The following is a 448,073-nucleotide window of genomic DNA, read 5'->3' as shown; positions in this document are numbered from 1 at the left end:
CGCGGCGAGGGCCTGCTGGAGTCCGCCTTCGCCCGCTACGAGCCCGTGCGCGGCCCCGTCCCCGAGCGCCCGCGCTCCGACCACGACCCGCTCGACCGCAAGGGCTACCTGCTCCGCGTCCAGCGCCGCACCGGCGGCCGCGAGCAGGCGTGACGGGGGTGGGGCGGGGCCCGTCAGGCGTCGGGCGGTTCCTCCCCGCGGGCGGCCGCCGCGCAGCGGTCCGCGAGCGCCAGCAGGGCGTCGCGCAGCTCGGGCGGGTCGATGACGGTGAAGGGCACGCCGAGGCTGCCGAGGAAACCTGCGAGGTCGTGCAGTGACGGGCCGCCGGTCTCCAGGACCCCGTCCTCGTGGAGCAGGCCCGCAGTGGGCGGCAGCATTTCGGCGAGCCGCTCCAGCGGTGCGTGCAGCCGGACCCGGGCCTGGTACCGCCAGGCCCGGGAGCCGACACCGCGCACGATGTGTGCGGCGACGTCCTCAGGAGGGCGGCGCGGGGTGAAGCGGGGGCCGTTGGGGGTGCGCAGCCGGATCCGGTCGGCGCGGAAGGTGCGCCAGTCGGCGCGGTCGGCGTCCCAGGCCAGCAGATACCAGCGGTGCCCGGTGTGGACCAGCCGGTGCGGTTCGACGGTCCGGACGCCGCCGCCTCCGTCGTGGCCCTGGTAGTCGAAGCGCAGCCGCTCGCGGTCGCGGACGGCGGCCGCGACGGCGGTGAGCGTCGCCGGGTCGATCGCCGGGCCGCGCCCGGGGAGCGAGACGGTCGCGGCGCGCAGCGCCTCGATCCGGCGGCGCAGCCGGGGCGGCAGCATCCGCTGGAGTTTGGCGATCGCGCGCAGCGAGGTCTCCTCGATCCCGGCCACGCTGCCGCTCGCGGCGGTGTGCAGTCCGACGGCCACCGCGACGGCCTCGTCGTCGTCGAGCAGCAGCGGCGGCACCGCCGCGCCCGCCCCCAGCCGGTAGCCGCCGGCCGTGCCGGTCATCGAGTGGATCTGGTAGCCCAGGCCGCGCAGCCGCTCGATGTCGCTGCGGACGGTCCTGGTGGTCACGGACAGGCGGTCGGCGAGTTCGGCCCCGGACCAGCCGGGCCGCGCCTGCAGCAGTGACAGCAGCCGCAGCAGCCGCACCGAGGTCTCCAGCATTCCCCGAGTCTGCCAGCCCCTTGAGGAAGCAGTGCTTCCGCAAGGCCGCCTAGCGTCTCCCCTGGCAGAGGGCACCGGTCGCACCGACCGGAGGGAACGAGAGGACGTACGGACATGCTGCGGGGATTCACCACCATCAGCTACTGGGCGGACGATGTGGCGGCGGCGAAGGACTGGTACACGGAACTGCTGGGCATCGAGCCGTACTTCGAGCGCTCGGGCCCGGACGGGAGGCCCGCCTACGTCGAGTTCCGCGTCGGGGACCACCAGGACGAGCTGGGCCTGATCGACCGGCGCTACGCCCCCGAGGGCGCGGCGCCCGGGCCCGGCGGCGCGGTCATGCACTGGCACGTAGACGACGTGCAGGCCGCCGTGGACCGGCTGCTGTCCATGGGGGCCGCGCCGTACCAGGAGCTGACCCGGCGCGAGGCCGGGTTCGTCACCGCGTCCGTCGTCGACCCCTTCGGCAATGTCCTCGGCCTGATGTACAGCCCGCACTACCTGGAGGTCCTGGCCGCGACCGCCGAGGCCGAGGGCTGAGGCGCCTCCCGGCCACCGCCCCGGGCCGCGCGGTCAGCCGCCCGGGGCGGGCGCGGCCAGGAGCGGGGCGAGGTGGCCGCCCCCGCCGTCGGCGAGCGAGGTGAGCAGCCGGTGGGGCTCGGGGTCGGCGGGGCCGTCCGCCGGGTCCGCGGCCAGTTCGTTCTCGGTGAGCCAGGACTCCAGCATGATGGCGTAGCCGAGGAGTACGTCGGTGCCGCCGGAGGCGGGCAGTGCGGTGCGGGCGATGCCCATCGCCGCCTCGCGCACGGGGCCGTCGCCCTCGGAGGGTGCGAAGGCGAACTTGAGGATCTCGTTGAGGTCGACCGCGAGCGGCGCGACGACGGCGAACTCGAAGTCCAGCACGGACACGACCCGCCCGTCCCGCCACAGCGCGTTGCACATGCCGAGGTCGCCGTGGTTGAGCACCGCAGGGGCGGCGGGCAGCGCCGCCCAGAAGCGGTCCATCGCCTCCCCCAGCGCCGCCGCCTGCGCTCCGCTGAGCAGCCCGGCCGCGCGCAGCCGGTCCAGCCGGGCGGCCGCCTCGGCCGCGGTGGCGGGGAAGAACGGCGAGCGGGGGCGCGCGTGCGCGGCGGCGGTCGCCAGGTCGACGCGGTGGACGTGCTCGACCCTGGACCACACCTGTTCGAGGGCGTCGGCGCGCTGCCGCGCGCTCAGCTTTGGCCAGGCGTCCTCCAGGTTCCGCGCGGGGATGCGGCGGGTGATGACCCACTCGTGCCCGTGCGCGACGCCGAGGTCGACGATCTCGGGGTAGCCGACCTCGGCCGGGAGCAGGGCGGCCAGCGACGCCTCGCGGACCAGGTCGGCAGGGCCGGGGCGCCGGGCGACCCGGACGACGAACTCGCGGGTCAGCCAGGTGGCGTTGGTCCAGCCCCGGCCGGGCGACGCGTCCGCCAGACCGAGGCCGCGGGCGGCCAGGACCTCGGCGGCGACACGCGCGGCGGCCGACCGGGGCGGGTCCGAGCCCTCATCCGTCATGCCGCCCAAACTATTCGAAAAAAGATCCCGGGAGGCTGTCGAACCGGCCGCCCTCCGATCGACGCACAGGTGAGAGGCGGGAAGAGAGCCCGCCGGACGCTACGACAAAGGAGCCCACCATGCCGCGCTTCATCACCTTCGCCATGAACGACGAGCAGAACTTCCCCACCGAGCCGCCTAGCGAGGAACTCCAGGCGCGGATGGGCGCGCTCTTCGAGGAGATCACCAAGGCCGGGGTGGTGCTCGACATGGCCGAGCTGACCCCGACCGCCGCGGGGACCCGGGTCAGCTGGTCCGGCGGCAGGATCAGCTACACCGACGGCCCCTTCACCGAGAGCAAGGAGGTCATCGGCGGCTACACCATCATCCAGGCCAAGGACAAGGCCGAGGCGCTGGAGTGGACCCGCCGGTTCATGGAGGTGCAGGGGCTCTACGCGGGCGACTTCACCTGCGAGGTCCGCGAGATCAAGGAGGGCTGAGCAGGTCGAACTTGCCCTGTCCGCACCCTGCTGCTCTGATGGGTGCCTGTGGACGGGGAGAGGGCGGCCGAGTCGGTCGAGACGGTGTTCAGGATCGAGTCCGCGCGGATCATCGCCGGTGTCGCCCGCATCGTGCGGGACGTGGGCATCGCCGAGGAGCTGGCGCAGGACGCGCTGGTCGCCGCCCTGGAGCAGTGGCCGGAGTCGGGCGTCCCGGAGAAGCCGGGCGCCTGGCTCATGGCCACCGCCAAGCACCGCGCCATCGACCTGGTGCGGCGCAAGGAGACCTACGCGCGCAAGCTGGCGGAGGTCGGCCGCTCGCTGGAGGACGTGCCGCCGCCCGAGCCCGCCGCCGCCGACGACATCGACGACGACCTGCTGCGGCTGATCTTCACCGCCTGCCACCCCGTGCTGTCGACGGAGGCCAGGACGGCGCTGACGCTGCGGCTGCTCGGCGGGCTGACCACCGAGGAGATCGCCCGCGCCTTCCTCGTGTCCGAGCCGACCGTCGGCCAACGCATCGTGCGCGCCAAGCGGGCGCTCGCCAAGGCCGGGGTCCCGTTCGAGGTGCCCTACGGCGCCGACCGCTCCGCGCGCCTGTCGTCGGTGCTGGAGGTCATCTACCTGATCTTCAACGAGGGCTACTCCGCGACCGCCGGCGACGACCTGGTCCGCCCGGCGCTGTGCGAGGACGCGCTGCGGCTGGCGCGGGTGCTGGCCGGGCTGATGCCCGATGAGCCCGAGGTGCACGGCCTGGCCGCGCTGCTGGAGTTCCAGTCCTCGCGCATCGCGGCCCGCACCGGGCCCGGCGGTGAACCCGTGCTGCTCGCCGACCAGAACCGCGCCCGGTGGAACCGGCTGCTGATCCGCCGCGGCGAGCAGGCGCTGCTGCGGGCGGGCACCGGCCCGTACTCGGTCCAGGCCGCGATCGCGGCCTGCCACGCACGCGCCGTGCGCTACGACGAGACCGACTGGGCGGTGATCGCCAAGCTGTACGAGCGGCTGGCGGCGCTCACCCCCTCCCCGGTGGTGGAGCTGAACCGGGCGGTGGCCGTGGCGATGGCGCGCGGCCCGGCGGCCGGGCTCGAACTGGTCAACGCGCTGGCCGGCGAGCCCGCGATGAAGAACTACCACCTGCTGCCGAGCGTGCGCGCCGACCTGCTGGAGCGGCTGGACCGCCGCGAGGAGGCCCGCGCGGAGTTCGAACGGGCGGCCGGCCTGGCCCGCAACGCCCGCGAACGCGAGCTGCTGCTGGCCCGCGCGGCCCGCGCCGCGGCCGCCCCCTAGCCCCGGGGCGGCCTGCCGGGGTCCGCGCCCCGCCGCCGCACCAGCGGCAGATACACCTCGTCGACGATCTCGACCAGGACCTCGTCCGGTGCGGAGGGGACCCCGCGCACGACGAACTCGTTGCGCAGCAGCACGATGGCGACGGTGGCGACCCGCGGGTGCAGCGCCTCGGGCGCCGCCTCGCCCCGGGCGACCGCGCGCCCCAGGAGGGTCAGCCAGGGGGCGGCCGCGGCCTCGGCGGACAGCTCGTGCAGCGGCGCCAGCAGCTGCGCCGCGCCGCCGGCCGCGGCGATCAGCTCACGCAGGATCCCCCCGAGGGGCGAACTCCAGTGCCGGTTCGCCCGGCGCAGCAGTTCGAGGGCGTCGCCGCGCAGGCTCCCGGTGTCGGGGGCGGGCACCGCGGTGCTCAGCCGCCGGTAGGCGGCGGTCCCCAGCGCGAGGCGGTTCGGCCAGCGGCGGTAGATGGCGTTCTTGTTGGTGCCGGCGCGGGCGGCGACCCCGTCCATGGTCAGGCCGGCGTATCCGGCCTCGGTGAGTTCGGCGACCGCGGCGTCCAGGATCGCCTCCTCCAGGGCGGCTCCGCGCCGCCGCGTCTGCCCGGCGCCCTGCCGCCCGGCCGGATTCCCCGTCATGGCCCCGTTCCCGCGTGCGGTACCCGTCGTACCGCCCCATCGTGCTCGGTGCCGCCGGTCGACGCCAACTCGGGTACGGCGCGTGCCGTACCCGGCGGCGCTAGGCGAGCACCCGGTCGACGAAGGCGGCCAGATTGCCCCGGGTGCGGAGGATCCTGTCGTCCACGGACAGGGTCTCCTCGTAGTCCCGGCCGGCGGACGGCTGCCTGCGGCCCCGGGTGTACAGCGAGCAGGCCAGGTCGGTGCACAGGTACTGGCCGACCGAGTTGCCCTGCCGCCCGGCGTCGCCGGCGCGGCGGGCGGTCATCAGCGCCACGCCGCCGCTGGTGTGGGTGGTGAGGCAGAGCGAGCACATGCTGCGCGCGGTGAAGGCGCGCGAACCGCTGCGGGTGGCCCGGAGCGCGATCCCGACCAGTTCGCCGCCGTCGCGCTCGGCCACCAGGTAGCCGCGGTCGGGGGCGCCGGGATCGCGCCAGCCGAGGAAGTCGAGGTCGGCCCAGGGCGGTTCGCCCAGGTCGCCGGGGAGGCTCAGCCGCTTGGCCTCCCCCTTTGAGCAGTTCACGAACGACCCGCGGATGTCGCTCTCGGTGATCGGTCTCATGTCGACGAGGCTAATCCGTCCTAATATAATTAGGCAAATCATTTATTCGCTTAGACGGACTGGAGGCCCCATGGCACGCGCGGGCGGCGCAGGCGAGCGGCTGACCCTGGCGGCGGCGGAGCTGGCCGACGAGATCGGCTTCGACCGGCTGACCGTCTCGGCGGTCGCCCGCCGCCTCGGCGTCAAGGACCCGAGCCTGTACGCGCACATCGAGAACGCCCGGGAGCTGAAGGCGCGGGTGGCGCTGCTGGCCCTGGAGGAGCTGGCCGACCGGGCGGCCGCCGCCCTGGCCGGGCGCGCGGGCCGGGACGCGCTGGTGGCCTTCGCCGACGCCTACCGCGGCTACGCCAAACAGCACCCGGGCCGCTACGCCGCCTCCCGGTACGAGCTCGATCCGCAGACGGCCGCGGCCAGCGCGGGCCCCCGGCACTCAGAGATGACCCGCGCGATCCTGCGCGGCTACGACCTGCCCGAACCCGACCAGACCGACGCGGTGCGCTTCCTGGGCGGCGCCTTCCACGGCTTCGTGAGCCTGGAGCTGTCCGGCTCCTTCCGCCACACGCCGCGCGAGGCCGACGCCTCCTGGGCCTGGGTCCTGGACACCCTCGACTTCGCGCTGCGCAAGCACCCGGCGAGGACCGCATGACCCACTGGACCACCACGCCCATCGACACGCGCGTCCTGCGCGGCGCACTCGAACTGGAGCGCACCGCGCACGGTGTGCTGCCGCACCGGCTGCCCGCCCGGGCGCGCCGGCTCTTCCCGGACGCCTACCTGGCCAGGGTCGAGTCCCAGCCGTCGGGCGTGCGGCTGGCCTTCCGCACCCGCGCCACCGCCGTCGAACTGGACGTCCTCGCCACCAAGCGCGCCTACCGGGGCGGCCCGCGGCAGCCCGACGGCGTCTACGACCTCCTCGTCGACGGCCGGCTGACCGGCCAGGCCAGTGCGCCCGAGGGCCGGCTGGAGCTCATCGACATGGCCGACCAGTCCTCGACCGTCCGGCCGGGCCCGCCCGGCACCGTCGCCTTCACCGGCCTGCCGGCGGAGGCGAAGGACGTGGAGGTGTGGCTGCCGCAGACCGAGACCACCGAGCTGATCGCGCTGCGCACCGACGCCCCCGCCGAACCCGTGCCCGACCGCGGCCGGCGGGTGTGGCTGCACCACGGCAGCTCCATCAGCCACGGCTCCACCGCCGCGAGCCCGACGCAGACCTGGCCCGCGCTGGCCGCCGCCCGGGGCGGCGTCGAGCTGGTCAACCTCGGCTTCAGCGGGAACGCGCTGCTGGACCCGTTCACCGCCCGCGCCATCCGCGACACGCCCGCGGACCTGATCAGCCTCAAGATCGGCATCAACCTGGCCAATGCCGACCTGATGCGGGTCCGCGGCTTCACCACCGCGGTCCACGGCTTCCTCGACACGATCCGCGACGGGCACCCCGACACGCCGCTGCTGGTCGTCTCGCCGGTCCTGTGCCCCGTCCAGGAGCACACCCCCGGCCCCCTCGCCGTCGACCCCGACAGCCCGGGACTGCGCTTCCGCGCCACCGGCGACCCAGCCGACGCGGCCACCGGGCGGCTGACGCTCACCGTCATCCGCGCGGAGCTGGCCCGCGTCACCACGCACCGGGCGGCCGACGACCCGAACATCACCTACCTGGACGGCCGCTCGCTGTACGGGGAGGCCGACTTCGCCGAACTGCCGCTGCCCGACGGGGCCCACCCCGACCCGGCCGGCCACCGCCGCATCGGCGAGCGCTTCGCCGAACTGGTCTTCGGCGCCGGCGGGGTGTGGAGCGGGTGAGTCACCGCTCCGCCGCGGTCTCGGCGTCGCGCACGGCCTGGGCCAGGCGGCGCACCCCTTCGGCCAGCTGCGCGGTGCCGGGGGTACCGGCATAGCTCAGCCGCAGGTGGGGGGCCGACGGCTCGGCGGGGAAGTAGGGGGCGCCCGCGGTGACCGCCACGCCGCGGCGCAGCGCGGCCGCGGCGACGGCGGACTCGTCGGTGCCGTCGGGCAGCCGGAGCCACAGGTGGTAGCCGCCCTGGGGCGGGCGGTGCGGCAGCAGCCCGGGCAGCGCGCCGCCCAGCGCGGCCAGCAGCGCGGTCCGGCGCTCGCGCAGGGCGCCGGCGAGCGCCCGCAGGTGGCCGGCCCAGGCCGGGGAGCCGACCAGCTCCAGGGCGGTCTCCTGCAGCGGGCGGGGGACGAAGAGGCTGTCGACCACCTGCACCGCCCGCAGCCGCTCCAGGACCGGGCCGCGGGCGGCCAGCGCGCCGATGCGCAGGCTCGGCGCGACCGCCTTGGTCAGCGAGCGCACGTGCACGACCACCCCGTCCGGGTCGGCGGCGGCCAGCGGGGGCGGTGAGGGCGCGGCGTCGGCGTGCGCGAGGCGGCGGGCGAAGTCGTCCTCCACGACGAAGGCGCCGGCCGCCCGGGCGGTGTCGAGCACGGCGGTGCGCCGCTGCTGGGAGAGCACCGCGCCGGTGGGGTTGTGGAACAGCGGCTGGCAGACGAATACCCGGGCCCGGGTGGCGCCGAAGGCGTCCGCCAGCAGGTCGGTGCGGACGCCGTCGGCGTCCACCGGGACCGGGACGGGCCGCAGCCCGGCGGCGCGGGCGACGGCGAGCATGCCGGGATAGGTCGGCGACTCCACCAGGACGGGGGACCCGGGAGCGGCCAGCGCCCGCAGCGCGGTGGTGAGCGCGCTCTGGCCCCCGGCGGTGATCAGCACATTGGCGCCGTCCAGAAGGCCGCCGGGGCCGCAGATGTCGCGGGCGAACCAGTCGCGCAGCTCGGCCAGGCCCTCCACCGGCGGGCGGGACCAGGTGCCCGGCCGCCGCCCGGCGCGGGCCAGGGCGGCGGCCAGGGCGCGCTCCGGTTGGAGCACCGCGTGCGAGTAGCCGCCGTTGAGGTCGATGACCTCGGGCGGCGGGGCGGCGAGGGTGGCCACGACACCGGCGGCGCCCGCGCCGAGGCTGCCCAGCGGTGCATCGGCGCTCAGCGCCACCTCCTGCCAGGAGACGTCGCGGGCGCCGTCGGAGGCGCGGCGGACGGCCGCCTTGAACACGCCCGCGCCGGGACGGGAGGTGACCAGCCCTTCGGCGGCGAGGGAGGCGATCGCCCGGGAGACCGTGACCGGACCGACCTGGTAGCGCGCCACCAGCTCCCGACTGGACGGCAGCTTCTCGCCATCCGAGTAGCGGTCAAGCTCCCTGCGCAGGCTCGCGACCAGATGCGCGACACTGCTACCGTCGTTCATGACAGCACAAGATAGCGCTACCCGGTCCTCGGCGGTAGCGGTCGGCGGCACCCTGATGGCCGTCCTCGGCGTCGTCTCCTTCTCCTTCAGCTTCCCGGGCACCGTGTGGGCCCTCGACGGCTTCGGCCCGTGGACGGCCACCGGTGTGCGGGGGCTGCTGGCCGGGCTGCTCGCCGCCGGCTGCCTGCTCGCGGCGCGGGTGCCGGTACCCGAGCGGCGGCACTGGCCGGCCCTGCTCACCGTGGCGGGCGGCTGCGTCATCGGCAATCCGCTGCTCACCACACTGGCCCTGCAGACCTCCTCCACCGCGCACTCGGCCGTCGTCATCGGCCTGCTGCCGCTGGCAACCGCCGCCATCTCGGCCGCGCTGACCGGCCGGCGCCCCTCGCGCACCTTCTGGACCGCCGCCTGCGTCGGCGCGGCCGCCGTGGTCGCCTTCACCCTCCACCGCGGCGGCGGGCTGCCCAGCTTGGACGACGCCTACCTGTTCGCCTCCGTGGTGGTGTGCGCCGCCGGCTACGCCCAGGGCGGCCGGCTCGCCTCCCACATGCCGGGCTGGCAGGTCATCGCCTGGGGCGTCGTCGCCGCCCTTCCGGTGTCCGCCCTGGTCACCGCCGCCGCTCTCCCCTGGGAGCCGGTGCAGTTGACCACCAAGGCGGTCATCGGCATGGCCTACGTCGCCGCCGTCTCCCAGTTCGGCGCCTTCGTCGTGTGGTACCGCGGCATGGCCGCCATCGGGGTGCCCAAGGCGAGCCAGATCCAGCTCGCCCAGCCGCTGATCACCCTGGTGTGGTCGGTGCTGCTCATGGGGGAGCAGCTGTCCGCCCTCGCCCCGGTCACCGCCGCGGTCGTGCTCGCCTGCATCGCGGTCACCCAGCGCGCCCGCGCGTGACCGGGATCGCGCCGTGTCAGTCCGCCGTCCACGGGCGCAGCTTCTCGGGGTTGCGCACCGCCCAGATGCGGGTGACCCGGCCGCCGGCGACATCGAAGGCCAGCACCGCCGCGGTGGTCCCGTCCAACCGGATGACCAGGCCGGGCTGGCCGTTGACCCTCCGCTCCAGGATCACCGCGTCGGGGGCCTGGCCGACCAGGTCGACGAGCTTGCGGGCGATCGGCTCGGCGCCCACGACCGGCTCCAGCGCGGCGGTGGCGAGGCCGCCGCCGTCGCCGACCGCCGTGGCCCCGGGGTCCAGCAGGCCGATGAGGGCGTCGATGTCCTTGGCCTCCCAGGCCCGCTTGAAGTCGCCGACGACGCCGGCGCGCCGGTCCGGCGGCGTCGCGGCGCCCCGCGAGCCGCGGATACGGCGGCGGGCCGAGGAGGCCAGTTTGCGGCAGGCCGCCGGGGTCCGGCCGACGATCCCGGCCACCTCGGCGAAGGGGTAGCCGAACACGTCGTGCAGGACGAAGGCGACGCGTTCGGCCGGGGTCATCGCGTCGAGCACGACGAGGAAGGCCATGCCGACCGACTCGTCGAGGGTGACCCGGTCGGCCGGGTCGGCAGCGGCGCCGCCCGGCCGGCCGCCGATCCACTCCGAGCGGTCGGGCAGCGGCTCGGGGATCCACTCCCCCACGTAGTTCTCCCGCCTGACCCGCGCCGAGCCCAGCAGGTCCAGGCAGATCCGGCCGGCCACCGTCGTCAGCCAGGCACCGGGCGAGCGGACGGCCTCGCGCCGCGGCCCGGACATGGCGTACCAGCGGGCGTAGGTCTCCTGGACGGCGTCCTCGGCCTCGGTCAGCGACCCCAGGAGCCGGTAGGCGAGATTGATCAGCCGGCGCCGCTCGCCCATGATCGCGCTCAGCCCGGGATCGGACCGGGACTCCTCCGGCTCCGGCGGGGTCGTCATGGTGTCACCGGCCTCCCTCGGTCGCTGCCGCCCTCATGGAGTCCGACGAGACGGCGCCCCGGAATGTGACGCCTGCGCCCGCGTCACATCCGGGCGGGCTGCGTCGTCGTACCGCCTGAGACGACGCACCGCCCAGCCGACAGGAGTCCCAGCGCCATCATGACCGTTCGTTCCGCCCGGGGAGGCCCCCGGTGAACCTCGCACTGTGGATCACGGCCGGCCTGCTGGCCGTCCTCTACCTGGCCAGCGGCGCCGCGAAGCTGGCCCGGTCCAGGGAGCGGCTGGCCGCCTGGGGCTTCGCATGGGTGCAGGACGCCGGCGGCGGCACCGTCAGGGCCATCGGCGTCCTGGAGCTGCTGGCCGCGGCCGGCCTGGTGCTGCCCGCGGCGCTCGGCATCGCGCCCGGCCTGGTGCCGGTGGCCGCCCTGGGCCTGGTGCTGCTGATGACCGGCGCGATCGCCGTGCACCTGCGCCGCCGCGAGTACCAGGGGGTCGCGGTGAGCGCGGTCCTGCTCGCCCTGGCCGCCTTCGTCGTCTGGGGCCGCTTCGCCCTCGAACCGTTCACCGGCTGAGCCGGCGCGGCCGCGGGCCGCCCGAACGGGATCCGTCCGAATGGAAGGAAGCAACACGATGCACGATCTGCAGGCCCTCGCCGACCGCGTGGAGATCGCGGCGCTGCCCGGCGAGTTCACCGACGCGGGGATGACCCGCGACTACGGGCGCGCCGCGGCGCTGTTCACCGACGACGGCGTCTGGCGGATCCCCGGCGCCGGTATCGAGTTCACCGGCCGGGAGGCGATCCGCGCGGGCTTCGAGCGCCTCCAGGGCAACTGGGAGTTCTTCGTGCAGAACGTCCACCCGGGCTCGATCCGGGTGGACGGCGACACCGCGGTCGGCCGGGTGTACGTCGCGGAGCTGGGGCGCTTCCGCACCGGCGCCTCCCACCAGAACTACGCGCTGTACCACGACCGCTTCCGGCGCACCGCCGACGGCTGGAGGTTCACCGAGCGCACCTACGAGATCAGGTACTCCGACAGCGCGCCGCTGGGAGGCACCGCGGGGGCGCCTCCCGGCGCGCCGGCCGGGCCCGCGCCTTCGGCCGAGGGCTGAGAGGGCCCGGCCGCGCCGCCCCGGACCGGGACTCCGCCCGGCCCGGGGCGGCGCGCAGGTCACCGGGGGGACGCGGCGACCCGCACCCCCTCGCGTTCGCCGTCGGACAGGAAGCGCGCCAGCGCCCGCCCCTCCTCGGCGACGGCGGCGCGCTCGGCCCGGGTGAAGCCGCGCAGCGGGTCCACGGCCACGGTGCCGGCCGCCACGGTCCAGGTCGCCGCGGCCCGGCCGTCCACCAGGACGACGCGGGCGCCGGCGACCGACAGGCCGCGGTGGGCGTCGTCGATGACGCGGTTCCGGTCCTGGTAGCCGAGGATCGCGTTGTCGAAGGCGGGCAGGAACCGCACCGGGGCGGGTGTGCCGGGATCCGGGCGCGGCGCGCCGGGCAGGTCGAGCAGCTCCCGGCCGCGCTCGTCGCGGAAGGACACCAGCTCCTCGCGGATCGCGGCGACCGCGGCCGGGAGCCCGGCCAGGCCGCACCAGGCCCGCAGGTCGGCCGTTGCGGCCGGGCCGAACGCGGCCAGGTAGCGCCGCACCAGCGCCTGGCCGACCGCGTCGGCGGCGTCGGCGGGCAGGGGGGCGACCTCGCGGCCCAGCCAGGACGGCAGCAGCGCGTAGCGCACCCCCGCCCGCACCCCCCACAGCCCGCGCGGCGGCAGCTGCGCCATCGGCAGGAGGGCGGCGACCAGCATCTCCCCCAGCGCCCTGGGCCCCGCCTCCGGCCAGCGCCCGTCCAGCTCGCGCGCCAGCTGGGGCATCGAGCGCGGCTCGCCGTCGGCCATCACCGCCCGCCCCGCCGCCGCGAGCTCGCCGAGGTCGACCCCGGCCAGCTCGCGGCGGTAGACCCCCAGCACCCGCTGCCGCAGCATGGCGTCGTGGCGGGCCCGCCAGGCCAGCGCGTCCTCGGCCGTGACGAGGTGGACGGTGCGGCGCATCAGGTGGGTGCGCACTACGCGCCCCCGGAGCAGCAGCTCCGAGAGCACCGCCGGGTCGAAGGCGCGCAGCCGCGACCAGAGGCCGGTGAACGGCTCCTGCGGCTCCTGCGCCTGCAGGCCGCACAGGTGCGCGACGGCGTCCGGCACGGGCAGGTCGGCGCGTTCGAGCAGCAGCTGCCGGGCGAGCGTCGCGCGGTTGAGCGCCCGGGTGCTGAGAACGGTCATCGGTTCGAATCCCTTCGCTCAGGACGCGTCGTACGGGCCGGCGACGTCCGGCACCCGCACGACGCCGGCCGGCGCTCTCCCCGCTCGGTGACCACGGTGCCAGGGAAAGCGGTCAGCTTGTGTCCGCTTCCTCGCCCGGAACGGCGTTCATGTGGACGACCTCACCGCGCCGCCGGGCGCCCGTCAGGTCGGTTCGGCGCTGAGGACGCGTCCGGCGGGGCCGCGGGTGTGGGTCCAGGCGGGCAGGGCGGTCAGCGCCGCGACCGCGAGCAGGATGGCCAGTGCGGCGCTGAGCAGCCACGATGGCGGGGCGATGACCAGCACGGGGCTGAAGAACCAGTACAGGGCGGTCCCGGCCGGGATGCCCGCCAGCACCGCGGGCACGGCGGGCAGGAGTTGCGCCGCGCACAGCGCCGCGACGACCTGGCCCGGTGTGGCGCCGAGGGCGCGGGTGATGCCCAGGGCGCGCCTGGCCTGCGCCGCGCTGCTCCAGCCGAGGAAGACGGTGTTGATCGCCGACAGCACCACCATCGCGAGGGTGACGCCCAGCAGCACCTGGCCGGTGCGGGCGTGGATCGCCGCCAGGGCGGGAGCGGTCTCCACGGCGCCCAGGGCGGAGCGGAAGGTGAGCATCCCGGTGACCATGACGCTGGTGACGGCCGTCCCGATGGCGGTCTGGACGGCGCGGCCGGGCCTGCGGGCGAGCAGCCGGACCCCGACCAGCAGCGGGGTGGGCAGGTAGGAGGTCAGGGCGGCCAGCCGCGGATGGCGTTCGGGCGGGCGCGCCGGGTCGGCAAGGGCGCGGACGGTGCTCTTGCGGGCGATGGCGAGGACGGGGTCGAGCGTTGCGACCAGCGCGACCAGGCCGCCGAGGGCGAAGGCCAGGAGTACGCCCGCGGTGCTCGGTGGACCGACGGCGGCCAGCAGCCCGGCGCTGGGATCCACCACGGCGGGGGCGACCAGGGTCCCGATGGTCAGTCCGAGCGCGGTGGCCAGGGCGGTCAGCAGCAGGTACTGCGTCAGCAGGACGGCGGCGACGGTGCCGGGGCCGGCCCCGGCGGCCTTGAGCAGGGCGGCGCGCCGGTGGTCGCGGGTGGCGCGCGCGGCGGTCAGCGCGGTGAGGGTGACGACCGCGGCCACGGCGAGCAGCCCGCCGCCCGCGAACAGGACGGGCAGGCTGCGCCTGATCATGTTCATGTCCGACCGCAGAACGGTCTGCCAGTCGCGGATGTTGACCCAGTCATCGCCCCTGAACTCGGGGGTGAACACGGTCTCGCTCCACTCGGCGACCGCCTCGGGGTCGGTCAGCCTCAGGCGCAGCAGGTGGACGCCTGGCGTGTCGCCCGCCGCCGCACGGGCGTCGGCGGTGGTGAGCCAGATCCGGCCGCCCCGGTCGGTCGGCCCCTGCCCCTGGGCCCAGTCGCTGTAGGGATAGACCGGGGTGGCCGCGCTGATCGCGATCCCGGTGACCGGGTAGTCGCGCCCGCTGATGGTGACGCGGTCGCCGACGCGCACGCCGAGCGCCTCCGCGAAACCGCGCTCGACCACCGCCTCGCCCGGGCGCACCCACGTTCCCGAGGTCACCAGCGGCCGGTCCACGGCCGGCGGCGCGCTCTCCTGGCCCTCGACCGAGGAGCGCATGCTCTGGCCCTTGGCCTGGACGAAGGTGGAGAAGGCGAAGACCGGATCGGCCAGCGCCGCCACACCGGGTGCGGCCGCGATGCGTTCGGCCAGCTCGGAGGGGTCCTCGGTCGTCGTGATGGCGGTGAGGTCGGGGCCGGCCGTGGCCGCGCGGGTATGCAGGTATCCGGCCTCCACGGCCCTGCCGGTCGCCAGGCCGAGACCCAGCGCGGCGGCGGCGATGGTGACGGCGAGCAGCAGCATGGCGGCCTCGCCGGGACGGCGGCGCAGGTCGCGCAGGATCAGCCGCCCGATCAGCAGCACAGGTCCCACGGTCAGTCCTCCCAGCTCAGCAGCGCGCCGAGCCCCGCGCCCGCGTCGTCGGCCAAACGGGTGTCATCGACCGGCACCCCGTCGCGCAGGGAGACGACGCGGTCCGCCGTGGCGGCGACGCGCTCGTCGTGGGTGGCCATCACCAGGGTCTGGCCGGCGGCGCGCAGCTCGTCGAAGAGGTGGAGGATGTCGCGGGTCGCGGCGCTGTCGAGGTTCCCGGTGGGCTCGTCGGCGAGGACGACCAGCGGCTCGTTGACCAGGGCGCGGGCGATGGCGACCCGCTGCCGCTGCCCGCCGGACAGCTCCGAGGGCAGGTGGCGGGCCCGGTCGGCCAGCCCCACCCGGTCGAGCAGCCCGGCGGCGCGGCGGCGGGCGGCGCGCGGCGAGGAGCCGGCCAGCAGCGCGGGCAGCTCGACGTTCTCCGCCGCGGTCAGCTCGTCCATCAGGTGGAAGGACTGGAAGACGAAGCCGACGGACCGGCACCGCAGCCCGGCCAGCGCCCGTTCGCCGAGGTGGTCGATGCGCCGCCCGCCGAGCCACACCTCGCCCTCGGTCGGCCGGTCGAGGCCGCCGAGCAGCTGCAGCAGCGTCGACTTGCCGCAGCCGCTCGGCCCGGTCACCGCGAGCGTCTGCCCGGCGGGGACGTCGAGGTCCACCCGGTCGACGGCCCACAGCAGGCTCTCGCCTCTGCCGTAGCTGCGCGTGAGGCCGACCGCCCGCAGCGCGGTGCCGGCCGGTTGCGCACCGGAACCGCGGGGCGTGCCCGTCCGCCGCGACCGGCCCCTGAGCCGCCGACCGTCCCTGGTCATCCGTTCCCTCCGCCTCTCCCACCCGGGGCGCGGGCGGACCAGGTCCGCTCGCACGCATCCAGCCAGCGCAAATCGGCCTGCAAGCGGAGGGCGATGCCCTCCAGGAGCAGACCGGCCTCGGTGTTCACGTCATGAGCGAGGGCGGCGTGCTGGACCTCGGCGAGCCTGCGCATCAGCTCCCGCCGCCGCGCGTCGGCGAGCGCGAGCGGATCGGCCAGCCCGGACTCGGCGGCGGCCACCAGCTTCAGGTGGAACTCCGCCACGTCCGCTCGGGGCCCGGTCGTCTCGGCAAGCCACGCGGCCACGCGCTGCTGCCCGGAGGCGGTCAGCGCGTACACCTTGCGCCGCGGGCCGCGCACCGGCGCGTCCTCGCGCTCCTGGACGACCAGCCCGGTCTTCTCCAGCCGGGTGAGCGTCACGTAGATCTGCCCCGCGTTCAGCGCCTCCCCCAGGGGACCCAGCGCCGCCGCCAGGCGTCTGCGCAGGTCGTAGCCGTGCGAAGGCTCCTTGGCCAGCAGCGCGAGCACGACGTCCTGCACCGGGACCCTCCTCTGCGAGCGCTCAATAGATAGCGGTTATCCAATAGGGCGTCAAACCGGGCGCTTCCCGCCAGGCCCTCCACCCTTCGGTGCCATCAAGGTCACTCTTGAGAAAATTAAAAAGGATGTTTTTTATACTTAAGAAAATCAAGATACAATCCGAACGCAGCCATGCCGTCGAGGGTGAGGGAGTCGAGGGTGGACTGGCAGGAACTGACGGACCTGACCCACGGGCAGCCGTTCGTGGTCGAACGGGTCCGCCTCGCCGGCAGCGGCATCGCGATCGAGGGGCGGTTCGAGCCGCCGCAGCTGGCCCAGCTGGGCATCGACGACCAGGTCTTCATCGCCGCCTTCGTGCGCTCGCACGGCTCCATCAAGGAGATGGAGCGGATCTTCGGCGTGAGCTACCCGACGATCAAGTCCCGACTGAACCGCATCGCCGAACGCCTGGACTTCGTCGACACCGACCCGGCGCCCACCGGCGCCGACGTCGTCGACCGCCTGCGGCGCGGCGAGATCAGCGCCGAGGAGGCGCTGGCCGAACTGGAGAGGTCCCGATGATCCCCCAGCTGGCGACGGTGCGCTACCGCCGCCCCGACGGCCGCCCGCTGCGGCTGTACATCCCGATCCTGCCGGTCCTGCTGGTGCTGGCGCCGCTGCTGCTGCCGGCCGGCCTCGTCGCGTGCGTCATCTTCCGGGTCGATCCGGTGGGCGCGCTGCGCGGCGCCGGGCGGCTGCTGTGGGCGCTGCCCGGCACCCGCTTCGAGATCGAGGACGGCCGGACGGCCTTTCTGGTGAGCGTCAGATGAGTCCGAAGAGGGTGGAGCAGTGATGAACGAGCAGCGCCGCCAGATCCTGGAGATGCTGGCCGAAGGCAAGATCACCGCGGACGAGGCCGAGCGGCTGATCAACGCGCTCGAACGGGAGCGGCTCGACTCCGCGCCGGGAGCCGCCCCCCGCTCCAAGCCCCGGCCCAGATACCTGCGCGTGGTGATGGCCGCGGCGGACGGCACCGGCGGCGACGGGGCGTCCCGGCTCAACATCCGCGTCCCGATCCAGCTGCTGCGCGCGGGGGTCCGGCTCACCAGCCTCATTCCGCCGCAGGCGCTCACGCGCATCAACGCCGAGCTGGACAAGTCGGGGGTGCCGATCGACCTCGCCCAGCTCAAGCCGCAGCACCTCGACGATCTCATCGAGCACCTGGACGAGCTCACCGTCGACGTCGACGACGCCGACACCAAGCTGCAGGTGTTCTGCGAGTGACACCGCCGCGGCCCGGACGCCCTGGGACGTACGCCTCGGTGACGTCCCCGCTAGTCCGCGGGCATCACGGTGAAGGCGAAGCCGGCGCTCCTCGGGCGGCGCGGCCGGACGCCGCACTTGATCCGGCGCGCCACCTCGTTCCTGCTGAGGCCGAGCCCTCGTGCGATGAGGCGGTCCGGGCGCACCGGCACCGGATCCTCGAACAGCACCTCCACCTGGACCGGCCACGGTGAGTCGAGCGGCGCCGGCGGCGCGTGCAGCCGCCAGGCCCCCGTCCAGTCCAGGGCGTAGCCATTGCGCCGGGCGAACCGCGGATCCAGCAGCCTGGACGCCACCAGCGCCGGATCATTGGCGTGGTAGCCGTCGAGTTCGGCCGGGTCGAAGGACCTGACCGGCACGCGCTCGCACACGGCCAGCTTGCACGTCCGGCCGCAGGACACGCAGCGGACCAGCAGCCACACGTCCAGCAGCCTGCCGTTGGCGTTGACGCGGAACCGGCCCGCGCCGGTGGTGGCCGACTCCGATCCGCAGTCCGCGCACCGCAGTGACAGCAGCGGCAGCCTGGTCCGGCGGACGACCCAGGGCAGCACGATATGAGTTTGTGAAGACATGAGCTCTCTAGACCTGACACGAGGCCGATTGGGCGCGGCCTCGAACGCCGTATGACCGGGCGCCTGCGGGCAGCCCGGCAGAGCCGACGGGAAGGTCGGCCTGGGGGTGAGCGGAAGGTGTCAGGTCTAGAAAGCAGGCGGGGTCACGCGGTCTTGTCCTCTGTTCTCACGGCGACGGGCCGCAGGCACGCTACGGAGCCGCGGCCGAAGGGCTCAACCGATTTTCCGGCCGACAACCGCCGGTGCCGGCGGGAAGCCGTCGCGTGCGGCCGGGCGAAGGGGTCGCGCGTCAGCCCGACCTGAGGACGCAGAACTCGTTGCCCTCCGGATCGGCGAGGACCCGCCACGAGACGTCTCCCTGGCCGAGGTCGACGCCGGTGGCGCCGAGAGCCTCCAGCCGGGCCACCTCCGCCGCCTGGTCGTCACCGGGGTACGGCATCACATCGAGATGGATGCGGTTCCACACGGCCGGCGGGCCGGACCTGCGCAGGAACTCCAGGTACGGCCCGACGCCCGCGGCCGAACGCAGCACCGCGCGGTCGTCGGCCACCTCGTGCACGCGCCAGTCCGTCGCCTCGCCCCAGAACCGGGCCATGGCCCGCGGATCCGTACAGTCGACCACCACCGCGGCGATCGGCCCGGTGTCCCGGTAGACCTCGCGCGGCTCCAGCACGCAGAACACGTTGCCCTCCGGGTCGGCCAGCACCGTCCACGGGACGTCTCCCTGACCCACGTCGGCGGGCGTCGCCCCGAGCTCCTTCAGCCGCGCGACCCACTCCGCCTGATGGGCCGCGGAGGTGGTGGCGAGGTCGAGGTGCACCCGGTACCGCACCGTTTCGGGGTCCGGGACGGCGACGACGTCGACGCAGACGGCGGCGGGGTCCGGCCAGGTGAAGTCCGGGGGTTCGACGTTGGTCACGCCGGGTCCCTCGCTGGAGACGCCCCAGCCGAGCGCGTCCGCCCAGAACCGGCCGAGGGCCGCGTCGTCGCGGGCCTTGAAGTTCACCTGAACAAGTCGCAGTGGCACGCGGCCCACCCTATGCCCGGGCGGGCATCGTCCCGCGGATCCGCCCCGCACGGGTCCGGCCCGAGCCGTGGCCGACCGGAAAAGGATTGGACGGGCGGTGCCCGGCCCGGTAGCTTTCCGTCGACCGTGACGCCGACCGAGGAGGTGAGCCCCGTGACCGCTGTATCGACGCGGGTGCTCCCCCGTCCCGTCACGGCCGGGCGGCTGACGTAGGTGCCGCCGGGAGCGCCCCGACAAAGGGAACTCCCGAAAGGCACCACCTATGCACTCTTCACGGTCCTCCGCCGAGCCGTCGCCGAACGGTGCGGCCGAGCGCGCCCCCCTCATGTTCGACGTGATCATCGTCGGGTGCGGGCCGACCGGCGCGATGCTGGCCGCCGAACTGCGCCTGCACGGTGTGCGGGTACTCGTTGTGGAGAAGGAGACCGAGCCCGCGTCGTTCGTCCGCATCGTCGGTCTGCACATTCGCAGTATCGAGCTGATGGCGATGCGCGGACTGCTGGACCGCGTTCTCCCACACGGACGACGGCGTCCGGCCGGCGGGTTCTTCGCCGCCATCGCCAAACCCGCGCCCGAGGGCCTGGACTCCGCGCACGCCTATCTGCTGGGCATCCCGCAGCCGGTCATCGTCCGCCTGCTCGAAGAGCACGCGGTCGCCCTGGGTGCGCAGGTCCGGCACGGCTGCGCGGTGACCGGTGTCGAGCAGGACGACGAGGGGGTGACCGTCGAGCTGGCCGACGGCGAACGGCTGCGTTCGCGCCATCTCGTCGGCTGCGACGGCGGGCGCAGTACGGTGCGCAGGCTGCTCGGCGTGGGCTTCCCCGGCGAGCCCGCGCGGACCGAGACGCTGATGGGCGAGATGGAGGTGGGCGTGCCGCAGGAGGAGATCGCCGCCAAGGTGGCCGAGATCCAGGAGACCGACAAGTCCTTCAGCCTCGGGCCCTTCGGCGAAGGGGTCTACCGCGTCGTCGTCCCCGCCGAGGGGGTCGGGGATCGCGCCGAACCGCCCACCATCGATGATTTCAGGCAGCGGCTGCGCGCCATCGCGGGCACCGATTTCGGCGTGCACTCCCCGCGCTGGCTGTCCCGCTTCGGGGACGCCACCCGGCTGGCCGAACGCTACCGGGTGGGGCGGGTGCTGCTGGCCGGCGACGCGGCGCACATCCATCCGCCCATCGGCGGACAGGGCCTCAACCTGGGCGTGCAGGACGCGTTCAACCTCGGCTGGAAACTGGCCGGACAGGTCCGCGGCTGGGCGCCGGAGAGCCTGCTCGACACCTACCAGGACGAACGCCGTCCGGTCGCCGAGGACGTGCTGGACAACACCCGCGCCCAGATGGCGCTGTCCTCCCCCGAACCGGGTCCGCGGGCCCTGCGCCGGCTGCTCACCGAACTGATGGACTTCGACGAGGTGAACCGCCATCTGATCGAGAAGATCACCGCGATCGGCCTCCGCTACGACTTCGGCGCGGGCCCCGACCTGCTCGGCCGCCGCCTGCGCGACATCGACGTGAGACAGGGCCGCCTCTACGAGCTGCTGCACCGCGGCCGCGGCCTGCTGCTGGACCGCACCGGGCGCCTGAGCACCGGCGGCTGGTCGGACCGGGTCGACCATCTCGCGGATCCCACCGCGGCACTGGACGTCCCGTGCGTCCTGCTGCGCCCGGACGGCCACGTCGCCTGGATCGGCGACGACCAGCGGGACCTGGACGCGCAGCTCTACCGCTGGTTCGGCGCGCCCGGCCGCGACGCTCCGGACCCGGTCGGTCCGAAAGACACCGCCCGGCGGTGACCCGCCTGGCGGTCAGGACGGCTGCACTCGGTCGAAGAGGGCGAGGGCGTCGGCGGGGTCCGGGCTCACCAGGCGGTCCAGGCCGGCCGTCGTGATCTTCGCCCACTCACCGGCCCGCGCCCACATCCGCTCCTCGAAGGCGCGGACCGCCTCGTCCAGATCGCCGGGGCCGGCGGCGACGGCCTCGGCGAGTTCGGCGCCTTCCAGCATCGCGAGGTTCGCGCCCGCCCCCAGCGGCGGCATCAGGTGGGCGGCGTCGCCCAGCAGCGTCACCCCGGCGACGTGGGCCCAGGTGTGGGAGACGGGCAGGACGTGGAGGGGGCGGTGGACGAAGGCGGCGCCGTGGCGGAGCAGGTCGAGGAGGGGAGCGGCCCAGCCGTCGAACAGCGCCAGCAGTCGCGATCGCACCGCCTCGGCGTCGGCCGGGTCCAGTTCCGCGTGCCAGTCCAGCGGCGCGCGGAACTGGGCGTACACCCTGGCGTGGCCGCCGCCGCCGCGCTGGGCGACGAGGGCCCGGTTCACGCCGTACACCGCCACGGAACCCTCGCCGATCAGCCGGGCGAGATCGGGGTGGCGGGTGTCTACCTCGTCCAGGGCGCTCTCGACCAGGGTGACGCCGGTGTAGTGCGGCGTCACCGGCGAGACCGCCGGGCGGACCCGGGACCAGGCGCCGTCCGCGCCGACGACGAGATCGAAGACCTCCCGGCGCCCGTCCGCGAAGTGGACCAGGACGCCGTCCCGGCTCCCCGGCTCCACCCGGGTGACGTGCCGGCCCCACCGGACGTCGAGGGGGCCGAGCAGCAGCTCGCGCAGGCGCCCGCGGTCGATCTCGGGATTGGCCAGGTCATCCGGACGGGGCCGCCAGTCGCGCAGGACGGTGCCGTCCGGGGCCAGGATGCGCATGGCCTGCCCCTCGGGACGGGACAGCGCCCGGAACTCCGCCAGCAGCCCCGCCTTGTCCAGTGCGAGCTGGCCCAGCCCTTCGTGCAGGTCGAGCGTGCCGCCCGGAGGGCGGGCGTCGGGGGCGGGATCGCGTTCGAGGACGGCGACGGGGTGGCCATGGCGGTGCAGGACGCGGGCGAAGCTGAGGCCGCCCGGCCCGCTCCCCACCACGGCGATGCGATGTCTCATATCGATACACTGTATTTTTGCATTACGCTGCCTCGCAACAGGACGGTGAGTCCATGTCCGTGTGGGACCGGCCGGAGCCGCCGAGCCGCCCCGTGCCGCTCGACCGGGAGCGGATCGTCGCCGCCGCCATCGCACTGGCCGACGAGGGCGGGCTGGCGGCGGTGTCCCTGCGCAAGCTCGCCGCCCGGCTGGACGCCGGCCCGATGCGGCTGTACGGATACATCGCCACCAAGGAGGAGCTGTTCGACCTCATGGTGGACGCGGTCCACGCCGAGATCCTCCCCGAGGAGCGGCCCGGCGACTGGCGGGAGGCGCTGCGCACCCTGGCCCACCGCACCAGGCGGGCCGCCCTCCGCCACGAATGGCTCGCCGACCTGCTCGGCGGCCGCCCGACCCTGGGCCCCAACGGCCTCGCCGTGACCGAGGCGACGCTGGCCGCCCTCGACGGCCTCGCCGACATCGACACCGCCATGCGCGCCGCGGAGACCGTCAGCGCCTACTTCATCGGCGCGATCCGGCGCGAGATCGCGCACCTGCGCGCCGAGCGCGCCACGGGCCTGTCCGAGCGCGACTGGCAGCGCGCCTCCGGTCCGCACATCACGCGGATGCTGGCCACGGGCCGCTTCCCGGCACTGACCAAGGCCGTCTACGACGGCACGGACGTCGACGCCGAGACGAGCTTCGCGACCGGTTTGGACTGGGTCCTGGACGCCGTGGCCGCCAGACTCACCCGCCCGCCGGAGTGAGGCTCGACCCCCACCGGACGAAGGATCTCCTTCGGGTGCGCCCGCCACCGCGCCGCTTCGAGGGCGGTCGTGCGGCCCCGGTCAGGGGTGCGGGCGGAGCGCGCCGTGCGGCGCGGCGCCGGCGGGCCCGGGGACGGACGCCGCCGGGTCGATGACGAGGTCGTCGACTCGGCTGGAGAGCTCGTCGCGGATGGCGCGGACTTCGGCGAGGGGACGGTCGTGGGGGTCGGGGACGTCCCAGTCCACGTAGAGCTTCCCGGGGTGGACGGGGCAGGCGTCGCCGCAGCCGAGGGTGATGACGATGTCGGCGGCGCGGACCACGTCGTCGGTGAGGGGCTTGGGGTACTGGTCGTCCAGGTCCAGGCCGATCTCGCGCATCGCCTGGTGCACGGCCGGCTTGATGCCGGCGGCGGGCCGCGAGCCGGCGGAGCGGATGCCGACACGGTCGCCGAGGCGGCGGCGCAGCAGGGCGGCGGCCATCTGGGAGCGGCCGGCGTTGTGGGCGCACACGAACAGGACCTCGGGGGCGGCCTTGGCGATGAACCCGCGGTGCTGGGCGACGGCGGTGAGCTGCTCGGTAACGTAGCGCTCGGTGACGGCGGTCAGGTGGGTGCTCACGGAGGCGTGCTCGGCGAGTTCGGCGTAGCCGCGGTCGATGAACCGGCGCACGGTCGCCGCGGAGAACACGCCTCGGAAACGGTCGGCCAAGCGGTCGCCGATGCGGTCCAGGACCACCTGCGGTCGCAGCAGACCGGGCAGTGGACCAGCGGTCATCACGGCCTCCCGGGCGGAACGGAATCAACAGATAGATATATGTCTATATTGATGGACTTCGATATGAATGTCGAGCCCCGCCCGCCGCGTTCGTCCTCCCGGTGCACCGCCGGCGCCCTAGCCGGGTGCGGCGGGCGGGTCGCCGAGAAGTTCGGGCAGCAGCACGGTGCGGATGCGGGCGTCGATGTCGTCGCGGATTCGGCGGATGCCCGACAGCGGGCGGCGGGCCGGTTCGGACACCTTCCAGTCCAGGTAGCGCTTGCCCGGGTAGACGGGGCAGGCGTCGCCGCAGCCCATGGTGATGACGACGTCGGCGGCGCGGATGGCCTCGTCGGTGAGCGGCTTGGGGTACTCGGCGCGCAGGTCGATGCCGATCTCAGCCATGACGGCGTGCACGCCGGGGTCGATGCCGACGGTCGGTTCGGAGCCGGCGGAGCGGATCTGGACGCGATCGCCGGCCAGGTGGCGCAGCAGGCCGGCGGCCATCTGGGAGCGGCCGGAGTTGTGCACGCACACGAACAGCACATCGGGCACGGGCTTGGCGAGCAGGCCGCGGCTGCGCGCCATGGCGGCGAGGCGTTCGGCGGCGAACTGCTCGGTGAGCACAGGCAGGTGCGAGGTGACGACCGCGCTGTGGGCGAGCCGCTCGTAGGAGTCGGCGAGGTAGCGGTGGACGGTCTCGGCCGAGAAGACACCGGCGAAGCGCACGGCCAGCCGGTCGCGGACCCGGTCAAGCAGTTCGTCGGGGTCCAGCAGCCCGGGAAGGGGCGATCCCGCCGCAGGAGGCACGGCGCGCCCGCCGGTGACGGGTGTGTCGGCGAGGTCGTCGAGCAGTTCGCGCAGGGTGGCGCCGTCGGCGGTGGAGGGCGGGGCCGCGTCGCCGCCGAGCCGCTGGAGCTGCCGGTACAGCCGGGCTCCGGTCGGCGTGGCGGCGTACACGATTCGCGACCGCTCACGGCTGGACCGGACGAGCCCCGCCTCGGTCAGCACCCGCAGGTGGTGGCTGACCGTAGGGCCGACCACATCGACCTGTCCGGCCAGGGTACCGGCGTTGACGCCCACCGCGCCCGCCGCGACGACGAGGCTGAGCAGCCGGAGCCGCACGGGTTCGGAGAGGATCTTGATGCGCATCGCCAGCCGGCGCGCCGTTCCGCCGGGCAGGGCCCTGGGTGGCGAGGGCACGTCCGGGTCACCACCCATGCCAGGTATCGACATACATCAATTTTGGCTGATGTGAATGCGTGCGGTCCAGCGGTTCCGGCTTCGGTGGATACCGGAGGCGGCGTCAGCTGAGCAGGCCGCGGATGACGTCGAGCCGGTCGGGCCGGATGGAGTACCAGGCCCACTTGCCGCGCTTGCTGCGGGAGAGCAGCCCGGCACCGACGAGCGTCTTCAGGTGGTGGCTGACGGTGGGCTGGGTGAGCTTCAGCGCCGCGGTGAGGTCGTTGACGTTCGCCTCCCCGCCCGGGGAGGCGGCGATCATGCTCAGCAGCTGGAGCCGGGTGGGGTCGGACACCGCCTTGAGGACGTCGGCGAGCCGGCCGGCGCTCTCGCGCGACAGCGGGGCGGGGAAGGGTCCGGCGCCGCCGTGCTCGGCGGCGGCCTTCGTCTCCCCTGCCGTTGTCTCGGCCTCAAGTGATCCCACGGACACGAGTGTAGGCAAGGGCGCGGCGGCGCGGCCACGGCGGAGCACCCGAGCGCGACAGGCGCATGGTCCGGCGTCAGCCGCCGCCGGGTGCGGGCACGTCCATGCGGTAGCCCATGCCGCGCACCGTGCGGATCTGGACGGCGGACGTGGTCGCGGTCAGCCGCCGCCGCAGCCGGGTGATCTGCACGTTGATCGTGTTGGCCGCGGGCGGCCTGGCCGTCCGCCAGACCTGGTGGTGCAGTTCGTCGCGGGTGATGACCCGGCCTGGGTGTCGCATGAGGTAGTGCAGGATCTCGAACTCCCGCAGCGGCAGGGTCAGCGGCCGCCCGTCGACGCGGACGTGGTGGCCTCGGGCGTCCAGCCGGATCGGGCCCACGCGCAGTTCGGAGTCGGCGAGCGGCTCGACGGCCGGCTCGGCCGCGGTCCCCATGATGAAGGCGAGCAGTTCAGGGGCCCGGTACGGCCGTGCGACGCAGGCGGTGGCACCGGCCGCCAGGGCGCGGGCGGCCGTTTCGGCGTTGCGCGGACCGGTGCCGACGAGGACCGGCAGGTCCATGCTGCGGCGCAGCACCTGGATCAGGGTGAGGGCGTCGACTCCGGGCAGGTCCGCGCTGACGATGAGGAGGTCGGGGCGGATCGCGCCCAGCCGCAGCAGGGCCTCGGCCCCGTCGGCGCACACGGCGACGTCGACACGGTGCCGCCCCAGGGCCAGCACCAGCTCGCGGCCCGCGTCGACGTCGGGGTCGGCCAGCAGGACGCGGGCCGAGGACGGCCCGCTCCCGCCGTCTGGACGCCCTTGTTCCCGCACCGCCGCCGTGTCCGGTTCCGTCATCGTTCGTGCCACCGAAGTCCTTTCCACCGCCCCGTCCTTGCGCCGGTCAGCCGAAGCGGCCGGTGATGTAGTCCTCGGTGCGCTTGTCGGTGGGCTTGCCGAAGATCGTGGTGGTGCGGTCGTACTCCACCAGCCGCCCGTGCCGCACCCCCTGTTCGTCGACCTCGGCGGTGAAGAACGCGGTGCGGTCGGAGACGCGGGCGGCCTGCTGCATGTTGTGGGTGACGATGACGATGGTGAACTCGCGCGCCAGGTCGTGCATCAGGTCCTCGATCCTGAGGGTGGCGATGGGGTCCAGCGCCGAGCAGGGCTCGTCCATCAGGATCACCTCGGGGTAGACCGCGATGGTGCGCGCGATGCACAGCCGCTGCTGCTGGCCGCCCGACAGCGACAGCGCGTTCTGCCTGAGCTTGTCCTTGACCTCGTCCCACAGCGCCGCCCGGGTCAGGGCCCGCTCCACGGTCTCGTCCAGCCCGGCGGTGCGGCCGTGGACACGCGGCCCGTAGGCGACGTTGTCGTAGATGGACTTGGGGAACGGGTTGGGCTTCTGGAAGACCATGCCGATCCGGCGGCGCACCTCGATCGGGTCGATGTGGGAGGCGTAGAGGTCCTGGCCGTGGTAGCTGACGCGGCCGTGTACGTGGGCGCCGGGGATGAGGTCGTTCATCCGGTTCAGGGCGCGCAGCACCGTGCTCTTGCCGCAGCCCGACGGGCCGATGAGCGCGGTGATCTGCCGTTCGCCGATCTTGAGGTCCACGTCGCGGACGGCCATGTAGTCGCCGTAGGACACCGACAGGCTGATCGTCTCGAAGACGGGATGGACCAGGTCCGGGATCTCGCGGTCGCGTGCGGCGGCGGGACGGCCGACCGAGACCGGGGATTCCTGGGCGCCCGGCCGTGCGGGTGCCTCGCGGTGGGCGGAGGTGGAGGTCATGGGGCTCACCGTCGGTTCTGGTAGCGGTTGCGGATGAAGATCGCCGTGGAGTTCATCGCCAGGATCACGATGAGCATCACCACGATCCCGGCCGAGGCCAGGGTCTGGAACTCCTCACGGGACTGGCTGATCCAGCCGAAGATCTGGATCGGCAGCACGGTGTAACGGCTGAACAGGCCGTCGGGGTCGAAGGAGATGAAGGACAGGCCGCCCAGCAGCAGCAGCGGCGCGGCCTCGCCGGCGGCGCGAGAGAGCGCCAGGATCGACCCGGTGGCGATGCCGGGGACGGCCGCCGGCAGCACCTGGCGCCAGATCGTCTGCCACTTGGTGGCGCCCAGGCCGTAGGACGCCTCCCGGATCGAGCCGGGCACCGCGCGGATCGCCTCGCGTGCGGCGATGATGACGATCGGCAGCACCAGCAGCGAGAGCACGATCGAGGCGGTGATCACGGTGAAGCCCAAGCCCAGCATCCGGGCGACGAAGCCCAGCCCGAGGATGCCGAAGACGATGGAGGGCACCGCCGCCAGGTTGGCGATGTTGAGTTCGAGCAGCCGGTTCCACCACCGCTCGCGGTCGGCGTACTCCTCCAGGTAGATCGCGGCGAGCACGCCCGTGGGCAGGCAGAACAGCGCCACGAAGCCGATCACCCACACCGTGCCGATGATCGCGGCCCGCGCTCCGGCGGTCTCCGGGCGGATCACCGAGGTGTAGGCGGTGACCAGGTCGCCGTCCAGCCGCGGCCAGCCCCGCACCACGACGTAGACCAGCAGCGCGGCCAGAAACAGCATCGCGACGCCCACACACAGCCGCAGCGCCCAGGCGAACAGCTCGTCCGCCCAGCGGACCCGCTTGGCCGGCAGCGTCCGCGCGGTCGCTCCGCGGGCGCGGGTGGCGGTGGCGCTCATTCGTAGACCTCCCGGAACCGGCGGACCAGACGGGCGCTGAGCAGGTTCATCACCAGCGTGATGGCGAACAGCAGCGCGCCGACGGCGAAGATCGTCTGGTAGCTCAGCGAGCCGACCGGCAGGTCGCCGGTGCCGGCCGAGGCGATGAAGCCGGTCATGGTCTGCATGCCCTCCAGCGGGTTCCAGGTGAGGCTCGGCCGCTGGCCGGAGGCGATCGCGACGATCATCGTCTCCCCCACCGCACGCGAGACCGCCAGTACGATCGCCGCGACGATTCCGGAGAACGCGGCCGGGACCACCACCCGGGTGGCCGTCTGGCGCGTGGAGGAGCCCAGGGCGTAGGAGCCCTCGCGCAGCGCGCCGGGGACCGCGCTCATCGCGTCCTCCGACAGGGACGCCACCGTCGGCACGATCATCACGCCCATGACCAGGCCCGCCGACAGGGCGTTGAAGATCTGCGGCCCGCCGCCGCCCGGCCAGTAATCCTGGAGCAGCGGGGTGAGGAAGCTCAGCGCGAAGAACCCGTACACCACCGTCGGGATACCGGCCAGCACCTCCAGCACCGGCTTGACCACCCGACGGGTGCGCGGCGCGGCGTACTCGCTCAGGTAGACGGCCGCGCCCAGCCCCAGCGGGATCGCCACCGCCAGCGCGATCACCGTGGTGATCAGCGTCGCCGACACCAGCGGCAGCACACCGTAGTGCGGATCGGCGAACAGCGGCGTCCACTCCGCGGTGAACAGGAACTCCTGCCAGCTCACCTGGCCGAAGAAGGCCACCGTGGTGGGGATCAGCGAGGCGACGATCCCGACCGTGGTGCCCACCGACACCAGCGCCGCAAGCACCAGTACCACCCGCACGGCGTGCTCGCCGTAGCGCGGGCGGGACCGCCCCAACGCACCTCGCGCCGGGACGGCCCTGATCGGCGAGGCCGTCATGCCCCCGCCTGTTCGCGCAGCGCGTCCAGGTCCGCCTGCAGGTCCGCCTCCTGCTCGGCGTTGAGCGGGATGAACAGCGCCGCCTCGGCGATCTCGGCGTGGTTGGCGACGTAGAACTCCACGAAGGCCAGCCCCTCGGGCCGCGCCAGCACCTCGGCGGTGGGGTAGATGAACAGCGGCCGGCCCAGCGGCGTGTAGCTGCCGACCTGCACGGTCTCCACGCTGGGCGCCACGCAGCCCTCACCGTTGTCGATCTCCACGGCGCGCAGCTGGTCGGCGTTCTCCTCGAAGTAGGAGAAACCGAAGTAACCCATGCCGCCCGGGCTGCCGGTCACGCCCTGCACGGTGACGTTGTCGTCCTCGCTGGGGCTGTAGTCGGTGCGGGTGGCGCCCTCCTCGCCGTTGATCACCTCGGTGAAGTAGTCGAAGGTGCCTGAGTCGGTACCGGCCCCGAACAGCTCCAGCGGCTCGTCGGGGAAGGACGGGTCCACCTGGTTCCAGTTGGTGACCTCGGAGTCCGGCTCCCAGATGGCGTTCAGCTGCTCGACCGTCAGGCAGCTCGCCCAGTCGTTCTCGGTGTTCACCACCACGGTGAGGGCGTCGTTGGCGACCTGGAACTCCTGGTAGACCACCCCGGCGTCCTCGCACACCGCCACCTCGTCCTCGCCGATCGGCCGCGAGGCGTTGGAGATGTCGGTCTCCCCTGCGCAGAACCGCTCGAAGCCGCCGCCGGTGCCCGAGGTGCCCACCGTGACCTGCACACCCGGGTTCTCCGCCTGGAACAGCTCGGCCGCGGCCGTGCTCAGCGGCGCCACTGTGGAGGAGCCGTCCAGGGTCACCGTGCCCGACAGGGCACCCTCACCACCCCCGGCGGCCTGCTCGGCGTTGCCGCCGCACCCTGCGAGAACCGCGGCCAGCGCCGACGCTCCCGCGACCCACACCAGGCCGCGCTTTCCTATGGCCACAAGCCCATTCCTCCGTCTCGAAGCTCGGTGAGCCCCCGTTCAGGGCGTTCACCCGTCGAGATCACATAGAAGACTGTCTATACGAACGAGAGGTGTATGGACCGTGCAGTCGAACAGAATACATAGATGTTTATCTATATGTTATTCGGTGTCGCGGACCCGCCGCCAGGTTCCCGCCCATGACGCGGTCAGCGCAGGCCGAGCCGGTCGAGCACGTACCGGGCGTCGCGGCCGACGCCGCGCAGGGTGGCCGAGGAGAAGCTGCGCTGGAACTCCAGCCCGACGTAGCCCAGGCCGGGCACGGTGGTGGAGACGCCGCCGCGGTGCAGCGGCTCGCCCCGGTCGTCCAGGGCGGGGGTGCCCTCCAGGAATCGCAGAGCGGGCCGGTAGCCGGTGGCCAGGACGACGGTGTGCACGTGCTCGCGGGCCCCGTCGGACCACTGGACGCCGTCGGCGGTGAGGCGGGTGAACATCGGCCGGCGGTCGGGATTGCCGGAGGCGAAGGCGGCGCGGTAGCGGCCGTCGTCGTTGACCAGGGTGGGGCCTCGCAGCCACGGCTTGCGCAGCGGCGCGGCGTCCAGGCCGCTGCGGATGAACCACCAGTGGATGTCGCGGCCCAGCGGGCGCTGGTCGGCCCAGGCCACCGGGGCGCGGGTGGCCAGACTCACCCGGGCGAGCCCGGCCAGTTCGGCGGCGATCTGCACCCCGGAGTTGCCCCCGCCGACGACCACGACCCGCCGGCCGGCGAAGGGTTCGGGGGTGCGGTAGTCGGCGGTGTGCAGCACGGTGCCGGCGAAGTCGGCGAGGCCTGGCAGGTCAGGCCGGTGCGGGCGGCCGAAGCCGCCGGTGGCGGCGACCACCCGCGCCGCGCCGAACCGCTCGCCGTCGGCCGTGGTGACCGTCAGGGCGCCCCCCTCGGCCTCCACGCGCTTCACCCGGTGGCCGTAGCGGATGTCGGCGTCCAGGTCGGCCGCGTAGTCGCGCAGGTAGGCCACCACCTCGTCGCGCAGCGGATAGCGGTCGCCGTCCCCCGGCAGCGGGCGGCCGGGCAGGGCGGAGAACCGCGCCGGGGAGAACAGGGCGAGGCTGTCGTAGTAGTCGGGCCAGGACCCGCCCGGCCGCTCGGCGGCCTCCAGCACCAGCGGCCGCACACCCCGCCGGACGGCGACGTGGGCGGTGGCCAGCCCGGCCTGGCCGGCTCCGATGACCAACAGGGGCAGACGTGCCATGACGATCCTCCTTGAGACGGGCATGACGAGTTCGGGCCCACGGCGGTGGACACCGCGGCCATGGGATCGGGCGATCAGCCGGGGACGCGTCCCCGCGGGGGCGGCCGGCTGAACAGGGCCGCGACGGCGCCGAGGGCGCCGACGGCGGCCAGGACGGCGAACATGGCGGGGTAGCCGCCCAGCGGCCCGGCGAGCGCGGCCCCCGCCCACGGGGCCAGCGCGACGGCGAGCATCAGCGGGACGTGCAGTAACCCGTTGAGCGCGGCGTACCGCTCGGCGCCCCACCGGTCGCTGACGGCCGTGGCCTGCACCAGCGTGAAGACACCGCGCGCCATCCCCGCGAGCAGCGACACCGCCATGAGCGCGGCCACCGGGCCCGCCACCCACGCCAGCAGCGCCGTCGTGACGGCGCAGGCCGCGAGCACGACGACCGAGCGGGTGAGCGGGCCGGCCCACCGCTCCAGCGGCGCGTAGACCAGGCGGCCCAGCACCTGGCCGATACCGCCCACCCCCAGCGCCCACGCGGCCGACGCGGTGCCCGTCCCCCGCGACTCCAGCAGCGGCACCAGGTTCACCACCACCGCGTACACCCCGAACGAGCCCAGGGTGAGTGCGAGGGTCAGCGCGATGAACGCCCGGCCGGCCACCACTGAACCGAGTGTGGCCGGCCCCGCCGCGGCCTCCGCCACCTCGCCGGGACGCGGCGGCGTCCAGCGCGGTGTCAGCGCGAAGGCGTGCGCGGGCACCACCACGACCGCGACGACGGCGGCCAGCACCAAGTAGGCGCCGCGCCAGCCCAGCGCGGACTCCAGCGCGGAGGCCAGCGGGGCGAAGATCGTACTGGCCAGGCCGGCGACCAGCGTCAGCGCCGTCAGCGCTCGCACCCGCCCGGTACCGAACCAGTGGGTGATCGCGGCGAAGGCCGGCGGATAGAACAGGCCGGCCATCGCCGCTCCGGCCACCAGCCACCCCGCGCAGAACAGCCACGGCTCGGACGCCACCGCGATCAGCACCAGCGCCGGAACGGCGAGAGCGGCCGCGCCCGTCATGACCGGACGCGGACCGGCGCGCTCCAGCCACCGCCCGACGAGGACGCCGGCCACGCCCGCCACCACCTGGGCGCCCGAGAAGACCGCCGTCACCGCCACCAGCGACCAGCCGGTGTCGGCGCTGATCGCCGACGCCAGCACCGGGAAGGCGTAGAACAGCACCCCGTAGCTAGTGGTGACCGTGACGCACAGGGCGACCAGCGCCCGCCGTGCCCGCGGATCGGTCACGGCCGCTGCGGGCGCGCCGGAAGCCGGTGCCGGCCGCCGCATCACCTCGGACCGGAGCGGGCCGGACCGTCCGGGCTCACGCCGACCACCGCGACGGGACACACGTCGACCACCGCACTCCCCTTCATCGACAGGCATCGATCGAAACAGACTATATCGATGCTTATCGATGAAGACAACCGGAATCCAGCGGCGTCCTCGCGGCTTGGTACGGGAGTTGAGCGGCAACCGGACAGCCAGTGGCGTAAGCGCGCCGTCGTGCGTGGCTCACCGCCGCCGCCCGTTCGGACACGGCCCGGTTCTCCCGAGGCTGCGGCGAGGGGCGAGGCAACCGTGAAAGCGCCGCGCCGCCCTGTTCCCGGGGACGGCGCGTGGTTGGGGGCGGTCTTCAGAGCCGGCCGGCGCCTGGCAGGCGCATCGGCCCGGAAGGCTACTCGTCGCCCTGAGGCGTGTAGAGCATGATCCAGTGGTCCCGCTCAGGGTCGTGGAGCACCTCGATCTCGAAGCGGGCCCACCCGTGGGCCGGGTGGCGCATCCGTTTGACCGCGGACCTCGACGCGCTGACCTCGCCCTCCTCCCAGTGCTCGCGGAAGCTCTGACTGGTCGCGGCGAGTTCGGCGAGCAGGGCGCGCAGGTAGGCGTCGCCGGGGTAACGGCTCAGCGCCATCCGCAGTTCGGCGGCCGCGGTCCGTAGGAACCGCTCCGCACCCTCGTCTCCGAGCAGCCGCGCGAGCACGTCGGTCGTGAAGGCCTGGAAGGCGATATTGCGCTCGAACCGGCCGCCGCCGGTCAAGCCCCCGAGCAGTTCCTCTGCCGCCTTGTTGCGGGCGAGGAGGTCGAGCCGCCCGTCATGCACGGTGACCGGCATCGTGTCGTCCAGGCCCCGCAGCAGGCGCAGCAGCCCGGGCCGGATGACGGTGGCGGGAGAGGCCGGCTCCGGCGGGGGCTCGCCGCCCAGCCGGAAGAGGTGGTCGCGTTCAGCGTCCGAGAGCCCGAGGGCCTGTGCCAGCGAGGTGAGGATCTCGCGCGAGGGGCGGGGTGCGCGGCCCTGTTCGAGGCGGGTGTAGTACTCCACCGAGATACCGGCGATATCGGAGACCTCCTGGCGGCGAAGCCCCGGAACCCGCCGGCGGGACGTCCGCACACCGCCTCGCGGCCCGGGCGGGCTCATCGCGGCCCTGCGCCGCCTCAGGTACTCCCCGAACTCGCTCCGATCGCTGCTCGGCATGGCCCCAGTATCCCCGCCGGTGCCGGCGGGCGCAGCGTGGTCCTGCCGGTACCAGCCTTGACGTGGTCTTCCTCCCCCTCTGGGCGTCCCGGATCATCGACGGCACGACCAGGGCGGCGTGGACCTTCCCGATACCGCAGGACCGCGTCCGGGAGTCGCGGGATCCCCTCGCCGCCCTGAACAGGGACCACCTACCCGGCCTGGACGCCAGAGCCCGGGAGCCGGTTCTTCACCCCGGAGCACAGAGATCGGAAACCCTCATGAACGACCAGAGAGCGACCCCCGCCACCCGCACCGGGCTCGCCATCGCCCAGGAGTTCATCCGCGCCGTCGAGGCCAAGGACATCGAAGCCGTGGCCCGCACCCTGGCCGGCGACGCACGGCAGCTGTTCATGCACGCCCAGGGCGCCACGGCCCCCGACGGCGTCGCCGACATCATCGCGGGTCGCACGCGCGGCGTCTGCGTCGCGGATGTGAAGGGCAAGAGCGAAGTGCTCGCCTACACGAGCGCGCTGTTCGACAAGTTCGCCCCGCTGCGGTGGCGCGACCACGCCTGGCGCGTCTCGCCCGGCGGCGAACTCTTCTTCCACGGCGTCGGCGACATGGCCGTCGCACGCACGGGCCGCCCCTACCGCAACACCTATGTGACGCGCTTCGACATCGACAACGGCCGGATCGTCCTCATGGCCGAGTACGGCAACGCGCTCATGTACGCCGGTCTGGGCGTCCGCCCGAACGGAGCCGAGTTCCGGGCCCTGCTGCGCGCGGTCGGACGCATGCTCTCGCCCCGGCTCTCCGCCCGCTCGGGCCGCTGATCCTCTCGCTCCCCCGCAGCGGGCGGCGACAGCGCCGACGGCCGGCCGGTCCGGTCCTCCGCACGGGCCCTCATGCGGCGGCAGCCGCTGAACCGTCTCCCCCCGCTTGACCGTCGATAAGGTTCACTTATCGGTAGTCAGAACACGCGCCCCCGATCGACGTCGTTCGCCCCGTGCGAGTATTACGTTTCGTTTGATTTCGTGCGTAGCAAACGTATTAACGTAACGATATTGAGCTGGACAGGGCGGGGCGCCCCGGGAGCCGTGAAGCTGCGGCGAGCCGCAAAGCGGCGGCCGCGTCGGCGCCGGGGGTCGCGCTGCTCGGGCTAGGCGAAGTGGCCAGGTGGGCGGCGGCCGCGGCTCAGGAGCGGGACGAGGAGGGCTCGGCGGTGGTGCCGGCGCGGGAACGGTTGGCGCGGATGTCGTCGTGGTGGTCGGCTGCCCAGCCGATCAGCTGCTTGACGATCTCGTTCAGTCCTCCGCCGAGCGGGGCGAGCGCGTACTCGACGCGCGGTGGCACCTCGGCGTAGGCGGTGCGGGTGATCAACCCGTCCTGGGTGAGTTGGCGGAGGGTGTGGGTCAGCATGCGCTGGGAGATGCCCGGGATCTGGCGCTGCAGGTCGGTGTAGCGCATCGGGCCACCCTCCAGGACGGCGATGATCAGCATGCTCCACTTGTCGCCCACCCGGTCGAGCACCTGGCGGATGAAGTCCATGCGATCGGCGGGGATGCCCGCGCACGGCCCGACCGAAGCCGCCATCCCGATACCCGCGCTGTCCTGCATGGCGCCCGTTCCTCTCCGTCGCGCACACCGATGTGCCTTTTGTACCGCCTTCCATACGAGCTCATAATGGCGTTACGAACAAAGAGTAGGAATTGGAGGCCAGGCCATGAAGGCGGAGATCTGCGCTGAGATCGCCCGCCCCTGGTGCGGCCCGGGCGCTCGCGCGGTTCCCGTCGGCCGCGCCGCCCCCGCCTGATCCGCACACCTGAGCCACACGCCTGCCGGGCAGCCGATCTCCGCGTGTCCCGGCGGCCATGACACGGAAGAGACCTGACTGTGCCCACCCTCGCCATCGTCGGCGCCGGCCCCGGCATGGGCCTGGCCATCGCCCGCACCTTCGGCGGCCGCGGCTTCGACGTCGCCCTGATCGCCCGGAGCAAGGAGAAGCTGGAAACGCTGGTCGACCGACTCGGCCAGGAAGGCATCACGGCCGCCGGATTCCCCGCCGACATCCTCGACCGCAACTCGCTGACCGACGCCCTGGCCGCGGCCAGGGCCCGCTTCGGCGGCATCGACGTACTTGAGTACTCGCCGGCCCCGCACTCCCCGGTGCCCGGCCTCACCCTGGCCGCTCCCTCGGAGGTCACAGTGGACAATCTGCAGCCGATGGTCGAGTTCGGCTTCTACGGCGCCGTCGCGGCGGCCCGGGCGGTACTGCCCGCGATGCGCGAGGCGGGCGCCGGGACCCTGCTGTTCACCACCGGCGGCGGCTCGGTGGACCCGGTGCCGATGTTCGGCAATGCCAACGCGGCCCAGGCGGCTCTGCGCAACTGGGTGGTCAACCTGAACAAGGAGTTGGCGGGCACCGGCGTGTACGCCGGGCACGTGGTGATCGGCGTGTGGATCGGCGACGGCGGCCCGGAAGGCGGCCCGACGGCCACGCCCGAGCAGATCGCCCCCCTGTACTGGGAGCTGCACGAGAACCGCGACCGCTCCGAGGCCGTCTTCACGGCCTGACCGGCCGGCCCGCCCCGTACCCGTCTCCAGCGCCCGCCCTTCCCCGGGGTTCCGGACGGACGGGAGGCGTCAGGCGGTGGCGCTGGGCGGGTGCGGCTCGGGCAGGCGGCGCAGCAGCAGCCGGCCCAGGGCGGGCAGGGCGATGAGCGGGACGAGGGCGGCCTGCAGGGAGACGGCGTCGGCGACGGCGCCGATGAGCGGGGCGGCCACGCCGCCGACGCTGACGGTCAGGCCGAGGGTGACGCCGCTCGCGGTGCCGACCCGGCGGGGCAGGTAGTCCTGGGCCAGGGTGATGTGCAGCGAGAAGGGGACGTACAGGCCGGCCGAGGTGAGCGCGACGAAGGCGTACAGCGCCGGGCCGGGCACCAGGACCACGCCCGCGACGGCGAGCACCGTCAGCGCGTAGGACCACTGGACCACCCGGACGCGGCCGAAGCGGGCGGCGAGCCTGCCGCCGGCCACGGTGCCCACCGCGCCGCCCAGGTAGAGGACGAACAGCGCGGCCGTACCGGCGGCCTCTCCCCCGCCGGTGCGCTCGCGCACGTACAGCGCGACGAAGGCGCTCAGGCCGACGAAGACGACCGAGCGGCACACGATGGCGCCCGTCAGCAGCAGGAAGGACCGCCAGTCGTCGCGGCCGGGGGCCGGGGCGGTGCGGGCGGCGGCCGCGTCCCGGGCGCGCACGCCCCGCAGCGCGGCCGCGCACAGCGCCGCGCCCGCGAGCGCGGGCACGACCAGCAGCGGGGAGGCGCGCAGGCCGCCGGTGGCGACCACGGCCCACACCAGCAGGGGCGCGGCGGCGAAGCCGAGATTGCCGCCCAGGGAGAACCAGCCCATCGCGGTGTGGCTGCCGCGGCTCGCCCGCCGCGCCACCCGGGCCGCCTCGGGGTGGTAGGCGGCCACCCCGATCCCCGACACCGCGACGGCCGCCACGGTGAGCGCGTAGTCGCCGCTCACACCGGCCAGCGCCACGCCCGCCCCGCCCACCAGCGTGCTCACCGGCAGCAGCCACGGCATGGCCCACCGGTCGGTGAGCGCGCCGAACAGCGGCTGCACCACCGACGACATCAGGGAGGCCGCCAGGACGACCCCGGCGACGGCGGCGTAGCCGTAGGCGCGCTCGGCGACCAGGAAGGGCACCAGCGCGGCCACCGCCCCCTGGTAGACGTCGACGCAGGCGTGCCCCAGCGACAGCAGCGCGATGGGGCCGCGGCCCGGTGTCCTGTTGGTCGGCACCCGCCCATCGTCGCCGCGGCACCGCCTGGCGCGCTTCCGATAAAATGCCATTCCATGCCGGATGTCCGCCACACCCCCGTGGCGCCCACCCGCACCCAGGCGCTGGCCCCCGGGGAGCGCATCGACGCGCACCGCCACGACGACCACCAGATCGTCTACGCGGGCTCCGGCGTCCTGGCCGTCACCACCGAGGCCGGCACCTGGTTCGCCCCCGGCACCCGTGCCATCTGGGTGCCCGCCGGGTGCGTCCACGCCCATCGCGCCCACGGCCACCTGGACCTGCACCTGCTCGGCCTGCCGCCCGACACCAACCCCCTCGGCCTGGACGCCCCCACCGTCCTGGCCGTCGGCCCGCTGCTGCGCGAGCTGATCCTCGCCTACACCGGCGGACCGCACCGCGACACCCCCGAACGGCTGCGGCTGCGCGCGGTGCTGCTCGACCAGCTGCGCGCCTCGCCCCAGCAGCCCGTCCAGCTGCCCGCCCCCACCGACCCGCGCCTGGCCGCCGTCTGCGCGCTGCTGCACCGCGACCCCGCCGACCCGCGCCCGCTGGCCGCGCTCGCGGCGGCGGCCGGCGCGGGCGAGCGCACCCTCAGCCGCCTCTTCCGCCGCGAGCTGGGCATGACCTTCCCGCAGTGGCGCACCCAGCTGCGCCTGTTCCACGCGCTGCGCCTGCTGGCCGACGACGTGCCGGTCACCGCGGTCGCCCACCGCTGCGGCTGGGCCTCGGCCAGCGCCTTCATCGACGTGTTCCGCCACGCCTTCGGCTACACCCCCGGCACCCACAACCGCCGCGCCTGACGGCCGGCGAACCGGAGGCACCGTGCTCCGGCACGGCCGGCGCGGTGTCGGGGGCCTGGGCGAAGCCGTCACGGGACACGCCCTAGGCGGCGGGGCGTGCGGGTCGGCGGCTGCGGGCGGTGCGGCCCAGCTTCCAGATGAGCACGGCGGCGACGGCCAGGTGCATGCTGATGAGCGTGCCCATGGCGGCGGAGCTGGTGGCGCCGAGCGGACCGGCGAGCAGCGACAGCGCGAGCACCGCGATCGCGATGGCCGTCCAGACCGGCCGCGGCCGCCGCACCAGGCGTTCCAGCACCGCGAGCAGTGCCCATGCGGCGGCCCCCGCCACCAGGCCAGCCCCGGCGACGGCGATCGGGCCGACGTGCGTCAGCTCCGCTCCGGTGTGCACGGACAGGTCCGTTCCGGCCACCGGGACCGCCAGGACCCATACGGCGAGGCCGGCGGCGGTGGCTCCAGCGACGGCGTAGGCGCGGCAGGCGGTGGTGGAGCGGCCCGCGGCGGTGGCGGGCGGTGCGGTTGTACCGGACATGGGGTTCCCCTCTCGATGATGGACGGGTCGCGCGCCGGTCCTGCGGCCCGCCGGATCCCGTCCGGTTGCGGTGGCAGCCTGGCCGCCGCGGCGGGCCGCCCGCATCGGGCGGGCGGCCGCGGCCGCCCCGACCCCGGTCGCGGCCGGTTTCGACTTTGGTCGGTGTCGGCGCCGCGCCGCCCGTCGTTACCCTGTGCCGGTGATCAGGGAGAACGACTGCGATCCGGGGCCGTCGGGCCGGCATGTGGCGGCCGTGCTCGCGGCGGTGGGGGCCCTTTCCGGCCTTGTGCTGTGGGCGCGCCTTTCCGCCGCCGAGCCCACCGCGCTGGTGGTGCTGGACGCCACTGCGGCCGTGCTCGGCTGGCTGCTGTCCCCGGTACTGCTGTGGCGGCCGGTCCGCGGGACGCTGGGCCTCACCGTGCTGGCGGCGCTCTCGCCGGTCGCCACCCCGCCCGCCACGCTCGGCGCGCTGATGACGGCGCGCGAGCGCCCCTTCCCGGTCGCGGCCGCCGTCGCCGCGGCCGGGCTCGCGGCGCACGCCGTCCAGGGGCTGTGGCGGCCGCCGGGCGGGCTGTCCCTCGGCTGGTGGCTGGTGCTGATCGCGGTCGGGTACGGCGCGCTGGTGGGCTGGGGCGCGCTGGCGCGGGCGCGGCGCGCGCTGGTCGCCTCGCTGCGGGAGCGGGCCAGGCGCGCCGAGGCCGAGCAGGGCCGCCGGGTGGCGGAGGCCAGGATGCTGGAGCGCACCCGGCTGGCCCGCGAGATGCACGACGTGCTGGCCCACCGGCTGTCCCTGCTGGCGACCTACGCGGGAGCGCTGGAGTACCGGCCGGACTCGCCGCCCGAGCGGCTGGCGCACGCCGCCGGAGTGGTCCGCACCGGAGTGCACCAGGCGCTGGAGGAGCTGCGCGAGGTCATCGGCGTGCTGCGCGACGACGGCGAGGACGACGCCCCGGACGGGCCGCCCCCGCCCGGGCTGGCCGAACTCCCCGCGCTGGTGGCCGAGGCCCGCGGCGCCGGCACGCGGGTACGGCTGCGCGACGAGGTGACCGGCGCGGACGCCCTCCCGGCGTCCGCCGGGCGGACCGCCTACCGGGTGGTGCAGGAGGGGCTGACCAACGCCCGCAAGCACGCCGCCGGCCGGCCGGTCGAGGTGGTGCTGGCGGGCCGTCCGGGCGCCCGGCTGTCGATCGAGGTCAGCAACCCGCTGCCGCCCGACGGCAGCGGGCCGCTCGCCCCCGGCGCCGGTGCCGGGCTGGTCGGGCTGACGGAGCGGCTGCGGCTGGCCGGCGGCCGGCTCGACCACGGCCCGGCCGGCGGCGAGTTCCGGCTGCGCGCGTGGCTACCATGGCCGGAGTGAGCCGCCCGCTGCGCGTCCTGGTCGTCGACGACGACGCGCTCGTGCGCGCGGGCCTGTGCATGATGCTCGACGGAGCCGAGGGCATCGCGGTGGTCGGCGAGGCCGCCGACGGCTCAGAGGTCCCCGCGGCCGCCGACCGCCACGCCCCCGACGTGGTGCTGATGGACCTGCGGATGCCGCGGGTCGACGGCATCACCGCCACCCGGCGGCTGCGCGCCCGCTCCCGGCCGCCCGAGGTGATCGTGCTGACCACCTTCGACACCGACGAGAACATCCTGCACGCGCTGCGCGCCGGAGCCGCCGGCTTCCTGCTCAAGGACACCCCGCCGCCGCGGATCGTCGAGGCGGTCCGCCAGGTGGCGGAGGGCGAGCCGATCCTGTCGCCGCGCGTCACCCGGCGGCTCATGGACCGCACCGCCGCGCAGGCCGGCGCCTACGCGCGGGCCAAATCCGCGCTGGCCGCCCTCAGCCCGCGCGAGCGCGAGGTGGCCCTGGCCGTCGCCCGCGGCCGGACCAATGCCGAGATCGCGGCGGAGCTGTTCATGAGCGTGGCCACGGTCAAGGCCCATATCACCAGCATCTTCACCAAGCTGGACCTGGACAACCGCACCCAGATCGCCCTCCTCGCCCACGACGCGGGACTGGCCTGAGCGCCGCGGCGCGACGGTCTAGCGGGCCCCGTCCGGCGACGGCGCCCGCGGCGCGGTGGGAAGGCGGACCGTGACGAGTAGGCCGCCGGCGGGCCGGGGGGCGAGTTCAAGGGTCCCGTCGTGCGCCCGGACGATGCTGTGCACGATGGCCAGCCCGAGGCCGACCCCGGCGTGCTCGTCGGCGCGTACCCGCTCCGTTCCGCGCCGGAAGGGCTCGGTGAGGGTCGGCACCAGTTCCGGCGGGAGCGGATGGCCGGTGTTCTCCACCCGCAGCATGCTCGCGTCCTGCCCCGATTCGGTGCGGACCGCCACGGTGCCGCCGGCGGGGAGGTTGTGCACGATGGCGTTCTGGACGAGGTTCGCCGCCATCCGCAGCATGAGCGCCGCCGAGCCGGTGGTCCGCGCCGCCTCGCCGGTGACCTCCATCGCGATCCCGCGGCCTTCGGCGAGGGGAAGCAGCGTTTCGGCGGCCTCTTCGGCGATGAGGGAGAGGTCGACGGGCTCGCGGGGCAGCATCCCGCGCTCGCCCCGGCTGAGCAGCAGGAGGGCGTCGGTGAGGTCGATCGCCCGCGTGGTGGCGGTGTGGAGGCGTTCGATGAGTTCGTCCTCCCCTCGCTCGGGGTCCTTGCGGGCGACGTCGAGGAGGGTCCGCGTGATGGCCAGCGGGGTGCGCAGCTCGTGGGAGGCGTTCGCGGCGAAGCGCCGCTGTTCGGCGACGTGCGATTCGAGCTGTTCGAGCATGGCGTCGAACACGTCGGCGAGTTCGCGGAACTCGTCGCTGCGGCCCCGCATGCGGATCCGGTGGGAGAGCGACCCGTTCGCGACCAGCCGCGCCGCGTCCGCGATCCGGGTCAGCGGTGCGAGCATCCGGCCGGCCAGGATCCAGCCGCCCACGAGGCTGAACACCAGCAGGCAGGCCAGTGCCGTGGCCGCGACGGGGACGAAGGCGCCCACCAGGACAGTGCCGACGGTGGGGCTCGCTCCGGGCGGGGCGCCGGCCATGGCGCCGACGGGCACGTAGCGCAGCAGGAACACCCACACCACGAACAGCAGGAGCACTCCGGTCGGGAGGAGGAAGCCCGCGTAGCTGATGGTGAGCTTCAGCCGGGCGCTGAGGCCCGGGCGCCTATTCACGGGCGCCGCCGGGGCGGGAGCCGATGCCGGGCGGTTCCGGCGGTGGTCGCCGCCGGCCGGGGACCGTCACGGCCGTCTTCGGCCGGGTGGGGCTCGTCCGACACGATCAGCACGCGCATGGCTGGAGCCTAGGCGGCGCGGCGTATCAGCGGCATATGCGGCGGCCGGGCCCGCGGGCGGCTCAGCGCGCGGGTGCCGGCGCCGATCGGGTCCGGTCCGGCGCTGCGGCGGCGGTGCGCCACCAGCGGCGCGAGGCCAGCGCGGCCAGCCCGGCGCCGGCGGCGTTGAGCAGGACGTCGTCGGCGGAGGTCACCCGGTCCAGCTGCAGGACGTACTGCGCGGTCTCGACCAGCACCGAGCAGCCCGCCGCGAGCGCCAAGACCCGCGGGACCGACGCCAGTGCCGGGAAGCGCAGCGGGGCGAAGAAGCCCAGCGCCGCGAAGACCAGCAGGTTCCCGGTGATCTGGCCCGCCGCCGCCCCTGGATCGTCCGCGAGCATCGTGAGCAGGTCCTGCAGCGGTAGCAGCTGCAGCCGCCCGGGGACGGCGCCGGCCTGGCCGCCCGGCAGCATGATCATCCACACCACCGGCACCGTCCAGTAGACGATGCCGACCTCGGCCAGCGAGTCGCGCCAGGCCCGCGCCGGCGTGCCGCCGGCGGCGATCCGCAGGCGTGCCAGCGCCCACACCGCCAGCGCGGCCAGCGGCAGGGCGGCCACCGTGGTGACCACCGTTCCGGTGAAGGTCCCGATCCACAACCACCCCGTGAGCATGCCGCCCCCCCGCTTCCGTCCGGACGCGGAATCCGTCCGCCGGCCGCGTTCGTCGTACCCCCGAGACGGACGGGCGGCCGTCCGCGCCCCGGGCGTCTGTGCCCCCACTGAAGCCGGACCGCCGTTGCGGGGGCGTATGCGCTTTTCGATACGCCCGCGATACATGCGGGCCGAAAACCGTTTGGCCGGGCGGGGCGGGCGGTCCTAGAGTGCGCGTGTGTCCAGTCCCGAGGCGTCAAGACGCTAGCCACCGGTCGTCCGGTGGCCTTTAGGCGTCGTCGCGGTGCGGCCGCGTGCCCTTGGGGGCCGGGCCGCCGGGCCGCGAGCGCTGCCATCGGATCGCCGTGATCCGGGCCTCTTCCGCCGTCGTGCGCCGTAGCCGGCGCTGACGGTCTCCCCCGCGTGGTGGCCGCGCCCGGCCGGACGGACCGCTTCCGCACGTCCTCCGCCGCCGGTGCCGCGCGCCCGCCGTGCCGTCGATCCACTGCGCTCGCGGAGTCCACTGTGCCTTTCGCTCTGTACATGCTCGCCCTGGCGATCTTCGCCCAGGGCACCTCTGAGTTCATGCTGGCCGGCCTCGGGCCGGACATCGCCGAGGACTTGAACGTCTCGATTCCGGCCGCCGGCTGGCTGACCTCGGCCTTCGCGGTCGGGATGGTCGTCGGTGCGCCGCTGATGGCGGCGGTCGCCGCGCGCTGGCCGCGGCGCCGCGCGCTGCTGGCCTTCCTGATCGTCTTCCTGCTGGTGCACGTGGTGGGCGCGCTCACCACCGATTTCACCGTGCTGCTGGTGACCCGGGTGGTCGCGGCGCTGGCCAATGCCGGGTTCCTGGCCGTGGCGCTGGCGGCGGCGACGGCCATGGTCGCGCCGGACGCCAAGGGGCGCGCCACCGGTGTGCTGCTGGGCGGCACCACCCTGGCCTGCGTCGCCGGGGTGCCGGGCGGTGCCGCGCTCGGCGAGCTGTGGGGCTGGCGGGCCGCCTTCTGGGCGGTGGCGCTGGTGTCGGTGCCCGCCGTCGTCGCGATCCTGCGGTCGGTGCCGGCCGCGCCCCCCGGCGCTCCCTCGGCCGGAGCGCGCCGCGAGCTGCGGGTGCTGCGCCGTCCGCGGCTGCTGGTGGCGCTGCTGCTGGGGGCGCTGGTGAACGGCGCGACCTTCTGCAGCTTCACCTATCTGGTGCCGCTGCTCACCGAGGTGAGCGGGTTCGGTTCGGCGTGGGTGCCCGCGCTGCTGGCGCTGTTCGGGATCGGCGCCTTCGCCGGGGTCTCGGTGGGCGGACGCCTCGCCGACACGCGGGCGGTGCCGGTGCTGGCCGTCGGCGGTCCGGTCCTGCTCGCGGGCTGGGCGCTGTTCGCGCTGGGCGCGGGGGTGCCGGTCGCGGCCGCCGTGCTGGTGTGCGTGCAGGGGGCGCTGTCGTTCGCCCTGGGCTCCGCGCTGATCGCGCGGGCGCTCTATGGGGCCGCCGGGGCGCCGACCATGGCGGGCGGCTTCGCCACGGCGGCGCTGAACGTGGGGGCCGCGGTCGGGCCGTGGGCGGGCGGCGCCGCTATCGAGGCCGGCCTGGGCTTCCGCTCGCCGCTGTGGGTCAGCGCGCTGCTGGTGGCCGCCGCCCTCGCCGCGGCCGGTGCGGCGCGGGCGGTGCGGGGCGCGCCGGCGCCGCGCGTCCCGGACGCGTCCGCACCGGCCGGGTAGCGGCCGGTCCGCCCGCCGGCCGCCTCCGGTGCGCCCGGAGCGCGGCCGGCCGGCGGGGGCTCACACCTTGCGGCGCACCTTCACGGTGTTGTCGGTGCGGTTCCAGATCGTGCCGTCCGGGGCGGTCTGGACCCGCGGGTGCTCCTCGCAGCGCAGCACCTCCCAGGCCCCGGGCGCCAACTCCAGGCCGGCCAGGACCTCGTCGGGGCCGGGCAGGTAGGCGTCGGGGTGGCGCTCGGCCATGCCGGGCGGCATGTCGGAGTGCCCCACGACCAGCAGCACGCCGCCGGGCGCCACCGCCGCCGCGGCGGCGCGCAGGATCCGCTCCCGGGGGAATTCGCCGTAGGAGTGCAGGAAGTGCGCGGAGACCAGGTCGTACTCCCCGGCGGGGAAGGACGAGCCGAGGTCGTGCCGCTGCCACTCGACGCGGTCGGCCACGCCGGCCTCGGCGGCGTGCCCGGCCGCCCGGTCCAGGGCGACCTGGGAGACGTCGACGGCCGTGACGCGCCAGCCCTGCCGGGCGAGCCAGACGGCATCGCCGCCCTCGCCGCAGCCCAGGTCCAGCGCGCGTCCCGGCGCCAGGTCGGCGGCTTCGCGGACCAGGGCGGCATTGGGCTCGCCGCTCCAGACGCGTTCGTTCTCGCGGTAGCGGGCGTCCCAGATCTCCTCCTGGGTGCCCTCCTGGGTCTGACCGCTGTGGTCGGACATGGGTGTACTCCTCTGGCTCGGCTGGCGGGGCGGGGTCACAGGCCGTGGCGGCGGTCGCCGAGCACCTGCTCGGTGAGCTCGCTCTCGTCGCGGGCGGAGAAGCCGGCTCTGCGTGCGGCGACGGCCCGCCGGGTCTCCTCGGCGGCCAGGTCGCCGTTGATCATGGCTCCGGCGCGCAGGCCCGCCGTCACGGCGCCGACGAGCTGCTCGGTCACGCTGGCGACGTTACCGGCGACCCAGACGCCGGGCACCTCGGTGGCGCCGGTGGGGTCGGCCGCGATGTACTCGCCGATCACGTGCCCGTCGCGCTCCTGCTGGGTCGGCCGCAGGCCGAGGCCGGCCAGGACGCCGCCGCGGGCGGTGAAGCGCGGGGCGACCACGAGGGCCTGGCAGCGCACCACCCGGCCGTCGGCGAGCACCGCGCCCGTGAGCCGGTCGCCGGTCACCTCCAGCCGCGCCACCTCGCCCTCGACGAGGGTGACGCCCCGGGCGGCGTACTGCTCGCGCTCCTCGGCGCTCGGCTCGGGCCCGGTGTGCTGGAAGACGGTCAGGTCGGCGCTGAGCTGCCGCCACAGCAGGACCTGGTGCGCGGTCATCGGTCCGGTGTTCAGGATGCCGATCGCCTGGTCGCGCACCTCGTAGCCGTGGCAGTACGGGCAGTGCAGCACGTCGCGCCCCCACCGCTCGGCCAGCCCGGGCACCTCGGGCAGCTCGTCGGCCAGGCCGGTGGCCACCAGCAGCCGGTCGGCCGCCACCCGGGTGCCGTCGGCGAGGGCGACGCGGAAGCCGCCGCCGTCCAGCCGCTCGACCGCGGCGACCTCGCCCGGCACGATCTCGCCGCCGTACCCCTCCACCTCGGCCCGGCCCCGGGCCAGCAGTTCCTCGGGCGGCATGCCCTCGCGGCCCAGGTAGTTGTGGATGTGTCCGGCCGGGGCGTTGCGCGGCCGGCCGGCGTCCACCACCAGGACCGATCGGCGCGACCGGGCCAGGGCCATCGCCCCGCTCAGCCCGGCGGCGCCCCCGCCGATCACGACCACCTCGTAGCGCCGCGCGCCTTCGGTTCGTTCCGTCATCTCGAATCCCTCCGTTCACCGGTGATGATCGGTCCGGACCGGCCCGCTTGACAAAGTTCTTTGCCGGGTTGGCAAATAGAGGGATGGAAGCCGACGACCTCGCCGACGTGCTGACCGCCGTCGGCCCCCGGCTGCGCACGCTGCGCCGCGAGCGCGGCATCACGCTGACCGGGCTGAGCGAGACGACCGGGATCTCGGCCAGCACCCTGTCCCGGCTGGAGTCCGGGCGGCGCAGACCCACCCTGGAGCTGCTGCTGCCGCTGGCCAGGGCGCACGGTGTGCAGCTGGACGAGCTGGTGGGCGCGCCGATGACCGGCGATCCCCGGGTGCACATGCGCCCGTTCGTCCGGCACGGCCAGACCTTCGTGCCGCTGACCCGCCACCTCGGCGGCCTGCGCGCCTACAAGCAGATCATGCCGCCGGGCCCGTACGCCCATGAGCGGCCCGAGCAGCGCGCGCACGAGGGCTACGAGTGGCTGTACCTACTGTCGGGGCGGCTGCGGATCGTGCTGGGCGAGCACGACTTCATGCTCGCCGCCGGAGAGGCGGTGGAGTTCGACACCCGGGTGCCGCACGGCTTCGGCAACCCGGGGCCGGAGCCGGCGGAGTTCCTGAGCCTGTGCGGGCTGCAGGGTGAGCGGGTGCACGTGCGCGCCCGGCCCGCCCGCAGGGATTCCGAGCCGCCGGAGCACTGAGCGGCGCGGTGGTGGGGCGCGCTCAGCCGGTGGCCCAGGCGCCGTCGCGGAGCAGTTCGCGGCCCTTGAGCTCGTTGGCCTCCCGCCACGCGCGCACGCGGAGCGGGCGGACCCGGAAGTACAGGTAGGGCTCGCTCTCGCGGCGGGGGTCGAAGCCGGTCTTCGCGGCGAAGGCGTCGGCGGTCTCCTCCGGCAGCTCCGCGGGCGCCAGGGCCGTGACGGTGCCCTCGACCAGCACGACGTCGCGGGTCGGCCCGATGCCGAGCCTGGCGGTGCCCGACGCCCGCAGGTTGCGGCCGGTCGGGCTCGACCCCGGGGTGGCCAGCAGCAGGGTCTCGCCGTCCCAGAGGAAGGAGAGCGGCACCAGGTGCGGGACACCGCTGCCGGGGTCGGCGGTGGCCACCCACGCGTCGACGTCGTGCTCCAGCCGGTGCAGGGTGTCGCGCAGGCGCTGCGCGCGGCTGCGTGGGGCGGGCCTCATTCCGGTGAACCTCCTGGTGACGGGGTGGGGTCCATCATGCCGCCGCGGGCAGGGCGGCGCGGCCGCCGGGGGCGCCTAGCGGTTCCTGCGGCGGATCTTGATATCGCGCATGTCGGTGACGGCGACGCGGATCACCCGGTGCGGGTAGCCGTGCGCGTCGAGGGCGGCCAGCGCCCGGCGGGTGGCCTCGGGCTCGCCGTCGGTCGGCTCCTCGGCCGGGACCTGGCAGCGGAAGGTGAAGGCCGACAGGGCGCGGTCGGTGGTGAAGGCGCCGGTCTCGGTGTAGCCGGGCTGGAAGGCGTCGGCGTCGGCGCGCAGCGCGGCGCGCTGGGCCTCGGTGATCCCGTCGAAGGCGCCGCTGATGGTCACCCGGAACATGTCACTCCTCTCGTACGGCGTAGCCGAGCACCCGCTCGCTCAGGACGTCCTCGATGGCGTCGAGCAGAGCGAGCGCGGCCTCGGCGATGGTGTCGGGGTGCTCGCCCGCGGCGGTGCGGACGCCGATCTCGGCGAGGAGGGTGGAGTGCACCCAGCCCAGCTGGCCCGCCACCACGCGGGGCAGCAGCTCGCCGGGCGCGGCGCGGGTCTCCTCGGCGAGCGCGGCGGCCAGCGCGTCCTCCATCTGCCGGCCGAGGTCGATCAGCCGCGCGGTCAGCGTGGGCGCGGACCGCATCATGCCGAAGACGCGGCCGAAGCCCTCGGCGAGCCCGACCATGCGGTCGCGGCGGCGCACCTCCTCGCGGAGCCGGTCGAGCACGGCGCGGGCGGCGGAGACGCCGGCCGCGCGCTCACGGACGATCTCGGCCAGGCGCTCGGCCGACGCCCGGTCGGGCGGCAGCACCAGGTCCTCCTTGGCCGGGAAGTAGTTGTACAGCGTGTTCACCGACACCTCGGCGGCCGCGGCGACCTCGGCGATGGTGACCCTGTCGAAGCCGCGGTCGACGAACAAACCGGTGGCGACGTCGTAGATCCGCTGGCGTGTCTGTTGCTTCTTGCGCTCGCGCAGTCCTCCGGCCACAGCACGAAACCTAACACGGTTCCCAATTTGCAGTCAATTGCAGATTTGCGGTCCGTTCTGGTTTCGTGGAGGCATGTTCGCACCGGTCAGCGACCCCGTGGCGGCGCCGCTCGTTCCGGCGCGGGCGCCGTCCCGAGCCGGGCCCGGCCGCCCGAGGCGGTGGGCGAGGCGGCCGGTCCTGGGCGGGCTCAGCCCGCCAGCGCCGCCTTGAGCGCCTGGAGGCGCTCGCGCCAGAACGCCTTGGCGCGGGCCGCCTCCTCGGCGCCGGCCAGCCGCTGGTGCTCCAGCGCCACCCGCGAGCGGTCCCGGCCGACCGCGGTGAAGCCGAACACGACCCGGCCACCGCCGTCGGCCAGGTCGGCGCGGAGCGACTTCGGGGCCGTGGCGGTGCGCACGGACAGCTCCTCGGGCAGCCAGCCCCGCCGCTCACCGGCGTCGGCGACCGCCTGGAACAGCCGCGCCACCGGCACACCCACGGTGACACTGGCATTGGCGGAGTAGGTGCCGTCGGAGCGCTGCCCGGGGGCGCGCATGCCCCGGTGCTGCTCGTAGCCGACGGTGACGCTCTGCGCCCACCACCCGTCGAGCCGCTGCTCGGCGACCAGCCGGCGGGCGATCTCGGTGTGCGTGCGCCGGACCGCCTCCCAGGCGTCGAGCACCGCGAACCACTCGGCCCAGCCGCGCCCGGTGTGCCTGCGCAGCGCCTCGTCGGACACCGACTCCGTGATCGGCGCCGGACCGCCGGTGCCGCCTGACGGCGCCTCGCCCGGCTGCGGTTCCTCGCCCATGCCGTCCTCCCCCGTTCGCCCGCCTCGGCTCCACCGTGGCACACTCCCGCCCCGGCCGCCCGCCGACGCGGCGGCGGGCGACCGCGTACGCCGTGCCGACGACCGGCAGCCGTTCCGACCGCCTGCCGGGTCTGACGGCGGGTCCGCGGCCGGAGCACGGCGGCTAGGTCCGCGCCGAGCGCATCGTCTCGATCAGGCTGGTGAAACTGTCCGCGGCGCGCCCGTCGGCCATGCCCCGCTCGAAGATCTCCAGCACCGCCGCCGGGAGGGCGGGGTCGATTCCGGAGTCGCGTGCGGTGTGCACGATGTGGCGGACGCTCTCGGTGCCCATGGCCAGCCGGTCCACATCGCCGGGGTACTCCCCGGCGTCGATGCGCGAGGTGTAGAACTTCAGGAACTCCGGCATGCCGGTGAAGGTGTCGCCCAGGAAGGGCAGCAGCCGCCGCGCCGACACGCCGTGCGCCCCGGCCAGCGCCACGGCGTGCAGGTAGGCGAGCATCGAGGTCCAGAAGACGTCCATCTGGAGCTGGTAGTACAGCGCGGCCAGCCCGGAATCCTCGCCCAGGTGGTCGATCCCGGTGAGCACCGCCAGGGCGCCGCGGTGCGCCTCCAGCACCTCCGCCGGGCCGCTGTAGAGGGTCGTCGACCCGGCCGAGCCGATGCCCGACGGCGGCGAGAGCACGCCTCCGGTGAGGTGGCGGGCGCCGTGCGCCCGCGCCCAGTCGGCGCCCTCGCGGGCGCGGGCGGGGGTGTCGGAGCTGAGGTTCACCAGGTCGCGCCCTGCCAGCGCGTCCGCGACCGGGTCGAGCACGGCGTACGCGGCGGCGTAGTCGGTCAGGCTGAGCACCACCAGGGTGCCGGCGGCCAGGGCGTCGCGGGGGCTCGCCGCGCGTACGGCGCCCCGTGCGACGAGTTCGTCGGCCCGCTCCGGCGTGCGGTTCCAGACCGTCACCGGGTGGCCGGCCTTCAGGAGGGCCCCGGCCATCGCCCGGCCCATCGGGCCCAGTCCGATCACGGTCACGTGTTCGCGGTCCATCTGTTCCACTCCTCTAAAACGATCGTTCTATTTAGTGGGCAGCCTAGCAGAGTTCTGGAATGAGCGTTCTATCCGGAGCTTCGGTAGGGTGGCGGCATGAGCACAGCGGACGGCAGCGGCGCCACCGGCACCCGCGAGCGCATCGTGCTGGCCGCCTCGCGGCTGATGCAGCGGCAGGGCTACGACGGCACCGGCATCAAGCAGATCTCCACGGAGGCCGGAGCCACCTTCGGCTCGGTCTACCATTTCTTCCCCGGCGGCAAGCGCGAGCTGGCCGTCGCCGCCATCCGCCACGGAGACCAGGAGTTCGGCGACTTCCTCCGCGAGGAACTCGACCGGGTGGACGACCCGGCCGAGGCCGTCGCCGCCTGCGCCCGGACGCTCGCGGCGGGCCTGCGCGCCTCCGACTGGACCGACGGCTGCCCCGTCACCGCCACCGCGCTCGGCTCGGCCACCCGCGCGCCGGAGATCCAGCAGGCCGCCGCGGCCGCCTTCGAGCGCTGGCGCGGCCTGGTCGCCGAGCGGCTGCGCCGCTCGGGCCTGCCCGACGCCGACGCGCGGGAACTGGCCGCCACGGTGGTCAGCGCGCTGGAGGGCGCCGAGTTCGCCGCCCAGGTGTCGCGGAGCGAGGAGCCGTTGCTCACCACGGGGCGGCAGCTGGCCCGGTTGATCTCGTCCTACCGCTAGACCGCGAGCGGTGTCAGAGGCACGGGGTAGGAGGGACGGGTCCGCCCCGAACCCGCGAGGAGTCCGCCATGGCCTTCCGGAGCCCGTTCCCGCTCGTGTACACCGACGACGTCGAGCGGATGGCGCGCTTCTACACCGACGAACTGGGCTTCGCGGTCGCCTTCCGCTTCCCTGACGACCCGGCGCTGCCGATGGAGTTCGTCCAGCTGGCCCTCGACGGCGGCGGCCTGGGCCTGGGCCGCCCCACCGACCCGGCGCACGGCGGTCCGGTCGCCGCCGCCAGCGACCCGGCCACCTTCGAGCTGTGCGTGCGCACCGACGATGTCGACGCCGCCGTGTCGCGGCTGCGCGCCGCGGGCGCGCCGGTGCTGCGCGAGCCCCAGGACATGCCGTGGAACGAGCGCATGGCCTATGTCGCCGACCCCGACGGCCATCCGATCATGCTCTACGCGCCGGTCGGCGACGGTGGGAACTAGGCCACGTCCGCGCAGGCCGCCCGCAGGTCTCCGTCCCTTCTGCGGCCCCTCATCGGTCGGGTCCCTCACGCACCCATGGGCCCCGGCCGGTCGGTTACGGCTCGGCTCCCGGGCGCGCCACCTCGCCCCGACCGGTGCCCTCCACCAGCAGCGTGTAGGCGCGCGCCACCTCGGCGGCCGGGGTGCCCGCGCCGCCGTCCAGGCCCATCGCGACCAGGGACTCGCGCACCCACCCGGGGCTGACGGCGTTCAGCCGGAGACCGCGGGGCGCCTCGGCCGCCGCCGTCCGGACGAACGCGTCCAGTCCGGCGTTGACCAGGGCGCCGAAGGCGCTGCCCGGCGTCGGCTCGGTGAAGGCGCCGCTGGTGAGGGTGACCGACCCGCCGTCGGGCAGCCGCCGCAGGGCCCGGCGCGCCAGCGCGACCTGGCCGAGCAGCTTGCCGGGCAGGCCGCGGGTGAACTCCGCGTCGGACGCGTCCACCAGCGGAGCCAGCGGCGCGCTGGCGGCGCAGCACACGACGGCGTCCGCGTCGGGCACGGTGTCGAAGAGCGCGTCGATCGAGGGGGTGCTCTCCAGGTCCACCCGGACCGGGCCGCCGCGCGACGCCCGCACCACCTCGTGTCCGCGCTCCGCCAGGTCGCGGGCGACCGCGCCGCCGATCGTGCCCGAGGCTCCGACGACGATGACCTTCATCCGCTCCTCCAGTCCGCGCCCCGGTGCGCGGCCCGGCGGCCGCGTCCCGGCCCGGGCGCGTCTCCGCGAGGATCATGGCACCGGCGGCCGCGGCGGCAGGAGGCGGGCTAGGCTCCGGGCATGGCGACCATCCGCGACATCGTGTTCGACTGCGCGCACCCCGCCTCGCTGGCACGGTTCTGGGCGGCCGTGCTGGACGGCTACGACATCGCCCCCTACGACGACGCCGAACTGGAGCGGCTGCACCAGCTCGGCATCACCGGCACCGAGGACGACCCCGGCGTACTGGTGGTCGCCGGGCCGGGGCGGCCCCGGCTGTACTTCCAGCGGGTGCCCGAGAGCAAGACCGTCAAGAACCGCGTGCACATCGACGTGGACGCCGCCGACCACGCCGCCGAACTGGAGCGGCTGCGCGGACTCGGCGCCCGCGTGCTCGGCGACTTCCCGGAGTGGACCACGATGGCCGACCCCGAGGGCAACGAGTTCTGCGTGATGAAGGTCTGAGCCCGCCGCCTCAGCGGCGCGCCGGACGGGCCGGGCGGCCCCCGCCGTTGCCGTAGAGGGAGACCAGCGCGTCCACCTCGGCGGCCGGTGCCGTGTCGGCGAAGGCGCCGGGCCGCTCGACGCCGTAACCGACGGTGAGCGTCCACTGCGCGTACCACCACTCCGACCGGTGCGAGAGACTGACAAAGCGGAAGTTGGCGCGGTAGCGCCCCAGGGTGCCGCGCTCCAGCGCGAACAGCTCGCCCGGTCGGCGCTGCGGAAAGGCGTCCGCCACCGAGGTGCGGCACACCGCGAGCACCCCGCCGCGCTCGGCGAACCGCAGGCCCCAGTGCGCCGCCGCCGGGCGGCCCGGGCGATCGGGCGCCGGGCCGAACTCCGCGTGCGGACGGTAGTCGGCGCTATCGCGCAGCACCACGTCGTGCAGCGTGGTCCGGGCGTCCGGATCAGGAGCGCCGGGCAGCGGCAGCACACGCGGCAGAGCCGAGCGCCGGGCCGCCTCGGCCGCACCCCGCCCGGCCGCCGACCACCACACCGCGATCCGCTGCACCACGATCAGCGGCGCGCCACGCTCCCGCACCTTCGACACAGTGGCCATTGTGACGGCCGCGCCGCCGCGAGCGCGTACGCGCGGCCGTAGCCCTAGCGGAGGTACCAAGGCGTCTTGCGGCCGGGCTCCTCGGATTCGTCCGGTTCCCCGGGGCGCTCGGGAGGCTTGGCCGGCTTCTGCTCCTGCTGCGCCTCCTGGTCCTGCCGCTCGTCGTGGTCGTCCCGGGCGGGCTCCGCTTCGGCGCCGTCGTCGTGCGGCGGCCCAGCGGCCGTGGCGCCGCCGGACGGAGGGTCCAGGTCCACCGAGGCGCCCGGGGCGAGTCGGGCGTAGGGCACGCCGGTGGCCGGGCCGCCGTCGCCCAGGAGGCTCGCGACGGCGCCGAGGCCGGCGTCGTTGAGGAGGCCGTCGTGGACGGCGAAGACGCGCTCGGGCGCTACGGCGCGGATGTAGTCGACGAGTTCGCCGGGCCTGGTCCACATGCCGTGTACCGGCAGCAGCAGGGTCTCGACCGCGACCTCGGGGACCGTCAGGGCGTCGCCGGGGTGGAACAGGCGGTCGTCGATGCGGAAGCCGATGTTGCCGATGCGCGGGATGTCGGGGTGGATCTGGGCGTGCCAGGTGCCGTGCACGGAGACGGTGAATCCGGCCACCCGGAAGACCTCGCCGTCGCCGACGGTGTGCACCCGGCGGCCCAGGTCGGACAGGCGCAGCGCGACGGCGCTGTTGGTCCACACGTTCAGCCCCGAGTCGGCCGCCACCGCGGCGCGCACGGTGTCCTCCGCGAAGTGGTCGCTGTGCTCGTGGGTGATCAGGATGGCGTCCGCGCCGTCGACGGCCGACGGGTCGGTGAGGCCGCCGGGGTCGACCACCAGGCGGCCGCCGTCCTTGCGCACGGCCACGCACGCGTGGCCGAACTTGGTGAGTTCCACCGACCGCTCCCCCTCCGGCACGCACCGACGTAGCCCGTGACGTGCAGCGTAACCAGGCGATCGCTCCCGGTGACGCAGGCCGGGCCGGGCGCGCCGCGCCGGTCAGCCGGCGAAGAAGCCGCCGAGTGCGGCGGCGAGCTGCTCGGGTGCCTCCTCGGCCATGTGGTGCCCGGAGTCGATCCCGCCGGCCCGCACGTCGTCGGCCCAGTCGCGCCAGATGTCCAGCGGGTCGCCGTAGAGGCCGGGAAGGTCGTCGCGGCGCGACCACAGCACCAGCACCGGGCAGCGCAGCCGCGCGCCGGCCGCGCGGTCGGCCTCCTCGTGCCGCCGGTCGACGGTGAGGCCGGCGCGGTAGTCCGCCAGCATGGCCCGCACCACCTCGGGCCTGCGCACGGCCGCGCGCCACTCGTCGTGGTTCTCCCGGCCCATGGCGGCCGGATCGCCCTGGTACCAGGCGTCGGGGTCGGCGTTGATGACGCGTTCGGGGACGTCGGGCTGGGCGAAGAAGAACCAGTGCCAGTACCGCCGCGCGAACTCCGCGGTGATGCGCGACAGGTGCTCGCTGATGGGGACGCAGTCCAGCAGCGCCACCCGCGACACCGCGTCGCCGTGGTCGAGGGCGAGCCGCAGCGCGACGTAGCTGCCGCGGTCGTGCCCGGCCAGGCCGAACCGGGGGTGCCCGAGCGCGCGCATCACCGCCACCATGTCGGCCGCGACGGCGCGCTTGGCGTATCCGCTGTGGTCGGCGGTGGGCGCCGGCCCGCGCGAGCGGCCGTAGCCGCGCAGGTCGGGGCAGACGACGGTGAAGCCGAGCTCCACCAGGCGGGGGGCGACCCGGTGCCAGGTGGCGGAGGTCCTGGGGTGGCCGTGCAGCAGCAGCACGGGCGGGCCCGCTCCGCCGTGGCGGACGAAGATCTCCGCGTCGGGGACCTGGATCGTCTCGGCCGTGAAGTGCTCGAACACCGGTCCACTATCCCGCACCGGAGTGCGGCCGGCCCATGCGGACGGGCGGTGGGCGGATCGGGCCGCGCCGGGTGCGTCGACCGCGTGTCGGGCCGGTGATCTCACTACCGTGGTGCACTCCGGCACGTGAAAGTTGGGGGCAGATGCGCGATCAGACCATCGGGGAGTTCCTGGACAGGCTGGCCTCGCGGGACCCGGCGCCCGGGGGCGGGGCCAGCGCCGCGCTGCACGCCGCGCAGGGCGCCGCGCTGCTGGGCATGGTGGCGCGCTACAGCACCGGGGAGAAGTACGCCGAGCACGCCGAGGAGATCGAGCGGATCACCGAGGAGGTCGACCGGCTGCGCGAGCGCGCGCTGGAGCTGGCCGAGCGCGACGCCGTCGCCTTCACCAAGGTCACCGACGCCTACCGGCTGCCGAAGGACACCGAGGACGAGCGCGGCGCGCGCAGCCGGGCGATCGCGGCGGCGCTGGTGGGCGCGGGCGCGGTGCCCGCCGAGGTGATCGTGGTGGCCCGCCGCCTGGTGGGGCTGACCGAGGAGCTGCTGCCGATCGGCAACCCCCACGTCGCCACCGATGTGGCGGCGGCGGCCGAGGCGGTGCGCGCCGCGCTGACCACGGCCCGGGTGAACGTCGAGGTGAACCTGAAGGGCATCACCGACGACACGGCGCGCGCCCAGCTCGCCGCGGTGGTCGCCGACGTCGACCGGCACGTCAGGCGCACCGCGCAGGTCACCGAGGCCGTCCGGGCGGAGCTGTCCCGGTGAGCGCCGAGCTGATATCGGGCCGCGAGCTGGCCGCCGAGCTGCGCGAGGGCACCGCGGCGCGGGCGGCCCGGCTCGCCGAGGCGGGCCGCCCGCCGCGGCTGGCCGTGGTCTGGGCCACCGACGACGGCGCCGCCGCCTGGTACGTGCGCTCCATCGCCAAGGCGGCCGACAAGGCCGGGGTCGGCTGCGAGCTGGTGGAACTCGGCGCGTCGGCGAGCGCCGACGCGGTGCAGGCCCGGCTGGCCGAGTCGGGCGGCGACCCGTCCGTCCACGGGGTGATCCTGCAGACCCCGCTGCCCGACGGAGCCGAGCCGGACGAACTGGCGGCGGTGATCCCGCCGGACAAGGACGTCGACGGCGCCAATCCGCTCTCCCTGGGCCGGCTCGCCGCCGGACTGCCCGCCTTCGCCCCGGCCACGGCGGCGGCGGTGCTGGCGCTGCTCGACCACCACGGCGTCGCGCTCGCCGGGCGGCACGCCGTGGTGGTCGGCCGCTCCACCGTGGTCGGCAAGCCCGCCGCGCACCTGCTGCTGGACCGCGACGCCACCGTCACCGTCGCCCACTCACGCACCGCCGACCTGGCCGCCGTCACCCGCACGGCCGAGGTGCTGGTGGTGGCGGCGGGCCGCCCAGGGCTGATCACCCCCGACCACGTCCGCCCGGGCGCGGTCGTGGTGGACGTGGGCACCAACCCCACGCCCGACGGCGGCCTGGTCGGCGATGTCGCGCCCGAGGCGGCAGAGCGGGCCGGGGCGCTGACCCCGGTGCCGGGCGGCGTCGGCCCGGTCACCACCGCGCTGCTGCTGCGGCACACGGTCATCGCCGCCGAGCGCTGACCGGACCGGTGCCGACCGCGGAGGCGGTCAGGACCTGTCCTACTCTTCGGGCATCCTGGTGCGGTGACCGATACCCCGGGGCGGCTGCTCGCGCTGCTGTCCCTGCTGCAGACGCCCCGCGACTGGCCCGGCAGCGAGCTGGCCGAGCGGCTGGAGGTCAGCACCCGCACGATCCGGCGCGATGTCGACCGGCTGCGGGAACTGGGCTACCCGGTGGAGGCGACCCTGGGCTCGGCCGGCGGCTACCGGCTGGTGGCCGGCACGGCCATGCCGCCGCTGGTGCTGGACGACGAGGAGGCGGTGGCGGTGGCCATCGGGCTGCGCACCGCCACCCGCCAGCCGGTGGCCGGCATCGAGGAGGCGTCGGTGCGGGCGCTGACCAAGCTGGAGCAGGTGCTGCCCTCCCGGCTGCGGCACCGCGTCGGCGCGCTGAACGCCGCCACCGTCCCGATGGCCTACGGCGGCGGCCCGAACGTGGACCCCGGCGACCTGTCGGTGCTGGCGCTGGCCATCGCGCACGGCGAGGGGCTGCGCTTCGGCTACGTGGCCGCCGACGGGCGGGCGAGCCAGCGCCGGGTGGAGCCGTACCGCCTGGTGGCGGCCGAGCGGCGCTGGTACCTGGTGGCCTTCGACAACGACCGCGACGACTGGCGGGTGTTCCGGGTGGACCGGGTGCGCGAGCCGCGCGCCACCGGGGCGCGCGTCACCCCGCGCGAGCCGCCCGAGCCGGACGCGGCGGCCTTCGTCTCCGGCCGGATGCAGGCGATGCGGACGACGCACCGGGTGGTGGCCACCCTGCGGCTGCCGGCCGCCGAGGCCGTCGAGCGGGGCTGGTTCGCGGCCGAGGACATCGAGCCGGTCGACGCCGCCCACTGCCGCCTGGACGGCCACGTCGACACCCTGGAGTGGACGGCCTTCGCCCTGCTCCGGCTGGGCTGCGAGTTCACCGTGCACGAGCCGGCCGAACTCGCCGCCCACCTGCGCGAGCTGGGCGGCCGCGCCGTGCGCGCCGCCGCGTCCGGCTAGCGCCGGCTCAGGCGAGGCCGCGGCCGCGTACGCGCCGTCGGCGGCGAGCCGGCCGACGTGGGCGGCCACCTGGCGGCGCGCCGCACCGTGCGGCGGGAAACGGCTCGACCTGCCCGCTAGCATCCGCTGTTGATCATGTCGCCGCCGACCGGGAGGGCCCGCATGCCGTCCAGCCCGCACGTCTCCATCGAGCTGCACCCGGTGCCCGAAGAGGGCTCGGGTCCCTACGGGGTGGCCGCCGGGCCCGATGGCGCGGTGTGGTTCACCCAGGTGCACCACGGCCGCGTCGGGCGCCTGGCGCCCGGCGGCGGCTACCGCTCCCATCCGCTGGACCCCGCGTCGGGGCCGATGGTCATCACGCCCGGCCCGGACGGCGCGCTGTGGTGCACGCTGAACCGCGCCGGTGCCATCGGCCGGATCACCACCGACGGCGAGGTGCGCGCCTTCGGCCTGCCCTCGACAGGCTCCGGCCCCTACGGCATCACGGCCGGCCCCGACGGGGCGCTGTGGTTCACCGAGATGTCGGCCGACCGGATCGGCCGCATCGCCCCGGACGGAGGCGTCGAGACCCATCCGCTGCCGGTGTCCGGCGCCTTCCCCTCGATGATCGCCGCCGGCTCAGACGGGGCGCTGTGGTTCACCCTGAACCAGGCGGACGCGATCGGGCGGATCACCACCGGCGGCGAGGTCGCCACCTTCGCGCTGCCCACGCCGGGCGCGGCCCCCGTGGGGATCACCGCCGGGGCCGACGGGGCGCTGTGGTTCGTGGAGATCGGCGCCGGGCAGGTCGGCCGGATCACTGTCGACGGCGCGGTCACCGAGTTCCCGCTGCCCGACCGCGGCTGCCGTCCGCACGCCATCGCGGCCGCACCCGACGGCTCCTGCTGGTTCACCGAGTGGGGGACCGGGCGGATCGGCCGGGTGGCCGCCGACGGGCGGATCGACGAGTACGAGCTGCCCACCCCGTCGTCGGAGCCGCACGGCATCGCCGTGGCCGCCGACGGCGCGGTGTGGGCGGCGCTGGAGATCGGCGCGCTCGCCCACCTGCGGGTGCGCCGGGGCGGCTAGGCCGCCCGGCGCGCCCGCCGCAATGGAGTCGCGCCGCACCGGGCGCGGGGCTACCGTTGTCGACCGTGGATCACGGCGTGCGCGACCCCGACCGGCTCGGAACGGTCCGCCTGCCCGGCGGCCGGACGCTGGGGTGGGCCGAGTGGGGACCCCGTGACGGGCGTCCCGTCCTGTTCTTCTCCGGTGCCGCCATGGGGCGCGGCCTCGGCTTCGGCGGCGGCGCGCCGGCGCGGCTGGGCGTGCGGCTGATCGCGGTGGAGCGCCCCGGGATCGGCGCGTCCGAGCCCGAGCCCGGCCGCAGCCTCGCCGACTGGCCCGGCGATGTGCGTGGCCTGGCCGAGGGGCTGGGCCTGGGCGCCTTCTCGATCGTCGGCTTCTCCCAGGGCGCGCCCTTCGTCCTGGCCTGCGCCGCCGCGGGGGTGTGCGCCGCCGCGGCGGTCGTCTCCGGCCAGGACGATCTGGGCTCGCCCGCGCTCGCGGGGCTGCTGGACCCCGGCGTGGCCGGAATGATCCAGGCGGCGCGGGCCGACCCGGCCGGCTTCGAGGCGGCCGTCGCCGACGACGCCGACGCCGAGTCGATGTGGCGGCTGGTCGCCGCCGGCAGCTCGCCCACCGACCTCGCCGTCTACACCGAGCCGGCCTTCGCCGCCGCCTACCGGGCCTGCCTGGCCGAGGGCTTCGCCCAGGGCCCCGGCGGCTACGCACGCGACCTGGCGCTGTGCTTCGGCCGCTGGCCGATGGACCTCGGCGCGATCGGCGTGCCCGTCGACCTCTGGTACGGCGCCCTGGACACCAGCCCGGTGCACTCCCCCGACCACGGCGCCGCGCTCGCCGCCCGGATCCCGGCGGCCCGCCGGCACCTGCTGCCCGACGCCGGCGGATCGCTGCTGTGGACGCACTCGGACAGGGTCCTGGCCGCGCTGCTGGAGCGCGCGGACGAGGGTCAGCCGGCGGTGCCCAGCCCGTAGGCCAGCACGCCCCCGGCGGCACTGGCCAGCGACGCCGTCGCGAACACCGCCCGCACCACGTTGAAGCGCACCCACTGCGCCTCGAAGTCGCGGCGCCGCTGGGCGTCGGCGGGCCCGCCCTCGGCCGGGCCGCCGGCGTCCAGCGCGTTGTTGAGCGGCACGTTCACCCGGAAGGTGACCAGCAGCGTCACGACGTAGCACAGGAAGGCGGCGGCCAGCCAGGGCAGCGCCGCGGCGCCGCCGGGGACGAACGGCACCGCGACCGCCGCCACCACCTGGAGCACCGGCGCGCCCACGAAGCCGAGGGCGAACCAGCCGTTGAGGATGGCGGCGTTGATGTGCCGCAGCGTCTCCAGGAAGGTGCGGTCGTCGGCGCGGGCCAGCCCGGGCATCACCGACATCGCGAAGGAGTAGTACAGACCGGCCACCAGTCCGGTGAGCACGGTCGCCGCGGTCAGCGCGGCGGCGGCGAGTATCGGTGTCATCGGTCCTCCGGGTCTCCCTGCGGTCCGGCGCTCCACACGCCGGTGGCGGCAGTGTGCTTGACGTAGTCGGAGAAGTCACGCGCCTCGCGGCCCAGCGCGCGCCGCACGCCGTCGACCGGGAAGGCGTTGCGGCCGTCGAGCACGGCGCCGAACAGGCCGGCCAGCAGCGCGGCGTCATCCTGCGGAACGCCGTTCGCGAGCAGGCCGCTCTCGAAGTCCGCCGGGCTGATCGCCTGGTAGGTCACCGGGTGCCCCGACGCGGCCGCGATCTCCGCCACCGCCTCGGCGAAGGTGAGCGCCCTGGGCCCGGTCAGCTCGTAGGTCTGGTTGATATGGCCGTCCCCGGTCAGCGCCGCCACGGCGGCGTCGGCGATGTCCTCGGCGTCCACGAACGGCTCGGCCACCTCGCCGGCCGGGAAGGCGAGGAAGCCCGACCGCACGGCGTGCAGCATGAAGGCCTCGCTGAAGTTCTGCGCGAAGAAGGCGCTGCGCAGCACCGTCCAGGGGATGCCGCTGCCGCGCAGCGCCCGTTCGGTGTGGAAGGCGCCTTCCTCGCCGCGGCCGCTGAGCAGCACCATGCGCTCGGCGCCGGCCTCGGCGGCCGCCCGGGCCACGGCACCGACGGCCTCGGGCGCGCCGGGCACCGCCACGTCGGGGTGGTAGGCGGCGTACACCGCGCGCACGCCGCGCACGGCGGGCGCCCAGGTGTCGGGCTCGGCCCAGTCGAAGGGCGGCTCGGTGGAGCGGGAGGCGATCCGCACGGGCAGGCCGAGCGCGCGCAGCCGCTCGGCGATCCGGCCGCCGGTCTTGCCGGCGCCGCCGAGGACGAGGTACGGGCGGTCGTCGAAGGGGGGCAGGTCACTTCGGTTCTGTGTCATGCCTTGAGTCAACCGGTGCGGCTGAGACGCTGCCATGGTCGATCCGCTCGATGGCATACGGCGGCGTCTACAATCCCGGCATGGACGCTCTCGCCGGTCTGCTGGAAGGCCCGCGCGCCCGCGGCGCGCTGCTGCTGCGCGCGGTCATGGACCCGCCGTGGTCGATCCTGGTCAAGGACGAGGCGCCGCTGACCCTGCTCGCCCTCACCCGCGGCCGGGCGTGGGTGGTCATCGGGTCGAACCCGCCCACCGAGCTGGCCCCCGGCGCCGTCGCGATCCTGCGCGGGCCCGACCCCTACATCGTGGCCGACGACCCCGCCACCCCGCCCCAGACCATGGTGGTGCCGGGTGGGGAGTGCGCCACGCTGACGGGCGAGTCGCTGTGCGAGCGCATGGGGCTCGGCGTGCGCACCTGGGGCACGGCCGGCGGCGCCACCACCGTGCTGATCGGCACCTACCAGATGCGCGGCGAGGTGAGCAGGCGGCTGCTCACCGCGCTGCCGCGGCTGGCGGTGCTGCCCGCGGGCGCCTGGGACACACCCCTGACCGAGCTGCTGGAGAGCGAGATCGCCAAGGATGTCCCGGGCCAGGACGTGGTGCTCGACCGGCTGCTGGACCTGCTGCTGATCGCGGCTCTGCGCACCTGGTTCTCCCGGCCCGACGCCGGCGCCCCCGGCTGGTACCGGGCCGCCGCCGACCCCGTGGTCGGGCGGGTGCTGCGGCTGATGCACGACGACCCCGCCCGCGCCTGGACGGTCGCGTCGCTGGCCGAGGCCTGCGGGGTGTCGCGCGCCGCGCTGGCCCGCCGCTTCACCGAACTGGTGGGCGAGCCGCCGATGAGCTACCTGACCGACTGGCGGCTCGCCCTCGCCGCCGATCTGCTGCGCGAGCCGGACGCCACCATCGCCTCGGTGGCCCGGCGCGTCGGCTACGGCAGCCCGTTCGCACTGAGCGCCGCCTTCAAGCGGGTGCACGGCGTGAGCCCGAGCGCGTTCCGTTCGGGGCCGCCGGAGTCCGAGGCGCTGGCGACGCTCGCGGCGGGCGCGCGGGGGTAGACCCCGTTCCGGTGGCGGCGGCGTGTGCGACGCGCCTCCGATTGCGTTGACGCATGTTGATTGCCTATGGCAACTTTGCATGCGCTAACGGATCACTATAACCGCCACACATCTGTGGCACTTAGTTTGAGCCGCAGCTCAGCGCCGGTTCGGCGGCCTCCGCCGTGCCCGCCGCCTGCGGCCGGGAGGCCACGATGACCGCCGTCACGCTCGACCGCTTCTGCGCCGAGACCACCGCCCAGACCCGCGAGCTGGTCGAGCTGCTGGGCGGCGCCGACCTCTCCGCGCCCGTCCCCACCTGCCCCGGCTGGTCGCTGGCCGACCTGCTCCGGCACATCGGCGGCAATCTGCGCACCGTGGGAACGGCGGTGCGCACCGGCCGCCCCGTCGACGACCCCGCCACCCAGGTCGCCGAGCTGGACGGGCCGTCGGGCACCGGGCTCGGTGCGCTGGCGCCCTGGCTGACCGAGGCGGCCGACGCCTTCGCCGCCGCCGTGCGCGCGGCCGAGCCCGCCGCGACGGCGACCGTGTGGGGCTTCGGCGACCGGGTCGACGGCTGGGCCCGCCGCGCCGCCCACGACATCGCCGTCCACCGCGCCGACGCCGCGCTCGCCATCGGTGCCGACTACGCGCTCGCCCCCGAGCTGGCCGCCGACGCCGTCGACGAGCTGCTGGACATGGCGGCGGCCGGCATGTTCCCCGGCCTGGAGCGGCTGGCCGAGCACGGCTCCGCCCTGCACCTGCACGCCACCGACACCGTGCCGGAGCTGCGGGCCGAGTGGCTGCTGGAGTTCGGGGCCGAGGGCTTCGGCTGGCGCCGCGCGCACCAGCGGGCCGACACCGCCGTGCGCGGCCCGCTCACCGAGCTGCTGCTGGTGCTGTACCGGCGGCGGCCCGCCACCACCGACCGGGTGGAGGTCATCGGCTCGGCGCCGCTGCTCGACGCCTGGTTGCAGCGCGTCTCGCTGTAGCCGGAAGCACGCGACCCGCCCGGACGGCGGACCGCGGCGGAGGGCGGGCAACGGCGAAGCGGCCGGTCCGGTTCCGCGGAACCGGACCGGCCGCTCGCGGCACGGGCGCGGCGGTCAGCCGACCGCGACCGGCTCGCGGTCGTCGGCGGGCGGGGCCGCCGGCGCGGCGGTGTCGGCCGCGGGCTCCTCGGCCGGGCCGGACTCCTCGGCCTCGCCCGAGACGGGCTCGATGTGGCGCAGCAGGGCGATCGCGAGCACGGCGAGCACGGCGAAGGCCACCAGGCCCAGCAGCGCGATCACCTGCATACCGGAGGTGAAGGCCGCGCGGGCGGCGTCGACCAGTTCGACGGCGACCGGAGCCGACAGCTCACCGGCGGCGGCGATGGCGCCGGCCAGGCTCTCCTGGGCCGCCGCGCCGGCGCCGGCGGGCAGGCCCTCGGGCAGCGAGCCGGTCAGGACGCCCCGGTAGACGGCGGAGGCGGCGCTGCCCAGCACGGCCACGCCCATCGCGATGCCCAGTTCGGCACCGGTCTCCGACAGCGAGGCGGCCGAGCCGGCCTTCTCCGGCGGCGCCGCGCCGAGGACCATGTCGGTGCCGAGCGAGACCACCGGCGCCATGCCCACGGAGACGACCACGAAGGCGGCGATGGCCAGCAGCGGCGGGGCGGGGTTCGCCGCGATGCCGCCCACGGGCGCCGCCAGCTGGGTGAGCAGCCCGATCCCGGCGGCCGCGACCAGCAGGCCGCCGCCCATCAGGTAGGCCGGGCGGATCCGGCGGGCCAGCCGGGGCGCGAACTGGGTGGCGGCGACCATCACGATGGCCTGCGGCACCGACCACAGCCCGGCCTCCAGCGGCGAGAGCCCGGCGACCAGCTGCATGTACAGGTTGACCAGGAAGAACACCCCGCCCATCACCAGGCCGCTGACGAGGTTGATCGAGAGCGCGGCGCTGAGCGAGCGGTTGCGGAACAGCGTCAGGTCCAGCAGCGGCTCCTCAAGCCGCCGCTGCCTGGCCACGAAGGCGGCGCCCACGGCCGCGCCGAGCAGCACCGCCGCGACCGGCACGGGGCTCAGGCCGTGCTGGGCCAGCTCCTTGAGGCCGTACACCAGCGGCAGCATGGTGCCCAGAGACAGCCCGACGCTGAGCAGGTCGACACCGGCCAGCGGGCCGCGCCCCTGGGCGGCGGGGTCGCGGTACTCCGGCAGCAGCACCGGGGCGGAGACCAGCAGCAGCACCATGACGGGCACGCCGAGCAGGAAGACCGAGCCCCACCAGAACGCCTCCAGCAGCACCCCGCCGATCACCGGGCCGACCGCGGAGCCGCCCATGAAGCAGCTGATCCACACGGCGACCGCCACCCCGCGCTGGCGGGGGTCGCGGAACATGTTGCTGATCAGCGCGAGCGTGGAGGGCATCAGGGTGGCCCCGGCGATGCCGAGGGCCGCCCGGGCCAGGATCAGCGTCTCGGCGGTGGGCGCGTAGGCCGCCAGCACCGAGGCGGCTCCGAAGGCGGCGGCGCCGATCAGCAGCAGGCGTCTTCGGCCGATCCGGTCGCCGATGCCGCCCATGGTGACCAGGAAGCCCGCGATCATGAAGCCGTAGATGTCGGTGATCCACAGCTGCTGGGTGGCGCTGGCGCCGAGGTCGGCGCTCAGGTGCGGGAGCGCCAGGTACAGCACGCTCATGTCCAGGGCGAGCAGCAGGGTGGGCAGCGCGAGGACCGCGAGTCCGAGCCATTCCCGCCGTCCGGCCCGCCGCCGCGGTGCCGTTACTTGCTCGTGCATGCCGGTTCCCCTGCCTGTGTGGTTTCGAACGACTGAGCGATAGCTTGTCAAAAGCAAGCACTGTTCGTCAAGCCAACGGTGATCTAACATTCTAAGCATGGTGCAGCGAAGCTATGGAGAGGCGTGCGGCCTGGCCCACGCCCTCGAAGTCGTCGGTGAACGCTGGGCGCTGCTCATCGTCCGCGACCTGCTGGTGGGTCCCAGGCGCTACACCGAGCTGCGCAAGGGGCTGCCCCGCATCCCGACCAACATCCTGTCCAGCCGCCTCAAGGACCTGGAGCTGTCCGGAGTGGTCCGGCGCCGGCTGCTGCCCCGGCCGTCGTCGGCGGTCGTCTACGAACTGACCGAGTACGGCGCCGACCTGGAGGAGGCCGTGGTCGCGCTCGGCCGCTGGGGGGCGCGGCTGGGCACCCAGCCCAGGCCCGGCGATGTGGTCACCCCCGACTCCCTGGTCATGGCGCTGCGGTCCGTCTTCAGGCCCGAGGCGGCGGCCGGCCCGGACGTCGGCTACGAACTGCGGGTGGACGGCGCCGTCGTGCACGCCCGGGTGGCCGGCGGCGCGCTCACCGCCGCGCCGGGCCCGCTGCCCGGCGCCGACCTCGTCATCGAGACCGGTCCCGCGCTCGGCGCGCTGCTGCACGGCACCCTCACCCCCACCGACGCCATCACCGGCGGCGCCGTCCGCCTCACCGGCGACCCCGCTCTGCTCGACCGGTTCACCGGCCTCTTCCGCATCCCGCCGCCCGCGCCCCGGCCGCGGACCGGCGCCTGAGCGGCACCGCGTCGACCGGCGCCCGGAAGCGGGACCGTGTGCAGCCTGACGGCCGCCTCTGACATCGCTACCGCCGCCGGCCGGACCGCGCCCGGCGGGCCGAGCGGGGCCCCCGCTCCCGCTCCGCACCGCCGGCCGCGGTCCGGCCTTGGCCCCGGCGCAGGGCGCGGGCCGGAAAACCGGCGGCCCGCCCGGCGCCCGGTATGAGACCGTCATGCGGTGGACCTCGCGATCGACTACCGCTGGCGTGCCGAACTGTCCGACGATGAGCTGGCCGAGCTGACCGCCTCCCACGGCGGCCGCGCGCAGCGCGGCTGGTGGGACCGCGTCCGACCGCACAGCCTGGGCTGGGTGAGCGCGCACCGCGAGGGCGCCCCGCTGGTCGGCTTCGCCAATGTCGCCTGGGACGGCGCCGACCACGCCTTCCTGCTCGACCCCAAGGTGCGCCCCGACCACCAGCACCTCGGCATCGGCACCGAACTCGTCCGCCGCGCGACGGCCGCCGCCGGACGGGCCGGCTGCGAATGGCTGCACGTGGACTTCGAGCCCCACCTGCGCGCCTTCTACTTCGACGCCTGCGGCTTCCGCCCCACCGACGCCGGAGTGATCCGGCTGCCGGCCGGCTGAGCCCCCGGACCGTCCCGCCATCCCGCCACCTCCGTCCCGGGCGGCGCTCCGCGGACGGAGCGCGTCGGCACCCACAGCACAGACCCGCGGACCGGTCCGGACTCATCGCACTTCACGGCCCCGCCCGCCGCCCGCCCCGGCCGGACGCGGCTCGGGGCGCCCGGCCGGGGCGGGCCGCGTCCGGGGCCGCGCCTCAGGCCAGCAGCAGGGTCTTCCCGGTGACCTGGCGCCCCTCGATCGCGGCGTGCGCCTCGGCGGCGCGGTCCAGCGGGAAGGTCCGGCCCACCACCGGGCGGAGCCGGCCCTCCGCCGCGGCCTCAAGTGCGCGGGCGATGTAGCGGACCGCGTCCTCCGGGTCGAACTGCACCACCCCGATGCCGTGCACCTCGATGCCGCGGCGCCGCACGTCGTCGGAGTCGGCGGCGGTGAACCCGCCGCCGGGCATGCCGTAGCCGAGGAAGCGGGCGCCGTCGGCCGCCAGGGCGAGGCTCGCGGCGCCGGCCTCGCCGCCGACGCCGTCGAAGACCACGTCGAAGCCTCGCCCGCCCGTCGACGCGCGGAGCTTGTCGTCCCAGCCCGCCTCCGAGTAGTCGGCCACCGCGTCGGCGCCCAGGCCGCGCACCCGCTCCAGCTTGGCCGCGCCGCGCGCGGCCCCGGTCACCCGCGCCCCGGCGCCGTGCGCCAGCTGCACCAGCAGCACACCGGCGCCGCCCCCCGCCGGCAGCACCAGCACCTCCTCGGCCGCCCGGACCCGCGCCGCGTCGAACAGGCCCAGCGCCGTCGCGCCGTCGTGCAGCAGCGCGGCCGCCTCGGGCAGGCCGAGCCTGTCGGGCACCGGCACCAGCGCCGCCACGTCGGCCGCGACGCGCTGCGCGTAGCCGCCGCCCGGGGTGCGCGCCGCGACGCGCCGCCCCACCCAGCCCCTGGCCACCCCGGCGCCGACCGCGACCACCGTCCCGGCCACCCCGTGCCCGGGCACGAACGGGGGCCGCACCGGGAAGGCGTCCCCGCCGTGTCCGCTGCGGATGACCGTCTCCACGAACAGCGTGTCGGCCGCCGCCACCTCGACCAGCACCTGTCCGGCACCCGGCTCGGGCTCGGGCAGCTCGACCGGCCGCAGCACCTCCGGCCCGCCGAACCCATCGACCTGGATCGCTCTCATGTCCGCTCCCCGTCCACTCGTCATCCGCTCCGCCGAGTCTGCAAGCTCAACCAAACTTGAGGTCAATGCCGTGAACGCGGCAGGCGAGGTGAGCCGGGTCACGGCGCCCCGTCGTCCGTCCGAGCGCGCCGGTTGCCCGGTGCGAGGGGCTAGGCTGGAGCCGTCTCCCGTCGCGCGGATGTTCGGCCGAGCCGATTGCCCGCCGCACCCGGGATCCTTCCGATCGAGCGCGGCCCGGCCGCCCGTTCTCCGCACCGCATGCCGCCGGCTCCGTCCCGCGGCGCCGTCCCGGTGCCCGCCTCCCCCACCGACCTGCGCGACGACGCGCGCCCGTACGCACCGGGCGCGCCGGCCGGCGCCGCCGTGCGGCGGCGGAAAGGACGGACCATGCGAGGACAGGGGCGCGCCCGACGGGCGCCGGCCTTCGGCGCGGTGGCGCTCGGAGTCTTCTGCGTGCAACTGGACGCGTTCGCGCTGAACCTGGCCCTGCCCGATCTGGCAGGCGATCTCGGCGCGGACACCGAGAGCATCGGCTGGGCGGTCGGCGTCTACCTGCTGGCCGCCGGAACACTGATGATCCCCGCCGGGCGGCTGGGCGACCGGCTCGGGCACCACCGCGTGCTCACCGCCGGTCTCGCCCTGTTCGGCGCCGCCTCAGCGGCCTGCGCACTCGCGCCCGATCTGCCCGCCCTCCTGGCGGCCCGGGCCGCCCAGGGCGCGGGCGCGGCGGCCATCATGCCCGCCGGGCTCGCGCTGCTCACCACCGCGTTCCCGCCCGGCGCGCGCTCGCGCGCCACCGGCTGGGCGCTCGGCATCGGCGGCGCCGCCACCGCCGCGGGGCCCTTCATCGGCGGCGCCGTCACCGAGGGCTTCGGCTGGCCCGGCGTGTTCTGGCTCAACGTGCCCCTGACGGCCCTCGCCGTCCTTACCGCCGCCCGCTCGCGCCCCGGCGCGGCGGCAGCGGCCGTGGACCCGTCCGCCGGATCCGGGGTCGGCGGGCGCCGGCGGATCGGCCTGCTCGGGCTGCTGGCCGGGACGGGGGCGCTGGGCTGGGTCGCGGCCTACGCGGAAGGGGCGCCGGCCTGGGGCCGGCTGTCGGGCGCGGCGGTCGCGGTGCCGGCGGCCGCCGCCGTGCTGCTGCTCGTGTTCGGCGCGGCGCGGCGGGCGGCGTCCGGTCCGCCGGATCTCGCCCTGCTGCGCGAGGGCCCCTTCGCGGCGCTCACGGCGGCGGGGTCGGTCGCCAACGCGGCGGCCGTGGTGTTCCTGTTCGCCGTTCCGCTCGCGCTGCAAGAGGACTGGGATTTGGGGCCCGGCCAGGCCGGGCTCGCCTTCCTCGCCCCGGCCGCCGCCATGGCACTGGCCGGTCCGGTGGCCGGACGGGTGCCGCCGGCGTGGGCCCCCGGCGTGCTGGCGGGCTGCCTGTGCGGCGGCTCGGCCGCGCTGTGGGCCGTGCCGGCCGCCGGGTCGCCGGGCGCCCTGCTGCCGGCGGCGGTCTGCTGCGGCGGGCTGCTGGGTGCGGCCAACGCGCTGACGCTCACCGCGACCCAGGCGGTCGTCCGCCCGGAGCGGGCCGGCGCGGCGTCCGGGCTCACCAAGACGGCCGTCACGGTGACGGGCGGTCTCGGCCTCGGCCTGACCGGCGCGGCCGACACCCCTGCGGCTCTGGCCGCCGTCGCGGCGGCCTGCCTGGCGGCGGGCCTCGCCCTGGCCCTGTGGGCGCACCGGCGGCACGGGCGGGCCTGACGGCCCTCACCCTCAGGTCCAGGTCGAGCCGTCCCGGCGCCTCACCCGGCCGCGGTCGCCCCCCGTCAGGCGTGCGGTCCCACGCTGATCGGCCCGATCGCCGATTCCGCGCGCTCGCCGAGGAAGGCGCCGACGCGCTCGACCTGCTCGGCGAGTTCGCGCTCATCGGCGGGACGGAGGGCCCTCAGGGGCTCGACGGTGATCCGGCAGCGGCGGCCGGAGCGGCGCAGGTGCCACACTCCGGACACGGTGCCGTCGACCAGGACGACGGGGAAGTTCCCCGCCTGGCCGCCGGCCAGGGCCCGTTCGGCGGCGCGGCCGGGGAAGAGCAGTTCGCGGGGCTGGGCGGCGACCGTGTAGGCGTCGAAGTAGGGCAGCAGCCGCAGGCCGCGCGGCGCTTCGGCCGCCGGTTCGGTGTCGCCCGCGAGCACCCACCCGTCGGCGCCGCTCTCGGCGATCCGGACCCGTTCGACCTCCTCCCCCATCGACGCGAACAGCTCGGCCGCCCACCTGCGCGGCGCCGCCAGCCAGGTGGCGAAGTGCTGCGGGGTGGCGGGGCCGTAGGCGTGCAGGTAGCGGCGGAGCAGTGCGCGCAGCGCGGGCGCGGCGGCCTCGGGCGCGAAGCCGGGCACCAGCCGGCGCGGGCTGGTGTAGGTGGCCTTCCGGCCGCGGTTGGCGCCGAAGCACAGCTCGCCCCGGTGCGCGGCCAGGTGCAGCGCCTGCCGCCACCGCGGCCAGAAGCCCTGGAACGCGGGCATGACGGGGTCGCCCGCCCACGGTCCGGTCGCGGCGACCACCGCCTCGTCCAGTTCCTCCGCCGTCAGTTCGGCCTCGCGCAGCGCCGCGCCGATGGCGTCGACCACCTGCTCGGTCTGCTCGGGCGTGAGCCGGGCGCCCTTGGCCAGGGCGGCGCCGCCCGCCGGGACGGCGGCCAGCGCCCCGGTCCACATCGGCAGCTCGCGGACGGGCAGCAGGTGCACGGTGCCGCGCGGGCCGAAGGTCTTGACCAGCTCGCGCCGCCGCCACAGCGCGTCGCGCACCCCGTCCCTGGTGCCGCCCGCCATGCGCAGGCCGACCGACAGCTCCCCCGCCGACAGCACCTGCGCGTGCGCGCCGCACATGGCCGCGACGGTGCCGGCCTCGTCCGCCGCGCCCGCTCCGCGCGGCGCGGCGAGGCCGGCGCGCTCCAGTCGCCGCGCGCTGACGTCGGCCCAGGTCAGCCGGTGCGCGGCCGCCTCCGGCCGGGGCGAAGGCACGTTCGGGGCGGCGAGCTGCGTAGCGGGCATGAAGGGGCTCCTCGGCTGTTCGGGGCGCTGTCGCGTACCCGCCCGACGGTAAGCGGCAATGCGGTCGGATCCTGTCCTAGTCGTGACGGTCCAGCCGCTCGCCGCCCCGCAACCGACCGGGAGCGCCGCTGTCATACCCGGGCGCCATGCTGGCCGTAGCGGCCGGTCCGGCGATCGGATCCCCGGCCGCGCAGTTGACCTCAACCATAGTTGAGGTCGTACGGTCGGTCGCGTCGGCGGTCGGCAGTCCGATCGCCCCGCGACGATTCTGGAGAAGTGCCCCCATGGACATGGAGACCACCGCGTGGATGTCACTGCACCACATGACGACCGCGCAGCAGGACAAACGCCCGTTCTCACGGGCCACCCTGCGCCGGATCGCGGCCTTCGCCCGCCCGCACCGCGTCCGGCTGCTGTGGTTCCTGGTGCTGAGCGTGCTGATCGCCGTGCTCGCGGTCGCCACCCCGGTGCTGGCGGGCCGGGTGGTCGACGCGATCCTGGCCAGGGCCGACGTCGGCGTGGTGATCGGGATCGCCGTCCTGATCGCCGTCATCGCGCTGGCCGAGGCCGGGATCGGCACCGCCAACCGGTGGATGTCGGCAAAGATCGGTGAGGGCCTGATCCTCGACCTGCGCACCACCGTCTACGACCACGTCCAGCGGATGCCGGTCGCCTTCTTCACCCGCACTCGCACCGGCGCGCTGGTCAGCCGCCTCAACAACGACGTGCTCGGCGCGCAGCGCGCGTTCAGCGACACCCTGTCCGGCGTGGTCAGCAACACCGTGATGCTGGCGCTGACCTTCGCAGTGATGATCGGGCTGTCCTGGCAGGTCACCCTGGTCGCCCTCGTCCTGCTGCCGCTGTTCGTGCTCCCCGCCCGGATGATGGGCGCCCGGCTGGCCCGCCTCGAGCGCGAGGCCGCCGCCCACAACGCCGCCATGAGCACCCAGATGACCGAGCGCTTCTCCGCGCCCGGCGCCACCCTGGTCAAGCTGTTCGGCCGCCCCTCCCACGAGTCCGCCGAGTTCGCGGCGCGCGCGGGCCGGGTGCGCGACATCGGCGTGCGCACCGCCATGCTCCAGTGGATCTTCATGACCGCGCTGACCCTCGTCTCCGCGCTCGCCCTCGCGCTGGTCTACGGCCTCGGCGGCTTCTACGCGCTGGTCGGGCAGCTCAACCCCGGCGACGTCGTCGCGCTCGCCATGCTGCTCACCCGCCTGTACGCCCCGCTGACCGCGCTGGCCAGCGCCCGGGTCGAGGTCATGAGCGCCTTCGTCAGCTTCGAGCGCGTCTTCGAGGTGCTCGACCTCGCGCCGCTGATCCGCGAGAAGGACCACCCCGTCCCGATGCCCGAGGGCCCCGTCTCGGTGGAGTTCGACGACGTCCACTTCGGCTACCCCTCGGCCGACAAGGTCTCGCTGGCCTCGCTGGAGGAGGTCGCCAAGCTCGACCACCGCGCCGGGGTCGAGGTGCTGCACGGCGTCTCCTTCCGGGCCGAGCCCGGGCAGATGGTCGCGCTGGTCGGCTCCTCGGGGGCGGGCAAGTCCACCATGGCCCAGCTGCTCCCCCGCCTCTACGACGCCGACTCCGGCTCGGTGCGGCTGGCCGGCGTCGACGTGCGCGACCTCTCCTTCGACGACATCCGCGCCACCCTGGGCATGGTCACCCAGGACGGCCACCTCTTCCACGAGTCCATCCGCGCCAACCTCACCCTCGGCAGACCCGAGGCGACCGAGGAGGAGCTGTGGGCGGCGCTGCGCCGGGCGCGCCTGGACGAACTGGTGGCCTCACTGCCCGACGGCCTCGACACCGTCGTCGGCGAACGCGGCTACCGGCTGTCCGGCGGCGAGCGGCAGCGGCTGACCATCGCCCGGCTGCTGCTGGCCCAGCCCCGGGTGGTCATCCTGGACGAGGCGACCGCCCACCTCGACTCCACCTCCGAGGCGGCGGTCCAGGCGGCGCTCGCCGAGGCCCTGGACGGCCGCACCGCAGTCGTCATCGCGCACCGGCTGTCCACCGTGCGGGCCGCCGACCTCATCCTGGTCGTGGAGGCCGGCCGGGTGGTCGAGCGCGGGACCCACGAGGAACTGCTGGCCAGGGGCGGCCGCTACCAGGAGCTGTACCGCACCCAGTTCGACCAGGACGCCCCCGAGGCGCCCCTGGGCGCCGGCCGCGAGCTCGACGCCGCCGCCACGGCCCGCTGACCCCGGCGGGCGGGGACCGAACCCTTTCCGGTCCCCGCCCGCCGGATCCGCGGGGCCGCGCTACGCCGCCTCGCGCAGGGCACCGAAGAAGGCCCGCACGTCGTCCACCAGCAGCCCGGGCTCCTCCAGGGCGGCGAAGTGGCCGCCCCGGTCCACGTCCGTCCAGCGCACGATCGTGTTCTCCCGCTCGGCGTAGCGGCGGATCCCCACATCGTGCGCGAGGACCAGCGCCGCCGTGGGAACACCGGAGTCCGGCAGCGCCTCCCCCCACGCGCCCTGCTGCGCGTAGCCGACGTAGGCCGCCGAACCGGCGGTGCGGGTCAGCCAGTACAGCATCACATTGGTGAGCAGCCGGTCGCGGTCCACCACCGTGTCGGGATCGGCTCCGCGCGGATGGGTCCACTCGCGGAACTTGTCCATGATCCAGGCGAGCTGCCCGACGGGCGAGTCCACCAGGCCGTAGGCCAGCGCCTGCGGGCGGGTCGACTGGATCGCGATGTAGCCGAACTCCTCCTGCATGAACGCCTCGATGCGCCGCACCCGGTCCCGCTCCACCTCGCCGAGTGCGGCCCGCTCGGCCTCGGACAACGGCAGCTCCGGCATCGGTCCGGGGCCCCCGTTGACGTGCACGCCCACCACGCGGTCCGGCGCCACCCGGCCCAGCTGCGGCGACACCGCCGCGCCGATGTCGCCGCCGTGCGCGCCGTAGCGCTCGTACCCCAGCCGCCGCATCAGCTCGGCCCAGGCGCGTGCGGTCCGCGCCGTGTCCCAGCCCGCCTCCCGCACCGGCCCCGACAGCCCAAAGCCGGGGAGCGACGGGATGACGAGGTGGAAGGCGGTCCCGGGGTCCGCGCCGTGGGCGCGCGGGTCGGCCAGCGGCCCGATGACGTCCAGGAACTCCACCACCGAGCCCGGCCAGCCGTGTGTGAGGATCAGCGGCAGCGCGGCGGGCTCGGGGGAGCAGACGTGCAGGAAGTGCACGTTCTGCCCGTCGATCTCGGTGGTGAACTGCGGGTACGCGTTCAGCTCCGCCTCGGCCGCACGCCAGTCGTAAGCCGTCGCCCAGTACTCGCTCAGCCCGCGCAGCCACGCCACCGGCACGCCCGTCGTCCAGTCGTCACCCGGCAGCGGCTCGGGCCACCGGGCGTCGGCCAGCCGCCGGACGAGGTCGTCCAGTTCGGCCTGCGGCACGTCGATGCGGAACGGGCGGATTGTCTCGTCGTCTGCCATACCCGGGACACTAGGAGGCCGCTAGGTCAGAACCGGTCCTAGCAATGCACCAGACTGGCGGAATGCTGGATACCTCCGCCCGGCTGCTGCGGCTGCTTTCGCTGCTGCAGGCGCGCCGCGACTGGCCGGGCCCCGAACTGGCCGAGCGCCTCGGCGTGTCCGACCGCACCGTCCGCCGCGACGTGGAGAAGCTGCGCGCCCTCGGCTACCCCGTGCACGCGGTGCCCGGCACCGCCGGCTACCGCCTCGGTCCAGGTGCCGCGCTGCCGCCGCTGCTGCTGGACGACGAGGAGGCCGTCGCGGTTGCCGTCGGCCTGCGCACCGCCGCGGGCGGCACCGTCGCCGGTATCGAGGAGACCTCGGTGCGCGCCCTGGCCAAACTCGAGCAGGTGCTGCCCGAGCGGCTGCGCCGCCGCGTCAACGCGGTGCAGAGCTTCACCGTTCCGATGGCCGGCGGCGGCCCGCCGGTGGACCCCGGCACCCTCAGCCTGCTGGCCGCCGCCTGCCGCGACCGACACCTGCTCCGCTTCGACTACACCGGCCGCGACGGCGCGACCGCGCCCCGCACCGCCGAACCGCACCGCCTGGTGCACTCCGGCCGCCGCTGGTACCTGCTCGCCTACGACACCGACCGGGCCGACTGGCGCACCTTCCGCGCCGACCGGATCGCCCCGAAGACCCCCACCGGCCCGCGCTTCGCCCCACGGGAGCCGCCCGACCCCGATATCGCCGGCTACACCTCGCGCGCCGTGTCCAGCGAGGTCTACCGCTACCGCGGCCGCTTCACCGTGCACGCGCCCGCGGAGCGGGTCACCGAGCGCATCGGCCCGGCTGTCGGCCGGGTCGAGCCGATCGACGCCGGCAGCTGCACGCTGCGCACCGGCTCCCACTCGCTGGACGAGCTGGCCCTGTACGTCGCCGCGATCGGCGCCCCCTTCCAGGTGCACGAGCCGCCCGAACTGGTGCGGCACGTCCGCACCCTGGCCGACCGCCTCCGCCGCTCGGTGACCGAGCCCTCTGCGACAATCTCTCATCCCGGCGACCGCCGGTTCCCCGACGACCGGGAGGCTCCATGAGCGGCACGACGGCCACCTCCACCGTCCTGGGCCCCCGCGCCCTCAACCGCGCGCTCCTCTCCCGCCAGCTGCTGGACCGCCGCTCCGCCATGACCGCCGCGCAGGCGGTCGAGCACCTGGTCGGCCTCCAGTCCCAGGCGCCGCTGCCGCCCTACTACGCGCTGTGGAACCGGCTGGCCGACTTCGCCCCCGACCACCTCGGCCGGCTGCTGCTGGACCGCTCCGCGGTGCGGATCGCGCTGATGCGCGGCACCATCCACCTGGTCACCGCCGACGACTGCCTCGAACTGCGGCCGCTGCTCCAGCCGGTGCTGGAGCGCGGCGCGCGCGGCAACCACGGCCGGCGCATCGGCGCGGCCGACCCCGCGGAGCTGGCCGAGGCGGGCCGCGCGCTGGTCGAGCGGCGGCCGATGACCTTCGACGAGCTGGGCCGGCTGCTCGCCGAGCGCTGGCCCGGCGGCGTCCCCGGCTCCCTCGCCGCGACCGTGCGCTCCCTGGTCCCGCTGGTGCAGCCGCCGCCCCGCGGCGTGTGGGGGCGCGGCGGCCCGGCCGTGCACACCACCGCGGAGAGCTGGCTGGGCCGGCCGATGGCGGCCGCGCCCTCGGTCGACCGGATGGTGCTGCGCTACCTCGCCGCCTTCGGCCCCGCCACCATCCGCGACGTCCAGACCTGGTCGGGGCTGACCAGGCTGCGCGAGGTCGCCGACCGCCTCAGCGGGTGCCTGGTGCGCTTCCAGGCCGCCGACGGCGCCGAACTGCTCGACCTGCCCGACGCGCCCCGGCCCGACCCCGAGGCGCCGGTGCCGGTGCGGCTGCTCGGTGAGTTCGACTCCGTGCTGCTCGGCCATGCCGACCGCTCCCGGATCATGTCCGAGCCCGCGCGGGCCCGGCTGTTCACCGTCAACGGCATCGTCCGCTCGACCGTGCTGCTCGACGGCTTCGCGGCCGGAACCTGGACGGTCGCCACCAGCGCCGGCACCGCCACGCTCACCGTCGAACTCTTCGACGCCGACTGCGCGGCCCATGAGAGCGCGATCGCCGAGGAGGGCGGCCGGCTGCTGGAGTTCGCCGCGCCCCGCGCCGCCCGCCGCGAGGTCCGGGTGCGCACCGCCGGGTAGCCGCGAGCTGACCGTAATGTCCGTAATCGATAACCTTCTGTCGCTCCGGCGGCGCGGTACCGCGACCGCCGCCCCCTCGTCCGCACCGTCATGTGATCGGACGACTACCGAACGGCACGGCCCCGACCGCCCTGACGGCGGGTAGTCCCGCCCGGTTTCGGCACCGCCGTATTGGGCCGAGCGGCGCCGTACGGGAACGTGACGCGCTTGACACGCCGAGTGAGCGGTGTTGAGGTCGCGGTGGGACCGCTGTCCCGCCCCTCCCCGTGTCGCCCCCAAGGCACGGATCGGTACGGAGTGGCTGGGAGCGCTCCCATGCAGACATCGTCCGCGGCCGGCCCGCGGACGCCCGCATCCAAGGAGGAGAGTCCACGTGGCTCGACGACGCAGTTGGACCGCCCTCGGCGCTCTCGCCGCGCTGACTGGCCTGCTCGCGATCGGCCTGCCGGCCAGCTCCGCGAGCGCGCACGGCGGCATGACCTACCCCGCCACCCGCACCTACGCCTGCTATGTGAACGGCCTGGAAGGCGGCCAGGGCGGCGACCTGAACCCGACCAACCCGGCCTGCGCCGAGGCCGTGCGCATCGGCAGCAAGACTCCGCTGTGGAACTGGTTCGGCAACCTGCTCTCGGACTCGGCCGGACGCCACCGCGAGGTCATCCCCGACGGGAACCTGTGCGGCCCCGGCTCGACCTTCGCCGCCTACCGGCTGGCCCGCTCCGACTGGCCGACCACCACGCTGCGCTCCGGCGCCTCGATCACCTTCCGGTACAACGCCTGGGCGCACCACCCCGGCACCTGGTACCAGTACGTGACCCGGCAGGGCTGGAGCCCCAACCAGCCGCTGCGCTGGTCGGACCTGGAGCTTTTCGACCAGGTCACCAACCCGCCGATCAACGGACAGGGCCCGCACGGCCGCGAGTACACCTGGAACGCCAGGCTCCCGCAGCGCAGCGGCCAGCACATCATCTTCTCGATCTGGGAGCGCTCGGACAGCCCCGAGGCCTTCTACAACTGCTCTGACGTCATCTTCAACTGACGTCTCCCGCAGCGCGCGGGCGCTCTGATCCCGGCGCCCGCGCGCGGGGCGGAGGTCCGCGGCCCAGCCGCCCGCACGCCCGGACCTCCGCCCGTCCACGCGGGCGGCTGACGGTGCGTAGCCCACCGGATTTCGGCACCTCCCTATTTACGGTCACGTCCGTCACATGCCGTTAACCGTCTTGACAGCTCTGACCAGCGGTGTTGCACTGCGCGTGGGAGCGTTCCCACGGCAAGTGGCGCCTTCCGCACCCTCACGCGACCGGACGGCGCCTGCCACCCCTTCGCTTGTGGGAGCGCTCCCAACTCGCTCTGGTTCTCCCCCGGACGCTCCGCACGCAAGGAGTCTCATTGAACCGACGACGCAGTTGGACCGCACTGAGCCTCGCACTCGCCACCGTGGCGGGCACGCTCACCTTCGTCGCGCCGACCGCACCGGCCCTGGCCCACGGCGGCATGACCTACCCGGCGACCCGCACCTACGCCTGCTATGTGGACGGCCTCGCCGGCGGCAACGGCGGCGACCTGAACCCGACCAACCCGGCCTGCGCCGAAGCCGTGCGCATCGGCGGCAAGACCCCGCTGTGGAACTGGTTCGGCAACCTGCTGTCGGACTCGGCGGGCCGGCACGAGGAGGTCATCCCCGACGGCAACCTCTGCGGCCCCGGCGCGACCTTCGCCGCCTACCGGATGCCGCACCCCGACTGGCCCACCACCACCCTGGAGTCCGGCGCCCCCATCACCTTCCGCTACAACGCCTGGGCGGCGCATCCGGGCACCTGGACCCAGTACGTCACCCCGCAGGGCTGGGACCCCTCGCAGCCGCTGCGCTGGGACGACCTGGAGGTCTTCGACGAGGTCACCAACCCGCCCATCAACGGCAGCGGCCCGCACGGCGCCGAGTACACCTGGAACGCGGTGCTGCCCGAACGCACCGGACGGCACGTCATCTACTCCGTCTGGGAGCGCTCGGACAGCCCCGAGGCCTTCTACAACTGCTCCGACGTCGTCTTCACCGGCGGGAACGAGGAGCCCGACACCCAGGCGCCGACCGCGCCCGGCACCCCGTCCGTCACCGGCGCGACCGGCTCGACCATCGGCCTGAGCTGGGCCGCCTCCACCGATGACCGGCGGGTGGCGGGCTACGACGTCTACCGCGCGGCCGCGGGCGGCGACCAGCTGGTGGCGACGGCCACCACCAACTCGGCGACGGTGACCGGACTGGAGCCCGATTCGGACTACACCTTCTACGTGGTGGCCCGCGACGCGGCCGGCAACCGCTCGCCCGCCTCGCCGTCGGTGGCGGCCAGCACCAACGCGCAGCCGACGACCGGCCCCTGCCGGGTGCAGTACAGCGTCGGCAGCACTTGGAACGGCGGCTTCACCGGCACGGTGCGCATCACCAACACCGGCACGACGGCCGTCAACGGCTGGGAGTTGTCCTTCTCCTTCGGCGGCGGCCAGACGGTGAGCCAGGGCTGGTCGGCGACGTGGAGCCAGTCCGGCCAGGTCGTCACCGCACGCAGCGCGAGCTGGAACGGCACCATCCAGCCGGGCGGCTCGGTCGAGGCGGGCTTCAACGCCACCACCGCCTCGGGCAACCCGGCGCCCAGCACCTTCACCCTCAACGGCGCCACCTGCGCCACCGCCTGATCCGACCCCGGTCAGGCGGTCCCTGCGCGCCCCGTCCCGGTGGAACGGCCAGACCCGGGGCGGGGCGCGCCCCTCCGCGCCCCGCCCCGGCCTGCGATAGTCGGCGGGTGAGGACCATCGGCCGCGACGGCGAGCACGAACTGGAGATCAGGCGCTCGCGCTTCCTGTGCGCGCTGCGGCGGGTGCGCACCGAGGAGGAGGCGCGGGCCTTCATCGCCGAGCGGCGGCGGCTGCACGGGACCGCCACCCACAACTGCACCGCCTACGTGCTCGGCGCCGACGGCGGCGTCCAGCGCTCCAATGACGACGGCGAGCCCTCGGGCACCGCGGGTATGCCGATGCTGGAGGTGCTGCGCCGCCGGGAGCTGACCGAGGTCGCGGCGGTCGTCACCCGCTACTTCGGCGGGGTGAAGCTCGGCGCGGGCGGGCTGGTGCGCGCCTACGGCGGCGCGGTGTCGGCCGCGCTGGACAAGGTCGGGCTGCTGGAGCTGCGCCGGGTGCTGCTGGTGGCGGTGACCGCCGACTACGCCGACGCCGGCCGGCTGGAGAGCACCCTGCGGGCCTCGCGCTTCGAGGTGGTGGACACCGACTACGGCGGGGCCGGGCTGACCGTTGCCGCCGCCGTCGCCGAGCCCGAGCTGGACGCCTTCGCCTCCTGGCTCGCCGAGTCCGTCGGCGGCCGGGCCCGCTGGGCCGTGACGGGCTCGGCCGTCCGCGAACGGCCCGCGGAGGAGGACGGGCGGCTCAGTCCAGGGTGACCAGGAACCGCCGCACCGCCGCGGCGAAGCCGCTGGGGTCGTCGTCGTGCACCCAGTGGCCGCAGCCCTCGAAGACCTCCAGCCGGGTGGCCGGACGCCGCCGCGCCATCTCGCGGGCCACGGCGGTGGGCAGGACGGAGCTGTCGGCGCCGTGCACCAGCAGCGCCGGGCACGACGAGCCGAGCCAGTCGGCCCACCAGTCGCCGACCAGCAGCCGCTGGGACTCCACCATGTCCTCGTAGTCGAACAGGAAGCCCCAGCCGTCGGGGAACTCCGCGGCGCTCTCCAGAAAGTACGCCGGGTCGGGCACGCCCTGCGCGCGCACCGCGTCGGCCAGGCCGCGCAGGGTGGGGGCACGCCGGGGCCAGCCGCGCACGTCCAGCACGGGGTGCGGGACCTCCGGCGGCCGGTTGCAGGCGCCGCCCTCCTCCACCACCAGCGCGCTGACCAGCTCGGGGTACCTGGCGGCCAGCCGGAAGGCGACGACGCCGCCCATGGAGTGGCCCAGCACGACCGCCGGACCGGTGCCGAGCCCGCGCAGGAAGGCGGCGGCGTCCGCCACGTAGGCGTCCGGGCTCAGGTCGCCGTCGCGGCCGCTGCGGCCGTGGGCGCGCTGCTCCAGCGCGATCACCCGGTGCCCGGGCGCGAGCGCGCCGCCCAGGTAGGCGAGGTGGCGGGCCCGGCCGAAGTGGCCGTGCAGCACCAGCAGCGGAGTGCCGGGGCCGCCGTGGTCCAGGTAGGCCAGGCGCAGCCCGCGCACGGTGGCGAACGCCTCCACGGGCGCGGTCACGGCCGCAGGTAGCGGGCCGTCACGACGCCGCTGCGGTAGGCGGTGGTGCCGGCCGGCTCGAAGGCCGACGGCTGGAAGTCCATGCCGAACAGCGGGGTGCCGGAGCCGAAGACGACGGGGTTGATCTTGACGAACAGCTCGTCGACCTCCGGGTACAGCACCCCGGCCAGGGCGCCGCCGCCGCACAGCCAGATGTCCAGGCCGTCCTCGGCCTTCAGCTCCCTGACCTTCGCGACCGGGTCGCCGGTGACCAGCTCGACGGCGGGGTGAGGGCTGCGCTCCATGGTGCGGGTGACCACGTACTGGCGCAGCTGCGGATAGAGGTTCGGGACGCCGAGGTCGACGGCGGGCTGGTAGGTGCCCCGGCCCATCACGACGGTGTCGAAGTGCCGATTGGGGGCGTCCAGCCCCATCTGGTCGCGCATGTGGCCGGGGATGGTCTCGGGGTACTCGGCGATGATCGCCTCGATGTGGTCGCCCTCGGTCGGGAAGGCGGCCATGCCCCCGTCGGGGGCGGCGATGAACCCGTCGATGGTGGTCGCGACGTAGTAGACGAGTCTGCGCATGCGGAAGCGGCCTGTCTCCTGAGGTGTGCGGGGTGGGGCCCGGCGGTCGACGGGTCAGGCCGGGCGGTACAGCGACAGCGTGCACGAGACGGTGACCGCGAATCCGGGCCCGTGGGATTCTAGCCGGGAGATCCGCTCCCTCAGCTCGTCCGCGCCCAGATGGTGGGCTGTCGGCCCCATCCGGACGAGGCGTTCGACGTCGTCGGCGCCCAGCACGGCGCGGTGGCGGTGCCCGGTGCGCCCGGCCGGGGCGAAGTGCCCGGCCAGCGCGCGCTCCAGCCGGGCGTCCTTGTCGGCGTCCACGGTGAGGGTGCCGACGGCCTCGACCAGTTCGGCGAGGTGGTCGGCGGTGGGGGTGACCACCAGCAGGGCGCCGCCGGGGGCCAGGACCCGGCGGAACTCGGCCGGGTTGCGGGGCGCGAACACGTTCAGCACCAGCCCGGCGGCGCCGTCGGCGACGGGCAGCGGCCGCCACAGGTCCCACACGGCGGCGGTGATCGCGGGGTGCGCGCGGGCGGCGCGGCGCAGTGCGTACTTGGAGAGGTCCAGGGCCAGGCCGCCCGCGCCCGGCAGGGCGTCCAGCACGGCGGCGAGGTAGTGGCCGGTGCCCGCACCGGCGTCGAGCACGAGCGCGCCGGGCGGTGCCGCCCGGGCGGCGGCGTGCGCCACGGCGGCGGTCAGCGGCGCGTAGTGGCCGGCGGCCAGGAAGCTCTCGCGGGCGGCCACCATGGGCGCGGTGTCGGCCGTGGCCGCGTCGGCGCCGCCGGGCAGCAGGTTCACATAGCCCTGCCTGGCCCGGTCGAAGCTGTGGCGGTCCGGGCAGCGCAGCGAGCTGCCCGCCGCGCGCAGCGGCCGCCCGCACAGCGGGCAGCGCAGCGCGGCCAGGGCCGCCGCCGCGCCCGCCCTTGGGCCGGCGCCGGGCGCGGCTCCGTCCGACCGCACCGCGCCCCCCCTTCCACCGGTGGACCGGATGGTGTGATGTCGCTCGCCCGCCCCGGGCCCACCGCGGCGCGGCCGGGACGGCCGCGCAGGTCGGACGGGTGGGCGAACCGCGATGGTACCGCAGCTGCGCAGGCCGTCCAGCTGCCTCGTCGCCGCAATGGACCTGACGTGCGACCCTCACGGCATGGGAACGGGACACGGGCACGCCGAGGCGCGCACGGCCGGCCGACCGGGCCGGTGGCGGCGGGTGCGTCATACGCTCGGGCACTGGCTCAGCCCGCACACGCACGGCCACGCCGACTCCCTGGACGCGGCCGTGGAGGGTTCGGCCGAGGGCATGCGGGCGGTCTGGATCGGGCTGGCCGGCCTGGGCGCCACCTTCCTGGCCCAGCTGGCCGTGGTGGCCGCCTCCGGCTCGGTGGCGCTGGCCGCCGACACCGTGCACAACCTGGCCGACGCGCTCACCGCCGTACCGCTGGGCATCGCCTTCCTCACCGCGCGCCGCCCGGCCGACCGCCGCTACACCTACGGCTACGGCCGCGCCGAGGACCTGGCGGGCGTCTTCGTGGTGCTGGCCATCGCCGCGTCGGCGGCCTGGGCCGCCTTCGAGGCGGTGCGGCGGCTGGCGGAGCCGGCAGAGGTGCACCACCTGGGCTGGGTGGCGGCCGCCGGGCTGGTCGGCTTCCTCGGCAACGAGGCGGTGGCGCTGTACCGGGTGCGGGTGGGCCGCCGCATCGGCTCGGCCGCGCTGGTCGCCGACGGGCTGCACGCCCGCGTCGACGGGCTCACCTCGCTGGCCGTGGTGGCCGGGGCGGGCGGCGTCGCGCTCGGGCTGCCGCTGGCCGACCCGGTCGCGGCGCTGGCGATCTGCGTGCTGATCCTCGGTGTGCTGCGGTCGGCGGCCCTCCAGGTCTACTGGAGGCTGATGGACGCGGTGGAGCCCGAGCGCACCGACGCGGCCCGCGCCGCCGCGCTGACCGCGCCCGGGGTGGCCGGCCTGGCCGAGCTGCGGCTGCGCTGGATCGGCAACCGGCTGCGCGCCGAGGCGGTCGTCCTGGCCGATCCCGCGCTCAGCCTGCCCGCCGCCGACGAGCTGGCCGAGCGGGTGCGCCGCGCGCTGATCGGATCGGTGCCCCGGCTGGCCGACGCGATGGTGCGGGTCAGCCCGGCCGGCGCCGGCTCAGCGGTAGAGCGCGGCGATGGCGGCGGCGAAGTCGGTCTCGATCGCCGTGCGCCGCAGCTTGAGTGACGGGGTGAGGTAGCCGTTGTCGACGGTGAAGTCGCGGTCCAGCACGCGGAAGGCGCGCACCGACTCCAGCCGGGAGACCGCGAGGTTGGCCGCGTCGACGGCCTGCTGCAGCTCGGCCAGCAGCTCGCGGTCGGCGGCCAGCTCGGCCGGGGTGGCCGACAGCGGCTTGCGGTTGACGATCTTCCAGTACTCCAGGTACTCGGCGTCCAGGGTGATCAGCGCCGCCGGGTAGGGCCGGTTGTCGCCGACGACCATCGCCTGACTGATCAGCGGGTGGGCGCGCAGGTGGTCCTCCACCGCGACCGGCGCCACGTTGGTGCCGCCGCTGGTCACGATCAGCTCCTTGCGGCGGCCGGTGATGGTGAGGTAGCCGTCGTCGTCCAGCCGGCCGAGATCGCCGGTGGCGAACCAGCCGTCGATGAAGGCGGCGTCGGTGGCGGCGGCGTTGCGCCAGTAGCCGCGGAAGACGTGCTCGCCCTTGACCAGCACCTCGCCGTCGTCGGAGATGCCGATGGTGACGCCGGGCAGCGGGCGGCCGACCGTGCCGGCCCGGGTGTGCGCAGGGGTGTTGAGGGTGATGGCGGCGGTCGTCTCGGTGAGGCCGTAGCCCTCCAGCACCCGGATGTCGATGCCCTGGAAGAAGTGGTGCAGCCGGGGCGCCAGCGAGGCGCCGCCGGTGAGCACGAAGCGCAGCCGGCCGCCCAGGGCCGCCCGGATCTTGTTGTAGACGAGCCGGTCGTAGGCGGCGTAGCGGATGCGGTCCCAGCGGCCGAGCCTGCCCCGGGTGCGGCCGTTGGCGGCGGCCACGGCGACCGCGCCGTCGAAGGCCTTGGCGCGGCCCGCCTCCTCCGCCCGGCGCCGGGCCGCGCCGACCAGCCGCTCCAGCACGTAGGGGACGGCGAGCAGGAAGGTGGGCCGGAAGTCGGCCAGGTCGGCGGAGAGGGCGCTGGTGTCGGGGGTGTGCCCGACGCGCACCCGGGCGCGCACGCAGCCGATCTGCACCACGTGGCCGAGCACGTGCGCGAGCGGGACGAACAGCAGCGTGCAGCGCGGCTCCCCCAGTTCGCGCATGCGCTCCAGCAGCGGTTCGACCGCTCCCATCGCGGTCTGGGTCTCGCGCAGGAAGTTGCCGTGCGTGAGCGTGCAGCCCTTGGGCATCCCCGAGGTGCCCGAGGTGTAGGTGATGGTGGCGGTGTCGTCGGGCGTCGCGGCGAGCCTGAGCTCGTTGACGGCATTGGGGTCCAGGTAGCGGCCGGCCTCGGTGAGCTGGCCGAGGACGCCCGCGTCCAGCCGCCACACGTGCGACAGGCCCGGCAGGCCGGTCCGGGCCGCCGCCACCTTCTCGGCGTCCTCGGCCGTCTCGACCACGACGGCGACCGCGCCGGAGTCGCCGAGCACCCAGCGCAGCTGCTCGACCGAGGCGGTGGGGTAGACCGGCACCAGCACGGCCCGCACCGCCCAGACCGCGAAGTTCACCAGCGGCCACTCGTAGCGGGTGCGGCAGAGCAGGGCGACGCGGTCGCCCGGCATGATGCCCGTCGCCACCAGGCCACGGGCCACCTCCACCACGGCCTGCAGGAAGGCGGTGGTGGTGACGTCCTGCCACTCGCCGCCGACCCGCCTGCTGAACACCGCGTCGTGCGGCGCCTCCTTGGCATTGGCGTAGATCAGGTCGGTGAGCCCCCTGAAGCGCTCGTCCTCCGGGGCGTTCGCGGAGTACTGGCGCATACGACCCCCTTCCGCCGGTGGGCCGCCGGAGCAGGACCGCTGCTCGGGGCCGATCCACGATGGTAGTCACGATTCACCGCGCGGCGCGGGACCGGACAGGCGGCGCGACGGGCGGGCAGACGATCATGACCCGGGCGTACTGTCCGGAATCCGCACAGCGGTGACCGCCATGGCCACATGCGGACAGAGGAGTGATAGCCGCGAAATCGGTACGGACGGGAAGTTGATCGACTCGTTCATCCTCGAATTCTCGTAGCGTTGGGCCATCGCCCGGGCCGTCGACCAGCGCCCCGGGATGACCGAGACGTACGCTGAGATCGTTCTGGAGGAGCACGGTGAGTACCGACGTGGAGGCGCGGATGGACCGCGTGGAGCAGGAGGGCGAGTTGCTGCGCACCCTGGTGGTGGAGCAGCAGCGCGTGTCGACGGCGATGTTCGAGGGTCTGAATCGCATCCTGGCCGGTCAGGACCGGCTCGCGGACCGCATGGAGAAACTGGACACCAAGCTCGACACCAGCGTGAACGGTCTCAACGAGCGCATGGACACGCTCGACACCAGCGTGAGCGGACTCAACGAGCGCATGGACACGCTCGACACCAGCGTGAGCGGACTCAACGAGCGCATGGACACGCTCGACACCAGCGTGAACGGTCTCAACGACCGGATGGAGCAGTTGGATCATCGGACTGGCGCTCTTGCGTACGACCTCAAGGAGGTCCACAGCAAGGTCAGCCTGCAGTACATGGAGGCGCGCGAGCAGTCCGACCTGATCAAGTCGATTTCCAGCAAGCTTTCCGCCATAGAGGCGAACCAGATCGACCTTGGCAACCGCGTCGCGAAGGTCACCAAGTGACCGCACCGTGACAACGTGACCGATGAGCTGTTCCCCCGGGGCCCCGTCACCGTGGCCCCGGGGGCCGTGCACCTGCCGGGCTGGCTGGACCTCGCCGAGCAGCGCGAGCTGGTGGACGCCTGCCGGGAGTGGGCGCGGCCCCCGGCCGGGATGGTGCGGCACACCACCCCGGGCGGCGGGCGGATGAGCGTGCGGATGGTCAGCCTCGGCCGGCACTGGGCGCCCTACCGCTACCGGCGCACCCTGCCGGACGGGGAGCCGGTCAAGCCCTTCCCGCCGGTGCTCGGCGCGCTGGCCGCGCGCGGCGCGGCCGCCGCCGGCTTCGCGGTGGCCGAGCGCTACGACGTCGCCCTGGTGAACTTCTACGACGCCGACGCCGCCATGGGCCTGCACCGCGACAGCGACGAGCGCTCGGCCGCGCCGGTGGTCTCGCTCAGTCTCGGCGACGCGTGCGTCTTCCGCTTCGGCAACACCGAGCGGCGCGGCCGGCCGTGGACCGACGTGGAGCTGCGCGGCGGCGACCTGTTCGTCTTCGGCGGCCCGGCGCGGCTCGCCTACCACGGCGTGCCCCGGATCCATCCCGGCACCGCCGACCCGCGCGGCGGCCTCACGTCGGGGCGGCTGAACATCACCATCCGGGTCAGCGGCCTGGGCGCCGGGCCCGGCTGACCGCGCCGCCGGTCAGCGCCGCTCGATCCGCCGGGGCGCCTCCCCTTCCTTCCAGACGTCGATCACCAGCCGGTCTCCGGCCACCCGGACCGTCGACGCCTCGCGCAGGTCCACCCGGAAGGCCGGGAACCACTCGTCCACGGGGTGCTCGATGGCGTCCTTCATCAGCGCCGCGTACTCCCGCCACGCCTCGCCCGGCTCCACCGGCACGCCGAGCCCGGACAGCTTCGCGTCGCCGTCGGGGATCTTCGGGTCGCTCGACGCCGAGTGCAGGGCCAGCCGCGGGTCGCGGCGCAGGTCCTCGGCCTTGCGGGAGCCCGGCATCATCCCGATCCACAGCTCTCCTCCGGCGAAGGTCACCTCGATCCCGCTGATCCGCGGCGATCCGTCCCTGCGCAGCGTCGCCACCAGCGCCAGGCCGCCGAAGGCGTCGAAGCGCGCCCTGGCCGTCCCCGCCAGCTCGGGAGCGGCCCGCTCGAACTCATGCCAAGAAGTCATGGCCCGAGCATGGCGCCCTATCCCTGACATCCGCGGTCAGGGTTTAAGCTGTGTCGCCGCTGAGATCCTGTACGAAGGAGGCCGCCCATGCGCGCCGGCCGGCTGGTCGCCCTGCTGCTGACCCTGCAGCGGCAGCCGCGCGGGGCCACGGCCGCCGCCCTGGCGGCGGCGCTGGAGGTCTCGGAGCGGACGGTCTACCGCGATGTCGCGGCGCTGCAGGCGGCCGGGGTGCCGCTGTGGGCCGAGCCGGGGCCGGGCGGCGGGTTCCGGCTGGTGGAGGGCTGGCGGACCCGGCTGGACGGGCTCACCTCGCAGGAGGCGGGCGCGCTGTTCCTGGGCGGTGCGCCCGACGCGCTGGCCGAGCTGGGGCTGGGTACGGTGCTGGTGGCCGCGCAGGCCAAGGTGCTGGCCACCCTGCCGCCGGAGCTGCGCGGCCGGGCGACCCGGATCCGCGAGCGCTTCCACCTGGACGCGCCGGGCTGGTTCCAGCGGCGCGAGGAACTGCCGCACCTGGGCGCGCTGGCCGAGGCGGTGTGGGAGCAGCGCCGGATCGCGATGGAGTACCGGCGCGGCGACCGGTCGGTGCGCCGGCTCGTGGAGCCGCTGGGCCTCGTCCTCAAGGCCGGGATGTGGTACCTGGTGGCGCGGGTGCCCGACGGCACCGGCGGCGCCGACGCTCCGGTCCGCACCTACCGGGTCGCGCGGGTCGCGGCGGCCGAAGCCGGTGGCGGCGAGCGGTTCGAGCGTCCGGCAGGCTTCGACCTGGCCGAGTGGTGGGCGGAGTCGGCCGTGCGCTTCGACGGCACCCTGCTGCGCGACCGCGTGCGCCTGCGGCTGAGCCCGCTCGGCCTGCGCCGGCTCCCGCACGTCCTGGGCTCGCTGGCGGCGGCGGAGGCCGCCGAGGCGGCCGGGCCGCCCGACGCCGAGGGGTGGCGGCCGGTGGAGGTGGGCGTGGAGTCCCTGGACATCGCCCTGTCCCAGCTCGTCGCGCTCGGCGCCGAGGTGGAGGTGCTGGAGCCGCCGAGCCTGCGCGCGGAACTGGCCGCGCTCGGCGCCGCGATCGCCCGCCGCAACGCCGCGCCTCCCCTGCCGGGCTGAGCCCCGGTCCGGCGCGCTCCGTCCGGCTTGGCACGGAGCGACATGCGGAACGCGCCGAGGTCCCCGCCGGTCCGGGAACGGGCGCGTGCCGAATGGACCTTCCCGCTTCGCGACCGCGAGCGAAGTCCCTGACGGCTCGGCGGGTCCGGTGGCCTAAGCTCTGCGCACGGCCCGGCCCCGCGGCGGGGAGTGCCCGCTCACGGCCCCGCCGACGGCGCCGTGAAGATCATCGGACCGAATCGTCCTGCGGCAGCCCGATGAAACCACTGGAACGGCGACCGCATTTCGGATGACATTCGGTCTGGAGTGTCAGAATACGGATATCATGGAGATGAGAGAAGTCGAGGCCTTCCTGGCCGTGGCCGAGGAACTTCATTTCGGCCGGGCGGCACGCCGCCTGCACATCAGTCCGTCCCGGATCAGCCAGACCGTCCGCGTACTGGAACGGCGGGTGGGCGCCCCCCTGTTCGAGCGGTCGAGCCGGCGGGTGCGGCTCACCCCGCTGGGTCGCCGGCTGCTCGCGGACTTCGCCCCCGCCTACCAGCGGCTGCGCGAGGGCCTGCGCGAGGCGCAGCAGGCGGCGCATCCGACGACGGCCACCGCCGTCATCCGGGTCGGCTTCGCCAGCACCCTGTTCTCCGAGGTGCAGCCGACGCTGCTGGCCGCCTTCGCCGCCGCCGACCCGGCCCCTCGGCTGGTGGCCTCCACCCACCCGCCCAACGACCTCTACCGCTGGCTGGAGCGCGACGAGTTCGAGGTCGACCTGTTCTTCCTCTGGTCGCCGGGCGATCCGCCGCTGGTGCCCGGGAGGCTGCGCTCGGGTCCGGTGGTGCGCCGCGAGCCGCGCGGGGTCATCATGCCGCCGAACCATCCGCTGGCGCGCCGCAGCGTCGTGGACGTCGAGGAACTGGCCGACCACGACGTGCTCTTCCCGTCGGGCCACCCGCAGTACGCCGACGCGTGGACGCCCGCCGCCACGCCGGGCGGGCGGCCGATCCGGCGGGTGCACCGGGACGCGCACTACCTGGAGGACCTGCCCCGGGTGATGGCCGACGGCGATCTCGTCCACGTGGTCATCGCCGACCTGCCGCGGCTGTTCCCGATCGAGGGCACGGTCACCCTTCCGCTGGTCGGCCTGCCGCCGGTCGTGTGCGTGCCGGTCTGGCCGCCGGAGCGCGACACACCCCAGGTCCGCGGGCTCGCCGCCGTGGCGGCGCGGACCGGCGCGGACCTGGGGTGGACCAAGGGCTGAGCGCGCGCCCTCAGGCGTCGATCTTCAGCCCGGGCGCGTCGATGAGGTCGAAGGTGTCGCCGTAGGCCAGACGCCGCCCGGGGAAGTCGTACGGGAAGCCGGCCTCGATCCGGCTCACCTCGTCCAGCGCCGCCAGCTCCTCCTCGGTGAGGTGCACGTCCAGCACGCCGAGGTTGGCGGCCATCTGCTCGGCGGTGCGCGCGCCGACGATCGGGACGATCGAGGCGCGGTGCTGCTGGGCGCGCACCCAGGCGATCGCCGCCTGCGCCGTGGAGACGCCGCGCGCCTCGGCCACCGCGTTCAGCGCGTCGGCGATCCGGAGGTTGCGTTCGTTGAGGAACAGGTCGGAGTAGCTGCTCTGGCCGGCGATGCGCCCGCTGTCGGGGCGCGGCCGGTCGGTGCCGTAGCGCCCGGTGAGCAGGCCGCCGGCCAGCGGGCCCCACGCCGTGACGGTCAGGTCCAGGCCGCGCGCCACCGGGAGCAGTTCGCGCTCCACGGTGCGCTCGACCACGTTGTAGGGCACCTGGAGTCCGGCGAACGGGGTCCAGCCGCGCAGGTCGGCGATGGTGTTGGCCTGGGACACCAGCCAGGCGGGGGTGTCGGAGATGCCGACGGCGAGCACCTTGCCGGCGCGCACGGCGTCGTCGAGGGCCCGCATCACCTCCTCTACGGGGGTGAAGGCGTCCCAGATGTGCACCCAGTACAGGTCGATGTGGTCGGTCCCCAGGCGCTTGAGGCTGGCGTCGAGAGACCGGGCCAGGTTCTTGCGGTGGCTGCCGCCCGCGTTGGGGTCGTCGGGGCGGGTGTTCAGCGCGTACTTGGTGGACAGCACCCAGTGGTCGCGGTCGCCGGCGATCAGTTCGCCGACGATGTTCTCGCTCTCGCCGTCGGTGTAGCGGTTGGCGGTGTCGATGAAGTTCCCGCCGGCCTCGGCGAAGGCCTCCAGGATGCGTCCGCTCTCCTCCTTCGCCGCTCCCCAGCCCCACGCCTCGCCGAAGGTCATCGTGCCCAGGCACAGCTCGGAGACTCGGATGCCGGTGCGGCCCAGCAGTTTGTATCGCATCGTTCTCTTCCGTCGTCGGTGCGTCCGGAGCAGGTCCGGACGGCTCTCACTGTGGCCGCCCGGCTCCGGGCCATCAACGCCGGAACGGGCAACGCAGCGTGCAGTGCGGCTGCATGATCGGATCCGCCGCCCGGCCGGGTAGGCTCGCCGCCGTGCCCGACCCCTCCCGCACCGGCCGCGACCTGGCCCTGCTGCCGAAGGCGCATCTGCACGTCCACCTGGAGGCGGCGGTGCGCCAGGCGACGCTGCGCGAGATCGCGGCGGCGGTCGGCGCGGTGCCGCCCGAGCCGCCGCCGGTGGCGGGCTTCGACGGCTTCCGCGCCTTCGCCGACCACAACGCCCTGGTCCGCGCCTGCCTGCGCCGGCCGGAGGACTTCACCCGGGTCGCCGAGGAGTTCCTGGCCGACGAGGCGGCGCAGGGCGTGCGCTACGTGGAGGTGACCTTCACGGCCGCCTCGCACGGCGAGCGCCTGGGCGACCTGGAGATGCCGCTGGCGGCGGTGCTGGCCGGGCTGGAGCGGGGCCGCGCCGCGCACGGGGTGGAGTTCGGCGTGCTGCTCGACCACTCCCGGCGCCGCTCGGCGGCGCGGTTCCGGCGCACCCTGGACCTGGCGCTGCGCTACGCGCCGCGGGGCGTGGTCGGCATCGGCGTGGCGGGCGACGAGTCCCACCCACTGGCGCCGTTCGCCGAGGTGGTCGACGCGGCGGCCGCGGCGGGCGTGCGGCTGGTGCACCACGCGGGCGAGTGCGCGGGCGCGGCGAGCGTGCGCGAGGCCGTCGGGCTCGGCCGGGCCGCGCGGATCGGACACGGCTTCCGGGTGCTGGAGGACCCCGCGGCCGTGGCGGAGCTGCGCGAGCGCGCGATCCCGCTGGAGCTGTGCCCGTCGTCCAATGTCGCCCTGGGCCTGGTGCCCTCGCTCGCCGCCCACCCGCTGCCCGCGCTGGTGGCGGCCGGGCTCGCGGTGACCCTGAACACGGACGTGCCGGCGGCGGCCCGCACCACCCTGGCCGAGGAGTACCGGCGGGTGCGCGACGCGTTCGGCTACGGCGACGCCGAGCTGGCCGGCTTCGCCCGCACCGCCGCCGACGCGTCCTTCGCCCCCACGCGGGTGCGCGCTGAGCTGCACGCGGGCATCGACGGCTGGCTGGCCGGCGGATCTTCACGTGATGATCGGCCCCGGCGTAGTCTCGCCCCATGAACCTGGGCCGCGACGACCAGTACATGCTCGCGGTGCTGAGCGCCACCAAGACCGGCCGCGGCACCCGCCCGTTCCGCCATGATCTGCTCAAGCTCGCCGAACTGGTCGGCGTCATCACCCTCGCTCCGCTCGACGACGGCCAGGACGAGGAGTACGAGGTCACCACGACCGACGGCCGCACCCTGGTGCTGCGGCCCACCGAGGTGGAGCCGTTCATCGCGGGTATCTGCGCCTCCCACCACGCCGCCTTCGGCCTGCCGATCACCGGCCTGGCCGAGATCATGGACGAACTGCTCGACCAGGACCGCTCGGTCAAGGCGTCGCTGGCGCGCGCCTCCTCGCTGAGCCGGGAGTCCTGGCGCATCCAGGCGGAGCGGACCAGGGAGCGGCAGCCCTGAGCCGGCGGCGCCGCGCCCGCTCACCGATCCCGGGGGGCGTCCCGCACGAACGCGGCGGTCCGGCCGAGCAGGCCGACCACCACACCGCCGGGCACCCGGCGCAGCGCCGGGCCGCGGCGCGGACGCGGGTCGGCCGCGCCGTCGTAGCGCCAGCGGCACTCCTGCCCGGCCAGCTCCCGGGCGGCCGGCGGTGGCAGCGCCGCACGGTGCGCCCGGGCGAAGTCCCACCCGTCGCGCCAGGCGCCGGCGGTGGGGCGGGCGGCGGCCCACTCGGCGAAGACCTCGGGCCAGCGCTCGCCGTACCCGTGCGCCAGCCGGGGCCAGGCCCGCGCGACGCCGGCGGCCCGCTTGCGCAGCAGGGCGCGGGCGGCCACGGCCAGCCGCTCGCGGTCGAAGCCGTCGGGCGCTTCGGCCCCGGCGACCAGGGCGCGCAGCAGCCGCTCCTGGGCGGCTGCCAGGGCGGCGCGGCCGCCGTCGGACGGCGCGCTCATGTGACGCGGGGCAGCCCGGCGGCGTCGGCCAGGGCGTCCAGTTCGCCGCGCAGTTCGGCGGCGGACGGGTAGGCGCCGTCGCGCTCGATCATCAGGCCGGGTGGCCGGTGCCGCGCGCACAGCTCGCGCACCAGGCCGAACACCTCGGGCGGCACCGGATGGCTGTGGGTGTCGTGGTAGACGCCCTCCCGGTCGTCGCCGCCGGCGACGTGGCAGTAGGCGATCCGCTCCAGCGGCAGCCGCTCGATCAGGTCGAGCGGGTCCTCGCCCCGGTTGCGGGCGTTGGCGTACACATTGGCCACGTCGAGCAGCAGCAGCGCGTCGGTGCGGTCGAGCAGTTCGGTGAGGAAGCCGGCTTCGTCGTACTCGGCGTCGGGCCAGTCGAACAGGGCGGCGATCGGCTCGACCGCCAGCGGCACCGGTAGGGCGTCGGTGGTGCGGCGGATGTTGTCGGCGAGCACGTCGAGGGCGGCGCGGTTGCGCGGCACCGGCAGCAGGTGGCCGGCCTCCAGGCCGCCGGCCCGCACGAAGGCGATGTGCTCGCTGACCAGCGGCGCTTCCAGCAGTTGCGCCCGGTCGGCCAGCAGGGCGACCCGCTCGGGGCGCACCGGTTCGGCGCCGCCGAGCGAGAGCCGCACACCGTGCGGCACCACGGTGACGCCCCGCTCGCGCAGCGCGAGCAGCTGCGGGTCGGGGTGGTCGGCGTCGACCGATTCGGCGATCACCTCGGTGAAGCGCAGTCCGGGCAGGGCGGCGACGAAGCCGGCGATCTCGGGGCGCCAGCCGATGCCGACGCCCAGTTCGGGCGGGGTCATCCGCCGCACCCGCAGCCGCCTCCGCCACCGCAGCCGCCTCCACCGCCGTCGCCGCCCCCGCCGCCTCCGCCGTCGCTCCCGCCGCTGCCGCCGTCCGCGCCGCTGTTCAGCCGGCCGTCGTCGGCGAAGGCGGGGTCGAGGCCGATGAGGGCGGGGCCGCCGAACAGCGCCACCGCGACGGCCGCGCCGGCGACGCCGTAGGTGGCCATCGCGGGGTTCATCTTCGGGCGCAGGTGGCGGGAGGCGGCGGTGGCCGCCTGCACCAGGTCGCGTCCGGCGGAGGTGGCGACCGGCTGGGAGAGCAGGTAGCACATGGCGACGGCCGAGGCGATGACGGCGCCGAGGAGGAATTCGACGGGGGCGCCGTTGACGATGCCGGCGGCGAAGCGGACCACGCCGAGGGCGACCACCAGGCCCAGCGCCAGGCCGGCCAGCCGGACCATCAGCCGGTCCCGGCGCGAGGGGACCAGGCCGCGCTGGACGAGCCGCTGCTCGACGTGGTCGAGTGCGGCGCGGACGCCGTCTTCGGAGGCGAGGCCGCTCGCCGTCGGCCCGGTGGGGCCGCGCAGCGCCGCCATGACGGCGGAGTCCAGTGGGGTGGGGTCGGCGGCCGCCTGCCCGGTGGGCCGCAGCCGGCCGCCGGCGGCGACCTCGATCGCCCCGCGCGCCCGCAGCACGGCGACGGAGGCGAGCGCCGCGCGGTGGCGTCCGCCCGCCAGGAAGGCCAGCTCGTAGGGGTGCGGGTGGGCGGAGGCGGGGGTGCCGCGGAAGGCGAACCACCGCACCAGCACCGCGATGATGACCAGCGCGAGCGCGAGCGCGATGTATCCGGCGAGGAACACGGGGCCGGGGATGCCCCAGGTCGCCCCTGATACGCCCATGGACCCTCCTGCGCCGCGGCTCCGGTGGGGGCCGGTCCGCCCCTGACCATGAGAAGGCATCGGGGCCGCCGGCGTTCCGGTCGGCCGATAACGGTCCAGTTGCGGATCCGGTGCCGGTGCGCCCGTCGGGGCCCGCGGACGCGCCCTTGCCAGGCGAAGCTAATGCTGTTAGCTTTACAGCTATCAACATGAGCCCTGGAGGCCGATCATGACGCAGTTCCTCGACGTTCCCGGCGGCAGACTCGCCTACGAACTCACCGGCCCGGACAAGGGCCCCCTGGTGGTGTGCGCGCCCGGCATGGGCGACGTGCGGGCGAGCTACCGCTTCCTCGTCCCCGCCCTGCTCGAAGCCGGCCACCGTGTGGCGACCGTCGACCTGCGCGGCCACGGCGAGTCCAGCACCGGCTGGGCCGACTACTCCCCCGAGGCGGCCGGCGCCGACCTGCTCGCGCTCGTCCGCCACCTGGGCGGCCCCGCCGCGCTGATCGGCCACTCCTTCTCCCCCGCCCCCGTGGTGTGGGCGGCCGCCGAGGCGCCCGACGCCGTCAGCTCGATCACGCTGATCGCCCCGTGGGTGAGCGAGCCGAAGACCAGCCCGCTGCTGCGACTGGCGGCCGGCGTCATCATGCGCAGCCCGACCCTGTTCGCCAAGGTCTTCTACCCCTCGCTGTACAAGGGCGGGCGGCCGGACGACCTCGCCGTCTACACCGACGCCATGCGCGCCAAGCTGGCCGAACCGGGCCGGCTCACCGCGCTCCGCGGCGTGGGCAACGCGTCCAAGGCGAACGCGAACGCCCGGATGGCCGAGGTCCGCTGCCCGGCCCTGGTCGTCATGGGCACCGCCGACCCCGACTTCCCCGACCCCGCCGCCGAGGCCCGTCTGGCCCAGCGGCGGCTGGCGCCGTCGGCCGCGTCCGTCACCGTGCACCTGGTCGAGGGGGCCGGCCACTACCCGCACATCGAGCGCCCCGGCGAGGTCGCGCCGGCCGTCGTCTCCTTCCTGGCCGGGGCCGTGCGTGCCTAGGGCGGGGCTGTCGCCGGCCGCCGTGGTCGACGCCGCGCTCGCGGTCCTGGACGGCGGCGGGCCCGACGCCCTCACCCTGGCCGCCGTGGCCAAGCGCACCGGCGTGGCGGTGCCCTCGCTGTACAAGCACGTGCGCAGCCTCGGCGAGCTGCGCGTCCTGGTCGGCGCCCGGCTGGTGGAGGACCTGGCCGAGCGGCTGGGCGCCGCCGTGATGGGGCTCTCCCGCGACGACGCCGTCGCCGCGCTGATGCGCGCCACCCGCGCCTACGTGCGCGAGCACCCGCACCGCTACGCCGCCATGCCGCTGGACCCGCTGCACGAGCCGGCCCAGGCCGAGGCCGGGCAGCGGCTGATGGAGGTGTTCCTCGCCGTCCTGCGCGGCTACGGCCTGCACGGCGCCGACGCCGTGCACGCCACCCGCCGGCTGCGCGCCGCCGTGCACGGCTTCACCTCCCTGGAACTCGCGGGCGGCTTCGGGCTGCCCGAGGACCTGGACGACAGCTACCAGCGGCTGATCGCGATGGTCACCGCCAGCCTGCCCGCCTGACGGCCCCGCGGGCGGCGCGTCCGCGCCACGCAAGGGCGGAACGCGGAACAACGCCGTAACGCACGGGACCCAGAGCGGAAATACGGCCTCGTCAGACTCATGCGCAACCTGATCCCCGGCCGCTGAGGAGGCCCGCCAGGTGCGCCAGCCCACGCGAAGAACACCGCGACGCCTACTGTCCGCCCTGTCCGCCGCCGTACTGCTCGCCTCCGCCGCCTGCGGCGGAGCAGCCGGAGCCGACGGCGACACCGTCGAGGTCGGCATCCTGCACTCCCTCAGCGGCACGATGGCCATCAGCGAGGTGACCGTCCGCGACGCCGAACTGCTGGCCATCGAGGAGATCAACGCCGCGGGCGGGGTGCTGGGCCGCCAGATCGTGCCGATCATCGAGGACGGCGCCTCCGACCAGGCCATCTTCGCCGAACGCGCCCAGAAGCTGATCGCCCAGGACCAGGTCGCCACCGTCTTCGGCGGCTGGACCTCGGCCAGCCGCAAGGCCATGCTGCCGGTCTTCGAGCGCAACAACGCGCTGCTGTGGTACCCGGTGCAGTACGAGGGGCTGGAGAGCTCGCCCAACATCTTCTACACCGGCGCCACCACCAACCAGCAGATCGTGCCCGCGCTCGACTACCTGCGCGAGGAGGGCCACACCCGCATCTACCTGGTCGGCAGTGACTACGTGTTCCCCCGAACCGCCAACCAGATCATCCACGCCTACGCCGAGGCCAACGGCATGGAGATCGTCGGCGAGGAGTACACCCCGCTCGGCCACACCGAGTACACCACCCTGATCAACGGCATCTCCGACGCCGAGCCCGACGCCGTCTTCAACACCCTCAACGGCGACAGCAATGTCGCGTTCTTCACCCAGCTGGTCTCCTCGGGCATCACCGCCGAGGACATGCCGGTGCTCTCGGTGAGCGTGGCCGAGGAGGAGGTCGCGGGCATCGGCCCCGACAACATCGCCGGCCACCCGGTGGCCTGGAACTACTACCAGACCACCGAGGGCGGGGCCAACGAGGAGTTCGTCGCCGCCTTCCAGGCCGCCTACGGCGAGGACCGCGTCACCTCCGACCCGATGCAGTCGGCCTACAACGCCGTCTACCTGTGGGCGGCGGCGGCCGAGGCCGCCGGCTCCTTCGAGGCCGACGCGGTGCGCGAGGCGGCGGCCGGGATCAGCCTGGCCGCCCCCGAGGGCGAGATCACCATCGACGGCGACACCCAGCACGTCTTCAAGGTGGCCAGGATCGGCATCGTCCAGCCCGACGGCACGATCGAGGAGGTCTGGAACTCCGGCGAGCCGATCGAGCCCGACCCCTATCTGGAGGGCTACCCCTGGGCCGCGGACCTGGCCGCCGGCTGACCCCTCCCCCGAACTCCCCGGCGGCACGGGCCGAACCCTCCTCTCCTCCCACGCCCGCGCCGCCGGGGACGCCACCCCACCGCCCCCCGCGATCGGAGGACCGTGCACGCACTCCTCGGCCAGCTGCCGGTCGGGCTGTCGATCGGCGCCGTACTGCTGCTGGTCGCCCTCGGCCTGAACTTCACCTTCGGCCAGATGGGCGTGGTGAACATGGCGCACGGCGAGTTCCTGATGGCCGGCGCCTACACCGCCTTCGTGCTGCAGGCGTGGTTCGGCGCCCAGTCCGTGCTGGTCGGCCTGCCGGTCGCCTTCGTCGTCGTCGGCCTGATGGGCCTGGCGCTCGAACGCGGCCTGATCCGGCACTTCTACGGCCGCCCGCTGGACACCCTGCTGCTCACCTGGGGCGTCAGCCTCATCCTGCAGCAGGTGGCCAGGGACGTGTTCGGCGCGCCCAACGTCGACGTGGCCGCGCCCGGCTGGCTGGCCGGGGGCGTGGACGCGGCCGGGGTGCGGCTGCACTACTCCCGGCTGTTCATCCTGGCCCTGGCCGTGCTGTGCGTGCTCGCGGTCGGCTGGTACCTGGCGCGCTCGCGCACCGGGCGGCAGATGCGCGCGGTCACCCAGAACCGGCAGCTGGCGGCGTGCAGCGGCATCGACACCGCGCGGGTGGACCAGATCACCTTCTTCATCGGCTCGGGCGTGGCCGGGGTGGCCGGGGTGGCGCTCACCCTGATCGGGCCGATCGGCCCCACCCTCGGCTCCACCTACATCGTGGACGCCTTCCTGGTCGTCGTGGTCGGCGGGCTCGGCCAGCTGCGCGGCGCCGTCCTCGCGGCGGCGGTGCTCGGCCTGCTCAACGCCTACGCCGAGTTCTGGTCCGACGCCAGCCTGGCCAAGGTCGTCGTGTTCGCGGTGATCATCGCCTTCCTGCAGGTGCGCCCGCAGGGCCTCTTCGTCCTTCGATCGAGGGCACTGACATGACCCTGACCTCGCCTCCGGCCGCCGGTACGGCCGCGCCGCCGCCCGCGGCCGCACCGGCCCTGCCCCGCTGGACCGGCCCGGCCGCCTTCACCGCCGTGCTGCTGCTCGCGCTGGTGGTGGTGCCGGCCGTCGCGCCGCCGTTCCAGATCAACCTCTACGCCCGCTACCTGTGCTACGCGCTGGCCGCGCTGGGCATCGCGCTGGCCTGGGGCAAGGGCGGCATGCTCACCCTGGGCCAGGGGGTGTTCTTCGGCATCGGCGGCTACGCGATGGCGATGCACCTGAAGCTCACCGAGGCGGGCCCGGGCGGGCTGCCCGACTTCATGGTGTGGAGCGGGGTGACCGAGATGCCGCTGCTGTGGGCGCCCTTCGCCAGCCCCTATGTGGCACTGCCCGCGGTGGTGCTGCTGCCGGGGCTGGTCGCGGCGGTGCTGGGCTGGTCGGTGTTCCGGCAGCGGGTGCGCGGCGCCTACTTCGCCATCCTCAACCAGGCGCTGGCGGCGGCCTTCGTCATCCTGCTGATCGGCCAGCAGGGCCTGACCGGCGGCTCCAACGGCCTGACCGACTTCCCCGTCCTGCTCGGCGTCGACCTCAACCGGCCGGAGAGCCAGCTCGGCCTCTACGTCGCGGTGGTGCTGGCGGTGGCCGCCGTCTACCTGGCGCTGCGCGCCTTCGACCGCTCCCGGCTGGGCCGGCTGCTGGTGGCGGTCCGCGACGGCGAGGACCGGGTCCGCTTCCTCGGCTACGACCCCACCGTGGTCAAGACCCTCGCCTACACCCTGTCGGCCATGGTCGCCGGGCTGGCCGGTGCCCTGTTCGTGCCGGTGGCCGGGATCATCTCCCCGGCGCTGTTCGGGGTGGTGCCCTCGATCGAGCTGGTCATCGCGGTGGCCATCGGCGGCCGCTACAGCCTGGCCGGCGCCGTGGCCGGCGCGCTGCTGCTGAACCTGGCCCGCACCTCCTTCTCCGAGCAGTTCGCCGACGGCTGGCTGTACCTGCAGGGCGCGCTGTTCATCGCCGTCATCGTGTTCGCCCCGCGCGGCATCGCCGGGCTGGCCGCGTCCGGCCGCGAGCTGCTGTCGCGGCTGCGCACCCGCCGGACCGCCGCCCCGGCCGCCGGCGCACCGGCCGAAGGAGGCACCCCGTGACCGGCACCGCCCCGGCGGCGCGGCCGCTGCTGGAGGTACGTGGGCTGCGCGTGGTCTTCGACGGCTTCACCGCCGTCGACGGGCTCGACCTGACGGTCGCCGAAGGGGAGCTGCGCTTCCTGATCGGCCCCAACGGCGCGGGCAAGACCACCCTGATCGACGTCGTCACCGGGCTGACCCGCCCGGCCGCCGGGCAGGTGCTGTTCGACGGCACCGAGCTGGTGGGGCGGCGCGAGCACCGCATCGTCCGGCTGGGCGTGGGCCGCACCTTTCAGACCTCGGTGGTCTTCGAGCGGCTGAGCGTGGTGGAGAACGTCGACCTGGCCGCCGCCTTCCGGCTCGGCCTGCCCCGGCTGCTGCGGGTGCGCAGGGGCGTGAGCGGCACCGTGGCCGAGGCACTGGAGCGCACCGGCCTGACCGCGCTGGCCGACCGGCCCGCCGGGGAGCTCTCGCACGGCCAGCGGCAGTGGCTGGAGATCGCCATGCTGCTCGCGCAGCGGCCCCGGCTGCTGCTGCTGGACGAGCCGGTGGCCGGGATGAGCCGCGACGAGCGCGAGCGCACCGGCGAGCTGCTGCTGGAGATCGCCCGCGACCACACCGTGGTGGTGGTCGAGCACGACATGGCCTTCCTGCGCAGCTACGCCCGCACCGTCACCGTGCTGCACGAGGGCCGGGTGCTCACCGAGGGCGACGTGGCGCAGGTGCAGGCCGACCCGCGGGTCCGCGAGGTGTACCTGGGCCGGCGGGGCGCCGGGGATGAGCCGGCGGTGCCGGCCGGCGGGGAGGTGGGCTAGTGCTGCGGGTCGAGGGGCTGACCGCCGGGTACGGCAGGGCGCAGGTGCTGTTCGGCATCGACCTGGAGGTGCCGGCCGGGGCGGTGGTCAGCGTGATGGGGCGCAACGGCGTCGGCAAGACCACCCTGCTGAACACCGTCATGGGCGTACTGCCCGCCACCGGCGGCCGGGTGCTGTTCGACGGCGCCGACATCACCCGCCGCGGCACCCACGCCCGGGTGCGCGGCCGCATCGGCTATGTGCCGCAGGGCCATGGGACCTTCCCGCAGCTCACCGTCGAGGAGAACCTGCTGGTGGCCTGGGAGGCGACCGGGCGGCGCGACCCCGGCGGCGTGGCGGCCGCCCTCGGCGTCTTCCCGAGGCTGCGGGAGCTGCTCAAGCGGCGGGCCGGCTTCCTGTCCGGCGGCCAGCAGCAGCAGCTCGCGATCGCGCGGGCGCTGGTCACCGACCCCCGGCTGCTCGTCCTGGACGAACCGACCGAGGGCATCCAGCCCTCGATCGTGGCCGAGATCGAAGAGGCGATCACCACACTTCACCAGAACAGGGGATTGACCGTGCTGCTGGTGGAGCAGTATCTGGACATCGCCCTACGGCTGGCCGACGCGTTCACCGTGATCGACCGGGGATCGGTGGTGCGCCAGGGCGGCCGGGCCGAACTGCGCGACGGCGAGATCCAGCGGCTGCTGGCGATCTGAGGCCGCGCCGGAGTAGGGAAGGTCCAGGACGGAAGGTCCGATGAAGCTCACCCCCCACGAACAGGAACGGCTGCTCATCCACGTGGCGGCGCAGGTCGCCGAGCAGCGCCGCGCCCGAGGGCTGCGGCTCAACCACCCGGAGGCGACCGCCTTGATCACCGTGCACCTGCTGGAGGGCGCCCGCGACGGCCGCAGTGTGGCGGAGCTGATGGACTCCGGCCGCACCGTGCTGACCCGCGAGGACGTGATGGCCGGCGTGCCGGAGATGCTGGACTCGGTGCAGGTCGAGGCGACCTTCCCCGACGGCACCAAGCTCGTCACCGTGCACCGGCCGATCCCGTGAGCGGCACCGGGCAGGGGCCGGGCTGGGCCCCCGGCGAAGTGCGCACCGGGCAGGCGCCCGTACCGCTGAACCCCGGGCGCGAGCGGCGCACCGTCAGTGTGCTCAACACCGGCGACCGGCCGGTCCAGGTCGGCTCGCACTACCACCTGGCCGCCGCCAATCCGGCCCTGGACCTCGACCGCGAGGCGGCCTGGGGGATGCGGCTGGACGTGCCGGCCGGCACCGCCGTGCGCTTCGAGCCCGGCGTGCGCCGCGAGGTGGCCCTGGTGCCCTTCGCCGGCGCCCGCCACATCGCCGGCCTCCGCCCGGAGTCGGCGGGCGACCTCGACCGGGCGGAGCGGCCGTGACCGCCTCCCCGCCCCTCACCCGATCCCCCTCCCGCCCAGGGGGGCGACCCCACATCCATTCTCCCGCGCCGCCATGCGCCGCGGCGAGGGCCGGCCGAGGGCTGTGGACGACGCCGCCGCGGCGGCCCGGATCTGTGCACGACTCGGCGGTCGGTTTGACACGCGGCTCAGCGAAGGCGGTGCGATGACGGAGGCGTACATCGAGCGGGGCCGGTACGCGGCGCTGTTCGGGCCCACGGCCGGGGACCGGATCCGGCTGGCCGACACCGACCTGTTCATCGAGATCACCGAGGACCGCAGCATCGGCCCGGCCGGCTCGGGCGACGAGGCGGTGTTCGGCGGCGGGAAGGTCATCCGCGAGTCGATGGGGCAGGGCCGGGCCACCCGCGCCGAAGGCGCCCCCGACCTGGTGATCACCGGCGCCGTGGTGCTGGACCACTGGGGGATCGTCAAGGCCGACATCGGCGTCCGCGACGGCCGCATCACCGCGCTGGGCAAGGCCGGCAACCCCGACACCATGGACGGCGTCCACCCCGAGCTGGTCATCGGCCCCTCCACCGAGGTGATCGCCGGCAACGGACGCATCCTCACCGCCGGGGCCGTCGACTCCCACGTGCACCTGATCTGCCCGCAGCTGCTGGACGAGGCGCTGGGCGCGGGCGTCACCACCGTCGTCGGCGGCGGCACCGGCCCCGCCGAGGGCTCCAAGGCGACCACCGTGACGCCCGGCGCCTGGAACCTGGCCCGGATGCTGCGCGCGCTCGACGGCCACCCCGTCAACGTCGCACTGCTCGGCAAGGGCAACACCGTGCGCGAGGACGCGCTGTGGGAGCAGCTGCGGGCCGGCGCCGCCGGCTTCAAGCTGCACGAGGACTGGGGCTCCACCCCGGCCGCCATCGACGCCTGCCTGCGGGTGGCCGACGCCTCGGGGGTGCAGGTCGCCCTGCACAGCGACACCCTCAACGAGGCCGGATACGTGGAGTCCACCCTGGCCGCCATCGACGGCCGCGCCATCCACGCCTACCACACCGAGGGCGCCGGGGGCGGCCACGCCCCCGACATCATCACGGTCGCCGCCCACCCCAACGTGCTGCCCAGCTCCACCAACCCCACCCGGCCGCACACCGTCAACACCCTCGACGAGCACCTCGACATGCTGATGGTCTGCCACCACCTCAACCCGTCGGTGCCCGAGGACCTCGCCTTCGCCGAGAGCCGCATCCGACCGAGCACGATGGCCGCCGAGGACGTGCTGCACGACCTCGGCGCGATCTCGATGATCGGCTCGGACTCCCAGGCCATGGGCCGCATCGGCGAGACCGTGCTGCGCACCTGGCAGACGGCGCACGTGATGAAGGCGCGCCGCGGCACCCTGGCGGGCCCGCACCCCGAGCCCGCCGACAACCTGCGCGCCCGCCGCTACGTCGCCAAGTACACGATCTGCCCGGCCCGCGCCCACGGCATGGACGGCGAGATCGGCTCGGTGGAGGTCGGCAAGCTCGCCGACCTGGTGCTGTGGGAGCCCGCCTTCTTCGGGGTCCGCCCGCACCTGGTCCTCAAGGGCGGCCTGACGGCCTGGGCCGCGATGGGCGACGCCAACGCCTCCATCCCCACCCCGCAGCCGGTGCTGCCCCGCCCCATGTTCGGCGCGGCCCCGGCCGCGGCAGCCGACACCAGCGTGCACTTCGTCGCCCAGGCCGCCCTCGACGACGGGCTGGCCGAGCGGCTCGGGCTGGCGCGGCGGCTGGTGGCCGTCCGCGACGTGCGGGGGCTGGGCAAGGCCGACATGCCGCTCAACGACGCGCTGCCCGACATCGCCGTCGACCCCGACAGCTTCGAGGTGCGCGTCGACGGCGAGCCGATCGAGGCCGACCCGCCGCGCGAGCTGCCGATGGCCCAGCGGTACTTCCTGTTCTGATGCCGACCGTGCCCGCTGCGTCCACCGCGCCCGCCCCGCTCCCGGCCTCGCTGCTGCTGCTCGCCGACTCGCGGCTGCCCACCGGCGCCCATGTGCACTCCGGCGGCCTGGAGCCCGCCGCGGCGGCCGGACGGGTGCGCACCGTCGCCGCGCTCGCGGAGTTCCTGCGCGGACGGCTCGCCACGGCCGGACTGGTCGCGGCCGCCTTCGCGGCGGCGGCCGCCGCCGAGTGCGCGCGGCCCGAGCCGCGCTGGGCCGCCTTCGACGCCGAACTCGACGCGCGCACCCCCTCGCCCGCCCAGCGGGAGGCGTCGCGCGCCCAGGGCCGGGCCCTGCTGCGCACCGCCCACACCGTGTGGCCCGCCCCCGCGCTGGCCGCCCTCGCCGCCGCCTCCCCCGGCGGCGCGCACCACCCGCTGGCGCTGGGCGCCGCGGCGCACGCCGCCGCCCCCGAGCACGCGCCCGCGCACGCCGCGCTGCTGGCCGCGTCCGCGGCGGTCACCGGGCCCGCCTCGGCCGCGGTCCGGCTGCTGGCGCTGGACCCGCTGGCCGTGCACGGCGTACTGGCCGAACTCGCCCCGAGCGTGGACGCGGTGGCCGCCGAAGCCCGCGCCGTGCCCGACTCCCCTGCCGAACTGCCCGCGGTCAGCGCTCCGGCGCTGGACGTCCACGCCGAACTGCACCGGGGGCAGCGCCTGCGCCTGTTCGAATCCTGACCCGGCCGCCGCGGACGCCACCCGTGCGCGCGCCGGCCGAACCACGACCACGACCGAAGAAGCGACACACCACGCCGGCCCCACCGGGCCGGCCCGCATACGGAAGGCGATCAGCATGGGCGCCAATCACGAACACGACCCGCACCACCCGGCACCGGCGGCCGGGCGGGCGCTGCGGCTGGGCATCGGCGGCCCGGTCGGCGGCGGGAAGACCGCCCTGGTGGCGGCCTTGTGCCGGGTGCTGCGCGAGGACTTCGCGCTGGCCGTCGTCACCAACGACATCTACACCACCGAGGACGCCGACTTCCTGCACCGCACCGGGGTGCTGGCGCCGGAGCGCATCAGCGCGGTGCGCACCGGGTGCTGCCCGCACACCGCGATCCGCGACGACATCACCGCCAACCTGGACGCGGTGGAGGCGCACGAGTCCAGGCTCGGCCCGCTGGACCTCGTCATCGTGGAGAGCGGCGGCGACAACCTGACGGCGTCCTTCAGCCAGGGGCTCGCCGACCGGCAGATCTTCGTGCTCGACGTGGCCGGCGGCGACAAGGTGCCGCGCAAGGGCGGCCCCGGGGTGACCCTGGCCGACCTGCTGGTGATCAACAAGATCGACCTGGCCTCGCGCGTGGGCGCCGACCTGGACGTGATGACCTCCGACGCCGACCACGTCCGCGAGGGCCGCCCGGTGATCGCGACCTCGGTCCGCGAGCACCCCGACGTGCCGGAGATCGCCTCCTGGGTGCGCGCCCAGATCGCGTGGTGGCGGGCGAACCAGGCGGCCGGCGGCGCCGAGCTGGCGGGCAGCGGGCACGCGCATTGACCGGACTGGAGGCCAGGGCCGCCGTCGTCGCCGAGTCCGACGGCGCCGGCGGCACCCGCTTCCCCGTGCTGCGCGGCGGGGGGCCGCTGGCGCTGCGCGCAACCGGCGGGGGTCGGATACACCTGGTGGGCGCGGCCGCGGGCCCGCTGCACGGCGATGACCTGCGGCTGGACTGCCAGGTGCGGCCGGGCGCCGCGCTGCGGCTGCGCTCGGCCGCGGCGATGCTGGTGCTGTCGGGCGCCTCGCGCTACGACGTGGCCGCCGAGGTCGCCGAGGACGGGCTGCTCGACCACCGCCCGGAGCCGGTGATCGTGACCCGCGGCGCCGCGCACCGGGCGCACGCCCGCGTGCGGCTGCGGCCCGGCGCCCGGCTGGACTGGACCGAGCGGGTGGTGCTGGGCCGCCACGGCGAGGAGCCGGGCGGCCACCGGTCCCGGCTGGACGTGGTCCGCGGCGGCGTCCCGCTGCTCCGGCACGAACTGCGGCTCGGCCCCCACGAGCCGCACGCGGGCCCCGCCGTGCTCGACGACGCCCGCGCCGTGGGCCTGCTGCTGCTGGCCGGCCCCGAGTACGCCGCCGCCCCGGTGCCCGTGCACGCCGAGCCCGGCCTGGCGGTCACCCCGCTGGCCGGGCCCGGCGTCCTGGTCACCGCGCTGGCCCCCGACGCGGCCGCCCTCGACGCCCTGCTGGCGCGGGGCCGCGCCCGCGCGGAGCGCTGAGCGGGGCCGCTAGGAGCCGCCCCCGCAGCAGCCGTGCGGCGGTCCGCCGCCCTCCGCCTGCTGCGACGGAGCGCCGGTGAGGCTGTCGGAGCGGCCGGCCCGGACGCGCGACCACTGGGCGATGGGGCGTCCGTCGATCCGCCAGGGCACGTCGGCCGACCAGGGCTGCGGCCAGCCGGCGGGCGAGTCCTCCCAGGTCTCCTGCCGCCCGTACACGGTGAGGTCCATGAGCGCGTTGCTGTAGTCCATCGCCTCCACGCCCCGGAGCCAGGTCCAGTACGTCTCGAAGACGCGGTCGCCGTCGCGCAGGTAGCACACGAGGTGCATCATGCCGACGCGGCGCCCGGCAAGGAGCGTGTCCAGGGAGTCCTGCGCCGAGTACCACGGCATCTGCCAGCCCATGAAGTCGTGGTAGCGGGCGCCCTCCTCGTAGGGGCCCTGGCACACGACCGCGTAGGTGATGTCGCGGGAGTGCAGGTAGGACAGCTCCGCCACCTGGGTGGTGCACCAGGTGCAGCCCTGGCACTGCTCGGCCGCGGGCTGACCGGGGTACCACATGAAGTAGTAGGCGATGAGCTGCCGGCGCCCCTCGAAGGCGTCGAGCAGGGTGACCGGCCCGTCGGGCCCGATCAGTTCGGCGGTGGCGTCGACCTCGACCATGGGCAGGCGCCGCCGGGCCGCGGCGATCGCGTCGCCCTCCCGGGTGTGCGCCTTCTCCCGGACGCGGAGCGCGTCGATCTCGGCCTGCCAGCGGGTGCGGTCGGCCACCGGCGGCAGCGGGCGGGCGTCGTTCATGTTCAGGTCCTCCTCTGGTGCGGTTCCCCGTCGTGGGGCGGTGTGTTCGCGGCGGTGCGGTCGAGGTGCTCGGCCAGCGCGCCGAGCGGGGTGTCCCAGTCGCGTGCGAGCGCGGCGAGGAACTGCTGGGCGACCCGCATCGGCGCGGATCGCAGCCGGTAGCGGACCCGGCGCCGCTCCCCCGGCTCGGCGGTGATCAAACCGGCCTCCGACAGCAGCGCCAGGTGCTTGGCGATGGCCTGCCGGGTGATCGGCAGCCGGGCCGCCAGCTCGGTGACCGTGGCGGGGCCGTCGGCGGCCAGGGCGGCCAGGATGTTGCGCCGGGTCGGATCGGCCAGCGCGATGAAGACCTGTTCGGCGACCGCCTCGATCTCAGCCGGCATCGAGGTACGCGACGAGTTCGCCGAGCTCGCGCTCCCAACCCTCGACGTGCGCGTCGAACTCCTCGCGGTAGGCCGCGTCCGGCAGCTGCGCGAAGCCGGTCTCGACCACGGTCAGCCGCGTCCGGCCGTCAAGGGGTTCCAGGGTGAACTCGACGTAGGTGCGGCGCGGGTCGTCCTCGGGCAGGCCGCCGGGCCGCCAGGTGAAACCGAAGGATGTCGGTTCCTCCACCCGTTCCACCCGCAGGTCGGCGGCTGATCCGTCGTTCCAGCGCAAGCGGCCGGCGCCGCCAGGACGCAGGTCGATCGAGGCGGCCTCGCCGAACCACGTCCCCAGGCCCTCGGCCGTGGTCAGCGCCGCCCACACCGCGGTCGGCGGGTGAGCGAGCTCGACGGTCCGCTCGATGCGATCGGGAAAGCCCATTCCGACTCCTTAGGTAGCAACCCATCGGTTGCTACACTATGGCAACTGACGAGTTGCGTCAATGGGTCGTGGTTCCGGCGGCCGCGCACCGCCCGCGCGACGGGCCCGCGCCCACGCCCGCAGCCGGGCGGCCAGCATCCAGGCGCTCGCGGCGGCGGCCAGTCCTGCCCAGGCCGCCAGGGCCGGCCAGCTGTAGAGGATGGTCGGCCAGGTCACGTCCCGGCCGCCCAGCAGCAGCCCGGCCAGGGCCGGTAGGCCGAGGAAGAGCGCGATCGGCACCAGGCGCGGCGCCAGGCCGAGCGCGATCAGCGCCCGCCCGCGCCGCGCCCGGCGCCGCGCCCAGGCCGGGGCGCGGCGCACCCGCACCACCCCGAGCAGCACCGTCGCGGCGCACAGCGCGGCCAGCACGGCGTCGGTGATCGCCGACACCGGCGCGGGCGGCTCGGGACTCCCACCCCGCACCAGCTCGACCAGGCCCTCGGCGATGGCCAGCTGCTCGGCGCCGGTCGCGCTCGCCGAGTTGAAGGCGATCGCGACGCCGTAGTCGGCGCCGCCGCCGTCCCCGTCGGCGGGCAGCAGCACCTGCTCGGCACTGGCGGAGAACATGGTGCCGCCGTGGTGCACCCGCAGCACGCGCTCGCCGTCGGTGTCCAGGTCCCAGCCGAGCGCGTAGTCGCCGCCGGCCGGGACGGTCTCGCGGGTGGCGGCGAGGGCGGCCGCGGACACCACCCGGGTGCCGTCGGCCGCCACGCCCCCGTTGCTCTGCACGATCAGCCACCGGGCCAGGTCCTCGGCGGTGGACACGATGCCGCCCGAGCCGTTGACGAAGTGGTCCAGCGCGGGTCTGGCCACCATGGCGCCGAACACCGGGGCGTACCCGTCGGGCAGGCCGTACGGACGCTCGGCGGCACTGTCGCGGGTGGCGGTGGCGGTCATCCCGGCCGGGCCGAACACCCGCTCGGACAGGTGGTCGGCGAAGGGCCGCCCGGAGACGGCCTCGACCAGCCGGGCCGCCACGTGGTAGTTCGGGTTGTGGTAGCTCCAGGTGCTGCCCGGGTCGGCGGACAGGCGCACCTCCGCCAGCCGCGCCACCGCGCCGCGCAGGTCGGCCGGCTGCTCGCGGCTCATCTCCGGGAAGACCGAGTCCGACAGGCCCGAGGTGTGGGTGAGCAGCATCCGGGCGGTGATCCGGTCCGAGCGCGGGTCGGCGGTGCGGAACTCCGGCAGGTATTCGCGCACCGGCGCGTCCAGGTCCAGGCGGCCCTCCTCGGCCAGCATCGCCACGGCCAGCGCGGTGAAGGACTTGCTGAGCGAGGCGATCGCCACCGGGCTGCCGGCGCTCAGCGGCGCCCCGGCGGAGTCGCGGCCGTAGCCGGCGGTGTGCAGCACCTCGTCGCCGCGGGTGATGGCGACGACCGCGCCGGGCAGCCCGGCGGCGCGCAGGCTCTCAGTGAGGTAGCGGTCGACGGCGGCGGGGGCCGGTGCCTCGGCCGCGGCGGCGGGAGCGGCGGGCACGGCGCCCGCGAGCAGCGCACCGCACAGCACGAGCGCGCCCAGGAGGATCGGGGTCGGATTCACGGTCGGCGACACTACGGACCGCGCCCGGCCCGGCGCGATGGTGCCGGCCACCCGCCCGCCCTGCGGCGCGCCGCAGGCCCGGGGTGGACCCCGCCCTACCCGGTGCCCCTTGCGCCCGGTCCATACTTGACGGGTGAGCATCCGCCCGGCGCACCCCACCGAACTGGCGCTGCTGCAGGACATCGAGGTCGCCGCGGGGCGCCCCTTCGCCGACATCGGCATGGCCGAGATCGCCGGCGACCAGCCGCTGCCGCTGGTGGTGCTGGAGACCCACCGGGCGGCGGGCCGCGCCTGGGTCGCCACCGACGCCGGCGACCGCCCGGTGGGCTACCTGATCGCGAGCCTGGTCGACGGCGACGCCCACATCGACCAGGTCTCCGTCCACCCCGGCCACGCCCGCCGCGGGCTGGGCCGGGCGCTGATCGACCACCTGGCCGGCTGGGCGGTGCGGCGCGGCCTGCCGGCGCTGACCCTCGCCACCTTCCGCGACGTGCCGTGGAACGCCCCCTACTACCGGCGCATCGGCTTCCGGCCGCTCGCCGACGACGAGCTGACCCCGGGGCTGCGCGAGATCCGCCGCCGCGAGGCCGAGCTGGGCCTGGACCGCTGGCCGCGGCTGTGCATGCGCCGCGACCTGGCCCCCGAGGAGCTCAGCGCCGCCGGTAGATGACCAGCAGCACCCGCAGCACCAGCAGGCAGCCGACGACCATCAGGTTGTAGCCCATCGCCTGGAACAGGGTCAGGTCCGGGGCGAGGGCGGGCCCGCCGGTGGTGCCGAGCAGCAGCACCCCGCTCACCCCGGCCGCGATCGCGATCAGGGTGAGCAGCGACTGGTTGACCAGCCCGGCCAGGAAGCGCCGGTCGTCCTCGTCGGCGAGCGGCCGCACGGCGACACTCAGCCGGCCGCTCTCCAGCGCCGCCGAGATCCGGTCCCAGCGGCGCGGCAGCCGCCGCAGCGTCGGCAGCAGGTTGACCAGCTCCTCGGTGGCGGTCTGCCGCAGCGCCGCGGGCCCGACCTGGCCGCCGACCCGCTCGGCCGCGAAGCGCCTGGCCTCCGCCACCAGGTCGAAGCCGGGCGCCAGCAGGCTGAGCGCCCCCTCCAGGGTGGCCAGCGCCCGCAGCACCGCGGCGATCTCCGGCGGCATGGCCAGACCGTGCCGCGACACCAGCAGCAGCAGGTCGGTGAACATCTTCACGTCGGCGCCGGCGCCGCCGTTGAGGTAGCGCACCATGAACTGGCCGAGCGCCCGGCGCAGCCGCCGCTCGTCGACCTCGTCGGGCAGCGGGCTGAGGTCGAGCAGGCCGTCGGTGAGCCCGGTGGGGTCGCCGCGGTCCACCGCGAGCAGCACCCGCTGCAGCGCGGCGCGCAGCGCCGCGTCCAGCCGCCCCACCGAGCCGTAGTCCAGCAGCCCCGGCCGCCCGTCGGCCAGGACGAAGATGTTGCCCGGGTGCGGGTCGGCGTGGAAGACGCCGTGCAGCAGCACCTGGTCGAGCACGAAGTCCAGCAGGGTGGTGGCCAGCTCCGCCCGCGCCTCGCCCGTCAGGTCCCGCACGGCGCGCTCGTCGCTGAGCGGGGTGCCGTCCAGCCGCTCCATCACCAGCACCCGCGCGGTGCACAGGTCGTCGTGGACGCGCGGCACACGCACCCGCCCCGACGCGGCGGCCGCGACCGCCGCCATGTTCGCCGCCTCGGTGCGGAAGTCCAGCTCCTCCAGCAGCGCCTCGGCGAAGCCCTCGGCCAGGTCGAGCACGCCCAGCGCCGGCCCCCAGCCGGTCCGCCGGTGCAGGGTGCCGGCCAGCCGGCGCACGATGTCCAGGTCGCGGCGGACCACGGGCCCGATGCCGGGCCGCTGCACCTTGACCACGACCTGCTCGCCGGTGCGCAGCCGGGCCCGGTAGACCTGCGCGATGGAGGCCGAGGCCAGCGGCGCGCGGTCGAACTCGGCGAAGAACTCCTCGACGGGCGCGCCCAGCTCCTCGGCGACCAGCGGCTCCAGCTGCTCCCACGGCACCGGGGTGACCTGGTGGTGCAGCCGGCCAAGCTCCTCGATGAAGACCGGCGACAGCAGGTCGCGCCGGGTGGCCAGCACCTGGCCCAGCTTGACGAAGGTGACGCCGCCGCGCTCCAGCGCCCGCCCGAGCGAGCGGGCCAGCCGCCGCCGGCCCTGCGCGAGGTCGGACGGGTCGCGGCGGCCCCACAGGTAGGGGCCCAGGCCGTGCCGGAACACGATGTGCAGGATCTGCAGGTAGCGGCGGGTACGGCCGGCCATGGCGCCCAGCCCCCTGACCCGGGCCACCGGGCGCAGCCGGGTGCCCCGGGGGACCAGCACCTCGGCGGCGACCAGGAAGGCCATCGCACCCAGGACGGTCGTGCCGGTCACGATGGTGCCGTACGGCCAGTCGATCTCCGCCGGCACCTCGCCGGGCGGCCACAGCGCCTGGGCGAGCACACCGCCCGTCGCCATGCCGAACAGCCCGGCCAGCACCGCCCTGGGCAGACTGATCCGCAGACCGAGCAGCAGCCCGGCGATCCAGGCGAGGACCATGACCGTGACCATGCCGGCCGCGGCGACGTAGACGTTCTCCAGCAATCCCATAGCAGTCCGCGATCTTGTCACGGACCGCGCGCCGCCGTGAATCCCCCGCCCGGTGTCCGGCCCGCCCCGAAGCGCCCCTTTCGCGGCGCCGCGGTGCGGCACAGGTCACGCGGGCACCGGCGCGGCCTTCCACCGGAACCCCACCCCCGCGTGGCAGCATCCTGCTGCTGCGGCCTGCGACGGCGCAGGTGGCAGCCTGACGTGCCGTCTCCCGTGCCCGAAGAGTCCCCCATGACGCTAGGTCCCAGCCGTACCGAGCCGCGTCCGGATCGCGCCGGCCGCAGGCAGAGCCCGATCGACATCGATCCGGCCGGCGCCCAGTACGTGCCCTCGCTGCCGGGCATCGCCTTCGCCTTCGGCCCCAGCGCGCTGACCCTCGGCACCGTGCGGCCCGCGACCCACGCCCCCGGCTGCGACCGCGACGACGAGGAGAACATCGCCGCGCGCCCCTCGCACGGCAGCGCGACCGCCGTGGTCACCGACGCGCACCGCAACCTGGTCTACGAACTGGACGAGGTGCACTGGCACGCCCCGGCCGAGCACACCGTCGCCGGGCACCGGTTTCCGCTGGAAGCGCACCTGAAGTACCACCGCACCGGCGAGCCCTCCGACGCCATGGTGGTGGCCGTCCTGGTGGAGCCCGGCCCGGCGCACCCCGTCCTGGACCAGGTCATCGCGGCCTTCCCCGAGCCCGGGGAGGCCCAGCGCCACGTGCCGCTGTTCGACCTCGCCGCGCTGCTGCCGGCCTCGCGCGGCTCCTACCGCTACTCGGGCTCGCTCACCACCTGCGAGTACGGCGAGGGCGTGTGGTGGGTGGTGCTGGCCGAGCCGGTCACCGCCGCCGAGGCGCAGATCGGCGCCTTCGCCAAGCGCATCGGGCCCAACGCCCGCCCGGTGCAGCCGCCGCACGAGCGCGCCGTCTACACCGACCTGCCGCCCAAGGGCTGACCGGCTCCGGTCCTGCCTCGCCGCCGTCCTGTCCGCTGTGGGACGCTTGACCCCGTTCTACCGGCCAGGACGGTGAGGTGTGCGATGGCTCTGGAGGCGGCGGGCGGCGCGCGCCCATGGCGCAGAGCCCGGACGGCCGACTGGTTCGCCGTCGCCCAGGTGCTCCGCTTCGCCTGGGCGCAGTCGCTGAGCTGCCTGTTCGCGGTCGCGCTCTTCGCCGGGCTGGCCGCGTCCTCGGTGGTGCCGCTGCCGATCGCCCGCTACGACGCGCTGCTGCTGTACGGGCTGGCCGTGACCGCCGTGCTGTGGGCCACCCGGCTGGAGACCGGCCGCGAGGCGCTGGCCGTGGCCGGCTTCCACCTGGTCGGACTGGTCTTCGAGCTGGTCAAGGTGAACATGGGCTCCTGGAGCTACCCCGAGGACGCCGTCACCAAGATCGCCGGAGTACCGCTCTACAGCGGCTTCCTGTACGCGGCGGTGGGCAGCTACGCCGTCCAGGCGTGGCGGCGGCTGGACCTGGAGCTGAGCGGCTACCGCCCGGTCGCCACCGCCGTCGTCGCCGCCGCGATCTACCTGAACTTCCTCACCCACCACTGGCTGCCCGACATGCGGGTGCCGCTCGCGGTGCTCATGGTCGCCGTCACCTGGCGCACCATGGTCGGCTTCACCGTCGGCGCGGTGCGCTACCGCTTGCCGCTGGCGCTGTCATTCGTGCTGATCGGCTTCTTCCTGTGGATCGCCGAGAACATCGCCACCCTGCTCGGCGCCTGGCAGTACCCCCACCAGGCCGACATGTGGCACCTGGTCCACCCGGCCAAGTTCGGCGCCTGGGCGCTGCTGGTGACCGTGTGCATCGTCATCGTGGCCACCTGGCGCCGTATCGAGGACGGCCGGCGGGCGGCAACCGGCGACTGAGCGCGGGCCCCTCACTCCGCCCGGAAGTCCGCGAAGTCGAATCCCGGCGAGACCACGCAGCTGACCAGCGTCTCGGCGTCCCCGGCCTCCGCGGCCTGCCACACCCCGCCGGGCACCAGCGCCTGCGGACGCTGCCCGGCGGCGAGGCCGGTGCCGAGCACGACCCTGTCGGGCCGCTCGGCGGGGCGCTCGCCGTCGCCGCCCAGCAGCAGGGTGAGCGGCCCGCCGGAGTGCCACAGCCACAGCTCGTCGGAGCGCACCGCGTGCCAGCGCGAGCGCTCACCGGGGGCGAGCGCGAAGTAGATGGCGGTGGCGCTGGCGCGCCTGCCCGGGTAGCCGTCGGGTTCGAACTCGGCCGGTGCCCGCCAGGTCTCCCGGTACCAGCCGCCCTCGGGGTGCGGCAGCAGGTCCAGCGCCTCGGCCGTGCCGGTCCGCTCCTCCAGCGCGACATGGCGCCCGGCCGGATCCCGGCGCAGGTAGCGCACCCCCACCACGGCCGACCGCTCGACCGGTCCGTAGATGTGGGGGAAGCGCACCTCGCCGGACACGCCGGGCGGCGGCGCGCCGTGGGCCTCCTCCCAGCGCAGCGGTGCCGACAGCCGGTCCGGATCGATCAGCAGGGCCACCATCGGCTGGTCGGCGTCGCGGTAGAAGGCGTCGGCCACCGCCAGCAGGGTGCCGGCGTCGGGCGACGCGTGCACAAAGCCCTCATGGTCCAGCGACGAGGGCACCACCGGCATATCGGGCTCGCTGCGCCACCGCTCCAGGGGGATCAGGTGCAGCACGGGTTCGCTCACGCCCCCAGTCTCCCGCACCCGCCGGACCCCGGCCGCCCGGCCCCGGCGCACCGCCGTCCCGGCCGCGCTGCCCTGGCCGCTCCGTTGCCGCCGGCTCGGCCCCGGCATGCGCCGGGGTGCCGTACATTCGTGCCATGGCCGCACCCAAGCTGCTCCCCGATGACGTGTGGTTCGCCCAGCTGCCGACGGCCTACCTGGCCGCGGCCGCGCTGCTCACCGATGGCGACGGCCGCGTGCTGGTGGTCAAGCCGAACTACCGCGAGCACTGGGCGCTGCCCGGCGGGGTGGTCGAGCACGGCGAGGAACCGCACCGCGGCTGCGAGCGCGAGGTCGCCGAAGAGGTCGGCCTGGCCATCGAGGCGCGCGAGCTGCTGGTCTGCCACTGGAACGGCCCCGCGGGCGCGCGCCCCCGGCCGTTCGTGTCCTTCGTCTTCGACGGCGGCACCGTCGCACCGGGCGCCGCCATCACCCTCCAGGCCGAGGAACTGGACGACCATGCCTTCGCCACCCCGCAGGAGGCCGCCGCCCTGCTGCACCCCGTGCAGGCGCCCCGGCTGGCCGCCGCCCTCACCGCCCGCAGCACCGGCCGCGCTGCCTACCTGATCGACTGAGCCCCGCCCCGCCGAGCGGGTCGCCCGGATCCCCCCGCGTCGCCCGCGTCACCGGCTTCGGCGACCGGCCCACACGCCGTCCGTCCCGGCGGCTGTGCCCGGACACCCGCGTTGACGCGGCGGCCGACGCCTTCCCGGCGGTGCGCCATTCCCGACGCGGCGCCTCCGCCGCGCGCCGGAGCCGACCGTACTCGCGGCGTCGGCCGGGTGGCCGGGACGGGGGTTCAGCGCAGCAGCGGGAGTCGGCCGACCAGCTTGTCGACCTTGTTGCGGGCGCCGATCAGGCTGAGGCCGTAGTAGCGCAGCTCCGGCTCCGGGGTGGCGGCCAGCGCCGCCAGGTAGCCGTCGTAGACGCGGGACTCCTGTGCGAGGGCGGGCATGGCCACCAGGTGCAGCTCGGCCTTTGCGGCGGCCCGCTCCCTGATGGCGCGCACGGTCGCCTGGTCGGCGGCCAGGATCGCGCAGCCGGTCCACGGCAGGCCGGGGTGGTGCGAGCCCGAGGCGTCGGGTCCGCCGGGGCCGACCACCTCGGGCAGCGCGCGTCCCGCGGCGGCGCCCAGGCAGACGGCGGCGTTGGCGGCGAGCCCGGCGGGCAACTCCTGGTCGACCACGATCACCCACTTGAGCCGCGCCTCGCGGGTCGGCAGGTCCGGGCGCACGTCGGTGCGCGCCAGCCGTGGCATCGAACGGGCGGCGGTGCGCGCGTCGAGCACTCCGTCGGCCGGGTGCGGTGCGGTCCGCATGGTGTCCACTAGCCCTCCATGTGTCGAATCTCCTACCGCTTGAGCGAGACTTCGTCGCACCCAGAACGGGATCCGCGCTGGATGCTAATCAGACATACTGGTAGACACAATCAGTGCCGAATTTTGTTCGGAGGAGTAGGGCTGATGGAGCGTCTGGACGAACTCGACCGCGCGCTGCTGCGCGAACTCCAGTACGACGCACGGCAGACCAACCGCGAACTGGCCGCCAAGACGGGGGTCGCGCCGTCCACCTCGCTGGAGCGGGTTCGCGCCCTGCGCGAGCGCGGTGTCATCCGCGGCTACCGCGCCGAGGTGGACCTGGCCGCGCTCGGCCGCGAGGTGCAGGCGATGATCTCGGTGCGGATCCGTCCGCCGTCGCGCGGCAACATCGAGTCCTTCCGCGAGTGGGTCGCCCGGCTGCCGGAGACCGTGAGCGTCTTCGTCACCTCCGGAACCCGCGACTTCCTCATCCACGTCGCCGTGCCCGACACCGACGGCCTGTACGCCTTCGTCATCGACCGCCTCACCGAACGCCGCGAGGTCGCCGACGTGGAGACCAGCGTCGTCTACGAGCACCTGCGCGCCCCGGCCGTCGCCCCCGTCCGCGAGCGTCGGTGAGGCGGCGGGCCCGTCCGTGCCCCCGGCCGCCCTCAGCGGCCGGGGTCCGCACCCGGCACGTGGCGCCGCCCACCGCGGTCCGGCCCGGTGGCTGGGGGCGAACCTCAGGAATCCAGTCCCCCGCCCTCCCTGGGGGACTCCCCTGCACACAATCCTTCCGCCCTGAGGTGTGCGGCGCGGGTCCTACCGGGCGGTTGTGGACAAGCCGTCCGGTGGGACGCCGCCTGTGGACGTCCGGTTCGACGTCTGCGCGGGAGGCGGCGGCCGACGCGGCCGAGCCGGCCGCGGCCACCACCCACCGGCGTCACCCGTCAGGCCGGTAGCGCGCCCCGCCGGGAAAACGCGTTCGCGCCGGGCGCGGTCCTCTCGCTAGCCTGCCGCCATGCCACGCGAGCACATCCCCGAACTGTGGGCCGTACCGCGCTCGGGCGCGCTGGTGCGCTGCCCGTGGTGCGCCACGCGCGGCCTGGTCGCCGGCGACCGCTTCGCCTGCACGGGCTGCGGCCGCTCCCACGTCGATCCCGACGCCGAGGCCGGCTGGTGGTGCGCGTGCTGCGGGGAGTGGGAGGGCACCAGCGCGCACTGGTTCCACGGCCCCGCCGACGCCGCCGCCAACGGCGCCTGCGGCGGCTGCGGCCGCGAACTGGCCTGGTCGGCCCGGTACCCGCGCCGCTCGGCCGCCCCGGCCGAGCACCGCGCCGAGTGCCCGGGCTGCCACCGCACGACCGTCCTCGCCGTCGCCCTGTCCAACGTGGTCCGCCCCGCCGACCCGGTCGACCGCCTGTTCGGCCTACCGCTGTGGCTGCAGACCCCGTGCGCCGGGCACGTCCTGTGGGCGGTCAACCGCCGCCACCTCGACTACCTCGACGCCTACCTGACCGCCCGCCACCGCGACATCGCCACCCTCAGCCTCGGCGACCGCCTGCCCCGCTGGATGACCTCGGCCAAGAACCGCGACGCCGTCGGCCGCGCACTCACCCGCCTGCACGCCCTGGCCTAGCCCCGGCCCCGCATCGCGTGCTCAGAGCGCGTACTCCGGGCGCCCGGTGGGCCGGTGGACCTGGAGCACGATGCCCTTCGGGAAGGCTCGCGTCTTGACCGGTTCGAGCGCCGTGTCCGGACCCGCCTCGGGGAAGAACCGCTTGCCCTGGCCGACGACCACGGGGCGGACGAGGAGGATGAGCCCGTCCAGCAGCCGCTCGCCGAGCAGCCACCGGACCAGGTCGACGCCGCCGTGCGCCTGGAGTTCGCCTCCCGGCCCGGCGGTCGACTCGCCGATCGCCGCCGCGACGTCGCCGGAGAGGAGTACGGACGGTTCCGAGCCGACGCGCTCGCCACGAGACGGCCCGGCGGCCGAGCCCGATCAGACGCTCCTGCCCCACCTCACCGCATGAGCCGGCGGTAGGCCCCTCGCCGGCCGGCGGTCACGCGGCGGGCCGCTGCCCGCCGCGCGGTGCCGGCCGGCGAGGGGGCCGCCCTGCGGCACGCCCCGTCCTGCATTTCGTGCCGCGGCTCGTGGGGTCCTCGCCGGCGATGAGCTCAGAAGGTCGTTGGGACGGAGGGTTCCGGCGTGGGTGTCTGCCCGGGCTGGTCGGAGGGCGCGATCCCGCCGCCGGCGCGCAGGCGCAGCGCGGTGCCGTCGGGGTGCTCCAGGGTGAGGGAGTCGCCCTCGACGGTGTAGGCGACCTCGCCGCCGTCCAGCACGGCGGTGATCGCCCGCTCCACTCCGGCGGCCGGCTCCGCGCAGGCCATCCGGGTGCTGACGAGCGCGCCGAAGCGGATCGTGCCGTCGGAGATCTCGGTGTCGGCGCTGCCCTGGTTGCAGTTCTCGATCCGCGTGGTCACGCCGCCCTCGCCGAAGACGAGTTGCGCGCCGACCGGCACGGAGGAGGCGGTCTCACCGGTGATGATCGTGTCGAGGACCCAGACGGTGCCTTCGAGCGGCTGGTCGGCCGGGGCGGCCTGCTCGCGCAGTTCGATCACGGTCGTGTCCGTCTCCAGCCGCAAGCGGTCGCCGTCGAGGGTGTAGGCGGGGTTCGCGGTGAGCACCCCGGCCAGCCACTCGTCCTGCTCGTGGCGGGCGGGGTCGCAGCCCATCTCGGTGCTCATCAGCTCCGCGACCTCGATCCGGTCGGCGCCGATGGTGGCCGTGCCGGTCATCTGGTTGCACCCGGCGTCGGCATGGATCTGGCCGTCGCGGAAGCCCACCGTGATGGCGGTGCCCTCCACCGGAGGCCGTTCGGCCCCGCCCTCGGTGACGGACTCCGCCGTGAACACGCGGTCGGCCAGCCCTCCGGCGCCGCCGTCCGGGGAGCTCGCCGCCCCGCTCACATCACCGCATCCGCTCATCGCCATGAGCGCGAGGGTAGCCAGGGCGCCGGTGAGAAGCACAGGTCTCATACCCCTGCTACGCGCCGGACCGCCGGAATGGTTGCATCGGCCGCCCGGATCGTCACGGAGCGGCGCGCGGCGGACACCGGACGTCTCCGCTACCCGGTCGCCCGCCCGTAGCGTGCCGCCAGCTCGCGCAGGTGGGCGACGAGTTCGGGCAGGTCCGCCACCTCGAAGTCCACCCCGAGCAGCCCCAGGTGCACGGCCAGCGTCTCCACGGAGTCCGCGCCGGTGTGCAGCACGCAGCCGGCGGAGTCGACCGGCTCGACCACGCCGACGGCGGGGCTGATCCGTTCGGCGACGGCCTCGGCCGGTGCGTGCACCACCACGCGGGCGCGGTGGCGCCACGCCGCCGCCGACACGCCGCGCGATACGAAGGCCGCCGCGTCGCCCTCAGGCGGCTCGCGCGGTGTGAAGCGCGGACCGGCCGGGCCGCGCAGCTCGACGCGGTCCACCCGGAAGGTGCGCCAGTCCGAGCGCGCGGTGTCGTAGGCCAGCAGGTACCAGCGGCGGCCCCAGTTCACCAGCCGGTGCGGCTCAACCTCCCGGCGGGTGGCCGAGCCGTCGTGGCGGCGGTAGTCCAGCCGCAGCCGCTCGCTGTCGCGGCAGGCCGAGGCGAGCGCGGTCAGCAGCTCAGGGTCGACGGAGGGCATGGGGCGGTCGCTGGGCACCGGCACGGTGTAGGCGTGCAGCGCGCCGACCCGGCGGCGCAGCCGCGAGGGAAGCACCTGCTCCAGTTTGGCCAGCGCGCGCAGCGCCGTCTCCTCCACGCCCGCCAGCGCGCCCTGTGCCACGGTGCGCAGCGCGACGGCGACCGCCACCGCCTCCTCGTCGTCCAGCAGCAGCGGCGGCATGGCGGCGCCGGACCCGAGCCGGTAGCCGCCGGAGGAGCCGCGGGTGGCGTCGACGGGGTAGCCGAGTTCACGCAGCCGCTCGACGTCCTTGCGGACGGTGCGTCCGCTGACGCCGAGGCGTTCGGCCAGCTCGGAGCCGGGCCATTCACGGGGGGTCTGCAACAGGGCGAGCAGGCGCAGCAGCCGCGCCGAGGTCTCCGACATTTTTCCAGCCTGCCCGTCCATTAGGAACGATCCTTGCCTATTGCCTTCCTATTGTCGGGGACATGACGAACAACGACGACATCCGTCCCTTCCGCATCGAGACCTCCGAGGCCGAACTCGCCGACCTGCGCGACCGCCTGGACCGCACCCGGCACACCGGCGAGCTGCCGGGTGTCGGCGCCGAGTACGGGGTCTCCCTGGAGTACGTGCACCGGCTGCTGGACCACTGGAAGAACGGCTTCGACTGGCGGGCCGCCGAAGCGCGGCTGAACGCGTACCCGCAGTTCACCACCGAGATCGACGGCCAGAACGTGCACTTCCTGCACGTCCGCTCCCCCGAGCCCGACGCGGTGCCGCTGGTGCTCACGCACGGCTGGCCCACCACGGTCGCCGAGTACCTGGACGTGATCGGCCCGCTCAGCGACCCGCGCGCCCACGGCGGCGACCCGGCCGACGCCTTCCACCTGGTCATCCCGTCCGTCCCCGGCTTCGGCTACTCCGGCCCGACCGGCGAGAAGGGCTGGAACCGCTACCGGATCGCCCGCGCCTGGGCCGAGCTGATGCGCCGCCTGGGCTACCGGCGCTACGGCGCGCACGGCAACGACGGCGGCTCGCTCATCTCCCCCGAGGTGGGCCGGTTCGACCCCGAGCACGTCATCGGCGTGCACGTCACCCAGGTGTTCTCCTTCCCGTCCGGCGACCCGGCCGAGCTGGAGAAGCTGGGCGAGGAGGACCTGGCCAAGGTGAAGTTCCTCCAGTGGTTCTACGAGAACGTGGGCGGCTACGACCGGCTCCAGTCGCAGGCGCCGCAGACCCTCGCCCACGCGCTCGCCGACTCCCCCGTCGGGCAGCTCGCCTGGAACGCCCAGCTGCTCGGCGAGACACTGAGCCTGGACTACGTGCTGACCAACGTGATGATCTACTGGCTCACCAACACCTCGGCGTCCTCGGCGCGGCTGTACTACGAGGACGCGCACGCCGAGCACCCCGCGGAGCCGACGACGGTGCCGCTGGGGCTGGCGAACTTCGCCAATGACTTCCAGTCCATCCGGCCCTTCGCCGAGCGCGACCACCGCGACATCCGGTCCTGGAACGTCTACGACGTGGGCGGCCACTTCGCCGCGCACGAGGTGCCCGAGGTGCTGGTGGACGACATCCGCGGCTTCTTCCGCAGTCTGCGTTAGAGCCCGGCGCCGGCCGGGCGGCTCAGCCGCCCGGCCGCACCCGGCGCGGCATCCCGCCGTGCGGGCCGACCAGCCCGGCGGAGTCGCCCGCCGGCTCCACCTACCCGGCCGACAGGGCATGGCCGGCCCGCAGTCGGCCCCGGTCTGAGGCCACCCGGGGAAGGTACCGGGCCGCACGGCGCCGACGCGGGCCGTCGTCAGCGCTCCCCGCCGTCGAGTGCGGCGACCTCGCGCACGGCCCCGGCGACGGCGCGGAAGTCCTTGCGCAGGATCGCGCCGTGGTTGCTGGGGACCTTCGCGTAGATCTTGATGTTCGGGTTGCGCTCGGTCACCCCGGCCAGGCTGGTGCGGATCAGCTCCTGCCCGTCGCCGCTGCTGCCGAAGGACGAGCCCGAGGCGACCACATGCCGGGTGGGGACGGTGATGCCGTCCAGGACGGGGCCCAGCTCGCGGGCGCGGGCGAGCCTGCCCAGCTCGATGTTGCTGTTCGCCATCTCCTCGGGGTTCATCCTCGGGACCAGGCCCGTCGGGCGCAGCAGCGGCATGAACCAGCCCATCCGCCGGAACAGCTTGCGGATGTGCTGCTCCATGGCGTCGTCGAGCCAGTCGTACGGCTGGGCGCCGTCGACCAGGACCGCGCCCACGGTGCGGTCGGGGTTGCGGGCGGCCCAGTGCGCCGCGACGAAGGCGCCGTAGGACCAGCCCACCACCAGCGCCCGGTGCACGCCGCGGGCGGCGAGGACGGCGTCGACGTCGCGGACCGCGGCCTCGAAGGAGTAGTCGGCCGAGCGCTTCGACCTCCTGCCGCGGGCCCGCTCGTCGTAGGTGATGTGGCGCCACTCCGTGCCGAGGTCGGCGATGACCCGCCGCCAGTAGCCCTGGGTGGCGAACTGGCCGTTGAGGTAGACCACGGGGACGCCGGGGCCGCCGGTGTCGGTGGCGGCCAGGGCCGTGTCGTCGACCGGCACCATGCCGGTCCACGTCGGCCCGGTCGAGGACGTGCTGTTCGTCATGTACTTCTCACCGATCCGCTCGGGGGCTTCGTTCGCGGCCGTCCGGACGCCGGGTCCGGCTTCCCGCCGTCACCGGCCGGGCCGCGAGCCGGGGTTTGACTGCTCTGGGGCGTCACTCGCAGTAGATCCGCACCTTGGTGTCGGGGTCGTCGACGTCGACGGTGAGCCCGTCGAGCTGCTCGATGAGCTCCTCGATGTGCTCCGGCCTGAGTTCGGTGAGGTCGATCGGCACCCCTGACCTGCGCAGCTCCGCGTTGACCTTGGTGAGGGCCTGCGGCGGGACGAGAGCGGTGAGGCGGACCCCGGCGCGCAGCAGGCGGAGGGGGACCCGGACGTCGACCCGGGTCGGCTCCTCGGCGTCGATGCCGTCCACCGAGATCACCACCACGCGCAGGTAGGTAGGGCGGAGTGGCGGGGCGGACGGGGCGTGCGGCGGCGAGTCGGGCCCTTCCCGGTCGAGCGCGTCGATCAGCCGCTCGGCCTCCTCGGCGCTGATCCGGCCCTCGGGGAGCATCTGCAGGATCTGGCGGCGCTGCTCGTTCATGGCGGTGCGTCTCCTCTGTCTCGTCCGGCGCTGACGGGGAGGGCCGTACGGCTCTCCGCGCGCCCGATCGGGCTGCCGGGGGCGGCCCCTCGGCTCCACCCTCAACGACACCTTCATTAGTAGCTTCATTTTCTTAAGAAGTCAAAGCTTGAAACTTGAGATCTCTCATTTTCACTTCAACGATGTGAAGTATCAGCCTCCGTCGTTCCCACCTCCGCCACCTCGCGGCGGGGTCGGGGACAGCGGGCCGAGGCCGTAGAGTCCTGTCCCATGAGCACCGCCGACTACCTCGCCGATTTGTTCTCGCTGCGCGACCGCGCCGCCCTGGTGACCGGCGGGAACTCCGGTATCGGGCGGGCGATCGCCGGGGCGCTGGCCGGGGCGGGGGCGAGCGTGGTGGTCAGCGCCCGCAACGAGGCGAACCTGGCCGCCACCGTCGCCGAGCTGACCGGCGCGGGCCTGTCGGCGGCGGCCGTCCCGGCCGACCTGGGCGAGCGGGCGCAGGTGCGTCGGCTGGCCGAGCGGGCCGCCGAGCCCTTCGGCGAGATCGACATCCTGGTGAACTGCGGGGCCGTGAACATCCGCCCGCCGCTGGCGGAGCTGACCGAGGAGCAGTGGGACCGCACCATGGCGGTGAACCTCGATGCCCCGTTCCTGCTCGGGCAGCACTTCGGCCCGCGGATGGCCGCACGCGGCTGGGGGCGGATCATCAACATCGCGTCCCAGCAGGCCTTCCGCGCGTTCAGCGACAGCGGCGCCTACGGTGCCGCCAAGTCGGGCCTGGTCGCGCTGACCCGTTCACAGGCCGAGGCGTGGTCGCCGCACGGCGTCGCCTGCAACTGCGTCTCCCCCGGCGTCGTCGCCACCCCGCTCAACGAGCGGCTGTTCGCCGACCCCGGCACGGCCGAGCGGCTGGCCGCGCGCACCCTCACCGGCCGCAACGGCGAGACCGCCGACTTCCGCGGCCCGGTCGTCTTCCTGGCGAGCAGCGCGGCCGACTACGTCACCGGCCAGAACCTGTTCGTGGACGGCGGCTTCTCCGCGCACTGACCGCGTGCCCCGGCTGCCGGCCGTGGCGGCGGCACCGTCGCGTCGGCGACGAAGCCACAGCGCGCCGCGCACCGCGGTGACGTTCGCCGGGCGGACGCGCGGCGGCATGGGCCCGGCCTCAGGACGATCGGCCGTGCGCGACGGCCGCGAGCACCGCCTTGCGCACGCCGGGGACGGCCGCGTCGAAGTGAGCCTTGACCGCCTTGACCGCGGTCTTGTGGTTCCGGCACTCGCGCGGGGTGAAGACGCTCGCCACGTCGCCCTCGGCGGCGATCGCCGCCAGGCACACGCTCTCGATCGACGCCGACTCCGGCAGGCCGTCGAAGGCCGTGCGGCGCACCTGCTCGCGCAGCAGGCGGACCTGGTCGGGATGCCTGGGGGTGACCTTGCGGATCGGGATCAGGCCGAGCAGGCGGCGGCGCTCCACCGTGATCACGCCCGCCTCGGCCAGCCGGGTGCGCACGGCCGTCTCGGTCCTGCCCTGCTCGCGCAGCACGACGCTGGTCCAGCTGCGCGGCTTGTCCGGGGGCACATCGGCCAGTACCTGGGCCAGCACGGGGTCCTGGGGACCGGGCCCGCCGGAGCGGGCGGCCTTGCCCTTGCGGTCGGTGAGCAGGCCCTGGATGGTCAGCTCCGCCAGGGCGGCGGCGCGCAGCAGCTTGTCCCGGTAGAGGGAGCTGGTGGGGTCGAAGCGCTGTCTGTCCAGGTCGCAGCAGAGCAGATACAGCCGCTCGGGGAGGGTCAGGTCCATCGGACTCCTTCGCAGCCGCCCGTCAGAGTGGATCGGCGCCGTCGGGACCGGGGCCGGCGCCGGGGGTCGTGCGGTCCAGGGCTCGCATGCTCGGCCGTGCTCGCACGCGGGCCCCGGACAAAAGCAGACGAAGCAGGGAATGATCCGGCCCTCGCCGTTGCTCTACTGAACGGCCGGTGTGGTCTGGGTCCCCGGGCCTCACCAATAATCGCCGCCGCGGAATACCGCCAGGCTGGAGCCGCGGCGCGCCACTCGCCGAGAGGCGACCGCCACACCGGTCCTCAGACCATTTTCCAGCCGTCCCCGCCCCACCCTGCGGGGACGGCACCCGTGGGCGGGCGCGCCCCCACCGGCGCCCCGCCCACACCCCTTCTCCGGGCCCGCGTCTGACGGCGCGGGCACGCCCCGTCACCGCGGGTGGCGCTCCAGCGCGTCAGCCGCGCGAAACGCCCTTGATCGTGGCGCACCTGGTAGCGTTCCATGCATACATGGGCGCACTCGCGAGCCGATTCCCCGAGCAATCCGTCTCTCGCGCGCCACGACCGGCGGGTGTCCAGCAGAGTGGCGCCCCGGTCCCCGTTCAACCCGGTGGGTCCGGCCGTTCGGCCGCCGCCGAAGGACGATGATGCGAGATCCGATTTCCGAGGTCGGTTTCGGCCTGCCCGGCGGCACTCCCCTGGCGGCGAGCGGCGTCGGCGCCCCGCTCGACCACCCCGTGCCGCTGCGTCCGGGCGACCACGTCTGCCACTTCTTCGACGACGACACCCGACGGCTCGCGGCGATGGCCGCGTTCGTCTCCGGAGGACTGCGCCGGAACCGCATGGTCGTCTACATCACGCATTCGCTGCTGCCGCTGGCCGTCGAGGCCGGGCTGGCCGCTCGCGGGATCGACACCGAAGCCTCCGTGGCCGACGGCCGACTGCTGATCGCGGCCGCCGACCAGGTCCTGCTGGCGGCCGGTCGTCCCGAGCCCGACCTGCTGACCGCCGCCGTGTCCGCCTGGGGCGCCGAAGCGCGCGCCGCGGGCCGTGCCGGGCTGCGGCTCACCGCCGACATGGCCTGGGCCGCCGACGCCGGGTTCCCGCCAGAGGCCGTCGCGGGCCACGAGGCCCGCCTCGCCCAGATCGCCGCGGCCGACGACGCGACCGTGCTCTGCCAGTACGACCAGCGCGTATTCACCGCCACCGACCTGCGCGTCATCGCCCACCACCACCTCGGGCCCGCCGATCCGACCATGGTCGACGGCTAGCGCTCCGCGCCGCGGCCGCGCCACGAGCCTGACCACCCGGCTTTGGACTCTCCGACCGTGGGAGGGTCCACCATAGTGGCGTGCGAGACGACGAACCGATGACCCCGCTGGTCATCCCCGGTCAGAAGGGCGCGGCATGGCGACGGTGACGGGCATCGAGGTCCGCGACACGCAGCACTGCGAGACGACGGCTCTGGGGGTGCTGCTGCGGCACCAGGGCATCGACCTGTCCGAGCCGATGATCTTCGGCCTGGGCTCCGGCCTGTCCTTCATCTACTGGGACGGCAAGAACCTGGACTTCCCCTTCCTCGGAGGCCGGGTCAAGCCCTTCGAGCTGACCCGGAACCTCGCCGCCGCCCTCGGGCTGGAGCTCGTGGTCAAGGAGACCAGCTCGCCCCGCCGGGCCTGGCAGGACATCGCGGCCCCCATCGACTCCGGACACCCGGTCGGGCTGCAGCTCGACAGCTACCACCTGGACTACTTCGGGTCCAAGGTGCACTTCGGCGGACATGTCGTCGCGATGTACGGCTACGACGACGAACGCGCCTTCCTGGTGGACACCGCCGGGCAGGGCGGCGCGGTGTCCACCAGCCTGGCCGGGCTGGCTGCGGCCCGGGCGGCGCGCGGGCCGATGACCGCCCGGCACCGCTCCTTCACCCTCACCGCCCCGGCGAAGCCGCCCGCGCCACGTGAGCGGATCGTGCCCGCCATCACCGCCTGCGCCGCCGCCTTCCTCGCCCCGCCGATCGCCAACCTCGGCCACCGGGGCATCGAGAAGGCGGGCAGGCTGGTGCCCACCTGGCTGCAGCGCACCGACCACCCGGGGCGCGACCTGCCGCAGGCCGCCCTGCTGATGGAGCAGGCCGGTACCGGCGGCGCCCTGTTCCGCCGCATCTACCGCGACTTCCTCGCCGAGTGCACCCAGCTGCTCGACAGCCCCCACCTGCGCACCGGCCACCGGCTGTACGGGGAGGCGGCCGCCTTGTGGACGGAGGCGGCGGCACTGATCGCGGCGGCCGGCGAGTCGGGCGACGCGCAGAGCCTCGCCCGGGCGGGCGCCGTCCTCACCGAGCTCTCGCGCGTCGAGCGCGAGGCCATGTCGGCGCTCAGCCGGCTGGGCTGATCTGTGGCCGCCGCCACGCGCGGCTGAGACCCAGGCCACAGGCCCGCCTGTCACACCCTGCCGGGCTGCGCGGTCCTACCTGTGCAAGCAACCCACAAGGGCAGAGGAGATCGCCATGAGCACCCGTCTGAACGCCTTCGCCAGCCCCACCATGGGCAAGGTCTTCAAGCACATCATCGGGGCGGGCAAGGTCCTCAAGGAGTCGGGGCTGCCGGTCGCGACCCAGGAACTGGTCCACCTCCGCGCCAGCCAGATCAACGGCTGCGGCTTCTGCACCGACATGCACTTCAAAGACGCCGTGGCCGCCGGAGAGAACCCGGAACGCCTCAACCTGGTCGCGGCCTGGCGCGAGGCGACCGTCTTCACCGAGGCCGAGCGGGCCGCGCTGGAGCTGACCGAGCAGGGCACCCGCATCGCCGACGCGGCCGGCGGGGTCAGCGACGAGGCGTGGGCGAACGCGGCCAAGCACTACGACGAGGAGCAGCTGGCCGCGCTCGTGTGCGCGATCGCCCTCATCAACGCCTTCAACCGCGCCAATGTGATGATCCAGCAGCCCGCCGGCGACTACCGGCCCGGCCAGTTCGGCTGACGGGGCAGCCGGCCGGGACCGCTGTCGCGCCCGGGGGCCGCGACACCACCCGCCCCGGGCGCCTCGCCGGCGCCCGGGGCGTCCCGGTCCGGCTTGACCTCAAGTCCACTCGCGGTTCGATCCTGGTCGGTGACCGGTGCCGCACGGCGCCGGCAGCGCAGCGGGAGGGAGACCGGCGTGGACGCCGTCAGGATCGGCATCGGCCTGCCCACGATGGATGAGGCTCGGCACCTGGGCGCGGCGGGTGTGGTCGCCGCCGCCCGGCGCGCCGAGGCCCTCGGGATGGACTCGGTCGGCGCGCCCGACGTGCTGATCGGGGACGGGACGGCCGCGCTCGACAGCATTGTGGTGCTGTCGGCCGTCGCCGCCGCCACCGAGCGGGTCGCCCTGGAGTTCGGCGTGCTGTCGCTGCCGACGCGTCCGGTGGCCATGCTCGCCGCGCAGATCCAGACGCTGCAGCACCTGTCGGGCGGCCGGGTCCGGCTCGGGGTGGGCATCGGCGGCTTCCCCGGCTCGCCGTTCTGGCAGGCGGTGGGCGCCCCGGCGACCGGCCGCGGACGGCTGGCCGACGCCGCGCTCCGGGTGCTGCCCGGACTGATCGCGGGCGAGCCGACCGTCCTGCCGGACGCCCCCGGGCGACCGTCGGTCACCCTGGCCCCCGGCGCCGCGGTGCCGCCGATCCTCATCGGCGGCGGCGCCACCGAGCCCGCCCTGCGCCGCACCGCCGCCTACGGCGACGGGTGGCTCCCCTCGGCGCTGACCACGGCCGAGCTCGCCGAGGCGGCGGAGCGGCTGCGCGCGCTCGCGGCCGAGTACGGCCGTCCCGCCCCGCGCATCCACATCGGCCTGCACGCCGTGCTGGGCGAGGACCCCGCCGACACGGCCGACCGCGACGCCGTGTTCGGACGGCTGGCCGGCTTCTTCCAGATGACGCCGGAGCAGACCGCCCAGGTCACCGTGACCGGCGGCCCCCGGGAGGCGGCCGACCGCCTCGCCGCCTACGCCGAGGCCGGCGTCGACGAGATCGGCCTGGCCATCGACGGCCGCGACTTCATGCGCCAGCTGGACCTGATCGCCGAGGCGCGCTCGCACCTGTGACCAGGGCGCCGCGCCCGCCCCCCGAGACGCACGGATCGCCGCCGCAGACGCCGGTGGCCGCTTGCGGCCGGTCTGGCGGAATTTTCCTCCACGGGCGGCGGCGCCGCCGCGATACTGGGCACGGCCGCTGGTGACCCTCTCGCCGGCAGGTGGGTCCGCGGCGCCGTTCCCCACCCGTCCAGGTGCTCCGGCCCTCCCCGTCGCAGCGCTCTCCGGCATGACCGTGGAAGGTCGTGGTCCGATGCCCGCCCTCGCGCGGCCCGCCACCACCGGCCCGTTCACGCACCGGGCCGTCTTCTACTCCGGCGCCCGCCAGTACACCGACGCCGTGCTGCCCTTCGTGCGGGCCGGGCTGGCCGCCGGCGATCCGGTGCTGGTCGCGGTGCCCGGCCCTAGGCTCGACATGGTCCAGGCCGCGCTGGGCGGCGACGCCAAGCGCGTGACCCTGGTCGACATGGCGCTGGCCGGGCGCAACCCCGGCCGGATCATCCCCTGGCTGCTGCACGACTTCATCACCGGCGCCGCCGCGTGCGGCCGCCCCAGGATCGTCGGCGAACCCGTGTGGGCCGGGCGCCCCGAGCGCGAGTACCCCGCGTGCGTGCAGTACGAGGCGCTGGTCAACCGGGCCTTCGCCGACCGTCCCGCCACGGTGCTGTGCCCCTACGACGCCGGCCGGCTGCCTAGGCGGGTGCTGGCCGACGCGCACCGCACCCACCCCGACGTCGTGAACGCGCTCCCGGAGACCCGCACCGCCGCCTACCAGGGCCCCGAGGAGGTGCTCGCCGCCTTCAACCTGCCGCTGCCGGAGCCCTCCAGCGCGCCGACGGTGCTGGACTTCGCCCGCGACGACCTGCCGGAGCTGCGCCGGCTGGTAACCTCGCGGGCCGAGCGGTGGGGAATATCCGGCGACCGGATCGACGACCTCGTCCTGGCCGTCAGCGAGCTGGCCGCCAACAGTGTGGAGCACGCCGGAGGCGGCGGCACCCTGCGGCTGTGGCGGGACGGCGGCGGCCTGGTGTGCGAGGTGCGCGACGGCGGCCGCTTCGCCGATCCGCTCGCGGGCCGCATCCCACCGCCGCCCACCCGGCCCCGCGGTCGCGGCCTGCTGCTGGTGCACCACCTGTGCGACCTGGTGCGCCTGCACGCCGACGCCCGGGGCACCACCATCCAGATCCACATCGCCGCGGACTGAGCCCGCCGCCTAACCCGCCTGCGGCGCGGTGCGCGGCAGCAGCAGGGCGGGGAGCACCGCGGCCGCGGTGACGGCGGTGCAGGCCCACAGCGCGGGCGCGTAGTGCGGCGGCGCGCCGGCGGCCAGGGCGGCGGCCAGCACCGGGCCGAGGGCGGCGCCGAGCTGGGTGGCGACACGGCTCAGGGTGCTGGCGTGCGGGAGCTGATCGTCGGCGACCCCGTGGTAGCAGGCGGCCATCGCCAGGATGGTGACGGCCCCGAAGCCGGCGCCGCGCACCAGCAGCGCGAGCACCACCACCCAGGAGTGGCCGGTGAGGGCGTCCAGCGCGAAGGGCACCGTGCCGGCCGCGCCCAGCAGCAGGCCCGCGATCGCGATGGCGCGCGTGCCGAAGCGCGCCGTCAGCCGGCCGGCCGCCCAGCGCGCGGCGAGCGCCCCGGTCCCCTGCACCGCCAGCGCCCAACCGACCTGCGGCAGTGTGTAGGAGCGGTCCCCCTGGAGGTACAGCGGCAGCACGATCAGCCCGGCGTAGAACACCGCACTGGTCACCAGCAGCGTGCCCCAGGCGCCGCTGAACCGGGCGGACGCGAACAGCCGCACGTCGACGAGGGCCGGTCCGGCCGCGACCGCGCGCACCGCGAAGGCGGCGACCAGCAGCGCGCCGGCGGCCACCGGCACGGCCGCGGCCGCCGGCGGCCGCGCGCCGTCCGCGGCCTGGGCCAGGCCGAAGACCGTCAGCACCAGGCCGCCCGACAGCAGCAGGAAGCCCGGCGCGTCCAGGCGAGGCGGATCGTCGGCACGCTGGTCGCGCGGCAGCAGGCGCAGCCCCAGGAGGAGCGCGGCCACGCAGAAGGGGGCGCTCAGCAGCAAGCTCCAGCGCCAGCCCAGCGCGTCGAGCACCAGCCCGGTGACGGCGGGGCCCGCGATGGGCACCACCACCGCGGGCACGGCGATGGCGGCCATGAGCCGCGGGGCCTGCGACCGCGCCGTGCCCGCGAGCAGGAGCGTCTGCGTCACGGGCAGCGAGAGGCCGCCGCCGACCCCCTGGACGACCCGCCAGGCCACCAGGGACGGCAGGTCCCAGGCGGCCGCGCCGCCGACGGCGCCGCACAGGCACAGCGCGAGGGCGGCCAGCCACAGCCTCCTGGCCCCCAGCCGCCGCGTCGCCCAGCCCGTCACCGGCAGGCTCACCACGCAGGCGAGCGCGTAGCCGGTGAGCACCCACTGCGCCTGCGACACCGGCACGGCCAGCGCACCGGACAGCTCCTCCACCATGATCGCCGCGACGACGGTGTCCAGCAGCGGGACGACGGCGCCGCACACCAGTACCGCGATCAGGCGGCGGGTGGCGCCGTCGAGGTCTTCGGTGCGGGGCGCCCCGGTCGCCGCGCTCGGCCCGCTCACGCCGGAGCGGGGGCGGGCACCGGGGTGAACCTGATCGGCAGCGCCACCGGGCCCCTGGTGTACAGCCCCTCCTCCCGGTACTGGAAGTCCTCGCCGTAGCGCGGGTCGCGCATCGCGCCGAGCAGCACTTCGGCGGCCGTCTCGATCTCGACCTTGGCGAAGGCCGCGCCGACGCACTGGTGCAGGCCGGTGCCGAAGGCCATGTGGTGGGCGGCGGCGGTGAACGAGCGGGCCGTGCCGAGGTCGGGGCGGTGGATGTCGAAGGTGTCGGGGTCGGCGAAGGCGTCGGGGTCGCGGTTGGCCGAGCCGATCATGCAGAACACGGTCTTCCCGGCCGGGATCGGGGTGTCGGCGACCTCCACGGGGCGCCAGGGCTGCCTGGGGATGAGGTGGACGGGCGGGGTGTGGCGCATGGTCTCGGCGATGGCGGCCGGGACCAGCGCGGGGTCCTCGAGAACCTGCGCCAGCTGGTCGGGGTGGTCGATGAGGTGCCGGAACAGCTGGGCGAGGGTCTTGTCGGTCGGCTCGGTCGCCGCCGCCAGCACGTTCATGATCAGCGCCGTGACATCGCGGGTGCTCATCGCGATGCCCTCGTACTCGGCGGTGCACAGCCGTGAGATGAGGTCGTCGCCGGGGTCGGCGCGCCGCTCCTCGATGATGGGCAGCAGGTAGCGCTCCAGTTCCTCGGCGCAGTGCAGGCCGTGCCGGCGGCGGTCCTCGGGCAGGATGATGGTGGTCACGTACTCGGCGACGGCGCTGTGCCACTGCGCGACCTGCCTCCAGTCGCGCTTGTCCAGGCCCAGGACGTCGAGCGTCACGTAGACGGCGAACTGCTTGCCGAAGTCGTTGACGATGTCGACCCGCCCGGTCGGCAGGAAGGGCTCGATGAGCTCGCGGGCGTTCGCGCGGATCATCTCGGCCTGTTTGGCCAGCACCCGCCCTGCGAATCCGCGCACCACGATCTTGCGCTTCGCGGAGTGCTCGGCGCCGGTCATCTGCGCCAGCACCGGCCCGCGCATGACGGGCTCCGCCCGTACCTGCAATGGGGCCGTGGTGAAGGTCTCATCGTCGGTGAGGATCGCCTTGACGTCGCGGTGCCGGGTGACGAAATAGCTGTCGATTGCGGGCTCGTAGTGCACCGGGCGCGATTCCCGCATCTCCGCGAAGAATCGATAGGGATCGTCGTGGAAGCTCTCGTCGAGAACACTGAACTCGGATGCGGTCAGCGTCATTTCAGCCCTTCTCACAAGTGTCGGGTGCCGGTAACGGGAATCGGATTACGGCTGGTCCAGGTTGACGTACCCCTGCGCCGGATGCACGGTAAGCGGGAATTCACCCGCGAGTATCCGCTCGTACAGCGGCCACGACTGGTGGTAGACCACGACGAACTCCTCGACTCCGACCACCTCTGGACCCCTCGTGAGGAACGGCAGTTCGGCGAGTACGTATTCGACCGCCCTTTCCAGCTGCTCCGGTACCGCGGCGGAGCCGGCGACGTCGACCGTCCGCATCCGGCCCCGTACGGCCTTGTCCACCATCTCCAGGCACGCCGCCCGGAACTCCGGGTCGGCGGCGAAGGCCGCGGCGCCCTCCTTCCGCGCCATCGCGTACACCTCGTGACCGGTGAAGTCGGCGATGTTGAGTATCCGGGCCCGGGCGGGACGACCCAGGTGGGCCAGCGCGTCCTGCACCGAGCGCAGATTCCGGCGCACCGCCTTGCGGGACTTGTAGCGGGCCCGCCCGGCCGGGGTCCCCGTCGCCTCCAGCAGGAGCGCCGCCTCGTCGCCGGCGAGCAGGAAGTCGAATGATCGGAAGGTCTCATTCGCCCACCGTGCGACCAGGATCAGGTATTCGGTGGAGAACTTACTGTTGAACGGACTGATCCCGATAAGCGCATGCCTTCCCCTCCGATAAATCTCCGCACACTTGCCCGTGAGGGGTTGCGCATGACAGTATTGTGCACCCATATACGCTGAGAACTTCCTCGGTCTGCCTGCGGGTCGCCAGGCACGCGACTGTTCACCCGCCGAGGCGGCGGCGTCGTTTCCGGAGTCTAGGGCAGTTCCGCGTATTAGGGTGACAGCGATTCAGTAGATCATCCTTTAGGGATGAACTACAAATCGGCCGAACGTCGACATGCGTTCTATTCGGAAAATAACCAGGTCCGTTCGGCATTTGAAATAAGCGAGGAGATCGCGCCCGTCAGCCGCGTCCCGCGCCCCCGGCGGGCCGGGTGGCGGTGACGATGGTGGCGGGCGGCTCCTCGGAGCGGGCCACGGCCGGCGCCAGTCCGGCCCGGGCGGCGCTGTCGGCCAGGACCGGCGCCTGGCGGTCGTCGGCCTCCATCAGCAGCACGCCGCCGGGGGCCAGCCAGTCCGGCGCCCGGGCGGCCACCCGGCGCAGGACGTCCAGGCCGTCGGCGCCGCCGTCCAGTGCCGCCCGGGGCTCGTGCACGCGGGCTTCGGCGGGCAGCAGGGCGAGGGCGCCGGTGGGCACGTAGGGGGCGTTGGCCACCAGCACGTCCACCCGGCCGCGCAGCTCGGCGGGCAGCGGCCCGAACAGGTCGCCCTGGTGGACGCGGCCGCGCTGGCCGAGGTTGCGGCGGGCGCAGCGCACGGCGGCCGGCTCGATGTCGGCGGCGTGCAGTTCGACGCGGTCCAGCGCGTCGGCCAGTACCGCGGCCACCGCGCCCGAGCCGCAGCACAGGTCGACCGCGACCGGCGGTGCGCCGCGGGCGGCGGCGCGGCGGGCGAGGTCGACGGCGTGGCGGGCCAGGAGTTCGGTGCGGCGCCTGGGAACGAACACGCCGGGGTCGACGGCGACGCGCAGGCCGCAGAACTCGGCCCAGCCCAGCACATGTTCCAGCGGCAGCCCGCCGGCCCGCCGCTCCACCATGCGGGTGAGTTCGGCGGGGCCGGCGGCCGCCGTGATGAGCAGCCGCGCCTCGTCTTCGGCGAAGACGCAGCCGGCGGCGCGCAGCCGGGCGATCACGGCCGCCTCGTCGGAGGCGGACAGGGACGGACGGGGGGCGGGATGCGGCATCAGGGAGCCCTTCGGGTGCCGACGGGCGCTCCCCCGGTCATCCCCGGCGCGAAGGCGAGCGGCGGTGAGGTGAGAGCACCCGTCCAGGTCCGGCGGAACCGGTCGTGCTGGCGGTAATGGGTCTCACCTCCTCGGACGTGCGCTGCCGTGGGCCGCCAGCCTATCCGAGCCCGCCGCCCCGCCGGTGGCGGGGGCGTGGCGGCCAGGGCGGCGGCAGGCCGCCCTCTCTTCATGCGAAGACGCCCGCCGTGCCGTCGAGCTGCTCGCGCAGGATGTCGGCGTGGCCGGCGTGCCGGGCGGTCTCGTTCATCATGTGCGCATAGATCCAGCGCTGCTTGGCCCGCCCGGTCCGCGGATGCGGCACCTCGGCGTCGATCGGATGCGCCGCCGCGAGGGCGCGCGAGCGGGCGCAGGCCGCGTCGTACTCGGCACACCAGGGCCGGGACCGGGTCGGCCGCTACCGGTCGGGCCGCTCCGTGCAGGTGCGGGCGACGGCGTCGGCGAAGGTGCGGGCGAGCGGGGTGAGCGCGTCCCAGCGGCGCGCCGCCCAGCCGACGGACAGCGGCGGCAGCCCGGGGACGGGGACGAACCGCAGCGGCCGGCCGTCGCCGGAGGTCCAGAGGTCCGGCACGGCGGGGACGAGGGCGTGCCCCAGGCCGAGTTCGGCCAGCAGCAGGGCGGTGTCCCAGTCGGCGACGCTGGTGTCGGAGCCGGCCCGCACGCCCAGCCCGCCGAGCGCCGCGGTCAGCTGCCCGCCGGAGGTGGAGTTCGGAGGCAGCCGCACCAGGCGGATCGCCGCGAGTTCGGGCGCCTCGATGCGCGGCCGCGAGGCCAGCGGGTCGTCGGGCCGCACCGCGAGCAGCCAGGGCAGTTCGACGACGGGGCGCTGCTCGACGCCGCGCACCGGTTCCCCGATGGAGACCCAGGCGAGGTCGGGCTCGCCGGCCACCAGGGCGTCGAGGCAGTTGCGGCTGGAGGTCTCGGTCCGGAACTCCAGGCTGACCCTGGGGTGGCTCCGGCGGAAGGCGGCGATCGCCTCGGCCATGAAGTGCCGCACGGTCGTCGCGCCGGTGATGATGCGGACGGCGCCCGCCTCCCCGTCGGCCAGGTCTTCAAGGCGGCGCAGTGCGAGGTCGAGGCCGGCGAGGCCGTCGTCGGCGGCGTCGCGCAGGACGCGTCCGGCCTCGGTGGGCGCGACCCCGCGCGGCCGCCGCTCCAGCAGGCTCACGCCGGTCTCCCGCTCCAGCCGCTTGACGTGCTGGCTGACCGCCGACTGGGTGCGGCCGAGCTCGCGGGCCACGGCGCTGAGGCTGCCGGCCCGGCACACGGCGACGAACACGCGCAGGTCGTCCAGGGTCATAAGACCCAAGCTACACCTTTGGTTGACAGGAGTAATTCCAAGGATTGACTGGGGTCGACGGCTCGGTGAGGATCGTCGCAGGGCCCAGGCGGCAACCCGTCCGGCCCTCCCTCGCGAGCTCGTGTACCGGGCGGGGGCGCCGGACGGGTGCCGACCGCCGCCCGCCGAAGGGGCGCGCCCGTCGCGGGCGGCGCGGTCCGGTGGGCCCCTGCCGCGGCCGCTCTTCTCCGGCCCGTTCGACGGCCGCCCGGGTCCGTGAGCCGCGCCGTACCTGGGGGAAAGGGGCGGGAACCGGTGCGGAATCAAGAAGCGCCGGGTCCGTGCGCGCGGCTAGCGTCGCAGGTACTCCACGGACCACGACCAGGAGAGGGACGGCGATGAGTGCGGATACCGGCACGAGGAGCGGGAGCGGCGCGGGCTTCTCCGAGGAGGAGCGGGCCGCCATGAGGGGGCGCGCGGCGGAGCTGAAGAAGGAGGCGGAGCGCGGTCGCGGCGGCAAGGCGGCCGCCGATGAGCTCGACGTGCTGGCGAAGATCGCGGAGATGGAGGCGTCGGACCGCGCGGCGGCCGAGCGCGTCCATGCCATCGTCACCGCCAACGCCCCGGAGCTGTCGCCGAAGCTGTGGTACGGGCAGCCGGCCTATGCCAGGAAGGGAAAGATCGTGTGCTTCTTCCGTAGCGGGCATCTCGACAAGGAGCGCTACTCGACCTTCGGGTTCACCCCGGAGGCGGGGCTCGACGACGACAGCGGCCTGTGGCCGACGTCCTACGCGGTGTCGGAACTGGGCGAGGAGGCCGAGAAGGCGCTCACCGAACTCGTCAAGAGGGCCGTGGGCTGACCGTGCGCCGCATCTCGGCGCTCAGTCGGGGGTGCCGACGCGGCCGTCGGTGCCGGCGGCCGCGTCGGCCGGCGCGGCGGCGGGGGTGCCCAGGGTGCGGACGCTGCGGCTGGCCAGCATTCCGGCGGTGGCCGTGAGCACGACCGCGGCGACGCCGAGCAGTGTGGGCGCGGTGCCGGCGGCCGCGGCGATCGGGCCGATGCTGAGCTGGGCGAGCGGGATGGCGACGAAGGAACCCAGCATGTCATAGCTGTACACGCGGGCGAGGGCGTGCTGGGGCACTCTGCTCTGCAGCACCACCTCCCAGGCGATGCCGAACTGCTCGACGCACAGGCCGCAGGTGAAGGCGGCGGCCATCAGCAGCGGCAGCCCGGGGTGCAGGGCGAGGGCGGTAGGCAGCAGCGCCTCGCCGGCCATGCAGGCCACACCGAGCATCAGCAGGCGGTTCACCCGGACGCGGGTGGCGATCAGCGCACCGACGATCATGCCGGCGGTCTGCGCGGCCAGGACGAAGCCCCAGCCCTGGCGGCCGATGCTGTCGTCGGCGACGGCGGGGCCGAGGACGTGGACCACGGAGGCGTAGGCGGCGTTGACGAACATGAAGCCGAGGACGACCACCCACACCCAGGTGCGGGAGGTGAACTCGCGCCAGCCGTCGCGCAGGTCGGCGAGCACGTCGGTGCGGCCGGGCCGGGCCGCGGACACGGCGGGCACCCGCAGCAGCGCGAAGCAGAGCCCGGAGGCCGCGAAGCACAGCGCGTCGGCGGCCAGGCCCCAGCCGGGTCCGACGGCGGCGACCAGCAGGCCGCCGAGTGAGGCGCCCATGACCATGCTGGTGCTGAGGCCCAGGCGCATCAGCGCGTTGGCGGGGCGGAGCAGCCGGGTCGGGACGGTCTGGGGCACCATGGCCGCGGACGCCGGCAGCGCGAAGGCGCTCATCATCCCGTTGGCCAGGGCGAGGGTCGTCAGCAGCGGGATGGTGGCCGTGCCGGTGAGGACCAGGGCCGCGATGGCGCCCTGGCTGGCGGCGCTGAGCACATTGGAGCCCACCAGCACGAGGTTGCGCGGCAGCCGGTCGGCGACCACCCCGCCGACCAGCACGAACACCACCTTGGCCAGTGAAGCCGCGCCGACGACCACCCCCAGGGCGGTGGTGGAGTCGGTCACGTCGAGCACCGCGAAGGCCAGCGCGATCGGCGCCATGGCGTTGCCGAACATGCTGACCCAGCGCCCCGCGCACAGCAGCACGAACGCCCGGTGGCGCAGCGGCGCGCCCAGTCCGTCCATCGTCCATTACCTCGACTTCACGTCATCGTCGACCGCCGGTCCGCATCGGCCGCCGATCTGTGGATGGGCCGCGGCCCCCGTCCACAGGACCGCGCCCCGCCCTCCCGCGGCACACGCGAGAGCGGGAGAATGGTTGTAGGGGTGCCCCCCTTGGGCGGGCGGGGGATGTCTTCTCAGGGCTTGTCCACAGGCCGCCGGTGTGGGGAGCCGTTCGTCCACAGGCCGCCGGTGGCGGCTCGCGCCGGGCGCATGCCGGGCGGGAGAATGGTGTTGGGCCCGCCCCCCTGGGCGGGCGGGGGATGTCGTGGGGCGGGGGCGGTGCGGGCGGCGCCGCGGCGGGTGCCGCCTGCCGCTCAGGTGGTGTCGCGCATGGGGAACAGGGCGATGGTGGCGCTGACGCGGCGGGTGCCGGGGGTGTGCGGGGGCTTGGCGGCCAGGTGCAGGTCGCGGGCGGCGTCGTCCACGCGCTTGCGTACATCGTCCCAGGTCGCCTGGTCCACCCACAGTTCGGCGTCGGTGAGGCGGTGCCGGGCCGCGGGTTCGGCCAGGGCGGCCCGGCGCTGCATCTCGGCGGCCAGGGCGGCGTACAGCGCCGGGTACTCGTCCTCGGCGCCGGCCGGGCGCGAGCCGGTGGGACCGTCGGGGTCGCGGCGGTCGGCCTCGTCCATGTCGTAGCGGTAGCGCTTGGCGCGCCCGCCGCGGATCGACTCCTCCCCCGCCGCGGTGACGATCCCGGCCGCGTGCAGCTGCCGCAGGTGGTAGCTGGCGTTGGCGTGGCTGATGTCGAGCTCCCTGGCGAGGTCGGCCGCGGTCATCGCCGCCCCGGTGAGCAGCGACAGCATCCGCAGCCGCACGGGGTGCGCCACCGCCCGCAGCCGCGCGGTCACCTCGGCGGCGGTGGACTCATCTCCCAAAGACATGTTGGACAGTATGCCCCGGACCGCCATCGACCGTCAAACAGATCTTTGGGCGTCGGGGCGGGGCCTAAGCCGGCGCCTCCGCCGCGGCGATCAGGAAGTTCGGCAGGTCCACATAGCCGCTGATACCCGGCGACTCGGCCTCGGCGCGGGCGGCGAGCCCGGGGTCCAGCCCAGGTTCGGCCAGCTCGCGCAGCCGGCAGCCGAGCGCGGCCAGCTCGTTGAGATAGGCCGAGACGGGGCGGTGGAAGTCCGAGGCGTAGGTCTGCTCCACCTCGTACTCGGCCAGGTAGCGGCGGGTGCGGTACTCCCCGTGCGCCCGCCACGACCGCCACAGCCCTTCGAAGGCCGGGTGCACGATGGCGAACACGAACAGGCCGCCCGGACGCAGGCTCGCCACGCAGCCGCGCATCGCGCTCCGCCAGTCGGGGACCGCCATCAGCACCATGCTGCACACCACGGCGTCGAACGGGCCGCCCAGATCCGGCAGCCGGGCCAGATCGGCGCGGACGTAGCGCACGCCCTGGCGCAAATCCGCCTCCTTCTCCCGGGCGAAGCCCAGCATGCTCGCGGCCGGCTCGACGCCCACCACCCGCGCGCCGCGCGCCGCGAGCATCCTGCTCAGGTAGCCGTCGCCGCTCCCGGCGTCCAGCACCCGACGGCCGGCCACCTCGCCCAGCATCCGCAGCAGCACCGGATTGACCAGGTGCCGCTTGGCGAAGTCGCCGTCGACGGCCGACGCCTCCAGCGCCGCGCGGGGAACCGACTCCCACTGCCGGATGGCCGCCTCGTTCGTCCACTCCTTGCTCATCCGCGCGATCGTAGTGCCGCGCCCACCGGACCGGGACAAGGGCGCCGGCTCAGCGCGGCTCGGCCAGGAACCGGTGCGTGAAGAAGCGGATGTCGGTGTCGATCAGCGCCACGTCCAGCACGATGTCGACCTCGCGGCCGACGAACAGGCCGGCGCCGGGGATCGGCGGCATGCCCTCGACGCCGAAGTCGAAGCGGTCGATGGTGGCGCGCGCGGTGAAGCTGATCTGGCGGGCGTCGCCGAAGGGGTAGGGCTCCTCGCCGAGGAACCGGCCGACCAGCGACACCGGCCGGGTGGTCGTCTTGATCGTCAGCTCGCCGTGGAAGATCCAGTCGCGGCCGCCGGCCGCGGGCTCCACACTGCTGCCGTGCCAGACGATCTGCGGGTGCTCGGCCGCGTCGAAGAAGTCGGGCGAGGTCAGGTGCGCGTTGCGCTTGGCGATGCCCGTGTCGATACTGCCTACCTCGACGCTCACACTGGCGGAGCTCTCCTGGGGCCGCTCCCCGATCCACACCACCCCCGACACCAGGCCGAAGCGGCCCTGGATGCGGCCGAAGTGCTGGAAGCGGGCGACGAAGCCGATGCTGGAGTGGATCGGCTCGATGTACCAGGTGCCCGGGGGCGGCACCGCGGCGGCTGAGCCGCCGGTCGCGAACGCGTCCGGGCCGGGCGTCGCGCCGGATCCGGTGATGCTCATGGTGGACACCTCCGTCGTCGGCGCGCCGGACCCGGCCTGCCGCTTCGTCGGGACGGACCGGCCGCGCGGCGGTCCGCCGGCCCGTCCTCCGCTGTCGATCGCGGACACTACCGACTATTGGTGCACGGCTCTACACAGACACCGGATCGAGATATTCACGGCTAGGCGGACACGGCGCCGAGAAGTACCCGTCCGGGGATCGTCGCCGGAAGTGTTGCCCAGACGGCAATGTGGACAGGACATAGGCATGGAACCCGCGCGAAGGACCCCCCACAGCCCACCCGCCCTCCGCGCTCCGGTCCTGGTGATCATGGGTGTCGCCGGATCGGGCAAGAGCACCGTCGGCCGGCTGCTGGCCGACCGGCTCGGCCTGGAGTTCGCCGAGGCCGACGACTTCCACCCCCCGGCCAACATCAACCGGATGCGCTCCGGCGTCGCCCTGGACGAGGCGGCACGCCAGCCGTGGCTGCGCGCCATCGCCCGCTGGATCGCCGGACGCCGCCGCTACGGCACCGGCGGGGTGGTCACCTGCTCGGCCCTCAAACGCCGCTACCGCGACCTGCTGCGCGAGGGCGACCTGCCTGACGACACCCCCCTGTCGGAGATCTGGTTCGTCTACCTCGCCACCGATCCGGAGGTGGTCGCCGACCGGATCGAGCGCCGCCCGGCGCACTTCATGCCCGCCGACCTGCTGCCCTCCCAGTACGCCGACCTGGAGCCGCTGGAGCCCGGCGAGCCCGGCATCGCCGTGGACGCCGGCGGCCGCGCGGCCGAGGTCGCCGAGGCGGCGCTGCGGCGGCTGCGCACCGCGGGCGCCACCCTGCCGCCGCTGCGCGGACCGTCGCGCTGACGGGACCCCGCCGCCGCACCGGCCGGTCCGCCGCCGGCGCGCACGGGCCTAGTCTGTCCGGGTGACGTCACTGTGGACCGGCCGGCGGGTCCGGCTGCGCGCGATCGAACCCGGCGACTGGTCGGCCTTCATGGCCTTCGACCAGTCGACCACCGACACCCGCCGCGCCGACCAGGTGTGGCCGCCCCGCTCCGCCGCCGCCTACCAGCGCTGGGCCGGCGACAAGGCGGGCCAGGTGCCCACCGGTGACGCGTTCATGGTCGGCATCGAGGCGCTGAAGAGCCGCGAACTGGTCGGCTCGGTGTCCACCCACGCCGTCGACCCGCGCAAGGGCAGCTTCTACTACGGGGTGTCCGTCGCCGCCCAGCACCGCCGCAAGGGCTACGCCTCGGAGGCGGTGCGGCTGCTGCTGGCCTTCATGTTCGGCGAGCGCCGCTACCACAAGTGCGAGGCGTCGGTCTTCGCCTTCAACGAGCCCTCGATCGCGCTGCACCTGAGCATGGGCTTCGTCCAGGAGGGGCGGCTGCGCGAGCACGAGTTCTTCGCCGGGCGCCGCCACGACGTGCTGCTGTTCGGCATCACCGCGCCCGAGTTCGCCGCCCGCCACCCCTTCGGCGAGGTATAGCCGCCCCGGCGTGCGCCCCGGGCACGGCACCGGGCAGGCTGGTGGCGGCACGGCGTCGACGAGAGGGGGCCCGATGACGGCCAGGACACGCGCACCAAGGCTGGGAGCGGTCCAGGAGACCATGCTGATCCCGCTGCACGCGCGGGCGCGCGAGACGCGCAAGGACCGCCCGCTGCTGCGCGACCCCGAGGCGGTGCGGGTCGCCGGCGCCCTCGACTACGACTTCGACAAGTTCGGCACCGGCCCCAGCATCATCGGCTCGGTGCTGCGCTCGCTGGTCTTCGACGGCTGGGTGCGCGGCTTCCTGCACCGCCACCCCGGCGGCACCGTGGTGGAGATCGGCGCCGGGCTCAACACCCGCTTCGAGCGCTGCGACAACGGCCGGGCGCACTGGGTGGAGATGGACCTGCCCGACGCGATGGAGCTGCGCCGCTCGCTGTTCGCCGAGAGCGACCGCCGGGTGATGGTGACCGGCTCGGCGGTGGAGGGCGGCTGGCTGGACACGGTGGCGCGCTTCCCGGGCCCCTACCTGTTCACCGCCGAGGCGGTGCTGCTGTACCTGCGCCAGTCGCAGGTGCGGCGCGCGCTCGGGCTGATCGGCGCGCGCTTCCCGGGCGCCTGGATCGCCCTCGACACCGCGGGCACCCTGTTCACCGCCACCCAGGACGCCCACGACTCCCTGCGCCACACCCGGGCCCGCGTCTCGTGGACCTGCGACGACCCCGCGGAACTGGAGCACTGGGGCCTGGGCCTGCGGCTGCTGGCCTCCCGCAACCTGGCGCAGCCCCCCGACGACGCCGTGGCCGGCGCGGCGCCGTGGTGGCGCGCGCTGCCCTACCTGGGCGCCGCCGTCGGCGGCGCCGCGAACCGGCTGTACCAGATGAACCTCTACCGGGCCGAGGGCGCGGACGGCGGCTGACCGGGGCCGCCGGAAGGCGGCTCCGTGTCCGACACCCGGCCGAGCACGGCGCCCGCCGTCCCCATGACGGACCCGCGCCGCTCCGCACCGTCACGGCCCTGGGCTAGCGTTCGACCATGACCGTGATCCAGGTGCCCTACCACCTCGACGAACACCTGCCCGGCCTGGAGCTGCCCGGCGCCGGAGAGCCCGGCACGCTCGCCGTCACGGCCGAGCTGCCCGAGGGCGACCGGTGGACCCGGATGGCGGCGCTGTACGCGGTGGTGGCCGAAGCGGTCGAGCGCGAGGTGCGCGCCGGAGCGGCGCCGGTGGTCGTCTCGGGCGACTGCACCGCCTCGCTGGGCACCGCCGCCGGGCTGCGCCGCGCCGGGGTGGACGCCTCCGTCGTCTGGTTCGACGCCCACGGCGACGTGCAGACCCAGGAGACCACCGCCTCGGGCTACCTGGGCGGCATGCCGCTGCGGGTACTGCTGGGCTACCGGCCCGGGGCGATCGCCGACCGGCTCGGCCTGGCCGCGCTGCCCGAGGAGCGGGCGCTGCTGGTCGGCGCCCGCGACCTCGACCCGCCCGAGGCCGCCTACCTGGCCGCCTCGCGGGTCGGCCGCCGCGCGGTGGCGGAGCTGACCGCCGCCGACCTGCCCGATGGGCCGCTGCTGCTGCACCTGGACGTCGACGTGATCGACGCCGCCGAGCTGCCCGGCCTGCGCTACCCCGCTCCTGGCGGCCCGTCGACCGAGCAGGTGCTGGCCGCCGTGGCCCGGGTCGCCGCCACGGGGCGGGTGGCCGCGGTGGACCTCGCCTGCCCCTGGCACCCCGGTGCCGCGCCCGCCCCCGGGGTACGCGCCCGACTGCTGGCCGCCGCCGCGGTTGCGGGCTGACTGACCCCCACGCGCGTCCGGGGGCCCCGCGCTGGTACACATACGACATGGAGCCCCTCGGTGAGCGGCAGGCCGCGTGCACGCTGTGCGAGGCCATGTGCGGGCTGCGGATCAGTGTCGACGGCGACCGCGTCGCCGAGATCCGCGGCGACCCCGACGACCCCCTGTCGCGCGGCCACATCTGCCCCAAGGCGGTCGCGCTGCGCGATGTGCAGGACGACCCCGACCGGCTGCGCCACCCGGTGCGGCGCACCGCCGACGGCTGGCAGCGCGTCTCGTGGCGGGAGGCGCTGGAGCTGACCGCCGAGGGGCTGGCCGGCGCCCGGCTGCGCCACGGCGCCGACGCCGTCGCCACCTACCTGGGCAACCCGGGCGTGCACAGCCTCGGCACCATGACCCACGGCCCGCCGCTGGTGCGGATGCTGGGCAGCCGCAACCGCTTCTCGGCCAGCTCCCTGGACCAGCTGCCCCACCAGGTCGTCTCACGCGGCCTGTACGGCGACCAGTGGCTGCTGCCGGTGCCCGACGTGGACCGCGTCCGCCACCTGCTGGTCATCGGCGCCAACCCGGCCGTGTCCAACGGCAGCCTCATGTCGGCGCCGGGCATCACCCGGCGGCTGCGCGAACTGCGCGGGCGCGGCGGGCGGCTGGTGGTGCTCGACCCGCGCCGCACCGAGACGGCCCGGCTCGCCGATGAGCACCACTTCGTCCGCCCCGGCACCGACGCCGCGCTGCTGCTGGCGATGGTGCGGACCATCCTCGACGAGGACCTGGCCGCCCCGGCCGACTACGTCACCGGCCTGGACCGGGTGCGCGCGGCCGTCGACCCGTTCACCCCCGAGCGCGCCGCAGCCGCGACCGGGGTGGCCGCCGACACCGTACGCCGCCTTGCCCGCGACTTCGCCGCCTCCCCCGCGGCCGCCGCCTACGGCCGCACCGGGGTGTCCACCCAGCGCCACGGCACCGCCTGCCACTGGGCGATCCAGCTGCTCAACATCGTCACCGGCAATCTGGACCGCCCCGGCGGCACCCTGCTGGCCCGCCCCGCCGTCGACCCGATCGGCCGGCTCAACCCGGGCCGCAGCGGGCGCTGGCGCAGCCGGGTGCGCGGCCTGCCGGAGTTCGGCGGCGAACTTCCGGCCGCCGCGCTGGCCGAGGAGATCGCCGCGCCCGGCCCCGACCGGGTGCGCGCCCTGCTCACCGTCGCGGGCAACCCGGTGCTGTCGGCGCCCGGCGGCGACCGGCTGGACACGGCCCTGGCCGGGCTGGACTTCATGGCCGCCGTCGACTTCTACGTCAACGAGACCACCCGCCACGCCCACGTGATCCTGCCGCCCACCCCGCCTTTGGAGCGCGACCACTACGACCTGGCCCTGCACCTGCTCGCGGTGCGCAACACGGCCCGCTTCACCCCCGCGCCGCTGCCCCGCCCCGACGGCGCCCGCCACGACTGGGAGGTCTTCCGCGACCTGGCCCGCGCCTACCGGCGCCGGGTGCGCGGAGCCGGCTCCTGGTCCGACCGGCTCACCCTGGCCGCCTCACCCCGGCTGATCGTGGACCTGGGACTGCGCAGCGGCCCCTACCGGCTGTCGCTGCGGCGGGTCGCCGCCCGCCGCAGCGGCGTGGACCTGGGGCCGCTCACCCCGAGCCTGCCCGGGCGGCTGGCCACCTCCGACCACCGGGTGCACGCCGCCCCCGACGCGCTGGTCGCCGCCGCCACCGATGCCGCGGCGGCGCTGCTGGACCGCCCGTCCGGCCCGGAGCTGCTGCTGATCGGCCGCCGCCACCTGCGGTCCAACAACTCCTGGATGCACAACCACCCCACGCTGACCAAGGGCGGGCGCCGCGACCACCTGCTGATGCACCCCGACGACCTGGCGGTGCGCGGTATCGCCGACGGCGAGCGGGTGCGGCTGCGCTCGGCGGCGGGCGAGGTGCTGGTCCCGGTGCGGGCCAGCGCCGAGATCATGCCGGGCGCCGTCAGCCTCCCGCACGGCTTCGGCCACGGCCGCCCCGGCGTCCGGCTGGGAGTCGCCGCCGCCGTTCCCGGGGCCAGCGCCAACGACGTCACCGACCCGGCCGTACTGGACCCGGCGTCGGGCACGGCGGTGTTCAACGGGGTGCCGGTGACGGTGGAGCGCTGCCCGTGACCCGCGCGGCGGGGCGCGCTCGGCGGCCAGGGATCACAGGATCGCGCCGGGAAGGTAGCCGGCCGCCTCGCGGTGGCGGGCGGTGATCTCCCCCACCCGCTCCACTACCGCGGCCACCTGCGGGCCGGCCGCACCGGTGAAGGTGATCGGGTCGGCCAGCAGCGCCCGCAGCGCGGGCAGGTCCAGCGGGACCCGCTCGTCGGCGGCCAGCCGCTGCATCAGGTCGTTGCCGCGCTCGCCCTTCTCGCGCATGCCCAGCGCCACCGCCACGGCGTGCTCCTTGATCGCCTCGTGGGCGCGCTCGCGCCCCACCCCGGCGCGCACCGACGCCATCAGCACCTTGGTGGTGGCCAGGAAGGGCAGGTAGCGGTCGAGTTCGGCGGCGATGACGGCCGGGTAGGCGCCGAACTCCGCCAGCACGGTCAAGAAGGTCTCCACCAGCCCGTCGAAGGCGAAGAAGGCGTCGGGCAGCGCGACCCGGCGCACCACCGAGCACGACACGTCGCCCTCGTTCCACTGGTCGCCCACCAGCTCCGACGCCATGGACGCGTACCCGCGCAGCACCACGCCGAGCCCGTTGACCCGCTCGCAGGAGCGGGTGTTCATCTTGTGCGGCATGGCGCTGGAGCCGACCTGGCCGGGCTGGAAGCCCTCGGTGACCAGTTCGTGCCCGGCCATCAGCCGGATGGTCAGCGCCAGGCTGCCCGGCGCGGCGGCCAGCTGCACCAGGGTGGTCAGCACCTCGTAGTCCAGCGAGCGCGGGTAGACCTGGCCGACGCTGGTGAGGGTGCGGGCGAAGCCCAGGTGCGCGGCCACCCGCCGCTCCAGCTCGGCCAGCCGCTCGGGGGTGCCCAGCAGGTCGAGCATGTCCTGGGCGGTGCCGACCGGGCCCTTGACGCCGCGCAGCGGGTAGCGGTCCAGCAGCCCCTCCAGCCGCTCGTAGGCCGCAAGCAGCTCCTCGGCGGCGGTGGCGAAGCGCTTGCCCAGCGTGGTGGCCTGCGCGGCGACGTTGTGGGAGCGCCCGGCCATCACCAGGTCGGCGTGCTCGGCGGCCAGCAGGGCCAGGCGGGCCAGCACCGCGACCGTGCGGTCGCGCACGTGCTCCAGGCTCAGCCGCACCTGCAGCTGCTCGACGTTCTCGGTGAGGTCGCGCGAGGTCATGCCCTTGTGGACGTGCTCGTGCCCGGCCAGGGCGTTGAACTCCTCGATGCGCGCCTTGACGTCGTGGCGGGTGCGGCGCTCGCGCTCGGCGATGGACGCGAGGTCGACGCGCTCCAGCACCCGCTCGTAGTCGGCGACCGCCTCGGCGGGCACCGCCACCCCGAGGTCGGCCTGGGCGCGCAGCACGGCCAGCCACAGCCGCCGCTCCAGCACGACCTTGTTCTCGGGCGACCACAGGGCGGCCAGGGGCGCCGAGGCGTAGCGGCCGGCCAGGACGTTGGGGATGCGCGGCTTGGACGTCGTCACATCGCGCCAGCTTAGCGGCTGGGCCGGGCGGGGCCGTGCCCGGCCGGAGGCGGCCGCCGCGCGCCCGGCCGGTGCGGGTGCGCTTCCTCCTAGGATGCCGGGATGGACCCGATCCAGATCACGATCGTCGTGCTCATCACCGCCGGACTGCTGGCGTCGGCCGCCGCGGCCGAGGCGCGCCGCAGGCGGCGCGGGCCGCGCGGCATCGGCGCGCCGACCCGCGCGCAGCCCCCGGCGGTGCCTGAGCAGGTGCAGCAGCGGGCCCTGGAGCTGATCGGCCAGGGCCGCGACATCGAGGCGATCAAGGTGGTCCGGCTCGCGCTGCGGGTGGGCCTGGCCGACGCCAAGCAGATCGTGGACGCGCTGCGGGCGGACGGCGCCCTGCCGGTGCCGCCGGCCGGCGGCACCGCCCCGCCCCGGCCGCCGGGCCGGGGCCTGCCCGACGCGGTGCGCGACCAGGCGCTGGAGCTGCTGGGCCGCGGCCGGACGATCGAGGCGGTCAAGGTGGTCCGCGAGCGCACCGGCCTTGGCCTGTCCGAGGCCGTGGAGCTCGTCGACGCGCTCGCGGCCGGCCGGCCGCTGCCGACTCCCGCCGGCGCGGGCGGGCTGCCCGAGGATGTGCGCGAGGCCGCGCGGGCGCTGGCCCGCCAGGGGCGCACGATCGAGGCGGTCAAACTGGTGCGCGAGCGCACCGGGGCGGGCCTGGCCGAGGCCAAGCGGGCGGTCGACGCGCTGCGCGCCGCGGACGGGCCGTGACCGGCCCCGGAGGAGGCTGATTCGCGGGCGCGTGGCGGCCGCGCGCAAGAGGAGCGGCGGTGCGCCCCCTCCCTGCGCACCGCCGCACCTGGTTCTGTGCCCGCTGGCGCGCCGCTGACACACGGCGCGCCCCGATGTCAGGCGGGCAGGTCGAAGTCGAGCTCGGCGACGGGGTGGTCGACGTCCATCTGCGCCTTCTGCAGCCGCCCGGAGTGGTCCCAGTTCATCGACTGCCAGCGGGTGAACTGGTCGAGCACCCACATGCCCGACTGGCGGCTGCCGTTGCCGGACAGGCCGTTGCCGCCGAAGGGCAGGTGCGCCTCGGCGCCGGAGGTGGAGTTGTTCACGCTGAGCATCCCGGCGCCGTTGCCGGTGCGGAAGCCGAACACCTCCTGGGGGTCGCGGGTGTAGATGGCGGCCGACAGCCCGTAGCCGGGGAGGTTGCCCAGCTCGATGGCCTCCTCCAGGGTGCGGTAGGTGGTGACGCCGACGATGGGCCCGAAGGTCTCCTGCCGGAACAGGTCGTCGTCGGGGCGCACGCCGTCGACGACGACGGGGTGGTAGTACAGGCCGTCCTCGGGGTCGCCGACGAAGCCCGCACGCGGGTCGGCGGCGGTGATGCGGCCGACGGCCGAGGAGCCGTGCACGGTGTGGTGGGCGCCGATCCAGTCCAGGTAGGTCTCGTAGCGCTCGGCGAACTTGGGCGCCAGCAGCGGCCCGTAGACCACCTCGCGGGTCGGGTCGCCGACGGGGGCGGCCGACACGGCGGCGGCGAAGCGCTCGACGAAGGCGTCGTGGACGGACTCGTGCACGATGACGGTGCCCAGCGAGGTGCAGCGCTGCCCGGCGGAGCCGAAGCCGGAGAACAGCGCGCCCTCCACGGCCAGGTCCAGGTCGGCGCTGGGCGCCACCACCATGGGGTTCTTGCCGCCCAGTTCCAGGCAGGGCGACTGCAGGTGGCGGCCGCACAGCTCGCCGATGCGCCGGCCCACCTCGGTGGAGCCGGTGAAGCCGACCTTGCCGACCAGTCCCTCGCCCAGGGCCAGGTCCAGTCCGGCGAAGGTCTGCTCGCCGTCGGCGTAGACCAGGTTGAGCAGCCCCTCGGGCAGGCCGGCCCGCACCAGCAGCTCGTAGAAGGAGTGCGCGCTGGCGGCGGCGTACTCGGCGGGCTTCCACACCACGCCGTTGCCGCACAGCAGCGCCGGAACGATGTACCAGGAGGGCACCGCGACGGGGAAGTTGCCGGCGGTGACGACGGCGACGACGCCGACGGGGTTGCGGAAGGTGAACAGCTGCTTGTCAGGCATCTCCGAGGGCACGGTCTGCCCGTACAGGCGGCGGCCCTCGCCGAGGAAGAAGTCGCAGGTGTCGATGATCTCCTGCACCTCGCCGCGCGCCTCGGCGATGGGCTTGCCGATGTCGCGGGTGACGGTGCGCGACAGCGCCTCCTTGTTGCGGGCCACCAGCCGGCCGATGTTGGCGACGACCTGGCCGCGCACGGGGGCGGGCAGGCGGGCCCACTCGCGCTGGGCGCGGGCGGCGGAGGCAGCGGCGTCGCGGAACTCCTCGGCGGTGGCCAGCCGGACCCGCAGCGGCGGGGCGGACAGCTCGCCCGGGTAGACGGAGGAGTAGACGGACGCGGAGCCGGTGTCCTTTCCGGCGACGCGGGAGGCGAGGGTTCCGGCGGCGGCGTCGGTCACGGGGCTTCCTCTCGGTGGGGTCGGGTGGGGGCGCGCGGCGCGGGCGGCGCCTGCGCCGTTCCTACCACGGGGCCGGCGGCGCGGGCCGAAGGCCGGGTGGCGGGGGTGCCGTGGCGCGTCGGCACCCGCGGCCGGGGATCGGTGCGGCCGCGGGTGCCGGGGCGGGGCCGGTTCGGGCGGCGGCCCCGCCTCCTTCAGCGGTCCAGCGCGTCCAGCGCCCGGGCCAGGGCGTCGCGGCCGTGGGCGAGGTCGTCGCGGGTGATGGTCAGGGCGGGCCGGAAGCGGATGGCGCGCTCGCCCGAGGGCAGCGCGACCACCTGCTCGTCGCGGATGAGCCGGGTCAGCGCCGCGTCGCGGACCTGCGGGTCGGGCAGGTCGACGGCGAGCATCAGGCCGCGGCCGCGGGCGTTGGACAGCTGCGCGGGCCGGCCGGCGGCCAGTTCGCGCAGCTCGTCGAGGAACCAGGCGCCGGTCTGGGCCGAGTGCTCGAACACGTGCTCGCGCTCGATGATCTCCAGGATGCGGCGGGAGCGGACCATGTCGGCCAGGCCGCCGCCCCAGGTGGAGTTGATGCGCCCCGGTACGGCGAAGACGTTGTCGGGCACCTCGTCCACGCGGCCGCCCGCCATGATGCCGCCGACCTGGGCCTTCTTGGCGAAGGCGACGATGTCGGGGCTGAGGCCCAGCTGCTGGTAGGCCCAGGCGGTGCCGGTGGCGCCGACGCCGGTCTGCACCTCGTCCACGATGAACAGGGCGTCGTGCTCGTGGCACAGCCGCTGCACGGCCTGCAGGAACTCCGGCCGCATGTGGTTGTCGCCGCCCTCGCCCTGGATGGGTTCGGCGATGAAGCAGGCGATGTCGTTGGGGTGCACGGCAAAGGCGGCGCGGGCCTGGGCCAGGGCGCGTTCCTCGGCGGCGAGCAGTTCCTCGGTGTGCTCGGCCTCGGGGAAGCGGATGGCGGGCACCTCGATGCGCGGCCAGTCGAAGGCCGGGTACCGGGCGGTCTTGCCGGGGTCGGTGTTGGTGAGCGACATGGTGTAGCCGCTGCGGCCGTGGAAGGCGCGGGTGAGGTGCAGGACGCGGCCGCCCAGGCGGGGGTCGCGCCCGCGGGCCTCGTTGTGGCGGCTCTTCCAGTCGAAGGCGGTCTTCAGCGCGTTCTCCACCGCGAGGGCGCCGCCCTCGACGAAGAACAGGTGCGGCAGGCGCGGGTCGCCCAGGACCCGCGCGAAGGTCTCGGTGAACTCGGCGAGCTGGGTGGTGTACACGTCGGAGTTGGCCGGCTTGTTCGCGGCGACCCCGGCGAGTTCGGCCATGAACGCGGGGTCGTCGGCGAGCCCCTTGGGGTTCAGGCCGAGCGGCGCGGACGCGAAGAACGAGTACAGGTCGAGGTAGCGGCGGCCGTCGTGCGCGTCGACCAGCCAGGATCCCTGGCTCTTGGCGAGGTCCAGTACGAGCCGGAAGCCGTCGACCAGCATGTGCCGGCCGAGGACGTCCAGGACCTGGCCGGGGTCGACGGCGGTCGCGGCGCTGGAGCGACCAGGCGGGTTCGCCCCGGAGGACGCGACCGCGTCGAACGCAATAGTTTCCGCCATCCGATCCTCCTGGTGAAAGTTCTTCTGAAGTATGCCCACCTTAACGCGATTCTTACGTCATCTGATCGCACGCGTCAACGGCCCCACTACCCCGGCCGGCGCGGTTTCGGCCACAGTCTCACGCGACCCCGGCGGCGGGCCGGCGCACCGCGCCGCGCACCCCGGCCGATCCGGGCGCCCGCGACCTCCACCGTGCGCCATCGGGCCCCCGCCGGGATCGGCCGCGCCTCGCGCCGCGGCCCGGGCCGGGCCATCGGCTCAGATCACCCCGTCCGCCGCCCCTACTTCGCGCGCAACTCCCCCGCGCGTCCCTCCCCCGCCCGCCCAGGGGGGCGACCCCACATCCAGTCTCGCGCGCCGCGGTGCGCCGCGGCGCCTGCTACCGACCGGTTGTGGATGACGACGGGTTCGCGGCGGCGCCTGTGGACGGCCGGTTCGCCGATCGCGGGCCGCGGTGGTATGTGCCGGGGTGGCCCGGCTCGGCGGGGTCTTCGGCCCGCGGGCGCGGGCCGCACGGGCCGGGTCGGGCGGTCTCCCCGGCGGCGGGCCCGGGCGGGGCGGCGTCCACTACGCTCGGACGGGTGTCTGAGGAAACGAGGACCGGCACGGCGGCGCCGTCGGTCGGTGGCGGGTCCGCCACCTCCTCCACCTGCAATTTTCCCGGCTGCTCGCGGCCGACGGCCCGGGCGGCCGGGCCGGGGCGGCCGCCGGAGTACTGCGATCTGCCCGAGCACACCCGCTGGCGGGCCTGGCGGGAGCGGCAGCGGCTGAGCCAGGCGGGCGCCGACGCGCAGGGCTCAGCCTCCCCGGAGGCGGCCGGTGCCGACGGCGCGCCCTACGCGCCGGTCACGGCGGCCAGGCTCAGCGCCGACCGGCTGCTCGGGGAGTTCCGCGAGCAGGCGCGGCGGCTGGAGGCGACCCTCGGCGGCGCGGTGCGCGAGCTGTCGGCGCTGGCCGACCCGGCCGCGGCCGAGACCCAGGTGCGCGCCGCCCAGGCCGACGCCGACCGGCGCGTGGCCGAGGCGCGCGCGGCGGCGGTGGAGTCCGACCGGCTGCGGCGCGAGGCCGAGCGCGAGCGCGACGACGCCGCGGCGGCGGCCGCCGACGCCGGGAGCACCGCCGAGGAGGCCGAACGGCTCGCCGCCGACGCCTTCGCCGAACGCGAGGCCGCACGCGAGGCGCTGGCGGCGGCCGAGGCCGAGCGCGACCAGGCCCTCAAGGAGCGCGTGGCCGCCCTCGCCGAACGCGACGAGGCGGTGCGCGAGGCCGACCGCCTCGTCGCGGCCGCCCGCGAGGACGCCGACCGCCGGGTGGCCGCCGCCCAGGACGGCGAGCGGACCGCCCGCCGCGAGGCCGCCGAAGAGCTGCGGCGGGTGCGCGCGGGGGCGGCGGCCGAACTGGAGGAGGCCCGCGACGCCTTCGCGGCCCGGATCGCCGCCGAGCGCGCCGAACGCGAGCAGGCGATCGTGCGGGCCGAACGCGCCGAGGTCGCCGCCGAGCGCGCCGAGCGCGAACTGGCCGAGGCGCGTACCGGGCTGCGCGACACGCGTGCCGAACTCGCCGAGGCGCGCCGCGCGTCCGCCGAGGAGCTGGTCGCGCTCCGCGCCGATTTGGCCAGGCAGCACGACTCCGCCCGCGACGCCCTCGCCGCCGCCGTGGCGGCCGAGCGCGACACCGCCGCCGCCCGCCTCGCCGCCCTGGACGAGGCCCGCGCCCAGACCCTCGCCCGCGCCGAGCGCGCCGAACGCCAGCTCGACCAGCTCCTCGCCGAGGTCGACCGCCTGCGCGCCGGCCCCCGCACGGCCGAGCGCGACACGCCGCCGCCGGCATAGCGGTCACCCCTTCGACCAGTGCGATGGACGGCGGTCCTTCGTCGCGTCGCCTCTCCCGCCCATTGCAACGTTCGTCGCGATCCGGCCTGGATGAACACACCTTGCTCGCAACGGTCTCCTTACTCGAACCGTGAAGGCGACGCAGCTTCTCCGATGTCGGGCGGGCCCGGGTGCCGGTCCACCGCCGGGCCGCGCGGTGGGTTCACGAAAAAGAACAGGGGCCGACCGCGCAGAGCCGCGACGGCCGCCGACGGCGCCCCGGCCGCGCCGCTGAGAACGTCGCCGCAGCCGTACCGCACGCCTGCTGCCGGCACCGCGGGGTCCGGCAGCGGGGAGGACCGGAACCACCGGCGCGGCCCCGCCGCCCAGCGTGACGGCCCCGGAGACCAAGCTCTCGCCCGGTGAACAGGGGTCCGTCGCATCGGTGCCGTCGTGGCGGCGGGGGCGTCGGCGCAGCGGAGCCGGGCGACGGCCGCGGTGAACACCGCCGGTCCCCATCGGCCGTCCCCGTGGCGAACCGGACGGTACTCCGGCGGCAGAGTGACGGCCGCGGCGGCGGGCTCTCCGGGCGGCGCGCTGCGGCGCTAGCGTCGGACCATGGACACGGGGGCGCGGCGGGCCGACGGGAGCGCCGGGGACGCCGACTACGGGGCGATCGGCCCGGGCTACCGCGAGCACCGCAGGCCCGATCCGCGGATCGCGGCCGCGGTGGCCGAGGCGCTGGGCGGCGCGGAGAGCGTGGTGAACGTCGGCGCGGGCGCGGGTTCCTACGAGCCGGTGTCGGCGCGGGTCGCCGCGGTGGAGCCGTCGGCGGCGATGCGGGCGCAGCGGCCCGCCCGGTTGCCGCCCGCCGTCGACGCGGTGGCCGAGCGGCTGCCGTTCGGCGACGATGCCTTCGACGCGGCGATGACGACCTTCAGTGTGCACCAGTGGGCCGACCCGGCGGCCGGCCTGCGCGAGATGCGCCGGGTGGCGCGCGGCCCCGTGGTGGTGCTGACCTGCGATCCGGACCTGGTGCGCGACTTCTGGCTGTACGAGTACGCGCCGCTGGTGTGCGACACCGAGGCGCGCCGCCACCCGCCGGTCGCCGACATCACCGCCGCCCTGGGCGGCCGGGCCGCCGTCCGCCGGGTCCCGATCCCGGCCGACTGCTCCGACGGCTTCAACGAGGCCTACTACGCCCGCCCGGAGCGGCTGCTGGACCCCGCGGCGCGCCGGGCCTGCTCGGCGTGGAGCTTCGTGCCGCCCGAACTCGCCGACCGCTACGCCGACGCGCTGCGGCGCGACCTGGAATCGGGTGCCTGGGACGAGCGGCACGGCGCCCTGCGCCGCCGACCGCACTTGGAGGGCTCCCTGGTCCTGGTGCGGGCCGTCCCCGCCTAGCGGCGCTACCAGATGGGACGCAGCGGGCCGCCCGGGGCCACCCGGGCGAGGTCGGCGGCGAGTTCGCGCAGCCGCCGCTCCCCCAGTTCGGCGGCCCACGGGCGCAGCGCCGCCTGGGCGGCGCGTTCGGCGGCGCGGGTGCAGGCGCGGCCGCGCTCGGTGAGGACGACCAGGCGGGCGCGCGCGTCGGCGGGGTGCGCACGGCGCTGGACGTAGCCCTTGCGGACCAGTTCGTCGACCATCTGGCTGGCCGCCTGCTTGGTGACGTCGAGGTGGGCGGCGAGTTCGCTGACGGTGGCGCCGTCGGGGGCGAGCCGGGAGAAGGCGAAGCCGTGGACCGGGCGCAGGTCGCGGTAGCCGTGCGCGGTCACGTCGGCATGGATGGCGTCCACCAGGCCCCGTCCGGCGGCGAGGAACACGGCGGCCAGGCTGAGCGCGTCGTCGCTGTGCACCCGGCCAGTTTGACATATCCGTCAAGCCGCTTGACGATATAGTCAAGCTACTTGACCATATCCAGGAGGTTCCATGCCGGTCATCCGCGCCGCCGACGCCACCGTGCACGAGGCGCACGGCTCCCGCTTCGTCTCCTACGCCAACCGGGCCAGTGCCGGCGGCGAGCTGCGCGCCTGGCGTCTGGAGGTGCCCGGCGCGACGGCCGGGCTCGCGCACCGCATCAGCAGAGAGGAGGTGTTCTACCTGCTCAGCGGCGCGCTGCGCATCACGATCGACGGCGTTGGCGCCGAGTTGGCCCCTGGTGACGCCGCCGTGGCGCCCGCCGGGTCGGTGGTGGGCGTGGACAATCCCGGCGAGGGCCCGGCCGCGGTATGGGTGACCACCGGAGCCGGGCTGGGCGCGGTACTGCCCGACGGGTCCTGGCTCAGCCCGCCCTGGGCGGCCTGACCGGGTGCCCGGCACGGCCCCGGGGTCGCCCGGGCCCGCGCCGGACCCCGTCACGACGGCCGCGGCGCTTCGCCCGGCGCCGCGGCGACGCGGCCGAGGCCGCGCCAGGCGACGGCCGCCAGCAGCCCCACGGCGGCGAAGGCCAGCCAGAACGGCGCCAGCAGCCCGAAGGCCGTCGCCACCGCCCCGCCCAGCAGCGCGCCCAGCGCCGCTCCGCCCAGATCGGCCAGCCGGTAGGCGCCCGTGACGCGTCCGAGCAGGTGGGCGGGGGTGACCTGCTGGCGCACCGTGACGGCGGCGGTGCCCCACACCACCGCGTGCACGCCGAACAGCGCCATCACCGCCCCGGCCGCCAATGGATGGGTGATCAGCGCGAGGGCGGCGTAGGTCAGCGCCTCCACCACCAGCCCGCCGCGCAGCAGCGCCACCCGCCCCACCCGGGGCTCCAGCCGCTCGTACACCCACGACCCGGCCACCCCGCCCACGGCCCCGGCCGCGATGAACAGCCCGAAGCCGGCGTCGGACAGCCCCAGGCGCTCGCGGGCGTAGAGCACCCACAGCGCGAAGGTGCCCACACCGGCGAGGTTCATCACCAGGATGCACCCGGCCAGGGTGCGCAGCCCGGTGTCGCGCCACAGCCAGGCGAGCCCCTCGGCGACCTCGGCGGTCAGCGAGCGCGCGGTCGCGTGCTCGGGGCGCGGCGTCGGCACCGCGCCGACGCGGGCCACCAGCAGCGCCGACAGCGCGAAGGCGAGCGCGTGGAAGCCGAACGGCAGTGCCAGGCCCGCGGCGAACAGCAGCGCGCCCAGCGGCGGGCCGAGCAGCTGGTTGTTGAGCGAGTGGGTCAGGGCCAGCCGCGCGTTGGCGCGGCCGAGCCGGTCGGGCGGCACCACCGCCGCCACCAGGGTGCCGTAGGCGGTGTCGGCCAGGGTCTCCCCCGTCCCCAGCAGGAACAGCGCCAGGTAAACGGTCCACAGTCCGGCGGTGCCGCTCAGCACGGCGGCCGCCAGCAGCGCCAGCACGCCGGCGCGCGCCAGGTTGGCGGCCACGAGCAGGGCGCGGCGCGGCAGCCGGTCCACCAGGGCGCCGGAGGCGAGGGCGAACAGCAGCCACGGCAGCTGCTGGGCGAGGGCGCCGCCGGCCACGGCGGCGGGCCGGGGGTCGAGTGAGGCGACGAGCAGGGGCCCCGCGGCCAGCAGGGCGCCGTCACCGAGGTTGGTGACGGCCGACGCCCACCACAGGCGGGCGAAGCGGGGGCCGAGCGGGGCGGGCGGGGCGGCGGCGCGCGAACGGCGCGCGCGGCGGTCAGCGGACACGCACGTGCTCCTTGGCGGTGAGAAGGGCATGCTGAACGCGCCCTGGGGCGCGGGCAGGACAGCCCGGGCGCCTCCGCCGGGAGGACCGCGTGCGCGGGGGCCGGTCACCGACCGGCCCGCGCCTAGCCGGACCGCCGCCGGGCGGAGCCGCGGAAGCGGGCTGTGAGGGTGACGGAGCCGTGCATGCGGGTACCGCCCTTCGTCCGCCGTGCGGGGGCATCGCCCTCTCGCACCGACCGTCCATGTCGGACCGCAACGCTACGCGTGCCGCTCCCCCGGCGCGATCCCTTTTCGGAGCCCCGGAACTCCACCGGCCGCGCCGAAGTCCCGCGCGGCGGCCGAAGCAGGCTGAACAATCGTTTAGCATGCTGAACATGCGTTCAAGCAGTGATCTCACCACGCGGGCACGGATCAGGAATGCGGCCCTGGAGCTCTTCGGCATCCACGGGGCCGGCCAGGTCAGCATCCGGGCGATCGCCGATGCGGCCGGCGTCTCTCCCGCCCTGGTCGTGCACCACTTCGAGTCCAAGGAGGGTCTGCGCAGGGCCTGCGACGCCTACGTGACCGGCCTGATCCGCGGCGAGGAGGACGACGATCCCCTCCAGTACCCGGCCGAACTGGCCGCGCTGCTGAGGGACTCCGTGCCCGTCCGGCGCTACCTGGCCCGCGCCTTCCTCGACGGGTCCGCCGACGCCGCCGCGATCTTCGACGGCTTCGTCGAGGTCACCCAGACCTGGCTGGAGGAGGGCCGGCACGACGGCACGGTGCGACCGACCGACGACCCTCGCGCCCGGGCGGCCCTCTACGTCGCCTGGCAACTGGCACCGCTGGTGTTCGACACCCACCTCGCCCGCGTCCTGGGACTCAACGACCCCTACGAGCCGGACTCCACCCTGCGCATCATGCGCGCGGGCCTGCACATGCTCACCCACGGCGTGTTCGCCGACGGGCACGCTCTGGCCGCCTGGACGACCGCCCAAGCTGAAGAGGACTCCGCATGAGAGTCGTCATCCTCACCCACGGCACGCGCGGCGACGTCCAGCCCTACGTCGCCCTGGCGAAAGCGCTCCTGGAGGCAGGCCACGAGGCGCTGCTGGGGGCACCGGCCTCGGCGGCGGCACTCGCCGAGCCCCACGGCGTACCCTTCGCCCCCATCGTCGACGAGATGAACGCCTTCGTGGAGCAGCCCCGGGTCCGCCACGCGATGGAGACCAACTTCCGCGGCCTGTCCGGTAAGCGCATGGCCGTGGAACTCATGCTGGCGAGCCGGCCGGCCATGATCCGGTGCCTGGCGGAGATGGCCGAGGTGGCCGCCGACGGCGCGGACGTGGTGGTGCACATGCCCGGGGTCCCCGTCCACCATGTCGCCGAGAAGATGGGGGTACCCGCGGTTCCCGGCGCGCTGCAACCGGGCTGGGTCCCCACCGGAGCCTTCCCCAACCCGTCGTTGCCGTTCACGCCGCCTCGCGCGCTGAACCGCGCCTCCTATGCCCCGGCCCAGGCCTTCGCACGCATCCTCGCCCGGTACGGCGACCGTCTGCGCAGCGACCTGGGTCTGCCCGGCAGGCCCGGCAGCCGCGACATCCTGCGCCGCCCCGACGGCGGCCCCACCACCGTGCTGCAGGGCTTCAGCCGCCACATGCTGCCCGCCGCCGACCCCGGCTACCCGCCCACGGTGCACACCACCGGCTTCTGGTTCCTACCCGCCGCGCCGGACTGGAGCCCGCCCGCGGAACTGGAGGAGTTCCTGGCCGCCGGCGACCCCCCGGTCTACATCGGCTTCGGCAGCATGGTGGGGTTCGATCCCCAGAAGGCGGGGCGGATCGTCACCGAGGCGGTCCGCCGGGCGGGGGTGCGGGCGGTCCTGGCCGGAGGCTGGGGCGGCATCAGCCTCGACCGGACGACCGGTGAGGACATCCACCTCATCGACCAGGCCCCGCACGACTGGCTGTTCCCCCGCATGGCCGCCGTCGTGCACCACGGCGGCAGCGGCACCACCGGCGCCGCGCTCGCCTCGGGCCGCCCCCAGGTCATCTGCCCGTTCCTGGCCGATCAGCCCTTCTGGGCCGCCCGGGCCCACGCGGTCGGGGTGGCGGCGCCACCGCAACGGGGACGCGACCTGTCCCCTGAGGGCCTGGCCGAGGCCATCGGCCAGGCCGCCACCGATCCCGGCATGCGCGTCAGGGCCGAGGAGATGGGGGCGAAGGTCCGCGCCGAGGACGGTGCCAGGGCCGCGGTCAAGGTGCTGGAGACACTGGTGTGAGGGCCACCGCCGCCTACCGGTGAGGCGGCGCGGCACCGGCCCGGTCAGCCCCGGCCGTGCCCGGCTTCGGCGCGGCGGCACCGCGGGGGCGCCCGATCAGGTCCCCGTCGATCGCGGTTCCCGGCGCTCCGGCCGCGGCCGGAGCGCCGGGCCGGGCGCCGGTCCGGCCGGCCCGGCGGCATGTCGGTCGGCGGGGCGGGGTAGCGGCGCCGCCGTTCGGCGCCGCTCGTCCCGGCGGCGCCGCGGGCCCGACCGTGAAGAGGTGTACCTATGCGCGCCCTCGTGCTGAACTGCACGCTGAAGCCCTCGCCGGAGTCGTCCAATACCGAGCGGCTGGCCCAGGTGGCCGTCGACGAGCTGATCAAGCTCGGGGTGGACGTGGAGATGATCCGGGTGGTGGACCGGGCCATCGCGCCCGGGGTGGAGACCGATATGGGGCAGGGCGACGAGTGGCCGCCCATCCACCAGCGGCTGCTGGAGTCGGAGATCCTGGTGATCGCGACCCCGACCTGGCTGGGCCACCCCTCATCGGTGGCGCAGCGGGTGCTGGAGCGCATGGACGCGATGCTGGCCGAGACGGCCGACGACGGCCGCCCCGTCGCCTACAACCGGGTGGCGGGCGTGGTGGTGACGGGCAACGAGGACGGCGCCCACCACGTGATCAGCGAGGTCGCGGGCGGCCTGGTCGACATCGGCTACACCGTGCCCGGCCAGGCGTGGGCCTACTGGAACGCGGGCCCCGGCCCGGGCCCGTCCTACTCCGAGACCGAGCACGGGCACGAGTGGTCGCACAAGTCCGCCCGCACGATGGCCCACAACCTGCACGGCGCCGCGGTCGCGCTGGGCGGTTCCGCGCTGCCGCCGCCCCCGTCCTAGCCGAAGCGCGCCTACCGGCACCCGGCCTCCCGCGGCCGGGTGCCGGTGCGCGTGCCGCTCGGCTCTGGCCTCGTGCGGGGCTCTGCCGCTGCGGCTCGTGACGAGTGGACGCGGAGGTGCGCGGTAGAGTTGCAGGTCGTGCTGCCCGATGAGTCGGCGGAACAGGCGCCGGGGCTGATCGCGCAGCCGGAGGTGCCGGCGGAGCGGCTGGGCTACCGGGCGGTGTGGCCGCCCGACCACGTGCTGCCGCCCGAGCCCTAGGGCCTGCGCTACGGCGGGGTGTACGAGCCGCTGGTCACGCCGGCCCGTGCCGCGGCGCTCACGCGGTCGGTCCGGCTGGGCACGTCGGTGCTGGTGCTGCCGCTGCGCGATCCCTGCGGTGCCCTTCGCCGGGCGGGGGGCGCGGGCCGAGGGGGCGCTGCGGCTATTCGGGCACGGCGGCGGCCCCTTCGAGGGCGAGCACGACGGCTTCGGCGAGGGCGTGTTCGCGCCGGTGCCCTCCACGCCGGTGCCGATCATGCTGGGCGGGGTCTCCGACATCGCGCTGCGGCGGGCCGCCGCCTACGCCGACGTGTGGCAGAGCCTGCCGTCGGCCCCAGCGGAGTTCGCCGACCGGATGCGCCGGCTGGCCGACGCCCTGGAGCCGCCCGCCTGACCGGCCGGGCGAACCGTGCGCCCCTACCGCCCGCCGGCCAGGGGCGCCGCCCGGCCGCCCGGTGCTCACGCGCCCGCGCCCTCGGCCTCGCCGACGATGGCCCGCAGGGCGGCGACGTGGGCGCGGTAGGCGCGCCGCCCCTCGGCGGTTAGGCTCAGCCAGACGCGGCGGCGGGTGTCGCGCACGGCGTGCCGCTGGGCGACGTAGCCGGCGTCGGCGAGCACGCCGACGTGCTTGCTGAGCACCGACGCGCTCACCTCCAGCTGCTGCTGGACGGTGCCGAACTCCGCCTCGCTGACCGCGTCGAGCAGGGCGCACACCCGCAGCCGGTTGGGGGCGTGGATCGTGGCGTCGAAGCCGTCGCCGTCGGTCACGCCCCGCGCTCCACGGCGCGCCGGTGCAGGGCGCCCCAGGCCAGCACGGCGCCCGCGCCCAGGGCGGCGGCCGCGATCCAGGCCCAGCGCTGGCCGTACACCTGGTCCAGGACGGCGGCGGCGGGGGCGGTGGCGATGAGGGCTCCCATCGGCAGCCAGATCCGGGGCGGGACCGACCAGCCGACGACGCCCAGGGCGTCGGCGTGGCGGCGCACCGCCAGCACGGCGGCCGCGACGACGGCGAGGGCGACCAGCGCGCCGACGGGGGACGGCAGCAGCTGGGAGAGGTGGGCGGCGGCGACCATCGCGGCCACGGCCGGGAAGTACCAGGCGGGCGCGGGCAGCCGGCGGACGGCGTCGCGGTCGCGGCCGATCTGGTCCAGGACGCGGGCTGCCTCTTCGGGGGTGGGGCGGGACGCGGCCCCTGCTTCAGTTTCCATGTCGGAAAGTCAAGCACCGAGTTTCCAAGTTGTCAACTCACGAGTTTCCGATACGGAAACCGGGCTGGTGCGCCCTGCTTCCATCGCCCACCCCTGCCGGTGACCGCCTTCCGCCTCGAAGAACGCCCCGTGCCCATCGCGACCGGCGAAGGACCGCCCCGCGTCACCGGCTCCGGCCCGCACCTCCGAGCCGTCCCGCCGCGACGGCGTGCCGTGGCGGCCGCGCCCGGCGCGCATCCCTTCCCGCGATCTGCGGTGCCGGACCCGCCCGCCGTCCCACGGCCGCACCACCCCCTGGCAGCGCGTGCGTGGCCACGTCCGCGCGGGGCTTCCTCCGCGCGGTCGTGGCCGGGACGTCACCGGGACGTCCGGGCAGGGGCCCCACGCTCCTTCGCCCGAGCCCGGCCGACCGTCCTCGCAGCTGAGCGAGAGGCGTAGTCTCGGCCAGTTCCTGTGCTTGCCGTGGTCACCCAGACCGTCCAGGACTTCCCGTCCTCGGCCCGCCTCGGCGTGACGAGGCCCGCCCGCGCTCTCACCTCCCGCACACCGGCCCACGCCCGCGCGCCGGCCCGCGCGCTTGGGCTCCGGGGTCGGGCGGCGCGGCGCCGCAGGTGGCGGCGTATGCTTCCGTGCGGTGATCGACGGGGTCGGCGCGCGGCCGGCCGCCGGAAAGGATCGGAGCGCGTGTGTTCTACGAGCTGAGCCGCCGGGTGGGGTCGGTGCTGGGCCGGGCGGTGTACCGGCCGGCCATCGAGGGCCTGCACCACATCCCGGCCGCCGGTCCGGTGATCCTGGCCAGCAACCACCTGTCCTTCGTCGACAGCGTGGTGATCCCGCTCGCGGTCCCCCGGCGGGTGCGCTTCCTGGCCAAGGCCGAGTACTTCGACGGCGCGGGTGTCAAGGGCGCGCTGTCGCGGTGGGTGTTCGCCTCGCTGGGCGCGGTGCCGGTGCAGCGCGGCACCGGGCGCGACGCGATGGCGGCGCTGCGCGAGGGGCTGAAGGTGCTGGAGGCCGGGCAGGCGTTCGGGATCTACCCCGAGGGCACCCGCTCGCGCGACGGCCGCCTGTACCGGGGCCGCACGGGGGTGGCCTTCCTGGCGCTGTCCTCGGGCGCGCCGGTGGTGCCCGTCGCGCTGTCGGGCACCGAGAAGATCCAGCCCGTGGGCGCCCGGCTGCCGCGCATCGCGCCGATCCGGATCCGCTTCGGCGCCCCGCTGACCTTCACCGGCTACGACTCCATGCCGGCGGGGCGCGCCCGACGCGAGGTCACCGACCGGGTGATGGCCGCGATCGGGGAGCTGTCGGGCCAGCCCCCGGCCGAGGGCTACAGCGAGCGCGCAGATGCGGCCTGAACCGAGTTAACACCCGCGTCACCTGCGCCGCCACAAGATCCACTAGTTTTCCGGTGCCGCCGCACCGGCCCACCCACCACCTGTTTGGAGCGACCATGCCCGCCGCCCCCGACTTCCGCGCCTGGCTGGACGTCGCCGTCGCCGAGGCCGAACGCGGCCGCGCCGAGGGTGGCGTCCCGATCGGGGCGGCCCTGGTCGGCGCCGACGGCGCGGTGCTGGGGCGCGGCCGCAACCGCAGGGTGCAGGACGGCGACCCCTCGGTGCACGGGGAGACCGCCGCCTTCCGCGACGCCGGCCGCCAGCGCACCTACCGGGGCACCACGATGGTGACCACCCTGTCGCCGTGCTGGTACTGCTCGGGCCTGGTCCGCCAGTTCGGCATCTCGCGGTTGGTCATCGGCGAGGCGCGCACCTTCCACGGCGGCCACGACTGGCTCGCCGAGCACGGCGTGGAGGTCGTGGTGCTCGACGACGAGCGCTGCGTGCGGCTGATGAGCGAGTTCATCGAGCAGCGCCCCGAGCTGTGGTTCGAGGACATCGGCGTGGACGGCGCCGAGGACGGAGAGGGAACGCGATGACCGGCGACCCCGGCACGGACACCGACAGAGGCGCGGCGGGGACTCCCGTCGATCCCGACTACCCGGTCGAGCCGGTCCCCCGCCACGCCCGCAAGTCGCTGTTCTCCCTGGCCGTGGTCCTGGTCGGCTTCACCCTGTTCACCCCCACCATGATCGCCGGCGCCCAGGTCGGCACCGGCTTCGCGTTCTGGCCGCTGATGGGCGTACTGGCGGCGGGCAGCGCGCTGCTGGGGCTGTACGTGGGGGTGATCGGCTGGATCGGCGCCCGCCACAGCCTGACGACGGTGATGATGAGCCGCTACGCCTTCGGCCGCGGCGGCGCCAAGCTGGCGTCGGTGCTGCTGGGCGGCACCCAGGTGGGCTGGTACGGGGTGTCGGTGGCCACGTTGGCGCTGCTGACCGCGCAGGCTTTCGGCTGGCAGGACCCGACGGTCGTGGCGGTGCTGATGGTGGTGGGCGGCGTGGTGATGGGCGCCACCGCCTACATCGGCTACCAGGGCATGTACTGGCTGTCGGTGGTGTCGGTGCCGCTGCTGCTGGTGCTGGCCGGGTGGGTGACGGTGCGGGCGGTACCCGCGGCGGGCGGCCCGGCGGGGCTGGCCGCGATCGAGCCGAGCGCCTCGATGCCGGTGACGGCGGCCATCACGATCATCGTGGGCACCTTCGCCTCGGGCGGCACCCAGGCGCCCAACTGGACGCGCTTCGCCCGCACCCCGGCGGCCGGGTTCTGGGCCTGCCTGTTGGCCTTCCTGGCGGGCCAGTTCCTGATGCTGTTCTGCGGCGCGATCGGCGCCCTGGCCTTCGGCGAGGGCGACTTCGTACTGGTGCTGTACCAGCTGGGGCTGGTGGTGTGGGGCCTGGTGTTCCTGGTCGCCAACATCTGGACCACCAACGACAGCACCGCCTACAACTTCGGGGTGGCCGGGGCGGAGATCTTCGACGCGCGCACCAAGAAGCCCTTCGTGGTCGCCGGGGTGGCGGCGGGCACCCTGCTGGCGGTGACCGGCATCTACGACCACCTGTTGGACTACCTGACCTGGCTGGGCGTGCTGATCCCGCCGCTGGGCGGGGTGCTGATCGGCGACTTCCTGGGCCGCTGGCGCTCCGGGCTGCCCGAGTCCTCGGACCTGCCCGCGGTGCGCTGGGAGAACCTGGCCGTGTACGCGCTGGCCTGCGCGGCGGCGTGGTGGTCGAACTCCACCGGCTTCTTCATCGCCCCGCTGGTGGGCATCGCCGTCGCGGTGGCGGGAACCGTGGCCGTGGAGGCGGTGCGGCGGGGGCGGGCGGCGACGGGCTGAGGCCGGTCAGGGTGTGCCGTGCCGGTTAGGCCACGACGAGGTCATACGTGCGCTCGTTCAGTAGTGCACGCACGGCGTCGACGACGCGTACGACGTCTCCGCGCTGCACCGCCTTCTCGGCCTCGGCGAGTTCGCGCATGCCTTCAGTGTCCGTGAGGACTTCGATGGTCTCCCGCAGCTGCTCAAGGTGGCCCGAGGGCACGACGTCGGCCACGTGCTCGCCGTGCGCGATGACCGCCACCGTCCGTCCGTCTTCGGCTCTGCGGACAGCTTCGTCCCATCGGGTCGCCTGGTCCCGGAGTGCGTCAACGGAGACAGATCACCCTCCCGCGATCTGCGCCATCCACGCCTCGACCTCGTCGGCGGTGCGGGGCAGGGCGGCGGACAGGTTCCGGTTTCCGTCGGGGGTGACCAGGACGTCGTCTTCGATGCGCACGCCGATGCCGCGCAGGTGTTCGGGGACGGTGAGGTCGTCGGGCTGGAAGTACAGGCCGGGTTCGACGGTGAGGGCCATGCCGGGTTCGAGGGTGCCGTCGTGGTAGGCGTCGGTGCGCGCCTCGGCGCAGTCGTGGACGTCCAGGCCGAGCATGTGGCCGGTGCCGTGCAGGGTGTAGCGGCGCTGGAGGCCGAGTTCGAGGACGCGTTCCAGCGGGCCTTCCAGCAGGCCCCAGGCGATGAGGCCCTCGGCGAGGACGCGCTGGGCGGCGCGGTGGTAGTCGGCCACGGGGCGGCCGGGGGCGACGGCGTCGATGCCGGCCTGCTGGGCGGCGTACACGAGGTCGTAGACCTGACGCTGGACGGGGGTGAAGGTGCCCGACACGGGCAGGGTGCGGGTGACGTCGGCGGTGTAGAGGGTGTGGGTCTCCACGCCGGCGTCCAGCAGCAGCAGTTCGCCGGGGCGCACGGGGCCGTCGTTGTGCACCCAGTGCAGGGTGGTGGCGTGGGGGCCGGCGGCGGCGATGGTGCTGTAGCCGACGTCGTTGCCCTCCACGCGGGCGCGGAGGTTGAAGGTGCCCTCGATGTAGCGCTCGGAGGTGGCGACGGCCTGGGGCAGGGCGCGCACGACGTCGGCGAAGCCGCGGACGGTGGTGTCGACGGCGGCCTGGAGCTGGCCGATCTCCCAGTCGTCCTTGACCAGCCGCTGGTCGTGCAGGAATTCCTGGAGTTCGGTGTCGGCGGCGGCGGCCTGCTCGGTGGTGCCGGGGCGCACCTCGGCCAGGACGGCCTCCAGGGCGGGGTCGTGGCCGGGGGCGACGCGCACGGGGGCGGGGGCGGCGGCGCGCAGCACCTCGGGCAGGGTGCGCACGTCGCGGCAGGGCAGGCCGAGCAGGCGTTCGGCCTCGGTGAGGCTGTTGCGGCGCCCGACCCACAGTTCGCCCTGGCCGTCGAGCCAGAACTCGCCGTTGCCGCGGTCGGAGCGGGGCAGCAGGTAGGCGGTGGCGTCGTGGCCGCCGCCGGGGCGGGGTTCGAGGACCAGGCAGGCGTCGGGGGTCTGGTCGCCGGTGAGGTGGACGTAGTCGCTGGCGGCGCGGAAGCGGTACTCGGTGTCGTTGGAGCGGGTCTTCAGCGGCCCGGCGGGGACGACGAGGCGTTCGCCGGGGTAGCGCGCCGACAGCGCGGCGCGGCGCTTGGCGGCGTAGGGGGCCTGTTCGAGGGGGGCGAGGTCGCGGCGCTCGGTGTCGGCCCAGCCGGTGCGCATCCAGGCGGCGAGTTCGTCGGAGACCTCGCGGTAGGCGCCGTTCTTGCGCCCGCGGAAGCGGGGGGCGCCGTCGTCGCCTGCGGGGTCCGCCTGCTGTGCGGTCACCGTGTCCTCCTCGGCCGGGGTGGTGGATCTTCCCATGGTACGAGCCGTTGCCGGGGCGCAGAAAGGGGCGCGGAGCCCGCCCGGATCTCTCCGGGCGGGCCCCGCGCGAGCGCTTAGCAGCGGCTCAGATGCCGGTGACGCTCTCCGCCTGCGGGCCCTTGGGGCCCTGCGTGACGGTGTACTCCACCCGCTGGTTCTCTTCGAGGTTCTTGAAGCCGGTGCCGACGATGTTGCTGAAGTGGACGAAAACGTCCGGTCCGCCGTCGTCCTGGCTGATGAAGCCGAAGCCCTTCTCGCCGTTGAACCACTTCACGGTGCCCTGCGCCATATTCGGTATCTCCATGTGATCCAGATCCCGGCCCGCACTGTGCCGACCGGCCGTTGCTGCGGGATCTGCCTCCGGAGAAGAAGAAAGCCCGCTGGTCAAAGAACTCCGCGGGCGCGCCCTGGGGTACAAGCGAAATCAGCGACTGCAACTGGACCGACTCTAGCACGGCCCGCGCGGTTCACTCGTCGCGCCCCGCGGTGGCGGACTCCAGGTAGCCGGTGAGCATGGCGCGCAGTCCGGCGATGACGGCGTCGCGGCGGCCCGCGTCGGCGCCCAGGGTCATCGGCAGCACGGCGCGGGCGGCGGCCAGGGCGATGTGGGCGGCGACGTCGAGGTCGGCGGCGGGCACGTGGGGGGCGCGGGCGGCCAGTACCGCGGCCAGGCGGGCGGCGGTCTCGGCGCGCAGTTCGGCGGAGGCGGCGGCCAGGCGGGGCGAGGTGGCCGAGCCGTGGGAGAGCACCCAGAAGGCGGGGCGGGCGTCCTTGAGGGCGATCGCGGCGCGCAGCGTGCGGTCGACGACCTCGGCCATGGGCAGCCGGGCGGCCTCAGGGCCCAGCTGCTCGGCCCAGAAGGTGCGCGACTGCTCGATGTAGCGGGGCATCAGGGCGTCCAGGATCTCGCCCTTGTTGCGGAAGAACTGGTAGAGGGAGCCGGGCGAGACGCCGGCGCGTGCGGCGATGGCGTTGGTGCCGGCCTCCTCGTAGCCGACCTCGGCGATGACGGCCTCGGCGGCGTCGAGGATCTCCTCCATCCGCCGCAGGCCGCGCCGCTGGCGGCGCACGGCCGGGGCGGGGCCGGATGCGTTGTCGGGCATGCCACCACCTTGGCACCTTGACTAACACGAGCAATCGCTCGTATTTTCGGAGCGAACACGAGCAATCTATCGCCTTTTGCGGGCGGGCCCGGAGCCGGAGCCCACACGCCGCCCCATCCCGCCCCCTCCTGGACCGTTTCGCCGCGAGGAGCCCCGACCGCCGTGAACCCCTCCCAAGCCGCCCCCTCCCGGGCCGTGCTGGCCCGCCTGGGCCGGCTGCTGTACCGCAGGCGCCGCACCGCGGTGGTGGCGGCCCTGCTGGTGCTGGTCGCCACCGCCGTCCTGGGCGCCCCCACCGTCGGCGCGCTGGGCCTGGCCCGCTTCGAGGCGCCCGGCTCCGAATCCGACCGCTCCGCCCAGGAGCTGGCCGCCCGCTTCGACACCGCCGCCCCCAACGTGGTGCTCGTCGTCACCGCCGCCTCCGGCAGCGTCGACGACCCCGCCATGGCCGAGGCCGGGCGCGCCCTCACCGCCGAGCTGGCCGCCTTCGAGGGGGTGGGCGAGGCCTACTCCTACTGGACGCGCCAGGAAAGCCCCGCCATGCGCAGCGCCGACGGCGCCAGCGCGCTGATCGTGGCGCACCTGCCCGGCGACGTGAACACCGTGCGCCGCGAGGTGCTGCCCGAGCTGACCCCCGCCTTCACCCGCGACACCGGCGCCTACACCGTGGGCGTGGGCGGCGGGGAGGAGGCGTCGCGGGAGATCACCGAGCTGTCCACCGCCGACTTCGTGCGCGCCGAGATGATCGTCTTCCCGGCCGTGTTCGTGCTGCTGCTGGTGCTGCTGCGCCACGTGCGCCTGGCCCTGCTGCCGCTGGGCTTGGCGGTGCTGACGATGACGGCGACCCTGGCGGTGCTGCGCCCGGTGACCGCGCTGGTGGACGTCTCCACCTTCGCCCTGAACCTGACCCTGCTGATGGGTCTGGGCCTGGGCGTGGACTACTGCCTGTTCGTCATCGCCCGCTACCGCGAGGAGCTGCGCCGCGGCGCGCAGGTGGCCGCGGCCGTGGAGACGACGGTGCGCACCGCCGGGCGCACGGTGCTGTTCAGCGCCGCGACCGTCGCCGCGTCGCTGGCCGTCCTGCTCGCGCTGCCCTTCGCCTTCCTGCGGTCCTTCGCCTACGCCGGAATCGCGGTGGCGGTGTGCGCGGCGGCCGGCGCGCTGCTGGTGCTGCCGGCGCTGCTGGGAATGCTGGGCCGCGGCGCCCTGGGCGGCCTGTTCGCCCCCCGCCGCCACACCCGCCCACCCGAGGCCGCCGACGGGACGTCGGGCGTGTGGGCGCGCACCGCGGCCGCGGTGATGCGCCGCCCGGTCGCGGCCGGCACCGCCGCGGTGGTGCTGCTGGGGGTGCTGGGCGCCCCCGCGCTGGGGCTGCGCTTCGGGCTGCCCGACGACCGGATCCTGCCCGAGCACGCCGCCGCCCGCCAGGTCCAGGACCAGATCAGGGCCGGCTTCCACGCCGAGGAGATGGACGCCCTGCACATCGTGGCGCCCGACACCTCCGCCACCGGCCCCCGGCAGCTGGCCGACTACGCCCGCGAGCTGTCGCGGGTGGAGGGGATCGCCCAGGTGGACTCGGCGGCCGGCACCTTCCGCGACGGCGCCCTGCACCGCGCCCCCACCCCGGCCGACGCCGAGCGCTTCACCCGCCAGGACGCCGCCTGGGTGTCGGCCGTCCCGGAGCTGGCCGGCCTGGAGGCCGACCCCTTCGGCCTGGTGGACCGGGTGCGCGCCGTGGAGGCGCCCGCCCCGGTGCTGGTCGGCGGCAGCCCGGCCAACCTCACCGACTACCGCGACTCCGTCGTGGAGCGGCTGCCGCTGCTGCTGGGGGTGATCCTGGCCCTCACCTTCGTGATCCTGTTCCTGCTGTCGGGCAGCCTGCTGATCCCGCTGAAGGCCACCGTGCTGAACCTGCTGAGCCTGGCGGCGATGTTCGGCGCGCTGGTGTGGGTCTTCCAGGAGGGCAACCTGGCCGGCCTGATCGGCTTCACCCCCACCGGCACCCTGGAGTCCTCCATCCCGATCCTGATGTTCTGCATCGCCTACGGGCTGTCGATGGACTACGAGGTGTTCATGCTCGCCCGCATCAAGGAGGAGTACGACCGCACCGGCGACAACACCGCCTCGGTGGCGCTGGGCCTGCAGCGCAGCGGCCCCCTCATCTCGGCGGCCGCCGCCATCCTGGCGGTGTCCTTCGCCGCCTACGCCACCTCTGACGTGATGTACCTGCAGATGATGGGCCTGGGCCTGGCCCTGGCGATCCTGGTGGACGCCACCGTGATCCGCGCGGTGCTGGTCCCGGCGTTCATGCGGCTGGCCGGGCGCGCCAACTGGTGGGCGCCCGCGCCGCTGCGGCGGCTGCACGAGCGCTTCGGGATCAGCGAGGCCGACCCCGCCCCCGCCCCGCCCACCGGCGAGCGGGTGCCCGCGGGCGCGCCCTGACACCCGCCACCACGGGGGAGGCCGCCACGGGGGCGGCCTCCCCCGCCCCACCCGCCTGACCTGGGCCGTCCCCGGGTGTCGCGCCGCCCGTGCGCGCCGGCCGGCGCCTAGGCTGGCGGCCATGGCGCGCACCCGCCTGTACGGCACGGACGCGGCACCCGCCGACTTCCCGCTCGCTCAGCTGGCCGACCGGCTGGCCGCCGACCCCCGCGCCACCGCCTGGGCCGACCTCGACCGCGGCGACGACGCCGCCTGGCGCACCCTGTCCGCCCAGATCGACCTGCACGACCTCGCCCGCTCCAACGCCCGCCTGCCCCACCGCCGCCCCGGCCTGGCCCACTACCGCGGCCTGCTCGCCCTGGACGTGCGCACACCCCCCGCCGGCGACGCCCACCACGCGCCCCCCGCACTGACCGTCCTGGTCGGTCGCCGGGTGCTCGTCACCGTCCGCGACGGCGACGCCGTCGACCTGGCCGAGGTCGTGGAGCGCTGGCAGGGGCCCGCGCCCGCGTCCATAGGCGGCACCACCACGGCCTTCCTGCTGCACGCGCTGCTGGACTGGGTGCTGGAGCGCTACCACACCGCGCTGCGCGACCTGGACGAGCGCGCCGAGGACGTGGAGGGCGACCTGTTCGCCGCCACCGCCCCGCCCAGCGGCGCGGTGCAGCGCCGCTGCTACGCCATCCGCCGCTCGCTGCTGCGGCTGCGCCGCGGCCTGCTGCCGCTGGAGCAACTCGTGGACGACCTGCAGCGCCACGGCGCCGAGGTGCTGGGCGCCGACCCGCTGCCCTACTACCGCGACCTGCACGACCGCGCCGCCTACGCCGTGTCGGCCAGCGACGCGCTGCGCGAGATGGTGGTGTCCGTCCTCGACACCGACGTGAGCCTGCGCGCCGACCGCACCAACATCATCGTCAAACGCGTCACCGGCTGGGCGGCGATCATCGCGGTCCCCACCGCCCTCACCGGCTTCTTCGGCATGAACGTGCCCTACCCCGGCACCGGCCGGGGGTGGGGGGTGGTCATGGCGGTGGTGCTGCTGGCGGCCAGCGGCGTCATCGTCTACGCCCAGTTCAAGCGGCGCGACTGGCTGTGAGGCGCCGCCGATCGGCCGCCAAGGCGTGTGAGAGGCTGTGCGGCGGCCCGCGTGCCCGCCGACGACCCCCTGGGAGGCGCCGATGACGTCCGGCCGTGACCTGCCCGCCGCACTCGCCGAACTGCGCGGCCTGCTGCCGCAGGGCCGGGTGCTGACCGACCCCGACCTCACCGCCCGCTACCTGCACGACGAGGCCGAGTGGGCGCCGGTGGGCGCCGCGCTCGCCGTGGTGCGCCCCGCCGGCACCGCCGAGGTGCGCGACACCGTCGCCTGGTGCGCCCGCCACCGCGTCCCCATCGTGCCGCGCGGGGCGGGCACCGGCCTGTCAGGAGGCGCCAACGCCGTGGACGGGTGCGTGGTGCTGGCGATGGACGCGATGGACGCCGTCACCCTCATCGACCCCGCCGAGCGGCTGGCCGTGGTGCAGCCCGGCGTCGTCAACGACGACCTGCGCCGCGCCTGCGCGCAGCGCGGCCTGTGGTACCCGCCCGACCCCGCCAGCGCCCCCTGGTCCACCATCGGCGGCAACGTCGCCACCAACGCCGGGGGCCTGTGCTGCGTGAAGTACGGGGTGACCCGCGACTACGTGCTGGGCCTGGAGGCGGTGGTGGGCGCCGGGGAGGTGGTGCGGCTGGGCCGCCGCACCGCCAAGGGGGTGGCCGGCTACGACCTGTGCGGGCTGATGGTGGGCTCCGAGGGCACCCTGGGGGTGATCACCGAGGTCACGGTGCGGCTGCGCCCGGGGCCGCGCGCCGCCGAGCGCACGGTGGCCGGCGCCTTCGACTCGCTGCGGGCGGCCGGCGCGGCGGTGGCCGCCGTCACCGCCGCCGGCCTGGAGCCCTCGGCGCTGGAGCTGGTCGACCGCGAGACGCTGCGCGCGGTGGACGCCTGGAAGAACATGGGCCTCTCGGCCGAGGGCGAGGTGCTGCTGCTGGCGCGCTGCGACGCCCCGGGGGCGGCCGGGGAGGCCGAGGCCGACGCCCTGCACCGCTGCTTCACCGAGGCCGGCGCCGCCTGGAGCGCCCGCTCCACCGACCAGGCCGAGGCCGACGCCCTGTTCTCGGCGCGGCGGCTGGCCTACCCGGCGCTGGAGCGGCTGGGGCCGCTGCTCACCGAGGACGTGTGCGTGCCGCGCTCGGCCGTGCCCGAGATGCTGGCGCGCATCGAGGACATCGCCGCCCGCCACGACACCCGCATCGCCAACGTCGCCCACGCCGGCGACGGCAACCTGCACCCGATGTTCATCACCCCCCGCGGCGACGACGCCGCCCGCACCCGCGCCCAGGACGCCTTCGAGCAGATCGTGGACGCCGCGGTGGACCTGGGCGGCACCGTCACCGGCGAGCACGGGGTGGGGCTGCTCAAGCGGCGCGGCATGGAACGCGAACTGGGCCCACAGGTGCTGGCCATGCACCGCGCCGTCAAGGCGGCGCTGGACCCGGCCGGGATCTTCAACCCCGGCAAGGTCTTCACCTAGCCGCACCCGCCCCCCGCGACGCGGTCGGGCCCGCACGCACGCGGCGTGCGGGCCCTGCGGGTTCGTCCCTGCGGCCTCAGCCCACGGGCCGCCCGCTCGCCTCGGCGCGCGCGATCAGCGCCCGCGCCTGCTGCTCGGCGCCGGCCCTCTCCAGCGCCTCGGCGGTGCTGGCCGAGGACGCCCCGAACTCGCGCACCGCCCAGTAGTAGACGTTGGCCACGCCCCGGCAGGTGGAGTTGCCGGCGCACTCGTCGTACATGTCGTCGCGGAAGTTGTTGTCGATGGCCAGCCGGGCGCTCTCGGTGAAGCGGCCCTGCGCCCGGTAGTTGCGGTACCCGAAGTCGTGCCGGTAGCAGCTGGGGGTGAAGTCGTAGCCCAGCGGCTCATCGGGCGACCACGAGCACGCGTCGGAGCTCCAGTCGAGCTGGTCGCCGTAGGCCTGGGCGTTGCGGGCGGACAGGAAGGAGCCGATGGACACCGAGAACAGGTAGTTGTCGGTGACCGCGCGCAGCTCCGCCGGAGGAAGGGCGGCGTGCACGGGGCCGGCGCCCATCAGCAGGGCGGCGCAGGCGGCCACGGCGGCCATCGCGGCGCTGAGCACACGTCGAGCGGGGGAACGCATGGGGCAGTGCCTTTCGGGAGTCGGACCGGACATGTAAGAAATAACCCGCCGGTAACCCGGGGGGAAGGGCCGACACGTTCCGTTCCGGCAACACTGCGCGTCCGGCCGCGCACCGTTCGCCACCCGGCCACCCCTCCCGCACCCCCCGGCGGCCGCCGGGGGGTGCGGCGGCGGGCGGGGCCGGTAGGGTCGCGGTGGCAGGTTCGGGCGCTTTCCGGGGGAGGTCGGGTGCTGTACACCGCTGCGCGCGCCGTACTGCGGCCGCTGGTGTGGCTGCTGTGGAAGCCCAGGGTGAGCGGGCGCGAGCACGTCCCCGCCCACGGGGCGGCGATCCTGGCCGGCAACCACCTGTCGCTGCTGGACCCGCTGTTCGCCGGGGTGGCGCTGCCGCGCCGCCTCACCTTCGTCACCAAGGCCGAGTTCTTCGCCGGCGGCAACCCCGCCCAGCGGGCGGTGGCGTGGTTCCTGCGCGCCATCGGGCAGCTGTCGATCTCCCGCGGCGCCGGCCGCGGCGCCTCCGACGCCCTCGCCGACAGCCTGGCCGTCCTCAAGGACGGCGAGCTGTTCGGGATCTACCCCGAGGGCACCCGCTCCCGCGACGGCCGCCTGTACCGGGGCCGCACCGGCATCGCCTACCTGGCGCTGACGGCGGGCGTGCCGGTGGTGCCGATGGCGGTGGTGGGCACCGACCGCATCGTGCGCCGCGGCCGGATCCTGCCCAGCCTGCACCGGGTGGGGGTGCGCTTCGGCCCGCCGGTGGACCTGTCGGCCTGGGCCGGGCAGGCCGACAAGGCGCGGGCGCGCCGCGCCGCCACCGACGCGATCATGGACGCCATCGGGGCGCTCAGCGGCCAGGAGCGGGCCCCCGGCTACGCCCCCGCGCCCCCCGAACCGCCCACCACCCGCACGGTGTGACCTGCGCCACCATCGGGGCGGATCTCGGCGGGCGGGAACATCGCGCCGGGCCGATCGGTTAGTCTCCAGTGGTCGGTGTGGTAGCAAGTGTCCCCCGGGCCTCAACTACCGCCTTCGCGGAATACCGCGGCCGATCGGCCCGCCACCGTGGTGGAGGGCCCGACGGCCGGCAGGAGCCGCGTTGTGCACCGCGCCGAGAGGCGACCGCCACACCGGCCAAACGTGGGGTGCGGCCCCGCAGACCACCAGGTCTGCGGGGCCGTACTCGTTCCACCCCCGGCCGGGTTCCCGGGGCGGCCCGGTAGGCTCGTTGACCGTTTGCGCCGCCCCCGCCCGGCGCCCACACCGCTGTCTTCGTACCTGTCCTCTCCTCCTTCGGAGGCACAGATGTCCGGCGCCGCCTTCCCGCCCCCGCCGCCCGCCAAATCCGGCGGCCCGGCCCACGCCCCGCCGGGCCGGCCCCGCCGCCGGTCCACGCTGATCGCGGTCATCGCGGTGGCCACCGCCCTGGTGGTCGCGCTGGGCGCCGGCGCGTGGTGGCTGCTGCGCACCCAGGGCTCCCCCCAGCAGGCGGCCGCCGACTTCGCCGCCGCCTGGCAGGCCGGCGACCACGCGGCGATGGGCGCGCTCACCGCCCAGGGCGCCGACCTGTCCGGCCCCTACCAGGCGCTCGCCGAGGACCTGGGGGTCACCGCCACCCAGGTGGAGGTCACCTCGGTGGCCGAGACCGGCGACCAGGCCGCCACCGCCGCCTTCACCGCCACCCTGCAACTGGCCGACGCCGGCGCGTGGACCTACGAGGGCTCCCTGCCGCTGACGGTCGCCGAACGCCGCTGGACCGTCGACTGGTCCCCGGCCGCCGTGCACCCCGACCTCGCCGAGGGGCAGCGCTTCGGCCTGGCCGCGCAGTGGGGCGAGCGCGGCGCGATCCTGGCCGCCGACGGCTCCCGCCTGGACGGCTCGGGCGCCTCGGGCTCGGTGCAGATGCTCACCGGCACCCTCGGCGAAGCCGAGGCCGGCGACCTGGAGCGGCTGGGCCCCGCCTACGCCGAAGGCGACCCGGCGGGGGTCGGCGGCATCCAGCAGGCCTGGGAGGCCCACCTGGCCGGCACCCCCACCTCCACCGTGCAGATCCTCGACGCCCAGGGCGAGCCCGTCGCCGACGTGGGCACCATCGAGGGCGAGCCGGGCGCCGACGTGCACACCAGCCTGGACCCGGCCGTGCAGGAGGCGGCCGCGTCGGCCATCGTCGACCAGGACACCCCCACCGCGCTGGTGGCGCTGCGCCCCTCCACGGGCGAGATCCTGGCCGCCGCCAACGTGCCCGGCGGCTTCAACCGGGCGATCTCCGGCCAGTATCCGCCCGGCTCCACCTTCAAGGTGGTCACCGCCACCGGGCTGCTGGCGGCCGGGCTGTCCCTGGACGACACCGTGCAGTGCCCGCGCAACACCGAGGTCGGCGGGCAGACCTTCCGCAACTTCGAGTTCGGCGAGCTGGGTTCCACCTCGTTCCTGCGCGCCTTCGCCGAGTCCTGCAACACCACCATGGTGATGCAGACCCAGGAGCTGCTGGACCCCCAGGCGCTGACCGACGCCGCCGAGCTGTACGGCTTCAACTCCGAGCTGGCCATCGGCATCCCCGACGAGAGCGGCTCCTTCCCGGTGCCCGCCGACCAGGTGCAGCTGTCCACCGCCTCCTTCGGCCAGGGCCTGGTGACGGCCAGCCCGCTGCTGATGGCGGGGGTGGCAGCGGCGGTCGCCGACGGCCAGTGGCGGCCCCCGGTACTGGTCACCGAGCCGCAGGTGGAGCAGGAGGCGTCCGCGCGCCCGATCGAGCACGCCGAGCAGCTGCGCGAGCTGATGGGCGCGGTGGTGGAGTCGGGTTCGGCCGCCGACGCCGGGCTGCCCTCGGGCACCTACGGCAAGACCGGCACCGCGGAGTACGGCACCGCCCCCGAGGGCGGGGAGCCGCCCACCCACGGCTGGTTCATCGGCTTCCGCCCCGATGACGACCTGGCCTTCGCGGTCATCGTGGAGGAGGGCGAGTCGGGCGGGAGCGCGGCCGCCCCGGTCGCCGCGGACTTCCTGGGCAACCTCTAGCCCCTCGGGTGCACACCGGCCCGGGCCCGTGGGGCCCGGGCCGGCGCACGCCTCAGGGCGCGGCCGAGGGGGCGGGCGCGGCGGTGCCGGGCGGGGCGGCGGTGGCGGTCGGGGAGGCGGCGGGTTCGGCCGGGGGCGGGGCAGCGGTGCGGGGCGCGGTGGCCAGCAGCGCGGCCACCACCGCGACGACCAGCACCCCCAGGGCCGCCCACGCCGCCCACCCCTGCGCCCGCGCCTCGCGGGGCGGCGGCGCGGCGGGGCGCGCCTCGGCGGGGCGGTCGCCGTCGAACTCGGCGAGGAACCGCGCGAGCTGGGGGTCCTGGCGGGCCAGCTGCTGCTCGATCTCGGCGAGCCTGCGCTGCTCGTCCATGGACAGCGCCATGGGGGTTGCTCCTCCCGGGGGCGGGCCGCGCCGGGCGCGGCGGGCGGAAGCTGCCGGCACCGCCGCGGACCCGTGGCCGGGGTGCGCCGGGGGCGGGCGGCCGAGGGGACGGGCGGGGGCCGTCGCTTCGGAGTGTGCCCCCGCGACAAGATCGTCTACCGCGCCGGGCGCCTCAGGACGCGGGCGGCACCAGCGGCGCGGGCGCGCTTTCGGCGTGCAGCCGGTCCAGCGCGGTGACCGTGTACCCGGCGGTGCCCTCGGGCGGCGCGGGGTCGGTGTGGGCGGGCTCGCCCGTGGCGGGCACCACCGCGATCAGCCGGGAGGCGTCGGCGAGCGCGCACGGGTCGCCGGCCGCCGCCTCCTCCACCCGGTACACCGCGTAGGCGCGGGCCCGCTCGGCGGGGCTCCAGGCCAGCTCCACCGCCCCGTCGGGGCCGGCGGCGGCCCGCAGGCCGCCGACGGGGCCGGGCGGCGGCCGCCCGGTGGCGGCGCGGGTGGGCTCGGGCAGCAGCGCGGGGGCGGCGTAGGGGCCCGCGCGCAGCAGCCCGGCCGCCTCGGCCGCGTTGGAGCCGAGGCTGGTCATACTGAAGTACAGGTCGCCGGCGACCTGGGGGTACTCGCGGTTGGCGGCCAGGTGGGAGGCGAGCTCGCCGGGGTCGCGCCAGGCGGCGGGGTCGTCCTCCCCCGCCATGTAGGCGGCCTGCCCGATGTAGAGCTGGGTGTCGCTGCCGTCCACCTCGGCCGCCCACCACGGCACCAGCACGTCGTAGTCGGCGATGGTGAAGCCCCGCGGCCAGTACAGCTGCGGCACGACGTAGTCGATCCACCCCGACCGGATCCAGGTGCGCACGTCGGCGTGCAGGTCGTCGTAGTTCTGCACCCCGGCCCGGGTGTCGGAGCCGCTGGGGTCGGTGGCGGCGTTGCGCCACACCCCGAACGGGCTGATCCCGAACTTCACCCAGGGCTTGGCGGCGCGCAGCCGCGCCGAGACCTGGGAGACCAGCGCGTCGACGTTGGCGCGCCGCCAGTCGTCGCGGTCGGCGGCGCCGCCGCCGTGCGCGGCGTAGGCCGCGGCGTCGTCGAACTCCTCCCCGGCCACCGGATAGGGGTAGAAGAAGTCGTCGAAGTGCACCCCGTCGACGTCGTAGCGCACCGCGGTGTCCACGATCGCGTCGGCCACGAAGTCGCGCACGTGCGGCAGCCCGGGGTTGTAGTGCAGGGCGCCGCCGTAGCGCACGGTCCAACCGGGGTGGCGCCGCGCGGGGTGGTCGGGGTGCAGCTCCTCCAGCTCGTACTCGCCGATCCGGTACGGATTGAACCAGGCGTGGAACTCCAGGCCCCGGGCGTGGGTCTCGGCGACCAGGAACTCCATCGGGTCATAGCCGGGGTCGGCGCCCTGCTCGCCGGTCAGCCAGCGCGACCACGGCTCATAGGCCGAGGGGTAGAACGCGTCGGCCTGCGGCCGCACCTGCACGAACACCGCGTTGAGGTTGAGGGCGACGGCCTCGTCCAGCAGCGCCCGGTACTCCTCCTGCTGCTCGGCGGCGCTCAGCCCGGCCCGCGAGGGCCAGTCGATGTGGTGCACGGTGGCGATCCAGGCGCCCCGCAGCTGCCGCTTGGGCCGCTCGGGGTCGCCCGGGCAGTCGGCGGGGACCGGCGCGGCGGCGGGCGGCGCGGTGCTGGAGACGTCGGAGCGGGCCGGCTGGCAGGCGGCGAGGAGCGCCGCCAGCGCGACCAGCGCTGCGGCGCGGCGGGTCCGGGCGCGCATGGGCCCTTCCTGCGGTGGGGGACGGGGCGGGCCGCTCCACGGTACCGGGCGTACGGCGGCCGGGGTGCGCCTTCGCGCCACCCCGGCCGCCCTGGCCGACGGGTTGGGACCATGTCGACACCGCCCGCCAGTGTACGCCCTTCTTGCGAACTATTCGCAATAGTGGCCGGGGCGGCACGGCGGACCCGGGGGCGGACACGGCATCGCCGGCGCGTGCGGCCGGCCGCGGGCGGGACCGCGCGCCGCCCCGCCGGACGCCGGTACCGCGGGCGTGCGGGCGGAACGGGATTGAACGGAGTTCCGGTGTCGCGCGTCAAAGCGGCATGCGTACCGCACGCGACCGCTCCCGACCGACCACCGCCGCCTACCGCCTCCACCGCCACCCGGCGCAGACCCTCCTGCTGGCCGCCATCGCCGCGCTGCCGCTGCTGCCCGACCCGTCGGCGCCCGCGACCGCCGCCGAACTGGCCTCCCCGGGCCTGGAGTCCGTGCACGCCGCCATCACCGTCCCCGCCCAACTGGGCGCGCTGGCGATCGCCCTCGCGGTGGGCGCCGCGCTCGCGCGCCGCCGCCGCACCCGCCCCTAGCGGCCCCGCCGCCCGCCGGCCCGGCTCCGTCAGGGGTGGCGGCCCGCCAGGACGCAGAACTCGTTGCCCTCGGGGTCGGCGAGCACGACCCAGCTCTCATCGCCCTGGCCGACGTCGGCGTAGCGGGCGCCCAGGTCGAGCAGGCGGCGCACCTCCTCGCCCTGCTCCCGGTCGGTGGGGTTGAGGTCGATGTGCAGCCTGTTCTTGACGGTCTTGCCCTCGGGCACGGGCGCGAAGGTCAGCTCCGGCGGCACCGGCCCGGGCCGCCTCCTGCCCTCGGGCACCTCGGGTGCGCCGATGGTGACGACTCCGTCGTCCTCACCGCGCACCTCATAACCCAGGACCGCGCACCAGAAGCGGGCGAGACCGCCGGGATCGGCGCAGTCGATCGCGAGCTCGGTGAACCTGCTGGCCATGTCGCACCTCCGGTCGAGCGGCGGTTTCCGCCGGCGGCCGGCGGCCCTCACGGCACGAGCCTAGGTCCCGCTCCCGTCACGCCGGCCGCGACGGCCGCCGAGCGCGCGCCTCCCGGGGAGCACCGCCGGATCCGGCCCCTGCCGAACCTTCACCCCACCCCACCGACATCTTCGAACACATGTTCTATGATGGCTGAGTCGATCCAGGTCACGACGGTCAGACGGGGGTGCGCATGCGCTGGGACAAACTGCGGGCGGCCGACGACGGCACGGGCGCGCTGTTCGAACGGGCCGCCGTCACCCGCACCTTTGACACCCCCGAGTTCCGCGGCATGACCTTCCACGAAGTGCACGCCCGCAGCATCATCAACCGGGTGCCCGGCGCCTCCCGGGTGCCCTTCGGGTACACCATCAACCCCTACCGGGGCTGCTCCCACGCCTGCACCTACTGCTTCGCGCGCCGCAGCCACAGCTACCTGGACCTCGACACCGGCCGCGACTTCGACTCCCAGATCGTGGTGAAGGTCAACGCCCCCGCCCTGGCCGCCAAGGAGCTGGCCGCCCCCTCCTGGCGGGAGCGCTACACCGGCGAGCACATCGCCATGGGCACCAACGTCGACTGCTACCAGCGCGCCGAGGGCCGCTACCGGCTGATGCCCGGCATCATCTCCGCGCTGCGCGACGCCCGCCAGCCCTTCTCCATCCTCACCAAGGGCTCCCTGATCCTGCGCGACCTCGAACTCATCGCCGACGCCGCCACCACCGCCCCGGTGAGCGTCAACGTGTCGGTGGGCTCGGTGGACCGCGAGCTGGCCCGGCTGCTGGAGCCCGGCGCCCCCCACCCGGCCAAGCGCCTGGAGGTGTGCGCGGCCTTCACCGACGCCGGGGTGGGCTGCGGGGTGCTGATGGGCCCGGTCGTGCCCTACCTCAGCGACTCCCCCGCCCAACTGGAGGCGGCGGTGCGGCAGGCCGCGCAGGCGGGCGCCACCCACGTCTCCCCGATCGTGCTGCACCTGCGCCCGGGCGGCGCCCGCGAGTGGTTCGCGGCCTGGCTCACCGAGCACCACCCCGCCCTGGTCCCCCGCTACCGGCAGCTGTACGGGTCGGGCGCCTACGCGCCCCGCGCCTACCAGCGGCGCATCGCCGAACGGGTGCGCATCCTGGCCCGCCGCCACGGCGTCGGCCGCCGCGCCGCCCCCACCCCCACCGCGGTGGCCCGCGGCGTCGCGCCGACCCCGGCTGCGGCTCCCGCGCCGCCGCCCGAGCCCGAGTCAACCCAGCTGACCCTGTTGTGACCGGCGGCGCCGCGCCGCCCCGAAGGAGACGGCCGGGGTGTGACGTGCGCCGCAGGGGCGGGTGACGGGTGCGGCGGTGCGGTGTGAGGGGGTTTGCGCACGCCGCCGCCGGGTGGGGCAGGCGGGCGCGTCTAGAGTGGATGACCGTGAGTGTCGCGTGGGACGCCCCTGATCCGCTGCCCGGGCCGCTGGTGGTGCGCACCGTGGAGGTGAGCGACCCCGGGCCGCTGGCGGCGCGGCTGCCGCGCGGACCGGTGGCGGCGTGGCTGCGCCGCGGCGAGGGCATGGTGGCCTGGGGGCGCACCGCACGGGTGCGACCGGGCGGTGGCGCCGACCGCTTCGACGCGGCGACCCGCAGCCTGGCCGCGCTCGCGGACCGGGCCGAGGTGCACGACCCGCTGGAGGTGCCCGGCAGCGGACTGGTGGCCTTCGGCTCCTTCACCTTCGACCCCGCCGACGCCGGGTCCGTCCTGGAGGTGCCGGCCGCGGTGCTGGGGCGGCGCGGCGGCCGCGCCTGGTTCACCACCATCGGCGCCCACCCCGCCGCCCCGCCCGCCCCGCTGGTGGACGCCCCCCGCCCGCCGGGTCCGCTGCGCTGGTCGCCGGGGGCCCGCACCGCCGAGCAGTGGCGCGGCGCGGTGGCCGCCGCGGTGGCGCGGATCCGCTCCGGCGGCCTGGACAAGGTGGTGATGGCGCGCGACCTGCTGGCCCGCGCCGACGCCCCCATCGACGAGCGCGCCCTGCTGGACCGCCTGGCCCGCCGCCATCCCGACTGCTACACCTTCGCCGTGGACGGCCTGGTGGGCGCCACCCCCGAGCTGCTGGTGCGCCGGTCCGGCCGCTCGGTGGAGGCGCTGGTGCTGGCGGGCACCAGCCCGCGCGGCGCCGGCCCCTCCGAGGACCGGGCGCTGGCCGAGCGGCTGGCCGCCTCCGCCAAGGACGCCGAGGAGCACCGCTACGCGGTGGAGTCGGTGCGCACCGCCCTGGCGCCGCTGTGCGCCGACCTGGACATCGCCGACCGTCCCCGGCTGCTGCGCCTGGCCAACGTCCAGCACCTGGCCACCCCGGTGCACGGCACCCTGGCCGCCGACCGCACCGCCCTGTCGGTGGCCGCCGCCCTGCACCCCACCGCCGCGGTGTGCGGCACCCCCACCCCGGCCGCCCTGGAGGCCATCCGCGAACTGGAGGGCATGGGGCGCGGCCGCTACGCGGGCCCGGTGGGCTGGGTGGACCAGCGCGGCGACGGCGAGTGGGGCATCGCGCTGCGCTGCGCCCACATCGACGGCCCCACCGCGCGCCTGTTCGCCGGCTGCGGCATCGTCGCCGACTCCGATCCGGCCGCCGAACTCGCCGAGGCCGACAACAAGTTCCGCGTCATGGCCGACGCCCTGACCGGCTAGTCCGCCACCAGCCCGACCTCGCAGCGCACACCGGAGGAACGCGGCGGCCGCCGCCGGTGCCCCCCTCACTCCATGTCGCGCACCGCCGCCGCCACCGCCTGCTGGACGCGGGCGCGCAACGCGGCCTGCCCGACGCGGTCGGTGCGGGCCTCCACCAGGCGGGGGCCGGGTTCGGCGAGGGCGTCGGGCAGCTGCTTGGGGTGGTCGAGGAGCAGATGGGGCCAGCCGGCCATGGCGGCGACCCGGTCCGCACCCACCCCGTGGGGAGTGCCGAACAGGCGCTCGAACACCTGGGGGTGTTCGGCCTGCTCCAGCGTGGAGAAGATCCCGCCGCCGTCGTTGTTGGCGACCACCACCACCAGGTCGGGGCGCTCCTCGCCCGGCCCCAGCAGCAGCCCGTTCTGGTCGTGCAGCAAGGTGAGGTCGCCCAGCAGCGCGAAGGCCCGCCCCCCGCCGGCGGCCTGGTGGGCCAGGGCGGCGCCCACGGCGGTCGACACCAGCCCGTCGATGCCGCTGGCCCCCCGGTTGCCGATCACCCGCACCCCGGTGCGGGGGCGGGCGTAGCCGTCGAGGTCGCGCACCGGCATGGAGGAGCCCGCCACCAGCAGCGACCCCTCGGGCAGCGCCGCGACCAGGTCGCGGGCCAGCCGCGGTTCGCTCAGCCCGCCGGCGTCCAGTTCGGCGTCCACGGCGGCCCGCGCCGCGGCGTCGGCGCGCTGCCAGGACGCCAGCCACGCCCCCGACCCGCGGCGCCGCCCGGGCACCACCACCCGCGCCCGCCCCGCCCCCACCGACGCCGCGGTGCGCACCGGGTCGGCGTAGCGGGGGCCGCCCCCGCACGCCACGTGCACGCCGGCGGTGCGCAGGTAGGCCAGCACCTGCCGCGACAGCCCCACCCGCCCCAGCGTCACCACCGCCTCGGGGCGGTGCGCGGCCGCGAACTCCGCCACCGCCAGCAGGTGCCGGTAGGAGCCGACGGCGGCGGGCCCGTAGCGGGCATTGCCGGTGGGTTCGGCCAGCACCGGCCACCCGGCGGCGTGCGCGGCGGCCACGAACGGCGCCGGGTCCTCACCGGTGTCCCCGCACACCAGCACCCCGCGCTCCACCGCGGGCAGCTCCACCGCCGCCGCCTCGGGCACCGGCTCGGGCGCGGTCCAGGGCGCGCCGCCCGGACGCCCGTCCAGCGGCTCCACCCAGGAGGGGTCGCCGTCGGGCACCAGGGGGTCGCGCAGCGCGATGTTGAGGTGCACGGGCCCGGGGTCGGCGCCGGCCGCCCACCCCCACGCCCGCCCGGCCAGCGACCGCCAGTACCCCACCATCCCGGGCCGCTCCTCGGGGACGCCCACCTCGCTGAACCAGCGCACCGCCGACCCGAACATCCGGATCTGGTCCACGGCCTGGTTGGCGCCGGTGTCGCGCAGCTCCGGAGGGCGGTCGGCGGTGAGCAGCAGCAGCCCCACCCCGGCCTGGCCGGCCTCCACCGCCGCCGGGTGCAGGTTCGCGGCGGCCGTCCCCGAGGTGCACACCACCGCGGCCGGGCGGCCCGACGCCCGCGCCAGCCCCAGGGCGCAGAACGCGGCGCTGCGCTCGTCGATGCGCACGTGCACCCGCACCCGGGGGTGGGCGGCCAGCGCCATCGCCAGCGGAGTGGAGCGCGAACCCGGCGCGATCACCGCCTCGCGCAGCCCCAGCCGCGCCAGTTCGTCGGCCAGCACCCGCGCCAGCGCCGTGGAGGGGTTCACCGGCCCGCCCCGGCGTGCGCCGCCTGCTCGCCGGCCGCCCGCCACGCGGCCACCAACCGCCCCCGCCGCGCCGCAACGGGCGCGCACGCCGCGACCCGCGCGGGATCAGGGGCGACCGGTCGCCCGGCCGCGATATACCCGCCCACCGGCGCCAGCGGCGGCACCGCCACATCCTCCGCCAGCAGCGACGCGGTGCCCAGCCCGCACGCGTAGGGCAGTTCGGGCAGCGCGGCGGCCAGCGCCACCCCCGCGGCCAGGCCGACCGAGGTCTCCACGCAGCTGGACACCACCACCGGCAGCCCGCACGCCTCCGCCGCCCGCAGACCGGCCCGCACCCCGCCCAGCGGCGCCGTCTTGAGCACCACGACGTCGGCCGCCGCCAAAGCCGCCACCCGCGCGGCGTCGGCGGCGGTGCGCACCGACTCATCGGCCGCCACCGGCACGTCCACCGCGCGCCGCACCGCCGCCAACTCCCGGGCGGTGGCGCAGGGCTGCTCCACGTACTCCAGGCCGAAGCGGTCCAGCAGCCGGATCATCCGCACCGCCCGCTCCACCCCCCAGCCGCCGTTGGCGTCCACCCGCACCCTGCCGGCGGGCCCCAGCGCGTCGCGCACCGCCTCCAGGCGGGCGAGGTCGTCGGCCTCCCCCTGCCCGGGCTCGGCGACCTTCACCTTCACCACCAGGCAGCCCGACGCGGCCGCCCGCTTCGCCAAACCCGCCGCCGCCTCGGGCCCCACGGCCGCAACGGTGGCGTTGACCGGCACCCGGGAGCGCACCGGCGCCGGCCAGCCCTCCTCGGCGGCCTCCCGGGCCGCCGCCGCGCACCGCGCCGCCTCCCAAGGGTCGGCGCCGGGCAGCGGCGAGAACTCCCCCCACCCCGCCGCGCCCGCCACCAGCACCCCCTCGCGGCGCACCAGCGACCGCAGCGGGCCGCGCAGCGCCACCGAGAACTCCAGCGGGCCGGGCGGCCTCACGGGCGCCGCGGGAACCGGCCGAAGTCCGGGCGCCGCTTCTCTTTGAACGCGTCGCGGCCCTCCTGGGCCTCCTCCGACATGTAGTACAGCATCGTGGCGTCCCCGGCGAACTGCTGCATACCGGCCGCCCCGTCGCTGACCGCGTTGATCGCCCCCTTGATCATCCGCAGCGCCAGCGGCGACTTCTCCAGCATCTCCCGCGCCCACGCCACCGTCTCGGCCTCCAGCTCCGCCAGCGGCACCACCGTGTTCACCAGCCCCATCGCCAGCGCCTCCTGGGCGTCGTACTGGCGGCACAGGTACCAGATCTCCCGCGCCTTCTTCAGCCCCACCGTCTCCGCCAGCAGCCACGCCCCGTACCCGCCGTCGAAGGACCCCACCTTGGGGCCGGTCTGCCCGAAGCGGGCGTTGTCGGCCGCGATCGTCAGGTCGCAGCACACGTGCAGCACGTGGCCGCCGCCGATGGCGTACCCGGCGACCATCGCCACCACCGGCTTGGGCAGCCGCCTGATCTGCACCTGCAGGTCCAGCACGTTCAGCCGCCCGATGCCCTGGCGCGCCACCGCGTCATCGCCCAGGTACCCGTCGTCGCCGCGGATCTTCTGGTCGCCGCCCGAGCAGAACGCCCGCTCACCCGCCCCGGTGAGGATCACCACCCCCACCTCGGAGTCGTCGCGCGCCACGTTGAACGCGTGCTGCAACTCGAACAGGGTCTGCGGCCGAAACGCGTTGTGCACCTCGGGCCGGTTGATGGTGATCTTGGCGATGCCCTCGGCCGTCTCGTACACGATGTCGGTGTAGTCCCCCGACGGTTTCCAGGCGATCACGCCGCTCACGGTCAGCCCTCATTTCCGTTCCCGGTACCGGTGTCGCAGACCGGCCGCACCGCCCGGGTCGCCCCTGGTCGGCGCCGCCCGCTTCTGCCTGCCCCACCTTACAAACGGCCCGACACCCCTTCGCCGCCACGCCCCCGCCCGCCCCGCCCGGCCCCCCGGCGCCTGGGATAGGCTCGGCGACCATGACCTCCCGCCCGCTGCACGCCCACGTGGCGGCGGCCGGCCCTCAGCTGCTCACCCACCTGGCCGCCGCCCTGGACGGCACCGGCCCCGCCCTCCTCGTCGTCTCCCCCGACCTGCCCGCCGCCCGCGTGCGCGCCGTCCTGGAGGCGATGCGCCCGGCCGCCGCCCACACCCCCGACGGGCTGCGCCGGCTGCCCGGCGCCGTCGGCGTGGACCCCGAGGTCGCCGCCGTCGTCGCCACCTCCGGCTCCACCGGCCCCCCCAAGGGGGTGGAGCTGACCGCGGCCGCCCTCAAGCACTCCGCCCGCGCCTCCCTGGACCGCCTCGGCGCCCGCCCCGGCGAACCCTGGCTGTGCGCCCTGCCCGCCGACCACATCGCCGGCCTGCAGGTGCTGGTGCGCTGCCTGCTCGCCGGCGCCGCCCCCGTCTTCCAGCGCCGCCTGGACCTCGACGCCGCCCTGGCCGCCGGCGCCCGCCACGCCTCCCTCGTCCCCACCCAGCTGCACCGCCTCACCGAGGCCGGCGCCGACCTGTCGGGGCTGGCCTCCATCGTGGTGGGCGGCGCCGCCGCCCCACCCGCCCTCCTCCAGCGCGCCCGCGCCCTGGGCGCCACCCTCACCACCACCTACGGCATGACCGAGACCTGCGGCGGCTGCGTCTACGACGGCACCCCCCTGGACGGTGTGCGCGTCGCCGTCCACACCGGCGCCCCCGCCGACCCGCCCACCGAACTCACCCCCCGCGCCCCCGACACACCCCTGGGCACCGTGCTGCTGGGCGGCCCCGTCCTGTTCTCCGGCTACCGGCTGCGCCCCGACCTCACCGCCGCCCACCGCGACGGCCCCTGGCTGCGCACCGCCGACCTCGGCGCCCTCCAGGCCGGCCGCCTGGCGGTGGCCGGGCGCAGCGACGACGTCATCACCACCGGCGGCCGCAAGGTCGCCGCCGGCCAGGTCGCCGCCGCCCTGGCCGCCCACCCCCGCGTCGCCGAGGTCGCCGTCGTGGGCCGCCCCGACCCCGAGTGGGGGCAGCGCGTCACCGCCGTCGTCGTCCCCCGCGGCCCCCCCCCCACCCTCACCGAACTGCGCGAGCACACCGCCGCCACCCTCCCCCGCTACGCCGCCCCCCGCGAACTGGAACTGCGGGACGCCCTGCCGCTGCTGCCCTCGGGCAAACCCGACCTGGCCGCCCTGCGCCGCACCCCCCGCCCCGCCTGACCCCGCATGCCCCACCCCCGCCCCGGGAAGCGGCCATTATGCGATCCACCCGCCCCAACACAACGATCCGGAGCGTGATCTAGGCCACTTCCGCCCGGGGTGTGGAGACTACGGGGAACATCTGACCACCCCGAGCGTTGGACATATTGGCGCGCGGGACCACCGGCCCGGCGGACCCGAGGGGCGCGCCACTTCAAGCCGTTGAAGGGAGGGAGGTGCCCCTCATGTCGAAGATCGCCCTGGCGCCGCGCGCGGCGTCCCTGGAGGCGGCCGCCACCCAGGCACTGGACGAACTGATCGCGCGGGGGCGCTCCCAGGGGCACCTGTCCCTCGTGGAGCTGCGAACAGCGTTCTCCGCCGCAGGCATCACCGCCTCGGAGGGCCGCTCGATCCTGCGCGAGCTGACCGACGCCGGCGTACAGCTGGCCAACGAGAGCGACACATCCACCCCGGACACCCCCGGGGACACCCAGACCCCGGCCGAGGCCGAGGCCGCCGTCACCGAGCAGCTGCGCGCCGAAGCCGACGACAACGAAGCCGACCTCGACGACCAGTCGCCCGCCATGGGCGACTCCGTCCACACCTACCTCAAGGCCATCGGCCGCCGCCAGCTGCTGACCGCCGAAGAGGAGGTCGGACTCGCCAAGCGCATCGAAGCCGGCCTCTACGCCGAATACCGGCTGGACAACCCCGACGCCGAGGGCGCCCCCGTCACCGACGAGGAACTGCACTGGCTGGTCGAGGACGGCCGCCGCGCCAAGTCCCACATGCTGGAGGCCAACCTCCGGCTCGTGGTCTCCGTCGCCAAGAAGTACAGCGACCGCGGCCTGTCCCTCCTCGACGTCGTCCAGGAGGGCAACCTCGGCCTCATCCGCGCCGTGGAGAAGTTCGACTACACCAAGGGCTTCAAGTTCTCCACCTACGCCATGTGGTGGATCCGCCAGGCCATCCAGCGCGGCTTCGCCGACTCCGCCCGCACCATCCGGCTGCCCGTGCACGTCCTGGAACTGCTCAGCAAGGTCAGCCGCCTCGAACGCGACATGCACCAGACCCTGGGCCGCGAACCCACACCCGAGGAACTCGCCCTGGAACTGGACCGCACCCCGGCCCAGATCGAGGAACTGCTGCGCATCACCCGCCAGCCCATCAGCCTCGACTCCACCATCGGCGAGGACGGCGAGACCCGCATCGGCGACCTCATCGAGGACATCGACGCCGCCGAAGCCTCCGAGGTCGTCGACCGCCAGCTCATGGCCGACCAGCTCCGCAAGGCGCTGGAGGACCTCGAACCGCGCGAGGCCACCATCATGTCGCTGCGCTTCGGCCTCATCGACGGCCGGCCCCGCACCCTCGACGAGATCGGCAAGCACCTGGGCCTGACCCGCGAGCGCATCCGCCAACTGGAGAAGCAGTCCCTGTCCAAGCTGCGCCACCCCAGCCGCGCCCGGCCGCTGCTGGACTTCGCCAGCTGACACCCGCCCGACCGCAAGGCCCCGCCGAGCCCACCGCCCGGCGGGGCCTTCGCACACCCCGACCGCGCCTCAGGGGCGCCCCCGAACTAACCCCGAGATCGCGCCGCGCGCCCTGCGCGCCCCCCCCCACCCGCCCGATACTGGACCCCATGACGACCGTGCCCGCCCGCACCACCGCCCACCTGCCCACCGACGACATCGCCACCTCGCTCAAGACCAGCCGCGAACTCGGCCCCGACTACGACGACGCCGTCGCCGCCTCCCTCGCCGAACACCTGGAGGCCGCCATCGACGCCCGGGTGCGCGCCGAGGTCGCCCACCAGCTCACCCAGATCAAGACCACCGCCCACCCCACCCAGCGCAGACGCGTCGACGGCTCCGTGCTGCGCCTCGTCATGGGCATCCTGTGCCTGGTCGCCGCCATCCCCGTCACCATCGTCGGCGGCTACGTCGCCGACGGCGCCGGAGTCCTCGTCGCCTTCGCCGGCATCATCGGCTTCTACCTCGTCACCGTGTGGGGCGCCGACCGCTGACCCGCCTTCCCACCACCGCCCCAGTACCGGATAATCACGATATGACGCAAGCCAACGTGCCGCGCGACGAGGTCGCCGCCTCCCTGGCCGCCCGCGAAAGCCTCGGCCGCGAGTACGAGACCGAGATCGCCGAATCCCTCGCCGACCGCCTCGACCACATCATCGACCAGCGCGTCGCCGAACGCCTCGCCCACCTCCAGCAGCCCACCCCGCCCGTCTCCGAGGCCGCCGCCCAGGTCGAGGTCGCCCGCCGCAACACCGCGGCCGGCGTCACCATCGGCTCCCTCATCATGGCCATCCCCCTGTCGGCCATCGCCGGCGGCATCGCCGGACCCATCGGCCTCAGCGCGGTCCTGGTCATGATCATGATCGTCAACGTCGCCTTCCACCTCGGCGCCCGCCGCAGCGGCTGACCCCCCGCCCCCGGGGCCCGCCCCCCGGGCTCACCGCGGCCCCGGCGAACCCCCGGCCGCCGCCAGCGCCCCCTGCGGATCCCGCGCGCCCGCACCCGCCGGCCACCACACCCCGCCCCGCCGCGAAAACGCGTACCAGCGCCCGTCGGCCCCCCACCGCAGCTGCACACCGCCCGGCCCGCTCCACCGGTTCGCCTCCCGCACCCAGCCGCCCCCCAGCCCCTCCAGCGCCGCCTCCGCCCGCGCCAGCTCCGCACCTTCGGGCTCCCACAGCTCTTCGGCGGCCCGCCATCCGGCCGCCCCGCCGACCCGCCACGCCGCCGCGGCCACCTCCAACTCCGCCACCGTCGCACCCGCCGCCGCGGCCAGCCGCCCCCTCGCCCCCTCATCCACCCCGCCCGCCGCCCACCGCGCCGCATCCGCGCGCACACCGCCCCGCGGCCACAGCGCCTCCCCCACCCCACCCGGCCCGGCGGCCAGTGCGGCGCGGGCCCGCGCCGCGGCGTCGGCCGCCAGCGCCACCAGCCCCGCCACCTCCACCCCCGGCGCCGGCCCCGCCCCCACCAGCGGCGCCACCGCCTCAGCCGCCTCCACCGGCCCCGGCAGCGGCGGCAGCCCCGCCACCTCCGCCCCGAACACCTCCGCGGCCACCACCCCCGCATCCGCCCCGGCGCCGCCCCCGCCGCCGACGCGCACACTGCGGCGCGCCAACTCCGCCCGCAGCTCCGCCTCACTGCGCCCCCGCGCCAGCAGCAGCACGAACGGATCCGCGTCCAGCAGCCACGCCACCTGGAAGCACAAGGCCGCCGCATGCTCACACGGCAGCTCCCACGCGTCGCAGTCGCACTCCGGCTCCACATCGCCGATCCCCGGCAGCAGCGGCACCCCCGCATCCGCGGCCGCCGCCACCAGCTCATGCGGCATGTCCCGCTCCAGCAGCGCCGCCACATGCCCCGCCGACGCCGCCACCTGGTCCAAGAACCGCTCCCACTGCGCCCCGCTCAACTCCTCCACCGCCACCGAGCAGCGGTAGGAGCCCCCGTCGGCGCCGTGCACCGGCGCCGCGAACCGGCCCGGACTCACCGTGATCGGCCCCACCTGCCCCAAACGCGCGAACCTGCGGCCCCGCCGCAGCGGCACCGCGTCCAGCGAGGTGTCCTCCAAGGCCCGCACCCACGCGTTCCCCCACCACGACCGCGCGAACCGGCCCGCCCGCGCCGCCCCCGGCGCGAACGCCGCGAACCCCCGCACCCGGCCCGCCTCCTCCGCCCCGCTCACCGCACCTCCCGCAGCGCCACCAGCTCCGCCAACTCCCCGTCCGACAGCTCCGTCAGCGCCGCCCCCTCATCACCCGCCGCCAGCACCGCCTCCGCCAACTCCCGCTTGGACTCCAGCAGCGCCGCGATCCGCTCCTCCACCGTCCCCTCCGCCACCAGCCGATGCACCTGCACCGGACGCGTCTGCCCGATCCGGTACGCACGATCCGTCGCCTGCTCCTCCACCGCCGGATTCCACCACCGGTCGTAATGCACCACATGGTCGGCCCGCGTCAGGTTCAAGCCCGTGCCCGCCGCCCGCAGCGACAGCACGAACACCGGCACCTCCCCCGCCTGGAACCGCGCCACCATCGCCTCCCGCTCCGCCACCGGCGTCCCCCCGTGCAGCAGCAGCACCCCCGCGCCCCGCTCCGCCAAGCGCCGCACCAGCAGCCGCCCCATCGCCACATACTGCGTGAACACCAGCACCGCGCCCCCCTCGGCCACCACCGTGTCCACCAGGCCCTCAAGCCGCTCCAACTTCCCCGACCGACCCGCCAGCACCGGATCGGCCTCCTTCAGAAACTGCGCCGGATGGTTGCAGATCTGCTTGCACGCCGTCAGCAGCCCCATCACCAGCCCCCGCCGCGCCATCCCCTCCGCCGCCGCGATCCGCTCCAGCGCCTCGGCCACCACCGCCTCGTACAAGCCCGCCTGCTCCCGCGTCAGCCCCACCGGCCGATCCGTCACCGTCTTCGCCGGCAACTCCGGCGCGATCCCCGGATCGGACTTGCGGCGCCGCAGCACGAACGGACCCACCAGCCGCGCCAACCGCGCCGCCGCCTGCGCGTCGCGGTCCTCCTCCACCGCCCGCCACCGCTCCCGGAACTCCCCCAGCGAACCCAGCAGCCCCGGAGTCGTCCAGTCCAGCACCGCCCACAGATCCGCCAACTCGTTCTCCACCGGCGTCCCCGTCAAGGCCACCCGCGCCGCCGACGGCACCCGCCGCAAAGCCGCCGCAGTCCCCGACCACGGGTTCTTCACCAGCTGCGCCTCATCGGCCACCACCAGCCCCCACCGGCGCCCCGCCAGCACACCCGCGTCCGCCCGCATCGTCGCGTACGTCGTCAGCACGAAGCCCCCGTCCGCGCCCTCCAGCGAACGCCCCGCCCCATGGAAGCGCCGCACCGCCACCCCCGGCGCGAACCGGCGCACCTCCCGCTCCCAGTTGCCCAGCACCGACGCCGGGCACACCACCAGCGTCGGCCCCGCCCCCCGCAACTCCCGATCCGCCGCCCGGTGCAGATGCAGCGCGATCACCGTCACCGTCTTGCCCAAACCCATGTCATCGGCCAGGCAGCCGCCCAACCCCAGACCCGTCATCCGCACCAGCCACCGCAACCCCCGCAACTGGTAATCACGCAAGCGCCCCGCCAGACCCGGCGGCTCACCCACCGGCTCCGACCCGCCCTCACCCGCCGCCACCCGCTCCGCCAGCCGCGCCGCCCAGCCCCGTGCCACCACCTCCACCGCGCGCCCGTCCACCACCGCCGCACCCGACAGCACCGCGCCCAGCGCCCGCACCGGCGCCACCGGCTCCAACCCGCGGTCCCGCAGCCGCTCCCCCAGGCCCGGCGCCAGCAGCACCCACCGCCCCCGCAGCCGCACCACCGGACGGTGCTCGGCCGCCAAAGCCGCCATCTCCGCCTCGCTCAGCAGCTCACCCCCCAGCGCCAACCGCCAATCCAAAGCCACCGGACCACCGCCCAGCACCCCGCCCCCGCCACGGGCCCGCACCTCATCACCGCCCACCACCACCCGCGCCGCCAGATCCGCCACCAGCTCACGCGGCCAGTGCACCGCCACCCCCGCCGCCGCCAGCCGCTCACCCGCCGACCCCAGCAGCTCCGCCACCTCCTCATCCCCCAGCGCCACCGCGTCCGGAACCGCCCGCCCCAGCAGCCCCTCCAGCACCGGCCACACCCGCGCCGCCCGCCGCACCGCCACCGCCGCCTCCATCGGCGCCCCCGCCCCGAACCCCGGCGCCGACCCCGCCCACAGCGCCGCCGCGTCCGCCACCCGCGACGCATCCGCCAGATCATGCACCTGCACCACCGCCCGCAGCGGCGGCGGCCCCTCACCCCCCGCACCCTCCACACACTCCACCCGCAGCGACACCCGCACCCCGGCGTCCACCCCCGCCGCCGCCTCCGCCGCCCACTCCCGCAGCCCCTCCACACCCACCGGCTCCACCGCCGCGAAAGCCGCGAAACCCACCGCCGCCGGCGCCGCCGCCGTCCGCACCACCCCGTCGGCCACCGCGTCCACGAACTCCCGCACCAGCCCCCGCCCATCGGCCAGCCGCACCCCGCCACCCGGCAGCGGCACCGCCCGCGCCGACGCCGGCATCGCCGCCACCAGCGCCCCCAGCGCCTCCCCCGCACGCCCGTCCACCGGCCCGACCCGCCACGCGTCGAAACCCCCCGCCGACACCCCCGGCAGCACCCGGCCCCGCCCCACCAGCGCCAGCGCCTCCACCACCACCGCACCCCAGAACACCGCCGACGGATGCGCCCCCGACCCCGCGCCCTCCCGCGCCCGGCACAGCACCCCCAGCGCGTCCGCCACACCCAACCGGACCGCCGGCACCGACCGCACCACCACCCCGCCCGACTCCGGCAGCGCCACCACCACCTCGCCCGGCTCCCCCACCCCCGACGGCACCGCCACACCCTCATCGGCCCGGTAGAACACCACCCGCCCGCACCGCGCCGGATCACCCGGCTCGAACACCACCCCGCAGCGCACCAGCCGCCCCGCCGCACCCGCCACCGCGTCCACCCAGCCCCCTCACCCCGCACGACCCACCGGCGGAGCCGCCCCGCCCCGCCGGAACATACGCGGTACCGTACAACATACGGAACAGTGGTTCGTTAAGGTGACGACCGTGGAACACACCGGACGAGGCGACCCCGCACGCAGCCTGGCCCTGCTCTGGCGCACCCGCGAAGCCCCCGGCCGCAAAGGCGGCCCCGGCCTCACCGTCACCTCCATCGTCCGCGCCGCCATCCACATCGCCGACACCGACGGCCTCAACGCCCTGTCCATGCGCCGCGTCGCCGACCACCTCGGCGCCGCCACCATGTCCCTCTACACCCACATCCCCGGCAAAGCCGAACTCATCGACCTGATGACCGACACCGTCAACGCAGAAACCCTCGACCCCCCGCACCCACCCCCCATCACCCCCTGGCGCGACCGCCTCAACGACGTCGCCCACCGCAACTGGCGACTCCACCAACACCACCCCTGGCTCGCCGCCACCGCCACCACCCGCCCCGTACTCGGCCCCAACACCACCGCCAAATACGACCGCGAACTCAACGCCCTCACCGGAACCGGCCTCACCCCCATCGAGACCGACTCCGTCCTCACCCTCATCCTCAGCCACGTCAGCTCAAGCGCCCGCACCCTCGCCGAAACCACCCGAACCCACACCGACACCCAACTCACCGACGCCCAATGGTGGCAAGCCCACGCCCCCCACCTCGAAAAACTCCTCGACCCCCAGCGCTACCCCACCGCCGCCGCCATCGGAGCCGCCGTCGGCGCCGCCCACAACACCGCCCACGACCCCCACCACGCCTTCGAATTCGGCCTCCACACCATCCTCGACGGCGTCGCCGCCCTCATCGCCTCCCGCACCTGACCCTCGCGCACACCAAAACGCCCGCCGGCCGACCACACCGACGGGCGCACCCCACACACGAAAACTCAGACAGGCACCCGCGGCGACACCCGCGCGATCCCATGCAGCCGATGCGCCTCACGCATCGTCAACAACCGCTCCGCCCGCAGCGTCAACTCCTTGACCTCCGGCCGAGCCAACCGCCGCCGCCGGTACACCCGGTCATCACGCCCACGCGCCCCGACCGCCACCCGCTGCGCCGCATACGCCGCCCGCACCGCATCCGTCAGCGCCCCATCCAGCGCCAGACCCAGCGGCCGCAACTCCTCGGCCTCGGCACCCCGCTCCTGCGCCGCCCGCAGCGCCGCCTCCGCCTCCGACGCCGCCCGCAGCAACTCCGGCAGCCGCCCCGCCAGCTCCCGATCCGCCTCAAAACCCCGCTGCGCCTGCTCACTCGGCCTGCGGCCACCGAACATCACTGACATCCCTTCACCACACCGAACGGGCCGCGCACATCCTACGCCCCGCACGACCACCACCCGCGACCGCCGCCCGACCCACCTCCCGACAGCCACACGACCACAACCGGCGACCACCGGTTCACCTACCGTCCACCCAACGACCCGCAACGATCACCCACAGAAACAACCCGCACACGCACAGATCATTGACACAACCAGGGTGACCCAGGCCACAATCACCGCAGCCCGTACGACAATGCCGAACACCGATCACACCGCCGGAACCCACCACCCACCCGGCACACCGGCCCACCACCACCCGTGGAGAGGACCACCGTGACACCCGCATCCATCTTCATCGGCGAATTCATCGGCACCGCCATCCTCATCCTCATGGGCAACGGCGTCTGCGCCGCCGTCGCCCTCGGCAAGTCCAAGGCCCACGCCGCCGGCTGGGTCGCCATCGCCTTCGGCTGGGGCTTCGCCGTCCTCGCCGGCGCCTACGCCAGCTTCACCCTCTCCGGCGCCCACATCAACCCCGCCGTCACCATCGGCCTCGCCGCCAACACCGGCCAATGGGCCAACGTCCCCATCTACATCGCCGCCCAGATGCTCGGCGCCATCACCGGCGCCGTCCTCTGCTGGCTCGCCTACCTCGGCCAGTTCCGCGCCAACACCCAACCCGTCCTCGGCATCTTCTCCACCGCACCCGAAATCCGAAACACCACCCAGAACCTCATCACCGAAATCATCGCCACCTTCGTCCTCGTCTTCGTCATCATCGCCAGCGGCACCGTCGAAGGGCTCACCCTCTCCGGAACCGGCGTCCTCATCGTCGCCCTCCTCGTCGTCGGCATCGGCCTCTCCCTAGGCGGCCCCACCGGCTACGCCATCAACCCCGCCCGCGACCTCGGCCCCCGCATCGCCCACGCCATCCTCCCCATCCCCGGCAAGACCACATCCGACTGGGGATACTCCTGGATCCCCGTCGTCGGCCCCCTCATCGGCGGCGCCCTCGCCGGCCTCCTCGCCGCCGCAGCCCTCTAAAGCCCCACCCAAGGAGCGCCACCCATGACCCAGTACATCGCCGCCATCGACCAGGGCACCACCTCATCCCGCTGCATGATCTTCGACCCCAGCGGCAGCATCATCTCCATCGCCCAGCAAGAACACCGCCAGATCTACCCCAAGCCCGGCTGGGTCGAGCACGACGCCACCGAAATCTGGACCAACGTCCAACAAGTCGTCCACGACGCCCTCCGCCAGAAGGACATCACCGCCGACCAGATCGCCGCCATCGGCATCACCAACCAGCGCGAGACCACCCTCCTGTGGGACCGCACCACCGGAGAACCCCTCCACAACGCCATCGTCTGGCAGGACACCCGCACCGACCAGCTCTGCCGCGAACTCGGCGCCGGCATCGGCCAGGAACGCTTCCGCGAACGCTGCGGCCTCCCCCTCGCCACCTACTTCGCCGGCCCCAAGATCGCCTGGCTGCTGCGCGAACACCCCGAACTGCGCGCCCGCGCCGAACGCGGCGACGTCCTCTTCGGCACCATGGAGAGCTGGATCATCTACAAGCTCACCGGCGGCACCCACGTCACCGACGTCACCAACGCCAGCCGCACCATGCTCATGAACATCAACACCCTGCGCTGGGACGACGACATCCTCGCCGCCATGGACATCCCCCGCGCCATGCTCCCCGAGATCAAAGGCTCCGCCCAGACCTACGGCACCGCCACCGGCGAACTCGCCGGCGTCCCCGTCGCCTCCGCCCTCGGCGACCAGCAGGCCGCCCTCTTCGGCCAGACCTGCTTCGCCGAAGGCGAAGCCAAATGCACCTACGGCACCGGCAGCTTCCTCCTCCTCAACACCGGCACCACCCCCGTCCAATCGGCCAACGGCCTCCTCACCACCGTCGGCTACCAGATCGGCGACCAGGCCCCCGTCTACGCCCTCGAAGGCGCCATCGCCATCACCGGCAGCCTCGTCCAGTGGTTCCGCGACAACCTCGGCCTCATCACCACCGCCCCCGAGATCGAAACCCTCGCCCGCACCGTCGACGACAACGGCGGCTGCTACATCGTCCCCGCCTTCTCCGGCCTCTTCGCCCCCCACTGGCGCAGCGACGCCCGCGGCGTCATCACCGGCCTCACCAGCTACATCACCAAAGGCCACCTCGCCCGCGCCGTCCTGGAAGCCACCGCCTGGCAGACCCGCGAAGTCGTCGACGCCATGAACAACGACTCCGGCGTCGACCTCACCACCCTCAAGGTCGACGGCGGCATGACCGCCGACAACCTCCTCATGCAGTTCCTCTCCGACGTCCTCGACGTCCCCGTCGTCCGCCCCATGGTCGCCGAGACCACCTGCCTCGGCGCCGCCTACGCCGCCGGCCTCGCCGTCGGCTACTGGCCCGACATCGAAAGCCTCCGCGCCAACTGGCACAAGGCCGCCGAATGGCACCCCCAGATGGAAGCCGCCACCCGCGACCGCGAATACCACAACTGGCGCAAGGCCGTCGAACGCACCCTCAACTGGGTCGAACACGACAGCCGCTGACCCAGCCGCACGCGGTGGGGCGGGAACCCACCCCACCCCCGCCCCACCGCGCCGCCCCACCGGGAACGAACGGGGCCGCACCATGCCGGGACTCATCCAGTCGGTCCAACGCGCCGCCGCCATCCTCCGCCTCCTCGCCACCCGCTCCCGCCCCCTGGGCGTCGCCGAACTCGCCAACGCCCTCGGCCTCCCCAAGACCACCGTCCACGGCATCCTCCGCACCCTCCAGCACGTCGGCTTCGTCGAACAGGACCCCCACAGCGGCCGCTACCGGCTCGGCGCCGCACTCCTGCACCTCGGCGGCAGCTACCTCGACGGAAACGAACTGCGCACCCGCGCCCTCAACTGGGCCGACGCTCTCGCCGCCCGCAGCGGCGAGAGCGTGCGCATCGGCACCCTGCACGAAGGCCGCGTCCTGGTGGTCCACCACGTCTTCCGCCCCGACGACAGCCTCCAAGCCCTCGACGTCGGCACCCTGCTCCCCGCCCACTGCACCGCCCTGGGCAAAGTGCTGCTCGCCTACGAACCCGACCCCGCCGGCCAACTCCCCACCCCGCTCGACGCCCCCGCACCGGCCGCCATCACCAGCCCCGCCGCCCTCAAGCGCGAACTCGCCGCCGTCCGCCGGCGCGGCTGGGCCCTGGACGCCGAGGAGAGCGCCCCGGGCATCCTCGCCGTCGCCGCCCCCATCCGCGACCGCCGCGGCATCACCGTCGGCGCCATCGGCGTCTCCGGTACGGTCGAGCGCCTGCGCGCCGGCGGCACCCTCCGCGCCGACCTGGTCCCCCACGTCCGCGACGCGGCCGACTCCATCTCACGCGATCTGGGCTTTCCCGATGGGTGAGGGTTATTGGGTCTTGTTCTTGGGAAGAGACAACACAGCCACCACCTTTACACAGTAAGGTTATTCTTGGGGCGTGAGCCGAAACAACGCCGGGCTGTCACACGCCCGCATCGTCGAAGACGCCCTGCGCATCGTGAACGGCCAGGGCCTGCGCCGCCTCACCATGCGCCGCCTCGGCGACGCCCTCCAGGTCGAGGCCATGGCCATCTACCACCACTTCCCCCGCGGCAAGGAGCAGCTGCTGGACGCCCTCGTCCACCACGTCATGGACGTGCCGGCCGCCGCCGACCCCGCCGCTCCCCCCGACACCCGGCTGCGCCACTGGGCCGCCGGCTACCGCGACCGGCTGCTCGAGCACTCCGGCGTGCTCCCGCTGCTGATCAACCGCGGCTACGAGAACCCCGCCGTCCTCGACGCCCTCTACGCCGCCCTCACCGAACTCGGCCTGCGCGGGGCCGCCGTCGTCGACGCCGCCCGCACCCTGGACGCCTACGTACTGGGCGCCGTGGTGAACGAGGTCCGCGACACCGCCTCCCGCCCCGAGCCCGACGCCGCCGGCGAGCAGGCCCCCGCCCCGCCCGTCGACCCCCGCCGCCACCCCCACCTCGCCGCACTCGCCGCGCACCGCCGCACCCGCGACGCCGCCGACCGCTTCGCCGTCGGCCTCGAACTCGTGCTGGCCGGCGTCCAGCAGCCCGGCTGACACCCCGCCGACCGCGCAGCGCGCACGCCCGCCGACCCCACGTGACCAGCGGCGGTTTACCCGCCCCCCGGGCGGGGAGACCGCTGGGGGATACGGCGGCGGCCGCCCCGGGCGCGGCGCGCCCGCCGGCCGCGGGGAACCGGCCGCCCTGACCGGATCCGGGGCCGGCCAGGGCGGCCGGCGCCGACCCTCCGCTCAGCCCGCCCGGTGCACCCGCCGCGCCACGATCGCCGCCTGCACCCGGCTGCGCAGCCCCAGCTTGGCCAGGATGCGGCTCACGTGCGTCTTCGCCGTCGCCTCCGCCATCTCCAACCGCGCCGCGATCTCCCCATTGGACAGCCCCTCGCCCAGGCAGGCCAGCACCTCGCGCTCCCGGGCCGTCAACTCGGCCAGCGCCGCCGACGGCACCTCGGGCACCCCGCCCATGCCCGGCCCGGCGAACTCCGCGATCAGCCGCCGCGTCACCCCCGGCGCGATCAGGCCGTCGCCGCGCGCCACCACCCGCACCGCCTCCACCAGCTCCGCCGCCGACAGGTTCTTCAGCAGGAAACCCGCCGCACCCGCGCGCAGCGCCCCGAACACGTACTCGTCCAGATCGAAGGTGGTCAGCACCACCACATCGCAGACACCCTCACCCACCAGCTCGCGGGTGGCCGACAGGCCGTCGCGCCTGGGCATCCGCACGTCCATCAGCACCAGGTCGGGGCGCAGCCGCCGGGCCAGCCGCACCGCCTCCTCGCCGTCGCCCGCCTCCCCCACCACCTCGATCCCCTCCGCCGCGCCCAGGATCATCACCAGCCCGGCGCGCACCGCCGCCTGGTCCTCGGCCACCACCACCCTGATCACCCGACCCGCCCCCGCAGCGGCAGCTCCGCCCGCACCCACCACCACGCCTCCGCCCCGCCGTCCCCGGCTCCGCTCCCGCCCGGCGGCGCCGCGCCCCGGCCCGCCGCCAGCGTCCCGCCCAGCACCGACGCCCGCTCCCGCATACCCGCCACCCCCACGCCGCCGCCCGGCACCGGCGGCCCGTCCCGCCGCTCCCCCGCCGGATTGCCCACCCGCACCGCCAGGGCGTCCCCGCGGTACTCCAGCACCACCTCGGCCCTCCTCGGCTCGGCATAGCGCAGCGCGTTGGTCAGCGACTCCTGCACGATCCGGTAGCCGGCCAGCTCCACCGCCGGCGGCAGCTCGCCCGCCTCCCCGCGCACCGCGAGCTCCACCTCCAGCCCCGCCGCCCGCGCCGTGTCCGCAAGCGCGCCCACCTCGCCCAGGCTCGGCGCCACCAGGCCGTCGCCGTCCACGTCCTCACCCGAGCGCAGCACCCCGATGATGTCGCGCATCTCCGCCAGCCCCTGCACGCTGTTGCGCCGCACCACCTCCAGCACACCGCGCACCCGCTCGGGATCGAAGTCCGGCAGCGCCAGCGCGCCGGTGGACTGCACCGCGACCGCGCTCAGCCGGTTCGCCACCACATCGTGCAGCTCGCGCGCCATCCGGGCCCGCTCGGCCGCCATCGCGTTGCGGTGGTCCAGCTCGGCCAGCCGCGCCACCTCCCCCGCACGGCGCCGCTCCAGGTCCGCGCGCTCGCGGTACTGGCGCACCGTCAGCCCGGTCTGCAGCGGCGTCAGGGTGAACAGCGCCAGGATCGCCACCACCTGCAGCGCCTCCACCAGGCTGCCGCTGTACACCAGCCAGGCGGTGCTGACCGCCACCACCACCGCGAGGAACGCGCCCGTCACCCCGTAGGCCAGCCGGCGCCCGCCCAGCGCGGCCGTCGCGTACAGCACGTCGGTATAGGCGATCCAGGTGCCCAGGAACGGCCCCGCCACCAGCAGGTCCGCCGCCGCCGAAACCGACGCCACCGCGAAGGCCCAGCCGGTGCGGCCGCTGCGCAGCGCGATCCCGGCGCACACCCCCAGCAGCGGCAGCAGCAGCGCCCAGTCGGGACCGACCGCCCACGGCAGCCTGCTGTACAGGCCCAGGCCCCACAGCAGCAGGCCGAGCAGGACGTGGCCGCCCGCCCACAGCAGGCCGCCCACGCTCAGCCGCCCGCTCCACAGGCGCCGCTCCAACCAGCCCCACCGTCGCACCCGACCATCACAGCACGTCGCCGCATGCCGCGCGTACATCGATGGATGTAGCGGACCACGCGCCGCACCCGGCCTGAGTGCCGACAGTACGGACGCATTAGGCGATTCCCAAGCAGGACGCAAAGGGTCCTAAGTACTATCCAATCGGCTATGTAACTCCCCGTCACGGCGCGGCACACTGGACCACAGGTGTGATCGACGCCACTGTGAGGAGGAACCGGCTCGCCGCCCCGGGCGTCTACTCCAGTGCCCGGGCCGCGGGCCAGCGGCCACACAACGAAGGAGCACCCCGCATTCGCGGGACAGAACGAACCGGAGGCACCCGATGTGCCAGCACGACCCCGCCTGTCCGCCCGTCGACGCCGCCGACCGTGAAGCCGCACGCACCGTGTCCAGCCACCCCGAGCAGGGCTGGAGCCTGCTCTGCAACGGCATCGTGCTCTTCGAGGACACCGGCGAGCTGCTGCCCAACGGCCGCGTGGTGAGCCCGCACCGGCCCACCGACCTGGCGGCCTGAGCCCGCACCACCCGGCGACCCGGCCCGCCGGGCACCGATCGGCCGGGGGCCGGGGGTCCCCAGGCGGACCGCATCCGCCGCGTCGCCCCGCTCCCCGGTGGCCCAGCCGCCCGACGCTGCGCCCGCCCGCGCGCTAGTCGCGCCCGCCCGCCGACGCGCCCGGACGCTCCGAGCGGTCCGCCACACTCGCGGCCAGAGCGCCGCCCCAGCCATAGGCCGCGGTCACCTCGGCCGCGGCCGCGGCACCCGAGGCCGCGCCCCCCTCCGCCGCCAGCGCGGCGCAGACCCGGTCGAGCGCGGCGAAGGCCTCGTCGGCCAGCACCGGCAGCCGGTCGTGCGCCACCGCGGACTCCAGGTACTCCTCCCACCACACCGCCGGCCCCGGCCCCGCCGCTCCCCCGGCGCCCGGGTCGACCGGGAAGCCGCGCCGCAGCCGGGCCCGCACCTCCGCCGCCACTCCCGGGTCGGGGTGGCCGAGCCCCGCCCGCCACACGTCGGCCGCCTCCTCGGCCCGGCCGCGCAGCGGCAGCAGCCGGCCGAGCAGCTCCACCGCGAGCGGCAGCCCGCCCCGGCCGGCGTCGGGGAGGCCGCGCTCCCCCGCGCCGGCCAGGGCGGCGATGGCCTGCTCCAGCCGGCCGATGGCGAGCACCGCCCGCAGCCCGGGGTCGTCGGCGCCGCGCAGCGCCAGCTCCAGCACCTGGCAGGCCCGCTCGGGGTCGCCGCGGTCCAGGTGGTGCTGGGCGAGGTCCTGGGCGGCCGGCACCAGCGCCTCGGGATCGCCGGTGTCGATGGCGTCCTGCCAGTGCCGCCGGGCCTGGTCGTGCTCCCCGGCCGCCGCGGCGATCGCGGCCAGCCCGCGGTGCGCGATCCCGGCGTAGGGCGAACGCTCGAAGTCCAGCACCCGGTGCCAGGCGGCCCTGGCCCCCTCGGGGTCGCCGGCCTGCTCGCGGCAGACGGCGAGGTGGCAGGCGGCGCGCGGCGCGAACTCGGGGTCGCCGGTGCCGATCGCCAGCTCGTCGGCGAGCCGCGCGGCCTCGGGATCACCCTGGTCGTGCCGGACCACCGCCAGGCCCAGGGCGGCACGGGCCCGCTCCCTGGGATCGGCGCCGCCGGCCAGCTCCTCGAACAGCGCGGCCGCCTCCGACAGCCGGCCCGCCTCGGCGTGCGCGACAGCGCGGTCGTAGCGGGCGACGCCCGGTGGTTCGGCGGTGGCGGTGTGCGCGCCGGCCGGCGCGTCGGCTGGGGGACGCTCGCTCCCGGTGGGTTCGCGGACGTCGCTCACGGGGGCCACCTTCCGGGGGTCGAGGCGGTGTCGTGAAGCGAGCGTACTGGTCTCCGGCGGCCGCGGCGGGCGGGGCCGCCCGCCCGCCAAGGCAATCTCACCCCGGAGTGACACCGGATGTAAAGCCGACTTGACACCCCTGGATGTCAAGGATACTTTCCATGTAAAGCTCACTTGACATGAACCAGCGGGAGCATGGACAACGACGTGCGAGAACTACGCACCGCCCGGGGCCTGTCGCAGAAGGCCCTCGGCGAGGCCCTGGGGGTGTCGCGGCAGACCGTGAACGCGATCGAGCAGGGGCGCTACGACCCCTCGCTGCCGCTCGCCATCCGGATCGCCCGGCTGTTCGGCCGTACCGTAGAGGAGGTCTTCCATGTCGACGACGACACCGACCCGCCCACCTCGGACAAGGACGCCTGAGATGCCCCGACTCAACCGGTGGGTCGTACCGGCCACCGGCCTGTTCCTCGGCCTGTGCTACCTCGCCGTCGGGCTGTACCGGGGCGAGCCCGCCTTCGGCCTCACCGGCCTGGGCGTCATGGTCGCCTACGTGGTGATCATCGCGGCGCTGTCGCGGCGCTCGGAGGTCGCGCAGCTGCTGAGCACCGAGGGCGGCGACGAGCGCCAGCGGCTGGTCCTTCTCAAGGCCAGCGCGGCCACGCTGAACATTCTTGTCGTGCTCGGGGTCGCCACGGCCTTCTGGACCCTGGCCACCGGCCACAACGCCCTGTTCGGCTACGTCGCCACCACGGCCCTGATCTTCCTGCTCGTCTTCGTCGGCACACTCGTCTACTTCAGCCGGCGCGGCTAGGCGCGGTCCGGTCCGCGGCACCGGTCCCGCCGACCGGGCCGGTGCCACCTCGATCGCCTGCCTGTTGGTCCGGTCTTCCGCGTGCGCTCGCTGTATGAACCCGCCTGCCGCCACCTTTACATCGTAGATCACTAACTGCTTCGGAGCCCGCCATGCCCCTCCTCCAGGACACCCCGGAGACGCCCGCGCCGCCGGCCCGGCGCCGGCGCTGGATCGCCGCCGCCGCGGCCGCCCTCGCGGCCGGGCTCCTCTCGCTGCCGCTCGCCCCCGGCCCCGCCCGCCCCGCCGACCCGGTGACCGGCGACACCGCACTGGCCGAGCAGGCCCGCGAACTGCTCGGCGACCACCCCTACACCGCCCTGTCCGTCGCCCTGCGCGAGGACGGCGTCTGGCGCACCGCCGGCTTCGGCGAGGCCGGCGGCGCCCCGGTCACCCCCGACACCCCCTTCGAGACGGGCTCGGTGCACAAGACCCTCACCGGCATGCTGCTGGCCGAGCTGATCGAGGAAGGCGAGATCGCCGCCGGCACCACCCTCGCCGACGCCTTCCCCGACACCCACTTCGCCGACCCCGACCTCGCCGCGACCACCCTGGAGGAGCTGTCGGGCCACCAGTCCGGCCTGCCCTCGACCGACCCCTCGCGGGCCCTGGCCGGCCTGCTGCCGCTGCTGAGCCGCGGCGACCCCTACGCCGGCCTCACCGCCGAGGACGTCATCGCCGCCGCGGCCGCCGCCGAGGTGCCGGAGTCGCCGGGCTACGGCTACTCCAACCTGGGCGTCTCCCTGCTCGGCGAGGCGATGGCCCGGCTCACCGGCACGCCCTACCAGCGGCTGCTGGACGAGCGGGTGCTCGGCCCGCTCGGCATGGACGCCACGGTCGTCGCGACCGCGCCCGCCGAGGTCCCCGACGGCGCCGCCTGGCCGCACGACGCCAACGGCGTGCGCGTCTCGCCCTGGTACAGCGCCGGCTACGCCCCGTCGGGCACCAGCACCTGGTCGACCGGCACGGACCTGACGCGCCTGCTGGACGCCGTCGCCGACGGCTCCGCGCCCGGCGCGGCCGCCACCGAGCCGCGCTTCCCCGCCGGGGAGGGCACCGAGGTCGGGCTGGGCTGGCACCGCAGCCGGATCGGCGGGGAGGAGATCGTCTGGCACAACGGCGGCACCGGCGGTACGCGGGCCTTCGTCGGCTACGCGCCCGCCACCGGCTCGGCCGTCGTGGTCACCGGGACCACCACCGAGTTCCTGGACTCCTTCGGCATGCGGTTGCTGGGCGCCGACGTGCCCGCCGCCCCGGGCTCCGGCCAGGGCCCGGTCCTGACCGCCGTCACCGCGCTGCTCTGCCTGGCCGGCGGGCTGTTCCTGCTGGAAGTGGGCACCCGCCGCCTGTCGGGCACCCGGCTGCGCCCGGCGCCGCACCGGGCCGGCACCGTCTCGGCGTCGGTGAGCGCCCTCGCCGTGCTGGCGCTGGCGCACAGCTGGGGCGCCTGGGCCCTGGTCCCGCCGGCGCTGTGGACGCTCGGCGCGGCGCTGACCGCCTTCGGGATCACGCTGGCCGCCGGCCGCTGGCCGCGGCTGCCGCTCACCCGCGGGCACCGGGCACTCGGGCCGGCGGTGTCCGGGCTCTCGATCGCCTTCTCGCTGACGCTGGCCTGCCTGGCGCTGTGGCCGCGGTGACGCGCCCGCCGCGCCCCCGTCCGGCCGGGGCGGCGCCGGGGCGTTGACGCGCCGGCGGCCGCGTGCGACGGTACGGCCGGGCCTCCGCCCCCCGTCCGCCCCTCGAGACCGCCCCGCGCGTCTCGCGACCGGCCGCGCCCGGCCCCGCCCCGGCACGGCCGGAGAGGAGCCGCACCGTGCCCAGCCCCCTGCCGCCCGGCGCCGCGCGCCGCGCCGCCCTCGTCCTGGCCGCCGCCGCGCTCGCGGCCGCCGGCGCGTCCGCCCCCGCCCACGCGGCCAGGACCGTCGGTGTGGACACCGCCGCCGAACTGTCCGCCGCGCTGGCCGACGCCCGCCCCGGCGACGTGATCCAACTGGCCCCCGGCCGCTACGACGGCGCCTTCTACGCCACCGCGAGCGGCACCGCCGCCGAACCGATCACCCTGCGCGGCCCCCGCGGCGCCGTGCTGTCCAACACCGCCCGCCGCTGCGACCCCAACGTGCCCGCGGACCGCGAGGTCTCCTACTGCGGCTACGGCTTCCACCTCAACCGCGCCGACCACTGGCGCCTGGAGGGCTTCACCGTCGCCGACGCCGCCAAGGGCATCGTGCTCGACGGCTCCGGCGGCAACGTCATCGACGGGGTGGAGGTGCGCGGCATCGGCGACGAGGGCGTGCACTTCCGGGCCGGCAGCACCGGCAACCTGCTCACCGGCTCCTGGGTGCACGACACCGGCACCGCCCAGCCGTCCTACGGCGAGGCCGTCTACATCGGCTCGGCCGAGAGCAACTGGGACCGCTACGGCGGCACCCCGGGCGGCCCCGACACCAGCGACGGCAACCGGATCGTCTCCAACCGCCTGGGCCCGGGCGTACCGGCCGAGCACATCGACATCAAGGAGGGCACCACCGGCGGCTCCGTGTCGGGCAACCACTTCGACGGCGCGGGCCAGACCGGGGTGCACTTCTCCGACATGTGGGTGGCGGTGAAGGGCAACGGCTACCAGCTCACCGACAACACCGGCGTGGACGCGGTCAACCACGGCTTCCGGGTCACCGAGCAGGTGCCCGGCTGGGGCTGCGCCAACGTGTTCCGCCGCAACACCGCCGAGGTCAACGCCCCCGGGTACGGCTTCCACCTGCCCCACCACGCCCGCTGCGCCCCCGACCGCCGCAACCTGGTCTACTCCGACAACACGGTGCGCGGCGCCGGGTCGGGCTTCGCCAACATCGCCCCGGTGGACTAGCGCCGCCCCGCCCGGCGCGGGTGCGGCCCCGGCTCGGGGCCGCACCCGCGCGGTCAGCCCGCGAACGCCTCCGGCGGCGGGCAGGAGCAGACCAGGTTGCGGTCGCCGTAGCCCTCGTCGATGCGGCGCACCGGCGGCCAGTACTTGTCCGCGCCGCCCGCACCGGACGGGAAGGCCGCCGTGGAGCGCTCGTAGGGGTGCGGCCACTCCCCCGCCAGCTGCGCCGCGGTGTGCGGCGCGTTGCGCAGCGGGTTGTCGGCGCGGTCCAGGGCGCCCGCGCCGACGGCGGCGATCTCGGCGCGGATGGCGGCCAGCGCGGCCACGAAGCGGTCCAGCTCGGCCAGGTCCTCGCTCTCGGTCGGCTCGATCATCAGGGTGCCGGCCACCGGGAAGGACATGGTGGGCGCGTGGAAGCCGTAGTCGATCAGCCGCTTGGCGACGTCGGCCACGGTCACCCCGGTCTCCTTGGTGATCCGGCGCAGGTCGATGACGCACTCGTGCGCGATCAGCCCGTTGGCGCCGGTGTAGAGCACCGGGTAGTGCGGGGCCAGCCGCTTGGCCAGGTAGTTGGCGGACAGCACCGCCGCCTCGGTGGCCCGCCGCAGCCCCTCGGCGCCCATCAGCCGCACGTAGGCCCAGGAGATCGGCAGGATGCCCGCCGAGCCGAAGGGCGCGGCCGCCACCGGCCCGATGCCGGTGTGCGGCCCCGCGTCGTCGCTGAGCGGGTGGTTGGGCAGGAACTCGGCCAGGTGCTCGCGCACCGCCACCGGCCCCACGCCGGGCCCGCCGCCGCCGTGCGGGATGCAGAAGGTCTTGTGCAGGTTGAGGTGGGAGACGTCGGCGCCGAACTCCCCCGGTCTGGCCAGGCCGAGCAGCGCGTTGAGGTTCGCGCCGTCGACGTAGACCTGGCCGCCCGCCTCGTGCACGGCCGCGCACACCTCGGTGATGGACTCCTCGTACACGCCGTGGGTGGAGGGGTAGGTCACCATGATCGCCGACAGCTCGGCGCGGTGCGCCTCGATCTTGGCGGCCAGGTCGGCGAGGTCGATATTTCCCTCGGAGTCGCAGGCGACCACCACCACCCGCATCCCGGCCAGCACCGCGCTGGCGGCGTTGGTGCCGTGGGCGGAGGCCGGGATCAGGCAGACGGTGCGGCCGTGCTCGCCGCGGGAGCGGTGGTAGGCGCGGATGGCCAGCAGCCCGGCGTACTCGCCCTGGGAGCCCGCGTTGGGCTGCAGCGACACGGCGTGGTAGCCGGTGGCCTCCGCCAGCCAGCCCTCCAGGTCGCGGATCAGCCGCAGGTAGCCGCGGGCCTGGTCGACGGGGGCGAAGGGGTGCATCCGGGCGAACTCCGGCCAGGTGACCGGCTCCATCTCGGTGGTCGCGTTCAGCTTCATGGTGCACGAGCCCAGCGGGATCATCGTGCGGTCCAGCGCGAGGTCGCGGTCGGACAGCCGCCGCAGGTAGCGCAGCATGGCGGTCTCGCTGCGGTGGCTGTGGAAGACCGGGTGCTCCAGGTAGCCGCTCTCGCGCAGCAGCCCCGGCGGGAGCGCGTCGCCGGTGGCGCGGTCCAGGTCCTCCACCGTGCCGGGCAGGCGGGAGCCGAAGACCTCCCACAGCACGCGCAGCTGCTCGCCGGTGGTGGTCTCGTCGCAGGAGATGCCGACGGAGTCGTCGTCGACGCGCAGCAGGTTGATGCCCGCGGCGCGGGCGGCGGCGACCAGGTCGGAGGCGCGGCCGGGCACCCGCGCCCGCACGGTGTCGAAGAACTGCTCGTGCTCGACCTCCACGCCGAGCGCGCGCAGCCCCTCGGCGAGTACGGCGGCGTGCCGGTGCACGCGCTGGGCGATCCGGCGCAGCCCGTCGGGGCCGTGGTACACCGCGTACATGCCGGCCATCACGGCCAGCAGCACCTGGGCGGTGCAGATGTTGCTGGTCGCCTTCTCGCGGCGGATGTGCTGCTCGCGGGTCTGCAGGGCCAGCCGGTAGGCGGGGTCGCCCGCGGCGTCCACCGAGACGCCCACCAGCCGGCCGGGCAGCTGCCTGGCCAGGCCGTCGCGGACCGCCATGTACCCGGCGTGCGGGCCGCCGTAGCCCATCGGCACCCCGAAGCGCTGGGTGCTGCCCACGGCGACGTCGGCGCCCAGCTCGCCGGGCGGGGTGAGCAGGGTGAGGGCGAGCAGGTCGGCGGCGACGACGCCCACCGCGCCGCGTTCGCGGGCGGCCGCCAGCAGGGCGCGGTGGTCGCGCACCGCGCCGGAGGCGCCGGGGTACTGCACCAGGATGCCGAAGAGGTCGGCGTCGGGCAGCCCCTCGGACAGGTCGGCCACCACCAGGTCGATGCCGAGCGGCTCGGCCCTGGTGCGCAGCACGGCCAGGGTCTGCGGGAAGGTGTCGGCGTCCACCGCGAAGGCGGTGCGGCCGCGCTTGTCGGCCCGCCGGGCCAGGGTCATCGCCTCGGCCGCGGCGGTCGCCTCGTCCAGCAGGGAGGCGCCCGACACCGGCAGGCCGGTGAGGTCGGCGACGGCCGTCTGGAAGTTCAGCAGTGCCTCCAGCCGCCCCTGGGAGATCTCCGGCTGGTAGGGCGTGTAGGCGGTGTACCAGGCCGGGTTCTCCAGCACGTTGCGCTTGATCACACCGGGGGTGACGGTGTCGTAGTAGCCCAGCCCGATCATCGAGGTCAGCACCTCGTTGCGGTCGGCCAGCTCCCGCAGTTCGCGCAGCACGGCCGTCTCGTCGGCGGCGTCGGGCAGCCGCAGCCCCCGGCCGCTGCGGATGCGGGCCGGCACCGCGGCGTCGATCAGCGCGTCGGTCGAGGCGTAGCCGACCTCGGCGAGCATCCGGGCCCGCTCGCCGGAGGAGGGGCCGATATGGCGGTCGGCGAACCGCACGTGGCTGGCGAGGTCGGCGATCGTCGGCCGATCGGTCATGGGAGCCTCCTGCTCAGGCGCGACCCGGGTGCCGCGGGCGCGGCACCTGCGTCTCCCCCTCTGTCACCCGCGGCGCGCGCCGCGACCTGAGAGCTTCACCGCGCGTACGGCGCGGCTTGCACCTTCGGTGGGCGGATCCCGCCGGGGGCCGCCGCTTTCCAGAGTCGCCTGATCCGGGCGGTCCGTTCGCCTGAGAGGTTCCGGGGAGGGTTGCTCCTTCGGCGCCCCGCGCCGCGGCCGCGGCGCGGGGTCTCTCCCGCTCGGTGTTCACAGCGCCTCCGAGCCTACACGCCGCTCCCCCTGCCCCTGGGGAGGCGGCCGGTCAGCTCGCGGCCAGGTCGGCCAGGGCGGCGGCGGTCTCGGCGGGCCGGCTGAACATCGGCCAGTGGCCGGTGTCGATGTCGCGGCGCGGCCACTCGGGGCCCTTCAGGTGGGCCAGCATCGGGATGTCGGCGGCCAGCAGCTGCCGGACGTCGTCGCACACGACCAGCCCGCGCCGCACGCCCGGAGGTTCGGCGTGGGAGAGGCGCAGCGGCTGCAGGTAGCTGGCGTAGGGGTGCGGGACGGCCTCGCGCCGGATCGCGGCCCGCTCGGCCTCGCCGAGGCCGGTGAGGCTGGAGTCCTTGCCGACCTGCTCCCAGGACGGCATCGGCAGCGTGCCGCCGTTGGCGGCGGCGGTCGCCTCCATGGCCGCGGCGGTGTCGGGGTCGAACAGGTCGACCACCCGCATCCCGTCGGGCGCGGGCGCGGCGTCGAGGTAGACCACGTGCGACAGCCGCTCGTGCGCCCGGTCGGCGGCGCCGGTGACCGGGAAGGCGCCGTAGCTGTGGCCGACCAGCACCGCCTCGCGCAGGTCCTCCTTCTCCAGCAGGCCGGTGATGTCGGCGATGTGGGTCTCCAGGTCGGCGCCGGGGCCCGCCTCGGCGGCCCGCTCGCCCAGCCCGGTGAGCGAGAGCGGGTACACGGTGTGGCCGGCGGCGCGCAGCTCCGCGGCGACCTCGCGCCAGGCCCAGGCGCCCAGCCAGGCGCCGGGGACGAGTACGAATGTGGCGGGTGCGGCCATGGTGGTCTCCTCGGATCGTCGGTGTCCGCGCCGGGCTCCCCGGCGACATGATCACCCTAGGATCGAATCCGGTCAGATCCGGTCCGGTAAAAGCGAGGCATCCATGTGCGCTGCGTCACACCCCACCGCCCGGGTGCTGACCCTGCTCGAACTGCTCCAGGCCACTCCCGGGCTGGGCGGCGCGGAGCTGGCCCGGCGGCTCGGGGTGGACGAGCGCACGGTGCGCCGCTACGCCGCGCTCCTGGTCGAGCTGGGCATCCCCGTCCAGGCCGCACGCGGCCGGATCGGCGGCTACCGGCTGACGCCCGGCTACCGGCTGCCGCCGCTGATGCTGGCCGGCGACGAGGCCGTCGCCGTGGTGCTCGGCCTGATCGCGGCCGACCGGATCGGCCTCGCCCCGGCCGAGGCGGGCGCGGGCGCCCTGGCCAAGGTCTCCCGGGTGCTGCCGCGCGAGCTGGCCGACCAGGTGGCGGCGGTCCGCGACACCCTGGGCCTCACCCTGCCCGCGCAGGCGGCCCGCTCCCCGCGCGCCGCGGTGGTGCTGGTGATCGGGCAGGCGGTGCGCGACCGCCGCCGCCTGGACCTGGAGTACCGCGACCGGCGCGGCGAGCCCAGCCGCCGGGAGGTCGACCCCTACGGCCTGGTCTTCCACGGCGGCCGCTGGTACCTCACCGGGCACGACCACTCCCGGGGCGCGCTGCGCACCTTCCGGCTGGACCGGGTGGCGCACGCCGCCGCGCTGGCCGCCGGCTTCGAGGTGCCGGCGGGCTTCGACCCGGTGGCGCGGGTGGCCGAGGCGCTGGCCCGCGCCCCCTACACCTGGCGGGTGCGGATCCGGCTGGAGGCGCCGCTGGAGGCGGCCAGAGAGCGGATCCCGGCCACGGTGGGCACGCTGAGCCCCGACGGCGGCGGCGTGCTGTGGGAGAGCCGGGTGGAGCGGCTGGACGAGATGGCCCGGTGGGTCGCTAGCCTCGGCTGGCCGTTCCGCGTCCTGGAGCCCGAGGAGCTGCGCGAGGAGATCGGCAGGCTGGCCCGGTGGCTTGCGGAGCAGGCGGCGGACGGCGGCGGAGCGGGCGGCGGCCGGAAGGGCGCTGACGGGGCCGGGGGCGGGGGCCGCTGATCGGGGGGACGGAGACTGGAGCGGGGGCGTCGGGGTCCTGGGTGCGGTCGGCGGCCGGCGCTCACCCGACCTTGCGGATCTTGCGGCGGCGGGCCAGCTCGTCCTGGGGGTGGTCGGCGTCGGGGCTGTCGACCCGCTCGCTGGGCAGCTCCGCCAGCGAGCCCTGCACCTCCTGCCAGACCCGGCCGAGCGCGATGCCGAACACGCCCTGGCCGCCCTGGAGCAGGTCCACCACCTCGTCGGGCGAGGTGCACTCATACACGCTCACACCGTCGCTCATCAGGGTCACCTGGGCGAGGTCGTGGGCGCCCCGCTGGCGCAGGTGGGTGACGGCCGCCCGGATCTGCTGGAGCGAGATACCCGTGTCGAGCAGGCGTTTGACCACCTTGAGCACGAGTATGTCGCGGAAGCTGTAGAGTCGCTGGGTGCCCGAGCCGGCGGCCGGGCGCATGCTCGGCTCCACCAGCTGGGTGCGCGCCCAGTAGTCCAATTGGCGATAGGTGATCCCGGCGGCGGCACACGCGGTCGGTCCGCGGTAGCCGACACCTTCGGGCAGTGATGAAAGCGTCTCTTCGAACAACAGCCCTTGCTCACCAGCTTGCTGAACGGCCGATCGCCTGTCGTCGGACGTTTGCCCTTCACCGCTGGTAACCGCCACGCCGACCTCCGGCTCATCGAGCCCACGGCATCCTTCGTCCGGGGGAGACGAAAATTACACGCAGGTGTTTTCCCTGAACGGTAAGACGGCACTGCGTAGAGCGTCAACGCTCGCCCTCGGCGCGTCGCGTACAGGATGCTCTACCGACATGACCGAATGTCGACGTTGACGACGGTCCTCCCGTTCTCCCCTGCGTTCCGCCATAGATCGATTACCAGCAGTTACCACAGGCCGGGACCTCAGGTGGTCCGGCCGAAGTCCTCGGGGGAGATCTGGTCCAGGAACTCCCGGAACTTCTCGACCTCGTCCTCCTCGTCGGGGATGGGCAGGCCCGCCTCGTCGAGCACCTCGGGCCGCGCGTAGATGGGGGCGCCGGTGCGCAGCGCCAGGGCGATGGAGTCCGACGGCCGGGCGCTGACCTCCACGCCGTTGGAGAACACCAGTTCCGCGTAGAAGACGCTGTCCTCCAGCGCGGTGATGTTCACGGCCGTCAGCTGCACGTCCAGGGCGTCGAGCACGTTCTTGAAGAGGTCGTGGGTGAGCGGCCGGGTGGGGCGCTCCCCGCGCAACTCGAACGCGATCGCCGTCGCCTCCACCGCGCCGATCCAAATCGGCAGGTAGCGGTCGCCGGACGTCTCCTTGAGCAGGACTATCGGCTGGTTGGAGGGCAACTCGACCCGAACGCCGACGACCTCCATATGCTTCACTTCGGCTCCGTCCCACGACCCGTCGTACCGAGGTACGCTGACTGCTCCTTTTCCAACGTACACCGCGCGTGCCGGGCCGCGCGGGAGCAACCTCACCCGTTTTGCCCGGCGCCCGTTTCGCCCGGACCGCTCCGCGCCGGACGCGCCCCGCGAGACCCCTCAGTCGAGCGTCCGCGGCAGCCTCGCCCGCACCAGGGCGGCGTGCAGCTCCGTGGACAGCCCGGCGATCTCACCCGCCAGCTCCCGCGCCCGCTCGTGCGCCTCGGGCCCGCGCCGGTGCGCCATCGGCGCGACCACCTGGCGGATCAGCGCTACCTCGCGGTCGGCCGCGGCGACGGCGGCCCGCAGGTGCCGGGCGCGCAGCCCGTAGCGGCCCAGCGCACCGGCCAGCCGCACCACGGCGACCTCGTCCGCGGCATACGGCCCGCCGCAGGGGCCGACCAGGCCGTACTCCTCCAGTTCGGCCAGCCGCTCGGGCTCGACGCCGGTGCGCTCGATCAGCTCCTCGCGGCCCGCGCAGCCCGGCTCCTCGCCGACGGGCGCCGGAGCGCGCTCGGGTGCCGGAGCCGGCTCGGGCGCCGCCTCGGCGGGCGGCGGTGGGGCGGGCACGGGCTCGCGCTCGGCCAGGCGCCGGCGGATCACCCGCAGCGGCAGGTAGTGGTCGCGCTGGGCGGTCAGCACGAAGCGCAGCCGCTCGATGTCGGCCGGGGTGAAGCGCCGGTAGCCCGAGGGGGCGCGCCGCGGCGCCACCAGTCCCTCGGCCTCCAGGAAGCGGATCTTGGAGATCGTCAGCCCGGGGAAGTCCGGCCGCAGCCGGTCGACGACCTCTCCGATGCCGCAGTGCTCGTGCGCCCCCGCTACGCCCAATCCGATCGCCCCGCTCAGCCGCCGCCGGCGGCGGCCCCGGACCATTACGGAGCGGGGCCGCACGACTACGGTAAGTGAGCTTACCTGCGCGGGTTGGTCAGCAGCACCAGGCGGAACTTGCCGATCTGCACCTCGTCGCCGCCGCCCAGCTCGACCTCGTCGATCCGCTCGCGGTTCACGTAGGTGCCGTTCAGGCTGCCGACGTCGCGTACGGCGAAGCCCTCGCCGCGCCGCCGGAACTCCACGTGCCGCCGCGAGACGGTGACGTCGTCCAGGAAGATGTCGCTGTTGGGGTGCCGACCGACCTTGGTGACGTCCTTGTCCAGCAGGAACCGGCTGCCGACGTTCGGACCGCGCTTGACCACCAACAGCGCCGTGCCCGGCGGCAGCGCCTCGACCGCGACCGGATCGGCCGGGGTCGGCTCCTCACCGGACTCGGCCGCCTCGAGCGCCTCGATACCGGAGATCGAGATGGTGGAGGTGGTCTCGGAAGCGCGCTCCGGGGCGCCCCTGGTCAGCGGGGAACCGCAGTTGGAGCAGAAACGGGCATCACCTGGATTGGCGTGACCGCACTGCGTGCAGTAAACGCTCGGCATCGATCGGCTCGGCCTCCTACCGCGCGGGGGCGCGACTTGTCATGAACGGGCGCCGTTGCCGACGCCAGGGGCAGCCTCCGCACGCGCGGGACAAATCCCGACGCCTGCAGAGAAAAGGCTACTGCAGAGTTGAACCCCTGTTATATCTCACGCTACCGGTGACATTGCACCTGGTCTACGCCTGTGATCCACCGGAAGGACCGATCTGCCGGACCCCGCCGACCGCCGCCTCGTATCCGGCGGCGTCCAGGAGTCCGGCCAGTTCGCCCGCCGTGCCGGCCTGGTCGGCGAGCCGGATCTCCACCAGCCAGCCGTCGCCGTAGCAGTCGGCGTTGACCACATCCGGCGCCGCCGCGAGCTGCTCGTTGCGGGCCGCGACCGTGCCCGACAGCGGCGCGTAGACGTCGGAGACGCTCTTGGTGGACTCCACCTCGCCCAGGGGGAGCCCCGCCTCCACCGGGGTGCCGGGCTCGGGCATGGCGACGTGCACGATCTCACCGAGCTGCTCCTGGGCGTAGTGGGTGATGCCCACCCGCACCACGCCGGGCTCGGGTGTGGCCGCCACCCATTCGTGCTCCCTGGTGTACCTCAACCGCTCCGGATGCACCTGCCTCCGCCCTCCCCGCCCAGCACCGCGCCTGCCTCCGTAGCCTAGAGCGGCACGGGGGCAGGCGCGGCGAGGCAGGGCCGCCGGGCGGGGCCTTCGCGCTACTCCTCCTCGGTGTTCTCCACCACCGCCGCCCACTCCTCCAGCAGTTCCTGGGCGGTGTCCTTGTCGGGGCCCTCCGCCCACAGGTGGGTGAAGGCCTCGGAGGTGTCGGGCAGCACCAGCACCCACGCCCCCTCGGGGCCCAGCACCCGCACGCCGTCGGTGGTGTCGACCTCGCGGTCGCCCGCCGCCTCCACCACCGAGCGCATCACGCTGCCCTTGACCGACCACGGGGTCGGCACCGAGCGGCGCAGCAGGTGGGCCTCGGGGATGCGGTGGTCGATCTGGCTGAGCGACAGCTGCGCCCGCGCCACCAGGCCGAGCAGCCGGACGAAGCTGGCGATGCCGTCGATGGTGCTGGAGAACTCCGGCAGCACATAGCCGCCGCGCCCGTCGGCGGCGAAGATGATGTCCTCGCCCATCGCCGCCTTGATCAGCGCGTCCTGCGAGGTCGGGGTCCACTCGATCGCGACGCCGTGGAAGCGGCACACCTGCTCGGCGACCCGGGTGGTGGTGACCGGCAGCGCCACCCGCCCGCCGCGCCGCTCGGCGGCGATGAGGTCGAGCAGCACCAGCTGGGCGCGGTCGTCGTCGATCAGCTCGCCGTTCTCGTCCACCAGCGAGATCCGCTCCGCCACCGGGTCGAAGCGCACTCCGAAGTCGGCGCGGGAGCTGGCGACCAGCTCGCCGAGGCGGTGGAGGTCGCGCATCCGCTCGGCGAGGGTCTCGGTGGGCGAGACCTCGTCCAGGCGGTTGTTGACGGTCAGCACCTCCACGCCGACCCGGCCCAGCAGGGTGGGCAGGATCAGCGAGCCGGTGCCGCCCGCGCAGTCGACGACCACCTTGAGCCCGGCCTCGCGCACTCCGGAGGTGTCGACGCGGCGCAGGATCTCGTGGGTGTAGGTCTCGATGTTGCGGGACGGGAAGGACAGCTCGGCGATCTCGCCGGGGAAGGCGCGCCGGAACTCCTGCCGGGAGAACACCCGCTCCAGCTTGCGCTGCGCCGCGGGCGAGAGGTCGGCGCCGTTGGCGTCCAGGAAGATGATGTCGACCGACTGGGGGTCGCCCGGGGTAGTCCGCAGCGCGATGCCGCCGGCCAGCTCGCGGTGCGCGGTCTGGAAGCGCGCCAGGGGCAGTGGCACCGCTTCCAGGTCGTGCACGTTGATGGCGCCGGCGGTGAGCGCGCTGACCACCGCCCGCTTGAGGGTGCGCGCCGCCCGGGAGGCGTCGCGGGAGGTGGTGACGGCCGAGCCCTTCTTCAGGGTGGTGGCGTAGGCGCTGGCCAGCCGCACCGCGAGGTCGGGGGTGATCTCGACGTTGATCAGGCCGGACACCCCGCGCTTGCCGAACAGGCTGCGCTGGCCCCGCGACTCCCAGATGACGCTGGTGTTGACGACGGCGCCCGCCTCGACGGTCTTGTGCGGGTAGACCTTGACATTGTTGTTCAGGTACGCCTCGGACTCGATGACGCACTCGTCGCCGATGACCGCGCCCTCCTCGATCCGGGCGCCCGACATGACGTCGGTGTTCTTGCCGATCACGCAGCCGCGCAGATTGGTGCTGGGGCCGATGTAGACGTTGTCGTGCACCACGGCCCGGTGGCAGAAGGCGCCCTCCTTGACCACCACGTTGCTGCCGAGCACGGTGAACTCGCGCAGCTCCGCGCCGGCCTCGACCTTGGCGTAGTCGCCGATGTAGAGCGGGCCCTTGAGCACCGCCTCGGGGTCCACCTCGGCGCCCTCGGCCACCCAGATGCCGGGCGCCAGCTCGAAGCCGTCGATCTCGACGTCGACCTTGCCCTGCAGGACGTCGGCCTGGGCGCTCAGGTAGCTCTCGTGGGTGCCGACGTCCTCCCAGTAGCCCTCGGCGATGTAGCCGTACAGCGCCTTGCCCTCGGCCAGCAGCTGGGGGAAGACGTCGCCGGACCAGTCCACCTGCTCGCCGGCGGCGACGTAGTCCAGGACCTCCGGCTCCATGATGTAGATGCCGGTGTTGACGGTGTCGGAGAACACCTGCCCCCAGGTGGGCTTCTCCAGGAACCGCTGGATGCGCCCCTCCTCGTCGACGATGATGATGCCGAACTCCAGGGGGTTGGCCACCCGCTTGAGGCCAATGGTCACCATCGCGCCGTTGTCGCGGTGGAACTTCACCATGTCCGAGAGGTCGATGTCGGTGAGCGCGTCACCGGATATGACGATGAAGGGCTCGTCGCGCAGCCGGTCCTCGGCGTTCTTGACGCTCCCGGCCGTGCCCAGGGGAACTTCCTCGGTCGCATAGTGAAGGTTCATCCCGAGTTCCTCGCCGTCGCCGAAGTAGTTGCGCACCAGCGCGGCGAGGAACTGGACGGTGACGACGGTCTCGGTGAAACCGTGCCGCTTGAGAAGTCGCAGCACGTGTTCCATGATCGGTTTGTTGACGACGGGCAGCAGGGGCTTGGGCTGGTTCGCGGTCATCGGCCGCAGCCGGGTGCCCTCGCCGCCGGCCATCACGACGGCTTTCACCGGGTCCACCCCCCGATCGGGTGACCGGGTCTGTGGTGGCACCACGCCCTCAGGCGCACGTTCATGTGGGGTGCAGCTCCCTTCGGTCGCTACCTAAGGTGAGGCCGGGCCGTCGGTCCCCGGGGATCTCGCTCCACCCGGTCGCAACGGGCCCTCGTGCTCGTCCGGACCGGACGTCCTCCGGTCGGCCGCCAGCAGGCGCCACGCGTGCACCGCATACAGCACACCGGCCCACCAGTAAAGAGCCGTTCCCCAGATGGCGAAGGCCCAACCAGCGATCTGGGCAACATTCCCCGCGACGCCGGGATGCGCGCCGATGAACAGGAGGGGGAAGGCGTAGAGCAGGCACAGGGTGGCGGCCTTGCCGGCGAAGTTCACCGGCAGCGTTCCGTAACCGAAGTGGCGCAGCAGCGGCAGCGCGAGGACGATCAGCACGTCGCGGGCGAGCAGCACCAGCGCCAGCCACAGCGGGATGATGTCGCGCACGACGAGTCCGAAGACCGCCGCGAAGATGTAGAGGCGGTCGGCCGCGGGGTCCAGCACCCGGCCGAGCCTGCTGGTCTGGTTGAAGGCGCGAGCGATCTTGCCGTCGAGCCAGTCGGAGACGCCGGCGAAGGCGAGCACGCCCAGCGCCCACCAGTCGCGCCCCTCCAGGACCAGCCACAGGAACACCGGGACGCCGACCAGCCGGGTGATGCTCAGCGCGTTCGGGATGGTCCAGACGCGGTTCTCCCCCAGTGCAGCGGGGTTGGCATCACTCGCCACGCCACCTCCCCCTTTCACCACGACCCTACCTAGTGGGGGTGCGGGTCGCGCGCAGCGAGGCGGCGGGTCCGGGAGTGTCGGCGCGGCGGTGGGAATGTAGAACGCGGTGTGACCGGCGGGGGTGACGACGGTCTCAGGCCATCGCCTTTACGTTGTAGATTTCTAAGCCGGGCGGCCGGTCCGCTCCGCCGGGCCGCGCGGGATCAGGCGGCGGCCGCGTCCGCCAGCGCCGCGAACAGCCGCGGGTCGTCGCCCTCCTCGGGCCGCCACTGCACGCCCACCCCGAAGGGGTGCCCGGCCAGTTCGACGGCCTCGACGATGCGGTCGTCGAACCAGGCGACCGCCTGCAGGCCGTCGCCGAGCCGCTGCGGCGCCTGGGTGTGGGAGGCCGGCACGGTGGCCGCGTCGCCCAGCGCCGCGCCGGTGGCGCTGCTCACGCTGATCAGCACGGGGTGGTCCGACAGCTTGAGCGGGTCGGGGGCGTGGCGGTCGTGCTCGACCGCGTCGGGCAGGTGCGGGATCAGGTTGCCGCCCAGCGCGATGTTCAGCACGTGCATGCCCCGGTCGACGGCCAGGAACGGGGTGCCGGCGGCGACCGCGGCGCGCACCAGCGCCAGTTCGAAGCGGTCGCGCTGGGTGTCGGGGGCGGCGCCCTCGGCGCGGACCCCGCCGTACAGGGCGGGGTCGACCGGCGCGCCGTGCGCGAACACCACGCCGTCCAGCCGGCCGACCAGCTCCGCCGCCGAGCGGGGGTCGCCGGGCGGCAGCACCACGGGCAGCGCGCCGGCGCGCTCCAGCACGCGCGTGTAGGGAACCGGGGACAGCACCGCCTCGCGGACCCAGTCGGCCCACCGGGCTGGCTCCTGGTAGCCGGTGACCCCGATGAGCGGACGGCCCATGCTGCTCCCCTTCCCGGTGCCGTGCGCGGCGGCCGGCGACGGCGCCCGCGGCCCGGGCGCGCTGCCTGACAGGATGGCACAGTCACCGCCCCGTACGGGCCTATTGCGGACAGTTGCGGGACATGTGCCGACATCGCCGTCCGGCCCGGCCGCCGTCCGGCCCGGCGCGCCTTCCGGCGGGGGCGGCCCGGACGGGCGCGCACAGCCGACAATTCGCTAAACAACTAAGCATCTTAGGAATTATTCCGCGTGCCGCGCGAACATTTATTGGATTCGCTGCCGCATTCTCACCGGAATGGGTTGTGCACCCTTTCTGCGGATGTGACACTCTGCTCGGGGGAGGATCCGGTGGGCGGGGGGAGAGAAGGACGCGTCCGCCGCGGCACGGCCCCGACCGGGCCGCGGCCTGCGCTGTCGTGCCCACCGGGCTTCCCGGCTGCTACGACGACGTGTGAGGGCGGCGGTCCACGACCATGTCCATTGACACCCGTGCGCTCGAAGAGAGCCACGCACATATCGAGCGGGTCAAAGGCAGGGCCATCCGGTATTTCTACGGCCGGCTGTTCGCGGAGGAGCCCGGGCTGCGCGCGCTCTTTCCGGCCGCGATGGGGGAGCAGCACGACCGGCTGTTCGAGGCGGTCCGCGCGGTCGCCCGGCTGGCCGGCGACCCGGACGCGGCCGAGGAGCTGTTCGGCCGGCTCGGCCGCGCCCACCGCAGGTACGGCGTGACCGCGGCGCACTACGCCGCCTTCGGCCGCGCCTTCGCCGCGACGCTCCGCGTCGAGCTGGGCGCGGACTGGACGCCGGAGCTGGCCGCCGCCTGGCGGGCCGGCTACGAGCGCGCCGCCGGGCTGATGCGGGCGGCCGCCGCCGAGGCGGCCGGCTCCGAGCCGCCGTGGTGGCACGCCGAGGTGCTCGCGCACGAGCGGCGCGCCCACGACCTCGCCGTGCTCACCCTGCGCCCGCACGGCGTGCTGCGCCACCGGCCGGGCCAGCACCTGACCGTGCAGCACCCGCGCTGGCCGCGGATCTGGCGGCGGTACTCGCTCGCGGGCGCGCCGCGCGCCGACGGCACGGTGGAGCTGCACGTGCGGCGGGTCCCCGGCGGCTGGGTGAGCGGCGCGCTGGTGGCGCACACCCGTCCCGGCGACCGGCTGGTGCTCGGCCCGGCCGAGGGCTCCATGCTGCTGGACGAGGACTCGGCCCGGCCGCTGCTGTGCGTCGCGGGCGGCACCGGCCTGGCGCCGGTGAAGGCGCTGGCCGAGCAGGCCGCCGCGCTGGCGCGACCGCGCCGGGTGGTGCTGGTGCACGCGGTGCGCGACCGGGCCGGCCTCTACGACATGGCCGCGCTGCGCGAGCTGCGCCGGGCCTGCCCTGCGGTGCGGCTGGTGCCCGCCCCCGGCGACGGTCCCGGGCTGCCCGCCGGGCGCGAGGCGGCGCTGCGCCGCGCGCTGGCGGGCCTGGACGGGCTCGCCGAGTACGACGCCTGCGTGTCCGGCCCGCCCGCGCTGGTGCGGCTCGCGCTGGAAGCGCTGCGCGAGGCGGGGGTGCCCGAGGACCGCATCGGGCACGAGCTGGACGCCCACGGCGGCGCGCACGCCGCTCCCCCGGCGGCGGCCGGCTCCGGCCCGGCGCCCGAACCGGAGGAGCCGCGCGGCCCCCGTCTGCTCGGCCTGGCGGCCCGTCCGCCGCAGCGGGCGGCCGAGGAGGGGCCGGCCGCCGAGGACGACACCGCGGTGCTCCAGCTGGCGGAGGCGGTGCGGCACGAGGCGGTGCACTGAGCGACCGGGCGGGCCCGCGCGACCCACCTCGGGCCGGCGCGGGCCCGGCGGCTCAGACCTTGCGCCAGGCGGGCACCCAGGCGCCGTCGGTGACCTCGTAGTCGCCGAACAGGGCGGGCGCCTCGGTGCGCATCAGCTCGCCGATCCGGCCGAACAGCAGCCGGATCTCCTCCTCGGCGCCCGGCGCGGTGCGCGCCTCCAGGGTGTGCCGCAGCGTGCGCACATTGGCCGTCCACACCAGCCCGGTGGCCACGCCCTCGGGGGCGAAGCGGCGCATGAAGGAGGTGCGGTGCTTCTTGTGCGCGAAGGGCACGCCCTCGTCGTCGAGGCCGAAGTGGTCGGCCATCCAGCGCTGGAACTCCTCCATCTGGTCCAGCATCGCGGTGGCGCGCTTCATCAGCTCGGGGTCCTCGGCCGCCCAGTCGGGGAACCAGAACGGCAGGTCGGTGAGGCGCACGAAGCGCAGCGACTCCTGCGAGACGGCCGTGCCGGGGCGGTGCCGTACGAGTTCGTGGGTCAGCACGCGGCTCACGTTGTGCAGCGCGAAGCTGAAACTGACGTGCTCCAGGACGGAGCCGTGCAGGCTGCGCAGGATGTTCTCCAGGTACTGGCCCTGGTCGGTGCGGACCCGGACCACGTTGGGGTTCAGGCCCGGCTCCCAGGAGCGGTAGCACAGCCGGCCGGCGAACTCGGCCAGGTTCTGCGCGTCGTTGAGCTCGGCGTCCAGGTCGCCCCGGTCGAGCCGTTCGAGCCAGCTGGTTCCGCCGACCTCGGCGAGGTAGCGCGCCACCTCGTCGTAGTCGAGCTGCGGGCGGGCGATCAGGAAGACTTCGGGCTCGACGCTCTTCACGGCTGTGGGACCCCCGGTGGCGGTTGACGCGCCGGCGGTGCGCCGCACCGCTCGGGGCCGAGGACCGCCGCGAGGGGGGCGCCGCGCACGGCGCACGGGCTGCGACAAGCCATGATGCCGCATTCCCGGCCGGGCTCACGACCAGGGGTGCCCCTCGGGGCCGGGGGCAGAGAAGATCCCGGCCGCGTCGGCGGCCGGGATCGGGGGGCGGGCGGCGGGGCGGGTCATAGACCGATGCCCCAGGCGCCCGGACCGACGATCAGTCCGACGACGATGAGCACCACCCCCCACAGGACCTGGCGGCGCAGCAGGGCGACGACGCCGGCGACGATCAGGATGACGGCGAGAATCCACAGAATTACGCTCATAGCGCCCCCGCTGCCCCGGTCCGTGCGGGCCTAACTCGGGGGCCGGGGCGCCCGCCGCGCCGCGCCCCGCCGCCGTCCCGCCGGTGGGCGGTGCGCAGGCCGGGACCGGTCCTGCGCCGCGGGGCCCCTGGCGCCGGGCAGCCTTCAACGGGTGTACCGAAGCCGCCGGATCCGTGTTAACTCGGACTTGTGTACGACGTGAGCCGGCTCAAGGTCCTGGTGGCGGTCGCCTCGGCCGGGTCGATCACCCAGGCCGCGGACCGCCTCGGCTACACCCCGCCGGCCCTGTCGCAGTCGCTGACCAAGCTGGAGCGCGAGGCGGGCACCCCGCTGCTGGTGCGGCACCGGCGCGGCGTGGAGCTGACCCCGGCCGGGGAGGTGCTGGTCGAGCACGCCAGGCGGGTGCTGGACGAGCTGGAGCGGGCCAGGTACGCGGTGGCCGAGGTGGCGCGGCTGAACTCGGGCACCGTGCGGATCGGCACCTTCGCCACCGCCGGCACCCGGCTGCTGCCGCCGGTGCTGGCGGCCTTCCGCCGCGCGCACCCGGCCGTCCGGCTGCACCTGCGCGAGTACGAGCCGCCGGCTGGGCTGCGGGCGCTGGCGGCGGGCGAGGTCGACCTGGTGCTGACCCACACCTACGACCACGGCCCGGCCGAACCGGCCGTCTCCGGGGTGGCGGTGGAGACGCTGCGTTCGGAGGAGCTGGTGCTGGTCACCGCGGCGGGGCACGCGCTGGACCAGCCCGGGGTGCCGCTGGCCTGGCGGGAGCTGTCCGGCCGGGCGATGATCGCCGAGCCGTCCGGGCGGGGCAGCAGGGACGCGCTGGAGGCGCTGATGCGCGGCGAGGGGCTCGGCGCGCCCGACATCGCCTTCGAGAGCCAGAACTACACCGTGACCTGCGCGCTGGTGGCGGCCGGGCTGGGGGTGGCGGTGCTGCCGCTGTCGGCGCTGGAGGTCGGCGGGCCGCCGCTGGGCCGCCGCCCGCTGGCGGCGCCCGGGCTCAACCGCACCGTGCGGCTGGCCTGGCGGACCGAGGACACCAATCCGGCGCTGCAGCCGCTGCGCGCCCTGCTGCGCCAGCTGCCGGCGCCGCCCGGCTGACGATCGGCGCCGCCGGCGGACTTCCGCGTCCGGATCGTCGGATCCGGGGCCCGGAAATGGATCACTTCCATTGCTTCACGGAGCGGCCGTGACCGTTTCGCTCAGCAAAGCAAGCTTCGCTGAGCTGCGATTACCTCAAGTTTTGGGCAAACTTCGGCGAGATCTGCGCATGTTCGCGATTGGCACGGGCAGTCCCACAGCGAACGCCGCAGACGGCGGAATGTCGAGAGACGTGCCGCCGACCGCGGAACTCGCTCGCCGACCGCCGGCGAGCAACGACGCGGTAGCGCTTCTGCCGGAAGGAGCACAACGGATATGGGCTTCATCGCTTTCCTCATCCTCGGCCTGATCGCCGGTGCCATCGCCAAGTTCCTGCTGCCGGGCAAGGACCCGGGCGGCATTCTGGTGACACTGGTGATCGGCGTGATCGGGGCGCTGCTCGGTGGCTGGCTCGGCGGCTTGCTGTTCGGCGCCGATCCGATGGACGGCTTCTTCGAACTGTCCTCGTGGGTCGCCGCGATCATCGGTTCGATCATCGTCCTGCTCGTCTACCGGATGGTCGCCGGGCGCCGTACGCGCGTCTGACCCTGACGGCGGTCCTACCCGGACCACCCATCGCGCAGGCTTCGGGCGCGGAACCCGCACGGGTTCCGCGCCCGACCGCTGTCCGGGGGCGTCCGCGGGCCGCTGCGGACGGCGGACCGCGGCGGTGCGGCGGACGCCGGCGGCGCCCGGCCGGTCACAGACCTGCCGGCGGGCGCCCGGGGTCGGCGCCGAATCCCCGCAGTAGCGTGTCCACGATCAGGGTGGTCAGCGCGTCGACGTCCGCGTCGGCGGTTCCGCCCTGGGTGACCTCGTGGATGAGCGCGTAGTAGCAGCGCCGCGCCCACTCGAGGTCGGCGTCGGGCCGCAGGAGTCCGGCGGCCCGCGCGCGGTGGAAGAGCCGGTCGCACTTGGCCAGCACTTCGGCGTGCACCCGGGCGATCTCCGGATCCGCGGCGACCGCCGCCCGGTTCATGGCGTGGCCCCAGCCGATCTTGACGCGCAGCACGTCCGCGGTGACCCGGTAGAGGACCACCAGGGGGGGCGCGGTGTCGGAGACCGCGCCGTCGACGGCGGCGGCGAACTGCCGGGTCGCCCAGCGGGTCAGCGCGTCGATGAGCGCCTCCCGGGTGGCGAAGCGCCGGTGAACGGTGGTGCGGGCCACGCCGGCCGCCTCGGCGATCTGCTCCATGGTGGCCGTGGGATCACCCGAGAGCACGCGTTCGGCGGCCTCCAGGATCGTGTGCACCGTCCGCTCCGCGTCGGCGCGGAGCGGCTTGCCGCCGACAAGGAAGCGATCTTGCTGCGTTGCCACGCCGAGACACTACATCGAGGTAACCTCAGCTTCCAAACTTGCGACATTCATGTTGCGTATTATAGCTTCAGCGCGTCGTCAACGATGCAATGAGGAGGCGTGGGATGGATCTGCAGCTGAGTGGGCGGACCGCCGTGGTGACCGGGGCCGGCAGGGGGATCGGGCTCGCCACCGTCGCGGCGCTGACGGGCGAGGGCATGCGGGTGGTCGCGGCCGCGCGGACGGTGACGCCGGAGCTCGAGGACCTGGGCGCGATCGCGGTCCCGGTGGACCTGGGGGCGCCCGGCGGGCCGGAGCGGCTGGTCGAGGCGGCGCTGGCGGAGCTGGGCGGGCTGGACCTGCTGGTCAACAACGTGGGCGGCGGGGAGGGCAGGGCGGTGGGCGGCTTCCTGTCCTTCGACGACGAGCAGTGGGCCGAGATCTACGGCCTCAACCTCTTCGCGGCGGTCCGCGTGACCCGGGCCGCCCTGCCCGGTCTGCTGCGGCGCGGCGGCGCCGTCGTCAACATCTCCTCGAACGGCGCGCGGATCCCGCACGCCGGCCCGCTCCCGTACACGACGGCGAAGGCGGCCCTGACCGCCTTCGGGAAGGCCCTCGCGGAGGAGTTCGGGCCGCAGGGCGTCCGGGTCAACACGGTGTCGCCCGGGCCGGTGCGCACCGCCATGTGGGAGTCGCCCGACGGCTACGGCGCCCAGCTCGCCGCCTCGCTCGGCCTGACGCGCGAGCAGTTGGTGGCCGGGCTGCCCGCGGCGATGGGCATGACCACCGGCCGGCTGGTGGAGCCCGCGGAGGTCGCCGCCCTGGTCGCCTACCTCGCCTCACCACTCGCGGCGAGCACCACCGGAGCCGACCACGTCATCGACGGCGGTGCGATCAAGACGGCGTGACCGGCGGCGCGGGGAGGCGGCACGGGGACGTCGGCCGCGGCCGGGGGTACCGCGTCGCCCGGCGCCTTTGGCCGGTGTCCCACGGATGACCGGCCGGACGGCCGCACCGGACGGGCTTGACCGCTCGCTCCGCCCCGCACGTCACCCCACCCGCCGCCAAGGCGCCGGGGGACTCGATTCGCGGCGGATCAGCGGCGCGGCCGCCCGGTCCCGAGGCGGTACGCCCCGGGGCGGCACAAGAGGAACCGGCGGCCTCCGGGCCGGCCCCTGCGTTCGGCGGGGTTTCCCGCTCGGGCGGCCGGGCGCCCGAGCCGTCGCATGGCCGTGCCGGACGCGGTGGAGCACGCCATCGGCCGGAACAGGGCCCGCCTGAACACCGCGGCGGCGCCGCCTCGCCGTACCGGGGGCGCAGCTGCGCCGGCCCTCCCCCGCGACGAGCGCGACTTTGGGCGGCGCCTCGACAGGCGCACCTGCGCACCGTCCGCCGCCCGGCCCAGGCGGCTGCCCGCAGCCCGTCCCGCCCGCACCGGGCGGTCGCCCGCCGCCCGTCCTTGCCCCGACCCGGCGGGTGCCCGCCGCCCGCAAGGAGGCCGGGCGGGGCGCACTTGTGCACAGCCCTAGGGTGAGCTTTCCGCAGTCGTCCCCAGAACGCCGTTCGGTCCGGTTCGCCGGGCGCCCGCCGTGGGAGGATTGAGAACAAGGGGACTCCCCCCACGACGGCGCGCGGTGGTGTTCGGCCTGGTCAGCGCCTGGCGAGGCGGAGGACGTTGGCGATGATGCGCATGCCGTTGCCGCCGGCGGCCGACAGGATGGACTCGGGGTGGAACTGCACCGCCCAGCGGCGCCGCTCGGGGTCCTCGATCGCCATCACGGCGCCGTCGTCGGTGCGGGCGGTCACCGAGAAGCCCTTCACGTGCTCGGCGGTGGCGTACAGCGAGTGGTAGCGGCCCGCCGTGAACAGGTCGTCCACCCCCTCCAGCAGCTCGCTGCGGTCCACCCGCACCCGGCCGGGTTTGCCGTGCACGGGTTCGCGCAGCAGCGACAGCTCTCCCCCGGCGTGCTCGACCATCGCCTGCAGGCCCAGGCAGACGCCGAAGACCGGCAGCTCGCGCGCTGCCAGCTCGTCCAGCAGCGCGTCGGTGCGGAAGTCGGCCGGGCGCCCCGGCCCGGGCGAGAGGATGACCAGGTCCGGGCGGAGCCGGTCGAGGCGCGCGGGGTCGAAGCCGTGCCGCAGGGTGGTCACCTCGGCGCCCTGCTGGCGGACGTAGTCGGCGAGGGTGTTGACGAAGGAGTCCTCGTGGTCGACCAGCAGCACCCGCATCCCCGCGCCGGCCCGCTCCGCGGCCGGCTCCTCGGCCCGCTCGGGCTCGTCGCCGGTGAGCGCGAGCGTCTCCAGCAGCGCCCGCGCCTTGAGGTAGGTCTCGGTCTCCTCGGCGGCCGGGTCGGAGTCGTACAGCAGGGTCGCGCCGACCCGCACCGCCGCCACGCCGTCGCGGATGTGCGCGGTGCGCAGGGTCAGACCGGTGTTCATCGCGCCGTCGAATCCGATGTGGCCGACGGCGCCGCCGTACCAGCGCCGGGGGCTGGCCTCGTTGTCCTCGATGAACTGCATCGCCCACGCCTTGGGCGCGCCGGTCACCGTCACCGCCCACATGTGGCTGAGGAAGGCGTCCAGGGCGTCGAAGCCCGGGCGCAGCCGCCCTTCGATGTGGTCGACGGTGTGGATGAGCCTGCTGTACATCTCGATCTGCCTGCGGCCGATCACCCGGACGCTCCCGGGCACGCAGATCCGCGACTTGTCGTTGCGGTCCACGTCGGTGCACATGGTCAGCTCGGACTCCTCCTTTGCGGAGTTGAGCAGGCTGCGGATGTTGGCGGCGTCCTCCAGCGGGTCGGCGCCGCGCCGGATGGTGCCCGAGATCGGGCAGGTCTCCACCCGCAGTCCGGGCCCGTCCGGGTCGGGCCTGCCGCTGACGCGGACGAACATCTCCGGTGAGGCGCCGACCAGGTACTCCCCCTCGCCGAGGTTGAAGAAGAACTCGTAGGGGGCGGGGTTGCGGTGCCGCAGCCGCTCGTAGAAGCGGGCGGGGGCGTCGCAGGGAGCGTGCAGCACATGGCCGGGGACGACCTCGAAGAGGTCGCCGCGGACGAACCGCTCCTTGGCCCGCTCCACCACGGCGGCGTAGGAGCCGGGCTCGGGCCGCGGCGGCACCTCTTTGGCGACCACCGCGGGGGTCGGCTCGGTGGCGCGGTCCAGGCCGTCGGTGCTCAGCCCGTCGACGGTGAACTCGTAGCTGTAGCGCACGCAGGTCTCGCGCTTGCGGTCGCGCACGATGAGGGAGTCGGCGAGGTGCAGCACCATGTCGCGGTCGGCGGGGTCGCGCTGCTGGCTGAGCCGCAGCGGCTCGAACTGGAAGGCCAGGTCGTAGCCGAAGGCGCCGTACAGGCCGAGGTGCGGGTCGGCCTCGGAGGCGAAGGCGGCGACGATGGAGCGCAGCGCGGAGAAGACGGTGGGGCGGCGGCTGCGCTCCTCCTCGGGCACGACCTCGGTGGACTCGGGCACCTCCACCTCCACCAGGTCCGCTCCGGGCGCGTAGGGCTCGGCCGTCTCGGGCCCGTGTTCGAGCAGGGCGCGGGCGATCACCGGCAGCAGGACGCGGCCGCGCCCGTTCAGCGCCCGGGCGGCGATGCGGCGGCCGCGTGAGGCGATCTCCACGCCGGGGTCGGCGTAGGCGAGGTGCCAGCGGCTGTATCGGCCCGGATACTCCATGCCGGAGCTGAGCACCCCGCCGCGCCGCCCGTTGACGGCCTGCACCAGGTCGTCGAGGACGTCGGGCGAGCACGGCTGCGCGGTGCGGCGCACGGACACTCCGCCGCGGGTGGTGAAGGCGATGGGATCGGTCAGATCGTCGGAGTACACGGGTGCGGCCCTCGCTCGGGGTCGTGCCCGCCGACAGCCGCGCACGCAGAAGCGACCGCCGGTCGGGCGGTCGCTGGGAAACTCAGGGTGTGCGATTCAGCGCCGCCGGTCAGCGGCGCCACCACTGGGATGCCGGGATGGCGGTGGTCGTCAGCACGTGCACGAGTCTAACCGCACCCCGCCGCCCGTGTCACCGCCCACCGGATTCGCCGTTGTACACCGTCGGGTGTCGCGGGAGCCGGCGGGTGGCGCCCGCCGATGACGGGTGCGGTGTGCCGCCGGCAGACACCTTTACGTTGTAGATCAATATCTTGGACCGGGCCACCGCCCCGCCGGCCGGCCGCTCCAGGGCGTCGGCCGGGAGGCGGTCGCCGAGCCCGCGCCGGTCCGCGCCCAGGGCCCGGCCGTCGCTCCGCCCGGGGCGGGCGGCTCCGGGGTGCGGTGCGCGAGGGGTGGGTAGTGGCGGCGCGCAGCCGATGACGGCGAGGGCGCTCCCGTGGCGCCTGGACGGCAGGGAGGGACAGATGCAGATCGGTTACAAGCTGGCCAGTGAGGCCTTCGGGCCCGCGGAGCTGATCAGGCAGGCGGTGCTGGCCGAGCAGGCGGGCTTCGACTTCGTCGAGATCAGCGACCACTTCCACCCCTGGCTGGACGACCAGGGCCACTCCCCGTTCAGCTGGACCGTGCTCGGCGCCATCGCGGCGAAGACCGAGCGGATCGGGCTGGCGACCGGCGTCACCTGCCCCACCGTCCGCTACCACCCGGCGATCATCGCGCAGGCCGCCGCCACGCTCGCGCTGGTCTCCGACGGCCGGTTCACCCTCGGCGTGGGCTCGGGCGAACGCCTCAACGAGCACGTCGTCGGCCAGGGCTTCCCGGCGATCGCCGAGCGCCAGGAGATGCTGCGCGAGGCGCTGGAGATCATCCGGCTGCTCTGGCGCGGCGGGTACCGCTCCTACCGGGGCCGCCACCTGCGGCTGGAGGACGCGCGGGTGTTCGACCTGCCCGAGGAGGCGCCGCTGATCGCGGTGGCCGCGGGCGGCCCGGAGGCGGCGCGGATCGCGGCCGAACTCGGAGACGGGCTGTTCGCGACCGAGCCGAAGCCCGAACTCGTCCGCCACTACCGCGAGGCGGGCGGCGCGGGCCCCCGCTACGTCGAGGTGCCGATGGCCTGGGCGCCCGACGAGCACAGCGCGGCCCAGGCGGTCCTCGGCACCACCCGCTGGGCGCTGACCGGCTGGAAGGTGATGAGCGAGCTGCCCAACCCGGTCAACTTCGACGCGGCCAGCGCCACCGTCCGCGAGGACGACGTCCTGGAGCGCTTCGCCTGCGGCCCCGACCCCGCGCGCTACCTGGCGGTGGCCCAGGAGTTCGTGGACGCCGGCTTCGACCGGCTGGTCACCCAGAACGCCGGCCCGGACCCCGACGGCTTCATCGACTTCTACCGCCGCGAACTCGACGGCCCACTCCGCCGTCTGGTCCCCGAGGGCGCCCGGGTCTGACCCGGCTCCCCCGGCCGGCGGGCCGGGTCGCCTCCCGGTCAGTCGACGGGGCCGATGGCGACCCGGCCCGTCGCGTCGACGCGCCAGCCCGGATTGTGGCAGATCTCCCAGATGACGCCGTTCGGGTCGGCGATATGGCCGTGGTACCCGCCGAAGGCCGCCTGCTGCGGGCTCTTGACCAGCCGGCCGCCCGCCTTCACCGCGGCGTCCACCACCGCGTCGACCTGCCGAGGGCCGTCGACGTTGTGCGACAGGGTCAGCCCGGTCACGCTGGGGTCGTCGACCGCGCCCGCCACGTCCTCGGTGAACTTCACCGCGTCGAACAGCCCGAGCACCAGCCCGGGGCCGGTCTGGAAGAAGATGATCTCGCCGGGCACGTCGAGCAGCGACTCCCAGCCCAGCCCGTCCCGGTAGAACGCCCGCGCCGCGTCCAGGTCGGCCGTGGCGACGGTGATGAAGTGGATGCGTGGTTCCATGCCCGCGAGTCTGTCATCGCCCCAGGTCAACGCCTTGAACGAAACGGACATCGCGCGCTGTCGGGTCACCGGCGCCCATCCGGCGCCCGCCTCCTCGGCGAAGGCGACTCCGTGCTGGTCCGTTCCGGTTCACCAGCGGCTCCGCCCGCAGCCGTCCTGTCGGTCGACAGGGTGGCCGGGAGCCGGCAGACGTCTCCTGCTCCACACGCTCTCCGGCAGGCTGCGGACAGCGACGCGGGGCGGGTCCTCAACGCAGCTGACGTCGCCCCCATCGAGCAGGAGCGGCCCGGCGCGTCAGTCAGGGGCCGCGCGCAGCCGGTCCAGGCCGTCACGGAAGAGCCGCAGCCGGTGCCGGCGTCCATCGCGGTCGACGTCGGGCAGGCGCTCCTGGGCGGCGAGCAGCGCCCTCAGCTCCCGATCGGCCCGCTCTGTCTCGCCCGACAGAGCCAGGGACTCCGCCCACAGCCCCCAGGCGAGCAGCGCCGCGGGATGGTCCGGCCCCACGACGCGGCGCCGGGCTGCCAGTACCGACTCGGAACGCCGCAGGGCGGTGTCGGCGTCGCCGCGGGTGAGGGCCACCAGCGCCAGTTCGTAGCGGGTGTCCATCGTCTCCAGGTGGTCCGCGCCGAGGGTGCGCTCCCTGTCGGCCGCCACGGTCGCGAACCCCCGCTCGGCGGCCTCCAGCCGGCCGCTCTTCCGCTCGATCCAGGCGAGGTCGTGGCGGATGCTCAGGGTCCCCTGGGCGTCAGGGCCCAGCACGTGGCGCGCGGCGGTCAGTGCCCGCCGCAGCAGCTCTCCGGCGTGGTCGAGGTCGCCGCGGCGCGCCGCGATCGCGGCGAGGCCGTGGACGGTGATGAAGGTGTCGGGATGGTCCTCCCCGTACAGGGACTCGCGGGCGGCCAGGATCGCCAGGTACTCGCGCTCGGCCCGGTCCAGCTCGCCGCGGCGCACCGCCAGGTGGGCGGCGCCGTGCCGGATGACCAAGGTGTGGGGGTCCTGGGTGCCCACGGCACGTTCCGACAGCTCCAGCGCGCGGCGGAGCATGGCCTCGGCGCCGGCCAGGTCGCCGGTGCTGTCGAGGTAGAAGGCGACCCGCCAGGCCGCCGCGGTCAGGCTGATGACCGGCTCGGCCGGCGGGTCCGCATGGCCCCTGAGCAGACCGGACGTGATCTCGGTGAGCGTCTGGAAGCGCTTCCACCGGCTCGTGTCGGCGGGGTCGGGCGGCACGGCCGCCGCCAGGGTGGCGATCGCCGCGGCCAGGATCTCGGCAGAGCGATCCCCGTTCGCCGCCAGAGTCACCTCGGCGATCAGCGGGTGGACCGTGAGGGTCACGCCGTCGGGACTGCGGCGCATGTCGATCAGGCCGTGGTCGCGCAGACCGGTCAGGGCCCGGTCGACGGCGCGCGCCGGTTCGGGCCCGAAGTCGGACGCGAGGCACTGCAGGACGGCGGGGTCGAGGATCTCGGCGGGAACCGGAACGGCCGAGCCGCCGAGCCGGGCGAGCACCGCCAGTAGCGGACGGGTCTGCGGTACGCCGCGGGAGGCGAGCGCGCTCAGGGAGGACTCCCAGACCCGGCCGAGCATGCGCCGATCGGCCGTTTCCGCCGGGGTGTCGGCCGGCAGGATGCCGTCCAGCAGAGTGGCCTCGCCGCCGTCCAGGAGCTCCCGCAGCCGGGCGAAGGTGGGAACGGTGAACGGGGCGGCATCGATCATGCGCCCGGCGAGATCCAGCGCCAGCGGTACCCCCGAAAGGCGCCCGGCCAGAGCTCGCGCGTCCGGGTCGACGGCGTCGCCGGCGGTCTCGATGCCCGCGGCGTCCTGGAGCAGGTGGGCGCCGTCCTCGGTGCCGAGCGGCCGGACGCGGTGCAGCTGGGCGCCGCTCCCCCAGACGCGCCGGTCGCCGATGCGGCTGGTGATCACCACCATGCCCGTCCGCCAGGACGTCAGCCAGCCGGTGCCCTCGGCCGGGTCCGCGCCGCCGCCGAGTTCGGCGGGGTCGTCGGCGTTGTCGACGACGATCAGCCAGGGGCCGGGCACCGCGCTCAGCCGCTGCGCCGCCCAGCGGCGGGACCGGTGGGGATCGGACTTGGCGGCGGCGGCCTGCGCCGGGTCGGCGCCGAGGCGGACGGCGATGGTGAGCATGCCCTCGGCGACATCGCCGGGGCGGATCCAGAAGGCCGGGACGCCGCGGTCGGCGGCGTGCCGGGCGAGGGCTTGGGCGATCGTGGTCTTGCCGCAGCCGCCGAAGCCGTGCAGGACGTGCACGCTCCCGTCGGCGCGGTCGAGGGCGGCGGAGAGTTCGGCCAGTAGGGCGTCACGGCCGAGGACCCGGCGGGCCCGCTGGAGCGGAGATTCGAGGTCGACGGCTTGGAGCACAGCCGTGCCGGGCGGCCCGGCCGGGGCTTTCGGTTCGGGGGCCGACCGGTTGATGACGATCTGGACGCCGTCGCCCACGGTGTTGGCGGTGGCGGAGTCGCGGGCGGTGGTGTGCTGCCGGATTCGGGCCGGCTCGGGTGCCGGCTCTGGCACGCTAGTCGTCTCGGTGCTGGACGACCTGGGTGCCGGAGCCGACGATGTAGCCGGTGGCGTCGCCGCTGAGATCGTTGCGCTGGATGACGGTGGTGGCGGTGCGGGCGGTCACGTCGCCTTCGAACTCGGTGATGAAGCCGCGCAGTTCTACCGGGTCGAGGGTGCCGAGGCCGAGCAGGGCCTCGATCTGGCCCTGCCAGCGGCCGGTCTCGACGCCGGCGCGGGTGCGGTCGCCGGGCGCCTCCATGATCTCGGTGCGGCTGCCCTCCAGGCGCTCGGCGAGCGCGTCGCGTTCGCCGGGCCGACCGCGGGTGAGGAGCTGGGCGATCCGGAACTTCACCTGCTCCCAGAGGTCCGTGCTCATCGCGTGCACCAGCGTGGTGGCGGCGGCGGACGCGAGGGCGCCCGTCGTCAGGGGATCGGTCACCGGAGGTCTCCTCTGTCGGCCCGGTTCGTCGCACCGGGTGAGTCCAACATCAGCGCGCCGTGACGGAGCACGTCAACCGGTTCCGCCGCAGTTCTCATGGCCGGATGCGGCACATCGGCGAGGATTCGCCGCGCGGGCGCGCTTGACCTGGAGTGCGCTCCAGGTGGCATGCTCGCCGCGGACAAGGAGGCCGCACCGATGAGTGACTACTACACACCGAGCCAGGTGTCCGAGCGGTTCGGTATCTCGCTGGACACCCTGCGGTACTACGAGCGCGAGGGGCTGCTCAGTCCGGTGGAGCGGGCGCCCAGCGGGCACCGGCGCTACCGCCGCGGGGACGTGGAGCTGCTCGACCTGATCCGCTGCCTGCGCGACACCGATATGCCGATCGCCACGCTGCGCTCCTTCGCCGAGCTGGTGCGGGCGGGTGACCCGACCATCCCCGACCGGGTCGAGCTGCTGCAGCGCCACGACGACCAGCTCACCGCCCGTATCGCGACACTGATCGAACGGCGGGCGGCGATCAAGCACAAAATCGACTACTACCGCGGCGTGATCGGCGCGGCCGAGGAGGACGAGCGCGCGGCCTCGGAGACGGTCGCCCGGGCCTGACCCCGTACACGCCCCCTTGACGGCTGTTCCGGCACGCCGCACACCGGCCCGGTCCACCTGGGCGGCCGGCTCGTGCAAGGGCGCGGCGACGCTTCAGCTCGGACGGGCCTCCTGCAAGGCCGGGGTGAGGGCGTCGGCCAGTTCGGCCAGGGAGCGGACCTGGTGGTCCGGCCGGGCGGGGGACAGCGGGGGCGGAGTGGCGCCGGAGCCGGGGCGGCCGGCGCGGCGCCGGACCCAGCAGGTGCGCAGCCCCAGTTCGCGCGCCGTGGCGATGTCGTGGTACCGGCTCTGCGCGACGTGCAGCACCTCGGAGCGGTGGTGGCCGACCGCGATCAGTCTGCCCAGGCAGTGCACGAACATGGCCGGATCGGGCTTGCCCACGCCGACGTCGTCGGCGGTGACGGCGTCGTCGAAGGGCTCGCCGAGGGCGGCGGACATGTGCGCGAGGGCCCAGCGGTCGGCATTGGTCAGCGCGACCAGCCGCGCGTGGGCGCCCAGGGTGCGCAGTGCCGCGACGGCGTCCGGAAACGGGGGCCAGCGGGGGATCAAGGCGCGCAGCGCCGCCGCCTCACCGGCCGCCGAGGGAAGTGCGAACTCGGCCGCCACCCGCTGGTAGGCGGGTTCGAGGAATTCGGTGAAGCTGAGCTCCGGCCGCTCGGACCGCAGCTCGTGTTCGGCGCGGCCGAAGGCGTCGAGTAGCGCGGCCTCCCCGGCACGGCGCACCGCGCTCGGGGCGGTGGATCGCAGCTGCTCCAGCATGCCGGTCTCGAAGTCGATGAGCGTGCCGACGACATCGAAGGTCAGCACCCGGGGCGGCGGGGACGGCAGCACGGCTCAGGCTCCGGGGACGACGGCGAGCTTGCCGAAGAAGTCCTTGGAGGTGAAGCGCCGCTGCGCTTCACGCAGCTCGCTGAGCGGATGGGTGCCGGCCAGGAGCGGGCGCAGCCGGCCGGCCCGGATGTGACCGACCATCTCGGCGAAGTCCTCGTGGGTGCCGAAGGAGGAGCCGACCAGGGTGAGCTGCCTGAGGTAGACGGTGCGGAGGTCGGCCTCCACCAGCGGGCCGGCGATCGCTCCAGCGACGACGTAGCGGCCCAGCGGTCCGAGCGCCCGCAGCAGCGGGCCGAACGAGCCCCCGGCCACCACGTCGGCGACGACCTCGGCCGGCCGCCCGGACATGGCCTCGCGCAGTGCGGCGGCGAGATCGTCGGTATGGCGGTCGACCACCCACTCGGCGCCCAGTTCGCGGGCGCGCTCGGCCTTGCCGGTGCCCACCACGGCCGCGACGCGGGCGCCGCGGATCGACGCGAGCTGGATCAGGGCCGAGCCCACACCGCCGGAGGCGCCGGTGACGACCAGGGTCTCGCCCGCCCGGACCCCGGCGCGGTTCAGCATCCGCATCGCGGTGGTGTAGGCGGTGGGGAAGGTGGCCAGTTCGGCGTCGCTCAGTGGCGAGTCGACCGGGTGGGCGTTGCCGGCCGGGACCGTGACGTACTCGGCGAAGCCGCCGTCTCGCTCGCTGCCGAGGTACTCGGTGTCGACCAGTTCGCGTTCGCCGCCCTCGTACAGCATCGGGTCGACGAGTACGCGCTCCCCGGTCCGCTCCCGCGGGACGCCCGGGCCCACCTGGTCGACGACGCCGGCCACGTCGGCGCCCTGGATGCGCGGGAAGGCCAGCGGCTCGCGCCGCCAGCCCGCACTGGCGGAGGGGTCGTCCGGCGAGCCGTAGGCGCCCTCGCGGGTCCAGATGTCGGTGTTGTTCAGGGCCGCGGCGCCGACCCGCACCCGGACCTCTCCGGGCCCCGGCTCGGGCTCGGGGTGGTCTTCGCGGTACTCCAGCATCTCCGGACCGCCGAATCCGGTGAGCAGCATGGCTCGCATCTGCTTCTCCCTTCGGGTATACCGACCGGTGTGGTTACAGTCAAGCACGGACGACTGGCGGTGTCAACCCACCGGTCGGTATAGTCGTGGCGGGAGGGTGATATGAACCGATCGCAACAGGCCGCGGCCCCGCGGGAGTCCCGGCCGCTCACCCCGGCGGGCTGGCGGGTGCTGGAGGTGGCGTCCGGGCTCTTCTACCGCGAGGGCATCCACGCCGTGGGCGTCGAGGCCATCGCGGCCGGGGCGGGCGTGACCAAGAAGACCCTCTACGCCTGCTTCGGCTCCAAGGACCGGCTGGTGGCCGCGTACCTGAGCGCGCGGGACGAGCGCTGGCGCGAATGGCTCACCCGCTACGTCGGGGAGCACGGCGGGTCCGCGCGCGAGCGGGTGCTGGCCTCCTTCGACGCGCTGGCCGAGTGGATCGAGCGCGAGGACCCCCGCGGCTGCGGCTTCGTGAACGCGCTGGCCGAGCTGCCCTCGCCCGAGCACCCGGGCCGCGCCGTGATCACGGCGCAGAAGCGCTGGCTGCTGGAGTACCTCACCGGCCTGGCCGCCGGCACCGGCGCGCCCGACCCCCAGGAGCTGGGCCGGAGCCTGCTGCTGCTGCACGAGGGCGCCACGGTGGCCTCGGCCGCCGGCACGGTTCCCGACGCCGCCCGCCGCGCGCGCGAGACGGCGCGGGCGCTGCTGCCGCCGCCCGACCGGCCGGACCGGCGCCGCTAGCCGCCGGCCTCGCCGTGCAGCAGCACGGCGGCGACCGAGGCCGAGAGCGTCTCGGCCACCTGCGCACGCGGCACGCCCGAGGCGTCCAGCCACCACTCCCCCACCGCGTGCACCATGCCGACGACGGCGTGCCCCAGCACCCGGGCGCGCTCGGGGTCGGCGGTGCGCCGCTCGGCGACCAGCTGGGCCGCCACCTCCTCGCCGAGGCGGCGCACCACCACGCTGAGCTCGCCGCGGGTGGCGGCGTCCTCGCCGGTGGCGCGGTGCATCAGGAAGCGGTAGAGGTTCAGGTTGGCCGAGACCAGGCCGAGGTAGGCGTCGATGGCCGAGCGCGCCCGGGCGCGCAGGTCGCCGTCGGCGTAGAACTGCCTGCGCAGCTCGGCGGCGACCGCCCCGGCGTGCCGCTCGGCCAGCGCCCGGTACAGGCCGCTCTTATCGCCGAAGTGCCGGTACAGGATCGGCTTGCTGATGCCGGCCTCGGCCGCGATCGCCGCCATGGAGACGTCGGGCCCGTCCCGGCCGATGGCCCGCTCGGCCGCGTTCAGCAGTTCGGCGCGCCGGCGCGGGTCGCGGCGCGAGCGGGGCGCGAGGTCGGTGTGGGTCATGGGCTCCCCGGCCGGTCTCGTGGGGTCGACGGCCCCACGCTACGCGCTCGGTCACACGGTGGCGCGCAGGTAGGGGATGCGCTTGAGCACCAGGGTGAGCAGCAGGCTGCCTGCGATCGAGACGATGAGCTGGGCGCTGCCGACCGCGAGGGTGCCGAGCACGTCGGCGGGGATGGGCAGCACCGCGCGCAGCGGCAGCAGGATCGCGACGTGGATCAGGAAGACGCCGAAGGTGAGCTCGCCGAGGGTGCGCAGCCGGGCGCGGACGGAGGCGGAGTCCAGAGCGCGCAGCCGGGTGCCCAGCGCCCGCCACAGCACGAAGGAGCCCAGCGACATCAGCGCCACCGTGGGCGACAGGGAGTTCAGGACGTACTTGCCGTAGGTGTCCCAGCCGCCCTGGACCAGCGAGCCCGCGCCGGTGCCGGCGACGGTGAGGGCGATGCCGCCGAGGAAGGCGGAGCCGGCCAGCAGCACGGACCTGCGGTCGGTGGCGGCCTCGCGCAGCAGCCAGCCGAACAGGTAGTAGCCGACGAAGGGCAGGAAGCGGGTGGCGGCGTTGGGCTCGCCGGTCTCGCCGAGGGTGGCCAGGGTGTGGTCGACCACGCCGAGACCGAGCATGAGCAGCGCGAAGGCCCAGACCAGCCGGCGGGAGGCGTGGGCGGTGAGGACGCGCAGGAAGGGGGTGATGACGTACAGGCCGCAGATCACGTACAGGAAGTACAGGTGCAGCGAGGGGCTGCCCGACAGCAGCTGGCGCACGGCGTCCTGGGCGTCGATGCCGCTCCAGTAGTGGTGGAAGACCAGGTAGCCGACGGACCAGACGACCACGGGCAGGCCGATCCGGCTGACCCGGCGCAGGTAGAACTCCTTGGCGCCGCGGCCGCGGCCCGGCTGCAGCAGCAGCGCGCCGCTGATCATGATGAAGATCGGCACGCACCAGCGCACCGCTGAGTTGCCGATGTCGGCCACCCACCAGGCGGGGCCCGCGAACGGGGTGGTGCGGGCCTCGACCACGGGCGCCAGGACGTGGATCAGCACGACCGCCACGGTGGCGCCGATGCGGGCGAGGTCGAGCCAGGCCAGGCCGGCGGCGGCGTCCCTGGGAGCGGGGGTACCGGGCGGCGGGGCGCTCGCCGCCTCGGCGGCGGACTCCTGCGGACGACTCCGTGACGTAACAGTCATGTAACGTTTCTACCCCAAATCGGCAACGGAACGTTCGGCCGGCGCACCAGGGCGACGGCCGGGGATCCGCGGAGCCCGCCGGGGACACCGCCCTTCTCCTGGGCCCGAGCCGCACGCCGACTGAGAAGTCTGCACCGATCCTGGGAGTTGGCTGAGACCCGCCCCCATTGTGGCATCCGGCCCCGAGCCCGGCGCAAGTCACTTTCAGGTGAGATGTCGCTACGGATGGGTATGCGCCGTGACGTCTGGAGCCTGCACACGACGGAGATGAGGCACTCGGATGAGGACCGACCACGACGGCCGGCCGCACCGCCGGCTGGCGATCGCCGGGGCGATCGCCGCCCTGGCCTTCCTGCCCCTGACCGCCTGCGACGGCGGTGACGGAGACGACGACGGCGACGACGCCCCGGGCGTCGAGCAGCAGCAGGACGACGGCGACGGCGACGACGGCGGCGACGGGGAGGACGACGGAGGGGCCGGAGACACCGGCGACAGCGGCACCGACGAGATGGGCGGCGGTGCCGACGACGGCGCGGACGACGGTGCCGACGACGGCGGCGCCGATGACGGCGGCGCGGACGACGGCGGTACGGACGACGGCGGCGCGGACGACGCGGACGACGGCCAGAACTGAGCCGCCGTGCGGACCGGTCCGCACGGCTCCCGCCGGGACCCGCTCCCGCGGCGGGCGGGGCGCCCCTTGGGCGCGGTGCGCGAGGGCCGCCCGGAGCAGCCGCTCCGGGCGGCCCTTGGCCGTGCCGGCGGTCCGGGCCGGGCGTGTGCACGCATCGTCACGGAAGCGCGCATGCGGAGGCGGCGGCACGGCCGCGCGGCCGCCGCGCGGCTCCACCATCCGGACCCGCGCGGTCGACGCTCGGACCGCGCCCGGGTGAACCCGCCACGTCGCCCACGGGAACTTCGCGCACGCCGCCGCCGCGAGCACCCCCCCGCAGGCGACAGACGATCGGGTCCCCGGCCGGGGACCCGATCGCCCGCCACCGGCGGCTACGGCCGGGGCGGCCGCGCCAGGCGGGGCGGCAAGCTGCCGCCCGCCCCCCGGCGGGGCCCGTACCGCGCGGCGCGGCCAGGTGCTACCTTCGGTAACACCTGATTCGGAACCCGCTGTTCGAGGAGCCGCCATGAGCACCGCGCCGGCGTTCACCCTGGACCTGCCGGAGGACGTGCGCACCAGCCGCGACTGGGTGCACGACTTCGCCCGCGACGTCATCCGGCCCGCCGCGGCCGAGTGGGACGAGCGCGAGGAGACGCCCTGGCCGATCCTGCAGGAGGCGGCCAAGATCGGGCTCTACTCGCTGGACTTCTTCGCCACCCAGTGGTTCGAGCCGAGCGGCCTGGGCGTCCCGGTCACCTGGGAGGAGCTGTTCTGGGGCGATCCCGGCATCGGACTGGCGATCACCGGCAGCACCCTGGCCGCCGTCTCGGTGGCGGCGACCGGCACCCCCGAGCAGATCGGTGAGTGGACGCCGCAGATGTTCGGCACCCCCGACGACGTCCGGCTGGCCGCGTTCTGCGCCTCCGAGCCCGACGCGGGCAGCGACGTCGGCGCCGTGCGCACCCGCGCGGTGTACCACGAGGCGACCGACGAGTGGGTGCTCGACGGCACCAAGACCTGGGCCACCAACGGAGGCATCGCCGACGTGCACGTGGTGGTCGCCTCCGTCGACCCCGAGCTGGGCTCGCGCGGGCAGGCGACCTTCATCGTCGGCCCGCACACCCCCGGCCTCTCCCAGGGCCAGAAGTTCCGCAAGCACGGCATCCGCGCCTCGCACACCGCCGAGGTGGTGCTGGACGGGGTGCGCGTGCCGGGCCGCTGCCTGGTCGGCGGCAAGGAGCGGCTGGACGAGCGGCTGGCGCGGGTGCGCGAGGGCCGCAGGGGCGGCGGCCAGGCGGCGATGAAGACCTTCGAGGCGTCGCGGCCGACCGTGGGCGCGATGGCGGTGGGCACCGCCAGGGCCGCCTACGAGTACGCCCGCGACTACGCCGGGCAGCGCACCCAGTTCGGCCGGCCGATCGGGCAGAACCAGGCCGTCGCCTTCAAGCTCGCCGACATGGCCACCCGGATCGACGCGGCCCGGCTGCTGGTCTGGCGCGCGGCGTGGATGGCCCGCAACGGCAAGGACTTCGACGCCGCCCAGGGCTCCATGAGCAAGCTCTACGCGAGCGAGACCGCGGTGTGGGCCACCGAGGAGGCGATCCAGATCCTCGGCGGCAACGGCTACACCCGCGAGTACCCGGTGGAGCGCTGGCACCGCGATGCCAAGATCTTCACCATCTTCGAGGGCACCAGCGAGATCCAGCGCCTGATCATCGGCCGCGCGGTGACCGGGCTGCCGCTGGTCTGAGGCGCTCCGGCCGGGCTCAGCGGCCGCGGGCCAGGGCGGCGTAGGCGGGGACGCCGATCATCGGGGGGCGCTCGCTGAGGGCGATGTCGCGCGGCACCGGGACGTGGCCGCGCTCGGTCCGCTCGAACTGGATCAGCCGGCGGCCGGGGGCGGCGCTGGCGACCAGCCAGCCGCCGCGCTCCAGGCGCGACCAGGCGGTGAGCTGGAGCTGGGCGGCCATCGCGCCCAGCGCGTGCACGGACTGGTGGGAGTGGGTGCGCACGCCGAGGTCGACCTGGGCCAGCGCGTCGAGGCCGTGCGCGTCGAGGAGGTCGATGAGCAGGCCGAGTTCGACGCCGTAGCCCGAGACGAAGGGCACCCGCTCCAGCAGCGAGCGGCGCCCGGCGTACTCGCCGCCCAGCGGCTGGACGAAGCCGGTCAGCAGCGGCCAGTGCAGGCCGAGCAGCGGGCGGGCCACCAGCTCGGTCACCCGGCCGCCCGAGCCGGTGCGCTCGCCGGAGGAGCCCAGCAGCGGGCGGTCGTAGAAGCCCTTGACGTAGCCGACGGAGGGGTCGGTCAGCAGCGGGCCGAGCAGGCCGGTGACGAAGTGGGGGCCGAAGTCGCGCAGGTCGGCGTCGATGAAGACGATGATGTCGCCGGTGGTCGCGTACAGCGACTTCCACAGGGCCTCGCCCTTGCCCTCGCCGCGCCCCAGCTCGGGCAGCACCTCGTCCTGGTGCACCACGGTGGCGCCGGCGGCGGCCGCGGTGCGGGCGGTGGCGTCGGTGGACCGGGAGTCGACGACGACGATCTCGTCGACCAGGCCCAGCCGCTCGGCGCAGACCTCCCTGATCGTGGTGACGATCCGGCCGACGGTGCGCTCCTCGTCGCGCGCGGGCAGTACCACGCTGACGCGGGTGCCGCCCTTGGCCTCCGCCAGGGCCCGCGGGTCCCAGTCGCCGGCCGCCGAGGTGCGCCGGGCCAGCCAGCTCGCCACCTCCGGCGGCTCGAGCGCCACCGCGTCGAGCCCGTGCACGTCCACCGCTCCCGCGGCGTCGATCCTGTTGGTCGGCACCGGTTCCCCCTCCACCGCCCGTCGATTCCGCCTGTGACCGTACGTGTCGGCCGTGTGCGGCCCGTGACGCCGGTGTGAACTCTGGGTCACGCGGGCGGCACGCGATGACGGGCGGGTAACCGTACTGGTCAGCGGGGTGCGGACCCGGCGTCCCGGCCCTTTGGGGTGAAGCGCTCAGTCGGTGGCGTACCGGTCCAGGAAGGCGTAGACGTCGGTCTCGTCCACGCCGGGGAAGGTGCCGGGCGGCAGGGCGGCCAGGACGTGGGAGTGGGCGCGCGCCGAGGGCCAGGCCATGCCCTCCCAGCGCTCGGCCAGCTCGGCCGGGGGCCGCAGGCAGCACTCCCCCGTCGGGCACTGCGACTTGTTCCGGTTGGTGGTCTCGCGGCCGCGGAACCAGCGCGACTCCTGGTAGGGCACGCCCAGGGTGATGGCGAAGTTGCGCTCGCGGCTGGGGTCGACGTGGGCGACGCACCAGTGGGTGCCGTTGGGCTTGTCGGTGTACTGGTAGTAGATCGAGTAGCGGTCGGGCGAGGCGAAGACCTGCCGCCCCGACCAGTAGCGGCACATCCGCTGGCCCTCGATCGCGCCGGAGGAGTCGGTCGGGAAGACCAGGCCGTCGTTCTCGTAGGCCTTGTAGATGATCCCGGTCTCGTCGTTGCGCACGAAGTGGCAGACCAGGTCCAGGTGGGTGCTGGCCAGGTTGGTGAAGCGGTGCGCGGCCATCTCGTAGGAGACGGAGTAGACGTCGCGCAGGTCCTCCACGGACAGGTCGCGCTCGCGCTTGGCCTCCTGGAGGTAGGGGGCGGCGGTGCGCTCGGGGATGAGCACGGCGGCGGCGAAGTAGTTGGCCTCCACCCGCTGGCGCAGGAAGTCGGCGAAGTCGCGCGGGTTGCCGTGGCCGAGGATGAAGTGGCCGAGGGTCTGCAGCAGGATGGTGCGCGGGGTGTGCATGCCCAGCGACTCGCGCTTGAGGTAGATCCGCCGGTTGCGCATGTCGGTGACCGAGCGCACCGAGCGCGGGAGGTCCTGCACGTAGCGCAGGGTGAAGCCGGTGTTGGTGACGATGGACAGGATCATGCCCTGCGACAGCGCGCCGCCCCGGTACCCGACGGCGTCCAGGGTGCGCTGCGCCTCCCGCTCGACCTCGGGGAAGTAGTTGCCGCGCTCGCGCATGGCCCGGCGCAGCTCGGCGTTGGCGCGCCGCGCCTCCTCGGGGGTGGCGGTGGGTTTGACGTGGCGGCGCTTGAGCTCGCCGTAGAGGCCGACGAGGTGTTCGAGGACGTCGTTGGGGACGCGTTTGCCGACCTTGAGGTGCGGCAGGTCCAGGGAGCGGTACACGGGGTCGCGCTGCGCCTCCTCCAGCGCGATCTCCAGCTGGGCGCGGCGGCTGGGCGGCTGGCGGGAGAGCAGTTCGTCGACGGAGACCTCCAGCGCCTTGGCCAGCGAGGTGAGCAGCGAGAGCTTGGGTTCGCGCTTGCCGTTCTCCAGCAGCGACAGCTGCGAGGGTGCCCGGCCGACCCGCCGGCCGAGGTCGGTGAGGGTGAGTTCGCGGGCCCTGCGGAGGTGGCGGAGCCGCTGGCCGAAGGTCACCAGATCGAGGTCCGTCGGCAAACTCGAAGCTTCTTCACTGCCGAAGTACGTCATGTGTTGATACTAGAGAAAAAACAACCGAACTTCACGCCGGATTCCCCGTACATACCGGTTGATTCGGTGAAGACTTCTGCACATGGGGATGCGCGGCGATCCTCAACCACCCCGGCGGAGCGGGCGACCGCCGGGCCGCGGAGGACGACGACGGGAGGCAAGGCCATGCAGAGCACGGCACCCATGGCGCAGGACCGCCTCGGCGAGGCCGCCGAGGAGCTGCGCAGGCACTGGGCGGACGACGCCCGCTGGGCGGGCATCGAGCGCACCTACAGCGCCGAGGACGTGATCCGGCTGCGCGGTTCGGTCCAGGAGGAGCACACCCTGGCCCGGCTGGGCGCCGAACGGCTGTGGCGGCTGCTGCACGAGCGCGACTACGTGCCGACGCTGGGCGCGCTCACCGGCAACCAGGCGGTCCAGCAGGTGCGGGCGGGGCTGGAGGCGATCTACCTGTCCGGCTGGCAGGTCGCGGCCGACGCGAACCTGGCCGGGCAGACCTACCCCGACCAGAGCCTGTACCCGGCCAACTCGGTGCCGCAGGCGGTGCGCCGGATCAACAACGCGCTGCTGCGCGCCGACCAGATCTCCTGGTCGGAGCGGCCCGGCGACGAGGGCACGCACTGGCTGGCGCCGATCGTGGCCGACGCCGAGGCCGGCTTCGGCGGCGTGCTGAACGCCTACGAGCTGATGGCGGCGATGATCGCGGCCGGGGCGGCCGGCGTGCACTGGGAGGACCAGCTGGCGTCGGAGAAGAAGTGCGGCCACCTCGGCGGGAAGGTCCTCATCCCGACCGGCCAGCACATCAGGACCCTCAACGCCGCGCGGCTGGCCGCCGACGTGGCCGGGGTGCCGAGCCTGGTGATCGCGCGCACCGACGCGCAGTCCGCAACGCTGATCACCAGCGACGTCGACGAGCGCGACCGCCGCTACCTGACCGGGGAGCGCACCGCCGAGGGCTTCCACCGGGTCCGCAACGGCATCGAGGCGGGCATCGACCGGGCGCTGGCCTACGCGCCGTACTCGGACCTGCTGTGGATGGAGACCTCCACGCCGGACCTGGACACCGCGCGCGACTTCGCCGAGGCGGTCAAGGCGGTGTACCCGGACCAGATGCTGGCCTACAACTGCTCGCCGTCGTTCAACTGGAAGCGGCACCTGGACGACTCCACCATCGCGAAGTTCCAGCGCGAGCTGGGCCACATGGGCTACGCCTTCCAGTTCATCACCCTGGCCGGCTTCCACTCGCTGAACCACTCGATGTTCGAGCTGGCCCGCGGCTACGCGCAGGAGGGCATGGCGGCCTACGTGGAGCTGCAGGAGGCGGAGTTCGCCGCCGAGGCGGGCGGCTACACCGCCACCCGCCACCAGCGCGAGGTCGGCACCGGCTACTTCGACCTGGTCAGTTCGGCGATCACGCCGGGCGGCTCGACCACCGCGCTCACCGGATCCACCGAGGAGGACCAGTTCAGCACGGCTCGCTGAACCGGTCGTAGAACGCCGGCCGTCCGCTTTCGTGGCTGGGGCGGACGGCCGGCGTGGCTCAGGCGGGACCCCTCCGCAGTGCCGCCGCGCGGAGGGGTCCCTGCCGCCGCCCCGGGAGGCGCGGCGGCGGTCTCACAGCACCCGTCGGGCGCCCGGGAGCATGCGCACCGCCTGGGCGGCGGCGAAGCACAGCGGCACCGAGATCGCGGACGCGGCCGCGAACTTGACCACCGCGGGCGCCTCCCACCAGCTCAGCGCGTAGCCGGCCCCGACCACGACGAGCGCGTGCAGCACGTAGACGGCGTAGGCGTTGGCGGACAGGAAGGCGCCGAGGGGGCCCTGCCGGTCGAAGCGGGCCCGGAACAGCACGGTGAGCGCCGCGACCATGCCCACCGCGATGAGGTTCTCGCCGAACGCGACCAGCGCCGAGCCGACCTGGTCGCCGGTGCCGGCCGTGGCCAGGGCGTACAGGGTCGCGCCGATCAGCAGCGGCACCCCGGCCAGGGCGCCGGCCAGGCCGGCCCAGCCGAGCCGGACGGGCAGCGCCTCGGCCCAGCCCTTCCGGTAGGCCAGCACGCCGACGGCGAACAGGACGGCGTACTGCGGCAGGAAGTACGGGGTGGGCAGGCCGACCACCGGCCACATGCTGCCGGCGGGCACCAGCTGCCGCCACAGGACGGTGGCGACGGTGAGCACCGCGAGCAGGCCCAGCAGGCCCAGCAGCCGGGGGGCGCGCCCCCGCCCGGCGGCCGCGTCCGCGCCGCGGCGGCGGCCGAAGCGGTGCCACAGCGCGTACACCGCGCTGAACACCAGCAGGACCTCCACGAACCACAGCGGCCCCGGGTCCCACGACACCAGGAAGAACAGCCAGTACGGCGTCTCGGCCCGGTCGGGCAGGCCGAGGTAGAGGCCGAGGGTGGCCAGCGGCCGGAGCAGGATCAGGAAGGCCAGCAGCGGCACCCCGAGCCGCAGCAGCCGCTCGCGCATGAAGGGGCCCGCGCCCCTGCGGTCCAGCGAGCCGGGGACGAAGTATCCGGAGACGAGGAAGAAGAAGCCCATGAAGAAGCTCTGGTTGAGCAGGACGAAGACGTCCAGGGCGGTGCCGGAGGGGTCGGCCGGGGGCTCGTGGTAGTACCAGACCGGGAGGTTGCCGTAGGTGATCGCGACGTGGTGCAGGACGACGAGCACGGTCAGCGCGACGCGGAGGTTGTCGACGTAGCGGAGCCGGCGGCGGGGGGCGGCTCCGGCGGCGGGGGGCGGCGCGGGCGCGGGTCTGGTGCGTTCGGCGGTCATGGAAGGTCTCCTCGGATGGGGAGGGATGGAGGGAGGGGTCGGGGAGGCGGCTCAGCGCCACCAGGCGAGGTTGGCGGTGCGGATCGGCGCGTCGCGGTTGAGCAGCCAGACCGCGGCCGTCCCGGCGGCGATCACGGCCGCGCAGGTCAGCAGGCCGCCGGGCAGCAGCGGCCGACCGTCGGCGAGCGCCACGTTGACGCCGATGCCCAGCCAGCCGCTGGCCGCCGACGACTCGGTCACCACCATGGGCAGCGCCGCCGGGGCGATGAAGAGGGTCGCGCGCAGCGGGCCGAAGCGCAGGTAGCCGAGTCCGATCAGCCAGCCGGAGACGTAGTGCGCGGCGAAGGCCGCCAGCGTCACCGCGGCGATCGCCGGATAGTCGTCGGGCCGCTGGTAGGCGGAGAGGGGGAACGGCTGGTCGAGTACGTGCGGCCGCCCCTGGGCGCCGTACACCAGGTGCTCGGCCGCGAAGCCCAGCACGACGAACACGGTGACGCCCGCGCAGACCGCCAGCCCGGCCAGCGCGGCGCCGGTGAAGAAGCGGCCGCGGGCGACGCCGTGCAGCACGTGCAGCGGCAGCTGGACGCCGGCCATCAGGATGCCCGCCACCAGGGGCGCGTAGCGCAGCGACACGGCGATCGGCTCCCAGACGCTGCCGTCGAACTCGCCGAGGTCGACGAGGCCGGCGGCGGTCCACAGGGCGGCGGCCACCAGCGCGACGACGCCCAGCCACCACAGCAGGAGGGTGCGCAGGTCCGCGACCAGGTTCCTGGCGATGCGCATCGGGGCGGGGGCGGTCACGACTGCTCCTTCTCGGTATCGGCGGTGAGGTGGACGAACAGGTCCTGCAGCGGCATCGGCCCGATGTCCAGGCCGGCCTCGCGCGCCTGGCGGCGCCGCTCGGGGGTGAGGGTTCCGTAGAGGGCGGCCGCGCGGGTGCGGCCGAGGTCGCGGCGGCCGAGCACGGTGACGCCCGCGGTGAAGCGGTCCACGGCATCGGCCGGCCCGGTGACCTGGGTGCCCCTGGCCCGCACCTCGTCGGTGTCGTCGTGCACCAGCAGCCGGCCCCGGTCGATGATGACGACCTGGGCGAACAGGGACGCGACCTCTTCGACGTGGTGGGTGGAGAGGATGACCGTGCGGGGGTGCTCCAGGTAGTCGGCGAGCAGCTCGTCGTAGAAGGCGTAGCGCGAGGGCGCGTCCATGCCGAGGTGCGTCTCGTCGAACATGGTGATCTCGGCGCGGGCGGCCAGCCCGCAGGTGACGCCGAGCGCGGCCCGCTTGCCGCGCGACAGGGAGGCGATGGCCTTGCGCCGGGGCACCTCGAAGCGGTCGAGCAGCCGGGCGGCGTACCCGGCGTCCCAGGAGGGGCGCAGCAGGGCGGCGGAGCGCAGCACGTCGGCCACGTTGTCGGTGGGGTCGGAGCCGCCTTCGCCGATCAGGGCGACCCTGCTCATCAGTTCGGCGTCCTCGAAGGGGTCGCGTCCGCCGATGCGCACGGTGCCCGCGTCGGGCCGGCGCAGCGAGGCCAGCAGCGACATCAGGCTGGTCTTGCCGGAGCCGTTGCGGCCGAGCAGCCCGCAGATGGTGTCGGCCTCCAGCCGCAGCGACAGGCCGGCCAGCGCCTCGGTGGAGCCGTAGCGCAGGTGGACGTCGGTGAGTTCGATGTCGAGGCTCATCGCGCGTCCTCCTCGCGGATGCGCTCGATGCGCCGGATCACGTCGTCCAGCGGGATGCCGATGGCCGCCGCCTCGGCGACCATCGGTTCGAGCACCTCGGCGAAGAACCGCTCGCGCCGCCGGGCGCGCAGTCGGTCGGGCGCGTCGGGGCTGACGAACATGCCGATCCCTCTCTTCTTGTAGAGGACGCCGTCGTCGACCAGGCGCTGGAAGGCCTTGGCCGCGGTCGCCGGGTTGATGCGGTAGTGCGCGGCGTACTGGTTGGTGGACATGACCTGCTCCTCGGGGCGCAGTTCGCCGCGGAGGATGCCGGTCTCGATCTGCTCGGCGATCTGCAGGTAGATCGGGCTGCGGTCGTCGAAGCCGGTCATCCCGCCGCCCCGGCCGCGCGGCGGAGCCGGGGCGGCGGCGCGGGGCCCGGCGGGCCTCCGTCCGGCGGTCCGGCCGCCGCCTTTCGGTCCGTTGGTTCATTACTCATGTAATGAACCATAGCACCGACGAACCCGTCCTGTCACCGGAGCGGCCGCGCAGGGGACCGCACGGCCGCGGCACCGGTGCGGAGCTGGCACTATCGGAGGATGGCCACTGTCGAGGAGCACCCCGGGGAGCCCGAGCCCGCGCCGCCGGCCGCCCCCGCGCCGCCGGCCCCGCGCACGCCGCCGCCGACCGCCGTGCCGCTGGACCGGCGGCTGCTCGGCTGGGAGGTCTGGCTGGTCCTGCTGCTCTCGCTGCTCGGGCCGACGGTCTCGGCCGTCATCTCGCTGGCCGGCGCGCTCACCGCGCCCGAAGGGCTGGCCGAGCAGGAGGCGAACCTGATCGTCTCCTACGCCGAACGGCCCTGGCTCGACCTCGCCTACCAGCTGCGGGTGCTGGCCTTCGGCTTCGTGCCGGTGCTGCTGGCGCTGTACCTGCTGCGCCGCGGCGGCGGCTCGGCGCGCTCCATCGGCTTCGACCTGCGCCGGCCCGGCCGCGACCTCGCCGTCGGCGCGCTGGCGGCGGCGCTGGTGGGCACCGGCGGCCTGGCCGTCTACCTGGCGGCGCAGGCCACCGGGCTGGGCGTGACGGTGGTGCCCAGCACCCTGCAGCAGGCGTGGTGGCAGCTGCCGGTGCTGCTGGGCCAGGCGGTGAAGAACGGCGTGCTCGAAGAGGTGATCGTGGTCGGCTACCTGCTGCTGCGGCTGGACCAGCTCGGCTGGTCGCCGGCGCGGGCGGTGGCGGCCAGCGCGCTGCTGCGCGGCTGCTACCACCTCTACCAGGGCTTCGGCATGTTCTTCGGCAACATCGTGATGGGCCTGGCCTTCGGCTGGTTCTACCACCGCTACGGCCGGGTGATGCCGCTGGTGGTGGCGCACACCCTCATCGACGCGGTCGCCTTCGTCGGCTCGGCCTACCTGATCGGCCGGGTCGACTGGCTGCCGGGCGCCTGAGCCGCCGGCCGCCGCCTCCCCGGGGCCCGGCCTGAAGCAGGGCGCCCCCGGCCGCTCCGGGCCGCCCGGCCCGGGGCCGGAAGGTTGCTATGCCCCGGTTCGGGTAGCCGCGCCGCCGTCACGGCACCGCGCCTGTCGGTGCACAGCGGATGCGAGGAGCACCTGTGAGGCAGCTGAACATCTTCGTGATCGGACTGGACGAGGGGAACCTGGACACCCTCCGAGACGTGCCGCACGCGGCCGAGTACCGGTTCCACCCCCTGCTCGGCATCGAGGAGCTGCAGCACGGCGAGATCCCGATCGCGGACCTGATCGCCAAGGCTCGGGCGGAGCTGGACGCCTTCGACGGGCGCGTCGACGCCATCGTGGGCTACTGGGACTTCCCGGTGAGCAGCATCGTGCCGATCCTGTGCGAGCACTACGGGCTGCGCGGCACCAGCCTGGAGTCGGTGGTCAAGTGCGAGCACAAGTACTGGAGCCGCCTGGAGCAGAGCAAGGTGACCGACGCCCACCCGCCCTTCGGCCTGGTGGACCTCGACGGCGAGCCGCGCCCGCCGGACGGGGTGGACTTCCCGATGTGGCTGAAGCCGGTCAAGTCGGCCTCCAGCGAGCTGGCCTTCCACGTCGCCGACGAGCGGGAGTTCCGCCGGGCCGCGGCCGAGATCGCCGACGGCGTCGACCGGATGGGCGCCCCGTTCGAGTACGTCATGGACCGGCTGCGGCTGCCGCCGGAGATCGAGGCGGCCGGCGGCCGGGCCTGCCTGGCCGAGCAGGCGCTCAGCGGCGTGCAGGCCGCCGTCGAGGGCTACGTGCACGACGGGAAGGTCACGGTGTACGGGGCGCTGGACTCGGTCAACTACCCCGACAGCCCCTGCTTCCTGCGCCACCAGTACCCCTCGCGGCTGCCCGAGCCGGCGCTGCGCCGGTTCACCGAGGTGGCGGAGAAGGTGATCACCCAGGTCGGCATGGACTCGGCCACCTTCAGCGTCGAGTTCTTCTACGACCCCGACACCGGCGCCGTGAACGTGCTGGAGGTCAACCCGCGCCACTCCCAGTCGCACGCCGAGCTGTTCGAGTACGTCGACGGCGTGCCCAACCACCACTGCATGCTCAGCCTCGCGCTCGGCCGCGACCCCCGGCTGCCCGACCGCCGCGGCGAGTACGCCGTGGCCGCGAAGTGGTACTACCGGCGCTTCGCCGACGGAGTGGTGCGGCGGCGGCCGACCGCCGAGGAGGTCGCGCGGATCGAGCGCGAGATCCCCGGCGTGAAGATCGACATCGTGCCCGAGGAGGGGCAGCGCCTCTCGGAGCTGCCCGGCCAGGACAGCTACAGCTTCGAACTGGCCCACGTGTTCGTCGGCGCCGGCGACGACGCGGAGCTGACGGCCAAGTACGACCGCTGCGTGGAGTCGCTGCGCTTCGAGTTCGCCGACTCCGCGCCGACCGACCCGCTCGGGGAGGCCCGTTGACACGCTCGGTGACTTCACTGCCCTACGCCGTCAAGGAGGAGGAGCACGTCTGGATCCCGATGCCCGACGGCGTCCGGCTGTCGGCCCGGATCTGGCGGCCGGCCTCCTCCGACCAGGAGCCGGTGCCCGCGGTGCTGGAGTACATCCCGTACCGCAAGCGCGACCTGACCTCCGTGCGCGACTCGGTGCACCACCCCTACATGGCCGGGCACGGCTACGCGTGCGCGCGGGTGGACCTGCGCGGCACCGGGGAGTCCGAGGGCGTGCTCACCGACGAGTACGTCGAGCAGGAGCAGCTGGACGCCGAGCAGGTGCTGACCTGGCTGGCCGAGCAGCCCTGGTGCAGCGGCCGGACCGGGATGATGGGCATCTCCTGGGGCGCCTTCGCCGCCCTCCAGGTCGCGGCGCGCCGCCCGCCGAGCCTGGGCGCCATCGTCATCTCCTCGTTCACCGACGACCGCTACGCCGACGACATGCACTACATGGGCGGCTGCCTGCTGTCGGACAACCTGGCCGAGGCGGGCACCATGTTCGCCTACGCCACCTGCCCGCCCGATCCCGCGCTGGTCGGCGAGGGCTGGCGCGGCATGTGGCGCGAGCGGCTGGCCGCGGCCCGCCCCTGGGCGCTGGAGTGGCTGGCGCACCAGCGGCGCGACGACTACTGGCGGCACGCCTCGGTCTGCGAGGACTACGGCGCCGTGCGCTGCCCGGTGCTGGCCTCCAGCGGGTGGGCCGACGGCTACTCCAACGCGGTGACCCGGCTGCTGGAGCACCTGGACGTGCCGCGCAAGGGGCTGATCGGGCCGTGGTCGCACAAGTACCCGCACCTGGGCGAGCCCGGGCCGGCGATCGGCTACCTCCAGGAGGTGGTGCGCTGGTGGGACCACTGGCTCAAGGACGCCGACAACGGCGCGATGGACGGGCCGATGCTGCGCACCTGGATGCAGGAGAGCGTGCCGCCGTCCACCTCCTACCAGGAGCGGCCCGGCCGCTGGGTCGGCGAGCCGTCGTGGCCCTCCCCCAATGTGGAGCAGGCCGTGCACCCGCTGGGCGCGCACCGGATCGCCCCGCCCGGCACCGGCACCGAGGACGCCGCCGAGCTGACGGTGCAGTCGCCGCTGTCGGTGGGGCAGTTCGCCGGCAAGTGGGCGTCCTACAACGCGCCGCCCGACCTGCCCTACGACCAGCGCGAGGAGGACGGCGGCTCCATGGTCTTCGACAGCGGCCCGCTGGCGGAGCGGCTGGAGATCCTGGGGGCGCCCACCGTGCAGCTGGAGTTCTCGGTGAACCGGCCGGTCGCGATGGTGGCGGCCCGGCTGTCGGACGTGGCGCCCGACGGCGCCGCCACCCGCGTCAGCTACGGGCTGCTCAACCTGACCAGGCTCGGCGGCCGCGACGAGCCCGAGCCGCTGGTGCCGGGCCGCAGGTACCACACGACCGTGCAGCTCAACGGAGTGGCGCAGGTCTTCCCACCGGGGCACCGGATCCGGCTGTCGCTGTCGACCTCCTACTGGCCGCTGGCCTGGCCGCCGCCGGAGCCGGTGCTGCTGACCGTGCACACCGAGGGCAGCGCGCTGACTCTGCCGGTGCGCCCGGCCGCCGGCGCCGAGGAGGACGGCGGGCGGCCGTTCGAGGAGCCCGAGGGCGCGCCGCCGATCGGCACCACGCAGCTCAGCCCGCCCGAGGAGAGCTGGACGGTCCGCCGCGACCTGGTGTCCTACAACTCCACCCTGGAGATCGTGAAGGACCGCGGCCGCGTCCGCTTCGACGGGATCGGCCTGGAGGCGCGCCGCCGGGCCTACGAGCGCTATGACTCGGTGGCCGACGACTTCACCTCGGCGCGCGGCGAGTCGGCGTGGACGATGGCCTTCTCCCGGGGCGACTGGGAGGTGCGCACCGAGACCCGCACCGTGCTGAGCTGCACTGCCGGGGAGTTCCGGCTGCACGCCACCCTCGACGGCTACGAGGGCGGGCGGCGGGTGTTCTCACGGGAGTGGAACGAGAGCCTGCCGCGCGACCACATCTGAGCGGCGCCCGCCCCCGTCGCTCAGGCCGCCAGCTCGTCCTCCAGGAAGCGCGGGCGCGCCACGGCCCAGCCCGCGGCGACCAGCACGCAGGTGACGGCGATCATCAGCACCACCGGGGCGGCGCCGCCGGCGTGGTCGTGCAGCAGGCCGACCAGCAGCGGGCCGACGGTGGCGATGAGGTAGCCGGTGCTCTGCGCGAAGGCCGACAGGGCGGCGGTGCCCTCCGGGGTGCGGGCGCGCAGCGCGAACAGGGTCAGCGCCACGGTGAAGGTGCCCAGGCCGGTGCCGATGAGCACCGTCCAGGCCCACACGCCGGCGACCGGCGCGGCCAGCAGCCCGAGGAAGCCCGCCAGGTAGCAGCCGGCCAGCACGGCCAGCAGCGGCCGCTGGGTGCGCATCCGGGCGGCCAGCCCGGGCAGCACCAGCGCGAGCGGCACGCCGAGCCCGGCGAGCAGCGCCAGCTGCACACCGGCCGCGGGCGCGTCCAGCCCGGCGTCGCGCAGCAGCCGCGCGTACCAGCCGAACATGATGAAGGCGAGCATCGCCTGGCAGCCGAAGAAGACCGCCGCCAGCCAGGCCAGCCGGCTGCGCGCCAGGGCGCGCAGCCCGAGCCCGGCCGATCCGCCGCCGCGCGGCTGGCGGCGCAGCAGCGCCAGCCAGGGCAGTGCCCCGACCACCGCGGGCAGCGCCCACACGCCCAGGGCGAAGCGCCAGCCCGCCTCCAGCGCGAGCGGCACGGTGGCGGCGGCCGGGACGACCGTGCCCACCGCCATCGCGGTGGTGTACAGGGCGGTCATCGCGCCGATGCGGTCGGGGAAGTGCCGCTTGATCAGGCCGGGCAGCGCGACATTGGCGACGGCGCCGCCCATCAGCGTCACCGCCGACATCGCCAGGAAGCCCCAGGGGCCGGAGGCGGCGGCGCGGCCCCACAGGCCCAGCGCGAGGGCGGCCAGCGCGGCCAGCATCAAGGTGTGCTCGCCGGTCCGGCGGGCCAGCCACGGGGTGGCGGCGCCGAACAGCGCGTAGGTGGCCAGCGGGAGGGAGGTGAGCAGCCCGGCGAGCGAGCCGGACATGCCGAGTCCGGACTGGACCTCGGGCAGGACCGCGCCGACGCTGGAGATGGCGGTGCGCATGTTCAGCGCGGCCAGGCCGACGGCGGCGGCCAGTGCGGCGGCGATCAGCCAGGGGCGGCGCGCCGGAGCGGCCGACACGCCGCTGATCGGCGCGGACGCGGGAGTGGGCATAACGGCACCAGGAATCATCGGATGACGGGATGTAGGCTCGATCAGAGTCAACCACAGCGTGTTCGAGGTAATTTCAACTACCGCCGCACGGGCGGCGCGCCGGCCGGGCGGGGCCGCTCCGGCGCATCCGCACCACCGAACCACGGAGGCCCAGCGTGCCGCTAGAGTCCGCACAGCGGACCGGACTGGTCGAGCAGGTGATCGCCCAGCTGCGCGAGCAGATCGCCCGGGGCGAGTGGGCCGTCGGCGACCGGATCCCGACCGAGCCCGAACTCGCCGCCCAGCTGGGCGTGGGCCGCAACACCGTGCGCGAGGCCGTCCGCGCGCTGGCCCATGCCGGCCTGCTGGAGATCCGGCAGGGCTCGGGCACCTTCGTGCGCGCCACCAGCGAGCTGGAGGGCGCGCTGCGCCGCCGGGTGGCCCGGGCGCGCATGCGCGAGGCGCTGGAGGTGCGCCGCGCCCTGGAGCTGGAGGCGGCCCGGCTGGCGGCCCGCCGCCGCACCGACGACGACCTGCGCCGGCTCGACGACGCCATGCGCCGCCGCACCGAGGCGCTGAGCGCGGGCGCCATCCCCGCCTTCGTGGACGCCGATGTCGCCGTGCACCGCGGCGTGGTGGCCGCCGCCCACAACGGGCTGCTCAGCGAGCTCTACGACCACTTCGGCAGCGCGCTGCGCGACAGCATCCTCAGCTCCATCGGCGAGCGCCTGGACGAGTCCGACCGGCTCGACCACCAGGGCCTGGTCGACGCCGTGCGGGCCCGCGACCCCGAGGCCGCCGCCCGCATCACCGCCTGCTTCCTGGACGAGCTGCTCACCCGCACCCTCACCGCCGAGGACGCCGAGGGCTGATCAGGACTCCGGTCCGCCCCGCAGGCCGGCGATGATGCGCTCCGCCGCCTCGTCGCGCAGGGCGGCGGCCCGCCCGGCCCCGGCGGAGGGATCGGCCTCCGCGGCCACCGTCATGCGCGCGTCGGAGGCGAGCGCGACGGCGAACGCAGGGGGGCCGGTGCTCGCCCTCTCGTAGGAGGGCAGGCCGGCGAACTCCTCGAGCCGGAAGCCGAAGCGCTCGGCCTCCGCAAGGAAGTCGCCGTAGGCCTCAGGGCCGGTGTACAGCACCACCCACAGCCGGCGGTCGTCCCCCGTCCACACGCAGCTGTCGCCGCCGCCGTCGGTACCGGCCTCGCCCCGCGCGGGCAGCTCCAGCTCCGCCAGCGCCGCGCCGTCCAGCAGGGCGCAGGCCCCGGCCCCGCGCGGGTCCAGGGGTTCGGCCGGGAACCGCGCGGGATCGGCCGAGCACGCCGCGGCCAGCAGCAGCGCGGCGGCGGCCGACCGCATACCCGCCGTCCGCCCGGTCGGCTTCCGCCGCGAGAGCGTCCGCACCTCATCCATAAGGCGTCCTCCCGACGTGCTGCGGCCCGGTGACCGGCACGATGCTGCGCCCCACCGCGCAGGCCGTCTCCAGCAGCCGCTCGCGGGGCGGCGGGTCCTCGCGGCGCAGCGCCTCGGCCATCAGTTCGCGGAAGGCGCCTACGAAGGCGGCGGCGACCAGGCGGGGGTCGGTGGAGGCGTCCAGCTCGCCGTCGCGCTGGCCCCGGGCGATGCCGCGGGCGACGATCCCGATCTGGCGGGCCATCCGGTCGGTGTCAACCTGGGCGGCGGCCGGCTCGCTGAGGCGGCGGGCCACCACGATCGCGGCGAGGGGGTCGTCGAAGAGGAAGTCGATCTCGCGGCGCAGCCGCTCGCGCTCGCGCTCCATCCAGTGCACGCCGGGGGCGATGCGCGCCGTGAGCACGGAGGTGTCGTAGGCGTCGTAGAAGGCGTGCACGACGGCGGAGACCAGCCCGGCCTTGGCGTCGAAGTAGCGGTAGAGCAGGCCCACCGACACTCCGGCGCGGCGGGCGACCGCGGCCACCTCGATGCTGCCCGAGGTGGCGATCAGCTCGGCCCTGGCCGCCTCGATCAGCCGCTGCCGGCTGGCCATGCCCCGCGACGTCAGGGAACCCCCGTCGGCCACCCCCATCTTGCCCGCACCTCCCGCCCCCGGCGACCACAGCGTACGGCAGCCGCGCGGCGGACGCCGTCGATCGGGTGATCACTCCGATTCGCTTGGTGGGCACCGCCTCCCGCTGCTATATTCGTTCGCCGCCGGTCGTCCCACGCGACCGCGCCTCAGGCGATCCGGACCTTCCCAGGGCCGTGCCACGAACCTCTCCCGCTTCGTCAAGCAGCCCTGGAGTGGCACGGTGGGTGTCTACACGTCTGTCTTCTGGCATGGCCTGCGCCGCTATGCCACCTACCGCGCGGCGACCGCCGCCGGGATCCTCACCAACAGCGTCTTCGGCTGCGTCAGCGCCTTCGTGCTGATCGCGGTCTGGGAGGCCCGGCCCGGCCTGGCCGGCTGGGACGCCGCCGACGCGGTCGCCTTCGTCTTCGTCGCCCAGGCGCTGATCGGCGTGGTGGCGCCCTTCGGCCCCTCGCTGGAGATCGGCGAGCGCATCCGCACCGGCGACGTCGCCATCGACCTGATCCGCCCGGTCGCCCTGCCGGCCTGGTGGCTGGCCCAGGACCTGGGCCGGGCGGCCTTCGGCGCGGTGTTCCGCGGGGTGCCGACCTTCGCGGTCGGCGCGCTGCTGTTCACCCTCACCCTCCCGGACGGCCCGGCGCAGTGGCTGGCCTTCGCCGCCGCGACCCTGCTGGCCGCGCTGGTCGGCTTCGGGCTGCGCTACCTGTACGCGCTGAGCGCCTTCTGGGTGGTCGACGACCGAGGGGTGCAGGCGGTGGCCTGGCTGGTCGGCCCCTTCTTCTCCGGCATGTTCCTGCCGCTGGCGCTCTTCCCCGAGCCGCTGGGCGCGGTGCTGCGCGCACTGCCGTGGTCGGCCATGGTGCAGGTGCCCGCCGAGGTCTTCCTCGGCGACCACACCGGGGCGGGGCTGGCCGCCGCGCTGGGCTTCCAGGCGGCCTGGGCGGCCGCGCTGCTGCTGGCCGGCCGCGCCCTCACCGCCACCGCGGTGCGCCGGGTGGTGGTGCAGGGTGGCTGAGGCAGGCGCCTACCTGCGGCTGGCGGCCGCCTGGTTCCGTTCGGCCGCGCAGTACCCGCTCTCGCTCGCCCTGCTGACGCTGTCGCAGGTGGGCGCGGCGATGTCCAGTGTGCTGGCGATCGTGTTCGTCTTCGGGCACGCCCGGGTGCTGTCGGGCTTCGATCTCGGCGACGTGCTGTTCCTGTACGCGCTGTCCGGGCTCGCCTTCGGGCTGGCCGACTTCGCCTTCGGCTCGGTGGAGCAGCTGGGCACCCACATCCGCACCGGCACCCTGGACACCATGCTGGTGCGCCCGGTGAGCGTCCTGGTGCAGATCGCCGTCGACCGCTTCTCGCCGCGCCGCCTCGGCAAGGTGGTGCCGGCCGCGATCACGCTGTGCTACGCCCTGCCGCGGCTCGACACCGACTGGACGCCGGCCCGGATCGCGATGGTGCCGGCGACGGTGCTGTGCGGGGCCGCCATCTGCACCGCGATCTGGATCCTGGGCGCGAGCCTCCAGTTCTACGTCACCGAGGCGCGCGAGGCCGCGAACTCCGTCACCTACGGCGGCAGCGCGCTCACCGAGTACCCGCTGTCCATCTACGGCCAGGACGTGATGCGGGTGGTCACCTTCGTGGTGCCGCTCGCCTTCGTCAACTGGCAGCCGGCCCTGTTCATCCTGGACCGCCCCGATCCCCTCGGGCTGCCCGAGTGGGTGCGCTTCGCCGCGCCCGCCGTGGCCGTCGCGCTGCTCGCCTGCGCGGCCCTGGTCTGGCGGACCGGGATGCGCCGCTACGCCTCCACCGGGAGTTGATCGCATGACCGCCCCGTCCGCGCCCGTCATCGACGCCGAGGGCGTCGGCAAGGAGTTCGTGCTGCGCCGCCGCACCCGCGGGCTGCGCCGCGCCGCCACCCGGGTGCCCGCCGTGTCCGAGGTCAGCTTCACGGTGCGGCCCGGCGAGACCGTGGGCTACCTGGGCCCCAACGGCGCGGGCAAGTCGACCACGCTGAAGATGCTCGTGGGCATCCTGACGCCCACCGCGGGCCGGCTGCGGGTGGCGGGCCTGGAGCCGGCGCGGCAGCGCACCGAACTGGCGTACCGGATCGGGGTGGTCTTCGGCCAGCGCACCACCCTGTGGTGGGACCTGCCGCTGCGCGACAGCTTCGCGCTGCTGCGGCGGATGTACCGGGTCCCGGCGGCCGAGCACCGCGCCCGGCTCGAGGAACTGGTGGAGCTGCTGGAGCTGGCGCCCTTCCTGGCCACCCCGGTGCGCCAGCTCAGCCTCGGGCAGCGGATGCGCGGCGACCTCACCGCGGCGCTGCTGCACGACCCGAGTCTGCTGGTGCTGGACGAGCCGACGATCGGGCTCGACGTGGTGAGCAAGGCGGCGGTGCGCGACTTCCTGCGGCGGATGAACGCCGAGCGCGGCACCACCATCCTGCTGACCACCCACGACCTCGGCGATGTGGAGCGGCTGTGCCGCCGGGTGATGGTGATCGACCACGGCCGGGTGGCCTTCGACGGCGACCTCGCCGGGCTGCGCGCGCTCGCCCCGGTGCCGCGCACCCTGGTGGTCGACCTGGCCGCGCCCGCCCCGCCGATCGACGTGCCGGGGGCCCGGGTCATCCGCACCGACGGGCCGCGGCAGTGGCTGGAGCTGGCGGGGAACCCGGCCGCGGTGATCGCGCGGGTGTCGCATGACCACGAGATCGCCGACCTCACGCTGCGCGAGCCCGACATCGAGGACGTGGTCACCCGCCTCTACCGGGAGCGGCCGGACCCCTCCGCACCCGCGATCGCGGGTGACGTACGCCACAACGTGGAGTGATGCCGGTCATCCGCTCACCGGCCGCCGGGACGCCGGTGCGGCCCCCGCGGCGGCGCCATCCCCTGCGGCTGCGGCGATCCGGCGCTCACCCCCTCCCACCTCACCTTTGTCACTCTTCGTAGCGAAGAAGCACGATTCGTGACTTTACTTTCGAGGCGTTTCCCTTTTGCCGGATCGATGGTTTAGAGTCCAACGAGATCGGTTCGTGACCTTGGCTTGACCAGGTCGGAACCAAGCCGGCGAGCCCGTGCGGTGCGACAGGTACCGCGCCCTGCCCGTGGCCCCCCAGTGTGATTCGCGATCTGCGACGCACGTCCTCACATCCCCACGCCTGCCTCAGGCGGGCCTGCCACGCCGCCGGCCGTCCCATGTCCCCGACGAGGGTTTACTTCTCCATGACTCAGCACACCATGTCCAGCACCGACAACGAGCAGCCGATCCAGAGCGGCGACGTCACCGCGTCCTACTTCTGGGACGACGGGTCCGGCATCAACGGCGACACCGGCGCCCCCGCCTCCGGCGAGCCCATGCAGGAGGGGCTGGCCGCCAGCCCCAGCTGGCCGCTGGGCACCGAGGGCTACGTCGAGTACGAGGGCCAGACCGCCGAGTTCTTCATCGGCGACCGCGGCCCCGGCGACCCCTCCGAGGGCTGCGACATCCTGCTCGACCTCGACGGCCGCACCTTCGCCGAGCTGACCGGCGGCGACTGGAACGACGAGTCGCTGGTGGTCGAGAACAACGGCGGTATGGGCCACATCGACGTGACCTACCACATCACCAAGTGGGGCGACGGCGCCGGCACCGAGGGCGCGCCGCACGTCTTCAACGACCCCGGCGACAGCTGCGAGGAGGTCGTCACCTACGACGCCGAGACCGGTGTCGGCGAGCCGCCGAGCAGCGGCGAGGAGCAGCAGGACGACGGCGAGCAGCAGGACGAGCCGCAGCAGGCGGCCGCCCGCGAGGGCGGCGACGGCGGCGAGGCCGAGCAGGCCGCGGCCGACGAGCAGGAGGACGCCTCCGCGTCCCCGTCCGCGGCCGCCCCGCAGCCGACCACCGGCGCCGAGGCGGCGGCGATGGCCCCCGTGGCCGACGTCACCCCCGCGTCGGCGTCCGCCACCGGTCTGGGCCTGGGCCTGGCCGTGCTGCTGGTCGCGCTGGCCGCCATCCTGATGGTGACCGGCCGCCGGGTGCTGGCCGCCGCCGGCCGGCACGTGCGCCGCTGACCGGTGCGCGGCCGGGCGTGTGGGACCGCCGCCCGAACGGGTAGCGGTCCCGCCGTGGCAGGCAGCATCTCCCCCGCCCGCGCCGTCGTGCTGATCGCGGTCACCTCGGTGCTGCTCGGCGCGCTGGTGGCGGGGGTGCGGCTGCTGGCCGGCGCCGGCGTCGCCGACGCCGTGCTCGCGGGTTTGCTGATGGCCTTCGCGCACGCCGCCGCCTGGCTGGCGGTGCACCGCTGGCGGCGCGGCCCGGACGGGCGCTGAGCGCCCGTCCGCCGCGGTCATGGAGCCGGCCGGTCCCCTCCCGGGGGCCGGCCGGCTCCGGCGTTCACGCCCGCAGGTAGGCGAGGACGGCGAGCACCCGGCGGTGGTCGTCCTCCGACGGCGGCAGGTCCAGCTTGGTGAAGATGTTGTTGATGTGCTTGCTGACCGCCTTCTCGGTGATGAACAGCCGGCCCCCGATGGCGGCGTTGGTGCGCCCCTCGGCCATCTGGGAGAGCACCTCGCGCTCGCGCGGGCTGAGCCGCTGCAGCGGCTCGTTGCCGCCGTGCCTGGCCAGCAGCTGGGAGATCACCTCGGGGTCCATCGCGGTGCCGCCCGAGGCGACCCGCTGCACCGCCTCGACGAACTGGCCGACGTCGAACACGCGGTCCTTGAGCAGGTAGCCGACGCCCCCGCCCCCCTCCGACAGCAGCTCGCGGGCGTACAGCTGCTCGACGTACTGGGACAGCACCAGCACCGGCAGGCCCGGGATCTGCTCGCGCGCCTCGATCGCGGCGCGCAGCCCCTCGTCGGTGAAGGTGGGCGGCAGCCTGACGTCGACCACGGCGACGTCGGGGCGGTGGGTGGTCAGCGCGCGCAGCAGGTCGGGGCCGTTGTCGACCGCCTCCACCACATCGCAGTCGTGCGCCTCCAGCAGCCGGATCAGGCCGTCCCTGAGGAGGACGAGGTCCTCTGCGATGACAACGCGCACGGCACCTCCATGATGACGACGGTGGGCCCGCCCGCCGGGCTGTACACCGTGAGGGTCCCGTCGAAGGCGGCCAGCCGGCGCCTGATCCCGCTCAGCCCGCTGCCGCGGCCGGGGTCCGCTCCGCCGCGGCCGTCGTCGCGGATCAGCACCGAGAGCCTATCGTCCAGGTGGCGCACCCGGAGCGACACCCGGTGCGCCCCGCTGTGCTTGGTGACATTGGCCAGCGACTCGGCGACCGCGAAGTACACCGCCGACTCCACCGGGTCGGCCGGGCGGCCGTGCAGCTCGATGTCGAGGTCGATCGGGATCGGCAGCGTCATCGCCAGCGCCCGCACCGCCCCCTCCAGGCCCCGGTCGGCCAGCACCGGCGGGTGGATGCCGCGGACGAGGTGGCGCAGCTCGGCCAGGGCCTGGCTGCTGGAGGCGCGGGCCTCGGCCAGCAGCTCGCGGGCGGCGTCGGGGTCGCGGCTGAGCATCTCCTCGGCCATGCCCAGGCTCATGCCGAGGGCGACCAGCCGGGCCTGGGCGCCGTCGTGCAGGTCGCGCTCGATCCGGCGCAGCTCGGTGGCGTGGGTGTCGACGGTGTCGGCGCGCGACTCGGCCAGCTGGTCGACCCGCCCGGCCAGCCGCGACCAGCGGGTGGGGGCCAGCAGCGAGGCGGCCATCCGGGCGTTCAGCCAGGTGAGCCTGGGGGTGAGCCACCACGACAGGGCGAAGGAGACGGCCGAGAGCACCAGCGGCACCCAGGGGTGGCTGGACCGGCTGGACTCGATGAGGCCCAGCGGCAGGTCGAGGGCGCCCTCGGGCACCACCCACCACAGCGCGGGCAGCACCAGGTACCACAGGCCGCCGGCGAACAGGCCGAGCACCAGGGAGTGCAGGATGATCCCGGCGGAGGCGTTCACCAGTAGCCAGGCGAAGTCGCGCCAGGTGGCGGGGTCGCCGGCGATGGCCTTGAGCGAGGAGACCGAGCCGCGCGGCGGCACCGGCAGGTACGGCCGCCCGATGGGCCGGCCGAGCACCTCCGACGCCCAGGCGCGGTGCAGGTCGGCGAGCCGGCGCGTCATCACCACGCACAGCAGTACCAGCGGGATGCCGACCCACAGCGCCACCAGCACCCCGGTGGCGACGCTGAGCACCCACACGGCGAGCCCCAGCACGGCCAGCGCCGTCAGCGGCACGGTCCAGGCCACGCTGCCGAGCCAGGCGCGCACGCCGGCGGCCGGGCGCGGTACGACGGTTGCCATCACAGTCCCTTCACGATCTCGTCCCCTCATTCTGCGCCACCCCGGCGGCCGCGGGCACGGGTGCTAGCTCCCCGTCCCACCAGGGTGCCGGCCTGCGCAAGGAACGGGCGCGGCCGCGGTCACCGCCCGCCGCCCGCGGCCAGGAACTCGGCGAAGCCGGTGCGCCCCACGGCGCCGTCGGGGGCCAGGTGCCGGCCGGCGCGGTAGCCGGCGGCGGCCCCGATCGGGGGCAGCGGCACGGCGACCACCGGGCGGCGCCGCCCCGACCGGGCGAGGTAGGTCCTGAGCAGATCGGGCAGCCGCTCGACGCGCGGGCCGCCCATGTCGGGCACCCGCCCCGCGGGCTCGCCGGCCGCCAGCGCGGCCAGCCGGGCGGCGACCTCGTCGGCGTCGACCGGCTGCACCGGCACGTCGGGGGCGAGCGCGAGGGGCGGACGGGCCGCCAGGGCGCAGATCCGCACGACGAGCTGGTGGAACTGGGTGGTGCGCAGCACCGTCCAGCCCAGGCCCGAGGCGGCCAGCGCCTCCTCCACCGCGAGCTTGCCGCGGTAGTAGCCGAAGCCGATCGCGTCGACGCCGACGATGGAGATGTACACGAGGTGCCGCACCCCGGCGCGGCGGGCTGCGGCGAGCAGCCGCCGGGCCTGGCGGAGGTCGGCGGTGCCCGAGTAGCCGGTGGCGCAGTGCACCACCGTGTCGGCGCCGTCCAGCGCCGCGTCCAGGCCGCGGCCGTCGCGCAGGTCGCCCCGGTGGGCGGTGCCGGGCCCCCGCCCGGACCGCTCGCGGCGGCTGAGCACCCGCACCCGGTGGCCGCCGGCGGCCAGCCGCTCCACCACTCCCCGCCCGACCGTCCCGGTTCCGCCGGTGACGAGCACCGTCCGCTCCATCGCGCGCTCCCTCCCGCCCTCGCGGCCGCCCGGCGCGGCCCCGGTCCCGACGGTACGTCCGCCTCCCGTGGTGACCGCGCGGCGCGCCCGGATGCGACTCGGCCGGGCGCTCAGCCGGGGGCGTCCACCAGCGCGCGCCCGCGCGGGCCGAGGCGGTGGCCGGTGTCCGGGCTCTCGGTGCGGCCGAACCCCGGGCGGTCCGCCGCACGGACCGGGGCGGGCTAGTCCTCGCGGAGGTCGTCGAGGTACTCGTCCTCTTCGTTGGCGGCGTGGGCGCCGCGGCGGCGCCGGCCGCGCCAGCGCGAGGGCACCAGCGCCGGTACGAACAGCAGTACGCCCAGCAGCGCGTACACGCCGGCGGCCAGCAGCTCGGCGGCGCCCATCGTCCACGGGCCCTCCGGCAGCGGGCCGATGGTGAGCAGGGAGCGCGCCTGGGCGGCGTTGGTCAGGTGCAGCGTCGTCCAGACCATCAGGGCCAGTCCGGGCACGCCCGCCACCATCGGCGAGAGCCGGGGGGCGGCGGCCGCCACACCGGCGACCAGCCCCAGTACGGCCATGACGCCGAAGGGGACGAGTCCGCCCGCACTGAGCAGGGAGCCGCCGTCGCGCAGGATCTGGGTGGCGCGGACGGCCGCGAGGCCGGAGCCGGCGACCAGGGCTGGCGCCAGCAGCAGGCCGACCACGAAGCCGAAGAAGTGCCGCACAGTCAATCCCCTCTCGGCGTCCCCGCGGGTGAGGCCGCGCCGTGTCGGGGCAGCACCATACCGGCATGGACCGAGCAATTGGGACGATCCGGCAATTTCCCCGGCCCGCCTGGGCGAACGCGGGCGGGCCGGGGCGGGGCGGGCTAGCCTTCGGCGCCCTCGTCGGCGGCCGAGCGGTGCGGCAGCGGCTCGGCGGGCACGGTGCCCATCCGGCCCGCCTGGAAGTCCTCGACGGCGCGGACGATCTCGTCGCGGGTGTTCATCACGAAGGGGCCGTAGCGGGCGACGGGCTCGCGCAGCGGGCGGCCGCCGATCAGCAGCACCTCCCAGCCGGCGCGCGCCGCCTGCGGCTGGGTGTCGGCGGCGCGCAGCGACAGGGCGGTGCCGGACCCGAACACGGCCAGCTGCCCCTCGTCCACCGGCCGCTCCCCCGAGCCGGCCGGGCCGGCGTGGCCGCGCCCGCTCAGGGTGTAGGCGAGCGCGTTGAAGTCGCCCGGCCACGGCAGCCGCAGCCGGGCGCCGGGGGCGATGGTGGCGTGCAGGTAGGTGATGGGGGTGTGGGTGCGGCCAGGGCCGGTGTGCCCGGCCAGCTCCCCCGCGATGACGCGCACCAGCGAGGCGCCGTCCTCGCCGGCCAGCAGGGCGACGTCGCCGGCGCCGATGTCCTGGTAGCGCGGCGGCGTCCACTTGGCGGCGCGGGGCAGGTTCACCCACAGCTGGACGCCGTGGAACAGGCCGCCGGAGGCGACCAGCTCGGGCGGCGGCTGCTCGATGTGCTGGATGCCGGCGCCCGCGGTCATCCACTGGGTGGCGCCGTCGGCGATCAGGCCGCCGCCCCCGGTGGTGTCGCGGTGCGCGAAGGCGCCGTCGATGATGTAGGTGACCGTCTCGAAGCCGCGGTGCGGATGCCAGGGCGTGCCCTTGGCCTCCCCCGGCGCGTACTCCACCGCGCCCATGTGGTCCAGCAGCAGGAAGGGGTCGGCCATCGGCACCTCGGCGCCCGGGAAGGGGCGGCGCACCTCGAAGCCCTCCCCCTCCAGGTGGCGGGCGGCGGTGACCACCCTGGACACCTGCCGCCAGACGGCGCCGGCGGCGTCGGGGACCGGTAGGCGGCGCAGGGTCATCGGGTCGGCTGTCACGGCGGGCATCGGGGCCTCCTCGTCGGCGGGACTGCTCGTACCCCCTGCAAGCTAGTTGAAAGTTGAACTATTCCGCGCGCAGTCCGAGCAGCACCCCGGTCAGCTCCAGCGTGTGCCGCACGTACTCCTCGCGGTGCCCGACCATCGCGTACTGGCCGAACAGCTCGAAGCTGACGGTGCCGAACAGCTGCGTCCAGGCGGCCAGGCAGCGGCGGACCACGTCGGGGGCGGCCGCGCCGACGCCCTCGGCGCCACCGGGCACCCCGGCCAGCAGCGCGGCCAGCTCGGCGGCGAGCGGCCCGGAGGGCTCGGACACCGGCACCGCCAGCGGCGCCAGCCGTCCGCCGCGGGCGGCGTCGGCGAAGTTCGCGCCGAGGGCCAGCACGACGCGGCTGGCCGGGCCGACCGTGCTGTCGGGGGCGGCGTAGCCGGGGACCGGCGAGCCGTACACGAGCGCGTACTCGTGCGGCCGGGCCTGCGCCCAGTCGCGCACCGCCTCCCCCACCGCCCGCCAGCGGCCGAGGTGGTCGCCGCGGGCGACGGCGGCGTCGGCGGCCTCGGCCGCCGCGCCGATGCCGTCGTAGGCGGAGGCGATCAGCGCGGTGAGCAGTTCGTCGCGGTTGGCGAAGTAGCGGTAGACGGCCGAGGAGGCCATGCCCAGCTCCCGGGCCACGGCGCGCAGCGACAGTCCGGCGGCGCCGGACTCGGCCAGCTGGCGCCGGGCCGCGTCGGCGATCTCGCGGGTCAGCTCGGCCCGGACGCGAGCCCGGGCGGTGCGCGGTGCGCTCATCGGCGTCGTCCCCTGGCGGTCGGCTCGACAGATTTCAGATCAATACTCTACTGTGAGAGCACTGCTCTCGAAAACGAGCGCCGCACACTTCGATCCGTCAGGGAGACCCGATGCCGTCCGAGCCCGCCGCACCGCCGCCCAGCGCTCCGCACGTCGTCCTGGGAGCGGGCGCGATCGGCGCCGCCACCGCCGTCCTGCTGGCCGAGCGGGGCCACCCGGTGCGGGTGCTGACCCGCTCCGGCTCGGGCCCCGACCGCCCCGGCATCACCCGCACCGCCGCCGACGGCACCGACGCCGCCGCGCTGCGCGCCGCCTTCGCCGGGGCCGCCGCCGTGCACGTCTGCACCAATCCGCCCTACCACCGGTGGAGCGCGGAGTGGCCGCCGCTGCTCGACGCGGTCGTGCGCGCGGCCGCCGACACCGGCACGAGCGTCGTACTGGCCGGGAACCTCTACGGCTACGGCCCCGTCGACGGCCCGATGACCGAGGACACCCCGCCGGCCCCGACCACCGAGAAGGGCCGCGTGCGCGCCCGGATGTGGGAGCGGCTGCTGGCCGAGCACCAGGCCGGGCGGCTGCGCGCCGCCGAGGTGCGCGGCTCGGACTACTTCGGCCCCGGCGGCACCGCGGCCAGCCACCTGGGCTCGCGCTTCGTCCCGCCGCTGCTGGCCGGGCGGACGGCGCGCGTCATCGGCGAGCCCGACGCCCCGCACACCTGGACCTACCTGCCCGACTTCGCGCGGCTGATGGTGGCCGTGGCCACCTCGGACACCGGCTGGGGACGGCCCTGGCATGTGCCCAGCGCACCGCCCGCGCCGGCCCGGCGGATCGCCGCGGAGCTGGCCGAGCTGGCCGGGCTCGGCGCTCCCCGGGTGGCCGGCGTCCCGCGCTGGCAGCTCAGGCTGCTCGGCGCCGTCGACCCGCAGGCCGGAGCGCTCACCGAGATGTACTACCAGTTCGACCGGCCGTTCGAGATGGACTCCGCCGCCACCGCCGCGGCCTTCGGGCTCACCGCCACCCCGCTGCGCGAGGCGCTGCGCGCCACCCTGGACTGGTGGCGCGGCCCGCAGGCGCCCGGGGCCGGGCGCGGCTGAGGGACCGGGCGCGATGCGACCGCGCCCCGAGCGGTGGCAGCCGCACCGCCTGCGACCGGGCGGAGCCGGCGCCGCCCTGCGGCATCGGGCCGGAAGAAACCGGCCCGGGCGTGCGCCGCGACGCGATCCGGGCCTTGTCCGGCACAAGCCGCGGCGGAACACTGTTGACCAAGGGGCTTCCCCCACGGCGCTCCGACGGCCGGGCCGGCGGTCGGGACGCCCCGGCGGAGCCGGGCCCGGGCACAGACGGACAGGACCCGGGACACGGACAGGACCCCAGGCACGGACACGGCTCGGGCGCGGCCGGGTCCCGGGCACGGACATGACCCGCGCCCGGGCTCGGCCCGGGCGCGGGTCCGCTCCCGGTCGCCGTGCGGGCCGCTCAGCCCGTGCGCATGAAGGCCACGGCGTCCAGGGCGGCGCGGGCGGCCGCGGCGTCGTGCACGCGCAGCACCCGCGCGCCGTGCCAGGCCGACAGGGCGAGCGCGGCCGCGGTGCCCTCGGCGCGGTGCTCCACCGGGGCGCGCAGCGTCTCCCCGACGAAGTCCTTGTTGGAGACGGCGACCAGCACCGGCCAGCCGGTGGCGACCAGTTCGTCCAGCCGCCGGGTCAGCTCCAGGGAGTGCCGGGTGTTCTTGCCGAAGTCGTGCGCCGGGTCGATCAGCACGGCGTCGGGCCGCACCCCGGCCGCGACCGCGCGCTCGGCCAGCCCGGTGACGTGGCCGGCCACCGCGGCCACCACGTCGCCGTAGGCGGCGCGGTGGGTGCGGCTGCGGGGCGCCAGCCCGCCCGCGTGCGCGCAGACCAGCCCGATCCCGTGCGCCGCCGCCACCGCGGGCAGTTCGGGATCGGGCCCGCCCCAGGTGTCGTTGAGCAGGTCGGCGCCGGCCCGCGCCACCACGTCGGCCACCTCGGCGCGCCAGGTGTCGACGCTTATCACCAGGCCGGGGTGGCGCTCCCTGGCCGCGGCGACCAGGTCGGCCACCCGGCGGATCTCCTCGTCGGGGCCGACCTCCTCGCCGGGCCCGGCCTTCACCCCGCCGATGTCGACCAGGTCGGCGCCCGCGGCCACGGCCGCGTCGACCGCGCGCACCGCCGCGTCGAAGGCGTAGGTGAGCCCCCGGTCGTAGAAGGAGTCGGGGGTGCGGTTGACCACCGCCATCACGGCCTGGGCGCCCGCCGGGAAGCTCCGCCCGCCCAGCCGCAGCGGACCGGGCGGGCGCGGCCGGTCAGCCACCCTTGACCACCTGGATGTGCTCCCAGACCCGCACGTGCGCCACCGAGGGCAGCGCCCGCACGCTCTCCAGCAGCCGCACCAGCGCCGGGCGGTCGGCGGCGCTGGCCGAGCTGACGACGTCGAAGCCGCCGAAGCCCGTCATCACCACCGAGACGCCCGGCAGGTCCGCCAGCCTCCCGGCCACCGGCGCCGCGGGGCCGCGGGTGCGCAGCGCCACGCCCAGGTTGCGGGTCACCCCCAGCGCCACCGGATCGACCAGCGCGGTGACATGCACCACACCGGCGTCGATCAGCCGCACCACCCGGGAGCGCGCCGCCGCCTGCGACAGGCCCACGATCCGCGCCAGCTGCGCGTAGGAGACGCGCCCGTCCTGCTGCAGCTGCTCCAGCAGCTTCCAGTCGAGCGCGTCCAGCGTGACCGGGCGCAGCGGCCGCACCGCGGAATGGACGTCCTTGACCACCTCCAGGGCGCGGAAGACCTCCACGCCCGCGACCCCGGGCACCGCCCGCAACTCCGCCAGCTCCCTGGCCAGCGCGGTGTCGTCGGCCACCCTCAGTTCGGCCACGGCCGCCGGTCCGCCCGAGGTGAGCGCCAGGAACGCCACCGAAGGGCGGCGCTCCACCGCCGCGAGCACCCTGCCGGTCGGCCCGGTGACGTCGATGGCGACGCGTGCGCGCACGGCGAGACCCGCCACCGCCGCGTGCACCACTCCGACGACCCGTACCGTTCCCGCCTCCAGCAACTGCCTGACCCGCGCGCGCACCGCCGTTCGTGACAGCCCCACCTGGTCGGCAAGCGCCTGGTAGGTGGCCCTCCCATCACCCTGCAACTGGCGGACGAGCGCAGCATCGACTGCATCGAGCACACATGCACCTTCCGTCCGGCGGCGATCCCCCCGGACGCCGCCCCCCTCCTCCTGGTGCCCGATGATTGCACTTGACTCGACGGTTAACTACAGATCGCCTAAGAAACAACCGGTCGTTATCGAATAGATTTGGACACCCGGCCGCTTTCCCGGGCAAAATTGTCCCTTGCCGATCTTCCACGGGTCCCGGCGCAGGGCGCTCCGGAGGGCGGCTACTGTTGCGCTGCACACGGCTCGATGGTTCGACCGTGGCAACGGCGGAATTAGTCTTCCCGAGCACGTGCGATCTCCGTGCCTTCCGTTCGCAGCCCCACACCAGCCGCGTCGGACCGCACACCCGCGCGGAGGCGGGCCGAGCGGACCGGGCAGGAAGAAGGCGTACATGGCGGGCGACGCGACCCAGTCCTATGGCAGACCGACCACGCCCTCGAAGGATCGGGGGCTGCCGTCGGCACTCGGATGGACGATCCTGTCCACCGCCGTGCCCGGCCTGGCCCACCTGCGGGCGGGCCGGCGCGGACTCGGCTTCTTCCTGCTGACCTGCTTCCTGCTGCTGGTCGCCGGCATCGCGGCGCTGGCGTGGTGGGCGCTGGCAGGCGACGGCCTGCTCGAACTGCGCCGGATCGCGCTGGAGGAGCCGCAGCTGGTGCTGGGCGCCGGCATCGCGCTGCTGGTCGGGGCGCTGGTCTGGGTGGGCATCATCGTCCACTCGTTCCTGGTGATCCGGCCCAGGCGGCTGCGCTGGCCGGGCGCGGCGCTGTCCGTGGTCGTCGTGGCGGCGCTGTGCGTGGGGGTGGCGGTCCCGGCCGGGGCGGCCGCCAGCTACGCCTACGCCCAGTACGAGCTGGTGAACTCGCTGTTCGGCGACCCGGAGGACGCCGAGTTCGCCTGGGGCGGGAGCCCCAACCCGTGGGGTGAGCAGGAGCGGGTGAACGTGCTGCTGCTCGGCGGCGACGCCGGCAGCAACCGCTACGGCGTGCGGCCCGACACCACCATCGTGGCCAGCATCGACCTGCGCACCGGGAACACCGTGCTGCTGCAGATCCCGCGCAACCTGGAGAACGTGCGCTTCCCGCCCGGCTCCCCGCTGGCCGAGCAGTTCCCCTACGGCTTCGACCAGATCTTCAACGAGATCTACCAGTTCGTGGCCGACAACCCGCAGACCGCCAGCACCGAGGCGCGCGCCGCCGACGACCCCGCGGCGGCCACCCTCAAGGAGGTCGTCGGCTACCTGCTCGACCTGGAGATCGACTACTACGCCATGGTCGACATGCAGGGCTTCGTCGAGCTGATCGACGCGATGGGCGGGGTGCGGATCACGATCGAGGAGCCGATCGTGTACGGCCGCTACAACGAGGGCCTGCTGGAGGCCGGCACCCGCACCCTCACCGGCGAAGAGGCGATGTGGTACAGCCGCGCGCGCACCTACAGCGACGACTACACCCGGATGGGCCGGCAGGGCTGCGTGATCCAGGCCGTCGTGGAGCAGGCCGAGCCGGCCGACCTGCTGCTGCGCTTCCAGGAGCTCGCCTCGGTGGCGCGCAGCCGGGTCGCCACCGACGTACCGCGCAACCACGTCGACGACCTGCTCGGCCTCAGCGAGACGGTGCGCGGCGGCGAGATGACGACGGTGCAGTTCACTCCGCCGCAGATCGAGCCCTGGGCGGCCGACTGGCTGAAGATCCGGCTGATGACGCACACCGCCCTGGAGGAGTCCGGCGCCACCGAGGCCGCGAGCGACACGGGGGCCGAGCCCGCCGAGCAGGCCGAGCCCTCGCGCGAGCCGAGCGCCCCGGCCGAGCCGGAGACCGGCACCGAGCCGGAGCCCGCCGCGTCGCCGAGTTCGGCCGGGCGGCAGCAGGGCGACGGCCCCGGCGAGCTCGGTGCGCTGTGTCCGTAAAACGCGGTTAGACTGCACTCGGTATCCGGAACGCGGGCCGGGTCGGCGGCCGAGGCGGACCGGCCGCACCGAGTCATCACGAGGACCCGATTGAGCACTCACCTGTCCGTGCGATGCGGCGGCGCCGTCCTGGCCGCCGTACTGCTGGCCGCGACCGCGTCCTGCTCCGACGGCGCCCGGGGCCCGGTGGCCGGGCCGGGCGGCGGGGCGGCCACCCCCACCGCCGAGGCGGCGGCGCCCGACACCCGCACCGAGCTGGCCACCGCCGCCTTCCCCACCGGCTGGGAGGGCATCGAGGCCACCGTCACCGTGCACGAGCTGCGCCGGCGGGGCGAGCTGGTGAACCTCGTCTTCTCGGTCTCCCACGACGGCGCCGAGCGCATCAACCTGTACACCCTGCACAACGACTGGGCCGTCACCCTGGTCGACCCGGTCAATTCGCGCCGGCACACCGTGGTGGCCGACGGCAACCAGGAGCCGCTGCAGCCCGACACCGTCAGCACCTACATCGCCCCCGGCACCCCCACCCCGCTGTCGTACGGCTTCACGGCGCCGCCTCCCGACGTCACCGCGATGGACGTCTACATCGCCGCCTTCCCGCCCTTCCGCGACGTGCCGGTGAGCCCGTGAGCGGCCGGGTCCGCGGCGCCGCGCTCGCGGCGCTGCTGTGCGCGGCGGTCCCGCTGCTCGGGGGCGCCGACGCGGTGCCCGCCGTGCAGGGTCCGGCGATGCCGGCGTCGGTGCCCGATCCCAACCTGCGCGCCGCGGTCACCGACATCGCCACCGAGGGCGCGGTCTCCGACCTCGACACCGAGGGCACCACCGAGGAGCTGCCTCCGGAGGAGGCCGGTAGCCCCGGGGCCACGGCCTCGCCGTCGGAGAGCCCGTCCGGCTGACCGGGCAGCCCCCGGACCGGCGCCGTTACCGATCCGATACCGGCCGGGTCGAACCGGCTCCCGGATGCGGTCGTCAGAGCCGACATGAGTACCCAATTGATTACGCACTTGTCCCGCAGGTTCGGGGCCGCCGTCCTGGCCGCCGCGCTGCTGGGGGCCCTGGCCGGCTGCGGCGCCGGCAGCCGCGAGGACCCGGCCGGGGCCGCGGACGGTTCCGGCGGGGCGGCGGGCGCGGCGGGCACCACCCCCGACATCGGCACGGAGCTGGCGCGGGCCGCCTACCCGTCGAGGTTCGAGGGCGTCGAGCTGACCCTCACCGTGCACGAGCTGCGCCGCCAGGGGCGGCTGCTGCACCTGGTCTACTCCGTCGCCCACGACGGCGACGAGGAGCTGAGCCTGTGGGACTTCGACGACGCCTGGGACGTGGCGCTGGTCGACTCGGTCAACCTCCGGCGGCACTCCGTGGTCGCCGACGGCGACCAGGAGGAGCTGGCCCCCTACCGCGTCGACACCGAGATCCCGGTCGGCGCGGCGGCTCCGCTGGGCTACGTGTTCGCGGCGCCGCCCGAGGACGTCACCGCGATGGACGTCTACATCTCCACCTTCCCGCCCTTCCGCGACGTCCCGGTCAGCTCGTGACGACGCGGGCGGGCGGCGCGGTGCTGGCGGCGCTGCTGCTGTGCGCCGCGGCGGCGCCGGCGGCCGCGGCCGACGGGTCCGGGGTGATCGGCCCCGAGGTGCCCGAGTCGGTGCCGGAGCCGAACCTGGCGGCGTCGATCACGGAGCTGTCGGGTGCCGTCTCGGACCTGGACCTGGGCGTCGTCGAGGAGCTGAGCCGCGAGGAGGACGAGGGCGGCACCACCGTCCTCACCATCTCCTCCGACGTGCTGTTCGCCTTCGACGAGGCGGAGCTGACCGACGCCGCGCTGCGCGAGCTGGACGAACTCGCCGAACGGCTGGCGGGCGGCACCGGCACCGTGGCGGTGGTCGGGCACACCGACGGCCTCGGCGACGACTCCTACAACCAGGAGCTGTCGGAGCGGCGGGCCGAGGCGGTGGGCGAGGCACTGGCCGAGCGGCTGGGCTCCGGCGGCCCCGACATCTCGGCGAGCGGACGCGGCGCGGAGCAGCCCGTCGCGGCGGAGACCACCGCCGAGGGCACCGACGACCCCGGGGGGCGGGCCGCCAACCGGCGGGTGGAGATCAGCTTCGAGGGCTGAGCACGGGGCCCGCTAGTCGTGCGGGGTGAACCGGCCGAAGCGACCCCCGTGGTACAGCAGCGGCGGCCGGCCGGGCCGCACCCGGGCGCTGTCGACCCGGCCGACCACCAGCGAGTGGTCGCCCAGCTCGATGGCGGTGTGCCGCTCGCAGATCAGGTGCGCGGCCGCCCCGCTCAGCAGCGGCAGGCCGTACGGTCCCGCACTCCAGCGGGTGGGCGGGGCGAAGCGGTCGGCACCGCGGCGCGAGAAGCGGCGGGCGAGTTCGGCCTGGTCGCCCGCGAGCACGTTCACCGCGAAGCGCTCGGCGCCGCGCAGCCCGTGCCAACTGGTGGAGGATCGCGCCAGGTAGAAGGAGACCAGCGGCGGGTCGAGGCTGACGCTGGTGAACGAGGTGGCGGTCAGGCCGATCGGGCGCCCGGCGTGGCGGGCGGTGACCGCCACCACCCCGGCGGCGTGCCGGCCCAGCGCGCGGCGGAACTCCTCCTCGCCGTCCGCCCCGGCCGGGCCCGGCTCGGGCCGCAGGCCGTCCGCGGGGGCGGTCACCCGGCGGGCCGGTGCGCGGCGCGGCGGACGGGTGCGGGCGGGACCGCCGCTGCGGGGGCGGGCGGGTCGGCGGCCTTCAAGCTGGACCTCCTCGCGGTCTCCGTCATCGCGGCGGCGGCGGCCGGCCGGGTGGGCGCGGCCGGATCCTGCTCGATGGGTGGGAATCGCCGGCGGAACGTACCGGGAGATTCCTTCTCCTTCGCGCATCCGGCACAAACGTGCCGCGCCCCGGTGCTGTTCCCCTCCGTGCGGTCGGTGACGCCGCGGCCGGCGAGACGGCGATCACGGTCCGGCCCCTCATCTTCCCGTCGGCGACGGCGCCGTACGAACGTGCGCCGGGCGCCCGGTCCTACCCACCTCGCCGACGGCACCGCCAAGGCCCTCCCGGCGGCCGCGGGCCCGAGCAGGCACCGGGCCGCCGGACCGCACCCGCTCGGACCGCAGGAGCGCGGCCGCGCGGCACCGCCCGGAGGGGCCGCCGCCTCGGTGACGGCTCCGGCGCTTCCGGCTGCGGGGCGCGCCGCACCAGGGTTGACTGATTCCCTGGTGCGGCGGGCACGGGCGTGCCGTGCCCCGCCCTTGTTCCCGCCCCTAGGCGCTCGGCGCAGCCCTACGCCCGCGGGACCGTCCGGGCGGGTCCCGCCGGACGGCAGCGGTGGTCGACACCGCGCTCCGCGTCCCGCCCACAGCGGCCAACGCGCGTGAGCGCGGCTATCCGCCACGGCCCATGCGCACCGTTCCCTGGCAGCGGCCGGGCCCGCCCGCGAACCATCCGGCCCGCCGAACGGTAGCAATGGTCACCACCGCGCCCACCCATGTCTCGCCCACACCTGCCGACGCCTGTGGCCCCGGCCTCCGCCATGGCCTCGTCCCGGCAACGGGCCGGCCGCTCGCACTCACGAGCGGGCCACGGGGCGCTGTGCAGTACTGCCCTGCGCGGCCGCGCAGGGCACGCCGTTCTCGGCCGGCGGCCGGGCCCGCCCGCGGACCATTCGGCCCCGGCAACGGCAGCGGTGTCGACACCGCGTGCCCGCCCGCGCCCGTCCGCACCTGCGGCCCCGCCCCGGCGGCGAACCGGCCGTTCGCACTCACGGGCGGGCCGCGCAGCGACGCCGGATTGCGCTCTCTGGCGGAGGCTGGAGCGCCCGCAGCCCGTCTCGGTGGGGCCCGCCGCGGCAGCGGTGGTCGACACCGCGTGCCGACCCACGTCCCTCTCACACCTGCCGACGCTCGCGGCCCCGGCAACGAGTGGGCCATAGAGCGACGCCGCACGGTACTTACGGCGCTGTCGTGGCGATTGCCGCCGGACACCGCTGCGTGGTGGTGGCCGGGTTCCGAGGGCCGAGGACCCCGTCCGGAGCCAACGCCGCGGCTCCTCACGGGCGCCGGCCGGAGGCGGTGGGCGGTGGGCGGTGGGCACGGTGTCCGGAGCGGCGGCGGCCGGGCGCCGCGCTTTCGCCTTCGCGGGCGGGCCGGCTCGACCTGGGATCCGTCACGGGCGGCCGGATCGGTGATCGACGGGGCCTCACGCCGCCGGGGTGCTGAGCCCATAATGGAAGGATCGCGGCTGAGGGCCGCGTGGGCGTGATCCCGTTATCGTGAAAACCGATAGCTATAGTAGGCAATATGCGTGAGGCGAGTTCCACCCCGGCCGAGCGCGGCCCTGTGCTCGCGTTCGCCGGGGGCGGGGCCGCCGCGGCGCTGACCGCCGCCTACGTGCTGCGCGCCTTCGCGGCGGCCCGGGCGCGCGGCACCGTCGTGCTGGTCGACCGCCTCGGCCGCCACGCGCGCGGTACCGCCTACGCCACCACCGACCCCGGGCACCTGCTCAACGCCCCCGCCTGCGCGATGACCGCCTACGGCGGCGACCAGGAGCACCTGGTGGAGTGGGCGCGCGACCAGGGGCTGGTCTGCGACCACCGCTCCTTCCTGTCCCGCTCGCTGTACGGCGACTACCTGCACGACGTGCTGGCCGACGCCGAGCGCCTCGCGGAGCGGGTGCGGGTGGAGCGGCGCACCGCGCGGGTGCTCGCGGTGCGCCCCGGCGGTGTGCCGGGGCGGCGCTGGACGCTGGAGCTGTCGGGCGGCGGCGCCGTCCACGCCGACCAGGTCGTCCTCGCCCCCGGGCTGCCGGCCGCCGCCGACCCGCGGGTGCCGGGGCTGGCCGGCCTGCGGCGCGGCGGGCCCTACCTGCCCGACCCGTGGGCGCCCGGAGTGCTGGCCGCGGCCGGCGACGGGCGGCCGGTGCTGGCACTGGGCACCGGGCTGACCATGGTCGACGTCGCGCTGAGCGCCACCGCCGCCGACCCGCGCACGGTGGTGTACGCGGTGTCGCGCCGCGGCCTGCTGCCGCAGCGGCACGCCTTCCCGCTCACCGGCTACCACCCCAGGGTCGCGCTGCCCGACGGCCCGCTGCGCGTCGCCGACCTGATGCGCGCGCTGCGCACCGCCGTGGCCGCCGACCCGCTGCACTGGCGCTACACCGTCGACTCGCTGCGGCCGGAGCTGCAGCGGCTGTGGGCGCGGCTCGGCCCGGCCGAGCAGCGCCGCTTCCTGGACCGGGTGGCGCGCTACTGGGAGGTGCACCGGCACCGGATGGCGCCCACCGTCGCCGAGCGGCTGGACCGGCTGCGGCTGTCGGGGCGGCTGCGGGTCATGGCGGGCCGGGTGGCGTCGGTGCGGGCGACGCCCTCAGGGCTGCGCGCGTCGGTCGAGCCGGCCGGCGGCGGCCGCACCGAGATCGACGCCGGGTGGCTGGTGAACTGCACCGGCCCCAGCGCCGCGGCGGCGGGCGACCCGCTGCTGCGCCGCCTGCTGGCCGACGGGCTGGCCGGCGCCGACCGCCACGGCCTCGGCCTGGACACCTCCGACGACGGCGAGCTGATGGGGCCCGACGGGCGGTGCCGCGAGGGGCTGTTCACCCTGGGCGCCACCCGGCGGGGGCAGCTGTACGAGACGACCGCGATCCGCGAGATCCGGGCGCAGGCCGAGGTGGTGGCGCGGCGCACCGCCGAGGCGCTGCTGGCCGCGCCCGCCGCCTGGGGTTGAGCGGGGCGCTCAGCTCGGGCGGCTGCGCCGCTCGGCGCGGCGCAGCCGGAACGGCCGCAGCGCCGACTCCAGCTGCTCGTTGAGGTTCATCTTGCTCGCGCCGAGCCGGCGGTCCTCGAAGTGGATGGGGATCTCCACCATCTTCTGGCCGCGCGCGTAGGCGCGGTAGTGCATCTCGACCTGGAAGCTGTAGCCGGTGGAGGTGATGGTGGGCAGGTCGATGGCGCGCAGGGCGTCGCCGGTCCAGAGCTTGAAGCCGGCCGTCATGTCGCGGATGGGCATGGCCAGGATCGCCTTGACGTAGGCGTTGGCCCAGCCGCTGAGCAGCCGCCGCCGCAGCCCCCAGTCGTCGCCCAGGCTGCCCCCGGCGACGTAGCGGCTGCCGATGACCACCCCGGCGCGGGTGGACAGCAGGGTGCCCAGCAGCTGCGGGACGTACTCGGGCGGGTGGGAGAGGTCGGCGTCCATCTGCGCGACGTACTCGGCGCCGTCGTCCAGCGCGCGGGTCATGCCGGCGACGTAGGCGCGGCCGAGGCCGTCCTTGGCGGTGCGGTGCACCACGGTGACGCGCTCGGCGCCGTACTCGGCCGCGAGCTTGTCGGCGGCCTCGCCGGTGCCGTCAGGTGAGTTGTCGTCGACGACGACGACGCGCAGCGCGGGCAGGCCGAGCGCCATCAGGCGGGCGACCGCCTTGGGCAGGTTCTCGACCTCGTTGTAGGTCGGCACGACCACGCTGAGCCGGGAGCGCGCCCATGACTCGGGAAGTTCGGGCGACTGCGGCGTGGACATTCGCGGATCTCCCATCGTGCCGGTTCGGGGTCAGCATATGACGACCGGCGGACCGGTTTAGTTAGCCGTGGCATCGTGTATCGGATATCCGGTTTGAGTCTCCACCGACTGGAGGGTGCACCGTGGAGCGCGTGAACGGAGACGGCGCCGTCTTCACCATCGGCGACCTGGCCAGGCGCACCGGGCTGCCGGTGAAGACGATCAGGTACTACGCCGACATCGGCGTCGTCCCGCCGACCGCCCGATCCTCGGGCGGCTACCGGCTGTACGACGCCGCCGCCGTGGCCCGCCTGGACCTGGTGCGGACGCTGCGCGAACTCGACGTCGACCTGGCGTCGATCCGGCGCGTCCTGGACCGCGAACTGGACCTGGCGGAGCTGGCGGCGGTGCACGCCGACGCGCTCGACGCGCAGATCCGCATCCTGCGGACCCAGCGCGCGGTGCTGCGGACGGTGGCCGACCGGGGGACCGAACTGGAGGAGCTGAGCCTGATGCACCGCCTTGCGCGGCTGTCCGCCGCCGAGCGGCAGCGGATCATCGACGACTACTGGGCGTCGGCCTTCGACGGCCTGGACATCGATCCCGTCTTCGCCGAGAGGATGCGCTGCGTCCGCGTGGAGCTGCCCGACGACCCCAGCCCCGAGCAGGTGGACGCCTGGGTCGAACTGGCCGAACTGGTGGCCGACCCCGGCCACCGGGCGCGGGTGCGCCAGATGGCCCAGGCCCACCACGACGCCCGCGCCGCCGGGGAGGGGATGGCCCCGCCCGACGCCGACGCGAGCGCCTTCGCCGCCCTGGTGGCCGAGCGCGCCGGTGCGGCCCTCGACGCCGGCATCGACCCCGCGTCGGCGCAGGGCCGCGCGATCGCCGACGAACTGGCCGCCGAGGCCGGGATCACCGGGGACGACCCCCTCGACCGCCGTGAGGCCCTGGCCGACCGCATCGCCATGGGCACCGACGCCCGCGTGGAGCGCTTCTGGCATCTCCTCGCCATCGTCAACGGCTGGCCAGCCCCCGAGGGCGCCGGCGGCCGCACACCGGCGGTCCCCACGATGGAGTGGTTCATCGCGGCTCTGCGCGCTTCGGCGCGGGGGTAGGGCGGACGGCCCACGACACAGTGGAGGCGGGTGCCAGGACGCCGTTCAAGGCGGCGCCGATGAGGCTGCGGACGGCGGGGGCGAGGCGGCGGGACCGCCGCCCGCCGCCACCCCGCCGTCCGCAGGGGCACGTCCGGCACCCCGGCCGCCCACAGCCCGCCGCGTCCCGACTTCCAGGACTCGGCCATAGGAGCGCGCTGTGAACCCAGGGGTCCAGATGGCCGGCGGCTGGGAGGTGTCCGTTCCACGACCCATAAGGCCGCCCGGTCCATCGCAAGGACGAGCCGAACCAGCGACGTGCCCACTGGTTCGCCACCTGCCACGGAATCGACCGACCCGCCTTTAGGCAGCGCGCCCACCGCGAGCGCGGGACGCCCGAACAACACTCCGGGATCATCCCCGCGCGCGCGGGGAGCACCGCCCCTCGGCCAGGTCGGGGACCAGCATGGCGGGACCATCCCCGCGCGCGGGGAGCACGTGGAACCGGCCGACCTGACAGCGTCCGCCTCGGGACCATCCCCGCGCGCGCGGGGAGCACACGGCGAAGGCGCGCGCGTAGGCGACCAGCTCGGGACCATCCCCGCGCGCGGGGAGCACGAGGACAACCCCCAGAACCAGGCCACCGCCCAGGGACCATCCCCGCGCGCGCGGGGAGCACTTCGGTCGGCGCCGGCCGGGGTGCGGGGGCCGGGGACCATCCCCGCGCGCGCGGGGAGCACCCGCGCCCGTACTTCCAGTACTGCTCCAGGTTGGGACCATCCCCGCGCGCGCGGGGAGCACCGCTTGCTCTGGGTGATGACCGCGCCGCGGAAGGGACCATCCCCGCGCGCGCGGGGAGCACCTGGCTGACGGGTCGCTCACCCTCAATGGGTTGGGACCATCCCCGCGCGCGGGGAGCACCTGCTGCTGGCGCCGCCCACGGAGGACACCGAGGGACCATCCCCGCGCGCGCGGGGAGCACGGCTGGTCGATCGAGCGGGACGGCGGCGCCGAGGGACCATCCCCGCGCGCGCGGGGAGCACCGTAGCACCGAGACCGAGATCGTCCGAGTGCCGGGACCATCCCCGCGCGCGCGGGGAGCACCGTAGCACCGAGACCGAGATCGTCCGAGTGCCGGGACCATCCCCGCGCGCGCGGGGAGCACCGTAGCACCGAGACCGAGATCGTCCGAGTGCCGGGACCATCCCCGCGCGCGCGGGGAGCACCGGCCACCTCGCCCCTGCTCGTGGGGGACATGGGGACCATCCCCGCGCGCGCGGGGAGCACTCGGCCGAGATCAGCGCCTCGATCAGGCGGCTGGGACCATCCCCGCGCGCGCGGGGAGCACAACGCCACGCCGAACACGGACAACGATGTGACGGGACCATCCCCGCGCGCGCGGGGAGCACGGCATCTCCCACGACTGCTCGCTGTACTGGGCGGGACCATCCCCGCGCGCGCGGGGAGCACATCGACTCCGCCGGGCTCGACCACACCACCGTGGGACCATCCCCGCGCGCGCGGGGAGCACACCTGATCTGCGGGCCCGACACCTGCTGGGACGGGACCATCCCCGCGCGCGCGGGGAGCACAGATCGAGGAAATCGTCACGGCTGTCCTGATGGGGACCATCCCCGCGCGCGCGGGGAGCACTCCTGAGAAGCCTTGCACGCGTCATGCAACTCAGGACCATCCCCGCGCGCGCGGGGAGCACCGTGGAGCTGCTCGACCTGATCCGCTGCCTGCGGGACCATCCCCGCGCGCGCGGGGAGCACGAAGCTGCGTTCGAGCCCGAATCAGGGTTGGAGGGACCATCCCCGCGCGCGCGGGGAGCACTTGCCCACATGCCACCAACTACTAGTGCGCCAGGGACCATCCCCGCGCGCGCGGGGAGCACAAGAGATTCCTGGCCTGGTAGTCACAGCGCTCAGGACCATCCCCGCGCGCGCGGGGAGCACCCTCGGCGACCTGGGGGGTTATCGGGGTCCGGCCTCATTTCTGACCACTTCTCGAAAGTCGGACAAATCGCCCAGTTGTCTCGCATCACCGCTTCGGGTCATGGACGTAAGCGTATGCGGCGGTCCTGACGGTGGTTCTGATCGGCGTGGTGGCGTCCGCTGTCGGTCGCCGGGGACGGGCATCGGCACGCCGACCAGGAAACGAGGCGCAGGGCTGAGCGCTCGTCCTGGGACACCTGACGCTCACCACAGATCGAGCACCAGATCGGGTCCATCCCCGTCCGTATGGGGAGCGGCTGGACCGTCCTTCAGGAGTTGGGAACCATCAGGGCCCTCCCCGTGCGCGGGGACTCCACCGGCAGGGGGCGGGCTGCCCGGCCGTCGCGGGCCATGCGCGGGCCGGACGGCGGGCCTTGACGGCACGCGTCGGACTCGGTCGGGCGGTCACGTGCCGAGGGCTCGCACGACACGCCCATGCCTCGTCCGGCCCGGCCGCCCGTTCAGTGGCCGCCGCAGCAGGCGTGCGGGTGTTCGATCTCGGCGGGGCGGAGCAGGCCGCCCGCGGCGGGTTCCACCAGGAGCACCAGGGCGCCGCCGCGGAAGACCGGGCGCAGGAAGTCGCGGGTGTCGACGAGGGCGTCGGGGTGCACGGCGACGCCCACGCCGGCGACCCGGTCGATCGCCGACTCCGCGGCGATCCGGCCCGCCGCCACCACGCCGGTGAGCGCGTCCTGGCCGGGGAAGCGCACGCACCGGCCGTCCTCGCCCGCGCGGGCCGAGGCGGCGGCGCGCGCCGCCGCCTCGGCTCCGGACGCAGCCCCGGACGCTGCCTCGGCCGCGCCGGGGCGCACGGCGGCGCCGCCCAGGCGGCGCGCCAGGTCCGCCAGGTGCCGGTCGTCCGGCGGCTCCGCCAGCCGCGCCGACAGCGTCAGCGCGGCCACCCGGGCGGCGCGGTCGGTGTGCGTGCACACCAGCTCGGCCGCGAGGCCCGCGCCGTCGAGCGCCGCCAGGCAGGCCGCGTCGGCGTGCGCGGCGGTGCCGCCCGCGAACTCCGGACTCGGGGCGGCGCCGATCCAGTGCCCCTGGCCGGTGCTCAGCGGACGTCCACGAAGACAGGGTTGGCGTAGAACCACAGGTCGGCCCACGGGTCCGCGTCGGCCGGCACGTCCATCACCGGGTCGCCCGCACCGGTCAGCCGGTTGCCGTCGCTGCCGCGCACCCGCAGGTAGAACGGCCCTTCGACATCGGTGAAGGTGTGCGAGAAGCGCACCCGGCCGTGCGCGCCGCGCGCCGGCTCGAAGGTCCGCACCACCCGGGTGCCCGGGGCCGACATCGTGTCGCGGTCGCCGGCCGCGCCGGTGACCGGTCCGGCGATCAGGTCGACCTTGGCCAGGCGGGGCACGGCGCCGCCGTGGTTGGGCCGGCGGGCGAGGTCGATCCAGATCTCTACCTGGACGTCCCCGCCCCGCCGCACGTAGGTGCGGCCGCCGACGGTGACGCCCCGGGTGTCGCCGTCCTCGCGCGCCCGCACCCGCAGGTCCAGGCCCTCGATCAGCCCGCCGTGCACGGCGACGGCGGCGCCGGCCTGCAGGCCGCGCATGATGTCGACGTAGGAGCGGGACCGGGCGCCGACCAGGGTGGAGCTGTAGTAGCCGGGCCAGTAGTCGCCGTAGGGCCGGGGCACGCCGGTGTCGACGGGCGCGCCGCGGCTGCCGGTGGAGGCGTGGTCCTGGGTGCCCGGGGTGTGGGTGTCCAGGTACACCTGGTGGCTGTCGGAGGTGGAGGTGATCCACCACGGCAGCCCCTCGGCCAGCAGCGAGTCCCAGACGCCGCCGACCTTCGCGGTCATCCAGTCGAAGCCGCCGTAGGTGCGGTACGGGTTCTCCGACTCGGTCGGCGCGTAGCCGGGGAAGCTGTCCTGGCCGGGCGAGGACTCGTAGTAGCCGCGGGCGCCGCCCGAGGCGCCGGGGATGCCGGCCGCCTGGTGGCCGGGCGCGCCCTCCATGCCGACCGCGACGCCGGGGGCGGCGTCGCGCCAGCCGCGCAGCTCGTGCGGGCTGTCCACGCCGCGCCGGGCCGGGTGGTTGGCCAGCATCAGCGCGATCTCGGTGCGGCCCGACCTGACCTGGCGGTCCAGGTAGCGCAGCGCCTCCAGCGCGTAGGGCTCGCCGTCGGCGGAGGTGGAGCGGGCGATCAGGCCCCGGCCGCCGGCGCTCACCGGGGTGGACAGGACGCCGCCGTCGTAGCCGGCCTCGAAGGCGCGCAGGATCTCGACGGTGTCGCGGCCGGGCGGCAGGAACACGGTGGCGTGCTCGGCGCCGGGGATGTTCCATTCCAGGCCCTGGTAGACGAGCATGTCGCGGTAGGCGAGCCGCGCCGCCTCGATGTCCGGGGCGACCTGGTCGATGGAGAACTTCTGGTGCGCGACGCCGCCGTGGTCGGTGATCACCACCCAGTCCAGGCCGTACTCGCGCGCCTTGGCGACCTGGGTGGCCACCTCGTACTGGGCGTCGGGCGAGTACTTGGTGTGGATGTGGTGGTCGCCGGCGAACCAGCGGTAGCGGCCGCCCCAGGGGTTGGCCGGCGCCGGCGGGCGCTCGCCGGCGGCGGCCGGGACGGCCGGCAGGGCGCCGCTCAGCGCCGCCGCCCCCGCCGCGGCGCCCATGCCGGCCAGGAAGCGGCGGCGGGCGATGGACAGCGGGTGGTCGTCGTCGGGGTCGCGCCAGCTGCCGGCCACCGGCTCGGGCTCGTGGTGGTGCGGATGGGCGTGGTCGTGCGGCCCGTGGTCGTGGTCGTGGGGGTGCGTCATCGAAACCAGCCGTTCCAGAGGTGTCCCGGACCTGCGCATTCTCGCGAAGGGCGCGGATCACCGATCGGCGGCGAGGCAGCGGACACGTGAACAGGAGGCGACGCCCCGGCCGTGCGCCCTGGTGGGCGGCCGGAGCCGCTCAGTCCTCGCGCGCGCCCGGGCGGGTCCGGCGCAGCCAGAGCAGTCCGAGCACCGGGAGCACCACGGGGATGCCCAGGTACCCGGTGCCGAAGTGGGACCAGACGGTCGGCTCGGGGAAGAGCCCCGGCCACAGCAGGCTGACGGTGCCCACCGCGAGCACGCCCGCCAGTTCGGTGCCCAGGCAGACCACGGCGACGCGGCGCGAGGTGCGTCCGGCCAGCACCAGGCTGACCGTCGCGACCAGGTAGATCACGGCGGCGGCCGCCGACAGCGAGAAGGCCAGCGGCGCCTGCTCGAAGCGGTCGGTGATCTGCACGGTCGAGCGGGAGCCCGCCGCGATCGTGAAGATCACGTACACCGCGATCAGCACCCGTCCGGGGCCGGTGCGCAGCGCGGGCGCGGCGCTCGGGCGCGCGTCGGCGGCCGCCGCGCGCCGGGCCGGGGATCCGTCAGCCACCGACGCCCTCCCAGACCTGCCCGAGCCGCACCACCATCACCGACATCACCAGCGTGACGGCGACGATGACGGCCGGCCCCCACTTGCTCCGCTCCATCAGCCCCCACCAGCCGGCGGCCGGCGGGAAGAACAGCAGGGTGACCAGGTAGCTCCAGAAGGTGGCCGGCTCGGCCGGCCCCTCCCCCGCGATCGTCAGCACCACGGAGACCACCAGCTGTGCGAGCAGCGCCACCTCCAGCACCGTCAGCGCGCCGAGGTCGGACCACCCCATGGCCCGGCCGCGCGCCCACTGGATCCCGCTCCAGCCCGCCACCAGCAGCGACGCCGTGATCAGCGCCGTGGTGTACCAGCCGATCACCGCGCGGTCCGTTGGTGCCGGACCCGCGGCGGGTGCACGTCGAGCAGGGGCATAGCGAAATACTACCGGGCGTCGTAGTAAGCCCCGGCCGGGCGCTCCACCTCCGCGGCCGCCCCGGTTGATCACGTCCCCCGGGCGGCGCAGGCTTGGGGCGACGACACCGTGACGACGACCGGAGGCAGCCGATGACGAGCGACCACCCGCATCCCGCCGAGCAGGACCCGACGAGCGCACTCGCGGACACCGCCCGGGCGATCATCGACGCGAACCGCTACCTGGCGCTCGGCACGGCGGACCGGACCGGGAGCCCCTGGACCACCCCGGTGTTCTTCGCGCACCACGAGTACCGGGACTTCCTGTGGATCTCCGCGCCCGGCGCGGCCCACTCCCGCAATATCGCCGAGCGCGCCGAGGTCAGCGCCGTGGTGTTCGACTCCGGGGTGGCGCCCGGCACCGGGCAGGCCGTGTACATGGCGGCGAGCGCCGCCGAGGAGACCGATCTCGACCGGTGGCTCGCGCTCTACCCGGGAGCCCCGGAGCGCGGCGGCCGGACCTTCCCGGCCGAGCAGGTGCGCCCGCCCGCGCCGTACCGCCTCTACCGCGCCCGAGTCACACAGCACTGGACGCTGTGCCCGCGCGATCCCGGCACCGCCTGCGCCCCGCACGGGCTGGCCGGCGACCACCGCGTCCGCGTCGCGCCGATCTGAGCGCCAAAGCCCGCATCGCCCGGCCGGGCCGCGCGGGAGCTGGTCACCGGGGCGGGGCGTCCGGGAGCGGCGCGTCGGCCAGGCGCTTGGGGGCGGCCTGCCGCCAGGAGTCCACCAGGATGTCGTAGAGCTCGCCGCGGTCCTCCAGGGCGGCGAGGCGGGCGCGCACCCAGGCCGAGCCGGCCTCGTGCGGGGGCACCCAGAACTTGCTCGGCTCCGCCGCGATCAGCTCGTCGCGCTCCTCCTTGGGGCAGCGCACCGCGAAGGAGGTCTCGTCGTCGGGGACGGTGGCGAACATGCGCCCGGCGACGTGGAAGGTGGGGTGGTCCCACATCAGCTTCTCCACCGTCTCCGGCAGCGACAGGGCGATGCGTCGGACGTCGTCGCTGTCGAGCACGGTCGGGGCCTCCGGTGGGGCGGACGGGAACACCGAGCATTCTGCTCCATCGGCGCCCCCGGTGTCCCGCCGGGCCGCCCCGGCGCGCCCGCGCGGCCGGGCGGCCGGGCGGCCGCGGCCGTCACTTCCGGGCGAAGTACCGTGAGGACTCCGGGCGGAACATCAAGACCACGGCGGTGGCGGTGAGCGCCAGTGCCAGCAGGCCGGCCAGGCCGGAGCCGGTCAGCAGGTTCCCGCGCACCGCCTCCATGGCGACGCCGCCCGCCTGCAGGGCGGTCAGCGCGGTCAGGACGATGCGGGCCCAGTTGGCGCCGCCGCGCATCGCGAAGGCGAGGCCGGTCTCCACCAGCAGGACGACGATCCAGATGCCGGAGGCGACTCCCAGCAGGGTGCCGTCGACGCTGCGCACGGCGGGATCGCCGCCCAGCAGCGCGACGGCGCCGGCGGCCAGGCCCAGGGCGATGTTGGCCAGCAGCAGGAAGAAGGCGGCGTTCACCGGGGCGGGCCGGGCGCGGTCCGTTGCGCTTTCGACGTCGGAGGCCATTTCGACTCCCTTTCTCGAGGAATGGCTTTCTGGTTCGGGACGGGAGTTCCCTTGCCCTGGGCGTCGGGATTTATTTCAGCTCTGCCGGACGGGGTGGAAAGTTCATACTTGCGTATGAGGCCGCCGGATGCGGAGGTCGGTATGCTTGCCGACAGTCGGATCCGGTGCGCCCGCGCGGCCGGCCGGCCGCATTTGCGGAAACGACGGACCTCCGCAATTGCCCGTTCGTGTGAACCGGCCGCGGCCGCCGCGCGGATTCCCCATTTCCGGGCTCCGGTATTCGGGTGCATGATGATGGCCATGGTGGTTCGCCGCGGCCCGCTCGGCCGGTGATGGCAGCAGCCGGGGGCGCCTGGTGGCGCTCCGGCGTGCTCGCGGCCGAGGTGGCGGTGCTCCTCGGCTGCGCGGTCCTGGACGTCGTGTCGGCGGCCGCAGCCCCCGGAGCGCCCGGCGGGGGCTCGGCGTCCCTGCTGGCTGCGCTGGTGCCGTCCATCGGCACGGCGGCGGCCGTGGTCGCGGTGCTGCGGCGCCGCTTCCCCGACCGGATCGAGGCGCTGTGCGGGGGCACGGCGCTGGTGTCGCTGCTGGTGTCGGGCCTGAGCGCCGCCGTCGCGGCCGGCGGCGCGCTGCCGCAGCGCCCGCCGGAGCTGACCGAACTGGCCGCGCTGGCGCTGCTCACCGGGGCGGCCTGCCGCCGGCTGCCCCCGCGCCAGGCGCTCACCGCGGTCGCGCCGGCCGGCGCCGCCGTGATCGCCGCCACGCTGCCGCACGCCCCCGTCACGGTCCTGTCCCCGCTCCCCGACCCGGCGCTGTGGGCGGCGTGGGGCGTGTCGGTGGCGGCGGGTTCGGCGCTGCGCGCGCTGGACGCGCGGTGGCGGCGGCTGCTGCTGGCGGCGCGGGACGCCGAGCGGGTGCGCCTGGCCCGCGAGCTGCACGACGTGGTCGCCCACCATGTGACCGGGATCGTGGTGCTGGCCCAGGCGGCCGGGTCGCTGGAGCGCCGGGCGGGCCGGGAGCCCGAGGGCTACCTGGAGATCGAGCGGGCCGGCGCCGAGGCGCTGGCCGAGCTGCGCCGGCTCGTCGGCGCGCTGCGCTCCCCGCCGGAGGAGGACTCCGTCGCCACCGAAGTCGCCGAGATCGTGCGCCGCGCCGCCGCGGACGACGGCCTCGCCGAGGTCCGGCTGGACGGCGTGGCCGGGCTGGAGCTGCCGGCCGCGGCCGCCCGGGCGGTGCGGCGGGTGCTGACCGAATCGCTCACCAACGCCCGGCGGCACGCCCCCGGGCGCAGCTTCACCGCGGTGCGGGTCCGGGTGGCGCGCCGCTTCGTGCTGCACCGGCTGGTCGTCGAGGTCACCAACGACGGGGTCCGCGACGGTGCCGGCGCCCCCGGCCCCGGCGACTCCGCCGGCTACGGCCTGGTGGGGATGGCCGAACGGCTGCGGGAGGCCGGCGGGGCGCTGTTCGCCGGGCCGCACCGGCGGGACCGCTGGCGGGTGACCGCGGTCCTCCCGCTGGCCCAGCGCGGGGAGGGGCCGCGATGACGACGACCGTGCTGGTCGCCGACGACCAGGCGATGGTGCGCCGGGGCTTCCGGCTGATCCTGGACGCCGAGCCGGGCCTGCGGGTGGTGGCCGAGGCGGCCGACGGCGCCGAGGCCGTCCGGCTGGCCCGCGAGCACCGGCCCGACGTGGTGCTGATGGACATCCGGATGCCCGTGGTCGACGGGCTGCGCGCCACCCGGCTGCTGGCCGGGTCCGACCTGCCCGAGCCGCCGCGCGTGGTGGTCGTGACCAGCTACGACATGGACGAGAACGTGCACGCCGCGCTGCGCGCCGGGGCCTGCGGCTTCCTGCTCAAGGACGCCGGCCCCGCCCTGCTGGTGGAGGCGGTGCGCGCCGCCGCGCTGGGCGACGCGCTGATCTCCCCGTCGGTCACCACCCGGCTGCTGGCCCGCTTCGCCGACCGGGGCGAGGACCGCGAGCCGCGTCCGCCGCTCACCCGCCGCGAGAGCGAGGTGGCGCGGGCGGTGGCCCGGGGCCGCACCAACGCCGAGATCGCCGGGGACCTGGTGATCTCGCTGCCCACCGTCAAGAGCCACCTGATGGCGGTGCAGCGCAAGCTGGGGGTGCGCAACCGCACCGAGGTGGCGATCTGGGCCTGGCGCACCGGCCTGGTGCGCTGAGCCGCCGGGCTCAGCGGCGGACGGGGGCGCGCACCACGACGGTGCGGGCCACCAGGTCGCCCAGCCGCTGCCGCTGCGGGGTGCAGAGCATCACCGCCAGCCCGACCAGGCCGTAGCAGGCGAAGTCCACCACGCCCAGCAGCCAGCGCAGCGTGTGCGCGCGCAGCCGGGGCGCCTCGCCCGTCTCGGTGAGCACGCGCAGCCCCAGCCGGCGCATCGCCGGGGTGCGGCCGCCGTGGCGGTGCGGCCACCAGGCCAGCACGAACCAGTCGGCCGCCGTCCCGGCCGCGAAGAGCACCGCGCCCACCAGGTAGGCGGCGGTCGTCCGCTCCACACCGCGCGACTCCAGGTAGAGCACTCCCACCAGCGCCGGCACGGTCATGGCCAGCACGGCGGAGCCGATCAGCAGGTGGTCGAGGGCCGCCTGGGCCACCCGCCGGCCGACCACCCGGGTCCTGGGCGGGTCCGCGACGGTCTCGTCGGCCGCTCCTGTCACGGTCCCCCAGTCTGCCAGCGGGGCCGCGCGGCCGCGGTCACAGCGAGCCGCCGGAGCGGTTGGCGCGGACGATGAGGTAGAGCAGGTACGGCGCGCCCAGCACACCCGTGACGACGCCGACCGGGTAGCGGGTGCCGAAGGCGAACTGGCCGACGAGGTCGGCGACCAGTACCAGCAGCGCGCCGACGAGCGCCGCGGGGACCAGCGGCGAGCCGTGCGGTCCGGTCAGGCGGGTGGCGATCGGGCCGGACAGGAAGGCGAGGAACGCGATCGGCCCCGTCGCGGCGGTGGCGAAGGAGATGAGGCCGACGGCGGCGACGATGAGCAGCACCCGGGTGCGCTCCACCCGCACCCCCAGCGCCGCGGCGGTGTCGTCGCCGAACCGCAGCACCGACAGCGCGCGCGAGCGGCTGAGCAGCACCGGCCCGAGCACGGCCAGGGCGAGCAGCACCGGCAGCACGCCCGCCCAGGTGGAGCCGTTGAGGCTGCCGGTCAGCCAGCGCAGCGCCTCCTGGAGCTCCCATTGCGGCGCCCTGCTGAGCACGTAGACGGTGACGCTGTCCAGCATCACGCCGACCCCGATGCCGATCAGGACCAGCCGGGTGTCGGCGACGCCGCCGCGGTAGGACAGCAGGTAGACCAGCAGCGCGATCCCCAGGCCGGCGGCGATGGCGAAGACCGACACCGGCGGCCCGCCGAGCCCCAGGATGACGATGGCGAAGGCGGCGGCGGCGCTCGCGCCGGAGCTGATGCCGATGATGTCGGGGCTCGCCAGCGGGTTGCGCAGCATCGTCTGGAAGGTGGCGCCGCCGAGTCCGAAGCAGACGCCGGCGATGACCGCGAGCACGGCGCGCGGCAGCCGCAGCCTGCCGACGGTGAAGCCCGCCCCGGGCACGTCCTCGCCCAGGACCACCCGCACGACGTCGGCCGGCGGGTAGAAGGTCCTGCCCACCATGAGCGTGGTGGCGAAGACGGCGGCGACGAGCAGCGCCAGCAGCACCATGACGGTCCGCCGGCGGCGGTCCCTGCGGGCGCGTCCGCGAGCGACGGCGGCGACCGCGGCCTCCCGGGTGGCGAGCGCGCCGGTCACAGCGCCCTCGTCTTGCGGCGGCGGACGATGGCGATGAAGAAGGGCGCGCCCACGAGGGCGGTGATGATGCCGACGTCCAGCTCCTCGGGCCGTGCAATGATGCGGCCGAGCACGTCGGAGACGGTGAGCAGCGCGGCACCCGCGAGCGCGGAGTACGGCAGCAGCCAGCGGTGGTCGACGCCGACGAGCAGCCGGCACAGGTGCGGCACGACGAGTCCGACGAAGCCGATCGGCCCGGCGACCGCCGTCGACGCGCCGCACAGCAGCACGGAGCCGAGCCAGGCGAGCCCCCGGGTGAGCGCGACGCGTTCGCCGAGTCCGGCGGCGAGTTCGTCGCCGAGCGCGAGGGAGTTCAGCGGCCGCGCGGCGAGCAGGCACACGACCGCCCCGGCGGCGAGGAAGGGCAGCGCGTGCTCGATGGTGTCGAAGCGCGCACCGCCGACGCCGCCGATCTGCCACGAGCGCACGCCGTCGGCGATGTCGCCCCTCGGCAGCACGACCGCGGTGATGAAGGAGGTGAACGCGGCCGAGGTCGCCACCCCGGCCAGCGCCAGCTTCAGCGGTGTCGCCCCGCCCCGGCCGAGCGAGCCGACCGCGTAGACGAACACCGAGGTGAGCCCCGCGCCGAGGATCGCCGCCCAGATGAAACCGTCGGCCGTCCACAGCCCGAACCAGGCGATGCCGGTCACCACGGCGAGGGAGGCGCCCATGTTGACGCCGAGCACCCCGGGATCGGCCAGCGGGTTGCGCGTCACGCCCTGCATGACCGCGCCCGCGAGCCCGAGCGCGGCGCCGACGACGAGCGCCAGCACGGTGCGCGGGACGCGGGTGGCCACCGCCGCCTGGTCGAGGTTGTCGGACGAGCCGCCGAGCGCCGCGGCCAGCTGGTCGAGCGGCACGTCGCGCGAACCCACGGCGAGCGAGGCCGCACAGCAGGCGGCCAGCGCGGCCGCCAGGGCGAGCAGCCACAGCAGCCGCACCCGCGCCGGGCGCCGCACGGCGGCGGCGCCCGGGGGCGGGGCGGTGGCGGCGGTGCCCGTCACCTCGGCCGTCACTGCGCCCGTGCGGCGGCCTCGGCGAGCAGCGCCACGTACTCGTCGAGCACGAACGGGATGGCCAGCGGCGTCGGGTTCGCGGCGGTGCCGAGCGGGCCGGAGCCGTCGAGGAAGACGACGGCGTCATTGGCGATGGCGGGCGTCTGGGAGAGCAGCGGGTCCGCTTCGAGCGTGTCGACGAGGGCCTGGTCGCCGTAGGTGACGATGATGTCGACGTCGTCGAAGCGGTCGACCTGCTCGGCGCTGACGCTGCCGGAGAACTCGCCGGAGGCCGACGCCTCGGCGACCGACTCCGGTGTGCTGAGGCCGAGGTCCTCGAAGAACGCGGCGCGGGTGTCGTTGGCGGTGTAGAAGTTGACGGTGCTCAGGTCGGCCGTGTCGACGTGCGTGAGGAACATCGTCGACGCCCCTTCGAGTTCGGGGTGCTCGCCGACGGCGTCGGCGATCTGCCGGTCGAGGTCGGCGACGAGCTCCTCGCCTTCGGCCGCCAGCCCGAGCGCCTGGCTGTTGAGGCGGATGACGTCGCGCCAGGACGTCGCCCAGGGCGCCTCGGGGTAGGCGACGACCGGCGCGATCTCGCTGAGGGTGTCGTAGTCCTCCTGGGTGAGGCCGGAGTAGGCGGCCAGGATCACGTCGGGGTCGGTGTCGGCCACCGCTTCGAAGTCGATGCCGTCGGTCTCGCTGAACAGCACCGGCACCTCGGCGCCGAGTTCCTCGATCCGCTCCTCGACCCACGGCAGCAAGCCGTCGCCGTCGTCATCGCCGAAGTCGGCCGCCGCCATCCCCACCGGCACCACACCGAGCGCGAGCGGCACCTCGTGGTTGGCCCAGTTCACGGTGGCGACCCGCTGGGGCGGCCCGGGGATGGTCGTGGTGCCGAGCGCGTGCTCGATGACGATGGGCTCGCCGGCGGCGGCATCGGCGCCGCCGGACTCGGCGGGGGCGCCGCACGCGGTGAGGGCGACGGCGGCCGTACCGGCCATCACCGCGGCGAAGCGACGTCGTGAACGCATGCGGAGGCACCTCGATCTCAGCAGGGGATCCCCCACCCGTTCCCGGGCATGCCGCCATGGGTTAGGTGAGGTTTACCTAATAGGCTAGAAGGGTCATCGGGCGCGGCGCAATGCGGGGTGGCGGATGAGCCGCGTCACGTTCCGGTCGACCGAATCCGGCGATCGGCGGTGAGCGGCCGGTGCGAGGGGAGCCGGACGCGTCCTGTAGGCGAGAGGGTGGGCTTCCGGCCGCGCCGCCGCGGTCCGGTTCCGAACGGCCGCTTCGGGCGGCGCCGTCGCCGGGCACACGTCCACCACCCCCGGGGAACGGCACGGAGACCAACGATCACTAGGCTGGCGGCGTGAGCGGAACCGATTCGGGCGATGGCGACCGTGCGCGGCGGGCGCGGTCCTTCGGCACCGTCGCCGCCCTCTACGCCGAGCACCGCCCCGACTACCCGAGCGCCGCGCTGGCCTGGGCGCTGGAGCCGGTGCGCGACCGCGGGCCGCTGCGCGTGCTCGACCTCGCCGCGGGCACCGGCAAGCTGACCGAAACCCTGCTCGGGACCGCGGGCTCCGCCGTCCCGCGCGCCGGTTTCGTCACCGCCGTCGAGCCCGACGACGAGATGCGCGCCGAACTCGTGCGCCGCCTGCCCGGCGTGCGCGCGCTGCGCGGCACCGCGGAGGCGATCCCGCTGCCCGACGGCGGCGTCGACGCCGTCGTGGTCGGGCAGGCCGTGCACTGGTTCGACACCGAGCGCGCACTGCCCGAGATCGCCCGCGTGCTGGCCCCCGGCGGCGTGCTGGCCACCTTCAACAACTACGCCGACGACCTCCGCCACCCCTGGGTCGCCGAGTACGGCCGGCTCAGCCGCCACGACCAGATGCTGAGCATCCGCGGCGACGCCGTCCTGCTGCCGCCCCACCCGCTGTTCGACGGACCGGAACGGGCCGAGTTCGACCACCTCTTCCCCCGGACGGCCGACAGCCTGACCGAGACCGTCCGCACCCACTCGCGGCACGTCCTGCGCGACCCGGCCGAAGCGGCCGCCGTGACCGACCGGGTCCACTCCTTCCTGCGCGAGCACTCCGGCGGCGACGACGTGCCCTTCGACCTGCCGCTGGTCACCATCACCCTGCGCGGCGTGCGCCGGTAGCCGTGCGCCTGTTCACCGCCGTGCTGCCCTCCGGCGACGCCCGCGAGCACCTGCGCGCCGCGCTCGCCCCCGTACCGCGCGAGCCCGCGCGGCTGCGCTGGGCGGACCCCGACTGGTGGCACCTGACCGTCGCCTACTTCGGCGAGGTCGCGGACGAGCAGGTCCCCGAACTGGCGGCCCGCATCGCGGGCGCCGTGTCCCGCCACCCGCCGTTCACCGCGGCGATCGAGGGCGCCGGGCACTTCGGCGGCCGCGTGCTCTGGGCCGGACTCGCCGGCGAAGTCCCCGCCGCGCACGCGCTGGCCGGCGCCGTCCGCGAAGCGGCCATCCCGGCCGACGCGCGCAGGGACCTGCGCCCGTACCGGCCGCACATCACCCTCGCCCGCACCACCGACCGCGACCCGGCACCGCTCGACCGGCAACTCGCCGCCCTGTCCGGCTACCGGGGACCCGAGTGGCGCGCCACCGAGGTCCTGCTGGTGCGCACCAACCCGCAGCCGTCCCCGCAGGGACTCCCCCGCTACCAGGCCCTCGAACGCCTCCCACTCGCCACCGCGGGCTGAGCGGCCGGCGGTGCCACCGTCCGGACGGCGTGACGGGCCGGCGCTCCGCACGGTTCCGGGACGCGCGGAGACGCGCCCCGCCTGCCGGTGGCGCCGGCGTTCCGACGCGACGGCCCACTCAAGCGGACACGCCGCGCGGCCGCCTCGCGGCCGAGCGGCGTCCGCGTCCCATGGCACGGGCGCACCGGACGGCCGCGTCGGTCGGCGGCACGGGGCCCGCGTCCGTTCGGGCCGAGAGTAACGGCAGGACAACCCTTCCAAGGCCCGCATGGCGGAGCCCGGGGCCGGCGACCGGTCGAAGGTCGAGGACGAGGCACCCTCGATGTCCGCCGACCATTCCCATGCCGTGCCGCAGTTGAGCGGACCGCCGCATCCGACGGCTGAGAGTCGGCGGCGGCGGTCTGGATCCACTCCTCGCCGCACCGGCCCGTCCGCCGGGGCGGATCTCAGGTGCGAGGCCGCGAGACGGGGCCCGGCGCGGCGGCACCGGCCAGGACTGCGGCGCCGAGTGACTCCGGCGGGACGTCGTCGGTCCGAAGCCGCCGAGGGCCGGGAAAGGCACGCCGCTCGCGCCGGCGGCCGCGGCCCCCGGGCCGGATCAGGCCGCCGGGTCGGCGTCCTGCGGCACCGAGGCGGCCACCATCCGGCCGGAGCCGGTCGCCGTGACCGGGCCGTCGGCGGCGTCCAGGAAGGCCGAGGAGCCCCGTTCGAGCAGCAGTTCGCCGCCCGAGGACGAACGCAGCAGGGCGGCTCCGTCCAGGACCAGCACCACGGCGGGGCCGCCCTCGGGCAGGGTCTCGGGCACGGCGGCGTCCAGGTCGACGATCCGCAGCGCGAACTCCGCAGCGCCCGGGCGGTACTCCAGCCCGCCGGGGAGCTTCCGCGGCTCCACGTACGGCACCGGCAGCACCGCGAAGTCGACGACGTCGAGGAGTTCGGCGGGGTCGACGTGCTTGCCGGTCAGCCCGGCCCGCAGCACGTTGTCGGAGCCCGCCATGATCTCCACGCCGGTGCCCCGCAGGTAGGCGTGGACATTGCCGGCCGGCAGGAACAGCGCCTCCCCCGGGGCGAGGGTGACCAGGTTCAGCAGGAATGCCGCCACGGCGCCCGGGTCGCCCGGGTAGCGCTCGGCCAGCTCCGACACGCACCGGTCGTGGGCGTCTCCGGAGCCGGCGCCCAGCCGGGCCCGGCAGCCGTCGACGACCTGCGCCACCAGTCCGGCGCGGCCCTCCTCCGGCAGGGTCAGCAGCCGGGTGAAGGCCGCGCGGAGCGCGGCGTCGGGCCGCTCGGCGGCCAGGTCCTCGCGCAGCGCCGCCGCCAGCGGCGCGTCGAGTCCGGCGAGCGCTTCGCGCACCCGCGCGGGGTCGCGGAAGCCGCACAGCGCCTCGAAGGGCTCCAGCGCCACCACCATCTCCGGCTTGTGGTGGGGGTCGCGGTAGTTGCGGTGCGCAGCGTCGCGCGGCACGCCGGCGTCCTCCTCGGCGGCGTAGCCGGCGCGGGCGCGGGCCTCGTCGGGGTGCGCCTGCAGCGACAGCGGCTGCTCGGCGGCGAGCAGCTTCAGCAGGAACGGCAGCCGCGCGCCGAAGCGCTCGGCCGTGGCCGCGCCCAGCGTGCCCGCGGGGTCGGCCGCGATATAGGCGTCCAGCGGCTGGACGCCGCCCGGCACGTCGTCGCCGACCACCTCGCTCGGCGCCCCCGGATGCGCCCCCAGCCACAGCTCGGCCTGCGGCCCGCCGTCGGACTCGGCGCCGAGCAGCGCGGGAATGGCGGTCGGCGACCCCCATGCGTAGCGCCGGACCTGGTTCCGCAGCGGTCTCATGTTCCCGTCCGTCCCGCTCTGCCGCCCTCGTGCCCCCGCTGCCGGGAGCTCCCCGCCACGGCCAGCCTAACGATCCCCGTCCGCCCTGGATCCGGCGCCCGCCGTTCCGGCGGGCGCGCCCTGGACGCGTTTCGGTCGCCGGACGCGCGATCGACCGCCGCCCTCGCACGGCGCCGACCGCGGCGCGGTTAGGCTGGCGGGCTGTGCGAGCAGAACGGGACGCCGAACGTGAGCCGGCCGAACTGTGCGAGCTGGAGCTGCCGGCGGGCCCGTCGGGGGCGGTGCTGCGGGTGGCCTCCAGCGCGGCGGACCTCGCCACGGTCGTCCGGGGCCACCGCTGGGCGTTCCTGCTTGAGGACGGGGTGCCGCGCCCGGTGCCCGACCCGCCGCCCATGGTGCCCGACGCCGTCTTCGACCTCGCGTCGGTCACCAAGGCGGCCGCGACGACCGGCGCCGTGATGAGCCTGGTGGACGGCGGCGCGCTCGACCTGGACGCCCCGGCCGCCGACTGGCTGCCCGCGCTGCCGCCCGCCGTGCGCCTGCGCGACCTGCTCGAGCACCGGTCCGGGTTGCCGGAGTGGTGGCCGGTCTACCTGCTCGACGGCGTCTGCGGCCGCGATCCGCTGGAGGCCGTGGCCGAGCTGCCGCCGCGCCATCCGGTGGGGCAGGGTCGCCACTACTCCGACCTGGGCTTCATGCTGCTCGGCGGGATCGTGGCGCGTGCGTCCGGCCTCGACCTGCCCGCCGCCGCCCGCCGGCTCGCCTTCGAGCCGGCCGGGATGGCGGGCGCCCACTTCCGGCCGCGCGGCACGCCCGCCGACGCCGCGCTGCCGCTGGTCGCGACCGCGCACGGCGACGCCTACGAACGCCGCTCGATCCGGCGCGGCGAGCCCCACCCCGTGCAGGCCGACACGGACTCGTTCGCGGGCTGGCGCGAGCACACCCTGGTCGGCGAGGTGCACGACGGCAACGCCTGGCACGCCTTCGACGGCGTCGCCGGCCACGCCGGGCTGTTCGGCACCGCCGACGACCTGGTCGCCTTCGGCCGCGCCCTGCTCGCCTCCCTGCGCGGCACCGGCCCGTGGACGCCGCGCACCACCCAACACTTCCTCACCCCGGCCCGCTCCCCCGACCAGGCCCTCGGCTTCGCCCACTGGCCCGAGCAGCACGCCTTCGGCCACAGCGGCTTCACCGGCATCCGCTTCGCCGTCCTCCCCGAGCACGACCGCGTCGTCGCCCTGCTCACCAACCGCGTCCACGCCCCCGGCCTCGACTTCCCCGATCTCGCCCCGCTCTGGAGCGCCATCCTGTCCGGGGTCCGGGCGGGGTGCTGAGCGCTCAGCCCCCCGCCCCCTCCGCGATCCACGCGCGGGCCGCGGTGCGGCCGGACGGGGTGATGGTGTGGCCGCCGGGGTGCCAGGCGGTGGTGACGGCGGCGCCCCGGGCGGTGAGTTCGCGGACGAGGCCTTCGCTGGAGTCGAGTGGGGCCATGGGGTCCCGGCGGCCGTTGGCGAGGAGTGCGCGGGTGCCGGCGAGGTCGGTGTCCGGCGGGTCGGGCAGCGGCGACATGGCCGAGAAGAGCACGGCCTCGCGGAGCGCCTCCGGGTGGAGCAGCAGGGTGGCGGCGGCGATGTTGGCCCCGTTGGAGAAGCCGACCGCCACCAGCCGCCGGTCGTCCAAGGCGTAGCGGTAGCGGGCGGCGCGGATGAAGCCGGCCAGCCTGCGGGACTGCTTCACCACGTCCTCGAAGTCGAACACGCCCTCGGCCAGCCGCCGGAACCAGCGGGCGGCGCCGAACTCCGATACCGGGCCGGCCGGGGCGAGCAGTGCCGAGCGGGGGCTCAGCTCGCGGCCCAGGCCGAGGAGGTCGCCGGGACCGCCGCCGGTGCCGTGCAGGAGCAGCAGCACCGGCGCGTCGGGGGCGCCGTCGTGGAAGCGGTGGGAGAGCGGCAGCGCCGCGACGGGGCCGCTCATGTCCGCAGCCGGTCGGCGACGGCAGGGTCGTTCTCGTCCGGCAGGTCGAGCGCGGGCAGCAGCGCCTGGATGTCGTCGCGCTGCGGCTCCAGCCACGGCGGAAGCTTGAGCGCGCGCCCCAGTTCGAGCAGCGGCTCGTCGATGGCGAAGCCCGGCTCGTCGGTGGCCACCTCCAGCAGGGTGCCGGCGGGCTCGCGGAAGTAGATCGACCGGAAGTACTGCCGGTCGAGGATGGAGGTCACCCGCACGCCCTGGTCGAGCAGTTCGTCCCGCCAGGCCGCCTGCGTCGCCTGGTCGGGCGCGCGCCAGGCCACGTGGTGCACGGTGCCGGCCGCGACGAGTCCGCGCGGGGCGTCGGGGGTGACCAGGACGTCCACGAGCGCGCCGGGTCCGCCCTCGCCGGCGGCGTAGCGCAAGCGGTTGCCGTCGCGGCTCTGCGGGCGCAGGCCGAGGCCGTTGACGAGCATGTCGGCGGTGGCGTCCTCCTGGGCGACCGAGAGCGTCACCGAGTGCAGGCCGCGGATCGCGTGCTCGACCGGGACGAGGCCGTTGTCCCAGGGGGCGCGGTCGTCACCGCCGCCGTGGTGGCCGACCAGGGCGAGCACCAGGCCGTCGGGGTCGCGGAAGGTGAGCACGTCCTCCTCGTCGCGGCTCTCGACGGGATCGACGCTCACGCCGAGCCCTTCGAGGTGGCGCTGCCACCAGCCGATGGAGCTCTCAGGCACCGAGAACGAGGTGGTGGTCGCCTGGCCGTTGCCGAGGCGGCCGGTCGGGGTGCCGGGCCAGGGGAAGAAGGTCATCAGGCTGCCGGGGCGGCCGGCCTCGTCGCCGTAGTAGAGGTGGTAGGTGCCGGGGTCGTCGAAGTTCACCGTCTGCTTCACCAGGCGCAGCCCGAGGGCGCGCAGGTAGAAGTCGACGTTGCGCTGCGGGTCGCCGCCGATGGCGGTGACGTGGTGCAGTCCGCTGGTCGTGATGGACATCGCGGTCCTTCCGGTCGTGGATGCTCCGCTCGCTGCGAAGCTACCTCGTTAATATCTTCCACGCAAGATATATTCCAGGAAGTATTCTGGACGCTAGAGTATGAGCCCGGACACGGGAACGGGGGCGGAGCGATGGCGGCACGGGACGCGCTCGACGACGACGAGGTCGTCACCTGGTGGGGGCTGGTCATCGAGGGCTACCTGGCCACCCAGGAGCGGCTGCTCGGCGAGATCGCCGAGCGCTTCGACCTGGCACCGGCTCCCTTCGACATCCTGCTGCGGCTGGTGCGCTCCCCCGAGCAGCGGATGCCGATGAGCCGGCTGGCCCGTGAGGCCGCGCTCACCAGTGGCGGCTTCACCAAGGTCGCCGACCGGATGGTCAAGGCGGGCCTGATCAGGCGCGAACCGTGCGAGACGGACCGCAGGGTCGTCTACGCCGCGCTGACCGAGCACGGCCGGCAGGTCGCCGACGAGGTCCGCGCGGCCACCGCCGACATCGTGCGCCGCACCGTCCTGGAGCCGCTCGGCACCGCCGAGGCCGCCGCCCTCGCCGCCGCCATGCGCACCCTCCGCGCGGCCAATGGCGACGGTGACCCTGACACGGGGCGCTGAGCTGGTCGTCGGGCCTTCGTTCCGGCATGGTCGCGGGTCCGGTCTGCTGCTGTTCGCGAAGCGTCTACAGCAGCCACCTTTACGACGTAGATCATTAACGTGGACTCGCCCTCCCCTTCACCGAATTCCGCCCTCCCCCACCATGGGGCTGACGTCGACACGGGGCGCGGTCCAGGCTCCCCCGCCTCGGTCGCCCGGACCGACCGGACCCGCCAGGTCCTGACGGCCCGGCCGTCGCGGGCGCCGTCGCGCCAGGAGGCGAGGACGCGTCTGCGGCGATGCACCGTCCGGGGTCGCGGTCGGCCGGATTCCGGCACCACGCCCCCGCGCCCGTCAGCGGGCGCAGGCGTCCGCGCGTTCCCGCACCACGATCCCCCGCACCGGCCGAAGCCGGACCCTCGACGGTGCGGCCAGGTGTCGCGGGCCCGTCGCCCACGTCGTTCCGGCAGCGTCACGGGGTCCGCGTGCGCGCGCCGTTCCGCCACCCCGCCCCCGAAGGCCCGCCGGCCGGGCGACCGAGCCGGAGCGGCGCGGTCCCGGCGCCGCCGGGACGGGCCCTCAGATGCGCAGGCCGAGGCGGGCGATCGGCTCCAGCAGTTCCTCCTCCTCGTAGTCCAGGTGGGAGAGCAGCTGCTCGGCCAGGGTCTCGGTCTCGCGGCGGACGGTGTCGAGGCTGTCGGGGTCGGCGACCATGCCGACCAGGGCGGCGTCCAAGCGGACCAGGATGTCGGCGATGACCTCGTGCTCCTCGCTGAGCCGGTCCAGCACCGGGCCGAGCTCGGCGTCGCGGACGCGCAGCCCGGTGAACATCTGCTCGTCCTCGATGGTGTGGTGCAGGGTGAGCATCCGGCAGTACGAGGCGCAGAACGCGCCCACGGACCAGTAGTTCTGCCGCATCGTCATCCGGTTGATCAGCGAGCGCGCCGACGCCGGATCGGCGTGCCCGGCGGCCAGCTGCTCGACGACGCCGCGGATCTGCTCCAGCTCGGACCGCAGATGGTCGTGGATCTGCACCAGGTGCTGGGCGTTCGCCCGGCCCGCGGCGCTCGCCGGCGCGTCCGCGCGGCGCGGGGCGCGCGGACGGGTGGCCGGGTCCAGGACGGGCGGGTGGCCGGCGGTTCGCTCGGCCGGGGCCAGGTCCGCCTGGACGTCCGCCGGCTCGACGGGGGTGCCTCGCTCGGCCGCGACGGCCGCGCGCACGGCCGGCGCCACCTCCTCGGCGAAGCGGCGCAGGTCGGACTCTGCCGCCGCGCCCGGGCCGAGGATGAAGCCGCTCACGCCCTGCTCCAGGGCCAGCTCCGCGAGCTGCTCAACCCACAGCGCGGGCGGTCCCTGCAGGAAGCCGCCGGAGCGGCCGGTGAAGCCGCCCGCCACGTTGTACCAGCGGCGGATGTCGGCCGGATCGCGTCCGGCCTCCTCGGCGGCGGCGTCGATGATCGCCGCCATCCCGGGCAGCACCTCGGGCGCGGCGTACATCGAGCTGGGGATCCAGCCGTCGGCGAGACGGCCGGTCAGCCGCAGCATGCGCCGCTTGTAGGAGCCGACCCAGATGCCGACGGGGTGCGCGGGCACCGGCCCGGGCCGCGCGCCGTCGAGCGTGTAGTGCCGGCCGTGCATCCGCACCGGCTCACCGGGCGTCCACAGCGACCGGATGACGCCGATGGCCTCCTCCAGCGCCTCGATCGACTCCCCCGGCCCGCGCGCCGGACCGCCCATGGCGGCCACCCCGTCGGGGAAGGCGCCGGCGCCCAGCCCGAGTTCCACCCGGCCGCCGCTGAGCACGTCGAGCGAGGCGGCGGCCCGCGCCAGCACGGCCGGCGGGCGCAGCGGCAGGTTCACGACGTCGGGGAAGAGCACGATGCGCTCGGTCTGCCCGGCCAGTGTCGACAGCAGCGTCCAGGTGTCGAGGAAGTTCGGCTGGTACGGATGGTCCTGGACGCCCAGGATGTCCAGCCCGGCGGCGTCGGCGAAGCGCGCCAGTTCGACGGTGCGCTTGGGCTGCCGGGCGTCGGGCGCGACGAACGCGCCGAACAGCAGGGGGTGTCCGTGGTCGGTCATGCTCGGCTCCGGTCGGTAGTGGCGGAAGGACGTGGACGGGGGTCGGCCGCCGCCCGCTCAGGGCGGGCGGCCGGGTGCGCGCACCGGCGGCGGGGAGACGCACCGACCGGCACGGAGGGGCTGCGGCCTGCGGGAACCTTGGACGGTGCGGAAGGGCGCCGGCTCAGGCGACGATCCGACGACGCGGAACGGCACCGGCCGGCACGATCGGCCGAGGGCACCGGAGTGTGTGCGCGCGTACGGCTCGCCGAGGGCACGCGAGCGCGTGAACACGCGCGACCGACCGGAGGTCCGGAGCCGCGCGGAAACGCCCGGCCCGCCGACGACCTGAGTCCGTGCGCGGCTCCGATGGCACGGCGGGCACGGACCCACGGGTGGGGCCGGCGGCAAGCAGCTGCGGTAGGCGGTGCGATCGTCCCGGGAACGCGCAGGCGAGGGCGTGAACCATCACGACGCGACTCCCGCTCCGAGCGGCCGCCGACAGCCGCGTGCGGACCCGATTCCACGCCGTGCGGACTCCGGACGGGCCCCTGGACCACGCGTCGCCCGCCTCCCGTGCCGTCGGCTACACCGTTCTCAGCACCGACATGCGGCCGCACCGACCGGTGCGGCGGCCGGGCGCGACGAGCGTTGAGCGGCCGCCCGGCCGACAACGGCGCCCTCATGACCCGCCGTCCGCGGCGGAGCCGTTGTCGGCCGCGGCGCCGGTGCGGAGCCATTCATGGCCCCAGGCGGTGATGGCCGCCAGGACCGGGGCGAGCGCGGCGCCCTTGGGCGTGAGGGCGTAGCTGACGCGGACGGGCGGCCCGGCGTCGACCTCGCGCACCAGCAGCCCTTCGGCCTCCAACTCGCGCAGCCGCTGCGACAGCATCGTGTCGCCGACCTCCGGAATGCGCCGCTTCAACTCCCGGTAGCGCAGCGGCCCGGCCGACAGCGACTGCAGTACCGCCCCGTTCCACCGCCGCCCGATCAACTCGACGGCCGCATGGAAGTACGCGCAGACGGCGGCGTCGTGCCCCGGGTGCCCCTCGGACGGCTCGCCCATCGCCCACCTCGCTACGAAATCCTCATCTACTACGGAAAGTGTAGTAGACAGTGGAGCACTCCCGTACCGGTCCGCAGCGCGATGGGATCCACCGCACACGGCCGCGCTCCGGGCGGATCGCCGCCGTTCCGGCGGCCCCGCGCGGGGGCGGCCGGAACGATTCGAAGAAACCGCTGGTACCGCGCACGCACTCGGGTCCGTGCCGACGCACGACGCCGCCGGAACAGGGTGAGGGCGAGTACGCCGGCACACGGGTGCCGAACGCGGCACCGTGGACGTCCGCACGCGACGGAGGCGGAGAAGCGGCGCCGCTACCAGCGCGACGCTGCCGACGTCACCACCGCGCGGCCGTCCGCGCCGCCGAAGGGCCGAACCGGACGATGCGGCCAGGCCCGGACGCGCCGCCGGGCGACGAGCGCGTCACCGCGGTGTCCGATGGATGTACGACACGACGGTCAGCGACTCGTCCTCGATCTCCCACGGCGAGATCCAGCGCAGGCGCCCGCCTTTCGCCCGCGGAGGATCGGCGGCGCGGTCCAGTGCGATGGAGTGCACGACGGCGAGAGCGTTGTCAGGAGCGAACCGGCGCTGCGCCTCCACCTCCGCCCGCGTCAGCACGACCTGACGGCCTTCGGAGACCGTGCCCTTGACCTCGACGTGCAGCCGCTCGGCACCACGCGTCAGCAGAAGATCGAAGGACCTGCTCCGACTGACGTCCTCGACGAGCCACCCTTGCGCCGCACATGCCGCCGTCACGGTGGCCATGGCATGCGCCTCCACGGCCCGCCTCTCCCCGGCCGTGAGCCGGAAGCCCTGACCGCCCGCCCGTCCCCCGGCTCGACCGGCGGTCGACTCGGCGGCGTCCAGCGCCTCGACCACTTCGAGGACCGCGTCACCCGGCACGTAGGACTCGTCACCGGCCCGGTACAGGACGTCGAGCAGTTCGGCCATGAACCGGACGTCCGCGGCGAGAGCCTGCTCGTCGGGAACGGCGTCACGCCGGTACTCGATGGCCACGACGTTCCCGGCCTCGTACCCGCTCCCGAGCTTCGACCGGTTGACACTGAGGTCGATATCAGGCCGCCGCGGCGATGGCGTCGAACTCCGCGTCGCTGAGGTCGACTCCGGCCGCGGCGACGTTCTGCTCCAGATGCGCCACCCGCGAGGTGCCCGGGATCGGCAGCATGACGGGCGAGCGCCGCAGCAGCCAGGCCAGCGCGAGCTGGGCGGGAGTGGCGCCTCGGCGCCGCGCGGCGGCCGCGAGCGGTCCGCCCGGCTGGGCCAGCGCCCCGGTTGCCAGCGGGAACCACGGGATGAACGCGATGCCGTGGCGCTCGCAGTAGGCCAGGACGTCCTCGGCACCGCGCTCGGCGACGTTGTAGAGGTTCTGCACCGAGACGATCGGCACGACCCGCTCGGCGGCCCGCAGCTGGTCGACGGAGACCTCCGACAGCCCGACGTGCCGGATCTTGCCCTGCTCGCGCAGCTCCGCCAGCGCCCCCAGCTGGTCGGCCAGCGGCACCCGGTGATCGATCCGGTGCAGCTGCAGCAGGTCGATGCGGTCCAGCCCGAGGTTGCCCAGGCTCAGCTCCACCTGCCGCCGCAGGTGGTCGGGACGCCCGTTCACCCGCCAGTCGCCCGGCCCCGGCCGGGTGAACCCGGCCTTCGTCGCGATCACGACCTCGTCGGCGTACGGATGCAGCGCCCGCTTGAGCAGCCGCTCCGCCACGTACGGCCCATAGGAGTCGGCCGTGTCGAAGAAGGTCACCCCCAGCTCCACCGCCCGCCGCAGTACCCGCACCGCCTCATCGGGATCGTCCGGCTCCCCCCAGACCCCCGGCCCGGTGAGCTGCATCGTCCCGTACCCGAGCCGCACCACGGACAGCTCCCCACCCAGCGAGAAGGTCCCCGACCCCTCAGCCCGCACCACGTCCACACTCGCCTCCGTTCACCGACCGGTTCTGCCAGCCTGCCGTATCCGCCTGATGGCGCGGCGGGCGCCCCCTTTGAGAGGTCTCCGATCAACACAAAACGCGGCTGCTTCCAGTTCACTCCAGATTGGCTCCAGATCGGCCGCTCAAAGGGTTCAGGGCAAAAGAAAGAGGGGCGCTTAAGCGCCCCTCACCTGCAATTTTTCGCTGTCGGGATGACAGGATTTGAACCTGCGACCCCTTGACCCCCAGTCAAGTGCGCTACCAAGCTGCGCTACATCCCGATCGCTCGGGCCCGTGGGCCCTTGCTGGATAAACCTTACCGTACTCGCGGGGTGCGACGTGCACGATTATGGGGTGGTCTCGAGGCGTCTGAGGTGGGCGTCGGCGGCTTCCAGGGCGGTCTCGGGGTAGACGGCGATGCCGTGGGCGCGCAGGAGGGCGGTGGTGGCGCCGGTGCCGGCGGTCTGGGTGCCGGTGAAGGTGCCGTCGTAGACGCGGGTGGCGGCGCAGGAGGGGCTGCCGTCCTTGAGGACGGCGATGGCGGCGTTGTGGCGGCGGGCGGCGGCGAGGGCGTCGTGGGCGCCGGCGACGAACGGGGCGGTGACGTCCTCGCCCGCGGCGGTGCGGATGCGGGCGGTGCCGGCCAGGACGGCCGCCGCGTCGGCGCCCGGTTCGATCTCGGCGGGCGGGCGGGGCACCGGGAGGCCGCCGGCGATCTCCGGGCAGACGGGGACCAGGCGGCCCTCGGCGCGCCAGCGGGCCAGGATGTCGTGTTCGACCGGCTTGGCGCGGCCGTCGTAGCGCACCGGGCGGCCGAGCAGGCAGGCACTGACGAGGACGCGTCGCACGGTGCTCTCCTCTCGACGGCGGCGCGGCGGCCGCTCCGCTTGCGAGCGTACCCGCGGGCCGGCATCCGTCCACGCCGCACCGCGGGCTCGCAGCCTCCCGCCGCACTCACGGGCCGGCACCCCTCCGTGCCGCACCCGTGAGCCGGAGTCCGTGGCGCACGCGGTCGGGCAGGCCAGGGCCGGCCTCGTGACCGCCGTTCGGGCGGGCTCGGCCGCGAATGACGCGCCGTGCGGCGGTCAGGCCATGGACGGCACCGGTCGCGACCGGATGCCTTGGACCGGCCACACGGCCCCGTCATGCGGCCGGAGACCGGACGCGCAGTGCGTCCTGTGTGGGGGGCAGGCCGAACTGGCGGCGGTACTCGCGGCTGAACTGCGAAGGGCTCTCGTAGCCGACCGCGTAGGCGGCGCCGGCCACGTCGCCGGGATCGGCGATGAGGAGCGCGCGGGCCTCCTGGAGGCGGATCCGCTTCTGGAACTGGAGCGGGCTCGTCGTGGTCACCGCGGCAAAGGAGCGGTAGAACGACGACGGGCTCATCGCCGTCATCCGCGCGAGCTCGTCGATCCGCAGCCGCTCGGCATAGTGCTCGCGGATCCAGTGGACGGCGCGGCGGATCCGGCTCGTCCTGCTGTCGGCGAGACCGAGCTGCCGCAGCGCGGCCCCGTGCTCGCCGGAGAGCAGCAGCCAGAGGAACTCGCGCTCGATGAGCGGTGCGAGGACGGCGAGGTCCCGCGGGCGGTCGATGAGCCGCAGCAGCCGGGTGGCGGCGTCGGCGAGTTCCGGCGTGAGCCGGCCGACCGAGAGGCCCGGCTCGGCGTCCCGCCCGGTGGGCGGGAGACCCGCCGCCGCGGGCAGCGTCAGCAGCTCGGCGATGAGCGCGGGGCGTAGGGCGAGGCCGAACCCGAGCGCGGGGTGCTCGGGGGTGGCCTGGGAGAAGTAGCCGGACACCGGCATGTCGACGGAGGCGACCAGGTACTCGCCGGGACCGTAGTCGTAGTCGTGCCTACCGAACTCGAGGTGCTTGGTGCCTTGCACGATCATCGCGAACACGGTGCCGGTGGCGGACAGGTTCGGAGCACCCGGCTCCTCGGCGCGGGCGATGGTGAAATCCCCCCATACCCGTCCGACACCGGCCCGGGTATTGCGGTCGATGAGCGCGCGCGGTTCACTCAGGTCCATGGCCGCATCCCATCACGAGGCCGGGCGGCGGCCACCCGATCGCGTGCCAAGTCGGGAGGATCGGGCAAGGGTTCGGCCGAAAGCGTCTATGGCCTCCACGGTCCCGGCTGGCTTCATGGAGTACATGAACGTCACCTACGGATTCGCGTCGACCATGACCGCCAAGCCCGGCCGCGGCGACGAGCTCATCGAGCTGCTCCGCCTCGGCCTCGCCGAGGGCCGGCCCGCCACGAGCGAGCACTGCCTCGTCTACCTCTTCAGCCGGTCCGCCTCGAACCCCGACGTCGCCCACGTCATCGAGGGCTGGACGAGTGAGGAGGACCACCGTCGGGTCTTCGCGGGCGAGGCGGCGCAGGCGATCGTCGCGCGCTTCGCGGACCTCCTCGCCGAGGAGCCGGAGTACACCGATCTCACGCCCGTGGGCGGCAAGGCGGTCGTGTGATGGGCGCCGCGGCCCTTCCGCCGGGCCCGGGGACCGACCCCGAGCTCGCGGCCCTCCTCACGGCGATGCCCGCGATGCCACCGCTGAGCGCGGAGACGCTGCCGATGTTCCGGTCCCACGCGAGGTCCCGCGTCGAGCCCCTGCTGGAGGGCCGCCGCGTCGAGCGGCGCGAGGTCGCCGTCCGGGGCCGTGACGGGCACGACCTGGCGATGACGGTCATCGCGCCGGACACCGGGTCCGACCGCCCGCCCTCCGCCTGCGTGCTGTGGCTGCACGGCGGCGGCATGGTGATGGGCGACCGCTTCGCCCAGCTGGACATCCCGCTGGAGTGGCTCGACGAGCTCGGCGTCGTCGTCGCCTCGATCGAGTACCGGCTGGCGCCCGAGGCGACCGGCACGGCCCTGGTCGAGGACGCCTTCGCCGGGCTCGCCTGGATCGCCGGGCACGCGGCGGAGATCGGCGCCGACCCTGCCAGGACCGTGGTGGCCGGGACGAGCGCGGGCGGCGGGATCGCCGCCGGACTCGTGCTCCTCGCCCGCGACCGGGGGGTCCCGGTCGCCGCGCAGCTCCTCGTCTGCCCGATGCTCGACCACCGCAACCGCACCGTGTCGAGCCGGCAGTTCGCCGGCCCGGGCGTGTGGTCGTGCGAGGAGAACGCCTTCGGCTGGTCCTCGGTCCTCGGAGGCGCCGGCCCGGCGGCCGTGTCGCCCTACGTCTCCCCGGCCGTCGCCACCGACCTGTCGGGACTGCCCACCACCTACCTCGACGCCGGATCGGCGGAGGTCTTCCGCGACGAGGTCGTGGACTACGCGAGCCGCGTCTGGGCCGCGGGCGGCCAGGCCGAGCTGCACGTCTGGGCCGGCGGCTGCCACGGCTTCGACTCGCTGCACCCGGGTGCCGCGCTCTCGGTGTCGGCCCGCCGCGCGCGCCTGGACTGGCTCCGGCGAACGCTGTCCGCCTGAACGCGGTGCCCCGCCCGGCCGCGTGGCGGGGCGGGGCACCGCGTCAGCGGTCGGGAACGCGGGCGCGGGAGACCTGCGAACGCGGCGAGCGGCGGCACCCGGTGTGCGCGGAGCCGGGCGAACCGGTGCTCACGATCCGCGCGGCGTGCGCGAGGCCCCGGGACGAGTACGCGGACGAAGAGAGCACGGGCGGGAGGGCGTCGGCCCGGAGGGTCCGCCCGGACCCGTCCCGCCGGTGCGGTCACAGGGCGTACCCTCCGGACACCTGGATGTCCTGGCCGGTGATCCAGCCGGCGTCGTCGGAGGCGAGGAAGGCGATGACCTTGCCGATGTCCTCTGGCTCGCCGAGGCGGCCGAGCGTGGTCCTCCCCGCGATGGCGCCGATGATCTCCGGGTGGCGTTCGAAGGCGTCGTCGGCGATCCTCGTGCGCGTCGGGCCGGGAGCGACCGAGTTCACCCGGATGCCGCGCGGGCCGAGTTCCTTGGCGAGGTAGCGCGTGGCGGTGATGAGCCCGCCCTTCATCGCCGCGTACGCCGAGTAGCCGGGCTCGGTGTCGCCGGGGCGCACCGAACTGCTCGACGTGTTCACGATCGACGCCCCGTCCGCCAGGAGCGGCAGCAGTGCCTGGGTGAGAAAGTATGGCCCCTTGAGCAGGACGTTGTAGTAGCGGTCGAAGTGCTCGCCGGTGATCCCAGCGAAGGCGGCGCCGCCGCCGAAGCCCGCGTTGTTCACCAGCGCGAAGATCTCCGACGTGCCCCAGACCGCCGCGATCCGGTGCGAGACGGCGCCGACGAAGTCGGGGATCGACGCGGTCCGGCCGATGTCGAACGGCAGCGCGACCGCCTGCCCGCCTTCTCGCTCGATCTGTTCCACGGCCTCGTCGGCGCCCTCGGGGTGCGAGCGGTAGGTCAGGACGACGCCGAAGCCCCGGCGGGCGAGCTGCACCGCGGCGCCGCGGCCGATGCCCGCGCTCGCGCCGGTGACGACGGCGATCCGGGCGGCAGGAGTATCAGTCATGCCTCTATGCAAGCCGGTCGGACCCCGGAACACCTAGGCCGATCCGCTCCGGTCCCTGCCTGTTCCTCTCACGGGCGGACGCCCGTGCGGGATGCCGCGGCGCCTCGGGGCCAGTGGTCGCCCGAGGGGCGCGCTCCGGTCTCGGGACGCGCCCCGGGCGGGACCGGTGGGCCGCCGCCGGCCCGTCAGGTGTGCCAGTCGGGGCGGACGCTGCCCTTGGACGCCTTGGCGGCGCCGGCGCCGGTCTTCTTCTCGCGGATGCGCATGGTGAGGTGGATCGGGGTGCCTTCGAAGGAGAAGGACTCGCGCAGCCGGCGCTCGAGGAAGCGGCGGTAGTTCTCCTCGAGGAAGCCGGTGGTGAAGAGGACGAAGTGCGGCGGGCGGGTGCTCGCCTGGGTGATGAAGAGGATCTTGGGCTGGCGGCCGCCGCGCACGGGGGGCGGGGTGGCGGCCACGACCTCCTTGAGCCAGGTGTTGAGGGGGCCGGTGGAGATGCGGGTGGACCAGCCGGCCAGGCTCTGCTCGATGGCGGTCGACAGGCGCTCGACGCGGCGGCCGGTGCGGGCGGAGAGGTTGACCCGGGGCGCCCACGAGACGCGGCTGAGCTGGCGGTCGATCTCGCGTTCGAGGTAGTAGCGGCGGTCGTCGTCCAGGACGTCCCACTTGTTGAAGGCGAGCACGAGGCCGCGGCCGGCGTCGACGACCTGGTTGACCACGCGGATGTCGGCGTCGGTCAGCGGCTCGCTGACGTCGAAGAGCACCACGGCGGTCTCGGCGCGCTCCAGCGCGGTCATGGTGCGCATGGTGGCGTAGTAGTCGGCGCCCTGCAGCTCGCGGTAGCGGCGCCGGATGCCGGCGGTGTCGATGAAGACGTAGGTGCGGCCGTCGAGCTCGATCAGCTCGTCGACGGGGTCGCGGGTGGTGCCGGCCACGGAGTCCACGACGACGCGGTCCTCGCCGGCCAGCCGGTTCAGCAGGCTGGACTTGCCGACGTTGGGCCGGCCCAGCAGCGCGACGCGGTGCGGGCCGCCGGGCTCGGTCTCGATGCGCTCGGGGGGCGCGTCGGGCAGGGCGCGCAGCACGGCGTCGAGCAGATCGCCGCTGCCGCGGCCGTGCAGGGCGCTGACGGGGTAGGGCTCGCCCACCGAGAGGTTCCACAGCGCGTAGGCGTCGGCCTCGTTGTGGGCGCCGTCGACCTTGTTGGCGGCGAGCACGACGGGGCGGTCGGAGCGGCGCAGCACGCGGGTGACGGCCTCGTCGGCGTCGGTGAGCCCGACGGTGGCGTCGACCACGAACAGCACCACGTCGGCGGTGGCGACGGCGAGTTCGGCCTGGTTGGCGACCATGGCCTCCAGGCCGCTCGCGTCGGCCACCCAGCCGCCGGTGTCGACCAGGGTGAAGCGGCGCCCGCGCCAGCTGGCGTCGTAGGGCACCCGGTCGCGGGTGACGCCGGGGACGTCCTCGACCACCGCTTCGCGGCGGCCCAGGATGCGGTTGACCAGCATGGACTTGCCGACGTTCGGGCGGCCGACCACGGCCACCACGGGTACGGGCGCCTCGGCGGCGACCGCCCCGGGCAGGTCCTCGGGGCCGGGCTCCGCGCCGCCCGGGCCCTCGTGGATCGACTCGCTCATCGCCGTACCGCCTTGTCCGCCAGTCGCAGCACCTCGTCGACGACCTCCTGCAGCGACAGCACCGTGGAGTCGATCTCCACGGCGTCGTCGGCCTTGGCCAGCGGCGAGGTGGCACGGGTGGAGTCGATGCGGTCCCGGCGGGCCAGCTCGGTGCGGGTCAGCGCCACCGTGGTCGCCGGGTCGGCGTCCAGCTCCTTCGTCCGGCGTTCGGCCCGGGCGTTCTCGCTCGCCGTCAGGTACACCTTCAGGGTCGCCTCAGGTGCAACCACACTGCCGATGTCGCGTCCTTCCATGACGATGCCCGCCCCATCCCGGCGGGCCTCGCCGATGATCCGCCGCTGGAGGTCGACCAGCCGGGCGCGCACCTCGGGTACGGCGCTGACCAGGCTCACGGCGTTGGTGACCTCGCGGGTGCGGATCGGCTGGGCCACGTCCGTACCGTCGACCCGGATGGCCGGCGCGTCGGGATCGGTGCCCATGGCGATGTCGGGCTCCCCGGCCCGCGCCGCGACCGCGGCGGGGTCGTCGACGGGGACGCGGTGCTGGATCATCCACCACGTCATGCCCCGGTACATCGCGCCGGTGTCGAGGTAACGCAGCCCCAACGCGCGTGCCACCCCGCGGGCCGTGCTGGACTTGCCCGACCCCGACGGCCCGTCAACGGCGATGACGAGCGCGCTGTCGGCTGGACCCGCGTTCACGCTGGCTACCTCTTCCCCGGGGATCCCCCGCACCGGTGCCGTGCTGCTCCTGGTGTGTTCGGGGGCTTGTCGCATTCCCATCCAGGGATCGAGACTACCCCGGCGGCGCCGCTCCCCGGACCAGGCCGCCGTCGCGCGCCCTCCGGGCGCTCAGGCGTGCACGGACCAGCCGCCGTCGCGCAGCGCGGCGCCGAGCCGCCCGGCGGCCTCGGGGCGCACGTGCAGGACGGCGACGCCCACGGGCAGCCCCGGGGAGTGCTCCAGCCGCACGTCCTCGATGTTCACGCCCGCGTCGCCGGCCGCGCCGAACAGGCGGGCCAGCGCGTTGGGCTCGTCGGGGATCACCACGGGCACCAGCGCGTAGGCGGGCGCGGGCCCGCCGTGCTTGCCGGGGATCCTGGCCCGCCCGGCCGCGCCCCGCCGCAGCAGGGCGTCGAGGCCCTCGGGGTCGGCGGCGCGCAGCGCCGCGGCCAGCGCGGCGAGGTCGGCGGCGAGCGCCTCGACCACGTCGGCCACCGGGGCGGCGTTGCGGGCGAGGATGTCGGTCCACAGGCCGGGGTCGCCGGCCGCGATCCGGGTGACGTCGCGGACTCCCTGCCCGGCCAGGCCGAGCGCGGTGTCGTCGGCCTCGGCGAGGCGGGCGGCCACCGCGGCGGCGGCGACGTGGGGGGCGTGGGAGACGAGCGCGACGGCGCGGTCGTGCACCTCGGCGTCGACCACGACGGGCTCGGCGCCGCAGGCGCGGGCCAGGTCGGCGACGGCGGCCAGCGCGGCGGCGTCGGTCTTGGGGGCGGGGCACAGCGCCCAGGGGCGGCCCAGGAAGAGGTCGGCGCGGGCGGCGCCGGGGCCGCGCAGCTCGCGGCCGGCCATGGGGTGGCCGGGGACGAAGGTGGCGAGGTCGCAGCCGTGCTCGGCGGCCTCGGCCAGCGGTCCGGCCTTGACGCTGGCGGCGTCGGTGTAGGTGTGGGCGAGCTGGCGGTCCTGGGCGGAGCGCAGCACCGCGGCGACGGCGGCGGGGGGCACCGCGATGAGGGCGACGTCGGCCGGGCGGTCGGGCGGGTCGGCGCGCAGCGGCGCCCCGGCGCCGAGGTCGGCGGCGAGCCGCAGGGTGGCGGGGTCGGCGTCGTCCAGCCACACGCGCACACCGCGCTCGCGCAGCGCCAGGGCGACGGAGGTGCCGATCAGCCCGGCCCCCAGCACGACCACCCGCTCAAGTGCCACCGCGCTCGCCCACTTCCCGTCCGGTCTCCGCGTCGTCCCAGGGTACCGGCGAGTTTGACACTGCAATGATGACAGTGTCACAATGGCGGCATGCAAACGACCTGGACGATCGGCGAGCTGGTCGAGGCGGCGGCGGGCGCGCTGGCCGACGCGGCCGGGAGCGCCGCGCGGCCGAACGGCCGGGTCAGCGACCTCCCCAGCGAGCGGCTGATCCGCTGGTACACCACGACCGGCCTGCTGGACCCTCCGCTGTCGCGCCGGGGCCGGCAGGCCCGCTACGGCCGTCGCCACCTGCTGCAGCTCGTGGCGGTCAAGCGCCTGCAGAGCGAGGGGCGCAGCCTGGCCGAGATCCAGCAGGCGCTGGCCGGGGCCACCGACGAGTCGCTGGCCCGCACGGCCGGGCTGCCCGCCGACGGCGCGCCGCCCGAGGCCCGCGCCCCCGACGACCGGCCCGCCCCCGGGCGCTTCTGGACCACCCGCCCGGCCGAGGCCGCGGCTGAGGCCGCCGCCGGCATGGCCGGCGCCCTCAGCGGCTCCGGGGCCGCCCTGGGCTACGCCGTGCCGCTCGCCCCGGGCGTCACCCTCGCCGTCACCGGCGCTCCCCGCTCCCCCGCCCCCGAGGAGCTCGCCGCGCTGGCCGGCGCGGCCGCGCCACTGCTCGACCTGCTCGCCCGCCATCAGCTGTCCGCACCGCCCGCCGCCGATCCGAGGAGCCCGTCGTGACCCTACGCATCCACCCGCTGAGCACCGAGCGCGCGGCCGCTCCGCTGCCCGACGCCGGCCTGGGCGCGCTGCGCACCGAGGCGGGCAACCTCCCCCTGGACTCCGTCGACGTGCGGGCCCGCCTCACCCTGGCCGGGCTGACCGCCGGGGTGGAGGTGCGCCAGACCTTCCGCAACCCGCACGACCGCACCCTGGAGGCCGCCTACGTCTTCCCGCTGCCCGACCGCGCCGCCGTCACGGCGCTGCGGATGCGCACCGGCGGCCGCGTGGTCGACGGGCGGCTGGCCGAGCGCGAGGAGGCGAGGCGCGCCTACACCGCCGCGCTCGACGAGGGCCGCACCGCCTCCATCGCCGAGGAGGACCGGCCCGACGTGTTCAACCTGCGCGTCGGCAATATCGCGCCCGGCGCGTCCGTCACCGTCGACCTCAGCCTCAGCCAGCCGCTGGGCTATGCCGACGACGCCGCCGAGTTCCGGTTCCCGCTGGTCGTGGCGCCCCGCTACATCCCCGGCGCGCCGATCGACGGCCCCGCCGCCGGCGAGGGCACCGCGCCCGACACCGACGCGGTCCCCGACGCCTCCCGGATCACCCCGCCGGTGCTGCTGCCCGGCTTCCCGAGCCCGGTGCGGCTCTCGCTCAGCGTGGAGATCGAGCCTGGCGCGGCTCCCCCGCGCGAGGTGCAGAGCAGTCTGCACGAGCTGCTGAGCGGCGAGACCGACGAGAGCACCGGCCTCAGCGTGTTGCGGCTGCGCCCCGACGAGCGGCTGAACCGCGACTTCGTCCTCAGGCTGGTGCTGGCCGAGGCCGACCGCCCGGCCACCTCCGCCGTGCTGGTCCCCGACGGCGACCGGCCGGCCGGTGCCGAGGGCCCCGAGGGCGAGGGCACCTTCGCGCTCACCGTGCTGCCGCCGGCCGAGTCGGCGGCGGGGCGCCGCCCGCGCGCGGTGGTGCTGCTGCTGGACCGCTCGGGCAGTATGCGCGGCTGGAAGATGGTGGCGGCGCGGCGCGCCGCCGCGCGGATCGTGGACACCCTGTCGGCGGCGGACCGCTTCGCGGTGCTCGCCTTCGACCACGCGGTCGAGCGCCCGCCCGCGCTGCCCGAGGGCCTGGTGCCCGGCGGCGACCGCGAGCGCTTCCGCGCCGTGGAGCACCTGGCGCGGCTGGAGGCGCGCGGCGGCACCCAGATCGCGGCGCCGCTGGGCGAGGCGGTCCGGCTGCTGGCCGCCGCGCCCGACGACGGCGCCGACCGGGTGCTGGTCGTGGTCACCGACGGACAGGTCGGCAACGAGGACCAGGTGCTCGACCGCTTCGGCGCCGAGCTGCGCCGGCTGCGGGTGCACACCGTCGGCATCGACCGCGCCGTCAACAACGGCTTCCTCGGGCGGCTGGCCGCGCTCGGCGCCGGCCGCAGCGAGCTGGTGGAGTCCGAGGACCGGCTGGACGCGGTGATGGAGCGGATCCACCGGCGCATCGGCGCCCCGCTGGTGACCGACCTGGAGCTGACCGCCGAGGGCCTGGAGCAGGTGCCCGGCACCCTCGCCCCCGAGCCCGTGGGCGCGCTCTTCCCCGGCGTCCCGGTCACCGTGCGCGGCCGCTGGCGCGGCGCGCCGCCGGACGGGTCGCGCGTCCGGCTCGGCCTGCGCGGCACGGCCGCCGACGGCAGCCCGTGGCGGGCCGATGCCGTGGCCGCCGTCTCCGACGCGCCCTCGGCGGCCGCCGTGTGGGCGCGGGCGCACCTGCGCGATCTGGAGGACCGCTACACGATCGGCTCCTCCGGGCGGGGCGCCCCGGTCGACCTGGGCGAGCTGGAGCGGCGCATCGTGCGCACCTCGCTGGGCTCCGGGGTGCTCTGCCGCTTCACCGCCTTCGTCGCCGTCGACCCCGAGGTGACGGCCGAGGGCGGCCCCGAGCACCGCGTGGTGCAGCCGGTCGAGCTGCCCGAGGGCTGGGAGGCGCCCGGGATGCTGCTGGCGGGACCGGCGCCTGCGGCGGGAGCGGGGGGCACCGCGCGCATGGCGCTGCGCGCCGGTATGGAGCGGGCGGAGGCGCACAGCGACAAACTCGACCTGCCCGACTTCTTGGCGGCCGGTCCGCCGGAGCCCGGGGCGGCGCGGCAGCGCGCCGTGCCGCGGGCGAAGGGCTTCGGCGCGGCGGCGCCGGGCCGCGCCCGGCCCGCGCCCGCCCCGGTCGGCTACGGCGGGCCGGCGCCCGCCGGCCCGGGGCTGCTCGCGCTGATCGGCGAGGAGGCCGAGCGGCTGCGCACCGCCCGCCCGGCCGGCGAGCGCGAACGGGCCGAGATGCTGGCCGACCTCGGCACCCGGCTGCGCACCCTGCTGTCCGATCGCACCACGGTCGCCGGCCCCGTCCGCGACCGGCTGGAGCCGCTGCTGGCGGAGCTGGAGCGCTGCGACGGCCCCGAGCGGCCCGCGGGGGCGGCCCTGGTCGAGCTGTGGGAACGCACCGTACGGCTGCTCAGCGAACTGGCCCAGGGCGCGGGGCCCGCACCGGAGCCCGAGGGTCCGCGGGAGGGGGGCGGTCCGCGCCGCCCGTTCTGGAAGCGGGGCTGAGGCTCCCGCGCCGGTCGGCGGCCGCAGGGCCGTCGACCGGCGGCGCGGGGCGCGCTACTGGGCGATGTCGAGCCGCAGCGCCCGCGCGCCGCGCAGGTAGACGTGCTGGAGATCGGCGCGCGGCCGGTCGGTCTCGATATGGGCGAGCAGCCGCACCACCCGGGGCAGCGCGTCGGGCACCGCGATCTCCACCGAGCAGATCAGCGGCACGTCGGTGAAGCCGAGCTTCCTGGCCGCCAGGGCGGGGAACTCCGAGGTGAGGTCGGGGGTGGCGGTGAAGAGCACGCTGATCACGTCGTCGGTGGACAGCTCATTGCGCGCCATCACCTCGCCGATGAGCTCGGCGGTGGCCTCCTGGACCAGACCGCGCTCGTCCGCGTCCACCTGGGTGGCTCCGCGGATCGCCCGTACCGCCACGTCACATCCCTTTCGTCGCCCGCTCGTCCGCGTCCGGTCCGCCGCCCCGGCGGCGCGGCTCACATACCGACCGCGTCGAACAGCTCGCTGATCTCCTGGGCGCTCAGCTGGCGCATCGTGCCCGGCTTGAGTTTACCGAGCCTGACCGGCCCGATCTCGGTTCTCACCAGTTCCTTCACCGGGTGTCCCACCTCTTCGAGCAGCCGCCGCACGATGTGCTTACGGCCCTCGTGCAGGGTCACCTGGACCATGGCGCGGTTGCCCGTGGCGTCCACGACCGAGAAGTCGTCGACCTCGACGAGGCCGTCCTCCAGCTCCACGCCGCGGCGCAGCCGGCGGCCGAGCTGGCGGTCGACCGGGCCCGGCACCACCGCGACGTAGGTCTTGGGGACCTTGTAGCGGGGGTGGGTGAGCCGGTTGGCCAGTTCCCCGTCGTTGGTGAGCAGCAGCAGGCCCTCGGTATCGACGTCCAGCCGCCCGACGTGGAACAGCCGCTCGTCCGACTCGGTGCTGTAGTCGGCGAGGGTGGGCCGCCCCTGGGGGTCCGACATGGTGCTGACCACGCCGCGCGGCTTGTTCAGCGCGTAGTAGAGCAGGTCGGGGGCGGTGGCGATGCGCATGCCGTCGACGCGGATCACCGAGGTGGCGGGGTCGACTCGGGCGCCGAAGCGCCGCACGATCTGGCCGTCTACCTCGACCCTGCCCTGGTGGATCAGCTCCTCGCTGGCGCGGCGGCTGGCCACGCCGGCCTGGGCCAGCACCTTCTGCAGCCGGATCCCGTCCGGCACGTCAGCATAGTCGTCGCGGTCGTGCTGGGTGATGCGGTCGCGCTCGTCGTCGGCGGCGTCGTACTCGGAGCGCAGCCGACGCAGGCGGTCGCGCGCCTGCGGCGAGAGCTCGGCCTCGTGCGCGGGGCCGCCGGCCTCGCGGCCGGGCGGCTGGCCGTCGCGGCGCGGCGCGCCGCCCGCGGCGCGGCCGGTGCGGTCGCGCCGCGAATCGCCCGCGGTGGTCTGCTTCTTGGAGGCGGAGCCGGAGCGGCCGGAACCGCCCGAGGGCTTACGCGGAGGTGTGCTCACCGGTTTCTTCGAGACCTTCGATGTCGTCGGGCAGGAACGGGGCCAGGTCGGGCAGCTCGTCCAGCGCGCGCAGGCCGAGACGCTCCAGGAAATAGCCGGTCGTGCGGTACAGGATCGCTCCGGACTCGCGTTCGTGTCCGGCCTCCTCGACCAGGCCCCTCAGTACGAGGGTACGCATGACTCCGTCGCAGTTGACACCGCGCACGGCCGAGACGCGCGCGCGGCTGACCGGCTGGCGGTAGGCGACGACGGCCAGCGTCTCCAGCGCCGCCTGGGTGAGCCGCACCTGCTGGCCGTCGCGGACGAAGCGCTCGACCTCGGCGGCGTAGTCGGCGCGGGTGTAGAAGCGCCAGCCGCCGGCCGCCTCGCGCAGGTCGAAGCCGCGGCCCGCCTCGGTGTACTCGGCGGACAGGGCGCGCAGCAGCTCGCGGACGCGCTCGGCCGGGGTGTCCAGCACCTCGGCGAGGACGCTTTCGGCGACCGGCTCGTCCACGACCAGCACGATCGCCTCGATGGCGGCGCGCAGCCGCGCCTCCTCGCCGGCCGCCGGGCCGGGTGCGGCGGAATCGGTCATGGGCCGTCCTCCTCGGGCGGGTCGTCGTCGGAACGGGTGCGGCCGTAGTCGTCGGCGACCGCGACGGAGCCGTCGCCGCTGCCGGTCCACCGCACCCGCAGCTCGCCAAGCGGCTCGGCCTGCTCGAAGCCGACGGACGCGGCGCGGTACAGCTCCAGCAGGGCCAGGAAGCGGGCCACCACCTCGAAGGTGCCCGCGCAGTCGCCGGTCAGCTCGGCGAAGGTGGCGTCGCCGAGGCGCCGCAGCTGCTCCACCAGGATCGCCGCCTGCTCCTGCACACTGGCCCTGGGGTCGTGCACATGCGCCACCGACACGGTCGGCGGCTCGCGCGGGGTGAGGGTGCGGGCGGCCAGCCGGGCGAACTCCTGCGGGCCCAGCCGGATCAGCACCTCCGGCATCAGCTCGGCGAAGGCCGGCTCCATCGGCACCAGCCGCGGGTAGCGGCGGCCCGCCTCGGCGATCCTGGCCGCCAGCACCGCGGCCGCCTCCTTGTAGGCGCGGTACTGCAGCAGCCGGGCGAAGAGCAGGTCGCGCGCCTCCAGCAGCGCCAGGTCCTCCTCGTCCTCGACCTCGCCCGAGGGCAGCAGCCGGGCGGCCTTGAGGTCGAGCAGGGTGGCGGCGACCAGCAGGAAGTGGCTGGCGTCGTCGAGGTCCCACTCGCTGCCGTAGGAGCGGATGTAGGCGATGAACTCGTCGGTGACCTGCGAGAGCGCCACCTCGGTGATGTCCAGCTTGTGCTTGGCGATCAGGCCGAGCAGCAGGTCGAAGGGGCCCTCGAAGACGTCGAGGTGCACGCGGAAGCCGGAGTCGTCGCCGGGCGCGGCGGCGTCCGGCGGGCCGGCCGGGCCCTCGGGCGCGGCCGGCTCGCCGGTACCGGTGGTGTCGGTGCTGCTCAAGGCGTCCTAGCGGTCCGGGCCGCTCAGGCGGCGGCCCCTGTCGGTGCGGGTGCCGGCCTCACGCCTCGTTGAGCCGGCGGACCAGCGTGCTGCGCTCCCCATTCTCCTCGAAGTCGGCCAGCAGCTCGGCCACCGCGGTCCGCACCACCTTGCCGCGGTCGGCGACCAGGCCGTGGGTGGCGCGCAGCCGCAGCCGCGCGTGCTCCAGCGCCAGCAGCTCCTCACCGGAGATGTAGACGGTGATCTTCTCGTCGCGGCGCTGCCGCGCCGCGCGGGCCTCGGCCGTGCGCAGCTGCGGCCGGCCGTGGTCGGCGCCCGCCCCCGCGGACGCCTCCGCCACCGGGGTCGTCGGCCGGAACAGCTCGGCGGCCCCGGGCAGGTTCACCCGGCGGGCGGCCACTTGGCGATCACCTCCTTGGCCAGGTCGCGGTAGGCGCTCGCCCCTGCCGACGAGGAGTCGTAGCTGGTGATGGGCTCACCGGCCACGGTGGCGTCCGGGAAGCGCACCGTGCGGTTGATGACGGTGTGGTACACCCGCTCCCCGAAGCCGTCGATGATGGTCGCCAGCACCTCCCGCGCGTGCAGGGTGCGCGGGTCGTACATCGTGCCGAGGAAGCCGTCGATCTCCAGCCGGTCGTTCAGCCGCTCCTGCACCTTGGTGATGGTCTCCATCAGCAGCGCCACCCCGCGCAGTGCGAAGAACTCGCACTCCAGCGGCACGATCACCCCGTCGGCGGCGGTGAGCGCGTTGATGGTGAGCAGGCCCAGCGACGGCTGGCAGTCGATCAGCACCACGTCGTAGTCGGGCAGCACCGGTTCGAGCGCCCGGCCCAGGACGTGCTCGCGCCCCACCTCGGGCACCAGCTGGATCTCGGCGCCCGACAGCATGATGTTGCTGGGCACCATGTCCATGCCGGCGACATTGGTCTTCAGCAGCACGTCGTCGACGGTGATGCTGGAGTCCATCAGCAGTTCGTAGACGGTCAGATCGAGTTCGCGCGGGTCCAGCCGGCCCAGGCCGACGGAGAGCGCGCCCTGCGGGTCGAAGTCGACCAGCAGCACCTTGCGCCCCAGCTCGGCGAGTGCGGCGCCCAGGTTGATGGTGGTGGTGGTCTTGCCCACCCCTCCCTTTTGGTTGCAGACGGCGACCACCCGCGCCGGGCCGTGGTGCTCCAACGGCTCCGGTGTGGGAAAGTCCGGTTTCGGTCGATCGATGGCCCCCAGTGCCGCCCCCTCGTGCGTGGTGCCCCAGGGGTTAGTCCGTCTGTCGGTCGTCTCGTTCTCGGTCCCGGCGGTGACCGCCTCGGGACCCTCGTACGCAGACCCAGTCACTAGCCCCTGACCCTCTCTCGCGGCCCGGCGAACGCGGGCGCCTACCGATGACCCGGCCGGTGGAGCGATCCGCTCAGCTCCCCCTGGCGCGCATCGACCCCCGGCCCGGTACTACCCCCCGTTTACCTTGCCGTCGTCCGGTGACTCTAGGTCTGAAACAGCCCACCAGCAAGCCAACACACAGGCCGGGGCCGAGCCGGTGTCAGCGGGGTGCCCGCGCGCGGGGGTGCGCGGCGGCGTAGACCTCGCGCAGCCGGTCGGCGGTGACCAGGGTGTAGATCTGCGTGGTGGTCACCGAGGCGTGCCCCAGCAGCTCCTGCACGACGCGCACGTCGGCGCCGCCGTCGAGCAGGTGGGTGGCGAAGGAGTGCCGCAGGGTGTGCGGGGAGACGCCGGCCAGCCCGGCCCGCTCGGCGGCGGCGCGCAGCACCCCCCAGGCGCCCTGGCGGGTCAGCCGGCCGCCGCGCGCGTTGAGGAAAAGCGCGGGGGTGCCCGTGCCGGCCGAGGCGAGCACCGGCCTGGCCCTGACCAGGTAGGCGTCGAGCGCGCGGCGGGCGTAGCGGCCCACCGGCACCACCCGCTCGCGGCCCCCCTTGCCGCGGAAGCGCACCACGTGCACGTTGTCGGCGCGCAGCCGCTCGAAGTCGTCGACGTCCAGGCCGACGGCCTCCGACACCCGCGCGCCGGCGCCGTAGAGCAGTTCGAGCAGCGCGCGGTCGCGCAGCGCGCGGGGGTCCTCGCCGGCTCCGGCGGCGGCCAGCAGCGCCTCGACCTCGGCCAGCGGGATGGAGCGGGGCAGCCTGCGCGGCGCGGTGGGCGGGGCGACCTGCCCGGCGGGGTCGTCGGCGCGCAGCCCCTCGCGGGCGGCGAAGCGGTGCAGGCCGCGCACGGCCGACAGGGCGCGGGCCGCCGAGGCCGCGCCGAGCGGCGGGTGCTCGTCGTCGCCCTCGCGCAGCCGCCGCAGGTGCGCGGTGATGTCGGCCTCGGTGACCGCGGGCAGCTCGCGCCGCCCGCCGCGGCGCAGCCCGGCCGCGTAGCGGGCCAGGTCGCGCCGGTAGGCCGCCAGGGTGTTGGCGGCCAGCCCCCGCTCCACCGCGAGGTGGTCGAGGTACCCGTCGACGGCGGCGTCCAGGGCGTCGGGTACGGGTTCGGGTCTGCCCACGGCCCCGCCCGTCAGGCGGGACCGGCGGCGGGGAGGGCGGCGAAGTCGGTGGCGGCGGCGTCCGCGGCGAGCAGGCCGGCGGCGGCGATGCCGTTGTGGATCTCGCCGGCCAGCACCTTGCGGACGGCGTCGCGCAGCGGTACCCGAGCGAGGCGCAGGTCGGCCTCCTCGTGCACCCGGACGAAGCCGTCGGCGGCCGGCAGCGGGCTGAGCCGCCTGGCCAGGAAGATGTGCACCCGCTCGTCGGAGATGCCGGGCGAGGGCAGCAGGTCGAGCAGGACGCGCCAGTCGTCGGCCTGGTGGCCGGTCTCCTCGGCGAGTTCGCGCTGCGCGGTGCGCAGCGGCGGCTCGCCCTCGACATCGCGCAGCCCGGCGGGGATCTCCCACAGCCGCATGCCGGCGGCGTGGCGGTACTGGCGGACCAGCAGCGCCTGCCCGGCGTCGTCGAGGGCCACCACCGCGACCGAGCCGGGGTGGGTGACGATGTCGCGGCGGACCCGTTCGGGGCCGTCGACGCCGGGCAGGTCGAGCTCGTCGGTGCGGACGCTGGCGAAGGCGCCGCGCCACCGGGTCTCGCCGCGCCGCGAGGGGTAGAGGCCGGGCTCGTCGCGGACCCGGGCGAGGTCGCCGATCTCGGGCGGACGGTTCACGAGCCGGACTCCGCGCCGCCGGGGTGCTCGGCCCGGTAGTCGAGCGCGGCGCGGGCCAGGCCGACGAAGAGGGGGTGCGGGCGGGTGGGGCGGGAGCGCAGCTCGGGGTGGGCCTGGGTGGCGACGAAGAAGGGGTGCTGCCGCCGGGGCAGCTCGACGTACTCCACCAGGCGGCCGTCCGGGGAGAGCCCCGAGAAGACCAGTCCGGCCTTCTCCAGCTGCTCGCGGTAGGCGTTGTTCACCTCGTAGCGGTGGCGGTGCCGCTCGGAGACGCGGGGCCGGCCGTAGAGCTCGGCGACGATGCTGCCCTCGGCGAGGTCGGCCGGGTAGAGGCCGAGCCGCATGGTGCCGCCCATGTCGCGCTCGCCGGCCACCACGTCGGTCTGGTCGGCCATGGTGGCGATGACGGGGTGCACGGGCTGGTCGTCGAACTCGGTGCTGTCGGCGCCGTCGAGGCCGGCCAGTGAGCGGGCCGCCTCGATGACCATGCACTGCAGGCCCAGGCAGAGCCCGAGCAGCGGGACGCGGTTCTCGCGGGCGTAGCGGATCGCGCCGAGCTTGCCCTCGATGCCGCGCACGCCGAAGCCGCCGGGGATGAGCACGCCGTGCGCCCCGCGCAGGGCCTGCTCGGCGCCCTCGGGGGTGGAGCAGTCGTCGCTGGCCACCCAGCGGATGGCCACCCGGGTGTCGTTGCCGAAGCCGCCGGCGCGCAGCGCCTCGGTGACCGACAGGTAGGCGTCGGGCAGGTCGATGTACTTGCCGACCAGCGCGATGGTCACCTCATGGGCGGGGGTGCGGACCCGGCGCAGGAGGTCGTCCCACTCCGCCCAGTCGACATCGCGGAAGGGCAGGTCGAGGCGGCGCACGACGTAGGCGTCCAGGCCCTCGCGGTGCAGCACCTTGGGGATCTCGTAGATGGAGGCGGCGTCGGGCGCGGAGACCACGCCGCCCTCGTCCACGTCGCACATCAGGCTGATCTTGTTCTTCAGGCTCTGCGAGATCGGCCGGTCGGAGCGGCAGACGATCGCGTCGGGCTGGATGCCCAGGGTGCGCAGGGCGGCGACGGAGTGCTGGGTGGGCTTGGTCTTCAGCTCGCCGGCCGGGCCGATGTAGGGCAGCAGCGAGACGTGCAGGAAGAAGCAGTTCTGCCGGCCGATCTCGTGCCGGATCTGCCGGACCGCCTCCAGGAAGGGCTGCGACTCGATGTCGCCGACGGTGCCGCCGACCTCGGTGATGACCAGGTCGACGTCCTCGCCGGCCATCGCGTAGATGCGCGCCTTGATCTCGTTGGTGATGTGCGGGATCACCTGGACGGTGTCGCCGAGGTAGGCGCCGCGGCGCTCCTTGGCGATGACGCTGGAGTAGATCTGGCCGGTGGTGACATTGGCGGAACCGGACAGCTCGGTGTCGAGGAAGCGCTCGTAGTGGCCGACGTCGAGGTCGGTCTCGGCGCCGTCGTCGGTGACGAAGACCTCGCCGTGCTGGAAGGGGTTCATCGTGCCGGGGTCGACGTTGAGGTACGGGTCCAGCTTCTGCATGGTGACCCGGAGTCCGCGCAGCTTGAGCAGCCGGCCGAGGCTGGACGCGGTGAGTCCCTTGCCGAGGCTGGACGCGACGCCACCGGTGACGAACAGATGCTTGGTGGTCGCGGCTGCCAAGTGATTCTCCCGTGGTCGAGTTCGGGCTCTGAAGTCCACGGGCCACCAGGATAACAGGCGGCGGCGGGCGCGCAGGTCACCGAGGTGCCGCGCGCCCCGCCGCTGGGCGGGTCCGCCCGGGGGCCGGGCGGACCCGCGGCGGCTACTCGGGCTTGGTGGGCTCGTAGACGGCGATGTCGGCGCCGTGCGCGATGACCAGTTCGCTGCCGGGGCCGAAGGCGAGCGCGGCCACCGGGTTGGGCATGACCAGTTCGGTGACGCTGCGGCCGACCCGCAGGTCCCAGACGCGCACGTAGCCCTGGGCGCTGGAGGTGGCGGCCAGGGACTGGCCCTCGAAGCTGCCCACGGTGATGGCGGTGACCGCCGAGGCGTAGCCGCGCAGCTGGCCCAGCCGGGTGCCGGTGGCGAGGTTCCAGGCCCACAGCTCGCCGCCGTCGCCGCCGCTGACCGCGACCCGCACCCCGCCGACGTCGGTGACGGCGAGGGCGCTGACGGGGTCGGAGTGGCCGCTGAACTCGGCCAGCTGGGTGCCGTCGAGGAGGTCCCACATCTTCAGGCCGCCGCTGACGCTGCCGGTGACCACGGTGGTGCGGCCCTTGATCTCGGTCACCTCGATGACCGAGACCGGGGCGCTGTGCGCGGAGATGACGGTCTGCTCGGCGCCGGTGGCGAGGTCCCACACGTGCAGGTTGCCCTCGTCGTCGCCGCCGAGGCCGAAGGTGCGCTCGCCGGCGGGGGCGGTGCCGACGACGACCCGCTGCATGCCCTGGAGCGGCCCGCGGAAGATGTGGAAGCGGCCTCTTCGGTGGCTGGCGACGCCGGTGCGCAGGTCCCACAGGTCGACCACGCCGGAGTCGTCGGCGGTGGCGACGCAGGGCTTCCCGGCGACCTCGGTGAACAGGCCGGCGATGAAGCGGTCGCTGGCCGAGCCGATGGCGGCCACCTCGGTGCCGGTGGCGAGGTCGGTGACCTTGGCGGCCGGCGCGTCGGGCGAGCCGCTGACCATCACGGGGCGGCCGGCGACGCTGCCCGCCACCAGCCAGGCCGGTTCGCCGACCCGGGTGACGGCCTGGGCGGGGCTGCCGGTGGCGATGTCCCAGACGCGGGCGGTGCCGTCCTGGCCGGCGGTGACGACCACGGAGCGCTCCCCGACGCGGGCGCGGCCCAGGGTGGTGACCGGTGCCTCGTGGCCGGGAACGCTGGGGTGCGCGACGGCGTGGGCGAGGTCCCACAGCACCAGCTCGCCGGAGGTGTGGCCGGTGACGGCCACCGGGCCGTCCTCCAGCTGGATCACCGAGAGCACCCGGGGCACCGAGGCGGCGCCGATGATGGCGGTGATCCAGTCGCCGGTGCCGGCGTTCCACAGGTGCAGGTTGCGGGATCCGGCGGTGACCAGGACGGGCTCGTCGTTGACCCGGGTGGCGGCGGCCAGGCCGCCGCCGCTGGAGATGTGGCAGCGCTGGGTGCGGGTGGCGAGGTCGCGCACTGACACGCCGCCGCGGTCGTCGAGGACGGCGACGGCCAGGCCGCCGGCGAGCCGGGCCGGCACCAGGGCGCTGGTGCCGCGGTGGGTGTCGGCCGACAGCGGCTGGAAGGCGACGTCGGCCTGGTCCATGCGCCACTGCATCAGCTGCCCGGAGGCGTCGGCGACGATGGCGACCGGCCGCTGCCAGAGGTCCTCGGCGCAGGCGACCGCGGTGACGGCGTCGGCGGTGGAGCCGACCTTCTCGAAGCGCCGCTCGGCGAGGTTCCACACCGCGACGGTGCGGTCGTAGGCGAGCACCGCGCGCGGGATCCCGCCCGCGGTGGTGCAGTCCAGGGCGGTAGCCGGGACGGGGCCGGTGGAGACGAGGCTGCGCTCGCCGGTGTCCAGCCGCAGCATCCGCACGCCGCCCTCGGCGCCGCTGGTGACGGCGACGGGGTCGCCGCCGACGACGGTGCAGGCCAGGGCGCGCACCACCGTGTGGCCGCTGTCGTGCTCGGTGACGGCGCCCGACAGGAGGTCGACCACGCGCACCTTGCTGTCGTGGCCGCCGAGCACCGCGACGGGGCGGCCGGCCACCTCGGCGGGGGCCATCACGGTGATGGCGTCGGGCAGGGTGGCGATGACGTTGGGCAGCGCGGCGTCGGGGTGCGGGCCGGTGGTCCAGCGGCGCTGCCACAGCAGCGAGGCGGGGCTGGGCACCGGCCGGGGCGGGGCGCCGCCGTCAGGGCGCGGCTGCTGGGCGGGCTGCTCGGGCCGCTCCGCGGGCGCCTCGGCGGGCCGCTCGGCCGAGCGCTCCGCGGGCGGCACCGGGGCGGCGGCCGGGGGCGCGGCGGCGGGGACCGGGGCGGCGGCCGGCACGGAGGGCGCCGCGGGCTCGGCGGCGGGCGGTGCGACCGGCGCGGTGGCGCCCGGCTTGCGCTGCGGCAGCGGCTGGTGGCCCGGCTCGGGCTCAGAGCGGTGCGCGGCCGGCGGCTCGGCGGGCGCGGCGGCCGGAGCCGGCGGCTCGGCCGGCGGTTCGGGGCGGCGGGGCGGCTCGGCGGCGGCGGGCGGCTCGCCGCCCAGGCCGCTCTCGAAGCCAGAAGGCGCGTAGGGCGGCGGCGGCACCGGGTGCGCCTGGGCGGGCTCGCCCGGGGCGGCCGCGGGGACGGGCGGCGACCCGGCCGGACGCTCCTGGCCGCTGCGGTCGGCGGCGGGTCGCTGCTGGAGCCCCGCACCCTCACCGTCGTCCCCGCCGTACGGCGGCGGCGGAACGAAGTACTCGTGGGTCACCGCGGCGTCCCTTCTGGTGCTGTTTCGTTCATCGTGCCTGCGCATTGGACGCTACCGTGCCCGGCGTACCGGGAGGAACCTCCGCGGGGAAGCCTCCGGCGCGGCCGCGCAGCGCGGTCGGGCGGCCGCCCAGGCGCTCTCCCAGCCAGTCGCCGACGGCGGCGGTGCGGTCCTCGTCGGCACCGGTGGCGACGCCGGAGCGGTGCAGGGTGTAGAGCAGGTCCTCGGTGGCGATGTTGCCGGTGGCGGCGGGCGCGAAGGGGCAGCCGCCGAAGCCGCCGACGCTGGAGTCGAGCACCCGCACGCCCTCCTCGTAGGCGGTCCAGGCGTTGGCGTAGCCGGTGTTGCGGGTGTTGTGGAAGTGGCAGCGCAGCGCGACGCCGCCGACGGCCGCCCGCACCCGGCGGACCAGCGCGCGGACCTGGGCGGGCACGCCGACGCCGATGGTGTCGGCCAGCGCGATCTCGGCGGCGCCGGCCGCGGCGGCGCGCCGCGCGATCTCCACCACCCGCTCGGGCGGGGTCTCGCCGTCGAAGGGGCAGCCGAAGGCGGTGGAGATGGTGACGCTGACCGGCAGGCCGGCCGCGGCGGCCTCGGGGGCGATGGCGTCGAGGGCGGCCAGCATCTGCTCGACGGTGGCGCCCTGGTTGCGCACGGAGAAGCCGTCGGTGGCGGCGACCACCACATTGGCCTCGTGCACGCCGCCCGCCAGCGCGCGGTCCAGGCCGCGGCGGTTGAGCACCAGCCCGATGTAGCGGACGCCGGCCTCGCGGGGCAGCCCGGCCAGCACGGCCTCGGCGTCGGCGAGCTGCGGCACCCGCTTGGGGTTGACGAAGCTGACCGCCTCGATGCGGCGCAGGCCGGCGCGGACGCAGCGGGTGATCAGCTCGATCTTGTCCTCGGTGGACAGCACCGCCGACTCGTTCTGCAGGCCGTCGCGCGGACCGACCTCCACGATCTCCACCGGTTCGGGCGCGGGTGCGCCGCCTGCCTCCGCCATGGCCGTGGTCCCCTCCGCCTCGCCGCCTGGCAGCATGGTATTGGGTCGCGGCGAGCGCACCGGCGCCGCCGGCCGCCCGGCGTGCGCACCGGCGGCCGGAAGCGGCCGCGGCTCAGGCCCCCCGGGGCCGGTACCGGCCGAAGCCGCCCTCGGTATCGATCACCTGGCCGGTGATCCAGCGCGCCTCGTCGGTGGCCGGCCAGGCGATCAGCCGGGCGGGGTCGTCGGGCTCGCCGTAGCGGCCGAACGGGAACATCGGCCGCACCAAGGCCCGCGTCTCCTCGGTCGGGTACCCGGTGTCGACGGGGCCCGGGTCGACCCTGTTCAGCCGGATGCCCTGGTCGGCCGGCCCACCTGCGCTACCGGATCACCCGGTACCGGCTCGACGTGAGGACGCCGGCACCTCCGAGGTGCTCGTGGCGGACCTGCCGGGCGTCTCCGACGGCTTCCGTCCCCGACGGCCGCGGCCGGCTGCTGCTGCCCATGTATGAGCGGGTCGGCGCGCTCGACTCCTTCGTGCTCCCCAACGGCTCAGCCGCCAGATCGCGCTGCGGCCGCCCGCCTCCGCACTCATGGACGACGACGAGCCGCTGACCGGGTCGGTCCTGGTGCTCAGCGAGGACGGCGAGATCGTCGGACTGCACACCGGCTTCGCCCCGGCGCCCGCGAACGTCGTCCCGCACGGGGAGCGGTGGCTGCTGGGCTCACTGGCGGACCAGCCCGTGCGGGTGGTGCCCGCGCCCCGGTGAGGGCGCCGCGGCGCCGGCCCGGGTCTCAGCGCAGCGCGCCGACCGGGCGGACCTCCCAGGTGGTCCAGAGCGGGCGGTAGCCCATCCGGCTCCAGAAGGGGCCGCTGAGCGGGTTCGCCTGGGAGTAGTTCAGCAGGGTGACTCCGACGCCCTCGGCGTCCAGCCGGCGGTGGGCGTGGGCGACCAGCGCCGCGCCGGTGCCCCGGCCGCGCTCGTCGGCGGTGACCATGCCGTAGCCGATGTAGCCGGCCGGGCGGGCCGCGGCCAGCGGGGCCGCCCACCGGGCGCGCTCGGGCGGCGAGGCCCAGATCAGCCCGACCGCGCGGTCGTCGCGCTCGGCCAGCCAGACCCACGCGGGCTGGTAGCTCAGCGACTGCTCCAGCACCCGGTGGGTCTGCCGCTCGGTCTGCGGGCGGACCAGCACACCGCCGAAGTGCTGCTCGTAGTGGTGCTCCTCCATCAGCAGCTCCACCAGCACCGGGAGGTCGTCGACCCCGGCGGCGCGCACCCGCACCCCGGGCGGGGGCGCGGCGGGCACCTCGCCCCGGCCGGGCAGCCGCGCGGCCACCACGCCGTAGGGCTGCAGGCCGTGCCTGCGCAGCGCGCTGATCCCGGTGACGTCGCGGGAGGGCCAGGTGACGGCGGCGGCGGTCTCGGGGTCGCCGCGCTCGGGCACCATGTACAGCTGCTCGCGCCACATCGACAGCAGGGTGTCGAGGGTGGCCGCCGGATCGGCGCCGCCCACCAGCGGGGTGAGCCAGTGCTGGTCGCGTACCCCCCAGGTGAGGCCGGAGTCGCCCGGCTCCAGCACCGACCGCTGCATGGTGCCGGTGGCCCGAACCGTGCCGCCGGTGTCGCGCACGTAGATGACGTGCTCGTCCTCGGGGCGCGGGCGGCCCGGCGCGGGCAGCAGCCGGTCGCGCTCCCGCCACCGCCGGCCGACCTCCTCCACCAGCCGGTCCACGTTCTCGGCCCGACCCGTCGCGAGCTCGCACCACAGTGTGGTGACCTCGCGGGTGGTTACCGTCATACCGCCTCCCAGGGCCCCGTCCTCCGGTCCTCCGCACGGGTCGGCGGCGACCTCGGAGCCCCCCTCCCTGGATCCGCTACGGCCTGTTTCCGAACGACTACCGACGAGACATTAGCGTGCGCGCGCCGCATTGTCGCGTCGTTTCACCGCAAAAACGGCACATTGCCGAATTTGACGCTCGGTTTGGTGGCCTTCGGCGGACCGGGAGCCAGGGCGCCGGGCGGCTAGCCGATCCCGGCGGTGTCCATGCCCCTCAATTCGCGCTTCAATTCCTTGATCTCGTCGCGGAGCCGCGCGGCCAGCTCGAACTGCAGCTCAGCGGCGGCGGTGTGCATCTGATCCGACAGCTGCTCGATGAGCCCGGCCAGCTCCTCGCGCGGCCGCCCGGCCAGTTCGGCGGCGTGCCGGCCCACCTCGCCGACCCGCGAGGCCAGCCCCGGCACCGGCGCCTTGCCGCGGCTGCGCTGCCGCCCCGAGCCGCCCATCAGCTCGGCGGTGTCGGCGTCCTCGCGGGCCAGGCTGTCGAGGATGTCGGCGATCTTCTTGCGCAGCGGCTGGGGGTCGATGCCGTTCTCGGTGTTGTAGGCGATCTGCTTGGCGCGGCGGCGGCTGGTCTCGCCGATGGCCCGCTCCATGGACGGGGTGATCTGGTCGGCGTACATGTGGACCTGGCCGGCGACATTGCGCGCCGCGCGGCCGATGGTCTGGATCAGCGCCGACTCCGAGCGCAGGAAACCCTCCTTGTCGGCGTCCAGGATGGCGACCAGGGAGACCTCGGGCAGGTCCAGGCCCTCGCGGAGCAGGTTGATGCCGACCAGCACGTCGAACTCCCCCTGGCGCAGCTCCCGCAGCAGTTCGACCCGGCGCAGGGTGTCGACCTCGCTGTGCAGGTAGCGGACCTGGATGCCGAGTTCGAGCAGGTAGTCGGTGAGGTCCTCGGCCATCTTCTTGGTGAGCGTGGTGACCAGCACCCGCTCGTCGCGCTCGGCGCGCAGCCGGATCTCGTGCACGAGGTCGTCGATCTGGCCCTTGGTGGGCTTCACCACGACCTCGGGGTCGACCAGGCCGGTGGGCCGGATCACCTGCTCCACCACGTCGCCGCCCACCCGCTGCAGCTCGTAGGTGCCCGGGGTGGCCGACAGGTACACGGTCTGCCCGATGCGCTCGGTGAACTCCTCCCAGCGCAGCGGCCGGTTGTCCAGCGCCGAGGGCAGCCGGAAGCCGTGGTCGACCAGGGTGCGCTTGCGGGAGGCGTCGCCCTCGTACATGCCGCCGATCTGCGGCACGGTGACGTGGGACTCGTCGATGACGAGCAGGAAGTCCTCGGGGAAGTAGTCGAGCAGGGTGTTGGGGGCGGTGCCGGGCGCGCGGCCGTCGATGTGCCGGGAGTAGTTCTCGATGCCCGAGCAGCTGCCGATCTGGCGCATCATCTCGATGTCGTAGGTGGTGCGCATCCGCAGCCGCTGCGCCTCCAGCAGCTTGCCCGCGCCCTCCAGCTCCGCCAGCCGCTCGGCCAGCTCGGCCTCGATGGCGGCGACGGCCCGCTCCATCCGCTCCGCGCCCGCGACGTAGTGGGAGGCCGGGAAGATGTGCACCAGCTCGTCCTCGCCCAGCACCTCGCCGGTGAGGGGGTGCAGGGTCATCAGCCGCTCGATCTCGTCGCCGAACATCTCGATGCGGATGGCCAGCTCCTCGTAGACCGGGATGATCTCCACGGTGTCGCCACGCACCCGGAAGGTGCCGCGGGTGAAGGCGTGGTCGTTGCGGGCGTACTGCATCTCGACCAGCCGGCGCAGCAGCTTCTCGCGCTCGATCTCCTCGCCGACCCGCAGGGTCAGCATCCGGTCGACGTACTCCTGCGGGGTGCCCAGGCCGTAGATGCACGACACCGAGGCGACCACGATGGTGTCGCGCCGGGTGAGCAGGGAGTTGGTGGCGGAGTGGCGCAGCCGCTCCACCTCCTCGTTGATCGAGGAGTCCTTCTCGATGTAGGTGTCGCTCTGCGGGACGTAGGCCTCGGGCTGGAAGTAGTCGTAGTAGGAGACGAAGTACTCCACCGCGTTGTTCGGCAGCATCTCGCGCAGCTCGTTGGCGAACTGCGCCGCGAGGGTCTTGTTCGGCTGCATCACCAGGGTGGGCCGCTGCAGCCGCTCCACCAGCCAGGCGACCGTGGCGGTCTTGCCGGTGCCGGTGGCGCCCAGCAGCACGGTGTGCGGCTCGCCGGCGCGCACCCGCCGCTCCAGCTCCGCGATGGCCTTGGGCTGGTCGCCGGCCGGAGACATGGAGGTGACGACCTCGAACGGGGCCACCCTGCGCTGCAGATCGGTGACGGGTCGCATGGTGTACCGCCGATCGCTCGGGCCGGCCCCTGGTGGTCCGGCGTCTGCCTCCACGGTACGCGGCCGCGGTGACAACGAGGTGCGCGCGGACGAGCCGGTCGGCGGGCCGGCCGCGGCGTGCGCCGGGTGGCCGGCCGATAGGCTCGTTCCATGCTCAAGGTGGGACTGACGGGCGGCATCGGCTCGGGCAAGTCCGCGGTGGCGGCCCGGCTGGCCGCACGCGGCGCGGTGGTGGTCGACGCCGACCGGCTGGCCCGCGAGGCGGTCGAGCCGGGTACGCCGGGCCTCGCGGCCGTGGTCACGGAGTTCGGGCCCGGCGTGCTGCGCCCCGACGGCTCACTGGACCGCCCCGCCCTCGGCGAGATCGTGTTCGCCGACCCCGAGCGGCTGGCCGCGCTGAACGCGATCGTGCACCCGCTGGTCGGCGAGCGCAGCCGGGAGCTGATGGAGGCGGCGCCCCCGGACGCGATCGTCGTCTACGACGTGCCGCTGCTGGTCGAGAACGATCTCGCCGGGCTCTACGACCTGGTCGTGGTGGTCGACGTGCCGGTGGAGGTGCAGCTGCGGCGGCTGGCCGACGACCGGGGCATGGGCGAGGAGCAGGCCAGGGCCCGCATCGCGGCGCAGGCGGGCCGCGAGCGGCGCCGCGCCGTCGCCGACCTGGTCATCGACAACTCCGGCGGCCTCGACGAGCTCGACGAGCGGGTCGCCGCCGTGTGGGAGCGGCTGGTCGAGCGGGCGGGCGCCGGGGCGCGGCCCGCGGGCTGAGCCCGCCGGGCCTCAGGCCGGCGCGGGCCGCACCGCCCGCCGCAGGTGCACCAGGGTGAGGTGGTCGTCCATCCGCTCCCGCCCGGTCTCGGCGAAGCCGAAACCGCGGTAGAGCCGCAGGTCCTCGGCGCTCAGGTGGCCGGTGTGCACCACCAGGTCCTCGGCCTCGGGGGCGGCGGCCGCCACCGCGTCGGGCAGCGCCGCCAGCAGCGCGCGGCCCACCCCGCCGCCCTGCCGGTCGGGCGCCACCGCCAGCCGGCTCACCAGGCAGCTGCGTCCGGCCGGCAGCGCGCGCACCGCGCCCACCAGCCGGTGGCCGTCGAGCGCCTTGAGCGCCACCGCGCCGCGCTCGATGGCGGCGCGGATCTGCTCGGCGCTCTCCACCAGCGGCGCGATGAACGGGTCGCCGTACAGCTGCGCCTCGGCGACGAACGCGGCCCGCTGCACGGTCAGGATCTCGCCGGCGTCGCCCGGCTCGGCCGCCGCGATCACCACGGCAGGGGCGGTCGCCGCCATGCCGTACCCCACTCTCGTCGAAGGCCGAAGGGGCGGCCCCGGTGGTACGGGGCCGCCCCTTCGGACGGTTCACCTGCGGTCGGCCACGGCGGTCAGGACTCGCCGCCCGCCAGCTTCTCGCGGAGGGCCGCCAGCGCCTCGTCGGAGGCGAGCGCTCCTCCGACCGGGGCGTCCGACGACGGAGTCGGCTCGAAGGACGGCTCCTCGGTCTCGCCGGCCTCGGCCTTGCGGGCCTCCTCGATCTGGCGGCGGTGCTGCTCGAAGCGCTCCTGCGCCTCGGCGTACTGCCGCTCCCACTCCTCGCGCTGGGCGTCGAAGCCCTCGAGCCACTCGCCGGTCTCGGCGTCGAAGCCCTCGGGGTAGATGTAGTTGCCCTGCTCGTCGTAGGTGGCCGCCATGCCGTACAGGGTCGGCTCGAACTCGGTGGCCTCGGCGGCGGTCTCGTTCGCCTGCTTCAGCGAGAGGCTGATCCGGCGCCGGTCGAGGTCGATGTCGATGATCTTCACGAAGATGCTGTCGCCGACCTGCACGACCTGCTCGGGGATCTCGACGTGCCGCTCCGCCAGCTCGGAGATGTGCACCAGGCCCTCGATGCCCTCCTCGACCCGCACGAACGCGCCGAAGGGCACCAGCTTGGTGACCTTGCCCGGCACGATCTGGCCGATCTGGTGGGTGCGGGCGAACTGCTGCCAGGGGTCTTCCTGGGTCGCCTTGAGCGAGAGCGAGACGCGCTCGCGCTCCATGTCGACGTCGAGGACCTCGACGGTGACCTCCTGGCCCACCTCGACGACCTCGCTGGGGTGGTCGATGTGCTTCCAGGACAGCTCGGAGACGTGCACCAGGCCGTCGACGCCGCCCAGGTCCACGAAGGCGCCGAAGTTGACGATCGACGAGACGACGCCCTTGCGGATCTGGCCCTTCTGCAGGGTGTTCAGGAAGGTCTGGCGGACCTCCGACTGGGTCTGCTCCAGCCAGGCGCGGCGCGAGAGCACCACGTTGTTGCGGTTCTTGTCCAGCTCGATGATCTTGGCTTCGAGCTCGCGGCCGACGTAGGGCTGGAGGTCGCGCACGCGGCGCATCTCCACCAGCGAGGCCGGCAGGAAGCCGCGCAGGCCGATGTCGAGGATCAGGCCGCCCTTGACGACCTCGATCACCGTGCCGGTGACGATGCCGTCCTCGTCCTTGATCTTCTCGATGGTGCCCCAGGCGCGCTCGTACTGAGCGCGCTTCTTGGACAGGATGAGGCGGCCTTCCTTGTCCTCCTTCTGGAGGACCAGCGCCTCGATGTGGTCGCCGACGGCGACGACCTCACTCGGGTCGACGTCGTGCTTGATCGACAGCTCGCGTGAGGGGATCACACCCTCGGTCTTGTAGCCGATGTCGAGCAAGACCTCGTCTCGATCGACCTTCACGATGGTGCCTTCGACAATGTCACCGTCGTTGAAGTACTTGATGGTCTCGTCGATCGCCGCGAGGAAGGCTTCCTCGGAACCGATGTCGTTGACCGCTACCTTCGGTGTCGAGGTGGCCTCGGTGCTGCTCGTCATGTGTGGGTGGACTCCGGATGCGGACATGGGCGTATGGATTGCGCTGTTCGTTCCCGACTGCGTTCGCAGACGTGAACTCATAACGCACCGACCAGGATACGAGAGGCCGGGGCTCTGGGTCAATCGGCGGGCCGGGCCCTGCGGGCCTCCGCGCCGACGGATATACGCCTTGTCCGTGGTGGAGCGGCGGGGTCCGGTCGGATCCGGCACCCCGCGACGATCAGTCGCCGACATCCATAGTTATCGGTAACCCATCCTTGACGCAAGTGAGACATCCCACAGCTTGACATGCGGTTTCGCCGTGGTTTCGGGCGGATTCGGCCGAGCCGTCCGACGCGGCCGGGCCTCCCGCGGCGGCACCGGGCGGCTAGTGGGCGGCCTCGTGCCAGTCGGCGCCGACGCCGACGGAGACGGCGAGCGGCACCCGCAGGTCGTAGGCGCCGGCCATCCGCTCGCGCACCAGCGCGGTGACCTCCTCCAGCTCGCCGGGGAAGACCTCCAGGACCAGTTCGTCGTGGACCTGCAGCAGCATCCGGGAGCGGTGCCCGCCCGAGCGCAGCGCCTCGTCCACGCCGAGCATGGCCACCTTGATGATGTCGGCCGCCGAGCCCTGGATGGGCGCGTTCAGCGCCATCCGCTCGGCCATCTCGCGGCGCTGGCGGTTGTCGCTGTTGAGGTCGGGGAGGTAGCGGCGGCGGCCGAACATGGTCTCGGTGTAGCCGTCGCGCCGGGCCTGCAGCACGACCTCGTGCAGGTAGTCGCGGACCCGGCCGAACTGGGCGAAGTAGTCGTCCATCAGCCCGCGCGCCTCGTCGGGGGTGATGCCGAGCTGCTGGGAGAGGCCGAAGGCGCTCAGGCCGTAGGCCAGGCCGTAGTTCATCGCCTTGATCCGGGCCCTGGCCTCGCCGTCGACCTCGGTGGGGTCGAGTTTGAAGACCCGGGCCGCGATCTCGTTGTGGAAGTCGTGGCCGGAGCCGAAGGACTCGATCAGCGCCTCGTCGCCGGACATGTGCGCCATGATCCGCAGCTCGATCTGGCTGTAGTCGGCGGTGAGCAGCGACTCGTAGCCCTCGCCGACGACGAGCGCGCGCCGGATCCGGCGGCCCTCCTCGGTGCGGACGGGGATGTTCTGCAGGTTGGGCTCGGTGGAGCTGAGCCGGCCGGTGGCCGCGACGGTCTGGTTGTAGGTGGTGTGGATGCGGCCGTCGGCGGCGATGGTCTTGACCAGGCCCTCGACGGTGGTGCGCAGCCGGGTCTGATCGCGGTGGCGCAGCAGGATGACGGGGAGTTCGTTGTCGGTCTGGGCGGCCAGCCAGGCCAGCGCGTCGGCGTCGGTGGTGTAGCCGGTCTTGATCTTCTTGGTGGTGGGCAGGCCCAGCTCGGTGAAGAGGATCTGCTGCAGCTGCTTGGGCGAGCCGAGGTTGAACTCGCGGCCGACCACGCGGTGCGCCTCGGTGACGGCCTGGCGCACGGCGACGGCGAAGCCGGCCTCCAGCTCGTCGAGGTAGGCGCGGTCGGCGGCGATGCCGGTGCGCTCCATGTCGACCAGCACGCGGCTGAGCGGGAGTTCGAGCTCGTGCAGCAGCCGGACGCCGCCGCGCTGCTCCAGGCGGGCGTCCAGTGCCCCGGCGAGGTCGAGGGTGGCGCGGGCCCGCACGGCGAGGTCGTGCTGGGCGGCCTGGTCGGCGGCCTCGGCGGGGTCGCCGCCGTCGCCGGAGATGTCCAGGCTCAGCTGGGCGGCGTCGGAGGCGCGCTGCTCCAGCTCGCGGCTGAGGTAGCGGGTGCACAGGTCGCCGAGCGCGAAGGTGCGCTGGCCCGGCTGGACCAGGTAGGCGGCGAGCGCGGTGTCGCTGGTGAGGCCGCCCAGCCGCCAGCCGCGCGCGGCAAGGGCGAGCATCGGCCCCTTGGCGTCGTGGACGGCCTTGGGGTGCTGGTCGTCGGCGAGCCAGCCGGCCAGCGCCGCTTCGTCGCCGGGGTCGAGCAGCGCCGGGGAGATGTGGGCGGTGGCGCCGGAGGCGGTGGCGATCGCGAGGGCGGACACCTCGCCGCCGCCCTGGCCCCAGCTGCCCTCGAAGGCCAGCCCGGCGCGGGCGTTGCCGGCGGCGTGGGCGCCCAGCCAGCCGGCCACCTCGCCGGTGCCGAGCACGGTCAGCTCGACCTCGAAGCCGTCGTGGGAGGCGGTGCCCGGCTCCTCCTCGCCCATCACCGCGAACAGGCGGCCGCGCAGCTCGGTGTTGAACTCCAGGTTGTCCATCAGGGTGTTCACGCCCGCGCGGTCCCAGCCGTCGACGGTGAGGTCGTCGAGGCCGGCACCGATCTCGACGTCGCAGGTGAGCTCGTTGAGGCGGTGGTTGCGCAGGACGTCGCCGAGGTGTTCGCGCAGGCTGGCGCCGGCCTTGCCGGTGATCTCGTCGACGTGGGCGACCAGCTCGCCCAGGGAGCCGTACTTGGTGATCCACTTGGCGGCGGTCTTGGGGCCCACGCCCGGCACGCCGGGGAGGTTGTCGCTCTTCTCCCCCACCAGTGCGGCGAGGTCGCGGTAGCGCTCGGGGCGGACCCCGCTCTTGGCCTCGACCTCGTCGGGGGTCATCCGGGTGAGGTCGGACAGCGACTTGCCCGGGTACAGCACCACGCAGCCCTCGCCGACGAGCTGGAAGGTGTCGCGGTCGCCGGAGGCGATCACCACCTCCATGCCGCGCTCGCGGCCGCGGGTGGCCAGCGTGGCCACGATGTCGTCGGCCTCGAAGCCGGCCACCGACAGGCTCGCCACGCCGAGCAGGCCCAGCAGCTCCTGGAGCAGGCCCACCTGGCTGGGGAACTCGTGCGGGGTGTCGGCCCGCCCGGCCTTGTAGGCGCCGTACTCCTCGTCGCGCCAGGTGGGCTCGGAGCGGTCCCAGGCCACCGCGATGTGGGTGGGCCGCTCGTCGCGCATCAGCTTCACCAGCATGGAGGTGAAGCCGTACACGGCGTTGGTGGTCTGGCCGGTGGTCGTGACGAACCGGTCGGCGGGCAGGGCGTAGAACGCGCGGAAGGCCATGGAGTGGCCGTCGACGAGCAGCAGCCGCGCTTGGGGCTGCTGGTCGGCACCGGTCCTGGCGGGGGTCGTGTCGCTGGTCACCACACCGGAATCCTAGAGTGCTGGGATGACATCCGCCGTGCCCGCGGTGGCGCGTCCGCGGGATCGCCCGCGGTGGCGGGCCTTTCGCGGCCCGGTCCGTCCCGGTCCGGGCCGCCCGCGCCCGGTCCGCGGTCCGTCCGCGCCGCGCGGGCGCGGCGGCCACGACACGAAGGGGGCGCCATGAGCGCACCGGCGGCCGGTACCGGCCGACCGTTCCTGTGGGAGGGCGGCAACCCCGGCGGCGGCCTGGGCTCGTCCATGGGGATCGCGATCACCGAGGCGAGCGCCGAGCGGGTGGTCGGCACGATGCCGGTCGAGGGCAACACCCAGCCCTACGGGCTGCTGCACGGCGGCGCCTCGTGCGTGCTGGCCGAGACCCTCGGCTCGATCGGCTCGATGCTGCACGCCGGGCCCGACCGGATCGCGGTGGGGATCGAGATCAACGCCACCCACCACCGCGCGGCCAGGTCCGGCACCATCACCGGCACGGCCGTCCCGGTGCACCTGGGCCGCTCGCTGGCCACCTGGGAGATCGAGATCGCCGACGACGCCGGGCGCCGGGTGTGCACCTCCCGGCTCACCTGCATGATCCGCGACGCGCCGCCGGCGCCCGCGCCGGCGGAGTAGCGCGGTGCCCGGTACCGGCACGCTGATCAACATCGCCGCCATCCTGCTCGGCGGCGCCCTCGGCCTGGCGCTGGGCGCGCGGCTGCCCGAGCGCACCCGCGAGGTCGTCACGGCCGGGCTCGGCCTGGCGACCCTGATGATCGCGGCGCTCAACGGGGCCGAGGTGCTGTCGGCCGAGCTCGCGGCGGCCGTCGGCGACTCGGCGCCGGTGCTGATCGTGCTCGGCTCGCTGCTGCTCGGCGGCGTCGCCGGCTCCCTGCTGCGGATCGAGGACCGGCTGGAGCGGCTCGGCGAGTTGCTGCGGCGGCGGCTGAGCCGCCGCCCGGTGGCCGCGGCGGTGGGCGAGGCGGCCGCGCCAGGAGCCGCCGGGCCGGCCGGGGGCGACCGCTTCACGGAGGGCTTCGTCACCTCCTCGCTGGTCTTCCTGATCGGCCCGCTGGCCATCCTCGGCGCGTTCACCGAGGGCCTGGGCCAGGGGGTGGACCAGCTGGCGCTGAAGTCGGTGCTGGACGGCTTCGCGGCCATCGCCTTCGCCGCCGCGCTCGGCGCGGGGGTGCTGGCCTCGGCCCTGCCGGTGGGCGTCTACCAGGGCGCGTTCACCCTGCTGGGCCTCGGGCTGGGCGGGGTGCTGCCCGACGCGCACATCGCCGCGATCACGGCGACCGGCGGGCTGCTGCTGGCCGGGGTGGCGCTGCGGCTGCTGCGGATCAAAGACGTGCCCGTGGCCGACCTGCTGCCCGCGGTCTTCGTGGCGCCGCTGCTCACCCAGGCGGCCGTGCTGCTCTAGGGTCCGGATCACCTTTGGGGCCGTGCCGGCCCTTCCCCGGGCGGCACGTTTTCTACTCGGTGATCCGGACCAGAGGGGCCACCCTAGCGAGTGGCGGCGCGGCGGCGCAAAGTCCGGCGGACGGTGACGCTTCCGCACGAATCGGTCCCCGCGCCGCAGACCGGACGGAGCAGCCGTCCGCACGGCAGGGCCATGGATTCACTACATCCTTGTAACGTCTGCGAAGCGACTCAGCCGCAACCGGTGCGCCCTCCTTCCCACTGCGCCGCCACGCTGGTTAAGCTCCCGCAACGACGTGACGGAAGGTGCGAATCCGTCAAATGACTGGGGAGACTTGCATGCTCAGAACACGAGCCCTGCGCTTCGCGGCGGTCACCGCCGCGGCGTCGCTCGCGCTGGCCGCCTGCGGCGGGGACGGAGGCGAGGGAGCCGGCGGCACCGACGGCGGCGAGGGCGAGCCGCTGATCATCGGTGCCATCTTCCCGGAGACCGGCGACCTGTCCCACCTGGGCCCGCCGCAGATCGAGGCCGCCGAGTACGCGGTCCAGGAGATCAACGCGGCCGGCGGTGTGCTGGGCCAGGAGATCCCCACCCTGCTGCGCGGCGACGAGGCCAACGACCCGGCCCGCGCCGGCGAGGCCGCCGACCGCATTCTCGCCGACGGGGCGGACGCCATCATCGGCGCGGCCTCCACCGGTATGACGATGTCCTTCATCGACCGGGTCATCGACGCCGAAGTGGTGCAGTGCTCCGGCTCCAACACGGCGCCGAACCTCACCACCTACGAGGACAACGGCTTCTACTTCCGCACCGCGCCCAGCGACGCGCTGCAGGGCCCGGTGCTCGCCGAGACGGTGTTCAACGACGGCCACAGCACCGTCGCGATCGCCTTCCGCGCCGACGACTACGGGCAGGGCCTGGCCGACGCCACCGCCGCGGGCCTGGAGGAGCTGGGCGCCGAGGTCGTGATGAACGAGGGCTACGACCCCAACTCCGCGAACTTCGACGCCGTGGTCAACCAGATCACCAACGCCGAGCCCGACGCCGTGGTGCTGCCGTCCTTCGAGGAGGGCGTGCAGATCCTCACCCCGCTGCTGGAGGCCGGCTACACGCCCGACCAGATCTACAGCGCCGACGGCATGCGCTCGGAGACCATGGGCGAGACCGTCGACCCCGACGACCCGGGCGTCATCGGCGGCTTCTCCGGCACCGCGCCGGCGTCGGTGGAGAACGAGGAGTTCGACAGCGGGCTGCGGGAGTTCGCCCCCGAGCTGGAGGTCTTCCAGTACGCGCCGCAGGTCTTCGACTGCGTCACCATCGTCGCCCTGGCCGCCGAGGCGGCGGGCAGCACCTCGGCCGCCGACTTCAGCCAGGAGATGGTGAACGTCACCCGCGAGGGCGAGGCGTGCTCGTCCTTCGCCGAGTGCCGCGACCTGCTCGCCGACGGCACCGACATCAACTACGAGGGCGCCAGCGGCCCGGTGGACTTCACCGACGCCGGTGAGCCGGGCACGGCGCGCATCGAGATCTGGGAGCACGACGACGAGGGCGTCCAGAGCGTCGTGGACACCGTCGACGCCGGACCGCTGTAAGGAGAGGCACCCGCCGGGGCGGGCGAAGCGCCCCGGCCGCCACGAGCCGAGCCCCGGACCGTGAACGGTCCGGGGCTCGGCCGCGTCACGGGGTGCGGACGCGGCGGCGGTGCGGGGCCCTGGCGGCTAGAAGGGCGGCCAGGGGACGGAGGGCCAGTCCTGGGACGGGTAGGGGTGCACGCCGTGCTCCAGCAGCAGCTCGACCCGGCGCAGGGTGGCGTGGCACTCCTCGGGGGTGAGGTGCTTGGCGAGGGTCGCCGCCAGCGGGCCGTCGGTGAGCTCGCCGGACAGCCGCTCCAGCCCCTCGCGGGCGTCGTCGTTCAGCTCCCAGCCCTGCCACTGCCACAGCACCGTGCGCAGCTTGTACTCCACCGAGAAGCAGACGCCGTGGTCGCAGCCGAAGAGGTGGCCGTCGGGGGCGGGCAGCAGGTGGCCGATCTTGCGGTCGGAGTTGTTCACCACCGCGTCGAAGACGGCCATCCGGCGCAGCCCCTCGTCGGTGTAGCGGCCGGACAGCTCCACCAGGTCGACCTCGGGGTCGGTGTCGATCCACAGCTGGCACATGCCGGGCCCGTAGGGGCCCTCGCGGTAGACGGTGGGCGGCACCACCCGCCAGCCCAGCGCCTCGGAGACGGCGAAGGCCGCCACCTCGCGGTCGGCCAGGGTGCCGTCGGGGAAGTCCCACAGCGGGCGCTCCCCCGCCACGGGCTTGTACACGCAGCGGGCGCGCACGCCGTCGGCCTCGACCCAGCAGCGCAGGGTGGCGTTGGAGGCCGACACCAGCCTCCCCTCGACCTCGAGGCGGCCGGTGCGCAGCAGGCCCAGGGCGTTGGGCGACGAGATGTCGTCGAACCACTCGGCCATGGCGGCTCTCAGGCTTCGGGGGTCAGCGGCCGGTAGCCGTTGGCGCGCGGGCAGACGTGGCCGTCGGGGTCCAGCGGCAGGCCGCACAGCGGGCAGTTGGGCCGTCCCGCCGCCACCACCCGCAGCGCGCGCTCGGCGAAGGCCCGGGCGGCGGCGGGGGTGATGCGCACCCGCAGGACGTCGCGCTCGGAGTCGAGATCGTCGCTGAGCGGCTCGGCGGGCTCGTCGTCGGCCTCGCCGGCCGCCTGCGCCTCGATCAGCACCCTGCTGGTCTCGGGGTCCCAGGCGAGCGCGAGGGTGCCGACCCGGAAGTCCTCCAGCAGCGGCTGGTCCAGCGGTTCGTCGTCGCGCAGTTCCTCGGGGGTGGCGGAGGGGACGTCGTCACCGGTGATGCTGCGCTTGGCGAGCTCGTCGAGCAGCTCCTCGATACGCTCGGCGAGCGCGCTCACCTGCATCTTCTCCAGCCCGACACTGGTGGTCCTGCCCTCGGAGCGCGCCTGGAGGAAGAACGCCCGGTCGCCGGGCTGGCCGACCGTGCCCGCGACGAAACGCTCGGGCTGGTCGTAGAAGTAGACGGGCATGCCCCGACTCTAGCGTCCGGTGCCGGTGCCTGGCATGTTCAGCCGGTGCTCGAGGGCGGCGCGGCGGGGCCCCCGGCGCCGCCGCCCACGACGGCGTCGGAGCCCTCGGCCGCCTCGCCACCCTCGGCGGGCGGGGGCGGCAGCACGGCGGCGAGGTCGTCGGTGTCGTTGAGCCGGAGCACGAACGGGCGCAGCTCGGTGTAGCGGACGGCGGTGACCGAGCAGGGGTCGATCTGGATGCGCTGGAACTGGTCCAGGTGCAGGCCGAGGGCGTCGGCGACGATGGCCTTGATCACATCGCCGTGGCTGCACACGGCGTAGACGGCGTCGGCGCCCAGCTCGGCGTTCCAGGCGCGCACCGCGCCCACGGCGCGGTGCGCGACCTCCGTCATCGACTCCCCGCCGGGGAAGCGCACCGCGCTGGGGTGGGACTGGACCACCCGCCACAGCGGCTCCTTGGCGAGCTCCGACAGCTTGCGGCCGGTCCACTCGCCGTAGCCGCACTCGCCGAAGCGCTCGTCGACGAGGGGGGCGGCCCGCCCGGCGGCGATGGCCTCGGCGGTCTGGCGGCAGCGCTCCAGCGGCGAGGTGACCACGGCCGCCAGCGGCAGCCCGGCCAGCCGCCGCGCCACCGCCTCGGCCTGCGCCTCGCCCCGCTCGTCGAGCGGGACCCCGGGGGTCCAGCCGAGCAGGGTGGAGCCGGTGACGGCGGTCAGGCCGTGGCGGACGAACAGCACGGTGCTCACCCGGGCAGCCTAACGGGAGCGGGCCGCCGCCCGGTCAGGGCTGCTGGACGGGCACGTCGGCCTCCGGCTCCATCTGCACCCCCGCGGTGGGCTCCAGCACGCCGAAGCCGACCAGCACGAAGATCAGCACGCCCAGGGCGATCCGGTAGTACACGAAGGGCATGAAGCTGCGGGTGGAGATGTAGCGCATGAACCAGGCGATCACCGCATAGCCGACGATGAAGGCGATGACGGTGCCGACGATGGTGGCGGTCCAGCCCGCGTACTCGTCGCCGCCGATGTCGAACAGCTGGAAGATCCCGGAGCCGAACACGGCGGGCAGCGCCAGCAGGAAGGCGTAGCGGGCCGCGGCCTCGCGCTTGTAGCCCAGCAGCATGCCGCCGGTGACCGTGGCGCCGGAGCGGGAGACGCCGGGGACCAGCGCCAGGGCCTGGAACAGGCCGAACAGCAGGCCGTGGCCGGTGGTCAGCTGGGCGAGTTCGCGCTCCTTGCGGGAGAAGTAGTCGACCAGGCCGAGCAGGATGCCGAAGACGATCAGGGTGGTGGCGATCAGGCGCAGGTCGCGGAAGGGCGCCTCGATGTAGTCCTGCAGGGTGATGCCGAGCAGCACGATCGGGATGGTGCCGACGATGATGTACCAGCCCATCCGGGCCTCGATCTCGCCGCGCAGCTCCCGGGTGTACAGGGAGCGGAACCAGGTGCTGATGATGTTCGCGATGTCCTTGCGGAAGTAGATCAGCACCGCGAGCTCGGTGCCGATCTGGGACACCGCGGTGAAGGCGGCCCCGGGGTCGGGCCAGCCGGAGAAGGCGGCGACGATGCGCAGGTGGCCGCTGGAGGAGATCGGCAGGAACTCGGTGAGCCCTTGGACGAGGCCCAGGATGACGGCCTCGAAGATGCTCATGCTCTCTTGGGTGACGGTCACGTCGGACAGACTCTCTTCACGCTCGCACGGCTGGGACCGCAGCGCGGCCGCCGCCGGGCCGCGCCCCGGCGCGGGCCGAAGGGGCGCGGACGGGTGCGGGCGCGGCGTTCGCGGATCGCGCTGCCGAAACGTTGGGGGTGCACCGAGGGTAGCGAGCTTTTCGCCCCTTACGCCGCAGGAATCACAACCGTCACCGCGCCCGCCCTCCGCCCGGGCCGGGCGGCGCGCCGCGCGGGCGCGGCCGGTGGCGGCCACCGCCGCCCCGGCACCGGCGCGCTGACCTCCGTCCCGCCGCCGCCCGCGGGTAGCCTCGCGGCCATGGAGCAGCGACAGCTGGGCGGCTCGGGCCTGTGGGTCTCCCGGATCGCCCTGGGCACGATGACCTGGGGACGCGACACCGGCGAGGACGACGCGGCCCAGCAGCTGATCGCCTTCGTCGAGTCGGGCGGCACCCTGGTGGACACCGCCGACGTGTACGCCGACGGGGACAGCGAGCGGATGCTCGGCCGGCTGCTGGGCGTGGCCGCCCGGCGCAGCGATGTGATCATCGCCACTAAGTCCGGGCGGGCCGGCGGCGCCCGCAACCCCGACGCCTCCCGCAGGCACCTGCTGAGCGCGCTGGACGCGTCGCTGCGCCGGCTGGGCGTCGACGAGGTCGACCTGTGGCAGCTGCACGGCCACGACCCGCGCACCCCGATGGAGGAGACCCTGGCCGCCGTGGACACCGCCGTCTCCTCCGGGCGGGTGCGCTACGCCGGGCTGTGCGACCACAACGCCTGGCAGCTGGCCAAGGCCGCCGCCTGGCAGCGCGCTGGCGCGCAGGCGGGCCGCGCCCCCGTCGTCTCCAGTCAGATGGAGTACTCGCTGCTGAACCGGTCGGTGGAGGGCGACCTGCTGGAGGCGGCGGCCGACGCGGGGGTCTCCCTGCTCGCCTGGTCGCCGCTGGGACGCGGGGTGCTGACCGGCAAGTACCGCTCCGGCATCCCGGCCGACTCCCGCGCCGCCTCCGGCCACCTCGCCCCCTTCGTCCAGCCCTACCTGGACGAGCGCTCGCGCCGCATCGTGGAGTCCGTCCACACCGCCGCCGACGGCCTGGGCGTGGCCCCCCTGGCCGTGGCGCTCAGCTGGGTCCGCGACCGCCCCGGCGTGGCCGCCCCCGTCGTCGGCGCCCGCACCGCCGAGCAGCTGGAGGAGATCCTGGACGCCGAGTCCGTCACCCTCCCCTACGCCATCCGCACCGCCCTGGACGACGTGTCGGCGGGGCACGACCTGGACGAGGACGGCTGAGACGCCGGGCCGACGCGGGTGGAGGGCGGGTGACGGCGCCCGCGTCTAGACTGTCGGCCGACCGAAGCGGCCGTCGAGCGTTCCCTGTGGGGAGTGCTCCGGCCCCGGGGTGCGGCCGGGCGGTGGTCCGCGGTGGCGGGCGCCGGCGCCGCGGCCCGCTAGGGCGCGCCCATGTGCGCTGGCGAAGGAGCGTGGCGACCTGAGTCCGCAAGACGCGGGGCCCCGGCCCGCCGGGCGGGTCGAGGGGCCGAGTGCGGCCGTGGCCGCCGCCGTGGAGGTGCTGGAGCGGGCGGGAGCACCCGCGCGGCTGGCCGGGCCGCTGGTGCGGGCGCTCGGGGACGACGCGGCCGCGCTGCTGCGCGGCGATCCGTGGCGGCTGCTGTCGCTGCCCGAGATCACGCCCGAGCAGGCCGACTTCACGGCGCGGCGGCTGCTCGGCGCCTCGGCGGTGCCGACCGACGAGCGGCGGGCCCGTGCCCTGGTGGTGCATCTGCTGACCCGGGCGGCGCGGACGGGGCATACCGCGCTGCCGGCGGCCGAGGTGGTGCGGGCGCTGGCGGGTCTGGGGGTCCGCGACGGCGCCGGAGCCGTCGACTCCGCGCTCGACGACGGGCTGGTGATCGCGGTGGACTCCTATCCGGCCGACGACGACGCCGATCCGGCCGAGCCCGCCGAGATGCCCGACCCCGTGCCGCTGCTGGCGCTGGGGCGCTACGGGCTGGCCGAGGAGACGCTGGGCGAGGGGCTGGGGCGGCTGGCCGGTACGGCCGAGGCGCTGGTCGACTCCGCGACCGCGGCCGAGGCGGCCGAAGCCGCCGCGGAGCGGCTGGGCCGCTCCCCCGCGCCCGAGACCCTCGCCGCGCTCGTCGCGGTGGCGCTGCGCGGCGTGGTGGCGGTCCCGGCCGGGCCGGGAGCGGGCGACGCCGTCGCCGACCTGGTGGCGCTGCTGCCCGCGATCGCCGAGGCGGCCGAGGTGGGCGCCGTCGTCACCGCGCCCAGCGGCACCTCGGCCGAGGCGCTGGCGGCCGCCGCGGGCGTCCCCGCGACGCCGCTGCGCGCCCTGCTGGGCGGGCGCCCCGACGGCGGCTACGCGCACGGCGAGGCGGCCCCGCTTGAGGCGGGGCTGGTGGTGGTCACCGGCGCCGAGACCCTGGACGTGGAGCTGGGCGCGGCCCTGGTGGAGGCGTGCGCCGACGGCACCCACCTGGTGCTCGTCGGCGACCCCGACGCGCCCCCGCCGCCCGGCCCCGGCGCGGTGCTGGCCGACGTGCTGGACGCGCGGGTCGTCCCGGTGGCCGCGCTGCCCGCCCCCCGGCCCCGGCCGGGCTCCGTCACCGCGCTGGCCGCCTCGCTGGCCGCGGGCGAGCTGCCGCCGGTGCCCGCGCCGGGCGCCGGCGGCGGCCGCGAGCTCGTGGTGGTGCGGGCGTCGAGCGCCGCCGAGGCGGTGCACCGCACCGTCCAGCTGGTCACCGACTCCATCCCGCGCGCCCTCGGCGTGCCCGCGCAGCGCGTCCAGGTCGTGTCGCTGCTGCGCGACGGCGAGGCCGGCGCGGCGGCGCTGAACGCCGCCTGCAAGGCGGCGCTGAACCCCGGCCCCGGCGCGCACGGCGGCTTCGACCCCGGCGACCGCCTGGTCGCGGCGGCCGACGGCGAGGGCTTCACCGCCGGCGACGTCGGCTACCTGGCCGAGGCCGGGCCCGAGGGCGCGGTGGTGCGGCTGTTCGGCGGTGAGGAGGTCCCCGGGCCGGACGCGGGCCCCGGCCGTGAGCTCGCCGTGCCCGATCTGACGGCCTTCCGGCCCGGCTGGGCGCTGACGGCCGCGGCGGCCCAGGGCGGCCGGTGGCGGGCCGTGGTGCTCGTCGTGCCGCCCTTCCCGCCCGGGTTCCGGCCGGGCGGCCCGGCGCTGTACGGAGCGGTCACCCGCGCCGCCGAGCACCTGTCGATCGTGCACGCCGCCGGGCCCGCCCTGGCCGAGGCGGTGCGCTCCCGTCCGCCGCGGCGGCGCACCCGCCTGGTCGAGCTGCTGCGCGAGGGCTGAGCGCCCGCAGGCCCCGCCGCGGTGCGTTTAGCGCCGAGCGCGCGGGTAGCGGCGGCCGCGAAGCACGCGAAAGCAACGATCGAGGCGATCGATCACCCCGACGAGGAGGCGTGATGAGCACGATCACCAAGGCCGTCGATGTGGATGTGCCGCTGCCCGTCGCCTACAACCAGTGGACCCAGTTCGAGGACTTCCCGCACTTCATGGAGGGCGTGGAGCAGGTGCAGCAGCTGGGTCCGACCCGCACCCACTGGCGGACGAAGATCGCCGGCGCGACCCGCGAGTTCGACGCCGAGATCACCGAGCAGCACCCCGACGAGCGGATCGCGTGGCACAGCGTGGAGGGTCCCCGGCAGGCGGGTGTGGTGACCTTCCACCGGATCGACCCGTCGCACACCCGGGTGACCCTGCAGATGGACATCGAGCCCGAGGGCGCCGTCGAGAAGATCGGCGATGCGCTGAACGTGGTCGACCGCCGCATCCAGGGCGACATGAACCGCTTCAAGGAGTTCATCGAGTCGCGTGAGATCCCCACCGGGGGCTGGCGCGGCGACGTGGACCGTCCGACGCCCTGACCCGCGATCGGCACGCAGGGCCCACGGCCGCCTCAGGGGCGCCCCGCGTCGCGGGGCGCCCCTGCGCGTGCCCGGGGGCTCCTCAGCCGTCCACCCTGCTGAGGAAGCCGCCGTCGACGGTGAGGTTGGCGCCGACGATGTAGCCGGCCGCCGGGCTGGCCAGGAAGACGACCGCCCGCGCCACCTCGGCCGGGTCGGCCATCCGGCCGAAGGGGATGCGCTCGCGCACCGCCGCGTACAGCGCGGGCTCCTGCTCGCGGCGGCGGGCCCACCCGCCGCCGGGGAACTCCACCGGACCGGGCGAGACCGTGTTCACCCGGATGCCCGGCGCCAGTTCGCGGGCGAGCGCGCTCGCGTGGTGGTTCAGCGCCGCCTTGACCGCACCGTAGGCGCCGGCCCCCGACGGCGGCGAGGTGTCGACGGCCGAGGTGGTGGAGATCAGCACGATCGAGGCGGAGTTGGACGCCTCCAGGTGCGGACGCGCCGCCCGCACCAGCCGGACGAAGGGGTAGAGGTCGGTGGCGACCGCCCGCTCCCACTGGGTCTCGTCGCGCGCCGATCCGCCCGACACGTTGGAGACCACGACGTCCAGGCCGGAGAACTCCTGTGCGGCGCGCTCGACGAAGGCTTCCAGGGCCGGGCCGCTCTTGACGTCGACCGGCTTGGCCAGCACCCGCACCCGGCGGCCCAGTTCGCGGGCGACCTCGCCCAGCGGGCCCTCGTTGCGGGCGCAGATGGCGAGGTTGGCCCCCTCGGCGGCGAAGGCCTCGGCGATGGCCCGCCCGATGCCGCGGCTGGCCCCGGTGACGAGCACCCGGGCGCCGGAGAGTCCGAGTTCCACGTGCGCCTCCCGCCTATCCGCCCATGGCGTGCACGCCGCCGTCGACGTGCACGATCTCGCCCGTGGTGGCCGGGAACCAGTCCGACAGCAGCGCCACCGCGGCGCGAGCGATCGGCTCGGGGTCGGAGGTGTCCCAGCCCAGCGGGGCGCGCTGCGGCCAGGTGGACTCCAGTTCGTCGAAGCCCGGGATGCTCTTGGCGGCCATGGTTCGCATCGGCCCGAAGGACACCAGGTTCACCCGCACCCGGTGCTCGCCGAGGTAGCGGGCGAGGTAGCGGGAGGTGGACTCCAGGCCCGCCTTGGCCACGCCCATCCAGTCGTAGACCGGCCAGGCGACGCTGGCGTCGAAGTCCAGGCCGACGATCGAGCCGCCGTCCTCCATGAGCGGGAGCGCCGCCATGGCCAGCGACTTCAGCGAGAAGGCCGACACGTGCAGGGCGGTGGCGGCGTCGTCCCAGCTGGTATTGAGGAAGTTGCCGCCCAGCGCGTCCTGGGGCGCGAAGGCGATGGCGTGCACGACGCCGTCGATGCGGTCGACATGGCCGCGCAGCCGGTCGGCGAGCCCGTCCAGGTGCGCCGGGTCGGTGACGTCCAGCTCGATGACGGGCGGCGTCTCGGGCAGCCGCTTGGCGATCCGCTCCACCAGGCTCAACCGCCCGTACCCGGTCAGCACGACCTGCGCGCCCTCGTGCTGCGCCAGCCTCGCGATGTGGAAGGCGACCGACGCGTCGGTCAGCACCCCGGTGACCAGGATGCGCTTGCCGTCCAGAAGACCCATCAGTGCCCCATTCCCAGGCCGCCGTCGACCGGGATCACGGCCCCGGTGATGTAGGCCGCGTCGTCGCTCGCGAGGAACCGGACGGTCTTCGCGATCTCCTCCGCCTCGGCGTAGCGCCCCAGCGGGATCTGATTCTTGATCTCGGCCTGCCGCTCCTCGGGCAGCGAGGCCGTCATGTTCGTGCGCACGAAGCCGGGCGCCACGACGTTCACCGTGACATTGCGGCTGCCCAGCTCCCTGGCCAGCGAGCGGGCGAAGCCGACCAGGCCGGCCTTGGAGGCGGCGTAGTTGGCCTGGCCGCCGGAGCCGAGCAGGCCGACCACCGAGGAGATCAGCACGATCCGGCCGGTGCGCTTGCGCATCATGCCGCGCACGGCGCGCTTGGCGACCCGGTAGGCGCCGCCGAGGTTGGTGTCCAGGACCGACATGAAGTCGTCCTCGCTCATCAGCGCGAGCAGCTGGTCCTTGGTGACGCCCGCGTTGGCGACCAGGGCCTGCACCTGGCCCTGGGCCTCCTCGACCTGCTTGAAGGCGGCGTCGACCTGGGCGGAGTCGGTGATGTCGCAGCGCACGCCGAGCAGACCCTCGGGCGGTTCGCCCGACCGGTAGGTGACGGCGACGGAGTCGCCGGCGGCGGCCAGCTCGCGGGCGATGGCCAGGCCGATCCCCCTGTTGCCCCCGGTGACGAGTGCCGAACGGGTCATGGGTCTGCCAACCTCCTGGGTGCGTGTCCGGATGCGGCCGGTGGCGGCCGTGCGCGGGCCCGGCCCGGCGCGCGCCGCCCGTGCCGCGCCGGACGCGGTCCGCGCGACCCGCGCCGTGTGCTTCGCGTTCTGCGCGAACGCCAGGCCGGTGGCGAGCGTATCGGGCTACTTCGCGGTAGCGGAAACCGGCGCCCGGCGCCTTCAGGATCCGACCGGTGCTGGCGGTAGGTTGTCCGGGTGCGTGAGATCGACTCGGACTTCCTCGCCCTTCCGCTCCGCGAGCTCGCGGACGCCGCCTTGCAGCGGGCCCGCGAGCTCGGCGTCGAGCATGTCGACTTCCGGCTGGAGCGGGTCCGCGGCCAGCGGCTGCGGCTGGCCGACGGCGCGGTCGAGACGGCCGCCGACAGCGACACCCTCGGCTTCGCCGTCCGAGTGATCAAGGACGGCACCTGGGGCTTCGCCGCGGGCTTCGACCTCACCCCCTCGTCCGCGGCCGGGGTGGCCGCCCAGGCGGTGGGGGTGGCCAGGGCGGCGGCCGCCATCAACCGCGAGCGCATCGAGCTGGCGCCCGAGCCGGTGCACGCCGACGCCGCCTGGGTGTCGTCCTACGGCACCGACCCCTTCGAGGTGCCCGTGCCGGCCAAGACCGAGCGGCTGGCGCGGTGGTGCGCCGAGCTGCTGGCCGACGAGCGCGTCGACCACGTCGACGCGTCGCTGCTCCAGGTCAAGGAGCAGAAGTTCTACGCCGACTCCGCCGGCACCGTCACCACCCAGCAGCGGGTGCGGCTGCATCCGCAGGTCACCGTGGTGGGCACCCGCGACGGCGGCTTCGACACGATGCGCACCGTCTCGCCGCCCGCCGGGCGCGGCCACGAGTACCTGGACGTCGTCGAGGCCGAGCTGCCGGAGCTGCCGGAGCTGCTGGCCGAGAAGCTGGCCGCGCCGAGCGTGGAGCCGGGCCGCTACGACCTGGTCATCGACCCCACCAACCTCTGGCTGACCATCCACGAGTCCATCGGCCACGCCACCGAGCTGGACCGCGCGCTCGGCTACGAGGCCGCCTACGCCGGCACCTCCTTCGCCACCCTGGACAAGCTGAACACCCTCCAGTACGGCTCGCCGATCATGAACGTCACCGGCGACCGCACCGCCGAGCACGGCCTGGCCACCATCGGCTACGACGACGAGGGCGTGGCCACCGGCACCTTCGACCTGATCAAGGACGGCGTGCTGGTGGGCTACCAGCTCGACCGCAGGATGGCGCGGCTCCAGGGCTTCGAGCGCTCCAACGGCTGCGCCTTCGCCGACTCCCCCGCCACCATGCCGCTGCAGCGGATGGCCAACGTCTCGCTGCGGCCCGCCCCCGGCGAGGGGCCGAGCACCGACGACCTGATCGGCGGAGTCGAGCGCGGCATCTACATCGTCGGCGACCGCAGCTGGTCCATCGACATGCAGCGCTACAACTTCCAGTTCACCGGCCAGCGCTTCTACCGCATCGAGGGCGGCCGGCTGGCCGGCCAGCTGCGCGACGCCGCCTACCAGGCGACCACCACCGACTTCTGGAACTCCATGCGGGCGGTCGGCGGTTCGGGCACCTACCTGCTGGCGGGGGCCTTCAACTGCGGCAAGGGCCAGCCGGGCCAGGTGGCCCCGGTGAGCCACGGCTGCCCGTCCGCCCTGTTCGAGGGCGTCCGGATTCTCAACACGGTGCAGGAGGCAGGATCGTGACCCAGGCGTCGGAGCCACTACCCCCCACGGCGCTGGCCCCGCAGGCGGTGGTGGAGCGCGCGCTGGCCGCCAGCACGGCCGACGACACCATCGCCATCGTGACCGAGACCGCCACCGCGAACCTGCGCTGGGCCGGCAACACCCTCACCACCAACGGGGTGGGCCGCAAGCGCACGCTGACCGTGATCGCGCTGACCGCCCGCTCCGGGGGCACCGCGGCCGGTGTGATGGCGCGCAGCGGGCTGCGCGACGACCAGATCGGCGAGGTGGTGGCGGCGGCCGTGGCCGCCAGCCGCGACGCCGCGCCGGCCGAGGACGCCCAGCCGCTGGTGCCGCCCGGCGCGCCGCTGGGCGGCGACTGGGACGCCCCGCCCGCCTCCACCGGCATCGAGGTGCTGGCCGGCTTCGCCGAGCGGTTGGGCGGGGCCTTCGACGCCGCGGCCTCGGCCGGGCACCGCCTGTACGGCTTCGCCGAGCACGGCGTGGAGTCGGTGTTCGTCGGCACCTCCGGCGGGCTGCGGCTCCGCCACGACCAGCCCACCGGCACGGTGGAGGTGAACGCCAAGTCCGCCGACATGTCCCGGTCCGCCTTCGTCGGCCGCGCCACCCGCGACTTCTCCGACGTCGACGTGCCGGCGATCAGCGCCGAGCTGCACCGGCGGCTGGACTGGGCGAGCCGCCGGGTCGACCTTCCCGCGGGCCGCTACGAGACCCTGCTGCCGCCCTCGGCCGTCGCCGACCTGATGATCTACCTCTACTGGACCCTCAACGCTCGCGACGCCGCCGAGGGCCGCACCGTGTTCAGCGCGCCGGGCGGCGGCACCCGGGTGGGCGAGCGGCTGGCCGCGCTCCCGCTCACCCTCTACAGCGACCCCGCCGAGCCGGGGCTGGAGTGCGCGCCCTTCGTGGTCGCCTACGCGCCCGGGCGCGACTCCTCGGCCTTCGACAACGGGCTGCCGCTCGGCCGCACCCCGTGGATCGAGGACGGGCGGCTGGCCGCGCTGTCGCAGACCCGCCACTCCGCCGAACTGACCGGCCTGCGGGTCACCCCGGGCGTGGACAACCTGGTGCTGGCCCGCCCCGGGGCGGCCGAGAGCCTGGACGAGATGGTGGCGCGGACCGAGCGCGGGCTGCTGCTCACCTGCCTGTGGTACATCCGCGAGGTCGACCCGCAGACGCTGCTGCTGACCGGGCTCACCCGCGACGGCGTGTACCTGGTGGAGGGCGGCGAGGTGACCGGGGCGGTGAACAACTTCCGGTTCAACGAGTCCCCGGTCGGGCTGCTGGACCGGATCACCGAGGCGGGCGCCACCGTCCCCGCGCTGTCGCGGGAGTGGGGCGACTACTTCACCCGTACCGCGATGCCGCCGGTCAGGGTGCCCGACTTCAACATGTCGACGGTCAGCCAGGCGTCTTGAGGGGCGGTCGTAGACTCGGAGGGTGGTCTCCTTCAGGCACCCCTTCGCCCGGAGCCGGGAGGCGGCGCAGACGGTCACCGACGCGCTCCCTCCCCGCTCCGAGGACATCGACCGGCGCCAGCGGCACTACATCGTGATGATGTCGGTGCGGCTGGGCTGCTTCCTGGCCGCGCTCGCCTGCTACCGGTGGCCGTGGCTGGCGGCGGGGCTGATCGTGGGCGCGGTCTTCCTGCCCTACGTGGCGGTGTCGGCCGCCAACGCCGGCCGCACCGACCGCCCGGGCTCGCCGCGCTTCGTGGACCGGCCGGCCCGCCGCGCCCTTCCCGGCGGCCGCGACGCCGACGGCCACAATGAGATCTCATGAATTGACTCTTGACGTCATAGGGGGGAACGCGGTGTACATTAGGACGAGCGCTTCGTACCCCCGTCGAAGCGCGGGCAGTGACGTTTCGAGCCCCCGTCGAAACGTCTGCCGCGACGCCGGGTGGTTTGCCCCCGTAGCCACCCGGCGTCGCCTTTTCTCTGTGAGCGCTGTATTCGACGGCGCGGCCTCCGGCGGTACCGGATTCGAAGGGTGCTGAGCGTGTCCGAGTCCGCTCCCCCGCCCGGCGGTGCCGCGCACTGCTCACGCGCCGCCTGCAGGGCGCCGGCCGTGTGGGCGCTGCGGTGGAACAACCCCGCACTGCACACCCCCGATCGGCGCAAGACCTGGCTGGCCTGCGACGGGCACCTCGACTACCTGCGGTCCTTCCTGGACCGGCGCGGCTTCCTGCGCGAGGTCACCGGCTTCCCGGCGCCGGGCTCCGGCTGAGGGGAGCCCCGGCTACTTCTCGAAGGCGCGCGCCGCGCCCAGGTCCTCGGGGGTGTCCAGGTCGAAGGTGGGCGAGCCCGGCCGGTCGTCGTCGGTGACCCTGGCGGGGTCGAGCGGGCGGAGCAGGCCGTGCAGCGAGCTGCCCTCGTAGGCGGCCAGGGCCAGCTGGAGGGTGGCGGTGTGCCAGATGCCGGCCAGCCACTGGTCGTGCGGGCGCCCGCCGCCGCGCCCCGGCGTGGTGAACAGCGCGCCCGCGTGGCCGTGGGCGGAGCGCCGCAGCACGGTGACGGCGTCGGGGTCCAGGAACGGCAGGTCGGCGGCGAGCACCGCCACCCACGGCGCCCGCACCTGGGTGAGCCCGGCCGCCAGCGCCGGCACCGGTCCGGCTCCCGGCGGCTCCTCGCGCACGTAGATGGCGTGGCTCGGCGAACTGCGGTACGGGCCGACCACGATGAGCCGGTCGGCGCCGGAGACGGCGGCGGCGACCCGCTCCAGCAGGGTGTGGTCGCCCAGCCGCAGCTCGGGCTTGTCGACGCCGCCCATGCGGCGCCCCTGTCCCCCGGCGAGGATGATCGCGTCGAACTTGGCCTCGGCGGCCTCGGCGCCCCACACGGCCTGTCGCCTCAGCCGCCGATGGCCGACATGGGGCGGGCCGGCTGGAGGAAGGAGGGGTCGTCGATGCCGTGGCCGGGGAGCTTGCGGGCGACCGAGGCGCGCCAGGCGAGCGCGATGTCGTCGTCGTCGGCGCCGCCGCGCAGCAGCGCGCGGAGGTCGGACTCCTCGCGGGCGAACAGGCAGTTGCGGACCTGGCCGTCGGCGGTGATCCGGACGCGGTCGCAGTCGCCGCAGAACGGGCGGGTGACCGAGCCGATGACGCCGACGGTGGCGGGGCCGCCGTCGACGGTGAACAGCTCGGCCGGGGCGCTGCCGCGCTCGTCGGCGCCGACGGCGGCGAGGTCGTGGCGGGCGGCCAGCAGGTCGAGGATCTCGGCGGCGGTGATCATGTCCTCGCGCCGCCAGCCGTGCTGGGCGTCCAGTGGCATCTGCTCGATGAAGCGCAGCTGGTAGCCGCGCTCGACGCAGTAGTCGAGCAGCGGGGCGGCGTCGGCCTCGTTGACGCCGCGCATCAGCACGGCGTTCACCTTGACGGGGGTGAGTCCGGCCGCTTCGGCGGCCGCGAGTCCGGCCAGGACGTCGTCGAGGCGGTCGCGGTGGGCCAGCCGCTTGAACACGTCGGGGCGCAGGGTGTCCAGCGAGACGTTCACCCGGTCGAGGCCGGCCTCGGCGAGCGGCCCGGCCAGCCGGGCCAGCCCGATGCCGTTGGTGGTGAGCGCGGTGCGGGGGCGCGGGTCGAGCGCGGTGGCGGCGGCGATGATCCCGGGAAGGCCGCGGCGCAGCAGCGGTTCGCCGCCGGTGAAGCGCACCTCGGTGATGCCGAGCCGGGTGACGCCGACGCGCACCAGCCGGTTTACCTCGTCGTCAGTGAGCAATTCGGGTCTGGGCAGCCAGTCGAGCCCTTCGGGGGGCATGCAGTAGCTGCACCGCAGATTGCACCGGTCGGTGAGCGAGACCCGCAGGTCGGTCGCCACCCGGCCGTGGGAGTCGGCCAGCCGCATCGGACACCTCCTCGCGGCCCGTCCGGCGGGCCGCCCTCCCTTCCACCTTAGACAACGCCCGGGCCCGGTCGCGGCGCCGCACGATCACGGATTGGGCGCGACGGGGCGCGCCGCCCCGCCGCGCCCGGCCGGCGGCGCCGGGGCCTCAGCCCCGGGTGCCCAGCAGTTGGTGGAAGAACGCGCGGTAGCGGCGCAGCGCCAGCCGCATCCGCTCCGTCTGCTCGCCGTCGGCGTCGCCGCCGCTCCAGCCCTGCTCCAGCGCGCGCCGGTGGTCGGTGCAGGTGCGGGCGAGCTCGTCCATCACCTCGCCCACCAGGGCGTCGGCGCCGCGGACGGCCTCCCGGGGGTCGTCCACGAAGCCCGCCTGGAGCTCCCGCCAGCGCTCGCCGTAGCGGTCCGCTGCACCGCCGGGGAAGAGGGCGGCCGCTCCCTCGGCGGCGTCGGGGCGGGTGGTGCCCGCGGTGGTGGTGCGGTGGCCGTCGAGGCTCGCGGCGGCGGTGGCCGGCTTCGCGCCGTCGCGGCTTGCGGCCGGGGCGGTGCGGCCGCCGGCGCGTGTGCCGGCGGCCGTGCGGTCGCCGGTCGCGGTGGCCTCGGTGCCGCTCGGCGTGCCGGGCGCCGGGTCGGCCCCCTCGCCGGTCGCGGGGGCCGTGGTCGCACCGGCGGCCGTGCCGGTGCCCTCGCCGTCGTCGCGGGCGGCGGGCGCCGCACCGGCGGTGCCCTGGCGGGCGGTGCCGGTGGCGACCCGGGGCTTGACGGCGTGCGGGCGGCCGCCGCGGTCCTCGCCGGAGCCGGCCGCCTCTGGGACCTGGTGGCGGCCGGTGGTGACGGGGTCCTCGGCGGCGGCCGTGCGCTCCGGCGCCCGGCCGTCCGCGCGGACACCGGAACGGTCGTCCGCGACCAGGTCCTCGGCGCTCGGGGGGCGGCGCTCGTTCATCTGACTCGCTCCTTCGGGGGTCCGGGGGTCCGGGGGTTCGGGGTCGGCGCTCAGGCGCGCGTGCCGCGGTCGGCGTCGGCGGCGGTGTCGGAGGCCGACGGGCGCGGGGCGGGCACGCCGTCGGGCTCGGTGCCGCCGGGGCGCGTCTGCGCGCGCGGACGGGGGGCGGCGGGGGCGCCGTCGTCGAGCAGTTCCTCGAACAGGGCGCGGTAGTGCACCATCGCCTCGCGGCGCTCCTCGGTGGAGGCGGGGCGGCCGGCGCGGGTGGTGATGTCGTGGGCGGCGCGGTAGCGCTGGAGGGTGTGGCCGTGCTCGACCGACAGGTCGGCCAGCCGCTGCTCGTAGTCGGCGGTCGGGTAGCCCCGCTCGGTCATCAGCGAGGTGACGAGCCGGTCGGCCTCCAGCACCGACTCGGCGGGCTCGTCCACGAAGCGCTCCTGCACCCGCATCCACTCGTCGCGGTAGCTCTCGCGCGTCTCGGGGTCCAGCGGGCGCAGGTCGAGATCGGCGTGGCGGCGCTCCCGCTCGGCCAGCTCCCGCTCGGCGGAGCGGCGGTCGTCGGCGTCTTCGACGACGCGGTCGTACTCGGGTCCGAAGGTGCGCTGCAGGTGCCGGCTGCGCATGCGGGGGCGGACGACGAGCGCGATCGCCGCGACAGCGACCAGTGTGAGCACTACGGTGATGATGACGATGCCAACGGTGTCCATCGGGCCTCCTCGTTCCGGGCGGTCGGCCTCAACCGGCCGGTGCCCGGGCGATTGGGGCGGAAACGTCGGCTTGCGCCCGTGACGACCGGGTAAGGCCCCTTCTCCGGCCCCGCGTCCGCCCGCGGCCCCGGGCGCGCTGGCCACCATCGGCCCTGGTTCGACCGGGCCGCCATATTCCGGGCACAGTGGTGTGCGGTCGCCCGCGACCTGCGAGACCTCCGCGTCTCGTCCGGTCGCGGCGCTACCGCGGGACCGCCGCGGACCGCTGGAGTCCGGGCTGTCCTACAATTGGCGACCGCTGTGCCGCGCCGGGGAGGGCGGGCACGGCGCGACTCCGGCCGTTGGGCCGTAACGGGAGGAAGAACCGTGGTGCAGACCCGCGAGTGGGGGATTTCGGGGAGCGCGGGCCAGCTGTTCGCCCGGTCCTGGTACGACGAGAGCCGGCCGGCGGCCTACATCGCGATCCTGGCGCACGGCTACGGCGAGCACATCGGGCGCTACGAGGAGCTGGCCTCCTGGCTGGCCGGGCACGGCGCCGCCGTGTACGGCCTGGACCACCGCGGCCACGGCCGCTCGGCCGGCGAGCGGGTGGTGATCGACGACTTCGAGGCGGTGGTGGAGGACCTGCACGGCCTGGTGCAGCAGGTGCGCGCCGAGCACACCCGGCTGCCGATCGTGCTGATCGGCCACTCGCTGGGCGGGATGATCGCCACCCGCTACGCGCAGCGGTACCGCCCGTGGCTGGCCGCGCTGGTGCTGTCCGGGCCGGTGCTGGGGGTGTGGACCACGGTGCTGTCGCTGCTGCAGCACGAGCGGGTGCCCGACACCCCGATCGACCCGGCGACGCTCTCCCGCGACGAGAAGGTCGGCGCCGAGTACGTCAACGACCCGCTGGTGTGGCACGGCTCCTTCCAGCGGCGCACGCTCCAGTCGATCATGGCCATGCTGAACACCATCAACGCGGGCGGCCGGCTGGAGGCGCTGCCGACGCTGTGGCTGCACGGCGGCGACGACCGCCTGGTGCCGATCGCCGACACCCGGCTGGGCATCGAGGTGGTGCGCGGCAGCCGGATGGTGGAGCGGATCTACCCGAGCGCCCGGCACGAGGTGTTCAAGGAGACCAACCGGCGCGAGGTGTTCACCGACGTCACCCAGTTCGTGGAGTCGGTGCTGCAGCCGGGCTGAGCCGGGGGCGGGCGGCGCTCAGGCGTCGTACAGTGCGCTGATCTCGGCACCGTACTTGGCGGTGATGACGCGGCGCTTGAGCTTGAGGCTGGGGGTCAGCTCGTCGGTCTCGGGGGTCCACTCCGCGCTCAGCAGCCGCCAGCGCTTGACCTGCTGCACCCGCGCCAGCCGCCGGTTGGCGCGGTCGACGGCGCGCTGCACCTCCTCCACCACCACGGGGTGGGCGGCCAGCAGGCCGAGGTCGTCCAGCTCGGGACCGCTCACCCCCGCGGCCCTGGCCCAGGCGGGGGCGGCCTCGGGGTCCAGGGTGAGCAGCGCGACCGGGTAGGGGCGGCGGTCGCCGTAGGCGAGCGCCTGGCTGATGAGCGGGTGCTCCTTGAGCAGGTTCTCGATGGAGGCGGGTGAGATGTTCTCGCCGCCGGCCGTGATGATCAGCTCCTTCTTGCGGTCCAGGATGCGCACGAAGCCGTCGTCGTCGATCTCGGCGAGGTCGCCGGTGCGCAGCCAGCCGTCGGCGCCGGCCAGCGCGGCGGTGGCGTGGGGCTGGTTGAGGTAGCCGGGCGTGTTGACGGGGCCGCGCACCAGCAGCTCGCCGTCCTCGGCGGTGCGCAGCTCGATGCCGTCCAGGGCGCGGCCGACCGTGCCGAGGCGGTAGCAGTCGGGACTGTTCATCGTGCTCGCCCCGGCGTTCTCGGTCATGCCGTAGATGTCGGCGACGACCATGCCCAGGCCGGTGAAGAAGCGCAGCACGGTGTCGGGCATCGGGGCGGCCGCGGTGCCGTAGAAGACGGCCCGGTCCAGGCCGATCAGGGCGCGGATGGGCTTGAGCACGGCCTCGTCGGCCTTGGCGAAGCGCTCGGCGAGGTCGGCGGGGACGGTGCGGCCGTACTGGGCGGCCTCGGCGTGGGCGCGGCCCAGCTCCATGGCGCGCTCCACCTCGGCGCGGGCGGCGTCGTCGGGCTGGGAGGCCAGGGCGGCGCTCAGCCGGGCGTGCATCTTCTCCCAGGTCCTCGGCACGCCGAACATCAGCTGCGGGCGGGCCCTGAGCAGGTGCTCGGCGAGCCGCGAGGAGTCGGGGCAGAAGTGGACGGCCCCGTGCAGCCGCAGCGGCAGGTAGGTGCTGACCACCCGCTCGGCGATGTGCGCCAGCGAGAGGTAGGAGAGGGTGACCAGGCCGTCGGGCAGCCGCAGCCGGCGCTGAGCCGCCTCGACCTGGTAGAGCACCTGGTGGTGGGTCTCGATCACGCCCTTGGGCACGCCGGTGGTGCCGGAGGTGTACAGCAGGGTGGCGGTGTCCTCGGGGCCGAGGGCGGCCGCCCGGCCTGCCACGGCGGCCTGTCCGGCGGCGCCGAGGGCGTCGCCGCGGGCGCGCAGCTCGGCCAGCGAGAGGTAGCCGACCCGGGAGGCGCCGTCCGGCCCGCCGTCGGCGGGCACTGCGGCGGCGTCGCGCAGCACGATCAGCCGCAGCTCGGGCAGCTGGTGCAGCACCGGCCGCCAGCGGGCCAGCTCCTCGGCGCCGTCGAGCACGGCGACGCGGGCGCGGGAGTCGGCGGCGATGTGGGCCACCTGCTCGGGGGCGAGGGTGGCGTAGACGCTCAGCGGCACGGCGCCGGCTTGCAGGGCGGCGAAGTCGGCGATGAGGTGGTCGGCGCAGTTGGGCAGCATCAGCGCGACGACCTCGCCGGGGGCGGTGCCCGCGTCGATGAGGCCGGCGGCCAGCCGCCTGGCCTCCTCGCGGTACCGCGACCAGCTGAGGGTGCGCCAGGAGCCGCCCACCGGGTCCGACAGCGCGGGGGCGTCGCCGTGGCCGTCGGCCGCGCGGTCGAACCAGTCGACCAGGGTGAGGCCGGAGATCTCGGCCTCGATCTCGGCGCGGGCGGCGAGCACGGCGGTCCGGGTCATCGGATGCCCCTTCCAGATGCGGTTGTGGCGCGGATCACGTCCGCTGCGCAGAATCGCATCATGCCAGGGTGATCGATTCAAGCCGTTCGCCCGGGCTCGGGGCGGTGCCCGGCCGGGCCCGCGCCCCGAAGACCGCGCCCGGGACCCTGGAGAGGAGGGGTCGGGCCCCGGGCGCGGCCGCTCTCGGGGCGGCGCGACGCGCCGCCGCCGGGGTGCCGCGTGGCGCCACGCTAGCAGTACCGGTGAGCGCCCCGGTACGGCGCAAGCGGTTCGAACCGGGTCATACGTACGGCAGCGCGGGGCGTCCGGGCGCGCTGGCGCGCACCTGCGCGTCGGCCGCCGCGAGCCGGGCCACCGCGCCGGCCAGGACCTCGGTGGGCCGGGCGTAGGAGATGCGCAGGTAGCGCTCCAGGGTGCCCTCCATGCCGAAGACGGGTCCGGGCACCACCCGCACGCCCTGGCGTGCGGCGGCCTCGGCCAGCCGCCCGGCGACGGGCTCGGGCAGCTCGGCCCAGACGACGAGGCCGCCGGGCGGGCTCGGGCACCGCCAGTGCGGCAGCTCGGCGGCGAGGGCGGCCAGCAGGGCGTCGCGCCCGGCGCGCAGGCCGGCGGCGCGCTCGGCGCGGATCTCGGCCAGCGCGGGCATCAGCTCCAGGGCGAGCAGCTGCTCCAGCAGCGGCCCGGCGAGGTCGACGCGGGAGCGCAGCGCGGCCAGCCGCTCCACCATGGGCGGCGTGGTGCGCACCCAGCCGACGCGGAGCCCGCCCCAGACCAGCTTGGACAGCGAGCCGACGCTGTGCACCCGCCCGTCGGGGTCGAAGGCGGCCAGCGGCGGCGGCATCTCGACGGGGTCGATGGCCAGCTCGGCGGTGCTCTCGTCGGCGATCAGGGCGGCGCCCGCCGCGCGGGCGGCGGCCACCAGCTCGGCGCGTGCGGCGGCGGGCATCACGGCGCCGGTGGGGTTGTGGAAGTCGGGGATGAGGTATCCGGCGCGGGCGCCGGACTGGCGCAGCGCCGAGGTCGTCAGCCCGAGGTCCCAGCCCTCGGCGGTGACGCCGACGGGGACCAGCCGGGCGCCGAGGTCGCGGGCGGCGGCCATCGGGTGCGGGTAGCTGGGCGACTCGATGAGCAGGCCGTCGCCGGGGCCGAGCAGGCAGCGCAGCAGCAGCGCCACGCCCTGCTGGGCGCCGTTGGTGATGAAGATCTGCTCCGGGGCGGTGGGCAGGCCGCGCGCGGTGTAGTGGCCGGCGACGGCGGCGCGCAGCTCGGGCAGGCCGGTGGTGGTGTAGCCCTGGCCCGAGGTGTGCTCGGCCAGCCGGTGCGCCGCGGCCACCGCGGCCGGGGCGACCCGGCTGACGGCGCCGGGGGCGGCCACGCCGAGGTCGACGTGCTCGGCGTCGGGGGTGAGCGTGATGCCGCCGGAGCCGCCGCCGGGCACGGGCAGCGCCGTCCAGCTGCCGGAGCCGTGCCGGGACTCCACGAAGCCCGTCTCGCGCAGCCGGTTGTAGGCGGCGGTGACGGTGGTCCTGCTCACGTCGAGCGCGCGGGCGAGGTCGCGTTCGGCGGGCAGCCGGGTGCGCACCGGCAGCCGCCCGTCCAGGATGAGGCCGCGCACGGTGTCGGCCAGCGCCGCGTAGTAGGGCCCGGGCGGCTCGGGCGCGGCGCCCGGGCGGACCAGCCGCCCGAGCTGGCGCCCGCTCAGCCGCCGCTCGCCCGCCGGCCCGGGACCGCTCACGGCCACTCCGCCAGGACCATCAGACATAAGGCCACTTTTGCGTATTGGCTATATAAAATCAAGGCCACTTGCGCGAGTCTGGCCAGCATGGCTTCGTCAACCTCTACGAGTGGCCCGGCGGACACCGGGCCAATCGCGGCCCGCCCGGCGCGGGCCGCGCTGCTCCCCCGCCCCCGGGCCAGGCGGCTGGTCCAGCTCTTCGCCGGGCTCTACCTGTTCGGCCTCGGCGCCGCCCTCCAGCTGGAGTCCGGGCTCGGCCTGGACCCCTGGACCGTGCTGCACCAGGGCCTGTCGCTGCGCACCGGGCTGTCCGTCGGCACCTGGACGGTCATCGTCGGCGCCCTGGTGATGCTGCTGTGGATCCCGCTGCGCCAGCGCCCGGGCCTGGGCACCCTCTGCAATGTGCTGGCGCTCGGCCCCGCCGTCGACGTGTCGCTGTGGCTGCTGCCCGAGCCGCAGGAGTGGCCGTGGCGCTGGGCCTTCCTCCTGCTCGGGATCGTCGTCGTGGCCGTCGGCAGCGGCTGCTACATCGGCGCGGGCCTGGGCCCCGGGCCGCGCGACGGGCTGATGACGGGCCTGGCCGCGCGCGGCGTCTCGCCGCGGCTGGCGCGCACCGCGGTGGAGCTGGCCGTGCTGGCCGTCGGCTTCCTGCTCGGCGGCACGGTCGGGATCGGCACGCTGCTGTTCGCCCTGGGGATCGGCCCGATCGTGCAGTTCTTCCTGCGCCGCCTGACGGTGTCCGCCCCGCAGGGGCCCCGCTAGCCGGGCGCGGCGGCGGCCGGTGGCCGGAGCAGGTCGGCACCGCTGGAATCATGGTCTCCTACAGTGGGCATCTACTTGGCGACCGGCGGGCGGCGTGCCGGCGCGCGACGAGGCGGGACGGTGGCAGATGGCCGGGCGGATCGAGGACTACGCGCTGATCGGCGACATGGAGTCGGCGGCCCTCGTCGGCCGCGACGGATCCATCGACTGGCTGTGCATGCCCCGCTTCGACTCCCCCGCCTTCTTCGCCGCCCTGCTCGGCACCGAGGACCACGGCAACTGGTCGATCCGGCCGCGTGACGGCGGCCCGCGCGCCGACCGCCGCCGCTACCGCGGCGACACCCTCATCCTGGAGACCGAGTGGGACACCCCCACCGGCAGCGTCCGGGTCATCGACTTCATGCCGCCGCGCGGCCAGGCGCCCGACGTGGTGCGGATCGTGGAGGGCCTGTCGGGCACCGTGGAGATGCGCACCGAGCTGCGGCTGCGCTTCGACTATGGCCGGGTGGTGCCGTGGATGCACCGCGACGACCACTCCGAGCTGGTCGGGATCGCCGGCCCCGACGCCGTCTGGCTGGCCAGCCCGGTCGACCTGGAGGGCCACAACTTCAAGCACGACGCGGAGTTCACCGTCCGCGCGGGCGAGCGGGTGCCCTTCGTCCTCACCTGGCACCCCTCCTACCAGGCCGAGCCCGACCACGCCGACCCCGAGCCGGCGCTGGCCGAGACCGAGCGCTTCTGGACCGAGTGGGTCGCCACCTGCACCTACGACGGCAAGTACCGCGACGCCGTCGTCCGCTCGCTGATCACCCTCAAGGCCCTCACCTACGCCCCCAGCGGCGGCATCGTCGCCGCGCCCACCACCTCGCTGCCCGAGGACCTCGGCGGCGTCCGCAACTGGGACTACCGCTACTGCTGGCTGCGCGACGCCACGATCACCCTGGAGGCGCTGCTGCGCAGCGGCTACACCGAGGAGGCCGAGGCCTGGCGCGAGTGGCTGGTGCGCGCGGTGGCCGGCGACCCCCAGGACATGCAGATCATGTACAGCGTGCTGGGCGAGCGGCGGCTGCCCGAGTGGGAGCCCGACTGGCTGCCCGGCTACGAGGGCTCCCGGCCGGTGCGCATCGGCAACGCCGCCGTGAACCAGTTCCAGCTCGACGTCTACGGCGAGGTCATGGACGTGCTGTTCCTGGCCCGCCAGTCGGGCCTGGAGGGCGCCGGCCACGTCTGGGGGCTGCAGCGCTCGCTGACGAACTACCTGGAGTTCACCTGGGACACCCCCGACGAGGGGCTGTGGGAGGTGCGCGGCCCCAGCCGGCACTTCGTGCACTCCAAGGTGATGGCCTGGGTGGCGGCCGACCGCGCGGTGCGCATGGTCGAGGAGTTCGGCAAGGACGGCCCGGTGGAGCGGTGGAAGGAGCTGCGCGACCGCATCCACGCCGAGGTCTGCGAGCACGGCTACGACCCCGACCGCAACACCTTCACCCAGTACTACGGCGGCACCAACCTGGACGCCGCGCTGCTGCTGATCCCGGTGGTGGGCTTCCTGCCGCCCGACGACCCCCGCGTCGTCGGCACGGTGGAGGCGATCCAGCGTGAGCTGATGGTCGACGGCTTCGTGCTGCGCTACCCGATCGAGGCGACCGACGGCTCCGACGCCGTCGACGGCCTGCCCGGCGACGAGGGCGCCTTCCTGGCCTGCAGCTTCTGGCTGGCCGACGCGCTGCACCTGATCGGCCGGCGCAAGGAGGCCACCGAGCTGTTCGAGCGGCTGCTGGCCCTGCGCAACGACGTCGGGCTGCTCGCGGAGGAGTACGACCCCAGGATCGGCCGGATGGTCGGCAACTTCCCGCAGGCGTTCAGCCACGTGCCGCTGGTGACCACCGCCTACAACCTCACCCTGCACGACGGCCACCGGCGCGGCGAGCGCTGCCGCGACGGGCGCGCCGCCGGCGGCTGAGCAGCCGGGCGGCGCGCCTCGGTGCGGCTCAGACCGGGGTGCCGCCGGCCGCCTCGCGGATCTGCTCCAGGGTCGGCAGGGCGCCGCCGGAGCCGCTGACCTGCTCGCCCTCCACCGCGACGGTGGGGGTGCCGAAGGAGCCCCACCGGGTGATGGCCTCCTGGGTGTAGACCGCCAGCTCGTCGGTGTAGCGCCCCTCCGACACGCAGCCGGCGAACGCGGGGTCGTCGATGCCCGCCTCCTGGCCCCAGGCCACCAGCCGGTCGGCCTCGAAACCGGGGTCGCCCTGCATCGGCTGCTCGGTGAAGAGCCGGTCGTTGTAGGCGGTCCAGGCCGCGGCGCTGCCGTACTCGGCCGCGCACAGCGCCGCCGAGCCGGCCCGCAGCGAGTTGCCGGCGTCGGGCTCCCCGGCGCCCGCGAAGACGCTCACCGGCCGCACGACCACCTGGGCGTCGCCGTCGGCGGCCATCTGCGCCAGGCCCTCCCCGGACTCCTGGTGGAACATGCGGCAGTGCGGGCAGGCGTAGTCGACCCACAGCTCCACGACGGGGGCGTCGGCCGCGCCGGAGGCCAGCGCGATGCCGCCGTCCTCGCCGAGCGCGATCGTCAGGCCCGCGCCCGCGATGCTGCCCGGCGCGGCGGGTTCGCGCAGCAGCCAGACCGCGGCGCCCGCGAGCACCACGACGAGTGCCAGCACGCCCGCCACGATGCCGGCCACCAGCCCGGTGCGGCGGCGCGGCGCGCGCGGGCCGGGCGGCGGCGCTCCGGACGGCCCGCTCCAGCCCGGAGGCGGCGGCCAGCCGGGCGGCGGCCCGGCCTGACCGGGTCCGCCCTGCGGCCCGGGTCCGGCTCCGGGCCCGCCCTGGGGACCCGGCACTCCGTGCGGAAACCGCCCGCCCGGGGGCGGCGCCGGCGGCCCGTAGGGGCCCTGCGGCGGCTGGTGCGGCGGGCCCGGCGGGCCGGCCGCCGGGCGCTGGGCCGGGGTCGGCCCGGGTTCTGGTGGGTACACGGCGGTCTTCCCGGAGCGTCGGTGGGTTTCCACGAGGGACCGCTTCATCCTAGGAGAACCGGCGGGCCCGCGGTGGGGCGGCGGGCGCCCCGCGGCGCGGGTCCGCCTGCGGCGCGGGCTGTTTCGGCCCGCGCCGTCACCGGGCGCCGCTATGGTGTGCGCCATGGCTGGACGAAACCTGGCGGACAATGTCGAAGCCGGTTGGGCGCGGGCGCTGGAGCCCGTCGCCGACCGCATCGCCCGGATGGGCGAGTTCCTGCGCGAGGAGGTGGCCGCGGGCCGCAGCTACCTTCCCGCCGGCGAGAACGTGCTGCGCGCCTTCAAGCAGCCCTTCGCCGATGTGCGCGTGCTCGTGGTGGGGCAGGACCCCTATCCGATCCCCGGCCACGCGGTGGGGCTGAGCTTCTCGGTGGCGCCCGACGTCAAGCCGATCCCGGGCAGCCTGCGCAACATCTTCCGCGAGTACTGCGACGACCTCGGCCACCCCAAGCCCGCCAACGGCGACCTCAGCCCGTGGACCGAGCGCGGCGTGCTGCTGCTCAACAAGGTCCTGACGGTCGCGCCCCGCTCCCCCGGCTCGCACCGCAGCAAGGGCTGGGAGGAGATCACCGAGTGCGCCATCAAGGCGCTGGTGGCGCGCGGCACCCCGATGGCGGCGGTCCTGTGGGGGCGCGACGCGCGCAATCTCAAGCCGATCCTGGGCGAGGTGCCGTGCGTGGAGTCGGCGCACCCCAGCCCGATGGTGCGCAGCGGCTTCCTCGGCACCCGCCCGTTCAGCCGGGTGAACGAGCTGCTGGAGCGGCAGGGCGCCGAGCCGATCGACTGGAAGCTCCCCTAGCGGCGCGGCCTTCCGGGGCGGCCGGGCGCGCTCAGCCCGCCGGCCCCTCGCAGGCGCCCGCCCGGGCGGCGATCTCGGGCAGCACCGTGCCGATCGGCTCGCGCAGTACGGCGGCGGCCAGGCCGTCGTAGGGGGTGGGCTGGGCGTTCACCACCACCAGGCGCGCGCCGGAGTCCACCGCCAGCTCGGCCAGCCCGGCGGCCGGGTGCACGGTGAGCGAGCTGCCGATGGCGAGGAGCAGCTCGCAGTCGCGGGCGGCCGCCACGGCCGCCCGCAGCACCGGCTCTTTCAGCGCCTGGCCGAAGGAGATCGTCGCCGCCTTCTGCACTCCGCCGCAGCCGAGGCAGGCGGGGTCGTCCTCGCCCGCCGCCACCCGGTCGAGAACCTGGCGGGTGGGGGTGCGCCGCTCGCAGTCCAGGCACTCCACCTCGTGCACGGTGCCGTGGATCTCCACGACCGCCGGCCCGCCCGCCGCGCCCGAGCCGGCCGCCTGGTGCAGGCCGTCGATGTTCTGGGTGACCAGTGCGCGCAGGGTGCCCAGCCGCTCGATGGCGACCAGGGCGCGGTGGCCGGCGTTGGGCCGGGCCGTCCAGGCGGGGTGCTCGGCGCGCATCCGCCATACCTCGCGCCGCACCGCCGGGTCGGCGCGGTAGGTGTCGAAGTCGAAGCGCGAGGCGGCCGAGGGGTCCCTGGTCCAGACCCCCTGCGGGCCGCGGAAGTCGGGAATGCCGCTGTCGGTGCTGATCCCGGCGCCGGTGAGCACGGTGATCGCCCGGGCGCCGCGCACCCACGCCGCGACCCGTCCGATCATCTCGCGGTCATCTTCACGCGGTTTGTCGGTACTCTCCACACCAGCACCCTAAATCGCGGATTCGCGCGGCTTGTGACGGTCCGCGCGGCCCCCGGCCCCGGAGCGGCGTGTCGGCCCACGGCCCGTACTCCGGCGTACCCCATCCAATGCGACACTAAGAGCGACGATGAAGCAGGCGCCCTACATCCTCGTGGTCAACGGCATCAAGGTCCGGAGACCCGTATTCGTGCTGGGCGCGCCCCTGTCGGGGGTCGAGTTGGTGGGGCGGGCGCTGAAGCGCTCCGCGGGCTTCCACGTCAGCGTCTGGCAGCCGTCGGTGCTGCGGATGGCCTACGCGCTGGCGCGGCGGCCCTCCATCGCCGAGGGGCGCGACGACGCCACCGCGCGGGTCATCCGCGACACCTTCGCCGAGGCGTGGCAGATCAGTGCGCGCAACTGCGCGGACTGCGTGGCGCAGTGCCGCGCCGCGGCGGGCAACAGCTCCTACCCGTGCGTGAGCCGCTCGGCGGTGGAGCGCTTCGGCGACGCCGGCCCCGACCTGATCTACAGTGCGCTGCCGCTGGTGCACGCCTTCACCGACGCCCGGCTGATCCAGGTGATCAGGGACGGCCGCGACGTGGTCACCGACATGCTCGCCGACGAGCAGGCCCTGGCCTGGTTCAAGATCCCCAATGTGGCCGACGAGTTCCCCAACCCGTTCTTCGGGGTCGAGGACGACGCCGACCGCACGCTGTGGCCGGAGCTGTCGACCGCGGGGAAGGCGGCCATGCGCTGGCGCGGGGCGGTGCGGCTGTCGGCGCGGCTGCGCGGGGAGCTGCCGCGCGAGCAGCTGATGACCGTGCGCTACGAGGACCTCTTCCGCAAGCAGCTGGAGGTCGCGCAGTCGGTGTCGGAGTTCCTGGACGCCCGGATGTCCGCGGTGGAGCTGGTGCGGGCCGACCGCAGCGGTATCGGCGGCTGGCGGCTGCGGCTGTCGGCGCTCCAGCACGCCGAGGTGGACAAGGTGGCCGGCCAGGAGCTGCGCAGGCTCGGCTACGTGTAGTCCGCGGCCGAGCTCCCCGGGGCGTCGGCCACAATGGGCGCATGGATCTTGGACTGCGCGACCGCGTCTACATCGTCACCGGCGGCAGCCGCGGCCTCGGCCGGGCCGCCGCGCAGGCGCTGCTGGCCGAGGGCGCCCGGGTGGTGCTCAGCGCCCGGGGCGCCGAGGCCGTCGACGCCGCCGCCCGCGAGCTGGGCGAGACGGCGGGCGGCGCCGACCAGGTCGTCGGCGTGGTGGCCGACAACGCCGATCCCGACACCGCGCACCGGCTGCTGGACACCGCGCTGACCGCCTTCGGCCGGGTGGACGGCGCGCTGGTCAGCGTGGGCGGCCCGCCGCCCGGCCCGGTCGCGGACACCCCCGACGAGGTGTGGCTCGACGCCTTCGGCGGCGTCTTCCTGGGCGCGCTGCGCATCGCCCGCATGGTCGGCTCGGCGCTCGCGGCCCGGGAGGGCGAGGGCTCGATCGCCTTCGTGCTGTCGACCTCGGTGCGCCAGCCCATCCCCGGGCTCGGCGTCTCCAACGGGCTGCGGCCCGGCCTGGCCGGGGCGGCCAAGGCGCTCGCCGACGAGCTGGGACCCAGCGGGGTGCGGGTGAACGGGCTGCTGCCCGGCAGCATCGCCACCGACCGGCTGCGCTCGCTGGCGGCGGCCCGCGGCGAGGACCCCGAGGAGGCGCTGGCGCGCACCGCGCGCGGCGTGCCGCTGCGCCGGGTCGGCACCCCCGAGGAGTTCGGGCGGGTGGCGGCCTTCGTGCTCTCCCCCGCCGCCTCCTACCTGACCGGCGCGCAGATCCCGGTCGACGGGGGCGTCATCCGGGGGATCTGAGCGCGACCCGGCCGGCTCAGGGGCGGCGGGCGAGCAGGTCGAGCATGAAGCGGTGGAAGCCGGCCGCGTCGATCTCCTCCACCACGGTGGCGTTGGGCTCCTTGCCGAAGACGCCCCAGTCGAACACGGCGTAGCCGCGGGTCAGCTCGCCCTGCGTCTCGACGTCGACGAAGTAGCGGCGGCTGCGGCGCACCAGGCCGGGCTCGAGCAGCAGGGCGACGGTGAGCGAGTCGGGGTGGGTGCTGCCGTCGATGCCCACGGAGCGGTCGAAGGCCAGGGTGGGCGCGTTGACCAGGTCGAAGAAGCGCGACAGCGGGGTGTCGAGCGCGCTGATCGCGGCCAGTCGCGCCGTGTCGAACAGCGCCTGGTCCAGGGTGAGGTTCCAGGTGACGACGGTGGTGTCGAAGCCGGCGCTGAAGACGATGCGGGCCGCCTCGGGGTCGACGTAGAAGTTGTACTCGGCGGCCGCGGTGATGTTGCCGCGGCCGTTGTTGGAGCCGCCCATCACGTACAGCGAGCGCACATTGCGGGGGAAGGCGGGGTCGCGGCGGGCGGCGAGCGCGATGTTGGTGAGCGGGCCGATGGCGACCACGTCGACCTCGCCGGGGTGCTCGCGGGCGATGCGCACCAGTGCGTCGACGGCGTGCTCGGCCTCCACCGCCCGCTCGGGCACCGCGAAGGCGTGGCCGCCCCTGCCGTCGCCGTGGACGTTCTCGGCACTGACCCACTCGCGCAGCAGCGGGCGCTCGGCGCCGGCGTGCACGGGGACCTCCGGCCGGCCGGCCGCGTCCAGGGTGATCAGCGCGTTCTCCACCTGCCGGGCGAAGCCGACGTTGCCGGCGACGAGGGTGACGGCGATCAGGTCCGCCGCCGGGTGCAGTGCGCCGGCCAGCAGCGCGAAGCAGTCGTCGGCTGCGGTGTCGGTGTCGATGACGAGCCGGGTGGGCACGGCGCGCTCTCCTTCCGCGCCGGCCCGGCCGCGGCCGCCGCCCGTCAGCGCACGGCGCTCCGGGCGTCGGCGGCCTGCGCGGGGTCCTGGTCGGCCGGGTCGGGCCCGGCGTCCTCCTGCTCGGCGAACTGGGTCCGGTACAGGTCAGCGTACAGTCCGCCCCGCGCGACCAGTTCGTCGTGCCGGCCGCGCTGCACGATTCGGCCGCCGTCGACCACCAGGATCTGGTCGGCCTCGCGGATGGTGGACAGCCGGTGCGCGATCACGATGGCGGTGCGGCCGCGCAGCGCGGTGGCCAGCGCCTGCTGGATCGCCGACTCCGACTCGGAGTCCAGGTGGGCGGTCGCCTCGTCCAGCACCACCACGGCGGGGGCGCGCAGCAGCACCCGGGCGATGGCCAGCCGCTGCTTCTCGCCGCCGGACAGCCGGTAGCCGCGCTCGCCGACGACGGTGTCCAGGCCCTCGGGCAGGGCGTCCAGCAGCTCGCCCAGCCGGGCGGCGCGCATCGCCGACTCCAGTTCGGCGTCGTCGGCGCCGGGCCGGGCGTAGGCGAGGTTGGCGCGGATGGTGTCGTGGAACAGGTGGGTGTCCTGGCTGACCACGCCGACGGCGTCGTGCAGGGACTGCAGGGTGGTGTCGCGGATGTCGGCGCCGCCGACGCGGACCGCGCCGTCGGTGACGTCGTAGAGCCGGGACACCAGGTGGGTGATGGTGGTCTTCCCGGCGCCCGAGGGGCCGACCAGGGCGACCAGCTGGCCGGGCTCGGCGGTGAAGCTGATGTCGGTGAGCACGTCGGGGGTGCCCGGGCCGCCGGGGGCGGCGGCGCGGTCGGGGCGGGCGGCGGACTCCAGCGAGGCCAGCGAGACCTGGTCGGCGCCGGGGTAGTGGAAGCGCACCCGGTCGAAGTCCACCCGCAGCGGCCCGGCCGGCAGCGGGCGGGCGTCGGGCTTCTCCTCGATCATCGGCTCCAGGTCCAGCACCTCGAAGACGCGGTCGAAGCTGACCAGGGCGGTCAGCACGTCGATGTGCACGTTGCCGAGCGCGGTGAGCGGGCCGTACAGGCGGGTGAGCAGAGCGGCCATCGCGACCAGGGTGCCCAGTTCGATGGCGCCGCCGACGACGAGGTTGCCGCCGAAGCCGTAGACCATGGCGATGGCGAGCGCGGCGACGAGGGTGAGCGCGGTGAAGAAGATCCGGCTGTACATGGAGCCGACCACGCCGATGTCGCGCACCTTGGCGGCCCGCTCGGCGAACTGCCTGGACTCCTCGTCGGGGCGGCCGTAGAGCTTCACCAGCATGGCGCCGCCGACGTTGAAGCGCTCGGTCATCAGGGCGCTCATCTCGGCGTCCAGCTGCATCTGGTCGCGGCTGATGCGCGCCATCCTGCTGCCGATCAGCCGGGCGGGGACCACGAAGACCGGAAGCAGCAGCAGCGCGATCAGGGTGATCTGCCAGGAGAGCACCAGCATGGTGACCAGCACGATGGCCAGGCTGAGCACATTGGAGACCACCGACGACAGGGTGGTGGTGAGGGCGCGCTGGGCGCCGATCACGTCGGTGTTGAGGCGGCTGGTCAGCGAGCCGGTCTGGGTGCGGGTGAAGAAGGCCAGCGGCATCCGCTGCACGTGGTCGTAGACCTCGGTGCGCAGGTCGTAGATGAGCCCTTCGCCCAGCCGGGAGGAGTACCAGCGCTGGACCAGGCCGAGCGCTGCCTCGACCAGCGCAAGCCCGGCCACGGCGAGCGCCAGCAGGGTGACCAGCCGGGCGTCGCCGGGGATGATGCCCTGGTCGATGATGGCCTTCATGATGAGCGGGTTGGCGACCACGATGAGGGCGCCGAAGACGACGAGTCCGAGGAAGACCACCAGGTCGCGCAGGTAGGGGCGGGCGTAGCCGGCGATCCTGGGGATCGTGCCGGGCCGCAGCCGCTTGGCGGGTTCGTCGCGGGTGTAGGACCGGAACGCCGACCAGGCCGAGTAGTTCGTGTCGCTCATCCATGCTCCGTTCCGCCGTGGTCGTGGACCGCCCGCGCACGCGGCGCCGACCGGGCGCCGCTGGGTGGGCGCGCTGTTCAACACGGCTCCGCGAGGCGACGTTCCCTCTTCCGCTACGGGCGAACCCGTTGAGCCGAACGCTGAAAGCGGTTCCGCCGCGACCGTATCGGTGCTTGGCTGCCCGAGGCGCCGCCCCGGCCCGGGGCGGTCGCGGCTGGCGAGACGCGGAGGTCGTGATGCGGGTAGTCGTGATCGGCGGGACGCAGTTCATCGGTCGGCGGGTGGCGGCCGAGCTGCTGGCGCGGGGCGACGAGGTGCTGGTGGTGCACCGCGGCGGCCACGAGCCGCCGGAGCTCGCGGCCTGCCGCCACCTGCACGTCGACCGCCGCGAGTTCGACACCGTCGCCGACGAGGTCGCCGCCTTCGCGCCCGACGCCGTGGTCGACACCGTCGCCATGAGCGGCATCGACGCCGCCACCTCGCTGCCGCACCTGCCCGACGTGCCGGTGGTGGTGCTGTCCAGCGCCGACGTCTACCAGGCCTTCGACGTGATGCGCGGGGCGGCGCCCGAGCCGGTGGCGGTGCCGCTGACCGAGGACGCCGAGCTGCGGCGCACCCGCTACCCGCACCGCGGCGCCGGCTTCGCCATCGGCGACTACGACTTCGACAGCTACGAGAAGCTGGACGTGGAGCCCGCCTACCTGGAGCGGGGCGGCACCGTGCTGCGGCTGGGCTTCGTCTACGGCGAGCACGACTACCAGCGGCGCGAGGAGCCGGTGCTGCGCCGGGTGCGGGCCGGGCGCGAGCGCATCCCGGTGGGTCCGGGCGACTGGCTGGCGAGCCGCGTCTACGTGGGCGATGTGGCCGGGGCGGTGCTGGCGGCGCTGGGCAATCCGGCGGCCCACGGCGAGGTGTTCAACATCGCCGAGCCGACCAGCCTGCCGGTGGTGGCCTGGGTGCGCCAGATCCTGGCGGCGGCCGGGCACCGCGCCGAACTGGTGCGGGTGCCCGAGTCGCGGGTCCCGGCCGACCTGGTGCTGACCGGCAGCAGCGTCCAGCACGTCCTGCTCGACAGCCGCAAGGCCATGGACCTGCTCGGCTGGTCGCCGGGGCCGGTCGAGGAATCGATCGGCCGGTCGGTGCGGTGGCATCTGGCCAACCCGCCGGAGTCGGCCGACCCCGATTTCAGCGCCGACGACAAGGCGCTCGCCAAGGCGGCCGCTCGGTCGGGGGCGGGGCGGCCGGTCGAGGCGGAAAATGTCAGCCGCTGACGTTTCGTGACGCGCGGCTCACCCCGGCGCACCGGGGTGAGCGGCGGCGACGGCCCGGGCGCGCCGGGCGCCATTCACCAGGGCGCGGCCGGGCGGCGGTCCCGGCGGCCATTCAGCGCCGGTGCCGCACCGGTGATTCGTCGGTGTTCCTCCCGGACCCGGTGAATTCGACCGGAAATTGCCGTACAGTTCCCACCTGAATCGCGTCCCGGGAATTCCGCTCCCTGTTTTTCGGCGGGAGCACCGGCTAATTCCGGGAGGCCCCGCGCTTCGCTTTCCGGATATTCGCGCCGGCGCACCGGCGCCGGATCCGCGCGTCCGGCACCGGCCGCGCGGACGCCTCCCCCGGGCGTCCGTCCGGGGGGAAACAAACAGTCAGGCTTGCTTCTTTTTCCGGCTTGGGCGATGCTTCCGCCATGGGCGACATATCCGGCGGCGCCGCCGGTCCCGCGGTCGCGCCGGGCCGACCGGGGCCGCAGCAGCAGCGCAGCAGGCTGACCCGGCTGCGGCTGATGGAGGCGACGGTGGAGTGCCTGGTCGAGCGGGGCTGGGCCGGGACCACCACCACCGTGGTGGCCGACCGGGCCGGGGTGTCCAGGGGGGCGCAGCTGCACCACTTCCGCACCAGGGGCGAGCTGGTCGCCGCGGCCGTCGAGCACATCGGCCGGGTGCGCGCCGACGATCTGCGCCGCCGTGCCGCCGGGCTGCCCGGCGGCCGGCCCGGCACCGGGGCCGCGCTGGACCTGCTGGCCGAGCTGTTCACCGGCCCCGCCTTCACCGCCGCCCTGGAGCTGTGGGTGGCGGCGCGCACCGACGCCGCGCTGCGCGAGCTGGTGGTGCCGCTGGAGAACCGGCTGGGCCGCGAGACGCACCTGCTGGCCGTCGAACTGCTGGGCGCCGACGAGTCGCGGCCCGGTGTGCGCGAGGCGGTCCAGGCCACCCTGGACCTGGTGCGCGGCCTGGCCCTGGCCGACCAGCTCACCGACGACGGCGCCCGCCGGGCGCGGATCCTGCGCCAGTGGGCGGCCATGCTCGACACGGCGCTGCGCGGCCCGGGCACGGGGTCGCCCCGGTGAGCGCGCCGCTGCGGATCGGCAACGCCTCCGGCTTCTACGGCGACCGGCTCGGCGCGGTCCGCGAGATGCTGGCCGACGGCCCGCTCGACGTGCTCACCGGCGACTACCTGGCCGAGCTGACCATGCTGATCCTGGGCCGCGACCGACTGGCCGACCCCGGCCGCGGCTACGCCGCCACCTTCCTGCGGCAGATGGAGGACTCCCTCGCGCTGGCCGCCGAGCGCGGCGTGCGGATCGTCAGCAACGCGGGCGGCCTGAACCCGGCCGGGCTGGCGGCGGCGCTGCGGCGGCTGGCCGAGCGGCGCGGCCTGCCGGTGCGGGTGGCGTACGTGACCGGCGACGAATTGCTGCACCGGGCCGAGGCGCTCGGCTTCCCCGGCGCGGTCACCGCCAACGCCTACCTGGGCGGGTGGGGCATCGCCGAGGCGCTGCGGCGCGGCGCCGAGGTGGTGGTGACCGGCAGGGTCACCGACGCGTCGCTGGTGGCCGGCCCGGCGGCGGCGCACTTCGGCTGGGCGCGCGACGACTTCGACGCGCTGGCCGGTGCGACGGCGGCCGGGCACGTGCTGGAGTGCGGCACCCAGGCCACGGGCGGCAACTACGCCTTCTTCACCGAACTGCTCGCGGCCGGGCACGACCTGACCAGCCCGGGCTTCCCGCTGGCCGAGGTGGACGCCGACGGCTCGGCCGTCATCACCAAGCATCCCGGCACCGGCGGGGCGGTCACCGTCGGCACGGTCACCGCGCAGCTGCTGTACGAGATCACCGGGCCGCGCTACGCCGGGCCCGATGTCACCGCGCGTTTCGACACGGTCCGGCTGGAGGCCGCCGGCCCGGACCGGGTGCGGCTGTCGGGCGCCCGCGGCGAGCCGCCGCCGCCGGCGGTGAAGGTGGGGGTGAACCGCCTGGCCGGCTTCCGCAACGAGGTGACCTTCGTGCTGACCGGGCTCGACATCGAGGCGAAGGCCGCGCTGGTGCGGGCGCAGGCCGAGGCGGCGCTCGGCGCCGCGCGGCCGAGGCGGCTGGAGTGGCGGCTGGCCCGCACCGACCGGGCGTCGGCCCGCACCGAGCAGGAGCACAGCGCGCTGCTGCGGGTGGTGGCCGCCGACCCCGACGCCGAGCGGGTGGGCCGCGCCTTCAGCTCGGCCCTGGTCGAGCTGGCGCTGGCCTCCTACCCCGGCTGCCACCTGACCGCCCCGCCGGGGCGGGGCTCGCCGTACGGGGTGTTCTCGGCCGCGCACGTGGACCGGGCCGAGGTGCGCCAGGAGGTGGTGCTGCCCGGCGGCGAGCGGCTGGCGGTGCCCGCGGACGGGCCGGTGCTGGCGCTCGCCGAAGTGCCCGATGAGGCGGCGCCCGCCCCGCCCGGTGAGCCGGGCCCGGTGCGCCCGGCGCCGCTCGGCGCGGTGCTCGGTGCGCGCAGCGGCGACAAGGGCGGCGACGCCACCCTCGGGGTGTGGGCGCGTGACGATCCGGGCTGGGCCTGGCTGGACCGCACCCTGACCGCGGACCGGCTGCGCGAACTGCTGCCCGAGACGGCCGGCCTGCCGGTGCGCCGGTACCGGCTGCCGAAGCTGCGCGCGCTGTCCTTCGTACTGGAGGGCCTGCTCGGCGAGGGCGTCGCCGCCACCAGCCGCTTCGACCCGCAGGCCAAGGGGGTGGCGGAGTGGCTGCGCGCCCAGACCGTGGACGTGCCGGTCGAGCTGCTGGAACCGGGATGACCCCGGGCGCCGCGCGGCCCCTCCCGGGCCGCGGCCTCCCCCGGCCTTCCCCCGTCGCGCCGGCGGCGTGCCCTGAGAAGACCTACCCCCGCCCACCCTGGGGGCCTCCCCGACACCCATCATCTCGTACCGGGCGTGCGCCGGGCGAGGCGCAGCCGCCGATTGTGGACGACTCCGTCCGGGAAGGACCGCCTGTGGACGACGGACTTGACGGGATCGGCGCGGTGGACGCCGGCGAGCGGCTGGCCAGTGCGCTGGACACCTCCGGCGCCGAGTACGCCGCCCGGCGCGCCGCGCAGCTGGAGCGGATCGCGGCCCTCGAACGCGAGCAGGCCAAGGCTGTCGCGGGCGGCGGCCCCAAGTACACCGACCGGCACCGCGCCCGGGGCAGGCTGCTGCCGCGCGAGCGCATCGAACTGCTGGTCGACCCCGACTCCCCCTTCCTGGAGCTGTCCCCGCTGGCCGCCTGGGGCACCGAGTACCCGGTCGGCGCCAGCGCGGTCACCGGCATCGGCGTGGTCTCCGGCGTCGAGTGCGTCATCTGCGCCAACGACCCCACCGTGCGCGGCGGCGCCAGCAACCCGTGGACGCTGCGCAAACTGCTGCGCGCCGACGAGATCGCCCTGGCCAACCGGCTGCCGCTGATCAGCCTGGTGGAGTCCGGCGGCGCCGACCTGGCGGGCCAGAAGGAGGTCTTCATCCCGGGCGGCCGGCTCTTCCGCGACCTCACCCGGCTGTCGGCGGCCGGAATCCCCACCGTCGCGCTGGTCTTCGGCACCGCCACCGCGGGCGGCGCCTACGTGCCGGGGCTGAGCGACCACGTCGTCATGGTCGACGAGCGCGCCCGCGTCTTCCTCGGCGGCCCGCCGCTGGTCGCGATGGCGACGGGCGAGCGGGCCGACGAGGAGGCGCTGGGCGGCGCCGGGATGCATGCCCGCACCTCCGGACTGGCCGACCACCTCGCCGCCGACGAGTACGACGCCCTGCGGATCGGCCGGCGGATCGTCGCCTCCCTGAACCACCGCAAGGCCGGCCCCGGCCCCTCCCGCCCCGCGCGGGAGCCGCGCTACGACCCCGAGGAGCTGCTCGGCCTGATCCCCGAGGATCTGAAGGTCCCGTTCGACCCGCGCGAGGTGATCGCGCGCATCGCCGACGGCTCCGCCTTCGCCGAGTTCAAGCCGCTGTACGGCCCCAGCCTGGTCACCGGCTGGGCGCATCTGCACGGGTACCCGGTCGGCATCCTCGCCAACGCCCAGGGCGTGCTCTTCAGCGACGAGGCGCGCAAGGCGGCCCAGTTCATCCAGCTCGCCAACCGGTCCGCGACCCCGCTGCTGTTCCTGCAGAACACCACCGGCTACATGGTCGGCACCCGCTACGAGCAGGAGGGCATCATCAAGCACGGCGCCATGATGATCAACGCCGTCGCCAACAGCACCGTCCCGCACATCACCCTGGTCATGGGCGCCTCCTACGGCGCGGGCAACTACGGCATGTGCGGCCGCGCCTACGACCCCCGCTTCCTGTTCAGCTGGCCGGGCGCCAGATCGGCGGTGATGGGGCCGGCCCAGCTCGCCGGGGTGCTGTCCATCGTCGGACGGCAGGCGGCGGCCGCGCGCGGCCGCCCCTACGACGAGGAGGCCGACGCGGCCATGCGCGCCGCCGTCGAGGCCCAGGTGGAGGCGGAGTCCGACGCCTTCTTCCTGTCCGGGCGGCTCTACGACGACGGCGTGATCGACCCCAGGGACACCAGGACCGTGCTGGGCATGGCTCTGTCGGCCGTGCACGGCGCGCCTGTCGAGGGCGCCCAGGGCTTCGGCGTGTTCCGGATGTGAGCGCTGCCGCCCGGTGCGCCCGGGCGGCAGCGCGGCAAGGCACCGGCAGGCGGCCCAACGCGGCCGAGGAAGGACCACCCCCGTGACCATCGACCGGCTGCTCGTCGCCAACCGGGGCGAGATCGCCCGGCGGGTACTGCGCAGCGCCGCCGCCCTCGGCGTCCAGACCGTCGCGGTCTACGCCGACCCCGACGCCGGCGCCCCGCACGTCGCCGAGGCCGACCGGGCGGTGCGGCTGCCCGGCGGCGCCCCCGCCGACACCTACCTGCGCTCCGACGCGCTCGTCGCGGCCGCGCGGGCGTCGGGAGCCGACGCCGTGCACCCCGGCTACGGCTTCCTGTCCGAGAGCGCGGCCTTCGCCCGAGCCGTCGCCGAAGCGGGCCTCACCTGGGTGGGGCCGCCGCCGGAGGCGATCGCGGCGATGGCGGACAAACGCGCCGCCAAGAAGGCGATGCGCGATGCCGGCGTCCCCGTCCTGCCAGAACTGGACCCGGCCGCGGTCACGGAGGCCGACTTCCCGCTGCTGGTGAAAGCCGCGGCGGGCGGTGGCGGCCGCGGCATGCGGGCCGTGGCCGAACCCGCGGCGCTGCCCGCCGCGGTCGGCTCCGCGCGGCGCGAGGCGGAGTCGGCCTTCGGCGACGGATCGGTGTTCTGCGAACCCCTGCTGCGCCCGGCGCGCCACGTCGAGGTGCAGGTGCTCGCCGACGCGCACGGCACCGTGTGGACGCTCGGCGAGCGCGAGTGCTCGGCGCAGCGGCGGCACCAGAAGGTCGTGGAGGAGTCGCCCTCGCCCGCCGTCGGCCCCGCGCTGCGGGAGCGGCTGTGCGAGGCGGCGGTGCGGGCGGCCCGCGCCATCGGCTATGTCGGGGCGGGCACGGTGGAGTTCCTGCTCGGCGGCGACCCGGCCGACCCCGGCCTGTACTTCCTGGAGGTCAACACCCGGCTCCAGGTGGAGCACCCCGTCACCGAGGCGCGCTACCGGCTGGACCTGGTCGCCTGGCAGCTGCGGATCGCAGAGGGCGCCCGGCTGCCCGCGGAGCCGCCGCGGCCGCACGGGCACGCGGTGGAGGCGCGGCTGTACGCCGAGGACCCGGCGGCGGGCTGGCGTCCCGCGGCCGGGCCGCTGCACCGCTTCGAGGTGCCCGGCGCCGACGCCGGGTTCGCGGTCGCGCCCGCGGATTCGGGCACCGCCACGCTGCGGGTGGACGCGGGGGTGGTCAGCGGATCGGTGGTGCCGACGCACTACGACCCGATGCTGGCCAAGGTCGTCGCCTGGGCGCCGGACCGGCCCACGGCACTGCGCCGGCTGGCCGCGGCGCTGGCGGGCGCCCGCGTCCACGGCCCCGCCACCAACCGGGACGTGCTGGTGCGGCTGCTGCGCCACCCCGTGATGCGCGCGGGCGGCGTCGACACCGGATTCCTGGAGGGGCCCGAGCTGGCCGGGCTCAGCGCCCCGCTGGCCGACGGCGAGACGGTGCGGCTGGCCGCGCTGGCCGCAGCGCTGGCCGCGGCCGACCGGGAGCGGGCCGCGGCGGGGGCGCTGGGCACCCTGCCCGGCGGCTGGCGCAATGTGGTGTCGGCCCCGCAGTGCCGGGCCTTCGACGGCCCCACCGGGCGGATCGAGGTCCGATACCGGTCGACCCGGGACGGAACGGCCGCGGACGGGTATGGCGAGGTGCGACCGGCGGGCGTGGTCCGCACCGGCGCGGACGAGCACAGCGTGGTGCTGGAGTGCGCCGGGGTCAGGCAGACCTTCGCCGTGGCGCACCATGCCTCGCCCGGCGGCGGCACCGAGGTGTGGGTCGACACGGCGTCGGGCGCCGTCGCGCTGCGGCCGCTGCCGAGGCTGCCGGAGCCGGAGCCGGCGCGCGACCCGGGTTCGCTGCTGGCGCCGATGCCGGGCTCGGTGGCGCGGGTGCTGGTGTCCGTCGGTGAGGCGGTCGCGGCCGGGCAGCCGCTGCTGGTGCTGGAGGCGATGAAGATGGAGCACCCGGTGGCCGCCCCTGCGGCCGGGCGGGTGCGCGAGCTGTACGCCGGGCCGGGCGCGCAGGTGGGCGCGGGCGCCGTGCTGGCCGTGCTCGACGCGCCTGCCGCGGACGGGCCGGCGGGCTTCGAGGAGGGTGAGCGGTGAGCTTTGTCGAGTCGGAGGAACGCCGGGCGCTGCGGGAGTCCGTGGCGGCGCTGGGCGCCAAGTACGGCCATGAGTACTACGTGCGCAAGGCCAGGGCGGGTGAGGAGACCACCGAGCTGTGGGCCGGCGCCGGGGAGCTGGGTTTCCTGAGCGTGAACCTGCCGGAGCGCTACGGCGGTGGCGGCGGCGGGATCGGCGACCTCGCCGCGGTGCTGGAGGAGTTGGCGGCGGCGGGGTCGCCGCTGCTGATGCTGGTCGTCTCCCCCGCGATCTGCGGCTCCATCATCGCCAGGTTCGGCACCGAGGCGCAGCGGGAGTACTGGCTGCGTCGGTTCGCCGACGGCTCGGCGAAGATGGCCTTCGCGATCACCGAGCCCGACGCGGGCTCCAACGCGCACCGGCTCACCACGATCGGGCGCCGCGACGGCGGCGGATGGGTGCTCAACGGGCGCAAGGTCTTCATCTCGGCGGTGGAGGAGGCCGACGCGGTGATGGTGGTCGGCCGGACCGCCGACGCCGCCACCGGGCGGCTGCGGCCCTCGCTGTTCATCGTGCCGACCGACGCGCCCGGCTTCAGCCGGACCCCGATCGCGATGGAGATCGTCTCGCCCGAGCGGCAGTCGATGCTGTACTTCGACGATGTGCGGCTGCCCGGTGACGCGCTCGTCGGCGACGAGGACGCCGGGCTGCTCCAGCTGTTCACCGGGCTCAACCCTGAGCGGATCATGGCGGCCGCCTTCGCCACCGGCATCGCCAGGTACGCGCTGGACCGCGCGGTCGCCTACGCCAAGGACCGGCAGGTGTGGGACGTGCCGATCGGTGCGCACCAGGGGCTGGCGCACCCGCTGGCCCGTATCAAGATCGAACTGGAGCAGGCGCGGCTGATGAGCCAGAAGGCGGCCTGGCTCTACGACGCCGGCGACGACGCGGCCGCGGGCGAGGCGGCGAACATGGCGAAGTACGCCGCGGCCGAGGTGGCCGCCGCGGCCGTCGACCAGGCGGTGCAGACCCTGGGCGGCAACGGCCTGACCACCGAGTACGGCCTGGGCACCCTGGTCGGCGCGGTGCGCCTGTCGCGGATCGCCCCGGTGAGCAGGGAGATGATCCTCAACTACGTCGCCCAGCACAGCCTGGGACTCCCGCGCTCCTACTGACTCCGGTCCGCCTCCGCTCCGCCGGACGCGGCTCCTGTGGATAACGGCGGGCCTCCGACCGACTTGTCCACAGGCGCGGTCCCGCGGCTCGCGCACGGCGACCGAATGCGGCACTGTCGGTTCCGGCGGCGCGTTGCCGCCACGAACAGGCCCCGTAGGGGAGGACGGACTGCGCGCAAGTCCCCCGCCATGACCCAGGTGGCCTGGCGTCGTTAGGCCGTCGACCCGGTTCGACGGAGAGCTTCACGGGAGGCCCGGCCCCGCGCCGCGGGGTCGGAAAAGAACATGGATCGACGGCAGCGGCGCAGACAGCGGCAACGCGACCGTCCTCACCCGACCGAGCACAGGAGAGAGGTGATCGCCCCGGCGCCCCCGCCACGCCACCGCACACGCGCGCGGCCTTCCCGGCCACCGCCCGACCGGCCACCGCAGACCCGCGACCGAGAACCAGGCGCGGCACCCGCGGGAACCACACGGCCGGCCGGCACCGGCCCACCGGCCGCACCCCGCGCGTCCACCGGCCCGACACCGCACCATCCCGCGCCGCCCTCGCGGCCGGCTCACCCGCAGGTGTCGAGCATCCCGCCCAGCGCCGCACGGTCGCTAGGGCTGACCGGCAGGTCGTACTCGGCCGCCACCTCGACGTAGTCGATCGCGTACCTGCAGTGGTGCCCCTCATTGTCGGGCCGCCACTCGCCGGGGCCTGAATCGCCCTTGGACTGGTTGGCGGGGCCTGCGACGGCGGCCAGGTTGTCGGGGTCGTTGGCGAAGGCGCGGCGCTGCTCGTCGGTCCACTCGTGGGCGCCCATCCGCCAGGCGTAGGCCAGTGGGTAGATGTGGTCGATCTGGACCTCCTGCGGGCGCGAGCGGTCGAATTCGATCCGCTCGCCCGTGTAGGGGTCGTCGAGGACGCCGCTCTCGATCCGGCAGCCGTCGTCGCCGACGACTGTGTCGGCCAGGTCGCGGGCGAGGGTGTCATTGCGGCCGTCGCAGCCGTTGCCGTCGGGGTCCAGCCAGCCGCTGCCGAACTCGTCGCGGTCGTAGTCCGGCTCGTCGGACGGCTCCAGGGAGTCCAGGCCGGCCAGCAGCTCGCGTGCCGCATCACCGTCGTCCTGGCCCTCATCCTGCTGGGCACCGCCCTCGGACTCCGTGCCTTCGGAGTTCGTGCCTTCGGAGTTCGTGCCCTCGGACGGCTGGGCGCGCAGGGCGGCGAGGTCGCCGTCGTCGGCCCGGGCGGCCGCTTGGGCCGGGGCGGCACAGTCGGGCTGCCGGAGCAGCGTGCACAGTGCCGCGGTGGTGTGGGTGCCGACCCCGCCGAGGTTGGCGGCCCACAGGGCGGACATGAGGATGCCGGCGAGGACGATGAGCGATGCGTACTGGATGGCGCTGCCGCCAGCGTCGCGCGGTCGCGAGGTGCGCGCGACGTCCCGGTTGATCACGGTCAGGAGGCTAGGAGAACCGCCCCGGATCCGCTTGGGCCCGGAGACCCAATTACCCGGCGCAGCCGCGTCCGGCCGAAGAGGTGGAAGAATACGCGCTGGTCAGACGGGATGTGGTCGCATCCGTCGGCACGGCCGGTTACTCCGTGTCGCGGACCCATCCGGCTCCGGCACCGGGGCTGTGTGAACCCCGGTCGTCCGCGCGGTGTACGGAAGAGGCGTGGCTCGGCCGCCGAGAGCACCCGGGCGCCATGCCCGCCCGCGAAGGGCGGACGGGCCGCTGTGCGCTTGCGCGTCGCGGACGCCCGGCCCGGGCCCACGAGCGCGCTCCGCCCGGACCGGGGCTCACACCGCGGGCGCACAGCCGATGGTCCGCACAGTGCGGACGACTCCGCCCACTTCGGCACACATAGAAGGGGCCCATCCGGGCGGTCCTGCGCGCACCGCACGCGAGCTGCCGGTATCTTCCGCAGGGTTCGGCGACCTGGTGCGGTGCGGCCGGGCCCTTCACTCCGCCGGGCGCTCGGCCCGTGCCCGACACCCCGGCCACCCGGACGAGGAACCCGGTCCGCCGCGCTCCGTCGCCTGGCCGCCGCCGGACGATGCGTGAGGGCGGGACCGCCGTTCGGCGGTCCCGCCCTCGGTTCGGTTCGCACGGCCGTCAGGCCGTGCGGACCGCTTGGTCACCGCCTGCCGCTACGCGGCACTGCGCGGGCGGCCGCCGCCCTGGCCCGAGCGGGTGCGGTACGCGCCGCCGCCCTGGCCGCCGCGGCGCTCGCCTGCGCGGCCGTCCTGGCGCGGGTGGCCGCCGGGCTGGTCGCCGTAGCGGACGTGCGGGCGCTCGGAGCGGGTGCGGACCCCGCCCCGGTCGTCGGTGCGGGCCGGGCGGTCGCCGTACTCGCGGCGGGCGCCGCCCTCGGCGCCGTCGCGGCGGCCGCCACCGCGGCGGAAGCCGCCGCCTCCGGTGCGCGGGCCCCGACCGCCGGGGCGGCGGGCGCGGACCGGCTCGGGCGGCTCGACCCACGGGACGCCCGAGGGCTGCCGGGCACCAGTGACGCTGCCCAGCAGTTCGTCGCCCGGGTTGACCACGTGGGTCTGCGGGTCGATCCCGGCGGTGTCCAGCAGCTTGCGGGCCTCGCGCCGCTGGTTGGGCAGCACGATGGTGACCACGCTGCCGTTCTCGCCGGCGCGGGCGGTGCGCCCGCCCCGGTGCAGGTAGTCCTTGTGGCCGGCCGGCAGGTCGACGTTGAGGACCAGGTCGATGCCGGTGACGTGGATGCCGCGCGCGGCGACGTCGGTGGCGACCAGGACGTTCACCCGACCGTCCTTGAAGCGGGCGAGGGTCTTGGTCCTGGCCCCCTGGGTCTTGCCGCCGTGCAGGGCGGCCGCGGCCACGCCCGCCTTGTTCAGCTGCTCGGTGATGCGGTCGGCGCGGTGCTTGGTGCGCACGAACATCAGGGTGCGCCCCTCGCGGGCCCCGATCTCGGTGACGACCTGGCTCTTGTCGCGCGCGAGGACGCGCAGGACGTGGTGCTCCATGGTCGTGACCTGGGAGACCGGCGGGTCGACGGAGTGGGTGACCGGGGCGGTGAGGTACCGGCGCACCAGCTTGTCGACGTCGCCGTCGAGGGTGGCCGAGAACAGCATGGTCTGGCCGCCGACGCGGACGTCGTCGAGCAGCTGGGTGACCTGCGGCATGAAGCCCATGTCGCACATCTGGTCGGCCTCGTCCAGCACCGACAGCTCGACGTCGTTGAGCGAGCACACCCGGCGCTCGATCAGGTCGTGCAGCCGGCCCGGGGTGGCGACGAGGATGTCGACGCCGCGGCGCAGCTCGTTGATCTGCCGCTGCATGGAGGTGCCGCCGACGACGTCGCCGAGCCGCACGCCCAGGGTGTGGGCGTAGGGCTCCAGGTTGTCGCGCACCTGGTGCGCGAGCTCCCGGGTGGGGACGAGCACCAGGCCGGTGGGCCGCTGCGGCGCGGAGCGCCGCCCGGCGGCGCGCAGCAGCAGCGGCAGGCCGAAGGCGAGGGTCTTGCCCGAGCCGGTGCGGCCGCAGCCCAGGACGTCGCGCCCGGCCAACGCGTCGGGGATCGCCGCCGCCTGGATCGGGAACGGGCTCGTCACCCCGCGCCGCTCCAGGGCGGCGACCAGGTTGGCGGGCAGGCCCAGCGAACGGAAGTCCGGGGCGGCGGACTCGCCGGTGAGACCGGCGAGTTCGTGCGTGTCGGCCGGATCGGCGGACAGCACAGGGTGCGTCATGCGAAAAACCTTCCTCAGACATCTCGGCACGTTGTGCGGACACGCGAGGAAGCTGCGCAGGGCGCAGCGCGCGGAGGTAAGGCCGCCAGGCGATCGCAAGAACAACGAACCGTGGGTGGTGCGCGGGCGCCGCGCACATGCGATACGGCCTGGACGCGCCGGATGCGCGCTGTATGACATGGAGATCAAACGGCCGTTGACCATGACTTTACCCGACGGCGCGCAGCGGCCGCGCCAATTTCGCGATCACGGCCGCGCCACGCGGCCGCACCGCCCCGGATCGGCCGCGCGCCGGGGCCCTGGGCGAGCACCCCGGTCGGCGGGCGCGGCGCGGCAAAAGCCCGCACGCGTACCGCGCGGCCGGACGACACCGCCCGCCGCCTGGGCGGACGTGCCGGGTGCCGGCGCGGCCCGGCTCCGCCGCCCCGGCGCGGCCGCACTCCGGCCGGCCGTGCCGTGGTGGCGGCGCGGGTGATTCAACTCACCGGCGGGTGCGGAGGCCGCGCGGCGGACGGCGCGCACGAATGCGTCGAGAACAGCCGCGATGCGCGATGATCTGGAGAGCGCCGGCACGCGCGGCGCGTTGGGACATCGAAGCCAGCAATGCCATGAAAGGCGGTACCCGGTGCCGGTCAGCTTCGACGAGGGCGCGCGCAGGATCCTGGACGGGCGGAACTTCGCCACGGTCGCGACGCTGGGCCCCGACGGCGCCCCGCACACCTCGGTGGTCTGGGTGCTGCGCGAGGGCGACACCGTGCTGTTCTCCAGCAAGGCGGAGCGGCGCAAGGTGCGCAATCTGCTCCGCGACCCGCGCGTCGGCCTGTCGGTCTTCGACCTGGCCGACCCGTACCGGTCGGTGGACATCCGGGGCACCGCCGAGGTGCTCGACGACCCCGAGCGGACGCTGCCCGTCAAGGTGTCGCACAAGTACCTCGGCGAGGACCCCCCGCCCGAGGAGGGTGTGAGCCGGGTCATCGTGCGGGTGACGCCGCACCGGGTGACCGGCTTCACGGGCTGAGGCGCCCGGGTCGGGCGACGCGCGCCGCCCGGCCCGGGGTCCGCGCGGCCGGCTCAGGGCGCCGAGCCGCCGAAGACCTCGGCCATCCGGGCGGCCTGGGCGGCTCGCTCGGCGGCGAGCTGCCCGTCGAGGGTGTTGCCGGGCGCCTGCTGCAGCAGCGCCTTGGTGGCGGTGGCCGCGCCCCGGTCGACGGCGCACAGGGCGGCGGCGAGGTCGGCGACGGTGGCGTCGAGCTGGTCGCCGGGCACCACCAGCTCGGCCAGCCGCAGCCGCAGCGCCTCGTCGGCCGGCACGGTGCGCGCGGTCAGGCACATCTCGATGGCGCGGGCGAGTCCGACGGTGTCGACCAGCGGCTTGGTGCCGGTGAGGTCGGGCACGATGCCGAGCGCCGGCTCCTTCATGCACAGCCGGGCGTCGTCGGCGAGTACGCGCAGGTCGCAGCTGAGTGCGAGCTGGAAGCCCGCGCCGATGGCGTGGCCGTGCACGGCGGCGACCGAGACGATGTCGGGCCGGCGCAGCCAGCGGAAGCCCTCCTGGTAGGCGGCGATCGCGGCGGTCAGCTCCTCGGGGCGCCTGCTCAGCGCCAGGAGGTCGGGTTCGCCGTCGACGCCCTCGGGGCTGAACATCTGCACGTCGATGCCGGCGGAGAAGGAGCGGCCCGCGCCGCGCAGGACCACGACGCGGACGCCGGCCGGCAGGGTGCGCCCGATGCGGGCCAGGGCGAGCCAGGTGGAGGGCCGCATGGCGTTGTGGCGCTCGGGCCGGTCCAGGGTGATGGTGGCCAGCTCGCCGCCGGGTTCGATGTCGAATCGGAGCCCGGCGGCGTGCAGGTCGTCCACGGTGGGCGAATCCGGCGTGCCGGCGACGGATTCACCAGGGATGGGGACGGTTCGCCCCTGCGGGGCGTCGGCGGTGGCCATGCGTCACCTCTTCAGGGGGCGGGTGCGACGCTGGCATGCTACTACCGAGTAGGGGCGGTGTACCTGGGTGGTGCGGTTCGGTTCCCACGGTAGATGTCCAGGTGTGCGGGCTGGGCACCTACCGCGGGAAGGGGGTGGATGAGAGCCCTGTGCTAGCTCTTCACTTTCAAACGCGTCGCTCCGCCGCGCCCCCGCAGCGTCGCGCCTGACTCGGTCAGGATGCGGTGGACAAAGCCGTAGGAGCGTCCGGTCGATGCCGCCAGCGAACGGATGCTCTCGCCTGAGTCGTATCGCCGCTTCAGTTCGGCTGCGAGCTTGTCTCGCTCAGCCCCTGTGACGCGGGTGCCCTTCTTGAGGGTCTCGGCCACGAGTACCTCCGGTGAATTCTAGTGACCGCAGCGTTATCCCCCACGATGATCAGCCATGAAACCCATGCTGGCCACCCAGTCCGAGAGAAAAGATTCGGAGACTTGGGCGACTGCTTTTCTGCTATGCCCAATTGCCACCTTAAAGGGGCGCGCTCACGTGGGAATTCATCCGGAAATCTGGTTTCCGCGGCATATGCAGACGCGTCTGCACGTGCATTGTGGCCAGATGCGGCCCATTTCTGGATGCGCTTGCGAACCGGACGGAACCCGCCCGGGTGCGCTCGCAGGGCGCACGGAGCCGAGGTCGGGCACGCTGACGCCGCCCGGAGCGGCGGTCGCCGACCGCGCGGGCGCGCGGACTCAGCCGCGGGCGCGCGGCCCGGACGGCGGCAATGGATTCCCGGGAGTGGTGTTCGTCACGCAAGGGCGACGAGGTCGTGGAATTCCTCGCTCCACAGATCCTCGACGCCGTCCGGCAGCAGGATGACGCGCTCGGGATTGAGCGCCTCGACCGCCCCCTCGTCGTGGGTGACCAGCACGATGGCGCCCCGGTAATTGCGCAGCGCGCCCAGGATCTCCTCGCGGCTGGCGGGGTCGAGGTTGTTGGTGGGCTCGTCCAGCAGCAGCACGTTGGCGCTGGAGACCACCAGGGTGGCCAGCGCCAGCCGGGTCTTCTCACCGCCCGACAGCACGCCCGCGGGCTTCTCGACGTCGTCGCCGGTGAACAGGAACGAGCCCAGGGTGCGCCGCGCCTCCACCTCGGGCAGGTCGGGAGCGGCGCTGCGCATGTTCTCCAGCACGGTGCGCTCGGTGTCGAGTGTCTCGTGCTCCTGCGCGTAGTAGCCCAGCTTGAGGCCGTGGCCGGGCACGACCTCGCCGGTGTCGGGCCGCTCGATGCCGGCCAGCAGCCGCAGCAGGGTGGTCTTGCCCGCGCCGTTGAGGCCCAGGATGACCACCCGGCTGCCGCGGTCGATGGCGAGGTCGACGCCGGTGAAGATCTCCAGGGAGCCGTAGGACTTGCTCAGCCCCGAGCCGGACAGGGGGGTGCGGCCGCAGGGCGCGGGCTCGGGGAAGCGCAGCTTGGCGACGCGGTCGTTCACCCGCTGCTCGGCCAGCCCCGACAGCAGCCGCTCGGCGCGCCGCTCCATCTGCTGGGCCGCCTTGGCCTTGGTGGCCTTGGCGCGGAAGCGGTCGGCCTGGGAGCGCAGGGTGGCGGCCTGGCGCTCGGCGTTGTCGCGCTCGCGGCGGCGGCGCCGCTCGTCGGCCTCGCGCTGGGTGAGGTACGCCTGCCAGCCCATGTTGTAGACGTCGATGACGCAGCGGTTGGCGTCCAGGTTGAAGACCTTGTTCACCACGGAGTCGATCAGCTGGACGTCGTGGCTGATCACGATCAGCCCGCCCTGGTGGGTCTTGAGGTGGTCGCGCAGCCAGACGATGGAGTCGGCGTCGAGGTGGTTGGTGGGCTCGTCCAGCAGCAGGGTGTCGGCGCCGGAGAACAGGATGCGGGCCAGCTCCACCCGGCGCCGCTGCCCGCCGGACAGGGTGTGCAGCGGCTGGCCGAGGACGCGGTCGGGCAGGCCCAGGCTGGAGGAGATCGCCGCCGCCTCCGCCTCGGCGGAGTAGCCGCCCAGGATGTGCAGCCGCTCCTCCAGCCGGGCGTAGGCCCGCACGCCGCGGTCGCGCACGCGGTCGTCGTCGCTGGCCATGCGCTCCTCGGCCACCCGCATATCACGCAGCAGCTCGTCGATGCCGCGCGCGGACAGGATGCGGTCGCGCGCCAGTACGTCGAGGTCGCCGGTACGGGGGTCCTGCGGCAGGTAGCCGATGGAGCCGCTGCGGCTCACCGTGCCGCCCGCCGGCAGCGCCTCCCCCGCGAGCACCTTGGTGAGGGTGGTCTTGCCGGCGCCGTTGCGGCCGACCAGCCCGACCCGGTCGCCGGCGGCGACGCGGAAGCTCGTCGCCTCGATCAGCAGGCGCGAGCCGGCACGCAGTTCGACGTCGGTGGCGGTGATCATGGTGCTCCTGGGAGGGGGCGAGGCGGGGCGGACCGGGTCGGGCAGGCGGCGTCTGGCGCACGGGAGGCCGGTGGGCGGGCGCTCCTGGCCGGCGCGGGAGGGCGGAGAAGGCTCACCGCTGCGCGGGGGGCGCGATCAGATCAGCACGGTGCGGCGGTCACCCCGCCAGTGTAGCCGGGTGCGGCCGTGCGCCGCGCCGACTCCGCGGCGCCCGCCCGGTCCGCGAGAGCGGCGGGCCGTCCCGGCTCCGCGTTCAGCCGCGCGGCGCGAGTAGGCCGAGGGCGGCCAGCTCGCGGCGTTCGCGGGCGGCGCGGGTGAGCGCGGTCACGGTGCGCCCGCCGGCCACCCCGTCGGCGGGCAGCCCGGCGTCGCGCTGGAAGGCGGCCAGCGCGGCGGGCAGCCCGGCCGGGTGCTCGGCGGCGTCCAGGCGGCCCAGTTCGATGAGCAGCGCCCGCACCTCGGCCGGGTCGGCGGCGGGCAGCGCCGTCTCGGCGCCCTCGGCCGTGAACAGGGCCCGCGCGAGCGCGCCGAGCAGGTCCAGGGTCCGCCGGACGCGGCCGGGCGGGGCCGCCTCCCGCTCGGTCCGTGCCGCCTCCGCCGCCATCGCGGGTACCGCCGTGTGCGCCGCCATCGTCCTCACCCCCGGACCGGGCCGCCGTGCGCGGCCCGTCCCATCCAGGGTGCGCCGCGCGGACCCGGCGCGCGTCGGCCTCGGGGCTGGACCCGGCCTGCGACCAAAGTCGCAGCCCTGCCGGCGCGGCCGCGACGAAAGGGGGCTCGGCGGCGGCGTCACACCCGTTCGGCGTCGTGGGCGAGGATCGCGGCCTGCACCCGGTTCTGCAGGCCCAGCTTGGCCAGGATGCGGCTGACGTGGGCCTTGACGGTCGCCTCGCGCATCTGCAGCCGGGCGCCGACGTCGGCGTTGGACAGCCCCTGCGCGATCGCGGTGAGGACCGCGCGCTCCCGCTCGGTGAGCACGGCGAGCCTGGCCCTGGCGGCCTCGGCCCGCTCCCCTCCCGAGGCGGCGAAGCCGTCGAGCAGCCGCTTGGTCACGCTGGGCGCCAGCATCGCGTTGCCGGCCACCACGGTGCGCACGGCGCCGACCAGGTCGCGCGGCGGGGTGTCCTTGAGCAGGAAGCCCACGGCCCCGGCGCGCAGGGCGCGGTGGACGTACTCGTCCAGGTCGAAGGTGGTGAGCACGATGACGTGCGGGGCGCCGGGCCGCCCGGCGAGCCGGCGGGTGGCGGTGAGTCCGTCGGTCCCGGGCATCCGGATGTCCATCAGCACCACGTCGGGCCGCAGGGCGTCGACCTGGCCGAGGGCGGTGCCGCCGTCGCCGGCCTCCCCCACCACCTCGATGTCGTCGGCGCTGTCGAGGATCATCCTGAGGCCGGAGCGGACCAGCTGCTCGTCGTCGACCAGCAGTACCCGGATCATGTGTCATCCCTCGGAGTCGTGCTCGGGCAGGTTCAGCGGCAGTTCGGCGGTGAGCCGCCAGCCGGCTCCGCCGGGTTCGGGTCCGGCGCTCAGGGCGCCGCCGATCAGGGCGGCCCGCTCGCGCAGCCCCACCAGGCCGTGGCCGCCACTAGGCAGCGGCGGCGCGGTGCGGGGTCCGGGCGGCCCGTTGGCGACGGTCACCGCGACCGCGCCGGCCCGGTAGGCGACCGTGACGCGCACGGCCGCGCCGGGCGCGTGCTTGGCGGCGTTGGTCAGCCCTTCCTGCACCACCCGGTAGGCGGTGCGCTCCACCGCGTCGGCCGCCGCCCCGGGCTCGCCCCGGACCTCGTAGGCGACGTCGACGCCGGCCTGGCGGGAGGCCTCGACCAGTCGGGCGACGTCGGCGATGGTGGGCTGCGGCGCCAGCGGGGGCCCGTCGGCGTCGGCGCGCAGCACCCCGAGGATGTGGCGCAGCTCGGTCAGCGCCTCCCGGCCGGTGGTGCGGATCAGCGCCGCGGTCTCGGCGGTGCGGCCGTCGGGGGCGGAGACCTCCAGGCCGCCCGCGTGCAGCACCATCAGGCTGACGCGGTGCGCGACGACGTCGTGCATCTCGCGGGCGATGCGGGTGCGCTCGCTGACGATGGCGCGCTCGGCCTGGAGGTGCTGCTCGCGCTCCAGCCGCTCGGCGCGCTCGCGCAGGTTGTCCACCAGCTGGCGGCGGGTGCCGATCCACAGCCCCAGCAGCACCGGGCTGAGCACGAACATGACCAGGCGGATGACGAGGGCGGCGGGCGTGTTGGCCACGTACCAGGCGTCGACGCTGACGGCGGCGATCCCGGCCACCGCGGTCAGCACGGCGAGGGTGGCCCGGTCGGGGCGCCAGGCCGGGTAGGTGTACAGCGCGAACATCACCGCGGGCACGTTGGCGGTGGTGACGGCGGCCAGCATCGCGACGGCGAAGAAGACCACCGGGTGCGAGCGGCGGAAGTAGGCGGCGACCGACAGGCCGGTCACCAGGGGTACCGACAGCAGCAGGGTCACCGGCAGCCCGCCGCCGAAGGCGGTCACCGCCAGGCCGAGGCTGGGCGGCCACGCGACGACGGCGATGGCCAGGTCGACGACCGTGTGGCGGCGCAGCCACCACCAGCGGACCCAGCGCACGACGCGGTACCGGTCTGCTCCCTCCACGGCGTCACAGCCTAGGTCGGCCGGGGCCGCCGCACGTCATCCGCTGGTACCCGGGCTCACCAGTCCCGCCTACGACTTTCGTCGCCGCGGGTGCTCCCCCCTGCGGCGGAGGGCGCGCCCGCGCCCTCGGAGCCGGCGCGCGGGCCGGGGCCCGGCGGCGGACCGGGCTCGCCGTCGACCTTCTCGGCGGACGGCGGCTCGCCGGGCACCGCCTCCTCGGCCGGTTCGGGCAGCGGCGCCGGGGTGGCGACGGGGTCGTCGCCGTCGGAGCTGAACGGGCGGCTGTGCAGCAGCGCGACCACGACCGCGGACACGGGGGCGGCCAGGAAGGCGCCGAGGATGCCGCCGATGACGGTGCCGCCCGCGATGGCGAGCAGCACCACCACCGAGGGCAGGTCGAGGGCGCGCCCGTACACGCGGGGGGCGAGCAGGTGGCCTTCGAGCTGCTGGACCAGGACCGCCGCGGCGATGACGGCCAGCGCGATGAGCCAGTCGTGCGCGACGAAGGCGACCAGCGCGGCCAGCAGGCCGGACAGGAAGGCGCCGACGATGGGCAGGAAGGCGCCGATGAAGGTCAGGACGGCCAGCGGCAGCGCGAGCGGCACACCGAGCAGCACCAGGCAGATGCCGAAGACGACGCTGTTGAACAGGCCGACGATGGCGATGCCGCGCACGTAGCGCGCCGACACCTCCCAGGTGAGCCGGCCGGCCCGCCGGATCGGGCCCTGGCCGACCCGCGGGAACAGCTCCAGCACCCAGGCGAACAGGCGGTCGCCGCCGTGCAGGAAGTACACGACCAGCACCAGGGTGAGGATGAGGCCGACGACGATCTCGCCGACCACCACGGCGCTCTGCAGCGCGCCGGTGGCGATGCGCTCGGCGTTCTGGCTCAGCTCCGTCTGCGCCTGGCCGATGAGCGCGGACAGGGTGGCGTCGTCCAGGCCGAGGGTGCCGAGCAGGGTCTCGATCTCGGTGATGGCCTCGCCGACGCTGGCGCCCAGCTCGTCGAAGCCGTCGACGGTGGGCGGCACCAGCGCCCACACCACACCGGTGGCGAGCACGATGGCGCCGACGCTGACGATCGTGGTGGCGACGGCGCGTCGCCACTGCTCGGGCACCCAGGGCAGGCCGGAGCGGCGCAGCCACAGGGCGGGCGGCATCAGGATGGCGGTGATGAAGGTGGCGAGGATGACCGGGATCACCACGACCCGCAGGTAGTTCAGGGCGAGCAGCAGCAGGGCCGCCGCCGCCAGCAGGACCAGCAGCCGCCAGGCGGCGTCGCTGGCCCTGCGCAGCAGCGGCGCCTCGCGGCGGCCCGTGCGCGGATCGGTCGTCGCCATGGTGGGGGCACCCCCTCGCCCGTCGGGCGCGCCCCCGCGGCGCGCCCGGGTCTCCATGATGGCGCACGGTGCCGCCGCCGCGCCGGAACGGACCCGCCGCCGCGCACCTGAGTTGCCCCGTAGGGGTCGGCTCAGGGGCGGCGGCCTCAGCAGCAGCGCTCGCCGGGGCGGGCGTCGCGGGCGTCGGTGTGCCGGCGCCAGAACTCGCGCTCGCCCATGGGCGGGGTGCCCGGGTGGTGCTCGGCGTGGTGCTCCAGGTAGATCTCGTAGGCGCGTTCGCCCGCGATCTCGCGGGTGATCCGCCAGGCCGCGCGCAGGGTCGCGCGCAGCCTGGCGGCGAGGGGGCGGGTGCTCACGCTCCGGCCGTCTCCTTCTCCCGCTCGGCGCGTTCGGCGCGCTCCTCGCGGGTGGGGATGAGCCCGGCAGGCGCCCACAGCTTCGAGGGCTCGAAGGGGTGCTCGGCGCTGGGCAGCGGCTCGCGGACGCGCAGCGCCTTGATCCACACCCGGACGGCGTCGGCCAGGATGATGATGATCAGCACGGCGAAGAGCACGGACAGGATTCCGTCGACGGTGGTGTTCACCACCACCTGGCGCATCGCGTCGACGTCGCCGGCCGGGCCGAGGCTGGTCTCGCCCGCGGCCAGCGCCTCGACGTACTGCTGCCGCTGGGCGAAGAAGCCGATGGTGGGGTCGGGCGAGAAGACCTTCTGCCAGCTGGCGGTGAGGGTGACCACCGCGTCCCAGGCCAGCGGTACCAGGGTGACCCAGGCGTACTTGGCCCGCCCCGACTTGATCAGCAGCGTGGTGCAGACCGCGAGGGCGACGGCGGCCAGCAGCTGGTTGGCGATGCCGAACAGCGGGAACAGCTGGTTGATGCCGCCCAGCGGGTCGTTCACCCCCGCCCACAGGAAGTAGCCCCAGGCGGCCACGATGAGCGCGCTGGTCATCCACAGGCCGGGCTTCCAGCTGACGTCCTTCATCGGCTTCCAGAAGTTGCCGACGGTGTCCTGGATCATGAACCGGCCGACGCGGGTGCCGGCGTCGACGGTGGTGAGGATGAACAGGGCCTCGAACATGACCGCGAAGTGGTACCAGAAGGCCATCGCGGCAGGCCCGCCGAACAGGGCCGAGAAGATCTCGGCGGCGCCCAGCGCGAAGGTCGGCGCGCCGCCGGTGCGGCCGGTGATCGTCGACTCCTCGATGGAGGCGGCGGTGGCGGCCAGGGTCTCCGGGCTGACCTGGAAGCCGATGCCCGCCACGGCGGCCGACGCGCTCTGCAGCGTGTCGCCGAGCATGGTGGCCGGCATGTTCATCGCGAAGTACACGCCGGGGTCCAGGATGCACGCGGTGATCAGCGCCATCACCGCGACGAAGGACTCGGTGAGCATCGAGCCGTAGCCGATCACCCGGATCTGCGGCTCCTTCTCGATCAGCTTCGGGGTGGTGCCCGAGGAGATCAGGGCGTGGAAGCCCGACAGGGCGCCGCAGGCGATGGTGATGAACACGAAGGGGAACAGCGAGCCGGCGAAGACCGGTCCCTCGCCGTTGAAGGCGAAGGCGGTGAAGTCGGGCAGCTGCAGCGCCGGGTTGGCGACGACGATGGAGACCGCCAGCAGCACCACCACGCCGATCTTCATGAAGGTCGACAGGTAGTCGCGCGGGGCGAGCAGCATCCACACCGGCAGCACCGAGGCGACGAAGCCGTAGATGACGAGGGCGAGGGTGAGCTGGTTGGGGCTGAGCAGGAAGGCGTCGCCCAGCGGCGACTCCGCCACCCAGCCGCCGCCGGCGATCGCGGCCAGCAGCAGCACCACGCCGATGAGGGAGACCTCGACCACCCGCCCGGGGCGCAGGTAGCGCAGGTAGAAGCCCATGAACAGCGCGATGGGGATGGTCATCGCGATGGAGAAGGTGCCCCACGGGGAGTCGGCGAGCGCGTTGACGACGACCATCGCCAGCACCGCCAGCAGGATGACCATGATGGCCAGCACCGCGATCAGCGCCGCGATGCCGCCCACCGGGCCGATCTCCTCGCGCGCCATCTGGCCGAGGCTCTTGCCGTTGCGGCGCATCGAGAAGAACAGCACGACCATGTCCTGCACGGCGCCCGCGAAGATGACGCCGATGATGATCCACAAGGTGCCGGGGAGGTAGCCCATCTGCGCGGCGAGCACCGGGCCGACCAGCGGCCCGGCGCCGGCGATCGCGGCGAAGTGGTGCCCGAACAGCACCCGGCGGTCGGTGGGGTGGAAGTCGGTGCCGTTGTTGAGCCGTTCGGCGGGGGTGGCGCGGCGGGCGTCGACCCGCAGGACGCGGTAGGCGATGAAGCGGCTGTAGAAGCGGTACCCGATGGCGTACGAGGCGAGCGCGGCGAAGATCAGCCAGGCGGCCGAGATCTCCTCGCCGCGCGACAGCGCCAGCACGCCCCAGGCGACCGCGCCGATGACGGCGACGGCCGTCCAGATGAGGATCTGCCCGATGTTCAACCTGCGCCGCGGTGTGGCCGTGTCGGCACTGTCGGTCTGGGACGACACCGTTCCCTCACTCTCTGGGCATCGGCGCCGCGTCCTGGCGCGGCGCAGGCGCGGACGATGACTCCGCGCCATGCGAAGCATGCTTACCGTGCGTACCTTCCGCCGCCAAGGGGTGGTAACCGCAATCAGCGATACGAATTGGAAACAATCTCGGCTGAATGGCGGGAAATGACGTCGGCGCCTGTTACGCGAACGCCGCCCGGCGACACAAACCGGAAAAGTGGCGGGCGGCCGGGCCCGGACGGCGAACGGCCGCGCCGGTGCGCGGTGCGCACGGGCGCGGCCGTTGCGGTGCCGCGGCGCGTCAGGGGCGCCAGGCCTCCCCGGGGTCGTCGCTGTCGACGATCTCGTTGCCCAGCGGCGCGATGGCGACGGGGATCAGCTTGAGGTTGGCCCAGGCCATCGGGATGCCGACGATGGTCACGGCCAGGCCGACGGCCGAGGCGATGTGCCCCAGCACCAGCCACCAGCCGGCGAAGATGATCCACACCACGTTGCCGATGGTGCTCATCGCGCCGGCCTCGCGGCGCCGGACCAGCTTGCGGCCGAAGGGCCACAGCGCGTAGTTGGCCATCCGGAAGGAGGCGATGCCCCAGGGGATGGTGACGATCAGGATGCAGCAGATCAGGCCGGCCAGCGCGTAGCCGAGGGCCAGCCACAGCCCGGCGACGAAGAGCCAGATGACGTTCAGGATGAGACGGATCAGCCCCACGGCGGTTCGGTCCTCACTGTCGATGCTGTCGGTGCTCGCCGCTGGCGCGGCGCCCGTTCGCGGACGGTCACCAGTCTGACGCGTCCGGCGGCGCCGGGGTGCCCGGATGTGCCCGCTCTCACGTGCCGCCCGGCGCCGCGATCGCCCACCGGCCCGGCGTTTCCGGCGCGGACGATCGGGAATCGGCGTGTCCATGCGACTGACGAAACAGGGCCATGCGAGCGTGCGCCTGGCCGGGAACGGAACCACGCTGGTGATCGACCCGGGGGTCTTCAGCGAGCCGGACGCCGCGGTCGGGGCGGACGCCGTGCTCGTCACCCATGAGCACCCCGACCACTTCGACCTGGAGCGGCTGCGCGCGGCGGCCGACGCCAGGCCGGGGCTGCGCGTGTACACCCACGCGGGCATCGCCGCGCGGCTGGACGAGCTGGCGGAGCGGGGTGTGGAGGTGCACGCCGTCGCGCACGGCGACGCCTTCGAGGTGGGCGGCTTCAGCGTGCGGGTGCACGGCGAGCGGCACGCGGTGATCCACCCCGACCTGCCGGAGCTCGCGAACGTCGGCTTCCTGGTCGACGGCGCGGTCTTCCACCCCGGCGACGCGCTGACGGTCCCCCAGGCTCGGGTGGAGACGCTGCTGCTGCCGCTGAACGCCCCGTGGCTCAAGAGCGGCGAGATGATCGACTACGCCCGCGCGGTGGCCCCCAAGCGCGCGATCGCGATCCACGACGCGCTGCTCGGCGAGCGCGGCCTGGAGGTCTACGGCCGCCATCTGGAGCTGGCCGGACGTGACTTCGGCGACTTCCAGCGGCTGCCGCCCGGTGCGGAGCTGGAGCTCTAGGGCGCCCCTGGCCCGCGAAGCGGTGGACCATACCACGTCACACTTGACTCCGCCGTCGATACAACGCAAACTCAATGAGGAAGGTGGCCCAGACCGCCCGGCACTCCGCACCCCGACGCTCCGGCGGCACTGCCAGATAACGGTTGGGCGAGAAATTGTCACCTCCCCGTACACAAGCGGGGATGGAAGTGGCATGATTGCGTATCGGTTCGCGGGAACGGCCTTCGTCGCCTCCGCGGCCTCTGCGTGAGCGCACCGCCTCTCCAGCGGTCGGCGCCCCGGCGGCTCCAACCCGGAAGACACGGAAACAACTGTGGCCTCCGTGTGGTTAGGGCCATGCGGGCTCGTTCACGCTGAATGACCTTTACGCAGGACCCAGCTGTCGTTCAGCTTACTAGTGATTCCAGTAAGGATGGTTCAACCATGTCTCAGGTACGTCGGCAGGCCGCGCTTCGCCCTCGCCCAAGCTGGGGCTGGCAGGACGCCGCGGCGTGCCGGGGCGAGGACCTCGTGCTCTTCTTCGGCCCTGACGGCGAACGCCAGCCCGAGCGCGAGATCCGCGAGCGCAAGGCCAAGGAGATCTGCGCTCAGTGTCCCGTTCGCACAGAATGCCTCGACTACGCGATTTCCCGACCCGAGAAGTACGGCACCTGGGGTGCCATGAACGAGGACGAGCGCGCCTCGGAGCGCCGGCGCCGCATGCGCCGCGCCAACGCCGCCTGATATGGCGGCGGCGCTGTCGCGTTCGCTCCCCCCACGACCCCGGCCCCCTTCGGGGGCTGGCACCGCTTCCACACCCTCGCGGCTCTGACCGCGGGGGTGTGTTCGTGTCCGGGCCCGGTCCGCGCTGTCGGCGGCGTCCCCTAGAGTCCTGTGGCATGACCGAGGACGCACCGCCGGCCAGGGGCCCGCTGATCACCGGGCTGTCGCCGTCGCGGGCGGCCGACTTCATGCAGTGCCCGCTGCTGTACCGCTTCCGGGTGGTCGACCGGCTGCCCGAGCGGCCGAGCGCCGCGATGGTGCGCGGCACCCTGGTGCACGCCGTGCTGGAGCGCCTGTTCGACCTGCCGGCTCCCGAGCGCACCCCCGAGCGGGTCGGCGCGCTGCTGGAGCCGGAGTGGGAGCGGGTCAGGGGCGAGGACCCCGCGCACGCCGAGCTGTTCGAGGGTCCCGGCGACGAGAAGGCGTGGCTGGCGGAGGCGGGGCGGCTTCTGGACCGCTACTTCACCATGGAGGACCCCACCCGGCTCGAACCGCGCCGCCGGGAGCTTTTCCTGCAGGCCGACATCGGCGAGGGGCTGAAGCTGCGCGGCTACATCGACCGCCTCGACGTCGCCGCCACCGGCGAGGTGCGGGTGGTCGACTACAAGACCGGCCGGGCGCCCCGGCCGGAGTTCGAGTCCTCGGCCGTGTTCCAGATGCGCTTCTACGCGCTGATGCTGTGGCGCAGGCACGGCCGCATCCCCCGGCTGCTCCAGCTCATGTACCTGGGCGACGGCGAGATCCTGCGCTACTCCCCCGACGAGGCCGATCTGCTGGCCACCGAGCGCAAGGTCAGGGCCGTGTGGCAGGCGATCCGGCAGGCCGCCGACAGCGGCGACTGGCGGCCGCGCCGGTCCCGGCTGTGCTCGTGGTGCGAGCACCAGGCGCACTGCCCGGAGTTCGGCGGCAGCCCGCCGCCGCTGCCCGACGCGGTGCTGCTGCCGGTGGTCGACGCCTCCGGGCCGCCGGCCGCGCCCGAACCGGCCTGAGCGCCGCCGGCCCGCCCGAGCGGGCCCCGGCGGCGTCCGGCCGGCCGGACACCGCCGTCCGGGTCACCAGCGCGCGAAGCGCGCCACCAGCCCGGCCAGCCCGAAGTAGACCAGCGCCGCGATGCCCCAGTTGACCAGGTAGTCCATCGCCCGCTCGTCCTGGGGGAAGAGGTCGTGGAACGGGGTCGCGAAGAACCGGCCGATGTCCAGGATGACCGAGACGATGACGTTGCCCTCGTTCACTCCGATGAGCACCAGCAGGATGCCGAGCACGATGATCGCGCCGATCAGGGCGAGGACCGAGCCCACGATGCCGCCGACGGACCCACCGAGGGTCCGGGTCCTGACCGCCATGTCATTCGCCTCCTCATCGACATGAGCTTGCTTGGACTTTGCCTCCAGCGGGAAGGGCCAAACGCGGTACGGCGTTGACAACACGGGCACCACCGCTGTGACCTGCGGTTCGGCCGCGGGCACGAGCGGGCTCGCCCTCGTGCGGGAGCACAGGCTCCGGCACGGTGAGCGAGCCCACACCCCGGCGGGCCGCCCCCGCGGCGCCACCGGCCAACCCCCGGCGGCGGGCGGGCGTCTCACCCGGGGATCACACCGCCGGCCGCGTCGCGGCGCCGGTCCGGCACCGCCCCGCCCCCATGCACACGCGCGCGAACAAGCGAGGAGGCGTCGAGCGCGCCCATGTCCCAGCAGCTCCGGCGGCCCGCACCGGCGGCCGCACGCACCCTGTGGCACCGGCTCCAGGAGTGGAACCTCATCCGGCTGTCGGCCCCGCACGACGGCGGGCCCGACCTGACAGAGGACGAGCAGCTCGAACTGCTCGACAACCGCGCGGTCGACCTGATCCTGCGCGTCGGCGAGCTGCTGCTGGCCAGCGGGGAGTCCACCGAGTCCGTCACCGAGGCGATGCTGAGCCTGTCCGTCGCCTACGGGCTGCCGCGCTCGGAGGCGTCGGTGACCTTCACCGCCATCACCCTGTCGTGCCACCCGCGCGGCCAGGCCACCCCCATCACCGGCGAGCGGGTGGTGCGGCGGCGCAGCCCCGACTACACCCGGCTGACCCAGCTGCACGCCTTCGTGCAGGAGGCGGCGCTCGGGCTGGTCGACCTGGACGAGGCCTTCACCCGGCTCCGCCAGATCAAGAGCGGCCGCCCCGACTACCCGCGCTGGATGGCGGCGGTGGGGCTGGGCGGTATCGCCGCGTCCGCGAGCGTCATGGTCGGCGGCGGCGCGCTGGTCGCCGCGGTCGCGTTCCTGGCCACCATCGTGGGCGACCGCGTGGGCGCGCTGCTGGGGCGCCGCGGCATCGCCGAGTTCTACCAGCTGGTCGCGGCCGCCGCGATCAGCTCGCTGTTCAGTGTGCTGCTGCTGATCAGCGGCCTGGAGGTGTACTCGGCGGCGGTGGTCGTCGGCGGAGTCATCGCGCTGCTGCCCGGGCGGCCGCTGGTCGCCAGCGTGCAGGACGGGATCGCCGGCTCCTATGTGAGCGCGGCCGCCCGGCTGCTCGAGGTCTTCTTCGTGGTGACCGCGATCGTCGCCGGGCTGTGCGTCACCATGTACGCCGCCATCCGGCTCGGCGTGCCCGTCGACGTGGACCAGCTGCCGCGGGTGCACCCGGGCCTGGCGGTGGTGCCGCTGCTGGCCTCCATGGCCATGGCGCTGTCCTTCGGCCTGAACCTGATGGCGCCGCGCCGCACCCTGCTGTTCACCACCCTGGGCGGCGGGCTGATCTGGACGGGCTACGTGGTGCTGCGCCTGCTCGACCTGCCCCCGGTGGCGGCCACCGCCTTCGCCGCCGTGCTGCTGGGTGTCGTCAGCCACCTGGTCGCCCGCTGGACCCGCACGCCGCCGCTGGTCTACCTGGCCCCGGCCATCGCCCCGCTGCTCCCCGGCAGCATGCTCTACCAGGGCGTCATCGACCTCAACCTGGGCGCCCCGTCGGCCGGCCTCCTCGGCCTCGCCCAGGCCGTCTTCGTCGCCCTCGCCCTGGGCGCCGGCGTCAACTTCGGCGGCGAGCTGATCCGCGCCTTCTACCGCGGCGGCTGGATCGGCACCGGCTTCGCCCGCCGCCCGGCCGCCCGCCGCACCCGCGGCTACTGAGGGGCCCGGGCGGCTGCTCACGGCTCCGCGCCGCACCGTAGCGGTGGTGCGGCGCGGACCCGGTTGCGGCGGATCGGCTACGCGCTCACCGCCGGGTCGGTGGACTGCTGGCGGAGGCGGGCGCGTTCGGCGCGGCGGTGGCGGGCCTCGTCGGGGTTGAGGACCGGGGCGGCGGCGAGGAGCTGCTTGGTGTAGGGGTGCTCGGGGGACTCGTAGACGGAGTCGCCGTCGGCCATCTCGACGATCTTGCCCTTGCGCATGACGGCGACGCGGTCGCTGACCTGGCGGACGACGGCGAGGTCGTGGGCGACGAAGATGAGGGTCAGGTCGAAGTCGTCCTGGAGCTGGGACAGGAGCCGCAGCACCTGGTCCTGGGTGGAGACGTCCAGGGCGGACACCGGTTCGTCGCAGATGATCAGCTTGGGCCGCAGGATGAGCGAGCGGGCGATGGCGATGCGCTGGCGCTGGCCGCCGGAGAAGGCGTGCGGGAAGCGGTTGTAGTGGTCGGGCTCCAGGCCGACCCGGTGCAGGAGGTCCTGGACCTGGCCCTTGACCTTCTTGCTGTCGCGCTCGCCCTGCACGCGCAGCGCGGCGCCGATGCTGTCGCCGATCGTCATCCTCGGGTTCAGCGAGGAGTACGGGTTCTGGAAGATCATCTGGATGTCGCGGCGGAGCGGGCGCAGGGCGCGGTCCGACAGCCGGGTGATGTCGCGGCCCTCGAAGACGATCGAGCCGGAGGTGGGGGTGAGCAGCCGCATGATCATGCGGGACAGGGTGGTCTTGCCGCTGCCGCTCTCCCCCACGATGCCGAGGGTCTCGCCCTTGCGCACCTCGAAGGAGACGTCGTCGACGGCGTAGAAGTCGGTGGCGCGGCCCAGCAGGCCGCCGCGGATCCGGAAGCGCTGCCTGACGTTGCTGACCGTCAGCAGCGGCTCGCCGGCGCCGACCCCGGCGGTGGCGCCGGTGGAGGCGGGCGCGGCGGACGGGCCCGCCGCCGTCGTGCCGGAGGCGCCGGGCGCGGGGCCCGCCGGCTCGGCGGCGGCACCGCTCGCGGTCGCCCCGGTCGCGGTCGGCTCGGACGGGCCCGGCTCGGCCGGCACCGCGGGCGCGGCGGTCTCCGCCGGCCGTGCGCCGGCGGCCGCGGCCGCCTCGCGGTCGGCGCGGTTGGCGGCGCGCCGCTCGGCGCGGGAGACCTCGACGCGGGGCACGGCCGCGAGCAGGGCCTGGGTGTAGGGGTGCTGCGGCGAGCCGAGCACCTGGTGGACGGTGCCCTCCTCGACGGCCTTGCCCTTCTGCATCACCAGGATGCGCTCGGTGGAGCCGGCCACCACGCCGAGGTCGTGGCTGACCAGGATGAGCCCCATGCCGGTGTCGGCGCGCAGGTCTTCGAGCAGGTCCAGGATCTGGGCCTGGACGGTGACGTCGAGGGCGGTGGTGGGCTCGTCGGCGAGCAGGACCTTGGGCTCGCAGACCAGGCCCATCGCGATCAGCACCCGCTGGCGCATGCCGCCGGAGAACTCGTGCGGGTAGGCGCGCACCCGCCGGGCGGCGTCGGGAATGCCGACCCGGTCCAGCGCCTCGACGGCCCGGACGCGCGCCTGGGCGGCGCCGGCGCCGGTGTGGGTGCGGTACGCCTCCACGATCTGGTCGCCGATGGTGAACTGCGGGTGCAGCGAGGACATGGGGTCCTGGAACACCATGGCGATGTCGTTGCCGCGCATGGCGCGCACCGCGGCGTCGGACGCGGAGACCACGTCGACGCCGACCACGTCGATCTCGCCGCTGATCCGGGCGCTGGTGCCCCGGTGCAGGCCCATCAGGGCCAGGGAGGTGGCGCTCTTGCCGGAGCCGGACTCGCCGACGATGCCCAGCGCGCCGCCGGGCGGCAGCTCGAAGGAGAGTCCGTCGACCGCGGTGACCGTGCCGTCCATCGTCGGGAACTCGATGGTCAGGTCACGCACGCTCACGACGGGGACGCCGCTCTCGGCGGACCGTCCGGCCGCCGGCTGTGCCGGCTCCGCTGGGTTCATAACCCGCCTACCTCCGGTCGGGGTGCCCGTCATCGCCGGGCCGCTGCTCGTTGCGTTTCGCTTACTAGGATGCGTCCGGTCGGGGACCGGATCGCACGCGGGCGCTCGGCCGCGCGCGTCAGATCCTGACCCGGGGGTCGATCCACGCGTACAGCAGGTCGACCACGAGGTTGGCCAGCACGATGAAGACCGCGCCCACCAGGGTCACGCCGAGGATCACCGGCAGGTCGCTGCTGGCGATGGCCACCACGGCGTAGCGGCCGATGCCGTTGAGCGAGAAGACCTGCTCGGTGACGACCGCGCCGCCCAGCACAAGGCCGAGGTCGAGGCCGAAGATGGTGAGGATCGGGGTGAGTGTGGGCCGCAGGCCGTGCTTCATCACGACCCGCCGCTCCGGCAGGCCCTTGGCCCGCGCGGTGCGGATGTAGTCCTCGCTCATCGTCTCCAGCATGCCCGCCCGGGTGAGCCGCGCGTACAGGGCGGCGTGCAGGAAGGCGAGGGTGAACCAGGGCAGCACCAGGTGGTAGGCCCAGTCGGCGGGGCTCTCGGTGAAGGGCACGTAGCCGACGTCGGGGAAGATCCCCCACTGGTAGCTGAGGAAGGCCAGCGCGATCAGGCCGGTGAAGAAGATCGGCAGCGAGACGCCGCCCAGGGCGACGCCCATGGCGACGCGGTCGAACCAGCTGCCCTTCTTGATGGCGGAGACGACGCCGACGCCGATGCCGGCGATCAGCCAGATGACGCTGGCGCCGATGGCCAGCGAGACGGTGACCGGCAGCCGGTCCAGGATGGTCGGCCAGACCTCGGTGTAGTCCTGGAACGAGTAGCCCAGGCAGGGCGCGTTGCACTCCACGATCTGGCGGCCGAAGCGGTACTCGGCGCCCATGAAGATGCCCCGGACGAACTCCCAGTACTGCAGCGGGATGGGCTCGTCCAGGCCGAGGCGGTCGATGGTGGCCTGGATCGCCTCAGGGGTGGGTGCCCGGCCGACGTACATGGCGGCCAGCTGCTCGGTGGTCCGGCCGGCCAGCCGGGGCACGATGTAGAAGATCGCGAACGTGACCAGGCTGATGATGGCCAGGAGCAGGACGCCCGCGCCGAGCCGGCGAAGAATGTATGCAAGCATCGGGGCCGGCTGCGATCGGGGCCGCCGTCCGCCGGACGGCGGCCCCGATCACTGCCTTCACCTGCCTTATCTCAACTCGGGATGGTCGTTATTCCTGCGCGTCCGGGTCGATGCCGATCGACATGTAGTCGTACATCGCGTAGCCGGAGTGGAAGTAGACGTTCGTCAGCCGCTCCGGCCGGTACAGCACCGAGCGCTCGAACACCACCGGCAGGATCGCGGCAGAGTCCATCACGAGCTGGTCGATCTGGGTGTAGATCGCGGCCTGCTCCTCGGGGTCGGTGACCGTGGCCACCTCGTCGAAGAGCGCGTTGATCTCCGGGTCGTCCAGCTCGGGCAGGTTGCTGTTGCCCGCCGGGACGATGGCGTCGCCGTCGACGATGCTGCTCATGAACCCGTAGCCGGTGGGCCAGTCCGGGATCCAGCCGTAGACCATCAGGCCCATGTTGTTCTCGTGCACGAAGTCCGGCGAGCCGGCCTGCGTGTTGGTGTAGGTGTCGGCCGGATAGCCCATGATCTCGGTCTCGATGCCCACGCGCGCCAGCGACTCCTGCAGCGCCTCGGCGGTGGCCACGTCGGCGGGCCGGTCGCTGCGCACGCCCAGGCCCATCTCGAAGCCGTCGGGCTGCCCGCACTCCTCCAGCTGCGCCTGCGCCGCTTCGAGGTCGCCGGTGTTGTCCTCGCCGGCCGGGTACGGATTGATGCTCGGGTCGTGGCCGGGGATCGCCGGCGGGATGATCTGGGTGGGGATCGCACCGCCGGTCTCACCGCCCCAGGCGCGCTGGAGGGCGTCGTGGTTGGCGGCGTACTGCACCGCGCGGCGGCAGGCGACGTTGTCCAGCGGCTCGACCACCGTGTTGACGGCGACGTAGCGCAGCGCGCCGGTCTCGCCGTTGTCCAGGAACGGGCGCTGGCGCTCGTCGTTGAGGGCGGTGCCCTTCTGCGCCGGGCCCAGGCCGGTGCCGCCGAGGTCGATGTCGACGTCGCCGTTCATCAGCTGCTGGTCGATGTCGTTCTGGTCGATGTTCGGGGTGAACTCGATCCGGTCCGGCAGCGCGCTGCGCACCGGGTCGGTGGTCGGGTCCCACTCGGGGTTGCGGATCATGTTGAACTGCTCGCCCGGCTGGTAGGAGTCCTCGAACATGTACGGGCCGCTGGAGACCACGTTCGCCTGGTACTGCTCGCCGGTGTCCTCCTCGGCCGGAACCGGGGCGGTCTGCGGGATCATCATCAGGTACGGGAAGTCCGAGAACGGCTCGTTGAGGTGGAAGACCAGGGTGTAGTCGTCCGGCGTCTCGATGCCGTCGAAGCCCGCCAGCGGGTCGTCCTCGGCGCCCTCGGCGTAGGGGCCCTCGTAGTCCTCGCTGTCGGCCAGCAGCTGCGCGAAGTAGGTGGGGCCGTTGGGCAGCCGGGCCTCGCCGTAGTTGCTGCGGGCGATGGCGTACTTGATGTCCTCGGCGACGATCTCCTCGCCGTTCTCGTACCGCAGGCCCTGCTGGAGCTCGACGGTCCAGGTGAGGCCGTCCTCGCTCACCTCGGGCGGGGCGGCGGCGAGGTCGGGCTGCAGCTGGGTGCTGGCGGTGCCCGGCTCGCTGGTGTAGGCCATCACCGTACGGGCGTAGAACCGGGTGAAGTTCCAGTTGTAGCCGTAGTAGGTGTTGCCGGGGTCCGTCGACTCGATGTCGGAGGACATCGCGAAGCGCAGGGTGCCGCCGGGCTCCTCGGAGGGGTTCACGACCTCGGTGAGGCCCTGGTTGAACTCCACCTCGGCGCCGCCGCCACCGCCGCCCCCGCCGCCACCGCAGGAGGCGAGCGCCATGGAGCCCGCCGCGGCGAGCGCCGCGACGCTTAGCCATCGTTTTCTCATTGTGTGCCTTTCTCGCGATCCGCGGTACGCGGGGATTGTTCCGCCCGCCGGTGAGCAGTGATGGGTGCGGGTGCTCACTGGCTTCGGGGGTCGAGTGCGTCGCGCAGGCCGTCACCCAGCAGGTTGAAGGCCAGCACCGTGATGAAGATGGCCAGGCCCGGGATCACGACGAAGTGCGGCGAGGTGGTGTAGGTGTTCAGCGCGCTGGCGAGCATGCCGCCCCACGAGGGGGTGGGCGGGTTGATGCCGACGCCGAGGAAGGACAGCGACGCCTCGAAGATGATGTTCGTCGGGATCAGCAGGGTGGAGTACACCAGGATCGGCGCGACGAGGTTGGGCAGCAGCTCGCGGAAGAGGATGTGGCCGCTGCCGGCGCCCAGGCTGCGGGCGGCGTCGACGAACTCGCGCTCGCGCAGCGACAGGGTCTGCCCGCGCACGATCCGGCCGATGTAGGGCCAGTTGAAGAAGCCGATGATGAAGATCAGCACGGCGACGCGCAGTGAGTTGCCCTCGAGGCCGAAGGAGCCGTCGGGGATCACGCCGGCCAGGGCCATCGCGAAGAGCAGCAGCGGGAAGGCCAGGAAGATGTCCATGGCCCGGCTGATCAGGGTGTCGACCCAGCCGCCGAAGTAGCCGGCGACGATGCCCAGGACCGAGCCGATGACCACGCACAGCAGGGTGGCGCCGAAGGCGACCAGCAGGGAGATCTGCGCGCCGTAGACGATCCGGCTGAACAGGTCGCGGCCGTTGACCGGCTCCAGGCCGAGCAGGTGCTCGGCGCTGATCCCGCCCCAGGGGTCCAGGCCGGAGGCCGGGTCGGCGGGGTCGCGCAGGGCGCCGCCGGTGAGGGGGTCGATCAGGTCCTGGTGGTACTGGGTGGGCGGCGCGCCGAAGAGGGCGGTCAGCACGGGCGCGAGCAGGGCGATCAGGATCAGCACCAGCACGACGATGCCGCCGCCCATGGCGACCTTGTCGCGCTTGAACCGCTGCCAGGCGATCTGCCCGAGGGAGCGGCCCGCGGTGTTGCGCACGCCTTCGAGCATGGCCTCCGGCTCTGCCGGGGCACCCGCGCTGGACACATCGGGTGGCGCGGTCATTGCACAGACTCCCCCTGGTTGGTGGCAGTCACCGTCCCGGCGCGGAGTCGTCCGCACGAGAGATGGCGCCCTTCAGGCCGACAGGTCATCGGACATGACGGGTGCGAGCACACGTCTGACCACCCGTGAGGTACACGGGTATACAGAACCGGAAATTTACGGCTTATCCATACAGGCTTTGACCAGATCCTACGGGTCGGCCGCAAGTCGTGGCCGAATCGTAATATCCAATCCTCGACGGCAGGGATATCGCCGCACTTAACGATCGTTCACGGGAGTAACCGTACGGCAACCTTTTCACCTCGATTCGCGTTACGTCCCGGGGAGTGCACTGACGTGCGGTCAGAGCACGATCACCCATGGTAAGCAGGGCGTCCGCGCAAAGGGAGAAGGCCCGCCGAGTGGTACTCGACGGGCCTTCGCCGCGATTTCGCGGCAGCGCGCACACCGCGCGGCGCGGCCGCGGCGGGCGGACGAATGGAGCAGCCGGGACGGACCGGCCGAAAAGCGCCGGCCGCCCGGCCGCTACTGGATTCCCCGCTTGCGCAGCAGGCTTTCGATGTCGTCCAGGTCGAGGTCGTCGGAGTCCCCGGCGGCCGGCTTCGCGGCGGAGCGGCCCCGGGCGATCGGCACGGTGTCGCCACCCCCCTGCGGCACCGCGCCGCGGCCCGACGGCCTGCCGACCGGCTTGTCCGGCGCCTTGCCGCCCCCGCGCGCCGGAGCGCCGCCCCGACCGAGGCGGCGCAGCAGCGCGGAGAGGAACCACAGCAGCACCGACAGCCCGGCCAGCCCCACCCCGGCCCACGCGATCGGCGACAGGATGGTGCGCACGAACAGGTCGACCACGCCCGCGCCGAACTCCCACAGCAGCGACGCGACCCCCGTCAGCGCCGCCGCCAGCGGCAGCAGCGACCACGCCAGCACCCGGGTGCCCGCGGCGGCCCCCCGCCGCCGCCAGACGACGAAACCCGCGACCACACCGATGACGGTGAGGGTCGCCCCCAGCGGAATCCACGAATCGAACGGCATGCACCCAGTGTCGCACCGCGGCGGCCGCTCCGGCATCGGGCCGATCCCGGAATCCGCCCCCTAGGGTGCGGCCGGCGGCCGGCTCAGCCCGCCGCGCCGTCCCAGCCGCGCACCAGCTCGCGCAGCCACTCCAGGTCGATCTCGGTGAGCGAGCCGACGACGACCCGGCCGGGCGCCGGCGGGATGTGCAGCAGGCTCGGCACGGCCACCGTGACGCAGCCGGCCGCCTGGCCGGCGTTGACGCCGTTGAAGGAGTCCTCCAGCACCACGCAGCGGGCGGGGTCGACGCCCAGCCGGCGCGCCGCCGTCAGGTACGCCTCGGGGTCGGGCTTGTTCGCGGCGACCTCGTCGCCGGCGATGGTGAGGTCGAAGTGGTGGGCGCCCAGGGTCTCCAGCGAGGCGGTGAGCAGCCTGCGGTGGGTGGAGGTGACCAGCGCGGCCGGCACCCCGGCGGCGCGCACCTCGGCCAGCAGCTCCGCCGCACCCGGCATCAGCCGCACCTCGTCGTGGCGCAGCCGCCGCTCCATGGCGTCGGCCAGCCGCCGCATCACCGCCTCCTCGGACTCCGAGGCGCCGGTCAGCTCGATGATGTAGCGGGCGGCGCCGCGCGCCGAGCCGCCCACCAGCATCTCCTGGTCGGCCTGCGACCACGACCCGCCGAGCCCCTCGGTGACCTCCCGCTCGGACTCGAACCACAGCCGCTCGGTGTCGATCAGGGTGCCGTCCATGTCGAACAGCACGGCGGCCAGTTCGCCCGCGCCGGAACCCGGCTGCCGGACGGGGACGAGGGAGTCGGGGAGAGTGCTCACGCGTTGAAGTATTTCGCCTCAGGGTGATGCACGATGATCGCGTCGGTGGCCTGTTCGGGAACGAGTTGGAACTCCTCGGACAACTCCACCCCCACCCGCTCCGGGCGCAGCAGCTCCATGATCTTGGCGCGGTCCTCCAGGTTCGGGCAGGCGCCGTAGCCCAGCGAGAAGCGGGCGCCCCGGTAGCCGAGCTTGAAGAAGGCGTCGAGCTCGTCGGGGTCGTCGCCGCCGAAGCCCAGCTCGGCCCGGACCCGGGTGTGCCAGTACTCGGCCAGCGCCTCGGTGAGCTGCACGGACAGGCCGTGCAGCTCCAGGTAGTCGCGGTAGGCGTTCTTGGCGAACAGCTCCTGGGTGGCCACGCTGATCCGGCTGCCGACCGTGACGACCTGGAAGCCGACGACGTCGGTCTGCCCGGACTCGCGCGGGCGGAAGAAGTCGGCCAGGCACAGGTGGCGGTCGCGGCGCTGCCGGGGGAAGGTGAAGCGGGTGCGCTCGCCGCCGTCGGCGTCCAGCACCACCAGGTCGTCGCCCTCGCTGACGGCCGGGAAGTAGCCGTAGACGACCGCCGCCTCCAGCAGCCCCTCGGTCTGCACCCGGTCCAGCCACATCCGCAGCCGGGGGCGCCCCTCGGTCTCGACCAGCTCCTCGTAGCCGGGGCCGTCGCCGCGCGAGCCCTTCAGCCCCCACTGGCCCATGAAGGTGGCCCGCTCGTCCAGGAAGGCGGCGTACTCGGCCAGCGGGATGCCCTTGCTGATGCGGTCGCCCCAGAACGGCGGCTCGGGCACCGGGTTGTCGACGGCGACGTCGGAGCGGGCCGGCATCCGCTCGGGCTCGGTGACCTTGAGCTTGGCGCCGCCGCTCACCCGGCGCCGGCGCAGCGGCGGCAGCGCAGCGCCGTCGACGCCCTTCTTGACCGCCATGATCGCGTCCATCAGCCGCAGCCCCTCGAAGGCGTCGCGGGCGTAGCGGACCTCGCCCTTGAACAGCTCCGCGAGGTCCTGCTCGACGTAGGCGCGGGTCAGCGCGGCGCCGCCCAGCAGCACCGGGAAGCGCTCGGCGATGCCGCGGGAGTTCATCTCCTCCAGGTTCTCCCGCATCACCACGGTGGACTTCACCAGCAGCCCGGACATGCCGATGACGTCGGCGCGGTGCTCGGCGGCGGCGTCCAGGATCGCCGAGACCGGCTGCTTGATGCCGAGGTTCACCACGTCGTAGCCGTTGTTGGACAGGATGATGTCGACCAGGTTCTTGCCGATGTCGTGGACGTCGCCCTTGACGGTGGCCAGCACGATGCGGCCCTTGGAGCCGTCGGCGTCGTCGGACTTCTCCATGTGCGGTTCGAGGTGGGCGACGGCCGTCTTCATCACCTCGGCCGACTTCAGCACGAACGGCAGCTGCATCTGGCCGGAGCCGAACAGCTCGCCGACGACCTTCATGCCCTCCAGCAGGGGGTCGTTGACGATCTCCAGCGCGGGGCGCTGCCCCAGCGCCTCGTCGAGGTCGGCCTCGATGCCGACCAGCTCGCCGTCGATGATCCGCCGCTTCAGCCGCTCCCACAGCGGCAGCGCGGCCAGCTCCTCGGCGCGGCTGGCGCGCAGCGCGGTGGCGTCGACGCCCTCGAACAGCTCCAGGAAGCGCTGGAGGGGGTCGTAGCCGGGGCGGCGGCGGTCGTAGACGAGGTCGAGGGCGACCTGGCGCTGCTCGTCGGGGATCCGGTTCATCGGCAGGATCTTGGAGGCGTGCACGATGGCGGAGTCCAGGCCGGCCTGGACGCACTCGTGCAGGAAGACCGAGTTCAGCACGATGCGCGCGGCGGGGTTCAGCCCGAAGGAGACGTTGGACAGGCCCAGGGTGGTCTGCACCCGCGGGTGGCGGCGCTTGAGCGCGCGGATGGCCTCGATGGTCTCCAGGGCGTCGCGGCGGCTCTCCTCCTGGCCGGTGGCGATGGTGAAGGTGAGGGTGTCGACGATGATGTCGTCGGGGCGCATCCCCCAGTCGTCGGCCAGGGCGCGGATGGTGCGGTCGGCGATGCGCACCTTGTCCTCGGCGGTGCGGGCCTGCCCCTGCTCGTCGATGGCCATCACGACCACCGCGGCGCCGTACTCGCGGACCAGCCCCATCACCTTGGTGAAGCGGGAGTCGGGGCCGTCGCCGTCCTCGTAGTTCACCGAGTTGATGACGGCGCGGCCGCCCAGCCGCTGCAGGCCGGCCTCCAGCACCTGCGGCTCGGTGGAGTCCAGCATGATCGGCAGGGTGGACGCGGTGGCGAGCCGCGAGGCCAGCTCGGCCATGTCGCGCACGCCGTCGCGGCCGACGTAGTCGACGCACAGGTCCAGCATGTGGGCGCCGTCGCGGATCTGGTCGCGGGCGATCTCCACGCAGTCGTCGTAGCGCTCGTCCAGCATCGCCTCGCGGAACAGCTTGGAGCCGTTGGCGTTGGTGCGCTCGCCGATCGCCAGGTAGGAGGTGTCCTGCCGGAAGGGCACGCTCTGGTACAGGGAGGCGGCGCCGGGCTCGGGGCGGGGCCGCCGGGGCGCGACCTCTCGGCCGCCGACCCGCTCCACGGTCTGGCGCAGGTGCTCGGGGGTGGTGCCGCAGCAGCCGCCGACCAGGCTCAGCCCGAACTCGGCGGTGAAGCCGTCGTGGGCGTCGGCCAGCTGCTCGGGGGTGAGCGGGTAGCGGGCGCCGTCGGAGCTCAGCTCGGGCAGGCCCGCGTTGGGCATGCACGACAGCGGCAGCCGGGAGTGGTTGGCGAGGTAGCGCAGGTGCTCGCTCATCTCGGCCGGGCCCGTGGCGCAGTTCAGGCCGATCATGTCGATGCCCAGCGGCTCCAGCGCGGTCAGCGCGGCGCCGATCTCCGAGCCCAGCAGCATCGTGCCGGTGGTCTCGATGGTGACCTGGGCGATGACGGGCACGTCGCGGCCGGAGGCGGCGACGGCGCGCCGGGCCCCGATGACCGCCGCCTTGGTCTGCAGGAGGTCCTGGCTGGTCTCGACCAGGATCGCGTCGGCGCCGCCGTCGATCAGCCCGGCCGCGCACTCCTGGTAGTAGTCGCGCAGCGAGGCGTAGGGGGCGTGGCCGAGGGTGGGCAGCTTGGTGCCGGGGCCCACCGCGCCGAGCACGTAGCGGCCCCGCTCGGGGGTGGCGTAGCGGTCGGCCACCTCGCGGGCCAGCCGCGCCCCCGACTCCGCCAGCTCGCGGGTGCGCTCCTCGATGCCGTACTCGCCGAGGTTGCCGAGGTTGGCGCCGAAGGTGTTGGTTTCGACACAGTCCACGCCGACCGCGAAGTAGGCGTCGTGGATGGCGCGCACCACGTCGGGCCGGGTGGCGTTGAGGACCTCGTTGCAGCCCTCGTGGCCCTCGAAGTCGTCCAAGGTGAGGTCGTAGCCCTGCAGCATGGTCCCCATCGCCCCGTCGGCGACCAGGACCCGGGACCCGATGACATCACGCAGCGGCGGTGCAGAGCTCATGGTTCACAACCTTAGCCAGTCGACCGATCCGCTAACGCGACACTCCGCGTCCCCTATTCCGCCGAGGGCGTCGCCGCCCGCCCCCCTCGGCGCCCCCCGGAGCGGCCCGCAGCCTCTAGGCTGGGGGCACGGGAATACCCGTCCGGGCGGCCGCGCTGCACCTGCAGGCGTCCGGGCAGGGCCGACGGGGTCCGCACCCCGGGGCCCGCGGTGGTGACAGACGGTGGAGGGCGGCGCGTTGACCCAGTTCGAAGGCGTGGCTGAGCTCGTAGAGCCGGTGATGATCGCTGCCTTCGAGGGGTGGAACGACGCGGGCGAGGCGGCCAGCGGGGTCATCGACCACCTCGCCGAGGTCTGGCAGGCCCGCCCGCTGCTCGCCCTGGACCCCGACGACTACTACGACTTCCAGGTGCACCGCCCCGACGTCGAGATGGTCGACGAGAACACCCGCCGCATCACCTGGCCCACCACCCGGCTGTCGGTCGCCCGCGCCCCCGAGAGCGGCCGCGACCTGGTCCTCGTGCGCGGCATCGAGCCGAACATGCGCTGGCGCGGCTTCTGCGGCGACCTGCTGAACATCGCCCGCGAGCTGGGCGTCCACCAGATCGTGCTGCTCGGCGCGCTGCTCGCCGACGCCCCGCACACCCGGCCCGTCCCGGTCAGCGGCTCCGCCTCCGACCCGGCGCTCGCCCGCAGCCTGAACCTCGACATCACCCAGTACGAGGGCCCCACCGGCATCGTCGGCGTCCTGCAGGAGACCGCCGCCCAGGCCGGCATGGAGGCCATCTCGCTGTGGGGCGCCATCCCGCACTACGTCGCGCAGCCCCCCTGCCCCAAGGGCTCGCTGGCCCTGCTGCGCCGCGTCGAGGACGTCCTGGACCTCGCGGTCCCCCAGGGCGACCTCCCCGAGCAGGCCAGAGCCTGGGAGCGCGGCGTCGACGAACTCGCCGCCGAGGACTCCGAGATCGCCAGCTACGTACGCAGCCTCGAAGAGGCCAAGGACGCCGCCGACCTCCCCGAGGCCAGCGGCGAGGCCATCGCCCGCGAGTTCGAACGCTACCTCCGCCGCCGCGGCCCCTCCGGCGAGAAGTAGCCGGCGGCGCGGTCACCGCAGGACCACCAGCATGACCACCACCCCGAGCACCAGGCCGAGGGCGAAGGCGATGGCGAGCGGCGCCCACGGCGGCAGCGCGCCGAGCAGGGTCGCGGGCGGGCCGGGATCGGGTCGCGGCGGCGGGGCGAGGCCGGCGAGGTCGTAGCGGTCGTGGCCGATCAGCCAGCGGGGGCCCACGGCGGCGGCCACCTCGTGGCGCCAAGCATCCGCCGAGCCCGGTGCGGTGCGTGCCGGGCCGTTCGCGTCCGACCTGGTCGGCACCTGTTCGAGGAGGACTTCCACCAGTTCGTCCACGGCTTTGGGATCGCCCAGCAGGTCGGTGATCTGCTCGCGGATCGAGGGGTCGGACGTGCTCGGTGCGACGCAGTAGTCCACCAGCACCCGGAGGTCGTCCTTGGCGCGTTCGGGGCCGTCGTGGGGGTCGGCGTCGGTGTGCAGGGCGACCAGGCGGTGGCCGTGGAAGGCGTTCGCGAAGAGCGCGGACCTGGCCCTCTCGCGGTCGTCGCCCTCCTGGAACCACTGCGGCCGGGCGGCGCGGCGCCGGAACTCCGCCATCACCTCGGTCAGCCGCTCCTCGGTGGCGGCGGCCTCCAGCTCGGCCAGCAGCGCCTCGATCCGGGGTTCGCGACGCGGTGCCGGTGCGCCGCTTGGCGGTTGGTAGGGGGCGGCGGACGGCACGGACGGGGCCGGTTCGGGCGGGCCGGGCCACGGCTGGACGCCGGGGTGGAGCCGCGGGTCCTGCGGCGGGGCGCTCTCGGCGGGCTCCGCGGCGGCCGGTGGGGCGGTGCCGCGGCCCGGCCAGCCGGGCGGGCGCCATCCGGTGGTCTGCGCGGGCCGGTCCATGTCCGGCGGCTGCGGGGCCTGGGCGGCGGAGCTGCGCGCCCGCTCCAGCCAGCCGCGCAGCGCGGCCTGCCGGTCCTCCCAGCGCGCGCCGGCGAGCACGCCGTGCTCCTCCAGGCGGCCGCGCAGCCCGTCCGCTCCCTGGGCGCGGTAGCACTCCAGCAGCAGGTCCGCGATCTCGGCGCAGTCGTCGGCCCTGGGGTCGGGCGAGCCCAGGTCGAGCGGGCGGCGCCGCTCCTGGCCGAAGTCCGAGGGTGCGGCGGCCGCCGACGGGACGGGCCTGAAGTCGATGTGCGGTGCGAGCCGCGCGCCGTCGCGGCCGCCCGCCTCGAAGGTGGAGAACGACCAGGACCAGCCGGGCGGGCCCGCGACGCCCGCCGGCGTGAGCACGTCGCGCAGCAGCCGGTACAGGCCCCACAGCAGCGCCGGCTGCGCCTCGGACTCCCCCGGTGCCACCACGACGCTCAGCGGGCGCCCGGGTGCGCGCAGCACCTCGGCGACCAGCCTGCCCAGCCGCGGCTGGGCGGCGGTCATCGCGTCGAGCCGCTCCGCGGGCGTCAGGTCGCCGCGCAGCGCGTCCAGGTCGACCGGGGCGAGCGGATGGCTTTCGGCCGCCCGCTCCGGCCGGTCCCACCAGCCCGCGGCCGCCAGCCCGAGCGCGTAGGCGGGCGTCAGCACCGGACGGGGGCCGATGAGGGCGTGCGCACTGGCGCCGCGGCCGTCCGCGCGGTCCCCCGGGCGCCGGTGCAGCACGACCGCGTGTCCGTCCTCGAAGTTCCTGAACCACAGGCTCGGCGGGCCGGCCGGGGTGCCGGACACGAGCGCGTCCTTCAGCCGCAGGTGCCAGCCCTGGTTCGTGTCGCGGTCGGGCAGCGAACTCGCCACCGGACCCATCCCCTGCCCGCCGAGGAGGTTGCGCTCGCTCCACCGGAACACGAGCTGCTGCGCCTCGCGACCGGCCGTCGCGCGCTCGGGTACCCGCACGCCGCCCATCTCAGCGCCCGACCCGTCGGGCTTCGTCGGAGCGCAGCACCCCGGTCATCGCCAGCAGCGCGATCAGGGGTTCGAGCACGCGCTGCGGGCGCACTCCGCGCGGGTACACGTCGCTGTCGTCCTTGGCCCCGCCGGTCGCCGAGGTGACGTGCAGGGTCACCCGCTCGATCTCGGCGTACGGTTTCAGCCACGGGCGCGCGCGCTCGTCATGGTGGAGGTAGGCGTAGAGGTCCTCGCTCTCCTCCAGGATGCCCGCGCTGTCCAGTGCGGCGGCCCGCCTGCGCAGCCACTTGTCCACCGGGTACTCGAAGCGCAGCTGGTCGGCCTTGGTCAGCACGAGCGCGGCGGCCTTGATCCTGGTCTTCGGCACGTGGTTGAGCACGGTGGTGAAGGCCCGGTCGCCGAGCGCGGCCCCCGAGAACTGGTCGGGGTCGATCGCGAACAGCAGCGCGTCGACATTGTCGAGGTAGGTCTTCTCCGACGCCGACGCGTGGGTGCTCAGCTCCTCCCCCGCCACGTCGAAGAAGGCGACGGCGCGCGGCGCGTGGCCGGGGACGGTGACCAGCAGTCCGACCTCGAAGCTCATCTTGCCCTCGTCGGTGCGCCGCAGCACCTTCCCCTCGGCGAGCAGCGGGGTGACCTTGGTGAGCAGGAAGGTCTCGTACCGCTCGGGGTCCAGCGGTTCGATATTCGCCTCGACCGAGGTCAGCTCGCCGCGTTCGATCGCGCCGATCATGGCCGCGAGCAGGTGCGTCTTGCCCGCGCTCGACGCGCCGATCAGCGCGATCCGCACCGGGTCGCCGCCGACGTAGGCCCGGGGCAGGAAGTGCGTCGGCTGCTGGTCGCCCGTGTTCGGGCACTGCACGTAGGCGTGCTTCAACTGCTGTTCGCGCTGGTCCGCGTTGAGGTTGGGCGGCAGTTCCAGCTTCTGGTAGCGGTCGACCTTCCACTGGAAGAGCTGGGCGCCCTCGAGGCCGATGGTGCTCAGGCAGATCGGGCACTGGGTGCTGGTCGGCGGGGTCACGGGACGTGCGTCCTCCTCTGCTGGGGGCGGCGCGGGAAAGCCGAGGACGGCCGGCCCGCCCCACAGGTCGAGCACGGCGTCGGCGCGTGCGGCCTCGTCGGAACGCGCCAGGACGCCGTGGCCGTCGAGCAGCCCGCGCAGCCCGACGGCGCCGTGGTCGATGAGGTAGGTGGTGACGAACGCCGCCGCGCGCCGGGCGCGCACTCCCGCCCGCCGGGTCGCGGCCGCGTCGGAGAAGGCGATCCTGGGCGTGCGGCCGACCGCGCCCAGCCCGGCCAGCTGGCGGGGGCTCACCGCGGTGGCGAAGGTGGCCGGGTCCGGGTCCGCGGTGCGTTCGGCCAGCGAGGTGAGCAGGTTGAACAGGTTCCACAGCACCGCGACGGGGTCCGGGCCGGCCTTGGCGAGCACCGGCTCGCGCGGCGCTTCGAGCAGGCGGGCGAACAGCTCCACCGTCCGCTCCACACAGGCCGCGGCGCCCGCCCGCCGCTCCACGTCGGTCCGCCCGGCCGCGGCGAGGGAGTGCAGCGCGGAGCCGCCGGGCGGCAGCACCCTGCGCGCCCCCGGCGGACGCTCGGCCAGCCTCGCCCAGCCCGCGTCGGGCTGGATGAGCGCCAGCCGCCAGGTCACCACGCCGGCCGGTCCCGACAGCACCTGGGCGGCCGGGTCGGTCCGGCTCCCGGCCGCGGCGTCCACGTGCACCACCGCCGTCTCGTCGCCGGACAGCGCCAGGCGGTGCAGTCCGGCCAGCTCGCGCGGGTCGGTGTCCAGCAGCGGGGCGAGGGCCTCCGCCAGCCGCCGCACCGGCGCGTCGCCGAACATCGACGTGGCGACGGGCCCGAAGCCGGCGGTGCCGAGCAGGTCGCGGCCGCTGCGCTCGTACAGGGTGCGGTGCACGGTCATCACCGACTCACCTGGCCAGCAGCAGGTAGGCGACGACCGCGCCGGCGGCCAGTACGACGATCACCACGCCGATCGGCAGCCACAGGCCGGGCGGGGACGGTTCGAGCGGGCCGGACGTCCCGCCCGACTCCCCCTGGCTCCGCGCGGGGCCGGGAGGCGGGACGGTGTCCGCCCGGGGCCGCGCCCCGGCGACCGGCTCGGGTTCGCCGAGCTTGTTGCCGCGCAGCCGGCGGAACGCGGCCCGGTCCTTGGCCAGCTCCTCGCCGACGGTGACGCGCACCGGCGCGACCCGGGGGGCGATCCGCTCCAGCAGCGTCGCGGCGGTCGGCCGCTGCGCGGCCGTGCCGGCGAACACGGCCTGGTACCGCTCGGCGAAGTCCGGATGCTCGCTCAGCGGCAGCCGGGTGAAGGCGCCGGGGTCGTGGCCGTGCAGCGCCTGGAATAGGACCAGCCCGGCGCTCCACACGTCGTCGCGGGGGTCGGCGAAGCCGACGCCGTCGCGCTGGTCGGGGCTGGCCCAGGGCTTGACGCCCACCGGGGTGCGCGGGGTGTCGGCCACGGTCGCCCGGCTGAAGTCGCACAGCTGCACGCGGCGCAGGTCGGCGTCCCACCGCACCGTGGCCGGGCTGACGGCGCGGTGCACCACGCCGGCGGCCGCCGTCCACGCCAGCGCCTCCAGCAGGCCGCGCTGGAACTCCATACGCTCGTCCTCGAACAGCGCCCGGCGGTCGAGCAGCGCGGCCAGCGGTTCGCCGATGTAGGGGTCGAGCAGCGCGAACGGGTTCCCGGGGGCGTCGCCGTAGCCGACGAGCCGGCTGAGCACGGCCGGGTGCCCGTCCGCACCGGAGCGCTGGACGAGCCGGGCCAGGCGGACACCCGCCAGGATCTCGCCGTCCAGCTGCTCCAGGGCCCGCATCCGCTCGCGCGGGCTCGGGTCCTCCGGCATCCGCAGCTGCATCAGCAGCCGCTCGCTGCCCTGCTCCCGCACCAGCCGGCGCCGCAGCGAGCTCGCCGGCGGGGAGACCAGCTCCCCGACATGCCTCACCTTGCGGGTGATCTCGACGCTCGCGTCGTCCGCCCTGAGGTAGCGCAGCTCCTCCTCGGCGATCGGCTGGGTCATCGCGGGTAGTCCTCCTCGGCCGGCGTGATGGCGGGTTCGGCCTCGGCGCCTCGGGCCGGTTCGACGGCGGAGGGCGGCGGGCCGGCCCGGTCCGGGCCGGGCTCGGCGGCGGCCGGCACGGCGGCGGGGCCGGGCTCGGCGGCCGACTCGGGCGGCGGCGCGGTGTCGTCGGCGGTCTCCCACACCGACTCCACGGTGCCCGCGCGCAGCGGGACCAGCCGCAGCCGGCCGGCGAAGCGGCCGGACTCCGTCCACACGGTCTCCCCGGGCGCGGCCGGCCGGCCGCGCCCGGCCGCGCCCCGCGCCGCCCGCATTGCCGACCGGGTGGCCCGCGGCGCGAAGCCGACCGCCCGCATGCCCTCGCGCGAGGTCGTGAGCAGGTTGAGGCTGGCCGGGTCGCACAGTTGCAGCATCAGCCCCTCGGGCGGCTCCCACAGCGACGCGAGGGTGTCGTCCAGCCGCCAGGCCGACTCCGGCAGCGCGGGCCGCGGCTCGTCGGGGTCCACGAAGCCGGGCGGCTCCTGCAGGCCCCGGTCGCGCACGTGCCGCTCGTACTCGGCGAGCAGTCCGGCGGTGCGCTCCCGGATCGGGGCGTGCACGTCGCCGGCCGCGCCGCCGTCCAGCAGGTCCCACGCGGGCCGCAGGGCCCGGCCGACCAGCCGGGCCAGGTCGAACCTGACCACGGGGTCGAGCCGGCCGGCCTCGCCCGCGCCCGGCCGGGCCGCGGGCAGCTCCTCGGCGAAGCGCGACAGGGCGCCGCCCGCCGCGCCGACGGCCCCGGCGAGCATGCGGGCGCCGTCGGCGGTCCGCCGCCGCGCCCCCGCGCTCGCCCACTCCGACCAGGCGGCCGGCAGCAGGCGGCCGCCGACCGCCTCGGCCGCCGCCTCGGCCGTGCGCAGGGCGGCCCCGGCCGTCCAGCGGCGCAGCAGCGAGCGCCAGTACCCCAGCAGCCCTCCGGCGGCCAGCCCCAGACCGGCGGCCAGCGCGAACCCGATGACCAGCGGCTCCGGCGCCTGCCACCCGGCCGCGGCGCCCAGCCCCGCCCCCGCGGCCACACCGAGCGCGACGGCGCCGCCGTGGCCGAGCAGCAGCGGGGCCGCGGACGGACCGCTCCCCAGCCGGGTGAGCACCAGTCCCATCGCCAGCACCCACAGCACGGCCACCAGGCCGCCGCTGAGCAGCCCGGGCGGTCCCGGCAGCGCCGCCACCGCCGCTGACGCGAAGGCGAGCACCAGCGCGGCCGACACCGGGGCCGGCCGGGGCGGCGGCTCGGGGCGCAGCAGCGCGTCCACCATGCCGGGCGGGATTTCGCCGCGCAGCCGCGAGGCGTACACGGCGCCGGTGCTGGGGGCGACCCTGTTGGCCAGGCCGTTGAGGCCGGCGCCGATGTCGGGCAGCGTCATCCCGGCCGCGAGCTCCCGGTCCACCCGCTCGCGCAGCGCCGCGGCGGTCCCACGCGGGTCGTCGTCCGCGCGCACGCCCGGGTCCAGGGCGCGCAGCCGCGCGGCGCGCTCGGCCGCCGGCAGCGCCTCCAGCCGGGCGCATTCGTCCGCGGCGGCGTCGCGGTAGGCGGCCAGCGCCGTACCCGCGGCCGGCAGCAGCTCGGTGGCGATCACCGCCGGGGTATCGGGCCCGAACAGCCCGCGCCAGGTGCCCGCGGCCGCCAGCGCCGACCCGGCGTCGGCCGCGGCGTCCTGGAAGGCCCGCCGCCGCCCGGCCGCCAGCGCGGGCTCGCGCGGCAGCGCGCCCGCGGCACCCCCCGGGGCCGCGTCGGAGCCGGGGCGCGGCCCGCCCGAGGGGCGGGTGAGCGCCGCGGCGGCGCGGGCGAGCGCGGCGGTCAGCTCGTCATAGCCGGGCGAGGCCGCCGCCCAGCGCAGCCCCGGGCAGGCGACGCCCTCGGGCAGCTCCTCGCCGAGCCGGCTCACCTCGTCGAAGACCTCGGGCTGCCCGAGCAGGTCGACCAGCAGCGCCAGGCCCGCGCCCGAGCCGGGCTCCACCCCGGGGTAGGGGACGGCGGCGCCGGGCGGGTCCGCCGCCCAGCCGATCCCGGTCGGGTCGTCCACCCACAGGATCGTGCTGCCCCGGGTCGGGTTGAGCAGCTGCGGCCGCAGCAGGCCGCGGCCGGCGGCCAGCCGCTGCGGGCCGCCGACCGCGACGCACACCACGCGGTCCACCCGGCCGCTGGTCAGGATCCGCTCGTACACCCGCTGGCGTCCGGGCAGCAGCGAGGTGTCGTCGAGCACCAGGGCCCGGCGCGAGTCGGTGAGGCCGCTGCCGGGGCCGACCGCGCGGTCGACCGCCGCCAGCGCGGCCTCGGTGCCCGCGCCGCGCAGGTCGAGATGGTGGACGTTCACGGGGCGCCCCCGGCGGGGTCCGCCTGCCCAGCGCGCGGGGCGGCGGCGCGGCTCACCATCCCGGCTCCGTCCCGCGCTCGCGCTCCGGCGGGAAGGCCGACTGCTCGAGCGCGAGCAGGTTCGACCTGATCGGCATGGTGGCGCCCTCGAACTCCCGGCGCAGCGCGGCGGGCAGGGTGGTGCTCCAGAACTCGCGCAGCTGGTGGGCGCGGTGCGCCTGGCCGGGAGGCAGCTCGTCGACCAGCCGCTCGACCTGCCGCGCCTCCTCGTCGGCGATCATCCGCAGCACCCGGTAGGGCTCGGCGGGCGGCACCGGCCGCGTCTCCACCCCCTCGGGCAGCTCCATCATCAGCTGCTCGCAGAACTGCCGGGTGATGCCGTCCTCCCCGTTGAACACCCAGGTCTCGTAGGCGCGCAGCAGGCTGCCCCACGACGACGCCCGGTCCAGCGGGCTCAGCCGCAGCGGCATCGCCACCCCGCCGCCGAGCACGAAGCGCACCTCCGAGGGGGAGCGGGGATCGCCCTCGATCTTGGCCCTGCCGTTCCACAGCGCGTTGAGCATCCGGTGCAGGATGCGCTGCCGGTGCTCCTCGGTCGTGGCCAGGTAGCCGAAGTCGTAGCCCAGGCGCTGCCGCCAGCGCAGGTAGTCCTGCGGCTGCTGGCGGGCGAGGGCGTCCGACCACAGCCGCATCACCTCGCGGACCTCGCGCACCTCGGTGACGCTCATCGAGGAGCGGAACAGCACGACGCTGATCGACTCGGCCGCCGTCGGCCGGTATTCGTAGGTCATCCGGGCGTCGCGCGGCAGGTTGACCGCCTGGGAGAGGTACTGCTCCACCCGGGGGCTCACCTCGGGCGCGTGGTAGGTGACGAGGATCTTCAGCGGGCCCGCGCCCTGCGGGCTGTACCCGGCGGGCAGCAGCCCGGCGAGCTGGGCCTCGAACCGGTTGACGTCGGCGTCGTCGACGGAGTGGTCCCCCTGGCCCGCGGCCTGCGCGAGCAGGTGCGACAGCTGCGGGAGCAGCGGGGTGCGCGCCGGCCCGGGATTGCGCAGGAACTGCTTGATCTCGGTCTTCAGCCGCTCGCGCAGCGCGGCGACGGCCGCCGCGGGCGAGCTGTCCACGGCCCGCTCGTACAGCCGGCGCCAGCCCTCGTCGCCGAGGATGTCGCCGACGAGGTCGGCCTCGTTGGAGTTGGGGCGCAGTCGGCTCACCGCCACCCGCGCCTCGATCAGCCGGTCCCGCACCCGCCGGTAGAAGGGCTCCAGGTTGTCCCCCGTCGGCGGCAGCAGGTAGGAGATGCCGGTGCGCGGCCGGTACAGCTCCCTGGACTTCTGCTCGAAGCGGTCGTGGTCGGCGCGGGCGTGCTCGACGAGCGCTTCGGTCAGGCCGGTCACCTCGGCCTCCAGCTGGGCGGCCGCGCGGTTCCAGCGCGCCGCCGCCGCGCTCCACGCCTCGCCCCAGGCGACGTGGCTCTGCCACAGGAACCAGGAGTCCTGCGCGGCGCGGGTCTGCACCACCGCCGGGTCGCCCCAGCGCGCCTTGACCACCCCGCCCATCCGGTCGCGGACCTCGGGGATCCCCGGCGGCGCCTGGCTGAGGCCCTGCGGAGGCGGCGGGGCGGTGCGCCGGTAGTTGAGCATGCCGACGACGCCCATGCGGTCGACCTCGTCGGTGGCGGCCGGGTTGCCGAGCACGGTCCGGCGGACGCGGAACGGGTCGGCCTTGCCCATCAGGGTGCGCACGGCGACCCGGTGGTCGAAGCGCGCCGCCAGCTCGGGGGCCTCGCGCGACAGCCGCTCGCGCAGCGCCTGGAGGCTGCGGCGCATCGCGTCGCCCCGGTCGAACAGCGCCGAGGTGATGTCGCGGGCGCCGTGCGCGGGCTGCGGCTCGGCGAAGTCGATGCCCGTCCTGGCCAGCAGCGGGTTGAGGTTGGCCAGGGTGAAGAACTCCTCCAGCAGCACCCGGTTGGACTCCGCGGCCCCCGGGGACTGGCTCATCTCCTCCACGGCCGCGCGCAGCAGCCGGGCGCCGACGATGTCGGACAGCTCGTCCACCGGGACCGTCATGGAGGCGACCAGCGCGGTGGAGACGCCGCGGTTGCCGATGCCGGACTCCGCGGGCACCTCGCGCTCGGCCTGGCTGTTGATGAAGCTGTCGGCGAAGGACTGGTGGGTCTCGTCGGCCGGCCGCTCGCCGTCGCCGGCGGCGGAGTCCAGGTCGGCGCCGGCCAGCGACAGGATCAGCGAGACGACACTGCGGTGCAGGTCCTCGCGCTCGGCCCCCGGCGGCCGGGAGAACAGGAAGGCCGTCTGCATGGTGGCGGGGCTCAGCTCGACCCGCCCCTCCCTGGGGTAGCGGACCGCGACGTCGTCGGGGTGGTGCTCGGTGGTGGCGCCGAGCAGGTCCAGCGAGGCGCCGCCGGTGTTCTGGCTGTCCACGAGGCGGAAGATGTCCAGCAGCGCGCGCCCGGCGTTGAGCCGGGCGAAGCGCCCGCCGCCGCGCCCGTCGTCGAAGGCGGAGGGCATCAGCACCAGCGGATAGATCTTGACCCGCATGCCGACCTGCTCGAAGGTGCGGCCGACCAGGTGGATGTAGTCGTAGAAGATGCCCGCGCCGGTGCCGCCGGCCACCGAGAAGGCGACGAACACGTCGCACGACACCGGCGGCCGCCCGCCCAGCACCTGCAGGTCGGGGCCTGAGGTGGACAGGCGGCCGATGGCGTCGTGCAGGGGGCCGATGGCCGGGCCCACTCCGTGCCGGAAGGTCTCGAACAGCGCGGCCCGGCCCACCGTGGGGAACTGCCCGGCGCCCCGGTCCAGCGGCGACACCCGCGGTTCGCCGTTGCCGGGCGGCAGCCAGGGGGCGACGACCTTGTCGGCGCTCAGCCGCAGGCTGCGCGCGACCTCGGGGTAGGTGTAGGCGGCCGGGACGAGGTCCCTGACGTAGTGGGCGGTCTGCTGGGCGGCGGCGATGTGCTGCTCGCCCGGTACCACCCGGCGCGGCAGCCGGTCGAGTTCGGCCCGGTTGACGTCGGCGTAGACGAACTGGAGCGCGGCGGGCAGCTGGTACGGCAGCAGGTTGCCGCCGGGGTGGCGCCGGGCGAACTCGCTGCCGTCGGGGCCGCACAGCTCCTCGCGCAGTCGGCGTTCGAGTTCCGCGCCGATCAGGCAGCCGGTGCCGCCGAGGCCCAGGAAGAGCATCGGCTGGAAGAGCTTCATGGTCACAGGTGCGAAGCCTCCGTCGCGTGGGGTGGTGTCGGCTCGGCCGGGGCCGCGGCGCGGCCCGGCGGGTGGGCGGTCACAGCAGCGGGTCGCCGTCGCCGTATCGGGCGCGGTCGGCGGGGGCCGCGCCGAGGGGGTTCCCGCCGGCCACGGGGGCGGCCGGCTCGGTCCTGCGCCTGGTCCGGCCCGGCGTGCGCTTGGCCGGCCGCCGCTCGTCGCGGAAGGCGAGGTGCAGTCCGCCGGGGAGCGCCTCGCCGGCCCCGCCGGGGGTGATGAGGTACCGCTCGCCGCGCGGGGTGGTGACCCCGATCCGCCCCGAGCGGTCCCGCCAGGCGGTGTAGGGGGTCTCGCCGGGCAGCGGATGTTCGAGGCGGGGCGCGACCCCGTCCTCGTCGCGGATGACGAAGCGGAACCGGTCCGACCACTTCCCCGGCGCCCGCAGGTCGGGGCCGGCCGGCGCGCCGTGGCGCAGCAGCACCGCGTACAGGCCGCGCACGTCGGCCGCCTCCCGTCTGCGGGCCCGCAGCAGGCTGGCGTAGCCGGCCGCCAGGGTGGCCGCGAGCAGCAGTGCCGTCCAGGCCCACCAGTACCGCTCCAGCAGGCCGGGTGCGTCGCGCACCTCGACGTTGAGGGGCTGGCTGCTGCCCAGCGAGGCGGCCGGGTCGCCGCCGGACACGGCGTCCACCGTGATGGTGGCCGGGCCGCGCGGGGTGGCGGGGTCCAGGGCGATGGTGAAGGGGACGGAGTGCCTGCCGGGCGGGACCTCGGCCGCGGCCGGTTCGACCGTGGCGAGCAGTTCGTCGCCGGCGCGCAGCAGCAGGGCGATCCGGGCGGGCTCGGCGGAGTCGTTGGCGACCGTGGCGGTCCCGTTGATCGCGCGGCCCGGCCAGACCTCGTCCAGGCGCTCGATCTCCACCCGGGCGGAGACCGCCCGCCCCGCCTCGGTGACCTCGTAGGGCAGCTCGCGCACGTCGGCCGCCACGCCCTCGCCCTGGACCACGCTGGTGAAGTCCAGGGTGGCGGGCCGGTCGGGTGCGATGACCGTGCCCGCGTACTGGCCGTCGTCGGCGGTGCGGTCGGGCGGCTCGCCGTCGTCGCGCAGGTCGATGTCGGCGTCCTCCAGGCCGGGGCCGCTGACCTGGGCGCCGAAGTCCAGCCGGTCCAGGGCGCCGGGGTCGCTGACCACGCCGCGCCTGGTCCACAGCTCCACCCGCACGGTCAGTTCCTCGCCGGGGCGCCCGGTGCCCTCGACGCTCAGGTAGGTGCTGATCGCGCCCTGCCACAGGGCGGTGGCGCTGACCAGTTCCTCGGCGGCGCCGGACGGGGACGACAGGCGGACGGTCCAGGTGCCGGGCAGCGGGTCGCGGATCCGCAGCGCCTCCACCGGGCCGTTCTCCCCGCTGCGGCTGAACTCCGAGCCGTCCTGGCTACCGGTGGAGGGGACCGTGCGCCCCTCGGGGTCGAGGTAGCTGACCTCGATGCCCGGGTTGTTCTTGGTGACCACGATGGAGCCGTCGGTGGCGATGACCGGGATCTCCACCTGCAGGTCGACCTGGGCGCCGCCCGCCAGCGAGGCGCTCTCCTCGTCGGTGAGCCCGGCGCAGATCGCGGCGGCGAAGGCGGTCCGCAGCAGCCGGCCCACGTCGGCGCCGCTGTCGACCACCTGCGCTCTGGGGACCGCGTCGGGGCGGGAGGCGCACGCCTCCTGGTAGCCGCCCGCGGCGAAGGCGTCGAGGCTGTCCTGGTCGGCCGCGCCGAAGCCGAGCGGCCAGACCTGCACCTCGGCGGCGCGGGCGTCGGCGAGGTGGTCGTCGATGAGGCGCTGCGCGGCGTCGTTGCGGTCCGCGGGGTCGCGCCCGTACTGGGGGCTGTCGGACACGTCGAGCACGCCGTCGGTGAGCAGGAAGACCAGCCGGGCCGAACCGGGGGGCGAACCGGTGCGCAGCTGGCTGAGCGCGCGCCCGAGGGCGGCGGCGTGGTCGGTGTCGTCCCCCTCCTGCGGGGTGCGCCGGTGCAGCTCGCGGACGCAGTCGGCCAGCCGCTGCGCGGGCTCGGGGCCGGCGGCGACCTCGGTGGGCGGGCAGACCTCGGTGACCGCCTCCTGGCCGGGCTCGCCGTTGTCGCTGCCGAAGCCCAGCACGGTGACCCGGCTGCCCTCGGCGAGCACGCTCTGCACGATGGTCGAGGTCGCCTCGATCTCCTCGGCGACGTCGGCCTCGGACAGGCTGCCTGACTCGTCCACCGCGACCACCACGTCGAGCGGGCGCAGCTCCTGGTCGCCCTGGCCGGCCTCGGCGAGGCCGGAGGGGCCGGCCGGGGCCGAGGGGCTGGGCTCGGCGCCGACCGGCGCCGCGCCGGCCGGCAGCACCGCTGCGCACAGGGCCAGCGCCGCCACCGCTCGTACCGCCGTATCGGCGGCACGAGCGGCCCGGGCCCGATGAATTGACCGGAAAGACGGTCGACGGACTCCGGAAAACGCATTTTCAGCCCTGGGAAGCCTGTGACCGAATCGTGCCACTCCGACCTCTTCCCGCCCCGCTCAATGGCGCGGCATCCGCAGCATCCCCACGTGCGCTCAATGTAGGGCAGTCGGCGCCGGGCCCCAATAGATTCGTCAATCGACGGGGGTGGCCGCATCCGGCTCCGGGTGCGGCGCATTCCGGATATCGACAAGGCGGAGAATCGAAAAGTGCAGCTCAGCACGGTCAATCAGCGGCGCGGAAGAGGGCTTGCACCGCCGCGGATCGTCCACGGAACGGCATTTCAAGATCAGCGCCTGACCTGATTAGGACAGCCGCCGCACGGCTCGAAATAAATGATCTTGACGCGGTCCGACCAGCGGAATTGCCGGGAATGTTCAATCGGCTCACCGTTTAGACCCCGGAGTCCGAGAAGGGCGGCCGTCCGCACACCCCATCGGCACCGCACCCGAGGGGCCCGCGGTGCCGATGGGACGGAACGGCTCCGAAAAAAGGGCAGCCTAGAACTCGATCGAGCGCCACTCCCCCGAGATGACGACCGTCGCCCAGGCGGCCGCGATCACGGCCAGGCAGCGGCGCAGCTCGTCGACGACCGCCGGGGCGAGCACCAGCGGCGGCTCCCCCGCCGGTTCGAGCCGCGCCGAGATGCGCAGGCCGTCCAGCGCCCGCGCGCCGCGGTCCAGGTCGGCGGGGTCCACCCGGCGGCCCGCCCCCCGGTGCAGCTGGGCGCGGAGCCCGGCGCGCAGGTCCAGCGCCTCGGTGTGGTGGCTGACGCTGATCGGGATCGGCCCGGACGCCAGCCCGCGCTCCCGCAGGAACTCCGCCAGGCCGCGGCGGTCGGCCAGCCGGTCCGCACCGGTGTCGGGGTTGAGGGTGCGCACGAAGGCGCCCACGAGTTCGGCGGCCGCGGAAAGTTCGGTCATGCGGCCATTCCAGCACGTGACCCCGCGACCGCGCGGCGTGCTGGCCGCTTGTGTCCACTTGTCCCGATTCGTCGCATGGCGGGCGAAGATCCGCTAGCGAAGCCGCACCGGCCCGCCCGCCGCTACAGCCGCACGCCGAGCAGGGTGCCGACCAGGTCGCGCACCAGCGCGGGCGCCGCGGGGTCGTCCCCGGCGCCGGCCAGGGCCGCCGCCGCCCAGCCGTCGACCGCCGCGAGCGCCCCCGGGGCGTCCAGGTCGTCGGCGAGGCGCTCCCTGACCCGCTCCAGCACCCGCCCGGCCGCGGGCGCCGCCGGCAGCACGGCCGCCGCCCGCCACCGGCCCAGGCGCGACTCGGCGGCGCGCAGCAGCTCGGGCGTCCACTCCCAGTCGGACCGGTAGTGGTGGTCCAGCAGCGCCAGCCGCAGCGCCGCCATGTCGGCGCCGGACTCGCGGAACCGGGAGACGAACTCCAGGTTCCCCCGCGACTTCGACATCTTGTGGCCGTCCAGGCCCACCATGCCGGTGTGGGCGTAGGCCAGCGCCTGCGGCGCCTCCCCCGTGGCCAGCTCCGCCTCCACCGCGCCCATCTCGTGGTGCGGGAAGACCAGGTCGCTGCCGCCGCCGTTGAGGTCGAAGCCCATGCCCAGGTAGCGGGTGGAGATCGCGCTGCACTCCACGTGCCAGCCGGGGCGGCCGCGGCCCAGCGGGGAGTCCCAGGCCGGCTCGCCCGGCCGCTCGGCCCGCCACAGCAGCCAGTCCAGCGGGTCCTTCTTCCCGGCGCGCCCCGGATCGCCGCCGCGCTCGGCGAACAGCTCCAGCATCGCCGTGCGGTCCAGCCCCGACACCCGGCCGAAGCGCGGCGCCGCCTGCACCGACAGGTACACGTCGCCGTCCAGCTCGTAGGTGGCCCCCCGGGCCCGCAGCCGCTCGATCAGCTCCACGATGAGCGGCACCGACTCCACCACGCCGACGTACTCGGCCGGGGGCAGCACCGACAGCGCCGCCATGTCCGCGCGGAAGCGCTCGATCTCGGCATCCGCCAGTCCGCGCCAGTCGACGCCGGTCTGCTCGGCCCGCTCCAGCAGCGGATCGTCCACATCGGTGACGTTCTGCACGTAGCGCACCTCGTGGCCCGCGTCGCGCCACACCCGGTTCACCAGGTCGAAGACCACATAGGTGAAGGCGTGGCCCAGGTGGGTGGCGTCGTAGGGGGTGATCCCGCAGACGTACAGCCGGGCGGTGCCGCCCTGCGGAGAGTCGGCGGGCGCCCCGCCCGCGGAGTCCAGCAGCCGCAACGGCCTCCCCGAACCGGGTAGAGCGGCCAGATCGGGAGAAGACCACGAACGCATGGGCCGAGCCTATAACGGCACCGGTCAACGGGATTTGCCGGGCTCGCCACGGCCCGCCCGGATGCCGGAGCAGCCGCGCCCGGAGCCGCCCCGCCCGGCGTCAGACCGCGATCTCGCGCCACCGCGCCGGATCGCCCGGCCGGTCGGAGAAGTCGTAGCGCGGGCGCGCCGCCGGGCCGGCCGGCAGGGCCACCAGGGTGGTCGAGGTCGACGCCCACACCGCGCCGTCGGGCAGCTCCACCCGCGTGACGATCGTCGCCGGGTCGCTCACGCCCAGCCCGTCGCCGTCGGCGAGCGCGCGCCACTCGCCCCAGGACTCGGCCGTGCCGCCCCCGCCCGCCGCCGGGCGCGGCCGACGCGCGGCCGCGAAACGCGGCGCGAAGCGCGCCGCCCTCGGCTCCAACGCGTCCAGCCCCGTGTTCACCACCACGGTGACCCCCTCGGGCAGCTCCGACTCCACCAGCGACCGGCCGTCCCAGCTCCACATCCGCACCCCCGACGGCTCCGCGCACACCAGGTGGAAGGGGTCGAAGGCCGCCAGCTCCGGCGGGCCCAGCTCCAGCTTGCCCGCCATGGCCGCCGCCAGCGGCAGCTCGCCCCGGCTGCGCCGCGGCGGCCCGCCCGCCGGACGGCCGTCCAGCACCGGGCGGCGCCCCTCCTCACGGCGCGGGCTCAGCCGCCCGTTGAGCACCGCCGCCACCCGGGCGCGGTCGGCCCGCACCGCCAGCCAGGTGCCGCCCGCCAGGTCGTCGCGGCCGCCCACTAGCCCCGGGCGGTCCGGCCAGTGCCGCCCCGGCCCCGACCACGGGCGGCCGGTGAACTCGTCGCGCACACCCGCCAGCAGCACCGGGACCTCATCGCCCGGCCGGAAGTCCACCACGACGGTACACACGGCCCACCCCTCGCACAGCGGCTCACGGGCGGCCCGCACGACCGCCCTGTTCCTCCCATACAAGCAGAAAGCGGGCGCCGCCCCGCTCGCCGGGGGGCGCCCGCCACCGCGGACGGAGGATCAGGCCGTCGCGAGCGTGCCCAGGTACAGCTCGATCACGTTCGGATCGTGCAGCAGCTGCTCGCCGGTGCCCGTGTAGGCGTTGCGGCCCTGGTCCAGCACATAGCCCCGGTCGCAGATCTGCAGGCAGCGCCGCGCGTTCTGCTCCACCATCACGATCGACACCCCGGACTGGTTGATCGCGTGGACCTGCTGGAACACCTCGTCCTGGAACTTCGGCGACAGACCCGCCGTCGGCTCGTCCAGCAGCAGCACCGACGGGTTCATCATCAGCGCCCGGCCCATCGCCACCATCTGCCGCTCACCGCCCGACAGCGCACCCGCCTTCTGGCCGCGCCGCCCGCTCAGCAGCGGGAACAGCTCCGCCACCGCCGCGAAGCGCTCCGCGAACGACCGCGGCCGCAGATACACCCCCATCTGGAGGTTCTCCTCGACCGTCAGCGACGGGAACACGTTCTGCGTCTGCGGCACATAGCCCACACCCCGCGACACCAGCTCGTTCGCCGCCAGGTTCGCGATACTCGCCCCGCGCAGCGTCAGCGCGCCCGAACGCACCGGGATCAGGCCGAAGATCGTCTTCACCAGGGTGGACTTGCCCGCCCCGTTCGGACCGATCACCCCCACCAGCTCGCCCTCGGCCAGCGTCAGCGAGCACCCGTTCAGGATGTTCACCTCCGGGATGTACCCGGCCACCAGCTCATCGGCCACCAGCAGCAGCTCGCCCGACGCCGGATCAGGGCCGTCCTGAGCCCGCGCGGCCCGCTCCAGCGCCTCCGCCCGGCCCTCAGCCGCCGCGACCGCGTCGGGTACCTCCGGCTCCCCGCCGCGCGGGGCCGTCTCCTCGCTCATCCGCCCGAACCCTCCTCCGCCGGAGCACCATGGTGGGTGCCCAGGTACGCGTCGATCACCGCGGCGTCCGACCGGATGTCGTCCGGGCGCCCCTCTGCGATCACCTTGCCCTGCGCCAGCACCACGACCCAGTCGCTGATGCCCATCACCACGTCCATATCGTGCTCCACGAACAGGACCGTCTTGCCCTCGCGGTCCCGCAGCGCCGTGACATGCTCAAGCAGCGACTGCACCAGCGCCGGGTTCACCCCCGCCATCGGCTCGTCCAGCATCACCAGCGCCGGATCCACCATCAGCGCCCGCGCCATCTCCAGCAGCTTGCGCTGCCCGCCCGACAGGGTGCCCGCGAAGTCCGCGCGCTTGTCGTACAGCTTGAACCGGCGCAGCAGCGACTCCGCCCGCTCCAGGTTCTCCCGCTCCTGCCGCCGCCAGCCCGGCCGCCAGAACGCGCCCAGCATGCCCTCGCCCGACTGCTTCGGCGCCGCCAGCAGCATGTTGTCCAGCACCGTCAACCGGGTCAGCGCCTTCGTCAACTGGAAGGTGCGCACCATCCCCCGCCGGGCCACCCGGTACGCCGGAACCCCCGACGCCCGCTCGCCCTGGAAGGTCCAGCTCCCCGCGTTCGGACGGTCGAAGCCGGTCAGCAGGTTGAAGAAGGTGCTCTTGCCCGCGCCGTTCGGCCCGATCAGCGCCGTGATACTGCCCCGCGGCACCTCCAGGTGCGCCACGTCCACCGCCGTCAGGCCGCCGAACTGCCGGCGCACCCCGTCGGCCACCAGGATCGGATCCGGCTTGGCCACACCCGGCTCCGCCGCCACACCGGTCAGATCGACGCTGATACGCGGCTCGGCCGGCAGCTCCGGAGCGCTCACGGCCTCGTCCGCGCCGCCCTCGGCGGCGCCGCGCCCGGCCGTACCGTCATCGTTGGACATTGACCAGCATCTCCTTACGACTGCCCAGGATGCCCTGCGGCCGGAACACCATCAGCGCCATCAACACCACACCGACCAGGACGAACCGGATCGAGCCGACCGCCGACGACGACAGCGTGTCCGCCGGGATCACCCCGGAACCGATCGCCTCCCGCAGCAGGGAGTCCATCCCCGTCAGGAAGAACTGCAGGATCACCATGCCCAGCACCGGGCCCAGGATCCGGCCCGGGCCGCCCAGGATCATGCCCGCCCACAGCATGAAGGTCACGATCGGCATGAAGTAGGTGTGCTGGACATTGCCCAGGTGCAGAATCCACACCGCACCCGCCAGCGCGCCGAACACACCGCCCAGCACCAGCACCTGCATCTTGTACAGGTACACGTTCTTGCCCAGGCTGCGCACCGCGTCCTCGTCCTCGCGGATGCCCTTCACCACCCGCCCCCACGGGCTGTGGATCAGCAGCCAGGAGACCACCAGCAGCAGCGCCACCACCAGCCAGCCCACCAGCAGCACCCACGCGTCGCGGTGAGTGAAGGCCAGCACCCCCGGCACCCCGTAGGTCATATCCGGCAGCGGATTCGCGTCGCGGAACTCCTGCGCGATGCCCTGCAGGCCGTACACACCGCCGGTGATGTCCTCGAACACCCGCGAACCGAAGGTCAGCCGCAGGATCTCCCCCGCCGCGATCGTCGAGATCGCCAGGTAGTCCGAGCGCAGGCGCAGCGTCGGGATGCCCAGCAGCAGCGCGAGCACCACCGCGAGGCCGATCCCCACCAGCAGCCCCACCCACAGCGGCAGCTCGAAGGTACCGACACTGATCGCCACGCCGTACATGCCCACCAGCATGAAACCGACCTGGCCGAAGTTGAGCAGGCCCGCATAGCCGAAATGCAGGTTCAATCCGATCGCGGCCATCACGTACACGATCGCCTCGACACCGACCGCACCGCGCAGGGCGTCACTGAGAACTGTCAGGAAATCCATCATCCGCCCCTAGCCGACCCGCTCCGCGCGGCCCAGGATCCCCTGCGGCCGGACCAGCAACACGATGATCATGATGCCGAGCGCCCAGGCGTTCTGCAGCTCCGCCGGGAACCACAGCGTCGACACCTGCGCCACGATGCCGACCACCAGGCCGCCCACCATCGCGCCGTACGCCGTGCCCAGACCGCCCAGGATCACCGCCGCGAACATCAGCAGCAGCAGATGGAAGCCCACCTGCCAGTGCACGCTCTGGCTCAGGCCGTAGAAGATGCCGCCCAGCGCGGCCAGCGCGCCGCCCAGCATCCACACCACCAGCGTCACCCGGTCCACGTCGATACCCGACGAACGGGCCAGGTCGCGGTTGTCCGACACCGCCCGCATCGCCTTGCCGATCCGGGTGAACTGCAGCATCAGCCCCACCGCCACCAGCACCAGCACCGACAGCCCGATCAGCCACACATCGCGCGGCGTCAGCGAGACCGGCCCGATCTGGAAGGACTCCTGCAACTGGTAGGCGCGCATCCGCTCCCGGTTCGGGCCGAACAGCACGTTGATCAGATACCGGACGAACAGCGACAGGCCGATCGAGATGATGAACATCTGGATCAGCGCCACACCCCGGCGGCGCAGCGGCCGCCACAGGAAGGTCTCCGTCGCACCGCCGAACAGCGCACCGCCCGCCACCGCGAGCAGCGCCGCCGCCCAGAAGGGCATGAACGCGCTCAGCACCAGCGCCAGGATCGCGCCCAGCGTCACCATGTCGCCATGCGCGAAGTTGATCAGACGCGTCGTGCCGAAGATCAGCGACAGGCCGATCGCGGTGATCGCGATGATGAGGCCGTACAGCACGCCCAGCACCAGCAGCTGCACCGCCCGCTGGCCGAAGGTGCCGCCCGTCTGCTCGGGATCACCCAGCACCTCCCCGGCGGTGCCGTCGGCCGCCTCATCCTCGCCCTCATCCGCGCCGCCCGTGGGGGACGCCGACGGCGCGGCGTCCTCCCCGGTCTGCTGCTGACCCTCCTCGACCAGGAAGAAGACCACCCGCTGCTCATTGCCGCGGGCCTGGCGCTGCGCCTCCTCATCACCCGCCTCCCGGGGCACCAGCCCCTCCGGGAAGCTCTCGGTCTGGAAGGAGATGGTGTACCGGCCCGGTTCGGGCAGCTCCACCCTCCATTCGCCGGCGGAGTCGGATGTGTCCCGACCGACCTCCCCGGAACCGTCGGAGACGACGACTTCGACACCCTCTACGGGCTCTTCGCCGGGTCCCTCGACCGTTCCCTGGAAGGCACCACCTCCGTCGGCGAGTGCCGCCGGGGCCGCCAGGAGTGCGGCGGCCACGGCGAGCAGCACGGTCACGAGGCGTTTGCGCACGCGCGCTCCCTTGCGCTACTAGTTCGATCCGGTTCGATCTGGTTCGAAAACGGGGTCATTCAGGGTGGCGCAAAGTTTAGCCAGCACGCGGGGCAGGGTTCAGCGCCGCTTAAGCGTCGTGACCGAACCGTCACGACAAGGGTGAAGCGTCGTAATACGGGCTGAACAGGTCAAACCGCACGGATCACTCGCCGGAGCGGCGCCCCAGCTCCTGAATGACCACCTCGGCCACCCCCCGCATCGACATCCGCCGGTCCATCGACGCCTTCTGGATCCACCGGAAGGCGTCGGGCTCGCTCAACCCGTGGCGCTGCTGCAGCAGCCCCTTCGCGCGATCCACCAGCTTGCGGGTCTCCAGGCGCTCCGACAGCCCGGACACCTCCGCCTCCAGCGCGGTCACCTCCGCGTAGCGGCTGACCGCCATCTCGATCGCCGGAACGAGATCGGCCTTGGTGAACGGCTTGACCAGGTACGCCATCGCACCGGCGTCCCTGGCCCGCTCCACCAGCTCGCGCTGGGAGAAGGCGGTCAGGATCACCACCGGCGCGATCCGGTCGGCCGCGATCCGCTCCGCCGCCGAGATGCCGTCCAGCACCGGCATCTTCACGTCCAGGATCACCAGGTCCGGGCGCAGCTCCCCGGCGAGCCGCACAGCGGTCTCGCCGTCGCCGGCCTCCCCGGCCACGACGTAGCCGTCCTCCTCCAGCATCTCCTTGAGGTCGAGCCGGATCAGGGCTTCGTCTTCCGCGATCACCACACGGCGCTGAGCTTGGGTCACGCCCCGATGGTACCGAGACCATGTACATTATGAGTCGCGGGACGGGGCCTGGTGTGTCTAGCATGGCCTCCGCCAGAACCACACAATGTGATATCGGGAATTCAATTCCCCACCAAACCGGCCGGAATGGCGGAACGGCATACGCTGGCGCCTCAAAAGCGTCTGCCCGAAAGGGCTTGTGGGTTCGAATCCCACTTCCGGCACAACGAAAACGGGCTTCGTTCCCCCTATTTCCGTCCACGGGACGCGTCATAGGGACATGGAACCCTTCGGCCATGTACCCACGCGAAGTCGTAGACGAGGCCCTGCGCCTCAAACAACAAGGGTGGACCGACCGCGCCGTCGCTGAGCAGTGCGAGGTGTCCATCTGGACTGTACGCCACTGGCGCACCGGTCGACGGCGGCGAGCGGGCCGGAAAGCAGCATCTCGGCATTCTCCATGTCCTCGATGCGAGCAGAAGGAAATCGACGCATTCGCCTATTCCTACCTCCTTGGCCTGTACCTCGGCGACGGCCACATCAGCCGGGCACCGCGCTCCCACCGGCTCTCCATCTACTGCTCCACCTGCTGGCCAGGGATCATGGAGGAGGGAGAAGCAGTGATGAGAAGGGTGATACCCGCCTCTGTCTACCGCCAGCAACGAAGTGAGGGCTGTACAGCCCTCATCGCCACCGCTAAACACTGGCCCTGTCTGTTCCCCCAGCACGGCGCTGGCATGAAACACACGCGGAAGATCGAACTGGAACCCTGGCAGCAAACGATGGTCGACGCGCACCCAGACCGACTCATTCGCGGGCTCATCCACTCCGACGGCTGCCGATCGATCAACAGAATTCGGAAGAAGTCGCCGGACGGCGACAAGTTCTATGAATATCCCCGCTACTTCTTCTACAACGTGTCGACCGACATCATGCGGCTGTGCGGCGAGACGCTGGACCGGCTCGGCATCGCCTGGAAGATGAACAACTGGAACTCCCTCTCCATCGCCCGTAAAGACGCCGTGGCCGAGATGGATCGAATCGTTGGGCCGAAGTACTGAAACGGCGTCGATCGTAACGAGGTGGTGACGACCTGGCGCCCCGTCGCGGGACGGTGCGGGATGTCGGCGATCATTGGAGCAGTCGACATCCCCGCGCCGCCTGGGCGCGCTACCGTCCCCGGGGTGCGGCCAGTGAAGGGAGTCTCGGCGTGGTCACCGTGATCGTCGGCGTGCTCGGCGGTCTGGTGATCGTTGGCTGGGGTTTGCTGGCCTGGGCGTCGGACCGCAGGCTGCTGTGGTATCTGGCGCCGCTGGCGCTGGCGGTCGTGGTGCTGGTGGGCCTGGGCTGGGTGTGGTGGGCGGTGGGGGCCGTGCTGGCGCTGGCGCTGGGCACCTTCGGTGTGCTGGCCTACGCGGGGGCGGACGAGCCCGCGCTGCGCACGCAGGATCCCAAGGGGGCGCCGAGTACGCGCCGGTGGGCGCTGGCGGCGGCGGCGCCGTTCCGGGTGGCGGTGGCGGAGCCGTGGGATGTCACGGTGCATCCGATCCTGCGGCGCCTGTACCGGGCGCGGCTGTACCGGCGCTGGGGGGTGACGAGCCGCGATGAGCTGCTGATGACGCTGGAGCAGCTGTGGCGCTCGCGCCATGACGACGACGGCACGGACCTGCTGGTGCGCCCGGGGCGCGGCGAGGTGGTGCGGCGGCTGGGCGAGCCGGAGCCGGCGCTGGAGCCGGTGCCGCTGACGAACGGGCAGCGGGCCCGGGTGGCGGGGCTGGTGGGCGCGGAGCCGGCTGAGGGCGGGGACGCGGAGGCCGTCGAGGTGGTGATCGGGAACTACCGGCTGTGGGAGCTGGTGCCGTTCCTGCACCTGTCGTTGGCGGGGGCGACGGTGGGTTGGCTGTCGGAGCCGGAGACGGACAGTCTGCTGGCGCACGCGGCGGTGGAGCTGCAGCGGCGGTTCGGTTCGTGGCGGGAGCTGGCGCAGGCCTTCCATGCGGGTTATCTGCTGTGGCGGCCGACGCCGGACGACGATTACGACCAGCGGCTGCGGGGGGCGCTGACCATCCTGCTGTCGGCGTCGGACGGGCCGTGGCAGCTGGTGGCCTGGGATATGCCGATCGAGCCGCCGGTGGAGAACTCGCTGCCGTGGTCGGTGCCGGCGGAGTAGTCGGCGGGCGGTGAGCCTTCCAGGATGGCGGTCGTACCGGTCCGGCCGCGTTTCGCCGTCCACAGGCCGGCGGCGGACGGCGGGCTTGTCCACAACCGGCGGGTAGGTCTGCCGGCCGGGCGCTTCGCGGCGGGAGACTGGGTGTAGGGGCTGCCCCCCTGGGCGGGCGGGGGAAGGCGTCGGGGGTGGAGCGCGCGGATCGCGGCGGCGGCGCGCTGGTGGTGCGGGGCGGGGGCGGTGGCGGGGCGCGCGGCCCATCGCGGGACGGGGTCTGGTCGGGGACGCGGGGGCCGTGGCGGGCGCGGGAGGTGCCCGCACGGAGCCGCGGCGTACGTGTGTACGTGCGAGGGGCCGCACCGCTGGTGCGGTGCGGCCCCTCGGGTGGTGCGGTGGTCAGCTCAGCCGGGGCCCGTGGGCGACGGCGTCGCCGATGCGGTGGACGCGCAGGGCGTTGGTGGAGCCTGCGGTGCCGGGCGGGCTGCCGGCGACGATGACGACCTTGTCGCCCTTCTGGCAGCGGCCGATCTCCAGCAGGGCGCTCTCGACCTGGCGCACCATTTCGTCGGTGTGGTTGACGTGCGGGACGGTGAAGGTCTCGACGCCCCAGGTGAGGGAGAGCTGGCTGCGGGTGAGCGGGCGGCTGGTGAAGGCGAGCAGCGGGATGGGCGAGCGGTAGCGGGCCAGCCGCCGGGCGGTCTCGCCGGTCATGGTGAAGGCGACGAGGGCCTTGGCGCCGACGATGGCGCCGACCTCGGCGGCGGCGCGGGCGATGGCGCCGCCGGTGGTCTCGGGGACGCGGGAGAGCACGGGTTCGGCGTGCAGGGTCTCCTGCTCGGCGGCCATGACGATGCGGGCCATGGTCTGCACGACCTCGATGGGGTACTCGCCGACGCTGGTCTCGCCGGAGAGCATGACGGCGTCGGCGCCGTCGAGGACGGCGTTGGCGACGTCGGAGGTCTCGGCGCGGGTGGGCCGGGGCGCGGAGATCATCGATTCGAGCATCTGGGTGGCGACGATGACCGGCCTGGCCTTCTCGCGGCAGCGTTCGATGGCGCGCTTCTGCACCATGGGCACGCGTTCGAGCGGCAGTTCGACGCCGAGGTCGCCGCGGGCGACCATGATGCCTTCGAAGGCGTCGATGATCTCGTTGAGGCGCTCGACGGCCTGCGGCTTCTCGATCTTGGCGATCAGCGGCACGTGTACGCCGACCTCGTCCATGACGGCGCGGGCGTCGTCGGCGTCGGTGGGGCTGCGCACGAAGGAGAGCGCGATCATGTCGGCGCCGAGTTCGAGGGCCCACCGGAGGTCGATGAGGTCCTTCTCGGGCAGCGCCGGGACGGACACGGCGACGCCGGGGAGGTTGAGGCCCTTGTGGTTGGAGACCTTGCCGCCGACGAGGGTGCGGGTGTGGACCCGGGTGCTGGTGGTCTGGGTGCACTCCAGGACCACGCGGCCGTCGTCGATGAGCACGCGGTCGCCGGGGCGGACGTCGCCGGGCAGGCCGCTGTAGGTGGTGGAGACTTCGTTTCGGTCGCCGGGGACGTCTTCGGTGGTGATGGTGAATTCGTCGCCCGGGCTGAGGACGATGGGGCCGTCGGCGAAGGTGCCGAGGCGGATCTTGGGTCCCTGGAGGTCCACGAGGATCCCCACGCTGCGTCCGCTGGCCTCCGCGGCCGCCCGGACTCGCCGGTAGACCTGCTCGTGGTCGTCGTGGCTGCCGTGGCTGAGGTTGAGCCGGGCGACATCGAGGCCGGCGGATACGAGCGCGTCGATACGGGCCTGGCTGGACGTGGCTGGTCCCAGTGTTGCAACGATCTTTGCGCGTCGAGTCACACCCCTACCTTAGGGCCGGATCGGCGGGCACAGGTCTAAACCACCGTTTCGAATCGATGTCACTTGCCGGACCGGCCGGCGAACGCGCTGATGGCGGCGGTGTCGAAGGCGTCGAGATCGCCTGGTTTGCGGCTGGTGACGAGGAGGGTGGGGCCTTCGGAGTCGATGACGACCTGCTGGTCGACCCAGGTGCCGCCGGCGTTGCGGATGTCGGTGGCCAGGCTGGGCCAGGAGGTGAGGGTGCGTCCGGCGACGGCGCCGGCCTCGATGAGGGTCCAGGGGGCGTGGCAGATGGCGGCGATGGGGATGCCGGCGGTGACGAAGTCCTGGACGAGGGCGACGGCGCCGGGGTGGGTGCGCAGGTTGTCGGGGTTGGCGACGCCGCCGGGCAGGAGGAGGCCGGCGAAGTCGCCGGCGTCGGCGTCCTCGACGACCATGTCGACGGGGAAGGTGTCGGCGGCGGTGAGGTGGTCGAAGGCCTGGATGCGGCCGGGTTCGGTGGAGATGAGCCTGGGGGTGCCGCCGGCGCGTTTGACGGCGTTCCAGGGCTGGGTGAGTTCGACCTGCTCGGTGCCTTCGGGTGCGACGAGGAAGGCGATGGTCCGGCCGTTGAGTTCGGCGGTGGTGCCGGTGCTGCCGGGGGTGCTGGCGATGGTGGTCACGGCGGTTCCTTTCCGTTCCGGGTGGGGATCGGGTGGCCCCCTGCCCGGAGGGGCGCGGCCGGACACATCGGCGTTCCGGGCGGGGGCCGGTGCGCGGCCCGCGCCCGGCGGCCGGGGCGGTCAGGCGCGGGTGCGGCGGCGGAAGAGGTAGGCGGAGGCGGGGACGGTGACGGCGAGGATGCCCAGGCACCAGGCGAGGGCGGCGGGGGCGCTGTCGGTGGGGGTGCCGAGCAGCAGGCCGCGCAGGGTCTCGATGACGGGGGTGACGAACTGGTGCTCGGCGAAGGGGCGCAGGGCGGCGGGCATGGTGTCGGGGGGTACGTAGGCGCTGGAGACGTAGGGGAGGAAGAGGACGAAGAAGGTGAAGCCGCTGGCGCCTTCGGCGGATCTGGCGATGGTGCCGAAGGCGATGGAGATCCAGCAGATGGCGAGGATGTAGAGGGCGATGGTGCCGAGGGCGGCGATCCAGGCGAGGGGGTCGGTGGCGGGGCTGAAGCCGATGGCGACGGCGGTGCCCAGGACGAGGAGGGTGGACAGCAGGTTGCGGAGCAGGCTGGCGGTGACGTGGCCGGTGAGGAGGGCGGCGCTGGACATGGGCAGGGAGCGGAAGCGGTCGATGGCGCCGCTGGTGAGGTCCTGGCTGAAGGCGACGGCGGTCTGGGAGGCGGCGTAGCCGGCGGCGCTGATGAGGATGCCGGGGACGACGTAGTCGATGTAGGCGGTGCCGACGTGCAGGGCGCCGCCGAAGACGTAGACGAACATCAGCAGCAGGGTGAGCGGCAGGATGACGCTGAGCAGGAGGGCGTCGAACTGGCGGAGGTTGTGGCGGAGGCTGCGGGCGGTGAGGACGGCGGAGTCGGCGAGGAGCCAGTAGGCGCGGCCGAGGGGGCTGGGCGCGGGGGCGGGGGCGGTGGTCATCGGGCGGTCTCCAGTTCGGCGGGGGCGGTGACGGCGAAGAAGACGTCGTCGAGGGTGGGGGCGGTGATGCGCACGGCGGTGACGGGGAGGCGGGCGTCGGCGAGTGCGTTGAGGAGGGCGCGCAGGTCGTCGGTGCGGTGGAGGGGGAGGCTGAGGGTGCCGTCGGCGGGGTCGGCCTGGGGGTCGGCGGCGCGCAGCAGCCGGGCGGCGGCGGGCAGGTCGGCGGGGCGGGCGAGGGTGAGGGTGACGCGTTCGCGGCCGACCTGGGCCTTGAGTTCGGCGGCGGTGCCTTCGGTGGCGACGCGTCCGCCGTGCAGGACGGCGATGCGGTCGGCGAGCCGGTCGGCCTCTTCCAGGTACTGGGTGGTGAGCAGGACGGTGGTGCCGTCGGCGACCATGGCGCGGACGACGTCCCACATGGTGCGTCTGCTGCGGGGGTCCAGGCCGGTGGTGGGTTCGTCGAGGAAGACGACGGGCGGGCTGGCCATCAGGCTGGCGGCGAGGTCGAGGCGGCGGCGCATGCCGCCGGAGTAGGTGCGGGTCTGGCGGCGGGCGGCGGCGGTGAGGTCGAAGCGGTCGAGGAGTTCGGCGGCGCGGCGGCGGGCGCGGGCGCGGCCGAGGTGGAGGAGCCGGCCGACCATGACGAGGTTCTCCTCGCCGGTGAGGAGTTCGTCGACGGAGGCGTACTGGCCGGTGAGGCCGATGAGGCCGCGTACGGCGGCGGGTTGGGTGCGTACGTCGCGGCCTTCGACGCGGGCGGTGCCGCCGTCGAAGGGCTGGAGGGTGGCGAGGGCGCGGACGAGGGTGGTCTTGCCGGCGCCGTTGGGGCCGAGGAGGGCGAATACGGTGCCGCGCGGCACGGTGAGGTCGATGCCGCGCAGGACCCGGTGGTCGCCGTAGGACTTGGTGAGGCCGCGGACCTCGATGCTGGCGGGTGGTGGAGCGGCGGCGGTCGGGGCCGGCATGGCGACTCCTTGCGATGTGTATGACTTACTCGGACGTGTATAAGATACACATGGTTTATGTTGCACACAACGCGGTAGGCTCGGAGGACCGACCAGACCGAACCGGAGCCCCCATGTCCCAGGACCCGCCCGCCCCGACGTCCGGCCTCCAGCGCCTGTGGCGGCTGGACGCGCCGCCGCGCGGCGGCCGGCCCACGCTCAGCGTGCGGCGGGTGGTGGCCGCGGCCGTGGAGCTGGCCGACGCCGAGGGGATCGGCGCCGTCTCGATGGGCAGGGTCGCCGAGCAGCTGGGCTTCACCACGATGGCGCTGTACCGCCATGTCGCGGGCAAGGACGAGCTGCTGGAGCTGATGTCGGACGCGGCCGTCGGCGAGCCGCCGCCGACCGACGGCGCCGCCCCGTGGCGGGCCCGGGCGCACTCGTGGTCGCTGGCGATGCTGCGCCGGGTGCGCGAGCACCCGTGGATCACCGAGGTGCCGTTCTCGACCCCGCCGCTGGGCCCGCACCGGGTGCGCTGGATGGAGGCCGGCCTGCGCGCGCTGCGCGGCTGCGCCCTGGACGCCGAGCAGAAGCTCGCTGTGATCAACACCCTCAACGGGATCGTCTGGCACGAGGTGAGCCTGGAGTGGCAGCAGGCCAGGGCGCGCGACCGGGCGGGGCGCGACCCCGCGGGCGCCTTCGCCGACTACGGCCGCGCGCTGGCCTCCGTCGCCGCGCCCGAGCGCTTCCCCGAACTCGCGGCGCTGGTCGCCGACGGGGTCTTCGGCGAGCCGGACGCCGCGCCGGGCCCGGCCGGCCCGGCGCCCGTGCAGGACTTCGACGACCCCCTCGTCGCCTTCGCCGTCGACCGCTTCCTGGACGGCGTCGAGCTGCTGCTGGAGCGGCAGGGCGGCGGCGCGGGCTGAGCGGCGGGCCGCGCGGATATCCTGGCCGCATGTCCGGCCCGGCCGCCCATTACACCGAGTCGGCGCCGCCCGAAGGGCTGGCGCGGGTGCTGGTGTGCCGGTGGGAGACCCTGGTCGGCGCCGAGCCCCGTCCGGTGCTGCCGGACGGCTGCACCGACCTGATGTGGACCGGGGAGCGGCTGTTCGTGGCGGGTCCCGACACCGGGCCGCAGCCGGTGCGGGAGCCGCCCGGCACCCGGATCACCGGGGTGCGCTTCGCGCCGGGCCGCGGGCCCGCGCTGCTGGGCGTGCCCGGCGACGCGCTGCGCGACGCCCGTCCCGACCTGGCCCTGCTGTGGCGGCCGGGCGAGGCCGAGCGGCTGGCCGACGCCCTCGCGGCCGCTCCCGATCCCGCGGGCGGCCTGGCGGCGGCGGTGGCCGGGATGCTGCGCGCGGCGGGGCCGCCGGAGCCGTGGGTGGCGGCGGTGGTGCGCGCGGCCGACGGCGGCGAGCGGGTGGCGGATCTGGCGCGGCGGCTGGGGCTGAGCGAGCGGCAGCTGCACCGCCGCTGCCTGGGCGCGTTCGGCTACGGCGCCAAGACCCTGCAGCGGGTGCTGCGCTTCCGCCGCTCGCTGCGGCTGGCCGGGCGCCCCGGCGCGGTGCTGGCCGAGGTCGCGGCGGAGGCGGGCTATGCCGACCAGTCCCATCTGGCGCGCGAGGCGCGGGCGCTGGCGGGTGCTCCGCCGGCCGCGCTGCGCTGAGCGCCCGACTGCCGGCAACCCTGTGTACACGGCGATTGCTGGTAGTTTCGGGGGTATGGAGCATGGTCTAGTCCAGGCCGCGCTGCGCGCGGAAGTGGCCGCCTTCACCGGCGCCGTGGCGGGCTTCGCCGAACACGATTTCCGCGCCTCCACCCGGTGCGTGCCATGGACGGTCGCCGAGCTGCTGATCCACGTCCGCGATGCCGTGAACCGGCTGCCGTCGATGCTGGCCGACCTCCCGCCGGCCCGCGCCGACGTGTCGGCGGCCGGCTACTACCAGCCCGATGTGCGCTTCTCGGTGGCCACCAACGCCGACCGGGTGATGATCGCGCAGAAGGGCGCCCGCGAGTTCGCCACCGGCCGGGCGCTAGGCGCCTCCTTCACGGCCGCCTGCGAGGAGCTGCTGGCCGCGGTCGCGTCCGAGCCCGCCGGCCGGCTGGTGCGCACCCGCCACGGCGACGCCATGTCGCTCACCGACTTCCTGGCCACCCGGGTGGTCGAGCTGGGCCTGCACGGCCTGGACGTCTCCGACGCGCTCGGCCGCCCGGCCTGGCTGAGCCCGCAGGCGGCGCGGGTGCTCGAACTGCTGTTGCTGTCGGGCGAGGACCCCGACCGGGCCCGGCCCGACGGCTGGGACCGGCTGGACTTCCTGCGCAAGGCGACGGGCCGGGCCGGTCTCAGCCCGATCGAGGCGGCCGAGCTCGACCGCGACGGCGTGCGCCACCTGACGCTGGGCTGAACCGCCGCTCCGGGCGCTAGCCGGCCTCGGCCACCCGGCCGTGCGCGCGCAGCACCACCAGGTTCCCCACGGTCAGGTGGCCGCGCCACTCCGGTTCGGTGATCGGCGTCCAGAAGGGGAAGCCGGGCCGCCAGCCGCCGTCGGGCTGCTGGGCCGCCACGGTGGCGTCCAGGGCGGCGGCGGTCTCCTCGGGCGTGAACAGCGAGGCGCCGAGGCAGTCGGGGCGGGGGGCCAGGGCGAGCGGGCCGTGGTGGGACTCCCGGCCGTCCTCGGGCAGCGCGACCGCGCGCAGTGCGGGGGCGAGCCGGTCGAACTCGGCGCGGGCCCTGGCCCGGTCGGGCGCGTGCTCCAGGAAGGTCAGCACGGCCGCCGCCCGGTAGCCGAAGGCGAGCCCGGCCTCGGCGTCGCCGGGGCTCGGCGGGCCCAGCTCGGCGATCCGCGTCCAGCAGAAGTCCGTCGCCCCGTCCAGCCAGGGGTGGCGGACGCCGTGGCGGTGCAGCAGCCCGGCGATGGCGGCGGTCGGGTTGAGGTCGCCGCCGGTCTGCGGGCCGTCGATCCACCAGGGCGCGGCCGGGGTGCCGCGTACGGAGGGCAGGACGAGGGGCACTCCCCCGCCGGGTTCGGTGATGGCGGCCAGGTATCCGCACAGCGGGGCGGCCACGGCCTGGTCGAGCCGGTCGAGTTCGTCGAGCAGCCGGAGGGCGATCTCGGCGTGCTGCGGCTGGCTGCCGGTGCCGCGCAGGTCGGGTTCGAGGGCGTTGCCGTAGCCGCCGTCGGGATTGCGGTAGGCGGCCAGCGCCGCGGCGGCGTCGTCGGCGGAGCGGCCGCGGAAGTGGTGCTCGAACCTGAGCCGGTCGATCAGGCGGGCGTTGAGCCGCAGGAAGCGCTCGGTTTCGTGCAGGGTGTTCGCGGTGACGGTGCGCATAGGCGCCACGCTAGTGCGGGCGGCGGCGGCCGCCTTGGACGAATCGGACGCGGCGCGTCAGCGGGCGCCGGGGTGCAGCCGCGACCTGCGGTAGCCGTACAGGGCGTACAGGACCAGGCCGACGGCGAACCAGGCGGCGAAGCGCCACCAGGTGGTGGGGTCGAGGGAGCTGATCAGCCAGATCGAGAAGGCGATGCCGACCAGCGGCACCACCGGCATGCCGGGGGTGCGGAAGGTGCGCGGCAGCTCGGGGCGCCGGTAGCGCAGCACCACGACGGCGGCGCAGACCACCACGAAGGCGGCCAGGATGCCGATGTTGGTCAGCTCGGCGACCTGGTGGATGGGGAGCAGCCCGGCCATGACGGCGGAGCCGGCGCCGACGATCCAGGTGATGCGGCTGGGCACCCGGCGCACCGGGTGCAGCTTGCCGAACCAGCCGGGCAGCAGGCCGTCGCGGCTCATCGAGAACCACACCCGGGTGACGCCGAGCATGAAGGTGAACATGACGGTGAGGATGCTGATGACGGCGCCGACGGCGATGAGAGTGCCCAGGGCCGGGATGCCGACGTCGGCGAAGGCGGTGGCGAAGGCGCTCTCGCCGTCGATCTGCGTGTAGTTGACCATCCCGGTCAGCACCAGGCAGGCGAGCACGTACAGCACCATGGCGACGGCAAGGGAGTAGATGATGGCCCTGGGCATGTGCTTGCGGGCCTGGGTGGACTCCTCGGCGGCGGTGCTCATGGCGTCGTAGCCGAACACGGCGAAGAAGACGATGCCGGCGCCCGCGACGGCCCCCTCGAAGCCGAAGGGGAAGAAGGGCTCGTAGTTGGCGGGGTCGATGTAGAAGACGCCGACCGCGATGACGAGCACCACCAGGGCGACCTTGACCCACACCAGGGTGGTCTCGAAGCGGGCGGCGCTGCGGATGCCGAGGTTGAGCACGAAGGCGATGAGCAGGCACAGCAGTACCGCGAACAGGTCGACGGCGTAGCTGCCGGCGGGGACGCCGGCCGGCTCGGTGCCGGGGGCGCCCAGCATCCACAGCGGCAGTTCGAGGCCGAACTGGCCGAGGAGGTAGCCGAAGTAGCCGCTGATGCTGATGGCGACGACGGAGACGATGGCGCTGTACTCCAGCAGCAGGTCCCAGCCGATCAGCCAGGCGACGAGTTCGCCCAGCACGATGTAGCTGTAGGTGTAGGCCGAGCCCGAGCGCGGGATCAGCCCGGCGAACTCGGCGTAGGAGAAGGCGGCGGCGGCGCTGGCGACCCCGGCGATCAGGAACGAGATCACCACGGCGGGTCCGGCGCTCTCGTTGGCGACCGCGCCGGCCAGGGAGAAGATGCCGGCGCCGATGATGCCGCCGATGCCGATCGCGGTCAGCTGCCACAGGCCCAGTGAGCGGGCCAGCCCGGTGTCGGTCTCCTCGGTGGCGTCCTCGATGGGCTTGCGGCGGAAGATGCCGCGGGCTCCGGTCAGGCGGTTGGTGGCCATGCGCTCCCCCGGGGGCCCGGCGGCCGGCCGGGCCGCGTCGAAGCGTGATCGTGCGGCCACGCCGCGACCGGATTGTCGCACCCGGCGCCTGATATGTCACGCATCGGGCCGGAGGCCGGAAAAGGGGGGTGCCTTCCCCCTCAGCCGGCGCGGCGGCGGCGCAGCAGCAGGTACCAGCCGAGCCAGGACGCGGCCACCACCGCCCCGGCCGCCACCCGCACGTGCACCAGGTACCGCTCCGGGTAGACGACGCCGGTCAGGTAGGTGTCGATGAAGCCCTCGGTGAGTCCGGCCTGCCCGGCCCGGCGGCGGGCCCAGTCCTCCACCCAGGTGAGCGGGCAGTCCCAGCCGATCACGATGATGCCCAGGCCGTAGGCCGCGCACAGCAGGTGCGGCACGATCAGCGCCGGCCACCGCCAGGCGGCGAAGCCGCCGAAGACGACGAAGGCCAGGAACGCGGCGTGCGCGACCATCGCCGCGTCGGCCAGCAGTCGGTACCCCACACCGCCCACGCTAGGCGCCGCCGGGCCGCCTGGCCTTCAGGCGCCCGCGCCCGCAGCGGCGGCGTGCCCGCGCACCCGCTCCGCGCCGTTCGATACGCCGACGCAAAGGTCGACCGGACCTCTCGTACCGGTTTTCGACAGGAGCGCAATTTCCTTCATAGCAGCAGCTCAAAGCCGTGAGCAAATCCATCTTGCGTTTCAAGATAACGATATGTGAGCCATGGTCCACTCAGGTTCGACATCGTCAAGTCCACATTCCCATTCCAATCGGTCTCTGCGAATGTGATTCCGATCGCCATTGTCGAGGCATTCGGAATGGAGCGGATCGACGCGCGTCCGGCCTGAGGCCGCGCAACGCGGGCGCGGTCGGCGCACGAAGGCTCGGACCAGGGGCGATGCCGACAGCAACGGAGTGGGCGATGGCGAACACGGCGGCCGGCGGCGTCTACCGCGGTTGGGACCGGGCGGCCTTGGACCGCCTGTACTCGCCCAGCGTGACGGTCCCGGACATTCGGCGCTACCTGGATGAGTACGCGCGGCTCAGCGCGCATGCCCGCCGGACGCACCGGGTGCTGGCCGGGCTGCGCTACGGCCCGTCCCCGGCGGAGCGGCTGGACTTCTTCCCGGCCGAGCGGCCGGGCGCCCCCGTGCTGGTCTACGTGCACGGGGGCTACTGGCAGGAGCTGAGCAAGGACGAGTCGGCCTTCTGCGCTCCGGGGTTCCTGGCGCAGGGCACGGCCTTCGCCGCGCTGGACTACGGGCTGGCGCCCGCCCACCGGCTGGACGAGATCGTGGCGATGGTGCGCCGCGCGGTGCGGTGGCTGGTCGGGCAGGCGCCGCGCCTGGGGGTCGATCCCCGCCGGGTCCACCTGGCGGGTTCGTCGGCCGGTGCCCATCTGGCGGCGATGGCGCTGACACCCGACCGGGCGCGCCGCGGCTTGCCGGAGGCCGGTCCGGTCGCGGGGGTGGCGCTGCTGAGCGGGGTGTACGACCTGGAGCCGGTCAGCCACACCTATGTCAACGAGGCGCTGGCGCTGAGTCTCGCCGACGCCCTGCGCAACAGCCCGCGCTGGCTGCCGATCCCCGAGGTGCTGCCGCCGGTGGTCATCGCCCGCGGGGAGAACGAGACGCCGGAGTTCGTCCGCCAGCACGACGAGATGGCGGCGGCGCTGCGCTCGGCGGGCGCGGACCCGGTGGAGGTGGTGGGCCGCGGCCGCAACCACTTCGACCTGCCCTACGACCTGGGCGACCCGGCCACCGAACTCGGCGCTGCGGTCCGCGGGCAGCTGGCCGGGGGCTGACAGGGCCGCGGCGGCCGGTCCCCGCCGCGCCCGGCGGCGGGGACCGGCCGGCTCACAGCCCCGTACGCAGATCCCACAATTCGGGGTAGAACCTGGCGCGCTGCTGCGCCTCCAGGAAGGACGCGCCGCTGGATCCGCCGGTGCCCTGCTTGGCGCCGATCTGGCGGTGCACGTTCATCAGGTGCCGGGCCTGCCACAGGCACCAGGCCTGGTCGTGGGAGACCAGGGCCTCGGCCAGCTCCCACAGGGCGTGGTGCTCGGCGCCGCGGGCGGCGATCCGGTGGTAGGCGGCGAAGCGCTGGTCGCGGTGCTGTGTCGGGAACCCGGCCCGGCGCAGCACCGCGAGGAAGCCGTCCCACAGGCTGTGCTCGTTGAAGCGCCGCTGCAGGCGCTTGCGCTCGTCCTCGGTGTACCAGGGCCGGTCCAGGAAGCGGCGGTCCTTGCGCCCCGACAGCAGGGTGATCTCCCAGAACTGGGCCGACTGGCCCCCGTTGCCCTTGCCCAGTGCGCCGCGGAAGCCGGCGAAGTCCTGCGGTTCCATGGTGTCGAGCACGTCGAACTGCTCGGTCAGGACCCGCTCGACGCGCACGCACCGCTCCAGCCGCTTGCGGGCGCGGTAGGCGTCGCCGTCCACCATGAGGTCGCGGGCGTCGGTCAGCTCGGCCAGCATCTGCTTGAACCACAGCTCGCACGCCTGCTGCACGGTGATGAACAGCAGTTCGTCGTGGACGGCGGGCGCGGCCAGGGGGTGCTGGAGTTCGAGCAGTTCGGGCAGTTCCAGGTAGCCGCCGTAGGTGGGCGACGGGCTCGGGGCGCTCACGGCCGCTCCCCGGCGATCAGGCCGCGCTCGGCGAAGGCATCCTCGGCGCCGGGCACGTCGAGCACTCCGGCCGAGCGGCAGGTCTTGACGGTGGCGCGGCAGATGTCGCGCATCCGGTCGCGTCCGCTGTCGCCGCCGTAGCAGTCGTCGGCCACGGCGGCGGCGGTGGACGCGTCCAGGCCGGCCAGCACCAGGGAGGAGCGGACCGGGCCGACGTCCCACACCAGGCAGCTCTCGATCAGGGCGGGCATGGTGCGCGCCACGGGGCCGCGCAGCGAGGGGTCCAGCTGGGCCCACAGCTCGTGGAAGAAGGCGGAGAAGAAGCGGTGGTGGTGGCCTTCGTCCTTGGCGTGGTCGCGGGTGATGTCGCGGACGGTGGTGACCACGTCGGGGTCGTTGGGCACCTCGTTGAGGACGGCCGTCACCAGGGTCTCGAACACCGTGCACTGGAGCAGCGGGACCAGCCGGGGGTGGTCGGGCAGCATCCGGGCGCCGGTCTCCTCCAGCCGGTCGACGAAGCCGCCGAAGTCCCAGTCCGGGATGGCGATGCCGGTGACCGCCGAGACCTGGTCGGCCAGGTCGAGGCTGTAGAGGGCGTGGTAGCCCTCGTCGCAGTAGACCTTGAACGCGTCCAGCTGCGCGGATCTGGGTAAGTCCAGGCCGGAGCGGCCGTTGGCGATCCGCTCGGCGGCGCGGTTGACGATGCGGCTCTCCAGGTGGGTGGTGGAGAGCAGGAACTGGTAGAGGTGGCGCACCGCCAGCTCGCGGCGCAGTTCGGGCGGCAGGTCCCGGACGGCCTCGTGGTCCAGGTAGGGCACCAGCCGCTCCGGATAGAACACCTTGCCCTGGTCGGTCTC

At 74.9% G+C, this 448,073-nt stretch carries 429 protein-coding genes, 2 tRNA genes, 1 pseudogene, 1 CRISPR repeat array and 1 riboswitch (2 of these 434 running past the window's edge); of the genes and pseudogenes, 189 read left to right on the top strand and 243 right to left on the bottom strand.

The features are described from left to right. Positions 1-153, top strand: the end of a protein-coding gene (locus CLV72_RS16155; RefSeq protein WP_106246637.1) for an elongation factor G. 1,851 nt of this gene lie to the left of the window's left edge; only the last 153 of its 2,004 coding nucleotides appear in the window; the start codon falls outside the window, past its left edge; the stop codon is at positions 151-153. A gap of 20 nt (positions 154-173) precedes the next feature. Here CLV72_RS16155 and CLV72_RS16150 read toward each other — a convergent pair whose 3' ends face one another. Then, a complete protein-coding gene (locus CLV72_RS16150; protein WP_106246636.1) occupies positions 174-1,133 on the bottom strand; it encodes a helix-turn-helix transcriptional regulator in 960 nt (319 codons plus the stop codon). 114 nt (positions 1,134-1,247) lie between these two features. Between CLV72_RS16150 and CLV72_RS16145 the strand changes: the two genes are divergently transcribed. Beyond that, positions 1,248-1,673, top strand: a complete 426-nt coding sequence (locus CLV72_RS16145; RefSeq protein ID WP_106246635.1) for a VOC family protein — start codon at positions 1,248-1,250, stop codon at positions 1,671-1,673. 33 nt (positions 1,674-1,706) lie between these two features. Here the strand turns inward: CLV72_RS16145 and CLV72_RS16140 are convergent, their stop codons facing one another. Next, a complete protein-coding gene (locus CLV72_RS16140) occupies positions 1,707-2,669 on the bottom strand; it encodes a phosphotransferase family protein (RefSeq protein WP_106246634.1) in 963 nt (320 codons plus the stop codon). 119 nt (positions 2,670-2,788) lie between these two features. On the opposite strand from CLV72_RS16140, the gene CLV72_RS16135 reads away from it, so the two are divergent. Both CLV72_RS16135 and CLV72_RS16130 read left to right on the top strand, forming a co-directional pair. Then, positions 2,789-3,148, top strand: a complete 360-nt coding sequence (locus CLV72_RS16135; RefSeq protein ID WP_106246633.1) for a YciI family protein — start codon at positions 2,789-2,791, stop codon at positions 3,146-3,148. Between the two features lie 48 nt (positions 3,149-3,196). Then, complete coding sequence (locus tag CLV72_RS16130; RefSeq protein WP_106246632.1) at positions 3,197-4,435, top strand: RNA polymerase sigma factor; 1,239 nt, start codon at positions 3,197-3,199, stop codon at positions 4,433-4,435. Here the strand turns inward: CLV72_RS16130 and CLV72_RS16125 are convergent. Together CLV72_RS16125 and CLV72_RS16120 are read right to left on the bottom strand one after the other, a co-directional pair. Then, positions 4,432-5,067 carry a TetR/AcrR family transcriptional regulator gene (locus CLV72_RS16125; RefSeq protein WP_106246630.1) on the bottom strand — a complete coding sequence of 212 codons (636 nt, stop codon included), beginning with the start codon at positions 5,065-5,067 and terminating at the stop codon, positions 4,432-4,434. The two genes, CLV72_RS16130 and CLV72_RS16125, sit on opposite strands and share 4 nt — an antisense overlap. Positions 5,068-5,167: 100 nt before the next feature. Then, positions 5,168-5,668 (bottom strand): FBP domain-containing protein, encoded by a 501-nt coding sequence (locus tag CLV72_RS16120; RefSeq protein WP_106246628.1) that lies wholly within the window; start codon positions 5,666-5,668, stop codon positions 5,168-5,170. Between the two features lie 70 nt (positions 5,669-5,738). Here CLV72_RS16120 and CLV72_RS16115 point away from each other — a divergent pair, with 70 nt between their 5' ends. Next, on the top strand, positions 5,739-6,314 hold the full coding sequence (locus tag CLV72_RS16115) for a TetR/AcrR family transcriptional regulator (RefSeq protein ID WP_106246626.1): 576 nt from the start codon (positions 5,739-5,741) through the stop codon (positions 6,312-6,314). Beyond that, a complete protein-coding gene (locus CLV72_RS16110) occupies positions 6,311-7,468 on the top strand; it encodes a GDSL-type esterase/lipase family protein (protein ID WP_106246624.1) in 1,158 nt (385 codons plus the stop codon). Before CLV72_RS16115 ends, CLV72_RS16110 begins: the two co-directional genes overlap by 4 nt. Before the next feature lies 1 nt (position 7,469). Here the strand turns inward: CLV72_RS16110 and CLV72_RS16105 are convergent, their stop codons facing one another. After that, positions 7,470-8,921, bottom strand: a complete 1,452-nt coding sequence (locus CLV72_RS16105) for an aminotransferase-like domain-containing protein (protein ID WP_106246621.1) — start codon at positions 8,919-8,921, stop codon at positions 7,470-7,472. On the opposite strand from CLV72_RS16105, the gene CLV72_RS16100 reads away from it, so the two are divergent. After that, on the top strand, positions 8,920-9,813 hold the full coding sequence (locus tag CLV72_RS16100) for a DMT family transporter (RefSeq protein WP_106246618.1): 894 nt from the start codon (positions 8,920-8,922) through the stop codon (positions 9,811-9,813). The two genes, CLV72_RS16105 and CLV72_RS16100, sit on opposite strands and share 2 nt — an antisense overlap. A gap of 16 nt (positions 9,814-9,829) precedes the next feature. On the opposite strand, the gene sigJ is transcribed toward CLV72_RS16100, so the two are convergent. Next, positions 9,830-10,765, bottom strand: a complete 936-nt coding sequence (gene sigJ / locus CLV72_RS16095) for an RNA polymerase sigma factor SigJ (RefSeq protein ID WP_106246616.1) — start codon at positions 10,763-10,765, stop codon at positions 9,830-9,832. A gap of 191 nt (positions 10,766-10,956) precedes the next feature. Between sigJ and CLV72_RS16090 the strand changes: the two genes are divergently transcribed. Beyond that, on the top strand, positions 10,957-11,337 hold the full coding sequence (locus tag CLV72_RS16090; RefSeq protein WP_106246613.1) for a DoxX family protein: 381 nt from the start codon (positions 10,957-10,959) through the stop codon (positions 11,335-11,337). A gap of 58 nt (positions 11,338-11,395) precedes the next feature. After that, complete coding sequence (locus CLV72_RS16085; protein WP_106246610.1) at positions 11,396-11,875, top strand: nuclear transport factor 2 family protein; 480 nt, start codon at positions 11,396-11,398, stop codon at positions 11,873-11,875. A 59-nt stretch (positions 11,876-11,934) separates the two neighbouring features. Here CLV72_RS16085 and CLV72_RS16080 read toward each other — a convergent pair whose 3' ends face one another. The 4 genes from CLV72_RS16080 to CLV72_RS16065 form a co-directional block, all read right to left on the bottom strand. Beyond that, positions 11,935-13,035, bottom strand: coding sequence for a winged helix DNA-binding domain-containing protein (locus tag CLV72_RS16080; protein WP_106246608.1), 1,101 nt, complete (start codon positions 13,033-13,035; stop codon positions 11,935-11,937). A 183-nt stretch (positions 13,036-13,218) separates the two neighbouring features. Then, the gene (locus tag CLV72_RS16075) at positions 13,219-14,988 is read right to left on the bottom strand and encodes an ABC transporter permease (RefSeq protein WP_106246606.1); all 1,770 of its coding nucleotides are present in this window, start codon (positions 14,986-14,988) and stop codon (positions 13,219-13,221) included. A 2-nt stretch (positions 14,989-14,990) separates the two neighbouring features. Next, positions 14,991-15,797: an ABC transporter ATP-binding protein gene (locus CLV72_RS16070; protein ID WP_106246604.1), complete on the bottom strand. Its 807-nt coding sequence runs from the start codon at positions 15,795-15,797 to the stop codon at positions 14,991-14,993. Beyond that, positions 15,794-16,336: a PadR family transcriptional regulator gene (locus tag CLV72_RS16065; protein ID WP_106246602.1), complete on the bottom strand. Its 543-nt coding sequence runs from the start codon at positions 16,334-16,336 to the stop codon at positions 15,794-15,796. The genes CLV72_RS16070 and CLV72_RS16065 overlap by 4 nt, the downstream gene beginning before the upstream one ends. A gap of 198 nt (positions 16,337-16,534) precedes the next feature. Between CLV72_RS16065 and CLV72_RS16060 the strand changes: the two genes are divergently transcribed. From CLV72_RS16060 to CLV72_RS16050, 3 genes are read left to right on the top strand one after another with little or no spacing between them, the layout of a single operon-like run. Further along, positions 16,535-16,897, top strand: a complete 363-nt coding sequence (locus CLV72_RS16060) for a DUF2089 domain-containing protein (protein ID WP_211302882.1) — start codon at positions 16,535-16,537, stop codon at positions 16,895-16,897. Then, entirely contained in the window at positions 16,894-17,145 is a 252-nt protein-coding gene (locus tag CLV72_RS16055; RefSeq protein ID WP_106246598.1) for a hypothetical protein, read from the top strand. The genes CLV72_RS16060 and CLV72_RS16055 overlap by 4 nt, the downstream gene beginning before the upstream one ends. Before the next feature lie 22 nt (positions 17,146-17,167). Beyond that, positions 17,168-17,599 (top strand): SHOCT-like domain-containing protein, encoded by a 432-nt coding sequence (locus tag CLV72_RS16050; protein WP_106246596.1) that lies wholly within the window; start codon positions 17,168-17,170, stop codon positions 17,597-17,599. A 50-nt stretch (positions 17,600-17,649) separates the two neighbouring features. Here CLV72_RS16050 and CLV72_RS16045 read toward each other — a convergent pair whose 3' ends face one another. Both CLV72_RS16045 and CLV72_RS16040 read right to left on the bottom strand, forming a co-directional pair. Further along, positions 17,650-18,189 carry a DUF1062 domain-containing protein gene (locus CLV72_RS16045; protein ID WP_245930233.1) on the bottom strand — a complete coding sequence of 180 codons (540 nt, stop codon included), beginning with the start codon at positions 18,187-18,189 and terminating at the stop codon, positions 17,650-17,652. Positions 18,190-18,499: 310 nt separating this feature from the next. Further along, the gene (locus CLV72_RS16040; protein WP_106247089.1) at positions 18,500-19,237 is read right to left on the bottom strand and encodes a VOC family protein; all 738 of its coding nucleotides are present in this window, start codon (positions 19,235-19,237) and stop codon (positions 18,500-18,502) included. 325 nt (positions 19,238-19,562) lie between these two features. Here CLV72_RS16040 and rox point away from each other — a divergent pair, with 325 nt between their 5' ends. Continuing rightward, positions 19,563-21,029: a rifampin monooxygenase gene (gene rox / locus CLV72_RS16035; RefSeq protein WP_211302902.1), complete on the top strand. Its 1,467-nt coding sequence runs from the start codon at positions 19,563-19,565 to the stop codon at positions 21,027-21,029. 12 nt (positions 21,030-21,041) lie between these two features. On the opposite strand, the gene CLV72_RS16030 is transcribed toward rox, so the two are convergent. After that, positions 21,042-22,160: an FAD-dependent oxidoreductase gene (locus CLV72_RS16030; RefSeq protein ID WP_106246588.1), complete on the bottom strand. Its 1,119-nt coding sequence runs from the start codon at positions 22,158-22,160 to the stop codon at positions 21,042-21,044. A 53-nt stretch (positions 22,161-22,213) separates the two neighbouring features. Between CLV72_RS16030 and CLV72_RS16025 the strand changes: the two genes are divergently transcribed. Then, complete coding sequence (locus tag CLV72_RS16025) at positions 22,214-22,906, top strand: TetR/AcrR family transcriptional regulator (protein WP_106246586.1); 693 nt, start codon at positions 22,214-22,216, stop codon at positions 22,904-22,906. A gap of 81 nt (positions 22,907-22,987) precedes the next feature. On the opposite strand, the gene CLV72_RS16020 is transcribed toward CLV72_RS16025, so the two are convergent. The 11 genes from CLV72_RS16020 to CLV72_RS15970 all read right to left on the bottom strand — a co-directional run bounded on the left by CLV72_RS16020 (position 22,988) and on the right by CLV72_RS15970 (position 33,636). Beyond that, positions 22,988-23,680 (bottom strand): arsenate reductase ArsC, encoded by a 693-nt coding sequence (locus CLV72_RS16020; RefSeq protein WP_106246583.1) that lies wholly within the window; start codon positions 23,678-23,680, stop codon positions 22,988-22,990. Between the two features lie 117 nt (positions 23,681-23,797). After that, complete coding sequence (locus CLV72_RS16015; protein ID WP_106246580.1) at positions 23,798-24,895, bottom strand: arsenate reductase/protein-tyrosine-phosphatase family protein; 1,098 nt, start codon at positions 24,893-24,895, stop codon at positions 23,798-23,800. Positions 24,896-24,965: 70 nt separating this feature from the next. After that, on the bottom strand, positions 24,966-25,325 hold the full coding sequence (locus tag CLV72_RS16010; RefSeq protein ID WP_211302881.1) for an ArsR/SmtB family transcription factor: 360 nt from the start codon (positions 25,323-25,325) through the stop codon (positions 24,966-24,968). Positions 25,326-25,401: 76 nt separating this feature from the next. After that, on the bottom strand, positions 25,402-26,172 hold the full coding sequence (locus CLV72_RS16005) for a response regulator transcription factor (RefSeq protein ID WP_245930232.1): 771 nt from the start codon (positions 26,170-26,172) through the stop codon (positions 25,402-25,404). Positions 26,173-26,206: 34 nt separating this feature from the next. Next, on the bottom strand, positions 26,207-27,094 hold the full coding sequence (gene pstB / locus CLV72_RS16000) for a phosphate ABC transporter ATP-binding protein PstB (protein WP_106246573.1): 888 nt from the start codon (positions 27,092-27,094) through the stop codon (positions 26,207-26,209). A gap of 5 nt (positions 27,095-27,099) precedes the next feature. Beyond that, positions 27,100-27,999, bottom strand: a complete 900-nt coding sequence (gene pstA, locus CLV72_RS15995) for a phosphate ABC transporter permease PstA (protein WP_106246571.1) — start codon at positions 27,997-27,999, stop codon at positions 27,100-27,102. Further along, positions 27,996-28,895: a phosphate ABC transporter permease subunit PstC gene (gene pstC / locus CLV72_RS15990; RefSeq protein ID WP_245930231.1), complete on the bottom strand. Its 900-nt coding sequence runs from the start codon at positions 28,893-28,895 to the stop codon at positions 27,996-27,998. The genes pstA and pstC overlap by 4 nt, the downstream gene beginning before the upstream one ends. 38 nt (positions 28,896-28,933) lie before the next feature. Next, positions 28,934-29,902, bottom strand: coding sequence for a PstS family phosphate ABC transporter substrate-binding protein (locus tag CLV72_RS15985; RefSeq protein WP_106246566.1), 969 nt, complete (start codon positions 29,900-29,902; stop codon positions 28,934-28,936). Positions 29,903-30,090: 188 nt separating this feature from the next. Beyond that, the gene (locus tag CLV72_RS15980; RefSeq protein ID WP_106246564.1) at positions 30,091-31,131 is read right to left on the bottom strand and encodes a flavin-containing monooxygenase; all 1,041 of its coding nucleotides are present in this window, start codon (positions 31,129-31,131) and stop codon (positions 30,091-30,093) included. A gap of 74 nt (positions 31,132-31,205) precedes the next feature. Then, complete coding sequence (locus CLV72_RS15975; protein ID WP_106246562.1) at positions 31,206-32,450, bottom strand: MFS transporter; 1,245 nt, start codon at positions 32,448-32,450, stop codon at positions 31,206-31,208. 388 nt (positions 32,451-32,838) lie between these two features. Further along, positions 32,839-33,636 carry a helix-turn-helix transcriptional regulator gene (locus tag CLV72_RS15970; protein ID WP_106246560.1) on the bottom strand — a complete coding sequence of 266 codons (798 nt, stop codon included), beginning with the start codon at positions 33,634-33,636 and terminating at the stop codon, positions 32,839-32,841. Between the two features lie 260 nt (positions 33,637-33,896). Between CLV72_RS15970 and CLV72_RS15965 the strand changes: the two genes are divergently transcribed. Then, on the top strand, positions 33,897-34,451 hold the full coding sequence (locus CLV72_RS15965) for a nuclear transport factor 2 family protein (protein ID WP_106246557.1): 555 nt from the start codon (positions 33,897-33,899) through the stop codon (positions 34,449-34,451). Between the two features lie 361 nt (positions 34,452-34,812). On the opposite strand, the gene CLV72_RS15960 is transcribed toward CLV72_RS15965, so the two are convergent. Further along, positions 34,813-35,235, bottom strand: a complete 423-nt coding sequence (locus tag CLV72_RS15960; RefSeq protein ID WP_106246555.1) for a winged helix-turn-helix transcriptional regulator — start codon at positions 35,233-35,235, stop codon at positions 34,813-34,815. Between the two features lie 276 nt (positions 35,236-35,511). On the opposite strand from CLV72_RS15960, the gene CLV72_RS15955 reads away from it, so the two are divergent. Further along, on the top strand, positions 35,512-36,192 hold the full coding sequence (locus CLV72_RS15955; protein WP_106246553.1) for an SDR family NAD(P)-dependent oxidoreductase: 681 nt from the start codon (positions 35,512-35,514) through the stop codon (positions 36,190-36,192). 69 nt (positions 36,193-36,261) lie between these two features. Here the strand turns inward: CLV72_RS15955 and CLV72_RS15950 are convergent, their stop codons facing one another. Then, positions 36,262-37,428: an MFS transporter gene (locus CLV72_RS15950; protein WP_245930230.1), complete on the bottom strand. Its 1,167-nt coding sequence runs from the start codon at positions 37,426-37,428 to the stop codon at positions 36,262-36,264. Positions 37,429-37,482: 54 nt separating this feature from the next. Between CLV72_RS15950 and CLV72_RS15945 the strand changes: the two genes are divergently transcribed. After that, positions 37,483-38,229, top strand: coding sequence for an AraC family transcriptional regulator (locus CLV72_RS15945; protein ID WP_106246547.1), 747 nt, complete (start codon positions 37,483-37,485; stop codon positions 38,227-38,229). An 82-nt stretch (positions 38,230-38,311) separates the two neighbouring features. Here CLV72_RS15945 and CLV72_RS15940 read toward each other — a convergent pair whose 3' ends face one another. Next, positions 38,312-38,758: a DUF6069 family protein gene (locus tag CLV72_RS15940; RefSeq protein WP_106246545.1), complete on the bottom strand. Its 447-nt coding sequence runs from the start codon at positions 38,756-38,758 to the stop codon at positions 38,312-38,314. A 199-nt stretch (positions 38,759-38,957) separates the two neighbouring features. Between CLV72_RS15940 and CLV72_RS15935 the strand changes: the two genes are divergently transcribed. Both CLV72_RS15935 and CLV72_RS15930 read left to right on the top strand, forming a co-directional pair. Beyond that, on the top strand, positions 38,958-40,115 hold the full coding sequence (locus tag CLV72_RS15935; protein ID WP_245930229.1) for a sensor histidine kinase: 1,158 nt from the start codon (positions 38,958-38,960) through the stop codon (positions 40,113-40,115). Further along, entirely contained in the window at positions 40,103-40,765 is a 663-nt protein-coding gene (locus tag CLV72_RS15930; protein WP_106246541.1) for a response regulator transcription factor, read from the top strand. Before CLV72_RS15935 ends, CLV72_RS15930 begins: the two co-directional genes overlap by 13 nt. A gap of 18 nt (positions 40,766-40,783) precedes the next feature. Here the strand turns inward: CLV72_RS15930 and CLV72_RS15925 are convergent, their stop codons facing one another. Further along, a complete protein-coding gene (locus CLV72_RS15925; RefSeq protein WP_106246538.1) occupies positions 40,784-41,899 on the bottom strand; it encodes a sensor histidine kinase in 1,116 nt (371 codons plus the stop codon). 181 nt (positions 41,900-42,080) lie between these two features. Further along, positions 42,081-42,671: a VanZ family protein gene (locus tag CLV72_RS15920; protein WP_106246535.1), complete on the bottom strand. Its 591-nt coding sequence runs from the start codon at positions 42,669-42,671 to the stop codon at positions 42,081-42,083. Between the two features lie 504 nt (positions 42,672-43,175). On the opposite strand from CLV72_RS15920, the gene CLV72_RS15915 reads away from it, so the two are divergent. Beyond that, positions 43,176-44,360, top strand: coding sequence for a Cmx/CmrA family chloramphenicol efflux MFS transporter (locus CLV72_RS15915; protein WP_106246533.1), 1,185 nt, complete (start codon positions 43,176-43,178; stop codon positions 44,358-44,360). Between the two features lie 60 nt (positions 44,361-44,420). Here the strand turns inward: CLV72_RS15915 and CLV72_RS15910 are convergent, their stop codons facing one another. Together CLV72_RS15910 and CLV72_RS15905 are read right to left on the bottom strand one after the other, a co-directional pair. Beyond that, on the bottom strand, positions 44,421-45,068 hold the full coding sequence (locus CLV72_RS15910; RefSeq protein WP_106246531.1) for a class I SAM-dependent methyltransferase: 648 nt from the start codon (positions 45,066-45,068) through the stop codon (positions 44,421-44,423). A 35-nt stretch (positions 45,069-45,103) separates the two neighbouring features. Further along, complete coding sequence (locus CLV72_RS15905) at positions 45,104-46,141, bottom strand: NAD(P)/FAD-dependent oxidoreductase (protein ID WP_106246528.1); 1,038 nt, start codon at positions 46,139-46,141, stop codon at positions 45,104-45,106. A gap of 83 nt (positions 46,142-46,224) precedes the next feature. Between CLV72_RS15905 and CLV72_RS15900 the strand changes: the two genes are divergently transcribed. Then, complete coding sequence (locus CLV72_RS15900) at positions 46,225-46,836, top strand: helix-turn-helix domain-containing protein (protein ID WP_106246525.1); 612 nt, start codon at positions 46,225-46,227, stop codon at positions 46,834-46,836. Positions 46,837-46,858: 22 nt separating this feature from the next. Here the strand turns inward: CLV72_RS15900 and CLV72_RS15895 are convergent, their stop codons facing one another. From CLV72_RS15895 to CLV72_RS15875, 5 genes are all read right to left on the bottom strand, one after another. Beyond that, on the bottom strand, positions 46,859-47,317 hold the full coding sequence (locus CLV72_RS15895; protein ID WP_106246523.1) for a pyridoxamine 5'-phosphate oxidase family protein: 459 nt from the start codon (positions 47,315-47,317) through the stop codon (positions 46,859-46,861). A gap of 75 nt (positions 47,318-47,392) precedes the next feature. Continuing rightward, positions 47,393-47,695 carry a DUF6204 family protein gene (locus tag CLV72_RS15890; RefSeq protein WP_106246520.1) on the bottom strand — a complete coding sequence of 101 codons (303 nt, stop codon included), beginning with the start codon at positions 47,693-47,695 and terminating at the stop codon, positions 47,393-47,395. A 1-nt stretch (position 47,696) separates the two neighbouring features. Beyond that, complete coding sequence (locus CLV72_RS15885; protein ID WP_106246518.1) at positions 47,697-48,335, bottom strand: TetR/AcrR family transcriptional regulator; 639 nt, start codon at positions 48,333-48,335, stop codon at positions 47,697-47,699. A gap of 188 nt (positions 48,336-48,523) precedes the next feature. Next, complete coding sequence (locus tag CLV72_RS15880; protein WP_106246515.1) at positions 48,524-49,123, bottom strand: hypothetical protein; 600 nt, start codon at positions 49,121-49,123, stop codon at positions 48,524-48,526. 163 nt (positions 49,124-49,286) lie between these two features. Further along, complete coding sequence (locus tag CLV72_RS15875; protein WP_106246513.1) at positions 49,287-50,159, bottom strand: NAD(P)-dependent oxidoreductase; 873 nt, start codon at positions 50,157-50,159, stop codon at positions 49,287-49,289. Positions 50,160-50,255: 96 nt separating this feature from the next. Between CLV72_RS15875 and CLV72_RS15870 the strand changes: the two genes are divergently transcribed. Further along, complete coding sequence (locus CLV72_RS15870; RefSeq protein ID WP_106246510.1) at positions 50,256-50,846, top strand: TetR/AcrR family transcriptional regulator; 591 nt, start codon at positions 50,256-50,258, stop codon at positions 50,844-50,846. 68 nt (positions 50,847-50,914) lie between these two features. After that, positions 50,915-51,322: a VOC family protein gene (locus CLV72_RS15865; protein WP_106246508.1), complete on the top strand. Its 408-nt coding sequence runs from the start codon at positions 50,915-50,917 to the stop codon at positions 51,320-51,322. Positions 51,323-51,416: 94 nt separating this feature from the next. Here CLV72_RS15865 and CLV72_RS15860 read toward each other — a convergent pair whose 3' ends face one another. Next, on the bottom strand, positions 51,417-52,016 hold the full coding sequence (locus CLV72_RS15860; RefSeq protein WP_106246506.1) for a short chain dehydrogenase: 600 nt from the start codon (positions 52,014-52,016) through the stop codon (positions 51,417-51,419). Positions 52,017-52,136: 120 nt separating this feature from the next. Between CLV72_RS15860 and CLV72_RS15855 the strand changes: the two genes are divergently transcribed. Next, entirely contained in the window at positions 52,137-52,520 is a 384-nt protein-coding gene (locus tag CLV72_RS15855; protein ID WP_106246503.1) for a VOC family protein, read from the top strand. A gap of 10 nt (positions 52,521-52,530) precedes the next feature. Here CLV72_RS15855 and CLV72_RS15850 read toward each other — a convergent pair whose 3' ends face one another. The 3 genes from CLV72_RS15850 to CLV72_RS15840 form a co-directional block, all read right to left on the bottom strand. After that, positions 52,531-53,106, bottom strand: a complete 576-nt coding sequence (locus CLV72_RS15850; protein WP_146159459.1) for a hypothetical protein — start codon at positions 53,104-53,106, stop codon at positions 52,531-52,533. Between the two features lie 53 nt (positions 53,107-53,159). Continuing rightward, complete coding sequence (locus CLV72_RS15845; protein ID WP_106246497.1) at positions 53,160-53,996, bottom strand: MBL fold metallo-hydrolase; 837 nt, start codon at positions 53,994-53,996, stop codon at positions 53,160-53,162. Positions 53,997-54,098: 102 nt separating this feature from the next. Beyond that, a complete protein-coding gene (locus CLV72_RS15840; RefSeq protein ID WP_106246495.1) occupies positions 54,099-54,959 on the bottom strand; it encodes an alpha/beta fold hydrolase in 861 nt (286 codons plus the stop codon). Between the two features lie 143 nt (positions 54,960-55,102). Here CLV72_RS15840 and CLV72_RS15835 point away from each other — a divergent pair, with 143 nt between their 5' ends. The 5 genes from CLV72_RS15835 (at position 55,103) to CLV72_RS15815 (ending at position 59,621) form a co-directional block, all read left to right on the top strand. Further along, entirely contained in the window at positions 55,103-55,723 is a 621-nt protein-coding gene (locus tag CLV72_RS15835) for a cyclodeaminase/cyclohydrolase family protein (RefSeq protein WP_106246493.1), read from the top strand. Further along, positions 55,720-56,559 (top strand): bifunctional 5,10-methylenetetrahydrofolate dehydrogenase/5,10-methenyltetrahydrofolate cyclohydrolase, encoded by an 840-nt coding sequence (locus CLV72_RS15830; protein ID WP_106246490.1) that lies wholly within the window; start codon positions 55,720-55,722, stop codon positions 56,557-56,559. Before CLV72_RS15835 ends, CLV72_RS15830 begins: the two co-directional genes overlap by 4 nt. A gap of 63 nt (positions 56,560-56,622) precedes the next feature. Continuing rightward, positions 56,623-57,585 (top strand): helix-turn-helix transcriptional regulator, encoded by a 963-nt coding sequence (locus CLV72_RS15825; protein WP_106246487.1) that lies wholly within the window; start codon positions 56,623-56,625, stop codon positions 57,583-57,585. 162 nt (positions 57,586-57,747) lie between these two features. Further along, positions 57,748-58,653, top strand: a complete 906-nt coding sequence (locus CLV72_RS15820; RefSeq protein ID WP_106246485.1) for a Vgb family protein — start codon at positions 57,748-57,750, stop codon at positions 58,651-58,653. Between the two features lie 65 nt (positions 58,654-58,718). Further along, the gene (locus CLV72_RS15815; RefSeq protein ID WP_106247087.1) at positions 58,719-59,621 is read left to right on the top strand and encodes an alpha/beta fold hydrolase; all 903 of its coding nucleotides are present in this window, start codon (positions 58,719-58,721) and stop codon (positions 59,619-59,621) included. Here CLV72_RS15815 and CLV72_RS15810 read toward each other — a convergent pair. Next, on the bottom strand, positions 59,597-60,106 hold the full coding sequence (locus tag CLV72_RS15810) for an anthrone oxygenase family protein (protein WP_106246483.1): 510 nt from the start codon (positions 60,104-60,106) through the stop codon (positions 59,597-59,599). The two genes, CLV72_RS15815 and CLV72_RS15810, sit on opposite strands and share 25 nt — an antisense overlap. Then, on the bottom strand, positions 60,103-60,984 hold the full coding sequence (locus tag CLV72_RS15805; RefSeq protein WP_106246481.1) for an NmrA family NAD(P)-binding protein: 882 nt from the start codon (positions 60,982-60,984) through the stop codon (positions 60,103-60,105). Before CLV72_RS15805 ends, CLV72_RS15810 begins: the two co-directional genes overlap by 4 nt. 80 nt (positions 60,985-61,064) lie before the next feature. Here CLV72_RS15805 and CLV72_RS15800 point away from each other — a divergent pair, with 80 nt between their 5' ends. Together CLV72_RS15800 and CLV72_RS15795 are read left to right on the top strand one after the other, a co-directional pair. Further along, entirely contained in the window at positions 61,065-62,039 is a 975-nt protein-coding gene (locus CLV72_RS15800; protein WP_106247085.1) for an AraC family transcriptional regulator, read from the top strand. Positions 62,040-62,233: 194 nt separating this feature from the next. Further along, the gene (locus tag CLV72_RS15795; protein ID WP_106246478.1) at positions 62,234-63,010 is read left to right on the top strand and encodes a maleylpyruvate isomerase family mycothiol-dependent enzyme; all 777 of its coding nucleotides are present in this window, start codon (positions 62,234-62,236) and stop codon (positions 63,008-63,010) included. A gap of 114 nt (positions 63,011-63,124) precedes the next feature. Here the strand turns inward: CLV72_RS15795 and CLV72_RS15790 are convergent, their stop codons facing one another. Further along, entirely contained in the window at positions 63,125-64,795 is a 1,671-nt protein-coding gene (locus tag CLV72_RS15790; RefSeq protein ID WP_106246476.1) for an MFS transporter, read from the bottom strand. Positions 64,796-64,892: 97 nt separating this feature from the next. On the opposite strand from CLV72_RS15790, the gene CLV72_RS15785 reads away from it, so the two are divergent. Continuing rightward, the gene (locus CLV72_RS15785; RefSeq protein WP_106246472.1) at positions 64,893-65,567 is read left to right on the top strand and encodes a winged helix-turn-helix transcriptional regulator; all 675 of its coding nucleotides are present in this window, start codon (positions 64,893-64,895) and stop codon (positions 65,565-65,567) included. Positions 65,568-65,786: 219 nt separating this feature from the next. Then, positions 65,787-66,194 (top strand): GNAT family N-acetyltransferase, encoded by a 408-nt coding sequence (locus CLV72_RS15780; protein ID WP_106246469.1) that lies wholly within the window; start codon positions 65,787-65,789, stop codon positions 66,192-66,194. A gap of 193 nt (positions 66,195-66,387) precedes the next feature. Here CLV72_RS15780 and CLV72_RS15775 read toward each other — a convergent pair whose 3' ends face one another. Beyond that, positions 66,388-67,356 (bottom strand): zinc-binding dehydrogenase, encoded by a 969-nt coding sequence (locus CLV72_RS15775; RefSeq protein ID WP_106246467.1) that lies wholly within the window; start codon positions 67,354-67,356, stop codon positions 66,388-66,390. Positions 67,357-67,743: 387 nt separating this feature from the next. Between CLV72_RS15775 and CLV72_RS15770 the strand changes: the two genes are divergently transcribed. Further along, positions 67,744-69,099, top strand: coding sequence for an MFS transporter (locus tag CLV72_RS15770; RefSeq protein WP_106247082.1), 1,356 nt, complete (start codon positions 67,744-67,746; stop codon positions 69,097-69,099). 65 nt (positions 69,100-69,164) lie between these two features. On the opposite strand, the gene CLV72_RS15765 is transcribed toward CLV72_RS15770, so the two are convergent. Next, entirely contained in the window at positions 69,165-70,385 is a 1,221-nt protein-coding gene (locus CLV72_RS15765) for a winged helix DNA-binding domain-containing protein (RefSeq protein ID WP_106246464.1), read from the bottom strand. A 284-nt stretch (positions 70,386-70,669) separates the two neighbouring features. Here CLV72_RS15765 and CLV72_RS15760 point away from each other — a divergent pair, with 284 nt between their 5' ends. After that, the gene (locus tag CLV72_RS15760) at positions 70,670-72,589 is read left to right on the top strand and encodes an ABC transporter ATP-binding protein (protein ID WP_106246462.1); all 1,920 of its coding nucleotides are present in this window, start codon (positions 70,670-70,672) and stop codon (positions 72,587-72,589) included. 60 nt (positions 72,590-72,649) lie between these two features. On the opposite strand, the gene CLV72_RS15755 is transcribed toward CLV72_RS15760, so the two are convergent. Then, on the bottom strand, positions 72,650-73,819 hold the full coding sequence (locus tag CLV72_RS15755) for an epoxide hydrolase family protein (RefSeq protein ID WP_106246460.1): 1,170 nt from the start codon (positions 73,817-73,819) through the stop codon (positions 72,650-72,652). 62 nt (positions 73,820-73,881) lie between these two features. On the opposite strand from CLV72_RS15755, the gene CLV72_RS15750 reads away from it, so the two are divergent. The 5 genes from CLV72_RS15750 to CLV72_RS15730 all read left to right on the top strand — a co-directional run bounded on the left by CLV72_RS15750 (position 73,882) and on the right by CLV72_RS15730 (position 79,462). Further along, the gene (locus tag CLV72_RS15750; protein ID WP_106246457.1) at positions 73,882-74,895 is read left to right on the top strand and encodes a helix-turn-helix transcriptional regulator; all 1,014 of its coding nucleotides are present in this window, start codon (positions 73,882-73,884) and stop codon (positions 74,893-74,895) included. Continuing rightward, on the top strand, positions 74,892-76,013 hold the full coding sequence (locus CLV72_RS15745; RefSeq protein ID WP_106246455.1) for a winged helix DNA-binding domain-containing protein: 1,122 nt from the start codon (positions 74,892-74,894) through the stop codon (positions 76,011-76,013). The genes CLV72_RS15750 and CLV72_RS15745 overlap by 4 nt, the downstream gene beginning before the upstream one ends. A 373-nt stretch (positions 76,014-76,386) precedes the next feature. Next, complete coding sequence (locus CLV72_RS15740; protein ID WP_245930228.1) at positions 76,387-77,052, top strand: lytic polysaccharide monooxygenase auxiliary activity family 9 protein; 666 nt, start codon at positions 76,387-76,389, stop codon at positions 77,050-77,052. Positions 77,053-77,402: 350 nt separating this feature from the next. After that, a complete protein-coding gene (locus tag CLV72_RS15735) occupies positions 77,403-78,704 on the top strand; it encodes a lytic polysaccharide monooxygenase (protein WP_211302880.1) in 1,302 nt (433 codons plus the stop codon). A gap of 107 nt (positions 78,705-78,811) precedes the next feature. Further along, complete coding sequence (locus CLV72_RS15730; RefSeq protein ID WP_106246452.1) at positions 78,812-79,462, top strand: YigZ family protein; 651 nt, start codon at positions 78,812-78,814, stop codon at positions 79,460-79,462. On the opposite strand, the gene CLV72_RS15725 is transcribed toward CLV72_RS15730, so the two are convergent. Genes CLV72_RS15725 through CLV72_RS15715 form a run of 3 tightly spaced genes read right to left on the bottom strand, consistent with a single transcriptional unit; the run spans position 79,449 to position 81,703 of the window. Then, complete coding sequence (locus tag CLV72_RS15725) at positions 79,449-80,252, bottom strand: alpha/beta fold hydrolase (protein WP_106246450.1); 804 nt, start codon at positions 80,250-80,252, stop codon at positions 79,449-79,451. The two genes, CLV72_RS15730 and CLV72_RS15725, sit on opposite strands and share 14 nt — an antisense overlap. Continuing rightward, positions 80,249-80,818: a dihydrofolate reductase family protein gene (locus tag CLV72_RS15720; protein ID WP_106246448.1), complete on the bottom strand. Its 570-nt coding sequence runs from the start codon at positions 80,816-80,818 to the stop codon at positions 80,249-80,251. Before CLV72_RS15720 ends, CLV72_RS15725 begins: the two co-directional genes overlap by 4 nt. 54 nt (positions 80,819-80,872) lie before the next feature. Beyond that, positions 80,873-81,703: a putative RNA methyltransferase gene (locus CLV72_RS15715; RefSeq protein ID WP_106247073.1), complete on the bottom strand. Its 831-nt coding sequence runs from the start codon at positions 81,701-81,703 to the stop codon at positions 80,873-80,875. A 241-nt stretch (positions 81,704-81,944) separates the two neighbouring features. On the opposite strand from CLV72_RS15715, the gene CLV72_RS15710 reads away from it, so the two are divergent. Next, positions 81,945-83,009 carry a cation diffusion facilitator family transporter gene (locus CLV72_RS15710; RefSeq protein WP_106246446.1) on the top strand — a complete coding sequence of 355 codons (1,065 nt, stop codon included), beginning with the start codon at positions 81,945-81,947 and terminating at the stop codon, positions 83,007-83,009. Here the strand turns inward: CLV72_RS15710 and CLV72_RS15705 are convergent. Then, the gene (locus tag CLV72_RS15705; protein WP_106246443.1) at positions 82,941-84,737 is read right to left on the bottom strand and encodes an AMP-dependent synthetase/ligase; all 1,797 of its coding nucleotides are present in this window, start codon (positions 84,735-84,737) and stop codon (positions 82,941-82,943) included. The two genes, CLV72_RS15710 and CLV72_RS15705, sit on opposite strands and share 69 nt — an antisense overlap. Positions 84,738-85,072: 335 nt before the next feature. Here CLV72_RS15705 and CLV72_RS15700 point away from each other — a divergent pair, with 335 nt between their 5' ends. Both CLV72_RS15700 and CLV72_RS15695 read left to right on the top strand, forming a co-directional pair. After that, on the top strand, positions 85,073-85,591 hold the full coding sequence (locus tag CLV72_RS15700) for a YhgE/Pip domain-containing protein (RefSeq protein WP_106246441.1): 519 nt from the start codon (positions 85,073-85,075) through the stop codon (positions 85,589-85,591). 15 nt (positions 85,592-85,606) lie between these two features. Continuing rightward, positions 85,607-86,260, top strand: coding sequence for an alpha-ketoglutarate-dependent dioxygenase AlkB family protein (locus CLV72_RS15695; protein ID WP_106246438.1), 654 nt, complete (start codon positions 85,607-85,609; stop codon positions 86,258-86,260). A gap of 12 nt (positions 86,261-86,272) precedes the next feature. Here the strand turns inward: CLV72_RS15695 and CLV72_RS15690 are convergent, their stop codons facing one another. Beyond that, entirely contained in the window at positions 86,273-86,758 is a 486-nt protein-coding gene (locus CLV72_RS15690; protein WP_106246435.1) for a pyridoxamine 5'-phosphate oxidase family protein, read from the bottom strand. 87 nt (positions 86,759-86,845) lie between these two features. Here CLV72_RS15690 and CLV72_RS15685 point away from each other — a divergent pair, with 87 nt between their 5' ends. Both CLV72_RS15685 and CLV72_RS15680 read left to right on the top strand, forming a co-directional pair. Continuing rightward, positions 86,846-87,856, top strand: a complete 1,011-nt coding sequence (locus CLV72_RS15685) for a helix-turn-helix transcriptional regulator (RefSeq protein ID WP_106246432.1) — start codon at positions 86,846-86,848, stop codon at positions 87,854-87,856. 325 nt (positions 87,857-88,181) lie between these two features. Then, positions 88,182-89,108 (top strand): LysR family transcriptional regulator, encoded by a 927-nt coding sequence (locus CLV72_RS15680; protein WP_170140997.1) that lies wholly within the window; start codon positions 88,182-88,184, stop codon positions 89,106-89,108. A gap of 10 nt (positions 89,109-89,118) precedes the next feature. Here CLV72_RS15680 and CLV72_RS15675 read toward each other — a convergent pair whose 3' ends face one another. Then, positions 89,119-90,171, bottom strand: coding sequence for an aldo/keto reductase (locus CLV72_RS15675; RefSeq protein ID WP_106246428.1), 1,053 nt, complete (start codon positions 90,169-90,171; stop codon positions 89,119-89,121). A 152-nt stretch (positions 90,172-90,323) separates the two neighbouring features. Here CLV72_RS15675 and add point away from each other — a divergent pair, with 152 nt between their 5' ends. Both add and CLV72_RS15665 read left to right on the top strand, forming a co-directional pair. Next, the gene (gene add, locus CLV72_RS15670) at positions 90,324-91,370 is read left to right on the top strand and encodes an adenosine deaminase (RefSeq protein ID WP_245930226.1); all 1,047 of its coding nucleotides are present in this window, start codon (positions 90,324-90,326) and stop codon (positions 91,368-91,370) included. After that, positions 91,367-91,768, top strand: a complete 402-nt coding sequence (locus tag CLV72_RS15665) for a hypothetical protein (protein ID WP_106246423.1) — start codon at positions 91,367-91,369, stop codon at positions 91,766-91,768. Before add ends, CLV72_RS15665 begins: the two co-directional genes overlap by 4 nt. A 20-nt stretch (positions 91,769-91,788) precedes the next feature. Here CLV72_RS15665 and CLV72_RS15660 read toward each other — a convergent pair whose 3' ends face one another. From CLV72_RS15660 to CLV72_RS31780, 3 genes are read right to left on the bottom strand one after another with little or no spacing between them, the layout of a single operon-like run. Beyond that, positions 91,789-92,259 (bottom strand): SCO6045 C-terminal-like domain-containing protein, encoded by a 471-nt coding sequence (locus tag CLV72_RS15660; RefSeq protein WP_106246420.1) that lies wholly within the window; start codon positions 92,257-92,259, stop codon positions 91,789-91,791. Beyond that, complete coding sequence (locus CLV72_RS15655; RefSeq protein WP_106247071.1) at positions 92,256-93,074, bottom strand: MbnB/TglH/ChrH family RiPP precursor modification enzyme; 819 nt, start codon at positions 93,072-93,074, stop codon at positions 92,256-92,258. The genes CLV72_RS15660 and CLV72_RS15655 overlap by 4 nt, the downstream gene beginning before the upstream one ends. Next, positions 93,071-93,955, bottom strand: a complete 885-nt coding sequence (locus CLV72_RS31780) for a TIGR04222 domain-containing membrane protein (protein ID WP_170140996.1) — start codon at positions 93,953-93,955, stop codon at positions 93,071-93,073. The genes CLV72_RS15655 and CLV72_RS31780 overlap by 4 nt, the downstream gene beginning before the upstream one ends. Positions 93,956-94,163: 208 nt before the next feature. Here CLV72_RS31780 and CLV72_RS15645 point away from each other — a divergent pair, with 208 nt between their 5' ends. The 13 genes from CLV72_RS15645 to CLV72_RS15585 all read left to right on the top strand — a co-directional run bounded on the left by CLV72_RS15645 (position 94,164) and on the right by CLV72_RS15585 (position 105,370). Next, positions 94,164-94,979, top strand: a complete 816-nt coding sequence (locus tag CLV72_RS15645; protein WP_106246418.1) for an alpha/beta fold hydrolase — start codon at positions 94,164-94,166, stop codon at positions 94,977-94,979. Then, the gene (locus tag CLV72_RS15640; RefSeq protein ID WP_170140995.1) at positions 94,972-95,526 is read left to right on the top strand and encodes a TetR-like C-terminal domain-containing protein; all 555 of its coding nucleotides are present in this window, start codon (positions 94,972-94,974) and stop codon (positions 95,524-95,526) included. The genes CLV72_RS15645 and CLV72_RS15640 overlap by 8 nt, the downstream gene beginning before the upstream one ends. A gap of 139 nt (positions 95,527-95,665) precedes the next feature. Then, complete coding sequence (gene urtA, locus CLV72_RS15635) at positions 95,666-96,889, top strand: urea ABC transporter substrate-binding protein (protein WP_245930225.1); 1,224 nt, start codon at positions 95,666-95,668, stop codon at positions 96,887-96,889. 102 nt (positions 96,890-96,991) lie between these two features. Then, positions 96,992-97,870 (top strand): urea ABC transporter permease subunit UrtB, encoded by an 879-nt coding sequence (gene urtB / locus CLV72_RS15630; protein ID WP_106246414.1) that lies wholly within the window; start codon positions 96,992-96,994, stop codon positions 97,868-97,870. Then, a complete protein-coding gene (gene urtC, locus CLV72_RS15625) occupies positions 97,867-99,018 on the top strand; it encodes an urea ABC transporter permease subunit UrtC (RefSeq protein WP_106246412.1) in 1,152 nt (383 codons plus the stop codon). Before urtB ends, urtC begins: the two co-directional genes overlap by 4 nt. Continuing rightward, a complete protein-coding gene (urtD, locus tag CLV72_RS15620; protein WP_106246410.1) occupies positions 99,015-99,812 on the top strand; it encodes an urea ABC transporter ATP-binding protein UrtD in 798 nt (265 codons plus the stop codon). Before urtC ends, urtD begins: the two co-directional genes overlap by 4 nt. Beyond that, positions 99,812-100,507, top strand: coding sequence for an urea ABC transporter ATP-binding subunit UrtE (urtE, locus tag CLV72_RS15615; protein WP_106246408.1), 696 nt, complete (start codon positions 99,812-99,814; stop codon positions 100,505-100,507). Before urtD ends, urtE begins: the two co-directional genes overlap by 1 nt. Positions 100,508-100,547: 40 nt before the next feature. Next, the gene (locus CLV72_RS15610) at positions 100,548-100,850 is read left to right on the top strand and encodes an urease subunit gamma (protein WP_106246406.1); all 303 of its coding nucleotides are present in this window, start codon (positions 100,548-100,550) and stop codon (positions 100,848-100,850) included. Continuing rightward, complete coding sequence (locus tag CLV72_RS15605) at positions 100,847-101,197, top strand: urease subunit beta (RefSeq protein WP_106246403.1); 351 nt, start codon at positions 100,847-100,849, stop codon at positions 101,195-101,197. Before CLV72_RS15610 ends, CLV72_RS15605 begins: the two co-directional genes overlap by 4 nt. 184 nt (positions 101,198-101,381) lie before the next feature. Further along, entirely contained in the window at positions 101,382-103,115 is a 1,734-nt protein-coding gene (locus CLV72_RS15600) for an urease subunit alpha (RefSeq protein WP_106246401.1), read from the top strand. An 8-nt stretch (positions 103,116-103,123) separates the two neighbouring features. Continuing rightward, on the top strand, positions 103,124-103,831 hold the full coding sequence (locus CLV72_RS15595) for an urease accessory protein UreF (protein WP_245930224.1): 708 nt from the start codon (positions 103,124-103,126) through the stop codon (positions 103,829-103,831). A 115-nt stretch (positions 103,832-103,946) separates the two neighbouring features. Continuing rightward, positions 103,947-104,651, top strand: coding sequence for an urease accessory protein UreG (gene ureG, locus CLV72_RS15590; protein ID WP_106246397.1), 705 nt, complete (start codon positions 103,947-103,949; stop codon positions 104,649-104,651). Continuing rightward, positions 104,648-105,370: an urease accessory protein UreD gene (locus CLV72_RS15585; RefSeq protein ID WP_211302879.1), complete on the top strand. Its 723-nt coding sequence runs from the start codon at positions 104,648-104,650 to the stop codon at positions 105,368-105,370. The genes ureG and CLV72_RS15585 overlap by 4 nt, the downstream gene beginning before the upstream one ends. A 9-nt stretch (positions 105,371-105,379) precedes the next feature. On the opposite strand, the gene CLV72_RS15580 is transcribed toward CLV72_RS15585, so the two are convergent. From CLV72_RS15580 to CLV72_RS15565, 4 genes are read right to left on the bottom strand one after another with little or no spacing between them, the layout of a single operon-like run. Then, entirely contained in the window at positions 105,380-106,165 is a 786-nt protein-coding gene (locus CLV72_RS15580; protein WP_211302878.1) for a DUF899 family protein, read from the bottom strand. Positions 106,166-106,167: 2 nt separating this feature from the next. Further along, positions 106,168-106,548 carry an ArsR/SmtB family transcription factor gene (locus CLV72_RS15575; protein WP_106246391.1) on the bottom strand — a complete coding sequence of 127 codons (381 nt, stop codon included), beginning with the start codon at positions 106,546-106,548 and terminating at the stop codon, positions 106,168-106,170. Beyond that, complete coding sequence (locus CLV72_RS15570) at positions 106,538-106,969, bottom strand: SRPBCC domain-containing protein (RefSeq protein WP_106246389.1); 432 nt, start codon at positions 106,967-106,969, stop codon at positions 106,538-106,540. The genes CLV72_RS15575 and CLV72_RS15570 overlap by 11 nt, the downstream gene beginning before the upstream one ends. Before the next feature lie 36 nt (positions 106,970-107,005). Further along, positions 107,006-108,547: a serine hydrolase domain-containing protein gene (locus tag CLV72_RS15565; RefSeq protein ID WP_170140994.1), complete on the bottom strand. Its 1,542-nt coding sequence runs from the start codon at positions 108,545-108,547 to the stop codon at positions 107,006-107,008. A 133-nt stretch (positions 108,548-108,680) separates the two neighbouring features. Here CLV72_RS15565 and CLV72_RS15560 point away from each other — a divergent pair, with 133 nt between their 5' ends. Beyond that, the gene (locus CLV72_RS15560) at positions 108,681-109,217 is read left to right on the top strand and encodes a GNAT family N-acetyltransferase (RefSeq protein ID WP_245930223.1); all 537 of its coding nucleotides are present in this window, start codon (positions 108,681-108,683) and stop codon (positions 109,215-109,217) included. Here CLV72_RS15560 and CLV72_RS15555 read toward each other — a convergent pair. Beyond that, positions 109,198-111,144: an ABC1 kinase family protein gene (locus tag CLV72_RS15555; RefSeq protein WP_106246384.1), complete on the bottom strand. Its 1,947-nt coding sequence runs from the start codon at positions 111,142-111,144 to the stop codon at positions 109,198-109,200. The two genes, CLV72_RS15560 and CLV72_RS15555, sit on opposite strands and share 20 nt — an antisense overlap. 231 nt (positions 111,145-111,375) lie before the next feature. On the opposite strand from CLV72_RS15555, the gene CLV72_RS15550 reads away from it, so the two are divergent. Then, positions 111,376-112,092 carry a carbonic anhydrase family protein gene (locus CLV72_RS15550; protein WP_106246382.1) on the top strand — a complete coding sequence of 239 codons (717 nt, stop codon included), beginning with the start codon at positions 111,376-111,378 and terminating at the stop codon, positions 112,090-112,092. 84 nt (positions 112,093-112,176) lie between these two features. After that, entirely contained in the window at positions 112,177-113,007 is an 831-nt protein-coding gene (locus tag CLV72_RS15545) for a DUF817 domain-containing protein (protein ID WP_106246379.1), read from the top strand. A gap of 11 nt (positions 113,008-113,018) precedes the next feature. Here the strand turns inward: CLV72_RS15545 and CLV72_RS15540 are convergent, their stop codons facing one another. Further along, positions 113,019-113,804, bottom strand: a complete 786-nt coding sequence (locus CLV72_RS15540; RefSeq protein ID WP_281262419.1) for a cupin domain-containing protein — start codon at positions 113,802-113,804, stop codon at positions 113,019-113,021. A gap of 134 nt (positions 113,805-113,938) precedes the next feature. Here CLV72_RS15540 and CLV72_RS15535 point away from each other — a divergent pair, with 134 nt between their 5' ends. Then, positions 113,939-114,415, top strand: coding sequence for an NUDIX domain-containing protein (locus CLV72_RS15535; RefSeq protein ID WP_106246375.1), 477 nt, complete (start codon positions 113,939-113,941; stop codon positions 114,413-114,415). 224 nt (positions 114,416-114,639) lie between these two features. On the opposite strand, the gene CLV72_RS15530 is transcribed toward CLV72_RS15535, so the two are convergent. After that, positions 114,640-115,158 carry a DUF2000 domain-containing protein gene (locus CLV72_RS15530; RefSeq protein ID WP_245930264.1) on the bottom strand — a complete coding sequence of 173 codons (519 nt, stop codon included), beginning with the start codon at positions 115,156-115,158 and terminating at the stop codon, positions 114,640-114,642. Positions 115,159-115,302: 144 nt separating this feature from the next. Between CLV72_RS15530 and CLV72_RS15525 the strand changes: the two genes are divergently transcribed. Continuing rightward, positions 115,303-115,776: an Lrp/AsnC family transcriptional regulator gene (locus tag CLV72_RS15525; RefSeq protein ID WP_106246373.1), complete on the top strand. Its 474-nt coding sequence runs from the start codon at positions 115,303-115,305 to the stop codon at positions 115,774-115,776. 382 nt (positions 115,777-116,158) lie between these two features. After that, on the top strand, positions 116,159-116,776 hold the full coding sequence (locus tag CLV72_RS15520) for a hypothetical protein (protein ID WP_106246370.1): 618 nt from the start codon (positions 116,159-116,161) through the stop codon (positions 116,774-116,776). A 21-nt stretch (positions 116,777-116,797) separates the two neighbouring features. On the opposite strand, the gene CLV72_RS15515 is transcribed toward CLV72_RS15520, so the two are convergent. The 3 genes from CLV72_RS15515 to CLV72_RS15505 all read right to left on the bottom strand — a co-directional run bounded on the left by CLV72_RS15515 (position 116,798) and on the right by CLV72_RS15505 (position 119,225). Continuing rightward, positions 116,798-117,055 carry a dihydrofolate reductase family protein gene (locus tag CLV72_RS15515; RefSeq protein ID WP_106246367.1) on the bottom strand — a complete coding sequence of 86 codons (258 nt, stop codon included), beginning with the start codon at positions 117,053-117,055 and terminating at the stop codon, positions 116,798-116,800. 260 nt (positions 117,056-117,315) lie between these two features. Then, complete coding sequence (locus CLV72_RS15510; protein WP_170140993.1) at positions 117,316-118,131, bottom strand: META domain-containing protein; 816 nt, start codon at positions 118,129-118,131, stop codon at positions 117,316-117,318. Positions 118,132-118,265: 134 nt separating this feature from the next. After that, positions 118,266-119,225, bottom strand: a complete 960-nt coding sequence (locus CLV72_RS15505; protein WP_106246362.1) for a helix-turn-helix transcriptional regulator — start codon at positions 119,223-119,225, stop codon at positions 118,266-118,268. A 62-nt stretch (positions 119,226-119,287) separates the two neighbouring features. On the opposite strand from CLV72_RS15505, the gene CLV72_RS15500 reads away from it, so the two are divergent. Next, entirely contained in the window at positions 119,288-120,409 is a 1,122-nt protein-coding gene (locus CLV72_RS15500; RefSeq protein ID WP_106246359.1) for an epoxide hydrolase family protein, read from the top strand. Positions 120,410-120,606: 197 nt separating this feature from the next. Here CLV72_RS15500 and CLV72_RS15495 read toward each other — a convergent pair whose 3' ends face one another. After that, positions 120,607-121,422 (bottom strand): alpha/beta hydrolase, encoded by an 816-nt coding sequence (locus CLV72_RS15495; protein ID WP_106246357.1) that lies wholly within the window; start codon positions 121,420-121,422, stop codon positions 120,607-120,609. Between the two features lie 112 nt (positions 121,423-121,534). Then, a complete protein-coding gene (locus CLV72_RS15490) occupies positions 121,535-121,966 on the bottom strand; it encodes an SHOCT-like domain-containing protein (protein WP_106246354.1) in 432 nt (143 codons plus the stop codon). A gap of 270 nt (positions 121,967-122,236) precedes the next feature. On the opposite strand from CLV72_RS15490, the gene CLV72_RS15485 reads away from it, so the two are divergent. Continuing rightward, positions 122,237-123,016 carry an SDR family NAD(P)-dependent oxidoreductase gene (locus CLV72_RS15485; protein ID WP_106246352.1) on the top strand — a complete coding sequence of 260 codons (780 nt, stop codon included), beginning with the start codon at positions 122,237-122,239 and terminating at the stop codon, positions 123,014-123,016. A 118-nt stretch (positions 123,017-123,134) separates the two neighbouring features. Here the strand turns inward: CLV72_RS15485 and CLV72_RS15480 are convergent, their stop codons facing one another. Then, on the bottom strand, positions 123,135-123,767 hold the full coding sequence (locus CLV72_RS15480) for a GOLPH3/VPS74 family protein (protein ID WP_106246350.1): 633 nt from the start codon (positions 123,765-123,767) through the stop codon (positions 123,135-123,137). A 625-nt stretch (positions 123,768-124,392) separates the two neighbouring features. Here CLV72_RS15480 and CLV72_RS15475 point away from each other — a divergent pair. The 5 genes from CLV72_RS15475 to CLV72_RS15455 all read left to right on the top strand — a co-directional run bounded on the left by CLV72_RS15475 (position 124,393) and on the right by CLV72_RS15455 (position 129,018). Beyond that, positions 124,393-125,016 (top strand): MEDS domain-containing protein, encoded by a 624-nt coding sequence (locus CLV72_RS15475; protein ID WP_170140992.1) that lies wholly within the window; start codon positions 124,393-124,395, stop codon positions 125,014-125,016. A 136-nt stretch (positions 125,017-125,152) separates the two neighbouring features. Continuing rightward, positions 125,153-126,139, top strand: a complete 987-nt coding sequence (locus CLV72_RS15470) for a BtrH N-terminal domain-containing protein (RefSeq protein WP_106246345.1) — start codon at positions 125,153-125,155, stop codon at positions 126,137-126,139. Between the two features lie 115 nt (positions 126,140-126,254). Beyond that, entirely contained in the window at positions 126,255-126,728 is a 474-nt protein-coding gene (locus CLV72_RS15465) for a carboxymuconolactone decarboxylase family protein (protein WP_106246343.1), read from the top strand. Positions 126,729-126,905: 177 nt separating this feature from the next. Continuing rightward, positions 126,906-127,826 (top strand): LLM class flavin-dependent oxidoreductase, encoded by a 921-nt coding sequence (locus tag CLV72_RS15460; RefSeq protein ID WP_106246341.1) that lies wholly within the window; start codon positions 126,906-126,908, stop codon positions 127,824-127,826. A 241-nt stretch (positions 127,827-128,067) separates the two neighbouring features. After that, complete coding sequence (locus CLV72_RS15455; protein WP_106246339.1) at positions 128,068-129,018, top strand: sensor histidine kinase; 951 nt, start codon at positions 128,068-128,070, stop codon at positions 129,016-129,018. Positions 129,019-129,027: 9 nt separating this feature from the next. On the opposite strand, the gene CLV72_RS15450 is transcribed toward CLV72_RS15455, so the two are convergent. The 6 genes and pseudogenes from CLV72_RS15450 to CLV72_RS15425 form a co-directional block, all read right to left on the bottom strand. Further along, the gene (locus CLV72_RS15450; protein ID WP_106246337.1) at positions 129,028-130,419 is read right to left on the bottom strand and encodes an MFS transporter; all 1,392 of its coding nucleotides are present in this window, start codon (positions 130,417-130,419) and stop codon (positions 129,028-129,030) included. Then, positions 130,416-131,651 (bottom strand): cytochrome P450, cyclodipeptide synthase-associated, encoded by a 1,236-nt coding sequence (locus CLV72_RS15445; protein ID WP_106246335.1) that lies wholly within the window; start codon positions 131,649-131,651, stop codon positions 130,416-130,418. Before CLV72_RS15445 ends, CLV72_RS15450 begins: the two co-directional genes overlap by 4 nt. A gap of 45 nt (positions 131,652-131,696) precedes the next feature. Beyond that, entirely contained in the window at positions 131,697-132,386 is a 690-nt protein-coding gene (locus CLV72_RS15440; RefSeq protein ID WP_106246332.1) for a tRNA-dependent cyclodipeptide synthase, read from the bottom strand. 235 nt (positions 132,387-132,621) lie between these two features. Then, positions 132,622-133,461 (bottom strand): putative protein N(5)-glutamine methyltransferase, encoded by an 840-nt coding sequence (locus CLV72_RS15435; protein ID WP_106246330.1) that lies wholly within the window; start codon positions 133,459-133,461, stop codon positions 132,622-132,624. A 229-nt stretch (positions 133,462-133,690) separates the two neighbouring features. Then, a pseudogene (locus CLV72_RS15430) lies at positions 133,691-133,882 on the bottom strand (mycothiol transferase); the annotation flags it as partial. 36 nt (positions 133,883-133,918) lie between these two features. Then, on the bottom strand, positions 133,919-134,821 hold the full coding sequence (locus tag CLV72_RS15425) for a LysR family transcriptional regulator (protein ID WP_106246328.1): 903 nt from the start codon (positions 134,819-134,821) through the stop codon (positions 133,919-133,921). A gap of 377 nt (positions 134,822-135,198) precedes the next feature. Between CLV72_RS15425 and CLV72_RS15420 the strand changes: the two genes are divergently transcribed. After that, positions 135,199-135,660 carry a DUF1801 domain-containing protein gene (locus CLV72_RS15420; RefSeq protein WP_106246325.1) on the top strand — a complete coding sequence of 154 codons (462 nt, stop codon included), beginning with the start codon at positions 135,199-135,201 and terminating at the stop codon, positions 135,658-135,660. Positions 135,661-135,681: 21 nt separating this feature from the next. On the opposite strand, the gene CLV72_RS15415 is transcribed toward CLV72_RS15420, so the two are convergent. The 4 genes from CLV72_RS15415 to CLV72_RS15400 all read right to left on the bottom strand — a co-directional run bounded on the left by CLV72_RS15415 (position 135,682) and on the right by CLV72_RS15400 (position 139,372). Then, positions 135,682-136,947 (bottom strand): MFS transporter, encoded by a 1,266-nt coding sequence (locus CLV72_RS15415; RefSeq protein WP_106246323.1) that lies wholly within the window; start codon positions 136,945-136,947, stop codon positions 135,682-135,684. A 353-nt stretch (positions 136,948-137,300) separates the two neighbouring features. Then, positions 137,301-137,867, bottom strand: a complete 567-nt coding sequence (locus CLV72_RS33655) for an ArsR/SmtB family transcription factor (RefSeq protein WP_106247058.1) — start codon at positions 137,865-137,867, stop codon at positions 137,301-137,303. Positions 137,868-137,931: 64 nt separating this feature from the next. Beyond that, the gene (locus CLV72_RS15405) at positions 137,932-138,675 is read right to left on the bottom strand and encodes a class I SAM-dependent methyltransferase (RefSeq protein WP_106246321.1); all 744 of its coding nucleotides are present in this window, start codon (positions 138,673-138,675) and stop codon (positions 137,932-137,934) included. A gap of 49 nt (positions 138,676-138,724) precedes the next feature. Next, the gene (locus CLV72_RS15400) at positions 138,725-139,372 is read right to left on the bottom strand and encodes a YceI family protein (RefSeq protein ID WP_106246319.1); all 648 of its coding nucleotides are present in this window, start codon (positions 139,370-139,372) and stop codon (positions 138,725-138,727) included. Between the two features lie 310 nt (positions 139,373-139,682). Between CLV72_RS15400 and CLV72_RS15395 the strand changes: the two genes are divergently transcribed. The 5 genes from CLV72_RS15395 to CLV72_RS15375 all read left to right on the top strand — a co-directional run bounded on the left by CLV72_RS15395 (position 139,683) and on the right by CLV72_RS15375 (position 144,794). Further along, positions 139,683-140,222 carry a gluconokinase gene (locus tag CLV72_RS15395; protein WP_245930222.1) on the top strand — a complete coding sequence of 180 codons (540 nt, stop codon included), beginning with the start codon at positions 139,683-139,685 and terminating at the stop codon, positions 140,220-140,222. A gap of 61 nt (positions 140,223-140,283) precedes the next feature. After that, complete coding sequence (locus tag CLV72_RS15390) at positions 140,284-140,847, top strand: GNAT family N-acetyltransferase (RefSeq protein WP_106246314.1); 564 nt, start codon at positions 140,284-140,286, stop codon at positions 140,845-140,847. 73 nt (positions 140,848-140,920) lie between these two features. Next, the gene (locus CLV72_RS15385; protein WP_106246312.1) at positions 140,921-141,766 is read left to right on the top strand and encodes a class I SAM-dependent methyltransferase; all 846 of its coding nucleotides are present in this window, start codon (positions 140,921-140,923) and stop codon (positions 141,764-141,766) included. Between the two features lie 116 nt (positions 141,767-141,882). Further along, positions 141,883-142,644: an arginase family protein gene (locus CLV72_RS15380; RefSeq protein WP_170140991.1), complete on the top strand. Its 762-nt coding sequence runs from the start codon at positions 141,883-141,885 to the stop codon at positions 142,642-142,644. A 47-nt stretch (positions 142,645-142,691) separates the two neighbouring features. Then, complete coding sequence (locus CLV72_RS15375; protein ID WP_106246309.1) at positions 142,692-144,794, top strand: molybdopterin-dependent oxidoreductase; 2,103 nt, start codon at positions 142,692-142,694, stop codon at positions 144,792-144,794. 33 nt (positions 144,795-144,827) lie between these two features. Here CLV72_RS15375 and purB read toward each other — a convergent pair whose 3' ends face one another. Then, positions 144,828-146,261: an adenylosuccinate lyase gene (purB, locus tag CLV72_RS15370; RefSeq protein ID WP_106246307.1), complete on the bottom strand. Its 1,434-nt coding sequence runs from the start codon at positions 146,259-146,261 to the stop codon at positions 144,828-144,830. Between the two features lie 102 nt (positions 146,262-146,363). On the opposite strand from purB, the gene CLV72_RS33930 reads away from it, so the two are divergent. Then, entirely contained in the window at positions 146,364-147,017 is a 654-nt protein-coding gene (locus tag CLV72_RS33930) for a hypothetical protein (protein WP_106246304.1), read from the top strand. Between the two features lie 137 nt (positions 147,018-147,154). On the opposite strand, the gene CLV72_RS15360 is transcribed toward CLV72_RS33930, so the two are convergent. Next, the gene (locus CLV72_RS15360; protein ID WP_106246302.1) at positions 147,155-148,717 is read right to left on the bottom strand and encodes an aldehyde dehydrogenase family protein; all 1,563 of its coding nucleotides are present in this window, start codon (positions 148,715-148,717) and stop codon (positions 147,155-147,157) included. 194 nt (positions 148,718-148,911) lie between these two features. Next, on the bottom strand, positions 148,912-150,309 hold the full coding sequence (gene lat, locus CLV72_RS15355) for an L-lysine 6-transaminase (RefSeq protein WP_106246300.1): 1,398 nt from the start codon (positions 150,307-150,309) through the stop codon (positions 148,912-148,914). A 581-nt stretch (positions 150,310-150,890) separates the two neighbouring features. On the opposite strand from lat, the gene CLV72_RS15350 reads away from it, so the two are divergent. Together CLV72_RS15350 and CLV72_RS15345 are read left to right on the top strand one after the other, a co-directional pair. Further along, positions 150,891-152,141 carry a coiled-coil domain-containing protein gene (locus CLV72_RS15350; RefSeq protein ID WP_106246297.1) on the top strand — a complete coding sequence of 417 codons (1,251 nt, stop codon included), beginning with the start codon at positions 150,891-150,893 and terminating at the stop codon, positions 152,139-152,141. Positions 152,142-152,738: 597 nt separating this feature from the next. Continuing rightward, positions 152,739-153,524: a class I SAM-dependent methyltransferase gene (locus tag CLV72_RS15345; protein WP_106246294.1), complete on the top strand. Its 786-nt coding sequence runs from the start codon at positions 152,739-152,741 to the stop codon at positions 153,522-153,524. Between the two features lie 5 nt (positions 153,525-153,529). Here CLV72_RS15345 and CLV72_RS15340 read toward each other — a convergent pair whose 3' ends face one another. Then, entirely contained in the window at positions 153,530-153,976 is a 447-nt protein-coding gene (locus CLV72_RS15340) for a MarR family winged helix-turn-helix transcriptional regulator (RefSeq protein ID WP_106246291.1), read from the bottom strand. A gap of 73 nt (positions 153,977-154,049) precedes the next feature. Here CLV72_RS15340 and CLV72_RS15335 point away from each other — a divergent pair, with 73 nt between their 5' ends. Then, a complete protein-coding gene (locus CLV72_RS15335; RefSeq protein WP_106246289.1) occupies positions 154,050-154,424 on the top strand; it encodes a cupin domain-containing protein in 375 nt (124 codons plus the stop codon). Between the two features lie 50 nt (positions 154,425-154,474). Here the strand turns inward: CLV72_RS15335 and CLV72_RS15330 are convergent, their stop codons facing one another. Continuing rightward, complete coding sequence (locus tag CLV72_RS15330) at positions 154,475-155,740, bottom strand: MFS transporter (RefSeq protein ID WP_211302877.1); 1,266 nt, start codon at positions 155,738-155,740, stop codon at positions 154,475-154,477. A 374-nt stretch (positions 155,741-156,114) separates the two neighbouring features. Between CLV72_RS15330 and CLV72_RS15325 the strand changes: the two genes are divergently transcribed. From CLV72_RS15325 to CLV72_RS32835, 5 genes are all read left to right on the top strand, one after another. Beyond that, complete coding sequence (locus tag CLV72_RS15325) at positions 156,115-156,741, top strand: TetR/AcrR family transcriptional regulator (protein WP_106247053.1); 627 nt, start codon at positions 156,115-156,117, stop codon at positions 156,739-156,741. Next, positions 156,738-158,003: a glycosyltransferase gene (locus tag CLV72_RS15320; protein ID WP_106246285.1), complete on the top strand. Its 1,266-nt coding sequence runs from the start codon at positions 156,738-156,740 to the stop codon at positions 158,001-158,003. Before CLV72_RS15325 ends, CLV72_RS15320 begins: the two co-directional genes overlap by 4 nt. A gap of 270 nt (positions 158,004-158,273) precedes the next feature. Further along, complete coding sequence (locus CLV72_RS15315) at positions 158,274-158,879, top strand: flavodoxin family protein (protein ID WP_106246283.1); 606 nt, start codon at positions 158,274-158,276, stop codon at positions 158,877-158,879. Positions 158,880-159,017: 138 nt separating this feature from the next. Beyond that, on the top strand, positions 159,018-159,140 hold the full coding sequence (locus CLV72_RS33650; RefSeq protein ID WP_281262418.1) for a hypothetical protein: 123 nt from the start codon (positions 159,018-159,020) through the stop codon (positions 159,138-159,140). Positions 159,141-159,258: 118 nt separating this feature from the next. Next, positions 159,259-159,534, top strand: coding sequence for an LLM class oxidoreductase (locus CLV72_RS32835; protein ID WP_106246281.1), 276 nt, complete (start codon positions 159,259-159,261; stop codon positions 159,532-159,534). Positions 159,535-159,599: 65 nt separating this feature from the next. Here CLV72_RS32835 and CLV72_RS15305 read toward each other — a convergent pair whose 3' ends face one another. Together CLV72_RS15305 and CLV72_RS15300 are read right to left on the bottom strand one after the other, a co-directional pair. Then, positions 159,600-159,908, bottom strand: a complete 309-nt coding sequence (locus CLV72_RS15305; RefSeq protein ID WP_106246279.1) for a transcriptional regulator — start codon at positions 159,906-159,908, stop codon at positions 159,600-159,602. Beyond that, positions 159,905-160,348, bottom strand: coding sequence for a hypothetical protein (locus CLV72_RS15300; RefSeq protein WP_106246277.1), 444 nt, complete (start codon positions 160,346-160,348; stop codon positions 159,905-159,907). Before CLV72_RS15300 ends, CLV72_RS15305 begins: the two co-directional genes overlap by 4 nt. A gap of 686 nt (positions 160,349-161,034) precedes the next feature. Between CLV72_RS15300 and CLV72_RS15295 the strand changes: the two genes are divergently transcribed. The 3 genes from CLV72_RS15295 (at position 161,035) to codB (ending at position 163,576) form a co-directional block, all read left to right on the top strand. Further along, a complete protein-coding gene (locus tag CLV72_RS15295; protein ID WP_106246274.1) occupies positions 161,035-161,700 on the top strand; it encodes a lysophospholipid acyltransferase family protein in 666 nt (221 codons plus the stop codon). 95 nt (positions 161,701-161,795) lie between these two features. After that, complete coding sequence (locus CLV72_RS15290) at positions 161,796-162,278, top strand: nucleoside deaminase (RefSeq protein ID WP_106246270.1); 483 nt, start codon at positions 161,796-161,798, stop codon at positions 162,276-162,278. Then, the gene (codB, locus tag CLV72_RS15285; protein WP_106246268.1) at positions 162,275-163,576 is read left to right on the top strand and encodes a cytosine permease; all 1,302 of its coding nucleotides are present in this window, start codon (positions 162,275-162,277) and stop codon (positions 163,574-163,576) included. Before CLV72_RS15290 ends, codB begins: the two co-directional genes overlap by 4 nt. Positions 163,577-163,601: 25 nt before the next feature. On the opposite strand, the gene CLV72_RS15280 is transcribed toward codB, so the two are convergent. The 4 genes from CLV72_RS15280 to CLV72_RS15265 form a co-directional block, all read right to left on the bottom strand. Then, positions 163,602-163,817: a hypothetical protein gene (locus CLV72_RS15280; protein WP_106246265.1), complete on the bottom strand. Its 216-nt coding sequence runs from the start codon at positions 163,815-163,817 to the stop codon at positions 163,602-163,604. Positions 163,818-163,895: 78 nt separating this feature from the next. Continuing rightward, positions 163,896-165,380: an aminopeptidase P family protein gene (locus CLV72_RS15275; RefSeq protein ID WP_245930221.1), complete on the bottom strand. Its 1,485-nt coding sequence runs from the start codon at positions 165,378-165,380 to the stop codon at positions 163,896-163,898. Positions 165,381-165,504: 124 nt separating this feature from the next. Further along, a complete protein-coding gene (locus CLV72_RS15270; RefSeq protein ID WP_106246260.1) occupies positions 165,505-165,708 on the bottom strand; it encodes a cold-shock protein in 204 nt (67 codons plus the stop codon). Positions 165,709-165,886: 178 nt separating this feature from the next. Further along, a complete protein-coding gene (locus CLV72_RS15265) occupies positions 165,887-166,522 on the bottom strand; it encodes a TetR/AcrR family transcriptional regulator (protein ID WP_106246258.1) in 636 nt (211 codons plus the stop codon). 162 nt (positions 166,523-166,684) lie between these two features. On the opposite strand from CLV72_RS15265, the gene CLV72_RS15260 reads away from it, so the two are divergent. The 3 genes from CLV72_RS15260 (at position 166,685) to CLV72_RS15250 (ending at position 171,537) form a co-directional block, all read left to right on the top strand. Then, a complete protein-coding gene (locus CLV72_RS15260; RefSeq protein ID WP_211302875.1) occupies positions 166,685-168,964 on the top strand; it encodes an MMPL family transporter in 2,280 nt (759 codons plus the stop codon). A 121-nt stretch (positions 168,965-169,085) separates the two neighbouring features. Next, positions 169,086-170,060: a magnesium transporter CorA family protein gene (locus tag CLV72_RS15255; protein ID WP_106246255.1), complete on the top strand. Its 975-nt coding sequence runs from the start codon at positions 169,086-169,088 to the stop codon at positions 170,058-170,060. Between the two features lie 100 nt (positions 170,061-170,160). Continuing rightward, entirely contained in the window at positions 170,161-171,537 is a 1,377-nt protein-coding gene (locus tag CLV72_RS15250; protein WP_425428076.1) for an FAD-binding oxidoreductase, read from the top strand. A gap of 76 nt (positions 171,538-171,613) precedes the next feature. Here the strand turns inward: CLV72_RS15250 and CLV72_RS15245 are convergent, their stop codons facing one another. After that, the gene (locus CLV72_RS15245; RefSeq protein ID WP_211302874.1) at positions 171,614-172,159 is read right to left on the bottom strand and encodes a phospholipase; all 546 of its coding nucleotides are present in this window, start codon (positions 172,157-172,159) and stop codon (positions 171,614-171,616) included. A gap of 231 nt (positions 172,160-172,390) precedes the next feature. Between CLV72_RS15245 and CLV72_RS15240 the strand changes: the two genes are divergently transcribed. Together CLV72_RS15240 and CLV72_RS15235 are read left to right on the top strand one after the other, a co-directional pair. After that, on the top strand, positions 172,391-173,074 hold the full coding sequence (locus CLV72_RS15240) for a lysophospholipid acyltransferase family protein (protein WP_106247044.1): 684 nt from the start codon (positions 172,391-172,393) through the stop codon (positions 173,072-173,074). 387 nt (positions 173,075-173,461) lie between these two features. Then, the gene (locus CLV72_RS15235; protein ID WP_106246250.1) at positions 173,462-175,174 is read left to right on the top strand and encodes a penicillin-binding transpeptidase domain-containing protein; all 1,713 of its coding nucleotides are present in this window, start codon (positions 173,462-173,464) and stop codon (positions 175,172-175,174) included. Between the two features lie 52 nt (positions 175,175-175,226). Here CLV72_RS15235 and CLV72_RS33645 read toward each other — a convergent pair whose 3' ends face one another. Beyond that, entirely contained in the window at positions 175,227-175,556 is a 330-nt protein-coding gene (locus CLV72_RS33645; RefSeq protein WP_106246248.1) for a DUF3040 domain-containing protein, read from the bottom strand. A gap of 172 nt (positions 175,557-175,728) precedes the next feature. Beyond that, on the bottom strand, positions 175,729-177,324 hold the full coding sequence (locus CLV72_RS15225) for a glycoside hydrolase family 10-like protein (RefSeq protein ID WP_106246246.1): 1,596 nt from the start codon (positions 177,322-177,324) through the stop codon (positions 175,729-175,731). Between the two features lie 323 nt (positions 177,325-177,647). Here CLV72_RS15225 and CLV72_RS15220 point away from each other — a divergent pair, with 323 nt between their 5' ends. After that, positions 177,648-177,911 (top strand): hypothetical protein, encoded by a 264-nt coding sequence (locus CLV72_RS15220; protein WP_106246242.1) that lies wholly within the window; start codon positions 177,648-177,650, stop codon positions 177,909-177,911. 29 nt (positions 177,912-177,940) lie between these two features. On the opposite strand, the gene CLV72_RS15215 is transcribed toward CLV72_RS15220, so the two are convergent. Further along, positions 177,941-178,327, bottom strand: coding sequence for a VOC family protein (locus CLV72_RS15215; protein ID WP_106246240.1), 387 nt, complete (start codon positions 178,325-178,327; stop codon positions 177,941-177,943). Positions 178,328-178,560: 233 nt separating this feature from the next. On the opposite strand from CLV72_RS15215, the gene CLV72_RS15210 reads away from it, so the two are divergent. Both CLV72_RS15210 and CLV72_RS15205 read left to right on the top strand, forming a co-directional pair. Then, positions 178,561-179,622, top strand: a complete 1,062-nt coding sequence (locus tag CLV72_RS15210) for an Rv2578c family radical SAM protein (protein ID WP_106247042.1) — start codon at positions 178,561-178,563, stop codon at positions 179,620-179,622. Between the two features lie 140 nt (positions 179,623-179,762). Then, positions 179,763-181,022 (top strand): isochorismate synthase, encoded by a 1,260-nt coding sequence (locus CLV72_RS15205; protein WP_211302873.1) that lies wholly within the window; start codon positions 179,763-179,765, stop codon positions 181,020-181,022. A 65-nt stretch (positions 181,023-181,087) separates the two neighbouring features. On the opposite strand, the gene menD is transcribed toward CLV72_RS15205, so the two are convergent. Genes menD through menB form a run of 3 tightly spaced genes read right to left on the bottom strand, consistent with a single transcriptional unit; the run spans position 181,088 to position 184,574 of the window. Continuing rightward, positions 181,088-182,764: a 2-succinyl-5-enolpyruvyl-6-hydroxy-3-cyclohexene-1-carboxylic-acid synthase gene (menD, locus tag CLV72_RS15200; protein ID WP_106247040.1), complete on the bottom strand. Its 1,677-nt coding sequence runs from the start codon at positions 182,762-182,764 to the stop codon at positions 181,088-181,090. Then, positions 182,761-183,738 (bottom strand): o-succinylbenzoate synthase, encoded by a 978-nt coding sequence (locus tag CLV72_RS15195; protein ID WP_211302872.1) that lies wholly within the window; start codon positions 183,736-183,738, stop codon positions 182,761-182,763. The genes menD and CLV72_RS15195 overlap by 4 nt, the downstream gene beginning before the upstream one ends. Next, a complete protein-coding gene (menB, locus tag CLV72_RS15190) occupies positions 183,735-184,574 on the bottom strand; it encodes a 1,4-dihydroxy-2-naphthoyl-CoA synthase (protein ID WP_106246234.1) in 840 nt (279 codons plus the stop codon). The genes CLV72_RS15195 and menB overlap by 4 nt, the downstream gene beginning before the upstream one ends. Before the next feature lie 182 nt (positions 184,575-184,756). On the opposite strand from menB, the gene CLV72_RS15185 reads away from it, so the two are divergent. The 4 genes from CLV72_RS15185 (at position 184,757) to CLV72_RS15170 (ending at position 188,392) form a co-directional block, all read left to right on the top strand. Further along, entirely contained in the window at positions 184,757-185,974 is a 1,218-nt protein-coding gene (locus CLV72_RS15185) for an AMP-binding protein (RefSeq protein ID WP_106246232.1), read from the top strand. A gap of 224 nt (positions 185,975-186,198) precedes the next feature. Continuing rightward, a complete protein-coding gene (locus CLV72_RS15180) occupies positions 186,199-187,446 on the top strand; it encodes an RNA polymerase sigma factor (protein WP_106246230.1) in 1,248 nt (415 codons plus the stop codon). 149 nt (positions 187,447-187,595) lie between these two features. Then, positions 187,596-187,979: a hypothetical protein gene (locus tag CLV72_RS15175; RefSeq protein WP_106246227.1), complete on the top strand. Its 384-nt coding sequence runs from the start codon at positions 187,596-187,598 to the stop codon at positions 187,977-187,979. Between the two features lie 41 nt (positions 187,980-188,020). After that, a complete protein-coding gene (locus tag CLV72_RS15170; RefSeq protein ID WP_106246225.1) occupies positions 188,021-188,392 on the top strand; it encodes a hypothetical protein in 372 nt (123 codons plus the stop codon). 30 nt (positions 188,393-188,422) lie between these two features. Here the strand turns inward: CLV72_RS15170 and CLV72_RS32240 are convergent, their stop codons facing one another. Together CLV72_RS32240 and CLV72_RS33640 are read right to left on the bottom strand one after the other, a co-directional pair. Then, positions 188,423-189,670: an SWIM zinc finger family protein gene (locus CLV72_RS32240; RefSeq protein ID WP_170140990.1), complete on the bottom strand. Its 1,248-nt coding sequence runs from the start codon at positions 189,668-189,670 to the stop codon at positions 188,423-188,425. Further along, on the bottom strand, positions 189,667-192,489 hold the full coding sequence (locus CLV72_RS33640) for a DEAD/DEAH box helicase (protein WP_106246223.1): 2,823 nt from the start codon (positions 192,487-192,489) through the stop codon (positions 189,667-189,669). The genes CLV72_RS32240 and CLV72_RS33640 overlap by 4 nt, the downstream gene beginning before the upstream one ends. A gap of 106 nt (positions 192,490-192,595) precedes the next feature. On the opposite strand from CLV72_RS33640, the gene CLV72_RS15155 reads away from it, so the two are divergent. After that, positions 192,596-193,357 (top strand): TetR/AcrR family transcriptional regulator, encoded by a 762-nt coding sequence (locus CLV72_RS15155; protein WP_106246220.1) that lies wholly within the window; start codon positions 192,596-192,598, stop codon positions 193,355-193,357. A gap of 65 nt (positions 193,358-193,422) precedes the next feature. Here the strand turns inward: CLV72_RS15155 and CLV72_RS15150 are convergent, their stop codons facing one another. Beyond that, positions 193,423-193,821 (bottom strand): hypothetical protein, encoded by a 399-nt coding sequence (locus CLV72_RS15150; protein ID WP_425428072.1) that lies wholly within the window; start codon positions 193,819-193,821, stop codon positions 193,423-193,425. Positions 193,822-194,133: 312 nt separating this feature from the next. On the opposite strand from CLV72_RS15150, the gene CLV72_RS15145 reads away from it, so the two are divergent. The 4 genes from CLV72_RS15145 (at position 194,134) to CLV72_RS15130 (ending at position 197,912) form a co-directional block, all read left to right on the top strand. Beyond that, the gene (locus tag CLV72_RS15145; protein ID WP_106246218.1) at positions 194,134-194,844 is read left to right on the top strand and encodes an MIP/aquaporin family protein; all 711 of its coding nucleotides are present in this window, start codon (positions 194,134-194,136) and stop codon (positions 194,842-194,844) included. Between the two features lie 24 nt (positions 194,845-194,868). Next, a complete protein-coding gene (glpK, locus tag CLV72_RS15140; protein WP_106246216.1) occupies positions 194,869-196,365 on the top strand; it encodes a glycerol kinase GlpK in 1,497 nt (498 codons plus the stop codon). Positions 196,366-196,447: 82 nt separating this feature from the next. Beyond that, positions 196,448-197,209 (top strand): IclR family transcriptional regulator, encoded by a 762-nt coding sequence (locus CLV72_RS15135; protein WP_106246214.1) that lies wholly within the window; start codon positions 196,448-196,450, stop codon positions 197,207-197,209. Positions 197,210-197,282: 73 nt separating this feature from the next. Continuing rightward, a complete protein-coding gene (locus tag CLV72_RS15130) occupies positions 197,283-197,912 on the top strand; it encodes a TetR/AcrR family transcriptional regulator (RefSeq protein ID WP_106246212.1) in 630 nt (209 codons plus the stop codon). A gap of 195 nt (positions 197,913-198,107) precedes the next feature. On the opposite strand, the gene CLV72_RS15125 is transcribed toward CLV72_RS15130, so the two are convergent. Together CLV72_RS15125 and CLV72_RS33635 are read right to left on the bottom strand one after the other, a co-directional pair. Beyond that, on the bottom strand, positions 198,108-198,758 hold the full coding sequence (locus CLV72_RS15125; protein ID WP_106246210.1) for a response regulator: 651 nt from the start codon (positions 198,756-198,758) through the stop codon (positions 198,108-198,110). Next, a complete protein-coding gene (locus tag CLV72_RS33635) occupies positions 198,755-200,002 on the bottom strand; it encodes a sensor histidine kinase (RefSeq protein ID WP_170140989.1) in 1,248 nt (415 codons plus the stop codon). Before CLV72_RS33635 ends, CLV72_RS15125 begins: the two co-directional genes overlap by 4 nt. Before the next feature lie 325 nt (positions 200,003-200,327). On the opposite strand from CLV72_RS33635, the gene CLV72_RS15115 reads away from it, so the two are divergent. Further along, complete coding sequence (locus CLV72_RS15115; RefSeq protein ID WP_106246206.1) at positions 200,328-200,519, top strand: DUF5999 family protein; 192 nt, start codon at positions 200,328-200,330, stop codon at positions 200,517-200,519. 133 nt (positions 200,520-200,652) lie between these two features. Here CLV72_RS15115 and CLV72_RS15110 read toward each other — a convergent pair whose 3' ends face one another. Continuing rightward, complete coding sequence (locus tag CLV72_RS15110; protein ID WP_106246203.1) at positions 200,653-201,801, bottom strand: tetratricopeptide repeat protein; 1,149 nt, start codon at positions 201,799-201,801, stop codon at positions 200,653-200,655. 195 nt (positions 201,802-201,996) lie between these two features. Here CLV72_RS15110 and CLV72_RS15105 point away from each other — a divergent pair, with 195 nt between their 5' ends. The 4 genes from CLV72_RS15105 (at position 201,997) to CLV72_RS15090 (ending at position 205,517) form a co-directional block, all read left to right on the top strand. Then, positions 201,997-202,224 carry a helix-turn-helix transcriptional regulator gene (locus CLV72_RS15105; protein ID WP_106246200.1) on the top strand — a complete coding sequence of 76 codons (228 nt, stop codon included), beginning with the start codon at positions 201,997-201,999 and terminating at the stop codon, positions 202,222-202,224. Position 202,225: 1 nt separating this feature from the next. Next, a complete protein-coding gene (locus CLV72_RS15100; RefSeq protein ID WP_170140988.1) occupies positions 202,226-202,615 on the top strand; it encodes a DUF2178 domain-containing protein in 390 nt (129 codons plus the stop codon). Positions 202,616-202,767: 152 nt separating this feature from the next. Next, positions 202,768-204,291 (top strand): serine hydrolase domain-containing protein, encoded by a 1,524-nt coding sequence (locus CLV72_RS15095; RefSeq protein WP_106246195.1) that lies wholly within the window; start codon positions 202,768-202,770, stop codon positions 204,289-204,291. 176 nt (positions 204,292-204,467) lie between these two features. Then, entirely contained in the window at positions 204,468-205,517 is a 1,050-nt protein-coding gene (locus CLV72_RS15090) for a right-handed parallel beta-helix repeat-containing protein (RefSeq protein WP_211302871.1), read from the top strand. Between the two features lie 53 nt (positions 205,518-205,570). Here CLV72_RS15090 and gcvP read toward each other — a convergent pair whose 3' ends face one another. Together gcvP and CLV72_RS15080 are read right to left on the bottom strand one after the other, a co-directional pair. After that, positions 205,571-208,447 carry an aminomethyl-transferring glycine dehydrogenase gene (gcvP, locus tag CLV72_RS15085; RefSeq protein WP_106246192.1) on the bottom strand — a complete coding sequence of 959 codons (2,877 nt, stop codon included), beginning with the start codon at positions 208,445-208,447 and terminating at the stop codon, positions 205,571-205,573. 168 nt (positions 208,448-208,615) lie between these two features. Next, positions 208,616-208,716: riboswitch (glycine riboswitch) on the bottom strand. Between the two features lie 53 nt (positions 208,717-208,769). Then, a complete protein-coding gene (locus tag CLV72_RS15080) occupies positions 208,770-209,510 on the bottom strand; it encodes an alpha/beta hydrolase (protein ID WP_106246190.1) in 741 nt (246 codons plus the stop codon). A gap of 103 nt (positions 209,511-209,613) precedes the next feature. Here CLV72_RS15080 and CLV72_RS15075 point away from each other — a divergent pair, with 103 nt between their 5' ends. Then, positions 209,614-210,630 (top strand): helix-turn-helix transcriptional regulator, encoded by a 1,017-nt coding sequence (locus tag CLV72_RS15075; protein ID WP_106246188.1) that lies wholly within the window; start codon positions 209,614-209,616, stop codon positions 210,628-210,630. A 61-nt stretch (positions 210,631-210,691) separates the two neighbouring features. On the opposite strand, the gene CLV72_RS15070 is transcribed toward CLV72_RS15075, so the two are convergent. From CLV72_RS15070 to CLV72_RS15035, 8 genes are all read right to left on the bottom strand, one after another. After that, entirely contained in the window at positions 210,692-211,288 is a 597-nt protein-coding gene (locus tag CLV72_RS15070) for a MerR family transcriptional regulator (protein ID WP_106246185.1), read from the bottom strand. 239 nt (positions 211,289-211,527) lie between these two features. Further along, the gene (locus CLV72_RS15065; RefSeq protein WP_106246183.1) at positions 211,528-211,995 is read right to left on the bottom strand and encodes a bifunctional nuclease family protein; all 468 of its coding nucleotides are present in this window, start codon (positions 211,993-211,995) and stop codon (positions 211,528-211,530) included. Positions 211,996-212,154: 159 nt separating this feature from the next. After that, a complete protein-coding gene (ftsR, locus tag CLV72_RS15060; protein ID WP_245930220.1) occupies positions 212,155-212,862 on the bottom strand; it encodes a transcriptional regulator FtsR in 708 nt (235 codons plus the stop codon). 80 nt (positions 212,863-212,942) lie between these two features. Beyond that, positions 212,943-213,458, bottom strand: coding sequence for an FHA domain-containing protein (locus CLV72_RS15055; RefSeq protein WP_106246177.1), 516 nt, complete (start codon positions 213,456-213,458; stop codon positions 212,943-212,945). 175 nt (positions 213,459-213,633) lie between these two features. Further along, on the bottom strand, positions 213,634-214,065 hold the full coding sequence (gene gcvH, locus CLV72_RS15050) for a glycine cleavage system protein GcvH (protein ID WP_106246174.1): 432 nt from the start codon (positions 214,063-214,065) through the stop codon (positions 213,634-213,636). Between the two features lie 101 nt (positions 214,066-214,166). Beyond that, the gene (locus CLV72_RS15045) at positions 214,167-216,668 is read right to left on the bottom strand and encodes a mannose-1-phosphate guanyltransferase (RefSeq protein WP_106247029.1); all 2,502 of its coding nucleotides are present in this window, start codon (positions 216,666-216,668) and stop codon (positions 214,167-214,169) included. Positions 216,669-216,761: 93 nt separating this feature from the next. After that, the gene (gene clsA, locus CLV72_RS15040; RefSeq protein ID WP_245930218.1) at positions 216,762-217,433 is read right to left on the bottom strand and encodes a cardiolipin synthase ClsA; all 672 of its coding nucleotides are present in this window, start codon (positions 217,431-217,433) and stop codon (positions 216,762-216,764) included. Positions 217,434-217,636: 203 nt separating this feature from the next. Next, positions 217,637-218,332 carry a gamma-glutamyl-gamma-aminobutyrate hydrolase family protein gene (locus CLV72_RS15035; protein WP_106246172.1) on the bottom strand — a complete coding sequence of 232 codons (696 nt, stop codon included), beginning with the start codon at positions 218,330-218,332 and terminating at the stop codon, positions 217,637-217,639. A gap of 473 nt (positions 218,333-218,805) precedes the next feature. Between CLV72_RS15035 and CLV72_RS15030 the strand changes: the two genes are divergently transcribed. Beyond that, entirely contained in the window at positions 218,806-220,113 is a 1,308-nt protein-coding gene (locus CLV72_RS15030; RefSeq protein WP_106246170.1) for a globin domain-containing protein, read from the top strand. Between the two features lie 52 nt (positions 220,114-220,165). Here CLV72_RS15030 and thyX read toward each other — a convergent pair whose 3' ends face one another. Beyond that, positions 220,166-220,963 carry an FAD-dependent thymidylate synthase gene (gene thyX, locus CLV72_RS15025; protein WP_106246168.1) on the bottom strand — a complete coding sequence of 266 codons (798 nt, stop codon included), beginning with the start codon at positions 220,961-220,963 and terminating at the stop codon, positions 220,166-220,168. Positions 220,964-221,187: 224 nt separating this feature from the next. Continuing rightward, a complete protein-coding gene (locus tag CLV72_RS32235) occupies positions 221,188-221,331 on the bottom strand; it encodes a GPGG-motif small membrane protein (protein ID WP_170140987.1) in 144 nt (47 codons plus the stop codon). 189 nt (positions 221,332-221,520) lie between these two features. Here CLV72_RS32235 and CLV72_RS15020 point away from each other — a divergent pair, with 189 nt between their 5' ends. Together CLV72_RS15020 and CLV72_RS15015 are read left to right on the top strand one after the other, a co-directional pair. After that, a complete protein-coding gene (locus tag CLV72_RS15020) occupies positions 221,521-222,432 on the top strand; it encodes a LysR family transcriptional regulator (protein ID WP_106246165.1) in 912 nt (303 codons plus the stop codon). A 315-nt stretch (positions 222,433-222,747) separates the two neighbouring features. Continuing rightward, positions 222,748-223,017 (top strand): GlsB/YeaQ/YmgE family stress response membrane protein, encoded by a 270-nt coding sequence (locus tag CLV72_RS15015; protein WP_106246162.1) that lies wholly within the window; start codon positions 222,748-222,750, stop codon positions 223,015-223,017. Positions 223,018-223,171: 154 nt separating this feature from the next. Here CLV72_RS15015 and CLV72_RS15010 read toward each other — a convergent pair whose 3' ends face one another. Then, a complete protein-coding gene (locus tag CLV72_RS15010; protein WP_106246159.1) occupies positions 223,172-223,789 on the bottom strand; it encodes a TetR/AcrR family transcriptional regulator in 618 nt (205 codons plus the stop codon). A gap of 104 nt (positions 223,790-223,893) precedes the next feature. On the opposite strand from CLV72_RS15010, the gene CLV72_RS15005 reads away from it, so the two are divergent. Beyond that, entirely contained in the window at positions 223,894-224,676 is a 783-nt protein-coding gene (locus CLV72_RS15005; protein WP_106246156.1) for an SDR family oxidoreductase, read from the top strand. 742 nt (positions 224,677-225,418) lie between these two features. Here CLV72_RS15005 and CLV72_RS15000 read toward each other — a convergent pair. Then, the gene (locus tag CLV72_RS15000; RefSeq protein WP_245930217.1) at positions 225,419-227,596 is read right to left on the bottom strand and encodes an anthranilate synthase component I; all 2,178 of its coding nucleotides are present in this window, start codon (positions 227,594-227,596) and stop codon (positions 225,419-225,421) included. A gap of 524 nt (positions 227,597-228,120) precedes the next feature. Between CLV72_RS15000 and CLV72_RS14995 the strand changes: the two genes are divergently transcribed. Beyond that, complete coding sequence (locus CLV72_RS14995; RefSeq protein ID WP_245930216.1) at positions 228,121-229,098, top strand: TIGR03557 family F420-dependent LLM class oxidoreductase; 978 nt, start codon at positions 228,121-228,123, stop codon at positions 229,096-229,098. A gap of 38 nt (positions 229,099-229,136) precedes the next feature. Here the strand turns inward: CLV72_RS14995 and CLV72_RS14990 are convergent, their stop codons facing one another. The 3 genes from CLV72_RS14990 to CLV72_RS14980 form a co-directional block, all read right to left on the bottom strand. Beyond that, positions 229,137-229,574 (bottom strand): VOC family protein, encoded by a 438-nt coding sequence (locus CLV72_RS14990; RefSeq protein ID WP_106246151.1) that lies wholly within the window; start codon positions 229,572-229,574, stop codon positions 229,137-229,139. A 294-nt stretch (positions 229,575-229,868) separates the two neighbouring features. Next, positions 229,869-232,103, bottom strand: coding sequence for a tetratricopeptide repeat protein (locus CLV72_RS14985; protein WP_106246149.1), 2,235 nt, complete (start codon positions 232,101-232,103; stop codon positions 229,869-229,871). Position 232,104: 1 nt separating this feature from the next. Then, entirely contained in the window at positions 232,105-232,530 is a 426-nt protein-coding gene (locus tag CLV72_RS14980; protein ID WP_106246147.1) for a hypothetical protein, read from the bottom strand. Between the two features lie 198 nt (positions 232,531-232,728). Here CLV72_RS14980 and CLV72_RS14975 point away from each other — a divergent pair, with 198 nt between their 5' ends. After that, positions 232,729-233,142 carry a MerR family transcriptional regulator gene (locus CLV72_RS14975; RefSeq protein ID WP_106247022.1) on the top strand — a complete coding sequence of 138 codons (414 nt, stop codon included), beginning with the start codon at positions 232,729-232,731 and terminating at the stop codon, positions 233,140-233,142. A gap of 93 nt (positions 233,143-233,235) precedes the next feature. On the opposite strand, the gene CLV72_RS14970 is transcribed toward CLV72_RS14975, so the two are convergent. Together CLV72_RS14970 and CLV72_RS14965 are read right to left on the bottom strand one after the other, a co-directional pair. Beyond that, the gene (locus tag CLV72_RS14970) at positions 233,236-233,973 is read right to left on the bottom strand and encodes an HAD family hydrolase (protein WP_245930215.1); all 738 of its coding nucleotides are present in this window, start codon (positions 233,971-233,973) and stop codon (positions 233,236-233,238) included. Between the two features lie 3 nt (positions 233,974-233,976). After that, positions 233,977-235,023, bottom strand: coding sequence for an alcohol dehydrogenase family protein (locus CLV72_RS14965; protein WP_170140986.1), 1,047 nt, complete (start codon positions 235,021-235,023; stop codon positions 233,977-233,979). A gap of 102 nt (positions 235,024-235,125) precedes the next feature. Between CLV72_RS14965 and CLV72_RS14960 the strand changes: the two genes are divergently transcribed. After that, positions 235,126-235,746: a TetR/AcrR family transcriptional regulator gene (locus CLV72_RS14960; protein WP_106246142.1), complete on the top strand. Its 621-nt coding sequence runs from the start codon at positions 235,126-235,128 to the stop codon at positions 235,744-235,746. Here CLV72_RS14960 and CLV72_RS14955 read toward each other — a convergent pair. Both CLV72_RS14955 and CLV72_RS14950 read right to left on the bottom strand, forming a co-directional pair. Further along, entirely contained in the window at positions 235,743-236,351 is a 609-nt protein-coding gene (locus CLV72_RS14955) for a TetR family transcriptional regulator (RefSeq protein WP_106246140.1), read from the bottom strand. The genes CLV72_RS14960 and CLV72_RS14955 overlap by 4 nt on opposite strands. Positions 236,352-236,402: 51 nt before the next feature. Continuing rightward, complete coding sequence (locus CLV72_RS14950) at positions 236,403-237,533, bottom strand: acyltransferase (RefSeq protein ID WP_106246137.1); 1,131 nt, start codon at positions 237,531-237,533, stop codon at positions 236,403-236,405. A gap of 280 nt (positions 237,534-237,813) precedes the next feature. Here CLV72_RS14950 and CLV72_RS32830 point away from each other — a divergent pair, with 280 nt between their 5' ends. Together CLV72_RS32830 and CLV72_RS14940 are read left to right on the top strand one after the other, a co-directional pair. Next, positions 237,814-238,167, top strand: coding sequence for a hypothetical protein (locus tag CLV72_RS32830; RefSeq protein WP_106246134.1), 354 nt, complete (start codon positions 237,814-237,816; stop codon positions 238,165-238,167). 505 nt (positions 238,168-238,672) lie between these two features. Further along, positions 238,673-239,896 carry an acyl-CoA dehydrogenase family protein gene (locus tag CLV72_RS14940; protein ID WP_106246132.1) on the top strand — a complete coding sequence of 408 codons (1,224 nt, stop codon included), beginning with the start codon at positions 238,673-238,675 and terminating at the stop codon, positions 239,894-239,896. A 16-nt stretch (positions 239,897-239,912) separates the two neighbouring features. Here CLV72_RS14940 and CLV72_RS14935 read toward each other — a convergent pair whose 3' ends face one another. Together CLV72_RS14935 and CLV72_RS14930 are read right to left on the bottom strand one after the other, a co-directional pair. Next, entirely contained in the window at positions 239,913-240,893 is a 981-nt protein-coding gene (locus CLV72_RS14935) for a glucosyl-3-phosphoglycerate synthase (RefSeq protein ID WP_106247016.1), read from the bottom strand. A 231-nt stretch (positions 240,894-241,124) separates the two neighbouring features. Further along, on the bottom strand, positions 241,125-242,561 hold the full coding sequence (locus CLV72_RS14930; protein ID WP_106246129.1) for a helix-turn-helix domain-containing protein: 1,437 nt from the start codon (positions 242,559-242,561) through the stop codon (positions 241,125-241,127). Positions 242,562-242,777: 216 nt separating this feature from the next. Here CLV72_RS14930 and aceA point away from each other — a divergent pair, with 216 nt between their 5' ends. Next, complete coding sequence (aceA, locus tag CLV72_RS14925; protein WP_106246125.1) at positions 242,778-244,076, top strand: isocitrate lyase; 1,299 nt, start codon at positions 242,778-242,780, stop codon at positions 244,074-244,076. A gap of 132 nt (positions 244,077-244,208) precedes the next feature. Here aceA and CLV72_RS14920 read toward each other — a convergent pair whose 3' ends face one another. From CLV72_RS14920 to CLV72_RS14905, 4 genes are read right to left on the bottom strand one after another with little or no spacing between them, the layout of a single operon-like run. Then, on the bottom strand, positions 244,209-245,369 hold the full coding sequence (locus tag CLV72_RS14920) for an acyltransferase family protein (RefSeq protein ID WP_106246123.1): 1,161 nt from the start codon (positions 245,367-245,369) through the stop codon (positions 244,209-244,211). A 51-nt stretch (positions 245,370-245,420) separates the two neighbouring features. Further along, complete coding sequence (locus tag CLV72_RS14915) at positions 245,421-246,170, bottom strand: hypothetical protein (protein ID WP_106246121.1); 750 nt, start codon at positions 246,168-246,170, stop codon at positions 245,421-245,423. Next, positions 246,167-247,048 (bottom strand): ATP-binding cassette domain-containing protein, encoded by an 882-nt coding sequence (locus tag CLV72_RS14910; RefSeq protein ID WP_106246119.1) that lies wholly within the window; start codon positions 247,046-247,048, stop codon positions 246,167-246,169. Before CLV72_RS14910 ends, CLV72_RS14915 begins: the two co-directional genes overlap by 4 nt. Then, complete coding sequence (locus CLV72_RS14905) at positions 247,045-247,419, bottom strand: GntR family transcriptional regulator (RefSeq protein ID WP_106246117.1); 375 nt, start codon at positions 247,417-247,419, stop codon at positions 247,045-247,047. Before CLV72_RS14905 ends, CLV72_RS14910 begins: the two co-directional genes overlap by 4 nt. 207 nt (positions 247,420-247,626) lie before the next feature. Here CLV72_RS14905 and CLV72_RS14900 point away from each other — a divergent pair, with 207 nt between their 5' ends. The 3 genes from CLV72_RS14900 (at position 247,627) to CLV72_RS14890 (ending at position 251,971) form a co-directional block, all read left to right on the top strand. Next, on the top strand, positions 247,627-248,475 hold the full coding sequence (locus CLV72_RS14900) for a CPBP family intramembrane glutamic endopeptidase (RefSeq protein WP_106246114.1): 849 nt from the start codon (positions 247,627-247,629) through the stop codon (positions 248,473-248,475). A 164-nt stretch (positions 248,476-248,639) separates the two neighbouring features. Then, a complete protein-coding gene (locus CLV72_RS14895; RefSeq protein WP_245930214.1) occupies positions 248,640-249,944 on the top strand; it encodes an ATP-grasp domain-containing protein in 1,305 nt (434 codons plus the stop codon). A gap of 59 nt (positions 249,945-250,003) precedes the next feature. Beyond that, positions 250,004-251,971, top strand: coding sequence for a CocE/NonD family hydrolase (locus tag CLV72_RS14890; protein WP_106247010.1), 1,968 nt, complete (start codon positions 250,004-250,006; stop codon positions 251,969-251,971). Positions 251,972-251,991: 20 nt separating this feature from the next. Here the strand turns inward: CLV72_RS14890 and CLV72_RS14885 are convergent, their stop codons facing one another. Beyond that, positions 251,992-253,215 carry an MFS transporter gene (locus CLV72_RS14885; RefSeq protein WP_245930213.1) on the bottom strand — a complete coding sequence of 408 codons (1,224 nt, stop codon included), beginning with the start codon at positions 253,213-253,215 and terminating at the stop codon, positions 251,992-251,994. 155 nt (positions 253,216-253,370) lie between these two features. On the opposite strand from CLV72_RS14885, the gene CLV72_RS14880 reads away from it, so the two are divergent. After that, positions 253,371-254,066, top strand: coding sequence for a FadR/GntR family transcriptional regulator (locus tag CLV72_RS14880; protein WP_106246109.1), 696 nt, complete (start codon positions 253,371-253,373; stop codon positions 254,064-254,066). Here CLV72_RS14880 and CLV72_RS14875 read toward each other — a convergent pair whose 3' ends face one another. Further along, positions 254,067-254,606 (bottom strand): hypothetical protein, encoded by a 540-nt coding sequence (locus CLV72_RS14875; protein WP_146159457.1) that lies wholly within the window; start codon positions 254,604-254,606, stop codon positions 254,067-254,069. Next, positions 254,599-255,198, bottom strand: coding sequence for a TetR/AcrR family transcriptional regulator (locus CLV72_RS14870; RefSeq protein ID WP_170140985.1), 600 nt, complete (start codon positions 255,196-255,198; stop codon positions 254,599-254,601). Before CLV72_RS14870 ends, CLV72_RS14875 begins: the two co-directional genes overlap by 8 nt. Positions 255,199-255,460: 262 nt before the next feature. On the opposite strand from CLV72_RS14870, the gene CLV72_RS14865 reads away from it, so the two are divergent. The 5 genes from CLV72_RS14865 to CLV72_RS14845 all read left to right on the top strand — a co-directional run bounded on the left by CLV72_RS14865 (position 255,461) and on the right by CLV72_RS14845 (position 259,544). Continuing rightward, positions 255,461-256,255, top strand: coding sequence for an ABC transporter permease (locus tag CLV72_RS14865; RefSeq protein WP_106246101.1), 795 nt, complete (start codon positions 255,461-255,463; stop codon positions 256,253-256,255). Then, on the top strand, positions 256,248-257,048 hold the full coding sequence (locus tag CLV72_RS14860) for an ABC transporter permease (RefSeq protein WP_170140984.1): 801 nt from the start codon (positions 256,248-256,250) through the stop codon (positions 257,046-257,048). The genes CLV72_RS14865 and CLV72_RS14860 overlap by 8 nt, the downstream gene beginning before the upstream one ends. A gap of 4 nt (positions 257,049-257,052) precedes the next feature. Beyond that, positions 257,053-258,063, top strand: a complete 1,011-nt coding sequence (locus tag CLV72_RS14855) for an ABC transporter ATP-binding protein (RefSeq protein WP_106246099.1) — start codon at positions 257,053-257,055, stop codon at positions 258,061-258,063. 395 nt (positions 258,064-258,458) lie between these two features. Beyond that, entirely contained in the window at positions 258,459-259,286 is an 828-nt protein-coding gene (locus CLV72_RS33245) for a hypothetical protein (protein ID WP_245930212.1), read from the top strand. A 54-nt stretch (positions 259,287-259,340) separates the two neighbouring features. Beyond that, complete coding sequence (locus tag CLV72_RS14845; protein WP_106246097.1) at positions 259,341-259,544, top strand: hypothetical protein; 204 nt, start codon at positions 259,341-259,343, stop codon at positions 259,542-259,544. Positions 259,545-259,608: 64 nt separating this feature from the next. Here CLV72_RS14845 and CLV72_RS14840 read toward each other — a convergent pair whose 3' ends face one another. The 6 genes from CLV72_RS14840 to CLV72_RS14815 all read right to left on the bottom strand — a co-directional run bounded on the left by CLV72_RS14840 (position 259,609) and on the right by CLV72_RS14815 (position 265,020). Beyond that, positions 259,609-260,253 (bottom strand): LuxR C-terminal-related transcriptional regulator, encoded by a 645-nt coding sequence (locus CLV72_RS14840; protein WP_106246095.1) that lies wholly within the window; start codon positions 260,251-260,253, stop codon positions 259,609-259,611. After that, a complete protein-coding gene (locus CLV72_RS14835; RefSeq protein WP_106246092.1) occupies positions 260,205-261,500 on the bottom strand; it encodes a sensor histidine kinase in 1,296 nt (431 codons plus the stop codon). The genes CLV72_RS14840 and CLV72_RS14835 overlap by 49 nt, the downstream gene beginning before the upstream one ends. Before the next feature lie 119 nt (positions 261,501-261,619). After that, positions 261,620-262,387, bottom strand: a complete 768-nt coding sequence (locus CLV72_RS14830; protein ID WP_106246089.1) for an SDR family oxidoreductase — start codon at positions 262,385-262,387, stop codon at positions 261,620-261,622. 221 nt (positions 262,388-262,608) lie between these two features. Next, positions 262,609-263,091, bottom strand: coding sequence for a hypothetical protein (locus CLV72_RS14825; RefSeq protein WP_106246087.1), 483 nt, complete (start codon positions 263,089-263,091; stop codon positions 262,609-262,611). A 143-nt stretch (positions 263,092-263,234) separates the two neighbouring features. Beyond that, positions 263,235-264,239, bottom strand: a complete 1,005-nt coding sequence (locus CLV72_RS14820; protein WP_106246085.1) for a pirin family protein — start codon at positions 264,237-264,239, stop codon at positions 263,235-263,237. Positions 264,240-264,297: 58 nt separating this feature from the next. Further along, positions 264,298-265,020 (bottom strand): TetR/AcrR family transcriptional regulator, encoded by a 723-nt coding sequence (locus tag CLV72_RS14815; protein ID WP_106246083.1) that lies wholly within the window; start codon positions 265,018-265,020, stop codon positions 264,298-264,300. Between the two features lie 110 nt (positions 265,021-265,130). Between CLV72_RS14815 and CLV72_RS14810 the strand changes: the two genes are divergently transcribed. Further along, a complete protein-coding gene (locus tag CLV72_RS14810) occupies positions 265,131-266,114 on the top strand; it encodes an NAD-dependent epimerase/dehydratase family protein (RefSeq protein ID WP_106246080.1) in 984 nt (327 codons plus the stop codon). 382 nt (positions 266,115-266,496) lie between these two features. On the opposite strand, the gene folP is transcribed toward CLV72_RS14810, so the two are convergent. Together folP and CLV72_RS14800 are read right to left on the bottom strand one after the other, a co-directional pair. Continuing rightward, positions 266,497-267,276, bottom strand: a complete 780-nt coding sequence (gene folP / locus CLV72_RS14805) for a dihydropteroate synthase (protein ID WP_106247004.1) — start codon at positions 267,274-267,276, stop codon at positions 266,497-266,499. Between the two features lie 67 nt (positions 267,277-267,343). Further along, on the bottom strand, positions 267,344-268,216 hold the full coding sequence (locus CLV72_RS14800) for an Lrp/AsnC family transcriptional regulator (protein WP_106246077.1): 873 nt from the start codon (positions 268,214-268,216) through the stop codon (positions 267,344-267,346). A 382-nt stretch (positions 268,217-268,598) separates the two neighbouring features. On the opposite strand from CLV72_RS14800, the gene CLV72_RS14795 reads away from it, so the two are divergent. From CLV72_RS14795 to CLV72_RS14775, 5 genes are all read left to right on the top strand, one after another. Further along, positions 268,599-270,116: an LCP family protein gene (locus tag CLV72_RS14795; protein WP_106246075.1), complete on the top strand. Its 1,518-nt coding sequence runs from the start codon at positions 268,599-268,601 to the stop codon at positions 270,114-270,116. A gap of 90 nt (positions 270,117-270,206) precedes the next feature. After that, positions 270,207-270,746: a hypothetical protein gene (locus CLV72_RS14790; RefSeq protein WP_146159456.1), complete on the top strand. Its 540-nt coding sequence runs from the start codon at positions 270,207-270,209 to the stop codon at positions 270,744-270,746. Then, the gene (locus tag CLV72_RS14785; protein ID WP_106246069.1) at positions 270,743-271,012 is read left to right on the top strand and encodes a hypothetical protein; all 270 of its coding nucleotides are present in this window, start codon (positions 270,743-270,745) and stop codon (positions 271,010-271,012) included. Before CLV72_RS14790 ends, CLV72_RS14785 begins: the two co-directional genes overlap by 4 nt. A gap of 108 nt (positions 271,013-271,120) precedes the next feature. Continuing rightward, on the top strand, positions 271,121-271,651 hold the full coding sequence (locus tag CLV72_RS14780) for a hypothetical protein (RefSeq protein ID WP_106246067.1): 531 nt from the start codon (positions 271,121-271,123) through the stop codon (positions 271,649-271,651). After that, positions 271,648-272,232 carry an OmpA family protein gene (locus CLV72_RS14775; protein ID WP_106246065.1) on the top strand — a complete coding sequence of 195 codons (585 nt, stop codon included), beginning with the start codon at positions 271,648-271,650 and terminating at the stop codon, positions 272,230-272,232. Before CLV72_RS14780 ends, CLV72_RS14775 begins: the two co-directional genes overlap by 4 nt. Before the next feature lie 12 nt (positions 272,233-272,244). On the opposite strand, the gene CLV72_RS14770 is transcribed toward CLV72_RS14775, so the two are convergent. Then, positions 272,245-272,775, bottom strand: coding sequence for a flavin reductase family protein (locus CLV72_RS14770; protein ID WP_245930211.1), 531 nt, complete (start codon positions 272,773-272,775; stop codon positions 272,245-272,247). Between the two features lie 1,626 nt (positions 272,776-274,401). Here CLV72_RS14770 and CLV72_RS14765 point away from each other — a divergent pair. Then, positions 274,402-275,823: an FAD/NAD(P)-binding protein gene (locus CLV72_RS14765; protein WP_106246061.1), complete on the top strand. Its 1,422-nt coding sequence runs from the start codon at positions 274,402-274,404 to the stop codon at positions 275,821-275,823. Positions 275,824-275,832: 9 nt separating this feature from the next. On the opposite strand, the gene CLV72_RS14760 is transcribed toward CLV72_RS14765, so the two are convergent. Further along, positions 275,833-276,612 (bottom strand): polyprenol monophosphomannose synthase, encoded by a 780-nt coding sequence (locus tag CLV72_RS14760; protein WP_106246059.1) that lies wholly within the window; start codon positions 276,610-276,612, stop codon positions 275,833-275,835. A 131-nt stretch (positions 276,613-276,743) separates the two neighbouring features. Between CLV72_RS14760 and CLV72_RS14755 the strand changes: the two genes are divergently transcribed. Next, on the top strand, positions 276,744-277,709 hold the full coding sequence (locus tag CLV72_RS14755) for a MerR family transcriptional regulator (RefSeq protein ID WP_106247002.1): 966 nt from the start codon (positions 276,744-276,746) through the stop codon (positions 277,707-277,709). A 931-nt stretch (positions 277,710-278,640) separates the two neighbouring features. Next, positions 278,641-279,646: direct repeats of the CRISPR family, unit length 29 nt; unit sequence GGGACCATCCCCGCGCGCGCGGGGAGCAC. A gap of 500 nt (positions 279,647-280,146) precedes the next feature. On the opposite strand, the gene CLV72_RS14750 is transcribed toward CLV72_RS14755, so the two are convergent. The 4 genes from CLV72_RS14750 to CLV72_RS14735 form a co-directional block, all read right to left on the bottom strand. Further along, positions 280,147-280,779, bottom strand: a complete 633-nt coding sequence (locus CLV72_RS14750) for a hypothetical protein (protein WP_106246056.1) — start codon at positions 280,777-280,779, stop codon at positions 280,147-280,149. Then, the gene (locus tag CLV72_RS14745; RefSeq protein WP_106246053.1) at positions 280,740-282,455 is read right to left on the bottom strand and encodes a PHP domain-containing protein; all 1,716 of its coding nucleotides are present in this window, start codon (positions 282,453-282,455) and stop codon (positions 280,740-280,742) included. The genes CLV72_RS14750 and CLV72_RS14745 overlap by 40 nt, the downstream gene beginning before the upstream one ends. 139 nt (positions 282,456-282,594) lie before the next feature. Then, entirely contained in the window at positions 282,595-282,987 is a 393-nt protein-coding gene (locus CLV72_RS14740; protein ID WP_106246999.1) for a hypothetical protein, read from the bottom strand. A gap of 58 nt (positions 282,988-283,045) precedes the next feature. After that, positions 283,046-283,411 carry a hypothetical protein gene (locus CLV72_RS14735; protein ID WP_106246051.1) on the bottom strand — a complete coding sequence of 122 codons (366 nt, stop codon included), beginning with the start codon at positions 283,409-283,411 and terminating at the stop codon, positions 283,046-283,048. Between the two features lie 185 nt (positions 283,412-283,596). Between CLV72_RS14735 and CLV72_RS14730 the strand changes: the two genes are divergently transcribed. After that, positions 283,597-284,118 (top strand): pyridoxamine 5'-phosphate oxidase family protein, encoded by a 522-nt coding sequence (locus tag CLV72_RS14730; protein ID WP_106246049.1) that lies wholly within the window; start codon positions 283,597-283,599, stop codon positions 284,116-284,118. Between the two features lie 43 nt (positions 284,119-284,161). Here the strand turns inward: CLV72_RS14730 and CLV72_RS14725 are convergent, their stop codons facing one another. Beyond that, on the bottom strand, positions 284,162-284,515 hold the full coding sequence (locus CLV72_RS14725) for an MmcQ/YjbR family DNA-binding protein (RefSeq protein WP_106246996.1): 354 nt from the start codon (positions 284,513-284,515) through the stop codon (positions 284,162-284,164). A 121-nt stretch (positions 284,516-284,636) separates the two neighbouring features. After that, a complete protein-coding gene (locus CLV72_RS14720; protein WP_106246047.1) occupies positions 284,637-285,059 on the bottom strand; it encodes a hypothetical protein in 423 nt (140 codons plus the stop codon). A 332-nt stretch (positions 285,060-285,391) separates the two neighbouring features. On the opposite strand from CLV72_RS14720, the gene CLV72_RS14715 reads away from it, so the two are divergent. Then, positions 285,392-286,600: a sensor histidine kinase gene (locus CLV72_RS14715; RefSeq protein WP_146159455.1), complete on the top strand. Its 1,209-nt coding sequence runs from the start codon at positions 285,392-285,394 to the stop codon at positions 286,598-286,600. Then, positions 286,597-287,241 carry a response regulator gene (locus tag CLV72_RS14710; protein WP_106246042.1) on the top strand — a complete coding sequence of 215 codons (645 nt, stop codon included), beginning with the start codon at positions 286,597-286,599 and terminating at the stop codon, positions 287,239-287,241. Before CLV72_RS14715 ends, CLV72_RS14710 begins: the two co-directional genes overlap by 4 nt. Before the next feature lie 10 nt (positions 287,242-287,251). On the opposite strand, the gene CLV72_RS14705 is transcribed toward CLV72_RS14710, so the two are convergent. The 4 genes from CLV72_RS14705 to CLV72_RS14690 are packed head-to-tail and all read right to left on the bottom strand — an operon-like array spanning position 287,252 to position 290,895. Beyond that, complete coding sequence (locus CLV72_RS14705) at positions 287,252-287,737, bottom strand: RDD family protein (protein WP_170140983.1); 486 nt, start codon at positions 287,735-287,737, stop codon at positions 287,252-287,254. Between the two features lie 37 nt (positions 287,738-287,774). Continuing rightward, a complete protein-coding gene (locus CLV72_RS14700; protein ID WP_106246038.1) occupies positions 287,775-288,827 on the bottom strand; it encodes a FecCD family ABC transporter permease in 1,053 nt (350 codons plus the stop codon). Further along, a complete protein-coding gene (locus tag CLV72_RS14695) occupies positions 288,824-289,882 on the bottom strand; it encodes a FecCD family ABC transporter permease (RefSeq protein ID WP_425428071.1) in 1,059 nt (352 codons plus the stop codon). The genes CLV72_RS14700 and CLV72_RS14695 overlap by 4 nt, the downstream gene beginning before the upstream one ends. Further along, positions 289,879-290,895: an iron-siderophore ABC transporter substrate-binding protein gene (locus CLV72_RS14690; RefSeq protein WP_106246035.1), complete on the bottom strand. Its 1,017-nt coding sequence runs from the start codon at positions 290,893-290,895 to the stop codon at positions 289,879-289,881. Before CLV72_RS14690 ends, CLV72_RS14695 begins: the two co-directional genes overlap by 4 nt. A 341-nt stretch (positions 290,896-291,236) precedes the next feature. Between CLV72_RS14690 and CLV72_RS14685 the strand changes: the two genes are divergently transcribed. Both CLV72_RS14685 and thpR read left to right on the top strand, forming a co-directional pair. Beyond that, the gene (locus tag CLV72_RS14685; protein WP_106246032.1) at positions 291,237-292,031 is read left to right on the top strand and encodes a class I SAM-dependent methyltransferase; all 795 of its coding nucleotides are present in this window, start codon (positions 291,237-291,239) and stop codon (positions 292,029-292,031) included. 2 nt (positions 292,032-292,033) lie between these two features. Beyond that, positions 292,034-292,594: an RNA 2',3'-cyclic phosphodiesterase gene (gene thpR, locus CLV72_RS14680; protein ID WP_106246029.1), complete on the top strand. Its 561-nt coding sequence runs from the start codon at positions 292,034-292,036 to the stop codon at positions 292,592-292,594. Between the two features lie 598 nt (positions 292,595-293,192). Here thpR and manA read toward each other — a convergent pair. After that, the gene (gene manA / locus CLV72_RS14675) at positions 293,193-294,413 is read right to left on the bottom strand and encodes a mannose-6-phosphate isomerase, class I (RefSeq protein WP_106246027.1); all 1,221 of its coding nucleotides are present in this window, start codon (positions 294,411-294,413) and stop codon (positions 293,193-293,195) included. Positions 294,414-294,616: 203 nt separating this feature from the next. On the opposite strand from manA, the gene CLV72_RS14670 reads away from it, so the two are divergent. Next, positions 294,617-295,747 carry a serine hydrolase domain-containing protein gene (locus tag CLV72_RS14670; RefSeq protein WP_170140982.1) on the top strand — a complete coding sequence of 377 codons (1,131 nt, stop codon included), beginning with the start codon at positions 294,617-294,619 and terminating at the stop codon, positions 295,745-295,747. Positions 295,748-295,751: 4 nt separating this feature from the next. Here the strand turns inward: CLV72_RS14670 and CLV72_RS14665 are convergent, their stop codons facing one another. Next, the gene (locus CLV72_RS14665) at positions 295,752-296,387 is read right to left on the bottom strand and encodes an alpha/beta hydrolase (protein WP_106246022.1); all 636 of its coding nucleotides are present in this window, start codon (positions 296,385-296,387) and stop codon (positions 295,752-295,754) included. After that, entirely contained in the window at positions 296,384-297,367 is a 984-nt protein-coding gene (locus CLV72_RS14660; RefSeq protein ID WP_106246019.1) for a ring-cleaving dioxygenase, read from the bottom strand. Before CLV72_RS14660 ends, CLV72_RS14665 begins: the two co-directional genes overlap by 4 nt. A gap of 132 nt (positions 297,368-297,499) precedes the next feature. On the opposite strand from CLV72_RS14660, the gene CLV72_RS14655 reads away from it, so the two are divergent. After that, positions 297,500-297,979 (top strand): MarR family winged helix-turn-helix transcriptional regulator, encoded by a 480-nt coding sequence (locus CLV72_RS14655; RefSeq protein WP_106246017.1) that lies wholly within the window; start codon positions 297,500-297,502, stop codon positions 297,977-297,979. Between the two features lie 558 nt (positions 297,980-298,537). Here the strand turns inward: CLV72_RS14655 and CLV72_RS14650 are convergent. The 7 genes from CLV72_RS14650 to CLV72_RS14620 all read right to left on the bottom strand — a co-directional run bounded on the left by CLV72_RS14650 (position 298,538) and on the right by CLV72_RS14620 (position 305,044). After that, complete coding sequence (locus tag CLV72_RS14650; protein ID WP_106246014.1) at positions 298,538-300,037, bottom strand: LLM class flavin-dependent oxidoreductase; 1,500 nt, start codon at positions 300,035-300,037, stop codon at positions 298,538-298,540. A gap of 661 nt (positions 300,038-300,698) precedes the next feature. Next, positions 300,699-301,082 carry a winged helix-turn-helix transcriptional regulator gene (locus CLV72_RS14645; RefSeq protein WP_106246011.1) on the bottom strand — a complete coding sequence of 128 codons (384 nt, stop codon included), beginning with the start codon at positions 301,080-301,082 and terminating at the stop codon, positions 300,699-300,701. 420 nt (positions 301,083-301,502) lie between these two features. Continuing rightward, positions 301,503-302,156, bottom strand: a complete 654-nt coding sequence (locus CLV72_RS32225; RefSeq protein ID WP_245930259.1) for a protein NO VEIN domain-containing protein — start codon at positions 302,154-302,156, stop codon at positions 301,503-301,505. A 1-nt stretch (position 302,157) separates the two neighbouring features. After that, positions 302,158-303,018, bottom strand: coding sequence for an aldo/keto reductase (locus CLV72_RS14635; RefSeq protein ID WP_106246006.1), 861 nt, complete (start codon positions 303,016-303,018; stop codon positions 302,158-302,160). 205 nt (positions 303,019-303,223) lie between these two features. Further along, positions 303,224-303,297, bottom strand: a tRNA-Pro gene (locus CLV72_RS14630). A 66-nt stretch (positions 303,298-303,363) separates the two neighbouring features. Next, a complete protein-coding gene (locus CLV72_RS14625; protein ID WP_106246004.1) occupies positions 303,364-303,864 on the bottom strand; it encodes a 2-thiouracil desulfurase family protein in 501 nt (166 codons plus the stop codon). Between the two features lie 295 nt (positions 303,865-304,159). Beyond that, complete coding sequence (locus tag CLV72_RS14620; protein ID WP_106246002.1) at positions 304,160-305,044, bottom strand: AraC family transcriptional regulator; 885 nt, start codon at positions 305,042-305,044, stop codon at positions 304,160-304,162. A 115-nt stretch (positions 305,045-305,159) separates the two neighbouring features. Between CLV72_RS14620 and CLV72_RS14615 the strand changes: the two genes are divergently transcribed. Then, positions 305,160-305,486 carry a putative quinol monooxygenase gene (locus CLV72_RS14615; protein ID WP_245930210.1) on the top strand — a complete coding sequence of 109 codons (327 nt, stop codon included), beginning with the start codon at positions 305,160-305,162 and terminating at the stop codon, positions 305,484-305,486. Between the two features lie 65 nt (positions 305,487-305,551). Continuing rightward, a complete protein-coding gene (locus CLV72_RS14610) occupies positions 305,552-306,448 on the top strand; it encodes an alpha/beta hydrolase (RefSeq protein ID WP_245930209.1) in 897 nt (298 codons plus the stop codon). Between the two features lie 241 nt (positions 306,449-306,689). Here CLV72_RS14610 and CLV72_RS14605 read toward each other — a convergent pair whose 3' ends face one another. The 4 genes from CLV72_RS14605 to CLV72_RS14590 all read right to left on the bottom strand — a co-directional run bounded on the left by CLV72_RS14605 (position 306,690) and on the right by CLV72_RS14590 (position 311,022). Beyond that, positions 306,690-307,466 carry an SDR family NAD(P)-dependent oxidoreductase gene (locus CLV72_RS14605; protein ID WP_106245998.1) on the bottom strand — a complete coding sequence of 259 codons (777 nt, stop codon included), beginning with the start codon at positions 307,464-307,466 and terminating at the stop codon, positions 306,690-306,692. A 185-nt stretch (positions 307,467-307,651) separates the two neighbouring features. Continuing rightward, on the bottom strand, positions 307,652-309,100 hold the full coding sequence (gene der / locus CLV72_RS14600) for a ribosome biogenesis GTPase Der (RefSeq protein ID WP_106245996.1): 1,449 nt from the start codon (positions 309,098-309,100) through the stop codon (positions 307,652-307,654). Beyond that, entirely contained in the window at positions 309,097-309,801 is a 705-nt protein-coding gene (cmk, locus tag CLV72_RS14595; RefSeq protein ID WP_245930208.1) for a (d)CMP kinase, read from the bottom strand. The genes der and cmk overlap by 4 nt, the downstream gene beginning before the upstream one ends. Positions 309,802-309,951: 150 nt before the next feature. Beyond that, complete coding sequence (locus CLV72_RS14590) at positions 309,952-311,022, bottom strand: prephenate dehydrogenase (protein ID WP_106245991.1); 1,071 nt, start codon at positions 311,020-311,022, stop codon at positions 309,952-309,954. A gap of 90 nt (positions 311,023-311,112) precedes the next feature. On the opposite strand from CLV72_RS14590, the gene CLV72_RS14585 reads away from it, so the two are divergent. Together CLV72_RS14585 and CLV72_RS14580 are read left to right on the top strand one after the other, a co-directional pair. Continuing rightward, complete coding sequence (locus tag CLV72_RS14585; RefSeq protein WP_106245989.1) at positions 311,113-311,745, top strand: helix-turn-helix domain-containing protein; 633 nt, start codon at positions 311,113-311,115, stop codon at positions 311,743-311,745. Beyond that, positions 311,742-314,312, top strand: a complete 2,571-nt coding sequence (locus tag CLV72_RS14580; protein ID WP_106245986.1) for a VIT domain-containing protein — start codon at positions 311,742-311,744, stop codon at positions 314,310-314,312. The genes CLV72_RS14585 and CLV72_RS14580 overlap by 4 nt, the downstream gene beginning before the upstream one ends. A gap of 54 nt (positions 314,313-314,366) precedes the next feature. Here the strand turns inward: CLV72_RS14580 and aroH are convergent, their stop codons facing one another. From aroH to CLV72_RS14520, 12 genes are all read right to left on the bottom strand, one after another. After that, the gene (gene aroH, locus CLV72_RS14575; RefSeq protein ID WP_106245984.1) at positions 314,367-314,729 is read right to left on the bottom strand and encodes a chorismate mutase; all 363 of its coding nucleotides are present in this window, start codon (positions 314,727-314,729) and stop codon (positions 314,367-314,369) included. A gap of 59 nt (positions 314,730-314,788) precedes the next feature. Beyond that, positions 314,789-315,805 (bottom strand): pseudouridine synthase, encoded by a 1,017-nt coding sequence (locus CLV72_RS14570; protein WP_245930207.1) that lies wholly within the window; start codon positions 315,803-315,805, stop codon positions 314,789-314,791. Then, positions 315,786-316,379: an SMC-Scp complex subunit ScpB gene (scpB, locus tag CLV72_RS14565; RefSeq protein ID WP_106245978.1), complete on the bottom strand. Its 594-nt coding sequence runs from the start codon at positions 316,377-316,379 to the stop codon at positions 315,786-315,788. The genes CLV72_RS14570 and scpB overlap by 20 nt, the downstream gene beginning before the upstream one ends. After that, positions 316,376-317,173: a segregation and condensation protein A gene (locus CLV72_RS14560; RefSeq protein WP_245930258.1), complete on the bottom strand. Its 798-nt coding sequence runs from the start codon at positions 317,171-317,173 to the stop codon at positions 316,376-316,378. Before CLV72_RS14560 ends, scpB begins: the two co-directional genes overlap by 4 nt. A 160-nt stretch (positions 317,174-317,333) precedes the next feature. Beyond that, a complete protein-coding gene (locus CLV72_RS14555; RefSeq protein WP_245930206.1) occupies positions 317,334-317,675 on the bottom strand; it encodes a hypothetical protein in 342 nt (113 codons plus the stop codon). After that, positions 317,657-318,607 (bottom strand): ParA family protein, encoded by a 951-nt coding sequence (locus tag CLV72_RS14550; RefSeq protein ID WP_106245973.1) that lies wholly within the window; start codon positions 318,605-318,607, stop codon positions 317,657-317,659. The genes CLV72_RS14555 and CLV72_RS14550 overlap by 19 nt, the downstream gene beginning before the upstream one ends. 202 nt (positions 318,608-318,809) lie before the next feature. Beyond that, the gene (locus CLV72_RS14545; RefSeq protein WP_245930205.1) at positions 318,810-319,769 is read right to left on the bottom strand and encodes a site-specific tyrosine recombinase XerD; all 960 of its coding nucleotides are present in this window, start codon (positions 319,767-319,769) and stop codon (positions 318,810-318,812) included. Between the two features lie 11 nt (positions 319,770-319,780). Beyond that, entirely contained in the window at positions 319,781-320,419 is a 639-nt protein-coding gene (locus tag CLV72_RS14540) for an NUDIX domain-containing protein (protein WP_245930204.1), read from the bottom strand. Next, entirely contained in the window at positions 320,416-322,077 is a 1,662-nt protein-coding gene (locus tag CLV72_RS14535; protein WP_106245970.1) for a CTP synthase, read from the bottom strand. The genes CLV72_RS14540 and CLV72_RS14535 overlap by 4 nt, the downstream gene beginning before the upstream one ends. Positions 322,078-322,219: 142 nt before the next feature. Beyond that, positions 322,220-324,832, bottom strand: coding sequence for a WD40 repeat domain-containing protein (locus tag CLV72_RS32220; RefSeq protein ID WP_106245967.1), 2,613 nt, complete (start codon positions 324,830-324,832; stop codon positions 322,220-322,222). 28 nt (positions 324,833-324,860) lie between these two features. Beyond that, positions 324,861-325,832, bottom strand: a complete 972-nt coding sequence (locus CLV72_RS14525) for a hydroxymethylglutaryl-CoA lyase (RefSeq protein ID WP_106245965.1) — start codon at positions 325,830-325,832, stop codon at positions 324,861-324,863. A 112-nt stretch (positions 325,833-325,944) separates the two neighbouring features. Beyond that, positions 325,945-326,166, bottom strand: coding sequence for an SDR family oxidoreductase (locus CLV72_RS14520; protein WP_106245962.1), 222 nt, complete (start codon positions 326,164-326,166; stop codon positions 325,945-325,947). Positions 326,167-326,404: 238 nt separating this feature from the next. Between CLV72_RS14520 and CLV72_RS32215 the strand changes: the two genes are divergently transcribed. Further along, positions 326,405-326,581, top strand: coding sequence for a hypothetical protein (locus tag CLV72_RS32215; protein ID WP_170140981.1), 177 nt, complete (start codon positions 326,405-326,407; stop codon positions 326,579-326,581). Between the two features lie 25 nt (positions 326,582-326,606). Here CLV72_RS32215 and CLV72_RS14515 read toward each other — a convergent pair whose 3' ends face one another. Continuing rightward, on the bottom strand, positions 326,607-327,611 hold the full coding sequence (locus tag CLV72_RS14515) for a GNAT family N-acetyltransferase (RefSeq protein WP_146159454.1): 1,005 nt from the start codon (positions 327,609-327,611) through the stop codon (positions 326,607-326,609). Between the two features lie 224 nt (positions 327,612-327,835). Beyond that, a complete protein-coding gene (gene uvrB / locus CLV72_RS14510) occupies positions 327,836-329,950 on the bottom strand; it encodes an excinuclease ABC subunit UvrB (RefSeq protein WP_106245959.1) in 2,115 nt (704 codons plus the stop codon). Positions 329,951-330,100: 150 nt separating this feature from the next. Here uvrB and coaE point away from each other — a divergent pair, with 150 nt between their 5' ends. After that, the gene (gene coaE, locus CLV72_RS14505; protein ID WP_106245957.1) at positions 330,101-330,718 is read left to right on the top strand and encodes a dephospho-CoA kinase; all 618 of its coding nucleotides are present in this window, start codon (positions 330,101-330,103) and stop codon (positions 330,716-330,718) included. A gap of 12 nt (positions 330,719-330,730) precedes the next feature. On the opposite strand, the gene CLV72_RS14500 is transcribed toward coaE, so the two are convergent. The 3 genes from CLV72_RS14500 to polA all read right to left on the bottom strand — a co-directional run bounded on the left by CLV72_RS14500 (position 330,731) and on the right by polA (position 335,902). Further along, positions 330,731-331,234, bottom strand: coding sequence for a GNAT family N-acetyltransferase (locus CLV72_RS14500; RefSeq protein WP_106245955.1), 504 nt, complete (start codon positions 331,232-331,234; stop codon positions 330,731-330,733). A 92-nt stretch (positions 331,235-331,326) separates the two neighbouring features. Continuing rightward, positions 331,327-332,781, bottom strand: coding sequence for a 30S ribosomal protein S1 (gene rpsA, locus CLV72_RS14495; RefSeq protein WP_106245953.1), 1,455 nt, complete (start codon positions 332,779-332,781; stop codon positions 331,327-331,329). A gap of 367 nt (positions 332,782-333,148) precedes the next feature. Continuing rightward, positions 333,149-335,902 carry a DNA polymerase I gene (polA, locus tag CLV72_RS14490; protein ID WP_425428070.1) on the bottom strand — a complete coding sequence of 918 codons (2,754 nt, stop codon included), beginning with the start codon at positions 335,900-335,902 and terminating at the stop codon, positions 333,149-333,151. 177 nt (positions 335,903-336,079) lie between these two features. On the opposite strand from polA, the gene CLV72_RS14485 reads away from it, so the two are divergent. The 3 genes from CLV72_RS14485 to CLV72_RS14475 all read left to right on the top strand — a co-directional run bounded on the left by CLV72_RS14485 (position 336,080) and on the right by CLV72_RS14475 (position 338,905). Further along, the gene (locus tag CLV72_RS14485; RefSeq protein ID WP_106245950.1) at positions 336,080-336,526 is read left to right on the top strand and encodes a PaaI family thioesterase; all 447 of its coding nucleotides are present in this window, start codon (positions 336,080-336,082) and stop codon (positions 336,524-336,526) included. Positions 336,527-336,530: 4 nt separating this feature from the next. After that, positions 336,531-337,313 carry a DUF554 family protein gene (locus tag CLV72_RS14480; protein ID WP_106245948.1) on the top strand — a complete coding sequence of 261 codons (783 nt, stop codon included), beginning with the start codon at positions 336,531-336,533 and terminating at the stop codon, positions 337,311-337,313. A 338-nt stretch (positions 337,314-337,651) separates the two neighbouring features. Next, on the top strand, positions 337,652-338,905 hold the full coding sequence (locus CLV72_RS14475; protein ID WP_106245946.1) for an ABC transporter substrate-binding protein: 1,254 nt from the start codon (positions 337,652-337,654) through the stop codon (positions 338,903-338,905). 126 nt (positions 338,906-339,031) lie between these two features. Here CLV72_RS14475 and CLV72_RS14470 read toward each other — a convergent pair whose 3' ends face one another. From CLV72_RS14470 to CLV72_RS14455, 4 genes are read right to left on the bottom strand one after another with little or no spacing between them, the layout of a single operon-like run. After that, positions 339,032-339,769, bottom strand: a complete 738-nt coding sequence (locus CLV72_RS14470; RefSeq protein ID WP_106245943.1) for an SCO1664 family protein — start codon at positions 339,767-339,769, stop codon at positions 339,032-339,034. 8 nt (positions 339,770-339,777) lie between these two features. Continuing rightward, the gene (locus CLV72_RS14465) at positions 339,778-340,350 is read right to left on the bottom strand and encodes a DUF3090 family protein (RefSeq protein ID WP_106245941.1); all 573 of its coding nucleotides are present in this window, start codon (positions 340,348-340,350) and stop codon (positions 339,778-339,780) included. 38 nt (positions 340,351-340,388) lie between these two features. Beyond that, the gene (locus tag CLV72_RS14460; protein ID WP_106245939.1) at positions 340,389-341,096 is read right to left on the bottom strand and encodes a histidine phosphatase family protein; all 708 of its coding nucleotides are present in this window, start codon (positions 341,094-341,096) and stop codon (positions 340,389-340,391) included. 34 nt (positions 341,097-341,130) lie between these two features. Further along, complete coding sequence (locus tag CLV72_RS14455; protein ID WP_106245937.1) at positions 341,131-342,000, bottom strand: undecaprenyl-diphosphate phosphatase; 870 nt, start codon at positions 341,998-342,000, stop codon at positions 341,131-341,133. A 339-nt stretch (positions 342,001-342,339) separates the two neighbouring features. On the opposite strand from CLV72_RS14455, the gene CLV72_RS14450 reads away from it, so the two are divergent. The 3 genes from CLV72_RS14450 (at position 342,340) to CLV72_RS14440 (ending at position 345,921) form a co-directional block, all read left to right on the top strand. Then, positions 342,340-343,308, top strand: a complete 969-nt coding sequence (locus CLV72_RS14450; protein WP_106245934.1) for an aldo/keto reductase — start codon at positions 342,340-342,342, stop codon at positions 343,306-343,308. Positions 343,309-343,567: 259 nt separating this feature from the next. Continuing rightward, positions 343,568-345,346 (top strand): helix-hairpin-helix domain-containing protein, encoded by a 1,779-nt coding sequence (locus CLV72_RS14445; RefSeq protein ID WP_106245932.1) that lies wholly within the window; start codon positions 343,568-343,570, stop codon positions 345,344-345,346. Between the two features lie 113 nt (positions 345,347-345,459). Further along, positions 345,460-345,921, top strand: a complete 462-nt coding sequence (locus CLV72_RS14440) for an SRPBCC family protein (protein ID WP_106245930.1) — start codon at positions 345,460-345,462, stop codon at positions 345,919-345,921. Between the two features lie 82 nt (positions 345,922-346,003). On the opposite strand, the gene CLV72_RS14435 is transcribed toward CLV72_RS14440, so the two are convergent. Genes CLV72_RS14435 through fabG form a run of 3 tightly spaced genes read right to left on the bottom strand, consistent with a single transcriptional unit; the run spans position 346,004 to position 348,244 of the window. Continuing rightward, complete coding sequence (locus tag CLV72_RS14435; protein ID WP_106245928.1) at positions 346,004-346,762, bottom strand: SDR family NAD(P)-dependent oxidoreductase; 759 nt, start codon at positions 346,760-346,762, stop codon at positions 346,004-346,006. Positions 346,763-346,775: 13 nt separating this feature from the next. Continuing rightward, positions 346,776-347,540: an enoyl-ACP reductase FabI gene (gene fabI, locus CLV72_RS14430; protein ID WP_106245925.1), complete on the bottom strand. Its 765-nt coding sequence runs from the start codon at positions 347,538-347,540 to the stop codon at positions 346,776-346,778. Continuing rightward, complete coding sequence (gene fabG / locus CLV72_RS14425) at positions 347,540-348,244, bottom strand: 3-oxoacyl-ACP reductase FabG (RefSeq protein ID WP_106245923.1); 705 nt, start codon at positions 348,242-348,244, stop codon at positions 347,540-347,542. The genes fabI and fabG overlap by 1 nt, the downstream gene beginning before the upstream one ends. A 237-nt stretch (positions 348,245-348,481) precedes the next feature. Here fabG and CLV72_RS14420 point away from each other — a divergent pair, with 237 nt between their 5' ends. From CLV72_RS14420 to CLV72_RS14405, 4 genes are all read left to right on the top strand, one after another. Continuing rightward, on the top strand, positions 348,482-349,972 hold the full coding sequence (locus tag CLV72_RS14420) for a TldD/PmbA family protein (RefSeq protein ID WP_106245920.1): 1,491 nt from the start codon (positions 348,482-348,484) through the stop codon (positions 349,970-349,972). Beyond that, a complete protein-coding gene (locus CLV72_RS14415; RefSeq protein WP_245930203.1) occupies positions 349,969-351,390 on the top strand; it encodes a metallopeptidase TldD-related protein in 1,422 nt (473 codons plus the stop codon). Before CLV72_RS14420 ends, CLV72_RS14415 begins: the two co-directional genes overlap by 4 nt. A 22-nt stretch (positions 351,391-351,412) precedes the next feature. Continuing rightward, positions 351,413-351,754, top strand: coding sequence for a DUF3099 domain-containing protein (locus tag CLV72_RS14410; RefSeq protein ID WP_106245918.1), 342 nt, complete (start codon positions 351,413-351,415; stop codon positions 351,752-351,754). Positions 351,755-351,973: 219 nt separating this feature from the next. Next, the gene (locus CLV72_RS14405; protein WP_106246975.1) at positions 351,974-352,201 is read left to right on the top strand and encodes a hypothetical protein; all 228 of its coding nucleotides are present in this window, start codon (positions 351,974-351,976) and stop codon (positions 352,199-352,201) included. 12 nt (positions 352,202-352,213) lie between these two features. Here CLV72_RS14405 and mobA read toward each other — a convergent pair whose 3' ends face one another. The 4 genes from mobA to CLV72_RS14385 form a co-directional block, all read right to left on the bottom strand. After that, positions 352,214-352,813: a molybdenum cofactor guanylyltransferase gene (mobA, locus tag CLV72_RS14400; RefSeq protein ID WP_245930201.1), complete on the bottom strand. Its 600-nt coding sequence runs from the start codon at positions 352,811-352,813 to the stop codon at positions 352,214-352,216. An 11-nt stretch (positions 352,814-352,824) separates the two neighbouring features. Next, positions 352,825-353,817, bottom strand: coding sequence for a GTP 3',8-cyclase MoaA (gene moaA / locus CLV72_RS14395; protein ID WP_106245916.1), 993 nt, complete (start codon positions 353,815-353,817; stop codon positions 352,825-352,827). 145 nt (positions 353,818-353,962) lie between these two features. Further along, positions 353,963-354,751 (bottom strand): serine/threonine-protein kinase, encoded by a 789-nt coding sequence (locus tag CLV72_RS14390; protein ID WP_106245913.1) that lies wholly within the window; start codon positions 354,749-354,751, stop codon positions 353,963-353,965. Between the two features lie 50 nt (positions 354,752-354,801). Next, positions 354,802-355,458 carry a hypothetical protein gene (locus tag CLV72_RS14385; RefSeq protein ID WP_106245911.1) on the bottom strand — a complete coding sequence of 219 codons (657 nt, stop codon included), beginning with the start codon at positions 355,456-355,458 and terminating at the stop codon, positions 354,802-354,804. Positions 355,459-355,824: 366 nt separating this feature from the next. On the opposite strand from CLV72_RS14385, the gene CLV72_RS14380 reads away from it, so the two are divergent. Beyond that, a complete protein-coding gene (locus tag CLV72_RS14380; RefSeq protein WP_106245909.1) occupies positions 355,825-356,643 on the top strand; it encodes an alpha/beta hydrolase in 819 nt (272 codons plus the stop codon). A gap of 18 nt (positions 356,644-356,661) precedes the next feature. On the opposite strand, the gene CLV72_RS14375 is transcribed toward CLV72_RS14380, so the two are convergent. Both CLV72_RS14375 and yczR read right to left on the bottom strand, forming a co-directional pair. Beyond that, the gene (locus tag CLV72_RS14375) at positions 356,662-358,545 is read right to left on the bottom strand and encodes an AMP-dependent synthetase/ligase (RefSeq protein WP_106245907.1); all 1,884 of its coding nucleotides are present in this window, start codon (positions 358,543-358,545) and stop codon (positions 356,662-356,664) included. 280 nt (positions 358,546-358,825) lie between these two features. Next, a complete protein-coding gene (yczR, locus tag CLV72_RS14370; protein ID WP_245930200.1) occupies positions 358,826-360,280 on the bottom strand; it encodes a MocR-like transcription factor YczR in 1,455 nt (484 codons plus the stop codon). An 87-nt stretch (positions 360,281-360,367) separates the two neighbouring features. Between yczR and yczE the strand changes: the two genes are divergently transcribed. Beyond that, a complete protein-coding gene (gene yczE / locus CLV72_RS14365; RefSeq protein WP_106245902.1) occupies positions 360,368-361,042 on the top strand; it encodes a membrane protein YczE in 675 nt (224 codons plus the stop codon). Positions 361,043-361,169: 127 nt separating this feature from the next. Then, the gene (locus CLV72_RS14360) at positions 361,170-363,002 is read left to right on the top strand and encodes a glycoside hydrolase family 15 protein (RefSeq protein ID WP_106245899.1); all 1,833 of its coding nucleotides are present in this window, start codon (positions 361,170-361,172) and stop codon (positions 363,000-363,002) included. Between the two features lie 28 nt (positions 363,003-363,030). On the opposite strand, the gene CLV72_RS14355 is transcribed toward CLV72_RS14360, so the two are convergent. Beyond that, on the bottom strand, positions 363,031-363,699 hold the full coding sequence (locus CLV72_RS14355; protein WP_211302870.1) for a DsbA family protein: 669 nt from the start codon (positions 363,697-363,699) through the stop codon (positions 363,031-363,033). Between the two features lie 475 nt (positions 363,700-364,174). On the opposite strand from CLV72_RS14355, the gene CLV72_RS14350 reads away from it, so the two are divergent. Next, a complete protein-coding gene (locus CLV72_RS14350) occupies positions 364,175-364,849 on the top strand; it encodes a uracil-DNA glycosylase (RefSeq protein WP_106245895.1) in 675 nt (224 codons plus the stop codon). Between the two features lie 31 nt (positions 364,850-364,880). On the opposite strand, the gene CLV72_RS14345 is transcribed toward CLV72_RS14350, so the two are convergent. After that, positions 364,881-365,660: an SIR2 family NAD-dependent protein deacylase gene (locus CLV72_RS14345; protein ID WP_106245893.1), complete on the bottom strand. Its 780-nt coding sequence runs from the start codon at positions 365,658-365,660 to the stop codon at positions 364,881-364,883. A 166-nt stretch (positions 365,661-365,826) separates the two neighbouring features. Between CLV72_RS14345 and CLV72_RS14340 the strand changes: the two genes are divergently transcribed. Together CLV72_RS14340 and CLV72_RS14335 are read left to right on the top strand one after the other, a co-directional pair. Then, positions 365,827-366,702, top strand: coding sequence for a sulfotransferase (locus CLV72_RS14340; protein WP_106245891.1), 876 nt, complete (start codon positions 365,827-365,829; stop codon positions 366,700-366,702). Positions 366,703-366,743: 41 nt separating this feature from the next. Further along, positions 366,744-367,529: an SDR family oxidoreductase gene (locus tag CLV72_RS14335; RefSeq protein WP_106245889.1), complete on the top strand. Its 786-nt coding sequence runs from the start codon at positions 366,744-366,746 to the stop codon at positions 367,527-367,529. Between the two features lie 16 nt (positions 367,530-367,545). Here CLV72_RS14335 and CLV72_RS14330 read toward each other — a convergent pair whose 3' ends face one another. Together CLV72_RS14330 and CLV72_RS14325 are read right to left on the bottom strand one after the other, a co-directional pair. Next, positions 367,546-368,478 carry a nucleoside hydrolase gene (locus CLV72_RS14330; protein ID WP_106245887.1) on the bottom strand — a complete coding sequence of 311 codons (933 nt, stop codon included), beginning with the start codon at positions 368,476-368,478 and terminating at the stop codon, positions 367,546-367,548. Positions 368,479-368,522: 44 nt separating this feature from the next. Further along, entirely contained in the window at positions 368,523-370,472 is a 1,950-nt protein-coding gene (locus CLV72_RS14325; RefSeq protein ID WP_106245885.1) for an ABC transporter ATP-binding protein, read from the bottom strand. A gap of 236 nt (positions 370,473-370,708) precedes the next feature. Here CLV72_RS14325 and CLV72_RS14320 point away from each other — a divergent pair, with 236 nt between their 5' ends. From CLV72_RS14320 to CLV72_RS14295, 6 genes are all read left to right on the top strand, one after another. After that, entirely contained in the window at positions 370,709-371,743 is a 1,035-nt protein-coding gene (locus CLV72_RS14320) for an NAD-dependent epimerase/dehydratase family protein (RefSeq protein ID WP_170140979.1), read from the top strand. A 416-nt stretch (positions 371,744-372,159) separates the two neighbouring features. Beyond that, a complete protein-coding gene (locus CLV72_RS14315; protein WP_106245879.1) occupies positions 372,160-372,819 on the top strand; it encodes a TetR/AcrR family transcriptional regulator in 660 nt (219 codons plus the stop codon). Further along, positions 372,816-374,537, top strand: coding sequence for an acyclic terpene utilization AtuA family protein (locus tag CLV72_RS14310; RefSeq protein WP_106245876.1), 1,722 nt, complete (start codon positions 372,816-372,818; stop codon positions 374,535-374,537). The genes CLV72_RS14315 and CLV72_RS14310 overlap by 4 nt, the downstream gene beginning before the upstream one ends. 242 nt (positions 374,538-374,779) lie before the next feature. Next, positions 374,780-376,369, top strand: coding sequence for an acyl-CoA carboxylase subunit beta (locus tag CLV72_RS14305; RefSeq protein ID WP_425428074.1), 1,590 nt, complete (start codon positions 374,780-374,782; stop codon positions 376,367-376,369). A gap of 82 nt (positions 376,370-376,451) precedes the next feature. Next, on the top strand, positions 376,452-378,500 hold the full coding sequence (locus CLV72_RS14300) for an ATP-binding protein (RefSeq protein WP_245930198.1): 2,049 nt from the start codon (positions 376,452-376,454) through the stop codon (positions 378,498-378,500). Beyond that, positions 378,497-379,654: an acyl-CoA dehydrogenase family protein gene (locus CLV72_RS14295; RefSeq protein ID WP_106245871.1), complete on the top strand. Its 1,158-nt coding sequence runs from the start codon at positions 378,497-378,499 to the stop codon at positions 379,652-379,654. The genes CLV72_RS14300 and CLV72_RS14295 overlap by 4 nt, the downstream gene beginning before the upstream one ends. 560 nt (positions 379,655-380,214) lie before the next feature. Here the strand turns inward: CLV72_RS14295 and CLV72_RS14290 are convergent. Beyond that, positions 380,215-381,093 carry an HNH endonuclease family protein gene (locus CLV72_RS14290; protein WP_245930197.1) on the bottom strand — a complete coding sequence of 293 codons (879 nt, stop codon included), beginning with the start codon at positions 381,091-381,093 and terminating at the stop codon, positions 380,215-380,217. Positions 381,094-381,789: 696 nt separating this feature from the next. Next, on the bottom strand, positions 381,790-383,355 hold the full coding sequence (locus tag CLV72_RS14285; protein WP_106245869.1) for a DEAD/DEAH box helicase: 1,566 nt from the start codon (positions 383,353-383,355) through the stop codon (positions 381,790-381,792). 625 nt (positions 383,356-383,980) lie between these two features. Here CLV72_RS14285 and CLV72_RS14280 point away from each other — a divergent pair. After that, positions 383,981-384,373, top strand: a complete 393-nt coding sequence (locus CLV72_RS14280) for a PPOX class F420-dependent oxidoreductase (protein ID WP_245930194.1) — start codon at positions 383,981-383,983, stop codon at positions 384,371-384,373. 53 nt (positions 384,374-384,426) lie between these two features. Here the strand turns inward: CLV72_RS14280 and CLV72_RS14275 are convergent, their stop codons facing one another. From CLV72_RS14275 to CLV72_RS14230, 10 genes are all read right to left on the bottom strand, one after another. Next, entirely contained in the window at positions 384,427-385,293 is an 867-nt protein-coding gene (locus CLV72_RS14275) for an enoyl-CoA hydratase/isomerase family protein (protein ID WP_106245865.1), read from the bottom strand. Positions 385,294-385,445: 152 nt separating this feature from the next. Further along, positions 385,446-385,661 carry a helix-turn-helix domain-containing protein gene (locus CLV72_RS14270; protein ID WP_106245862.1) on the bottom strand — a complete coding sequence of 72 codons (216 nt, stop codon included), beginning with the start codon at positions 385,659-385,661 and terminating at the stop codon, positions 385,446-385,448. A gap of 416 nt (positions 385,662-386,077) precedes the next feature. Next, positions 386,078-387,676, bottom strand: coding sequence for an ABC-F family ATP-binding cassette domain-containing protein (locus tag CLV72_RS14265; RefSeq protein ID WP_106245860.1), 1,599 nt, complete (start codon positions 387,674-387,676; stop codon positions 386,078-386,080). A 253-nt stretch (positions 387,677-387,929) separates the two neighbouring features. Beyond that, on the bottom strand, positions 387,930-388,307 hold the full coding sequence (locus CLV72_RS14260; RefSeq protein ID WP_245930192.1) for a peptidoglycan-binding protein: 378 nt from the start codon (positions 388,305-388,307) through the stop codon (positions 387,930-387,932). A gap of 158 nt (positions 388,308-388,465) precedes the next feature. Beyond that, on the bottom strand, positions 388,466-389,113 hold the full coding sequence (locus CLV72_RS14255; protein WP_106245854.1) for a response regulator: 648 nt from the start codon (positions 389,111-389,113) through the stop codon (positions 388,466-388,468). 3 nt (positions 389,114-389,116) lie between these two features. After that, positions 389,117-390,301, bottom strand: coding sequence for a sensor histidine kinase (locus tag CLV72_RS14250; protein ID WP_106245852.1), 1,185 nt, complete (start codon positions 390,299-390,301; stop codon positions 389,117-389,119). A 56-nt stretch (positions 390,302-390,357) separates the two neighbouring features. Beyond that, the gene (locus tag CLV72_RS14245) at positions 390,358-391,641 is read right to left on the bottom strand and encodes an AI-2E family transporter (RefSeq protein WP_106245849.1); all 1,284 of its coding nucleotides are present in this window, start codon (positions 391,639-391,641) and stop codon (positions 390,358-390,360) included. 146 nt (positions 391,642-391,787) lie between these two features. Beyond that, positions 391,788-391,997, bottom strand: coding sequence for a YbdD/YjiX family protein (locus tag CLV72_RS14240; protein ID WP_106245846.1), 210 nt, complete (start codon positions 391,995-391,997; stop codon positions 391,788-391,790). Beyond that, the gene (locus CLV72_RS14235; RefSeq protein WP_281262417.1) at positions 391,994-394,177 is read right to left on the bottom strand and encodes a carbon starvation CstA family protein; all 2,184 of its coding nucleotides are present in this window, start codon (positions 394,175-394,177) and stop codon (positions 391,994-391,996) included. Before CLV72_RS14235 ends, CLV72_RS14240 begins: the two co-directional genes overlap by 4 nt. Positions 394,178-394,481: 304 nt before the next feature. Beyond that, the gene (locus CLV72_RS14230) at positions 394,482-394,889 is read right to left on the bottom strand and encodes a YccF domain-containing protein (RefSeq protein ID WP_106245844.1); all 408 of its coding nucleotides are present in this window, start codon (positions 394,887-394,889) and stop codon (positions 394,482-394,484) included. Between the two features lie 193 nt (positions 394,890-395,082). On the opposite strand from CLV72_RS14230, the gene CLV72_RS14225 reads away from it, so the two are divergent. The 3 genes from CLV72_RS14225 to CLV72_RS14215 all read left to right on the top strand — a co-directional run bounded on the left by CLV72_RS14225 (position 395,083) and on the right by CLV72_RS14215 (position 397,478). After that, positions 395,083-395,727 (top strand): MBL fold metallo-hydrolase, encoded by a 645-nt coding sequence (locus CLV72_RS14225; protein WP_106245842.1) that lies wholly within the window; start codon positions 395,083-395,085, stop codon positions 395,725-395,727. 357 nt (positions 395,728-396,084) lie between these two features. After that, positions 396,085-396,450, top strand: a complete 366-nt coding sequence (locus CLV72_RS14220) for a WhiB family transcriptional regulator (RefSeq protein ID WP_425428069.1) — start codon at positions 396,085-396,087, stop codon at positions 396,448-396,450. Between the two features lie 155 nt (positions 396,451-396,605). Next, a complete protein-coding gene (locus tag CLV72_RS14215; RefSeq protein ID WP_106245836.1) occupies positions 396,606-397,478 on the top strand; it encodes a RecB family exonuclease in 873 nt (290 codons plus the stop codon). 63 nt (positions 397,479-397,541) lie between these two features. On the opposite strand, the gene CLV72_RS14210 is transcribed toward CLV72_RS14215, so the two are convergent. Then, positions 397,542-397,832 (bottom strand): hypothetical protein, encoded by a 291-nt coding sequence (locus CLV72_RS14210; protein ID WP_106245833.1) that lies wholly within the window; start codon positions 397,830-397,832, stop codon positions 397,542-397,544. Positions 397,833-398,171: 339 nt separating this feature from the next. Here CLV72_RS14210 and CLV72_RS14205 point away from each other — a divergent pair, with 339 nt between their 5' ends. Further along, positions 398,172-399,590, top strand: a complete 1,419-nt coding sequence (locus CLV72_RS14205; protein WP_106245831.1) for a threonine/serine exporter family protein — start codon at positions 398,172-398,174, stop codon at positions 399,588-399,590. Between the two features lie 77 nt (positions 399,591-399,667). On the opposite strand, the gene CLV72_RS14200 is transcribed toward CLV72_RS14205, so the two are convergent. From CLV72_RS14200 to metH, 7 genes are all read right to left on the bottom strand, one after another. Continuing rightward, a complete protein-coding gene (locus tag CLV72_RS14200) occupies positions 399,668-401,620 on the bottom strand; it encodes an ABC transporter ATP-binding protein (protein WP_106245829.1) in 1,953 nt (650 codons plus the stop codon). A 118-nt stretch (positions 401,621-401,738) separates the two neighbouring features. Next, the gene (locus tag CLV72_RS14195) at positions 401,739-402,746 is read right to left on the bottom strand and encodes an ABC transporter permease (RefSeq protein WP_106245827.1); all 1,008 of its coding nucleotides are present in this window, start codon (positions 402,744-402,746) and stop codon (positions 401,739-401,741) included. 88 nt (positions 402,747-402,834) lie between these two features. Further along, on the bottom strand, positions 402,835-404,613 hold the full coding sequence (locus CLV72_RS14190) for an ABC transporter substrate-binding protein (protein ID WP_106245825.1): 1,779 nt from the start codon (positions 404,611-404,613) through the stop codon (positions 402,835-402,837). Between the two features lie 74 nt (positions 404,614-404,687). Beyond that, positions 404,688-405,710 (bottom strand): ABC transporter permease, encoded by a 1,023-nt coding sequence (locus CLV72_RS14185; RefSeq protein ID WP_106245823.1) that lies wholly within the window; start codon positions 405,708-405,710, stop codon positions 404,688-404,690. 525 nt (positions 405,711-406,235) lie between these two features. Beyond that, complete coding sequence (locus CLV72_RS14180) at positions 406,236-406,739, bottom strand: cellulose synthase (RefSeq protein ID WP_106245821.1); 504 nt, start codon at positions 406,737-406,739, stop codon at positions 406,236-406,238. A gap of 83 nt (positions 406,740-406,822) precedes the next feature. Then, a complete protein-coding gene (locus CLV72_RS14175) occupies positions 406,823-407,548 on the bottom strand; it encodes an HAD family hydrolase (RefSeq protein WP_245930191.1) in 726 nt (241 codons plus the stop codon). Continuing rightward, complete coding sequence (gene metH / locus CLV72_RS14170) at positions 407,545-411,018, bottom strand: methionine synthase (RefSeq protein WP_106245818.1); 3,474 nt, start codon at positions 411,016-411,018, stop codon at positions 407,545-407,547. Before metH ends, CLV72_RS14175 begins: the two co-directional genes overlap by 4 nt. 238 nt (positions 411,019-411,256) lie before the next feature. Between metH and CLV72_RS14165 the strand changes: the two genes are divergently transcribed. Continuing rightward, positions 411,257-412,111: a PAC2 family protein gene (locus CLV72_RS14165; RefSeq protein WP_106245816.1), complete on the top strand. Its 855-nt coding sequence runs from the start codon at positions 411,257-411,259 to the stop codon at positions 412,109-412,111. Between the two features lie 12 nt (positions 412,112-412,123). Here CLV72_RS14165 and CLV72_RS14160 read toward each other — a convergent pair whose 3' ends face one another. The 14 genes from CLV72_RS14160 to CLV72_RS14095 form a co-directional block, all read right to left on the bottom strand. Further along, positions 412,124-413,956, bottom strand: a complete 1,833-nt coding sequence (locus CLV72_RS14160) for a hypothetical protein (RefSeq protein WP_146159452.1) — start codon at positions 413,954-413,956, stop codon at positions 412,124-412,126. Positions 413,957-413,966: 10 nt separating this feature from the next. Further along, positions 413,967-415,889, bottom strand: coding sequence for a P-loop NTPase family protein (locus CLV72_RS14155; protein ID WP_106245812.1), 1,923 nt, complete (start codon positions 415,887-415,889; stop codon positions 413,967-413,969). 7 nt (positions 415,890-415,896) lie between these two features. Next, positions 415,897-417,009, bottom strand: a complete 1,113-nt coding sequence (locus CLV72_RS14150; protein ID WP_106245809.1) for a protein kinase family protein — start codon at positions 417,007-417,009, stop codon at positions 415,897-415,899. Beyond that, on the bottom strand, positions 417,006-419,363 hold the full coding sequence (locus CLV72_RS32210; protein ID WP_106245807.1) for a hypothetical protein: 2,358 nt from the start codon (positions 419,361-419,363) through the stop codon (positions 417,006-417,008). Before CLV72_RS32210 ends, CLV72_RS14150 begins: the two co-directional genes overlap by 4 nt. Positions 419,364-419,415: 52 nt before the next feature. After that, positions 419,416-422,583: a tubulin-like doman-containing protein gene (locus CLV72_RS14140; RefSeq protein ID WP_106246960.1), complete on the bottom strand. Its 3,168-nt coding sequence runs from the start codon at positions 422,581-422,583 to the stop codon at positions 419,416-419,418. Between the two features lie 79 nt (positions 422,584-422,662). Then, positions 422,663-424,981 carry a VWA domain-containing protein gene (locus tag CLV72_RS14135; protein WP_170140978.1) on the bottom strand — a complete coding sequence of 773 codons (2,319 nt, stop codon included), beginning with the start codon at positions 424,979-424,981 and terminating at the stop codon, positions 422,663-422,665. A gap of 585 nt (positions 424,982-425,566) precedes the next feature. Beyond that, a complete protein-coding gene (locus CLV72_RS14130; protein WP_106245803.1) occupies positions 425,567-425,989 on the bottom strand; it encodes an ABATE domain-containing protein in 423 nt (140 codons plus the stop codon). 122 nt (positions 425,990-426,111) lie between these two features. Next, positions 426,112-427,338, bottom strand: coding sequence for a cysteine--1-D-myo-inosityl 2-amino-2-deoxy-alpha-D-glucopyranoside ligase (gene mshC, locus CLV72_RS14125; protein ID WP_106245801.1), 1,227 nt, complete (start codon positions 427,336-427,338; stop codon positions 426,112-426,114). A 100-nt stretch (positions 427,339-427,438) separates the two neighbouring features. Beyond that, positions 427,439-428,269, bottom strand: a complete 831-nt coding sequence (locus CLV72_RS14120; protein WP_245930190.1) for an NRDE family protein — start codon at positions 428,267-428,269, stop codon at positions 427,439-427,441. A gap of 81 nt (positions 428,270-428,350) precedes the next feature. Beyond that, the gene (locus CLV72_RS14115) at positions 428,351-429,199 is read right to left on the bottom strand and encodes an ABC transporter ATP-binding protein (protein WP_106245798.1); all 849 of its coding nucleotides are present in this window, start codon (positions 429,197-429,199) and stop codon (positions 428,351-428,353) included. Beyond that, the gene (locus CLV72_RS14110; RefSeq protein ID WP_106245796.1) at positions 429,196-430,131 is read right to left on the bottom strand and encodes an ABC transporter ATP-binding protein; all 936 of its coding nucleotides are present in this window, start codon (positions 430,129-430,131) and stop codon (positions 429,196-429,198) included. The genes CLV72_RS14115 and CLV72_RS14110 overlap by 4 nt, the downstream gene beginning before the upstream one ends. Beyond that, positions 430,118-431,116, bottom strand: a complete 999-nt coding sequence (locus CLV72_RS14105; protein WP_106246954.1) for a branched-chain amino acid ABC transporter permease — start codon at positions 431,114-431,116, stop codon at positions 430,118-430,120. The genes CLV72_RS14110 and CLV72_RS14105 overlap by 14 nt, the downstream gene beginning before the upstream one ends. Before the next feature lie 9 nt (positions 431,117-431,125). Further along, a complete protein-coding gene (locus tag CLV72_RS14100) occupies positions 431,126-432,487 on the bottom strand; it encodes a branched-chain amino acid ABC transporter permease (RefSeq protein ID WP_106245794.1) in 1,362 nt (453 codons plus the stop codon). A 184-nt stretch (positions 432,488-432,671) separates the two neighbouring features. Next, a complete protein-coding gene (locus CLV72_RS14095) occupies positions 432,672-433,244 on the bottom strand; it encodes an ANTAR domain-containing response regulator (RefSeq protein ID WP_106245791.1) in 573 nt (190 codons plus the stop codon). 141 nt (positions 433,245-433,385) lie between these two features. On the opposite strand from CLV72_RS14095, the gene CLV72_RS14090 reads away from it, so the two are divergent. The 3 genes from CLV72_RS14090 (at position 433,386) to CLV72_RS33630 (ending at position 435,414) form a co-directional block, all read left to right on the top strand. Continuing rightward, positions 433,386-433,468: transfer RNA gene (locus CLV72_RS14090), tRNA-Leu, on the top strand. 72 nt (positions 433,469-433,540) lie between these two features. Further along, complete coding sequence (locus CLV72_RS14085) at positions 433,541-434,305, top strand: transcriptional regulator (protein WP_106245787.1); 765 nt, start codon at positions 433,541-433,543, stop codon at positions 434,303-434,305. Between the two features lie 149 nt (positions 434,306-434,454). Further along, complete coding sequence (locus CLV72_RS33630; protein ID WP_106245785.1) at positions 434,455-435,414, top strand: DUF1266 domain-containing protein; 960 nt, start codon at positions 434,455-434,457, stop codon at positions 435,412-435,414. A gap of 393 nt (positions 435,415-435,807) precedes the next feature. Here the strand turns inward: CLV72_RS33630 and pyk are convergent, their stop codons facing one another. From pyk to CLV72_RS14060, 4 genes are all read right to left on the bottom strand, one after another. Further along, positions 435,808-437,247: a pyruvate kinase gene (gene pyk, locus CLV72_RS14075; RefSeq protein WP_106245783.1), complete on the bottom strand. Its 1,440-nt coding sequence runs from the start codon at positions 437,245-437,247 to the stop codon at positions 435,808-435,810. Positions 437,248-437,306: 59 nt separating this feature from the next. Continuing rightward, a complete protein-coding gene (locus CLV72_RS14070) occupies positions 437,307-437,909 on the bottom strand; it encodes a type 1 glutamine amidotransferase domain-containing protein (RefSeq protein ID WP_245930187.1) in 603 nt (200 codons plus the stop codon). 120 nt (positions 437,910-438,029) lie between these two features. After that, on the bottom strand, positions 438,030-438,827 hold the full coding sequence (locus CLV72_RS14065) for an ABC transporter permease (RefSeq protein WP_106245781.1): 798 nt from the start codon (positions 438,825-438,827) through the stop codon (positions 438,030-438,032). Beyond that, positions 438,824-439,792, bottom strand: a complete 969-nt coding sequence (locus tag CLV72_RS14060) for an ABC transporter ATP-binding protein (RefSeq protein WP_106245779.1) — start codon at positions 439,790-439,792, stop codon at positions 438,824-438,826. Before CLV72_RS14060 ends, CLV72_RS14065 begins: the two co-directional genes overlap by 4 nt. A gap of 113 nt (positions 439,793-439,905) precedes the next feature. Between CLV72_RS14060 and CLV72_RS14055 the strand changes: the two genes are divergently transcribed. From CLV72_RS14055 to CLV72_RS14045, 3 genes are read left to right on the top strand one after another with little or no spacing between them, the layout of a single operon-like run. Then, positions 439,906-440,697: a TetR/AcrR family transcriptional regulator gene (locus tag CLV72_RS14055; RefSeq protein WP_170140977.1), complete on the top strand. Its 792-nt coding sequence runs from the start codon at positions 439,906-439,908 to the stop codon at positions 440,695-440,697. Between the two features lie 29 nt (positions 440,698-440,726). Then, on the top strand, positions 440,727-441,437 hold the full coding sequence (locus CLV72_RS14050; RefSeq protein ID WP_106245773.1) for a helix-turn-helix domain-containing protein: 711 nt from the start codon (positions 440,727-440,729) through the stop codon (positions 441,435-441,437). A 55-nt stretch (positions 441,438-441,492) separates the two neighbouring features. Further along, positions 441,493-442,176, top strand: a complete 684-nt coding sequence (locus CLV72_RS14045) for a maleylpyruvate isomerase N-terminal domain-containing protein (protein WP_106245771.1) — start codon at positions 441,493-441,495, stop codon at positions 442,174-442,176. Positions 442,177-442,192: 16 nt separating this feature from the next. Here CLV72_RS14045 and CLV72_RS14040 read toward each other — a convergent pair whose 3' ends face one another. From CLV72_RS14040 to CLV72_RS14030, 3 genes are all read right to left on the bottom strand, one after another. Then, complete coding sequence (locus CLV72_RS14040; RefSeq protein WP_106245768.1) at positions 442,193-443,101, bottom strand: hypothetical protein; 909 nt, start codon at positions 443,099-443,101, stop codon at positions 442,193-442,195. Between the two features lie 57 nt (positions 443,102-443,158). After that, positions 443,159-444,652, bottom strand: coding sequence for an amino acid permease (locus tag CLV72_RS14035; protein WP_245930186.1), 1,494 nt, complete (start codon positions 444,650-444,652; stop codon positions 443,159-443,161). A gap of 80 nt (positions 444,653-444,732) precedes the next feature. After that, positions 444,733-445,095, bottom strand: coding sequence for a DUF2784 domain-containing protein (locus CLV72_RS14030; RefSeq protein WP_106246950.1), 363 nt, complete (start codon positions 445,093-445,095; stop codon positions 444,733-444,735). A gap of 419 nt (positions 445,096-445,514) precedes the next feature. On the opposite strand from CLV72_RS14030, the gene CLV72_RS14025 reads away from it, so the two are divergent. Further along, positions 445,515-446,396 (top strand): alpha/beta hydrolase, encoded by an 882-nt coding sequence (locus CLV72_RS14025; RefSeq protein WP_106245763.1) that lies wholly within the window; start codon positions 445,515-445,517, stop codon positions 446,394-446,396. 52 nt (positions 446,397-446,448) lie between these two features. Here CLV72_RS14025 and CLV72_RS14020 read toward each other — a convergent pair whose 3' ends face one another. Next, positions 446,449-447,216, bottom strand: coding sequence for a tryptophan 2,3-dioxygenase family protein (locus CLV72_RS14020; protein WP_106245761.1), 768 nt, complete (start codon positions 447,214-447,216; stop codon positions 446,449-446,451). After that, positions 447,213-448,073, bottom strand: the 3' portion of a protein-coding gene (locus CLV72_RS14015; protein ID WP_211302868.1) for a diiron oxygenase. It continues 99 nt past the right edge of the window; only the last 861 of its 960 coding nucleotides appear in the window; its start codon lies off the right edge, out of view — the gene reads right to left on this strand; its stop codon occupies positions 447,213-447,215. The genes CLV72_RS14020 and CLV72_RS14015 overlap by 4 nt, the downstream gene beginning before the upstream one ends.

It is taken from the genome of Allonocardiopsis opalescens (genome assembly GCF_003002095.1).
Taxonomy (GTDB): domain Bacteria; phylum Actinomycetota; class Actinomycetes; order Streptosporangiales; family Streptosporangiaceae; genus Allonocardiopsis; species Allonocardiopsis opalescens.
The sequence above is the reverse complement of the archived record's forward strand: the minus strand, read 5'-3'. Positions and strand labels throughout refer to the sequence as shown.

Excerpts from the sequence above, each read along its gene's own strand:
- CLV72_RS14730 (WP_106246049.1), top strand. The coding sequence starts at position 283,597 with ATGACGAGCGACCACCCGCATCCCGCCGAGCAGGACCCGACGAGCGCA.
- yczE (WP_106245902.1), top strand. The coding sequence starts at position 360,368 with ATGGCTTCGTCAACCTCTACGAGTGGCCCGGCGGACACCGGGCCAATC.
- CLV72_RS14375 (WP_106245907.1), bottom strand. The coding sequence starts at position 358,545 with ATGACCCGGACCGCCGTGCTCGCCGCCCGCGCCGAGATCGAGGCCGAG.
- aceA (WP_106246125.1), top strand. The coding sequence starts at position 242,778 with ATGGCGCAGGACCGCCTCGGCGAGGCCGCCGAGGAGCTGCGCAGGCAC.
- CLV72_RS14060 (WP_106245779.1), bottom strand. The coding sequence starts at position 439,792 with ATGCCGGCCCCGACCGCCGCCGCTCCACCACCCGCCAGCATCGAGGTC.
- CLV72_RS14085 (WP_106245787.1), top strand. The coding sequence starts at position 433,541 with ATGTACCCACGCGAAGTCGTAGACGAGGCCCTGCGCCTCAAACAACAA.
- CLV72_RS15980 (WP_106246564.1), bottom strand. The coding sequence starts at position 31,131 with ATGGCACGTCTGCCCCTGTTGGTCATCGGAGCCGGCCAGGCCGGGCTG.
- manA (WP_106246027.1), bottom strand. The coding sequence starts at position 294,413 with ATGAGACCGCTGCGGAACCAGGTCCGGCGCTACGCATGGGGGTCGCCG.
- CLV72_RS14475 (WP_106245946.1), top strand. The coding sequence starts at position 337,652 with ATGCTCAGAACACGAGCCCTGCGCTTCGCGGCGGTCACCGCCGCGGCG.
- CLV72_RS14870 (WP_170140985.1), bottom strand. The coding sequence starts at position 255,198 with ATGGCCAGCCGGCAGCGGCTGATCGAGGCGGCCAGGGCCGAGCTGATC.
- CLV72_RS33930 (WP_106246304.1), top strand. The coding sequence starts at position 146,364 with ATGGACCCGATCCAGATCACGATCGTCGTGCTCATCACCGCCGGACTG.
- CLV72_RS15880 (WP_106246515.1), bottom strand. The coding sequence starts at position 49,123 with ATGGGCGAGGAACCGCAGCCGGGCGAGGCGCCGTCAGGCGGCACCGGC.
- CLV72_RS14385 (WP_106245911.1), bottom strand. The coding sequence starts at position 355,458 with ATGGACACCGTTGGCATCGTCATCATCACCGTAGTGCTCACACTGGTC.
- CLV72_RS15405 (WP_106246321.1), bottom strand. The coding sequence starts at position 138,675 with ATGAGCAAGGAGTGGACGAACGAGGCGGCCATCCGGCAGTGGGAGTCG.
- CLV72_RS14940 (WP_106246132.1), top strand. The coding sequence starts at position 238,673 with ATGAGCACCGCGCCGGCGTTCACCCTGGACCTGCCGGAGGACGTGCGC.
- CLV72_RS15115 (WP_106246206.1), top strand. The coding sequence starts at position 200,328 with ATGTGCCAGCACGACCCCGCCTGTCCGCCCGTCGACGCCGCCGACCGT.
- CLV72_RS15890 (WP_106246520.1), bottom strand. The coding sequence starts at position 47,695 with ATGTTCCGGGTGACCATCAGCGGCGCCTTCGACGGGATCACCGAGGCC.
- CLV72_RS14045 (WP_106245771.1), top strand. The coding sequence starts at position 441,493 with ATGGAGCATGGTCTAGTCCAGGCCGCGCTGCGCGCGGAAGTGGCCGCC.
- CLV72_RS15545 (WP_106246379.1), top strand. The coding sequence starts at position 112,177 with ATGGCTCTGGAGGCGGCGGGCGGCGCGCGCCCATGGCGCAGAGCCCGG.
- CLV72_RS14950 (WP_106246137.1), bottom strand. The coding sequence starts at position 237,533 with ATGACTGTTACGTCACGGAGTCGTCCGCAGGAGTCCGCCGCCGAGGCG.
- CLV72_RS15465 (WP_106246343.1), top strand. The coding sequence starts at position 126,255 with ATGAGCACCCGTCTGAACGCCTTCGCCAGCCCCACCATGGGCAAGGTC.
- CLV72_RS14105 (WP_106246954.1), bottom strand. The coding sequence starts at position 431,116 with ATGGATTTCCTGACAGTTCTCAGTGACGCCCTGCGCGGTGCGGTCGGT.
- CLV72_RS15575 (WP_106246391.1), bottom strand. The coding sequence starts at position 106,548 with ATGCCGGCTGAGATCGAGGCGGTCGCCGAACAGGTCTTCATCGCGCTG.
- CLV72_RS15790 (WP_106246476.1), bottom strand. The coding sequence starts at position 64,795 with ATGCACGAGCAAGTAACGGCACCGCGGCGGCGGGCCGGACGGCGGGAA.
- CLV72_RS15870 (WP_106246510.1), top strand. The coding sequence starts at position 50,256 with ATGAGCACAGCGGACGGCAGCGGCGCCACCGGCACCCGCGAGCGCATC.
- CLV72_RS15505 (WP_106246362.1), bottom strand. The coding sequence starts at position 119,225 with ATGTCGGAGACCTCGGCGCGGCTGCTGCGCCTGCTCGCCCTGTTGCAG.
- CLV72_RS15175 (WP_106246227.1), top strand. The coding sequence starts at position 187,596 with ATGACGACCGTGCCCGCCCGCACCACCGCCCACCTGCCCACCGACGAC.
- CLV72_RS33655 (WP_106247058.1), bottom strand. The coding sequence starts at position 137,867 with ATGTCTTTGGGAGATGAGTCCACCGCCGCCGAGGTGACCGCGCGGCTG.
- CLV72_RS15940 (WP_106246545.1), bottom strand. The coding sequence starts at position 38,758 with ATGTCCGGTACAACCGCACCGCCCGCCACCGCCGCGGGCCGCTCCACC.
- CLV72_RS15475 (WP_170140992.1), top strand. The coding sequence starts at position 124,393 with ATGCGAGATCCGATTTCCGAGGTCGGTTTCGGCCTGCCCGGCGGCACT.
- CLV72_RS15270 (WP_106246260.1), bottom strand. The coding sequence starts at position 165,708 with ATGGCGCAGGGCACCGTGAAGTGGTTCAACGGCGAGAAGGGCTTCGGC.
- CLV72_RS15490 (WP_106246354.1), bottom strand. The coding sequence starts at position 121,966 with ATGAACGAGCAGCGCCGCCAGATCCTGCAGATGCTCCCCGAGGGCCGG.
- CLV72_RS15600 (WP_106246401.1), top strand. The coding sequence starts at position 101,382 with ATGACGGAGGCGTACATCGAGCGGGGCCGGTACGCGGCGCTGTTCGGG.
- uvrB (WP_106245959.1), bottom strand. The coding sequence starts at position 329,950 with ATGCGACCCGTCACCGATCTGCAGCGCAGGGTGGCCCCGTTCGAGGTC.
- CLV72_RS16140 (WP_106246634.1), bottom strand. The coding sequence starts at position 2,669 with ATGACGGATGAGGGCTCGGACCCGCCCCGGTCGGCCGCCGCGCGTGTC.
- CLV72_RS15075 (WP_106246188.1), top strand. The coding sequence starts at position 209,614 with ATGTGCGCTGCGTCACACCCCACCGCCCGGGTGCTGACCCTGCTCGAA.
- CLV72_RS14795 (WP_106246075.1), top strand. The coding sequence starts at position 268,599 with ATGGCGGGCGACGCGACCCAGTCCTATGGCAGACCGACCACGCCCTCG.
- CLV72_RS14920 (WP_106246123.1), bottom strand. The coding sequence starts at position 245,369 with ATGACCGCCGAACGCACCAGACCCGCGCCCGCGCCGCCCCCCGCCGCC.
- CLV72_RS14620 (WP_106246002.1), bottom strand. The coding sequence starts at position 305,044 with ATGGACCTGAGTGAACCGCGCGCGCTCATCGACCGCAATACCCGGGCC.
- CLV72_RS15965 (WP_106246557.1), top strand. The coding sequence starts at position 33,897 with ATGAACGACCAGAGAGCGACCCCCGCCACCCGCACCGGGCTCGCCATC.
- CLV72_RS15705 (WP_106246443.1), bottom strand. The coding sequence starts at position 84,737 with ATGCGCCAGTACTCCGCGAACGCCCCGGAGGACGAGCGCTTCAGGGGG.
- codB (WP_106246268.1), top strand. The coding sequence starts at position 162,275 with ATGACCGGCGACCCCGGCACGGACACCGACAGAGGCGCGGCGGGGACT.
- CLV72_RS32830 (WP_106246134.1), top strand. The coding sequence starts at position 237,814 with ATGAGGACCGACCACGACGGCCGGCCGCACCGCCGGCTGGCGATCGCC.
- CLV72_RS14265 (WP_106245860.1), bottom strand. The coding sequence starts at position 387,676 with ATGATCACCGCCACCGACGTCGAACTGCGTGCCGGCTCGCGCCTGCTG.
- CLV72_RS15235 (WP_106246250.1), top strand. The coding sequence starts at position 173,462 with ATGTCCGGCGCCGCCTTCCCGCCCCCGCCGCCCGCCAAATCCGGCGGC.
- CLV72_RS15435 (WP_106246330.1), bottom strand. The coding sequence starts at position 133,461 with ATGCCGCATCCCGCCCCCCGTCCGTCCCTGTCCGCCTCCGACGAGGCG.
- CLV72_RS15525 (WP_106246373.1), top strand. The coding sequence starts at position 115,303 with ATGGAGCGTCTGGACGAACTCGACCGCGCGCTGCTGCGCGAACTCCAG.
- CLV72_RS15960 (WP_106246555.1), bottom strand. The coding sequence starts at position 35,235 with ATGCAGGACAGCGCGGGTATCGGGATGGCGGCTTCGGTCGGGCCGTGC.
- CLV72_RS15380 (WP_170140991.1), top strand. The coding sequence starts at position 141,883 with ATGACCGTGATCCAGGTGCCCTACCACCTCGACGAACACCTGCCCGGC.
- CLV72_RS14645 (WP_106246011.1), bottom strand. The coding sequence starts at position 301,082 with ATGGGCGAGCCGTCCGAGGGGCACCCGGGGCACGACGCCGCCGTCTGC.
- CLV72_RS14455 (WP_106245937.1), bottom strand. The coding sequence starts at position 342,000 with ATGAGCATCTTCGAGGCCGTCATCCTGGGCCTCGTCCAAGGGCTCACC.
- CLV72_RS15610 (WP_106246406.1), top strand. The coding sequence starts at position 100,548 with ATGAAGCTCACCCCCCACGAACAGGAACGGCTGCTCATCCACGTGGCG.
- CLV72_RS14810 (WP_106246080.1), top strand. The coding sequence starts at position 265,131 with ATGCCGTCCGAGCCCGCCGCACCGCCGCCCAGCGCTCCGCACGTCGTC.
- CLV72_RS14180 (WP_106245821.1), bottom strand. The coding sequence starts at position 406,739 with ATGCCGTTCGATTCGTGGATTCCGCTGGGGGCGACCCTCACCGTCATC.
- CLV72_RS15875 (WP_106246513.1), bottom strand. The coding sequence starts at position 50,159 with ATGGACCGCGAACACGTGACCGTGATCGGACTGGGCCCGATGGGCCGG.
- CLV72_RS14605 (WP_106245998.1), bottom strand. The coding sequence starts at position 307,466 with ATGACTGATACTCCTGCCGCCCGGATCGCCGTCGTCACCGGCGCGAGC.
- CLV72_RS14320 (WP_170140979.1), top strand. The coding sequence starts at position 370,709 with ATGCGGGTAGTCGTGATCGGCGGGACGCAGTTCATCGGTCGGCGGGTG.
- CLV72_RS14955 (WP_106246140.1), bottom strand. The coding sequence starts at position 236,351 with ATGACCCACACCGACCTCGCGCCCCGCTCGCGCCGCGACCCGCGCCGG.
- glpK (WP_106246216.1), top strand. The coding sequence starts at position 194,869 with ATGACCCAGTACATCGCCGCCATCGACCAGGGCACCACCTCATCCCGC.
- CLV72_RS15510 (WP_170140993.1), bottom strand. The coding sequence starts at position 118,131 with ATGGCGATGAGCGGATGCGGTGATGTGAGCGGGGCGGCGAGCTCCCCG.
- CLV72_RS15690 (WP_106246435.1), bottom strand. The coding sequence starts at position 86,758 with ATGACTTCTTGGCATGAGTTCGAGCGGGCCGCTCCCGAGCTGGCGGGG.
- CLV72_RS15135 (WP_106246214.1), top strand. The coding sequence starts at position 196,448 with ATGCCGGGACTCATCCAGTCGGTCCAACGCGCCGCCGCCATCCTCCGC.
- CLV72_RS15375 (WP_106246309.1), top strand. The coding sequence starts at position 142,692 with ATGGAGCCCCTCGGTGAGCGGCAGGCCGCGTGCACGCTGTGCGAGGCC.
- lat (WP_106246300.1), bottom strand. The coding sequence starts at position 150,309 with ATGGCGGAAACTATTGCGTTCGACGCGGTCGCGTCCTCCGGGGCGAAC.
- CLV72_RS14285 (WP_106245869.1), bottom strand. The coding sequence starts at position 383,355 with ATGACGCACCCTGTGCTGTCCGCCGATCCGGCCGACACGCACGAACTC.
- CLV72_RS16080 (WP_106246608.1), bottom strand. The coding sequence starts at position 13,035 with ATGACCGTTCTCAGCACCCGGGCGCTCAACCGCGCGACGCTCGCCCGG.
- CLV72_RS15105 (WP_106246200.1), top strand. The coding sequence starts at position 201,997 with ATGGACAACGACGTGCGAGAACTACGCACCGCCCGGGGCCTGTCGCAG.
- CLV72_RS14525 (WP_106245965.1), bottom strand. The coding sequence starts at position 325,832 with ATGGCGGAGGCAGGCGGCGCACCCGCGCCCGAACCGGTGGAGATCGTG.
- CLV72_RS14255 (WP_106245854.1), bottom strand. The coding sequence starts at position 389,113 with ATGATCCGGGTACTGCTGGTCGACGACGAGCAGCTGGTCCGCTCCGGC.
- CLV72_RS14965 (WP_170140986.1), bottom strand. The coding sequence starts at position 235,023 with ATGCGAGCCATGCTGCTCACCGGATTCGGCGGTCCGGAGATGCTGGAG.
- CLV72_RS14050 (WP_106245773.1), top strand. The coding sequence starts at position 440,727 with ATGTCCGGCCCGGCCGCCCATTACACCGAGTCGGCGCCGCCCGAAGGG.
- urtC (WP_106246412.1), top strand. The coding sequence starts at position 97,867 with ATGACCCTGACCTCGCCTCCGGCCGCCGGTACGGCCGCGCCGCCGCCC.
- CLV72_RS16145 (WP_106246635.1), top strand. The coding sequence starts at position 1,248 with ATGCTGCGGGGATTCACCACCATCAGCTACTGGGCGGACGATGTGGCG.
- CLV72_RS14335 (WP_106245889.1), top strand. The coding sequence starts at position 366,744 with ATGGATCTTGGACTGCGCGACCGCGTCTACATCGTCACCGGCGGCAGC.
- CLV72_RS14325 (WP_106245885.1), bottom strand. The coding sequence starts at position 370,472 with ATGAGCGACACGAACTACTCGGCCTGGTCGGCGTTCCGGTCCTACACC.
- CLV72_RS16020 (WP_106246583.1), bottom strand. The coding sequence starts at position 23,680 with ATGACCGCTGGTCCACTGCCCGGTCTGCTGCGACCGCAGGTGGTCCTG.
- CLV72_RS14835 (WP_106246092.1), bottom strand. The coding sequence starts at position 261,500 with ATGGCAACCGTCGTACCGCGCCCGGCCGCCGGCGTGCGCGCCTGGCTC.
- CLV72_RS15400 (WP_106246319.1), bottom strand. The coding sequence starts at position 139,372 with ATGAGCATCACCGGATCCGGCGCGACGCCCGGCCCGGACGCGTTCGCG.
- CLV72_RS15580 (WP_211302878.1), bottom strand. The coding sequence starts at position 106,165 with ATGAACGACGCCCGCCCGCTGCCGCCGGTGGCCGACCGCACCCGCTGG.
- CLV72_RS15500 (WP_106246359.1), top strand. The coding sequence starts at position 119,288 with ATGACGAACAACGACGACATCCGTCCCTTCCGCATCGAGACCTCCGAG.
- CLV72_RS14995 (WP_245930216.1), top strand. The coding sequence starts at position 228,121 with ATGCAGATCGGTTACAAGCTGGCCAGTGAGGCCTTCGGGCCCGCGGAG.
- CLV72_RS33645 (WP_106246248.1), bottom strand. The coding sequence starts at position 175,556 with ATGGCGCTGTCCATGGACGAGCAGCGCAGGCTCGCCGAGATCGAGCAG.
- CLV72_RS14660 (WP_106246019.1), bottom strand. The coding sequence starts at position 297,367 with ATGTCCATCACGACCAGCGGACTGCACCACGTCACCGCCATCGGCGGC.
- CLV72_RS15455 (WP_106246339.1), top strand. The coding sequence starts at position 128,068 with ATGCCCGCCCTCGCGCGGCCCGCCACCACCGGCCCGTTCACGCACCGG.
- CLV72_RS15185 (WP_106246232.1), top strand. The coding sequence starts at position 184,757 with ATGACCTCCCGCCCGCTGCACGCCCACGTGGCGGCGGCCGGCCCTCAG.
- CLV72_RS15325 (WP_106247053.1), top strand. The coding sequence starts at position 156,115 with ATGCGTTCAAGCAGTGATCTCACCACGCGGGCACGGATCAGGAATGCG.
- CLV72_RS15785 (WP_106246472.1), top strand. The coding sequence starts at position 64,893 with ATGGTGCAGCGAAGCTATGGAGAGGCGTGCGGCCTGGCCCACGCCCTC.
- CLV72_RS15015 (WP_106246162.1), top strand. The coding sequence starts at position 222,748 with ATGGGCTTCATCGCTTTCCTCATCCTCGGCCTGATCGCCGGTGCCATC.
- CLV72_RS15655 (WP_106247071.1), bottom strand. The coding sequence starts at position 93,074 with ATGACCCCGCCCGAACTGGGCGTCGGCATCGGCTGGCGCCCCGAGATC.
- CLV72_RS14720 (WP_106246047.1), bottom strand. The coding sequence starts at position 285,059 with ATGGCCTCCGACGTCGAAAGCGCAACGGACCGCGCCCGGCCCGCCCCG.
- CLV72_RS14715 (WP_146159455.1), top strand. The coding sequence starts at position 285,392 with ATGGCAGCAGCCGGGGGCGCCTGGTGGCGCTCCGGCGTGCTCGCGGCC.
- CLV72_RS14665 (WP_106246022.1), bottom strand. The coding sequence starts at position 296,387 with ATGAGCGGCCCCGTCGCGGCGCTGCCGCTCTCCCACCGCTTCCACGAC.
- CLV72_RS14485 (WP_106245950.1), top strand. The coding sequence starts at position 336,080 with ATGAGCGCACCGGCGGCCGGTACCGGCCGACCGTTCCTGTGGGAGGGC.
- CLV72_RS15470 (WP_106246345.1), top strand. The coding sequence starts at position 125,153 with ATGGCGACGGTGACGGGCATCGAGGTCCGCGACACGCAGCACTGCGAG.
- CLV72_RS14890 (WP_106247010.1), top strand. The coding sequence starts at position 250,004 with ATGCCCGACGGCGTCCGGCTGTCGGCCCGGATCTGGCGGCCGGCCTCC.
- CLV72_RS15320 (WP_106246285.1), top strand. The coding sequence starts at position 156,738 with ATGAGAGTCGTCATCCTCACCCACGGCACGCGCGGCGACGTCCAGCCC.
- CLV72_RS14465 (WP_106245941.1), bottom strand. The coding sequence starts at position 340,350 with ATGCCCGTCTACTTCTACGACCAGCCCGAGCGTTTCGTCGCGGGCACG.
- CLV72_RS16110 (WP_106246624.1), top strand. The coding sequence starts at position 6,311 with ATGACCCACTGGACCACCACGCCCATCGACACGCGCGTCCTGCGCGGC.
- CLV72_RS14350 (WP_106245895.1), top strand. The coding sequence starts at position 364,175 with ATGGCTGGACGAAACCTGGCGGACAATGTCGAAGCCGGTTGGGCGCGG.
- CLV72_RS14340 (WP_106245891.1), top strand. The coding sequence starts at position 365,827 with ATGAAGCAGGCGCCCTACATCCTCGTGGTCAACGGCATCAAGGTCCGG.
- CLV72_RS15765 (WP_106246464.1), bottom strand. The coding sequence starts at position 70,385 with ATGCCCGCTACGCAGCTCGCCGCCCCGAACGTGCCTTCGCCCCGGCCG.
- CLV72_RS14690 (WP_106246035.1), bottom strand. The coding sequence starts at position 290,895 with ATGCGTTCACGACGTCGCTTCGCCGCGGTGATGGCCGGTACGGCCGCC.
- CLV72_RS14990 (WP_106246151.1), bottom strand. The coding sequence starts at position 229,574 with ATGGAACCACGCATCCACTTCATCACCGTCGCCACGGCCGACCTGGAC.
- CLV72_RS16070 (WP_106246604.1), bottom strand. The coding sequence starts at position 15,797 with ATGACCAGGGACGGTCGGCGGCTCAGGGGCCGGTCGCGGCGGACGGGC.
- CLV72_RS15945 (WP_106246547.1), top strand. The coding sequence starts at position 37,483 with ATGCCGGATGTCCGCCACACCCCCGTGGCGCCCACCCGCACCCAGGCG.
- CLV72_RS15805 (WP_106246481.1), bottom strand. The coding sequence starts at position 60,984 with ATGACACAGAACCGAAGTGACCTGCCCCCCTTCGACGACCGCCCGTAC.
- ureG (WP_106246397.1), top strand. The coding sequence starts at position 103,947 with ATGGGCGCCAATCACGAACACGACCCGCACCACCCGGCACCGGCGGCC.
- CLV72_RS16055 (WP_106246598.1), top strand. The coding sequence starts at position 16,894 with ATGATCCCCCAGCTGGCGACGGTGCGCTACCGCCGCCCCGACGGCCGC.
- CLV72_RS15315 (WP_106246283.1), top strand. The coding sequence starts at position 158,274 with ATGCGCGCCCTCGTGCTGAACTGCACGCTGAAGCCCTCGCCGGAGTCG.
- CLV72_RS31780 (WP_170140996.1), bottom strand. The coding sequence starts at position 93,955 with ATGGGCGTATCAGGGGCGACCTGGGGCATCCCCGGCCCCGTGTTCCTC.
- gcvP (WP_106246192.1), bottom strand. The coding sequence starts at position 208,447 with ATGACCGATCGGCCGACGATCGCCGACCTCGCCAGCCACGTGCGGTTC.
- CLV72_RS16105 (WP_106246621.1), bottom strand. The coding sequence starts at position 8,921 with ATGAACGACGGTAGCAGTGTCGCGCATCTGGTCGCGAGCCTGCGCAGG.
- CLV72_RS15570 (WP_106246389.1), bottom strand. The coding sequence starts at position 106,969 with ATGGGCTTTCCCGATCGCATCGAGCGGACCGTCGAGCTCGCTCACCCG.
- CLV72_RS15335 (WP_106246289.1), top strand. The coding sequence starts at position 154,050 with ATGCCGGTCATCCGCGCCGCCGACGCCACCGTGCACGAGGCGCACGGC.
- CLV72_RS16030 (WP_106246588.1), bottom strand. The coding sequence starts at position 22,160 with ATGAGACATCGCATCGCCGTGGTGGGGAGCGGGCCGGGCGGCCTCAGC.
- CLV72_RS15775 (WP_106246467.1), bottom strand. The coding sequence starts at position 67,356 with ATGAGAGCGATCCAGGTCGATGGGTTCGGCGGGCCGGAGGTGCTGCGG.
- rox (WP_211302902.1), top strand. The coding sequence starts at position 19,563 with ATGTTCGACGTGATCATCGTCGGGTGCGGGCCGACCGGCGCGATGCTG.
- CLV72_RS15035 (WP_106246172.1), bottom strand. The coding sequence starts at position 218,332 with ATGGGCCGTCCGCTCATCGGGGTCACCGGCTACCAGGAGCCAGCCCGG.
- CLV72_RS14500 (WP_106245955.1), bottom strand. The coding sequence starts at position 331,234 with ATGGCGGCGACCGCCCCTGCCGTGGTGATCGCGGCGGCCGAGCCGGGC.
- CLV72_RS15910 (WP_106246531.1), bottom strand. The coding sequence starts at position 45,068 with ATGTCCGACCACAGCGGTCAGACCCAGGAGGGCACCCAGGAGGAGATC.
- CLV72_RS14390 (WP_106245913.1), bottom strand. The coding sequence starts at position 354,751 with ATGAACGAGCGCCGCCCCCCGAGCGCCGAGGACCTGGTCGCGGACGAC.
- CLV72_RS15660 (WP_106246420.1), bottom strand. The coding sequence starts at position 92,259 with ATGAGCGCGCCGTCCGACGGCGGCCGCGCCGCCCTGGCAGCCGCCCAG.
- CLV72_RS14875 (WP_146159457.1), bottom strand. The coding sequence starts at position 254,606 with ATGGATGAGGTGCGGACGCTCTCGCGGCGGAAGCCGACCGGGCGGACG.
- CLV72_RS15860 (WP_106246506.1), bottom strand. The coding sequence starts at position 52,016 with ATGAAGGTCATCGTCGTCGGAGCCTCGGGCACGATCGGCGGCGCGGTC.
- CLV72_RS15820 (WP_106246485.1), top strand. The coding sequence starts at position 57,748 with ATGCCGTCCAGCCCGCACGTCTCCATCGAGCTGCACCCGGTGCCCGAA.
- CLV72_RS15210 (WP_106247042.1), top strand. The coding sequence starts at position 178,561 with ATGCGCTGGGACAAACTGCGGGCGGCCGACGACGGCACGGGCGCGCTG.
- CLV72_RS14275 (WP_106245865.1), bottom strand. The coding sequence starts at position 385,293 with ATGGCCACCGCCGACGCCCCGCAGGGGCGAACCGTCCCCATCCCTGGT.
- CLV72_RS14110 (WP_106245796.1), bottom strand. The coding sequence starts at position 430,131 with ATGTCCAACGATGACGGTACGGCCGGGCGCGGCGCCGCCGAGGGCGGC.
- CLV72_RS15900 (WP_106246525.1), top strand. The coding sequence starts at position 46,225 with ATGGAAGCCGACGACCTCGCCGACGTGCTGACCGCCGTCGGCCCCCGG.
- CLV72_RS14710 (WP_106246042.1), top strand. The coding sequence starts at position 286,597 with ATGACGACGACCGTGCTGGTCGCCGACGACCAGGCGATGGTGCGCCGG.
- CLV72_RS14225 (WP_106245842.1), top strand. The coding sequence starts at position 395,083 with ATGCGACTGACGAAACAGGGCCATGCGAGCGTGCGCCTGGCCGGGAAC.
- CLV72_RS15055 (WP_106246177.1), bottom strand. The coding sequence starts at position 213,458 with ATGCCGAGCGTTTACTGCACGCAGTGCGGTCACGCCAATCCAGGTGAT.
- CLV72_RS15225 (WP_106246246.1), bottom strand. The coding sequence starts at position 177,324 with ATGCGCGCCCGGACCCGCCGCGCCGCAGCGCTGGTCGCGCTGGCGGCG.
- CLV72_RS15755 (WP_106246460.1), bottom strand. The coding sequence starts at position 73,819 with ATGGCAGACGACGAGACAATCCGCCCGTTCCGCATCGACGTGCCGCAG.
- CLV72_RS14360 (WP_106245899.1), top strand. The coding sequence starts at position 361,170 with ATGGCCGGGCGGATCGAGGACTACGCGCTGATCGGCGACATGGAGTCG.
- CLV72_RS15645 (WP_106246418.1), top strand. The coding sequence starts at position 94,164 with ATGACGCAGTTCCTCGACGTTCCCGGCGGCAGACTCGCCTACGAACTC.
- CLV72_RS15975 (WP_106246562.1), bottom strand. The coding sequence starts at position 32,450 with ATGCGGCGGCCGGCACCGGCTTCCGGCGCGCCCGCAGCGGCCGTGACC.
- CLV72_RS15180 (WP_106246230.1), top strand. The coding sequence starts at position 186,199 with ATGTCGAAGATCGCCCTGGCGCCGCGCGCGGCGTCCCTGGAGGCGGCC.
- CLV72_RS14905 (WP_106246117.1), bottom strand. The coding sequence starts at position 247,419 with ATGACCGGCTTCGACGACCGCAGCCCGATCTACCTGCAGATCGCCGAG.
- CLV72_RS14855 (WP_106246099.1), top strand. The coding sequence starts at position 257,053 with ATGACCGCCCCGTCCGCGCCCGTCATCGACGCCGAGGGCGTCGGCAAG.
- CLV72_RS14205 (WP_106245831.1), top strand. The coding sequence starts at position 398,172 with ATGTCCCAGCAGCTCCGGCGGCCCGCACCGGCGGCCGCACGCACCCTG.
- CLV72_RS15930 (WP_106246541.1), top strand. The coding sequence starts at position 40,103 with ATGGCCGGAGTGAGCCGCCCGCTGCGCGTCCTGGTCGTCGACGACGAC.
- CLV72_RS16100 (WP_106246618.1), top strand. The coding sequence starts at position 8,920 with ATGACAGCACAAGATAGCGCTACCCGGTCCTCGGCGGTAGCGGTCGGC.
- fabI (WP_106245925.1), bottom strand. The coding sequence starts at position 347,540 with ATGGGTCTTCTGGACGGCAAGCGCATCCTGGTCACCGGGGTGCTGACC.
- CLV72_RS15420 (WP_106246325.1), top strand. The coding sequence starts at position 135,199 with ATGAGTGCGGATACCGGCACGAGGAGCGGGAGCGGCGCGGGCTTCTCC.
- CLV72_RS32235 (WP_170140987.1), bottom strand. The coding sequence starts at position 221,331 with ATGAGCGTAATTCTGTGGATTCTCGCCGTCATCCTGATCGTCGCCGGC.
- CLV72_RS14315 (WP_106245879.1), top strand. The coding sequence starts at position 372,160 with ATGGGCGACATATCCGGCGGCGCCGCCGGTCCCGCGGTCGCGCCGGGC.
- CLV72_RS14610 (WP_245930209.1), top strand. The coding sequence starts at position 305,552 with ATGCCCGCGATGCCACCGCTGAGCGCGGAGACGCTGCCGATGTTCCGG.
- CLV72_RS15795 (WP_106246478.1), top strand. The coding sequence starts at position 62,234 with ATGACCGCCGTCACGCTCGACCGCTTCTGCGCCGAGACCACCGCCCAG.
- CLV72_RS15905 (WP_106246528.1), bottom strand. The coding sequence starts at position 46,141 with ATGACGGAACGAACCGAAGGCGCGCGGCGCTACGAGGTGGTCGTGATC.
- CLV72_RS15245 (WP_211302874.1), bottom strand. The coding sequence starts at position 172,159 with ATGCGTTCCCCCGCTCGACGTGTGCTCAGCGCCGCGATGGCCGCCGTG.
- CLV72_RS14760 (WP_106246059.1), bottom strand. The coding sequence starts at position 276,612 with ATGTCCACGCCGCAGTCGCCCGAACTTCCCGAGTCATGGGCGCGCTCC.
- CLV72_RS14200 (WP_106245829.1), bottom strand. The coding sequence starts at position 401,620 with ATGAACCCAGCGGAGCCGGCACAGCCGGCGGCCGGACGGTCCGCCGAG.
- CLV72_RS15485 (WP_106246352.1), top strand. The coding sequence starts at position 122,237 with ATGAGCACCGCCGACTACCTCGCCGATTTGTTCTCGCTGCGCGACCGC.
- CLV72_RS15685 (WP_106246432.1), top strand. The coding sequence starts at position 86,846 with ATGCGCGCCGGCCGGCTGGTCGCCCTGCTGCTGACCCTGCAGCGGCAG.
- folP (WP_106247004.1), bottom strand. The coding sequence starts at position 267,276 with ATGGCGGTGGTCAACCGCACCCCCGACTCCTTCTACGACCGGGGGCTC.
- CLV72_RS14585 (WP_106245989.1), top strand. The coding sequence starts at position 311,113 with ATGCAAACGACCTGGACGATCGGCGAGCTGGTCGAGGCGGCGGCGGGC.
- CLV72_RS14150 (WP_106245809.1), bottom strand. The coding sequence starts at position 417,009 with ATGACCCAGCCGATCGCCGAGGAGGAGCTGCGCTACCTCAGGGCGGAC.
- CLV72_RS14195 (WP_106245827.1), bottom strand. The coding sequence starts at position 402,746 with ATGCTTGCATACATTCTTCGCCGGCTCGGCGCGGGCGTCCTGCTCCTG.
- CLV72_RS14210 (WP_106245833.1), bottom strand. The coding sequence starts at position 397,832 with ATGGCGGTCAGGACCCGGACCCTCGGTGGGTCCGTCGGCGGCATCGTG.
- coaE (WP_106245957.1), top strand. The coding sequence starts at position 330,101 with ATGCTCAAGGTGGGACTGACGGGCGGCATCGGCTCGGGCAAGTCCGCG.
- CLV72_RS14065 (WP_106245781.1), bottom strand. The coding sequence starts at position 438,827 with ATGACCACCGCCCCCGCCCCCGCGCCCAGCCCCCTCGGCCGCGCCTAC.
- CLV72_RS15495 (WP_106246357.1), bottom strand. The coding sequence starts at position 121,422 with ATGACGAACAGCACGTCCTCGACCGGGCCGACGTGGACCGGCATGGTG.
- CLV72_RS15750 (WP_106246457.1), top strand. The coding sequence starts at position 73,882 with ATGCTGGATACCTCCGCCCGGCTGCTGCGGCTGCTTTCGCTGCTGCAG.
- CLV72_RS15745 (WP_106246455.1), top strand. The coding sequence starts at position 74,892 with ATGAGCGGCACGACGGCCACCTCCACCGTCCTGGGCCCCCGCGCCCTC.
- CLV72_RS16085 (WP_106246610.1), top strand. The coding sequence starts at position 11,396 with ATGCACGATCTGCAGGCCCTCGCCGACCGCGTGGAGATCGCGGCGCTG.
- CLV72_RS16135 (WP_106246633.1), top strand. The coding sequence starts at position 2,789 with ATGCCGCGCTTCATCACCTTCGCCATGAACGACGAGCAGAACTTCCCC.
- CLV72_RS15810 (WP_106246483.1), bottom strand. The coding sequence starts at position 60,106 with ATGACACCGATACTCGCCGCCGCCGCGCTGACCGCGGCGACCGTGCTC.
- CLV72_RS14960 (WP_106246142.1), top strand. The coding sequence starts at position 235,126 with ATGAACCGATCGCAACAGGCCGCGGCCCCGCGGGAGTCCCGGCCGCTC.
- CLV72_RS14115 (WP_106245798.1), bottom strand. The coding sequence starts at position 429,199 with ATGAGCGAGGAGACGGCCCCGCGCGGCGGGGAGCCGGAGGTACCCGAC.
- CLV72_RS14040 (WP_106245768.1), bottom strand. The coding sequence starts at position 443,101 with ATGCGCACCGTCACCGCGAACACCCTGCACGAAACCGAGCGCTTCCTG.
- CLV72_RS15895 (WP_106246523.1), bottom strand. The coding sequence starts at position 47,317 with ATGAGGCCCGCCCCACGCAGCCGCGCGCAGCGCCTGCGCGACACCCTG.
- CLV72_RS14515 (WP_146159454.1), bottom strand. The coding sequence starts at position 327,611 with ATGACGGTAACCACCCGCGAGGTCACCACACTGTGGTGCGAGCTCGCG.
- CLV72_RS14615 (WP_245930210.1), top strand. The coding sequence starts at position 305,160 with ATGGAGTACATGAACGTCACCTACGGATTCGCGTCGACCATGACCGCC.
- CLV72_RS14140 (WP_106246960.1), bottom strand. The coding sequence starts at position 422,583 with ATGAAGCTCTTCCAGCCGATGCTCTTCCTGGGCCTCGGCGGCACCGGC.
- CLV72_RS14055 (WP_170140977.1), top strand. The coding sequence starts at position 439,906 with ATGTCCCAGGACCCGCCCGCCCCGACGTCCGGCCTCCAGCGCCTGTGG.
- CLV72_RS15675 (WP_106246428.1), bottom strand. The coding sequence starts at position 90,171 with ATGCGATACAAACTGCTGGGCCGCACCGGCATCCGAGTCTCCGAGCTG.
- CLV72_RS15170 (WP_106246225.1), top strand. The coding sequence starts at position 188,021 with ATGACGCAAGCCAACGTGCCGCGCGACGAGGTCGCCGCCTCCCTGGCC.
- moaA (WP_106245916.1), bottom strand. The coding sequence starts at position 353,817 with ATGCGGCTGGCCGACTCCCACGGCCGGGTGGCGACCGACCTGCGGGTC.
- CLV72_RS14185 (WP_106245823.1), bottom strand. The coding sequence starts at position 405,710 with ATGACCGCGCCACCCGATGTGTCCAGCGCGGGTGCCCCGGCAGAGCCG.
- fabG (WP_106245923.1), bottom strand. The coding sequence starts at position 348,244 with ATGACCCGTTCGGCACTCGTCACCGGGGGCAACAGGGGGATCGGCCTG.
- CLV72_RS15030 (WP_106246170.1), top strand. The coding sequence starts at position 218,806 with ATGTCCATTGACACCCGTGCGCTCGAAGAGAGCCACGCACATATCGAG.
- CLV72_RS15300 (WP_106246277.1), bottom strand. The coding sequence starts at position 160,348 with ATGGAAACTGAAGCAGGGGCCGCGTCCCGCCCCACCCCCGAAGAGGCA.
- CLV72_RS33245 (WP_245930212.1), top strand. The coding sequence starts at position 258,459 with ATGACTCAGCACACCATGTCCAGCACCGACAACGAGCAGCCGATCCAG.
- CLV72_RS16050 (WP_106246596.1), top strand. The coding sequence starts at position 17,168 with ATGAACGAGCAGCGCCGCCAGATCCTGGAGATGCTGGCCGAAGGCAAG.
- CLV72_RS15680 (WP_170140997.1), top strand. The coding sequence starts at position 88,182 with ATGGAGATGAGAGAAGTCGAGGCCTTCCTGGCCGTGGCCGAGGAACTT.
- CLV72_RS15440 (WP_106246332.1), bottom strand. The coding sequence starts at position 132,386 with ATGGGTGCACAATACTGTCATGCGCAACCCCTCACGGGCAAGTGTGCG.
- rpsA (WP_106245953.1), bottom strand. The coding sequence starts at position 332,781 with ATGACGAGCAGCACCGAGGCCACCTCGACACCGAAGGTAGCGGTCAAC.
- CLV72_RS14155 (WP_106245812.1), bottom strand. The coding sequence starts at position 415,889 with ATGACCGTGCACCGCACCCTGTACGAGCGCAGCGGCCGCGACCTGCTC.
- CLV72_RS15395 (WP_245930222.1), top strand. The coding sequence starts at position 139,683 with ATGGGTGTCGCCGGATCGGGCAAGAGCACCGTCGGCCGGCTGCTGGCC.
- CLV72_RS14765 (WP_106246061.1), top strand. The coding sequence starts at position 274,402 with ATGCGTGAGGCGAGTTCCACCCCGGCCGAGCGCGGCCCTGTGCTCGCG.
- CLV72_RS14830 (WP_106246089.1), bottom strand. The coding sequence starts at position 262,387 with ATGGAGCGGACGGTGCTCGTCACCGGCGGAACCGGGACGGTCGGGCGG.
- CLV72_RS16015 (WP_106246580.1), bottom strand. The coding sequence starts at position 24,895 with ATGTCGATACCTGGCATGGGTGGTGACCCGGACGTGCCCTCGCCACCC.
- CLV72_RS16125 (WP_106246630.1), bottom strand. The coding sequence starts at position 5,067 with ATGACGGGGAATCCGGCCGGGCGGCAGGGCGCCGGGCAGACGCGGCGG.
- CLV72_RS15520 (WP_106246370.1), top strand. The coding sequence starts at position 116,159 with ATGCCACGCGAGCACATCCCCGAACTGTGGGCCGTACCGCGCTCGGGC.
- CLV72_RS15835 (WP_106246493.1), top strand. The coding sequence starts at position 55,103 with ATGCGCGATCAGACCATCGGGGAGTTCCTGGACAGGCTGGCCTCGCGG.
- CLV72_RS15665 (WP_106246423.1), top strand. The coding sequence starts at position 91,367 with ATGAACCTGGGCCGCGACGACCAGTACATGCTCGCGGTGCTGAGCGCC.
- CLV72_RS15720 (WP_106246448.1), bottom strand. The coding sequence starts at position 80,818 with ATGCGCAGACTCGTCTACTACGTCGCGACCACCATCGACGGGTTCATC.
- CLV72_RS16025 (WP_106246586.1), top strand. The coding sequence starts at position 22,214 with ATGTCCGTGTGGGACCGGCCGGAGCCGCCGAGCCGCCCCGTGCCGCTC.
- CLV72_RS15265 (WP_106246258.1), bottom strand. The coding sequence starts at position 166,522 with ATGCCCGACAACGCATCCGGCCCCGCCCCGGCCGTGCGCCGCCAGCGG.
- CLV72_RS14655 (WP_106246017.1), top strand. The coding sequence starts at position 297,500 with ATGGCGGCACGGGACGCGCTCGACGACGACGAGGTCGTCACCTGGTGG.
- CLV72_RS15150 (WP_425428072.1), bottom strand. The coding sequence starts at position 193,821 with ATGTCAGTGATGTTCGGTGGCCGCAGGCCGAGTGAGCAGGCGCAGCGG.
- CLV72_RS15535 (WP_106246375.1), top strand. The coding sequence starts at position 113,939 with ATGGCCGCACCCAAGCTGCTCCCCGATGACGTGTGGTTCGCCCAGCTG.
- CLV72_RS14215 (WP_106245836.1), top strand. The coding sequence starts at position 396,606 with ATGACCGAGGACGCACCGCCGGCCAGGGGCCCGCTGATCACCGGGCTG.
- CLV72_RS15555 (WP_106246384.1), bottom strand. The coding sequence starts at position 111,144 with ATGGGATTGCTGGAGAACGTCTACGTCGCCGCGGCCGGCATGGTCACG.
- der (WP_106245996.1), bottom strand. The coding sequence starts at position 309,100 with ATGAGCGAGTCGATCCACGAGGGCCCGGGCGGCGCGGAGCCCGGCCCC.
- pstB (WP_106246573.1), bottom strand. The coding sequence starts at position 27,094 with ATGACCTCCACCTCCGCCCACCGCGAGGCACCCGCACGGCCGGGCGCC.
- mshC (WP_106245801.1), bottom strand. The coding sequence starts at position 427,338 with ATGCGTTCGTGGTCTTCTCCCGATCTGGCCGCTCTACCCGGTTCGGGG.
- CLV72_RS15920 (WP_106246535.1), bottom strand. The coding sequence starts at position 42,671 with ATGCTCACGGGGTGGTTGTGGATCGGGACCTTCACCGGAACGGTGGTC.
- CLV72_RS15445 (WP_106246335.1), bottom strand. The coding sequence starts at position 131,651 with ATGACGCTGACCGCATCCGAGTTCAGTGTTCTCGACGAGAGCTTCCAC.
- CLV72_RS14190 (WP_106245825.1), bottom strand. The coding sequence starts at position 404,613 with ATGAGAAAACGATGGCTAAGCGTCGCGGCGCTCGCCGCGGCGGGCTCC.
- CLV72_RS15205 (WP_211302873.1), top strand. The coding sequence starts at position 179,763 with ATGACCGTGAGTGTCGCGTGGGACGCCCCTGATCCGCTGCCCGGGCCG.
- CLV72_RS15800 (WP_106247085.1), top strand. The coding sequence starts at position 61,065 with ATGGACGCTCTCGCCGGTCTGCTGGAAGGCCCGCGCGCCCGCGGCGCG.
- CLV72_RS15080 (WP_106246190.1), bottom strand. The coding sequence starts at position 209,510 with ATGGCCGCACCCGCCACATTCGTACTCGTCCCCGGCGCCTGGCTGGGC.
- CLV72_RS14820 (WP_106246085.1), bottom strand. The coding sequence starts at position 264,239 with ATGCCCGCCGTGACAGCCGACCCGATGACCCTGCGCCGCCTACCGGTC.
- scpB (WP_106245978.1), bottom strand. The coding sequence starts at position 316,379 with ATGACCGATTCCGCCGCACCCGGCCCGGCGGCCGGCGAGGAGGCGCGG.
- CLV72_RS15215 (WP_106246240.1), bottom strand. The coding sequence starts at position 178,327 with ATGGCCAGCAGGTTCACCGAGCTCGCGATCGACTGCGCCGATCCCGGC.
- CLV72_RS15385 (WP_106246312.1), top strand. The coding sequence starts at position 140,921 with ATGACGGCCAGGACACGCGCACCAAGGCTGGGAGCGGTCCAGGAGACC.
- CLV72_RS15710 (WP_106246446.1), top strand. The coding sequence starts at position 81,945 with ATGGGAACGGGACACGGGCACGCCGAGGCGCGCACGGCCGGCCGACCG.
- CLV72_RS14470 (WP_106245943.1), bottom strand. The coding sequence starts at position 339,769 with ATGGCCGAGTGGTTCGACGACATCTCGTCGCCCAACGCCCTGGGCCTG.
- CLV72_RS14450 (WP_106245934.1), top strand. The coding sequence starts at position 342,340 with ATGGAGCAGCGACAGCTGGGCGGCTCGGGCCTGTGGGTCTCCCGGATC.
- CLV72_RS15480 (WP_106246350.1), bottom strand. The coding sequence starts at position 123,767 with ATGGACCTGACCCTCCCCGAGCGGCTGTATCTGCTCTGCTGCGACCTG.
- CLV72_RS15770 (WP_106247082.1), top strand. The coding sequence starts at position 67,744 with ATGCGAGGACAGGGGCGCGCCCGACGGGCGCCGGCCTTCGGCGCGGTG.
- pstA (WP_106246571.1), bottom strand. The coding sequence starts at position 27,999 with ATGAGCGCCACCGCCACCCGCGCCCGCGGAGCGACCGCGCGGACGCTG.
- CLV72_RS14440 (WP_106245930.1), top strand. The coding sequence starts at position 345,460 with ATGAGCACGATCACCAAGGCCGTCGATGTGGATGTGCCGCTGCCCGTC.
- CLV72_RS14245 (WP_106245849.1), bottom strand. The coding sequence starts at position 391,641 with ATGGCGACGACCGATCCGCGCACGGGCCGCCGCGAGGCGCCGCTGCTG.
- CLV72_RS15095 (WP_106246195.1), top strand. The coding sequence starts at position 202,768 with ATGCCCCTCCTCCAGGACACCCCGGAGACGCCCGCGCCGCCGGCCCGG.
- CLV72_RS14650 (WP_106246014.1), bottom strand. The coding sequence starts at position 300,037 with ATGACCGACCACGGACACCCCCTGCTGTTCGGCGCGTTCGTCGCGCCC.
- CLV72_RS15220 (WP_106246242.1), top strand. The coding sequence starts at position 177,648 with ATGCGTACCGCACGCGACCGCTCCCGACCGACCACCGCCGCCTACCGC.
- CLV72_RS15425 (WP_106246328.1), bottom strand. The coding sequence starts at position 134,821 with ATGACCCTGGACGACCTGCGCGTGTTCGTCGCCGTGTGCCGGGCCGGC.
- CLV72_RS15760 (WP_106246462.1), top strand. The coding sequence starts at position 70,670 with ATGGACATGGAGACCACCGCGTGGATGTCACTGCACCACATGACGACC.
- CLV72_RS14885 (WP_245930213.1), bottom strand. The coding sequence starts at position 253,215 with ATGCCCACTCCCGCGTCCGCGCCGATCAGCGGCGTGTCGGCCGCTCCG.
- metH (WP_106245818.1), bottom strand. The coding sequence starts at position 411,018 with ATGAGCTCTGCACCGCCGCTGCGTGATGTCATCGGGTCCCGGGTCCTG.
- CLV72_RS14745 (WP_106246053.1), bottom strand. The coding sequence starts at position 282,455 with ATGACGCACCCCCACGACCACGACCACGGGCCGCACGACCACGCCCAT.
- CLV72_RS15415 (WP_106246323.1), bottom strand. The coding sequence starts at position 136,947 with ATGGACGGACTGGGCGCGCCGCTGCGCCACCGGGCGTTCGTGCTGCTG.
- CLV72_RS15550 (WP_106246382.1), top strand. The coding sequence starts at position 111,376 with ATGACGCTAGGTCCCAGCCGTACCGAGCCGCGTCCGGATCGCGCCGGC.
- CLV72_RS14130 (WP_106245803.1), bottom strand. The coding sequence starts at position 425,989 with ATGACCGAACTTTCCGCGGCCGCCGAACTCGTGGGCGCCTTCGTGCGC.
- CLV72_RS15255 (WP_106246255.1), top strand. The coding sequence starts at position 169,086 with ATGGCGCGCACCCGCCTGTACGGCACGGACGCGGCACCCGCCGACTTC.
- CLV72_RS15345 (WP_106246294.1), top strand. The coding sequence starts at position 152,739 with ATGGACACGGGGGCGCGGCGGGCCGACGGGAGCGCCGGGGACGCCGAC.
- CLV72_RS15970 (WP_106246560.1), bottom strand. The coding sequence starts at position 33,636 with ATGCCGAGCAGCGATCGGAGCGAGTTCGGGGAGTACCTGAGGCGGCGC.
- CLV72_RS15005 (WP_106246156.1), top strand. The coding sequence starts at position 223,894 with ATGGATCTGCAGCTGAGTGGGCGGACCGCCGTGGTGACCGGGGCCGGC.
- CLV72_RS15855 (WP_106246503.1), top strand. The coding sequence starts at position 52,137 with ATGGCGACCATCCGCGACATCGTGTTCGACTGCGCGCACCCCGCCTCG.
- CLV72_RS15100 (WP_170140988.1), top strand. The coding sequence starts at position 202,226 with ATGCCCCGACTCAACCGGTGGGTCGTACCGGCCACCGGCCTGTTCCTC.
- CLV72_RS16120 (WP_106246628.1), bottom strand. The coding sequence starts at position 5,668 with ATGAGACCGATCACCGAGAGCGACATCCGCGGGTCGTTCGTGAACTGC.
- CLV72_RS14975 (WP_106247022.1), top strand. The coding sequence starts at position 232,729 with ATGAGTGACTACTACACACCGAGCCAGGTGTCCGAGCGGTTCGGTATC.
- CLV72_RS14260 (WP_245930192.1), bottom strand. The coding sequence starts at position 388,307 with ATGGCGGCGCACACGGCGGTACCCGCGATGGCGGCGGAGGCGGCACGG.
- CLV72_RS15290 (WP_106246270.1), top strand. The coding sequence starts at position 161,796 with ATGCCCGCCGCCCCCGACTTCCGCGCCTGGCTGGACGTCGCCGTCGCC.
- CLV72_RS14025 (WP_106245763.1), top strand. The coding sequence starts at position 445,515 with ATGGCGAACACGGCGGCCGGCGGCGTCTACCGCGGTTGGGACCGGGCG.
- sigJ (WP_106246616.1), bottom strand. The coding sequence starts at position 10,765 with ATGACGACCCCGCCGGAGCCGGAGGAGTCCCGGTCCGATCCCGGGCTG.
- CLV72_RS16115 (WP_106246626.1), top strand. The coding sequence starts at position 5,739 with ATGGCACGCGCGGGCGGCGCAGGCGAGCGGCTGACCCTGGCGGCGGCG.
- CLV72_RS16150 (WP_106246636.1), bottom strand. The coding sequence starts at position 1,133 with ATGCTGGAGACCTCGGTGCGGCTGCTGCGGCTGCTGTCACTGCTGCAG.
- CLV72_RS15865 (WP_106246508.1), top strand. The coding sequence starts at position 50,915 with ATGGCCTTCCGGAGCCCGTTCCCGCTCGTGTACACCGACGACGTCGAG.
- CLV72_RS14900 (WP_106246114.1), top strand. The coding sequence starts at position 247,627 with ATGGCCACTGTCGAGGAGCACCCCGGGGAGCCCGAGCCCGCGCCGCCG.
- CLV72_RS15530 (WP_245930264.1), bottom strand. The coding sequence starts at position 115,158 with ATGCGGACCGCACCGCACCCGGCCGACGGAGTGCTCGACGCGCGCACC.
- CLV72_RS14220 (WP_425428069.1), top strand. The coding sequence starts at position 396,085 with ATGACCTTTACGCAGGACCCAGCTGTCGTTCAGCTTACTAGTGATTCC.
- CLV72_RS14815 (WP_106246083.1), bottom strand. The coding sequence starts at position 265,020 with ATGAGCGCACCGCGCACCGCCCGGGCTCGCGTCCGGGCCGAGCTGACC.
- CLV72_RS14345 (WP_106245893.1), bottom strand. The coding sequence starts at position 365,660 with ATGATCGGACGGGTCGCGGCGTGGGTGCGCGGCGCCCGGGCGATCACC.
- CLV72_RS14910 (WP_106246119.1), bottom strand. The coding sequence starts at position 247,048 with ATGAGCCTCGACATCGAACTCACCGACGTCCACCTGCGCTACGGCTCC.
- CLV72_RS32215 (WP_170140981.1), top strand. The coding sequence starts at position 326,405 with ATGGACGACGACGAGCCGCTGACCGGGTCGGTCCTGGTGCTCAGCGAG.